376 protein-coding genes, 11 tRNA genes, 1 other RNA gene and 5 pseudogenes (2 of these 393 running past the window's edge) are annotated in these 461,373 nt (G+C 59.8%); 210 read left to right on the top strand and 183 right to left on the bottom strand.

Annotation, left to right across the window (positions count from 1 at the left end; genetic code table 11):
• The 5 genes from HU739_RS09180 to HU739_RS09160 form a co-directional block, all read right to left on the bottom strand.
• Positions 1-352: the beginning of an ABC transporter ATP-binding protein gene (locus HU739_RS09180; protein WP_186552486.1), read on the bottom strand. The gene continues 638 nt to the left of window position 1, outside the view; only the first 352 of its 990 coding nucleotides appear in the window; it begins with the start codon at positions 350-352; its stop codon lies off the left edge, out of view.
• The gene (locus HU739_RS09175; protein ID WP_186552485.1) at positions 349-1,149 is read right to left on the bottom strand and encodes an ABC transporter permease; all 801 of its coding nucleotides are present in this window, start codon (positions 1,147-1,149) and stop codon (positions 349-351) included. Before HU739_RS09175 ends, HU739_RS09180 begins: the two co-directional genes overlap by 4 nt.
• Positions 1,136-1,972: an ABC transporter permease gene (locus tag HU739_RS09170; protein ID WP_186552493.1), complete on the bottom strand. Its 837-nt coding sequence runs from the start codon at positions 1,970-1,972 to the stop codon at positions 1,136-1,138. Before HU739_RS09170 ends, HU739_RS09175 begins: the two co-directional genes overlap by 14 nt.
• 5 nt (positions 1,973-1,977) lie before the next feature.
• On the bottom strand, positions 1,978-2,784 hold the full coding sequence (locus HU739_RS09165; protein WP_186552484.1) for an alkaline phosphatase family protein: 807 nt from the start codon (positions 2,782-2,784) through the stop codon (positions 1,978-1,980).
• Between the two features lie 180 nt (positions 2,785-2,964).
• On the bottom strand, positions 2,965-4,032 hold the full coding sequence (locus HU739_RS09160; RefSeq protein ID WP_186552483.1) for an ABC transporter substrate-binding protein: 1,068 nt from the start codon (positions 4,030-4,032) through the stop codon (positions 2,965-2,967).
• Positions 4,033-4,382: 350 nt separating this feature from the next.
• On the opposite strand from HU739_RS09160, the gene HU739_RS09155 reads away from it, so the two are divergent.
• Positions 4,383-5,096 carry a UTRA domain-containing protein gene (locus tag HU739_RS09155; protein WP_186552482.1) on the top strand — a complete coding sequence of 238 codons (714 nt, stop codon included), beginning with the start codon at positions 4,383-4,385 and terminating at the stop codon, positions 5,094-5,096.
• Between the two features lie 590 nt (positions 5,097-5,686).
• On the opposite strand, the gene HU739_RS09150 is transcribed toward HU739_RS09155, so the two are convergent.
• The 8 genes from HU739_RS09150 to minC all read right to left on the bottom strand — a co-directional run bounded on the left by HU739_RS09150 (position 5,687) and on the right by minC (position 13,920).
• The gene (locus tag HU739_RS09150) at positions 5,687-7,021 is read right to left on the bottom strand and encodes an amidohydrolase (RefSeq protein WP_186552481.1); all 1,335 of its coding nucleotides are present in this window, start codon (positions 7,019-7,021) and stop codon (positions 5,687-5,689) included.
• Positions 7,022-7,085: 64 nt separating this feature from the next.
• The gene (locus HU739_RS09145; RefSeq protein WP_186552480.1) at positions 7,086-9,239 is read right to left on the bottom strand and encodes a mechanosensitive ion channel family protein; all 2,154 of its coding nucleotides are present in this window, start codon (positions 9,237-9,239) and stop codon (positions 7,086-7,088) included.
• Between the two features lie 74 nt (positions 9,240-9,313).
• Positions 9,314-9,490 carry a hypothetical protein gene (locus HU739_RS09140; RefSeq protein ID WP_186552479.1) on the bottom strand — a complete coding sequence of 59 codons (177 nt, stop codon included), beginning with the start codon at positions 9,488-9,490 and terminating at the stop codon, positions 9,314-9,316.
• A 192-nt stretch (positions 9,491-9,682) separates the two neighbouring features.
• Positions 9,683-10,972: a M18 family aminopeptidase gene (locus HU739_RS09135; protein ID WP_186551919.1), complete on the bottom strand. Its 1,290-nt coding sequence runs from the start codon at positions 10,970-10,972 to the stop codon at positions 9,683-9,685.
• A 247-nt stretch (positions 10,973-11,219) separates the two neighbouring features.
• Positions 11,220-11,855 carry an RluA family pseudouridine synthase gene (locus tag HU739_RS09130; protein WP_186551918.1) on the bottom strand — a complete coding sequence of 212 codons (636 nt, stop codon included), beginning with the start codon at positions 11,853-11,855 and terminating at the stop codon, positions 11,220-11,222.
• Positions 11,856-11,946: 91 nt separating this feature from the next.
• Positions 11,947-12,201, bottom strand: coding sequence for a cell division topological specificity factor MinE (gene minE / locus HU739_RS09125; protein ID WP_003223146.1), 255 nt, complete (start codon positions 12,199-12,201; stop codon positions 11,947-11,949).
• Positions 12,201-13,013 carry a septum site-determining protein MinD gene (minD, locus tag HU739_RS09120; RefSeq protein ID WP_007913953.1) on the bottom strand — a complete coding sequence of 271 codons (813 nt, stop codon included), beginning with the start codon at positions 13,011-13,013 and terminating at the stop codon, positions 12,201-12,203. Before minD ends, minE begins: the two co-directional genes overlap by 1 nt.
• A gap of 169 nt (positions 13,014-13,182) precedes the next feature.
• Entirely contained in the window at positions 13,183-13,920 is a 738-nt protein-coding gene (minC, locus tag HU739_RS09115; RefSeq protein WP_186551917.1) for a septum site-determining protein MinC, read from the bottom strand.
• Between the two features lie 116 nt (positions 13,921-14,036).
• On the opposite strand from minC, the gene HU739_RS09110 reads away from it, so the two are divergent.
• Together HU739_RS09110 and HU739_RS09105 are read left to right on the top strand one after the other, a co-directional pair.
• Positions 14,037-14,969 (top strand): lipid A biosynthesis lauroyl acyltransferase, encoded by a 933-nt coding sequence (locus HU739_RS09110; protein ID WP_186551916.1) that lies wholly within the window; start codon positions 14,037-14,039, stop codon positions 14,967-14,969.
• A gap of 34 nt (positions 14,970-15,003) precedes the next feature.
• Complete coding sequence (locus HU739_RS09105; protein ID WP_186551915.1) at positions 15,004-16,176, top strand: patatin-like phospholipase family protein; 1,173 nt, start codon at positions 15,004-15,006, stop codon at positions 16,174-16,176.
• A gap of 132 nt (positions 16,177-16,308) precedes the next feature.
• Here the strand turns inward: HU739_RS09105 and HU739_RS09100 are convergent, their stop codons facing one another.
• The 8 genes from HU739_RS09100 to puuE form a co-directional block, all read right to left on the bottom strand.
• The gene (locus HU739_RS09100; protein WP_186551914.1) at positions 16,309-17,094 is read right to left on the bottom strand and encodes an outer membrane protein OmpK; all 786 of its coding nucleotides are present in this window, start codon (positions 17,092-17,094) and stop codon (positions 16,309-16,311) included.
• A 372-nt stretch (positions 17,095-17,466) separates the two neighbouring features.
• Positions 17,467-18,252 carry an outer membrane protein OmpK gene (locus HU739_RS09095; RefSeq protein WP_186551913.1) on the bottom strand — a complete coding sequence of 262 codons (786 nt, stop codon included), beginning with the start codon at positions 18,250-18,252 and terminating at the stop codon, positions 17,467-17,469.
• Positions 18,253-18,407: 155 nt separating this feature from the next.
• Entirely contained in the window at positions 18,408-19,766 is a 1,359-nt protein-coding gene (locus HU739_RS09090; RefSeq protein ID WP_186551912.1) for a nucleobase:cation symporter-2 family protein, read from the bottom strand.
• A 298-nt stretch (positions 19,767-20,064) separates the two neighbouring features.
• The gene (locus HU739_RS09085) at positions 20,065-21,378 is read right to left on the bottom strand and encodes a urate hydroxylase PuuD (RefSeq protein WP_186551911.1); all 1,314 of its coding nucleotides are present in this window, start codon (positions 21,376-21,378) and stop codon (positions 20,065-20,067) included.
• Positions 21,379-21,429: 51 nt separating this feature from the next.
• The gene (locus tag HU739_RS09080) at positions 21,430-21,933 is read right to left on the bottom strand and encodes an ureidoglycolate lyase (protein ID WP_007913973.1); all 504 of its coding nucleotides are present in this window, start codon (positions 21,931-21,933) and stop codon (positions 21,430-21,432) included.
• Positions 21,934-22,052: 119 nt separating this feature from the next.
• Entirely contained in the window at positions 22,053-23,048 is a 996-nt protein-coding gene (gene alc / locus HU739_RS09075; protein WP_186551910.1) for an allantoicase, read from the bottom strand.
• Between the two features lie 87 nt (positions 23,049-23,135).
• A complete protein-coding gene (uraD, locus tag HU739_RS09070; protein ID WP_186551909.1) occupies positions 23,136-23,651 on the bottom strand; it encodes a 2-oxo-4-hydroxy-4-carboxy-5-ureidoimidazoline decarboxylase in 516 nt (171 codons plus the stop codon).
• A complete protein-coding gene (gene puuE / locus HU739_RS09065) occupies positions 23,648-24,574 on the bottom strand; it encodes an allantoinase PuuE (protein ID WP_101157499.1) in 927 nt (308 codons plus the stop codon). Before puuE ends, uraD begins: the two co-directional genes overlap by 4 nt.
• Before the next feature lie 420 nt (positions 24,575-24,994).
• Here puuE and uraH point away from each other — a divergent pair, with 420 nt between their 5' ends.
• Entirely contained in the window at positions 24,995-25,348 is a 354-nt protein-coding gene (gene uraH, locus HU739_RS09060; RefSeq protein ID WP_186551908.1) for a hydroxyisourate hydrolase, read from the top strand.
• Between the two features lie 133 nt (positions 25,349-25,481).
• On the opposite strand, the gene HU739_RS09055 is transcribed toward uraH, so the two are convergent.
• The 5 genes from HU739_RS09055 to HU739_RS09035 all read right to left on the bottom strand — a co-directional run bounded on the left by HU739_RS09055 (position 25,482) and on the right by HU739_RS09035 (position 33,996).
• Entirely contained in the window at positions 25,482-27,329 is a 1,848-nt protein-coding gene (locus HU739_RS09055; RefSeq protein WP_186551907.1) for a hypothetical protein, read from the bottom strand.
• A gap of 74 nt (positions 27,330-27,403) precedes the next feature.
• On the bottom strand, positions 27,404-30,991 hold the full coding sequence (locus tag HU739_RS09050) for a calcium-binding protein (RefSeq protein ID WP_186551906.1): 3,588 nt from the start codon (positions 30,989-30,991) through the stop codon (positions 27,404-27,406).
• Positions 30,992-31,192: 201 nt separating this feature from the next.
• On the bottom strand, positions 31,193-31,822 hold the full coding sequence (locus HU739_RS09045; RefSeq protein WP_186551905.1) for a LysE family translocator: 630 nt from the start codon (positions 31,820-31,822) through the stop codon (positions 31,193-31,195).
• An 87-nt stretch (positions 31,823-31,909) separates the two neighbouring features.
• Positions 31,910-33,259 carry an NCS2 family permease gene (locus HU739_RS09040; protein ID WP_186551904.1) on the bottom strand — a complete coding sequence of 450 codons (1,350 nt, stop codon included), beginning with the start codon at positions 33,257-33,259 and terminating at the stop codon, positions 31,910-31,912.
• Between the two features lie 290 nt (positions 33,260-33,549).
• Entirely contained in the window at positions 33,550-33,996 is a 447-nt protein-coding gene (locus tag HU739_RS09035) for a MarR family winged helix-turn-helix transcriptional regulator (protein ID WP_186551903.1), read from the bottom strand.
• A gap of 81 nt (positions 33,997-34,077) precedes the next feature.
• Here HU739_RS09035 and HU739_RS09030 point away from each other — a divergent pair, with 81 nt between their 5' ends.
• A complete protein-coding gene (locus HU739_RS09030; RefSeq protein ID WP_186551902.1) occupies positions 34,078-35,244 on the top strand; it encodes an aminotransferase-like domain-containing protein in 1,167 nt (388 codons plus the stop codon).
• Between the two features lie 156 nt (positions 35,245-35,400).
• On the opposite strand, the gene HU739_RS09025 is transcribed toward HU739_RS09030, so the two are convergent.
• The 5 genes from HU739_RS09025 to HU739_RS09005 form a co-directional block, all read right to left on the bottom strand.
• Positions 35,401-35,772 (bottom strand): glutathione S-transferase N-terminal domain-containing protein, encoded by a 372-nt coding sequence (locus tag HU739_RS09025; protein ID WP_186551901.1) that lies wholly within the window; start codon positions 35,770-35,772, stop codon positions 35,401-35,403.
• Positions 35,773-35,875: 103 nt separating this feature from the next.
• A complete protein-coding gene (gene folE / locus HU739_RS09020; RefSeq protein WP_011062625.1) occupies positions 35,876-36,421 on the bottom strand; it encodes a GTP cyclohydrolase I FolE in 546 nt (181 codons plus the stop codon).
• A 77-nt stretch (positions 36,422-36,498) separates the two neighbouring features.
• A complete protein-coding gene (locus tag HU739_RS09015) occupies positions 36,499-37,056 on the bottom strand; it encodes a Smr/MutS family protein (RefSeq protein ID WP_186551900.1) in 558 nt (185 codons plus the stop codon).
• A 74-nt stretch (positions 37,057-37,130) separates the two neighbouring features.
• The gene (locus HU739_RS09010; protein WP_186551899.1) at positions 37,131-37,451 is read right to left on the bottom strand and encodes a hypothetical protein; all 321 of its coding nucleotides are present in this window, start codon (positions 37,449-37,451) and stop codon (positions 37,131-37,133) included.
• A 131-nt stretch (positions 37,452-37,582) separates the two neighbouring features.
• Positions 37,583-38,173: a cysteine hydrolase family protein gene (locus tag HU739_RS09005; RefSeq protein ID WP_186534065.1), complete on the bottom strand. Its 591-nt coding sequence runs from the start codon at positions 38,171-38,173 to the stop codon at positions 37,583-37,585.
• A gap of 240 nt (positions 38,174-38,413) precedes the next feature.
• Here HU739_RS09005 and prmB point away from each other — a divergent pair, with 240 nt between their 5' ends.
• Complete coding sequence (gene prmB, locus HU739_RS09000) at positions 38,414-39,322, top strand: 50S ribosomal protein L3 N(5)-glutamine methyltransferase (RefSeq protein ID WP_186551898.1); 909 nt, start codon at positions 38,414-38,416, stop codon at positions 39,320-39,322.
• Positions 39,323-39,456: 134 nt separating this feature from the next.
• Here the strand turns inward: prmB and HU739_RS08995 are convergent, their stop codons facing one another.
• Together HU739_RS08995 and HU739_RS08990 are read right to left on the bottom strand one after the other, a co-directional pair.
• Positions 39,457-40,248, bottom strand: coding sequence for a hypothetical protein (locus HU739_RS08995; protein WP_186551897.1), 792 nt, complete (start codon positions 40,246-40,248; stop codon positions 39,457-39,459).
• Positions 40,249-40,347: 99 nt separating this feature from the next.
• Complete coding sequence (locus tag HU739_RS08990; RefSeq protein ID WP_186551896.1) at positions 40,348-41,301, bottom strand: alpha/beta hydrolase; 954 nt, start codon at positions 41,299-41,301, stop codon at positions 40,348-40,350.
• A gap of 130 nt (positions 41,302-41,431) precedes the next feature.
• On the opposite strand from HU739_RS08990, the gene aroC reads away from it, so the two are divergent.
• The 5 genes from aroC to mtnC all read left to right on the top strand — a co-directional run bounded on the left by aroC (position 41,432) and on the right by mtnC (position 45,651).
• Positions 41,432-42,523 (top strand): chorismate synthase, encoded by a 1,092-nt coding sequence (aroC, locus tag HU739_RS08985; protein WP_186551895.1) that lies wholly within the window; start codon positions 41,432-41,434, stop codon positions 42,521-42,523.
• Positions 42,524-42,557: 34 nt separating this feature from the next.
• A complete protein-coding gene (locus HU739_RS08980) occupies positions 42,558-43,703 on the top strand; it encodes an MFS transporter (RefSeq protein WP_186551894.1) in 1,146 nt (381 codons plus the stop codon).
• A complete protein-coding gene (locus HU739_RS08975; protein ID WP_186551893.1) occupies positions 43,700-44,326 on the top strand; it encodes a methylthioribulose 1-phosphate dehydratase in 627 nt (208 codons plus the stop codon). The genes HU739_RS08980 and HU739_RS08975 overlap by 4 nt, the downstream gene beginning before the upstream one ends.
• A 91-nt stretch (positions 44,327-44,417) precedes the next feature.
• Positions 44,418-44,963, top strand: coding sequence for a 1,2-dihydroxy-3-keto-5-methylthiopentene dioxygenase (locus tag HU739_RS08970; RefSeq protein ID WP_186551892.1), 546 nt, complete (start codon positions 44,418-44,420; stop codon positions 44,961-44,963).
• Positions 44,964-44,967: 4 nt separating this feature from the next.
• On the top strand, positions 44,968-45,651 hold the full coding sequence (gene mtnC / locus HU739_RS08965; protein ID WP_186551891.1) for an acireductone synthase: 684 nt from the start codon (positions 44,968-44,970) through the stop codon (positions 45,649-45,651).
• A gap of 124 nt (positions 45,652-45,775) precedes the next feature.
• On the opposite strand, the gene HU739_RS08960 is transcribed toward mtnC, so the two are convergent.
• Positions 45,776-46,054, bottom strand: a complete 279-nt coding sequence (locus HU739_RS08960; RefSeq protein WP_016773780.1) for a DUF3509 domain-containing protein — start codon at positions 46,052-46,054, stop codon at positions 45,776-45,778.
• Between the two features lie 389 nt (positions 46,055-46,443).
• Here HU739_RS08960 and HU739_RS08955 point away from each other — a divergent pair, with 389 nt between their 5' ends.
• The 10 genes from HU739_RS08955 (at position 46,444) to HU739_RS08910 (ending at position 55,726) form a co-directional block, all read left to right on the top strand.
• On the top strand, positions 46,444-48,282 hold the full coding sequence (locus HU739_RS08955; protein WP_186551890.1) for a long-chain-acyl-CoA synthetase: 1,839 nt from the start codon (positions 46,444-46,446) through the stop codon (positions 48,280-48,282).
• 96 nt (positions 48,283-48,378) lie between these two features.
• Positions 48,379-48,897: an ankyrin repeat domain-containing protein gene (locus tag HU739_RS08950; protein WP_186551889.1), complete on the top strand. Its 519-nt coding sequence runs from the start codon at positions 48,379-48,381 to the stop codon at positions 48,895-48,897.
• 191 nt (positions 48,898-49,088) lie between these two features.
• Positions 49,089-49,619: a hypothetical protein gene (locus HU739_RS08945; RefSeq protein WP_186551888.1), complete on the top strand. Its 531-nt coding sequence runs from the start codon at positions 49,089-49,091 to the stop codon at positions 49,617-49,619.
• 71 nt (positions 49,620-49,690) lie between these two features.
• Positions 49,691-49,882: a PLDc N-terminal domain-containing protein gene (locus HU739_RS08940; protein ID WP_016773784.1), complete on the top strand. Its 192-nt coding sequence runs from the start codon at positions 49,691-49,693 to the stop codon at positions 49,880-49,882.
• A gap of 230 nt (positions 49,883-50,112) precedes the next feature.
• Positions 50,113-50,988, top strand: coding sequence for a polyamine aminopropyltransferase (gene speE, locus HU739_RS08935; protein WP_186551887.1), 876 nt, complete (start codon positions 50,113-50,115; stop codon positions 50,986-50,988).
• 287 nt (positions 50,989-51,275) lie between these two features.
• On the top strand, positions 51,276-51,509 hold the full coding sequence (locus HU739_RS08930) for a hypothetical protein (RefSeq protein ID WP_186551886.1): 234 nt from the start codon (positions 51,276-51,278) through the stop codon (positions 51,507-51,509).
• 209 nt (positions 51,510-51,718) lie between these two features.
• On the top strand, positions 51,719-52,066 hold the full coding sequence (locus HU739_RS08925) for a ribonuclease E inhibitor RraB (RefSeq protein WP_003223226.1): 348 nt from the start codon (positions 51,719-51,721) through the stop codon (positions 52,064-52,066).
• Between the two features lie 487 nt (positions 52,067-52,553).
• On the top strand, positions 52,554-53,963 hold the full coding sequence (locus tag HU739_RS08920) for a circularly permuted type 2 ATP-grasp protein (protein ID WP_186551885.1): 1,410 nt from the start codon (positions 52,554-52,556) through the stop codon (positions 53,961-53,963).
• A gap of 12 nt (positions 53,964-53,975) precedes the next feature.
• A complete protein-coding gene (locus HU739_RS08915; RefSeq protein WP_007914063.1) occupies positions 53,976-54,926 on the top strand; it encodes an alpha-E domain-containing protein in 951 nt (316 codons plus the stop codon).
• A complete protein-coding gene (locus HU739_RS08910) occupies positions 54,923-55,726 on the top strand; it encodes a transglutaminase family protein (RefSeq protein WP_186551884.1) in 804 nt (267 codons plus the stop codon). The genes HU739_RS08915 and HU739_RS08910 overlap by 4 nt, the downstream gene beginning before the upstream one ends.
• 118 nt (positions 55,727-55,844) lie before the next feature.
• On the opposite strand, the pseudogene HU739_RS08905 reads toward HU739_RS08910, so the two are convergent.
• A pseudogene (locus HU739_RS08905) lies at positions 55,845-56,667 on the bottom strand (c-type cytochrome).
• A 95-nt stretch (positions 56,668-56,762) separates the two neighbouring features.
• A complete protein-coding gene (locus tag HU739_RS08900; protein WP_186551608.1) occupies positions 56,763-56,915 on the bottom strand; it encodes a hypothetical protein in 153 nt (50 codons plus the stop codon).
• A gap of 334 nt (positions 56,916-57,249) precedes the next feature.
• Here HU739_RS08900 and HU739_RS08895 point away from each other — a divergent pair, with 334 nt between their 5' ends.
• From HU739_RS08895 to HU739_RS08885, 3 genes are all read left to right on the top strand, one after another.
• The gene (locus tag HU739_RS08895; RefSeq protein ID WP_186551605.1) at positions 57,250-58,455 is read left to right on the top strand and encodes an acetyl-CoA C-acetyltransferase; all 1,206 of its coding nucleotides are present in this window, start codon (positions 57,250-57,252) and stop codon (positions 58,453-58,455) included.
• Between the two features lie 24 nt (positions 58,456-58,479).
• On the top strand, positions 58,480-60,624 hold the full coding sequence (locus HU739_RS08890) for a 3-hydroxyacyl-CoA dehydrogenase NAD-binding domain-containing protein (protein WP_186551604.1): 2,145 nt from the start codon (positions 58,480-58,482) through the stop codon (positions 60,622-60,624).
• 92 nt (positions 60,625-60,716) lie between these two features.
• On the top strand, positions 60,717-61,439 hold the full coding sequence (locus tag HU739_RS08885) for an amidotransferase (RefSeq protein ID WP_186551603.1): 723 nt from the start codon (positions 60,717-60,719) through the stop codon (positions 61,437-61,439).
• 90 nt (positions 61,440-61,529) lie between these two features.
• Here the strand turns inward: HU739_RS08885 and HU739_RS08880 are convergent, their stop codons facing one another.
• The 3 genes from HU739_RS08880 to HU739_RS08870 form a co-directional block, all read right to left on the bottom strand.
• Positions 61,530-62,501, bottom strand: a complete 972-nt coding sequence (locus tag HU739_RS08880; RefSeq protein WP_186551602.1) for a magnesium and cobalt transport protein CorA — start codon at positions 62,499-62,501, stop codon at positions 61,530-61,532.
• A gap of 132 nt (positions 62,502-62,633) precedes the next feature.
• Positions 62,634-63,356: a lysophospholipid acyltransferase family protein gene (locus tag HU739_RS08875; protein ID WP_186551601.1), complete on the bottom strand. Its 723-nt coding sequence runs from the start codon at positions 63,354-63,356 to the stop codon at positions 62,634-62,636.
• A gap of 217 nt (positions 63,357-63,573) precedes the next feature.
• The gene (locus HU739_RS08870) at positions 63,574-64,263 is read right to left on the bottom strand and encodes a crotonase/enoyl-CoA hydratase family protein (protein WP_186551600.1); all 690 of its coding nucleotides are present in this window, start codon (positions 64,261-64,263) and stop codon (positions 63,574-63,576) included.
• A 296-nt stretch (positions 64,264-64,559) separates the two neighbouring features.
• Between HU739_RS08870 and HU739_RS08865 the strand changes: the two genes are divergently transcribed.
• Together HU739_RS08865 and HU739_RS08860 are read left to right on the top strand one after the other, a co-directional pair.
• A tRNA-Ser gene (locus tag HU739_RS08865) sits at positions 64,560-64,649 on the top strand.
• Between the two features lie 232 nt (positions 64,650-64,881).
• Complete coding sequence (locus tag HU739_RS08860; protein WP_186551599.1) at positions 64,882-65,202, top strand: YbjQ family protein; 321 nt, start codon at positions 64,882-64,884, stop codon at positions 65,200-65,202.
• Here HU739_RS08860 and HU739_RS08855 read toward each other — a convergent pair whose 3' ends face one another.
• Both HU739_RS08855 and HU739_RS08850 read right to left on the bottom strand, forming a co-directional pair.
• Positions 65,203-65,553: a YceK/YidQ family lipoprotein gene (locus tag HU739_RS08855; RefSeq protein WP_186551598.1), complete on the bottom strand. Its 351-nt coding sequence runs from the start codon at positions 65,551-65,553 to the stop codon at positions 65,203-65,205.
• Positions 65,554-65,663: 110 nt separating this feature from the next.
• The gene (locus HU739_RS08850) at positions 65,664-65,942 is read right to left on the bottom strand and encodes a hypothetical protein (RefSeq protein WP_186551597.1); all 279 of its coding nucleotides are present in this window, start codon (positions 65,940-65,942) and stop codon (positions 65,664-65,666) included.
• Between the two features lie 240 nt (positions 65,943-66,182).
• On the opposite strand from HU739_RS08850, the gene HU739_RS08845 reads away from it, so the two are divergent.
• The 5 genes from HU739_RS08845 to HU739_RS08825 all read left to right on the top strand — a co-directional run bounded on the left by HU739_RS08845 (position 66,183) and on the right by HU739_RS08825 (position 68,793).
• A complete protein-coding gene (locus HU739_RS08845) occupies positions 66,183-66,371 on the top strand; it encodes a hypothetical protein (protein ID WP_186551596.1) in 189 nt (62 codons plus the stop codon).
• A gap of 330 nt (positions 66,372-66,701) precedes the next feature.
• Positions 66,702-67,073, top strand: coding sequence for a bacteriocin (locus HU739_RS08840; protein ID WP_186551595.1), 372 nt, complete (start codon positions 66,702-66,704; stop codon positions 67,071-67,073).
• Positions 67,074-67,208: 135 nt separating this feature from the next.
• Positions 67,209-67,631 (top strand): glycine zipper domain-containing protein, encoded by a 423-nt coding sequence (locus HU739_RS08835; RefSeq protein ID WP_186551594.1) that lies wholly within the window; start codon positions 67,209-67,211, stop codon positions 67,629-67,631.
• 124 nt (positions 67,632-67,755) lie between these two features.
• The gene (locus HU739_RS08830) at positions 67,756-67,923 is read left to right on the top strand and encodes a hypothetical protein (RefSeq protein WP_186551593.1); all 168 of its coding nucleotides are present in this window, start codon (positions 67,756-67,758) and stop codon (positions 67,921-67,923) included.
• A 174-nt stretch (positions 67,924-68,097) separates the two neighbouring features.
• On the top strand, positions 68,098-68,793 hold the full coding sequence (locus tag HU739_RS08825) for an HAD-IA family hydrolase (protein ID WP_186551592.1): 696 nt from the start codon (positions 68,098-68,100) through the stop codon (positions 68,791-68,793).
• 70 nt (positions 68,794-68,863) lie between these two features.
• Here the strand turns inward: HU739_RS08825 and HU739_RS08820 are convergent, their stop codons facing one another.
• The gene (locus HU739_RS08820) at positions 68,864-69,610 is read right to left on the bottom strand and encodes a 3-oxoacyl-ACP reductase family protein (RefSeq protein ID WP_186551591.1); all 747 of its coding nucleotides are present in this window, start codon (positions 69,608-69,610) and stop codon (positions 68,864-68,866) included.
• Between the two features lie 125 nt (positions 69,611-69,735).
• Here HU739_RS08820 and HU739_RS08815 point away from each other — a divergent pair, with 125 nt between their 5' ends.
• On the top strand, positions 69,736-70,659 hold the full coding sequence (locus HU739_RS08815) for a LysR family transcriptional regulator (protein ID WP_186551590.1): 924 nt from the start codon (positions 69,736-69,738) through the stop codon (positions 70,657-70,659).
• Between the two features lie 106 nt (positions 70,660-70,765).
• Here HU739_RS08815 and HU739_RS08810 read toward each other — a convergent pair whose 3' ends face one another.
• The 3 genes from HU739_RS08810 to HU739_RS08800 all read right to left on the bottom strand — a co-directional run bounded on the left by HU739_RS08810 (position 70,766) and on the right by HU739_RS08800 (position 74,394).
• Positions 70,766-71,494, bottom strand: a complete 729-nt coding sequence (locus HU739_RS08810; RefSeq protein WP_186551589.1) for an aspartate/glutamate racemase family protein — start codon at positions 71,492-71,494, stop codon at positions 70,766-70,768.
• A gap of 53 nt (positions 71,495-71,547) precedes the next feature.
• Complete coding sequence (locus tag HU739_RS08805) at positions 71,548-73,080, bottom strand: NCS1 family nucleobase:cation symporter-1 (protein WP_186551588.1); 1,533 nt, start codon at positions 73,078-73,080, stop codon at positions 71,548-71,550.
• Positions 73,081-73,653: 573 nt separating this feature from the next.
• The gene (locus tag HU739_RS08800) at positions 73,654-74,394 is read right to left on the bottom strand and encodes a phosphoadenylyl-sulfate reductase (protein WP_186551587.1); all 741 of its coding nucleotides are present in this window, start codon (positions 74,392-74,394) and stop codon (positions 73,654-73,656) included.
• A gap of 164 nt (positions 74,395-74,558) precedes the next feature.
• Here HU739_RS08800 and thrH point away from each other — a divergent pair, with 164 nt between their 5' ends.
• Positions 74,559-75,176 carry a bifunctional phosphoserine phosphatase/homoserine phosphotransferase ThrH gene (gene thrH / locus HU739_RS08795; protein WP_186551586.1) on the top strand — a complete coding sequence of 206 codons (618 nt, stop codon included), beginning with the start codon at positions 74,559-74,561 and terminating at the stop codon, positions 75,174-75,176.
• A gap of 281 nt (positions 75,177-75,457) precedes the next feature.
• On the opposite strand, the gene pabB is transcribed toward thrH, so the two are convergent.
• The 4 genes from pabB to rloA all read right to left on the bottom strand — a co-directional run bounded on the left by pabB (position 75,458) and on the right by rloA (position 80,080).
• Positions 75,458-76,801, bottom strand: coding sequence for an aminodeoxychorismate synthase component I (pabB, locus tag HU739_RS08790; protein WP_186551585.1), 1,344 nt, complete (start codon positions 76,799-76,801; stop codon positions 75,458-75,460).
• Positions 76,802-77,016: 215 nt separating this feature from the next.
• Positions 77,017-78,003: an alpha-L-glutamate ligase-like protein gene (locus tag HU739_RS08785; protein WP_186551584.1), complete on the bottom strand. Its 987-nt coding sequence runs from the start codon at positions 78,001-78,003 to the stop codon at positions 77,017-77,019.
• Complete coding sequence (rloB, locus tag HU739_RS08780; protein ID WP_186551583.1) at positions 78,003-79,538, bottom strand: osmotic stress tolerance membrane protein RloB; 1,536 nt, start codon at positions 79,536-79,538, stop codon at positions 78,003-78,005. Before rloB ends, HU739_RS08785 begins: the two co-directional genes overlap by 1 nt.
• A 5-nt stretch (positions 79,539-79,543) precedes the next feature.
• Positions 79,544-80,080: a retropepsin-like aspartic peptidase RloA gene (rloA, locus tag HU739_RS08775; protein ID WP_016983749.1), complete on the bottom strand. Its 537-nt coding sequence runs from the start codon at positions 80,078-80,080 to the stop codon at positions 79,544-79,546.
• A 402-nt stretch (positions 80,081-80,482) separates the two neighbouring features.
• Here rloA and HU739_RS08770 point away from each other — a divergent pair, with 402 nt between their 5' ends.
• The 6 genes from HU739_RS08770 (at position 80,483) to prpD (ending at position 89,078) form a co-directional block, all read left to right on the top strand.
• Positions 80,483-81,205, top strand: coding sequence for a GntR family transcriptional regulator (locus HU739_RS08770; RefSeq protein ID WP_186551606.1), 723 nt, complete (start codon positions 80,483-80,485; stop codon positions 81,203-81,205).
• Positions 81,202-82,095 carry a methylisocitrate lyase gene (gene prpB / locus HU739_RS08765; protein WP_186551582.1) on the top strand — a complete coding sequence of 298 codons (894 nt, stop codon included), beginning with the start codon at positions 81,202-81,204 and terminating at the stop codon, positions 82,093-82,095. The genes HU739_RS08770 and prpB overlap by 4 nt, the downstream gene beginning before the upstream one ends.
• 131 nt (positions 82,096-82,226) lie before the next feature.
• Complete coding sequence (prpC, locus tag HU739_RS08760) at positions 82,227-83,354, top strand: bifunctional 2-methylcitrate synthase/citrate synthase (protein ID WP_186551581.1); 1,128 nt, start codon at positions 82,227-82,229, stop codon at positions 83,352-83,354.
• 201 nt (positions 83,355-83,555) lie between these two features.
• On the top strand, positions 83,556-86,150 hold the full coding sequence (gene acnD / locus HU739_RS08755; RefSeq protein ID WP_186551580.1) for a Fe/S-dependent 2-methylisocitrate dehydratase AcnD: 2,595 nt from the start codon (positions 83,556-83,558) through the stop codon (positions 86,148-86,150).
• A 55-nt stretch (positions 86,151-86,205) separates the two neighbouring features.
• A complete protein-coding gene (gene prpF, locus HU739_RS08750; protein ID WP_186551579.1) occupies positions 86,206-87,408 on the top strand; it encodes a 2-methylaconitate cis-trans isomerase PrpF in 1,203 nt (400 codons plus the stop codon).
• A 185-nt stretch (positions 87,409-87,593) separates the two neighbouring features.
• Positions 87,594-89,078 carry a 2-methylcitrate dehydratase gene (gene prpD / locus HU739_RS08745; protein ID WP_186551578.1) on the top strand — a complete coding sequence of 495 codons (1,485 nt, stop codon included), beginning with the start codon at positions 87,594-87,596 and terminating at the stop codon, positions 89,076-89,078.
• On the opposite strand, the gene HU739_RS08740 is transcribed toward prpD, so the two are convergent.
• Positions 89,071-90,000 (bottom strand): DMT family transporter, encoded by a 930-nt coding sequence (locus tag HU739_RS08740; RefSeq protein WP_186551577.1) that lies wholly within the window; start codon positions 89,998-90,000, stop codon positions 89,071-89,073. The genes prpD and HU739_RS08740 overlap by 8 nt on opposite strands.
• Positions 90,001-90,090: 90 nt before the next feature.
• On the opposite strand from HU739_RS08740, the gene HU739_RS08735 reads away from it, so the two are divergent.
• Positions 90,091-91,500, top strand: coding sequence for an aminotransferase-like domain-containing protein (locus HU739_RS08735; RefSeq protein ID WP_186551576.1), 1,410 nt, complete (start codon positions 90,091-90,093; stop codon positions 91,498-91,500).
• Between the two features lie 121 nt (positions 91,501-91,621).
• Here HU739_RS08735 and ppsR read toward each other — a convergent pair whose 3' ends face one another.
• Positions 91,622-92,440: a posphoenolpyruvate synthetase regulatory kinase/phosphorylase PpsR gene (gene ppsR / locus HU739_RS08730; protein WP_016773826.1), complete on the bottom strand. Its 819-nt coding sequence runs from the start codon at positions 92,438-92,440 to the stop codon at positions 91,622-91,624.
• A 174-nt stretch (positions 92,441-92,614) separates the two neighbouring features.
• Here ppsR and ppsA point away from each other — a divergent pair, with 174 nt between their 5' ends.
• From ppsA to HU739_RS08690, 8 genes are all read left to right on the top strand, one after another.
• The gene (gene ppsA, locus HU739_RS08725; RefSeq protein ID WP_186551575.1) at positions 92,615-94,990 is read left to right on the top strand and encodes a phosphoenolpyruvate synthase; all 2,376 of its coding nucleotides are present in this window, start codon (positions 92,615-92,617) and stop codon (positions 94,988-94,990) included.
• Between the two features lie 187 nt (positions 94,991-95,177).
• Positions 95,178-96,167 (top strand): alpha/beta fold hydrolase, encoded by a 990-nt coding sequence (locus HU739_RS08720; protein ID WP_186551574.1) that lies wholly within the window; start codon positions 95,178-95,180, stop codon positions 96,165-96,167.
• 221 nt (positions 96,168-96,388) lie between these two features.
• The gene (gene rraA / locus HU739_RS08715) at positions 96,389-96,880 is read left to right on the top strand and encodes a ribonuclease E activity regulator RraA (RefSeq protein WP_186551573.1); all 492 of its coding nucleotides are present in this window, start codon (positions 96,389-96,391) and stop codon (positions 96,878-96,880) included.
• A 21-nt stretch (positions 96,881-96,901) separates the two neighbouring features.
• Positions 96,902-97,897 carry a zinc transporter ZntB gene (locus HU739_RS08710; RefSeq protein ID WP_186551572.1) on the top strand — a complete coding sequence of 332 codons (996 nt, stop codon included), beginning with the start codon at positions 96,902-96,904 and terminating at the stop codon, positions 97,895-97,897.
• A gap of 63 nt (positions 97,898-97,960) precedes the next feature.
• Positions 97,961-98,209, top strand: a complete 249-nt coding sequence (locus HU739_RS08705; protein WP_008076827.1) for a hypothetical protein — start codon at positions 97,961-97,963, stop codon at positions 98,207-98,209.
• 2 nt (positions 98,210-98,211) lie between these two features.
• The gene (locus HU739_RS08700; protein WP_095138641.1) at positions 98,212-99,036 is read left to right on the top strand and encodes a mechanosensitive ion channel family protein; all 825 of its coding nucleotides are present in this window, start codon (positions 98,212-98,214) and stop codon (positions 99,034-99,036) included.
• 90 nt (positions 99,037-99,126) lie between these two features.
• A complete protein-coding gene (gene sigX / locus HU739_RS08695) occupies positions 99,127-99,717 on the top strand; it encodes an RNA polymerase sigma factor SigX (RefSeq protein WP_016773832.1) in 591 nt (196 codons plus the stop codon).
• Positions 99,718-99,824: 107 nt separating this feature from the next.
• Entirely contained in the window at positions 99,825-100,859 is a 1,035-nt protein-coding gene (locus HU739_RS08690; RefSeq protein WP_126361745.1) for an OmpA family protein, read from the top strand.
• 69 nt (positions 100,860-100,928) lie between these two features.
• On the opposite strand, the gene cobA is transcribed toward HU739_RS08690, so the two are convergent.
• The 8 genes from cobA to HU739_RS08650 form a co-directional block, all read right to left on the bottom strand.
• Complete coding sequence (gene cobA, locus HU739_RS08685; protein ID WP_186551571.1) at positions 100,929-101,699, bottom strand: uroporphyrinogen-III C-methyltransferase; 771 nt, start codon at positions 101,697-101,699, stop codon at positions 100,929-100,931.
• Positions 101,700-101,712: 13 nt separating this feature from the next.
• Positions 101,713-104,424, bottom strand: coding sequence for a nitrate reductase (locus HU739_RS08680; protein WP_186551570.1), 2,712 nt, complete (start codon positions 104,422-104,424; stop codon positions 101,713-101,715).
• On the bottom strand, positions 104,424-104,741 hold the full coding sequence (gene nirD / locus HU739_RS08675; protein WP_186551569.1) for a nitrite reductase small subunit NirD: 318 nt from the start codon (positions 104,739-104,741) through the stop codon (positions 104,424-104,426). Before nirD ends, HU739_RS08680 begins: the two co-directional genes overlap by 1 nt.
• Positions 104,738-107,191 (bottom strand): nitrite reductase large subunit NirB, encoded by a 2,454-nt coding sequence (nirB, locus tag HU739_RS08670; RefSeq protein ID WP_186551568.1) that lies wholly within the window; start codon positions 107,189-107,191, stop codon positions 104,738-104,740. Before nirB ends, nirD begins: the two co-directional genes overlap by 4 nt.
• A gap of 412 nt (positions 107,192-107,603) precedes the next feature.
• On the bottom strand, positions 107,604-109,274 hold the full coding sequence (locus HU739_RS08665; protein ID WP_186551567.1) for a bifunctional protein-serine/threonine kinase/phosphatase: 1,671 nt from the start codon (positions 109,272-109,274) through the stop codon (positions 107,604-107,606).
• Positions 109,275-109,281: 7 nt separating this feature from the next.
• On the bottom strand, positions 109,282-110,493 hold the full coding sequence (locus HU739_RS08660) for a nitrate/nitrite transporter (RefSeq protein ID WP_186551566.1): 1,212 nt from the start codon (positions 110,491-110,493) through the stop codon (positions 109,282-109,284).
• Between the two features lie 381 nt (positions 110,494-110,874).
• Positions 110,875-111,450 (bottom strand): ANTAR domain-containing response regulator, encoded by a 576-nt coding sequence (locus HU739_RS08655; protein ID WP_007916390.1) that lies wholly within the window; start codon positions 111,448-111,450, stop codon positions 110,875-110,877.
• Positions 111,451-111,465: 15 nt separating this feature from the next.
• Positions 111,466-112,677 carry a CmpA/NrtA family ABC transporter substrate-binding protein gene (locus HU739_RS08650; protein WP_186551565.1) on the bottom strand — a complete coding sequence of 404 codons (1,212 nt, stop codon included), beginning with the start codon at positions 112,675-112,677 and terminating at the stop codon, positions 111,466-111,468.
• A gap of 218 nt (positions 112,678-112,895) precedes the next feature.
• Between HU739_RS08650 and HU739_RS08645 the strand changes: the two genes are divergently transcribed.
• Positions 112,896-113,915, top strand: coding sequence for a quinone-dependent dihydroorotate dehydrogenase (locus HU739_RS08645; protein WP_186551564.1), 1,020 nt, complete (start codon positions 112,896-112,898; stop codon positions 113,913-113,915).
• Between the two features lie 301 nt (positions 113,916-114,216).
• Here HU739_RS08645 and rmf read toward each other — a convergent pair whose 3' ends face one another.
• The gene (rmf, locus tag HU739_RS08640; protein WP_003223300.1) at positions 114,217-114,432 is read right to left on the bottom strand and encodes a ribosome modulation factor; all 216 of its coding nucleotides are present in this window, start codon (positions 114,430-114,432) and stop codon (positions 114,217-114,219) included.
• 532 nt (positions 114,433-114,964) lie between these two features.
• On the opposite strand from rmf, the gene rlmKL reads away from it, so the two are divergent.
• Both rlmKL and HU739_RS08630 read left to right on the top strand, forming a co-directional pair.
• The gene (gene rlmKL / locus HU739_RS08635) at positions 114,965-117,235 is read left to right on the top strand and encodes a bifunctional 23S rRNA (guanine(2069)-N(7))-methyltransferase RlmK/23S rRNA (guanine(2445)-N(2))-methyltransferase RlmL (protein ID WP_186551563.1); all 2,271 of its coding nucleotides are present in this window, start codon (positions 114,965-114,967) and stop codon (positions 117,233-117,235) included.
• 146 nt (positions 117,236-117,381) lie between these two features.
• Positions 117,382-119,766 (top strand): sensor domain-containing diguanylate cyclase, encoded by a 2,385-nt coding sequence (locus HU739_RS08630; RefSeq protein ID WP_186551562.1) that lies wholly within the window; start codon positions 117,382-117,384, stop codon positions 119,764-119,766.
• A 151-nt stretch (positions 119,767-119,917) separates the two neighbouring features.
• Here the strand turns inward: HU739_RS08630 and dacB are convergent, their stop codons facing one another.
• Positions 119,918-121,378 (bottom strand): D-alanyl-D-alanine carboxypeptidase/D-alanyl-D-alanine endopeptidase, encoded by a 1,461-nt coding sequence (gene dacB / locus HU739_RS08625; RefSeq protein WP_186551561.1) that lies wholly within the window; start codon positions 121,376-121,378, stop codon positions 119,918-119,920.
• A 234-nt stretch (positions 121,379-121,612) separates the two neighbouring features.
• Between dacB and HU739_RS08620 the strand changes: the two genes are divergently transcribed.
• Complete coding sequence (locus tag HU739_RS08620) at positions 121,613-121,957, top strand: YggL family protein (RefSeq protein WP_016773843.1); 345 nt, start codon at positions 121,613-121,615, stop codon at positions 121,955-121,957.
• Positions 121,958-122,052: 95 nt separating this feature from the next.
• Here HU739_RS08620 and HU739_RS08615 read toward each other — a convergent pair whose 3' ends face one another.
• Positions 122,053-123,243 (bottom strand): benzoate/H(+) symporter BenE family transporter, encoded by a 1,191-nt coding sequence (locus HU739_RS08615; RefSeq protein ID WP_186551560.1) that lies wholly within the window; start codon positions 123,241-123,243, stop codon positions 122,053-122,055.
• A gap of 355 nt (positions 123,244-123,598) precedes the next feature.
• Here HU739_RS08615 and HU739_RS08610 point away from each other — a divergent pair, with 355 nt between their 5' ends.
• The gene (locus tag HU739_RS08610; protein ID WP_186551559.1) at positions 123,599-124,363 is read left to right on the top strand and encodes a GntR family transcriptional regulator; all 765 of its coding nucleotides are present in this window, start codon (positions 123,599-123,601) and stop codon (positions 124,361-124,363) included.
• 254 nt (positions 124,364-124,617) lie between these two features.
• Here HU739_RS08610 and guaD read toward each other — a convergent pair whose 3' ends face one another.
• The 4 genes from guaD to xdhA all read right to left on the bottom strand — a co-directional run bounded on the left by guaD (position 124,618) and on the right by xdhA (position 130,760).
• On the bottom strand, positions 124,618-125,922 hold the full coding sequence (guaD, locus tag HU739_RS08605; protein WP_186552527.1) for a guanine deaminase: 1,305 nt from the start codon (positions 125,920-125,922) through the stop codon (positions 124,618-124,620).
• Between the two features lie 13 nt (positions 125,923-125,935).
• A complete protein-coding gene (xdhC, locus tag HU739_RS08600; RefSeq protein ID WP_186552528.1) occupies positions 125,936-126,793 on the bottom strand; it encodes a xanthine dehydrogenase accessory protein XdhC in 858 nt (285 codons plus the stop codon).
• Positions 126,794-126,919: 126 nt separating this feature from the next.
• Positions 126,920-129,313 (bottom strand): xanthine dehydrogenase molybdopterin binding subunit, encoded by a 2,394-nt coding sequence (gene xdhB, locus HU739_RS08595; RefSeq protein WP_186552529.1) that lies wholly within the window; start codon positions 129,311-129,313, stop codon positions 126,920-126,922.
• Positions 129,306-130,760, bottom strand: a complete 1,455-nt coding sequence (gene xdhA / locus HU739_RS08590) for a xanthine dehydrogenase small subunit (RefSeq protein ID WP_186552530.1) — start codon at positions 130,758-130,760, stop codon at positions 129,306-129,308. The genes xdhB and xdhA overlap by 8 nt, the downstream gene beginning before the upstream one ends.
• Positions 130,761-131,028: 268 nt before the next feature.
• On the opposite strand from xdhA, the gene HU739_RS08585 reads away from it, so the two are divergent.
• From HU739_RS08585 to ffs, 6 genes are all read left to right on the top strand, one after another.
• On the top strand, positions 131,029-131,688 hold the full coding sequence (locus HU739_RS08585; RefSeq protein WP_186552531.1) for a GntR family transcriptional regulator: 660 nt from the start codon (positions 131,029-131,031) through the stop codon (positions 131,686-131,688).
• 2 nt (positions 131,689-131,690) lie between these two features.
• Positions 131,691-135,179, top strand: a complete 3,489-nt coding sequence (gene smc, locus HU739_RS08580) for a chromosome segregation protein SMC (protein WP_186552532.1) — start codon at positions 131,691-131,693, stop codon at positions 135,177-135,179.
• A gap of 259 nt (positions 135,180-135,438) precedes the next feature.
• The gene (gene zipA, locus HU739_RS08575) at positions 135,439-136,302 is read left to right on the top strand and encodes a cell division protein ZipA (protein ID WP_186552533.1); all 864 of its coding nucleotides are present in this window, start codon (positions 135,439-135,441) and stop codon (positions 136,300-136,302) included.
• Positions 136,303-136,472: 170 nt separating this feature from the next.
• Complete coding sequence (gene ligA / locus HU739_RS08570; protein WP_186552534.1) at positions 136,473-138,830, top strand: NAD-dependent DNA ligase LigA; 2,358 nt, start codon at positions 136,473-136,475, stop codon at positions 138,828-138,830.
• A gap of 229 nt (positions 138,831-139,059) precedes the next feature.
• Positions 139,060-140,223, top strand: a complete 1,164-nt coding sequence (locus HU739_RS08565) for a zinc-binding metallopeptidase family protein (protein WP_186552535.1) — start codon at positions 139,060-139,062, stop codon at positions 140,221-140,223.
• Between the two features lie 121 nt (positions 140,224-140,344).
• Positions 140,345-140,441: signal recognition particle sRNA small type (gene ffs / locus HU739_RS08560), an RNA gene on the top strand.
• A gap of 124 nt (positions 140,442-140,565) precedes the next feature.
• Here ffs and HU739_RS08555 read toward each other — a convergent pair.
• From HU739_RS08555 to HU739_RS08545, 3 genes and pseudogenes are all read right to left on the bottom strand, one after another.
• Positions 140,566-140,964 (bottom strand): annotated as a pseudogene (locus HU739_RS08555) (transposase); the annotation flags it as partial.
• Positions 140,965-140,977: 13 nt separating this feature from the next.
• On the bottom strand, positions 140,978-141,973 hold the full coding sequence (locus HU739_RS08550; RefSeq protein WP_217844294.1) for an IS110 family RNA-guided transposase: 996 nt from the start codon (positions 141,971-141,973) through the stop codon (positions 140,978-140,980).
• A 361-nt stretch (positions 141,974-142,334) separates the two neighbouring features.
• Positions 142,335-143,084 carry a substrate-binding periplasmic protein gene (locus tag HU739_RS08545; protein ID WP_186550950.1) on the bottom strand — a complete coding sequence of 250 codons (750 nt, stop codon included), beginning with the start codon at positions 143,082-143,084 and terminating at the stop codon, positions 142,335-142,337.
• 145 nt (positions 143,085-143,229) lie between these two features.
• Here HU739_RS08545 and dnaX point away from each other — a divergent pair, with 145 nt between their 5' ends.
• The 5 genes from dnaX to HU739_RS08520 all read left to right on the top strand — a co-directional run bounded on the left by dnaX (position 143,230) and on the right by HU739_RS08520 (position 149,088).
• Positions 143,230-145,332 carry a DNA polymerase III subunit gamma/tau gene (gene dnaX / locus HU739_RS08540; RefSeq protein ID WP_186550951.1) on the top strand — a complete coding sequence of 701 codons (2,103 nt, stop codon included), beginning with the start codon at positions 143,230-143,232 and terminating at the stop codon, positions 145,330-145,332.
• Between the two features lie 68 nt (positions 145,333-145,400).
• Positions 145,401-145,739, top strand: coding sequence for a YbaB/EbfC family nucleoid-associated protein (locus HU739_RS08535; RefSeq protein WP_003223337.1), 339 nt, complete (start codon positions 145,401-145,403; stop codon positions 145,737-145,739).
• A gap of 311 nt (positions 145,740-146,050) precedes the next feature.
• The gene (locus HU739_RS08530; protein WP_186550952.1) at positions 146,051-147,085 is read left to right on the top strand and encodes an NADP-dependent oxidoreductase; all 1,035 of its coding nucleotides are present in this window, start codon (positions 146,051-146,053) and stop codon (positions 147,083-147,085) included.
• Between the two features lie 66 nt (positions 147,086-147,151).
• Positions 147,152-147,754 carry a recombination mediator RecR gene (recR, locus tag HU739_RS08525; RefSeq protein WP_186550953.1) on the top strand — a complete coding sequence of 201 codons (603 nt, stop codon included), beginning with the start codon at positions 147,152-147,154 and terminating at the stop codon, positions 147,752-147,754.
• A 185-nt stretch (positions 147,755-147,939) separates the two neighbouring features.
• Positions 147,940-149,088 carry an acyl-CoA dehydrogenase family protein gene (locus tag HU739_RS08520; protein WP_186550954.1) on the top strand — a complete coding sequence of 383 codons (1,149 nt, stop codon included), beginning with the start codon at positions 147,940-147,942 and terminating at the stop codon, positions 149,086-149,088.
• Positions 149,089-149,199: 111 nt separating this feature from the next.
• Here HU739_RS08520 and HU739_RS08515 read toward each other — a convergent pair whose 3' ends face one another.
• Positions 149,200-149,748 carry an adenine phosphoribosyltransferase gene (locus tag HU739_RS08515; RefSeq protein WP_007918333.1) on the bottom strand — a complete coding sequence of 183 codons (549 nt, stop codon included), beginning with the start codon at positions 149,746-149,748 and terminating at the stop codon, positions 149,200-149,202.
• A gap of 75 nt (positions 149,749-149,823) precedes the next feature.
• Positions 149,824-150,558, bottom strand: a complete 735-nt coding sequence (fnr, locus tag HU739_RS08510; RefSeq protein ID WP_186550955.1) for a fumarate/nitrate reduction transcriptional regulator Fnr — start codon at positions 150,556-150,558, stop codon at positions 149,824-149,826.
• Between the two features lie 154 nt (positions 150,559-150,712).
• Here fnr and HU739_RS08505 point away from each other — a divergent pair, with 154 nt between their 5' ends.
• Complete coding sequence (locus HU739_RS08505) at positions 150,713-151,195, top strand: hypothetical protein (RefSeq protein ID WP_186550956.1); 483 nt, start codon at positions 150,713-150,715, stop codon at positions 151,193-151,195.
• On the opposite strand, the gene hemN is transcribed toward HU739_RS08505, so the two are convergent.
• The 15 genes from hemN to ccoN (HU739_RS08430) form a co-directional block, all read right to left on the bottom strand.
• Entirely contained in the window at positions 151,192-152,574 is a 1,383-nt protein-coding gene (gene hemN, locus HU739_RS08500; RefSeq protein WP_186550957.1) for an oxygen-independent coproporphyrinogen III oxidase, read from the bottom strand. The two genes, HU739_RS08505 and hemN, sit on opposite strands and share 4 nt — an antisense overlap.
• Before the next feature lie 223 nt (positions 152,575-152,797).
• Positions 152,798-153,481: a sulfite exporter TauE/SafE family protein gene (locus tag HU739_RS08495; protein ID WP_186550958.1), complete on the bottom strand. Its 684-nt coding sequence runs from the start codon at positions 153,479-153,481 to the stop codon at positions 152,798-152,800.
• A complete protein-coding gene (gene ccoS, locus HU739_RS08490) occupies positions 153,474-153,686 on the bottom strand; it encodes a cbb3-type cytochrome oxidase assembly protein CcoS (protein ID WP_039763029.1) in 213 nt (70 codons plus the stop codon). The genes HU739_RS08495 and ccoS overlap by 8 nt, the downstream gene beginning before the upstream one ends.
• Before the next feature lie 22 nt (positions 153,687-153,708).
• Positions 153,709-156,159 carry a heavy metal translocating P-type ATPase gene (locus tag HU739_RS08485; protein ID WP_186550959.1) on the bottom strand — a complete coding sequence of 817 codons (2,451 nt, stop codon included), beginning with the start codon at positions 156,157-156,159 and terminating at the stop codon, positions 153,709-153,711.
• A gap of 131 nt (positions 156,160-156,290) precedes the next feature.
• Positions 156,291-156,830 (bottom strand): FixH family protein, encoded by a 540-nt coding sequence (locus HU739_RS08480; protein ID WP_186550960.1) that lies wholly within the window; start codon positions 156,828-156,830, stop codon positions 156,291-156,293.
• An 11-nt stretch (positions 156,831-156,841) separates the two neighbouring features.
• Positions 156,842-158,257 carry a cytochrome c oxidase accessory protein CcoG gene (gene ccoG, locus HU739_RS08475; RefSeq protein WP_186550961.1) on the bottom strand — a complete coding sequence of 472 codons (1,416 nt, stop codon included), beginning with the start codon at positions 158,255-158,257 and terminating at the stop codon, positions 156,842-156,844.
• Positions 158,258-158,462: 205 nt separating this feature from the next.
• The gene (locus HU739_RS08470) at positions 158,463-158,675 is read right to left on the bottom strand and encodes a hypothetical protein (RefSeq protein ID WP_186550962.1); all 213 of its coding nucleotides are present in this window, start codon (positions 158,673-158,675) and stop codon (positions 158,463-158,465) included.
• A 143-nt stretch (positions 158,676-158,818) separates the two neighbouring features.
• Positions 158,819-159,802: a cytochrome-c oxidase, cbb3-type subunit III gene (ccoP, locus tag HU739_RS08465; protein ID WP_186550963.1), complete on the bottom strand. Its 984-nt coding sequence runs from the start codon at positions 159,800-159,802 to the stop codon at positions 158,819-158,821.
• Positions 159,799-159,984 (bottom strand): CcoQ/FixQ family Cbb3-type cytochrome c oxidase assembly chaperone, encoded by a 186-nt coding sequence (locus HU739_RS08460; protein ID WP_003175465.1) that lies wholly within the window; start codon positions 159,982-159,984, stop codon positions 159,799-159,801. Before HU739_RS08460 ends, ccoP (HU739_RS08465) begins: the two co-directional genes overlap by 4 nt.
• A 5-nt stretch (positions 159,985-159,989) precedes the next feature.
• A complete protein-coding gene (ccoO, locus tag HU739_RS08455; protein ID WP_007917161.1) occupies positions 159,990-160,598 on the bottom strand; it encodes a cytochrome-c oxidase, cbb3-type subunit II in 609 nt (202 codons plus the stop codon).
• Positions 160,598-162,040, bottom strand: coding sequence for a cytochrome-c oxidase, cbb3-type subunit I (gene ccoN, locus HU739_RS08450; RefSeq protein ID WP_186550964.1), 1,443 nt, complete (start codon positions 162,038-162,040; stop codon positions 160,598-160,600). Before ccoN (HU739_RS08450) ends, ccoO (HU739_RS08455) begins: the two co-directional genes overlap by 1 nt.
• A gap of 481 nt (positions 162,041-162,521) precedes the next feature.
• Complete coding sequence (gene ccoP, locus HU739_RS08445; protein WP_186550965.1) at positions 162,522-163,475, bottom strand: cytochrome-c oxidase, cbb3-type subunit III; 954 nt, start codon at positions 163,473-163,475, stop codon at positions 162,522-162,524.
• Positions 163,472-163,669, bottom strand: a complete 198-nt coding sequence (locus tag HU739_RS08440) for a cbb3-type cytochrome oxidase subunit 3 (protein ID WP_186550966.1) — start codon at positions 163,667-163,669, stop codon at positions 163,472-163,474. The genes ccoP (HU739_RS08445) and HU739_RS08440 overlap by 4 nt, the downstream gene beginning before the upstream one ends.
• Positions 163,670-163,674: 5 nt before the next feature.
• The gene (gene ccoO, locus HU739_RS08435) at positions 163,675-164,283 is read right to left on the bottom strand and encodes a cytochrome-c oxidase, cbb3-type subunit II (RefSeq protein ID WP_003223389.1); all 609 of its coding nucleotides are present in this window, start codon (positions 164,281-164,283) and stop codon (positions 163,675-163,677) included.
• Between the two features lie 10 nt (positions 164,284-164,293).
• Positions 164,294-165,718 carry a cytochrome-c oxidase, cbb3-type subunit I gene (gene ccoN / locus HU739_RS08430; RefSeq protein ID WP_186550967.1) on the bottom strand — a complete coding sequence of 475 codons (1,425 nt, stop codon included), beginning with the start codon at positions 165,716-165,718 and terminating at the stop codon, positions 164,294-164,296.
• 90 nt (positions 165,719-165,808) lie between these two features.
• Between ccoN (HU739_RS08430) and HU739_RS08425 the strand changes: the two genes are divergently transcribed.
• Positions 165,809-166,486, top strand: a complete 678-nt coding sequence (locus HU739_RS08425; RefSeq protein ID WP_186550968.1) for an alpha/beta family hydrolase — start codon at positions 165,809-165,811, stop codon at positions 166,484-166,486.
• A 1,242-nt stretch (positions 166,487-167,728) separates the two neighbouring features.
• Complete coding sequence (locus HU739_RS08420; RefSeq protein ID WP_186550969.1) at positions 167,729-168,082, top strand: DUF6124 family protein; 354 nt, start codon at positions 167,729-167,731, stop codon at positions 168,080-168,082.
• 203 nt (positions 168,083-168,285) lie between these two features.
• On the opposite strand, the gene HU739_RS08415 is transcribed toward HU739_RS08420, so the two are convergent.
• The 3 genes from HU739_RS08415 to inhA all read right to left on the bottom strand — a co-directional run bounded on the left by HU739_RS08415 (position 168,286) and on the right by inhA (position 171,682).
• Positions 168,286-169,851 (bottom strand): methyl-accepting chemotaxis protein, encoded by a 1,566-nt coding sequence (locus HU739_RS08415; RefSeq protein ID WP_186550970.1) that lies wholly within the window; start codon positions 169,849-169,851, stop codon positions 168,286-168,288.
• 102 nt (positions 169,852-169,953) lie between these two features.
• Complete coding sequence (locus tag HU739_RS08410) at positions 169,954-170,745, bottom strand: CPBP family intramembrane glutamic endopeptidase (RefSeq protein ID WP_186550971.1); 792 nt, start codon at positions 170,743-170,745, stop codon at positions 169,954-169,956.
• A 250-nt stretch (positions 170,746-170,995) separates the two neighbouring features.
• Entirely contained in the window at positions 170,996-171,682 is a 687-nt protein-coding gene (gene inhA / locus HU739_RS08405) for an isonitrile hydratase (protein ID WP_186550972.1), read from the bottom strand.
• Positions 171,683-171,771: 89 nt separating this feature from the next.
• Here inhA and HU739_RS08400 point away from each other — a divergent pair, with 89 nt between their 5' ends.
• Complete coding sequence (locus HU739_RS08400) at positions 171,772-172,752, top strand: GlxA family transcriptional regulator (protein ID WP_186550973.1); 981 nt, start codon at positions 171,772-171,774, stop codon at positions 172,750-172,752.
• A 7-nt stretch (positions 172,753-172,759) separates the two neighbouring features.
• Here HU739_RS08400 and HU739_RS08395 read toward each other — a convergent pair whose 3' ends face one another.
• The 4 genes from HU739_RS08395 to HU739_RS08380 form a co-directional block, all read right to left on the bottom strand.
• The gene (locus tag HU739_RS08395) at positions 172,760-173,392 is read right to left on the bottom strand and encodes a BRCT domain-containing protein (protein ID WP_186550974.1); all 633 of its coding nucleotides are present in this window, start codon (positions 173,390-173,392) and stop codon (positions 172,760-172,762) included.
• A 12-nt stretch (positions 173,393-173,404) separates the two neighbouring features.
• Positions 173,405-173,794, bottom strand: a complete 390-nt coding sequence (locus HU739_RS08390; RefSeq protein ID WP_186550975.1) for a hypothetical protein — start codon at positions 173,792-173,794, stop codon at positions 173,405-173,407.
• 395 nt (positions 173,795-174,189) lie between these two features.
• Positions 174,190-176,016 (bottom strand): glycoside hydrolase family 15 protein, encoded by a 1,827-nt coding sequence (locus HU739_RS08385; protein WP_186550976.1) that lies wholly within the window; start codon positions 176,014-176,016, stop codon positions 174,190-174,192.
• Positions 176,009-176,809 carry an SDR family oxidoreductase gene (locus HU739_RS08380; RefSeq protein ID WP_186550977.1) on the bottom strand — a complete coding sequence of 267 codons (801 nt, stop codon included), beginning with the start codon at positions 176,807-176,809 and terminating at the stop codon, positions 176,009-176,011. Before HU739_RS08380 ends, HU739_RS08385 begins: the two co-directional genes overlap by 8 nt.
• 253 nt (positions 176,810-177,062) lie before the next feature.
• Between HU739_RS08380 and HU739_RS08375 the strand changes: the two genes are divergently transcribed.
• Positions 177,063-178,235: an MFS transporter gene (locus HU739_RS08375; RefSeq protein ID WP_186550978.1), complete on the top strand. Its 1,173-nt coding sequence runs from the start codon at positions 177,063-177,065 to the stop codon at positions 178,233-178,235.
• A gap of 106 nt (positions 178,236-178,341) precedes the next feature.
• On the opposite strand, the gene HU739_RS08370 is transcribed toward HU739_RS08375, so the two are convergent.
• Positions 178,342-179,475, bottom strand: coding sequence for a cupin-like domain-containing protein (locus HU739_RS08370; protein ID WP_186550979.1), 1,134 nt, complete (start codon positions 179,473-179,475; stop codon positions 178,342-178,344).
• A 131-nt stretch (positions 179,476-179,606) separates the two neighbouring features.
• On the opposite strand from HU739_RS08370, the gene HU739_RS08365 reads away from it, so the two are divergent.
• The 5 genes from HU739_RS08365 (at position 179,607) to HU739_RS08345 (ending at position 212,842) form a co-directional block, all read left to right on the top strand.
• The gene (locus tag HU739_RS08365; RefSeq protein ID WP_186550980.1) at positions 179,607-180,341 is read left to right on the top strand and encodes a thioesterase II family protein; all 735 of its coding nucleotides are present in this window, start codon (positions 179,607-179,609) and stop codon (positions 180,339-180,341) included.
• A 254-nt stretch (positions 180,342-180,595) separates the two neighbouring features.
• Positions 180,596-196,159, top strand: coding sequence for a non-ribosomal peptide synthetase (locus HU739_RS08360; RefSeq protein ID WP_186550981.1), 15,564 nt, complete (start codon positions 180,596-180,598; stop codon positions 196,157-196,159).
• A 13-nt stretch (positions 196,160-196,172) separates the two neighbouring features.
• The gene (locus HU739_RS08355) at positions 196,173-202,703 is read left to right on the top strand and encodes a non-ribosomal peptide synthetase (RefSeq protein ID WP_186550982.1); all 6,531 of its coding nucleotides are present in this window, start codon (positions 196,173-196,175) and stop codon (positions 202,701-202,703) included.
• On the top strand, positions 202,704-211,832 hold the full coding sequence (locus tag HU739_RS08350) for a non-ribosomal peptide synthetase (protein WP_186550983.1): 9,129 nt from the start codon (positions 202,704-202,706) through the stop codon (positions 211,830-211,832).
• A 56-nt stretch (positions 211,833-211,888) separates the two neighbouring features.
• Entirely contained in the window at positions 211,889-212,842 is a 954-nt protein-coding gene (locus HU739_RS08345; RefSeq protein ID WP_186550984.1) for an alpha/beta hydrolase, read from the top strand.
• A 127-nt stretch (positions 212,843-212,969) separates the two neighbouring features.
• Here HU739_RS08345 and HU739_RS08340 read toward each other — a convergent pair whose 3' ends face one another.
• The 5 genes from HU739_RS08340 to pvdM form a co-directional block, all read right to left on the bottom strand.
• Complete coding sequence (locus HU739_RS08340) at positions 212,970-215,381, bottom strand: TonB-dependent siderophore receptor (RefSeq protein ID WP_186550985.1); 2,412 nt, start codon at positions 215,379-215,381, stop codon at positions 212,970-212,972.
• A gap of 151 nt (positions 215,382-215,532) precedes the next feature.
• Positions 215,533-217,182 carry a cyclic peptide export ABC transporter gene (locus HU739_RS08335; protein ID WP_186550986.1) on the bottom strand — a complete coding sequence of 550 codons (1,650 nt, stop codon included), beginning with the start codon at positions 217,180-217,182 and terminating at the stop codon, positions 215,533-215,535.
• 824 nt (positions 217,183-218,006) lie between these two features.
• Positions 218,007-218,897, bottom strand: a complete 891-nt coding sequence (gene pvdO / locus HU739_RS08330; RefSeq protein ID WP_186550987.1) for a dihydropyoverdine dehydrogenase — start codon at positions 218,895-218,897, stop codon at positions 218,007-218,009.
• 50 nt (positions 218,898-218,947) lie between these two features.
• A complete protein-coding gene (gene pvdN, locus HU739_RS08325; protein WP_186550988.1) occupies positions 218,948-220,234 on the bottom strand; it encodes a pyoverdine-tailoring periplasmic protein PvdN in 1,287 nt (428 codons plus the stop codon).
• 33 nt (positions 220,235-220,267) lie between these two features.
• Positions 220,268-221,617, bottom strand: coding sequence for a pyoverdine-tailoring dipeptidase-like protein PvdM (gene pvdM, locus HU739_RS08320; RefSeq protein ID WP_186550989.1), 1,350 nt, complete (start codon positions 221,615-221,617; stop codon positions 220,268-220,270).
• Between the two features lie 183 nt (positions 221,618-221,800).
• Here pvdM and pvdP point away from each other — a divergent pair, with 183 nt between their 5' ends.
• Positions 221,801-223,429 (top strand): pyoverdine maturation tyrosinase PvdP, encoded by a 1,629-nt coding sequence (pvdP, locus tag HU739_RS08315; protein WP_186550990.1) that lies wholly within the window; start codon positions 221,801-221,803, stop codon positions 223,427-223,429.
• Between the two features lie 155 nt (positions 223,430-223,584).
• Here the strand turns inward: pvdP and HU739_RS08310 are convergent, their stop codons facing one another.
• Genes HU739_RS08310 through HU739_RS08300 form a run of 3 tightly spaced genes read right to left on the bottom strand, consistent with a single transcriptional unit; the run spans position 223,585 to position 228,133 of the window.
• On the bottom strand, positions 223,585-224,979 hold the full coding sequence (locus HU739_RS08310; protein WP_186550991.1) for an efflux transporter outer membrane subunit: 1,395 nt from the start codon (positions 224,977-224,979) through the stop codon (positions 223,585-223,587).
• Between the two features lie 7 nt (positions 224,980-224,986).
• Positions 224,987-226,957, bottom strand: coding sequence for a MacB family efflux pump subunit (locus HU739_RS08305; RefSeq protein ID WP_186550992.1), 1,971 nt, complete (start codon positions 226,955-226,957; stop codon positions 224,987-224,989).
• Positions 226,958-228,133, bottom strand: a complete 1,176-nt coding sequence (locus tag HU739_RS08300) for an efflux RND transporter periplasmic adaptor subunit (RefSeq protein ID WP_186550993.1) — start codon at positions 228,131-228,133, stop codon at positions 226,958-226,960.
• 324 nt (positions 228,134-228,457) lie between these two features.
• On the opposite strand from HU739_RS08300, the gene HU739_RS08295 reads away from it, so the two are divergent.
• The 7 genes from HU739_RS08295 to HU739_RS08265 all read left to right on the top strand — a co-directional run bounded on the left by HU739_RS08295 (position 228,458) and on the right by HU739_RS08265 (position 241,653).
• On the top strand, positions 228,458-228,937 hold the full coding sequence (locus tag HU739_RS08295; protein ID WP_202883678.1) for a sigma-70 family RNA polymerase sigma factor: 480 nt from the start codon (positions 228,458-228,460) through the stop codon (positions 228,935-228,937).
• Between the two features lie 134 nt (positions 228,938-229,071).
• On the top strand, positions 229,072-230,409 hold the full coding sequence (locus HU739_RS08290; protein WP_186550995.1) for a lysine N(6)-hydroxylase/L-ornithine N(5)-oxygenase family protein: 1,338 nt from the start codon (positions 229,072-229,074) through the stop codon (positions 230,407-230,409).
• A 562-nt stretch (positions 230,410-230,971) separates the two neighbouring features.
• On the top strand, positions 230,972-233,671 hold the full coding sequence (gene mgtA, locus HU739_RS08285) for a magnesium-translocating P-type ATPase (RefSeq protein ID WP_186550996.1): 2,700 nt from the start codon (positions 230,972-230,974) through the stop codon (positions 233,669-233,671).
• Between the two features lie 2,259 nt (positions 233,672-235,930).
• On the top strand, positions 235,931-237,133 hold the full coding sequence (locus HU739_RS08280; RefSeq protein ID WP_186552463.1) for an EAL domain-containing response regulator: 1,203 nt from the start codon (positions 235,931-235,933) through the stop codon (positions 237,131-237,133).
• 91 nt (positions 237,134-237,224) lie between these two features.
• Positions 237,225-237,662 (top strand): chemotaxis protein CheY, encoded by a 438-nt coding sequence (locus HU739_RS08275; protein ID WP_186552464.1) that lies wholly within the window; start codon positions 237,225-237,227, stop codon positions 237,660-237,662.
• Between the two features lie 138 nt (positions 237,663-237,800).
• A complete protein-coding gene (locus HU739_RS08270) occupies positions 237,801-238,424 on the top strand; it encodes a response regulator transcription factor (protein WP_186552465.1) in 624 nt (207 codons plus the stop codon).
• Between the two features lie 10 nt (positions 238,425-238,434).
• Positions 238,435-241,653: a transporter substrate-binding domain-containing protein gene (locus HU739_RS08265; RefSeq protein ID WP_186552466.1), complete on the top strand. Its 3,219-nt coding sequence runs from the start codon at positions 238,435-238,437 to the stop codon at positions 241,651-241,653.
• Here the strand turns inward: HU739_RS08265 and dkgB are convergent, their stop codons facing one another.
• Complete coding sequence (gene dkgB / locus HU739_RS08260) at positions 241,654-242,457, bottom strand: 2,5-didehydrogluconate reductase DkgB (protein ID WP_186552467.1); 804 nt, start codon at positions 242,455-242,457, stop codon at positions 241,654-241,656.
• Positions 242,458-242,803: 346 nt separating this feature from the next.
• On the opposite strand from dkgB, the gene HU739_RS08255 reads away from it, so the two are divergent.
• The 4 genes from HU739_RS08255 to HU739_RS08240 all read left to right on the top strand — a co-directional run bounded on the left by HU739_RS08255 (position 242,804) and on the right by HU739_RS08240 (position 247,152).
• Positions 242,804-243,670 carry a pirin family protein gene (locus HU739_RS08255; protein WP_186552468.1) on the top strand — a complete coding sequence of 289 codons (867 nt, stop codon included), beginning with the start codon at positions 242,804-242,806 and terminating at the stop codon, positions 243,668-243,670.
• Between the two features lie 241 nt (positions 243,671-243,911).
• Entirely contained in the window at positions 243,912-245,354 is a 1,443-nt protein-coding gene (locus tag HU739_RS08250; protein ID WP_186552469.1) for a mechanosensitive ion channel family protein, read from the top strand.
• A gap of 82 nt (positions 245,355-245,436) precedes the next feature.
• A complete protein-coding gene (gene xth, locus HU739_RS08245; RefSeq protein WP_186552470.1) occupies positions 245,437-246,231 on the top strand; it encodes an exodeoxyribonuclease III in 795 nt (264 codons plus the stop codon).
• Positions 246,232-246,318: 87 nt separating this feature from the next.
• A complete protein-coding gene (locus tag HU739_RS08240) occupies positions 246,319-247,152 on the top strand; it encodes an arylamine N-acetyltransferase family protein (RefSeq protein WP_186552471.1) in 834 nt (277 codons plus the stop codon).
• Here HU739_RS08240 and HU739_RS08235 read toward each other — a convergent pair.
• Together HU739_RS08235 and HU739_RS08230 are read right to left on the bottom strand one after the other, a co-directional pair.
• Entirely contained in the window at positions 247,149-247,484 is a 336-nt protein-coding gene (locus HU739_RS08235) for a BrnA antitoxin family protein (RefSeq protein ID WP_186552472.1), read from the bottom strand. The genes HU739_RS08240 and HU739_RS08235 overlap by 4 nt on opposite strands.
• Before the next feature lie 3 nt (positions 247,485-247,487).
• Positions 247,488-247,772, bottom strand: a complete 285-nt coding sequence (locus HU739_RS08230) for a BrnT family toxin (protein WP_186552473.1) — start codon at positions 247,770-247,772, stop codon at positions 247,488-247,490.
• A gap of 253 nt (positions 247,773-248,025) precedes the next feature.
• Here HU739_RS08230 and HU739_RS08225 point away from each other — a divergent pair, with 253 nt between their 5' ends.
• The gene (locus HU739_RS08225) at positions 248,026-249,552 is read left to right on the top strand and encodes a nucleobase:cation symporter-2 family protein (protein ID WP_186552474.1); all 1,527 of its coding nucleotides are present in this window, start codon (positions 248,026-248,028) and stop codon (positions 249,550-249,552) included.
• 126 nt (positions 249,553-249,678) lie between these two features.
• Here the strand turns inward: HU739_RS08225 and HU739_RS08220 are convergent.
• Positions 249,679-249,754: transfer RNA gene (locus HU739_RS08220), tRNA-Asn, on the bottom strand.
• 219 nt (positions 249,755-249,973) lie between these two features.
• Here HU739_RS08220 and HU739_RS08215 point away from each other — a divergent pair.
• Entirely contained in the window at positions 249,974-250,204 is a 231-nt protein-coding gene (locus tag HU739_RS08215) for a hypothetical protein (RefSeq protein WP_103304846.1), read from the top strand.
• On the opposite strand, the gene HU739_RS08210 is transcribed toward HU739_RS08215, so the two are convergent.
• Positions 250,201-250,401, bottom strand: coding sequence for a hypothetical protein (locus HU739_RS08210; RefSeq protein WP_186552475.1), 201 nt, complete (start codon positions 250,399-250,401; stop codon positions 250,201-250,203). The genes HU739_RS08215 and HU739_RS08210 overlap by 4 nt on opposite strands.
• A gap of 227 nt (positions 250,402-250,628) precedes the next feature.
• Positions 250,629-251,825 carry an amino acid aminotransferase gene (locus HU739_RS08205; protein WP_186552476.1) on the bottom strand — a complete coding sequence of 399 codons (1,197 nt, stop codon included), beginning with the start codon at positions 251,823-251,825 and terminating at the stop codon, positions 250,629-250,631.
• A 337-nt stretch (positions 251,826-252,162) separates the two neighbouring features.
• Here HU739_RS08205 and uvrB point away from each other — a divergent pair, with 337 nt between their 5' ends.
• The 11 genes from uvrB (at position 252,163) to HU739_RS08150 (ending at position 260,372) form a co-directional block, all read left to right on the top strand.
• The gene (uvrB, locus tag HU739_RS08200; RefSeq protein ID WP_186552477.1) at positions 252,163-254,178 is read left to right on the top strand and encodes an excinuclease ABC subunit UvrB; all 2,016 of its coding nucleotides are present in this window, start codon (positions 252,163-252,165) and stop codon (positions 254,176-254,178) included.
• A 233-nt stretch (positions 254,179-254,411) separates the two neighbouring features.
• A complete protein-coding gene (gene gltX, locus HU739_RS08195) occupies positions 254,412-255,893 on the top strand; it encodes a glutamate--tRNA ligase (protein ID WP_186552478.1) in 1,482 nt (493 codons plus the stop codon).
• A gap of 201 nt (positions 255,894-256,094) precedes the next feature.
• Positions 256,095-256,170 (top strand) — tRNA-Ala (locus HU739_RS08190).
• 79 nt (positions 256,171-256,249) lie between these two features.
• A tRNA-Glu gene (locus HU739_RS08185) sits at positions 256,250-256,325 on the top strand.
• A gap of 53 nt (positions 256,326-256,378) precedes the next feature.
• Positions 256,379-256,454: transfer RNA gene (locus tag HU739_RS08180), tRNA-Ala, on the top strand.
• 80 nt (positions 256,455-256,534) lie between these two features.
• Positions 256,535-256,610 (top strand) — tRNA-Glu (locus tag HU739_RS08175).
• 181 nt (positions 256,611-256,791) lie between these two features.
• Positions 256,792-257,331: a TetR/AcrR family transcriptional regulator gene (locus HU739_RS08170; RefSeq protein ID WP_186552347.1), complete on the top strand. Its 540-nt coding sequence runs from the start codon at positions 256,792-256,794 to the stop codon at positions 257,329-257,331.
• A 30-nt stretch (positions 257,332-257,361) separates the two neighbouring features.
• Positions 257,362-258,195 carry an alpha/beta fold hydrolase gene (locus HU739_RS08165; RefSeq protein WP_186552348.1) on the top strand — a complete coding sequence of 278 codons (834 nt, stop codon included), beginning with the start codon at positions 257,362-257,364 and terminating at the stop codon, positions 258,193-258,195.
• A gap of 46 nt (positions 258,196-258,241) precedes the next feature.
• Positions 258,242-258,691: an acyl-CoA thioesterase gene (locus tag HU739_RS08160; RefSeq protein ID WP_186552349.1), complete on the top strand. Its 450-nt coding sequence runs from the start codon at positions 258,242-258,244 to the stop codon at positions 258,689-258,691.
• A gap of 158 nt (positions 258,692-258,849) precedes the next feature.
• A complete protein-coding gene (locus HU739_RS08155; RefSeq protein WP_186552350.1) occupies positions 258,850-259,809 on the top strand; it encodes a tRNA dihydrouridine synthase in 960 nt (319 codons plus the stop codon).
• A 119-nt stretch (positions 259,810-259,928) separates the two neighbouring features.
• On the top strand, positions 259,929-260,372 hold the full coding sequence (locus HU739_RS08150) for an Hsp20 family protein (protein ID WP_186552351.1): 444 nt from the start codon (positions 259,929-259,931) through the stop codon (positions 260,370-260,372).
• A gap of 49 nt (positions 260,373-260,421) precedes the next feature.
• Here HU739_RS08150 and HU739_RS08145 read toward each other — a convergent pair whose 3' ends face one another.
• Positions 260,422-263,700: a sensor domain-containing protein gene (locus HU739_RS08145; protein WP_186552352.1), complete on the bottom strand. Its 3,279-nt coding sequence runs from the start codon at positions 263,698-263,700 to the stop codon at positions 260,422-260,424.
• Between the two features lie 68 nt (positions 263,701-263,768).
• Positions 263,769-264,659: a LysR family transcriptional regulator gene (locus HU739_RS08140; RefSeq protein WP_186552353.1), complete on the bottom strand. Its 891-nt coding sequence runs from the start codon at positions 264,657-264,659 to the stop codon at positions 263,769-263,771.
• Positions 264,660-264,798: 139 nt separating this feature from the next.
• Here HU739_RS08140 and leuC point away from each other — a divergent pair, with 139 nt between their 5' ends.
• The 23 genes from leuC to HU739_RS08025 all read left to right on the top strand — a co-directional run bounded on the left by leuC (position 264,799) and on the right by HU739_RS08025 (position 289,961).
• Positions 264,799-266,217 (top strand): 3-isopropylmalate dehydratase large subunit, encoded by a 1,419-nt coding sequence (gene leuC, locus HU739_RS08135; RefSeq protein ID WP_186552354.1) that lies wholly within the window; start codon positions 264,799-264,801, stop codon positions 266,215-266,217.
• A gap of 11 nt (positions 266,218-266,228) precedes the next feature.
• Positions 266,229-266,873, top strand: coding sequence for a 3-isopropylmalate dehydratase small subunit (gene leuD / locus HU739_RS08130; protein WP_186552355.1), 645 nt, complete (start codon positions 266,229-266,231; stop codon positions 266,871-266,873).
• Between the two features lie 130 nt (positions 266,874-267,003).
• The gene (locus HU739_RS08125; RefSeq protein ID WP_186552356.1) at positions 267,004-267,771 is read left to right on the top strand and encodes a class I SAM-dependent methyltransferase; all 768 of its coding nucleotides are present in this window, start codon (positions 267,004-267,006) and stop codon (positions 267,769-267,771) included.
• Between the two features lie 54 nt (positions 267,772-267,825).
• Positions 267,826-268,908: a 3-isopropylmalate dehydrogenase gene (gene leuB, locus HU739_RS08120; RefSeq protein WP_186552357.1), complete on the top strand. Its 1,083-nt coding sequence runs from the start codon at positions 267,826-267,828 to the stop codon at positions 268,906-268,908.
• A 66-nt stretch (positions 268,909-268,974) separates the two neighbouring features.
• Positions 268,975-270,087, top strand: coding sequence for an aspartate-semialdehyde dehydrogenase (gene asd / locus HU739_RS08115; protein WP_186552358.1), 1,113 nt, complete (start codon positions 268,975-268,977; stop codon positions 270,085-270,087).
• 256 nt (positions 270,088-270,343) lie between these two features.
• Entirely contained in the window at positions 270,344-271,354 is a 1,011-nt protein-coding gene (locus HU739_RS08110) for an aspartate-semialdehyde dehydrogenase (protein WP_186552359.1), read from the top strand.
• Positions 271,355-271,562: 208 nt separating this feature from the next.
• Positions 271,563-274,190 (top strand): FimV family protein, encoded by a 2,628-nt coding sequence (locus HU739_RS08105; RefSeq protein ID WP_186552360.1) that lies wholly within the window; start codon positions 271,563-271,565, stop codon positions 274,188-274,190.
• 267 nt (positions 274,191-274,457) lie between these two features.
• On the top strand, positions 274,458-275,282 hold the full coding sequence (truA, locus tag HU739_RS08100) for a tRNA pseudouridine(38-40) synthase TruA (protein WP_186552368.1): 825 nt from the start codon (positions 274,458-274,460) through the stop codon (positions 275,280-275,282).
• 65 nt (positions 275,283-275,347) lie between these two features.
• A complete protein-coding gene (locus HU739_RS08095; protein ID WP_186552361.1) occupies positions 275,348-275,980 on the top strand; it encodes a phosphoribosylanthranilate isomerase in 633 nt (210 codons plus the stop codon).
• Positions 275,981-276,180: 200 nt separating this feature from the next.
• The gene (accD, locus tag HU739_RS08090) at positions 276,181-277,101 is read left to right on the top strand and encodes an acetyl-CoA carboxylase, carboxyltransferase subunit beta (RefSeq protein ID WP_186552362.1); all 921 of its coding nucleotides are present in this window, start codon (positions 276,181-276,183) and stop codon (positions 277,099-277,101) included.
• On the top strand, positions 277,098-278,405 hold the full coding sequence (gene folC, locus HU739_RS08085) for a bifunctional tetrahydrofolate synthase/dihydrofolate synthase (protein ID WP_186552363.1): 1,308 nt from the start codon (positions 277,098-277,100) through the stop codon (positions 278,403-278,405). Before accD ends, folC begins: the two co-directional genes overlap by 4 nt.
• Positions 278,389-279,045: an SPOR domain-containing protein gene (locus HU739_RS08080; RefSeq protein ID WP_186552364.1), complete on the top strand. Its 657-nt coding sequence runs from the start codon at positions 278,389-278,391 to the stop codon at positions 279,043-279,045. Before folC ends, HU739_RS08080 begins: the two co-directional genes overlap by 17 nt.
• A gap of 98 nt (positions 279,046-279,143) precedes the next feature.
• Positions 279,144-279,704, top strand: a complete 561-nt coding sequence (locus HU739_RS08075; protein ID WP_186552365.1) for a CvpA family protein — start codon at positions 279,144-279,146, stop codon at positions 279,702-279,704.
• A gap of 41 nt (positions 279,705-279,745) precedes the next feature.
• Positions 279,746-281,251 (top strand): amidophosphoribosyltransferase, encoded by a 1,506-nt coding sequence (purF, locus tag HU739_RS08070; RefSeq protein WP_007956466.1) that lies wholly within the window; start codon positions 279,746-279,748, stop codon positions 281,249-281,251.
• Between the two features lie 73 nt (positions 281,252-281,324).
• The gene (locus tag HU739_RS08065; RefSeq protein WP_186552366.1) at positions 281,325-282,536 is read left to right on the top strand and encodes an O-succinylhomoserine sulfhydrylase; all 1,212 of its coding nucleotides are present in this window, start codon (positions 281,325-281,327) and stop codon (positions 282,534-282,536) included.
• Positions 282,533-283,309, top strand: a complete 777-nt coding sequence (locus HU739_RS08060) for an SDR family oxidoreductase (RefSeq protein WP_186552367.1) — start codon at positions 282,533-282,535, stop codon at positions 283,307-283,309. Before HU739_RS08065 ends, HU739_RS08060 begins: the two co-directional genes overlap by 4 nt.
• A gap of 217 nt (positions 283,310-283,526) precedes the next feature.
• A tRNA-Val gene (locus tag HU739_RS08055) sits at positions 283,527-283,602 on the top strand.
• A 55-nt stretch (positions 283,603-283,657) separates the two neighbouring features.
• A tRNA-Asp gene (locus HU739_RS08050) sits at positions 283,658-283,734 on the top strand.
• 93 nt (positions 283,735-283,827) lie between these two features.
• Positions 283,828-283,904, top strand: a tRNA-Asp gene (locus HU739_RS08045).
• A gap of 482 nt (positions 283,905-284,386) precedes the next feature.
• Positions 284,387-287,218, top strand: a complete 2,832-nt coding sequence (locus HU739_RS08040; RefSeq protein WP_186551957.1) for a xanthine dehydrogenase family protein molybdopterin-binding subunit — start codon at positions 284,387-284,389, stop codon at positions 287,216-287,218.
• Positions 287,211-287,750 (top strand): (2Fe-2S)-binding protein, encoded by a 540-nt coding sequence (locus HU739_RS08035; protein ID WP_186551956.1) that lies wholly within the window; start codon positions 287,211-287,213, stop codon positions 287,748-287,750. Before HU739_RS08040 ends, HU739_RS08035 begins: the two co-directional genes overlap by 8 nt.
• A 2-nt stretch (positions 287,751-287,752) precedes the next feature.
• Positions 287,753-288,988, top strand: a complete 1,236-nt coding sequence (locus HU739_RS08030; protein ID WP_186551955.1) for a c-type cytochrome — start codon at positions 287,753-287,755, stop codon at positions 288,986-288,988.
• A 1-nt stretch (position 288,989) separates the two neighbouring features.
• A complete protein-coding gene (locus tag HU739_RS08025) occupies positions 288,990-289,961 on the top strand; it encodes an XdhC family protein (RefSeq protein ID WP_186551954.1) in 972 nt (323 codons plus the stop codon).
• A gap of 128 nt (positions 289,962-290,089) precedes the next feature.
• Here the strand turns inward: HU739_RS08025 and HU739_RS08020 are convergent, their stop codons facing one another.
• Positions 290,090-291,373: an NAD(P)/FAD-dependent oxidoreductase gene (locus HU739_RS08020; protein WP_186551953.1), complete on the bottom strand. Its 1,284-nt coding sequence runs from the start codon at positions 291,371-291,373 to the stop codon at positions 290,090-290,092.
• A 182-nt stretch (positions 291,374-291,555) separates the two neighbouring features.
• Here HU739_RS08020 and HU739_RS08015 point away from each other — a divergent pair.
• The 4 genes from HU739_RS08015 to HU739_RS08000 all read left to right on the top strand — a co-directional run bounded on the left by HU739_RS08015 (position 291,556) and on the right by HU739_RS08000 (position 295,167).
• Positions 291,556-291,632 (top strand) — tRNA-Val (locus HU739_RS08015).
• 670 nt (positions 291,633-292,302) lie between these two features.
• A complete protein-coding gene (locus tag HU739_RS08010) occupies positions 292,303-293,127 on the top strand; it encodes a hypothetical protein (protein ID WP_186551952.1) in 825 nt (274 codons plus the stop codon).
• A gap of 37 nt (positions 293,128-293,164) precedes the next feature.
• Entirely contained in the window at positions 293,165-293,857 is a 693-nt protein-coding gene (locus tag HU739_RS08005) for a hypothetical protein (protein ID WP_202884249.1), read from the top strand.
• A 104-nt stretch (positions 293,858-293,961) separates the two neighbouring features.
• Positions 293,962-295,167: a hypothetical protein gene (locus HU739_RS08000; RefSeq protein WP_186551950.1), complete on the top strand. Its 1,206-nt coding sequence runs from the start codon at positions 293,962-293,964 to the stop codon at positions 295,165-295,167.
• A 553-nt stretch (positions 295,168-295,720) separates the two neighbouring features.
• Here HU739_RS08000 and HU739_RS07995 read toward each other — a convergent pair.
• Entirely contained in the window at positions 295,721-296,290 is a 570-nt protein-coding gene (locus tag HU739_RS07995) for a recombinase family protein (protein ID WP_186551949.1), read from the bottom strand.
• A gap of 631 nt (positions 296,291-296,921) precedes the next feature.
• Positions 296,922-297,143 carry a helix-turn-helix domain-containing protein gene (locus HU739_RS07990; RefSeq protein WP_186551948.1) on the bottom strand — a complete coding sequence of 74 codons (222 nt, stop codon included), beginning with the start codon at positions 297,141-297,143 and terminating at the stop codon, positions 296,922-296,924.
• On the opposite strand from HU739_RS07990, the gene HU739_RS07985 reads away from it, so the two are divergent.
• On the top strand, positions 297,066-297,590 hold the full coding sequence (locus HU739_RS07985; protein ID WP_225922850.1) for a hypothetical protein: 525 nt from the start codon (positions 297,066-297,068) through the stop codon (positions 297,588-297,590). The genes HU739_RS07990 and HU739_RS07985 overlap by 78 nt on opposite strands.
• A gap of 795 nt (positions 297,591-298,385) precedes the next feature.
• Here HU739_RS07985 and HU739_RS07980 read toward each other — a convergent pair.
• Positions 298,386-299,012 carry a helix-turn-helix domain-containing protein gene (locus HU739_RS07980; protein WP_186551947.1) on the bottom strand — a complete coding sequence of 209 codons (627 nt, stop codon included), beginning with the start codon at positions 299,010-299,012 and terminating at the stop codon, positions 298,386-298,388.
• A 422-nt stretch (positions 299,013-299,434) separates the two neighbouring features.
• The gene (locus HU739_RS07975) at positions 299,435-300,391 is read right to left on the bottom strand and encodes a tyrosine-type recombinase/integrase (protein WP_186551946.1); all 957 of its coding nucleotides are present in this window, start codon (positions 300,389-300,391) and stop codon (positions 299,435-299,437) included.
• Positions 300,392-301,048: 657 nt separating this feature from the next.
• On the opposite strand from HU739_RS07975, the gene HU739_RS07970 reads away from it, so the two are divergent.
• On the top strand, positions 301,049-301,504 hold the full coding sequence (locus tag HU739_RS07970) for a DUF2214 family protein (protein WP_186551945.1): 456 nt from the start codon (positions 301,049-301,051) through the stop codon (positions 301,502-301,504).
• Between the two features lie 219 nt (positions 301,505-301,723).
• On the opposite strand, the gene csrA is transcribed toward HU739_RS07970, so the two are convergent.
• Positions 301,724-301,918: a carbon storage regulator CsrA gene (gene csrA, locus HU739_RS07965; RefSeq protein ID WP_003179932.1), complete on the bottom strand. Its 195-nt coding sequence runs from the start codon at positions 301,916-301,918 to the stop codon at positions 301,724-301,726.
• Positions 301,919-302,168: 250 nt separating this feature from the next.
• Between csrA and HU739_RS07960 the strand changes: the two genes are divergently transcribed.
• Together HU739_RS07960 and HU739_RS07955 are read left to right on the top strand one after the other, a co-directional pair.
• Positions 302,169-302,531, top strand: coding sequence for an SPOR domain-containing protein (locus HU739_RS07960; protein ID WP_186551944.1), 363 nt, complete (start codon positions 302,169-302,171; stop codon positions 302,529-302,531).
• Positions 302,532-302,618: 87 nt separating this feature from the next.
• Positions 302,619-303,533, top strand: coding sequence for a siderophore-interacting protein (locus tag HU739_RS07955; protein ID WP_186551943.1), 915 nt, complete (start codon positions 302,619-302,621; stop codon positions 303,531-303,533).
• Positions 303,534-303,584: 51 nt separating this feature from the next.
• Here the strand turns inward: HU739_RS07955 and HU739_RS07950 are convergent, their stop codons facing one another.
• The 3 genes from HU739_RS07950 to HU739_RS07940 all read right to left on the bottom strand — a co-directional run bounded on the left by HU739_RS07950 (position 303,585) and on the right by HU739_RS07940 (position 305,825).
• Entirely contained in the window at positions 303,585-304,274 is a 690-nt protein-coding gene (locus HU739_RS07950; RefSeq protein ID WP_186551942.1) for an endonuclease, read from the bottom strand.
• A 4-nt stretch (positions 304,275-304,278) separates the two neighbouring features.
• The gene (locus HU739_RS07945; RefSeq protein ID WP_186551941.1) at positions 304,279-304,548 is read right to left on the bottom strand and encodes a DUF1654 domain-containing protein; all 270 of its coding nucleotides are present in this window, start codon (positions 304,546-304,548) and stop codon (positions 304,279-304,281) included.
• A gap of 188 nt (positions 304,549-304,736) precedes the next feature.
• The gene (locus HU739_RS07940) at positions 304,737-305,825 is read right to left on the bottom strand and encodes an asparaginase (RefSeq protein ID WP_186551940.1); all 1,089 of its coding nucleotides are present in this window, start codon (positions 305,823-305,825) and stop codon (positions 304,737-304,739) included.
• A 348-nt stretch (positions 305,826-306,173) separates the two neighbouring features.
• Between HU739_RS07940 and HU739_RS07935 the strand changes: the two genes are divergently transcribed.
• The 8 genes from HU739_RS07935 (at position 306,174) to HU739_RS07900 (ending at position 313,797) form a co-directional block, all read left to right on the top strand.
• A complete protein-coding gene (locus tag HU739_RS07935; protein ID WP_186551939.1) occupies positions 306,174-306,626 on the top strand; it encodes a hypothetical protein in 453 nt (150 codons plus the stop codon).
• Between the two features lie 199 nt (positions 306,627-306,825).
• Entirely contained in the window at positions 306,826-307,782 is a 957-nt protein-coding gene (locus tag HU739_RS07930; RefSeq protein WP_186551938.1) for a sugar ABC transporter substrate-binding protein, read from the top strand.
• Between the two features lie 57 nt (positions 307,783-307,839).
• On the top strand, positions 307,840-309,393 hold the full coding sequence (locus tag HU739_RS07925; RefSeq protein WP_186551937.1) for a sugar ABC transporter ATP-binding protein: 1,554 nt from the start codon (positions 307,840-307,842) through the stop codon (positions 309,391-309,393).
• A complete protein-coding gene (locus HU739_RS07920) occupies positions 309,390-310,367 on the top strand; it encodes an ABC transporter permease (protein WP_186551936.1) in 978 nt (325 codons plus the stop codon). Before HU739_RS07925 ends, HU739_RS07920 begins: the two co-directional genes overlap by 4 nt.
• A gap of 7 nt (positions 310,368-310,374) precedes the next feature.
• Positions 310,375-311,394 (top strand): LacI family DNA-binding transcriptional regulator, encoded by a 1,020-nt coding sequence (locus HU739_RS07915; RefSeq protein ID WP_186551935.1) that lies wholly within the window; start codon positions 310,375-310,377, stop codon positions 311,392-311,394.
• A 24-nt stretch (positions 311,395-311,418) separates the two neighbouring features.
• The gene (rbsK, locus tag HU739_RS07910; RefSeq protein WP_186551934.1) at positions 311,419-312,336 is read left to right on the top strand and encodes a ribokinase; all 918 of its coding nucleotides are present in this window, start codon (positions 311,419-311,421) and stop codon (positions 312,334-312,336) included.
• On the top strand, positions 312,333-312,737 hold the full coding sequence (rbsD, locus tag HU739_RS07905) for a D-ribose pyranase (protein ID WP_186551933.1): 405 nt from the start codon (positions 312,333-312,335) through the stop codon (positions 312,735-312,737). The genes rbsK and rbsD overlap by 4 nt, the downstream gene beginning before the upstream one ends.
• 31 nt (positions 312,738-312,768) lie before the next feature.
• Positions 312,769-313,797 (top strand): nucleoside hydrolase, encoded by a 1,029-nt coding sequence (locus HU739_RS07900; protein ID WP_186551932.1) that lies wholly within the window; start codon positions 312,769-312,771, stop codon positions 313,795-313,797.
• A 32-nt stretch (positions 313,798-313,829) separates the two neighbouring features.
• Here the strand turns inward: HU739_RS07900 and HU739_RS07895 are convergent, their stop codons facing one another.
• Complete coding sequence (locus HU739_RS07895) at positions 313,830-314,030, bottom strand: hypothetical protein (protein WP_186551931.1); 201 nt, start codon at positions 314,028-314,030, stop codon at positions 313,830-313,832.
• A 129-nt stretch (positions 314,031-314,159) separates the two neighbouring features.
• On the opposite strand from HU739_RS07895, the gene HU739_RS07890 reads away from it, so the two are divergent.
• Positions 314,160-314,462 carry a hypothetical protein gene (locus tag HU739_RS07890; protein ID WP_186551930.1) on the top strand — a complete coding sequence of 101 codons (303 nt, stop codon included), beginning with the start codon at positions 314,160-314,162 and terminating at the stop codon, positions 314,460-314,462.
• Between the two features lie 166 nt (positions 314,463-314,628).
• Positions 314,629-314,946 carry an I78 family peptidase inhibitor gene (locus HU739_RS07885; RefSeq protein ID WP_186551929.1) on the top strand — a complete coding sequence of 106 codons (318 nt, stop codon included), beginning with the start codon at positions 314,629-314,631 and terminating at the stop codon, positions 314,944-314,946.
• 72 nt (positions 314,947-315,018) lie between these two features.
• On the opposite strand, the gene HU739_RS07880 is transcribed toward HU739_RS07885, so the two are convergent.
• The gene (locus HU739_RS07880; RefSeq protein WP_047229330.1) at positions 315,019-315,231 is read right to left on the bottom strand and encodes a cold-shock protein; all 213 of its coding nucleotides are present in this window, start codon (positions 315,229-315,231) and stop codon (positions 315,019-315,021) included.
• A 290-nt stretch (positions 315,232-315,521) separates the two neighbouring features.
• Positions 315,522-315,824: a hypothetical protein gene (locus tag HU739_RS07875; protein ID WP_186551928.1), complete on the bottom strand. Its 303-nt coding sequence runs from the start codon at positions 315,822-315,824 to the stop codon at positions 315,522-315,524.
• 372 nt (positions 315,825-316,196) lie between these two features.
• Between HU739_RS07875 and thrS the strand changes: the two genes are divergently transcribed.
• The 12 genes from thrS (at position 316,197) to HU739_RS07815 (ending at position 328,168) form a co-directional block, all read left to right on the top strand.
• Entirely contained in the window at positions 316,197-318,119 is a 1,923-nt protein-coding gene (gene thrS, locus HU739_RS07870) for a threonine--tRNA ligase (RefSeq protein WP_186551927.1), read from the top strand.
• Positions 318,119-318,670, top strand: a complete 552-nt coding sequence (gene infC, locus HU739_RS07865) for a translation initiation factor IF-3 (protein WP_169432615.1) — start codon at positions 318,119-318,121, stop codon at positions 318,668-318,670. The genes thrS and infC overlap by 1 nt, the downstream gene beginning before the upstream one ends.
• A 60-nt stretch (positions 318,671-318,730) precedes the next feature.
• Positions 318,731-318,925, top strand: coding sequence for a 50S ribosomal protein L35 (gene rpmI / locus HU739_RS07860; protein WP_002553160.1), 195 nt, complete (start codon positions 318,731-318,733; stop codon positions 318,923-318,925).
• 27 nt (positions 318,926-318,952) lie between these two features.
• Entirely contained in the window at positions 318,953-319,309 is a 357-nt protein-coding gene (gene rplT / locus HU739_RS07855; protein ID WP_002553161.1) for a 50S ribosomal protein L20, read from the top strand.
• A 109-nt stretch (positions 319,310-319,418) separates the two neighbouring features.
• Positions 319,419-320,435, top strand: a complete 1,017-nt coding sequence (gene pheS, locus HU739_RS07850) for a phenylalanine--tRNA ligase subunit alpha (protein WP_186551926.1) — start codon at positions 319,419-319,421, stop codon at positions 320,433-320,435.
• A 26-nt stretch (positions 320,436-320,461) separates the two neighbouring features.
• A complete protein-coding gene (gene pheT, locus HU739_RS07845; protein ID WP_186551925.1) occupies positions 320,462-322,840 on the top strand; it encodes a phenylalanine--tRNA ligase subunit beta in 2,379 nt (792 codons plus the stop codon).
• Positions 322,841-322,843: 3 nt separating this feature from the next.
• The gene (gene ihfA / locus HU739_RS07840) at positions 322,844-323,146 is read left to right on the top strand and encodes an integration host factor subunit alpha (RefSeq protein ID WP_002553164.1); all 303 of its coding nucleotides are present in this window, start codon (positions 322,844-322,846) and stop codon (positions 323,144-323,146) included.
• Positions 323,127-323,483 carry a MerR family transcriptional regulator gene (locus HU739_RS07835; protein WP_003179985.1) on the top strand — a complete coding sequence of 119 codons (357 nt, stop codon included), beginning with the start codon at positions 323,127-323,129 and terminating at the stop codon, positions 323,481-323,483. The genes ihfA and HU739_RS07835 overlap by 20 nt, the downstream gene beginning before the upstream one ends.
• 89 nt (positions 323,484-323,572) lie before the next feature.
• Positions 323,573-323,649: transfer RNA gene (locus HU739_RS07830), tRNA-Pro, on the top strand.
• Positions 323,650-324,122: 473 nt separating this feature from the next.
• Positions 324,123-326,024 carry a potassium transporter Kup gene (locus HU739_RS07825; RefSeq protein ID WP_186551924.1) on the top strand — a complete coding sequence of 634 codons (1,902 nt, stop codon included), beginning with the start codon at positions 324,123-324,125 and terminating at the stop codon, positions 326,022-326,024.
• A gap of 142 nt (positions 326,025-326,166) precedes the next feature.
• Complete coding sequence (locus tag HU739_RS07820) at positions 326,167-326,985, top strand: alpha/beta fold hydrolase (RefSeq protein ID WP_186551923.1); 819 nt, start codon at positions 326,167-326,169, stop codon at positions 326,983-326,985.
• Positions 326,975-328,168: a PAS domain-containing sensor histidine kinase gene (locus HU739_RS07815; protein ID WP_186551922.1), complete on the top strand. Its 1,194-nt coding sequence runs from the start codon at positions 326,975-326,977 to the stop codon at positions 328,166-328,168. The genes HU739_RS07820 and HU739_RS07815 overlap by 11 nt, the downstream gene beginning before the upstream one ends.
• A gap of 307 nt (positions 328,169-328,475) precedes the next feature.
• On the opposite strand, the gene HU739_RS07810 is transcribed toward HU739_RS07815, so the two are convergent.
• Together HU739_RS07810 and HU739_RS07805 are read right to left on the bottom strand one after the other, a co-directional pair.
• Positions 328,476-329,387: a magnesium transporter CorA family protein gene (locus HU739_RS07810; RefSeq protein WP_186551920.1), complete on the bottom strand. Its 912-nt coding sequence runs from the start codon at positions 329,385-329,387 to the stop codon at positions 328,476-328,478.
• A 3-nt stretch (positions 329,388-329,390) separates the two neighbouring features.
• Positions 329,391-330,971, bottom strand: a complete 1,581-nt coding sequence (locus HU739_RS07805) for a RimK family protein (protein WP_217844309.1) — start codon at positions 330,969-330,971, stop codon at positions 329,391-329,393.
• Between the two features lie 94 nt (positions 330,972-331,065).
• Here HU739_RS07805 and HU739_RS07800 point away from each other — a divergent pair, with 94 nt between their 5' ends.
• Positions 331,066-332,160, top strand: a complete 1,095-nt coding sequence (locus HU739_RS07800; RefSeq protein WP_217844308.1) for a GNAT family N-acetyltransferase/peptidase C39 family protein — start codon at positions 331,066-331,068, stop codon at positions 332,158-332,160.
• A gap of 149 nt (positions 332,161-332,309) precedes the next feature.
• On the opposite strand, the gene HU739_RS07795 is transcribed toward HU739_RS07800, so the two are convergent.
• From HU739_RS07795 to HU739_RS07775, 6 genes and pseudogenes are all read right to left on the bottom strand, one after another.
• Positions 332,310-332,531: a hypothetical protein gene (locus HU739_RS07795; RefSeq protein ID WP_186552443.1), complete on the bottom strand. Its 222-nt coding sequence runs from the start codon at positions 332,529-332,531 to the stop codon at positions 332,310-332,312.
• 569 nt (positions 332,532-333,100) lie between these two features.
• Positions 333,101-333,613, bottom strand: a pseudogene (locus HU739_RS07790) (Hcp family type VI secretion system effector).
• Between the two features lie 900 nt (positions 333,614-334,513).
• Positions 334,514-334,825, bottom strand: coding sequence for an EamA family transporter (locus HU739_RS26995; protein ID WP_407681948.1), 312 nt, complete (start codon positions 334,823-334,825; stop codon positions 334,514-334,516).
• Positions 334,815-335,444: a DMT family transporter gene (locus HU739_RS07785; RefSeq protein WP_186552444.1), complete on the bottom strand. Its 630-nt coding sequence runs from the start codon at positions 335,442-335,444 to the stop codon at positions 334,815-334,817. The genes HU739_RS26995 and HU739_RS07785 overlap by 11 nt, the downstream gene beginning before the upstream one ends.
• Before the next feature lie 270 nt (positions 335,445-335,714).
• Positions 335,715-336,596 (bottom strand): NmrA family NAD(P)-binding protein, encoded by an 882-nt coding sequence (locus tag HU739_RS07780; RefSeq protein ID WP_186552445.1) that lies wholly within the window; start codon positions 336,594-336,596, stop codon positions 335,715-335,717.
• A 267-nt stretch (positions 336,597-336,863) separates the two neighbouring features.
• The gene (locus HU739_RS07775) at positions 336,864-337,493 is read right to left on the bottom strand and encodes a glutathione S-transferase family protein (RefSeq protein WP_186552446.1); all 630 of its coding nucleotides are present in this window, start codon (positions 337,491-337,493) and stop codon (positions 336,864-336,866) included.
• A gap of 166 nt (positions 337,494-337,659) precedes the next feature.
• Between HU739_RS07775 and HU739_RS07770 the strand changes: the two genes are divergently transcribed.
• Both HU739_RS07770 and HU739_RS07765 read left to right on the top strand, forming a co-directional pair.
• Positions 337,660-338,085: a MarR family winged helix-turn-helix transcriptional regulator gene (locus tag HU739_RS07770; RefSeq protein WP_225922818.1), complete on the top strand. Its 426-nt coding sequence runs from the start codon at positions 337,660-337,662 to the stop codon at positions 338,083-338,085.
• A 64-nt stretch (positions 338,086-338,149) separates the two neighbouring features.
• Positions 338,150-338,698, top strand: coding sequence for a nuclear transport factor 2 family protein (locus HU739_RS07765; RefSeq protein WP_186552448.1), 549 nt, complete (start codon positions 338,150-338,152; stop codon positions 338,696-338,698).
• Positions 338,699-338,776: 78 nt separating this feature from the next.
• Here the strand turns inward: HU739_RS07765 and HU739_RS07760 are convergent, their stop codons facing one another.
• Entirely contained in the window at positions 338,777-339,379 is a 603-nt protein-coding gene (locus HU739_RS07760; protein ID WP_186552449.1) for a TetR/AcrR family transcriptional regulator, read from the bottom strand.
• A 173-nt stretch (positions 339,380-339,552) separates the two neighbouring features.
• Here HU739_RS07760 and HU739_RS07755 point away from each other — a divergent pair, with 173 nt between their 5' ends.
• From HU739_RS07755 to HU739_RS07740, 4 genes are all read left to right on the top strand, one after another.
• Complete coding sequence (locus HU739_RS07755) at positions 339,553-339,831, top strand: LysR family transcriptional regulator (protein ID WP_093101805.1); 279 nt, start codon at positions 339,553-339,555, stop codon at positions 339,829-339,831.
• A 140-nt stretch (positions 339,832-339,971) separates the two neighbouring features.
• Positions 339,972-341,216, top strand: a complete 1,245-nt coding sequence (gene mexE / locus HU739_RS07750) for a multidrug efflux RND transporter periplasmic adaptor subunit MexE (protein ID WP_186552450.1) — start codon at positions 339,972-339,974, stop codon at positions 341,214-341,216.
• Between the two features lie 11 nt (positions 341,217-341,227).
• Entirely contained in the window at positions 341,228-344,419 is a 3,192-nt protein-coding gene (locus tag HU739_RS07745) for an efflux RND transporter permease subunit (protein ID WP_186552451.1), read from the top strand.
• On the top strand, positions 344,419-345,837 hold the full coding sequence (locus HU739_RS07740; RefSeq protein WP_186552452.1) for an efflux transporter outer membrane subunit: 1,419 nt from the start codon (positions 344,419-344,421) through the stop codon (positions 345,835-345,837). The genes HU739_RS07745 and HU739_RS07740 overlap by 1 nt, the downstream gene beginning before the upstream one ends.
• Before the next feature lie 172 nt (positions 345,838-346,009).
• Here HU739_RS07740 and HU739_RS07735 read toward each other — a convergent pair whose 3' ends face one another.
• Positions 346,010-346,546 carry a TetR/AcrR family transcriptional regulator gene (locus tag HU739_RS07735; protein WP_186552453.1) on the bottom strand — a complete coding sequence of 179 codons (537 nt, stop codon included), beginning with the start codon at positions 346,544-346,546 and terminating at the stop codon, positions 346,010-346,012.
• 125 nt (positions 346,547-346,671) lie between these two features.
• Between HU739_RS07735 and HU739_RS07730 the strand changes: the two genes are divergently transcribed.
• The 6 genes from HU739_RS07730 to HU739_RS07705 all read left to right on the top strand — a co-directional run bounded on the left by HU739_RS07730 (position 346,672) and on the right by HU739_RS07705 (position 351,311).
• Positions 346,672-347,316 carry a glutathione S-transferase gene (locus HU739_RS07730; protein ID WP_186552454.1) on the top strand — a complete coding sequence of 215 codons (645 nt, stop codon included), beginning with the start codon at positions 346,672-346,674 and terminating at the stop codon, positions 347,314-347,316.
• A 72-nt stretch (positions 347,317-347,388) separates the two neighbouring features.
• On the top strand, positions 347,389-348,360 hold the full coding sequence (locus HU739_RS07725; protein WP_186552455.1) for an alpha/beta fold hydrolase: 972 nt from the start codon (positions 347,389-347,391) through the stop codon (positions 348,358-348,360).
• A 113-nt stretch (positions 348,361-348,473) separates the two neighbouring features.
• A complete protein-coding gene (locus HU739_RS07720; protein ID WP_186552456.1) occupies positions 348,474-349,472 on the top strand; it encodes a quinone oxidoreductase family protein in 999 nt (332 codons plus the stop codon).
• Positions 349,473-349,587: 115 nt separating this feature from the next.
• Entirely contained in the window at positions 349,588-349,812 is a 225-nt protein-coding gene (locus HU739_RS07715; RefSeq protein ID WP_186552457.1) for a hypothetical protein, read from the top strand.
• Positions 349,809-350,354, top strand: a complete 546-nt coding sequence (locus tag HU739_RS07710; RefSeq protein WP_186552458.1) for a ComEC/Rec2 family competence protein — start codon at positions 349,809-349,811, stop codon at positions 350,352-350,354. The genes HU739_RS07715 and HU739_RS07710 overlap by 4 nt, the downstream gene beginning before the upstream one ends.
• Positions 350,355-350,573: 219 nt before the next feature.
• Complete coding sequence (locus tag HU739_RS07705; protein WP_186552459.1) at positions 350,574-351,311, top strand: NUDIX hydrolase; 738 nt, start codon at positions 350,574-350,576, stop codon at positions 351,309-351,311.
• A 53-nt stretch (positions 351,312-351,364) separates the two neighbouring features.
• Here HU739_RS07705 and tnpC read toward each other — a convergent pair whose 3' ends face one another.
• The 4 genes from tnpC to HU739_RS07685 form a co-directional block, all read right to left on the bottom strand.
• The gene (gene tnpC / locus HU739_RS07700; RefSeq protein ID WP_186552460.1) at positions 351,365-352,933 is read right to left on the bottom strand and encodes an IS66 family transposase; all 1,569 of its coding nucleotides are present in this window, start codon (positions 352,931-352,933) and stop codon (positions 351,365-351,367) included.
• A gap of 61 nt (positions 352,934-352,994) precedes the next feature.
• Positions 352,995-353,330 carry an IS66 family insertion sequence element accessory protein TnpB gene (gene tnpB / locus HU739_RS26705; RefSeq protein ID WP_186552461.1) on the bottom strand — a complete coding sequence of 112 codons (336 nt, stop codon included), beginning with the start codon at positions 353,328-353,330 and terminating at the stop codon, positions 352,995-352,997.
• Positions 353,327-353,659: an IS66-like element accessory protein TnpA gene (gene tnpA / locus HU739_RS07690; protein ID WP_225922817.1), complete on the bottom strand. Its 333-nt coding sequence runs from the start codon at positions 353,657-353,659 to the stop codon at positions 353,327-353,329. The genes tnpB and tnpA overlap by 4 nt, the downstream gene beginning before the upstream one ends.
• Positions 353,660-353,678: 19 nt before the next feature.
• Complete coding sequence (locus HU739_RS07685) at positions 353,679-353,927, bottom strand: transposase (protein ID WP_225922816.1); 249 nt, start codon at positions 353,925-353,927, stop codon at positions 353,679-353,681.
• A gap of 82 nt (positions 353,928-354,009) precedes the next feature.
• On the opposite strand from HU739_RS07685, the gene HU739_RS07680 reads away from it, so the two are divergent.
• Positions 354,010-354,384, top strand: coding sequence for a hypothetical protein (locus HU739_RS07680; RefSeq protein WP_186552389.1), 375 nt, complete (start codon positions 354,010-354,012; stop codon positions 354,382-354,384).
• A gap of 300 nt (positions 354,385-354,684) precedes the next feature.
• Here HU739_RS07680 and HU739_RS07675 read toward each other — a convergent pair whose 3' ends face one another.
• Complete coding sequence (locus tag HU739_RS07675; RefSeq protein WP_186552390.1) at positions 354,685-354,990, bottom strand: hypothetical protein; 306 nt, start codon at positions 354,988-354,990, stop codon at positions 354,685-354,687.
• A 119-nt stretch (positions 354,991-355,109) separates the two neighbouring features.
• Positions 355,110-355,541 carry a bleomycin resistance protein gene (locus HU739_RS07670; protein ID WP_186552391.1) on the bottom strand — a complete coding sequence of 144 codons (432 nt, stop codon included), beginning with the start codon at positions 355,539-355,541 and terminating at the stop codon, positions 355,110-355,112.
• 476 nt (positions 355,542-356,017) lie between these two features.
• On the opposite strand from HU739_RS07670, the gene HU739_RS07665 reads away from it, so the two are divergent.
• From HU739_RS07665 to HU739_RS07655, 4 genes and pseudogenes are all read left to right on the top strand, one after another.
• Positions 356,018-356,428, top strand: a complete 411-nt coding sequence (locus HU739_RS07665; protein WP_186552392.1) for a YybH family protein — start codon at positions 356,018-356,020, stop codon at positions 356,426-356,428.
• 664 nt (positions 356,429-357,092) lie between these two features.
• Positions 357,093-357,405, top strand: a pseudogene (locus HU739_RS26700) (IS5/IS1182 family transposase); the annotation flags it as partial.
• Positions 357,406-357,570: 165 nt separating this feature from the next.
• The gene (locus HU739_RS07660; protein WP_186552393.1) at positions 357,571-358,731 is read left to right on the top strand and encodes a nucleoid-associated protein; all 1,161 of its coding nucleotides are present in this window, start codon (positions 357,571-357,573) and stop codon (positions 358,729-358,731) included.
• Positions 358,724-359,854 (top strand): hypothetical protein, encoded by a 1,131-nt coding sequence (locus HU739_RS07655; protein WP_186552394.1) that lies wholly within the window; start codon positions 358,724-358,726, stop codon positions 359,852-359,854. The genes HU739_RS07660 and HU739_RS07655 overlap by 8 nt, the downstream gene beginning before the upstream one ends.
• 290 nt (positions 359,855-360,144) lie before the next feature.
• On the opposite strand, the gene HU739_RS07650 is transcribed toward HU739_RS07655, so the two are convergent.
• From HU739_RS07650 to HU739_RS07630, 5 genes and pseudogenes are all read right to left on the bottom strand, one after another.
• On the bottom strand, positions 360,145-361,032 hold the full coding sequence (locus HU739_RS07650; RefSeq protein ID WP_186552395.1) for a hypothetical protein: 888 nt from the start codon (positions 361,030-361,032) through the stop codon (positions 360,145-360,147).
• 340 nt (positions 361,033-361,372) lie between these two features.
• Positions 361,373-361,582, bottom strand: coding sequence for a hypothetical protein (locus HU739_RS07645; protein ID WP_186552396.1), 210 nt, complete (start codon positions 361,580-361,582; stop codon positions 361,373-361,375).
• A 115-nt stretch (positions 361,583-361,697) separates the two neighbouring features.
• Positions 361,698-362,888, bottom strand: a complete 1,191-nt coding sequence (locus tag HU739_RS07640) for a hypothetical protein (RefSeq protein ID WP_186552397.1) — start codon at positions 362,886-362,888, stop codon at positions 361,698-361,700.
• Between the two features lie 90 nt (positions 362,889-362,978).
• Positions 362,979-364,433, bottom strand: a complete 1,455-nt coding sequence (locus tag HU739_RS07635) for a tyrosine-type recombinase/integrase (RefSeq protein ID WP_186552398.1) — start codon at positions 364,431-364,433, stop codon at positions 362,979-362,981.
• A 282-nt stretch (positions 364,434-364,715) separates the two neighbouring features.
• Positions 364,716-365,080 (bottom strand): annotated as a pseudogene (locus HU739_RS07630) (integrase); the annotation flags it as partial.
• A 207-nt stretch (positions 365,081-365,287) separates the two neighbouring features.
• Here HU739_RS07630 and HU739_RS07625 point away from each other — a divergent pair.
• Together HU739_RS07625 and HU739_RS07620 are read left to right on the top strand one after the other, a co-directional pair.
• Positions 365,288-365,635, top strand: coding sequence for a hypothetical protein (locus HU739_RS07625; RefSeq protein ID WP_186552399.1), 348 nt, complete (start codon positions 365,288-365,290; stop codon positions 365,633-365,635).
• Between the two features lie 118 nt (positions 365,636-365,753).
• Positions 365,754-365,960 carry a hypothetical protein gene (locus HU739_RS07620; protein WP_186552400.1) on the top strand — a complete coding sequence of 69 codons (207 nt, stop codon included), beginning with the start codon at positions 365,754-365,756 and terminating at the stop codon, positions 365,958-365,960.
• Between the two features lie 409 nt (positions 365,961-366,369).
• Here HU739_RS07620 and HU739_RS07615 read toward each other — a convergent pair whose 3' ends face one another.
• The gene (locus tag HU739_RS07615) at positions 366,370-366,909 is read right to left on the bottom strand and encodes a GAF domain-containing protein (protein WP_186552401.1); all 540 of its coding nucleotides are present in this window, start codon (positions 366,907-366,909) and stop codon (positions 366,370-366,372) included.
• A gap of 282 nt (positions 366,910-367,191) precedes the next feature.
• Here HU739_RS07615 and HU739_RS07610 point away from each other — a divergent pair, with 282 nt between their 5' ends.
• From HU739_RS07610 to HU739_RS07545, 14 genes are all read left to right on the top strand, one after another.
• The gene (locus HU739_RS07610) at positions 367,192-367,878 is read left to right on the top strand and encodes a cysteine hydrolase family protein (protein WP_186552402.1); all 687 of its coding nucleotides are present in this window, start codon (positions 367,192-367,194) and stop codon (positions 367,876-367,878) included.
• A gap of 4 nt (positions 367,879-367,882) precedes the next feature.
• Positions 367,883-368,776 carry a LysR family transcriptional regulator gene (locus tag HU739_RS07605; protein WP_186552403.1) on the top strand — a complete coding sequence of 298 codons (894 nt, stop codon included), beginning with the start codon at positions 367,883-367,885 and terminating at the stop codon, positions 368,774-368,776.
• A 302-nt stretch (positions 368,777-369,078) separates the two neighbouring features.
• Positions 369,079-369,744: a response regulator transcription factor gene (locus HU739_RS07600; RefSeq protein ID WP_186552404.1), complete on the top strand. Its 666-nt coding sequence runs from the start codon at positions 369,079-369,081 to the stop codon at positions 369,742-369,744.
• Between the two features lie 151 nt (positions 369,745-369,895).
• Entirely contained in the window at positions 369,896-370,708 is an 813-nt protein-coding gene (locus tag HU739_RS07595; protein ID WP_323790887.1) for a response regulator transcription factor, read from the top strand.
• Positions 370,705-373,122 (top strand): ATP-binding protein, encoded by a 2,418-nt coding sequence (locus HU739_RS07590; protein ID WP_186552405.1) that lies wholly within the window; start codon positions 370,705-370,707, stop codon positions 373,120-373,122. Before HU739_RS07595 ends, HU739_RS07590 begins: the two co-directional genes overlap by 4 nt.
• A 209-nt stretch (positions 373,123-373,331) precedes the next feature.
• Entirely contained in the window at positions 373,332-377,000 is a 3,669-nt protein-coding gene (locus HU739_RS07585; RefSeq protein WP_186552406.1) for an Ig-like domain-containing protein, read from the top strand.
• Positions 377,001-377,117: 117 nt separating this feature from the next.
• A complete protein-coding gene (locus HU739_RS07580) occupies positions 377,118-378,029 on the top strand; it encodes an OmpA family protein (protein ID WP_186552407.1) in 912 nt (303 codons plus the stop codon).
• A gap of 1,045 nt (positions 378,030-379,074) precedes the next feature.
• A complete protein-coding gene (locus HU739_RS07575; RefSeq protein WP_407681947.1) occupies positions 379,075-381,354 on the top strand; it encodes a type I secretion system permease/ATPase in 2,280 nt (759 codons plus the stop codon).
• The gene (locus HU739_RS07570; protein WP_186552261.1) at positions 381,351-382,592 is read left to right on the top strand and encodes an HlyD family type I secretion periplasmic adaptor subunit; all 1,242 of its coding nucleotides are present in this window, start codon (positions 381,351-381,353) and stop codon (positions 382,590-382,592) included. The genes HU739_RS07575 and HU739_RS07570 overlap by 4 nt, the downstream gene beginning before the upstream one ends.
• A gap of 2 nt (positions 382,593-382,594) precedes the next feature.
• Complete coding sequence (locus HU739_RS07565) at positions 382,595-384,076, top strand: TolC family protein (protein ID WP_186552262.1); 1,482 nt, start codon at positions 382,595-382,597, stop codon at positions 384,074-384,076.
• Positions 384,077-384,290: 214 nt separating this feature from the next.
• Positions 384,291-384,926, top strand: a complete 636-nt coding sequence (locus tag HU739_RS07560) for a response regulator transcription factor (protein WP_186552280.1) — start codon at positions 384,291-384,293, stop codon at positions 384,924-384,926.
• 87 nt (positions 384,927-385,013) lie between these two features.
• The gene (locus HU739_RS07555; protein WP_186552263.1) at positions 385,014-388,688 is read left to right on the top strand and encodes a transporter substrate-binding domain-containing protein; all 3,675 of its coding nucleotides are present in this window, start codon (positions 385,014-385,016) and stop codon (positions 388,686-388,688) included.
• Between the two features lie 228 nt (positions 388,689-388,916).
• Positions 388,917-389,333 carry a DUF4398 domain-containing protein gene (locus HU739_RS07550; protein ID WP_186552264.1) on the top strand — a complete coding sequence of 139 codons (417 nt, stop codon included), beginning with the start codon at positions 388,917-388,919 and terminating at the stop codon, positions 389,331-389,333.
• 10 nt (positions 389,334-389,343) lie between these two features.
• On the top strand, positions 389,344-390,111 hold the full coding sequence (locus HU739_RS07545; protein ID WP_186552265.1) for an OmpA family protein: 768 nt from the start codon (positions 389,344-389,346) through the stop codon (positions 390,109-390,111).
• Between the two features lie 265 nt (positions 390,112-390,376).
• Here HU739_RS07545 and HU739_RS07540 read toward each other — a convergent pair whose 3' ends face one another.
• Positions 390,377-392,374 (bottom strand): acyltransferase family protein, encoded by a 1,998-nt coding sequence (locus HU739_RS07540; RefSeq protein WP_186552266.1) that lies wholly within the window; start codon positions 392,372-392,374, stop codon positions 390,377-390,379.
• 647 nt (positions 392,375-393,021) lie between these two features.
• Here HU739_RS07540 and HU739_RS07535 point away from each other — a divergent pair.
• Complete coding sequence (locus HU739_RS07535) at positions 393,022-393,309, top strand: hypothetical protein (protein ID WP_186552267.1); 288 nt, start codon at positions 393,022-393,024, stop codon at positions 393,307-393,309.
• Between the two features lie 274 nt (positions 393,310-393,583).
• A complete protein-coding gene (locus HU739_RS07530; RefSeq protein ID WP_186552268.1) occupies positions 393,584-393,913 on the top strand; it encodes a hypothetical protein in 330 nt (109 codons plus the stop codon).
• A 61-nt stretch (positions 393,914-393,974) separates the two neighbouring features.
• On the opposite strand, the gene HU739_RS07525 is transcribed toward HU739_RS07530, so the two are convergent.
• The 3 genes from HU739_RS07525 to HU739_RS07515 form a co-directional block, all read right to left on the bottom strand.
• Entirely contained in the window at positions 393,975-394,919 is a 945-nt protein-coding gene (locus tag HU739_RS07525) for an alpha/beta hydrolase (RefSeq protein WP_186552269.1), read from the bottom strand.
• Between the two features lie 113 nt (positions 394,920-395,032).
• Positions 395,033-396,031: an NAD(P)H-quinone oxidoreductase gene (locus HU739_RS07520; RefSeq protein WP_186552270.1), complete on the bottom strand. Its 999-nt coding sequence runs from the start codon at positions 396,029-396,031 to the stop codon at positions 395,033-395,035.
• Positions 396,032-396,091: 60 nt separating this feature from the next.
• A complete protein-coding gene (locus HU739_RS07515; protein ID WP_186552271.1) occupies positions 396,092-397,291 on the bottom strand; it encodes a YbfB/YjiJ family MFS transporter in 1,200 nt (399 codons plus the stop codon).
• A gap of 111 nt (positions 397,292-397,402) precedes the next feature.
• Between HU739_RS07515 and HU739_RS07510 the strand changes: the two genes are divergently transcribed.
• Together HU739_RS07510 and HU739_RS07505 are read left to right on the top strand one after the other, a co-directional pair.
• On the top strand, positions 397,403-398,278 hold the full coding sequence (locus HU739_RS07510; RefSeq protein WP_186552272.1) for a LysR family transcriptional regulator: 876 nt from the start codon (positions 397,403-397,405) through the stop codon (positions 398,276-398,278).
• 179 nt (positions 398,279-398,457) lie between these two features.
• Positions 398,458-398,943 (top strand): hypothetical protein, encoded by a 486-nt coding sequence (locus tag HU739_RS07505; RefSeq protein ID WP_225922815.1) that lies wholly within the window; start codon positions 398,458-398,460, stop codon positions 398,941-398,943.
• A gap of 49 nt (positions 398,944-398,992) precedes the next feature.
• Here the strand turns inward: HU739_RS07505 and HU739_RS07500 are convergent, their stop codons facing one another.
• On the bottom strand, positions 398,993-399,715 hold the full coding sequence (locus HU739_RS07500; RefSeq protein ID WP_186552273.1) for a pirin family protein: 723 nt from the start codon (positions 399,713-399,715) through the stop codon (positions 398,993-398,995).
• Positions 399,716-399,931: 216 nt separating this feature from the next.
• On the opposite strand from HU739_RS07500, the gene HU739_RS07495 reads away from it, so the two are divergent.
• Positions 399,932-400,882, top strand: a complete 951-nt coding sequence (locus HU739_RS07495; protein WP_186552274.1) for a GlxA family transcriptional regulator — start codon at positions 399,932-399,934, stop codon at positions 400,880-400,882.
• A 90-nt stretch (positions 400,883-400,972) separates the two neighbouring features.
• Entirely contained in the window at positions 400,973-402,445 is a 1,473-nt protein-coding gene (locus HU739_RS07490; RefSeq protein WP_186552275.1) for an ATP-binding protein, read from the top strand.
• Here HU739_RS07490 and HU739_RS07485 read toward each other — a convergent pair.
• A complete protein-coding gene (locus HU739_RS07485) occupies positions 402,410-405,304 on the bottom strand; it encodes an ATP-binding protein (protein WP_186552276.1) in 2,895 nt (964 codons plus the stop codon). The two genes, HU739_RS07490 and HU739_RS07485, sit on opposite strands and share 36 nt — an antisense overlap.
• A gap of 134 nt (positions 405,305-405,438) precedes the next feature.
• Positions 405,439-405,870: a helix-turn-helix domain-containing protein gene (locus tag HU739_RS07480; protein ID WP_186552277.1), complete on the bottom strand. Its 432-nt coding sequence runs from the start codon at positions 405,868-405,870 to the stop codon at positions 405,439-405,441.
• Positions 405,871-406,104: 234 nt separating this feature from the next.
• Here HU739_RS07480 and HU739_RS07475 point away from each other — a divergent pair, with 234 nt between their 5' ends.
• The 6 genes from HU739_RS07475 to ycaC all read left to right on the top strand — a co-directional run bounded on the left by HU739_RS07475 (position 406,105) and on the right by ycaC (position 412,343).
• Positions 406,105-407,088: an MBL fold metallo-hydrolase gene (locus HU739_RS07475; RefSeq protein ID WP_186552278.1), complete on the top strand. Its 984-nt coding sequence runs from the start codon at positions 406,105-406,107 to the stop codon at positions 407,086-407,088.
• 56 nt (positions 407,089-407,144) lie between these two features.
• Positions 407,145-408,068 (top strand): LysR family transcriptional regulator, encoded by a 924-nt coding sequence (locus HU739_RS07470; RefSeq protein ID WP_186552279.1) that lies wholly within the window; start codon positions 407,145-407,147, stop codon positions 408,066-408,068.
• 667 nt (positions 408,069-408,735) lie between these two features.
• A complete protein-coding gene (locus HU739_RS07465) occupies positions 408,736-409,149 on the top strand; it encodes a DoxX family protein (protein WP_186552589.1) in 414 nt (137 codons plus the stop codon).
• Entirely contained in the window at positions 409,142-409,768 is a 627-nt protein-coding gene (locus tag HU739_RS07460) for an antibiotic biosynthesis monooxygenase (protein WP_186552588.1), read from the top strand. The genes HU739_RS07465 and HU739_RS07460 overlap by 8 nt, the downstream gene beginning before the upstream one ends.
• Positions 409,769-409,812: 44 nt before the next feature.
• Positions 409,813-411,651: an amidohydrolase gene (locus HU739_RS07455; RefSeq protein WP_186552587.1), complete on the top strand. Its 1,839-nt coding sequence runs from the start codon at positions 409,813-409,815 to the stop codon at positions 411,649-411,651.
• Between the two features lie 68 nt (positions 411,652-411,719).
• Positions 411,720-412,343, top strand: coding sequence for an isochorismate family cysteine hydrolase YcaC (gene ycaC / locus HU739_RS07450; RefSeq protein WP_016774080.1), 624 nt, complete (start codon positions 411,720-411,722; stop codon positions 412,341-412,343).
• Between the two features lie 213 nt (positions 412,344-412,556).
• Here the strand turns inward: ycaC and HU739_RS07445 are convergent, their stop codons facing one another.
• On the bottom strand, positions 412,557-413,984 hold the full coding sequence (locus HU739_RS07445) for a mechanosensitive ion channel family protein (RefSeq protein WP_186552586.1): 1,428 nt from the start codon (positions 413,982-413,984) through the stop codon (positions 412,557-412,559).
• Positions 413,985-414,309: 325 nt separating this feature from the next.
• Here HU739_RS07445 and HU739_RS07440 point away from each other — a divergent pair, with 325 nt between their 5' ends.
• A complete protein-coding gene (locus HU739_RS07440) occupies positions 414,310-415,209 on the top strand; it encodes a LysR family transcriptional regulator (protein ID WP_186552585.1) in 900 nt (299 codons plus the stop codon).
• 72 nt (positions 415,210-415,281) lie between these two features.
• Here the strand turns inward: HU739_RS07440 and HU739_RS07435 are convergent, their stop codons facing one another.
• The gene (locus HU739_RS07435; protein WP_186552584.1) at positions 415,282-415,551 is read right to left on the bottom strand and encodes a type II toxin-antitoxin system RelE/ParE family toxin; all 270 of its coding nucleotides are present in this window, start codon (positions 415,549-415,551) and stop codon (positions 415,282-415,284) included.
• Positions 415,541-415,732, bottom strand: a complete 192-nt coding sequence (gene relB, locus HU739_RS07430; RefSeq protein ID WP_186552583.1) for a type II toxin-antitoxin system RelB family antitoxin — start codon at positions 415,730-415,732, stop codon at positions 415,541-415,543. Before relB ends, HU739_RS07435 begins: the two co-directional genes overlap by 11 nt.
• A 308-nt stretch (positions 415,733-416,040) precedes the next feature.
• On the opposite strand from relB, the gene HU739_RS07425 reads away from it, so the two are divergent.
• A complete protein-coding gene (locus tag HU739_RS07425) occupies positions 416,041-416,838 on the top strand; it encodes a class I SAM-dependent methyltransferase (protein WP_186552582.1) in 798 nt (265 codons plus the stop codon).
• A 128-nt stretch (positions 416,839-416,966) separates the two neighbouring features.
• On the opposite strand, the gene HU739_RS07420 is transcribed toward HU739_RS07425, so the two are convergent.
• The 18 genes from HU739_RS07420 to HU739_RS07335 form a co-directional block, all read right to left on the bottom strand.
• Complete coding sequence (locus HU739_RS07420; RefSeq protein ID WP_186552581.1) at positions 416,967-417,275, bottom strand: addiction module antidote protein; 309 nt, start codon at positions 417,273-417,275, stop codon at positions 416,967-416,969.
• 2 nt (positions 417,276-417,277) lie between these two features.
• Positions 417,278-417,571 carry a type II toxin-antitoxin system RelE/ParE family toxin gene (locus HU739_RS07415; protein ID WP_186552580.1) on the bottom strand — a complete coding sequence of 98 codons (294 nt, stop codon included), beginning with the start codon at positions 417,569-417,571 and terminating at the stop codon, positions 417,278-417,280.
• Between the two features lie 240 nt (positions 417,572-417,811).
• Positions 417,812-418,504, bottom strand: a complete 693-nt coding sequence (locus tag HU739_RS07410) for a GNAT family N-acetyltransferase (RefSeq protein ID WP_186551993.1) — start codon at positions 418,502-418,504, stop codon at positions 417,812-417,814.
• Positions 418,501-419,691 (bottom strand): GNAT family N-acetyltransferase, encoded by a 1,191-nt coding sequence (locus tag HU739_RS07405; protein ID WP_186551992.1) that lies wholly within the window; start codon positions 419,689-419,691, stop codon positions 418,501-418,503. Before HU739_RS07405 ends, HU739_RS07410 begins: the two co-directional genes overlap by 4 nt.
• 4 nt (positions 419,692-419,695) lie before the next feature.
• Positions 419,696-420,385, bottom strand: a complete 690-nt coding sequence (locus HU739_RS07400) for a GNAT family N-acetyltransferase (RefSeq protein ID WP_186551991.1) — start codon at positions 420,383-420,385, stop codon at positions 419,696-419,698.
• Positions 420,386-420,453: 68 nt separating this feature from the next.
• The gene (locus HU739_RS07395; protein WP_186551990.1) at positions 420,454-422,373 is read right to left on the bottom strand and encodes a hypothetical protein; all 1,920 of its coding nucleotides are present in this window, start codon (positions 422,371-422,373) and stop codon (positions 420,454-420,456) included.
• On the bottom strand, positions 422,370-423,677 hold the full coding sequence (locus HU739_RS07390; protein WP_186551989.1) for an oligosaccharide flippase family protein: 1,308 nt from the start codon (positions 423,675-423,677) through the stop codon (positions 422,370-422,372). The genes HU739_RS07395 and HU739_RS07390 overlap by 4 nt, the downstream gene beginning before the upstream one ends.
• The gene (locus tag HU739_RS07385; protein WP_186551988.1) at positions 423,674-424,675 is read right to left on the bottom strand and encodes a polysaccharide deacetylase family protein; all 1,002 of its coding nucleotides are present in this window, start codon (positions 424,673-424,675) and stop codon (positions 423,674-423,676) included. Before HU739_RS07385 ends, HU739_RS07390 begins: the two co-directional genes overlap by 4 nt.
• 13 nt (positions 424,676-424,688) lie before the next feature.
• Complete coding sequence (locus HU739_RS07380; RefSeq protein ID WP_186551987.1) at positions 424,689-425,825, bottom strand: glycosyltransferase; 1,137 nt, start codon at positions 425,823-425,825, stop codon at positions 424,689-424,691.
• Positions 425,818-426,786, bottom strand: coding sequence for a glycosyltransferase (locus HU739_RS07375; RefSeq protein WP_186551986.1), 969 nt, complete (start codon positions 426,784-426,786; stop codon positions 425,818-425,820). The genes HU739_RS07380 and HU739_RS07375 overlap by 8 nt, the downstream gene beginning before the upstream one ends.
• Entirely contained in the window at positions 426,783-428,150 is a 1,368-nt protein-coding gene (locus HU739_RS07370) for an O-antigen ligase family protein (RefSeq protein WP_186551985.1), read from the bottom strand. The genes HU739_RS07375 and HU739_RS07370 overlap by 4 nt, the downstream gene beginning before the upstream one ends.
• Positions 428,147-429,238 carry a glycosyltransferase family 4 protein gene (locus tag HU739_RS07365; RefSeq protein ID WP_186551984.1) on the bottom strand — a complete coding sequence of 364 codons (1,092 nt, stop codon included), beginning with the start codon at positions 429,236-429,238 and terminating at the stop codon, positions 428,147-428,149. Before HU739_RS07365 ends, HU739_RS07370 begins: the two co-directional genes overlap by 4 nt.
• The gene (locus HU739_RS07360; RefSeq protein ID WP_186551983.1) at positions 429,235-430,827 is read right to left on the bottom strand and encodes a GumC family protein; all 1,593 of its coding nucleotides are present in this window, start codon (positions 430,825-430,827) and stop codon (positions 429,235-429,237) included. The genes HU739_RS07365 and HU739_RS07360 overlap by 4 nt, the downstream gene beginning before the upstream one ends.
• Positions 430,828-430,843: 16 nt before the next feature.
• Positions 430,844-431,866 (bottom strand): polysaccharide biosynthesis/export family protein, encoded by a 1,023-nt coding sequence (locus HU739_RS07355; protein WP_186551982.1) that lies wholly within the window; start codon positions 431,864-431,866, stop codon positions 430,844-430,846.
• A 21-nt stretch (positions 431,867-431,887) separates the two neighbouring features.
• On the bottom strand, positions 431,888-432,535 hold the full coding sequence (locus HU739_RS07350) for a CpsD/CapB family tyrosine-protein kinase (RefSeq protein ID WP_186551981.1): 648 nt from the start codon (positions 432,533-432,535) through the stop codon (positions 431,888-431,890).
• Positions 432,535-433,281 carry a sugar transferase gene (locus tag HU739_RS07345; protein ID WP_186551980.1) on the bottom strand — a complete coding sequence of 249 codons (747 nt, stop codon included), beginning with the start codon at positions 433,279-433,281 and terminating at the stop codon, positions 432,535-432,537. The genes HU739_RS07350 and HU739_RS07345 overlap by 1 nt, the downstream gene beginning before the upstream one ends.
• A gap of 14 nt (positions 433,282-433,295) precedes the next feature.
• Complete coding sequence (locus HU739_RS07340; RefSeq protein WP_186551979.1) at positions 433,296-434,330, bottom strand: NAD-dependent epimerase; 1,035 nt, start codon at positions 434,328-434,330, stop codon at positions 433,296-433,298.
• Entirely contained in the window at positions 434,327-435,679 is a 1,353-nt protein-coding gene (locus HU739_RS07335) for a UDP-glucose dehydrogenase family protein (protein WP_186551978.1), read from the bottom strand. The genes HU739_RS07340 and HU739_RS07335 overlap by 4 nt, the downstream gene beginning before the upstream one ends.
• 389 nt (positions 435,680-436,068) lie before the next feature.
• Between HU739_RS07335 and HU739_RS07330 the strand changes: the two genes are divergently transcribed.
• The gene (locus HU739_RS07330; RefSeq protein ID WP_186551977.1) at positions 436,069-437,766 is read left to right on the top strand and encodes a sulfatase-like hydrolase/transferase; all 1,698 of its coding nucleotides are present in this window, start codon (positions 436,069-436,071) and stop codon (positions 437,764-437,766) included.
• Between the two features lie 142 nt (positions 437,767-437,908).
• Here HU739_RS07330 and HU739_RS07325 read toward each other — a convergent pair whose 3' ends face one another.
• Positions 437,909-438,943, bottom strand: coding sequence for an AraC family transcriptional regulator (locus HU739_RS07325; RefSeq protein WP_186551976.1), 1,035 nt, complete (start codon positions 438,941-438,943; stop codon positions 437,909-437,911).
• A 4-nt stretch (positions 438,944-438,947) separates the two neighbouring features.
• Positions 438,948-439,871 carry a LysR family transcriptional regulator gene (locus HU739_RS07320; RefSeq protein WP_225922814.1) on the bottom strand — a complete coding sequence of 308 codons (924 nt, stop codon included), beginning with the start codon at positions 439,869-439,871 and terminating at the stop codon, positions 438,948-438,950.
• Between the two features lie 93 nt (positions 439,872-439,964).
• Between HU739_RS07320 and HU739_RS07315 the strand changes: the two genes are divergently transcribed.
• Positions 439,965-440,807, top strand: coding sequence for a helix-turn-helix domain-containing protein (locus HU739_RS07315; protein WP_186551974.1), 843 nt, complete (start codon positions 439,965-439,967; stop codon positions 440,805-440,807).
• A gap of 36 nt (positions 440,808-440,843) precedes the next feature.
• Here the strand turns inward: HU739_RS07315 and HU739_RS07310 are convergent, their stop codons facing one another.
• A complete protein-coding gene (locus tag HU739_RS07310) occupies positions 440,844-442,817 on the bottom strand; it encodes an alkyl/aryl-sulfatase (RefSeq protein WP_186551973.1) in 1,974 nt (657 codons plus the stop codon).
• Positions 442,818-442,954: 137 nt separating this feature from the next.
• Between HU739_RS07310 and HU739_RS07305 the strand changes: the two genes are divergently transcribed.
• The 6 genes from HU739_RS07305 (at position 442,955) to HU739_RS07280 (ending at position 448,394) form a co-directional block, all read left to right on the top strand.
• Positions 442,955-443,608, top strand: a complete 654-nt coding sequence (locus HU739_RS07305) for an ABC transporter ATP-binding protein (protein WP_186551972.1) — start codon at positions 442,955-442,957, stop codon at positions 443,606-443,608.
• A complete protein-coding gene (locus HU739_RS07300) occupies positions 443,605-446,076 on the top strand; it encodes an ABC transporter permease (protein WP_186551971.1) in 2,472 nt (823 codons plus the stop codon). Before HU739_RS07305 ends, HU739_RS07300 begins: the two co-directional genes overlap by 4 nt.
• Positions 446,066-447,133 carry a lipocalin-like domain-containing protein gene (locus tag HU739_RS07295; protein ID WP_186551970.1) on the top strand — a complete coding sequence of 356 codons (1,068 nt, stop codon included), beginning with the start codon at positions 446,066-446,068 and terminating at the stop codon, positions 447,131-447,133. The genes HU739_RS07300 and HU739_RS07295 overlap by 11 nt, the downstream gene beginning before the upstream one ends.
• Positions 447,134-447,267: 134 nt before the next feature.
• Positions 447,268-447,510 carry a hypothetical protein gene (locus HU739_RS07290; protein ID WP_186551969.1) on the top strand — a complete coding sequence of 81 codons (243 nt, stop codon included), beginning with the start codon at positions 447,268-447,270 and terminating at the stop codon, positions 447,508-447,510.
• Positions 447,511-447,521: 11 nt separating this feature from the next.
• Positions 447,522-447,722, top strand: a complete 201-nt coding sequence (locus tag HU739_RS07285) for a hypothetical protein (protein ID WP_186551968.1) — start codon at positions 447,522-447,524, stop codon at positions 447,720-447,722.
• A gap of 87 nt (positions 447,723-447,809) precedes the next feature.
• Complete coding sequence (locus tag HU739_RS07280) at positions 447,810-448,394, top strand: hypothetical protein (protein WP_186551995.1); 585 nt, start codon at positions 447,810-447,812, stop codon at positions 448,392-448,394.
• 320 nt (positions 448,395-448,714) lie between these two features.
• Here the strand turns inward: HU739_RS07280 and HU739_RS07275 are convergent, their stop codons facing one another.
• From HU739_RS07275 to HU739_RS07245, 7 genes are all read right to left on the bottom strand, one after another.
• Positions 448,715-449,542 (bottom strand): glycosyltransferase family 2 protein, encoded by an 828-nt coding sequence (locus HU739_RS07275; RefSeq protein WP_186551994.1) that lies wholly within the window; start codon positions 449,540-449,542, stop codon positions 448,715-448,717.
• Between the two features lie 715 nt (positions 449,543-450,257).
• Entirely contained in the window at positions 450,258-451,646 is a 1,389-nt protein-coding gene (gene hglS / locus HU739_RS07270) for a 2-oxoadipate dioxygenase/decarboxylase HglS (RefSeq protein WP_186551967.1), read from the bottom strand.
• Between the two features lie 88 nt (positions 451,647-451,734).
• Positions 451,735-452,955 carry a glycolate oxidase subunit GlcF gene (gene glcF / locus HU739_RS07265; RefSeq protein WP_186551966.1) on the bottom strand — a complete coding sequence of 407 codons (1,221 nt, stop codon included), beginning with the start codon at positions 452,953-452,955 and terminating at the stop codon, positions 451,735-451,737.
• Between the two features lie 2 nt (positions 452,956-452,957).
• Complete coding sequence (glcE, locus tag HU739_RS07260; RefSeq protein ID WP_186551965.1) at positions 452,958-454,007, bottom strand: glycolate oxidase subunit GlcE; 1,050 nt, start codon at positions 454,005-454,007, stop codon at positions 452,958-452,960.
• Positions 454,007-455,506, bottom strand: coding sequence for a glycolate oxidase subunit GlcD (glcD, locus tag HU739_RS07255; protein ID WP_186551964.1), 1,500 nt, complete (start codon positions 455,504-455,506; stop codon positions 454,007-454,009). The genes glcE and glcD overlap by 1 nt, the downstream gene beginning before the upstream one ends.
• A 175-nt stretch (positions 455,507-455,681) precedes the next feature.
• On the bottom strand, positions 455,682-456,608 hold the full coding sequence (locus tag HU739_RS07250; protein ID WP_186551963.1) for an alpha/beta fold hydrolase: 927 nt from the start codon (positions 456,606-456,608) through the stop codon (positions 455,682-455,684).
• A gap of 21 nt (positions 456,609-456,629) precedes the next feature.
• Positions 456,630-458,084 (bottom strand): flavin-containing monooxygenase, encoded by a 1,455-nt coding sequence (locus HU739_RS07245; RefSeq protein ID WP_186551962.1) that lies wholly within the window; start codon positions 458,082-458,084, stop codon positions 456,630-456,632.
• Between the two features lie 189 nt (positions 458,085-458,273).
• On the opposite strand from HU739_RS07245, the gene HU739_RS07240 reads away from it, so the two are divergent.
• Positions 458,274-459,347, top strand: coding sequence for a diguanylate cyclase (locus tag HU739_RS07240; RefSeq protein ID WP_186551961.1), 1,074 nt, complete (start codon positions 458,274-458,276; stop codon positions 459,345-459,347).
• 212 nt (positions 459,348-459,559) lie between these two features.
• On the top strand, positions 459,560-460,798 hold the full coding sequence (locus HU739_RS07235) for a M20/M25/M40 family metallo-hydrolase (RefSeq protein ID WP_186551960.1): 1,239 nt from the start codon (positions 459,560-459,562) through the stop codon (positions 460,796-460,798).
• 129 nt (positions 460,799-460,927) lie between these two features.
• On the opposite strand, the gene HU739_RS07230 is transcribed toward HU739_RS07235, so the two are convergent.
• Positions 460,928-461,373 carry the 3' portion of a hypothetical protein gene (locus tag HU739_RS07230; RefSeq protein ID WP_217844304.1) on the bottom strand. The gene runs 3,466 nt beyond the window's last position, so 446 of the gene's 3,912 nt are visible here — the last part of the coding sequence; the start codon falls outside the window, past its right edge — the gene reads right to left on this strand; it ends in the stop codon at positions 460,928-460,930.

Below are 461,373 nucleotides of genomic sequence, written 5' to 3'. Positions count from 1 at the left end.
ATACCTCCACCACGCGCTTGTGGCTGTCATCGGCATTGACCTTTTGCATGCGCAGGCCGAAGGCGACGTTCTGTTCGACGGTCATGTTGGGAAACAGCGCATAGCTTTGAAACACCATGCCGATGCCGCGTTTCTGCGGACTCAACGGCACAATATCGACGCCATCCAGCAGGATTTGCCCACCATCCACCGGCGTCAGCCCGGCGATGCAACGCAACAGGGTCGACTTGCCGCACCCGGACGGGCCGAGCAGGGTAACGAACTCGCCTTTGTTGATTTCGCAATCGATATCGCTGAACACGGTGGTGCCCGCATAGCTTTTTTGCAGGTGTTGGACGCTGACGTAGCTCATTCGCTTTTGTCCTTGTTCAAGATGTTGGCGATCCAGGTCAGGACCAGCACGAAAAAGAAATACGAAATGACCAGCGCGCTGGTGAAGTGACCGCTGCTGTTGCGCATGTTGTTCAGGTAAACCTGCAGGGTTTCGTAACGTGTGCCGACGAGGATGTTGGCAAACACGAACTCACCAAAAAGGAACGAGAACGACAGCAGCAACGCCACCATCAGGCCCTTGCGCAGATTGGGCAGCACCACTAGGAATGCAGCCTGAAAGGTGCTGGCGCCGAGCAGTTGCGCGGCGTCCATCAAGTCGCGCAGGTTGATTGCTTGCAGATTGTTGGTGATTGCGCGGTACATGAACGGCAGCGCCACGGTGAAGTAGCAGCCGATCAGAATCCACGGCGTGCCGACCATCGCCATCGGCCCGGAACCGTAGAGCTGCAACAGTCCCACCGAGGACACCACGGGCGGCACCGCGAAGGGCAGCAGGATCAGGATGTTCATCAGCGCATCGAGTTTCGGGAAGTGATAGTGCACGACGAACAGCAATGGCAGGATCAGCACCACCGACAGCACCAGGGCGCCGACACAAACGATCAGTGACTGGCCGAACGCGTGCAGAAAGCGCGGATCGCTCCACAGCTGCAAGTACCATTTGAAAGTGAAGCCGCTGGGCAGAATGGTCGCCGACCAACTGCTGGCGATCGAATAGATCAGCGTGCCCACCAGCGGCAGCAACAGGATGGCGAACAGCAGGTAGACCACGACGCGGTGGTAGAGGCCGGCCGGGCCGGATTCAGCGCGAGACATGGTAGCTCCTCTTCAGCAGCAGTTGATGCACAACGGTGACGATGGTCATCAGCGCCACCAGCACCACGGCCAAGGCGCTGGCCAGGTTCGGATCCAGGGAAATGTCTCCGGACACCATCGCCGCGATGCGGATCGGCAGCACGTTGAAATTGCCGGTGGTCAGCGCATAAACCGTCGCGTAAGCGCCGAGGGCGTTTGCGAGCAGGATCACGAACGTGCCGAGCAAGGCCGGCGTCAACACCGGCAGGCCGATGTGCCGCCAGAACTGCCAGCCGTTGGCCCCAAGCAGCGCGGCGGACTCGCGCCAGTCTTCACGCAAGGCGTCGAAAGCCGGGTAGAGCAGCAGCACGCCGAGGGGAATCTGGAAGTAGGTGTAGAGGATGATCAGCCCGGTTTTCGAGTACAGGTTGAAGTCCTGAATGATCCCTGACTGCTTCAACATGATGGTGATGCTGCCGTTGAAACCGAGCAGGATGATGAAGGCGAAGGCCAAGGGCACGCCGGCGAAATTGCTGGTCATGTTGGCGAAGGCGTTCACAAAGTTGCGCAGTTTCGAGTCGACCCGACGCAGCGAGTACGCACCGAGCACGGCGATGATGATGCCGAATACGCTCGACCAGAAACTGATCTCGAGGCTGTACTGGATCGCCTGCAAATAAAACTTCGAACTGAAGATTTTGCTGAAGTTGGCGAAGCCCCAGCCGAACTCTTCCGATTGCAGGCTGTTAATCATCACCCAAACCAGCGGGGCGATTTCGAAGACGATAAAGAACAGTGCGAAGGGCACCAGACACAGGGCTGCGAGCCATTTGCCGCGAATCATTGAATTCACTTGAGCAGCTCCCGGCACACAGGCTTGTCGTGGGGTACGCCGAGCAGTTCGCACACCGTGCCGCAGAGTTCGGTCTGCTTCGGCGCAGCGTCAGGGTTCAGGCTGAATGCATCGCCAAAGATGAACAGCGGCACCTGGCGTTCTTCCGGCAGCAGGCCGTTGTGTGAGCGATCATTGTTCATGCCATGGTCGGCGGTCACCAGCACCTGATAACCAGCGTCGAGCCAGGTGTGCAGATAGTCGGCAAGAATGATGTCGGCCGAGCGGGCGCTGTTGCGGTACTGCGCAGAGTCGAGGCCGTGTTTGTGCCCGGCATCATCGATGTTCATCGGGTGGACCAGCAGGAAATTCGGTGCGTGGCGCAGGCGCAGGTTTTCCGCGTCGGCGAACAGGTGCGAATCCGGATAGTGGTCGTTCCAGTAAAAATGGCCGTGCTGGATTGGCAGCGACGGATCGTCGGTGTGGCGATCGCGTGCGGCGACGAATGGCGAGCGGTTGTACAACTCGCTGACCCAGTGGTACGCCGCCGCGGCGGTTTTCAGCCCGGCATCGCGGGCGTAATGGTAGATGCTGCGTTGATTGGAGAGGCGCGAGACATTGTTGTGGACGATACCGCTGTCGATCGGCGGCACGCCGGTAAGAATGCATTCGTAAAGCGGTCGGGACAAGGCGGGCAGTTCGCACTCCAGCTGATAGAGCGCCGCGCGTCCTGCGCCAACATAAGCCTGCAGATGCCCCATGGCGTGACGTGCAACCTCGTGGTTGAGGCCGTCGAGCACGACAAGGATGACGTTGTGCTTCATAGGGGCAAAAACTCCGCGAAACAGGAAATTTCAGATTCAACCCGGGTCCCTTTGTAGGAGTGAGCCTGCTCGCGATAGCGGTTGAACATTCAACACAGTGTTGACTGAACTACCGCTATCGCGAGCAGGCTCACTCCTACAGGGGATCTCCAGCGGATCACGCAATGGTGATCAGCCGCTTTATTTCATCTCGACAATAACCTCTTCGTTCCACTGCTGCGGCAGGGCTTTGGAGGTCTTTTCCCACGCATCGGCGTCTTTGATCGGCGTGACTTTTTTGTACTGCTCGTTCGGCAGCAGCTTGGCCTTCACGTCTTCCGGCAGTTGCAGATGCTCGGCGCGGATCGGGCGGGCATTGCCGCGGGCAAGGTTGGTCTGGCCGGCGTCGCTGAAGATGTATTCGCGGGTCAGCTTGGCGGCATTAGGGTTTTTTGCGTACTTGTTGATGATCGTGGTGTAACCGGAAATCACCGAGCCGTCAGACGGGATCAGCACCACGTAGTCATCAGGGTTAGCCATCTTGGCCTTGTAGCTCAGGCCGTTGAAGTCCCAGACCACGCCGACTTCGATTTCGCCTTTTTCCATGGTGGCGATGGTCGGGTTGGCCATCGACAGACGACCCTGTCTGGCGATGTCAGCGAACAGCAGCAGGGCAGGTTTGATGTTTTTCTCGTCGCCACCGTTGGCCAGAGCAGCAGCCAGTACGCCGTTTGCGGCCTGGGCGGCGGTGCTCACGTCGCCGATGGAGACTTTATATTTGCCGCCCTTGAGGTCGGCCCATTTGGTCGGTACTTCGGAGCCGTGCAGCAGTTTTTTGTTGACGATGAAAGCGATGGTGCCGGTGTAGGCCAGCGCCCAGTTGCCGTCCTTGTCCTTGGCCCAGTCGGGGATTTGATCCCAGGTGCTTGGCTTGTACGGCTGCACCACGCCTTGCTTGACCGCGATCGGGCCGAAGGCGGCACCGACGTCGCCGATGTCGGCGGTGGCGTTGTCTTTCTCGGCGGCGAACTTGGCGATTTCCTGGGCCGAACTCATGTCGGTGTCGATGTGTTTAAGGCCGTACTTTTGGGCCAGATCCGCCCAGGTGCCTTTCCAGTTGGCCCAGTCATCGGGCATGCCGACGCTGTTGACGGCGCCTTCCGCCTTCGCAGCGGCTTCGAGGGTTTTCAGGTCGGTGTCGGCCGCCATGGCGGCGCTGCACATAGCAATGGTCGAGCCTAACAGTGTTGCCAGGAAAAGCTGTTTCATTCCGAAGCTCCTTGGTCGTGTTCAACGCTGCGATTGCGGTTTGTGTTGGTCTAGGTCAGCAATACCTGAGCCAATTTAAGGGCGCTGGATGACACTTTGATGTCGAGGGCCTGTTTGCGGGGCTCTTGCTTGCCCGGTGTCGGCAGGTGCCAGATAAGCGTAGACCATGCTCAAGCCACGGCAGACAAGGGACTTGGCCGATGTATTGCAAGTCGTGAGCAAGACCGTTGAGCCGTTTTGTCATCTGTTGTTCATCTACGCTGCCTAGGCTTGCAACAGACGAAAACGGTTCATTTACCGGTCGGTCTTGCCCTGAAATAGTGCTGGTCTAGTCCAGATAGGTAACGTTGATGCGTGATGAGGCAACCAAAGCGGTGACAGCGATTGGCCAGGTGTTGCAGGAGCAGCTTGATCATGGCTTGTTGGCAGCGGGCAGCAAGTTGCCGGCCGAACGCAAGCTCAGTGAGCTGTTTGGCACGACGCGAATCACGGTGCGTGAGGCGTTATTGCAGCTGGAGGCGCAGGGGCAGATTTATCGCGAGGAGCGGCGCGGCTGGTTCGTTTCGCCGCCGCGTCTGGCCTATAACCTGATGCAGCGCAGTCACTTCCACGCGATGGTCAGTGCGCAGGGACGCGAGCCTTCGACGGAGGTGATTTCGGCGCGCTTGCAACCGGCTTCGGCGGCGGTCTGCGCGTGGTTGCAGTTGCCGGCGTTGTCGAGCGTGATTCAGATTTGCCGGTCGCGGCGGATTGACGGGCGTCTGGTGTTGTATGTGGAGCACTATTTGAATCCGCAGTTTTTTCCGGGGATTCTGGCGTTTGATTTGAATCAGTCGATTACTGAGTTGTATGCGCGGCATTACGATTTGCACTATGGGCGGGTGCGGTTCGAGATTGTTCCGACTTCATTGTCGGTGGATGCGGCGGCGGCGTTGCGGGTGTCGGTGGGGAGTCCGGGGTTGCGGATTGCGCGGGTCAATTATGATCAGCATGGGCGGTTGATCGATTGTGATCTGGAGTTTTGGCGCCATGATGCGATTCATGTTGGGGTTGATGTGGTTTGACCTTGGCGGCCTTTGGGCCGACCAGGTTCATTGGGTTTTGTGGGTATATCCGTTTTTTGCGGTGCTACCGCTGGCGGTTTCGCCCTTACGGCGAGGCACTTTTTCCAGACGCCGAAAAAGTACCCAAAAAGGCTTTGCCCTGACGTTCGGCCCGCTCGCTGGGGCTCGGGGTGCCTTCGCTACGGGATTGTTCCGGGCGCAGCGTCTCCGGTTTGCTTCGCTGCACCTCCTCTCGCTGTGTTTGGCTGCGCCAAACGGTCGCTGCGCTCCCACGCCCGGATCAATCCCTCCGCTCAGCCTGCCGACGGGCTCTGAGATCAAGATCAAGAGCCTTACTCGAGCTAACGCTCATTGTGTTGAGTGGTGAGAAGCGCGGCGGTCTGCTTGCTCTTGCTCTTTTGTGGGAGCGAGCCTGCTCGCGAAGGCGGCCTGACAGCCGACCTGTTTCTTGAGGGTGAACTTGAGCCAATTGTAGGAGTGAGCCTGCTCGCGATGGCGGCCTGTCAGCCCAACCATTTTTGACAGGCTGCACACGGTTCAAATGTGGGAGCGGGCTTGCTCGCGAAGAGGCCCGCGAAGTCACCCCGTCTCTATTTGCCCACCCCCGCATTCGCATACAAATAATCCGTCGCCAACGAAGCCAGTGTCCTGACCCCGACTACCAACGCCGACTCGTCCACGAAGAACCCGGGATTGTGATTGGGTGCGGCCTTGCTCATGTCTTGGTCTCTCGGGGTGACGCCCAGAAACACAAACAACCCCGGCGCTTCCTTGGCAAAAAATGAGAAGTCTTCCGCGCCACCCACCAGCGGGCCTTGCACGACGTCGTCCTTGGCGGCCCATTTCAGGGTGGGCAGCATTTTTTCCGTCAGCGCCGGGTTGTTAATGGTCGGGTCGTATTTTTCGATGATGGTCACATCGGCTTTTGCGCCGCCGCTTTCGGCGATTTTTTCAACGGTCTGGCGGACGTCGGCGTGCAGTTTCTGGCGGATGCCGTAGTCGTAGGAGCGGATTGTCCCGGTCATGTCGACCGATTCGGGGATGATGTTGTAACGCGTCCCGCCATTGATGGTGCCGATGCTCACCACCGAGGGATATGAGGAGATGTCGGTGCGGCGGCTGACCACGGTTTGCAGGCCGACCAGGGTTTGCGCGCCGACGGTGATCGGGTCGATGCCGTCCCAGGGGCGGCCGGCGTGGGTTTGTTTGCCGAGGATTTTGATGCGCAGGTCGTCGGAGCTGGCCAGGGTCGGGCCGGGGCGGTAGGCGATCTGGCCGGCGGGGATGCCGGCCCAGACGTGCAGGCCGAAGACCGCGTCGGGTTTCGGCGATTTCATCACGCCTTCCTGCACCATCATTTTTGCACCCCAGGTGTTTTTGCCGTCGGGGATGAAATCGCTTGGGCCTTCTTCGGCGGGCTGGAAATAGAACACCACGGTGCCGGGCAAGGTCTCGCGCATGCCCGTCAGAATCTTCGCGGCACTGAGCAGGATCGCGGTGTGGGCGTCATGGCCGCAGGCGTGCATGACGTCGACTTCTTTGTCCAGATAAGTGCCCTTGGCTTTCGAGGCGAATGGCAGGTTGGACACTTCTTTGACCGGCAGAGCGTCCATGTCGGCGCGCAGGGCGACGGTCGGGCCGGGCAGGGCGCCTTTGAGGATGGCGACCACGCCGGTGCGGGCGACGCCGGTTTTCACCTCAAGGCCCATTGCCTCGAGTTGCTTGGCGACCAGCTCGGCGGTGCGTTTTTCAGTGTTGCCGAGTTCCGGGTGGGCGTGCAGGTCGCGACGGGTTTCCAGCAGTTGCGGCTCCAGCTTCTGCGCCTGTTCGGCGATTTCCGAGCGGGTGCTTTCCAGAGTGGCAGCACCGGCGTGGCCGGCGATCAGGGTGAGCAAAACGGTCTGGGCAATGCGCGTCAGTTGCATCGGAGTCTCCTTGATTATTGTTGTCAGGCTTCCTTGCCTGTGACTGCGGCGGCGCGCTTGAGTGCTATTCCTTTGGCTGACCGCCACCGGCTGTGATCACTTGTACGCTCATGCGCGGCGTTGCCAGATCCAGCCCGGCTTCATCCAGATGTCGTTTCAAAGACAGATTGAAAGCCCGGGACACTTCCCACTGCTTGATCGGCGCGGTCTTGAACCGTGCGCGCAGGATCGCGCTGCCGGATTCAAAACTTTCCACACCTTGAATTTCCAGTGGCGACCAGATGTTGCGACGCTGCAACGGGTCGGTGCGCATTTTCTGGCCGACTTCGCGCATCAGTTTGATCGCGTCGTCAATTTCCATGTTGTACGGCACCGCGACGCGGAAGATTGCGTAGCCGAATTCCCGCGAGTAGTTCTTGATGCTTTTGATTTCGCTGAACGGGATGGTGTGGACGATGCCGTCGATGTCGCGCAGGCGCACGGTGCGAATGGTCAGGCCTTCGACGGTGCCGAGGTGGCCGCCGACGTCGACGTAATCATCGATGGCCAGCGAGTCCTCGATGATGATGAACAGCCCGGTGATCAGGTCGGCGACCAGCGACTGCGCACCAAAACCAATGGCCAGACCGATCACACCGGCACCGGCCAACAGCGGCGTGACGTTCATGCCCATATTCGCCAGCGCGACGATCAGGGCGATGATGAAAATCGCCACGAACAGGACGTTGCGGATCAGCGGCATCATCGTCTGCGCGCGAGCATTGGCCAGGCCTTTGCGTGAGCGGGTGAGGGCGTGGTGCACGGCGGTGTCGGCGAGGATCCAGATCAGCCAGGAGAATATCAGCGTGCCGATCAGGCTGAACAGCTTGACGCTGATGTCATGGCCTTCGCCGTCGGCAAAAGCGATCAGCGACTGGCCCCAGACGCGCAGGCCCAGTTCGATGAACACCAGCCACACCAGCAGGTGCGCGAGGGTGTAGAAGAAGTTTTTCAGTCGCTCCGAGTACAGCGCATGACGTTTCGGCCCGCGTTGCGGCTTCAGCGAGTGGCGACGCACGAGGCCGTTGATGACCATGCACAAGACCAGCAAAACAGTGCAGATCAGTGACTGGCGCAACGCCGTGCTGGTGTCGCCGGCGGAGACAAAAGTGGCGAACAACGAGACGCCGACCAGCACCAGCGCCGGTACGTACCAGAAGGTCCCAAGAATTTCGATGGTGTCGCTGAGGGCGCGACGCGTCAGGCGTCGAGACAACGGCTGGTTGCGGATCAAATGCGCGATCGGTCGGCGGAAGCGCAGAATGAACAGCCCGGTCGAGAGGGCGGCGAGTACATTGGCGGTGGTCGCGGCGGTATGGGCCAGGTGCACGCCCAGGCTTTCGATCAGGCGCGGATCGCTCAATGCCTCACCGAACGCGGCAAAGCTGCCGATCAGCCATAAAGGTCGAAAAGCCTGATGGCGCAGGATGTACAGCGCGCGATGGCGGTGCGGGCCGTCGAGCAGGGAAAAGGCAATCACGCAGATCGCCGAGAAACAGGTGCCGACCACCAACGCATAGGCCAATACCATCGCCAGGCTCTTGCCCAATGACGAGGGCAGCGCGTAGCTCATGTAGACGGTCATCACCAGCGCGATCAGCCACGGTCCGAGCTTGCGCAACGCGAAGCGCAGCATGTCGAGGGCCTTGGGGTGTTGCGGCAGTTCTTCGGTGAGACCGAAGCGCAGGCGCACGCGGTGACCCAGCCAGATCAGGGCGGCAGCGAGCAGGCTCCACAGCATCAGAATCATGGCGAAGCCGAAGATGATCGGCAGCCATTCGTTGGCCGGCAGCAACATGCCGGTCAGTTCGTCCTTGGCCAGATCGATCTCGTTGGACCAGCGGGTGATCGGGCTGTCGGCGCCGGAAAACTGTTTTTCGAAGTTGGCCAGGGTGCCGCCGATCAGGCCCAGCACACCTTCTTCCGGCGCGGCCTGGGCTTGTTTCGTAGCGTCGCGCAGCTTCTTCAGGTCGCTGAGCAGTTGTGCGCGTTGCTTGTCGTTTTCCAGCGACTTGATGACTTCATCCAGCGACTGACCGAGGGGTTCCTGGGCTTCTGGTTGCGGCTTGGAAGTATTGAGCAGGCCGGGCAAACCGACCGCTTGTGCGGGCGCCAGCGGCAGCAGCGTCATCAGGCAGACAAGAAACAGACCGGGCAAAGCGAAAAGACGAGCAAACACCAGGGGACAACCTCGCGAGGGGCGGATGCGCTGGAGTGTACGAGGCCCTTTGGCGCAATGCGAGCCGGGCTCGGTCATTCGTTCAGCTTGGCGAGGATCTTGTAGACCACGGTGGCGAGGATCATCAGCATGCCGACCCACATGGCGAAGACACCGGCGTTCTTGTCACGGAAATTGAAGCCGATGGCCAGCAAGATCATTCCCGAGAGAATCGGGACGAGCATGGCGTGGAAGGAGGACATCGAAATCATGGAGACGGCCTTGTCTGGGAGGGATGGTTGCAGTCTAGGCGGGTTTTCGAAGCGGGGGCGTGATGTGGCTCAGGAATGCTTTAAGTCAGTGGGGTATTTGGTGTCTGATCCGGCGCTTTCGCGAGCAGGCTCGCTCCCACAAGTTGGAATGCAACATGTGGGAGCGAGCCTGCTCGCGAAGCTTTTCAGCCATTACGGCAATTCACGACTGGCATAGAACGCGCTGAGCACTTTGACCAGGTGCGCCAGGTCATGGCTGCCGCACAGTTCGCGGATCGAGTGCATGGCGAAGGTCGGCAGGCCGATGTCGACGGTGCGCACGCCCAGATGGCTGGCGGTGATCGGGCCGATGGTCGAGCCGCAGCCCATGTCGCTACGCACGACGAAGCTCTGCACCGGGACTTCCTCGGCCATGCACAGATGGCGGAAGAAACCGGCGGTTTCGCTGTTGGTGGCGTAGCGCTGGTTGCTGTTGACCTTGATCACCGGGCCGGCGTTGAGTTTCGGGCCGTGGTTGGCGTCGTGCTTTTCGGCGTAGTTGGGGTGCACGCCGTGGGCGTTGTCGGCCGAGACCAGCAGGGATTTCTGGATGGTGCGGACGAACTCGTCACCGTCCGGCAGCACGCGGCGCAGGGTCTGTTCGAGCATCGGGCCGTCGGCGCCGCAGGCCGAGCAGGAGCCGACCTCTTCGTGGTCGTTACACACCAATACGCAGGTTTCGTCGGTTTCGGCGGTGAGCAAGGCTTGCAGGCCGGCATAGCACGACAGCAGGTTATCCAGGCGTGCACCGGCAATGAAATCGCCGTTCAGACCGATCACCGCAGCGCTTTGCGTGTCGTAGAAACTCAGCTCGTAATCCAGCACCACGTCGGCGTTCAGTCCGTGTTCGCGGGCCAGTTGATCGGTGAGCACCGCGCGGAAGTCGACACGCTCGTCACCGGCGAATTGCGCGAGGATCGGCGGCAACTCGGTCTGGGCATTGATCGCCCAGCCCTGATTGGCTTCACGGTTGAGGTGAATCGCCAGGTTGGGAATGATCGCGATCGGCGCCTTGAAGTCGATCAACTGGCTCTCGACCTTGCCGTCTCGGCGGAAGGTTACACGGCCGGCCAGCGACAGGTCGCGGTCGAACCACGGCGCCAGCAGCGCGCCGCCGTAAACTTCGACGCCCAGTTGCCAGAAGCCCTGGCGCTGCAATTCCGGCTGCGGCTTGACCCGCAGGCAGGGGCTGTCGGTGTGTGCGCCGACCAGACGGATGCCCCCGTGCAAGGGCGAGTTGCGGCCCATTTTGATCGCGACGATCGAGGAATCATTACGGGTGACGTAGTAGCGGCCGTTGGCCTCGGTGGTCCAAGGCTCGCGCTCGTCGAGGCGCACGTAGCCGGCGGCCTCCAGGCGTTGAACGAGACTGGCGGTGGCGTGGAACGGGGTAGGGGAGGCCTTGAGAAAATCGATCAGGCCCTGGTTCAACTCTGCGCGCATAAGAAACTCCAGACAGCAATGGGCGGGAGTTTAACGTATTGGCCGGACAATTGAATCCGATGCAGATCCTTGGGGGAGCTGGCTTGCCAGCGATTGCGGTCTTGAAGCCGGCCGATCATTGTCAGACTGACGCAATTCAATGTGGGAGCGGGCTTGCTCGCGAAGGCGGTGTATCAGGAACACGCGGGTTGACTGACACATTGCTTTCGCGAGCAGGCTCGCTCCCACATGGGCTTGGTGATGCCTGTCAAAACGGCGCTGGGCACTCGAAGCGCAGGCGTTCGCCGGTTTGCGGATGGGTGAAGCCGAGCATGCTCGCGTGCAGGCACAGACGTGGCCAGGCCGCCAGCGCCTGCTCGTGGGCATAGAGCCCGTCACCGAGCAGCGGATGGCCAATCGATAACATGTGTACGCGCAATTGGTGCGAACGGCCGGTGATCGGCGTCAGCTCGACGCGACACCAGTCGCCGCAACGCTCCAGTACCTTCCAGAACGTCAGCGCGTGTTTGCCGAATTCATGATCGACCACATGGCGTGGTTTGGTCGGCGGATCGTAGCGCAAGGGCAGGTCGATGCTGCCGCTGTCCAGTTCCGGCTGACCCCAGGCCAGCGCGGTGTAGGCTTTTTCGGTTTCGCGGTCATGAAACTGCCGCGACAGTTCGCGATGAGTGTCGGCATCACGGGCCAGCAGGATGATGCCGGAGGTTTCCCAGTCCAGGCGATGGACGATGCGCGCTTCCGGGTAACCGTTTTCCTGCAGGCGGGTGATCAGGCAGTCCTTGTTGTCGTCGGCGCGACCGGGCACCGAGAGCAGCAACGTCGGTTTGTCGACCACCAGTACGGCGGCGTCCTGATGGATGATGCGGATGTTGGACAGCGGCATTAAAACAGCCTCGTAACAAATGCCAACGGCGGCTCAGGGCCATTCCGCAAGGGGAATGGCCCTGAGCCGCCGTCGTACCTGCCGGATCGACTCAGCGATCGGGCAGGGTGATGTTGAGTTCCAGAATCGAGCAACTGCCCTGGCTTTCCAGTGCTACGTGTACGTCGTCGTTGCCGATGTTGACGTACTTGCGGATCACGTCGACCAGTTCCTTTTGCAAGGCTGGCAGGTAATCCGGCGTGCTGCGCTGGCCGCGCTCATGCGCCACGATGATCTGCAGACGCTCTTTCGCTACCGAGGCGGTACTTGGCTTTTTGTTGGCACGAAAGAAGTCAAAAAGGTTCATTACCTACCTCCAAACAGGCGCTCGAAGAATCCCTTCTTCTCGACATCGAGGAATCGGTGGGCTTTTTCTTTGCCCAGCAAGCGGTCGACGGTATCGCTGTACGCCTGACCGGCATCGCTCTGGTCGTCGAGAATCACTGGCACGCCCTGGTTGGACGCCTTGAGCACGGCCTGGGATTCCGGGATCACGCCGAGCAGGGTCACCGAGAGGATTTCCTTGACGTCTTCAACGCCGAGCATCTCGCCCTTTTCAACACGCTCCGGGTGGTAGCGGGTGATCAGCAGGTGTTCCTTGATCGGGTCTTCGCCACGTTCGGCGCGGCGCGATTTGCTCGCCAGCAGGCCGAGCATGCGGTCCGAGTCACGTACCGAGGAGACTTCCGGGTTGGTCACGACGATCGCTTCATCGGCGAAGTACATGGCCAGGTGCGCGCCTTTCTCGATGCCCGCCGGGGAGTCGCAGACGACGAACTCGAATTGTTCCTTGAGCTCCATCAGGACTTTTTCCACGCCTTCGACGGTCAGTGCGTCTTTGTCGCGGGTCTGGCTGGCGGCCAGCACGTAAAGGTTTTCCAGGCGCTTGTCTTTGATCAAGGCCTGTTGCAGGTTGGCTTCGCCGTTGACCACGTTGACGAAGTCATACACTACGCGGCGCTCGCAACCCATGATCAGGTCGAGGTTACGCAAGCCCACGTCGAAGTCGACGATCACTGTTTTGTGGCCGCGCAGAGCGAGGCCGGTACCGATAGCGGCGCTGGTGGTGGTCTTACCCACACCACCCTTGCCGGATGTAACCACGAGAATCTTGGCCAAGGTGTTTCACCCCTAAGGAAGAAGGACTGTTCAGCCCCTGAAAAACATCTCTTGAAAACTACTGCAGTCGGACAGCCTTGGCTGGAATTTGGCTTTTGGCCTTTTTCCTACTTCGTTTGAGCCGTTTTCGCTACGTTTTAGAGATGCTTGGAAAATGCGGCAGTATCCGTTAAAGCCGAATGATGTTCAACACGTCGCCCGACAGGCTGACCTGGACGCCCGAGCCCCACATCGGATCGCGACGCAAATCTTCGGAGACCTTGTAATGTCCGGCGATGGAGATCAGTTCAGCGCTCAATTGCTGACAGAAAATCCGCGCCTTGGTGTCACCTTTGACGCCGGCCAGCGCCCGGCCACGCATCGGACCGTATACATGGATGTTGCCATCGGCGAGAAGTTCCGCCCCCGGACTGACCGAAGAGACCACCACCAGATCGCCACCCTGGGCATAAATCTGCTGGCCACCACGTACTGGCGTGGTGATCACGCGGGTCGGTTTGACGGTCGGCTCAGGCGGTTTTTCCGGCTTCTTTTTGACTTCGGCTTCGGGCATTTCCAGCGGTCGCTCGCGGGCGCCCGAAGGCGGCAGCACGGGGATGTCGATGGCGATGGCGGCGGCAATGTCTTCGATGCGACTGGCGCGAATCGCCAGGGTGCGCAGGCCATGCTGGCGACAGACGCGCATCAGTCCCGGCAAGTCGACGGCGCCCTGATTGGGCGGCAGTTTGTCCAGCGCCAGGACCAGCGGTGCATTGCTGAAAAAATTAGGCGCCTGGGCGACTTTCGCGGCCAATTGCCGATCGAGGCTTTCGAGGTCGTTACGGGCCAGTTCCAGCACAGTGATGGCCAGCATGCTGCCCTTGAGCTGGAATACGGGATCTTGGTCTAACGGGTCGGTTTGGCTCATGTCGGCATACAACGGCTTGTCACTAAAAGTGCCGAGACTTATAACGAGAACGCCCGCGGGCCGCAAGCCGGGTCGAACGATGTAGAATGCGCGGCCACTGTATTTACGGAAGCTTTATGGATCGCCCGCGTTTTCGAAAAGCATTTCTCTCGCCACGCTTCTGGCCGCTCTGGTGCGGCTTGGGGCTGCTGTGGCTGATCGTGCAATTGCCGTATCCGGCGCTACTGACCATCGGTCGAGTTCTGGGGGCGTTGATGTATCGCGTGGCCGGCGACCGACGGGCCATCGCCCGGCGCAATCTCGAATTGTGCTTCCCGGAAAAATCCGCCGCCGAGCGCAAACGCCTGCTCAAGGAAAACTTTGCCTCCACCGGCATCGCCTTTTTCGAGATGGCGATGAGCTGGTGGTGGTCCCGCGAGCGCCTGGCGAAGCTGGCCCATGTCGAAGGCCTGGAGCATTTGCAAAAGGCTCAGCGCGAAGGCAAGGGCGTGATTCTCATGGCGGTGCACTTCACCACCCTGGAAATCGGCGCGGCCCTGCTCGGCCAGCAACACACCATCGATGGCATGTACCGCGAGCACAAGAATCCGTTGTTCGACTTCATTCAGCGGCGCGGCCGTGAGCGGCACAACCTCGATTCGCTCGCAGTGGAGCGCGACGACGTGCGCGGCATGCTCAAGTTGCTGCGCGCCGGCCGGGCGATTTGGTACGCGCCGGATCAGGACTACGGCGCCAAGCAGAGCATCTTTGTGCCGCTGTTCGGCATCCAGGCCGCGACGGTGACGGCGACGACCAAGTTTGCCCGTCTGGGCAAAGCACTGGTGGTGCCGTTCACTCAGGAGCGTCTGGCCGATGGCAGCGGTTATCGGTTGGTGATTCACCCGCCGCTGGAGGATTTCCCCGGTGAAAGCGAAGAAGCCGATTGCATCCGCATCAATCAGTGGGTTGAAGGTGCCTTGCGCGCCTGCCCCGAGCAGTACTTGTGGGCGCATCGCCGCTTCAAGAGCCGTCCACCGGGCGAACCGAAGCTGTACCCGAAACGCGGTTGATTCACCTGACTTTTAAACTCGTTGGAGTGGTGCGATGAGCCCGGCTGAACCGGTCACAGGGTTGATTCTTTCCGGCGGCGGGGCTCGGGCGGCGTACCAGGTGGGCGTGCTGGCGGCGATCGCCGAGTTGCTGCCGTTGGGCGCGGACAATCCGTTTCCAGTGATCGTCGGCACCTCGGCCGGGGCGATCAACGCCGTCAGCCTCGCCAGCGGCGCCACCGACTTTCGCGCTGCCGTCGAACGCCTGACGCTGTTCTGGCAGGGCTTTCGCAGCCATCGCGTGCTGCGCAGTGACTGGCCTGGTGTGATCCGTCAGGCCAGTCGTTTTGTCAGCCATAGTCTGCTCGGCATCGGCCGCCAGATGCCGGTGGCACTGCTCAACAGTTCGCCGCTGCGCGAATTGCTCGATGAAAAACTGCACCTGCCCGGCATCGCCGAGGCCATCGCGCGCAAACAACTGCACGCAGTCGCGGTGACCGCGTTCGGCTACGAGTCGGGGCAGGCGGTGACGTTCTATCAGGGCGGCGGCACGATCGACGCATGGCTCCGACATCGGCGCATTGGCGTGCCGACGCAACTTTCGGTTGATCATCTGTTGGCCAGTTCGGCGATTCCGCTGTTGTTCGCGCCGGTGAAAATCGGCGAGGAGTATTTCGGTGACGGCGCGGTGCGCCAGTCGGCGCCGATCAGCCCGGCGTTGCACCTGGGCGCGAGTCGGGTGCTGGTGGTGGGCGTCAGTGGCAACCCGCGCGGCGGCGATCCGCAAGCGCCGCTGGAACGCACCGGTACCGGCCAGCAGCCGACGCTGGCGCAAATCGGCGGGCACATGCTCAACAGCACGTTCATCGATTCTCTGGAAAGCGATATCGAGTTATTGCAGCGTCTGAACCAGTTCAGCCGCCTGCTCCCCGATGGCACGCCGACCCGCGAACTGGGCGTGGCGCCGGTGGAGGTGCTGGTGATTTCCCCGAGCCAGCCGATCGACGAAATCGCCGCGCGGCATCGTCAGGAATTGCCGGCGGCGCTGCGTCTGTTTTTGCGTGGACCGGGAGCGACCAAGACCAGCGGGGCGGGGGTGTTGAGTTACCTGCTGTTCGAAGCGGGGTATTGCAGCGAATTGATCGATCTGGGGCGGCGTGATGCGTTGGCCAAGCGCGGGGAATTGTGCCGGTTTCTGGGGATATCCGAAGCGGTGGTTCACGCATGAAATTGCGGCGAGCCTATTCGCGAGCAAGCTCGCTCCCACAGGGTTTTGCATCGAATGCGTAATTTGCAGTCAACATAGAACCACTGTGGGAGCGGGCTTGCTCGCGAAGGCGTCGGTAAGGACGCCGCCGGATCAGAAGTGGAACTTGACCAGGAAGCTGGTAGTGCTCTGATCGGTCTTGAAGTACTGGCTGTCCTTGATTCCGTACTTATCCGACCAATAGTCGTATTCCACACCCACATACAACTGCTTCTCGCCGACATTCAGCGCCTTGCCCAAGTCGTATTTGATTTGCGGGTTGAAGTGCAGGTTGGCGTGGTAATCGCCTTTGGAATTGGAGTCGTTGTCGACCACCCAGTCCATGAAACCGTCGATCAGGATGTTCGATTTGCCCACCGGGAGGGTGTAGGACCAAACCGGGGTAATCTGCCAGACGTTGTCGCCCGCACGTGCGCCTTGGGTGTGACGTTGATAGAAATTCAACTGGAAGTAGTCGAAGCCCGGGATCGCCAGGTCGAAGCCTGGACCGATCAGGTACGACTCGGTGTCGCCTTCACCGAACTCATAAGTCATGGCCAGCAACACGTCAGTCACCGGGCCGAAGGCCAGTTTCTGATCGAAGATCTTGCCGAACGACAGGCGCGGACTGAGCTCACCGTAGTAAGTGTTGGAACCGACGCCGCCGTCGTCCTTGCCGTTGTAGAAGATCTTGTCGATGAACAGGAAGTTGTCCCCATACTTCCAGGCATCGGCGTGCTCGAAGGTCACGGTCTGCTGAATGCGCGGGTTGACCTGGAAGTCCTTGCCATAGAGGTAGGTCAGGCTGTTGTTCTGCCACTGCAGCAGGCCTTCGGCCATGGCCTGGCCGCCGGCGAACATCGATCCGGCCAGCATCAGGCTGGTGCACATACGTTTCATTCGGTTGCTCCCAAAGTAGGTGTTCCAGGTTATTTTTTTAAGATCGGCGCTCTGATGTGGCGCCTTTTTTCGTACCGCAAAATTCATCCGATCGGTCAGCTTTGAATGCTGGTAGCAAAAGCTGCGCCAAGGCTTTCGGAAAAACAAAAAACGCCCGTTCGGCTGCTGAAAAACAGTCGATCGAGCGAGTTTTCGGGATGCCTCAGTGCTGACCGGGGCCGGGATAAGTTGGCTTTTCGGTCAGGAATTAAATCCGGGCTTTTTTTTAGACCGAATTCAGAAGGCCGCGGAGAATACTGACTCCTCGGCCAGCGCTCAAGTGCCCCGCAACAGAGCAGCGACGACAGGCATGGGGCACGGTTGCGGGCCATCTTAGAAGTGCACCTTCAGCAGCAGGCTGGCGGTGTTCTGGTTGGTGTCGAACGAGTGGGTATTTTCGACGCCGTATTTGTTCTTCCAGTAGCTGTACTCGGTGCCGACGTACACCTGTTTCTGACCCCAGCCCAGCGCTTTGCCCAGGTCGTATTTGATCTGCGGGTTGATGTGCAGGTTGGCGTGGTAAGTGCCACGCGAGTTTTCATCGTTATCGACGACCCAGTCGAGGTAGCCGTCGATGAGCACATCGGAATTGCCCAGCGGGAAGCTGTAGGACCAGCCCGGCGTGATTTGCCAGACGCCGTCGCCGGGTCGCGGGCCTTCGGTCTGGCGGCGGAAAATGTTCAGGGTGACGTAGTTGAAGCCGGGCACTTTGAGGTCGAAGCCGGGGCCGATCAGGTAGGCCTCGCTTTCACCTTCACCGTATTCGTAAGTCATCGCCAGCAGCACGTCCTTGATCGGGCCGAACTCGAGCTTGCGGTCGAAGATCTTGCCGAAAGAGAAGCGCGGGGTGAATTCGCCGTAGAAGGTGTGTGGACCTTTGTTCTGATCTTCCTTGCCGTTGTAGAAGATCTTGTCGACGAACAGAAAGTTGTCGCCGTACTTCCATTTGTCGGCGTGTTCGAAGGTGACCGTCTGCTGGTACGACGGGTTGATCGCAAAATTTTTGCCGTACAGGTAGGTGAGGCTGTTGGTCTGCCACAGCAGCAGGTCGCCGGCCATGGCGTGACTGGCGGCCAGCAGGCCGCCACCCAACAGAACGTTGGTGTGCGTGCGAATCATCTGTTGCTCCCTCTTGTTTTTATTGTTTGAGGCGCAGAGCTGTTCCTGTAGGAGTGAGCCTGCTCGCGATAGCGTTCTTTCAATCAACTCATGTGTTGAATGTCATACCGCGATCGCGAGCAGGCTCACTCCTACAGGGGGGTAGCGTTTTTCAGTTAATGCTGGTGAGCATGGCAATCGTTGATCGCCGCACGCTCCTTTCCGCCGAGGATGTTGAACAGCAGGTTCAGCGTCAGCGCGCTGAGGGTGGCCATGGCGATGCCGCTGTGGGTGATCGGGCTCATCCACATTGGCAGGTGGGCGAAGAACTCCGGGCGCACCACGGGGATCAGGCCCATGCCGATGCTCACCGCGACGAGCAACTGGTTGCGGCGATCACCGATGTCGGCTTCTTGCAGAATCTTGATACCGGTGGCAGCGACCATGCCGAACATCGCAATCGCCGCGCCGCCCAACACTGCCGGTGGAATCGATGCCACCAGAAACGCGGCTTTCGGCAGCAGGCTGAGGACGATCAGCAGGCCCCCGGCGACGATGGTCACCGAACGGCAGCGCACACCGGTCATCTGCACCAGGCCGATGTTCTGCGCGAACGAGGAGTGGGTGAAGGTGTTGAAGAATCCGGCGAAAAACGACGCGCCGGCATCGCACAGCAAGCCGCGGCGCAGCATGCGCGGGCAGACTTCCTGGCCAGTGATCTTGCCCAGCGCGAGGAACATGCCGGTGGACTCGACGAAGATGATCACCACCACCAGGCACATCGACAGAATCGGCGCGAGCTCGAATTTGGGCATGCCGAAATGCAGCGGGGTGACGAACTGAACCCACGGTGCGGCGGCCATGCCGCTCAGGTCGACCATGCCGATCACCCCGCACAGCACGTAGCCCAGGCACATGCCGATCAGCACGGAAATGTTCACCCAGAAACCGCGCATGAAGCGGTGCACCAGCAGGATGGTTGCGAGCACCAACGCGGCAATGGCGAGATAAATTGGCGAGCCGAATTGCGCCGCGTCGGCACCGCCTCCGGCCCAGTTCACGGCCACGGGGAACAGCGATAAACCGATCGAGGTGATGACCGTGCCGGTCACCAGAGGCGGAAAGAAGCGCACGACTTTGGACATGAACGGGGCGATGATCATGCCGAAGAAACCGGCGGCGATCGTTGCGCCGAAGATGCCTTGCAGGCCGATGCCGGGCATGCCGGCCATGGCGACCATGCTGCCGACCGCGGCGAAACTGGCGCCCATCATCACTGGCATGCGAATGCCCATCGGGCCGATGCCAAGCGACTGCACGATGGTGGCGATGCCGGCAACCAGCAGGTCGGCGTTGATCAGGAAGGCAATTTCTTCACGACTCAGGCCAGCGGCCTGTCCGATGATCAACGGCACCGCGATGGCACCGCCGTACATCAGCAGAACATGTTGCAAACCGACCAGGATCAGTTGCAAAAGGGGCAAACGCTGAATGGCGGGTGCGTCGGGTATGCGCGCTTTGGACAGCTCGGACATGCAACACCTCGGATCTTTTTATTCTTGTGATTAACAGCTGCCGGGTTGCTTGCAGCTGTTTCTTTGCATCATTCGTATGTGTGGCCAGGGGATTTTGTGGCGAGGGGATTTATCCCCGATGGGCTACGAAGTAGCCCCAAACCCTGCGATCGCAATACATCAGGCAGATGGCAATTGCAGTTTTTGCGACGGCTGCGCCGCCGATCGGGGATAAATCCCCTCGCCACAGGTAAATCCTCAAGCACAGGCAAATTCCTTCACCTCAAAAAGCCTGTTTTTACACAGGCTTTGGTGTGGCTTAGTGGGTCTGCGCTCCCTGGGCAATCCAGGCACCGATCAGGTCACGTTCCTGCTGGGTCATCTGGGTGATGTTGCCCAGTGGCATGATCTGCGTGGTGATGGCTTGCGCCTGAATGCGCGCGGCGTTCTGGCGGATTTGCTCGGGGGTGTCGAGTATCACACCCGCCGGCGCTGCGCTGAACAACGGGCTGGTCGGTTTGGCCGAGTGGCACACCGTGCAACGCTCTTGAATCACGTGGTGCACTTTGTCGAAACCGGGTCCGGCATTGGCGGCTTGCGCCGGAGCTGCTGCTGGCGCTGCGGGCGCCGCCGGTTGAGCTGCGTCAGCCGGTTTCGCGCCACCGCCCAGTGCCGTTTCCGGCAGCGGCTGGTACTCGATTTTCGCCGCAGCTTTCGCCACGTCAGGTGCGGTCGCCATCGGCGCCGGGCCGGTGACATACGCCAGACTGATCATGCCCACCGCTGCCACTGGCAGGGTCCAGGCAAATTTGTGGCTGTCGTGACGGGTGTTGAAGTAGTGACGCACCAACACCGCCAACACCGCGATCCCGGCCAGGATCAACCAGTTGTACTGGCTGCCGTAGGTGCTCGGGAAGTGGTTGCTGATCATGATGAACAGCACCGGCAGGGTGAAGTAGTTGTTGTGTCGCGAACGCAGCAAACCCTTGGCCGGCAGCGCCGGATCGGGCGTGCGGTTCTCGGCAATCGCCGCCACCAGTGCACGTTGCGCCGGCATGATGATACGGAACACGTTGCCGACCATGATGGTGCCGATGATCGCGCCGACGTGCAGATACGCACCGCGACCGCTGAACACTTTGCTGAAGCCATAGGCCGCGGCGATGATCAGCACGAACAGGATGAAACCGAGCAGGGCGGGTTTTTTGCCCAGCGCCGAATCGCAGAGGAAGTCGTAGACGAACCAGCCAACCACCAGCGAACCGATACCGATGGCCACGCCTTCAGGACCACTGAGGCCGCTGCCGGGGGCGACAAGATAGAGCACAGGATTGGAGTAGAACACCACGCACAGCAGCGCGATCCCCGACATCCAGGTGAAGTAGGCTTCCCATTTGAACCAGTGCAGGTTGTCCGGCATGGACGGTGGGGCCAGTTTGTATTTTTCCAGGTGGTAGATACCGCCGCCGTGGATCGCCCACAGGTCACCGGCCAGACCGGTTTTCGGGTTGACGCGGTTGAGGTTGTTCTCCAGCCAGACGAAGTAGAACGACGCGCCGATCCAGGCCACGCCAGTGATCATGTGAACCCAGCGCACGCTCAGGTTCAGCCATTCCAACAGATGTGCTTCCACAGTCTTTACCTCTCGCCTGTCACTCTTGTTGTCGAGTGATCAGACCTTCTCTTATTGGTGGGGGGCGAGGATCAAACGCTCATCCTCTTTGAAAAAATGCTCATCGCAGTTATTGCCTGTGCCACTGCGATCAACCACCAGGAAGTCATCCCGCTTTTCGATCGTCAGCACCGGGTGGTGCCAGACGCCGCGATGGTAATTGATGCCCTGCCTGCCGTTGGTGACGAAGGCGCGGACCAAGCCTGATACAGGTTCATCGCCAAGTGGCGCGACCACGATCAGAAAGGGGTTGCCGAGCAGCGGAATGAAAGCCTGGCTGCCCAGCGGATGGCGTTCCAGCATGCAAACGGTCAGCGGCATGTCCTGCGCGTCGGCGCGGAAAATGCTGATGATCGCGTTGTCCTCAGGCTGTGCGGTTTCGACCGTCGCCAGTTTGTGGAAGCGCATGGTCGAACCGTTATTGATCATGAAGTGATCGCTGCCGTCGGTTTCGATCACGTCACCGAAAGGGGCGAAGGCTTCTTTGGTCAGCGGTTCAATCTGTAGTGTGCGCATGCTGTTCTTCTTATCCAGATCTGTGTTGACTGTTCTGACGCCTTCGCGAGCAAGCTCGCTCCCACAGGGGAATGCATTCCAAATGTGGGAGCGAGCTTGCTCGCGAATGGCTTCACTGCTTATTTAGCGACCTTGCCCAGTACTCGCAGGCGACTCACGCCGCCGTCCGGGAACACGTTCAGGCGGATGTGGGTGATCGGACCGAGTGCCTTGATCTGCTCGACGAAGGTGTGTTCGGCGTGCATTTCCAGCTTCTGGCTTGGCAGCAATTCGCGCCAGAACAGCGACTGCGTTTCGATCTGGCTGTCAGTGCCGCCCTTGACGAACGCGCCCTGGATCGAGCAAGTGTCCGGGTAGTTGCCTTTGAAGTGCAGGGTGTCGACGACGATCTTTTCGATCTCGCCCGGATGGCCCAGCGCGACGATGACCCAGTCATTGCCCGGCGTGCGACGACGCGCGGTTTCCCAGCCGTCGCCCATGTTGATGCCACGGCCCGGGTTGAGAATGTTGCTCATGCGGCCGAAGTGTTCGTCGGAGCAGGCGAGGGCGCGACCGCCGTTCAGGGCAGCAGCCAGATCCACTTGTTCGTTATCGCCAACCGCCGACCAGTCGCGGAACGGAACGCCGTAGACGCGCAGACGCGCGACACCGCCGTCCGGGTAGATGTTGAAACGCAGGTGGCTGAACGCCTCGGTGTTGCTGATTTCATGGTAGTGGTGGCTGTTGCCTTGCAGCTCGACGGCCGACAGCACTTCAGTCCACTGGGTATTTTCATCAGGCTCGCCCGAGGCCAGGAAGCAGGCTTCCAGCGAGGCCGATGGCGGGTAGTTGCCGGTGAAGAATGAAGTGTCGATGTCCACGCCTTTGATCGAGCCCGGTACGCCCAAACGGATCACCGCGCTGTCGAAACCTTCGAAGCGCTTGCGGCGCGATTCCCAGCCGTCCATCCACTTGCCGTTGTCATCGAACACGCCCTCCTTCCACACGGCCGGAGTCGGTTGAAACAGACGATTGGCGTCTGCGAACCAGTCATCGGTGACCGAAATGATCTTGGTGCCCAGGCGGGCATCGGCCAGGTTGACGTATTTTTCGAAAGGTACGGCGTAAGCTTTCATTCTTCTTGTCTGCCTTTGATAAGTTGGCTGGGGATGCTCGCAGGGCCCTGGGCGTTTGCGCGTTCATTCACGCTCGGGCCAAGCTTGCTAAAGGGTCAGTAAACGGAACAGGGCAATCTTGTTGATCTCCGCCAGCGCGCATTTGAACTCGGTCTCTTCCGGGTTATGAATGCGCGTTTCGAACGCCGCGAGGATCTGATGCCGGTTGCTGCCTTTTACCGCCATGATGAAGGGAAACTTGAACTTGGCTTTGTAGGCGTCGTTCAGCTCGGTGAAGCGCTGGAACTCTTCGGCCGTGCATTGGTGAATACCGGCGCCAGCCTGTTCATGGGTGCTGGCTTCGGTCAACTGGCCCTGGACGGCGGCTTTGCCGGCCAGGTCCGGGTGAGCGTTGATCAGTGCCAACTGGCTGGCATGATCGGCGCTCAACAGGATGTCGCTCATGCGCAGGTGCAGGGTCTCGATCTCGTCGATCGAAGCGTCCGCACCGAGGTCGTAGGCCTTTTCGGCCACCCATGGCGAATGTTCGTAGATGTCGGCGAAGGCTTTGACGAAGGCGTCGCGGCTCAGAGTCGACGGTTGCAGGGTTTGAAAACGGCTCATTTTGCAGTCCCTTGGTACGGGTGGGTTTCGTGCCAGTGGCGTGCGATGTCGACGCGACGGCTGAACCACACCTGTTCATGACTTTTGGCGTATTCGATAAAGCGCTTGAGCGAAGCGAGGCGACCGGGGCGACCGATCAGGCGGCAGTGCAGACCGATCGAAAGCATTTTCGGCGCCTCGGCGCCTTCGGCGTAAAGTACGTCGAAGGCATCTTTGAGGTATTCGAAGAAATCGTCACCCTTGTTAAAACCCTGCACCTGGGTGAAGCGCATGTCGTTGGTATCGAGGGTGTACGGAATCACCAGGTGCGGCTTGCCGGTCGGGTTGTTCGGCTCCCAGTACGGCAGGTCGTCGTCGTAGGTGTCGCAGTCGTAGAGGAAACCGCCTTCTTCCATCACCAGACGACGGGTGTTCGGCCCGGTGCGGCCGGTGTACCAGCCCAATGGGCGCTCGCCGGTCAGTTCGGTAAGGATGCGGATCGCTTCGAGCATGTGCTCGCGTTCCTGCGCTTCGTCCATGTACTGGTAGTCGATCCAGCGATAGCCGTGGCTGCAGATCTCGTGACCGGCCTCGACCATCGCACGGATCACGTCCGGGTGACGCTGGGCGGCCATGGCGACGGCGAAGATGGTCAGCGGGATGTCGAATTCCTTGAACAGTTTCAGAATCCGCCAGACGCCGGCACGGCTGCCATACTCATAAAGCGATTCCATGCTCATGTTGCGCGCGCCTTGCAGCGGCTGAGCGGCCACCATCTCGGACAGGAAGGCTTCGGATTCTTTGTCACCGTGCAGGATATTGCGCTCGCCGCCTTCTTCGTAATTGAGTACGAACGACAGGGCGATGCGGGCATTGCCCGGCCAGTGTGGGTGAGGAGGGTTACTGCCGTAACCGATCAGGTCGCGAGGGTAGTCAGCGCTCACTGCAGTCTTCCTTCTTGTTCGTTGACAGGTGGGTGTGGCGGCCTGCAAGGCTGGCGTCACAGCGATGGGCTGATTGTATACAACTTTATCGCCAATTTGTAAGCCTGAATTTTCGCATTTTTCGCCGGCTGTCATCTTTTACGGTTAACGGTTCAAGCCTGCAAGAAACCTGCCTGACCAGTCAGCTAATGAACAGAAGGTTCAATGATCAGGCGCTTTGCCTGTGAATTGGCGATAAAGGCCGGGTTGGCGGGGGCGAGACGAAAAATGTCGTTTTTATTGTGTACAATTTTTTTGAAAAGTGTCTTAATCAGTCGCTCGCCGCAGCTTTTCGTGCTCCGAATCGGTGCGGTCTCCTTTTTATCTGACTTCGGGAGGCGCGAAGTCTGACTGCTCAAGGCAGGCAGGCGCGCAGAATCAATGGGACGTTTGACTACACACGTTTTGGACGCTGCACACGGTTGCCCGGGCAGCTCGATCAAGGTCGAGCTGTACCGCGTTGAAGGGTCGCAACTGGAACTGGTCGCCAGCGCGCTAACCAACAGCGATGGCCGGGTTGATGCGCCGTTGCTGCAAGGCGAGGACTATCGTACCGGCGTTTATCAGCTTCAGTTCCACGCCGGCGATTACTACCGTGCCCGTGGCGTGCAACTGCCCGAGCCGGCCTTCCTCGATGTGGTGGTGCTGCGCTTCGGTATCTCTGCCGAACAGGAGCACTATCACGTGCCCCTGTTGATTTCGCCTTACAGCTATTCCACGTACCGGGGCAGCTGACCCCAAGCGGCTGCCCCCACCGGGAAGCGACTGCGCATATAGCTTCTTTGGTCTTTCGCCCGCTCACACTGCGGGCTTTTTTTATGGCGTAAGCCGAACCCCGCCGGCAGAGCGACGAGGGGGCGGATGCGGCTCAGCGTTCCTTGAGGATGAACACCGAATCGGGCGCGGAATTGACCTTCAGCACGCCGCCGATCAGCCAGACCACTTTGTTCTGTGCCGCCGCAGCGCTCAGGGCATTGAATGCGTCCTTGCCTATTCTGTCTGGCAATTGCGGATCGGCCAGCTCGTTACCGGGCTGGTGGACAAGTCCGACCTTCTCGATTGCACCCAGCTTCAGGAAAAACATCTGGTCATGGCTTGCCCGTCTGAACACCAGCGTCGGCTTGCGATGGTCATGGGTCAGGGGATAGAGGTCGTAGCCGCTGCGGACCAGTAAAGCGCCCAGCAGTCGTCTCAGGTTCAAATCCGAGGGGTAGGTTTTGTAGTGATTCCATTCGATGGCAAAACGCTTTGGATCAAAGATGAGCTGTTGCAACTCACCGGTGCGGCCAGGTGGCAGCACAATGATTTTCCCCTCAGGTCGGTCAATCGCTTGCGCAACCGGCAGCATGATCAATGGATCGGCGTAGGCCGGTGTGACCGGAAACGGCTTCTGTTTCCACTGGTGCAGCACCGCCTGAATATTCAGCAGTCCGGTGGCCGTGGCGAGGGGCGAGTTGTCGGCCAGTTCGAAGAGTTTTTTGGCGATGGCTTGTGCGCTGACCTGCGACAGATCCGGAAAGGCCTTAGCGACCGATTGCGTTATGGGTTCATCGAAAAAACGCGTGCCGGGATTGATTTCGCCGGGGTCGTGCCCGATGCGAAAGGTCGCCACTGGCTGCAGGGAAGGGGCTGTGCGCAGCATGTGTTCAAAGGCATCAAAACCGGCTGGGTCGAAGTCAGGGTGCTTCACAAAAAAAGTCGTGAGCGTGCGCGCGGAACCGATCGGCACAACGGGGTAATGAAGCCAGCCCAACTGCACGGTTTCGATTGATGCAGGTTTGTTCAGGTGGCCCCACGGTAGCCAGGAATAGGCCGCGGGTGTAGCGGGTTCTGTAGCTGAGGACGCCGGTGTCGGCTCGTCCAGACGCGGTCGCTTGCTCGGCCCCGCAGAGGGGGCGGATTCATCGACATCGCGCAGGCGCTGCTGATGAGCCGGCTCATGGGATGTCGGATCTGAGGTTTTTTGACGCCACAGCAGGCTGTCGGGAATTCGCTCGAAAAAAATCTCCGGGGCCTCATGGGTGGTCGCAAAGGCTTGCTGGTATTGCCCTTCTGGGTTTTTGCGAACCCTGACCGTGCCTTCGGCGGTGTCGACAAAGGTTTGCTTGAGTTTGTTGTAGCGCAGGCCATCCGTTGACGCCTCTGCCTTGGTCAACGATCGGGCATCGTCGGGTAGCAGATAAGTTGGCGCCTGCGCCGTTCCCGAAGTGCTTGCCGGCGTCTGCGTCGCATGCCCGCCCGGTCGCTCGATGCGCCAACTGGCCAGGCCTTCATTCTTCACCAGCAGCGGTCCGGCGACGCCGGGGGCGAAGGTCAGGGGGACGTGATAATTGCCTTGCGCATTGCGCTCAACCACGAAGCGGCCCTCGGTGCCGAGCTGGGCGTATGTGCGTTGATCCGGCCCGATAAACAGTCCCGTCTGATCGCCAATGGGTTCCAGTTCGTGCAAACGGTGCTGTGGCCAGGCGATTTCATTGCGGGCAGTGCTGAAGCTATCCGCAGCGCGTCCAGGCATCTCGTGGACAACGATAGCGGCAGGGCGAGTCGTTGGCAGCGGAGCGGGGTTTGACAGATCCGAACCCGTCAACGGCTGGCCGCCAGGCGAAGGCAGGTCAGCGGTCGTGACGCGATGGCTGGAAGAGGGATCCGTCGTTCGTGTCGTTACGGAGGCATCGGTGGTGGTTGTCACAGCTGTTCTTTTTGGCGGTTTGGCCATGGGGGAATTCTCGTTCGGATAGGCGTTTTCAAGGCGCGAAGTGGCGCCTCGACACATGTTTCGGGTGCGCGCGTTCAGTGCGCGAAGCCGCTCTCGGAGTGCGTGCATGATCGGTCTTGAGCGGGGCGCGACAGGGGAGGCTCGGCCACGTCCAGCAATGACGCTGGCATCACTCTCTGAGGTAGCTGATGGCTGCAACGATTGATGACGTTGAGCTGCGAATGATCAATGCACAGGGTTTCAGCGTCCAAGCGCCAGCTGCGCTCGGGGAAGCTGTAACTCAATATCCCCGGGCGGTTATCTGCCACGACGATATTTCGTACATTCAGCACCTTGTCTGCCAGTGCGGTGAAGGGGGGGGGCAGCGGATCTTTCGAGGGCGTTGGTGCTTTGAAGAATCGGCCGTCCAGGCCGTCCGGATAGACTCGATCGAAAGACAGGTCGACGGTATGGACCAGCCCTTCTGTGGTGATGACACGGATCTGATCGATAAGATCCTCGCTGTCGTAAACGGGCAGATGAATGGTGCAGGTGCCGATGTGCAGCTTGTTGTTTTCCAGTTTGATCGCTACGGCGCCCAGCGCCGTAGCATCAAGTTCCCAGGTCGACGAGTAGGGCAGTCTGATGGCGGCATTGGCCAAAGCCCCCGGGGTCGAGAGTTTTATCGTCATGTCGGCAACCAGATGAACCAGGTAGGTCGAGCCGTGACCTTCCAGACTCTCCATTGCGGTTTGTGCCGGCAGCGAAGCGAGTTTGGCGCAGGCCCGACGTGTACCCAGCCTGTAGGCTTCGTTCTCAGGCAGGTCAAAGGTGAACCGGCCTGTACGCAATGGCATCGGCAGGTTCATTCGGGTCGTCCAATGCTTCAGCGCGTGCATCTCGTAGTGGTTGTCCGCCGGGGCAACATCGGTTTCGGCTGTCAGTTTTGCATTGAAGGCGACACCGTCATTGAATATCAGAACGATTCTCTGAAGCGGCTTCGCGGCCATGGTTCTGAGGATTTTCGTCATGTTCATCGGGTCGGTGCCGCCACGGGCAAATGCAAAGTGGCGAAGCGTCAGTTTTTTTTCGCCAACCAGATATTGCAGATCACACCCGGCCATCAGGTCGTGGTCCTTGTCGGATTTTCTTGCGGTGAAGTGGGCGTCAGCCTGTTTCAGTTCATCGCTGGCGTAGTCCAGGTAAATTCGCGTAACCGCGTCCCGGCGTTCGACGAATTCAAAGGCGGTGTCCTGCGGCGATCGCGGCAGGTAGTAGCCCGCATCTTGCTGATGCCTGGTCGAGTACGTCGGGGTGTAGAGAATGATCGGTTTTTCTGCTTGCCCCTGTTTAACGACGATGATTTCCAGCTCGACGGTCCTGCCATTTTCGAGGGTTTCCGGAAAGTCCGGCATCAGTACGAAACCGTCGCGGGTCATAAACGTCAGTTTGTTGTTCTTCAGAACGGATTCCGTATCGTTGCGGGTGTACACGTCTTGCAGGGCAACCACGCTTTTGGGCGAATCCTGGAAATCGAATCGGGACGTAATGATCAGTGCTGTGTTTTCGATGACCCAACTTTCAATCAGGTCCATCCGCCAGTTCAAGACGACAACGCTCTGCTGATCGCCGTCTTCGGTGATCGATATCCGGCCTGCCTGGTGGGCAACGAAATATTCGTCAACGCCTGCCTCGCCCGAGGCTGAAGCACCGCCGTGCAAGAGATGGATCTGGTCGTTGCCCGCGCCTGCCTTTATCGTGTCCCGGCCACGGGACTTAATGATGTTGCGCTGTTCGGTGCCCGTGACAATGGATTGCCCATTGGTCACGGTTTCGATGTTTTCGACACTGTCCAGACGACTGTGGAGGGCGCGTTTTTTTTCACCTGCGACTGTCGGGTCGGCCACCGTTGTATGAAGCGTGCCGGCCGGCAGGTTGACGTCATAGCCTGAACCCTTGGCGCTGGCGCTGTAATCTGCCCCGCCCAGGACCAGAGTGTCGCTGCCTGCGCCACCCTGCAATGTCGAAGCGTCGAGAACGCTACCCCCTTGCCTGAGCAAATCGGCCGCGCCTTCAAAGACGAAACGGTCATCTTTTTCGCCCCCCGTCAGGTGTTTTTTCCCTGACTTGTAGTGGAACGTGTTGGTTTTTTTCTCAACGCCGACGATCGAATCCCGGCCATCGCCGATCAACCACAATACGCCCTTGTTTTCCGCCGCCTTGCCCAGTTCTGCACCTGGTGTGCTGGCGGTAACGCCCGCGCGGGCATCGATGGTGTCATCGCCACCTTTTATCTGCGGCACGTTGACGGTTTCCCAGCCATCCTGCTTGGTCCACCAATTGCGCGTCCAGACCTGCTTCGGTGTGAGATGTACTTCAAATGTGCCGTTCACGACGGCTTCGGTAGCGTCCTGCAGTTCTCCATCCAGCAACTTTCGGGCGGTCGCTTTTAGCTGTTTCAGGTGTTCGGTCCTGGCTTTTGCCACGCTATAGCGGTTCTGCACGTCCTGGTCTGGGTTCATGAAACAGAATGAGAACCAGCCGGTACGCCAACGCTCTTCGGTGGTGAGCTCGATGTAATCATCAATGTCATCGACGATTCTCACCGCGCCGTACACCTGTGATCCGATTGCCAGGATCGCTCCCGCCGCGAGGCCCACCGGGCCGGCAAAAGAGAATCCGGCCATCGCTGCGCCGCCAAGGATGACGGTCATGGCGGCACTGGTGATACTCAAGCCGGCGCTGACGTAATGATCCAGGGCTTCCTTGCCGGCCGCATTGTCAGCGGCGTTGAGGGACCTGATTGCGGTGTAGATATCGAAAGGAAGCGTCAACGCACCGCCAATCAGGCCTCCGGAGCGGCCCAATCTGACGGCGAATCGGGTTTTGGCAAAATCCTTGTAGGCGGTCTGCCCGGCCGTAATCATCTCGCTGGCCACTTTGTTGACCGCGACATCGGCGGCAATGGAGCCGAACTCCGAAGCAATGCCGGCGGTATTAATGACGATCTCGGCGTTGTTATTGCTTTTGATTGCATCGACCACTCCGCGCAATCCCATGAATATGCCAAACCCCTGAATACCCACACTTGAGCCAAGCGTTGCATTGCTCTTGAGTACACCGACCCAGCGCGGGTTGTTGTCGGGAAGATGTGCATGGCGCAAGTCGAGTTTGTGCGCGCTGCTTAGAAGTTTTGAAAGTTTGCGGCGATATTGGCCGGGATCGGCTTGAGTTTCGTCGCTTGACCAGAGGATCGGCGGGGAAGTCAGCGGGCGTCGGCTGGCCAGCTCGAACAAAAGTGTCGTTAACAGATAACTGTCCGGTGCGCTGGCTGTGCGGATCTGTTTGTCTACTTCGTTGGCATTGAACTGCAAGGCGTTGATGAATGAACGCCTGGGCGTGCGGAAAAAGGTGTTCTGTCCGGTCAGGGGCTGACCACCAAGGGTGGCGCCCAAGGCGTCGAGTGACACGCGGGTGATTGAAATGGACCCCATCTGCAGGGGGCCGAAGAGGCCATCGGTGATGGTCAGTTGGTCGGTTTTATGTCTGTTTCCGGAATGGCCGGTGGGCTTGTTTTTTGACAGGTCGAGCGTCGATGCATCATGTTCATTAACGCCAATGTCCATGTCGGTAATGATCACGGAGTCGTCATGTATTAATGCGTCGCTGATAAGCGTGGCCATTTGAACATCCTTGTTCAGGCAGTTTTATTGAAAGTCAGCGCGATAATAAGGGGGGAATTTAGCGAAAGTATATCGATGGGTTGTTGCGGTGTATTGCGTGTAATACCAGGCAAACTTCGTCCGCGCAGAGGCCATCCTGATGAGCATGTTTACATCAGGATGGTGGGCGTTGACGGCCAATCAAGTTGCACTTTGAAACGCTCAGTGGCTGCTGAGTAGCGAGGCTGCCCCGGCGCCGCCAAACAGACCGGCACTGATCCGGTTGAACCAGCTCTGACCTTTGCCACTGCGCAAATAACGTGCGGCGCCGTGCGCGCCAAGTCCGTAGGCCAGCTTGCACAGCAGATCGAGCACGGTCCAGGTCGCGATCATCACCAGCAACTGCGGCAGAAAGGGTTGTTCGGCACTGAGAAACTGCGGCAGAAACGCGGCGAAAAACAGGATGTCTTTCGGATTGCTGGCGCCCAGCACAAACGCGCGACCGAACAAGGCGCGAAAACGCGGTACGGCTGCTGCCTTCGGCACTTCGGCGCCCACCGCGGGCTGGCGCGATTGCTGCCAGCTCTGCCAGGCGAGGTAGAACAGATACAGGGCGCCGACGATCTTCAGCGCACTGAACAACTGCTCCGACGCCAGCAATAACGCGCCCAGCCCCAGGGCCGATGCACTGAGCAGGCAGATCGAGGCAATCACGCCACCGAGGAACGCCGGGTAAGAGCGTCGCAACCCGTAATTCAGACTGTTGCTGATCATCAGCAACGACAGCGGCCCCGGAATCAGGATCACCACCAGTGCAGCACCGCTGAACAGCAGCCAGGTTTCCAGACTCATCACTTTGCTCCTTTCTCTTGTTGTCGAAAATGCACGAAAGCCCCACCGGTGAGGGTGGGGCTGTGGAAACCTGAACCGCGCAGTTGCTTACAGGTAGATGAACTTGGCGATGAAGATCGCGCAAAGTACCCACAGGCTGACGGAAATTTCCTTGTACTTGCCGGTCCCGGCCTTCAGCGCCACATAGGTGATGAAGCCCAGCGCGATGCCGTCGGCGACCGAGAAGGTCAGCGGCATCATGATTGCGGTGACGATGGCAGGAATCGCATCGGTGGCTTCGTCCCACTCGATATGGGCCATGCCGCCCATCATCAGCATTGCAACGTATATCAGCGCACCGGCGGTGGCATAGGCAGGAATCATGCCGGCCAGCGGGGCGAAAAACATTGCCGCTATAAATAGCACACCTACGGTGACGGCGGTAAGACCAGTCCGACCGCCAGCGGCCACGCCAGCGGCACTTTCCACATAGCTGGTGACGGGCGGAACACCGACCACCGCACCGAACACGCTGGAGGCACTGTCGGCCTTCATCGCCCGCGAGAGGTTCTCGATACGCCCGTCAGCGGCCACCAGATTGGCCCGTTGGGCAACGCCCATCAGGGTCCCGGCAGTGTCGAACATGTGCACAAAGAGGAACGCCAGCACGACGCTGATCATGCTGATGTTGAACACGCCAGCGACATTCATCGCCATCCAGGTGGGTGCCAGGCTTGGCGGGGCGGACATGATCCCGGCGTAATGCACCACGCCCAGGCCCCAACCGGCCAGCGTCACGGTAATGATGCTGATGAGAATCGCACCGAAGACTTTGTGGTAGCTGAGGATCGCAATCATCAGAAAGCAGATGGCCGCGAGCAGCGGGCCGGGTTCGCGCAGGGAGCCAAGCTTGATCAGCGTGGCCGGGCTGTCGACGACGATGCCGGCGGTTTTCAGACCGATCAGGCCGAGGAACAGGCCGACACCGGCGCCCATCGCATAGCGCAGGCTGACCGGAATGCTGTTGAGCAGCCATTCGCGAATGCGCGAGAAGGTCAAAATCATGAACAGCACGCCCGAGACAAACACCGCACCGAGTGCGGTTTCCCAGTTGTAGCCCATGGTGCCGACCACGGTGTAAGTGAAGAAGGCGTTGAGGCCCATGCCCGGCGCGAGGCCCACCGGCCAGTTCGCGTAGAGGCCCATTAACAGGCAGCCCAGCGCGGCGGCGATGCAAGTGGCGACGAACGCCGCCCCGTGGTCAATCCCGGCATCGGCCATGATGTTCGGGTTGACGAAAATGATGTAGGCCATGGTGATGAAGGTTGTCAGACCGGCAATCAGCTCGGTCTTCACCGTGGTGCCATGCAAGCTGAGTTTGAACAGACGCTCCAGCAGGCCATTGCGTAATGGCGGCGTGAGCTCGAGCGGCGGTGCTTCGGATTTGCGGCTTTCCACAGCGAGTACTCCTCAAGAGTTTTATTGTTATTTCCAGGGCCGGACCCATGAGGGGTGGCAGCGGCCCTTTGAGGCATACGCGAATTTGTTGACTGTATGGTCAGGAACTCGCACGCAGTGGATTATGCTTTTGTGTACAAAGAAAGCAAATATTGTTTTATGTTTTGTCTGCGATTTTTTTGCAGATAGGGATATATGCCGAATCCTGGCCCTTCGCGAGCAAGCTCGCTCTTACAGATGAATGCAGTTGCTAGGTGGGAGCGAGCCTGCTCGCGAAGGGGCCAGCCCGATCAATCGAGAACGGTCTGACTTTTCCCCAACGCCAGATTCACCGCCAGCCACCCATTCACCGCCGCTTCTCCAGCCTCGGCAAACACCCGCTCCAGCAATTTGACCTGCTCACGCCGCAACGCCTGCTCGAACTTCGCGCCTTCCACCGTCAGCTCCAACAGGCGCTTACGCTTGTCCGTTTCAGAGGCCACGCTGTCGACCAGATGCATTTCCTGCAACTGGCGCAGCGGCATGTTCAAGGCTTGCTTGCTGACGCCGAGCAAGGCCAGCAACTCCTTCACGCTTAGATTCGGGTAACGCGCGATGAAAAACACAATGCGCTGATGCACTCGCGACAGGCCACGACGCTCAAGCATTTCGTCAGCCTTGGCAGTAAACGCCTGATAGCCGAAGAAGAAAGCTTCCATGGCCTGTTGCTGGCTGGTGGGGTTTTTAAGGTCAAGCATATTGACGTACTCGCTCAGGCTGGCGTAATTTCAGTCAATGAGTTTGACTCATTTCTTGTACGCCTCGCTACGGTGACTTCCATGGCTTTTTCCGAACGTGTCTCGCGCCTTAAAAGTTCTTTGATCCGAGAAATCCTTGCCGCCGCGCAGCGTCCCGAGGTGATGTCATTTGCCGGTGGCTTGCCCGCCGAAGGCATGCTGCCCAAAGTCGACTGGACCGACATGCCGCTGCCGCTCGGCCAGTACGGCATGAGCGAGGGCGAGCCAGCGTTGCGCGAAGCCTTGGCTGCAGAAGCACGGGCGCTGGGGCTGGCATGTCAGGCGAGTCAGGTGCTGGTGGTCAGCGGCTCCCAGCAAACCCTCGATCTGGCGGCCAAACTGTATATCGATAACGGCACGGAAATTCTGCTGGAAGCGCCGACTTACCTCGCCGCGCTGCAGATTTTCCAACTGTTCGGCGCCGATTGTCTGACGGTCGCGCAGGAATCCGATGGCCCGAACCTGGTGCAATTGCGCGAGCGTCTGGAGCAACACCGTCCGGCATTCATCTACCTGATCCCGACCTTTCAGAATCCGTCCGCGGTGCGTTACAGCGAGGCCAAGCGCGCCGCGGTTGCCGCGTTGCTCGACGAATTTGGCGTCACCTTGATCGAAGACGAACCCTACCGCGAACTGACTTTCGACGGCGGCAGTGCGAAATCGATTGCCGCACGCCTGAAGCGATCCAGCTGGATCTACACCGGCACCGTGTCGAAAACCCTGCTGCCAGGTTTGCGCGTTGGCTATTTGATCGCCAGCCCCGACCTGTTCCCGCATCTGCTCAAACTCAAGCAATCGGCCGATCTGCATACCAATCGCATAGGTCAATGGCAGGCGCTGCAATGGATCGGCACGGAGAAATATCAGCAACATTTAAGCGCATTGCGCGATTTCTATCGACAGCGGCGCGATGCGTTTCAGTTGGCGCTGCAAACGCATTTTGCCGATCTGGCGGACTGGAACATGCCGCAGGGCGGGCTGTTTTTCTGGCTGACGCTCAAGCAGCCGCTGGATACGCGGACCTTGCTCGATGAGGCGTTGGCCAATGACGTGGCGTTTATGCCGGGCGAGCCGTTTTTTCCTGAGCCGGACAAGCATCATGGGCACTTGCGCTTGAACTTCAGCCACATTGATCCGGCGCGGCTGGATGAAGGGCTGAAGCGGCTGGCGGCGGTGGTGCGGCGGGCGCAGATGGCGAGGGCGGCATGAAAACAATAAACCGGCTGAGGGCCGGTTTATTTTTGTCTGAGATTGTGGCGGCCTGTAATGGCCTCATCGCGAGCAGGCTCACTCCTACAGTTGGAATGGGTTGCACTGTAGGAGTGAGCCTGCTCGCGATAACGCATTTGGCTTCACTTCAAAACATCAGACCGCAGCAAATCGCTTATCCAGATAATCAATAATCGCCTTGGACTCATACATCCAGGTCGTCTGCCCATTCTCTTCAATGCGCAGGCAAGGCACCTTGATCCGGCCGCCTTGCTCCAGCAACGTCTGACGATCCTGCTCGTTGTTCTTCGCATCCTTGAGCGCTACGGGCACATTCAGGCGATGCAAGGCACGACGGGTCTTCACGCAGAACGGGCAGGCGTGAAACTGATACAGGGTCAGGCCTTTGGCGGCGGCGTCGACTTGCGCCTGAGCCGCGGCGGGGCGTTTTTTCTTGCCCGGGCGGGTCAGGAAGTCGATGAAGATGACCAGTTGGCCGAGGCCGACACGAAGCGCTTTGACGAACACGTTACAAGCCTCACAGGGACAGAGAAGAAGGCGCGCAGCTTACCCGATTTTTCACGGGCGAAAAAAAACCGGCGATGACTGCCGGTTTTCTTCGTGCCGCGAATTACTTGATGAGGCTGAGGAACTCGCTGCGGGTCGCGGCGTTTTCCCGGAACTCGCCGAGCATCACCGAAGTGATCATCGAGGAATTCTGCTTCTCGACACCGCGCATCATCATGCACATGTGCTTGGCCTCGATCACCACCGCCACGCCCAGGGCGCCGGTGACTTGCTGGACCGCGTCGGCGATCTGGCGGCTGAGGTTTTCCTGAATCTGCAGGCGGCGCGCATACATGTCGACAATTCGCGCAACCTTCGACAGGCCCAGCACCTTGCCGCTCGGGATATAGGCGACATGCGCCTTGCCGATGAACGGCAGCAGGTGGTGTTCGCACAACGAGTACAGCTCGATGTCCTTGACCAGCACCATTTCGCTGTTGTCGGAGCTGAACAAGGCACCATTGGTGACCTCTTCGAGCGTCTGTGCATAACCGCGGCAGAGGTACTGCATGGCTTTGGCGGCACGCTTTGGCGTGTCGAGCAGGCCCTCGCGGGAGACGTCCTCGCCCAATTGGCCGAGAATCGCGGTGTAATTCTGTTCCAGGGACATGAAACTACCTGTGGGGATTTTCGCAAAGGGCAAGGGTACGGTGGCGGACACAACCCTGCAAGTTCGGTGTAACGCGATTATTCGTCGCGCCCTTCCATCATGGTGCGTTTGAGCATCACGTAAACCGCGCCGGCACCGCCATGTTTCGCCTGGCACGAGCAGAAACCGAGCACTTGCGCATGCTGGCGCAGCCAGGTGTTGACGTGGCTTTTGATCATCGGCCGCTTGCCATCGAGGCGCACGGCTTTGCCGTGAGTCACGCGCACGCAGCGGATTTCGAATTTGGTCGCTTCGGCGAGAAAGGCCCAGAGCGTTTCCCGGGCCTTTTCCACGCTCATGCCGTGCAGATCAAGGCTGCCTTCGAACGGAATCTGCCCGATCTTGAGCTTGCGCATCTGGCTTTCCTGCACGCCGTCGCGGGACCACATCAACTCGTCTTCGGGGCCGACGTCGATCACGAACTGATCAGACAGGCCGTCAATGATGGTGGTGTCGCTGCGCACGGTGGCGGACTGACGCAACTTGGCGATCTGCGCGCGGTCAGCCTTGGGTTTGCCGGTGTCGGCGCGGTCGTGCTTGATCGGCTTGACGCCTTGGATCGCACTTTTGAACAGGGAAAAATCGTCGTCTTGCATGTCAGCCTCCGCGAAGGGCGGCCAGTTTACCCAAGTCGAAACAAAACGGCCCGGCAAAAAGCCAGGCCGGTGGTTCAATCGTGTTTTTTCATCAGGTGCGGGGACATGTTCAGCTCCCGCGATTGCCGTGCGCGACGGCGGCAGCGACGCCACAGGGCGACACCGAAATACAGAAACAGCAAACCGACCGCGAGCATGATCGCCGAGCCCATCGGCGAAGCATTCAAGTCACCCAGCGCCGGCGGGCGGCCGAGCAGGCTGGCGGCGCCGGCCATGGCCAGCAGCACGCCAAAGGTTGCCAGCAATGCGGCGAACGCAGCGCCAAACCGAAAACGCCAGTTGCTTTGGCCTTTGGGCCGCAAACGGCGTGCGTCAAATCCATCGGATAACTTCATTCCGACCTTCCTCAATGGGTATCGGCCCTTCGACCGGGAGTTGACCGGGTTGTTCCTGAGGCTATGGCATTTGCGGCAAATCAGCGGAGATTGCGGATGAGCGGCGGTCTGCGCCGCTCATAAGGGCAGGCTCAGACCAGATCCTGGGTCTTGGCCAGTGTCGCGAAGTTGTCGGCCATGATCGCCATTTCCGCTTCCTGCACGCGTTCGGCGCTGAGCACGCCGCCCTTGAACGGCAGGTCACGGGTGGCGCAGGCGTCTTCGACCAGGGTGCAGCGGAAACCGAGGTTTTTCGCCGCGCGTACGGTGGTGCTGACGCTGGAATGGCTCATGAAACCGCACACGATCAGGTCCAGTGAACCGAGGTTTTGCAGGCGATCGAGCAGCTCGGTGCCATGGAATGCGCTCGGCAGCAATTTGCCGATGATGGTTTCATCGCCCTGCGGTTCGAGACCGGGGATGAATTCACCGCGCTCGCCCTGCGGGTCGAACAGGCCACCGACGGTGCCGAGATGACGCACGTGCACGATCGGCCGGCCGGCGGCACGGGCTGCGGCAACCACTTGTTTGATGTTCGCGACGGCCGCGTCCATGCCGCTCAGGGCCAGCGGGCCACTGAGGTATTCTTTCTGGGCATCGATGATGACCACGGTGGCATGGCTCAGTGTGGCCGCTGCGTAACCGCGACCGCTGAGTTGAAACATCGTTTTTGGAACGGACATTCTGGGGCTCCTCGGGGTGGGGCTTTTGCGACATTGTCCTCTGGCTGAGCGGTTCTGTGAATCGCTACCATCGTAGACACCGTCGTTGCTGGCCTGCAGCCTTGTCAAGTTACACGTTCTGTTCAATAGCTGATGCAAAAATCAGAAAGCTCCTACCCGTCGCGCGATGTTTTTCCTGCGTCGTCGTCGCCGGTTTTGGCTGTTAGAATCGCCAGTCGTTTTTTTCTGGAGTTGCACGCCGTGATCACTTCCCGCCTTCGTACCCTGCGCGACCACATCCGTTGGGCCGTCAGCCGCTTCCATGGGGAGGATCTGTTTTTCGGCCATGGCACCGACAATGCCTGGGACGAGGCCCGGCAACTGGTACTCGGTGCGCTGCACCTGCCGTGGGAAATCGCCGACAGCTATCTCGATTGCGCGTTGGAGGATGACGAACTGGTCAACTTGCAGCGCCTGCTCAAGCGCCGCATCGAAGAACGCATTCCCACCGCTTACCTGTTGGGCGAGGCATGGTTCTGCGGCATGTCGTTCATCGTTGATCAACGCGTGTTGATCCCGCGTTCGCCGATTGGCGAACTGATCGAAAACCGCTTCGCCCCGTGGATCGGCGGCGAACCGGCGCGGATTCTCGACCTGTGCACCGGCTCCGGCTGCATCGGCATTGCCTGCGCCTACGAGTTCCAGAACGCCGAAGTGGTGCTGGCGGATCTGTCGTTCGAAGCGCTGGAAGTGGCCAACCAGAACATCGAGCGCCATGGCGTCGATGAGCGGGTTTACACGGTGCAGGGCGATGGTTTCGATGGTTTGCCGGGGCAGCGTTTCGACCTGGTCGTGTCGAACCCGCCTTACGTCGACGCGGAAGATTTCGCTGACATGCCGGACGAGTATCAGCACGAACCGGAGCTGGGCCTGGCCTGTGGCGATGATGGTTTGAATCTGGTGCGGCGGATGCTCGCAGAAGCGGCGGATCACTTGACCGAGAAGGGCTTGCTGATTGTCGAGGTGGGCAACAGCCAGGTGCACGTTGAAGCGCTGTACCCGGAAGTCGATTTTGCCTGGCTTGAGTTCGCGCGCGGCGGGCATGGCGTGTTCATGCTGACGGCGGAGCAGTGCCGCGCGCATCAGGCCTTGTTCGCGTCCCGCGTCTAAGGTTGTGACAGATCGTTCCCACGCTCCGCGTGGGAATGCATCAATGGACGCTCTGCGTCCGCTTTTGGGACGCGGAGCGTCCCGGGCTGCATTCCCACGCAGAGCATGGGAACGATCAGTACGCGCTCAAACCATCAGCGGTGTGTCGCAATCCAGATCAACAACCCCGCCTGAAACACCGCAAACGCCACCAGACAAGTAATGGTGAAACGCAGTCCGGCGTCTTCACGCTTGAACTTGCTGACTTTCTCCTCCTGTTTTTTCAGCTTCACTTCCTGTTCGGCCAGGTTCTGCTCGGCCTGCTGCAGCATCTGCGCCGCTTCCAGAATCTCGACCACCTGCAACTTTTCGCTGTTCCAGTCACCGAGCAAGTCGCCGACCTGGACCGCCTTGACGCTGCCCTTCAAATGCTGAGCATCGGCGTAGACCACATCAAAGCCGTGTACGCGCAGGAAATGATCGCGACGCAGGCGCGTGTCTTCATTGAGCGCGTCCTTGTTGTTCAGGTCCATGCCGTCGACGGTGTAGGCGGGCCAGCGCTTTTTCGCCCAGTTGATGCCTTGCGCGGCCATGAAGCGGCCAATGCCGCGATTCAGCGGTTCGATCTGCAAGCCGCTGTCCGGGCCGAAGCTCACGCGTTTGCTGGCGTGGTCGACCCACACGTCGAGGTGGTTTTGTTCTTTGCGCACGCGCTGGTTCGGCAGTTTGATCGCCATGCGCATCAGGCTGCGCTCTTTGCTGTTGCGCTCGGCGTAACCGAATTCGACAAAACGCAACGGCCGGCCACCCGTGTTGCGGTCGGTCTGCAACGGCGCCAGGCGGAGCATCTTGTGGTGCTCGGCCTGAACGTCCGCCCACGGCAGTTCGACCACTGGCGGTGCGTCTTTTTCAGCGGTGGTGTCGGGTGAAGTCGGGGTATCAGTCATAACGGCGAGATCCTGTCCAAGCCCTGCTTGTCGCCAGCCGATACGCTGGCGACAAAGGCTTATCGGCCGTTTTCTGCGGGACTGGAGGGCAAAAAGCAGTTAACGGGTGCGAAGTCCGCCAATAAATTCAATGATCGCCGAACCAAGTTCCGCTGCCAGCGGCAAATCTGGATCCTTGTACGAGGCCAACTGCCGCTTCATGTCGTTGTGCACGATGCGCAACACATGGTTCATGCCTTCGATGATCACCAGTTGCGCGTCCGGTTTCACAGCCTTGAGCCGCTGCGCATCTTGCGTACCGACCTGCATGTCGTTGCTGCCCTGAACGATCAGCGCCGGCATGTCCAACTGCGCGAAGGCGTTGGCCGGGTCCTGGCGGAACAGCGAAATCAGGTACGGCTGCACGCTCGGGCGGAAAATCACCTGCAGCGGTGGCGGCACGTTGTCATCGGTGCGGCCGGCCTTGAGGCTGTCGAGCAGTTCATTGCTGCGCAGCATCAGCGGCGGCGGCAGGCTGCGCGCCAGTTGCTCGCGAATCACCTGATCGACCGGCCGGGCGCTGCCGGACAGGGAAATCACCGCTGCCGCCTGCAATGTCGGCGCGGCGAGGCTGGCGATCAGTGCGCCTTCGCTGTGACCGAGCAGAATCAGCGGGCCGAAGCGCGGATCGGCCTTGAGTTTCTGCCCCCATGCCACGGCGTCCGCCGCATAGGCTTCGACCGACAAATTTCGCTCATCCGGTGTTGCCGCCAGACTCGCGGCGACCCCGCGTTTGTCGTAGCGCACGCTGGCGATATTGTGTTTGGCCAGCACCCAGGCCAGGCGTTTCAGGCTGTCATTGCGCCCACCGTCGGGGTTGTTTCCGTCACGGTCGGTAGGACCCGAGCCAGAAATGATCAGAACAATCGGCACAGGACTGTCGGACTTGGGCAGCAATAGCGAGCCGAAAAGCTCGCCTGTACCGGTATCCAGAGATACCGGGCGTTGTAGGACGGTCGCCTGGGCAAAGCCCGTTAAGAGGGTAAGACTCAAGATCAAAACTCGCAGCATCATCACGCCATCATTCGCCAAGGTGCCGGTTGGACTCACCCACACCGCTAAGGTTCGAGGATGAACTACTCGGTTAGCCTGCGTATACTGGCGCGCATCACGAATTCGGGTTTGATTTCACGGAGCGTCCTGCATGTCCGGCAATACCTACGGCAAGTTGTTCACTGTCACCACCGCTGGCGAAAGCCATGGTCCGGCGTTGGTCGCCATTGTCGACGGCTGCCCGCCGGGCCTGGAGATTTCCCTCGAAGACTTGCAGCGCGACCTCGATCGCCGCAAGCCCGGCACCAGCCGCCACACCACCCAGCGCCAGGAAGCCGACGAAGTCGAAATCCTCTCCGGCGTGTTCGAAGGGCGCACCACCGGCTGCGCGATCGGCCTGCTGATCCGCAACACCGACCAGAAGTCCAAGGACTACTCGGCGATCAAGGACCTGTTCCGCCCGGCCCACGCCGACTACACCTACCACCACAAATACGGCGAGCGCGATTATCGCGGTGGCGGTCGCAGTTCGGCGCGGGAAACCGCCATGCGTGTAGCAGCCGGTGCGATTGCGAAAAAGTATCTGGCGAGCCAGGGCATCGTCATTCGCGGCTACATGAGCCAGCTCGGCCCGATCGAAATCCCCTTCAAGACCTGGGATTCGGTGGAAGACAATGCCTTCTTCAGCCCCGATCCGGACAAAGTGCCGGAGCTGGAAGCCTACATGGACCAGCTGCGGCGCGATCAAGACTCGGTCGGCGCGAAGATCACCGTGGTCGCCGAAGGGGTAATGCCGGGCCTGGGCGAGCCGATTTTCGATCGCCTCGATGCCGAACTGGCCCATGCGCTGATGAGCATCAACGCGGTCAAGGGCGTGGAAATCGGCGCCGGCTTTGCCTCGGTTGCCCAACGCGGCACCGAACACCGCGATGAGATGACCCCGCAAGGTTTCCTCAGTAACAACGCAGGCGGCATCCTCGGCGGTATCTCGTCGGGTCAACCGATCGTCGCTCATCTGGCGCTCAAGCCAACGTCGAGCATCACCACCCCGGGGCGTTCGATCGACATCCACGGCAACCCGGTCGACGTGATTACCAAGGGCCGCCACGACCCTTGCGTCGGCATCCGTGCGACACCGATCGCCGAAGCGATGATGGCCATCGTGCTGATGGACCACCTGCTGCGTCATCGTGGACAGAACGCCGATGTGCGCGTCAGCACGCCGGTGCTGGGCCAGCTCTGATGGCTGGCTTTGACGCTGTCGCGGCATAACCGGCGTGGCGGCGGTTCCGTACTGGCGGCTGTCCAGTTTCTATCTGTTCTATTTCGCCTTGCTCGGTTCGACAGCGCCGTTTCTGGCGCTGTACTTCGATCACCTCGGCTTCAGCGCCGCACGTATCGGCGAACTGGTGGCGATTCCGATGCTGATGCGCTGCGTCGCGCCGAATATCTGGGGCTGGCTTGGCGATTACACCGGCAGGCGGCTGGCGATCGTGCGCTTCGGCGCGGTGTGTACGCTGCTGACCTTTTCGCTGATTTTCGTCAGCAAGAGCTACGCCTGGCTGGCGCTGGTGATGGCGTTGCATGCGTTCTTCTGGCACGCGGTGCTGCCGCAGTTCGAGGTCATTACCCTGGCGCACTTACAGGGGCAGACCTCGCGGTACAGCCAGATCCGTTTATGGGGCTCGATCGGTTTCATCATCACCGTGGTTGCGCTGGGGCGGTTGTTCGAATGGCTCAGCCTGGACATCTACCCGGCAGCGCTGGTGCTGATCATGGCCGGCATCGTCCTCAGCAGTCTATGGGTGCCGAACGCTCAGCCACCACAAGGCAATCGACCTGGCGGCGAAGGGTTTCTCAAGCAGTTGCGCAGTCCCGGGGTGCTGGCGTTTTACGCTTGCGTCGCGCTGATGCAAATGAGCCACGGGCCGTATTACACGTTTTTGACCTTGCACCTTGAGCGGCTCGGCTACAGTCGTGGCGTGATCGGCATGCTCTGGGCGGTTGGCGTGGTCGCCGAAGTATTGATGTTTATGGCGATGAGCAGGATTCTGGCGCGGTTTTCCCTGCGCCGGGTGCTGCTGGCGAGTTTTCTGCTGGCGGCGTTGCGCTGGGTCTTGCTGGGCTCGTTCGCCGAATTTCTCTGGGTATTGCTGTTTGCGCAGATTCTGCACGCGGCGACGTTCGGCAGCTTTCATGCCGCTGCCATCGCCTTCGTGCAACGTAGCTTCGGCCCACGCCAGCAAGGCCAGGGTCAGGCGCTGTACGCGGCGCTGGCCGGCACCGGCGGGGCGCTCGGCGCGCTGTATGCCGGTTACAGCTGGAATGCCCTCGGCGCGCCATTGACCTTTAGTATTGCCAGTCTCGCGGCGTTCGCTGCTGCGGTTATCATTGCCACACGTATGCAAGAGGACAGGCCATGAGCCTTACCCGTGAACAGCTCGCCCGGCAGATCGTCGACGCCGGGCGCTTTCTTTATGGCCGCGGCTGGTCGCCGGCCACCAGCAGTAATTATTCGACACGCCTGTCGCCAACCGAAGCGCTGCTGACCGTCTCCGGCAAGCACAAGGGCCAGTTGGGTCTGGATGATGTGCTCGCCACTGACTTGTCCGGTAACAGCCTGGAACCGGGCAAGAAGCCGTCCGCCGAAACCCTGCTGCACACCCAGCTCTACGCATGGCGCGCGGAGATCGGTGCGGTGCTGCACACCCATTCGGTGAATGCCACGGTGCTGTCGCGCCTGACCCCGCAAGACTTCATCGAGTTCGAAGACTACGAACTGCAAAAAGCCTTCAGCGGTATTTCCACCCACGAATCACGGGTGCGCGTGCCGATCTTCGACAACGACCAGGACATCGCGCGCCTCGCCGCCGAGGTGCAGCCGTGGCTCGACGCCCACCCCGATTGCGTCGGCTATCTGATTCGCGGCCACGGCCTCTACACCTGGGGCGCGCAAATGAGCGACGCACTGCGGCAGATCGAGGCCTTTGAATTTCTGTTTGAATGCGAGTTGAAAACCCGCAGCGTCATGAACCGTCACGGCTGACTTCAGCAGAAGCCGCCGTTTGCCTGATAGAAGGTTGTGCCCGACCGGTCTGCAAGAGCCGGACGGCAAGGCCGATACGAGGAATTGCCCCATGAGCAGCCTGTCCGTTTATCACGTTTCCAACCCTGAAATTCCCAACAAGGTGCTGACCCATTTCGAAGACATCGCTTCGACCCTGGCCGAGCAGGGCGTGCGCTTCGACCGCTGGCAAGCCGCCGCGAAGATTCAGCCCGGCGCCAGCCAGGACGAAGTGATCAGCGCGTACAAAGAGCAGATCGACAAATTGATGACCGAGCGCGGTTACATCACCGTCGATGTGATCAGCCTGAACAGCGATCACCCGCAAAAAGCCGAATTGCGTGCAAGGTTTCTGGAAGAACACCGCCATGCTGAAGACGAAGTCAGATTTTTCGTCGCCGGCCGTGGGCTGTTTACCCTGCATATCGACGATTATGTTTACGCCGTGCTCTGTGAGAAGAACGATCTGATCTCGGTTCCCGCCGGCACCAAACACTGGTTCGACATGGGCGAGCATCCGCACTTTGTCGCGATCCGTCTGTTCAACAACCCGGAAGGCTGGGTGGCCAACTTCACTGGCGAAGACATCGCCGGCCGCTTCCCGCGTCTGGAGGACTGAGCCGATGTCGATCAAAGTCATTCTCACCGACATCGAAGGCACCACCAGTGCGGTCAGCTTCGTTTTCGACGTACTGTTTCCGTATGCGGCCAAACACCTGCCGGACTTCGTGCGCCAGAACGCTTCGCGCGCCGATGTCGCCGAACAGCTCGACGCTGTACGCCGTGACAGCAGCGAACCGGCAGCCGATGTTGAACGGGTGGTTGAAATCCTGTTGAGCTGGATCGCCGAAGACCGCAAAGCGACACCGCTCAAGGCCTTGCAAGGGATGGTCTGGGCGCAGGGTTATCAGGCCGGGCAGTTGAAGGGACACGTTTATCCGGATGCCGTTGAGGCGCTGCGGCGCTGGCATGCTGCCGGCTATCAACTGTTTGTTTACTCGTCCGGCTCGATCCAGGCGCAGAAGCTGATTTTCGGTTGCTCGGAGGCGGGGGACCTGACGCCGCTGTTCAGCGGATATTTCGACACCACCTCGGGACCGAAGCGTGAGGCGCAGTCTTATCGCAATATCCAGCAGGCGGTGGCTGTTGAACCGGAAGAAATCCTGTTCCTGTCGGACATCGTCGAAGAACTCGACGCTGCCCAGTCAGCCGGCTTGCAGACCTGTGGCCTGGCCCGCGAGGGTGGGGAGTTGGCGGGGCATGTAACCGTCGACAGCTTTACCGGGATTGAACCGGAAGCTTTCTGACTCACCTCAAACAAAAATGTGGAAGTGGGCTTGCTCACGAAAGCGGTGTATCAGTCAGCATCTCTGTCGACTCACACACCGCTTCGCGAGCAGGCTCGCTCCCACACGTTTTGTTTAAAGGCAATTACAGCGAATGATACGTCGGCAGTGCAAAACGCTGCTGGCTTTGCAGCATGGCAATTTGCGGCAGCTCGCTGGCCTGTTCAGCCAGGTCTCGGCGGATAGCGCTGATCGCCCACGACAGCTGGTCACCGGCGTGCAGTTGTTGATACGAGAGTGCACGTTTGAAGACTTTGCCGTCGCTGCTACGCAGGGTCAACAGAATGCCACCGTCAGGACGTGGCGCAGTGCTGACTTCGTAGTTGGAGAACAGCGATGTAAATTTTTCTTGGATCAGGCTCATGTCATCAGCTCCGTGTGTACTTGAATGGCAAGCATGCGGAGGTAGTTGCAGCGATTGTGCCAGTATCGATAAGTTTAAATTCTCTTTAATATCAATTAGTTACAAGTAGTGCATTTTTCAGGCGTCGTGCAAACTGCATGAATGGCCATCGTGCATCCTGCATTTTGCGTGATTCTTGCCAGCGTTACGGAACCAAACGCTCGTACCAGAATCTCCGGCGTTGGCAGCGCACCAGCAGATACAAAACATTGCAAAAACCGCATGTACAGGCCGAGAAGGGCTGACGTATTTTCATTCTCGAACCGCGCTGCGACTGCGCCGGTTGCCTCAAGCCTTTGCCCGAAAAAATAAGAACACCGGCCCGAGATAAGGCCGACCGGGGAGCATTCATGCGTCACGTGCCAAGCGACACGATTACCTGGGGCATGATGCTCCGCAAGCTGCCGATGATTGCCAAGGCCCTGCCGCGGGTGGTCAAGGGCATGAAGGTGGCGAATGTCACGGACCCGACCCAAAGCTGTGGCCTTGGCTGGACCTTTGAGCAAGCGACCCTGCGCAATCCCGACGGCCCGGCGTTAATGCAGGGGGAGGTGCTGCTGACCTACGCGCAGGTTAATCAGTGGGCCAACCGTATCGCCCATTATCTGAGCGGGCAGGGCATCGGCAAGGGCGATGTGGTCGCGGTGTTTATCGAAAACCGTCCCGAACTGCTGGTGACGATTCTGGCGCTGGCCAAGGTCGGCGCGGTCAGCGCGTTGCTCAATACCTCTCAGACGCGCGACACGCTGATCCACAGTGTGAATCTGGTGGCGCCGGTCGCCCTGATCGTCGGCGAGGAGCTGGTGCCGGCATTTGCTGCTGTGCGCGAGCAGGTGTCGATTGCGCCGCAGCGCACCTGGTTCGTTGCCGATCAGGACACCTACAGCCACCCGGGCATTGCGCCCGAGGGCTACGTCAACCTGATCAGCGCCAGTGCCGACGCACCGAGCGATAACCCGCCGAGCAGCCGCCAAGTGTTTTGCGATGATCCGTGTTTCTATATTTACACCTCTGGCACCACCGGGCTGCCGAAAGCCGGGGTATTCAAGCATGGCCGCTGGATGCGCAGTTCGGCGAGCTTCGGCATGATCGCCCTCGATATGCGCCCTGACGACGTGGTCTATTGCACCTTGCCGCTGTACCACGCCACCGGGCTTTGTGTGTGTTGGGGCTCGGCGATCAACGGCGCGTCGGGTTTCGCGATTCGCCGCAAATTCAGCGCCAGCCAGTTCTGGAGCGACGTGCGCCGCTACCGCGCGACGACCCTCGGCTATGTCGGCGAGTTGTGTCGTTACCTGGTCGATCAGCCAGTGAGCGCCGACGACAACCGGCATGACGTGCGCAAGATGATTGGCAACGGCTTGCGCCCCGGCGCCTGGGCCGAGTTCAAGACGCGCTTCGGCGTCGACCACATTTGTGAGCTGTATGCGGCCAGCGACGGCAACATCGGATTCACCAACATCCTCAACTTCGATAACACCGTCGGCTTCTCGCTGATGGCCTGGGAGCTGGTCGCGTACGACCATGACAGTGGCGAGCCACTGCGCAGCGACGACGGCTTCATGCGCAAGGTTGGCAAGGGCGAGCAGGGCCTGCTGCTGGCCCGGATCGACGAAAAGGCGCCGCTCGACGGCTACACCGATCCGCAGAAGACCGCCCGCGTCGTATTGCATGACGTGTTTAACAAAGGCGACCGGTTTTTCAACACCGGCGACCTGTTACGCAACATAGGCTTTGGCCATGCGCAATTTGTCGATCGGCTGGGCGACACCTATCGCTGGAAGGGCGAGAACGTTTCCACCACCGAAGTCGAAAACCTGCTGCTGCAACACCCGCAGATTTCCGAGGCGGTGGCGTATGGCGTGGAAATTTGCGACACCAATGGACGCGCCGGCATGGCGGCGATTACCCCGGCCGAATCTCTGGCGACCCTGGATTTCGCCGAGCTGCTGAGCTTCGTCCGCCAGCGAATGCCGGCCTACGCCGTGCCGCTGTTCCTGCGCGTCAAGGTGAAGATGGAAACCACCGGCACCTTCAAATACCAGAAAACCCGTTTGAAAAAAGAAGGCTTCGACCCCGGCCAGACCGGGGGCGATCCGATTTTTGCCTGGTTGCCCGGCAGCGAAACCTACGTCCAGCTCAATGAGCAGTTGTTAACCGAAATTCAGCAAGGCCAATACCGTTATTGAATCTGGCTATTGCCCGTGATGAGAAAAAGGGGATGACAGCTATCGCCGCGCTCGGGAAACTGTCGCCTTTCCGATTGACCGAAGTGGAGTTGCCTCATGTCCGACCAAAGCCGCCAGATGACCCCTGAAGAAGCTGCCGAATTCACCGAGCAGGTTTTCAACAAGGCGCGCGACGGTGATGCCGAAATGCTCGATCGCCTGGTGACCGCCGGTTTGCCGGTGAACCTGAAAAACAGCAAGGGCGACACGTTGCTGATGCTTGCCAGCTACTACGGCCATGTTGATGCCGTGAAGGTCTTGCTTAAACACAAGGCCGACCCTGAGATGCGCAATGGCAACGGCCAGAGTCCGATTGCCGGTGCAGCATTCAAAGGCGATCTGGCGGTGGTCAAGGCCTTGGTCGAAGCGGGCGCTGACCTTGAAGGCTCGTCGTTCGATGGCCGCACGGCGTTGATGATGGCGGCGATGTTCAACCGCGTTGAAATCGTTGATTACCTGATCAGCAAAGGCGCCGATCCGAAAGCCAAGGACGCCAATGGCGTCACGGCGCTGGACGCGGCCCGCACCATGGGTGCAGTGGACACCACGGCGCAGCTGGAAAAACTCCTGGCCTGAAGGCCTGTGGCGAGGGAGCTTGCTCCCGCTTCAGTGCGAAGCGCTGGCAAAAAGAGTGGGCCCTCGGATTTTTTTTGGGCCGCTACGCAGCCCAGCGGGAGCAAGCTCCCTCGCCACAGGTGTCGGGTGCGCTGAAGAATGCGTTATCCTTCGCGCCCTCGAAATCCATCTTCGCCACAGGATCCGCCCTCATGAAAGCCGCACTCGTCGAACTCATCAGCAAAATCAGCTCCGGCTGCATGGGCGAGGACGAGATCCTGACAGTGGCCGATGAAGCGGCGCAAGCTTACGCCGACGCCGACGCTTTTCTGGCCGCCAACCCGGATATCAACTACGACGACACCTTCCCGATTCCGCTGGGCGAGTGGGTCGTGGTCGGCAGCCTGCCGGAAACCGTGCTGTTACAGGCCGACACTTACGTCGATCTGTTCGCGCAAATCGTCGCCTCGTTCGGCCCGGGTGTGGACTTCAATCTCAAGCCCAAGCAACTGGCCAGGACCGAAGCGCTGACCGCACTCAACCGCATTCAGGTGCAGATGAGCAGCCTGAGCAAGGAAAACGGCGGTTACACGCTGATGAACTTCAGCCAGTTGCTCGACGATGAGCTGCAAATGGTGCTGGTCTACGGCAACGACGTCCCTCGGGTGCTGGAGTTGTGTGGCGAAGTCGGCATTGCCGCTGCGCCAGCGCTGGAAGCGTTGAAGGTCGCCGTTCACGTCTGAACGCAATAAAAGGGAACCCTGCGCGCGACCGTCTATCCTAAAAGTGCATGCCACTATTCTGGAGCGACACCATGGGTTCCACCTTCAATGGTCTGATCGGCCTGATCATCCTCGCCCTCGACATCTGGGCAATCATCAACGTGCTGAAAAGCGGCGCCTCCACCGGGATGAAAATCGTCTGGGTGTTGCTGATCATCCTCCTGCCGGTGCTGGGCCTGATCATCTGGGCGATCGCCGGGCCGCGGGGCAACGTGCGAATCTGATAAACACCGCATCCCATTGTAGGAGTGAGCCTGCTCGCGATAGCTATTTCTCAGTCAACGTCTCTGTGACTGATAGACAGTAATCGCGAGCAGGCTCACTCCTACAAGGGTTATGTGTTCAGCCGATCAAGTGGCGTTCGACCTGTCATCTTCGGCAACGTAGAATGCGCGCCTTTCCCGGGCAATCGTCCCCACGTTTGACGCCCGCGCATTTATCGGAGCACTCGACCATGACCGTCACCAAGACCAGCGAATACCTGGAAACCCTCTACGAAGGCTACGGCCAGCGTTTCCGCATGGAAAAACTGCTGCACGAAGTGCGCACCGAACACCAGCACCTGGTGATTTTCCAGAACCCGCGCATGGGCCGGGTAATGGCGCTGGACGGCGTGATCCAGACCACCGAAGCCGACGAATTCATCTACCACGAAATGCTCACCCACGTGCCGATCCTCGCCCACGGCACTGCCAAGCGCGTGCTGATCATCGGCGGCGGCGACGGCGGCATGTTGCGCGAAGTGACCAAGCACGCCGGTGTCGAACACATCACCATGGTGGAGATCGACGGCACCGTGGTCGACATGTGCAAAGAATTCCTGCCGAACCATTCCGCCGGTGCTTACGACGATCCGCGTCTGAACCTGGTGATCGACGACGGCATGCGTTTCGTTGCCACCACCACCGAAAAATTCGACGTGATCATCTCTGACTCCACCGACCCGATCGGTCCGGGCGAAGTGCTGTTCTCGGAGAACTTCTATCAGGCCTGCCACCGCTGCCTGAACGAGGGCGGTATTCTCGTGACGCAGAACGGCACGCCGTTCATGCAGATCGACGAAGTCAAAACCACGGCCGGTCGCCTCAACAGCCTGTTCCCGGACTGGCACTTCTATCAGGCCGCCGTGCCGACCTACATCGGCGGTTCGATGACCTTCGCCTGGGGTTCGACCAACCCGGCCTACCGCAAGCTGAGCCGTGAAACCCTGCAACAGCGGTTTATCGGCAGCGGCATCGTTACCCGCTACTACAACCCGGAAATCCACATCGGTGCATTCGCCTTGCCGCAATACGTATTGCGTGCGATCAACAAGCCAAGCAACGACTAATCACGCTGAAGGCGCTCTGTAAGGGAGCTTTTGTGGCGAGGGGATTTATCCCCGTTGGGATGCGCAGCATCCCTGAACCGGCCTGCGCGGTGTCTCTGTTAAACCGCAATGGATGGTATTACGACTGCTGCGCAGCCGGACGGGGATAAATCCCCTCGCCACAGAGTCCGCCTTATCGATTGGATGTTATTTTCACCGTTGGCGCCTGTAATCCTTTTGAACCAACTATCGCGGGAAAAAGTCGAGATAGAGGTAAGCCCATTTACGGGTTGATCGAGGAGGCACTGATGCAAAAGTGGAAAGTCACTTTCGTGGATGATCACGGTGAAATGGTTGATGAGATCTTCGAACGTGAAGAATGCCCGACCCGCGATGAGGCCGCGCGGTTCGTCAAGGAGCGCCGTCTTCCGGTCGCCGCCCAACTGGATCTGAACGATCTGAAAGGGCGCACCGCCGATGCCGAGGTTAAAAACCTCAAGACCCAGAATGGCATCGAAATCATCAGCATCGAATCTGCCTGAATACTTCCTGTCATCTCGTAAACCAGACCTTGGCAGCAGCGCTCTCTTGGGGCTACTCTGCAAGCGAGATCAGCGAATGGATCGCTAAGGTCTGGTCTTGTCAGCTACATGCTTGCTTCCCGCGCGCAACCACGTTGCCGTAGTACTTTGGCCAAAAGGCCCGGGGCGGGAATACGGAAAGTCTATCCATCAATCGAGGGGGACGATTCATGAGCACAGCCTATCAAGAAGACATCAGCAGCAATGTTCTGCGCCGCATGAAAGAAGGCGGTTTCGATTTTTCCCGTTTCCATCCCATCGAGTTCTACGCGATTTTCCCGGACGAGGAACGGGCGCGCAGGGCAGCAGGCAAATTTCGCGGTGAATCGATCAATGCCCAGGTCAGTGCGCGCGACGATGGCGCCTGGTCGCTGGAATTGAGCAAAGTGATGTATGCGACCTACGACGATATTGGTGATTTCGAGCAGGGCTTTTCCGCAGTGGTCGAGCCCTTGGGCGGCATTATCGAGGGCTGGGGCGTGAAGCAGGAGGTGCGCAATCGCTATCGGTTGAATTGATATTGCGCAGCGTTTGTCGAGCAACGGCTGACCTTCGGGTCGGCCGTTGTTGTTTTCGGAGTACCAAATTGCCGTGGAAAAACTCTGAAACAAGAATCCCGGGCAAAAAAAAGCCACCGGAGAGGGTGGCTAAAAGGGAAGACCGATAAGGAGAGGAAACCGGTCAGGGTTACGGCGGGGCGGGCTGCCGAGGCAGTCCAGAGCGGTTGAGCGGCAAGCTTTTCGGCGTCTCTGCCGAGGAGGTTTTGCAGCGAATGCGCGGATTATCCGCAGTCACGCTCAGGCAGTGAAATCAACTCTGACTATGCTGCTGATAGACGCCGCAGTGCGTCGCAATGAAGCGGGGGCAATCGGGCCGGGGCATTTGCCGCACAGGAATGGTGCGCTGCCCGCGGCGTGGATATACAACCGATTGAAATCAAAGCGTTTATGCCGATGGCACGGGCCTTGCGAAGGCCTGTATGTCCGGAGTGACAAGGAGTACGGCATGATCCGCACCTATTTTGACGAGATGTACGATGCCGGCGGCCTGGTTCGCCCGCATTATCGAGAGTTCGCCCGTTGGCTGGCGGATACGCCTGACGAGTTGCTTGCCCAGCGGCGCCGCGAGGCCGATCTGCTGTTCCATCGTGCCGGCATCACCTTCACGCTCTACGGGGACGAGCAGGGCACCGAGCGCCTGATTCCTTTCGACACCATTCCGCGCAGCATCCCCGCCAGTGAGTGGCGGATTGTCGAGCGCGGCTGCATCCAGCGGGTCAAGGCGCTGAACATGTTTCTCGCCGACCTGTATCACGAGCAGCGCATCATCAAGGCCGGGATCATTCCCGCCGAACAGGTGTTGGCCAACGAGCAATACCAGTTGGCGATGCAGGGCCTGGATCTGCACCGCGATATCTATTCGCACATTTCCGGCGTCGATCTGGTGCGTGACGGCGACGGTACCTATTACGTACTCGAAGACAACCTGCGCACTCCGAGCGGCGTGAGCTACATGCTCGAAGACCGCAAAATGATGATGCGCTTGTTTCCGGAGCTGTTCGCCGCCCAGCGCATCGCGCCCATCGACCACTACCCGAACCTGTTGCTCGACACCCTGAAAAGCTCCAGCCCGCTGGACAACCCGAGCGTGGTCGTATTGACGCCGGGGCGCTTCAACAGTGCGTTTTTCGAACACGCCTTTCTCGCGCGGGAAATGGGCGTCGAACTGGTCGAAGGCGCGGACCTGTTTGTGCGCGACGACAAAGTGTTCATGCGCACCACCGATGGCCCAAAAGCGGTGGACGTGATCTACCGCCGTCTCGACGATGCGTTCCTCGATCCGCTGGCCTTCAATCCAGACTCGATGCTCGGTGTGCCGGGGCTGCTGTCATCCTATCGCTCCGGCAATGTGGTGCTGGCCAACGCCATCGGCACCGGCGTGGCGGACGACAAATCGGTGTATCCGTTTGTCACCGACATGATCCGTTTCTACCTCGACGAAGAACCGATCCTGAAGAATGTTCCGACCTGGCAATGCCGCAATCCGTCTGAACTGTCCCATGTGCTGGCCAATCTACCGGATCTGGTGGTCAAGGAAACCCAAGGCTCCGGCGGTTACGGAATGCTGGTAGGGCCGGCGGCCACGACGGCTGAAATCGACGCTTTTCGCGAGCGCATCAAGGCCAAGCCCCATGCCTATATCGCGCAACCGACGCTGTCGCTGTCGACCTGTCCGACCTTTGTCGAAAACGGCATTGCGCCGCGCCACATCGACCTGCGCCCGTTCGTGCTGTCCGGTCGCGAAACCCGGGTTGTGCCCGGCGGTTTGACCCGTGTCGCCTTGCGCGAAGGCTCTCTGGTGGTGAATTCCTCCCAGGGTGGCGGAACCAAGGACACCTGGGTGGTCGAGGATTGAAGGAAGCTTGCCATGTTAAGTAGAACTGCCTCGGATCTGTACTGGATGTCGCGTTATCTGGAGCGAGCGGAAAACCTCGCGCGGATGCTCGACATCAGCTATTCGCTGTCGTTGATGCCGCAAGACGGTCGCGGCGACGGTCTGCACGAACTCGCCATGCCGCTGCTCATCACCGGCACGCTGGATGATTATCTGGAACGCCACGGCGCATTGCATGCCGAACGCTTGCTGCATTTTTTCGCCCTCGATGCCGCCAACCCGGCGAGCATCTACAGTTGCCTGGGGGCGGCGCGAGCCAGCGCCCATGCGGTGCGCGGGCGTATCACCGCGGACATGTGGGAGAACATCAACGCCACCTGGCTGGAGATTCGCGGGATCGCCGAACAAGGCCTCAGCCGCTATGGCATGAGCCGTTTCTGCGAATGGATCAAGGAGCGTTCGCACCTGTTTCGCGGTGCCTCTTACGGCACGATCATGCGCAACGATGCCTTTCGCTTCATTCGACTCGGCACGTTTATCGAACGCGCGGACAACACGCTGCGCCTGCTCGATGCTCGTTATGAAATGGCCGGCGATCAGGCCGAAGCGGTCAGTGACGGTACGGCCCACGCGTATTACCAGTGGAGTGCGCTGTTACGGGCCCTGTCTTCATTCGAGGCCTACACGGAAATTTACCGTGATGCCCCCGGCGCCCGACATGTTGCCGAGTTGTTGCTGTTGCGCGCCGATGTGCCGCGGTCACTGCGCGCCTGCACCGAAGAAATCGACCAGATTCTTGCGCAATTGCCCGGCGCAAATGGTCGTCCGGCCCAACGTCTGGCTGCCGAAATGGATGCACGCCTGCGCTACACCGGGATCAACGAAATCCTCGAGGAAGGCCTGCATGCCTGGCTGACCGAATTCATCCCGCTGGTGCGCCAGTTGGGCAACGCCATTCACAGTTCCTACCTGGAGGCTGCATGAGACTTTCCATTAGCCACGAGACCACCTATCACTACGAAGATCAGGTACGGGCGAGCATCCAGTATCTGCGCCTGACGCCCCACGACAGCGAGCGTCAGCACGTCCTCAGCTGGCAGCTCGACCTGCCGCGTCCGGTGCGTGCGCAGCTCGATCCGTTCGGCAACATCCTGCATGTGCTGACCATGGACGAGCCCCACGAAGCGATCATTATCGGCGCTCGCGGCCAAGTCGATATCGACGAACTGCGCGAAGCCGAGCATGAAAGCCAGTCGGCGTTGCCGTTCCTGCGCTTCACTCGTTTGACCGAAGCCGATGAAGCCCTTCGCGCGTTTGCCGAGCACGCCTGCAAGCAGCGCCGTGACCGCACGGCCCTGATCGATCTGATGCACGGTCTGAATCAGCACATGAGCTACAGGCCGGGCTCGACCGAAGTCGATACCAGCGCCGCCGAAGCCTTCGCCGGGCGGGCCGGGGTCTGTCAGGATCACACCCACGCGTTCCTGGCCTGCGCCCGCAGCCTCGGCGTGCCATCGCGTTATGTGTCGGGCTATCTGTACAGCGAGGACTGCGAACATCTGGCCAGTCACGCCTGGGCAGAAGCATGGCTGGATGACGCCTGGTACAGCTTCGACGTGACCAATCAACTGGCGCGGCCCGAGCGTCATTTGAAACTGGCGGTGGGCCTGGATTACCTGGATGCCTGCCCGGTACGCGGCATGCGCCGGGGCGGCGGCTGCGAGCAGATGCATGCGAAGGTGTTTGTCTCGCCGACGCCGGTCATCTCCGTCCAGCAGCAGTAAGGATTCGCACCATCCCCTGTAGGAGTGAGCCTGCTCGCGATAGCGGCATATCAGGCGATACCGTTGTGACTGACCCACCGCTATCGCGAGCAGGCTCACTCCTACAAGGGGCTCGGCATCAAGGCTTGGCTTTGCGCCCGGCCATGTGCTTGAGATAGCCGATCAACATTTCCAAATCAGCGTCCGGCAACACCTTCACCGAAAACCCGGGCATCTTCGCCTGCGGCCACTGACGCAAGCTCTGCGGATCACGAATGTAACGCGCCAAAAAGTCCGCACCGAAATACTCGGTCGGGTTGTACGGAATATTCAGATCCGGGCCGAATTGCGCATCTCCGGCACCGTTGAGGCGATGGCAAGCCAGGCAGTTTTTCTGAAACAGCGCAAACCCCTGGTTCACCGGTTCATCGGCCTTCAGCGCGGGATCGGGGAGCAGGGCAGGGAAGCGCTGGGCCACCGGGGCCATCAGCTTGATGCTGGCGACTTGAAACGGCCACTGCTCGGGGCTGATATTGCCCACCTGCGGATCCGTCCACACCAGATAGAACGGCCCGGCGCTGTGTTTGCCCGCGCCCAGCGGCGGCCACGGCTGAGCGGGATCTTCAATGGCCAGCCAGGCTCGCGCGCCTGTGGTGTCGAGCAACGGCGCCGCCGCCAGTTCGGCGGCAAACCCGTCCAGCGCCACCGCTTGCAGGTGATCTTCGGGCTTGATCCCGGTCAGCAATGCAGCCATGGGCACCGCACGGTAGGTCATGTCTTTTTTATAAGAGACATCGTTTTTGACCGTGAGCGTGCGTATTTGGGGAAGCTTGAGCAGCTCTTCGGCCTGCCAGGTGCGGCTGTTCGCGCCAAGCTGCAACTCCAGCTGTGCGGCAGACAAGGGCATGCTGAGCAGCAAGACCCCGAACGCAATGAGGGTTTTCAAAATGATCGCCGTCCATGTCGTGAAAGTGCACAAAGGTTGGCACAGCCACGCTGGCCCGGGTAGCGGGCCAGTCACATTTTCTGTGGCGACAGTCAGCGCCTGGCGCTTGAGTCAGCCGATGACCTTGGTCAGATTCGGCAAAATCAACAACAGCGTCGTGGCAAAAAGAATGAGCCCTGCTTGACGAACTTTCGGTTGTTTGAACATGGCTTGACCGCCTTTATTGTTATTTCCTGATGCCTGCCTGCATATCCATGACGGCATGCGTTGCACTTCCTGTTGAGGGACGACCGTCTCGGCAAAACCCGACAACGATGACGTACATGTTCACCTTAGGGCCGGTGCGCGCCGAGGCTTAGATCCATTTCACATGGAGATCTCGGAAAATGCGATTAAAAAGCTATGAGGCGTATTGCCAGCTTCTGTAGCGCCCGCTGGCTAGACAACTCGGCGACCTGAACCGGTTCACCTGATCGACGATGACCGTCCGTCTGAGCGTGTACGTCAAGCGCATTGAGCGCTGTGGTCATTGAATCCTGACGCGATGCGGCCAAGAGTGACGGACCCGCCATCATCACCGCACAGGTTCGAGGACGTCATGACCCAAGCTTTGATATTCGACGCATTACGCACGCCACGGGGCAAAGGCAAGGCCGATGGCGCCTTGCACAGTATCAAACCAGTGAACCTGGTGGCCGGATTGCTGACCGCGCTGCAACTGCGCACCTCACTGGACACCCGTCAGGTCGATGACGTGGTACTCGGCTGCGTGACACCGATCGGCGATCAGGGCTCGGACATCGCCAAGACCGCCGTGCAGATGGCCGATTGGGACGTCAGCGTGGCGGGCGTGCAAATCAACCGTTTCTGCGCCTCGGGGCTGGAAGCGGTCAACCTCGGCGCGATGAAAGTGCGTTCCGGTTTCGAAGACCTGGTGGTGGTTGGCGGCGTCGAGTCGATGTCGCGGGTGCCGATGGGCAGCGATGGCGGCGCCTGGGCGCTGGACCCGCAGACCAACCTGCACAGCCATTTTACCCCGCAAGGCGTTGGCGCCGACCTGATCGCTACTCTTGAAGGCTTCAGCCGCCAGGACGTCGACGCCTACGCCCTGCATTCGCAACAGAAAGCCGCGCGGGCCCGGGCCGGCGGGGCGTTCAGCAAGTCGCTGGTGCCGGTGCAGGATCAGAACGGCATCATCCTGCTCGATCACGATGAATTCATTCGTGCCGATTCCACGCTGGAGGGCTTAGGCAAACTCAAGCCGAGTTTTGAAATGATCGGCCAGATGGGCTTCGATGCCACGGCGCTGCGGGTCTACAGCCATGTCGAGCGGATCAACCACGTGCACACACCCGGCAACAGCTCCGGCATCGTTGATGGCGCCGCGCTGATGCTGATCGGCTCCGAAGCCAAGGGCCGCGCGTTGGGTCTGCAACCCCGGGCGCGGATTGTCGCCACGGCAGTCACCAGCACTGATCCAACGATCATGCTCACCGGCCCGGCGCCGGCCACCCGCAAAGCGTTGGCCAAGGCCGGGCTGCGCGTGGAAGACATTGACCTGTTCGAGGTCAACGAAGCGTTTGCCTCGGTGGTGCTGAAGTTCATCAAGGACATGGCCGTCGACCCGGACAAGGTCAATGTCAACGGCGGCTCCATCGCCATGGGCCACCCGCTGGGCGCCACCGGTTGCGCCATCCTCGGCACTCTGCTCGACGAGTTGGAGACCCGACGCCTGCGCTATGGCCTGGCGACCCTGTGCGTCGGCGGCGGCATGGGCATTGCCACCATCATCGAACGCCTCTGAGCCCCGCATTCAAGGAATCCTGCTATGAGCGAAGCCATTCGTTACGAAAAAGGCCAGGACGGTATCGTCGTGCTGACCATCGATCTGCCGGGCCAGAGCGCCAACACCATGAACGCCGTGTACCGCGAGGCCATGGCGGCCAGTGTCGCCCGTCTGCTCACAGAGAAAGACAGTCTGGTCGGAGTCATCATCACCTCGGCAAAGAAAACCTTCTTTGCCGGCGGCGACCTCAACGAACTGATCAAGGTCGGCAAGCCGCAGGCCAAAGCGTTCTACGACATGGTGCTCGCCCTCAAAGGCCAACTGCGCACGCTGGAAACACTGGGCAAGCCGGTGGTCGCTGCTATTAATGGCGCGGCACTGGGGGGCGGTTGGGAAATCTGTCTGGCTTGTCATCACCGCGTGGCGCTGGACGATGCCTCGGTGCAACTCGGCCTGCCGGAAGTGACCCTCGGTCTGCTGCCGGGCGGTGGTGGCGTCGTACGCATGGTGCGCCTGCTTGGCATCGAGAAAGCGCTGCCGTATTTGCTCGAAGGCAAGAAAATCCGCCCGCAGCAGGCGCTACAGGCGGGTTTGATCGACGCGCTGGCGACAGATCGCGATGACTTGCTGGCCAAGGCCCGTGCCTGGATCGTCGCCAACCCAGCGGCCGTACAGCGTTGGGACGTCAAGGGTTATCAGATCCCCGGCGGCACACCGTCCAATCCGAAAGTTGCGCAGATGCTGGCAATCGCACCGTCGATCCTGCGCGCGAAAACCCAAGGCACCCTGCCGGCGCCGGAGAAAATTCTGTGTGCGGCGGTGGAGGGCGCGCAGGTGGATTTCGACACAGCGCATCTGATCGAAACCCGCTATTTCACTGAGCTGACCACCGGGCAGATCGCGAAAAACCTGATCGGCACATTCTGGTTTCAGCTCAATGAAATCAATGCCGGCGGTTCGCGACCACAGGGTTTCGCGCCACATAAAACGCAAAAGGTCGGCGTGCTGGGCGCCGGCATGATGGGCGCGGGGATCGCTTTTGTCAGCGCCTCGGCCGGTATCAGCGTGGTGCTCAAGGACATAAACCTCGCTGCGGCCGATAAAGGCAAGGCGCATTCAGCGGCACTGCTGGACAAGAAGGTTGCACGGGGGCAGATGACGGTTGCGCAGCGTGATGAGGTGCTGGCGCGGATCCACACCACTGAGGACGATGCCGATCTGGCCGGGTGCGATCTGGTCATCGAGGCGGTGTTCGAAGACCGCGAACTGAAAGCGACGGTCTCGGCGGCGGCGCAAAAAGTCGTTGGCGGCGAGGCGGTGATTGCGTCCAACACCTCGACGTTGCCGATCACCGGTCTGGCGCGCGCTGTGCCGGATCAAAGCAAATTCATCGGCCTGCATTTCTTCAGCCCGGTGGAAAAAATGCCGCTGGTGGAAATCATCAAGGGCGCGCAAACCAGCGACGCCACCCTGGCGCGCGGTTTTGATTTCGTCCTGCAAATCAGGAAGACCCCGATCGTGGTCAACGACAGCCGCGGCTTCTTCACCTCGCGAGTGTTTGGCACGTTCACCAATGAAGGCATCGCCATGCTCGGCGAAGGCGTCAGCGCGCCGATGATCGAGACCGAAGCACGCAAGGCCGGGATGCCGGTAGGCCCACTGGCCATCTCCGACGAAGTTTCCCTCAGCTTGATGAGCCACATCCGCACACAGACGGCCAAAGACCTACAGGCTGAAGGGAAACCGCTGATCGAGCACCCGGCGTTTGCCGTGATTGACTTGCTGCTCAACGAATACAAACGGCCCGGCAAGGCGGCGGGCGCTGGCTTTTATGATTACCCGGTCGGCGCTCAAAAGCATTTGTGGCCCGAGCTGAAAAGCCGTTTCGAGAAGGCCGATGGGCAGATTTCGTCACAGGATGTGCGTGATCGTTTGCTGTTTATTCAAGCTATCGAAACCGTGCGCTGCGTCGAGGAGGGCGTGCTGACCTCGACGGCCGATGCCAACGTCGGCTCGATCTTCGGCATCGGTTTCGCCGCATGGACGGGGGGGGCGCTGCAGTTCATCAACCAATACGGGGTGAAGGACTTTGTTGCCCGGGCGCAGTATCTGGCGGAGCAGTACGGCGAACGTTTCGCACCGCCGGCACTGCTGCTGGATAAAGCCGCCAACGGTGAGATGTTCTAGGGGCCGAGGGCACTGCGGGGCTTGCCTTGCCAGGGTGTTTCAGGGCAGGCTCTGAGGTGTTCATTATTCCCATCACGTGTCAGGTATTTTTTATGTCGCTACGCATCTGCATTCTGGAAACCGACATCCTGCGTCCGGAACTGGTCGACCAATATCAGGGTTACGGGCAGATGTTTCAGCGCCTGTTCTCGCAGCAACCGATTGCCGCCGAGTTCACCGTCTACAACGTGATGCAGGGCCACTACCCGAGCGATGACCTGAGCTTCGACGCGTACCTGGTCACCGGCAGCAAGGCCGATTCATTCGGCACGGATCCGTGGATTCAGACCCTCAAGCAATACCTGCTGGCGCGTTACGAGCGTGGCGACAAACTGCTCGGCGTATGCTTCGGTCATCAGTTGCTGGCGCTGCTGCTCGGTGGCAAGAGCGAACGTGCGACGCAAGGCTGGGGCGTCGGTACCCACAACTACAAACTCGCAGCCAAGGCGCCATGGATGAGTCCGGTGCGTGAAGAGCTGACGCTGCTGATCAGCCATCAGGACCAAGTCACGGCGCTGCCGGAGAACGCCACGGTGATTGCGTCCAGTGACTTCTGCCCGTTCGCCGCGTATCACATCAACGATCAGGTGCTGTGCTTCCAGGGGCACCCGGAATTCATTCATGATTATTCGCGGGCGCTGCTGGATTTGCGCCAGGAAGCGCTGGGTGCGCAGATTTACAACAACGGCGTCGCCAGCCTGGAGCAGGAGCATCATGGCGCTACGGTTGCGGAATGGATGATGCGGTTTGTGGCGCACAAGCCAGAAACAGTTTGAGACCAAAAGCTTCGCGAGCAGGCTCGCTCCTACATTGATCCTCTGTGGGAGCGAGCCTGCTCGCGAATCGCCCAGGCAACGCGGTCACTGCTACAACCACCCAGACCGCTTGAAACTCGCCCAAAGACTCACACAGCCCACCGCAATAAACCCCAGCACGCCGAAATAGCCGTAATGCCAGGTCAGCTCCGGCATGTTCTCGAAGTTCATCCCGTAAATCCCCGCCACCGCCGTGGGAAACGCCAGAATCGCCGCCCACGCCGCGAACTTGCGCTGCACCACGCTTTGCCGTGACGCCTCGAGCAACACGCCAATCTCGATGGTCTGGCTGGCGATGTCGGCCAGCGTACTCAGATCCTCCATCTGCCGCGTCACATGAATCTGCACGTCGCGGAAATAGGGGCGCATGTTCTTGTCGATGAACGGGAAGCTGAGTTTCTGCAGTTCTTCGCCAATCTCTACCATCGGCGCCGCGTACCGGCGCAGGCGCACGACATCGCGGCGCAGGCCATGGAGCTTTTGAATGTCACGCTCATTCAGCGCACTGCACAGCACGTTGCGCTCCAGTTCATCAATCTCGGCATGAATGGCTTCGCCCACGGGCTGATAGTTCTCGATGACGAAATCGAGCAGCGCATAGAGCACGAAATCTTCCCCATGCTCCAACAGCAACGGACGTGCCTCACAACGTTGGCGGACTTGCGCATATGAGGCAGAGTGGCCGTTGCGTGCGGTAATGATGTAGCCCTTGCCGGCGAAAATATGCGTTTCGATGAACTGTAAAACGCCGTTTTCACGAACGGGCGAGTAGGTAACGATAAACAAAGCGTCGCCAAAGGTTTCCAGCTTTGGCCGGCTGTGTTTCTCCAGCGCATCTTCGATGGCCAGTTCATGCAGGTTGAACTGACGTTGCAGGTTGAACAGTTCCTGCGCGTCCGGTTCTTCGAGACCGATCCAGACAAAGTGACCGGGTTTGGCGGCCCAGGCAGCGCCTTCGTCCAGCGTGATATTGGTGACTTTCTTTCCCGCGCTGTAGACCGCAGCAGCAACAACTCGACCCATGGTGGTGATTCACTTCTTCTTGGCAGGTGACAGGATACAAGGCTTCAGCTTAGCCGTGTCGCTGCTTGAGAGTCAGTGAAATCTGTACAGTTCAGTGGGCAAAAGAAAACCCGCACAGGGCGGGTTTGGTTTTCAGGCGGCTTGCAGTTGGCGATCCATCGATTCGATGCATTCGCGCATCTGTTCGCGGCATTGCTCGATAAGCATGGGCATGTCGTCCATGGTCAATCCGACTGTAGGAATCGCCGGCAGCGAACGTATGAGAACGTCGCCGCTGCGCCAGCGATTCAGGCGCATGTGCTTGATGTAGCTGCTGACGCACACCGGAACGATCGGCACACCGGCGGCGATCGCCATCTGGAACGCACCTTTCTTGAATGGCAGCAGCTCCTCGCCGAGGTTACGCGTCCCTTCCGGGAATACCCAAATGGAAGTCTCTTCGTTTTGCAGGGTATGGGTGGTGGTGAGCATCGATTGCCGCGCCTTGTGCGCATTGCCGCGGTCGATCAATACATTGCCCGCCAGCCAGAACAACTGCCCGAACAGCGGCACCCACTTCAGGCTCTTTTTGCCGATGCACACGGTGCGCCGCGGCACCACGTTGCCGAACACAAACAGATCGTAGTTGGATTGATGATTGGCGATGATCACGCAGCTGTCGGGTTTGTCCAGCAAACCACCGACGTCGGATTTCACCCGCAGACGCAAAATGCACATCGCCGGAAGCGCGTAGAGGCGAGCGCAGAGTCGACTGTTGTCAGGATTGAACGGGCGGCACACGCCGAGGATCACTCCTAGCACTCCAGCCAGAACAAAGTGCAGACCCATCAATAACATACGAAACACGAACAGCATTTTCAGGCCCCACCGGGACAAAAGGTGGCGCAGTGTACGGATGTGCACTGTTTTCGGCAATTGCCGCTATAGACTCCGGAGATGGCCGATGTTTAAGCGCATGTTTCTAAATTGAAGGGCAGACCTGTCCTAGAGCTGTCGCTGCCTTTTAAACCCGGCGGGCAAGAAAAAGCCCGACACGACGGTCGGGCTTTTCTTCTGCGCATGGACCCAGGCTTTAACCCAGATGCTCCTGGTCGAGGATGATCGCGTTATCCAGCGTGTCCAGCAGCGCCTTGCGGACTTTCAGCTTGGTGTTTTTGTGCGCGGTCATGTTGATCTTCTTCAACTGACGAGCCGCGGCGAGGGCGGCGCCTTGCAGTTCCTCGGCAGACACCACCTTATCGAGGAAGCCCGCATCTACCGCACTGTGCGGATCGAACATCTCACCATTGATCACCGAGCGATGGAAGGCCGAGCGACGCAAACGATCACGCGCCAGCTCGATGCCGGCGTGGTGCATGGTCATGCCGATCTGCACTTCGTTCAAACCGATGCTGAACGGACCCTCGACGCCAATGCGGTAGTCAGCGGACAGCAGGATGAACGCGCCTTTGGCCACGGCGTGACCAGGGCAGGCGACAATCACCGGGAATGGGTGAGACAACAGACGACGCGCCAGGGTCGAACCGGCGGTCACCAGCGATACCGCTTCTTTAGGGCCGGCGGTCATCACTTTCAGATCGTAGCCGCCAGACAGAATGCCGGGCTGACCGGTGATGATCACCACGGCGCGATCCGTCACCGCCTGATCCAGCGCAGCGTTGAACGCCGCAATCACGTCCGGGGAGATGGCATTGACCTTACCGTTGTTCAGGGTCAGGGTCGCGATACCGTCTTCGAGGTGGTAGGAAATTAACTCACTCATGACGCCATTCCTTGTAAGAAAGATGGGCAGACGTTACCCACCGCCGCCAGTCAGGTAAAGCGCCGTGACTGACCCTGCGGTCACCCTTTTTCCGGCTGAGCCGGCGTGGCGCGCCATTGCACTCCTCTATAGCGACACAGTGCTCACCGAAGAATGGCCGGTTTGCCATGGCCCACGGTGGCGACCCTCCGGGTATTCTCTTAAGCACATGAAAATTCTGAAAAAAAGTTTGCCATCGGAAAAGCTTTCGACTACATTAGCGCGCCTCGACAGACAGAACATGTTTGCAGAGATACGGTGAAGTGTCCGAGTGGCTTAAGGAGCACGCCTGGAAAGTGTGTATACAGGAAACTGTATCGAGAGTTCGAATCTCTCCTTCACCGCCACATTCAGTAAACACAAACCCCCGATTTTCCTAGAGAAAGTCGGGGGTTTGTGGTTTTTGGCGTCTGGAAAAGAGCGCTGCAAGCTCGGATTGAATGGGCTTCTGTTGTTCCTCGACCATGAGTTGCACGCCGGTTGCAAGCGCAGAGTGGAACAAATGCCTTTCCGAGCGCGCGGCGATAGACTCCAAGCACGGCTGTTTCGGCTTCACATTTTTGTAAAAGGACGACTTCCATGATCATTTCCACCACTCACTCCGTTGAAGGACGTGAGATCACCGCCTATCTGGACATTGTCAGCGCCGAATCGGTGCAAGGCGTCAACGTGATCCGTGATCTGTTCGCCGGCATGCGCGACTTTTTTGGTGGCCGGTCGCAAACGCTCGAACGGGCCTTGAAGGAGGCGCGCGTGCAGGCGACCGACGAACTCAAGGAACGCGCGCGCGCGTTGCAGGCGGATGCAGTGGTCGGGGTGGATTTCGAGATCAGCATGCCGGCGGGCAAGGGCGGCATGGTGGTGGTGTTTGTGACCGGTACGGCGGTGAAGTTGCGCTGATCACCGGGCGGTCGTTTGCGCCTGATAGATTTCGATGTTGCCGTGTTTCACCTGTTGATAGGCGGTGTACGGCAGAACCAGCGTATCGGCCAGGCCGGAGACTGCCAGATCAAGCAGAACCAGCGGCGCTGCGGGGCGACCGGCGAAACCTTTCTGCGGTAACTCAGGCGCGTGCAGCGTGCAGAAGTCGTAACCGATACCGCTGTAGATTCGGGAAATCGAATCGCAGTGGGTCTGGCGCTTTTTCAGGTCTTCGCCCGCGATGGAGTCTTCCTGGAAAACACTGCTGATCGTTCCGCATCCACTGATCGTGAGAGCCATGCAGAGCAAGGCAGCGGTTTTTAGCATCATGTTGGCAATCCTTGGCAGCGAGACGAGGATGCCAGATTAGCTGACTCGGGAATGCCTTTGCCATAAGCGGCGAAGCCCATCCGTTCAAAGGATGGGCTTATTGCCGACGATCAGCCTTGTGGTTTGAGAATGACCGTGCCTCTGGAGTCGTAGGTCAACGGTGTATCGATAGCGACGAGGGTCGGCGTGCCGCCAGATTGAGCCGGTTGCGCGGGTTCGCTCGGATGATAGATGACGCCTGGCTGCAAAATCGGTTTATCCGGGTACTTGATGGTGATTTCACCCGAGGCGATCTTGTCCTTGAGTTTTTCCGCGGCGGCTTTGCCGGCGGCGATCTGCCTGTCCGTGAGCTTGACGACTGGCAGGTTGGGGGATCCGTTGATTTGCATGTTCTCTCCTTGAGATTCATTTGTAGGAAAAAGGGCAGCGGCCATCTACTGAAAATCTTTAGCGGAGAAAGACCAGAGGTTGTAAGGGCGCGCTGAATGGCGGCACATCCATTCGTCGGGATCAGTCAGCATGAACAACAAGTCCAGGAATGACCGGCTAGTCTCAAAAGCCTTGGAGGTCGATATTTTTTCAGGCAAAGCGGTTTGCCGGTGTCGGCCCCATTGCGGAGGGGAGAGGCTATGACAGGTCCGTATATCGAAGACGATGGCGCTGAGTTTTCATTCAACAACTGCGTGCGCTGCGGGCAGACGGAGTATCAGTCGGGTTTTGGCGAAGATCCGGTGAGCAATGGAAAAATTCGCTCTACAGCCCCGAAAGGGCCGAAAGCGAAGTTTCTGCCCAAGGTCACGGCAAGGAAAGGAAAGTGATTTCGCCCGGTAACCCCGTCATTGAACGGGGTTTTTTATGGACGCAAGCCTATGGGTGAAAACGCCTGGCAACCGTTGACATTTATATGGGTTTTTTTTCACAAACTTTTCACGTGGGTCAACGTAGGGTGAAGCCATCCGTTAGAAAGCAAGTCTCCAGCCCGTCTCCCCAGCGGGCTTTTTTTTGCCTGGCATAAAACCTTCTCCACAATCGCTGTCCAACCCGGCGCCAAGTGCACGCGGATCTTTTGATTTCGTCTGGACTTTTGTGTGTCGAGAGCATTAAATCCCGGCCCGTTTTGTCATCCCATTTTTTTTGAGGTTTTCGTCATGCGTTTAACACTGCCCGCTGTGGTTTTTGGCCTTCTGGTTGCTCAAGGTGCGATGGCCGCCGGCGATGGCACCGCGGCACTGGGTGGCGGCTTGGGCGGCGCGCTGGGTAATGTCGTCGGCCAGAAAATGGGCGGCAGCACCGGTGCAGCGATTGGTGCCGGTGTCGCGGGCGCTGCGGGTAGCGCGGTCGCTGCACGCAAAGGCAGCCGCACCAAGGCAGCCATCGGTGGTGGCGTCGGCGCGGCCGGCGGTTCGGTGATTGGCCACAGCCTCGGTGGCAAAAATGGCGCGACCATTGGCGCGGGCCTGGGCGGTGCAGCCGGCGGCGCGGTGGGCAGCAATCTGGGCAAAGGCCACAAGGGCCACTGAGACGGATTTTCTGTCAGAAAAAGCCCGACTCGATGTCGGGCTTTTTCATGGGTGAACGTTTTTTCATAAATTATCTCCAATTCACATACGCCCCGCTTGGGCGGACTGTCCCGATTCGGGAATTGAGAGGTTCATATGCGATTGTCATTATCTGCACTGTTTTTCGGCTTGTTCGTGGCGCAGGGCGCGATGGCTGCCGGGGACGGCACTGCTGCCGTAGGCGGTGGTCTCGGTGGTGCGCTGGGTAATGTGGTTGGCGGACAACTCGGCGGAAGCACGGGCGCGGCGGTCGGCGCAGGTGTCGGCGGCGCGGCGGGCGGTGCCCTTGGCGCGAACAAACGTAATCGCACCGAAGCCGCGATTGGTGGCGGCCTCGGTGCCGCGGGCGGCTCGGTCGTCGGCAACAGCCTCGGTGGCTCTACCGGTTCGACCATCGGCGCAGGCTTGGGTGGCGCAGCGGGTGGTGCGGTCGGGAACAACCTGGGTGACGACGACGGCGGATCCCACTCCGGTGGACACAAGCACAAGCATAAGTACAAAAACAAACACAAAAACTGACGTTATTGAATCAACGGAAACCCGGCCTGGCGCCGGGTTTTTCGTGTCTGGCCGTTGGAATGAGGAACGATTGGCGGTAGGGCTTTTCGAACGTCATACATCCCACGTGATCGAGAGGTTTGCCATGACTCCTGAAACCGAAGGCAAGGAAGAAAAAGGCCCGAGCGGCGTGCCGTTTATCAACGATCCGGAAAAGATCAACGATCCGGGAAATGAAGACCCGGGTTCGCTGATGGATGACGCGACGGTGCCGTTGATCGAGGAGGATGAAGATGACGAGGATGAGCAGTAAGCCTTTTCCGGTGGCAATGTTTCGCTGAGTTCTGCTGATCGGACAACCCGGATAGAGGGGCATTGCCCGTTGCCCTACGTCCATCCTCCTCGCTATGCTGCTGAACCCATTAATCAGATCCGAGTTGCGGCACTTTGCATGTCGCCCGGGATGTCTTTGATAACGGATCCGATGATGAATGCACCGCTGAAGGCGTTCGGCCCGATCAAGGCCGTGATTTTCGATATGGACGGGTTGTTGCTGGACACGGAGGGCATTTACACCGAGGTCACCTCCATCATCGCCGGGCGTTACGGGCGAACCTTCGACTGGAGCGTCAAGCAGAACATCATTGGTCGCGGTGCGAGCGACCTGGCCAATTACGTGGTGCAAGCGCTTGAGCTACCGATTACCCCGGAAGAATTCCTGACGATCCGCGAGCCGCTGATGCGCGAGCGTTTTCCAAAGGCTCAGGCAATGCCGGGGGCCGAGGCGCTGGTGCGTCACCTCAAGGCGCACAACATTCCGATTGCGGTCGGCACCAGTTCCTCACGCCAGTCGTTCGGCCAGAAAACCACCTTGCACCGCGACTGGTTTGCGCTGTTCGATTTCATCGTCACGGCGGACGATCCGGAAGTCGGCGCGGCCAAACCGGCGCCGGATATCTTTCTCACCGCTGCCCGGCGTCTGGGTGTCGCGCCGAAGGATTGCCTGGTGTTTGAGGATTCGCCGTTCGGTGTCACCGCGGCAAAAGCGGCAGGCATGACCGCCATCGCCATCCCCGACGCGGCGATGGCCGATGAAAAATACGCCCACGCTGACGGCATTCTTCGCTCGCTGAAAGCCTTCACTCCAAGCGCTTTTGGCCTGCCGGCGCTGGAATGGGTTTGACCCTCAACGGAAAAAACGCCGCCCTTTGTAGCACGAAGGGCGGCGTTTTTTTTTGCGGTTTAAAAGGTAATCAGGCGCCGAAACCACCGTCGATGGTCAGGCTGGCCCCGGTAATATAGCCGGCTTCCGGCCCGGCCAGATACGCTACGAAACTGGCAATTTCATCGGCGGTGCCGTAACGGCCCACGGCCATGAGGGGAATCAGGCTTTCGGCGAAGTCACCGTGCGCAGGGTTCATGTCGGTGTCGACCGGGCCGGGCTGCACATTGTTGATGGTGATGCCCCGTGGGCCGAGATCGCGAGCCAGGCCTTTGGTCAGACCGACCAATGCCGATTTGCTCATTGCATATACGCCGCCACCGCCGAATGGCATGCGGTCGGCGTTGGTGCTGCCGATGTTGATGATCCGCGAACCTTCGCCCATGTGTTTCGCCGCTTCCTGCGAAGCGATGAACACGCTGCGCACGTTGATCGCCAGCGTCTGATCGAAGTCTTCCAGTTTGAACTCTTCCAGCGGTGCGATGGCCAGTACGCCGGCGTTGTTGACCAGAATATCCAGGCGGCCAAACGCTTCGACCGTGGCGCTGACGGCGTGGCGGATGGCGTCGGCATCGGCGCTGTCGGCCTTGATCGCCAAGGCTTTGCCACCATTGCCAGTGATGCTGTTTTGCAGTTCTTCAGCTTTTGCCGCCGAGCTGACGTAGGTGAAGGCTACCGCGGCGCCTTCAGCAGCAAGGCGTTTGACGATGGCCGCGCCGATACCGCGCGAACCGCCTTGAATCAGAGCGACTTTGCCGCTGAAGTTTTGAGTGGTCATCTTCGATCTCCAAATGTTCAAAGCGGGACGCCCTGTTGTTGCAGCCGAGTATCGACCTGTTACCGACAACCGTGTAGACCCTGATTGCTATAGTCTGTGTAAACCAGAAGTTTATAGTGGCGCTCATGGAAACCTTCAGCAGTATCGAATGCTTCGTGCGCAGTGCCGAAGTCGGCAGTTTTGCCGAAGCGGCGCGACGCCTGAGCCTGACGCCGGCCGCGGTCGGCAAAAGCGTGGCGAAGCTGGAAGCCCGACTAGGGGTGCGACTGTTTCAGCGCAGTACCCGCAGCCTGACACTGACCGAAGCCGGGCAGCGCTTTTTGACGGAGGTCAGCGCGAGCCTGACTACGATCCAGAATGCCGTGGCCAATCTGGCCAGCGCCGAAGGGCAACCTGCCGGGTCGTTAAAAGTCAGCATGGGCACGGTGTTCGGACGTTTGTATATCGTGCCGCTGCTCGGTGAGTTTTTGCGTCGCTACCCGGCGATCAACCCGGACTGGCACTTCGATAATCGCCAGGTCGATCTGATCGGGCAGGGCTTCGACGCGGCCATTGGCGGCGGCTTCGAACTGCCGCCGGGTGTGGTGGCGCGCAGGCTGACCGCGGCCCATCGTGTATTGGTGGCGTCAAAGGATTATCTGCGCAGCCATGCGCCGATCAGCCATCCCGATGATCTCGCCCGGCACGACGGGATTCTGATCCGCTCACCGCAAACCGGGCGCGTACGCTCCTGGCAACTGACCCACCGCGATCAGCAGCACAACCCGTTGACGTTAAAGGCGCGGATGACCATGAGCGATTCCGAAGCCGCCTGCGCGACGGCAGCGCAAGGTTTGGGGATTGCCCTGGTGAGTATGCCGTTCGCCGTTGGGTATCTGGAGGCGGGGACGTTGCAGCGGGTGTTGCCGGACTGGTTTGTCGACGATGGCAACATCTCGATCTATTACGCCGAGCACAAACTCCTGCCGGGCAAGACCCGCGCGTTTGTCGATTTCGTTATCGAGCAGTTCGCCGAGCAGGGCTTGGCGCGGCGGTTTAGTGCTGTTTGAGCAAGGCTTGGGACTTGGTTGCGGCCATCGCGAGCAGGCTCACTCCTACACTTGGAATGCGTTCCCCTGTAGGAGTGAGCCTGCTCGCGATGAACGATGACACGGTCTATCGAGCAAACCGTCCCGGCCAGCCAACAATGTTCTTCGGCCGTGGCGTCGCATAGGTGCGCACCTTGGACGTCGACAAGTTCAAGCGCACCAGCGCTTCGGCAATCGTCACCGCCGCCGTCACGCCATCCACCACCGGCACTCCGGTGCGTCGACGAATCTGCTCGTCCAGCCCTGCCATGCCGCCGCAGCCCAGGCAAATCACCTCGGCCTTGTCCTGAGTTACCGCCAGTTCGGCCTGGTGCACAATCGCCTCCAGCGCACGCTGCGGCTCGTGCTCCAGCTCCAGCACGGCCAAGCCGCTGGCCCGCACCGAGGCACAGCGATCCCACAGGCCGGAGAGTTTCAGGCGATCCTCGATCAGCGGCACGGTGCGATCCAGCGTGGTCACCACCGAATAGGCATGGCCGAGGAACATCGCCGTGCTGGCCGCCGCGTCGGTGATGTCCACCACCGGCACGTTGAGCAATTCCTGCAGGCCTTCGCGGCCGTGTTCGCCGTAGCCAGCCTGAATCACGGCATCGAATGGCTGATCGTAGGACATCACGCGATCCATCACGGCGATGGCGGCCAGGTAGCTTTCGAAATTGCCTTCGATCGACTCGGCGCCGAAGTGTGGCGTCAGGCCGACGATTTCCGTACCGGGTGAGGCGACGGCCTGCGCCGAACGGGCGATGGCATCGGTGATGGATTCGGTGGTGTTGACGTTGACCACGAGAATGCGCATGGAAAATCCTTATTGCGGGCAGTTTTGCGGCCCGAAACCGGGCCGCGAGGAAATTAATGGCAGACGTTATCGACCGCGATGGCTTCGCCGCTGACATCGGCGTAGTGCGGCTGACGTTTGGCAATGATCAGATACAGCATGCCGGCGATTCCGGCGCCGATCAGCCAGGAAAACGGCGAAACGCTGTGGAAGCCCGGGACCAATGCCAGGACGATGGCGATCAACGCAGCAGGAATAAACGCCGCCACCGCGCGGAAATTAACGCCGCGACTGTAGTAATAAGCACCGTGTGGCGCTTCGCTGTAGAGCTGCGGCACATGGATCCGGCCTTTGCGGATCAACCAGTAGTCAACCATGATCACCCCGTACAGCGGGCCGAGCAGAGCGCCCAGGCCGGACAGGAAATACACAATCACCAACGGACTGTTGTAGAGATTCCACGGCAGGATCAACACGGCGATGGTCGCGCTGATCAGCCCGGCGCGGCGGAAGGTCAGGTATTTCGGCGCCAGGTTGCTGAGCACGAACGCCGGGGCGACGAAGTTCGCCATGATGTTCACCGCGACGGTGACGATCAGGAACGCCAGGCAACCGAGTACCAGAAAAAACGTGTTAGGAATCGAAGCGATGATCTCGGTCGGACTTTCGATGATGCGGCCATTGATCTGGAATTGCGCGCCGCACAGCACGACGGTAATCGCTGCAAACAGCAGAATATTCACCGGCAAACCCCAGAAATTTCCCACCTGGATGGTTTTGCGGCAGGGCGACGAGCGGGCGAAGTCGCAGAAGTTGAGGATCAGCGTGCCGTAGATCGCCAGCCATAAAGCGCCGCCGGCAAAGATGTTGCGCCACATCTCACCGCCCGTCAGCGGTTCGCGGATCGACCAGGCGATGGTTGCGTTGGCCTGGAAGTACATCCACGCGGCAAGGGCGGCAACCGTCAGCAAAATCACCGGGCCGGCAAAAGCTTCATAGCGGCGGACCATTTCCATGCCGTAGGCGAGGATGACCAGTTGCACCAGCCAGATTGCCACGAAGCACACCCAACCCAATGTCGACAGACCGAGGATCGAGTTGTGGTCGTATTCAGCGAAGCCGGGATGCACGGCGGTCAGCAACACACGAAACACCACCGAGGCCAGATAGGTCTGAATGCCGAACCAGGCGATGGCGATAACCGCCCGGATCAGTGCAGGAATCTGCGCGCCGTGGATGCCGAAACTGATGCGGCTGATCACTGGAAACGGCACGCCGGTCTTCTGGCCCATGTACCCGGAGAGGTTCATGAAGAAGTACACCAGTGCCGCGCCGATCCCCAACGACAACAGAATCTGCCAGCCGCCCAGGCCCAGCGCATACAGGCCGATGGCGAACGAATAATTGGCGATGTTGTGCACATCGTTGGTCCACAGGGCAAAGATGCTGTATTTGCCCCAGCGTCGGCCTTCGGCCTTGGTCGGCGCCAGGTCGCTGTTGTGCAGGCGCGGGCTCAGCGGCTCGTCCACCCCGTCATGGGGCAACGGTTGGTCAAGTGTGGAGGACGGCAGATTCAGCGCGATGTTGTTCGAAAGACTTGTACGCATTCCGGCAGGCTCCTGATGCTCAGGGCCGCGATGACTGTGCATGAGCCGCCAGGCTCGACAAATCTTCGTCGCGGCAATGAAACATCGCAGGTTAGGGGCATCTGCAGCCTGTACGGGATAGGGCGCTTCAGGCGTGCGGATCGAAAGTGTGTGCATGTTTTGCGGTTTTGTATACAAAACATGTATGCACTAAAGCCAGATCTGTGCCAATTGCGAATCTATGGGCAGCCGTGCTCATTTCGAAAAGTTATCGAGTCGCGATAAGTTGCTGAAAAAATGACGATTAAAATTGACCAAATGAACAGGTTAATTTTTTCAGGAAAAAATTTCGAGGGCAGGCGAGGGCGGGGATCTTTTGAAAGGCGTGTAACTTTTCAGGGCGCGAAAACAAAAAGTGCACACATAAATGGCACCGATGGTGACATTTGTGTGTACACATTTTTCGCGTCGCTCGAGATTACTGTAGGAGTGAGCCTGCTCGCGATAGCGGTGTATCAGCAAGACCCATCTCAGCTGACACAGCGCTATCGCGAGCAGGCTCACTCTACACAGGGAAATCAGCGCGGCTGAGGACTAGGCCTTGCTCTTGCTGATGATGTTCCCCGCATGCAACCCGCACTCTTTCTGCGTCGCTTCTTCCCACCACCAGCGGCCTTCGCGCTCATGCTGGTTCGGCAGGACCGGGCGGGTGCAGGGTTCGCAGCCGATGCTGATGAAGCCGCGCTCATGCAGGCTGTTGTACGGTAATTCGAGCATGCGGATGTAGCCCCAGATCTCTTCGCTGGTCATCTGCGCCAGTGGGTTGAACTTGTACAGGGTGCGTTCCGGCGTCGAGAACGCGGTGTCGATTTCCAGCACGGCTACAGCGCTGCGGGTGCCGGGGCTCTGGTCGCGGCGCTGGCCCGTGGCCCAGGCTTTGACGCCGGACAGTTTGCGCCGCAGCGGTTCGATCTTGCGGATGCCGCAGCATTCGCCGTGGCCGTCGCGGTAGAAACTGAACAGGCCTTTTTCCTTCACGAACGGTTCCAGTTTCGCGTGGTCCGGCGAGACGATTTCGATGTCGATCTTGTAGTGCTCGCGTACCTGCTCGATAAACCGGTAGGTCTCGGGGTGCAGACGACCAGTGTCGAGGCTGAACACTTTGACGTTTTTGTTGAGCTTCCAGGCCATGTCCACCAGCACCACATCCTCGGCGCCGCTGAAAGAGATCCACAGGTCATCGCCGAACTCGGCAAACGCCAGTTTGAGGATGTCTTGGGCGGATTTATTGGCATAGGTCGTGGCGAGTTCCACGACGTCGAACGTTGGGCTCATCAGGGCGGCTTCCTACAGGTCGGTGGCGCTGGGCGCTCTATATGGCGCCGATGGTAACAAAAAGCTGCCGCGCCCGGGGCGTCCCGTGCGTTGCGCCCGTCAGGTGCAGGCGCTAGAGTTCGGCCTCGCTCGACTCAAATAATCACTACAAACGGGAGTGTCTTGTGGAAATTGCTTGCCTGGATCTCGAAGGGGTATTGGTACCGGAAATCTGGATCGCCTTCGCCGAAAAAACCGGAATCGAATCCCTCAAGGCCACCACCCGGGACATTCCCGATTACGACGTGCTGATGAAGCAGCGTCTGCGCATTCTCGATGAACACGGCCTGAAACTGTCGGACATCCAGGAAGTGATCGCCACGCTGCAGCCGCTGGACGGCGCCGTGGAATTCGTCAACTGGCTGCGCGAGCGCTTCCAGGTGGTGATTCTCTCGGACACCTTCTATGAGTTCTCGCAGCCGCTGATGCGCCAACTGGGCTTTCCGACCTTGCTCTGCCATCGGTTGATCACTGACGAAACCGGGCGGGTGACCAGCTATCAGTTGCGCCAGAAAGATCCCAAGCGCCAGTCGGTGCTGGCGTTCAAGAGCCTGTATTACCGGGTGATTGCAGCGGGCGATTCGTACAACGACACGACGATGCTGGGTGAGGCGGACGCGGGGATTCTGTTTCATGCGCCGGAGAATGTTATTCGTGAATTTCCGCAGTTTCCGGCGGTGCATACATTTGCCGAGCTGAAACAGGAGTTCCTCAAAGCCTCGAACCGCGACCTCAGCCTGTAACTGATACTTGTGGCGAGGGATCAGAGGTTCTGCAGGGCGTCGAGGAGTGATGATCGTTCCCACGCTCCGCGTGGGAATGCCTCAACGGACGCTCCGCGTTCGGCTTTGGATGGGACGCGGAGCGTCCCAGGCTGCATTCCCACGCAGAGCGAGGGAACGATCAGAGCTTGTAACTGATACTTGTGGCGAGGGAGCTTGCTCCCGCTCGGCTGCGCAGCAGTCGCAAAGATTTTGGGAGCGCTCCGCCCTCCAGCGGGAGCAAGCTCCCTCGCCACAAGTGGTCAGAGGTTTTGCAGGGTGTCGAGGAGAATCCGGACTTTGGTAATCGATTCCTGATACTCGGCTTGCCACTGCGAATCAGCAACGATCCCGCCGCCGCCCCAGCAGCACACCTGCGCATCCTTGACCAACAGGCTGCGAATCGCGATGGAGCTGTCCATCTCGCCGCGTACGTCGAGATACAGCAACGAACCGCAGTACAACCCGCGCCGGGTTGGCTCCAGCTCATCAATGATCTGCATGGCGCGAATTTTCGGCGCGCCGGTGATCGAGCCACCGGGGAAGCTGCCGGCAATCAAATCCAGTGCGTCGCGATCATCCGCCAATTCTCCGGTCACGCTGCTGACCAAGTGGTGCACATTCGGATAGCTTTCCAGACTGAACAACTCCGGCACCCGTACCGAGCCGATGCGGCACGTGCGCCCGAGGTCGTTGCGCAACAGATCGACAATCATCAGGTTTTCCGCGCGATCCTTGGGGCTTGCCAGCAGTTCGGCGGCGTTGGCCGCGTCTTCGCCTGGCGTTAGGCCGCGGGGGCGGGTGCCTTTGATCGGGCGGGTTTCCACCTGGCGCTGGCTGACCTTGACGAAGCGTTCCGGCGACAGGCTCAGCACTGCGCCGCCGTCGGGCAGGCTTTGGAAACCAGAAAAAGGTGTAGGGCAGGCTTGGCGCAAGGCGCAATAAGCCAGCCATGGATCGCCCTCGCAAGGCGCGCGGAAGCGCTGGGCAAAGTTGACCTGATAGCAGTCACCGGCCTGAATGTACTGCTGAATGCGCTCGAACGCCTGACGGTATTCGTCGGCCGAGAGATCGGCGCTCATCGGTTTGTTCAGTTTGAACGGCGTCAATGCGTCAGCCCGTGGTTGGGTGAACAGCGCCGTCAATCGCTGCTGTTCACCGGCGGCAACCGACGGATGAAAGACCAATTGGCTGGTTTGTGTCTGGTGATCGCTGATTAACGCCCAGTCGTACAGGCCAAAACGCGCATCGGGCAATTGCAGATCATCCAGCGCCTGGCTGGGCAAGTGTTCCAGATGCCGCCCGAAGTCATAGCTCAGATAACCGATCAGGCCGCCGGCGAACGGTAACTCGTATTCAACCGGCAATTGCGCTTCGCCCAAACGGCCGAGGTTGTCGCGCAGACGTTGCAGAAAATGCGCGCCGCCTTCGTCCTGCAGCACCGCCAATTGTTCCAGCGGCCAGGCGCTGAGCAGGTCATAACGGCCCCGGTCGGCACTCGGCCGACCGCTGTCGAGCAGCACGGCGCCAGGGGCGTTGCGAATGGCCGCGAAGTAAACAGCGGGATTGGCGCGGTAGGGCAGCGGGAATACGGAACAGGTCAACATGGGCGGGGCAGATCGGCCATCGAGGCGGGGGTGGGGATTGTAGTCTTCTGTAGGAATTGCTCCTAGAGGGGATGTCGGTGATTGGCAGATTCGGGGCAGGCGTCACGCTATGTGTTGCAGGGAGACAGCCTTCGCGAGCAGGCTCGCTCCCACATTTGGAGTGCGTGTCCCTGTGGGAGTGAGCCTGCTCGCGAAGGCCGCGGCTCGGTTTTGGATCAGCCCTCGACCGCAGGAATATGCCCAAACATCTCCTGCGTAAACGCCACGCGCTCGTCAACCGACTCCTTCACGCCGCGCGCTTTCAGCTCTTCCAGCCGTGCTTCAACCGCATGGGTACGCAAGGTCAGCCCACAATCGTTGGCAATCTGGATATTCAGCCCCGGTCGCGCATTCAGCTCCAGAATCAGCGGACCTTTCTCCTGATCGAGCACCATGTCGACGCCGATGTAACCCAGTCCGCACAACTCATAGCAGCCGGCCGCGAGTTTCATGAAGCCGTCCCAGTAGGGCAGTTGCACACCATCGACTGCGTTGGTGGTGTCGGGGTGTTTGGTGATGATGTTGTTCAGCCAGGTGCCGCGCAGGGTCAGGCCGGTGGCCAGGTCGACACCGACGCCGATGGCGCCCTGGTGCAGGTTGGCCTTGCCGCCGGACTGGCGGGTCGGCAGACGCAGCATCGCCATCACTGGATAACCCATCAGCACGATGATGCGAATGTCGGGCACGCCTTCGTAGCTGATGCTCTTGAAGATCTGGTCCGGCGTCACGCGGTACTCGATCAGTGCGCGGTCGCGGTGGCCGCCCAGCGAATACAGGCCGGTGAGGATGCTGGAAATGTGATGCTCCAGCTCTTCATGGGCGAGGATCTTGCCCGAGACCGTGCGATAGCGGCCTTCGAAACGGTCGGCGATGACGATGATGCCGTCACCGCCGGCGCCCTGGGCCGGTTTGATCACGAAGTCGCTGCGCCCGCCGATGATCTCGCCGAGCTTGTCGATTTCCTTCTCGGTGGAGATCACCCCGTACAGCTCCGGCACGTGAATGCCGGCGGCGATCGCGCGTTCCTTGGTGATGATCTTGTCGTCGACAATCGGGTACAGACTGCGCTTGTTGTACTTGAGCACGTAGTCGGCGTTACGTCGATTGATGCCCATGATGCCCCGGGCTTCCAGGGCCTTCCAGGTCTTCCAGAAACCGAACATCAGGCGTCAGCCTTCTTCAGGAAAGCCTTGAACCGCACCAGTTCGGTCAGGCGGTAGCCGCGGTAGCGACCCATCGCCAGCATGAAGCCGACCAGAATCAGCAGGATCGCCGGGAACGTGAAGACGAAATACACCAGTTCCGGCACGGTCATGATCAAGTGCGCCAGGGACGCGGCGAACAGCGTGCCGATCGCCACTTTCATCGCATGGCTGGCGCCGCGCTCTTCCCAGGTAATCGACAGGCGTTCGATGGTCATGGTCAGAATCACCATCGGGAACAATGCCACCGACAAGCCGCGTTCCAGGCCGAGCTTGTGGCTGAACAGGCTGATCGCGGCGATCAACACCACGACAAACGTCAACACCACCGACAGGCGCGGCAGCATTTGCAGCTTCAGATGCTCAAGATAGGAGCGTAACGATAGACCCAGCGCCGTGATTACGGTGAACAGCAGAATGCCGAAGCCCAGTTGCGTTTCACGGAAGGCCAAGGCGATCAGCACCGGGGTGAACGTGCCGAGGGTCTGCAGGCCAATCAGGTTGCGCAGGATCAGGATCACCAGCACGCCGATCGGGATCATCACCATGATCATGAACGTCTGCTGGGTCTGCAGCGGCAAGCCGTACAGAGAGTATTCGAGGAAGTTGGCGTCGGTGTTTTCGTCGGTCAGCTTGGCCAGGCGAATCGCGTTCATCTCGCTGTTGTTGAGGCTGAACGTTACGTTGGCCTTCTTGCCGCCATCGACAGTGATCAGGTTTTCATCGCCAGTCCACCACAGCAGGCGGTCGGTTGGCAGGCCCTGTTCGCCGGTTTCCGGGTTGAAGTACAGCCAGTCAGTGCCATTAAAGCTGCGCAGCCACAGTTCCGGCATTTGCGGCTGATCGGCGACGAGGCGGATGGTGTGGACTTTTTCTACTGGTACGTGAGCGATGGACAGCAGCAGTTCGACGATTTTCGCTTTGTGCGCGGTGGACGGATCGCCGGCCAGCAGCAGTTTCACGTTGTCATCGTTGAGGTTGTTGACCCGCTTGATCGCTTCGCCAATGAAGGTTTCAACGTCGGCCGAGTGCTGGCGAATCGGCGCGAGTAGCGCTTCGGCGGCGATTTTTTCCGGGCCTTCGATGACCATGCTGTCGCGGAAGGTCGGGCCTTTGACCTTGGATTTTTCGGCGGTGTAGCGCTTGGTCAGTACCAGGCGGTAGTAGAGCGTCTGGTTGCCTTTGGCGCGACGGGCCGACCAGGTCACCTTGCGGTTGCCGTCGACGCGGTTGACCGCGACGCCGTAGTTATTGGAGATGAAGCTTTCGTTGAGGCTGACGTAGTCGCGGCTCAGCGGCGGCACGAACATCTGGATCTTGACCGGGTCCTTGGTGCTGGCGACGAACTCGACCTTGGCGTCGATGTTCCACAGGTCGTCGGTGGCGTCTTCGGTCACCGGGATGCCGAGCACGAAAATCTGATAGGCCGTAACCGAAACGCCCAGCAGCACCAGCACGGCGATCAGGATTTTCAGGTGGAAGGTTAGAGAACGCATGGAAATTACTCGGCGGTATGAGCGGCGATGGTGCAGGCAGGTTTGCCGGCAGCGTATTTAAGACTGGGGTCGACCAGCGCGTCGAAGCGTTTCAGCGCCTCGGAGCCAATCAAAAGCGGGTATTGGAACGCACTTCGGTCGGTCAGGTTCACTTCGATGCTGCGCATGGCCGAACCCATGCAGATATCCAGCTCGATCACCGGACGGGCGGTGTATTTCTTGCCTTCTTCCGGATCGTAGTCGCCGGCGCGGCGCTTGATCTTGCTGACGCGGGCCAGTGGCCGTTCGATCGGGTGCGAATGCGCGGCATCGATGGCCAGGTAGAAGCGCACCCAGGACTCACCGTTGCGTTTGAAGCGTTTGATGTCGCGGGCGCTCAGCGAGGCGGTTTTCGCCCCGGTGTCGAGTTTGGCCGCGACTTCCAGGTTGATGCCATCGAGCGAAGCGTATTCGTTGAGGCCATACACGGTTTTTTCCCCCGCGGCGGCGAGGCCGGGCAGGCAAAACAGTGCGAAAAATGTCGGGAAAGGCTTGAGTCTCATAAATCCTGGTGCGCAGCGTTCCGTGGTCGGTTGGGGCGCCTGGCACAGCGTGCGCAGGTCCCTTCGTGTGCCTTTCAGCTTTTTATGACAAGCCTGTAAATGGCCAGCAAATGCGGGCGGCATTCTAGCACGGTGGTTTTATGGCGCCAGCGCTTGCGCCGACCCGTCACCCTTGAGCAGATACTCCTGTGGGAGCGAGCCTGCTCGCGAAGGCGGTGTGTCATTCGAAACAGATGCTGACTGATATTGCGCCTTCGCGAGCAGGCTCGCTCCCACATGGGTCAAGCGAACAGTTGGCTGCGGTTATTAGACGATTGTCGACAATGCCTATTTATCCTTTGACGGGTGCGGGCTAATTAGCTAGTTTTTGCCGCATTGGATATCAAGGTGTCGACAATCATGCTGGACCAACTCGATCCCCCGGTCATCAGCGGCGAAGATACCGAGACGCTTTCGGAAAACGTCTTCCGGCGCATTCAGGCCGCTATCGTCAAAGGTGAAATCGCCCCGGGCAGCAAGATTTCCGAGCCGGAGCTGGCGCGCACCTACGGCATCAGCCGCGGGCCGTTGCGTGAGGCGATTCATCGCCTGGAGGGTCAGCGCCTGCTGGTGCGTGTGCCGCACGTCGGCGCGCGGGTGGTGTCGCTCAACCATGCCGAATTGATCGAACTCTACGAAATCCGCGAATCTCTCGAAGGCATGGCGTGCCGCCTGGCGGCCGAACGCATGAGCGTAGAAGAAATCGATGAGCTGCGCCGGGTACTGGAAACCCACGAGCGCGACGCAGCGTTTCAGGCCGGTGTCGGCTACTACCAGCAGGAAGGCGATTTCGACTTCCACTACCGGATCATCCAGGGCAGCGGTAATCGCACGCTGACGCAGATGCTTTGCGGTGAGCTGTACCAACTGGTGCGCATGTACCGCATTCAGTTTTCCACCACGCCGAACCGCCCGCGTCAGGCGTTCGCTGAACATCACCGGATTCTCGATGCCATCGCCGACCGTGACGGCGAACTCGCCGAATTGCTGATGCGCCGCCATATCGGCGCCTCGAAACGCAACATCGCCCGTCATTACCAGGACGGTGCCCACAATAAGACAGCCACTGAACGAGGTGAGTCATGAGTTCCAGACTGAACACGCCAGGCCAGCGTTTCCGCGATGCGGTCGCCAGCGAGCATCCATTGCAAGTGGTCGGTGCGATCAACGCCAACCACGCGCTGCTGGCCAAGCGCGCCGGTTTCAAGGCGATTTACCTGTCCGGTGGCGGGGTGGCCGCAGGTTCGCTCGGCGTGCCGGATCTGGGGATTACCGGTCTCGATGACGTCTTGACGGACGTGCGGCGCATCACCGATGTCTGCGACCTGCCGCTGCTGGTGGACGTCGACACCGGTTTCGGCTCGTCAGCGTTCAACGTCGCGCGCACCGTCAAATCGATGATCAAGTTCGGCGCGGCGGCGATTCATATTGAAGATCAGGTCGGCGCCAAGCGCTGTGGCCATCGCCCGAACAAAGAGATCGTCAGCCAGCAGGAAATGGTCGATCGCATCAAAGCCGCGGTCGATGCGCGCACCGACGACAGCTTTGTGATCATGGCGCGCACCGACGCGCTGGCGGTGGAAGGCCTGGAATCGGCTCTGGATCGCGCAGCGGCGTGCATCGAAGCGGGCGCCGACATGATCTTCCCCGAGGCGATTACCGAGCTTGAGATGTACAAGCTGTTCGCCAGCCGGGTGAAAGCGCCGATTCTGGCCAACATCACCGAATTCGGCGCGACGCCGCTGTACACCACCGAGCAACTGGCTGGTGCCGACGTGTCGCTGGTGCTGTATCCGCTGTCGGCGTTTCGCGCGATGAACAAGGCCGCGGAAAACGTCTACACCGCGATCCGCCGCGACGGCACGCAACAGAATGTCATCGACACCATGCAGACTCGCATGGAGCTTTACGATCGTATTGATTACCACACGTTCGAGCAGAAGCTCGATGCGTTGTTTGCACAGAAGAAAGGCTGAACAAACCCCTGTGGGAGCGAGCCTGCTCGCGAATGGGCGCCAACGATAACGCGGTGTCCCTGATGCACTCTTCGCGAGCAGGCTCGCTCCCACCTGTTTCCCCTACAAATTCAAGAAAACTGGAGACAACAATGGCCGAAGCAAAAGTACTCAGTGGCGCCGGGCTCCGGGGCCAGGTGGCCGGGCAAACCGCATTGTCCACCGTGGGCCAGGCCGGAGCCGGGCTGACTTACCGCGGCTACGATGTGCGCGAACTGGCCGCCGACGCGCAATTCGAAGAAGTAGCGTACCTGCTGCTGTACGGCGAACTGCCGACCCAGGCGCAACTCGCCGCCTATCAAGACAAACTGAGCAAGCTGCGCGACTTGCCGCAAGCGCTCAAGGAAGTGCTGGAACGCATCCCCGCCGATGCCCATCCAATGGACGTGATGCGCACCGGCTGTTCGTTTCTTGGCAACATCGAACCGGAGAAAGACTTCTCCGAGCAGCGCGACAAGACCGATCGTCTGCTCGCCGCGTTCCCGGCGATCATGTGCTACTGGTATCGCTTCAGCCACGACGGCGAGCGCATCGATTGCGTGAGCGACGAGCCGAGCATCGGCGGCCACTTTCTGCATCTGCTACATGACAAGAAGCCGAGCGAACTGCACGTCAAGGTCATGAACGTGTCGTTGATTCTTTACGCCGAACATGAATTCAACGCCTCGACGTTTACCGCACGTGTTTGCGCATCGACCCTGTCGGACCTGTATTCCTGCGTCACCGCAGCTATCGGCTCGCTGCGCGGTCCGTTGCATGGCGGCGCCAACGAAGCGGCAATGGACATGATCGAGCGCTTCTCTTCGCCCGAGGAGGCGATCAAAGGCACCCTCGGCATGCTTGAGCGCAAAGACAAGATCATGGGCTTTGGCCACGCGATCTATAAGGACAGCGACCCGCGCAACGAGGTGATCAAGGGCTGGTCGAAAAAACTCGCCGACGAGGTCGGTGACAAGGTGCTGTTCGCAGTTTCCGAAGCGATCGACAAGACCATGTGGGAGCAAAAGAAACTGTTCCCCAACGCCGACTTCTACCATGCCTCGGCGTACCACTTCATGGGCATCCCGACCAAGCTGTTCACGCCGATCTTCGTCTGCTCGCGCCTGACCGGCTGGGCCGCGCACGTTTTCGAACAGCGCGCCAACAACCGCATCATCCGCCCAAGCGCCGAGTACACCGGCGTCGACCAGCGCAAGTTCGTGCCAATCGAACGTCGCTGAATGGTGAGCTGACCCGATCCTTGAAACCACCGCAAATCCCTGTAGGAGTGAGCCTGCTCGCGATGACGGCTTTTCAGTTGATGTCAATGTTGACTGACACACCGCTATCGCGAGCAGGCTCACTCCTACAAGGGACAGTGTGAATCCTGAGTCTGGTGTTTGCTCACCCTTTGAAATCACCGTGCCCCGAGTCCTGACCCGATGAACACAGAATTTCGCAAGAACCTGCCCGGTACGCCGCTGGATTACTTCGACACCCGCGCGGCGGTCGAGGCGATCCGGCCGGGCAGCTACGACACTCTGCCGTACACCTCCCGCGTGTTGGCGGAAAATCTTGTGCGTCGCTGCGATCCGGCGACGCTCACCGATTCGCTCAAGCAATTGATCGAGCGCAAACGCGACCTCGACTTCCCGTGGTTCCCGGCACGTGTGGTGTGCCACGACATTCTCGGCCAGACCGCGCTGGTCGACCTCGCCGGCCTGCGTGACGCCATTGCCTTGCAGGGCGGCGATCCGGCGCAGGTCAATCCGGTAGTGCCGACGCAACTGATCGTCGACCATTCGCTGGCGGTCGAGGCGGGCGGTTTCGATGCCCAGGCGTTCGAGAAAAACCGCGCCATCGAAGATCGGCGCAACGAAGACCGTTTCCACTTCATCAACTGGACCAAAAAGGCCTTCAAGAACGTTGATGTGATTCCGCCGGGCAACGGCATCATGCACCAGATCAACCTGGAGAAAATGTCGCCGGTGATCCAGGTGCGCGACGGTGTGGCTTTCCCGGATACCTGCGTCGGCACCGACAGCCACACGCCGCATGTCGATGCATTGGGCGTCATTGCCATCGGTGTCGGCGGCCTTGAAGCCGAGAGCGTGATGCTCGGTCGCGCCTCGTGGATGCGTCTGCCAGAAAGCGTTGGCGTCGAGCTGACCGGCAAGCTGCAACCGGGCATCACCGCCACCGACATGGTGCTGGCGCTGACCGAATACCTGCGCAAACAGAAAGTCGTCGGCGCCTGGCTGGAGTTCTTCGGCGAAGGCGCGGCGGCGCTGACCCTCGGCGATCGCGCGACCATCTCCAACATGGCCCCGGAATACGGCGCCACGGCGGCGATGTTCTACATCGACCAGCAAACCATCGATTACCTGAAACTCACCGGTCGTGAAGATCAGCAGGTTCAACTGGTCGAGCAATACGCCAAGCTCACCGGCCTATGGGCCGACAGCCTGAAGGGCGCGCAATACGAGCGCGGCCTGACGTTCGACCTGTCTTCGGTGGTGCGCAACATGGCAGGTCCGAGCAACCCGCATGCGCGCGTCGCGGTCGCGGATCTGGCCGCCAAAGGCATCTCCGGTCAGTGGGATGACGTGCCAGGGCAAATGCCCGACGGTGCGGTGATCATCGCGGCGATCACCAGTTGCACCAACACCAGCAACCCGCGCAACGTCATCGCCGCCGGCCTGCTGGCGCGCAATGCCAACAAACTCGGCCTGACGCGCAAGCCGTGGGTGAAATCCTCGCTGGCACCGGGCTCGAAAACCGTGGCGCTGTACCTTGACGAAGCGGGGCTGACCACGGAACTGGAACAGCTCGGTTTCGGTGTCGTGGCGTTTGCCTGCACCACCTGCAATGGCATGTCCGGCGCACTCGACCCGGTGATCCAGCAAGAAATCATCGACCGCGACCTGTACGCCACCGCCGTGCTCTCGGGCAACCGCAACTTCGACGGCCGCATTCATCCGTATGCCAAGCAGGCGTTCCTCGCGTCGCCGCCGCTGGTGGTCGCCTACGCGATTGCCGGGACCATCCGTTTCGATATCGAGAAGGATGTGTTGGGCGTGGTCGATGGCCGGGAAATTCGTCTGAAGGACATCTGGCCGAGCGACGAAGAAATCGATGCGGTGGTCAAGTCCTCGGTCAAGCCCGAGCAGTTCCGTCAGGTCTACATTCCGATGTTCGCCGTCCACGAAGACACCGGCCCGAAAGTCGCGCCGCTGTATGAGTGGCGCGAGATGAGTACTTATATTCGCCGTCCGCCGTACTGGGAAGGTGCGCTGGCCGGCGCGCGTCCGCTCAAGGGCATGCGTCCGCTGGCGGTGCTGCCGGACAACATCACCACCGACCACCTGTCGCCGTCGAACGCGATCATGCTCGACAGCGCCGCCGGCGAATACCTGGCGAAGATGGGCTTGCCGGAAGAAGACTTCAACTCCTACGCCACCCACCGTGGCGACCACCTGACTGCACAACGCGCGACGTTCGCCAACCCGAAACTGTTCAACGAAATGGTCGTGGAAAACGGCAAGGTCAAGCAGGGTTCGCTGGCCCGCGTCGAGCCTGAAGGCAAGGTCATGCGCATGTGGGAAGCCATCGAAACCTACATGGAGCGCAAGCAGCCGCTGATCATCATTGCCGGCGCCGACTACGGTCAGGGTTCGTCCCGTGACTGGGCGGCCAAGGGCGTGCGCCTGGCCGGTGTCGAGGCGATTGCCGCCGAAGGCTTCGAGCGCATTCACCGCACCAACCTGGTGGGCATGGGCGTGTTGCCGCTGGAATTCAAACCGGGCACCGACCGCCATACGCTGGCCATCGATGGCAGCGAAACCTACGACGTGGTGGGCGAGCGCGAGCCGCGCGCGGACCTGACGCTGGTGATTCATCGCAAGAATGGCGAGCGGGTAGACGTGCCGGTGACTTGCCGTCTCGATACCGCTGAAGAAGTGTCGATCTACGAGGCCGGCGGCGTGTTGCAGCGCTTTGCCCAGGACTTCCTCGAGGGTTCGGCGGTGGCTGTTTAAATAGGTTCAGTGGCCAAGGGATGATGAGTCCTCTGGCCGCTTTGAAGGAGCAATCATGGCTCACGCAGCTAATTTCGCACCGCAGATCAAAATTCCCGCCACTTACATGCGCGGCGGCACCAGCAAAGGTGTGTTCTTCAGCCTCAAAGATCTGCCCGAAGCGGCGCAGGTTCCAGGCCCCGCCCGCGACGCGCTGCTGCTGCGGGTGATTGGCAGTCCCGACCCGTACGACAAGCAGATCGACGGCATGGGCGGCGCAACATCGAGCACCAGCAAAACCGTAATCCTGTCGAAAAGTACCCGCGCCGATCACGACGTCGATTACCTGTTCGGCCAGGTCTCTATCGACAAGCCGTTCGTCGACTGGAGCGGCAACTGCGGCAACCTCTCGGCGGCGGTCGGCTCGTTTGCCATCAGCAACGGTCTGGTCGATGCCAGCCGCATTCCGCACAACGGTGTCGCCGTGGTGCGCGTGTGGCAGGCCAACATCGGCAAAACGATCATTGCCCACGTGCCGATCACCCACGGCGAAGTGCAGGAAACCGGTGATTTCGAACTCGACGGCGTGACTTTTCCGGCGGCCGAAGTACAGGTTGAGTTCATGGACCCGGCGGCGGAAGAAGAGGGCGGCGGTGGCTCGATGTTCCCTACCGGCAATCTGGTCGATGAGCTGGAAGTGCCGGGGGTGGGTACGTTCAAGGCGACCATGATCAATGCCGGGATTCCGACGATTTTCGTCAACGCCGAAGACATCGGTTACACCGGCACCGAGTTGCAAGGCGCGATCAACGGCGATCCGAAAGCGCTGCTGATGTTCGAGACCATCCGCGCCTATGGTGCGTTGCGCATGGGCCTGATCTCTAACCTGGAAGAAGCAGCGAAGCGCCAGCACACGCCGAAAGTCGCGTTCGTGGCCAAGCCTGCGGATTACGTAGCGTCGAGCGGTAAAGCGATTGCCGCGGGTGATGTCGATCTGCTGGTGCGCGCGTTGTCGATGGGCAAACTGCACCACGCGATGATGGGCACGGCGGCGGTGGCGATCGGCACGGCGGCGGCAATTTCCGGAACCCTGGTGAACCTGGCGGCTGGTGGCGTTGAACGCAATGCCGTGCGTTTCGGCCATCCGTCCGGGACGTTGCGCGTCGGCGCTGAAGCGACGCTGGAGAACGGCGAGTGGGTGGTGAAAAAAGCCATCATGAGCCGTAGCGCGCGTGTTCTGATGGAAGGCTTCGTGCGCATCCCCGGCGATTGTTTCTGATACAACACCGAACAAACTGTAGGAGTGAGCCTGCTCGCGATAGCGGACTGACATTCAGCATCAGTGTTGTCTGACACGCCGCCATCGCGAGCAGGCTCACTCCTACAGTCGATTGCATTTCAACCATAAAAAAATAGCCCTGAACCGAGGTCCCATCAACGAACCACTTCACGAGTGAATCGAACATGAGCGCCAACGTCGACCTGAACAACCGCCCCGATTACGACCGTGTCCTGCAGGACATCGCCGACTACGTTCTGACTTTTAAACCCGAATCCAGCGAAGCGCTGACCACCGCCCGCCACTGCCTGATGGACACGCTGGGCTGCGGCCTGCTGGCGCTGCGTTTTCCAGAATGCACCAAACTGCTGGGCCCGATGGTTGAAGGCACCGTGGTGCCTCATGGCGCACGGGTTCCCGGCACGCCGTATCGTCTGGATCCGGTGAAGGCCGCATGGGACATCGGCTGCATCGTCCGCTGGCTCGACTACAACGACACGTGGCTCGCCGCCGAGTGGGGGCATCCTTCGGACAACCTCGGTGCAATTCTTGCGGTGGCCGATCACCTGTCGCAAAAACGCCTGGCCAAGGGTGAAGCGCCGCTGACAGTGCGCGATGTGCTGGAAGCGATGATCATGGCGCACGAGATTCAGGGCGTGATTGCCTTGGAAAACTCCTTCAATCGCGTAGGACTCGACCACGTCATTCTGGTGAAAGTCGCCTCGACCGCCGTCACTGCCAAACTGATGGGCGCCAATCGCGAGCAGCTTTTATCGGCCTTGTCCCACGCGTTCGCCGACGGGCAGGCACTGCGTACCTATCGCCACGCGCCAAACGCCGGCTCGCGAAAATCCTGGGCGGCGGGCGATGCGACCAGTCGGGGAGTGCGTCTGGCCGACATTGCGATGTGTGGCGAGATGGGCATTCCCGGTGTGCTGAGCGCCAGGCAGTGGGGCTTCTATGACGTGTCGTTCAGTCACACCAACAACGATCTGGCGCTGAAGCCGGACGACAAACGCGCCTTCGGTTTCTCGCGACCGTTCGGCAGCTACGTCATGGAAAACGTCCTGTTCAAGATCAGCTTCCCCGCAGAGTTTCACGCGCAAACGGCTTGCGAAGCAGCGGTGACGCTGCATCCTCAGGTGCGCAATCGACTGCATGAGATAGACCGCATCGTCATCACCACGCACGAGTCGGCGATCCGCATCATTTCCAAGGCCGGGCCGCTGGCCAACGCCGCCGACCGCGACCACTGCCTGCAATACATGACCGCGGTACCGCTGGCGTTCGGTAATCTGATTGCTGAGCATTACGAAGATGATTTCCACAAGGCGCACCCGATCATTGATGTGCTTCGCGACAAGATGCTCATCGTCGAAGAGCCGCGTTTTACCCGTGAATACCTGGAGGCTGACAAGCGCTCGATTGCCAACGCCGTGCAGGTTTTCTTCAAGGACGGCAGCAGCACCGACAACATCGTTGTGGAATACCCGATCGGCCACCGCCGTCGTCGTGCAGAGGGCATCCCCCTGCTTGAGGACAAGTTCAAAGCGAATCTGGCGACGCGCTTCAGCGCCCAGCGCAGCGGCGAAATATTCGATTTGTGCAAGGACCCGACGCGGCTTGAGGCGACGCCGGTCAATCGCTTTGTCGATCTGTGGGTTATCTGAACCATTTTTCAAACGGCAACTTGGTGATCGCAAAACCGCTCAACAGGATCGCCGAATAGATCATCAGCTCCTTCGAGAGCGCTTGGCCCTCATACCAGGCGCCGATGATCACGGCGAACACCGGAAAAATGATAAACACGAATGACAGAATGATCGGGCTCAAGCGTTTAAGCAGCAGAAAATAAACGATGAACCCACCCACCGACGCCACCAGTCCGAGATAGAGCAGGGCGCCCCATGAGCGCGCGGTCACGTTCTGAAATTGCGGCGCTTCGAAGCTCAGCCCGACAATTAATAACAGCAGCCCGGCGATGCCGATCGGCAAGGTGTTATAGGTGATCACGCTGATCGCGCTGCCGTGTTTTTTGGTCACCACGTAGCACAGCGCGTGCAGTACCGCTGCACCGAGAATCGCCAGCACGCCGAGCCATTCGGCTTTATCCACATGCAAACCCTGGCTGCGGATAATCATGAACAGACTGCCAAAACCAATGGCAATGCCGAGCATCTGCGAAGGGTAGATTTTCTCGCGCAGAAATAACGCAGAGAACACCAGAATAAACACCGGCATGCAGCTGAACAGCAGCGCCGTCAGGCCCGATGACACGTGGATTTCGCCGTAGTTGAGCAGGTAGTAGGGCACGCTGAAATACGACAGCGTGACGAACACAAAGAACCAGCGACTTTGCCGAGGGAACAGCAAAGGCTCCTTTCGCAACAGCGCGAAACTCAGGAACAGCGGGAAGGCAATCAAAAAGCGCAGGCCTGCGGCAGTGAGTGGCGGCACGCTCTCAACCGCGATCTTGATCCCCAGCCATGTGGTGCCCCAGCTCAGACAAACGATGAGAAACAGCAGGCTGGTGATAAATCCGGCGAGCCAGGGCTTGTTGATGCTGATCGGTGTGCTGACAGTGGTCGACATGGCGCGTACTCCCTGCGTGCGGATTGACCGCTTCGTTGAAAGGGTCTATCTCTGATTGAACCTGTTTTCAGCACGCTATTCGGGGCGCTAATGACTGTCAAAGCAAGTATTGCCATGGTGTCAATCCTGCGGGACGGGCTTGTCAACCGCACGGGTGTGAAATACAAACGCCTCGCCGACGCCGTCGCACAGGCGATCGAGGAGGGCATTATCGACGCCGGCAGCAAGCTGCCACCGCACCGGCTATTGGCCGACAGTCTCGGCGTCACCATCGGAACGGTCAGCCGTGCTTATGGCGAGCTTGAGCGTGTCGGTTTGGTCGTGGCCCGTGTAGGAGATGGCACGTATGTGCGTGAGCGCGGGATGGAACGGCCCCAGGACAAAGGCTTTCGCAACGTCAGCGACGAGCCGCTGGCGTATTTCGACATGAGCCGGAACCAACCGATACCGGGTCAGGAAGCGGCGTTCATGAGCCAGTCGCTGAAGGATCTGGCTACCGATCCGGACGTCTTGCGGCAATTGACCGGCTACACCGCCGAAAGTGGTTTGGCACGGCATCGGTTGGCGGGCGCTGTCTGGTTGCGTCATGGCGATTTTGTGCCGCACGCCGATCAGGTGCTGTGCGTCAACGGCGGTCAGCACGGTTTGCTGTGCGCGTTGATGGGCTTACTCAAGGCAGGCGACACGCTGGTCACCGAGCATTTGTCCTACCCCGGATTGATCAGCGTCACACGTCAGCTCGGGATAAAGCTTATCGGCGTCGCGATGGACGACGAAGGACTTCTGCCCTCGGCATTGGAGGACATTTGCCGTCAGCACCGGGTTAGCGCGCTGTATTGCACGCCGACGATCCAGAATCCTACGGCCGCCGTGATGTCGGTCCCACGGCGTAAGGCGATCGCCGGGCTCTGTCGCGAACACAATCTGCTGATCATCGAAGACGAAGCGCACGCCGTGCTCGACCGCCAGCGGCCGCTGCCGCTGAGTGATTTCGCAGCGGAACGCTCAGTGCTGATCGGCAGCTTGAGCAAAGCGGTGTCGGCCGGGTTGCGCGTGGGTTATCTGCACGCGCCACAGGCGCTGATCGGGCGGCTGAGCGCAGCCATTCGCGCCACGTGCTGGATGGCCAATCCGCTCTCGATGGAGGTGGCGAGCCTATGGATCGAAAGCGGCATGGCCGAGCGCTTGCTGGATGAACAGATCAGCGAAATCACTCGGCGCAAGGCTTTGGTGGCGCCAGTCGTGCAGGAGTTGAATTACAACACTCACCCTTACAGTCCGCATTTCTGGGTGCAAGTGCCTGAGCTGTGGCGCGCGTCGCAGATTGCGGCGGAACTGAAAGAGAACAACTATCTGGTGGCCACCGCCGAGGCGTTTGCGGTCGGGCATGGGGCGGTGCCGCAATGCATTCGGGTGAGTGTGTGCAACCCGGTGGGGGATGACCAGTTGTTGCTTGCAGGCTTCGAAGCCCTGGCCAAGGCATTGACGGAAACCGTGTGATCGTTCTTCGCGAGCAAGCCCGCTGCCACAGGTTTCGGGTGTGTCTGCAAAATTTGCATTCACCACAAAACCCTGTAGGAGCGAGCCTGCTCGCGAAGGCGCCAGATCAGGCTATGAGTAACTACTTGAACCGCCGCTCAACCCCTTTCTCGACAAGGATCTTCGCCGAGATCTCTTCCACGGAGAAATGCGTCGAGTTGATGTGCGGGATGTTCTCGCGACGGAACAGGTTTTCCACTTCGCGCACTTCGAATTCGCACTGGGCGTAGCTCGAATAACGGCTGTTGGGCTTGCGCTCGTTGCGGATCGCGGTGAGGCGGTCCGGGTCGATGGTCAGGCCGAACAGCTTGTGCTGGTGGGCGCGCAGGGCGGTGGGCAGGGTCAGGCGTTCCATGTCGTCTTCGGTCAGCGGATAGTTGGCCGCGCGGATGCCGAACTGCATCGCCATGTACAGACACGTCGGGGTTTTGCCGCATCGCGACACGCCTACTAGTATCAGATCGGCTTTGTCGTAATAGTGGGTGCGTGCGCCGTCATCGTTGTCGAGGGCGAAGTTCACCGCCTCGATGCGCTCCATGTAATTGGAGTTGTGCCCGATGGAGTGCGACTTGCCGACGGTGTAGGACGAATGCTCGGTCAGCTCCTGTTCGAGCGGCGCGAGAAAGGTCGAGAAAATGTCGATCATGAAACCATTGGACGTTGCGAGAATCTCACGAATGTCCTGATTGACGATGGTGTCGAAGATGATCGGACGAAAGCCGTCGGTTTCAGCGGCTTTGTTGATTTGTTGTACCATGGCTCGCGCTTTTTCCACGCTGTCGATGTACGGACGCGTGAACTTGCTGAAGGTAATGTTTTCGAACTGCGCCAAGAGGCTTTGACCCAGGGTTTCGGCGGTAATGCCGGTGCCATCGGAGATGAAGAAAGCAGATCGTTTCATTTGCACCTTGGGCCTTAAGTTAATTGACACTCTTGGATATGATAGGCGCGATTTGCCGGTCGCCATTGGCCCGCATTCTCACTTATTTTCCAGGTCCAGGCCATACAACCGGCCGAGGCTCCCCCGGGCCGCCGGTTTCTGAGCTTTTCCAACACAGTTAGTGGAGAGATCACCTTGGTAGAGTACGTAGTTTCCCTCGATAAGCTCGGCAAACACGATGTTGAGCATGTGGGGGGCAAGAACGCATCCCTGGGCGAGATGATCAGTAACCTGGCAGGCGCCGGTGTTTCGGTCCCCGGCGGCTTCGCCACGACGGCTCAGGCCTATCGTGATTTCCTCGAACTGAGCGGCCTGAACGAGCAGATCCACAAGGCCCTCGACGCGCTCGACGTCGACGACGTCAATGCCCTGGCCAAGACCGGCGCGCAGATCCGTCAATGGATCATGGACGCCGAATTCCCGGAAAAACTCAACGCCGAGATCCGTACCGCGTTCGCCGCGCTGTCGGCTGGCAACCCTGACGTGGCCGTGGCCGTGCGTTCCTCCGCCACCGCCGAAGACCTGCCGGACGCTTCGTTCGCCGGTCAGCAGGAAACCTTCCTGAATATCCGTGGTGTGGACAACGTGATCCGCGCCGCCAAAGAGGTGTTCGCCTCGCTGTTCAACGACCGCGCCATTTCCTACCGCGTGCACCAGGGCTTCGACCACAAACTGGTCGCCCTATCGGCCGGCGTGCAGCGCATGGTGCGTTCGGAAACCGGCACCGCCGGCGTCATGTTCACCCTCGATACCGAATCGGGTTTCCGTGATGTGGTGTTTATCACCGGCGCTTACGGCCTGGGTGAAACCGTGGTTCAAGGCGCGGTCAACCCGGATGAGTTCTACGTCCACAAAGGCACGCTGGAAGCCGGTCGTCCGGCGATCCTGCGCCGCAACCTGGGCAGCAAAGCGATCAAGATGATCTACGGCGACGAGGCCAAGGCCGGTCGTTCGGTCAAGACCGTCGAGGTCGACAAGGCCGAACGCGCGCGTTTCTGCCTGACCGACGCCGAAGTCAGCGAGCTGGCCAAACAGGCGATGATCATCGAGAAGCACTATGGCTGCCCGATGGACATCGAGTGGGCCAAGGATGGTGACGACGGCAAGCTGTACATCGTGCAGGCGCGTCCGGAAACCGTAAAAAGCCGCACCCAGGCCAACGTCATGGAACGTTACCTGCTGAAAGAAACCGGCACCGTGCTGGTGGAAGGCCGTGCGATTGGCCAGCGCATCGGCGCCGGCAAGGTACGCATCATCAAGGACGTCTCCGAGATGGACAAAGTCCAGCCGGGCGACGTACTGGTCTCCGACATGACCGACCCGGATTGGGAACCGGTCATGAAGCGCGCCAGCGCCATCGTTACCAACCGTGGCGGGCGTACCTGCCACGCGGCGATCATCGCTCGCGAGCTGGGCATTCCGGCGGTGGTCGGTTGCGGCAACGCCACCCAACTGCTCAAGGACGGCCAGGGCGTGACCGTGTCCTGCGCCGAAGGTGACACCGGTTACATCTTCGAAGGCGAACTGGGCTTCGACATCAAGAAAAACTCGGTCGACGCCATGCCGGAGCTGCCGTTCAAGATCATGATGAACGTCGGCAACCCGGACCGCGCCTTCGACTTCGCACAACTGCCGAACGCCGGTGTGGGCCTGGCCCGTCTCGAGTTCATCATCAACCGCATGATCGGGGTGCACCCCAAGGCGCTGTTGAACTACGACGGTCTGCCGCCGGAGATCAAGGAAAGCGTCGACAAGCGCATCGCCGGTTACGACGATCCGGTTGGTTTCTACGTCGAGAAACTGGTCGAAGGCATCAGCACCCTCGCTGCAGCGTTCGCACCGAAGAAGGTCATCGTGCGTCTGTCGGACTTCAAGTCCAACGAATACGCCAACCTGATCGGCGGCAAGCTGTACGAGCCGGAAGAAGAAAACCCGATGCTGGGCTTCCGTGGCGCTTCGCGTTACATCAGCGAATCGTTCCGCGACTGCTTTGAACTCGAATGCCGTGCGCTGAAACGTGTGCGCAACGAGATGGGCCTGACCAACGTCGAAATCATGGTGCCGTTCGTCCGTACCCTGGGCGAAGCCAGTCAGGTGGTCGATCTGCTTGCCGAAAACGGCTTGGCCCGTGGCGACAACGGTCTGCGCGTGATCATGATGTGCGAACTGCCATCCAACGCGATTCTGGCCGAAGAATTTCTCGAATTCTTCGACGGTTTCTCGATCGGCTCCAACGACCTGACTCAGCTGACGCTGGGTCTGGATCGCGATTCCGGGATCATCGCGCACTTGTTCGACGAGCGTAATCCAGCGGTCAAGAAGTTGCTGTCGAACGCGATTCAGGCGTGCAACAAGGCCGGCAAGTACATCGGTATCTGCGGTCAGGGCCCTTCCGATCACCCGGATCTGGCCCGTTGGTTGATGGAGCAGGGCATCGAAAGCGTGTCGCTGAACCCGGACACCGTGCTGGAAACCTGGTTCTTCCTTGCCGAAGGTCAGGCGCAGGCTTGATCAACATGTGAACGGGCCGCTTCCTGCTGTAGGAGTGAGCCTGCTCGCGATAGCGTCATGACAGTCAACATTGATTCGAATGACACACCGCCATCGCGAGCAGGCTCACTCCTACAGGGGGAAGGGGCCTTGAGATTGAAGTAGGGCGGGCTCCATTGGATGCCGCCCTTTTTTGTGCAAGAGCATTATGCAAAGCAGCAGCAACCTGTTTCCTGTCGCCCTGATCAGCGCCGAGCGGCGCGGCGATCTGAGCGAAGACGTCTATCGATTGAAGCCCGGCAACAGCCGTGACTGGTCCGTCGAGATCGCGGTAACCCGCCTGGGCATGGCCGATGAGGCGGTGCCACGTGGCGTGCCGGTGATTTTGTTGCACGGCAGTTTTTCCAATCGACGCTTCTGGTTTTCCCCTAAAGGCCTGGGTCTGGGTGCGCATCTGGCGCGGCTGGGCTTTGATGTTTGGATTGCGGAAATGCGCGGCCATGGCTTGTCGCAACGCAACGAGGACTATCGGCACAACTGCGTCGCCGATTACGCCCGTTACGATTTGCCGGCGATCGCTGCGTTCGTCCGTGAGCAAAGCGGACAGATCCCGCACTGGGTCGGCCATTCTCTGGGCGGCATCACCCTGGCAGCCGCGCTCGGCGGTGAATATCTCGGCGAGCCGGCGGTGGCCTCGGCGGCGTTTTTCGGCACCCAGGTCAGCCGCACGTACTGGCCGCTGAAAATTCCACCGGTGGAGTGGGGCGGGCGCTTTATTCTCAAGCGTTTTGCACAGTTGTCCGGCTCCCGGCTCAAACGCGGTCCTGAAGACGAGCCGATCGGCCTGGCCATCGAAAGCATGCGCTGGTACGGCTTGTTCGGCCGGTTTGGCGACAAGGACAAGGATTGGTGGGCGGGTCTGGCGGATGTGCAGGTCCCGGTGCTTGCGGTGAGCGCAGCGGGGGATCACCAGGACCCGGTCTGGGCCTGCCGCAAGCTGTTCGATCAGATAGGTTCCGAGCACAAGCAATTCATCAACCTGGGCCGCGAGCAGGGCTTCTCGGATAATTTCGGTCATGTCGAGATGCTGGTCAGCAAAGCGGCGCAGGCTGAAGTGTGGCCGCTGGTGGCGCGCTGGTTGAACGATCAGCAGACTCCGTTGCTGGCGCGGAAGGCGGATCTGGCGGCTGCGGGATGAACCGGCAGGGCTGAAAAGGGCGTTCCGTTCAGCGGGGGTTGCGGCTAAGATATGACGCGTTGTGCGGTTCTGGTCATATTTCGTGACTGTTTAGCGATTACGTTTCAGCGTTTGTTCAGGTTCGCTCAGCGACCATGGCATGAACTAAGGTAAACAGCGACCGCCGGAACTCGTCTCATCAGAATGCGGCATCCTTGATCCCCTGCTACAGGAGTTTTTCGATGGAACATTACCTTACGCCTGACCTGTGCGACGCCTATCCGGAACTGGTGCAGGTGCTGGAACCGATGTTCAGCAATTTCGGCGGTCGTGACTCGTTCGGTGGCGAGATCGTGACCGTCAAATGCTTCGAGGACAACTCGCTGGTCAAGGCTCAGGCCGAGCTCAACGGCAAAGGCAAGGTGCTGGTCGTTGATGGCGGAGGTTCCCTGCGCCGCGCGCTGCTCGGCGACATGATTGCCGAGAAGGCTGCAAAAAACGGTTGGGAGGGGATGGTGATCTACGGCTGCATCCGTGACGTCGACGTCATCGCCCAGACCGATCTTGGCGTGCAGGCGCTGGCCAGCCACCCGATGAAGACCGACAAGCGCGGCATCGGTGACCTTAACGTTGCCGTGACGTTCGCCGGTGTCACCTTCCACCCGGGCCACTACGTTTATGCGGACAACAACGGCGTGATCGTCTCGCCGAGCCCGCTGAAAATGCCTGAATAAGCTTTCGATAAAGGGATGCGGATGTTCGAGGAAGAAAACGCGCAGTGGGGGCTGGTGCATGCCCTGGTGCTGGACGGTAAAGGCGGTGCGCGTTCGATAGCCCGGACTGAACTCGACGACTTGCAGTTGCAGGCTCATGAAAGCCTGTGGCTGCATTGGGATCGCAGTCATCCGCAGACCCAGACCTGGCTGCGTAAATCCAGCGGACTCAACGAATTTACCTGCGACTTGCTGCTGGAAGAAAACACTCGACCGCGGCTGCTGCCGTTGCCGGACGCCGAATTGCTGCTGTTTCTGCGCGGCGTCAACCTCAATCCGGGGGCCGAGCCGGAAGACATGGTCTCGGTGCGGATTTTTGCGTCCGCCCAACGGGTGATTTCCCTGCGTTTGCGTCCGTTGCGCGCCACCGATGAATTGCTGGCGATTCTGAGTGAGGGCAAAGGCCCGAAAACCTCTTCCGAATTGATGCTGTACCTGGCGCAGTTTCTCACCAACAAGGTTCAGGATCTGGTCGCTTGCCTGTCGGAAGTGGTCGATGAAGAGGAAGAAAAACTCGATGCCGACGAACGGTATACTCCGGAGCACGGTGCCATTTTGCACATCCGCCGCCGGGCCGCCGGACTGAAACGTTTTCTTGCACCGCAGCGGGATATTTTCGGACAACTGACGCGGATAAAACTGCCCTGGTTTGTTGAAGACGATGCCGACTACTGGAACGAACTGAACAACAGCCTGACCCGTTATCTGGAAGAGCTGGAATTGACCCGAGAGCGCGTGGGGCTTGTGCTTGAGGCCGAAGACCGACGCTTGAGCGTGCGTATGAATCGCACGATGTACCGCTTCGGCATCATCACCTGCATCTTTTTGCCGATGAGTTTCATCACCGGTCTGCTGGGTATCAACGTCGGCGGTATTCCGTTCGCCAGCAGCCCTTACGGTTTCCTGATCGCCTGCTCCACGGTGCTTGCCCTGGCCTTGGGCCAGTGGTGGTTGTTTCGCCGTTTGCGCTGGGTGTGAACATGGCGCATGTGACCCGAGCAAATTTGCCCGCGTCTTTCACAGACATCACGAGAGGTGCGTATGCACGATCCGTTTGAACAGTCTTTGCGCGACATGCTCAACGCTTCGCCGTCCAGCCGCGACGACGATGCCTGCCTGGGCCGCGTACTTAAAACCGCCAACCGCCAGGTCGGCGCCGGTGATCTGTTCAGCCTGCTGGGCCGCTGGCTGCCCGCGCTGATGATCGCCCTGAATAACGGATCGGCTCATGTCTCGCCGGTTTCCCGTCTGCGTAAACCTACCGCTCGCACTGCTGATAAGGCTGATTGAATATGGAACTTGATCTCTGGACCCAGAGCCTCGTCACTGCAATGACTGCGTTGTGGACCAAAGTCGCTAATTTCATCCCGAACCTGTTCGGCGCACTGGTCGTGCTGCTGTTGGGTTTCGTCGTGGCCAAACTGCTCGACACCTTGTTGTCCAAACTGCTCGCCAAACTGGGCCTCGATCGCCTGATGGGCGGCACCGGACTGACCAAGCTAATGTCGCGCGCCGGGCTGCAAGTGCCGATCTCGACACTGATCGGCAAAATCGTTTATTGGTTCGTTCTGCTGATTTTCCTGGTTTCTGCGGCAGAATCCCTTGGCCTTGAGCGAGTTTCAGCTACGCTGGACATGCTGGCGTTGTATTTGCCGAAAGTATTCGGCGCCGCGCTGGTGTTGCTGGTAGGGGTTTTGCTCGCGCAACTGGCCAACGGGCTGGTGCGCGGGGCGGCAGAAGGCGTAGGCCTGGACTACGCTTCCGGGCTGGGGCGGATTGCCCAGGGGCTGGTAATCATCATCAGCATCTCGGTCGCCATCAGTCAGCTGGAAGTCAAGACTGACCTGCTGAACCATGTGATTGTCATTGTATTGATTACCGTTGGTCTGGCAGTTGCGCTGGCCATGGGGTTGGGAAGCCGGGAAATTGCCGGTCAGATTCTTGCGGGAATCTATGTGCGTGAGCTGTATCAGGTTGGGCAACAAGTGCGTGTAGGCGAGGTCGAAGGCCAGATCGAGGAAATCGGTACGGTTAAAACCACCGTGCTGACCGATGAAGGTGAGCTAGTCTCTCTTTCCAATCGGATCCTGCTGGAACAGCATGTGAGTAGCCGCTAATCCGGCAAACCCTGCTAATGTATGCCGCCGCAAAATGCCAGCTGAGGCTGGTTGCGGCGGACATTGACCTGACTGTCGGCACGACTTGTTTTGAATAAAGCCCAACCGCTATCTACGCGCTACGACCCCCGCGAGCTCTCTGATGAGGAGTTGGTCGCGCGCTCGCATACCGAGCTGTTTCACGTAACGCGCGCCTATGAAGAGTTGATGCGGCGTTACCAGCGAACATTATTTAACGTCTGCGCGAGATATCTTGGGAACGATCGCGACGCAGACGATGTCTGTCAGGAAGTGATGCTGAAGGTGCTGTATGGCCTGAAGAACTTCGAGGGGAAATCGAAGTTCAAAACCTGGCTGTACAGCATCACTTACAACGAATGCATCACGCAGTATCGGAAGGAACGGCGTAAGCGTCGCTTGATGGACGCTCTCAGCCTGGACCCTCTTGAAGAAGCGTCTGAAGAAAAGGCGCCGAAGCCGGAGGAGAAGGGTGGGCTTGATCGCTGGCTGGTGTATGTGAATCCGATCGACCGCGAAATTCTGGTGCTACGATTTGTCGCAGAGCTGGAATTTCAGGAGATCGCAGACATCATGCACATGGGTTTGAGTGCGACAAAAATGCGTTACAAACGTGCTCTAGATAAATTGCGTGAGAAATTTGCAGGCATTGCTGAAACTTAGTTCAGCGCAAATATCTCTTACGTGTAGGCAAGTTCTGATAGACTTGCCGCCGAGTTGTCCCCCGGTTTGCGGGACTGCTTCACAATCACCAGATGGGGATTTAACGGATGAAACTGAAAAACACCTTGGGCTTGGCCATTGGTTCTCTGATTGCCGCCACTTCGTTCGGCGCTCTGGCACAAGGCCAAGGCGCAGTTGAAATCGAAGGCTTCGCTAAGAAAGAACAATTCGACAGCGCTCGTAACTTCAAGAACAACGGCAACCTGTTCGGCGGTTCGATCGGTTACTTCCTGACCGACGACGTAGAACTGCGTCTGGGCTACGACGAAGTTCACAACGTACGTGCCGACGATGGCAAGAACGTCAAAGGCGCTAACACCGCTCTGGACGCTCTGTACCACTTCAACAACCCAGGCGACATGCTGCGTCCATACGTCTCGGCCGGTTTCTCCGACCAGAGCATCGACCAGAACGGCTCGAACGGTCGTAACCGTTCCACCTTCGCCAACGTTGGCGGCGGTGCCAAGCTGTACTTCACCGAGAACTTCTACGCCCGTGCTGGCGTTGAAGCTCAATACAACATCGACCAGGGCGACACCGAGTGGGCTCCTAGCGTCGGTATCGGTGTGAACTTCGGTGGCGGCTCCAAGCCTGCTGCTGCTCCAGTTCCAGCACCAGCTGAAGTCTGCTCCGACAGCGACAACGATGGCGTTTGCGACAACGTTGACAAGTGCCCGGACACCCCAGCCAACGTAACCGTTGACGCTGATGGCTGCCCAGCAGTTGCTGAAGTTGTTCGTGTTGAGCTGGACGTGAAATTCGACTTCGACAAGTCGGTAGTCAAGCCTAACAGCTACGGCGACATCAAGAACCTGGCTGACTTCATGAAGCAGTACCCATCCACCACCACTACTGTTGAAGGTCACACTGACTCCGTCGGTCCTGACGCTTACAACCAGAAACTGTCCGAGCGTCGTGCAAACGCCGTTAAGCAAGTTCTGACCAACCAGTACGGTGTTGAATCGTCCCGCGTTCAGTCTGTTGGCTACGGCGAATCCCGCCCAGTTGCTGACAACAAAACTGACGCTGGCCGCGCTGTAAACCGTCGCGTAGAAGCGCAGGTTGAAGCTCAAGCTAAGTAATTAGCTGCCGCTCTGAGAAAAGCCCGGCTTAGGCCGGGCTTTTCTTTGTCTGCGATTTGGCTCTGGGATCTAAAGCGCTTGCAGGCCTTGCGCAGTGTAGGAGCTGCCGAAGGCTGCGATCTTTTGATTTTCTGCAACAGCAGCCACCGCACCGATCACCAGAATCGCCGGGCTCTTCAATTCAAACGCACACGCATCCTCAGCCATCGCAGTCAAATCACTGCGACATTCGCGCTGATGCGGTAACGAGGCGTTTTCAATCATCGCCACCGGCGTATCCGCCGCCATCCCTCCGGCCAACAGCTGATCGCGAATCTCGCCCAGCTTGGCCACGCCCATGTAAATCACCAGCGTCGTCCCGCCTTGGGCCAGAGCCTGCCAATTCAGCTGGCTGTCGTCCTGCGTGTGGGCAGTGACCAGCGTCACGCCACGGGCGACACCGCGCAGGGTCAACGGAATATCGCATTGCGTTGCCCCGGCCAGTCCGGCAGTAATGCCGTTAACCAACTCCACCTCGACCCCGCGCTCGCGCAGCCACTGCGCTTCTTCACCGCCGCGACCGAAAATGCACGGGTCGCCGCCCTTGAGCCGCACCACGCACTTGCCGTGACGGGCGTAACGCAACATCAGCCGGTGAATGAATGCCTGCGGCGTCGAACGGCAGCCACCGCGCTTGCCCACGGCGATCACCCGCGCCGTGGGGCAATGCTCCAGCACTGCGTCATTGACCAGATCATCGATCATCACCACATCTGCCTCGCGCAGGGCGCGCACGGCCTTGAGCGTCAGCAGCTCGGGATCGCCAGGGCCAGCGCCCACCAGCCAGACTTTCGCATTCATGGTGTTGTCCTCATTAAATGACCGCGACCGGCCGCGTTTCGGCAGCCAGCAGACGCTTGATTTCCGGCACGCAGGAACCGCATTGCGTACCGCATCGGAGATTGGTTTTCAGGGCCTGCAAGTCCATGCCCTGGCGAATGCCCGCGCAGACTGCGTTCAGGCTGACGTTTTCGCAATTGCACAACGTCTTGTCAGTCGCGATGGCCCCGGCGCCGCCCGGTGGTGCGCTCATCGGGGCCAGCAGCCAGCGCCGCAGTTGTTCGTCTGCACGACCTTCGAGCCACAGGCTTTGCAGCCAATGTTGCGCAAGGGTTTCGCCGGCGAGGCGAATCGCTGTGATTCGGCCGTTTTCGATACGCACGCGTTTACCGATGGCACGACGCGGATCGTCGTAGGCCAGAACCGGGCCCTCAAGCAGCGCCAGGCACTGATCGATCTCGCCAAGCAGCTGTGGATCCGGCGCGACGGTGCTGGCGGCGCGTATCAGCAATGCCGGACGTTCACGTCCTACAAGGCTGATACTGACGTAGGAAAATGCCTCACAGAGCGGTCGTAGAGTCTCCAGGTGCCGTTGGACATCGCCCTCGATCAAGGCAAACAGTTGCCACGGCAGGCTCACCGGTTCCAGACGGACGCCGCTGTGCTTGAGTTCTGGTTGTTTGGACAACGGATCGAAGGCCGGCAAGGTCAGGCTGTTGACGCCGCCCTTGAGGAAACGATCGCCCCAGTGCATCGGCAGAAACGCTTGCCCCGGACGCACGCTGTCATCGCTGCCAACCGCGACAATCACCGCGCCGCGACGGCTTTTCAAATTGACCAGATCCCCGGATTGCAAGCGATGCCGGCGCATCTCGTCCGGGTGCAGGCTCAAGACCGCTTCGCTGACATGGCCGAACAATTGCGCGGCGGTGCCGGTACGGCTCATGCCGTGCCACTGGTCACGCAGGCGGCCGGTGAGCAAGGTCAGCGGGAACCGCGCATCGCGCTGCTCTTTGGCGGCGCGGTAGGGATCGGCAATGAACTGCGCGCGGCCATTGCTCGTAGGAAAAATTCCGTCGCTGTACAAGCGCGCCGTGCCCTGGCGGGCGCCAGCCGGGAAGGGCCACTGCTGCGGCCCGATCTCGTCGATCAGTGCGTGACTGATCCCGGACAAATCCAGATCACGCCCGCGGGTCAGCAGTTTGAATTCATCGAACAACTGCGAAGGCTGATCGAAGCTGAACAGGCTCGCGTGCAGCGGCCGCAGACGTTTCTCCAGACGCTGTGCGAAATCTACCGTGATCGCCCAGTCCGGCCGTGCTTCGCCCGGAGCGACAACGGCTTTGCGTACGTGGGAAATGCGTCGCTCGGAATTGGTCACCGAGCCTTCCTTCTCGCCCCAACTGGCGGCGGGCAAGAGCAGGTCGGCAAACGCAGCGGTTTCGGTGGTGCGAAAAGCTTCCTGCAACACCACAAACGGGCAGGCTTCAAGCGCTGTGCGTACTGCGCTTTGATCCGGCATTGACTGTGCGGGGTTGGTACAGGCAATCCACAGCGCCTTGATCTTGCCGCTGCGCACCTGCTCGAACAATTCGATGGCACTCAGGCCAGGCGCTTCCGGCAAGCTTTCTACGCCCCAATACTCCGCCACCTCGGCGCGGTGCTCAGGGTTTGCGGCGTCACGATGGCCGGGCAGCAAGTTCGACAAACTACCGGTTTCCCGCCCACCCATGGCGTTCGGCTGACCGGTCAGCGAGAAAGGTCCTGCACCAGGACGACCGATTTGCCCGGTAGCCAAATGCAGATTGATCAGTGCGCTGTTTTTCGCGCTGCCAGCCGTGGACTGGTTCAGGCCCATGCACCACAGCGACAGAAAGCTTGGCGACGTGCCGACCCATTCCGCGCATTGCTGCAACTGCTCGATGCTGATGCCGCACAGTTGCGAAACCATCTGCGGGGTGTAATCGCGGACCAGCGTTTTCAGCGCGGCGAGGCCTTCGGTATGCGCGCTGATGAAATCGCGATCGACCCAGTCTTCCCACAGCAGCAGGTGCAAAATCCCATGGAACAAAGCGACATCAGTGCCCGGAAGAATCGCCAGATGCAGGTCAGCCAGATCGCAGGTGTCGGTACGACGAGGGTCGATAACGATGACTTTCATCTGCGGACGGCGGGATTTTGCTTCTTCCAGCCGGCGAAAGAGTACCGGGTGGGCGTAGGCCATGTTACTGCCGACGATCATCACGCAGTCACTGAGTTCCAGATCCTCGTAGCTGCACGGTGGTGCATCGGCGCCGAGGCTGCGCTTGTAGCCAACCACCGCTGAAGACATGCACAGCCGCGAGTTGCTGTCGATGTTGTTGGTGCCAACCAATGCCCGCGCAAGCTTGTTGAAGGCGTAGTAGTCCTCGGTGAGCAATTGCCCGGAGATATAGAACGCCACGCTGTCCGGGCCGTGTTCGGCGATGGTCGCGGCGAACACATTGGCGGTGTGCTCCAGCGCGGTGTCCCAGTCAGTGCGGCTGCGCGCCAGGCCTTTGCCCAGACGCAGTTCCGGGTACAAGGCACGGGCGGCGAGGTCGCCGGTCAAGTGCAGCGTCGAGCCTTTGCTGCACAGTTTGCCGAAGTTGGCCGGGTGCGCCGGATCGCCGCTGACGCCGAGGATGCGCTCGCCGTCATGCTCGATCAGCACGCCGCAGCCGACTCCGCAGTAACAGCAGGTCGAGGCGGTCGTCTGGCGGTTCATCAGATGGCGTCCCGCAGGGCCAATTGCACCCGGCCGTTCTCAACCCGTGCCGGATGGTGATGGGCGCAACCGACATCCGGCGCCTGGGCTTCGCCCGACTCCAGGTCGATCTGCCAATTGTGCAGCGGGCAGGCCACACGCTTGCCGTAGATCAGGCCTTGGGACAGCGGCCCGCCCTTATGTGGGCAGCGGTCGTCGAGGGCGAAAACCTCGTCGTCGCTTGTACGAAAAATCGCGATGTCGCCTTTGGGGCCGGCGATGATCCGCGAACCGAGGGCATTGATCTCTTCCAGGGCACAGATATCGAGCCAGTTCATGCCGGCACCTCCAGATTTTTCACAGGGATCACGTCGAATTCTTTTTTCAGTTGCGGCTGCGCCAGACGTTCTTTCCACGGGTCCTGCTCGAATGACAGGGAGAATTGCAGGCGCTCGTTCAAGGCTTTGCGCCGCTCGGCGTCCTCCAGCACGTTCTTCTTGATGTGCTCCATGCCAACCCGTTGCAGGTAGTGCACGGTGCGCTCCAGATAGAAGGCTTCTTCGCGGTACAGCTGCAGGAAAGCGCCGTTGTATTCGCGAACCTCCTCGGCGGTTTTCAGCTTGACGAAGAACTCGGCGACTTCGGTCTTAATCCCGCCGTTACCGCCGATGTACATCTCCCAGCCAGAGTCGACGCCGATAATTCCCACATCCTTGATGCCCGCTTCCGAGCAGTTGCGCGGGCAACCGGACACTGCAAGCTTCACTTTGTGCGGCGACCACATGTTGAACAAGTCATGCTCAAGGTCGATGCCCAGTTGCGTCGAGTTCTGCGTGCCGAAGCGGCAGAACTCGCTGCCAACGCAGGTTTTTACCGTGCGGATGGATTTGCCGTAGGCGTGGCCGGACGGCATGTCGAGGTCTTTCCAGACACCCGGCAAGTCTTGCTTTTTGATCCCCAGCAAATCGATGCGCTGCCCGCCGGTGACCTTGACCATCGGCACGTTGTACTTGTCCGCCACGTCGGCAATCCGGCGCAATTCCGATGGATTGGTCACGCCGCCCCACATGCGTGGCACTACCGAGTACGTGCCGTCCTTCTGGATGTTGGCGTGGGCGCGTTCGTTGATCAGGCGCGATTGCGGGTCGTCCTTGGCCTCGCCCGGCCAGGTGGAAATCAGGTAATAGTTGAGAGCCGGGCGGCACGTCGCACAGCCATTCGGCGTGCGCCAGTTGAGGTAGCCCATGGTGCCGGCGATGGTCAGCAGGTGCTGTTCGCGGATGGCCTGGCGGATTTGCCCGTGGTTGAGGTCGCTGCAACCGCAGATGGCTTTTTCGCTTTTCGGTTTGACGTCAGCCGCGCCGCCCACGGTGTTGATCAGGATCTGCTCGACCAGCCCGGCGCAGGAACCGCAGGAGCTGGCGGCCTTGGTGTGTTTTTTCACTTCGTCAACGCTGAACAGGCCGTGTTCCTGAATCGCTTTGACGATGGTGCCTTTGCACACGCCGTTGCAGCCGCAGACTTCGGCGCTGTCGGCCATGACCATGGCTTTGTCCTGGCCCTGATGTCCTACGTCACCCAAGGCGTTTTCACCAAACATCAAATGATCGCGGATCTCGCCGATGGCGTGGTTCTCACGAATCTGGCGGAAATACCAACCGCCATCTGCCGTATCGCCGTACAGACAGGCGCCGACCAGCACGTCATCCTTGATCACCAGTTTTTTGTACACGCCGCCGATCGGGTCGGAGAGGGTGATGGTCTCGGTGCCTTCACCGCCCATGAAATCGCCGGCAGAAAACAGATCGATGCCGGTGACTTTCAGCTTGGTCGAGGTCACCGACCCCTGATAACGGGCGAAGCCAAGCTGGGCGAGGTGGTTGGCGCAAACCTTGGCCTGTTCGAACAGCGGTGCGACCAGGCCATAGGCGATGCCGCGATGGCTGGCGCACTCGCCGATCGCGTAGATGCGCGGGTCGTAGGTTTGCAGGGTGTCGTTGACCAGAATGCCGCGATTGCACGGGATGCCGGCCTTTTCCGCGAGTTCGGTGTTGGGGCGGATACCGGCCGCCATCACCACCAGGTCGGCAGGAATGATGTCGCCGTTCTTGAATTGCACCGAGCCGACCCGGCCGTTGCCGGCGTCGTGCAGGGCCTGGGTCTGTTCGCACAGGCGAAAGTGCAGGCCGCGGGACTCGAGTGCGCTTTGCAGCAACTGGCCGCTGGTTTTGTCCAGCTGACGCTCGAGCAGCCACTCGCCGAGGTGCACGACCGTGACGTGCATGCCGCGCAGCATCAGGCCGTTGGCCGCTTCAAGGCCGAGCAGGCCGCCGCCGATAACCACGGCATGTTTATGGGTTTTCGCGGTGTCGATCATTGCCTGGGTGTCGGCGATGTCGCGGTATCCGATTACACCCTGCAAGGTGTTGCCGGGGATCGGCAGGATGAACGGCGTCGAGCCAGTGGCGATCAGCAGCCGGTCGTATTCGGCTTCGGTGCCGTCCTCGGCGATCACCCGGCGCTTGACCCGGTCGATCTCCACCACTTTGCGGTTGAGCAGCAACTTGATGTTGTTTTCCAGGTACCAGTCGAGGTCGTTGAGCACGATCTCTTCGAAGGTTTGCTCGCCGGCCAGCACCGGCGATAGCAGGATGCGGTTGTAGTTGGTGTGCGGTTCGGCACCGAAGACCGTGATGTCATAGAGCTCGTCGCTCAGCTTGAGCAATTCTTCCAGGGTGCGGACCCCGGCCATGCCATTGCCGATCATCACCAGTTTGAGTTTTTTCATCAGGTTCTCCGGGGAGCTGCGGCTGGCCTCTGGTGGGCCGTCGGGCCTTGCTCGACAAATTTTGCGCCAACAAAAAAAGGCGTCCCGCTAGTTGCCTAGCGAGGACGCCTTTGTCCTGGTCCCGTTCTCTCGGGAAGCGCAGCCTTCATCGTTGAAGGTTGGGCTTTTATGTATGGTGAGAAGAGTAATGCAGTGGTTGTGCCAACTTGGATGGGGGCGGGTTTATTGGGGATTGGGGATGGGGTGGGTGGTTTTTTTGCACCGAATCGAGGCGTGTTGCTCGTTCGTGGCGCGTTAATTCCTGAAGATCTGTGGTGTCAGGCCTGGCCTCATCGCGAGCAGGCTCACTCCTACAGGGGAACGCATTTCAAATTGTAGGAGTGAGCCTGCTCGCGATAGCCGCACTTCGGTCTCAGCTGTGAAACAACAACACGAGCAGCAGCACATTCCCAAGCAAGGCCACCAACGCCATGGTCCGCCAGACCTTCAACGGCTCCCGCTCCAATAAAGGCCGGGGCCTGACACTCAAACTGCGCCGCTCGCCCTGTTCCAGCTCCAGCAACCACTCTTCGGCCGTTTCGAACCGTTGTTGCGGGTCAGCGGCCACGCCGCGCTCAAGACTCTGCGCCAGCCATTCCGGCAAGTCCGGCCGATAGCGACTGGCGCTGACAGGCACGCCAAATCGGGGGCGCTGGAACGCTTCGATCTCACCGTAGGGAAAGTGCCCGGTCAGCAGGTAATAGAGGGTGATGCCGACCGCATACAAATCCTGTTGTGCACTCGGCGGATCCCCGCGAAACGCTTCCGGGGCGATAAAGCTTGGCGTTCCCGGCAGCGTTGACGGCGTGTCTTCGGACAACCCCGGGCAATACGCCAGGCCGAAATCCAGCACCCGCAGCTCGCCGTCATCGGCCAATAACAGGTTTTCCGGTTTGATATCGCGATGAAAAATCTGCCGCCGATGCAGCAACCCGACCGCACGTAACAGCCGTTCGGCGATGTCCTGCCACTGCGCCATCGGCAACGGGCCGCTCTGCTGGAAGCGCTGCGCCAGAGTCATGCCGGAATATTCACGCATCACGTAGTACAAATGCTGACGCTGATGGCAGGCATGGACTTCAGGAAAATGGCGGCCGGCCACGCGTTTGAGAAACCATTCCTCAGACAGCAGCGCTTGCCCGGCCTGAGCATCAGCGCTTGAACGCGAGGGCAGGGTTTTCAGCAGCCATGGCAGGCCCTGTCCGTCCGTGACCCGATACAACAGCGATTGCTGACTCTGCGCGGCAATGCCCTGCACTTGCCAGCCTTCAAAAGCCTGGCCGGGTTTCAGCGCTGGCGGCAAGGGCCATTGCTGCAAATGAATCAGCGCATCGCCAAGGTTCGCCTCGCCGACATGATCGACCCGAACGAGCAAGGCACTGGCATTGTCCTGACTTCCGGCCAGATGCGCGGCGTTGATCAAGGTGCGGGCGGCGCTGTGCAGATCGGGCTGATCGCGCAAGATCGCGGCGATCGCGGTATCGCCCAGGGTCGACCACACTCCGTCGCTCAGCAGCACAAAACGCTCGCCGTCACGCAGCTCGCCGTCGAGAAAGTCCAGCACCAGATGTTGATCCAGCCCCAGCGCCCGTTTGAGCACATGCTGCATGCCCGGTTGCTCCCAGACGTGATCCTCGGAGATCCGTTGCAGGCTGTCGGCGTGCCAGCGATAGACCCGGCAGTCGCCGACATGGGCGAGGGTGAACCGCCGGCCACGCATGACGAGCGCGCTGACGGTGGTGAGCAGCGGCTGCCCACCGCCATTGGCCTGCAGCCAGCGGTTCTGCGCGAGCAACAGGCGATCCAGTGCCTGGGCCACGCTCCAGGTTTCCGGGGTGGCGTAATAGTCCAGTGCCAGGGCCTGCAAGGTCGAGCGCGCGGCGAGGCCGCCATCGGCACATTGACTGACGCCATCGGCAATGGCGAACAGATAACCCTTGCTCGCGGCCAGCGCCGGCGCCGGTGTCACCGAACGCAAAGCGTCCTGGTTTTCCGCACGCGGGCCGGTGGCGCTGGCTTCGGCAAAGCTCAATTGCAGGGCCATTGAAGCCTCAGACCCGTGCCGCCGTGACGGCCGCCGAACCCCAGGTGGTTCTCCAGCGGCGTTTCACCCCGTGCAGACCAAACCAGGCGAGGATGCCCAGGCTGGCGAACAACCACAGGGCAAGCTGGTAACTGCCGGTGCTTTGCTTGATCGCGCCCATGCCGGCGGCCAAGGCGAAACCACCGATCCCGCCGGCCATGCCGATCAGCCCGGTCATCACGCCGATTTCCAGACGAAAGCGCTGGGGCACCAACTGGAACACCGCGCCATTACCGGCGCCGAGACCGAGCATGGTGCAGACGAACAGTGCCAGCGCCGCGTAGGAACTTGGCAGGTTGAAGCCCACGGCCGCGATGCAGATGGCCGCCACGGTGTACATCGCCAGCAGCGTGCGAATGCCGCCGAAGCGATCCGCCAGTGCGCCACCCAGCGGCCGCATCAGGCTGCCGCCGAACACGCAGGCCGCGGTGTAGTAGCCGGCGGTCACCGGGCTCAGGCCGTATTGGTCGTTGAAGTAGCCGGGCAGGGCGCTGGCCAGACCGATGAAACCGCCGAAGGTTACGCTGTAGAAAAACATGAACCACCAGCTGTCGCGATCGCCAAGGGCCTTGAAGTAGTCGGCCATGGCTTTCGGTTTTGGCCGCTGTGGGGCGTTTTTCGCCAGCCACGCAAATAGCACCAAGGTCAGGATCAGCGGGATCAGAGCGAAACCGAACACGTTGCTCCAGCCGAACGCGGCGGCAATCACCGGGGCGAGCAGGGCGGCGAACACGGTGCCGGAGTTGCCCGCACCGGCAATGCCCATGGCTTTGCCCTGATGTTCTGGCGGATACCACTGCGAGGCCAGCGGCAGGGCTACGGCGAACGAGGCGCCGGCCATGCCGAGGAACAGACCGAGGATCAGCGCCTGTTCATAACTGTGGATGCCGAGCTTCCACGCGCCGAACAGCGCGCAAATGACGATGACCTGGCCGATCAGTCCGGCCGTCTTCGGCGACAAGCGATCGGCCAGCATGCCCATGGCGAAGCGCAACACCGCACCGGCCAGGATCGGCGTGGCGACGACGAGGCCGCGCTGTTGCGTGGTCAGGTGCAAATCGGCGGCAATCTGCACCGCCAGCGGGCCGAGCAGGTACCAGACCATGAAGCTCAGGTCGAAATACAGGAAGGCCGCGAACAGGGTCGGGGTATGGCCGGATTTCCAGAAGCTTGAATTCATCGCGCACCTCGGCTGAAAAGAGTCTCGAAAGGAGTCATGTACAGCAGGTGGAGCGCCGCACGGCCGCACCACCGGCCCCGGTCTGTGGGGCCAAAACGCAAAAACGCCGCTACCTGATTCGCCGGGGGGCGAACGGGGTGAGCGACGTCTTTGTCGTAGGTGGGGCAACCGCCGTTGGTTACCTGTGCGGTTTACATAGCGAGATTTGTGCCAAGGCTTGAAAAGATCGCAGCCTCGTTGCACTCGTCAGCTCCTACAGAAGGGTCAGATCGTTCCCATGCTCCGCGTGGGAATGCCGCCAGGGACGCTCCGCGTCCGCTCTTGCGAAGTGACGCAGAGCGTCACGGGATGCATTCCCACGCAGAGCGTGGGAACGATCGGTCAGCCCAGCAACTCACTCATGGCAATGATCTGCTCCGCCACCTGAATCAGCTTCTGCTGGCGGCTCATGGCCTGGCGGCGCATCAGGGTGTAGGCCTCTTCCTCGTTGCAATCCTTCATTTTCATCAACAAGCCCTTGGCCAGCTCGATGCGCTTGCGCTCGGCCAGTTGTTGGTCGCGCGCCTGCAACTGCGCGCGCAGGGCCTGATCGCTTTCGAAGCGGGCCATCGCCACGTCGAGAATCGGCTGCAAGCGCTGTGCGTGAATGCCTTCGACAATGTAGGCACTGACCCCGGACTTGATCGCCTGACGCATCACCCCCGGATCATGCTCGTCGGTAAACATCACGATCGGCCGTGGCTGGTCGCGGCTGACCAGCACCACTTGCTCCATGACGTCACGGCTCGGTGACTCGGTATCGATCAGGATCACGTCCGGGCGCACCGTTTCGACGCGCGCGGGCAGGTCGATGGTCAGGCCGGACTCGTCGATCACCTCGAAACCGGCTTCGGTCAGCGCGGCTTTCAGGCGGCCGACCTTTTTCGCGGTGTCGTTGATCAGCAGAATGCGCAACATATTCGCGGTCTCCTGTCAGCGGCGGGCAAGAAGGGGAGCGTCGTCGCTCAGGGCGTGCAAGCGAAAGCTGCGCGCATAGCCGGCCGGGTCGCTGCCATCCCAGATTTTGCCGTCGAGCAACTGGCTGCTGCGCATGTCGGTGCTCCCGGCAGTGACCCCGACGGCGCTGGCCGCGGCGCGATAAACGTCCAGCTGTTGAACCTGACGCGCCACGGCCAGGTAATCCGGGTCTTCGCGCAGCAGGCCCCAGCGGCGAAATTGCGTCATGAACCACATGCCGTCGGAGAGGTACGGCAGATTGACCTCGCCCTGAGCGTGAAAGCGCAGCGCATGCGGGTCCTGCCAGCGATTGCCGAGGCCGTCGGCGTAGTCTCCGAGAAAGCGTGGCTCGATGCAGGCGGCGGGCGCGTCGAGGTATTCGGCGGCACTGAGCAGTTGTGCCGTGCTGCGCCGGTTCTCCGCGCTTTCTTCGATGAAGCGGCTGGCTTCCAGAATCGCCATGACCAGGGCTCGCGCGGTGTTCGGGTACTGTTCGACGAATTCGCGGGTGCAGCCGAGGACTTTTTCCGGGTGGTCGGGCCAGATGGTCTGGCTGGTGGCGAGGGTGAAGCCCAGATCCTGCTGCACAGCGCTGGCGGCCCACGGTTCGCCGACGCAGAAACCGTCAATGCGGCCGGCTTGCAGGTGCGCGACCATTTGCGGCGGCGGCACGACCACGCTGTCGACATCCTGCAATGGATGGATGCCCTGGCTTGCCAGCCAGTAATACAACCACATTGCGTGAGTGCCGGTGGGGAAGGTCTGGGCGAAGGTCAGTTTTGCGCGGCTTTGGTGCACGTGCCGATCCAGCGCTTCAGGACTGGTCACACCGAGGGTTTGCAGGCCGTGCGAAAGGTTGAGGCTCTGCCCGTTCTGGTTCAGGCCCATCAGCACCGCCATGTCGGTCGCAGCGACACCGCCGATGCCCAGGTGCACCGCGTAAATCAAGCCGTACAAGCTGTGCGCGGCATCGAGTTCGCCGCTGACCAGGTTGTCGCGCAGGTTCGCCCATGAGGCCTGGCGCTTGAGATTCAACGTCAGGCCGTAAGGCTGGGCGAAACCCTGTGTCGCGGCGACGACCACCGAGGCGCAATCGCTCAGGGCCATGAAGCCAAGGTTGATCGCGGTTTTTTCCGGGGCATCGCTGCCATTGACCCAGGCCAGCGGCCCTGGCGAAAGTTCATTCATACAACCCACCTCAAAAAAAACGCCGTCCCGGATGTTGCGCTGCAACCCCGGAAACGACGCCATTGTCCTTACCCGCCTGCCGCCATTGGTCTGCGCGCTGATACTGCATCGGTGCAAGGCATATGCCAGTGCCAGCGATTTGTCCGTGCGCCTCGCGCGGTGGGGCGATGCCCGGCTATAATCGCCGCCTCTTTTCGCCGCCCGAGTCATCGCCGCCCATGTACACCCTGGCCCGTCAGCTGTTGTTCAAACTTTCCCCGGAAACCTCCCACGATCTGTCGCTGGACCTGATCGGCGCGGGCGGGCGTTTGGGCCTTAACGGCTTGCTGTGCAAGGCGCCGGCAAAAGTGCCGGTGACGGTCATGGGTCTGGAATTTCCCAACCCGGTGGGTCTGGCCGCCGGTCTGGACAAGAACGGCGCGGCCATCGATGGCTTTGCCCAACTGGGCTTCGGGTTTGTCGAAATCGGCACCGTGACGCCGCGTCCGCAGCCGGGCAATCCGAAGCCGCGAATCTTCCGCCTGCCGGAAGCCGAGGCGATCATCAACCGCATGGGTTTCAATAACCTTGGCGTGGATAACCTGCTGGCGCGAGTGGCCGCGGCGAAATACAAGGGCGTGCTGGGTATCAATATCGGCAAGAACTTCGACACCCCGGTCGAGCGTGCAGTCGACGATTACCTGATTTGCCTGGACAAGGTCTACGCCCACGCCAGCTATGTGACAGTCAACGTCAGTTCGCCAAATACCCCGGGCCTGCGCAGCCTGCAGTTCGGTGACTCGCTCAAGCAACTGCTCGCCGACCTGGCCACCCGTCGCGCCGAACTGGCCTTGCGCCACGGCAAGCACGTGCCCCTGGCGATCAAGATCGCGCCGGACATGACCGACGAAGAAACCGCTCAGGTCGCACAGGCACTGATCGAAACCGGCATGGACGCGGTGATTGCCACCAACACCACCCTCAGCCGTGTCGGGGTTGAAGGCATGGAACATGGCGACGAGGCGGGCGGCCTGTCCGGTGCGCCGGTGCGCGACAAGAGCACGAACACCGTGAAGGTGCTGGCCGCCGAGCTGGCGGGACGCTTGCCAATCATCGCCGCAGGCGGGATTACCGAGGGCAAGCATGCGGCAGAGAAGATCGAAGCGGGTGCGAGCCTGGTGCAGATCTATTCGGGCTTCATCTATAAAGGCCCGGCGCTGATTCGCGAATCGGTGGATGCCATCGCCGCGCTGCGCTAAGTCTTACTGAAAACTTGTGGGGAGCCTTTGTGGCGAGGGGATTTATCCCCGTTGGGTTGCGCAGCAGCCCCAAATCCTTCAAACGCGATGTGCCGGGTAAGTTGAAGATTCAGACGTCGCGACTGCTGCGCAGCCGAGCGGGGATAAATCCCCTCGCCACAGGGATCTCTGTAAACCTTGTTTCCGGGCATAAAAAAGGGCTCCTCAAAGGAGCCCCTGGGCCGTAGCCCGCCGTCCGGGAAGGACGTGCGTGGTTAATTCGTTGCTAGTCAGATTGTCGTGTCGGAATAAATGCCCTGTGTCAGCCGACGGCGTGAAGTTCGTTGAGTCTGTGGATTCCCGCAGTGCCGGTCATACCGTCCCAGTTGTCGCCGCGTCCTTCTCGCCAGCCGTTGATCCAGGCTTGGCGTACCGACGGTAGAGTAAATGGGCAAAGCTCACGGGATTTGCCACCAACGCCATATTGATATCCGCGCAAAAATGCTCTTTCCAACGGATCACGCTTAAGTCTTCTCATAGGGTGTTTCCCTCACTTGTTGACTGTTTGTGTCGCGTCGACCTCAACCGAGGCCTGGCAGAAAGAAACCTGCCATGATGCGGCTCGCTGCCGGCGTGGCGAGCCAAGGTGTTGACGCCGTTGCGACGTCAACCTGTGCTCAGTTCTAACCAATGAGTCACACCGAGGGAATGATCGTTTTGTCATAAGCACGTAACGAAAGTAGTGCTACAGCCATAAGTAAAGATGTGTTTCATCGACGTTTTTTCGGCAAACCCCGGTATGATCGGCGCTGCGCTGGATGATGGGGTTAATGCTTAAGTGAGAATGACCTACGTTCGCGCTGGGGTACTAAGCGACGAAGGGTCGCTTTAAGACTTTTTATTTCGCCAACTTTTTTATCTGTCCTGGCATCTAAGCTCTTTTAACCCGAGCAGCGGGGACGGAACGGCACACCTTCGTGCCACGCGGGCGTTCTTTTAGAAAAGCGCCTGATTGAAAACCGGGTCGGCAATGCGTTGCCGATTCACTAGCCAAAGGCTCTGGAAATACCATGTCCGACCGTTTCGAACTCTTCCTCACTTGCCCCAAAGGCCTCGAAGGCCTGCTCATCGAGGAAGCCGTCGGGCTTGGCCTTGAAGACGCGCGCGAGCACACCTCCGCCGTGCGTGGCATGGCAACCATGGAAACCGCGTATCGCCTGTGCCTCTGGTCACGTCTGGCCAACCGCGTGTTGCTGGTACTCAAACGTTTCCCGATGAAAGACGCCGAAAACCTGTACCACGGCGTTCTCGACATCGACTGGCAGGACCACATGCTCAGCGACGGCACCCTGGCCGTTGAGTTCAGCGGTCACGGCTCGGGCATCGATAACACGCACTTCGGCGCCCTCAAAGTCAAAGACGCCATCGTCGACAAACTGCGCACCCCGCAAGGCGACCGTCCGTCGATCGACAAGCTCAACCCGGACCTGCGCATTCACCTGCGTCTGGATCGCGGCGAAGCGATCCTCTCCCTTGATCTCTCCGGCCACAGCCTGCACCAGCGCGGTTATCGCTTGCAGCAGGGCGCCGCGCCGCTGAAGGAAAACCTCGCGGCAGCGATCCTGATCCGTTCCGGCTGGCCGCGCATTGCCGCCGAAGGCGGCGCACTGGCGGACCCGATGTGCGGTGTCGGCACCTTCCTCGTTGAAGCGGGGATGATCGCCGCCGACATGGCGCCGAACTTGCGTCGCGAGCAGTGGGGTTTTACTGCCTGGCTCGGTCACGTACCGGCGCTGTGGAAAAAACTTCACGAAGAGGCCGTCGAACGTGCTGCGGCCGGCCTGGCCAAGCCACCGCTGTGGATTCGCGGTTACGAAGCCGACCCACGCCTTATTCAACCGGGCCGTAACAACGTCGAGCGCGCCGGTCTGAGCGAGTGGATCAAGATCTATCAGGGCGAAGTCGCGACCTTCGAGCCGCGTCCGGACCAGAACCAGAAAGGTCTGGTGATCTGCAACCCGCCGTACGGCGAGCGTCTCGGCGATGAAGCGAGCCTGTTGTACCTCTACCAGAACCTCGGCGAGCGCCTGCGCCAGGCCTGCCTGAACTGGGAGGCCGCGGTGTTTACCGGCGCGCCTGATCTGGGCAAGCGCATGGGCATCCGCAGCCACAAACAGTATTCGTTCTGGAATGGCGCGTTGCCGTGCAAGCTGCTGTTGATCAAGGTGTTGCCGGATCAGTTCGTCACTGGCGAGCGCCGCACTCCGGAACAGCGTCAGGCCGAGCGCGAGCAAGCGGCCTACGATCAGACCCCGGACGAGCCGCAAGAACGCAAGTTCAACAAGAACGGCAACCCGATCAAACCGACACCCGCGCCGGCACCGGTGATCGAGCAACCGCGCTTGAGCGAAGGCGGGCAGATGTTTGCCAACCGCCTGCAAAAGAACCTCAAGGCGATAGGCAAGTGGGTCAAGCGCGAAGGCATCGATTGCTACCGCGTTTATGATGCCGACATGCCGGAATACGCGATGGCGATCGACCTGTACCACGATTGGGTGCACGTCCAGGAATACGCCGCGCCAAAATCCATCGACCCGGAAAAAGCCTCGGCACGGATGTTCGACGCCCTGGCCGCGATCCCGCAGGCACTGAACGTCGACAAGAACCGCGTAGTGGTCAAGCGCCGCGAGCGCCAGAGCGGCACCAAGCAGTACGAGCGTCAGGCTGCGCAGGGCAAGTTCGTCGAGGTGAATGAAGGCGGTGTGAAGTTGCTGGTCAACCTCACCGATTACCTCGACACCGGCCTGTTCCTCGATCACCGGCCGATGCGCATGCGCATTCAGAAAGAGGCCGCCGGCAAGCGCTTCCTCAATCTGTTCTGCTACACCGCGACCGCCAGCGTGCACGCGGCCAAGGGCGGGGCGCGCAGTACCACCAGCGTCGACCTGTCGAAAACCTATCTGGACTGGGCACGTCGCAACCTGTCGCTGAACGGCTTTTCGGACAAGAACCGTCTGGAGCAGGGCGACGTGATGGCGTGGCTGGAAAGCTGCCGTGACGAGTACGACCTGATCTTTATCGATCCGCCGACGTTCTCCAACTCCAAGCGCATGGAAGGCATTTTCGACGTGCAGCGCGATCAGGTGCAGTTGATCGACCTGGCCATGGCGCGTCTGGCACCGGGCGGCGTGCTGTACTTCTCCAACAACTTCCGCAAGTTCCAGTTGGAGGACAACCTCGCCGAGCGATACGCGGTCGAGGAAATCAGCGCGCAGACCATTGATCCGGATTTTGCCCGTAACACCAAGATCCACCGCGCCTGGAACATCACGGCCCGTTGACGCTGCCGCTGGCTGGATTCACAGAGCCTTGATTTTTAAAGGCTCCGTGGATCCGCCGGCGCTAGCTAAATTAGTGGCTAATAGCTATAACTCACACACGGTCAATGGGGTTTTTCCCATGAATGCTGGCGTAGTGAGTTGTCTTTATGTCGTTACACCCCGTGCGCCCCAAAATCCTGGGTTTTATCAGCGAAGACGTCTCGGCCTGGCTGGTCGCGCTGCTGGTATTGCTTGCCGGCGGGATACTCACGGGGCTGCTCGCGTGGGGCACCTTCAACCAGTTTGAGCAACAATCGCGTCAGCGCTTTCAACTGCTGGCCAATGAACGTTACAGCCGCATCGAAGAGCGTTTCCAGGACCAGGAACAGCGTCTGGACAGCCTGCGCCGCTTCTTCGCCAATTCCGAATCGGTGACCCGCGCTGAATTCGACGGTTACGCCCAACCTTTGTTGCTACGCACCCAGGCCTACTCGTTCGCGCTACGGGTCAGTGACGCCGAACGATCGGCGTTTGAGCAGCGTGCGCGCGAGGAAGGCCTGAGCGCGTTCACTGTTCGCGAACTCAACGAACACGGTGAACTGGAACTGGCGGCACGTCGCGACGAGTACGTGGCGGTGTTGTACAGCCAGACGCAGAGCCGTCTCCCTGCACCGTTCGGATACGATCTGCTGGCGCAACCGCTGCGTCGTGACGCCCTCGATCGGGCTGACAGACTCGGCAGCCTGGTAGTGTCGCAACCTATGCATCTGGTGGGTATCGAGCCGTCTTACGCACGCGGTGTGCTGCTGCTGGCGCCGGTGAGCCGTGCGGGTCAGTCACGGCCGTTTGGCTACGTCATGGCGGTGATCAGCATGCGCCAGTTGCTGGCAGACGGCTTGCCCGATGCGTTGCACGATTACCTCTCGGTGCGCATCCTCGACCTGTCGACCCATGATCAGCACGAAGTATTGTTCGAGTCGACCAATGAGGCGATACCCGGTGATTTGTCGGCGACCCGGCTGGTGCGCATGGCCGATCATGATTATCAGGTCGATATCCTGCCCAGCTACGCCTTTATGCAGGCCAACCATTCGTCGGTTGGCAGCGTGATCGTTCTCGGCGGGTTGCTTAGTGTGTTGCTCAGCGCCTTGTTGTATGTGCTGGTCAGTCAGCGTCAGCGCGCATTGCGTCTGGTCCAGTTGCGCACCCAGGAGCTGCACGCGCGTGAGCAGGAACTGCGCGGCACCCACGGTCAGTTACGCGGAGTATTGAATGCCGCCACCCAGGTTGCAATCATCGCTACCGATCTGCGTGGCGTGATCAGCACGTTCAACCCCGGCGCCGAACAGATGCTCGGTTACAGCAGTGCCGATGTGGTCGGGCACATGACCCTGGAAAACCTGCACCTGCCCCGCGAGCTGTCGGCGCGGGCCGCGGAGTTGAGTGTGCGTTACGGCAAAAACATCCCCACCTGCCACGCGATGTTGGTCGAGGGTGGCGAAGTCGGCGGTCACGAAGCCCGTGAATGGACGCTGGTGCGCAGCGATGGCAGCCATTTGCCGGTGAACATGCTCGCCACGCCGGTGCTGGATGAACAGGGCTTGTGGGTCGGGCATCTGGCGATTTGCATCGACATCACCGAGCGCAAACGCGTGCACGAAGTCCTGGCCGCGCGGGATGTACTGCTCAAGAAGCTGAGTGCCCATGTACCCGGTGGCATCTATCAATTCAAAATGGAATTCGACGGGCGTTTCAGCGTGAACTATGCCAGCGATGGCATCCGCGAGATTTACGAGCTGGAGCCCGACGTGCTGTTGTTCGACGCTGAGGCGATTTTCACACGGATCCATCCACAGGACGTCACGCGCGTGCGCACCTCCATCCGCACTTCGGCGGAGAGTCTCAGTCCGTGGCGCGAGGAGTACCGTGTGCAATTACCCGAGCGAGGCCTGCGCTGGGTACGCGGCGAGGCAACGCCGGAAGAGCTGCCGGGCGGTGGCGTCCTCTGGCATGGCTACATTTCGGATATTTCCGACCTCAAGCGCGTGGAGGAAGAGTTGCGCGCGTTGTCGGTGACCGACTCATTGACCGGCATTTACAACCGTCGCTATTTCCAGGAGCGCCTGACCACCGAGATGGCCCGGGTCGAGCGTGGCGGCGGCGAGTTATCGGTGATCATGCTCGACATCGACCATTTCAAGCGCATCAACGACCACTACGGCCACGCGGTCGGAGACCGGGTGCTGCAAGCGGTGTGCGAACGCATCGGCCATCGCCTGCGCCGCACTGACGTGTTCTGCCGGTTGGGCGGTGAAGAATTCATGGTGCTGTGCCCGGACATCGACGCCGAGCACGCTTACATGCTCGCGATGGAACTGTGGGAGGGCTTGCGCAGTGCACCGGTAGATGTCGTCGGCGTAGTCACCGCCAGCTTCGGCATCGCCAGTTGGCACCCGGGAGAGGGCGCGGACGCCTTGTTACTGCGTGCGGACTCGGGGGTATACGCAGCGAAGCAGAATGGCCGCGACCGGGTTGAGCGGCCGATGAACTAAGCCGTCACGCCGATCCCTTGTAGAAACTGGTCATTGTGGTGAGGGAGCTTGCTCCCGCTTGAGTGCGCAGCGCTCACGAGATGTTGGGGCCGCTGCGCAGCCCAGCGGGAGCAAGCTCCCTCGCCACAAAATCCTTTTGATGATTCGGTAATTACAGGGCCGAAGCGGTCTGTGGCAGTTTCGGCTGTTTATACAAATCCAGCAGGACCTGATCGAGCACCGACGAGGCGCCAAACGGTGCCTTGTCGTTGAGGATCGCCACCACCGCCCAGGTGTTGCCGTTCACATCACGGCTGAAACCGGCAATCGCCCGCACGGTGTTCAGGGTGCCGGTCTTGACGTGCGCTTCACCGCGCATCGCCGTGGTTTTCAGGCGTTTGCGCATCGTGCCGTCGGTACCGGCGATTGGCAGCGAGCTGATGTATTCGGCGGCGTACGGGCTGTGCCAGGCGGCTTGCAGCATGTTCGCCATCTCGCGTGCGCTGACCCGCTCGGCGCGCGACAGACCGGAGCCGTTTTCCATCACCAGATGCGGTGCGGTGATGCCTTTCTTCGCCAGCCACTGACGCACCACGCGCTGCGCTGCCCTGGCGTCATCACCGTCGGCTTCGTTGCGGAAACGCTGGCCGAGGCTGAGGAACAGCTGCTGGGCCATGGTGTTGTTACTGTATTTGTTGATGTCGCGGATGATCTCCGCCAGGTCCGGCGAGTAGGCGCGGGCGAGCAGCTTGGCGCTGCTCGGTGTCGGCGCCAGACGATCCTTGCCCTGGATGCTGCCACCCAGTTCTTTCCAGATCGCGCGAACGGCGCCGGCGGTGTAAGTCGCGTGGTCGAGCAGCGACAGGTAAGTCTGCGAGCTGCAGCCTTCGCCCAACTGACCGCCAACGGTCACGGTCACGCTGCCATCGGCCTGCGCCACCGGGTTGTAGCGTACGCCGCCGGTGCATTGTTTGGACGGCAGGGCCTTGACGGTGTTCTCGATGCGGATGCTGGCGATCGGCGGCTCTACCGAAATCAATACGCGGCCACCGTCGTTGCGCGCAACGAAGCGCAGGGCCTTGAGGTTGACCAGCAGCGAGTCGGGCTTGACCAGAAACGGCTTGTTGTCGTCGTTGCCGTCATCGTTGAACTCCGGCAGTTGCGGCTGCACGAAGAAGTTGCGGTCAAGGATCAGGTCCCCGGTGATCTGGGTCACGCCATTGGCACGCAGGTCGCGCATCAGCAGCCAGAGTTTCTCCATGTTCAGCTTCGGATCGCCGCCACCCTTGAGGTAGAGGTTACCGTTGAGAATGCCGCCGCTCAGGTCGCCGTCGGTGTAGAACTCGGTTTTCCACTGATGGTTGGGGCCGAGCATTTCCAGCGCCGCATAGGTGGTGACCAGTTTCATGGTCGAGGCCGGGTTGACCGACACATCGGCGTTGAACACGGTCGGCGTGCCCGGACCGTCGAGCGGCACCATGACCAATGACAGTGCGCTGGGTTGCAGCTTGCTGGCCTTGAGGGCTTTTTCGACGTTCGGAGTGAGAGAGGTGTTGATGGTGGCAGCGCAAACGGGTAAGGCCAGGGGCAGAAGAAGGCCGGCGAGAAGCAGTGGACGCAACGATTTGATCATATGAAATAAAACCCTGCTGAAGAGGGGGAAAAAGACGAGGACATGGATGAAAAGGTCCTCAGTGGTCATGAAAGTGTCGGCATTATGCCCCAAGCTGTTACAGCTTGTGCCGTGTCAGGGGCGGCCAATACGTTATTTTTTTACAGGCGGTCGGCCACAGCGGCCAGAGAGTCGGGCAATCGCTGGCTTAAACTGGTAAAGTGCCGGCCGTTATTACTTAAGAGGATTGTTCCAATGGCGACTAACCGTTCCCAGCGTCTGCGCAAAAAACTGTGCGTTGATGAATTTCAAGAGCTGGGTTTCGAACTGAACCTGGACTTCAAAGAAGACTTGTCCGAAGAAGCCATTGACGCTTTCCTCGAAGCATTCATCAAAGAAGCCATGGAAGCCAACGGTCTGGGTTATGTTGGCGGCGACGACTTCGGTCTGGTGTGCCTGCAGAAGCGTGGCTCGGTCAACGAAGAGCAGCGCGCTGCCGTTGAAGCCTGGCTGAAAAACCGCTCCGAGCTGACCAAGTACGAAGTCAGCCCGTTGCTGGACGTTTGGTATCCGGAAAAGCCGATCAACGCGGCGAAGTGATACTGAAAAAAACGGCGACCTGAGGGTCGCCGTTTTTTTTCGTCTGTGGTTTGGGCGTTCGGCTTGGATTGTTCCCACGCGGAGCGTGGGAACGATCAATCGTTGCGACAGTTCAGGATGAGCAAGGTCAACACCCCCGCAACAATCCCCCAAAATGCCGAACCAATGGAAAACAGCGTCAGCCCCGATGCCGTTACCATAAAGGTGATCAACGCCGCTTCCCGTTCCTTCGCCTCGCTCATGGCAATGCTCAAGCCGTTGATGATCGAGCCGAACAGCGCCAGCGCGGCAATCGACAGCACCAGTTCTTTGGGTAACGCGGCAAACAACGCCGCCAGCGTCGCGCCGAAGACACCGGCAATCCCGTAGAAAACCCCGCACCACACCGCCGCGGTGTAGCGCTTGTTGCGATCTTCGTGGGCATGCGGGCCGGTGCAGATCGCCGCGCTGATGGCCGCGAGGTTGATGCCGTGGGAGCCGAACGGCGCCAGCAGCAGCGAAGCGATGCCGGTGGTGGTGATCAGCGGCGAGGCGGGCACGGTGTAGCCGTCGGCACGTAATACGGCGATACCCGGCATATTCTGTGATGTCATTGCCACGACGAACAACGGGATGCCGATGCTGATGGTTGCGGCCAGGGAAAAATGTGGCGTGGTCCATACCGGTGTCGCGATTTCCAGATGAAAACCACTGAAATCCAGCAGGCCCATGAAGCCTGACAACGCGGTGCCGATCAGCAGTGCGGCGAGTACTGCATAGCGCGGCGACAGGCGCTTGATTATTAAATAGGTAAAGAACATCCCCAGCACCAGCCCGGTGCGGTGTTGCGCGGCGACGAAGATTTCGCTGCCGATCTTGAACAGGATCCCTGCGAGCAACGCCGCCGCCAGCGAGGCCGGAATCTTTTTCACCAGCCGTTCGAAGCTGCCGGTCAGCCCGCAGATCGTCACCAGCACCGCGCAGGTGATATAGGCGCCGATGGCCTCGCCATAACTCACGCCGCCCAGACTGGTGATCAGCAGGGCCGCGCCGGGCGTTGACCAGGCGATGGTGATCGGCGTGCGATAGCGCAGCGACAGGCCGATCGAGCACACCGCCATGCCAATCGAAATCGCCCAGATCCAAGAGGAAATCTGCCCGCTGGTCAGGCCGGCCGCTTGCCCGGCCTGGAACATCAGCACCAGGGAACTGGTGTAGCCGGTCATCATCGCGATGAAGCCGGCGACGATGGCGGAGGGGGAAGTGTCGGCGAGCGGGCGCAGTCGGGTGTGGGTGGCTTCGGTCATGACGGCGGTGTTCCTTATACCAGTGAAGATCTCCCCTTTGACGCAATCTTCTGTAGGAGTGAGCCTGCTCGCGATGGCGGTGTGTCATTCAGCAATAATTCGACTGACACACCGCCATCGCGAGCAGGCTCACTCCTACAGGGATTGTGCATAGAAGGCGGATTCTGCGATCAAGCCTAAACTCAAACCTGACAAACCGTTGCAATACAGCCGAAGTCGCAAATAGCCGTACAGTCGTGTTGCCACCATTCATTGTGTACAATCGCGCTGTTTTTTACGCGATACTTGCCAGCGACCTACTGTGCCGTATTACAGTCACGGTCTATTCGCCGCAGTTTTCCCGACTCGAGTGCCCATGAACGAACAGTTGCAACCCCTCAAGAAACAACCGCGAGCAGGCAAAGCCGGCCGCAGCGGAACCCAGGACGATATTGTCTACGCGCATATCTTCGAGGCGATCCTCGAACAGCGCCTGGCGCCCGGCACCAAATTGAGCGAAGAAGCGCTGGGGGAAATCTTCGGGGTCAGCCGCACCATCATTCGCCGCGCGCTGTCGCGTCTGGCCCATGAAGGCGTCGTGCTGTTGCGGCCCAACCGTGGCGCGGTGGTTGCCAGCCCGAGCGTTGAAGAAGCGCGTCAGGTGTTCATGGCCCGTCGTCTGGTCGAGCGCGCGATCACCGAACTGGCGGTGCAACACGCCACCACCGAGCAAATCGCCGAACTGCGGCAGATGGTCAATGACGAGCGCGACAGTTTCTCCCGTGGTGATCGCGGCGCCGGCATTCGTCTGTCGGGCGAATTCCACCTGAAACTGGCCGAAGCGGCAAAAAATGCACCGTTGGTGAGCTTCCAGCGGAGCCTGGTCTCGCAGACCTCGCTGATCATTGCCCAGTATGAAAGCGGCAATCGTTCGCACTGTTCGTATGACGAGCACACCCAGTTGATCGACGCGATCGAGAAGCGCGACGCTGAGCTGGCGGTGAATCTGATGATGCACCACATGGATCACATCGACAGCAAGCTTAACCTCGACGAGGAAGGCGCGTCGGATGACTTGCATGCGGTGTTTTCGCATTTGTTGCAGACCAAGAAGCCGGGACGGTCGAGCGCCAAGCTCTGACCTGAAACCGAGTCGCTCCCTTCGCGAGCAAGCCCGCTCCCACATTCGACCGCGTTTCCACAGGGGAATGCATCTCAAATGTGGGAGCGGGCTTGCTCGCGAAGACGTCCTGACAGGCAATAAAAATCCCCCGGGGGCATGATCGTTCCCACGCTCTGCGTGGGAACGCCTCTTGGGACGCTCCGCGTCCAGTGACGCGGAGCGTCACGGGCTGCTTCCCACGCAGAGCGTGGGAACGATCAGTGCGAAGAGGTTTAGCGCTGATGCACCAGCGCCCCCGCCGCATATGTCTGCGCCACTGTCCGGTCATCCCCCAGCGTCATCAACACAAACAACGTCTCGGCAATGTTATTGGCCTGCTTCAAGCGATAGCTGAGCAACGGCGTGGCGTTGTAATCCAGCATCAGGAAGTCGGCATCACTGCCCGGTTGCAGGTTGCCGATCCGGTCCTCCAGCCGCAGCGCCCGCGCGCCGCCCAGGGTCGCCAGGTACAGTGACTTGAACGGACTCAAGCGTGCGCCTTGCAACTGCATCACTTTGTAGGCTTCGTTCAAGGTCTGCAGCAGCGAGAAACTGGTGCCACCGCCAACGTCAGTGCCCAGGCCGACATTGAGCTTGTGCTTCTCGGCCATCGGCAGGTTGAACAGACCGCTGCCGAGGAACAGGTTCGAAGTCGGGCAGAACGAGACCGCCGAACCGGTTTGCGCCAGCCGCGCGCATTCTTCATCGCACAGATGAACGCCGTGGGCGAACACCGAGCGTTCACCGAGCAGTTGGTAGTGATCGTAAACGTCGAGGTAGCCCTTGCGCTCCGGGAACAGCTCTTTGACCCATTCGATTTCCTTGAGGTTTTCGCTGATGTGGGTCTGCATGTACAGATCCGGGTATTCGGTCAGCAACTGCCCGGCGAGGGTCAGTTGTTCCGGGGTGCTGGTCGGTGCGAAACGCGGCGTCACCGCATAGTGCAAACGACCCTTGCCGTGCCAGCGCTCGATCAGCGCCTTGCTCTCGACGTAACTGGATTCGGCAGTGTCGACCAGATAGTCCGGGGCGTTGCGGTCCATCATCACCTTGCCGGCGATCATCCGCAGGTCAAGCTTTTCGGCCGCTTCGAAAAACGAATTCACCGACTGCGGATGCACGCTGCCGAATACCAGCGCGGTGGTGGTGCCGTTGCGCAGCAGTTCCTTGATGAAAATGTCCGCCACTTCGTCGGCATGCGCCTTGTCGCCGAACTGGCTTTCGCACGGGAAAGTGTAGGTATTGAGCCAGTCGAGCAGTTGCTCGCCGTAGGCACCGACCATGCCGGTTTGCGGCAGGTGGATGTGGGTGTCGATGAAGCCCGGAGTGATCAGCGCATCCTGATAATGGTTGATCTCGATATCCGCCGGCAGGGTCGGCAGCAGGTCGCTGGCGTGGCCGAGGGCGCTGATTTTGCCGTCATCGACCACCAGCAGGCCATCCTCGAAATATTCGTAGGAAGCTTCGATGCCGACCTCGGCGGGGTCGGCGATGCTGTGCAGGATGGCGGCACGGTAGGCTTTGCGAGTCAGAGGCATGAGGGTTCTCTAATCAGTTTGAGGCTTTGAGTTTGGCGGCCTGATTGCGGCGCGAGGCGGGCAGCAGTCGGGCAATCGGTTCGGCGCGGGCGCTGTGCTGGCCGAAACTGGCGTTGTAGGTGGCGATGATTTCGCCGGCGATGGAAATGGCGATTTCCACAGGCAATTTGCCTTTGACTTCAGCGATGCCCATCGGGCAACGCATGCGTTGCACGACGCTGGCGTCGAAGCCGCGATCACGCAGTCGGTGCTCGAATTTGGCGCGTTTGGTTTTCGAGCCGATCAGGCCGAACCAGGTGAAGTCGTTGCGCTTGAGCAGCGCGGCTGTCAGCTCCAGATCGAGCTGATGGTTGTGGGTCATGACGATGCAGTAGCTGCCGACGGGCAGGTCATCGATTTCATCCACCGGCTCTTCGCTGACGATTTTACGCACGCCGTGGGGGATGTATTCGGGAAACTCGGCCTCGCGCGAGTCGATCCAGCGCACCCGGCAGGGCAGGCTGGCGAGCAACGGCACCAGGGCGCGACCAACATGGCCGGCACCGAACACGGCAATTTGCGCCTGCACCTGGCCCATCGGTTCGAACAGCAACACTGTGGCGCCGCCGCAGCACTGGCCGAGGCTGGCGCCGAGGCTGAAGCGCTCCAGATGGGTGTCCTGCTTGCCGCTGGCGAGCATCTCGCGGGCGATCTGCATGGCTTTGAATTCCAGATGGCCGCCCCCGATGGTGTCGAACGTCCGGTTGGTACTCACGACCATTTTCGAGCCGGCATTGCGTGGCGTCGAGCCGAGTTCTTCGATGATCGTCACCAGCACACAGGGCTCGCCCTGGTTTTGCAGGTCGGCGAGGGCGTCGATCCAGTTGTACATACACACCTCTCAGATCGTTCCCACGCTCTGCGTGGGAATGCATCACTGGACGCTCCGCGTCCGCTGTTCAGGATGCGACGCAGAGCGTCGCGGGCTGCATTCCCACGCAGAGCGTGGGGACGATCATCAAACAACCGCGGTTTCAGCTTCGGCCGCTTTCACAGCCTTTAGCTGGCGCATCTGCTCACACCCCCACAACACCCGCTCAGGCGTCGCCGGCGCATCGATTTTCGGCTGATGCTGATAATCACCGAGGCTCGCCACCGCATCCTTGATCGCGCACCATGCGGCAATCCCGAGCATGAACGGCGGTTCACCGACGGCTTTGGAATGGAACACCGTGTCTTCCGGGTTCTTGCGGTTTTCCACCAGTTTCACCCGCAGGTCGAGCGGCATGTCCGCCACCGCCGGGATCTTGTAGCTGGCCGGGCCGTTGGTCATCAGCTTGCCCTTGTTGTTCCAGACCAGTTCTTCCATGGTCAGCCAGCCCATGCCCTGGACGAAACCGCCTTCGACCTGACCGATGTCGATCGACGGGTTCAACGAGGCGCCGACGTCATGCAGAATGTCAGTACGCAGCATCTTGTACTCGCCGGTCAGGGTGTCGACGATCACTTCGCAGCACGCCGCGCCGAAGGCGAAGTAATAGAACGGACGGCCGCGCGCCTGGCTGCGGTCGTAATAGATTTTCGGGGTCTTGTAGAACCCGGTGCTCGACAGCGACACCTGATTGAAATACGCCTGCTGGACCAGCGCTTCAAAGGTCATGATCTGCTCGCGCACGCGCACATGACCGTTGCGGAATTCGACGTCTTCTTCGCTGACCTTGTAATGGCGCGCGGCGAACTCGACTAAGCGTTGCTTGATGGTTTGCGCCGCGTTCTGCGCGGCCTTGCCATTCAAATCCGCACCGCTGGACGCCGCCGTCGGCGAGGTGTTCGGCACCTTGTCGGTGTTGGTCGCGGTGATCTGCACGCGATCGATTTCCACCTGAAATACCTCAGCCACGACCTGGGCGACTTTGGTGTTCAGGCCTTGACCCATTTCGGTGCCGCCGTGGTTCAGGTGGATGCTGCCGTCGGTGTAGATGTGGATCAGCGCACCGGCCTGATTGAGGAAACTGGCGGTGAAGGAAATGCCGAACTTCACCGGGGTCAGCGCCAGGCCTTTCTTCAGAATCGGACTGTTGGCGTTGTAGCGGCGGATCGCTTCGCGGCGTTCGGCGTACTGGCTGCTTTCTTCCAGTTCGGCGGTCATCTCTTCGAGCATGTTGTGCTCGACGGTCTGGTAGTAGTGCGTGACGTTGCGCTCGGTCTTGCCGTAGTAGTTGGCTTTGCGCACCGCCAGCGGATCAAGCTGCAAGTGACGGGCAATCGCGTCCATCACTTCCTCGATCGCGACCATACCCTGCGGGCCACCGAAGCCACGATAAGCGGTGTTCGACGCGGTGTTGGTCTTGCAGCGATGACCGTTGATGGTCGCATCGCCGAGGTAGTACGAATTGTCCGAGTGGAACATCGCCCGGTCGACGATCGACGCGGACAAGTCCGGCGAACAACCGCAGTTGCCGGCCAGGTCCATGTTGATGCCGTGCAGGCGCCCACTGCTGTCGAAGCCGACGTCGTACTCGACGTAGAAGGGGTGACGCTTGCCGGTCATCAGCATGTCTTCAACGCGCGGCAGGCGCATCTTGGTTGGCTGACCAGTGAGGTGCGCGACCACCGCGCACAGGCACGCCGGGCTGGCGGCCTGGGTTTCCTTGCCACCGAAACCACCGCCCATGCGCCGCATGTCGACGACGATTTTGTTCATCGACACGTCGAGCACTTCGGCGACCAGTTTCTGCACTTCAGTCGGATTCTGCGTCGAGCAGTAGACGATCATGCCGCCGTCTTCGGTGGGCATCACCGAAGAGATTTGCGTCTCCAGATAGAAGTGCTCCTGGCCGCCGATGTGCAGCGTGCCCTGAATGCGGTGTTCAGCCGTGGCCAGCGCCGAAGCCGAATCGCCACGCTGATGGGTGTGGCTGTCGAGCACGAAGTGGCGTTTGCGCAGGGCTTCGACGACGTCGAGCACCGGTTCGAGATCTTCGTATTCGATGATCGCCGCCATCGCCGCTTTGCGTGCGGTTTCCAGATCTTTCGCGGCCACGGCCAGCACCGGTTGGCCGACGAACTGCACGTCATCGATCGCCAGCAGCGGGTCGCCCGGCATCAGCGGGCCGATGTCTTTCAGGCCCGGCACGTCTTCGTGGGTAATGACGATGCGCACGCCTTCGAAGGCGTAGCACGGCTGCGTGTCGATGCTGATGATTTTCGCGTGGGCGCGGTCCGACAGACGCGCGTACAGGTGCAGTTGATTGGGAAATTCCAGGCGATCATCGATGTACTGCGCTTCACCGGACACGTGCTTGGCGGCGCTGTCGTGCTTGACGCTGCGACCGACACCGGTGGTCAGATCCTTGGCGAACAGTTCGGCCAATTCAGCCTGAGTTTTCTCTACGGCGTGATGGTTAGACATAAGCGGTCACCCGGGTCTCGATGTGCGGTGTTTGCAGTTCGATGAAGTATTTGCGCAGCAGGTTCTGCGCGCTGAGCAGGCGGTATTCCTTGCTGGCGCGGAAGTCCGAGAGCGGCGTGAAATCTTCGGCCAGGGCGGCGCAGGCGCGTTCGATCACGGCGTTGTTGAAGGGCGCGCCATTGAGCACGGCTTCGCAATGCGCGGCGCGTTTTGGAATGGCCGCCATGCCGCCGAAGGCCACCCGGGCATCGCTGATCACGCCGTTTTCCACGCGCAGATTGAACGCGGCGCACACGGCGGAAATGTCATCGTCGAGACGCTTGGAGACTTTATAGGCGCGGAACAGTTGTTCGGCGCGGGCACGCGGGACGATGATTTTTTCGATGAACTCGCTTTCCTGGCGCGCGGTGACTTTGTAGTCGATGAAGTAATCTTCCAGGTTCAGGGTGCGACGGGTTTCGCCCTTGCACAGCACGAGCTGCGCGCCGAGCGCGATCAGCAGCGGTGGCGAGTCACCGATCGGCGAGGCGTTGCCGATGTTGCCGCCGAGGGTGCCCTGATTGCGGATCTGCAACGAGGCGAAGCGGTGCAGCAGTTCGCCGAAGTCCGGGTACTCGGCGTTCAACGCTTCATAGCAGTCGGAGAGGGCGGTGGCGGCGCCGATTTCGATGCGGTCTTCGAAGGTTTCGATGCGCTTCATTTCGGCGACGTTGCCGACGTAGATCATCACCGGCAGGGTGCGGTGGAACTGGGTGACTTCCAGCGCCAGATCGGTGCCGCCAGCGAGCAGCCGCGCCTGTGGATAAGCGTCGTAGAGATCGGCCAGATCGGCCACGGTCAGCGGCACCAGGCAGCGCTTGTCGCCGCTGTTGAGTTCGCCGATATCGGTCGGCGCGATGGCTTTGAGGCGGGCGATGGTCTCGGCTTCGCGGGCGTCGAACTGATCCGCTGGTTTGCCGCAGCAGGATTGTTCGGCAGCCGCCAGAATCGGCCGGTAGCCGGTGCAGCGACAGAGGTTGCCGGCCAACGCTTCGTGGGCCTTGGCCGGGTCCGGCGCATCGCTATTCTTTTGCAGGGCGAACAGCGACATGACGAAACCGGGGGTGCAGAAACCGCATTGCGAGCCGTGGCACTCGACCATAGCCTTTTGCACGCTGTGCAGTTCGCCCTTGTGCTTGAGGTCTTCAACGCTGATCAGTTGTTTGCCGTGCAGCGACGACACGAAGGTCAGGCACGAATTGAGGCTGCGATAGCGAATGTGTTCACGACCCGCGTCATCTATCTGCAGCTCGCCAACCACCACGGTGCAGGCGCCGCAGTCACCGCTGGCGCAACCTTCTTTGGTGCCGGGCTTGCCCACGTGTTCGCGCAGGTAATTGAGCACGGTCAGATTCGGGTCCAGGGCGTGCTCGCTACGGAGTTCCTGGTTTAGTAAAAACTGGATCACGGAAGGCCTCGCAGACTCATTATTGTTGTTAACCGACGTGAACCGAATTTAGCAGGTCTGACTTTTCGGTCAATGGTTTTCTGACTTAAAGGTCAGGAAAATCCGTTTCGTCGATCAACAGCGTGTCTATTCAGTATTGACCTTCATCGGTCACTGCGCTTTTTTGCGGGATTCGTGCCAAAAACCGCTGAGTGGGCACTCCGCCATGACCGTGCATTTGCGCTACACTGCGCCGCTTGTGCAGATCGATAGAGTTTGAAGGACAACCATGACGTTCAAGGCGCCGGACAGCCTCGCCGAGCAAATCGCTCACCACCTCGCCGAACGCATCATTCGTGGCGAAATGAAGCCGGGAGAGCGCATCCAGGAACAGAAGGTCACGCTGGCGCTCAACGTCAGTCGCGGTTCCGTGCGCGAAGCCTTGCTGATCCTCGAGCGCCGTCACCTGATCGCGATCCTGCCGCGTCGTGGCGCCCACGTCACCGAGCTGACGCCGCACAAGGTGCAGAGCCTGTGCACGCTGATGAGCGAGCTGTACATCCTGCTCGGCAATGCGGTCGCCAACGGCTGGCAAGTGCAGTCGGACATGGCGCCGTTCGTACAGATTCAGCAGCGCCTGACCGCCAGCTACGAACGCGGCGATATCCGCAGCTTCGTCGACGACAGCTTCGCGGTGATGCGCGCCGCCTATCCGTTTGCCAACAATCCGTACCTGCAAGAAACCGTCGAGAACCTCCAGCCGGCGATGAGCCGCGCGTATTTCCTCGCGCTCGAACAGCGCAAGGCGGAAATGAGCGAATTCCTCGAACTGTTCGAACGCTTGCTCGCCGCCGTGCTCGCCCGTGATTTGCCGCAGATCCGCATCGTGCTGACGGCGTACGCCCAGCGCAGTTGTGATCTGGTGGTGTCTGCGCTGACGGTTGCTTAAGCGTGCGGCTAAAGTGCATCAAACTGGCGGGGTTCAAATCCTTCGTCGACCCGACCACGGTGAACTTCCCCAGTAACATGGCGGCGGTCGTCGGGCCGAACGGTTGCGGCAAGTCGAACATCATCGACGCCGTACGCTGGGTGATGGGCGAAAGTTCGGCGAAGAACCTCCGTGGCGAGTCGATGACCGACGTCATCTTCAACGGTTCGACCAGCCGCAAACCGGTAAGCCAGGCGAGCATCGAACTGGTGTTCGACAACTCCGACGGCACGCTGCTTGGCGAATACGCCGCCTATGCGGAAATTTCCATCCGCCGTAAAGTTACCCGCGACAGCCAGACCACCTATTACCTCAACGGCACCAAGTGCCGTCGGCGCGACATCACCGATATCTTTCTCGGCACCGGCCTCGGCCCGCGCAGCTACTCGATCATCGAACAGGGGATGATCTCCAAGCTGATCGAATCCAAGCCGGAAGACCTGCGCAATTTCATCGAAGAAGCTGCCGGTATTTCCAAGTACAAGGAACGCCGGCGCGAGACCGAAAACCGCATTCGTCGCACCCACGAAAACCTCGCTCGCCTGACCGACCTGCGCGAAGAGCTTGAGCGTCAACTTGAGCGCTTGCACCGCCAGGCCGAGGCCGCGAAGAAATATCAGGAACTCAAAGCCGAAGAGCGTCAGCTCAAGGCGCAACTGTCGGCCCTGCGCTGGCAGGATCTCAACGAGCAGGTCGGCCAGCGCGAGTCGATCATCGGCAACCAGGAAGTCAGCTTCGAAGCATTGGTCGCCGAGCAGCGTAATGCCGACGCGGCCATCGAACGCCTGCGCGACGGCCATCACGAGCTGTCCGAGCGCTTCAATCTGGTGCAGGGACGCTTCTATTCGGTCGGCGGCGACATCGCCCGGGTCGAGCAGAGCATTCAGCACGGGCAGCAGCGTCTGCGCCAGTTGCAGGACGATCTGAAAGAAGCCGAACGCGCGCGACTGGAAACCGAATCGCACCTGGGCCACGACCGCACGCTGTTGCTGACCCTCGGCGAAGAGCTGGACATGCTCACCCCCGAGCAGGAAGTCACCAGCGCCGCCGCCGAGGAAGCCGCCGCTGCCCTCGAAGAAGCCGAAAGCACCATGCACGGCTGGCAGGAGCAGTGGGACACGTTCAACCTGACCGCCGCCGAACCGCGTCGCCAGGCCGAAGTGCAGCAGTCGCGCATTCAGCAACTGGAAAGCAGCATGGAGCGTCTGGCCGATCGGCAGAAGCGCCTCGCTGAGGAGCGCGCGTTGCTCTCTGCCGACCCGGAAGACGCGGCGATCATGGCGCTCAACGAACAGCTCGCCGAGTCCGAAGCAACCCTGGAAGATTTGCAGACCAGTGAAGAAGCGCAGGTCGAAAAACTTGAACAATTGCGTCAGGAGTTGCAGCAGGCGTTGACCGCGCAGCAACAGGCGCAGGGTGATTTGCAGCGGCTTAACGGACGTCTGGCGTCGCTGGAAGCCTTGCAGCAGGCCGCACTCGATCCGGGCACCGGCACCGCTGAATGGCTGAAGGAACACAACCTCGCCGAGCGTCCGCGTCTGGCCGAGGGCTTGAAGGTCGAGGCCGGTTGGGAACTGGCGGTTGAAACGGTACTCGGCGCCGACCTGCAAGCGGTGCTGGTCGATGATTTCAGCGGCTTCGATTTGTCCGGTTTCACTCAGGGCGATCTGCGCCTGCTCAGCCCGGCCAGCGATGGCGTGCGCGTGGCGGGCAGTCTGCTGGATAAAGTCGAGGCGCAGATCGATCTGTCGCCGTGGCTTGGTCAGGTCAAGCCGGTCGACAGTCTGGAGCAGGCGCTGGCCTTGCGCGGTCAGTTGAATGCCGGGCAAAGCCTGATCAGTCGCGACGGCTATTGGGTTGGTCGGCACTTTTTACGCGTACGTCGCGCGAGCGAAGCGGAAAGCGGCATGCTCGCCCGGGGCCAGGAAATCGAAGATCTTCAGCTGGAGCGCGAAGAGCGCGAAGCCACGGTCGAGGCCATGGAAACCCGTCTGCAAACCCTGCGCGCACAACAGCGTCAGCAGGAAAACGGTCGCGAACATCTGCGCCGTTTACTGCAAGACGAAGCGCGTCAGCAAGGTGAACTGAAAGCGCAATTGTCGGCCGGCAAAGCCAAGGCTGAACAGCTCACCTTGCGCCGCACTCGTCTCGATGAAGAGCTGGTCGAGCTTGGCGAGCAGCGCGAGCTTGAGCACGAACAAGTCGGCGAAGCACGCATGCAATTGCAGGAAGCGCTGGATGCCATGGCGCTGGACACCGAGCAGCGCGAGTTGCTGCTGGCCCAGCGCGACAGCCTGCGCGAACGCCTCGACCGCGTGCGTCAGGAAGCGCGGCAGCACAAGGATCACGCCCATCAACTGGCCGTGCGTCTTGGCTCGTTGCGCGCCCAGCACGACTCCACGCGTCAGGCGCTGGAGCGTCTGGAAATGCAGGCCGAGCGCCTCACCGAAAAGCGCGAGCAGTTGAGCCTGAATCTGGAGGAGGGCGAGGCGCCGCTGGAAGAGCTGCGCCTGAAACTCGAAGAACTGCTCGACAAGCGCATGACCGTCGATGAAGAGCTCAAGACCGCGCAGATCGCCCTGGAAGACGCCGACCGCGAACTGCGCGACGCGGAAAAACGCCGCACCCAGGCCGAGCAGCAATCGCAGTTGATTCGCGGCCAGCTCGAACAACAGCGCATGGAATGGCAAGCCCTGACCGTGCGCCGCAAGGCCTTGCAGGATCAACTGCTCGAAGATGGCTACGACCTCAACGGCGTCCTCGCGACCTTGACGGCGCAAGCCAGTGAACGCGAAGCCGAAGAAGAACTCGAACGCATCAACGCGCGGATTCAGCGCCTGGGCGCGATCAACCTCGCGGCCATCGACGAATACACGCAACAATCGGAGCGTAAACGTTATCTGGACGCACAGGACGCCGATCTGGTCGAAGCCCTGGACACCCTGGAAAACGTCATCCGCAAGATCGACAAGGAAACCCGTAACCGATTCAAGGATACCTTTGATCAGATCAATGGCGGTTTACAGGCGCTTTTCCCAAAAGTTTTCGGTGGCGGGCGCGCGTATTTGGAACTGACGGGCGAAGATCTACTCGATACAGGGGTGACGATCATGGCGCAGCCGCCCGGGAAGAAGAACAGCACCATCCATTTGCTCTCCGGCGGGGAAAAAGCCCTGACCGCGCTGGCATTGGTTTTTGCCATCTTCAAGCTGAACCCGGCGCCGTTCTGCATGCTCGATGAGGTTGACGCGCCGCTGGATGACGCTAACGTTGGACGCTACGCGCGCCTGGTCAAAGAAATGTCCCAGACCGTGCAGTTCATCTACATCACCCACAACAAGATCGCCATGGAAATGGCCGAACAGTTGATGGGCGTGACGATGCATGAACCGGGTTGCTCACGGCTGGTGGCGGTGGATGTCGAGGAGGCGATGGCGATGGTGGACGCCTGAATCGGCGTGATGTCGGAATAGTTTTGGAGGTCTGTAGGACCTTTTACTGACATCGGCTGGATGGCCAATCGACATATTCGCGCAAGCCAAATGAGACAGACGGTGTAAAGTTGCCTTTGGTCGTGCTAGTTTAATGTCAATTTTTCGTATACGTGGGCAAAACGCCTGTCAGAACATAGAGTTGGCGCCACGTTTTAAAGCGGTTTACGCAGTGTAAACCCCTTATTTTTCAGCATTTTTTATAGAGGCACGGGATTACATGGAAATCGGTCTGCGCGAGTGGCTGATCGTCATCGGCATCATTGTCATAGCCGGTATTCTTTTCGATGGCTGGCGCCGTATGCGCGGCGGCAAGGGAAAACTGAAATTCCGTCTTGACCGAAGTCTGTCCAACTTGCCCGACGAGGACACCAGCGCCGAGCTGTTGGGCCCGGCCCGTGTACTGGACACACACAAGGAACCGCAACTGGACGAGCACGATCTGCCGTCGGTGAGCATGCCCAACCGCGAAGCCCGCGAGCCGCGCGAATCCGGCTCCAAGCGTGGCAAGCGCGGCAGCAACGGTCCGGCCCAGGGCGACCTGAACCTCGACCTGGATCTGGACGGCGGCCCGAGCTTCAGCAGCCGGGACGACGATTTTGCCGACGACAGCAAACCTGCAGCGGCCGTGGCGGAAAAAGATCAGCCGCAAGCCGAAGAAGTCCTGGTCATCAGCGTGATCTGCCGTGACCCGGCCGGCTTCAAAGGCCCGGCGTTGTTGCAGAACATCCTCGAAAGCGGTCTGCGTTTCGGCGAAATGGATATCTTTCACCGCCACGAAAGCATGGCGGGCAACGGTGAAGTGCTGTTCTCCATGGCCAACGCGGTCAAGCCGGGCATTTTCGATCTGGACGACATTGACCATTTCAGCACCCCGGCGGTGAGCTTCTTCCTCGGCCTGCCCGGCCCGCGTCATCCGAAGCAGGCTTTCGACGTGATGGTCGCGGCAGCGCGCAAGCTGTCCCAGGAACTGAACGGCGAACTGAAAGATGATCAGCGCAGCGTCCTGACCGCGCAGACCATCGAGCATTACCGTCAGCGGATCGTCGAATTCGAACGCCGCGCCCTGACCCAGAAGCGCTAAGGCTGTGGCGAGGGAGCTTGCTCCCGCCGGGTTGCGAAGCGACCCCGAATTTGCGGCGGCTTCGCCACCGAGCGGGAGCAAGCTCCCTCGCCACAGGGTCTACAGCCTTGAGCGATTTGATTAGAAATTGAGCAGCCTCGGCTGCTCTTTTGCTTTATGAGAGAACACCCATGACCGCCGCCAAAACCCGCATTCTAGAGCTGCGCGCTGAGCTGGATCAGCACAACTACCGTTACCACGTCCTCGATGAGCCGAGCATTCCGGATGCCGAGTACGACCGGTTGTTTCACGAGCTTAAGGCACTGGAAGCGGCCAACCCGGAACTGATCACCAGCGACTCGCCGACCCAGCGTGTCGGCAGCATGGCGCTGACCGCGTTCACTCAGGTGCGTCACGAAATCCCGATGCTCAGCCTCGGCAACGCCTTCGAAGAATCCGACATGCGCGAGTTTGATCGCCGCGTGACCGAAGGTCTGGATATCCCCGCTGGCGATCTCTTCGGTGGCGGCGCGGCGGTGGAGTACAGCTGCGAGCCGAAGCTCGATGGCCTGGCGGTCAGCCTGCTGTATCAGGATGGTCTGCTGGTGCGCGGCGCTACGCGTGGCGATGGCACCACCGGCGAGGACATCAGCGTCAACGTGCGCACCGTGCGCAACATTCCTCTGAAGCTGCACGGCGAGGGCTGGCCGGCGACCCTGGAAGTGCGCGGTGAAGTGTTCATGTCCAAGGCAGGTTTCGAACGCCTCAACGCTTCGCAATTGGAGATTGGCGGCAAGACCTTCGCCAACCCACGCAACGCGGCGGCGGGCAGCCTGCGTCAGCTGGATTCGAAGATCACCGCCAACCGGCCGCTGGAATTTTGCTGCTATGGCATCGGCCAGGTCTCCCACGATATTTCCGACACCCACATTGGCAATCTCAAGCAATTGCAGAAGTGGGGCATGCCGATCAGTCACGAGCTGAAACTGGCCAAAGGCATCGACGAATGCCTCGAGTACTACCGCGACATCGGTGCCCGGCGCAATGCGCTGGCCTATGAAATCGATGGCGTGGTGTTCAAGGTCAACAGCATTGCCGACCAGCGTGAGCTGGGCTTTCGCGCCCGCGAACCGCGCTGGGCGATCGCTCACAAATTCCCGGCAATGGAAGAACTCACCGAACTGCTCGATGTGGAATTCCAGGTCGGTCGCACCGGCGCCGTGACCCCGGTAGCACGTCTGAAACCGGTGAAAGTCGCCGGCGTCACTGTGGCCAACGCCACGCTGCACAACATGGACGAAGTGGCGCGTCTGGGCCTGATGATTGGCGATACGGTGATTATCCGCCGCGCCGGTGATGTGATTCCGCAAGTGGTGCAGGTAGTCACCGAGCGTCGCCCCGATGACGCGCGCCCGGTCGCCATTCCTGAAAGCTGCCCGGTGTGCGGCTCCCATGTCGAGCGCACGCAACTGATCAAACGCAGCAAGGGCAAGGAAACCGTCAGCGAGGGCGCGGTATATCGCTGCGTTGGGCGGCTGGCCTGTGGCGCGCAACTGAAGCAGGCGATCATTCACTTCGTCTCGCGCCGGGCGATGGACATCGAAGGGCTGGGCGACAAGAGCGTCGAGCAACTGGTCGATGAAGGTCTGGTCAACTCGCCGGCCGATCTGTATGCGCTGAAATTCGATGACATCGTCGATCTGGAAGGCTTCGCCGAGGTCTCCAGCAACAAGCTTTTGAAGGCCATTGAAGACAGCAAGCAACCGGGGCTGGCACGCTTCATCTACGCCCTCGGGATTCCCGATGTCGGCGAAGAAACGGCCAAGGTGCTAGCGCGCTCGCTGGGTTCGCTGGAACGCGTGCAACAGGCCTTGCCGCACGTGCTGACCTACCTGCCGGACGTCGGCCTGGAAGTGGCGCATGAGATTCACAGCTTCTTCGAAGACGCGCACAACCAGCAGGTGATTACGCAATTGCTGGGCCACGGCCTGCAGATTCAGGATCAGGGCGAACTGGGCGCCGAGTTTGCCGCCAGCACCACGCTGGGCGGCTTGCTCGACAAGCTGCATATTCCTTTCGTCGGCCCCGGTGGTGCGCAAAAACTGGCAGACAAGTTCGGTTCGCTCGAAGCGGTGATGAACGCTGACTGGCTGGACATGCGTCAGGCGCTGCCGGAGAAACAGGCCAACTCGGTGCGCGACTTTTTTGCCGTGCCCGAGCATCGCCAACTGGCCGAGCAAGCCGAGCAACAGCTGCGCGATTTTGGCATGCACTGGCAGAGCGAGAAGAAGGTCGTCGAAGGCCTGCCGTTAGCCGGGGAAACCTGGGTGCTGACCGGCAAGGTCGAGTTGATGAGCCGGGATGTGGCTAAAGATCACCTCGAAAGCCTTGGCGCCAAGGTCGCCGGTTCAGTCTCGGCGAAAACCCATTGTGTGGTCGCCGGTCCAGGTGCCGGGTCGAAATTGACCAAGGCCAACGAACTGGGCGTGAAGGTCATGGATGAAGAGGCGTTTATCGCTTTCCTTAAAACCCATGGCATCGCTGTCTGACAGGATGGACACCTGTGGCGAGGGGATTTATCCCCGTTGGGTTGCGCAGCGACCCCAAAACCCTGTGACAGATCAGTTCGCCTCTGTCGGGTTTTTGCGACTGCTGCGCAGTCGAGCGGGGATAAATCCCCTCGCCACAATAGTGGTGTCACGCAGGAACAGGCTGTATTCGGGAACGATGTTGTCTTCAGGATGATCTAGTCTTGGCCAGTCCCAGGGAGAGATCGCCATGCACCGCTTTTTCGAGCAGCTCAGTTCCCGCATCATCGCGCCGTTCTCGGGCGGATCGTCACGCAACAGCAAAGTCTGGCCGTGCCGTTGCGGGCAGTCGCTGTTCTTTCGCAACAGTCAGTGCCTGGCCTGCAACGCGTTACTCGGCTACCAGCCGGAAGAAAGTCGCCTGACCTCATTGCAGCCAGGACCACAGGAAGGCACCTGGACGCTCGACGTCGATCCCGCTGCCGGTCTGTTTCGCCGCTGCGCCAATCTCGACACGCCCGCCGCGTGCAACTGGCTGCTGCCGGCCAACGACCACGACAGTCTGTGTGTCGCCTGCAACCTCAATCGCACCATCCCGGACCTGTCGGTCCCGGAAAACCCCGAGCGCTGGCGCAAGGTCGAAATCGCCAAGCGTCGTCTGGTCGCGCAATTGATCACGCTTGGCCTGCCGGTCATTGCGAAAACCGTGGACGACGAGACCGGGCTGGCTTTTGATTTCATCGGCGTCGACCTCGAAGGCAACGCGCCCATGACCGGCCACGCCAACGGCCTGATCACCCTCGATATCAAGGAAGCCGACGACGCCCACCGAGAGCGGGTGAGGGCGCAGATGCACGAGCCTTATCGCACACTGCTTGGGCATTTTCGCCATGAAGTCGGTCACTATTATTGGGATCGACTGATCGCCAACGGCCCGTGGCTCGATGCGTTCCGCCACCTGTTCGGCGACGAACGTGCCAGTTACGCCGAGGCGCTTGATCGTCATTATCAGAAGGGCGCGCCACTGGACTGGCCGCAACAGTACGTGAGCGCCTACGCGACCATGCACCCGTGGGAAGACTGGGCGGAAACCTGGGCGCATTACCTGCACATGATGGACGCGGTGGACACCGCGCTGGGCTTCGGCATGAGTGCGCGGGAAATGGACTTCGACTACCAGCCGTTTCCGACTAGCACCCTGTACGACCCGCAGCATCCCGGCGGTGAAGCATTCCTGTCATTCGTCAACGCCTGGATCGAACTGGCAGGTATGCTCAACGAGTTGTCGCGCAGCATGGGCCAACCAGATTTCTACCCGTTCGTCCTGCCGGCGCCGGCGATTGCCAAGCTGCACTTTATCCATCTGGTGATCCAGCAGGCCGGCGGCAGGGCGGACGAGGTGCTGGCGCTGTAGCCGCGATGTTTATGTCCTTGAAGCCGTTCAGGTTTTTTATCTGCAACCAACGGTTGTAACTTCACCTCAGATAGGTACAATGGCGCGGCTCGCCGACAGGCAAGCGTCGTTATGGTGACCCCATCGGTCCCCCCGCAACGATTACCCGTGAACCTGGTCAGATCCGGAAGGAAGCAGCCACAGCGGGAACATTGTGTGCCGGGGTGTGGCTGGTGGGGGCACCACCTTAACGAACAACTGAATGCTTCAATCAGAACTGCATGGGTTTCGCCCATTGCGGTTTTTTTGTGTCTGCGATTTGCCGGATTGACGTAAATCCCCCTGTAGATACTCTGTTTACGGTCAAGCTTTTTGGAGGTGTTTACCGCTAAAAAGCTTGGTCGTATCGAAGTCTTCGCCAGCCTGCATGCAGGCCCAGAGTCCGGTCAGATATTTGCGCATGACTGCGACGATAGCCTGCATCTTTCTCTTTCCTCGAGCCACTAACGCTTCGTAAAACGCTTTCACGTTCGGGTCGCAACGTATGGCGGTCAGCGCAGGCATGTACATTGCTGAGCGCAAATAGGCATTGCCGCCCTTACTTATCCGGCCGGGCTTATCAATGCTGGTTCCTGATTGCGTAAGCCGGACATCGAGCCCCGCGTGGCGGCTGACCTGCGCTGACTTGAGCGTCACCGGTAAAGTAGTCAGCTCAGCCAGCGCCGCAAATACAGAAATCTCACCCATTCCCGGGGCGGCGATACTCTGTTTACGGTCAAGCTTTTTGGAGGTGTTTACCGCTAAAAAGCTTGGTCGTATCGAAGTCTTCGCCAGCCTGCATGCAGGCCCAGAGTCCGGTCAGATATTTGCGCATGACTGCGACGATAGCCTGCATCTTTCTCTTTCCTCGAGCCACTAACGCTTCGTAAAACGCTTTCACGTTCGGGTCGCAACGTATGGCGGTCAGCGCAGGCATGTACATTGCTGAGCGCAAATAGGCATTGCCGCCCTTACTTATCCGGCCGGGCTTATCAATGCTGGTTCCTGATTGCGTAAGCCGGACATCGAGCCCCGCGTGGCGGCTGACCTGCGCTGACTTGAGCGTCACCGGTAAAGTAGTCAGCTCAGCCAGCGCCGCAAATACAGAAATCTCACCCATTCCCGGGGCGGCGATCATGTGCCCGAACTGGGCGCTCAAGGTTGGGCAGTTGTCGATCAATGCCCGACCCGCAAGTCGGAAACGCTCGATTCTTTTGTCAAAGGCCTTGATGGCTTCCTCTTCGTCTTCAATCAGCATCAGAAGAGTTGTTTGAGTGGCTTTGAGCGCATGCAGCTCGTTCTTGGCGCGGGTGCGATGACACGTCAAACGATTGATGTGTCGGCCAATAGCGCGCAGCTCAAGCTGTATTGAAGTGGGCGGCGTCCACAACCTTGGGCTCATTCGTTCGCCGTATTCAGCTAATAACTGGGCATCGATCGCGTCCGTTTTGCTGTTTTTCAGCATCAGCTTTGCAAAGTTGTGAAAACTCTTCGGATTGATAACCGAGACTGGCAAACCCGCCGCAGCGAGCTCCATGGCCAAGTCCAGGTAGTAGATGCCGGTGGCTTCCATCACCACTGATAGAGGCTTGAGTTCAAGCAACTTGCTGACAGCGGCCTTACGACCCGCCGGCGTCTGCTCGATATTGCACTGACCTGCAAAACGGCCGCCATTGCGCCAGCCCATCGCTGTAGTGCGAGATCCCACATCCAAACCGACGTGCATGTTCATGCTTTCAACTCCAAGAGAACTGGGTTAAAAATGCTTCCTGGTTCCCCTGACCTCGAACTTCATGCCACTGCAACCTTGTAATGCGAAGTCCGACTTGTCGGCTTCTCGATACTCTTCGTGGTGGGCAATGAGGCGGGGGGACCTCTCTACAGACAAGGTCAGGAGCAAGTCCTGCCTTCAGGAGTGATCGGTCTCCCCCAGAAACACATCTTCGTATGTCGCACCAGCGAGCTTAGATCTCATTTCATGCTGGTGTGTGGGCAACATACAAGGAGTGAGCCTGCTCGCGATAGCGGAGTATCAGTCAACTTATTAGTGGGCAGACAGACCGCCATCGCGAGCAGGCTCACTCCTACAGGGGTTATGGGGTGTTTCCGGAATTGCCGGTATACAACCGGATAATCTGATCAATCTCCCCGGACATCTTCATCCGCAACAACGTGCGCAAGATGCGCTGTACCGGCACTTGCGAATCGTTCCTCACATAGCAACCGACTTCTTGCTCCTGCAGCACCGCGACGCCTTGCAACTGCTGCTCCGGCATCAGACGCTGGTTGACCCAGTCCAGCGTCCATTGATTGCTCACCGCATAGCGATAACGCCCGGCCAGGAGTTTTTCCAGCACCTGCTCCTGATTGCGCGCGTCTTCGCGTTGCAGTTGGTCAGCGTCAAACAGCGGTTGCAGGGTGGGGTAGCTGTAACCGAGGACGGTGCCGATGGCTTGGCGGGGCAGGGTGGCGGGATCGGTGGTTGCAGGTTGGTTCTTGCGACTGATCAACAGATCGCGTTGGAAAAACAGCGGTACGCTCCAGAGGTAGTCGCCGGACTGGTTTGGCAGCCACGACTGCGCTGCATAGCAGCGCACGTCGATTTCGCCGTGTTCCATGGCGATCTGTATCCGAGCGCGCGGCAGTACGATGAATTGCGCCGGTACGCCGACCTGCGTCGCCAGGCTGAGCATGATGTCGTGGAGAATGCCCTGGGTCGGCCGGCCGCCTTCGAACTGCACCATTGGCATGGCCCAGCTGTCGGGCATGGCGAAGCGCAAGGGGGGTGGTGCTGCCGTAACGTTCAGGCTGATTCCCAGCAATGCCCCTGACGTCCACCGCATTAACGCTCTGGTCATTGCCCGTCCCGAGCCGATAAAAGCCTTTGTCCATGCAGCTTAGCCACATTAGACGAGGACACCGGATGCAATTTTGCCCTTGCTCCGCTAGCATTAGCCGCTTCAGCTTCCTTCGTTGCGACGGTTTTCGATGAGTTATCAGGTTCTTGCACGTAAATGGCGTCCGCGCTCGTTCCGCGAAATGGTCGGCCAGACCCATGTGCTCAAGGCTCTGATCAATGCCTTGGACAGCCAGCGGCTGCACCACGCGTACCTGTTTACCGGTACGCGCGGGGTGGGTAAGACCACGATTGCGCGGATCATTGCCAAATGCCTGAACTGTGAGACAGGTATCACTTCCAGCCCCTGTGGCGAATGTTCGGTGTGCCGCGAGATCGACGAGGGCCGTTTCGTCGACCTGATCGAGATCGACGCCGCGAGCCGCACCAAGGTCGAAGACACCCGTGAACTGCTCGACAACGTGCAGTACGCGCCAAGCCGTGGGCGCTTCAAGGTCTACCTGATCGACGAAGTGCACATGCTGTCCAGCCATTCATTCAATGCGCTGTTGAAAACCCTCGAAGAGCCACCGCCCTACGTCAAGTTCATCCTGGCGACTACCGATCCGCAGAAACTTCCGGCAACGATTCTTTCGCGCTGCTTGCAGTTTTCACTGAAGAACATGACGCCGGAACGTGTGGTTGAGCATTTGACCCACGTGCTCAGCGCCGAGAACGTGCCGTTCGAAGACGATGCTCTGTGGCTGCTCGGTCGCGCCGCCGATGGCTCGATGCGTGACGCCATGAGCCTGACCGATCAGGCGATCGCCTTCGGTGAGGGCAAAGTGCTGGCCGCCGACGTGCGGGCGATGCTCGGCACGCTGGATCACGGCCAGGTCTTTGACGTTCTGCATTCGCTGATCGAAGGTGATGCCAAGGCACTGCTCGAAGCGGTGCGGCATCTGGCCGAGCAGGGGCCGGACTGGAATGGCGTGCTCTCGGAAATTCTCAATGTGCTGCACCGCGTGGCGATTGCCCAGGCCTTGCCGGAAGGTGTTGACAATGGTCACGGTGACCGTGATCGTGTGTTGGCCTTGGCCCAGGCGTTGCCCGCCGAAGATGTGCAGTTCTATTACCAGATGGGCCTGATCGGCCGCCGCGACTTGCCGCTGGCGCCGGACCCGCGCGGTGGCTTCGAGATGGTCTTGCTGCGGATGCTGGCGTTCCGACCGGCAGATACCGCGGACGCCCCTAGGCAACCGCTAAAGCCAGTGGGGATCAGCCAGGCCACAGTTGATTCCGCGAACGCAGTGGCTGCCGCGCCCAAGCCTGCCCCGGTCGTCGCTGCGGCGGTTGCGCCGGCACCTGCGCCCGTGACGCCGGCTGCACCGATAACCGCGCCGACGCCTCAGCCAGTAGCGGTTGCGCCGGTTGCTGAACCTGTACCGGAACCTGAGCCCGAGCCGGTTGCTGTCGAAGCTGCCGTCGATCTGCCGTGGAACGACCCGGTAGAAGCCGAGCCTGAGCCGGCGCCGGTGCAGCAACCGGCCGTCGAACCGGTGCTGGAAACCGCCGCCGAGCAACCCGAGTTGCCGCCGATGCCGCTGCCGACCCCGGACAGCGTCGTCCCGGATGCGCCGGAGTGGGCTGCCGCGCCGATTCCCGAGCCGTCGGTCGCCGACGTCGATGCTGCCACACCGGGCATGGACATGGACGACGAACCGCCGCTGGACGAAGACTACATCGAGCCGGACATGGATTCGGCCTACAGCTATCTCGACGAATTGGCCAGCGAACACGCCGCCGAGCCGACACCGGAACCCGAGCCGGAACCGGCCGCCGCGCCGGCCACCGGTCTGGCCCTGCAATGGCTGGAAATGTTCCCGAAACTGCCGATTTCCGGCATGACCGGCAGCATCGCCGCCAACTGCACCTTGATCGCGGTCGATGGCGATCATTGGCTGATGCACCTCGATCCGGCTCACAGCGCGTTATTCAACGCCACGCAACAGCGCCGGCTGAATGATGCATTGAACCAGTTCCACGAGCGCACGCTGACCCTGACCATCGAGCTGATCAAGCCCGAGCAGGAAACCCCCGCCCAGGCCGCGTCCCGCCGACGCGCCAACCGACAGCGCGAGGCGGAAGAATCGATCCACGGTGATCCGTTCATCCAGCAAATGGTCCAGCAGTTCGGTGCAGTGGTGCGACACGATACTATTGAACCTGTCGACGCCCTGGTGACTCAGGGCTAATAACTGAAGGCGTTCGGCTTTGCTGGCCGGGCGCTGTTTTGATCCAAGTACTTTTTGAGGTGATTCCCATGATGAAAGGTGGCATGGCCGGCCTGATGAAGCAGGCGCAGCAGATGCAGGAAAAAATGGCCAAGATGCAGGAAGAACTGGCCAACGCCGAAGTCACCGGCAAGGCCGGCGGCGATATGGTCACCGTGGTGATGACCGGGCGTCACGACGTCAAAAGTGTCAGCATCGACCCAAGCCTGGTCGAAGGCCTGAGCGAAGACGACAAAGAGATGCTAGAAGCTGTGGTCGCCGCCGCCGTCAATGACGCCGTGCGCAAGATCGAAGCCAATAGCCAGGAAAAAATGGGCAGCATGACCGCCGGCATGAACCTGCCCGCGGGGATGAAACTGCCGTTCTGATTCGCCATCCGGCGACAGATGAGCTACACAAAATGCCAGGCCTTGCGCCTGGCATTTTTGTTTCTGCGCGACGCTGATCGTTCCCATGCTCTGCGTGGGAATGCAGCCCGGGACGCTCCCCGTCCCAATCGCAAGCTGGAACGCGGAGCGTCCCTTGAGGCATTCCCACGCAGAGCGCGGGAACGATCAGTGGGGGCGAGCCTGCTCGCGAAGGGGGGCGCCTCGGTCACAACTGCAGAAACATCGAACACAGCACCGCTGCAAAGGTCTGCTCCCTATACCGCCCAATTCCCATTACAGGAGACGCTGACATGTCCGACCCTCTCACCCTCAATCAACGCTTCGTCCTCGCCTCGCGCCCGACCGGCGCGCCGACGCCGGAAAACTTTCGCCTGGAGCGCGAAGCTTTGCCGGACCTGCAGGACGGTCAGGTGCTGCTGAAAACCCTGTACCTGTCGCTCGATCCGTACATGCGCGGGCGCATGAGCGATGCACCGTCCTACGCGGCTCCGGTGCAAATCGGCGAAGTCATGACCGGTGGAGCGGTCAGCCGGGTGGAACGCTCCAATCATCCGAAATTCCATGCCGGTGACCTGGTGGTTGGCGCGACCGGCTGGCAAAGCCACAGCATCAGCGACGGACGCAACATCATGCCGATCCCGGCCGGCCTGCCGAGCCCGTCGATGGCCCTCGGCGTGCTGGGTATGCCAGGCATGACCGCCTACATGGGCCTGATGGACATCGGCCAGCCAAAAGAAGGCGAAACGCTGGTGGTGGCCGCAGCGTCCGGTGCTGTCGGCTCGGTGGTCGGTCAGGTGGCGAAGATCAAGGGCTTGCGCGTCGTCGGTGTGGCCGGCGGTGCCGAGAAATGCAGATACGTGGTTGAAGAGCTGGGTTTCGACGCGTGCATCGACCACAAGGCGGCAGACTTTGCCGAACAACTGGCCAAGGCCTGCCCCGAGGGCATCGACATCTATTTCGAAAATGTCGGTGGTCATGTCTTCGACGCTGTCGTGCCGCTGCTCAATCCCAAGGCGCGCGTTCCGCTGTGCGGTCTGATTGCCGGTTACAACGCCTCGGAAACTCCCAAAGGCCCGGATCGCCTGCCGTTGCTGCAACGCACGCTGTTGACCAAGCGGGTGCGCATCCAGGGCTTTATCGTGTTCGATGACTACGGCGATCGCCAGCCGGAATTCATCAGCCACATGGTGCCGTGGGTGCGCGATGGCAAGGTCAAATTCCGCGAGGACGTGGTCGAAGGCCTGGAGCAGGCGCCTGAAGCGTTTATCGGTCTGCTGGAGGGACGCAACTTCGGCAAACTGGTGGTCCGGGTCGCCCAGAACTGAGGATTTGACGCTGGCCGGAGGCGCGGGTATAAACCGCGTCTCGTTGTTTAGTCGGACTGTTTAACCATGAGCTTCAGCCCTTTGATTCGCCAACTGATCGACGCCCTGCGCACCTTGCCGGGCGTGGGTCAGAAAACCGCCCAGCGCATGGCGTTGCAGTTGCTCGAACGCGACCGCAGCGGCGGCACGCGCCTGGCCCAGGCCCTGAGCCAGGCGATGGAAGGGGTCGGCCACTGCCGCCAGTGCCGCACGCTGACCGAAGACGACCTCTGCCCGCAATGCGCCGACAGCCGGCGCGACGACACGCTGCTGTGCGTGGTCGAAGGGCCGATGGATGTTTACGCGGTCGAGCAGACCGGGTTCCGTGGCCGTTATTTTGTGCTCAAGGGGCATTTGTCGCCGCTTGATGGATTGGGGCCCGAAGCAATCGGCATTCCGCAACTGATGGCGCGGATTGAAGAGGCAGGGACGTTTACCGAGGTCATCCTCGCGACCAACCCGACCGTGGAAGGCGAGGCGACAGCGCACTACATCGCGCAGTTGCTCAGCAACAAAGGCTTGATCGCTTCGCGCATTGCCCATGGCGTGCCGTTGGGCGGAGAGCTGGAGCTGGTCGACGGCGGGACGCTGGCGCATTCGTTTGCCGGGCGCAAGCCTATCGCCTTGTAAATCTCTATCGCCTGTTCTGGCCCTATCGCGAGCAGGCTCACTCCTACAATTGAAATGCGTTCCCCTGTAGGAGTGAGCCTGCTCGCGATAGCCGCGACTCGGTCCCCGAGACTCGAAAAACAATTTCATTGAAAACCAAGCAAGCGCTCGGTTAACGTCGGCGAACCCTTCCGTGGAGCTCGCCCATGCCTGCCTTTCAGGAATACTTCGACCCCAGCCACCAATTGGTCCGCGCCAGCGTCAGACGTTTCGTCGAGCGCGAGATCCTGCCGGACATTGATCAGTGGGAAGAAGCCGAAAGTTTTCCCCGCGAGCTGTACCTGAAGGCGGGCGCTGCGGGCATCCTCGGCATCGGCTACCCAGAAGCCCTGGGCGGCAGCCATGAAGGCGATCTGTTCGCCAAGATCGCCGCCAGTGAAGAACTGATGCGCTGCGGCTCCGGTGGCCTCGTGGCCGGTCTGGGCTCGCTGGACATCGGCCTGCCGCCGATCGTCAAATGGGCGCAGCCCGAGGTTCGCGAGCGGGTCGTGCCGCCAGTGCTCAGCGGCGAAAAAATCAGCGCCCTGGCAGTCACCGAACCGGGTGGCGGCTCCGACGTCGCGAATCTGCAAACCCGCGCCGTGCGTGACGGCGATTTCTACCGGGTCAGCGGCAGCAAAACCTTTATTACCAGTGGCGTGCGCGCCGATTTCTACACCGTTGCGGTGCGTACCGGCGCGCCGGGGTTCGGCGGCATCAGCCTGTTGCTGATTGAGAAGGGCACGCCAGGTTTCACCGTCGGCCGGCAGTTGAAGAAAATGGGCTGGTGGGCGTCGGACACCGCTGAATTATTCTTTGATGACTGCCGCGTGCCTGTAGGCAATCTGATCGGCGCCGAGAACATGGGCTTCGCTTGCATCATGGGCAATTTCCAGAGCGAACGTCTGGCGCTGGCGCTGATGGCAAACATGACTTCGCAACTGGCGCTGGAACAGAGCCTGAAATGGGCGCGCGAGCGCGAGGCGTTTGGCAAGCCGATCAGCAAATTTCAGGTGATCAAGCATCGCCTCGCCGAGATGGCCACGGCGCTGGAAGTGTCGCGGGAGTTCACTTATCGGCAAGCGGCGAAGATGGCGGCGGGGCAGAGTGTGATCAAGGAAATTTCCATGGCTAAGAACTTCGCCACCGACACCTCGGACCGCATCACCACGGAGGCGGTGCAGATTCTTGGCGGGCTGGGTTACATGCGCGAAAGCCTGGTGGAGCGGCTGTATCGGGATAACCGCATCCTGTCGATTGGCGGCGGGACGCGTGAGGTGATGAACGAAATCATCAGCAAGCAGATGGGGCTTTAAGTTTTGCGGTGTAGCTGCCGGCCCCATCGCGAGCAGGCTCACTCCTACAGGGGAATGCGTTCCAACTTGTAGGAGTGAGCCTGCTCGCGATGGCGGCTAGAAGGGCGCTGCTTATTTGTCGGTCAACGCGAACTGCGTCAGGCAGAAGGTAGGAATGCCCATATCCTCAAGTCGCTGCGAACCTTGCAACTCTGGCAAGTCGATAATCGCCGCCGCTTCATGCACGCGCGCACCCATGCGGCGAATCAGATTGGCCGCTGCGATCAGCGTGCCGCCGGTGGCGATCAAATCATCGAACATCACCACCGAATCGCCTTCGCACAGGCTGTCGGCGTGGACTTCCAGAAACGCTTCGCCGTATTCGGTCGCGTAACCTTCGGCCAGCACGTCGGCCGGCAGTTTGCCCTGTTTGCGGAACAGCACCAGCGGCTTGTTCAACTGATAGGCCAATACCGAACCGATCAGAAAACCACGGGCATCCATCGCACCGATGTGGGTGAAGTCGGCTTCGACATAGCGGTGGGCGAAGCTGTCCATCACCAGGCGCAGGGCCGTTGGCGACTGGAACAGTGGGGTAATGTCGCGAAAGATCACACCCGGTTTCGGGAAGTCGATCACGGGGCGGATCAGGGATTTGATGTCGAAGGAGTCGAAGACCATCGGGGTGTCCTGGCAGGGCTGCAAACGGCGCAGTATACCCGCGGCTGAAACGATTCGCTCAACCGCGGGTCGTGATCAGCCGTCGATCGAGCCACCGGCCAGGGCGCACAGCTGAATCGGGTCGAGGATGTGGATCTCTTTGCCCTCGGCGGCGATCAGCTCGTTCTGCTGGAAGCGCGTGAACACCCGCGACACGGTTTCCACCGCCAGGCCCAGGTAGTTGCCGATTTCATTGCGCGACATGCTCAGGCGGAACTGATTGGCCGAGAAGCCGCGGGCACGGAAGCGCGCCGACAGGTTGACGAGGAAGGTGGCGATGCGCTCGTCGGCGGTTTTCTTCGACAGCAGCAACATCATTTGCTGGTCGTCGCGGATCTCACGGCTCATCACGCGCATCAACTGACGGCGCAGTTGCGGCAGTTGCAAGGCCAGTTCATCAAGACGTTCGAAGGGGATTTCGCAGACCGAGGTCGTCTCCAGCGCTTGAGCCGACACCGGGTGTTTCTCTGTGTCCATACCGGACAGTCCGACCAGTTCGCTCGGCAAGTGGAAACCCGTCAGTTGCTCCTCGCCGCCGTCGCTGAGGCTGAAGGTCTTCAGGGCGCCGGAGCGTACTGCATAAACGGAATCGAACGTGTCGCCCTGACGGAACAGGAACTCGCCCTTTTTCAACGGGCGGCCGCGTTTAACGATTTCGTCCAGCGCATCCATGTCTTCCAGATTCAAAGAAAGTGGCAGGCAGAGAGGGGCCAGGCTGCAATCCTTGCAATGGGCCTGGTTGTGAGCGCGCAGTTTAACTGGCTCGGACATTTCTTAAATCCTTGTGGGAAAACACACATAAGCCGTAAGGGTAACTCACGGGAGGACATTCAGGCCAGCGTGCAACGACGTTGTCCTACAGGCATAAAGCCGCAGCCCCGGCGGCCGATAAACCGGTATCAGAACGCACGGAAGGAAGGATTCGATGAGCGCCATTGGCACGCTGAACCCCGGTAATCATGGCGTTGCAGCGTTGCCGGAGGGTCTGAATAATGACTCCGCCGTTGACCGCGACGCCGATTCTTCAACACAGGCAACCCCGACCTTGGTCGAGGGCGTCAAAGTGTCGCTGTCCGGTGCTGCCATTGCAAAATCCGCCGCGGTCGGCGGCGAAAACAGCGACATCGACAACAGCGGCTTGCCGGAGAACATCCAGCAGTTACTGAAAATGATCCGCAAAATACAAAAAGAGATTGTCGAGAAGAAAGCCCGCATGGCGGCTGTGATGTCCGACAAGACCCTGTCCAATGAAGAAAAAACCAACAAGCTCGCCGCGCTGCGTGGTGCCATCGCAGCCTTGAGCAGTGGCCTGATCACCGCCAACCTTGCCCTGTCCAAGGTGATGAATCAGTCGGCGTTGACCCCGGATCAAAACTTCAAGGTCGGCTCGCTCCTGACCAAGCCTTAGATTACCCGCGAGAAGCGCTGGCGGTTCTGCTGCTCAAGGTAGGCATCGAACACCATGCACACCGAGCGCACCAGCAGGCGTCCGGCCGGCAACACCTCGATGCATTCGCGTTCGAGTCTGATCAGGCCATCCTCGGCCATACTCTGCAGTTGCGGCCATAGCGCGCCGAAATAGCCCTGAAAATCGACATTGAATTGCTGCTCGATGGTGGCGAATTCCAGCCTGAAGTTACAGATCAGTTGCTGGATCACCGCGCGGCGCAGGCGATCGTCGGCGTTGCACACCAGGCCGCGACTGGTGGCCAGTTGCGCGCTGGCGAGGGTGTTTTGATAGGCGTTGAGATCGCTGCTGTTCTGGCAGTACAGATCGCCGATCTGGCTGATCGCCGAAACCCCCAGGCCAATCAGGTCGCAATGACCGTGAGTGGTGTAGCCCTGGAAGTTGCGTTGCAGGGTGGCTTCTTCCTGGGCGATCGCCAGTTCGTCGTCGGGCAGGGCGAAGTGGTCCATGCCGATGTAGCGATAGCCGGCGGTCGTGAGCTGTTCAATGGTGCGCTGGAACATCTCCAGTTTTTGCGCCGGGCTCGGCAACTCGCTGCTGTTGATGCGCCGCTGCGGCATGAAGCGCTCCGGCAGATGCGCATAGTTGAACACCGAGAGCCGGTCCGGTTGCAGGCTGATCACTTCGTCGACAGTGCGGGCGAAGTTGTCCGGGGTCTGCTTCGGCAAGCCGTAGATCAAATCAATGTTGATCGAGCGAAATTGCAATGTGCGCGCAGCGTCGATCACCGCGCGGGTTTCTTCCAGGCTTTGCAGGCGATTGACCGCACGCTGCACCGCCGGGTCGAGGTCTTGCAGGCCGATGCTGACGCGGTTGAAACCCAGTTCACGCAACAGGCCCATGGTCGACCAGTCGGCTTCACGCGGGTCGATCTCGATGCCGTAATCGCCAGAGTCGTCCTCCAGCAGGTTAAAGTGCTTGCGCAAGTGTGCCATCAATTGGCGCAGTTCGTCGTGGCTGAGAAAAGTCGGGGTACCGCCGCCGAAATGCAGCTGCTCGACTGTCTGCGCGGGGTCGAGGTGGCAGGCGACCAGCTGGATTTCCTGCTCCAGCCGTTGCAGATACGGCTGTGCACGGCCGCGATCCTTGGTGATGACTTTGTTGCAGGCGCAGTAGTAGCAGATGTTTGCGCAGAACGGCACATGCACATAAAGCGACAACGGCCGCAGGGCTTTGCGGCTGTCGCGCAGGGCGTGGAACAGGTCGAAGGTGCCGACCTGACCGTGAAATTGCACGGCCGTGGGATACGAGGTGTAGCGCGGCCCCGCCAGGTCATAGCGGCGGATCAAATCGGTGTCCCAACGAATGGCGTCGAGCATGCGGGCATTCCCCCCGGATAGGCTGGCAGTGTGGCGAGTCTATCGGGGTGCGGCGATGGGGCTGTTGATTTGCATCAACAGTGCTCGGAAGTGTCCCTGTGGCGAGGGGATTCATCCCCGTTGGGGCGCGAAGCGCCCCCTTCTTTTCTCCAGTCATACTTTGTAGACCGATTTACGACTGCTGCGCAGCCGAACGGGGATGAATCCCCTCGCCACAGAATAATCAGTGGCCCATCAACCAATGCTGATGCGGTCCAGGCAGGGTCCAGAGGCCAAAAAGGATGACCAGCAAGCCGCCAGCCATGCGTACGCTGCGTTTGCGCAGGATCGCCGTGACCCGTTCGGCCGCCAGCCCGGTGGCCAGCAGCACCGGCCAGGTGCCGAGACCAAACGCGAGCATCAGCAACGCACTGTCCAGCGCATTGCCCTGACTCGCGCTCCACAACAACGTGCTGTAAACCAGCCCGCACGGCAGCCAGCCCCACAACGCGCCGAGCAGCAGGGCACGCGGCACACTCGACACCGGCAGCAAGCGATTCGCCACGGGCTGGATATAGCGCCACAACCCCCGCCCGAGGGATTCGATGCGCGTGAGGCCGCTCCACCAACCCGCGAGATACAAGCCCATCGCGATCAGCAGCAACCCGGCCACTACCCGCATGAACAACGCCGCCGGGCTGTTTGCCAGCGCCCAGCCGGCCAGCCCGATCAACAACCCTGCCGTGGCATAACTGAGAATCCGCCCCAGGTTGTAGGCCAGCAACAAGCGAAAGCGTCGGCTGCGCTGTTCCTTGGGAATCGCCAGGGTCAAGGCGCCCATCAAGCCACCGCACATGCCCAGGCAATGTCCGCCGCCGAGCAGGCCGAGGATCAGCGCCGAGACCAGTAGCGGCGCCAGTTCAAGCATGGGGTGGCGCCTTGTCGTCCGGTTTGCCGGCGTTGGCTTCGTCCACCGCAGCGGTGTGGTTCGGGTCCTGATCATCGAAGAGGATGCTGTGGGCGGGGCCGTCGAGGTCGTCGTACTGGCCGCTGTCCACCGCCCAGAAGAAGATGTACACGGCGATGGCTACGATCAGCAGGGCCGCGGGGATCATCACGTAGAGAGCTGGCATCTGTACTCCAGGCCCGTGCGGCTCAGGCCGGCAATGGGCGGGTTTCTGACGAGGTGTGCGCGGCTGGCGCGCCCGGCACGCGAGTCAGGCGCAGGGCGTTGAGCACCACGGTCAGCGAACTGATCGACATGCCGACGGCGGCCCAAACCGGAGTGATCCAGCCGAGGGCGGCGAACGGCAACATGAGGCCATTGTACAGCGCAGCCCACAACAGGTTCTCGATGATCACCCGGCGGGTACGTCGCGCCAGGCTGAAGGCTTGCACCAAGGCGTCGAGGCGGTTGGACAGCAGCACCGCGTCGGCGCTGGTTTTCGCCAGATCGGTGGCCGAACCCATCGCCACGCTGATGTCCGCAGCGGCGAGCACCGGCACATCGTTGACGCCGTCGCCGAGCATCAGCACTTTGCGACCCTGCTGGTGCAGTTGCTGCAGCACTTGCAGTTTGTCATCCGGGCGCAAGCCGCCGCGGGCCTCATCAATACCCAGTTCGGCGGCGACGCTGGCGACCATCGGCGAGCTGTCCCCGGACAACAGCAGTGTGCGCCAGCCACGTGCCTTGCACGCCGCAAGTAGGGCGGGGGCGTCGTCGCGCAAGCGATCATCGAGGACGAACCAGGCCAGCGGGCCGTCAGTGTCCGCGAGCAGCAACCATTGCCCGGCTTCATCGGGCATCAACGGTACCGGCGCGCCGCTCGGGGCGCAGGCAAATGCTGCCTGGCCGATGCGCAAACGCTGGCCGTCCACCACGCCTTCCAGACCCAGCCCCGGCGTGCTGTGGACTTCTTCAGCGGCCAGCGGGGCGCGGCCGAACGCTCGGGCAATGGGGTGTTCCGAACGGTTTTCCAGGGCGGCGGCAAGGCTCAGGCATTGATCGCTGTCGAGGCCACCGAGAGGGCGAATCGAGCGCAGGACCAGACGGCCTTCGGTCAGGGTGCCGGTCTTGTCGAAAATCACCGTATCGATTTGATTGAGGCCTTCAAGCACATGACCGCGGGTCAACAGCAGGCCGAGTTTGTGCAGCGTGCCGGTGGCGGCGGTGAGTGCGGTTGGCGTCGCCAGCGACAGCGCGCAGGGGCAGGTCGCGACCAGCATGGCGAGGACGATCCAGAACGCCCGCGAAGCATCCAGCTGCCACCACAACAGGCCGATGGCCGCCGCTGCAATCAGCGACAGCAACAGAAACCATTGCGCGGCGCGGTCGGCGATTTCTGCCAGGCGTGGTTTTTCCGCCTGGGCGCGGTCGAGCAGGCGGACAATTGCGGACAGGCGCGTGTCCTGTCCCAACGCCTGCACTTCGACCGTCAATGCGCCTTCGACGTTGAGCGTGCCGGCAGTCACCGCATCGCCCACGGTTCGTGCTTGCGGCAGGTATTCGCCGGTCAGCAGCGATTCGTCGATGCTGGACTGGCCGTCGATGATTTTGCCGTCAGCCGGCAGAATCGAGCCGGGCTGCACCAGAATCCGCTCGCCCAGGCGCAGCTCGCTGAGCAGGATGCGTTCGCTCTGGCCGTTCGCATCAAGACGCAGGCACGAGGCCGGCAACAGATTTACCAGTTGCGCGGTGGCGGCGGCGGTGCGTTCGCGGGCGCGGCGTTCCAGATAACGCCCGGCCAAAAGAAACAGCGCGAACATGCCGACCGCATCGAAGTACAGCTCGCCAACCCCGGTGATCGACGTCCAGATCCCAGCGATATAAGCGCTGCCGATCGCCAGGGAAACGGACACATCCATGGTCAGGTGACGGGTGCGCAAATCGCGCATCGCGCCTTTGAAGAACGGTGCGCAGCTGTAGAACACGATCGGCGTGGTCAGAAACAGCGCGACCCAGCGCAGGATCGTGTGCAGCTCCGGGCTGAGATCAATGTTGAATTCCGGCCAGGTGGCCATGGTCGCCATCATTGCCTGGAACCACAGCAACCCGGCGACGCCGAGCTGGCGCAGGGCCAGGCGATTCTCGCTGGCCAGTTGTTCGCTGGCGCGGTCGGCTTGGTAGGGATGGGCGGCGTAGCCGATATGGCGCAGTTCGGCGAGCAACTGGCTCAGCGGCAATTGCGCGTCGGCCCAGCTGACGTGCAGACGATGGTTGGACAGGTTCAGTCGCGCCTCGGCGACCGCCGGCAGCGTGCGCAGGTGTTTCTCGATCAGCCAGCCACAGGCGGCGCAACTGATGCCTTCCATCAACAGAGTGGTTTCGGCCAGATCGCCTTCGTGGCGGACGAAGGGTTGTTGCACGTCGGCGCGGTCGTACAGCGCCAGTTCATCGCTCAGTTGCACCAGCAGAGCCTCGGGATTGGCCGAGGCTTCGCTGCGATGCTGGTAGTAGCTTTCCAGACCGCCGGCGACGATGGCTTCGGCCACGGCCTGACAGCCCGGGCAGCAGAATTCGCGGGACTGCCCGAGTACGACGGCGGTGAAGCGGCTGCCGGACGGGACGGGCAGGGCGCAGTGGTAGCAGGGAAGTGGGGTGGTCATCATGTCGTTCCGATCGTTCCCACGCTCCGCGTGGGAATGCCTCCCCGGACGCTCCGCGTCCGCTTCGGCTGGGACGCGGAGCGTCCCTGGCTGCGTTCCCACGCGGAGCGTTGGAACGATCAGAGTAAGGCTTATTTTTTCAGGTCTTCTGCGCCCTGCAATGGCTCATCGCCCAGCAGCAGATCCTTGTCATGACTGACCAGTTCTTCTTCAAACATACGCCACACGTGGTCATCCTGACTGCCGAGCAGTTCGACAAACCGACGTCCCTCGACCTTATCACCGAGTTGGCCGATGTAGCGCCCGGTTTCACTGTCGCTGCGGGTCAGGACGATCTTGCGGTCCTTCTCCGGCTGGGTTGGCGATATCAGATTCAACTCCAGGGTTTGCGGCTGGCTGTCACCGCTCAGGCGCAGGTCGACTTCGCCGGTGACGCCGTCCAGATGCACGTTGGCGCGCATCTTCAGGTTCTGCGCCAGTAACTCACGGTCCAGCGAACGGTTGATGCCTTTGCCTGCTTCGTAATAGTTGTCGTTGACCAGATTGTCCGGGTTGTTGACCGCAATCGTCACCATGGACAGGGTCAGGGTCACCGAGCAGGCCAGAATCGCGATGATGATCCATGGCCAGAGGTGCTTGTACCAGGGACTTGCAGCGTTTGCAGCGGGCATGTGCAGTTCTCTCAACGGATTTGTGGGCCGATGAATCGGCTCTTGGCTTCAACGTGAACGCTGTCGTCATCGGCGTCCCTGAGGATGAATTTCACCTCGTTGGTGCTCGATGGCAGTTGCTCCGGTGCGCTCGACAACTCGACCGGCATGCTGACGATATCCCCGGCGGCGACCTTGATCTCGCGCTTGCCTTGCAGGCGCAGGTCCGGCAGGCCTTCAGCTTCCAGCACATAGGTATGATCGTGCTGATCCTTGTTCATGATCTTCAGGCTGTAGACGTTTTCGATCCGGCCTTCGGCGTTTTCGCGGTACAGCACGCGGTCTTTGCTGACGTCGAAACCGACCAGCGAGCGCATGAAGAACGCGGCGACCAACAGACTGATCATCGCCAGCAACACCAGCGCATAGCCGATCAGGCGTGGCCGCAGTTTATGGGTTTTCTGCCCGGACAGGTTGTGTTCGGTGGTGTAGCTGATCAATCCGCGCGGGTAGTCCATCTTGTCCATGATGCTGTCGCAGGCATCGATGCACGCCGCGCAGCCAATGCACTCGATTTGCAGGCCGTCGCGGATGTCGATGCCGGTCGGGCAGACCTGCACGCACATCGTGCAGTCAATGCAATCGCCCAGACCCAGGGCCTTGTAGTCGACGCCTTTCTTGCGCGGGCCACGGCTTTCGCCCCGGCGCGGGTCGTAGGAAACGATCAGCGTGTCCTTGTCGAACATCACGCTCTGAAAACGCGCGTAAGGACACATGTAGATGCACACCTGCTCACGCAACCAACCGGCATTGCCGTACGTGGCGAGGGTGAAAAAACCGACCCAGAAATACGACCAGCCATCGGCCTGGCCGGTGAAGAACTCGATGACCAGCTCGCGGATCGGCGAGAAGTAACCGACGAAGGTCATGCCGGTGACAAAACCGATCAGCAGCCACAGCGAGTGCTTGGCCAGTTTGCGCATGAATTTATTTGCGCTCATCGGCGCCTTGTCGAGCTTGATGCGCTGGTTGCGGTCGCCCTCGGTGACTTTCTCGCACCACATGAAAATCCAAGTCCACACGCTTTGCGGGCAGGTGTAGCCGCACCAGACGCGACCGGCATACACGGTGATGAAGAACAGGCCGAACGCGGCAATGATCAACAGGCCCGAGAGCAGGATGAAATCCTGCGGCCAGAACGTAGCGCCGAAGATGAAGAACTTACGCTCCGGCAGGTTCCACCACACCGCCTGATGGCCGCCCCAGTTCAGCCACACCGTGCCGAAATACAACAGAAACAACGCCGCACCGCCAAGCATCCGCAGATTGCGGAACAGGCCGGTGAAGGCGCGGGTGTAGATTTTTTCTCGTGAGGCGTAAAGATCGACGCTGTTGCTCGGGTTTTTACTCGGCGGCGTGACGTCGTGTACCGGAATCTGATTGCTCATCATTGCATCCCACGGCAGTGGAAAAATGCCTCGGTCGATACGTGCCAACCAAGGTCAAAAAGGGCTGTTGCAGTGGCGCAATGATACGCCTGCAGCTCTGGCTCAAGGGTGCGACCTTTGGTCGCGTTGGGGAAAACCAATTGATGGTGTAGTGACTTGGATCAATTGACTTATGAAGTATGGTCGAACTTTTGGGACAAGCGGTTCAGTCAAACGCTTGCCTGGTGAAGATTAATCCACGCTCAACAAAGAAATCGATGTCGTTCTCTGGCATGCGTAACAAGTCGGCGATATTTGCTATTTGCACTGGTGTGCAAGGCACGGGCACCTGTTCAGAGAGTTCGGCGCCTAACCCTTTCTCATCGGTTTTTGTGTTCCGCTTCCTTTGTGCCGGCATTTGTTCTGATCGGTTATCCATGATTGATCTCCTCTGAATTATTGCGGGATTGAAGGTATCCAGTATCGCCTTTACGCGCAAACCGCTTGATGCTTCTGCTCAAACAAAACGGCCCCGCCAATTCCCATTGGCGGGGCCGTCTCGTATTGCTTCAGGCGCAGGCTTTACTCGGCCTCCGCCTCCGGTGCTTTTTCGCCGTGGGAAAGGCTATACACATACGCCGCCAACAAGTGCACCTTGTCGTTACCCTGCAGTTGTTCCTGCGCAGGCATCTGGCCCTGACGGCCGTAGCGGATGGTCTGCTGCAGTTGCGCGAAGCTCGATCCGTAAATGAACGCGCCCGGATGGGTCAGGTCAGGTGCGCCCATCGCTGGCGTGCCTTTGCCGGCCGGGCCGTGGCAAGCCACGCAGTTGGCGGCGAACAGTTTCTGGCCGTTGGCCGGATCGGCCTTGGCGTCTTCCGGCAGTTTGCGGCCATCCAGGTTGGTCACTACATAAGCCGCGACATCAGCCACGCCTTGCTCACCGATCACCTCCGCCCATGCCGGCATCACCGCGTGACGGCCGCCCATGATGGTGGTCTTGATGGTTTCCGGCTCACCGCCCCAGCGCCAGTCGGCGTCGGTCAGGTTGGGGAAACCGTAGGCGCCCTTGGCGTCGGAACCGTGGCACACGGAGCAGTTGGAGGCGAACAGACGACCGCCCATTTTCAGTGCTTGCGGATCCTTGGCGACTTCTTCGATCGGCATGGCGGCGAACTTGGCGAAGATCGGACCGAACCTGGCGTCCGAACGCGCCATTTCCTTTTCCCATTCGTGCACGCCGGTCCAGCCGGTCTGGCCGTTGGCGAACGCGGTCTGCTTTTCCGTATCGAGATAGTTGTAGCCCGGCAGCAGGCCCTTCCAGTTGCCCAGGCCTGGATACAGCACCAGGTAACCCAAGGCAAAAATGATGGTGCCGACGAACAGCATGAACCACCATTTCGGCAGCGGGTTGTCGTACTCCTCGATCCCGTCGAAGGAGTGGCCGACCGTCTCGTCCGTCTGTTCGCTGCGCTGGCCCTTGCGGGTCGACAGCAGCAGCCAGGTCAGGGCGAAGATCGTACCGAGACTGAGGACTGTGACGTACAGACTCCAGAATGTAGTCATTCTTTGTTACTCCTAGAAGCTTGCTCGACGTGCTTGATGGCTTCGGGATCATCCGCAAAAGGCAGCAAGGTCGCGTCTTCAAACTCCGACTTGCGCTTGGGGCTGAACACCCACAACGCCAGACCGATAAAGGCCACCATCACGACAACGGTGCCCAGGCCTCGAATCATCCCGATATCCATCAGATTCACCGTTTGCTTTTGATGATGGTGCCCAGGCCTTGCAGATAGGCCACCAGCGCGTCCATTTCGGTTTTGCCCTTCACGGCATCCTGTGCACCGGCGATGTCTTCGTCGGTGTAAGGCACGCCGAGGGTGCGCAAGACTTCCATTTTTTTCGCGGTTTCCTTGCCGTCGAGCTTGTTTTCCACGAGGAACGGGTAAGCCGGCATTTTCGACTCAGGCACCACGTTGCGCGGGTTGTACAAGTGCGCACGCTGCCAGTCATCGGAGTAACGACCGCCCACACGGGCCAGGTCCGGGCCGGTACGTTTGGAACCCCACAGGAATGGGTGGTCCCAGACACTTTCACCGGCAACCGAATAGTGGCCATAGCGTTCGGTTTCAGCGCGGAACGGACGGATCATCTGCGAGTGGCAGCCGACACAACCGTTGGCGATGTAGACGTCGCGGCCTTCCAGTTCCAGCGCCGAGCGTGGCTTCATGCCCTCGACCGGCTTATTGGTGACGTCCTGGAAGAACAGCGGAACAATTTGGGTCAGACCACCGACGCTGACGGCGATCACCATGAAGAAGGCCAGCAGGCCAATATTCTTCTCGACAGCTTCATGCTTCATCAGTGAGCTCCAACGACGGCAATCTTGGCGGCGGCTTCGGCTTCAACCGGGTCCGACGCACGTACGGTGCGGTACACGTTGTACGCCATAAGCAGCATGCCGCTGGCGAAGAACGCACCGCCCAGCGCACGGACAATGAAGCCCGGGTGGCTGGCCTGCAGCGCTTCGACGAACGAATACGTGAGGGTGCCGTCATCGTTGATGGCGCGCCACATCAGGCCCTGAGTGATGCCGTTGACCCACATCGAGGCGATGTAGAGCACGGTGCCGATGGTGGCGAGCCAGAAGTGCGCGTTGATCAGCCCGGTGCTGTGCATCTGCGCACGGCCGAACAGTTTCGGGATCATGTGGTAGATCGCGCCGATCGAGATCATCGCTACCCAGCCGAGCGCGCCGGCGTGTACGTGGCCGATGGTCCAGTCGGTGTAGTGCGAGAGCGAATTGACGGTCTTGATGGCCATCATCGGACCTTCAAAGGTCGACATGCCGTAGAACGCCAGCGACACCACGAGGAAACGCAGGATCGGGTCGGTGCGCAGCTTATGCCAGGCGCCCGAGAGGGTCATCATGCCGTTGATCATGCCGCCCCAGCTTGGCGCCAGCAAAATGATCGACATCGCCATGCCCAGCGATTGTGCCCAGTCCGGCAGGGCGGTGTAGTGCAGGTGGTGCGGGCCGGCCCAGATGTACAGGGTGATCAGCGCCCAGAAGTGCACGATCGACAGGCGATAGGAATAGATCGGACGTTCGGCCTGTTTCGGCACGAAGTAGTACATCATCCCGAGGAAACCGGTGGTGAGGAAGAAGCCCACCGCGTTATGGCCGTACCACCACTGAATCATTGCGTCGGTGGCGCCCGAATAAGCCGAGTACGACTTGAACAGGCTGACCGGCAGCGACATGTGGTTGACGATGTGCAGCATCGCGGTCACGACGATGAACGCGCCGTAGAACCAGTTGCCGACATAGATGTGCTTGGTTTTGCGCTTGGTGATGGTGCCGAAGAACACCAGACCGTAGGTGACCCAGACAATCGCCAGCAAAATGGCCAGCGGCCATTCCAGTTCGGCGTATTCCTTGGTGGTGGTGTAACCCAGCGGCAAGGTAATGATGGCGCCGACGATGACCGCTTGCCAGCCCCAGAACGTGAAGGCCGCGAGGCTGTCGGAGATCAGTCGCGTCTGGCAGGTTCGCTGCACGACATAGTAGGAAGTGGCGAACAGTGCACAACCACCGAAGGCAAAAATCACCAGGTTTGTGTGCAACGGGCGCAAGCGTCCAAAGCTCGTCCACGGCAGACCGAAGTTCAATTCCGGCCAGACCAGTTGCGAGGCAATGAAGACACCGAGCCCCATGCCAAGGATCCCCCAGACCACCGTCATGATGGCGAACTGGCGGACTACCTTATAGTTATAAGCAGTCGGACTGATTGCTGTGCTCATTCTAAGGTTCCACGGTTTGGGTGTTTTATTAGGATTAAAATCGGCCGCAAGTATGCAGAGAGCAGGGGGTCATTGCAACGCGCCATGACCTGGGTCAATGCTTTCCAACGCTGATTCTGCGGCCTTTCCATGCGCCGCGTAGGGTCAAAAATGACCGCTGACAAAATGTCGCACCGAGCGAAAAAAACCAGCGCTGCGGATCGCGGTCGACGGCGCATCTTCATGCGTCGTGATCGGGGGATGAAGGGCAATCGGCGCAACAGCCGTTATCCATCAGCGTTTGCGGCGAATCTGTCAGCCGGTTCATCGAACGCATCGCTCGGGATTGATCTGAAAACCGACGCTGGCCGGTCCGCTTCGATGAAGCGTAGACCCGATTCCGGGGATTCGAAAGGAGAGGTTGCCAGGGGTGCGACAATGCGTCGCAAAGGGGTGGGAAACTGCCGCAGCGAGAAAGCTGCGGCAGCGATGTGCGCAATTACTATTTTTTGCTGTCTTCAGTTATTAGTTTTTCTGTATTCAATCCATGGCTTAAACTGTAGACATAAGCGGCAAGCAATTGCACTTTATCGTTGCCCAGCAATTCATTCTGCGCTGGCATGTGGCCCTGGCGACCATGGCGAATGGTCTGTTCCAGTTGGGTCAGACTGGTGCCATAAATGAAGCCCGCCGGATGGGTCAGGTTTGGCGCGCCCATGGCGGGCGTGCCCTGGCCGGTGGCGCCATGACAAGCTACGCAAGTGATGCTGAACGCCTGTTGCCCGGCTTGCAGGTCCGCCTTGCTGTCGGCGGGCAGCGGCAGGCCGGCCAGTTCATGGCGCACATACGCGGCAACGTTTTTCACCCCGGCCTCGCCGAGTACTTCGCCCCAGGCCGGCATTGCCGCCATCCGCCCGCCCATGATCGTGGTCTTGATCGTCTCGGCGTCGCCGCCCCAGCGCCAGTCGCTGTCGGCGAGGTTAGGGAAACCGAACGCGCCCTTGGCATCCGAGCCGTGGCACACCGAGCAGTTGGAAGCGAACAGGCGACCGCCCATTTTCAGCGCCTGCGGATCCTTGGCCACTTCTTCCAACGGCATCGCCGCGAATTTGGCGAAGATCGGGCCGAATTTGGCGTCGGCCTTGTTCATTTCCTTTTCCCACTCGTGAACGCCGGTCCAGCCGTCCTCGTAACCCGGCAGGATACCTTTCCAGTTGCCCAGGCCCGGATACAGAATCAGATAGCCCACCGAGAACACCAGCGTGCCGGCGAACAGCATGAACCACCACTGCGGCAGCGGGTTGTCGTACTCCTCGATGCCGTCGAAGCTGTGGCCCATGGTCTGGTCGACGCTGCCCTTGGTCTCGCCCCGGCGCGTGCCGATCAGCAGCCAGGTCAGGCCGATCAGGCTGCCAATGGTCAGTACGCAGATCCACGTACTCCAGAAGGTGGTCATGGCCGGGTACTCCTTGTTTCAGGGGTGGAAATTGTTTCGGGTTGCGGTTCGTCGGCAAACGGCAGCAGGCGCGCTTCGGCGAATTCCGGGGTGCGCTTGCGGTTGAACACCCACAGGGTCAAACCGACAAACGCGACAAACACCACGACCGTGCCGAGGCCGCGGATCAGGCCTGCACTCATTTCAATGATCATCGTGCTCACCTCTTGCTCTTGATCGCAGTGCCGAGCACTTGCAGGTAGGAGACGAGCGCGTCCATTTCAGTCTTGCCCTTGAGGCTGGCGACCGCGCCGCTGATGTCGTCGTCGGTGTACGGCACGCCGAGGGTGCGCATGGTTTTCAGCTTGGTTTCGGTGTGGCTGCTGTCGACCGCCTGCGTGACCAGCCACGGGTAGGCCGGCATCTTCGATTCCGGCACCACGTTGCGCGGGTTGTACAAGTGCGCGCGGTGCCAGTCATCCGAGTAGCGCGCGCCCACGCGGGCAAGGTCCGGCCCGGTGCGTTTCGAACCCCACAGGAACGGGTGATCCCAGACGCTTTCGCCGGCCACCGAATAGTGCCCGTAGCGCTCGGTTTCGGCGCGGAACGGGCGGATCATCTGCGAGTGGCAACCGACGCAGCCTTCGCGGATATAGATGTCGCGACCTTCCAGTTGCAGCGCGGTGTAGGGCTTCATGCCTTCCACCGGTTTGTTGGTGACGTCCTGGAAAAACAGCGGGACGATCTGGGTCAGGCCGCCGATGCTCACGGCGAACACCATCAGCAGCATCAGCAGGCCGACGTTCTTTTCAATCGTTTCGTGTTTCATGGCGGACTCCTCAGGCCATCTGCGCGGCAGCAACGACGTCAGCAGGCTGCGAGGCCCGCACGGTGCGCCAGGTGTTGTAAGCCATCAGCAACATGCCACTCAAGAAAATCGCCCCGCCGACCAGTCGCACAACAAAGCCCGGATGGCTGGCCACCAGGGTTTCAACGAAGGAGTACGTCAGCGTGCCGTCCTCGTTGACCGCGCGCCACATCAGGCCCTGGGCGATGCCGTTGACCCACATCGAGGCGATGTAGAGCACGGTGCCGATGGTCGCCAGCCAGAAATGCGCGTTGATCAGACCGATGCTGTGCATCTGCGCTCGGCCGAAGATTTTCGGGATCATGTGGTACAGCGCGCCGATGGAAATCATCGCCACCCAGCCGAGGGCGCCGGCGTGTACGTGGCCGATGGTCCAGTCGGTGTAGTGGGAGAGGGCGTTCACAGTCTTGATGGCCATCATCGGCCCTTCGAAGGTCGACATGCCGTAGAACGCCAGCGACACCACGAGGAAGCGCAGGATCGGGTCGCTGCGCAATTTATGCCAGGCGCCCGAGAGGGTCATCATGCCGTTGATCATGCCGCCCCAGCTCGGCGCCAGCAGAATCAGCGACATCACCATGCCCAGCGACTGCGCCCAGTCCGGCAGCGCGGTGTAGTGCAAGTGGTGCGGACCGGCCCAGATGTACAGGGTGATCAGCGCCCAGAAGTGCACGATTGAGAGGCGATACGAATACACCGGCCGCTCGGCCTGTTTCGGCACGAAGTAATACATCATGCCGAGGAAGCCGGCGGTGAGGAAAAAGCCCACGGCGTTGTGGCCGTACCACCACTGCACCATGGCGTCGGTGGCGCCGGCGTACAGTGAGTAGGATTTAGTGAGACTCACCGGCAACTCAAGGTTGTTGACGATGTGCAGAATCGCCACGGTGATGATGAACCCGCCGAAAAACCAGTTGCCCACGTAGATGTGCTTGGTCTTGCGCTGCATGATCGTGCCGAAAAACACAATCGCGTAGGCGACCCAGACGATAGTGATCAGGATGTCGATCGGCCATTCCAGCTCGGCGTATTCCTTGGAACTGGTGTAACCCAGCGGCAGGCTGATCGCCGCCAGCAGAATCACCAGTTGCCAGCCCCAGAAGCAGAACGCGGCGATTTTTGGTGCAAACAATTGCGTCTGGCAGGTGCGTTGTACCGAGTAGAAAGAGCTGGCGAACAGCGCGCAGCCACCGAAGGCGAAGATCACCGCGTTGGTGTGCAGCGGGCGCAGACGGCCGAAACTGGTCCAGGGCAAATTGAAGTTGAGTTCGGGCCAGACCAATTGCGCCGCGAGAAAAACCCCGAGGCCCATGCCGACGATGCCCCACACCACCGTCATAATGGCGAATTGGCGGACCACCTTGTAGTTGTAGGCGGTACTGATAGAAGTGTTCATGGTTCCCCATCCACGGTTCAGCCGAAGTGAGCGCGCGAACGGCGCGAATCCTTCGTCTGGAGTTATAGGCAGACTAAAAGCGAGGCAAGCATGGACAAACAGCACAAGGCCAGTATTGACGGGGATCAATGGGCGCAGTGTGTGCGTGATCATGGGTGGCTTTGGGATGCCGCCACGGGTAAGGCTTCGGCGACTCTGATTCTGGCGCACGGGGCGGGGGCGCCGATGGACAGTGACTGGATGTCGGATATGGCTGGGCGTCTTGCTGCGCTGGGTATCAACGTATTGCGCTTTGAGTTTCCGTATATGGCGCAGCGGCGGGTGGATGGTGTCAAGCGTCCGCCGAATCCTGCGCCGAAATTGCAGGAGTGCTGGCGGGAGGTGTATGGCGAAGTGCGGCGTCATGTCGCTGGGGTTTTGGCGATTGGCGGCAAGTCGATGGGCGGGCGGATGGCGAGTCTGGTGGCGGATGAGTTGGGGGTGGATGCGCTGGTGTGTCTGGGGTATCCGTTTTATGCGGCGGGGAAACCGGAGAAGCCGCGGGTTGAGCATTTGGCTTCGTTGCGTACGCGGGCGTTGATTGTGCAGGGGGAGCGGGATGCGCTGGGTAATCGTGAGGCGGTTGAGGGGTATTTGTTAGCGTCGGGGATTGAGGTGTTTTGGCTGGTGGCGGGGGATCATGATTTGAAGCCGTTGAAGGTTTCCGGGTTTACCCATGAACAGCATTTGGCTAGCGCCGCGCAGGCGGTGGCTTGTTTTTTTCGTTGATTTTTCGGGTGTATATCCGTTGCTGCGGTAAGGGCCACTTAGGGTTCCGCCCTTACGGCGGGTCACTTTTTCCAGACGCCGAAAAAGTAACCAAAAAGGCTTGCTCCTACGTTCGGCCCGCTCGCTGGGGCTCGGGGTTCCTTCGCTCCGGGATCGATCCGGGCGCAGCGTTTCCGGTTTGCTTCGCTGCACCTCCTTCCGCTGTGTACGACTGCGTCGTACGGTCGCTGCGCTCCCACGCCCGGATCAATCCCTGCGCTCAGCCTTCCGAAGTCGCCCGTGGATCAAGATCAAGAGCGGTACTCGAGCTAACGCTCATTGTTGAGTGGGGCGGCTTCGCCGCGGGCAGCTGCGCTGCTTTGCTTTTGTCTTTGTGGGAGCGAGCCTGCTCGCGAAGGCGGCCTGGCAGCCGACCTGATTCTTCCTGATGTACACCGCCCCCCTTGTAGGAGTGAGCCTGCTCGCGAAGGCGCCTGCCGGCCGACAGATTTCTATCATAGACACTCGATCCAAATGTGAGCTGCCGAAGGCTGCGATCTTTTGATCTGGCTCTGGCTCTGGCTCTGGCTTTTGATCTCCTGCCCCTTCGGCAGGCCGAGCGTAGGTGTTCATCAGGGGGTTAGGCGCGTAGCGCCATGCGGCGAAGCCGCATACATCGGGAGGAGGTGCAGCGAAGCCAACCGGAGACGATGCCCCCTGATGGACACCGTAGCGAGGGTACCCCGAGCCCCAGCGAGCGGGCCGTACGCCGGGGGCAAAGCCTTTTGGTTCCTTTTTGGCGTTTGAAAAAGGGACTCGCTGTAAGAGCGAAACCATAAGGAACCGTTACCGCAGCAACGGATATGCCCCCAATCCTGATCCCCACAAACGCGCCGCTTAAACATAACCCCGCAAACCCGTTTACAAGACACCAGCCGTTACGCCACAACGGCTACAACTCCTTGCGCCGTTGCCTACGCGTACGCCAGAATCCGCCGGCTTACGCGGTTAGGCGGTGGGCTATATCGTTTGTCTGTCACTGAAAAACAGTGATGGGGTTTGGTAGCCCGCGTCGAAACCGTTGTATAGCGTCACCGTATGCAGTCCCGATTCGGGACTCGGCTTTTATGGTGGGCATGCGTGGGGCTCCTTTGCGAGCGCCGGGTTTCCCGTTTCGACCGGTCTACCAACCTGCGTATGGCCACCACCCTTCGTTTGGTAGCGAGGGTGCTGGCTCCCGATATCCGAAACTGGAGCACGCCCATGTTCAAAGTAACCCCCAACCCGCCAATCCCCCACGACCGCGCGCTCGATCCGCAAAAAGTCAAAGAAGCCACCGACCGCGCCCTCGATTACTACCTCAGGCCCGAAGACCTGGCAGCACCGCCAGGTTCGCCAAAATATCGCCCCGTCTATGTTGTCGATCCTTCGCTGGATGACGAGATCCTGTTGATCGAGGCCTGCGAGTCGCTTTCATACGCGCATGCCATGGCCGGTAACATCGCCAATTCAATAGGCGGCCCGGAACGCAAACCACTGCTGGCGCTGCAACAGGTGATCATGCTGAACGAACTGTTGGTCAATCGACTGTTGGATAAGCTGAAGTTGCCTCAATAATTTCGCTGGCTGTTATGGCCTATTCGCGAGCAGGCTCACTCCTACAGGGGATCGTGATCAGGCACACAATCTGTGGCCGCCGCGAATCCAGTGTAGGCCTTCGCCTGCTCGCGAAAGCGCTCTATCGGACACCGTCAATTTCAGCAGGCAACAAAAAACCCGGAAGCTCCCGCCCTCCGGGTTTTTTGTTGCCGCCAGAACCGTCAGCGGTTAAACCGCGCCACCAACGAATACTGTGTATTCGCAGTCTTGGTCAGTTCTTCACTCAGCAACGCCGAGTTATGCGCCTGTTCCGAGGTCTGATCCGCCAACTCCGAAATATTGCTGATGTTGCGGCTGATTTCTTCAGCCACCGCACTTTGTTCTTCGGTCGCCGCGGCGATCTGGGTGGTCATGTCGGTGATGTTGGCGACCGCTTCGCTGATGCCGACCAGTGCCTGATCCGCTTCCAGCACCCGCGCCACGCCTTCTTCGGCCTGGCGATGCCCGGCTTCCATGGTTTGCACGGCGCTAGACGCGGTCTGTTGCAGCTTGGCGATCAGCGCATGGATCTGCCCGGTGGATTCGCTGGTGCGTTGCGCCAGTTGGCGGACTTCGTCAGCCACAACCGCGAAGCCGCGACCCATCTCGCCAGCACGCGCCGCTTCGATGGCGGCGTTGAGGGCGAGCAGGTTGGTCTGGTCGGCGATGCCTTTGATCACGTCGACCACGCCGCCGATTTCGTCGCTGTCCTTGGCCAGTTGTGTCACGGTCAGGCCGGTTTCGCCGACGACCACGGACAGGCGCTGAATGGCTTCGCGGGTTTCGCCAGCGATGTCGCGGCCGCGGCCGGTCAGGCGATTGGCTTCCTGGGTGGCGTCAGCGGTGCGTTGCACGTGGCTGGCGACTTCCTGGGTGGTGGCGGCCATCTGGTTGACGGCGGTAGCGACCTGTTCGGTTTCCACGCGCTGGCGTTCCAGGCCGGTCGAGCTGTTGTGTGCCAGGGCATCGGACTGCTTGGCCTGATCGGTCAAGTGTTCGGCGGTGTCCTGCAGACGGGTCAGGCAGGTTTTCAGGCGGGCTTCCTGGCTGAGGATCGACATTTCCAGACGCGCCTGCGCGCCACGGCTGTCGGTGTACATCTGCGCGATCAGCGGGTCAGAGGTGGTCTGCTCGGCCAGGCGCAGCAGACGCTTGAGTCCGCGTTGCTGCCATTGCAGGCCCATCAGGCCCAGCGGCACCGACAGAGCGGCGGCGAGGGCGAAGCCCCACTGCGAGTTCAGCGTCGCGCCGATCATGAAGCTCAACTGGCTGACCAGAATGAACGGCAGCCAGTCCTGCAGGATCGGCAGCCATTTGTCCGTCGAAGGAATCGCCGACTTGCCCTGATTGATGCGTTGGTAGAGCGCTTCGGCGCGGCGGATCTGTTCGGCGGTGGGCTTGACGCGCACCGACTCGTAACCGATCACCTGGCTGCCATCAAACACCGGTGTGACATAGGCGTTAACCCAATAGTGGTCACCGGATTTGCAGCGATTCTTGACAATGCCCATCCATGGCAAGCCTTGTTTCAGTGTGCCCCACATGTGCGAAAACACCGCCGACGGCACGTCAGGGTGACGGACCAGATTGTGCGGCGCGCGGATCAGTTCCTCCCGCGAAAACCCGCTGATTTCAACGAACGCGTCGTTGCAGTAGGTGATCACGCCCTTGGCATCGGTGGTGGAGATCAACCGTTGCTGAGCTGGAAAGGTCCGCTCGCGTTGTGTAATGGGCTGGTTGTTACGCATGGTTTTTCAATCCGCAAGGCTTTGAAAGGTTGTCGGCGCTGACAGGTTTTTATTGAAGTTTTTTTTCAGATTTAAGTAGGCCGTCGCAAAACGGCGCTTGCATCAACTGGCCAGCATCGGATAGGTGAAAAGACCGAAGTGCAGCAGATTCAGGCCGAAATGCGTGGCGATCGCCGCGCCCAGTCCGCCGAAACGGTAGGCCAGACCATAGCCGACCCCGGCCAGTCCCGCCAGCAACACCCAGGTCCAGCCAGCGCCGGCGTGCACCAAACCAAACAACAGCGAAGCCGACAGCAGCGCGAGGTTGTCGCCGTAGGGCAGGTGTTTGAGGCGACGACTGAGTCCGCCCTGTAGATAGCCGCGAAACAGCGCCTCCTCGACCAGCGTCACCAGCAGCAGATTGTTCAGCACCCACAGCCAGGCCTGATCAGGCCACTTCGGCGCCCAAGTGATCACGCCGAGCAACAATGCGCCGCCGAGGGCGAGGACCGCGCTCAGGGTCAGGGCGAGGGCGGTGGCATAGACGCTCAGGCGCAACGAACGTCGCGCGACAATCCAGGGGCAGACCAGCAACAGCCAGAAGCCAATCAGCGGTTTGTCGAGGTTGAGGTACATCGCGAATGGCACAGCATCGTCCGTGAAACGTTGCGGGTCGATGGCGCGACCGTTGGCGAAACCTGGCAGCCAGTGCATCGCCAGCGCGAGAGCCAGCACGATAAACAGGCCATGGCCGAGCCAACGCGCAACCGGCACCTGTTGCTGGCGCACAGCGAACGCGGCGAATAACAAAAGCCCGACAGAGATCAGTGCCAGCCAGCCGAGCTGGCCGTAGCTCAGGGCCAATCCGTAACCGAGGCCGAGAAGCCCGAGATAGAGCCATGGCAACGCCTTCATCGAAAGTCCTTGTGCGAAATTCTGGAAGGGGCTTTCTACACGGGCGAGGGGTTGGGGACAAGTGAAGGTGTGGCGGGGATGGGGAGCGTCGCAAATCTGACGGTTCGACACAAAACCCATTGTGGGAGCGGGCTTGCTCGCGAAAGCGGTGTGTCAGTCAGCCTATCTGTATCTATGACACCGCATTCGCGAGCAAGCCCACTCCCACATTGGCTGATTATTTCAATCAGAAATCGGTGGGCGTTCGGGATCAGCGCAGGTTGAGTCTGGCAGCCGCGCGCTCGGTAATCTCCGTGCGCAACTTCAACGAAGGCGCCGCGCGCAACCGCGCTTCATCGACAATCGCACTCGGCGCGACCTCGGGGCTACCCGAATTGAACGGCGGCGCCGGGGCATATTCCAGCTGCAATTGCACCAGTTGCGCCGTGTCGGCATCGACCAGTTCCGCCGCCAGCACCAGGGCGAAATCGATCCCGGCGGTAATCCCGCCACCGGTAAACAGATTGCCGTCGCGAACCACCCGATCCTTCACCGCAATCGCCCCCAGCGTCGGCAGCAGGTCGTGATACGCCCAATGCGTGGTCGCGCGTTTGCCCTTCAGCAGGCCGGCCGCGCCAAGCACCAGAGAGCCGGTGCACACCGAGGTCACATAACAGGCCTGTGCGGCCTGACGTTTGATGAAGTTCAGCGTTTGTTCATCCTCCATCAGCGGCCCGACACCGCCACCGCCGGGCACGCAGATCACGTCCAGGCAAGGGCAGTCTTCAAACGTTGTCGTCGGTTTGAGCAGCAGGCCGGTGCTGGCGGTGACCGGCATCAGGTCCTTCCAGACCAGATGCACCTGCACGCCCGGCAGCGAGGCCAGCACGTCGTACGGGCCGGTCAGGTCGAGTTGCTGGACCTGCGGAAACAACAGAAAACCGATCTGCAACGTCATGGTGTTTTTCTCCATTGAGGGGGTGGACGGCTTGACTGTAGTCGCGTAGGTTCTGGCGCATACGCCAATCACCCCACGAATTACGCCAAATGCCCAAAGCCATTCACGTTCTCGCGTTCGCCAACATGCAGATCCTCGATGTCACCGGGCCATTGCAAGTGTTCGCTTCGGCCAACGATCTTGCCCGTCAGCGCGGCTTGCCGACGCCTTATGCGCCAAGCGTGATTGCCAGCGAGGGCGGGGCGGTGATGTCGTCGGCGGGTCTGGCGGTGCTGGCTGAACCGTTGCCGACGGCGCCCAGCGACACGTTGATCATCGCCGGTGGCTGGGGTATTTATCCGGCGGCTGAAGATGCGCCATTGGTACATTGGGTGCGCGAACATGCCGCTGGCTGCCGCCGCGTGGCCTCGGTATGCACCGGCGCTTTTCTGCTGGCGGCCAGTGGCTGGCTCGACGGCCGCCGCGTGGTAACGCACTGGACGCGTTGCGAACAACTGGCGCAGCAACATCCCAGGCTGCGCGTCGAAGCCAATCCGATTTTCATCAATGACGGCCCGGTGTGGACCTCGGCCGGGGTCACGGCCGGCATTGATCTGGCGCTGGCGATGGTCGAAGAGGACCTCGGTCGCGACATCGCTCTGGACGTCGCCCGGCACTTGGTGGTGTTCCTCAAACGACCCGGTGGGCAGTCACAGTTCAGCGTCACGCTGTCACTGCAACATCAGGGCAACCGTTTCGATGAACTGCACGCCTGGATCGCCGAGAACCTTATGTGCGACCTCGGCATTCCCACGCTGGCCGAACAGGCCGGCATGAGCGAACGCAGCTTCATCCGCCACTACCGCGCCGACACCGGCCAGACCCCGGCGCGCGCGATCGAGTTGATTCGCGTGGAAACCGCAAGACGCTTGCTAAGCGACACCGGGCTGCCGGTCAAACGCATCGCAGCCAATTGCGGGTTTGGCAGTGAAGAAACACTGCGGCGCAGTTTTCTCCGTGCTATTGGCGTCACGCCACAGGCCTATCGCGAGCGGTTTTCAGTCAGCGCTGCGGATCACGCAGCATCTTGAAATCGACTTATCCGAACAACACTTTCGACCAGTGATCTTCGCCAATAATAGCGATCGGTATACCGTTTTCTCTCAGCTCAACGGCTTTTTTAATCTTGAGGCCGTAGCTACTGTGGAGCCATTGTTCGTTGCCGATGTTGCCGACGACGAGATAGTGAACCTTCTTACTGACGGAACTACCGATCAGTCCACCTCGCTCGACAATCAAGGATTCACATTCCTTGCGTGGTCCATACGACATTACGCCGGTGAACAAGAACACTCGATTAGGCAAACTTAGTTCTGGGGCGGGAGTATCGAAAGGAAGGCTCGTCGGCGCATATGACATTGTTGCGGCGCCGACGGGCAAACCAGTGAATTGATGGAGCAGTCCCAACAGTTCCACAGACTCGTCGGCATCCAGTACCCCATCGTTAAGCATGCTGGCCAGACGTCTATAGAGAATGTTTACCACCGGATCTTCCAGATGGATCAAGTGCGTTTCAATCCAATTCTTGAGGAACTCGGCTTCTTGCTGATTAATTTTGCCGTCCGCCGCAAGCCCGACTGCGATACCTGCGAGTGCGTCTGCTGAACGCCTGTCAATCCGCGCTTCGTGGAAGAAGCGGCTGTTTTGAAATTCCTGATGTAAGTCGACCATCCCTGCCTCTCCTTAAGCCTCAACTTCCGCCACCTGATTGAAATACTTGGTCCGATCCGGGGTAAACGTCACTTTCATTTTCGTCCGCGAGCATGTCAGCGAACGTTCCTCAGCCAAATCTATATCCAGATCTTCACCACGTAAGCCCTGCCACTGCGCGAGATATTTCAGCGAGCCGTATTTCTCGTTTTTCTTCAGGCTGCGACTGACGCCACCTTTCCAGCCGAGCACCGGCAATTCGCCTGCAAGGCATCGTTGAGCGAGATCGGGAAAGCGCTCGGCACGCTGGCGGCCGATTTCCCAGCATTTGATCAGGCCTTGATCGGCGGCTTCCCAGAGCTGGGTGCGGGTCAGCCCGGTGCGAAGAGGGGAGTCGATGCTGCGCTGGACGTGGTGAGGCATTCCGGTTCCTTGAATTCGGGGGTGGTTGGACAGCTCCGCTGTGCCCGTTGCGTTGGATGGTAGGTGCGGATGTAACCGCTGGCAACAGGGTATTTCCGGGTGTGACTGCAAGTTGCAGGGGGGAGAATAGTCCAAGGGATGTTGAGGCGGTGTAATCCCCATGAGACGCGCGTTTTGTGGCGAGGGAGCTTGCTCCCGCTCGGCTGCGCAGCAGGCGCAAAGCCAGGCAATGCGGTCCCTCTGGACGGATGGAGACGCAGGGTTTGGGGCCGCTTCGCGAACCAGCGGGAGCAAGCTCCCTCGCCACAAAGGGAATTATTCTGCTGATGGCTGCGTAGGACTTGGCCTGGTAAAGCACAGTTTTGTGGAATATGTCCTACAGACAGTGGCGAGATTTACGGCTGCCAGGAACTCTTTTCCCCACTCAACTTGCGATCCAGAAAACTCGCCGCACTGATCAACGCCAGATGCGTCAGCGCTTGCGGCGTGTTGCCCAAGTGCCGCCCATGGCTGTCGAACTCTTCGGCATACAGCCCCAGCGGATTGGCATACCTGAGCAACTGTTCAAACTCCAAATGCGCTTTTTCCACTTGTCCGGCGCGGGCCAGGCATTCGACGTACCAGAACGAGCATGCGGCGAATGCGCCTTCGGTACCGCTGAGGCCATCGATATTGCCGTCGTCGTTGCGGTAGCGATAAACCATGCCGTCGCGCACCAGATTTCTTTCGATCGCTGCGAGCGTCGACAGCCAGCGCGGGTCCTTGGCACTGACGAAACGTACCAGCGGCATCAACAGCATCGAGCCATCCAGCGCGGTGCCACCCTTGTACTGGACGAAATGTCCGCGTTCCTCATTCCAGAAGTTGTCCCAGATGTCGGCATAAATCGCTTGCCGGGTCTGATCCCAACGGGCGAACGGTGCCGGCAGCGAGCGTTTCGAGGCCAGACGGATGGCGCGGTCCAGGGCCACCCAGCACATCAAGCGTGAGTGCAGAAAGTGATGCTGCTCGCCGCGCATTTCCCAGATGCCGACATCCTCGGTCTGCCAGGTTTCACAGACCTGATCGACCACTTCGCAGACGTGCTTCCAGCCTTCATGGGAAATCGCGTCGCCGTATTTGTTGACCAGATAAACCGCGTCCATCAGCTCGCCAAAAATGTCCAGCTGGATTTGCTCAAAGGCGCCGTTGCCGATGCGCACCGGTGTTGCGCCGCCGTGGCCGGACAGGTGCGTCAGTTCGCTCTCCGGCAGCTCCTGGCGGCCGTCGATGGCGTAGAGAATGTTCAACTTCATCGGTTTGCCGCAGCAATCGCTGACCCGTCCACGCAGCCATTGCATGTAGTGGTTGGCTTCATCGACAAAACCCAAACGCATGAACGCATACACCGTGAACGACGCATCGCGGATCCACGTGTAGCGGTAATCCCAGTTGCGTTCGCCGCCGGGGGTTTCCGGCAGACCGAAGGTGGCGGCGGCGAGGATCGCGCCGTGCTTGCGCGAGGTCAGCAGTTTCAGGGCCAGGGCCGAGCGGTTGACCATTTCTCGCCAGCGTCCGCGGTAGTTGGACTGGCCGATCCAGCCGCGCCAGAACAGCAAGGTGCGCTGTATGCACAATTCAGCGGCCCCTGCGGCGAAGCGCGGGTCGTCGCTGGCGCCGAGCATGAACGCGGCGGTTTCGTTTTGCTTGAGGGTGAACTGCGCCACCGCCGCGTTGGCGTCTAGCGTTAACCGCTGATCCGAGGCCAGGCGCAGTGACGGCTGGCCGGCGGCGCTGAACGTCACGTCCTTATCGTGCCACTGCGCCTGAGTATCGGCGCGGCCGTAATCATGGCGCACCGCGCAGCGCAGGTGGAACGTCGCCGAGCCGCTGACCACACGCACACGGCGCATCAGCAACGGCAGGGCATCGTCATGGTCACCGATGGGCAACAGATCAGTGATCTCGACCACCGCTTGTTCACTCAACCAGCGAGTCTGCAAGACGTTGGTGTCGGGCAGATAAATCTGCTCGCGCCGGGCGCCGGGCAAGTCCGGTGCGAGCTGGAAAATCCCTGCTTCAGGCGTGTCCAGCAACGAACAGAAAATCGACGGGCTATCGAACTCCGGCCAGCAGAAAAAATCCACACTGCCCCTGTCGTTGACCAGCGCCGCACTGCGCATGTCGCCAATGATGCCGTGGGCATCGATGGCGCTTTGGCGTTCCGGATGATGATCAGCCATTGCCGCGAAACCCCGGATAGAGGCTCATGCCGCCATCGATGAATAGCGTGGTGCCGACGATATAGTCAGACAGGTCGGAGGCGAGAAAGACCACCGCGTTGGCGACATCTTCGACGTCGCCGATGCGGCCGTAGGGAATCAGTTCGAGCAGTTTCTGTCCCGCCGCACCTTCAGTGGCGTCACGGTTGATCGCCGTGCGAATCGCTCCCGGGGCAATGCTGTTGATGCGGATGCGCTGGTGACTGACCTCCTGGGCCAAGCTCTGCATCAATTGATCGACGCCACCCTTGGACGCCGCATAGTTGACGTGCCCGGCCCAGGGAATGCGCTGGTGCACCGAACTCATGTGAATGATCTTGCCGGCGGCCCGGGACACGCCTTCGCGCACGCCCTGACGCTGAAAAATCCGCAACGCCGCGCGGGCGCAGAGAAACTGCCCGGTGAGGTTGACGCCGATCACCGTGTTCCAGTCGTCCAGCGTCATGTCCACGGCTGCGGCGTCTTTCTGCAGGCCGGAGTTGGCCACCAGAATGTCCAGCGAACCGAAGGCGTCGACGGTCTCGGCAAACAGCCGCTCGACCTCGTCTTCTTTCGAGACATCGGCACCGATGGCGAGCGCTTTGCCGCCCTCGGCGTTGATTTTCGCAGCCAGCTCTTCAGCGGGTTTGGCGCTGCTGTTGTAGTTGATGACGACGGCGGCACCGGCGGCGGCCAGTGCCTGGGCGGCGGCGTGGCCGATGCCGGAGCTGGCGCCGGTGACCAGCGCTACCTGATGAGCGAGGGAAATCTGCATGACGATTTACGCCTTGATTCAAGAGACTTAAGTAGCTGACTGATGGTAGGCGCTGAGAGTTCATTGGGTGGATGCGGTGATTGCGCTGGCCCCTTCGCGAGCAGGCTCGCTCCCACAGGATCTGTGTGCGCCGCAAATCCACTGGTGGGAGCGAGCCTGCTCGCGAAGAGTGCTTCACATTCCACTAACAATTCGCCGCTTCCACGCGCTTGAACCCTATGGCAAGTTGGCTGCCCTTGATGAGGCAGTCCCCATGGCAAACCCGTACCGCGAACTGTTCACCGCCCCCGGCGCCCGTGCGTTTGTGCTGGCCGGGATGCTCGCGCGCATGCCGATTTCCATGACCGGCATCGGCGTGATCACCATGCTCGCGCAATTGACCGGCGGCTATGCGCTGGCCGGCGCGGTGGCGGCGACGTTTGCCCTGGCGACGGCATTTTGCGCGCCGCAGGTGTCGCGGCTGGTCGACCGCTACGGGCAGGGGCGGGTTCTGCCGGTAGCAGCACTGGTCGGCGGTGGTGGGTTGCTGATGCTGCTGTTGTGCACGCGAATGCAGGCGCCGAACTGGACATTGTTTGTCTGCGCCGCGCTGGCCGGCTGCATGCCGAGCATGTCGGCGATGGTGCGGGCGCGCTGGACTGAGATCTACCGTGGCCAGCCGCAATTGCAGACGGCCTATGCGCTGGAGTCGGTGCTCGACGAGGTCTGCTTTATCGTCGGGCCGCCGCTGTCGGTGGGTTTGTCCGTCGCGGTGTTTCCCGAGGCCGGGCCGTTGGCGGCGTTGTTGGCGCTGGCGATCGGCGTGACGGTGTTCGTCGCCCAACGCAGCACCGAGCCGCCGGTGCATCCGCATGAGTCTGAGCATCAGCGCTCGATCATTCGTTCGACGGATGTCCAGTGGCTGCTGGCCTTGATGCTCGCCATGGGCGTCATCGTCGGGGTGATCGATGTGGTCAGCGTCGCTTTCGCCCAGCAGCAGGGCCAGCCAGCGGCGGCGAGCATTGTCTTGTCGGTCTACGCCATCGGCTCGTGCCTGGCCGGCATCGCCTTCGGCGCAATGCGCTCGAAGCTGCCGTTGCCGCGACTGTTTCTCTATGGCGGTGTGGCGACGGCAGTGACCACGTTACCGCTGCTGTGGGCGAGCAATATTGTCGGCTTGTCGCTGGCGGTGTTCGTGGCCGGGCTGTTTTTTTCGCCGACGCTGATCGTGGCGATGGCCCTGATCGAACGCATCGTGCCGCCGGCCAAACTGACCGAGGGCCTGACCTGGCTGGTGACGGGGTTGAGTATTGGCGTGGCGATCGGCGCCGCCGGATCGGGCGCGTTGGTGGATGCGTTTGGCGCGCGCAGCGGGTTTTGGCTGGCGATTGCGGCGGGGGCGGTGGTGTTGGTTTCAGCGTTTCAAAGTTTCCGCCACTTGAAATGAAACTCCATTGTGGGAGGGGGCTTGCTCCCGAAGGCGGTGGGTCAGATGGTGATGTGCTGACTGACCCACCGCTTCGCGAGCAGGCTCACTCCTACAGGGGATCGGGTTACCAGCCCCGGCCGGAGTTGACCCAGAAGTTGACCGATAACGACGTCGACACCGATTCCACCTGATGGAACCAGCCCTCCGGCAAAAACAGCAAATCCCCAGCCTCCAGCGTCACCCGCAGAAATGTCACCTCACGCGCCGCCGGGAAGCGTTCATAGTCCGGCGCGTCCGGGTTGAAATCGCAGCCGTCCAGGCCACCCTGTGGTGCGGTCGACCACGTACCGAGCGCCGCGCGGTGATGCGGGGCGGCGAGGGTGAATTTTTTCTGGCCCCAGACCTGCGCGAACAGGTTGTCGGTGTCATCGCGGTGCAGCGGCGTCAGCGTGCCCTTGGGGCCGATCCAGATGCGCGGCGGGATAAACAGCGAGGTGTCGAAGTAGGGCGGGTACTGGATCTGCTCCAGCAACTGCGCCGGCAAAATGTTGTTGCCCATGTACGCCGGCGGCTCGCCGTCTGTGCCTTTGACGGCCGGGCTGTCCAGCGAGGCGATGAATTCGGCCATCGACGTGGAGCGAAAATCACGCTCGGTGGAAAAGGTCTTTTTCACGTAATCGCCGTGGCGGGTGATGCCTTGCAATTGGGCAAAATGCACCAGCGATTCTTCGCGGCTGAGCTTGAACAGTGGCCAGTCGTGCAGGGCATTGCTGATGACCACCGGAACGCCGTTGGGCAGGTAATCGCGCTTGAACTGTTCGACCGACAGTTCGCTGCGCGCGATGCGTTCGACCACGGTCTGCACCGGCAGGCGCGCGGTCAGTCGTTCGCTGACCCGCGGCGGCGTCGGGTAGCGCTTGTTCATATCGACCTTTTCCACGGCGGCGGCACCGCTGCGCGCATGGTCGATGATCTGCGGCAGCATCGTTGCAAGGCCCATGTTGCCGCCAATCTTCAGGCGACCGCTGGCGAACAGCTCCTCGACGTTGGCGGTGCCGGCCATGATGCCCATGAAATCTTTTTCCGCCACTTCGATGGTCACGTCCGGGCTTGCATGGCGTCCGGCTTCGGTGCGTGTGGTCTGGCGAATTTCCGACCAGAAGGCCTGATGCGGGGCAAACACGAATTGAAAGACCCCTTCAATCCCGACGGCGCTGGCATTGGCGAACAGTAAACTCAGAATCGTCTGCAGGTCCACGGCGATGCCTCTTGTTGGTTTTGGCGTGAACAGGAGACGTGCCATGTGCGGGGAAATTTACCGCGCTGGTTAACTTTCAGCCGCGCTCGTGCGTTCTGTTAGCAATATGGTTTTTTTTGGAGGTGAGCGCGGTGACTCAGTTGACACTGCTGTGCCTGCCGTATTCGGGGGCCAGCGCGATGGTGTACAGCCGCTGGCGGCGCAAACTGCCCGAGTGGCTGAAGTTACAGCCTGTGGAATTACCGGGGCGCGGCATGCGTTTCGATGAGGCGTTGCAGACTGACATGCCGGCGCTGGTGCAGCAATTGGCCCGTGAGCTGCGCGGTTCGCTGCAAGCGCCTTATGCCCTGTTCGGTCACAGTCTGGGGGCGCTGCTCGCCATTGAACTGGCGCACGCCTTGCGCGCCCTGGGTTGTCCGCCGCCGGTGGCGCTGTTTGCCTCGGGTACCGCCGCACCGAGTCTGCGCGACGAATACGATCGTGACCTGGCGCGCCCCAAAACCGATGCCGAGTTGCTGGAGCAATTACGCTCGCTGCAGGGCACCAGCGCCGAGGCCCTGGAAAACCAGGAATTGATGAGCCTGACCCTGCCGATCCTGCGTGCCGACTTCCTGTTGTGCGGCAGCCATCGCCCGGTCGAGCGGCCACTGCTCGATTGCCCGGTCCACGTGCTCGGCGGCAGCACCGACCGTGCGACCACCGAACAGTTGATCGGCTGGAGCCGGGAGACCTCCGGCAGTTTCTCCGTGGACATGTTTGCTGGCGGGCACTTTTTCATCCATGAACACGAAGCCAAAGTGCTGCGCCTGATAAAGGGGCATCTGGACGTTCATCATCGGCGGCTGGGTGCGCTGGCTGCTGTGTAATCACTCCCGAAATCGGCTCGAAACCTGTAGGAGTGAGCCTGCTCGCGATAGCGGTGTATCAGTCAACTCATCATTGTCTGGAATACCGCTATCGCGAGCAGGCTCACGCCTATAGGGGGTTTTTCATATCCGCAAACCTGCGCTTTGCCCCCCGCCTGACAGTTGTTCTCATTCGCTAATTTTTCCGGTCTGCATTCGTTTTATAGGGACGACGTGCCTTTGTGCTTCCTGCCTACTGATCCGGATGCTTAGAAATGAATGCTGAAGACTCCTTGAAACTCGCTCGCCGGTTTATCGGGTTGCCCCTGGAAAAGCGCCAGATGTTCCTGGCTGCGCTGAACAAGGAAGGTGTGGATTTCGCGCAATTCCCGATTCCCGCCGGTGTCGAGGCCGAGGATCGTCACGCGTTGTCCTACGCCCAGCAGCGCATGTGGTTTCTCTGGCAACTGGATCAGCACAGTGGCGCCTACAATCTGCCCGGTGCGGTGCGGCTCAAGGGGTCTCTCAACACCGTAGCGGTGGAGCAGGCGTTCGCCAGTCTGGTGGCGCGTCATGAAACCTTGCGCACGGTGTTCGAGCGTCAGGCCGATGACCGTTTGCAGCAGGTGCCGGGCAGTGCGCCGTTGCGCGTCGAGCAGGTCGATCTGCGCGAGTTGCCGGCGCAGGCGCGTGAGCAAGCGGTACTGCGCGAGGTCGAAGCGCAATCGCTGCAGCCGTTCGATCTGGCGTGCGGACCCTTGCTGCGGGTGAAACTGCTGCGCCTGGCCGAGCATGAGCATGTGTTGCTGCTGACCCTGCACCACATCGTCTCCGACGGCTGGTCGATGAATGTCCTGATCGACGAATTCACCCGTTGCTACGACGCCCATGATGCGGGCGCCGAACCGCAACTGCCGGCGTTGCCGATCCAGTACAGCGACTACGCGTTGTGGCAGCGGCGCTGGCTGGAGGCGGGCGAGCAGGCACGGCAACTGGCGTACTGGCAGGCGCGCCTGGGTGATGAACACCCGGTGCTGGAACTGCCGACCGATCACTCGCGTCCGGCCGTGCCGAGCTATCGCGGCACCCGCCATGAATTCACCCTCGACAGCGAACTGGCGCAACAACTGCGCAGCACGGCGCGCAAGCACAACATCACCTTGTTCATGCTGTTGCTGGGCGCTTTCAATGTGCTGCTGCATCGCTATACCGGGCAGAACGACATCCGCATCGGCGTGCCGATCGCCAACCGTAACCGCGCCGAAGTCGAAGGCCTGATCGGCTTCTTCGTCAACACCCAGGTGCTGCGCACCGAGCTGGATGGCCAGACCCGCATCGCCGATCTGCTGCGCAACATCAAGGACACCGCGCTGGGCGCCCAGGCGCATCAGGATCTGCCGTTCGAGCGACTGGTCGAAGCGCTGAAACTGGAGCGCAGCCTGAGCCATACGCCGCTGTTCCAGGTGATGTACAACCACCAGCCGCAGGTCGCCGATCTGGCGGCGCTGACCACGGCGTCGGGGCTGCAACTGAGCGCGCTCGACTGGCAGAGCCGCACGACCCAATTCGACCTGACCCTGGACACCTATGAGCAGGGCGGCAAGCTGCGCGCGGCGCTGACCTATGCCAGCGATCTGTTCGAAGCCTCCACCATCGAACGTATGGCACGGCACTGGACGCGTCTGTTGCAGGCGATGGTCGGTGATGCCGAGCAGCGTATCGGCGAGCTGCCGCTGCTCGACGCAGATGAACTGCACGTGCTGGTTCACGACTGGAACGACACCGCACAACGCTATCCGACCGAACAGTGCATGCACCAACTGATCGAGGCCCAGGTCGATCGCACCCCGCACGCCACGGCGCTGGCGTTCGGCGACACCGAGCTGAGCTATGCGCAGCTGGATGCCCGTGCCAACCAATTGGCCCATCTGCTGCGTGAGCAGGGCGTCGGTCCGGATGGGCTGGTGGGCGTCGCGATGGAGCGTTCGATTGAAATGGTCGTCGGCCTGCTGGCGATCCACAAGGCCGGCGGCGCCTACGTGCCGCTGGATCCTGAGTACCCGCAGGAACGCCTGGCCTACATGATCGAGGACAGCGCGATTACGCTGCTGTTGAGCCAAAGCAGCCTGCTGCAACGCTTGCCGGCCGAAGGGGTGACGGTGATCGCCCTTGATCGGAACGACGACTGGCTGGCGCGCTACAGCGATACGCGGGTGCAGGTGCCGATGCACAGCCTGAACCTGGCCTATGTGATTTACACCTCCGGCTCCACCGGTAAACCGAAGGGGGCCGGCAACAGTCACGCCGCGCTGGTCAACCGCTTGTGCTGGATGCAGCAAGCCTATGCGCTGGATCAGCGCGACGCAGTGTTGCAAAAGACCCCGTTCAGTTTCGACGTTTCGGTCTGGGAATTCTTCTGGCCATTGATGAGCGGCGCGCGTCTGGTGGTGGCGGCGCCGGGCGAGCACCGTGAGCCGGCGCGGCTGATCGAGACCATCGGCCGACATCACATCACCACGCTGCACTTCGTCCCGTCGATGCTCCAGGCGTTTATTCACGAGCCGGGCGTCGTGGCGTGCAGCAGTCTCAAACGCATCGTTTGCAGCGGTGAAGCGCTGCCGCTGGACGCGCAGTTGCAAGTGTTCGCCAAGCTGCCGCAAGCCAGGCTGTACAACCTTTACGGCCCGACCGAGGCGGCAATCGACGTGACTCACTGGACCTGCGTCGACGAGGGCGCCGACAGCGTGCCGATTGGCGAGCCGATCGCCAACCTGCGCACCCATGTGCTGGATGCGCAGTTGTCCCCGGTGCCGGCGGGCGTGGCCGGCGAGTTGTACCTGGGTGGTGCGGGTCTCGCACGCAGTTACCATCGGCGTCCGGCGCTCACCGCCGAGCGTTTTGTGCCGTGCCCGTTCCATGTCGGCGCGCGGTTGTACCGTACCGGTGACCGCGTGCGCCAACGCGCCGATGGCGTCATCGAATACCTGGGCCGTCTCGACCATCAGGTCAAGCTGCGCGGTTTGCGCATTGAACTGGGCGAAATCGAAACCCGGCTGATGCAACATCCCTCGGTGCGCGAGGCGGTGGTGTTGGTGCAGGGCGGCAAGCATCTGGTCGCGTATCTGGTGCTCGCTGACGCCGAGCCGGACGCGCAATGGCAGCCAACCCTGAAGGCGTGGCTGCTCGCCGGCCTGCCGGAATTCATGGTGCCGACGTATTTCATGCCGCTGCTGAAACTGCCGGTAACCGCCAACGGCAAGCTCGATCGCCGTGCCTTGCCGGAGCCGGAAGCGACCGTTCAGCAGGCATTTGTCGAACCTGAGGACGACCTGCAAAAAGCCCTCGCGGCGATTTGGCAGCAGGTGTTGGGCGCTGAACGAATCGGCCTGGACGACAACTTTTTCGAGCTCGGTGGTGACTCGATCATTTCGATCCAGGTGGTCAGCCGCGCCCGCCAGGCCGGCATTCGCCTGAGCCCGCGTGATGTGTTCCAGTACCAGACCGTGCGCAGTCTGGCGCTGGTCGCCACGTTCGACCAGCAAACCACTCAAGAGCAGGCTCCCGCCACTGGCGCGGTGCAGCTGACGCCAGTGCAGCATCATTTTTTCGATCAACCGATGGCGGTGCGTGGACACTGGAACCAGTCGCTGTTGCTGACTCCACGGCAAACCCTGCGGGCCGATGTGCTGGAGCGCGCGCTGACGCAACTGCTCAACCAGCACGACGCATTGCGTCTGCGTTTCACTGAAACCGCGCAAGGCTGGCAGCAGGCCTACGCCGAGACCGTCAGCGAATCCGGCTTGTGGCAGCGCCAGGCGGACAGCGCCGCCACACTCGCCACATTGTGCGATGAAGCGCAACGCAGCCTTGATCTGCACGCCGGTCCGTTGCTGCGGCCGCTGCTGATGCAAATGGCCGACAACACACAACGCCTGTTGCTGGTGATCCATCACCTGGCGGTCGACGGTGTTTCCTGGCGCGTGCTGCTGGAAGATTTGCAGCAGGCCTACACGCAACTGGAAAGTGGCGGCGGCGTGGTGCTGCCAGCGCGGACCAGCGCTTATCAGGCATGGGCTGAACACCTGCATGATTACCTGCCGCAACTGCGTTCGCAGGTGCCGTACTGGCAGCAACAAACGGCGGCGGCCGAGTTGCCGTGCGACCGTGCCGACGGCAGCCTGGAAAACCGTTTCGGGCAGAAAATCGAAGTGCGCCTGGACAGCGACCTCACCCGGCAATTGCTGCAAACCGCGCCGGCGGCTTATCGCACCCAGGTCAATGACCTGTTGCTGACCGCTCTGGCGCGGGTGATTTGCCGCTGGAGCGGTCAGCCCTCGGCACTGATTCAGCTGGAAGGGCATGGCCGCGAAGACCTGTTCGATGAGCTCGACCTGACCCGCACCGTGGGTTGGTTCACCAGCCTGTTTCCGGTCAGCCTGCAACCGCTCGATAGCCTGTCGGCCTCAATCAAGTCGATCAAGGAGCAACTGCGTGCGGTGCCCGGCAAAGGCCTGGGTTATGGTGTGCTGCGTTACCTCGGTGAGCCAGCGGTGCAGCAGTCGCTCGCCGCGCTGGCGCCGCCGCGCATCACCTTCAATTACCTCGGCCAGTTTGATCGCCAGTTCGACGAGGCTGCGCTGTGGGAACCGGCCCGCGAACGCAGCGGTACGGCGCAGGACGAGCAGGCGCCGCTGGCCAACTGGCTGACCGTCGAAGGCCAGGTGTATGGCGGCGAGCTCGCCCTGCAATGGGGTTTCAGCGAGCAGATGTTCGATGCCGCGACCATCGAGACATTGGCCAGCGCTTATGCCGACGAACTCAAGGTGCTGATCGACCATTGCTGCCAGACCCCGGCCGGCCAGGCGACACCGTCTGACTTCCCGCTGGCCAGCGTGACACAGCAGCAACTCGACGAGTTGCCGCTGACGCTGCCGGAGATCGAAGACCTGTATCCGCTGTCGCCGATGCAGCAGGGCATGCTGTTCCACACCCTGTACGAGCCGCAGGTTGGCGCTTACATCAACCAGTTGCGCCTGGACATCAACGGCCTCGACCTGGTGCGTTTCAGCGCAGCCTGGCAAGCGGCGCTGGCGCGTCATGACATCCTGCGCAGCAGTTTTCACTGGCAGGGCCTGCACAGCGCGCATCAGGCGATTCATCGGCAGGTCGAGCTGCCATTGCAGGTGATCGAGCAGACCGATGCCGACCTCGATGCCTTGGCCGATGCCGAGCGCGAGCGGGGTTTCGAGTTGAGCGCCGCGCCGCTGTTGCGTCTGCAATTGGTGCGTAGCGGTGCGCACGCCTGGCACCTGATCTACACCAGTCATCACATCCTTATGGACGGCTGGAGCAACGCCCAATTGCTCGCCGAAGTGATCCAGCACTACGCCGGGCAAGCGCCGGGCAAACCGCTGGGCCAATACCGCGATTACCTCGGCTGGTTGCAGCAACAATCGACCAGCGCCGGTGAGCAGTTCTGGACGGCCGCGCTGGCGCCATTGCACACGCCGACGCTGCTCGCCGAAGCCTTGCGCCCACCGGTTGCCGGGCAGGGCAGTGAAGAGCTGATCGTTGCGCTCGATGAGGCCGCCACTCGCGAGCTGGCGGATTTCGCCCGCCAGCACAAAGTCACCCTGAACACCGTGATGCAAGCGGCGTGGGCGCTGTTGCTGCAACGCTATACCGGTCAGGATTACGTGGCGTTTGGCGCCACGGTTGCCGGTCGTTCGGCGGCATTGCCGGGCATCGAGCAACAGCTGGGGCTGTTCATCAATACGCTGCCGATGGTCTGCGGCGCAGCGCCGGACCAACCACTGGGCCAGTGGCTCGGCGAGTTGCAGGCGCAGAACCTGAGCATGCGCGAGTTTGAGCATGTGCCGCTCTACGATATTCAGGGTTGGGCCGGGCACCAAGGCACGGCGCTGTTCGACAGCCTGTTGGTATTCGAAAACTTCCCGGTGGCCGAAGCGCTCAAGCGCGGCGCGCCGGCCGGGTTGTCTTTCGGCGACCTGCACAACCACGAACGCACCCACTACCCGCTGACCCTGGGCATCGAACTGGCCGCCGGCCTGAGCCTGGAATTCAGCTACGACACCGCGCGTTTCAGTGCCGCGCAAGTGGCGCAGTTGAGCGCCAATCTGCAGCACCTGCTGGCGCAAATGGTTGCGACCCCTGACATCCGTCTCGGCGCGTTGCAGTTGCTGGACGATGCGGGGCGCGCGCAGGTGCTGGCCGCCAGTCAACCGCTGCCGCTGCAACTGCGCAGCGAAGCGCTGGTGCACCAACGCTTTGCCGCCCAGGCGGCTGCGACGCCCCACGCGTTGGCGTTGCAAGTCGGCGAGCAACAGCTGAGCTACGGCGAATTGAACGCGCAGGCCAACCGCCTGGCCCATCGCTTGCTGGCGCTTGGCGTCGCGCCCGGCCAGCGCATTGGCCTGGCGATGCATCGCGGGCCGCAGTTGATCGTCAGCCTGCTGGCGGTACTGAAAAGCGCTGCGGCGTACGTGCCGCTCGATCCGCAATACCCGTCTGAACGCCTCGCCTACATGATCGGTGACAGCCGTCTCGATCTGTTGCTGTGCGAGTCCGATTTGCTGGCTGACCTGCCGCTGCCGACCACGCTGACGCGTCTGAGCCTTGGCGATCTGCAGGCTGAGCTGGCCGCTTATGCCGACACCGATCCAGACAACCAGGCAGTCGCGGCGGACCTCGCGTACGTCATCTACACCTCCGGCTCGACCGGGCAACCCAAAGGCGTGGCGATCGATCATGGCGCGCTGCGCGAGTTCTGTCAGACCGCTGCCGAGTATTCGCAACTGACCGCCGAAGATCGCGTGCTGCAATTCGCGACCTTCAGCTTCGACGGTTTCGTCGAGCAGTGCTACCCGCCGCTGTGTGTCGGCGCGGCGCTGGTCATGCGCGGCGACGAGCCGTGGGATGTCGGCCAGATGGCCGCTGCCATCGTTGCGCACCAGGTGACACTCGCCGACTTGCCGGCGGCGTACTGGTATTTGCTGGCGCGCGAATGCGCCAACGGCCGCGTGGCGGGGCTGGGCCAGCTGCGTCAGGTTCACGTCGGTGGCGAGGCGATGTCCGTCGAGGGCTTGCGCCTGTGGCACGCCGCGGGTCTGGGCCATGTGCGGCTGCTCAATACCTACGGTCCGACCGAGGCGACGGTGGTGTCCAGCGTGCATGAATGCCGTCTGCAAGATGCCAGCGACACCTTCGGTATTCCGATTGGTCAGGCCACGGCGGGACGCGCGTTGTATGTGCTGGATGCGGCGGGCGAGTTGCTTGCGGCCGAAGGCGTCGGCGAACTGTACATCGGCGCGCAAGCGTGTCTGGCGCAGTGCTATTTCGACCGCCCGGCGCTGACCGCCGAGCGTTTCCTGCCGGACCCGTTCGGCGGCGAGCCGGGTTCGCGCCTGTATCGCAGCGGCGATCTGGCGCGCTACAACGATGCCGGTGCACTGGAATACGTCGGGCGCATCGACCATCAAGTGAAGATTCGCGGTTTCCGCATCGAAATGGGCGAAATCGAAGCCTGCCTGCAAGCGCTTGATCAGGTGCGCGAAGCGGCTGTGGTGGCTCAGGACGGCGTCGGCGGCGCGCAACTGCTGGCCTATGTCGTCGCGACCGAGCCGGCTCGGCTGGCGGACGACCCGCTGGCACAAACGGCATGGCTCGACCACTTGAAAACCACGCTGCGTCAATCCTTGCCGGAATACATGGTGCCGGCGCATCTGGTACTGCTGGCGGCGTTGCCGTTGAACAACAACGGCAAACTCGATCGCAAAGCGTTGCCGAAGGTCGACCTGAGTCAAAGCCAATACGCTTACGTAGCGCCGAAAACCGCACTGCAACAACAGTTGGCGGCGATCTGGGAGGCGGTGCTGCACCTCGCGCCGGTGGGGCTGGACGATCACTTCTTCGAGCGCGGCGGTCATTCCTTGCTGGCGACCCAAGTGATTTCCCGGGTGCGCCATGAACTGGAACTTGACGTGCCGTTGCGGGTGTTGTTCGAGCAGCCGAGCCTCGGCGCTTTTGCACGGGCCTGCGCAGCGCTGCAAACCAGCCATGTGCTGCCGATGGTCGCGCTGGAGCGTGGCCAGCCGCTGCCCTTGTCGTTTGCCCAGGAACGTCAGTGGTTCCTCTGGCAACTGGAGCCGGACAGCGCGGCGTACCACGTGCCGACCGCGTTGCATCTGCGCGGGCACCTGAATGTTGCCGCGCTGGAACAGGCTTTTCAGGCGCTGGTGGCGCGCCACGAATCGCTGCGCACGGTGTTTGTCGAGCAACCGACGCAGACCCTGCAAGTCATTCGCCCGACCGAACGGTTAATCATCGAGCGCGCGGTTTTTGATTCTCAGAGCAGTTCTGCAGCGCTGAAGGCGCGGGTCGAGGCCGAAATCCAGCGGCCGTTCGATCTGCTCCAGGGGCCGTTATTGCGCGTGCTGTTGCTGGAGTTGTCCAGCGAGCACCACGTCCTGGTCATCACCGCCCACCACATCATTTCCGATGGCTGGTCGATGCAAGTCATGGTCGATGAACTGGTGCGTCTGTACGCCGGTTTCAGCGAGGCGCGCGATGTGCAGTTGGCGCCACTGACCTTGCAGTACGCCGACTACGCGGCGTGGCAGCGTCAATGGATGAATGACGGCGAAAGCGCTCGGCAACTGGCCTACTGGCGTGATCGCCTGGGTGGCGAGCAACCGGTGCTGGAGCTGCCGTTCGACTTCCCGCGTCCGGCGCAGCAGAGTTTCCGTGGTGCACGTTTTGACTTCGCACTGCCGGCCGATCTGGTGTCCGCGCTTGACGCCCTGGCACAGCGCGAAGGCGTGACGCTGTTCATGCTTCTGCTGGCCTCGTTCCAGACTTTGCTGCACCGCTACAGCGGCCAGCGCGACATTCGTGTCGGCGTGCCGGTGGCCAACCGTAATCGCCTGGAGACCGAGGGCCTGATCGGTTTCTTCGTCAACACCCAGGTGCAGCGCGCCGAGATCGCGCCAGACCACGGTTTCGAGCAGTTGCTGCAACAGGTTCGGCATTCGGTGCTGGAGGCCCAGGCGTATCAGGACTTGCCGTTCGAGCAACTGGTGGATGCGCTGCAACCGCAGCGCAGCCTGAGCCACAGCCCGTTGTTCCAGGTGCTGTTCAATCACCAGAACCTTCAGCATCAGCCCGTCGGCCTGGCCGGTTTGCAGATGGAAGGGGTTGCCTGGGACAGCGCCGCGGCACAGTTCGACCTGACACTGGACACCGCCGAGGTGCAGGGCGGTGTGGCGGCATCGCTGACGTACGCCACCGACCTGTTCAAGCACCAGACGATCGAGCAACTGGCGCGGCACTGGCTCAATGTGCTGCGCGCCGTGAGTCAGGACGCGTCGCGGGCGATTGGCGATTTGCCGTTGCTCGACGCTGCCGAACAGCAACTGATCCTGGCTGACTGGAACAGCCTGGAGCTGCCGCAGCCGACCGATTTCACCTTGCCAGCGCTGGTCGAGGCGCAAGTGGCGGCGACGCCACAGGCATTGGCGATGATTTTCGGTGAACAGCAACTGAGCTATGCACAGTTGAATAACCGCGCCAATCGTCTGGCCGTGCAATTGCGCGAGCTGGGCGTCGCCGCCGAAGTGAGGGTTGGCGTGGCCTTGCCGCGCTCGGTGGAGATGATTGTTGCGCTGCTGGCCGTGCTCAAGGCCGGCGGTACCTATGTGCCGCTCGACCCGAGCTACCCGACCGAACGCCTGAGCTACATGCTCGAAGACAGCCGGGCGGTGCTGTTGTTGGTGGGCGCCGACGCGCCGTTGGCTGCGCTCGCGGCGCCGGGCCTGCGTGTGTTGGCGGTGACTGCCGAGGCCGATGATGTGTCGCCCGTCAACAATCTGCCGGCGCTCAGCAGCCCGGATAACCTTGCCTACGTGATTTACACTTCCGGTTCCACGGGCAAGCCCAAAGGCGTGGCGATCACCCATCGCAATGCGGCGGCGCTGATTCAGTGGGCCCACGGCGTCTACACTCGGGAGGATCTGCAAGGGGTTCTGGCCTCGACGTCGATCTGCTTCGACCTGTCAGTGTGGGAACTGTTTGTGACCCTCGCCGGTGGCGGCTTCTTCGTCCTCGCGCAAAACGCGCTGGAACTGCCGGACCTGCCGGCACGTGATCGGGTCAGCCTGATCAACACCGTGCCGTCGGCGATTGCTGCGCTGCATCAGGCCGGGCAGATCCCGCCGAGCGTGCGCATCATCAACCTTGCGGGCGAGCCGCTGAAACAATCGCTGGTCGATGCCTTGTACAGCCAGCCGACGCTGCAACACGTCTACGACTTGTATGGCCCGTCGGAAGACACCACGTACTCGACCTATGTGCGGCGCGAAGCCGGTGGCCAGCCGAGCATCGGTCGGCCGTTGGCCGGCACCGACAGTTTCGTGCTTGATGCCCGTCTGCAGCCAGTGCCATTGGGGGTCGTCGGCGAATTGTTCCTAGCCGGCGCAGGTCTTTCCCGCGGTTACTTGCTGCGCCCAGACCTGACGGCCGAACGTTATCTGCCGAATCCGTTCAGCCGCACGGGCGAGCGCATGTATCGCACCGGGGACCTGGTGCGTTATCAGGCTGACGGGCAGATCGAATACCTCGGTCGCGTCGATCACCAGATCAAAGTCCGCGGTTTCCGTATCGAGCTTGGCGAAATCGAAAAACGCCTGCTGGCCCACGCCGATGTTCACGAAGCGGTGGTCGTTGCGCGTGAAGGCAACACCGGCACGCAACTGGTCGGTTATGTGGTGAGCAAGGCGGATCCGCAGGCAGCGTCACTGGATCAGACGTTGCGTGACTGGCTCAAGGAAACCCTGCCGGACTACATGCTGCCGGCGCAGTTGATGTTCCTTGAGCAACTGCCGCTGACGCCGAACGGCAAGCTCGACCGCAAAGCCTTGCCGGCGCCGGATTTCAGCACCGTGCCAGCCACCTATGTGGCGCCGCGCAATGCGCTGGAACAGGCGCTGGTCACGATCTGGCAAGACGTGCTCAAGCTGGCGCAAGTGGGCATCACCGATAACTTCTTCGAACTCGGCGGCGACTCGATCGTGTCGATTCAAGTGGTCAGCCGGGCGCGTGCGGCGGGGATTCACTTCAGTGCCAAGGCGTTGTTCCAGCATCAGACCGTACAAGGTCTGGCGCGCGTGGCGCAGCAGTCCGAGGCCGTGGCGCTGATCGATCAGGGGCCGGTGCGCGGCGCAACGCCGTTGCTGCCGATTCAGCATGATTTCTTTGCCCAGGCGATTGCCCAGCGTTCGCACTGGAATCAGTCATTGCTGTTGCGTCCGGCGCAAGCGCTGGATGCCCCGGCGCTGGAGCGCGCCTTGCTGGCGTTGCTGGAGCATCACGATGCGTTGCGCTTGAGTTTCGAACAGGCCGCGCACGGCTGGGACGCGCTGCATTTGCCGGCGGACTGGCAGGATAGCGTGCTGTGGCAGGCGGATGTCGCCGACGCAACGGCGCTCGACGCCTTGGGCGACAAAGCCCAGCGCTCACTGGACATCGAGCGCGGGCCCTTGTTGCGGGCGGTGCTGGCACGGATGGCCGACGGTTCACAGCGTTTGCTGCTGGTCATTCACCACTTGGCGGTCGACGGTGTGTCGTGGCGCATCCTGCTGGAAGATTTGCAGACTGCGTACGGCCAGCATCTGGCCGGGCAAACGGTGCAACTGCCGCTCAAGACCAGCGCCTTCAAGGCGTTCGCCGAGCGCCTGCAACAGTACGCCGAGACCGCGCCGTTGCAGGCCGAACTCGCTTACTGGCAGGCGCAAGGCGCATTGGCCGAACTGCCGTGTGACAACCCGGCCGGCAGCCTGGAAAACCGCCATGCCGTGGTCGTGCAGAGTCGCCTTGATGCGGGGCTGACCCGGCAACTGCTGCAAGACGCGCCGAGCGCTTATCGCACGCAAGTCAACGACCTGCTGCTGACCGCGCTGGCGCGCGTGATCTGCCGCTGGACCGGGCAACCGGCGACCTCGATCCAGCTCGAAGGCCATGGCCGCGAAGAACTGTTCGATGACATCGACCTGACCCGTACCGTCGGCTGGTTCACCAGCCTGTTCCCCCTGCGCCTGACCCCGCAGGAGCGTCTCGACGACTCGATCAAGGCAATCAAGGAGCAACTGCGCAACGTGCCGAACAAAGGCCTGGGGTTCGGCGTCTTGCGTCACTTGGGCGATGCCCCGGCGCGGGCCGCGCTGGCCGAGCTGGCGATGCCGCGGATCACCTTCAACTACCTCGGCCAGTTCGACAGTCAGTTCGACGAGCGCGCGTTGTTTGTGCCGAGCGCCGAAAAGGCCGGCGCCGAGCAAAGCGCCAGCGCACCGCTGAGCAACTGGCTGTCGCTCAACGGTCAGGTGTATGGCGGCGAACTGAGCCTGGACTGGAGCTTCAGTCGCGAGATGTTCGACGAAGCCACCGTCCAGCGTCTGGCCGACGACTACGCCACCGAGTTGAGCCTGCTGATTGCGCATTGCGTGAACCCTGTAAACGGCGGCTTCACGCCGTCGGACTTCCCGCTGGCGCCGCTGCAACAGGCGCAACTGGACGGGTTGGCGCTGGTCGCCCGCGACGTCGAAGACCTCTATCCACTGTCGCCGATGCAGCAGGGCATGCTGTTCCACAGCCTGTTCGCCGAAGGCAGCGGCGACTACATCAACCAGATGCGCGTCAGCGTGCACGGCCTTGATGTCGAGCGTTTCCGTGACGCCTGGCAAGCCACGGTGCAGGCCCACGAGGTGCTGCGCAGCGGTTTCATCTGGACCGGCGAGCAAGCACAACCGGTGCAAGTGGTGCAGCGTCAGGCGCTGTTGCCGTTCAGCGTGCAGGACTGGCGCGGTCAGGCCGGTCAGGCGCAAGCACTCGAGGATCTGGCCAGCGCCGAGCGCGCGCACGGCTTCGATCTGAGCGTGGCGCCGCTGCTGCGTCTGCTGCTGGTGCGCACGGCCGACGATTGCCATGAACTGATCTACACCAGCCACCACATCCTGATGGACGGCTGGAGCAATTCGCAGTTGCTCGGCGAAGTGCTGCAACGCTACAGCGGTCAGGCGTTGCCGAACCGCGTCGGCCGTTACCGTGACTACATCGGCTGGCTGCAACGCCAGGATGCGCAGGCCGCGCAAACCTTCTGGAAAACCCAACTGAGCCTGCTTGATGAGCCGACCTTGCTCGCTCGCGTCTGGGCTGACGGCGCGTCGGCGCAGGACAGCGGCCAGGGTCGTCACACGCAACTGCTCGACGCTCAGCAGACACGTCGCCTGAGCGAGTTCGCCCGCCACCACAAAGTCACGCTCAACACCGTCGTGCAAGGCGCGTGGCTGTTGCTGTTGCAGCGCTACACCGGTCAGTCGGCCGTGGCGTTCGGCGCAACCGTGTCGGGGCGCCCGGCCGATTTGCCGGGTGTCGAGCATCAGGTCGGGTTGTTCATCAACACCTTGCCGGTGATCGCCGCGCCGCGTCCGGAACAAGCGCTGGGCGCGTGGCTGCAGGCCTTGCAGTCGCAAAACCTGGCGTTGCGCGAATACGAACACACGCCATTGTTCGATATCCAGCGCTGGGCCGGTCAGGGCGGCGAAGGGTTGTTCGACAGCCTGCTGGTGTTCGAGAACTACCCGGTGTCTGCGGCACTGGATAAAGGCGCGCCGCCAGGCATGCGCTTCGGTCAGGTGTCGAGCCATGAACAGACCAACCTGCCGCTGACCGTGCTGGTCGATCTGGGCGACACGCTGTCGCTGGAATTTGCCTACGCACAGCGGCATTTCAGCGCGGCGGTCGTTGAGCAGATGGCCGGGCACATGCAGCAGTTGTTGCTGCAATTGAGTTGCGCATCGGCAGCAGAGCGGGTCAGCGACGTGCACCTGCTGGATGCCGCGCAGCAGCACGCAGTGCTGCGTGATTGGAACCGCAATAGCGCGACGTTCCCGCAGACCGCCAGCCTGCATCAGATGATCAGCGCACAGGCGCAGCGCGCGCCCGACGCCATTGCACTGAGCCTCGACGAACAGCAACTGACGTACGCCGAACTGAACCGCCGCGCCAACCGTCTGGCCCATGCGCTGATCGAGCGCGGTGTCGGCCCGGACGTGCTGGTGGGCCTGGCGGCCGAGCGCTCGATCGAGATGATCGTCGGCGTGTTGGCGATCCTCAAGGCTGGCGGCGCTTACCTGCCGCTGGATCCGCAATACCCGGCGGAACGGTTGCAATACATGGTCGAGGACAGCGGCATCAGCCTGCTATTGATGCAGCCGGGCGTGCTGGCGCATCTGGCCTTGCCGGACAACGTCCAGACCTTGCTGTTGGGCGAGGCGGGCAACGGTTACCCGGCAAGCGATCCGCAGGTGGCGGTCGACAGTGACAACCTAGCTTATGTGATTTACACCTCCGGTTCCACGGGCAAACCGAAAGGCACGCTGCTCGCGCACCAACAGGTATTGCGCCTGTTTGCGGCCACCGAGCGCGGGTTCAACTTCGGCGCCGAAGACCGCTGGACGCTGTTCCACTCCTACGCGTTCGACTTCTCGGTCTGGGAAATCTTCGGCGCGCTGCTGCACGGCGGGCGTCTGGTGATCGTGCCGCACGCGGTGAGCCGCTCGCCTCAGGCGTTCTACGACTTGCTCTGCCGCGAGCAAATCACCGTCCTCAACCAGACGCCTTCGGCATTCAAGCAACTGATGCAGGTGGCGACCGACTCCCGGCAGAGCGCAGAACTGGCGCTGCGCTATGTCGTGTTCGGCGGCGAAGCGCTGGAGGTCAAGAGCCTGCGTCCATGGTTCGAGCGTTTCGGTGACAGCGCGCCGCAACTGATCAACATGTACGGCATCACCGAAACCACCGTGCACGTCACTTACCGGCCGCTGTCGCTGGCGGACTTGCACAACGAGGCGGGCAGTCCGTTGGGTGAGCCGATTGCGGACTTGTCCTGGTACGTGCTGGATGCCGATCTCAATCCGGTCGCCAAGGGTTGCATCGGTGAATTGCACGTCAGCGGTGCCGGTCTGGCGCGGGGGTATCTGAACCGCGCCGACCTCAGCGCCCTGCGTTTCGTGCCGAACCCGTTCAGCGAGGATGGCGAGCGCTTGTATCGCACCGGCGACCTGGCGCGCTATTGCGCCGATGGACGGATCGAATACAGCGGCCGCATCGACCATCAGGTCAAGATTCGCGGCTTCCGTATCGAGCTGGGTGAAATCGAGGCGCAACTGCTTGCCGTGCCGGGCATTCGTCAGGCTGTGGTCCTTGATCAGCCGGGCGCTGGCGGCGTGCAACTGGTGGCGTACCTCGTCACGGCGCAACCGGTCGAGCCGGCAGAGCAGGGCGCCTGGCGTGAGCGCGTGCGTCTGGCACTCAAGGGCAATCTGCCGGACTACATGGTGCCTGCGCACCTGCTGTTGCTCGACAGCCTGCCGCTGACCGCGAACGGCAAACTGGATCGCCGTGCCCTGCCGCCACCCGACGCGCAACTGTTGCAGAACGCCTACGTGGCGCCCGTCAGTCCACTCCAGCAGCAAATCGCTGAAGTCTGGGGCGAGGTGCTGAAACTTGAGCGGGTCAGTCTCAGCGACAACTTCTTCGAGCTGGGCGGCCATTCGCTGCTGGCGACTCAGGTGGTGCTGCGTCTGCGCGAGGTGCTGGGTGTCGAAATCCCGCTGGCGAGCCTGTTCGGCAGTGCCGATCTGGCGGCTTTCAGCGAGGCGGTACAAGCCCTGCAACCCGATTCGCAGCCCGTTCATGATGTTTTGGCTAAATCCTTGGAGGCTCTCAATCGTTTATCAGCAGATGAACTTGAAAAACTGATTTCCTAACGAGGACCACGGCATGCAGGAGTTGATTGAATCGGTAGGCGCGCTTTCTCCCGAGAAACGCAAGGCGCTGGCGATTCTACTGGGCAAACAGGGAGTCAACCTCTACGGCATCGCCCCGGTTTTCCGGCGTGGTGCCGACGAGCCCCTGTTGCTTTCCTATGCCCAGGAGCGGCAGTGGTTCCTCTGGCAGATGGAGCCGCACAGCGCCGCTTATCACATTCCCACCGCCCTGCGTCTGCGCGGGGCGCTGGACCTGCCGGCATTGCAGGCAAGCTTCGCGGCGCTGATCGAGCGTCACGAAAGCCTGCGTACCGGCTTCGTTCTCGACGAACAGGGCCGGGTGCTGCAAAGCATTCAGGCGCCGTTTGAACTGGCATTGCCGGTGCAGGATGTGCAGGGCATTGACGACGCTGCGTTGAAGGCGCTGATTCAGGCGGAAATTGCTAAGCCGTTCGATCTGCTGCAAGGGCCACTGCTACGGATTCGCGTGTTGCGCGTGGCACCCGCGGAACATGTGTTGGTCGCTGTGCAGCACCACATCGTTTCCGACGGCGTGTCGATGCAAATCATGGTCGATGAGCTGATCCAGTTGTATGCCGGGCTCAGTCGCGGCCACGCGGTGACGTTGGCGCCGCTGCCGATCCAGTACGCCGACTATGCGCTGTGGCAGCGCAGCTGGATGGAGGCGGGCGAGCGCGCGCGGCAATTGGCGTATTGGACCGAGCGCCTCGCTGGCGAGGCGTCGGTGCTGGAGCTGCCGCTGGACCATCCGCGTCCGGCGAGCCAGAGTTTGCGCGGTGGCAGCCTCGACTTTGACTTGCCACCGGCCTTGAGCAAAGGTCTTCAGGAGATTGCCCGGCGCGAAGGCGTGACCTTGTTCATGTTGTTGCTGGCGTCGTTCCAGACCCTGTTGCATCGCTACAGCGGCCAGGGCGACATTCGCGTCGGCGTGCCGATTGCCAACCGCAATCGCAGCGAAACTGCCGGTCTGATCGGCTTCTTCGTCAACACCCAGGTGTTGCGTGCCGAGCTCGACGAACAGCTGCCGTTCCGCGAGCTGTTGCAGCAGGTCAAGCAGCACGCGCTCGGCGCCCAGGCGCATCAGGATTTGCCGTTCGAGCAATTGGTCGAAGCGCTGGCGCCGACCCGCAGCCTCAGCCGCAGTTCGTTGTTCCAGGTGATGTTCAACCACCAGACTGCAGCGCCGGCCACGCACAAACCGCTGCAAATGCCGGGGTTGAACGTCGAGCCGGTGCGTTGGGACAGCCACACCGCGCCGTTCGACCTGACCCTCGACACGTATGAATCCGCCGCAGGCCTCAGCGCCTCTTTGGTGTTTGCCACTGACTTGTTCGAAGCCACTACCATTGCGCGCATGGCCGAGCACTGGCAGAACCTGCTGGCCGGAATCGTGGTCGACAGTGGCCAGCGCATTGGCGAGTTGCCGATGCTCGGCCGCGACGAGTTTGCGCAACTGCAACAGAGCAACGCGTTGCTGCCGATGGAGCGGCTGGCGGTGCACCAACGCTTTGCCCGCATCGCCGCGAGCCAATCGCACGCTGTGGCGGTGCGTTGTGGCGAGCAGCAAATGAGTTTTGCCGAACTGGACGCGGCAGCCAATCGCCTGGCATGGCGTCTGCAAATCGCCGGCGCGGGGCCGGAAGTGCGCATCGGCATTGCGTTGCCGCGCAGTGCGCAGATGTTCGTGGCAATGCTGGCGGTGCTCAAGGCCGGTGCGGCCTACGTGCCGCTGGATGCCAGTTACCCGCGCGAGCGTCTGGCCTATTTGATTGACGACTCGGGAATGGCGCTGTTGCTCACCGACTCCAGCCTGATCACTCAGTTGCCGTTGCCGGCGGGTTTGCCGAACCTTTGCCTCGATACCCTGGACACCGGCGAATTTCCCGATACGGTGCCGGCGGTCGAGGTGCACGAACACAGCCTGGCGTACGTGATTTACACCTCGGGTTCGACCGGTCAGCCCAAAGGTGTCTGCGTGGCCCATGGTCCGCTGGCCATGCATTGCCAGGCGATCGGTCAGCGCTATGCGATGACCCCGGACGATTGCGAACTGCATTTCATGTCGTTCGCGTTCGACGGCGCGCATGAGCGCTGGATAACACCACTGACCCACGGTTCAAGCCTGTTGTTGCGTGACGACAGCCTGTGGACTGCCGAGCAGACTTACCGCGCGATGCAGCGTCACGGTGTCACCGTTGTCGCGTTCCCTCCGGCTTATTTGCAGCAGTTGGCGGAGTTCGCCGAGAGCGAAGGCCATCCGCCGAAGGTGCGCATCTATTGTTTCGGCGGCGACGCGGTGCCGAACGACAGCTTCGAGCGCGTGCGTCGCGCCCTGGCGCCGCAACACATCATCAACGGTTACGGCCCGACCGAAACCGTGGTCACGCCGCTGCTGTGGAAAGCCGATCGCGATACCGCCTGCGGCGCGGCGTATGCGTCCATCGGCCAGCGCGTCGGCGAGCGCAGCACCTGGGTGCTCAGCGCCGAACTCAACCCGGTGCCGCAAGGCGTGGCCGGCGAGTTGTACCTGGGCGGCTATGGCGTCGCCCGTGGTTATCTGGACCGTGCGGCGCTGACTGCCGAGCGGTTCGTGCCGGACCCGTTCGGCGAACCGGGCGCGCGCCTGTACCGCAGTGGCGATCAGGTGCGTCTGCGGGCCGATGGCGTATTCGATTATCAGGGGCGGGTCGACAATCAGGTCAAGGTGCGCGGTTTCCGCATCGAGCTGGGCGAGATCGAAGCGCGGCTGATGGCGCTCGATTCGGTGCGCGAGGCGGTGGTACTGGCGCAGGACGGCCCGAACGGCGCGCAACTGGTTGGTTACGTCGTCGCCGCGCAAACCGTTGACGCCGCGCAGGAAAGTGCCTGGCGTGAGCAGATTCGCACCAGCCTCAAGCGCAGCCTGCCCGATTACATGGTTCCGGCGTACTTGCTGGTGCTCGAGCAGATTCCCCTGACGCCGAACGGCAAGGTCGACCGCAAAGGTCTGCCCAAGCCCGACGCCAGTCTGATGCAGCAACGTTACGTTGCGCCGGTCAGCGAACTGGAGCAGCACACCGCGCGGATCTGGGCCGAGGTACTCAAGCTTGAACGTGTAGGGATGAGCGACAACTTTTTTGAGCTTGGTGGCCATTCGCTGTTGGTCACTCAGGTGCTGTCACGGGTGCGCCAGACCTTGCAGCGCGACGTGCCGCTCAAGGCGCTGTTCGAACACAACACCCTCGGCGCCTTTTGCGCGTATCTGAGCGAGGCGCAAAAGGCAGCGCAGCAACCGCCGCTGGTGGCGGTGCAACGCGGCGCACCGTTGCCGTTGTCGTACGCCCAGGAACGCCAATGGTTCCTGTGGCACATGGACCGCGACAGTTCTGCCTATCACATTCCGACCGCGCTGCGTCTGCGCGGGCCGCTGGACCAACCCGCGCTGCAACGCAGTTTCGACACACTGATCGAGCGTCACGAAAGCCTGCGCACGCAGTTCCTGCAAGACGCCGACGGCACTCGCCAATCGATTCTGGCGCCGTTCAGCCTGGCGATCGAAACCCACAGCCTGGCCGCCAACAGCGACGCCGCCGCCCTCAAGGCACGGGTCGAAGCCGAGATCAGCCGGCCGTTCGACCTGCAACAAGGCCCGTTGCTGCGCGCCACATTGCTGCAACTGAGCGTTGACGACCATGTGCTGGTGCTGGTCCAGCACCACATCGTCTCCGATGGCTGGTCGATGCAGTTGATGGTCGATGAGCTGATTGCGCTGTACGCCGCTTACAGCCGTGGCGACACGCCTCAATTGCCGGCGCTGGCGATCCAGTACGCCGACTATGCGCTGTGGCAGCGCCAATGGATGGAGGCCGGCGAACGCGAGCGTCAACTCGATTACTGGCTGGCCCGATTGGGCGGCGAGCAACCGCTGCTGGAACTGCCGCTGGATCGTCCCCGCCCGGCCACGCAAAGTCTGCGCGGTGGACGTTTTGAACTGGCGCTGGATGGCGCATTGAGTGACGCGTTGAACGAAGTGGCCCGCCGCGAAGGCGTGACGCTGTTCATGCTCTTGCTGGCATCGTTCCAGACCTTGCTGCACCGCTACAGTGGCCAGAACGATATCCGTGTTGGTGTGCCCGTCGCCAACCGCAACCGAGTCGAAACCGAAGGCCTGATCGGCTTCTTCGTCAACACTCAGGTCATGCGCGCCGACGTCAGCGGCGGGGTGCGTTTCAGCGATTTGCTGCAACAAGTCCGGCAAGCGGCGCTCGGCGCACAGGACCATCAGGATTTGCCTTTCGAGCAACTGGTTGAAGTGCTGCAACCGGAGCGCAGCCTCAGTCGCAGCCCACTGTTTCAGGTGATGTTCAACCATCAGGCCAAGGCCCGTCGCACCAGCGCCTTGGCGCAACTGCACAGCCTGCAGATCAGCGAAGTGAACTGGGACAGCTTGATGGCCCAGTTCGATCTGACCCTCAATACCGAAGAGTCGGCTGAGGGTCTCTACGCCTCGATGGTGTATGCCGCCGACCTCTTTGACGCCACCACCGTCGCGCGCATGGCCATGGATTGGCAGGCGTTGCTGCGCGGCATTTGCCAGCAGCCGCAACAATTGATCGGCGAGTTGCCGATGCTTGAACAGGCGACGATCGAGCAGACTCTGCGCGACTGGAACCCGGCGCCGCAGCACTGGAACCCGCAGCAGCCATTGCACCGTTTGTTCGAAGCGCAAGCACGCAAGGCGCCGAGCGCGATTGCCGTGAGCCTTGACGCACGGCAACTGAGTTATGCCGAACTCAACCGCCGGGCCAATCGTCTGGCCCATGCGCTGATGGCGCGCGGCGTCGGCGCTGACGTGCTGGTCGGTCTCGCAGCCGAGCGCTCTGTGGAGATGATTGTCGGCTTGCTGGCGATCCTCAAGGCTGGCGGCGCCTACCTGCCGCTGGACCCGCAATACCCGGCCGAGCGCCTGCACTACATGATCGAGGACAGCGGCATCGGGCTGTTGTTGAGTGGTCACGGTGTTCTCGACCACGTCGCGACCGGCCCGCAAGTGATGCGTTTGTCACTGGACGATGGCGGCGAAGGCCAGCCGGACCATGATCCCCAAATCAGCATCGACTGCGCCAACCTGGCCTATGTGATTTACACCTCCGGTTCCACCGGCAAGCCCAAGGGCACCTTGCTCAGCCACGCCAATGCGCTGCGTCTGTTCGAGGCCACGCAAGACGGGTTCAAGTTCGGCCCTGAGGATTGCTGGACGCTGTTTCACTCGTACGCGTTCGACTTTTCGGTCTGGGAAATTTTCGGTGCATTGCTGCATGGCGGGCGTCTGGTGGTCGTGCCGCAGGACATCAGTCGTTCACCGCAGGACTTCTATGCCTTGCTCTGTCGCGAGCAGGTGACGGTGCTGAACCAGACGCCGTCGGCGTTCAAGCAGCTGATGCAGGTCGCCTGCGAATCGGCGCCCGGGTTGCAGCCGTCGCTGCGCTATGTGGTGTTCGGCGGCGAGGCGCTGGAGGTCAAGAGCCTGCGGCCGTGGTTCGAACGTTTCGGCGACCGCGCGCCACAACTGGTCAACATGTATGGCATCACCGAAACCACTGTGCACGTCAGCTATCGACCATTGTCGCTGGCCGACCTTGAGACTGCCGTCGGCAGCCCGTTGGGGGCGCCGATTGCCGACCTGTCGTGGTACGTGCTGGATGCCGATCTCAATCCGGTCGCCCGGGGTTGCATCGGTGAACTGCACGTGGCGGGCGCCGGCCTGGCGCGCGGTTATCTGAACCGCACCGACCTCAGTGCATTGCGTTTTGTGCCGAACCCGTTCGGCACGTCAGGGCAGCGGTTGTACCGCACCGGCGACCTGGCGCGGTACTGCGCAGACGGACGCATTGAGTACCGGGGGCGCATCGACCATCAAGTGAAGATCCGCGGTTTCCGCATCGAGTTGGGCGAAATCGAAGCGCGTTTGCTGGCCTTGCCAGACGTGCGCCAAGCGGTGGTGCTCGATCAACCGGGGGCCGGCGGCGTGCAGTTGGTGGCGTATATCGTCGCCGCGTCAGCGCTCGATCCGCTGGAGCAGGGCGCCTGGCGCGAACAGGTGCGCCTGCGCCTGCGTCAGGATCTGCCGGACTACATGGTCCCGGCGCACCTGTTGCTGCTTGAGCAACTGCCGCTGACCGCCAACGGCAAACTCGATCGCAAGGCCCTGCCGACGGTCGATGCCAGCCAGTCGCAGCGCGCCTATGTCGCCCCGGTCAGTGAGCTGGAGCAACAAGTCGCGGCAATCTGGAGTGACGTGCTGAAACTCGATCGGGTCGGTCTGACCGACCATTTCTTTGAACTGGGAGGTCACTCCCTGCTGGTGATAAACATTGTGTCGCGCATCCAACTTGAACTCGGTATGAAGCTGCTCCCGCAAACCATTTTCCAGTACCCGGTACTCGGCGATCTGGTGGCGCAACTGCAAGGCCACGGCGAACAGGTCACGGCATCGAAACTGAGCCTGCTCGAAGACCTGCTCGATGAAATGGAGGACGCGTGAATGGACGTTAACGTCGCCACGCGGATTGCCCGCCGTTTCATTACCCTGCCGCTGGAAAAGCGCAAGGAATACCTGGCCAAGATGCTTGCCGAGGGCGTGTCGCCGGCCAACCTGCCGATTCCCGAAGTGCAGTCGGCGTTCGACACCCTGGGCCTCAGTTATGCGCAGGAACGTCAGTGGTTTCTCTGGCAACTGGAGCCGACCAGCGCCGCGTATCACATTCCGATGGCGCTGCGCCTGCGTGGCATGCTTGACGTCATGGCGCTGCAAAGCGCCTTCGACAGCCTGATCGAACGCCATCAGACCTTGCGCACGGTGTTCGTCGACGACGGCCAACGCCCGCGGCAAGTGATTGCCGAGGACGCCTTGCTGAGCATCGTCCGGCAGAATCTGCCCGCCGATACCGGCGATGCCGATTTGCAACGGCTCATCGAAGCCGAAATCCAGCAGCCGTTCAATCTGGCCGATGGGCCGTTGCTGCGGGTAAAACTGCTGCAGCTGGGGACCGAGGATCATGTGTTGATTCTGGTCCAGCACCACATCGTCTCCGATGGCTGGTCGATGCGCGTGATGGTCGATGAACTGATCAACCTGTATGCCGGCTACAGCAGCGGCCGGCCTGTGACGCTGAAGGCCTTGCCGATCCAGTACGCCGACTACGCGCTGTGGCAACGCAGCTGGATGGAAGCCGGTGAGCGCGAACGGCAACTGGCCTACTGGGTCGAGCAACTGGGCGGTGAGCAACCGGTGCTGGAATTGCCGCAGGACCGGCCACGGCCGGCGGTGCAGAGTTACCGCGGTGCGCGTCTGGACCTGCAAATCGATCCTGAGTTGAACCATGGCCTGCAAGCCATCGCCCGCCGTGAAGGCGTGACGCTGTTTATGGTCCTGCTGGCAGCGTTTCAGACTTTCCTGCATCGCTACAGCGGGCAGGGCGATATCCGCGTCGGCGTGCCTAACGCCAACCGTAACCGTACGGAAACCGAAGGCCTGATCGGCTACTTCGTCAACACCCAGGTGCTGCGCGCGCAGCTCGATTCGCGTCTGTCATTCAGTGCCTTGCTGCAACAGGTCAAGCAAGCGGCGCTGGGCGCGCAGGCGCATCAGGAGTTGCCGTTCGAACAATTGGTCGAGGCACTGGCGCCGGAGCGCAGCCTCAGTCGCAGTCCGTTGTTCCAGGTGATGTTCAACCATCAAACGGCCAGTGGCGCGCAAGGGGCGAACGCGTCGCTTGAACAATTGCATGTCGAACCGATGAGCTGGGATACGCATCAGGCGCAACTCGACCTGACGCTGGAAACCCACGAATCGGCGCAGGGCCTCGGTGCTTCGCTGATCTACGCCACCGATCTGTTCGATGCCGCGACCATCGAGCGTATGGGCCAGCATCTGTTGGCATTGTTGCAGGCGCTTGTCGCGCAACCGCAACAAGCGCTCGGTGACTTGCCGATGCTCACCGCGCAGGAGCGCCAAGCGATCCTGCAAGGCTGGAACGACACGGCGACGAGCTACCCGCTGACCACCAGCATCCAGCAACTGATTGAAGCGCAAGTCGCGCAAACCCCTGACGCCCCGGCGCTGGCCTTTGGCGAGACGCGTCTGAGCTACGCGCAACTCAATGCCCGGGCCAATCGCCTGGCGCATCGCCTGATCGACATGGGCGTTGGCCCGGAGTCGCTGGTGGGCATCGCGCTGGAGCGTTCGGTCGAAATGGTCGTCGGCCTGCTCGCGGTGCTCAAGGCCGGTGGCGCTTACGTCCCGCTCGACCCGGATTATCCGCAGGAACGCCTGCGCTACATGATCGAAGACAGCGGCGTGCGGTTGCTGCTGACCCAGGCGGCGTTGCTCGACAGCTTGCCGCTGACCGATACCGTACAAACCCTGGCGCTGGACACGGTCGGCGAGTTGCAAGGGTATCCCGCGAGCGATCCGCCGGTGACGGTCGATGGCGAAAATCTCGCCTACGTGATTTACACCTCCGGCTCCACGGGCAAACCCAAGGGCGCCGGCAACCGTCATTCGGCGCTGACCAACCGTCTGTGCTGGATGCAACAGGCCTATCGGTTGGGCGCCGGCGACAGCGTGTTGCAAAAGACTCCGTTCAGTTTCGACGTGTCGGTCTGGGAGTTTTTCTGGCCGCTGATGACCGGCGCGCGGCTGGTTGTCGCGGCCCCGGGCGATCACCGTGACCCGGCGGCGCTGGTGGCCCTGATCAATCGCGAACAGATCACCACGCTGCACTTTGTGCCGTCGATGTTGCAGGCGTTCCTGCAGGATGGCGAGGTGGCGACGTGTACCAGCCTCAAGCGCATCGTCTGCTCGGGCGAAGCGCTGCCGGCCGACGCCCAGCAGCAGGTGTTCGCCAAGCTGCCGCAGGCCGGGCTGTTCAACCTCTATGGCCCGACCGAAGCGGCCATCGACGTGACCCACTGGACGTGTGTCGATGAGGGGCGCGACAGCGTGCCGATCGGTGAGCCGATCGCCAATCTCGCTTGCTACATCCTCGATGAACAACTGCAACCGGTGCCGGTCGGCGTCCTCGGCGAGCTGTACCTGGCAGGCGAGGGCCTGGCCCGTGGTTATCACCAGCGTCCGGCGCTGACCGCCGAGCGTTTCGCCGTCAGCCCTTATGGCAAGGGCGAGCGGATTTATCGCACCGGTGATCTGGCCCGCTACCGCGACAACGGGGTGATCGAATACGCCGGACGCATCGACCATCAGGTCAAGCTGCGCGGCTTGCGCATCGAAATGGGCGAGATCGAAGCGCGCCTGCTCGAACATCCAGCGGTGCGCGAAGCGGTGGTGCTGGTCATCGATGGCAAGCAGTTGGTGGCGTACGTCGTGCTGGCCGAAGAGAACACTGATTGGCGCGAAGCGCTGGCCGCGCACGTGCAGCAGCAACTGCCGGAATACATGGTGCCGACCCAATGGCTGGCGCTCGAGCAGATGCCGTTGAGCCCCAACGGCAAGCTCGACCGCAAGGCCTTGCCGAAACCCGATGCGAGTACCGCCCAGCCGCAATACCAGGCGCCCGCCAACGCCATGGAGCAACAACTGGCGGACATCTGGCAGTCGGTGCTGGGCCTTGCGCAGGTCGGCGTCAGCGATAACTTTTTCGCCCTCGGTGGCGACTCGATCATTTCGATCCAGGTGGTCAGCCGCGCCCGTCAGGCCGGTGTGCATTTCACCCCCAAAGATTTGTTCCAGCATCAGACCGTCCGCAGCCTGGCGACCGTCGCCTCGCTGGGCGAAGGTGCTGTACAAATCGATCAGGGCCCGGTGACTGGCAGCACGCCGCTGTTACCGTTCCAACAGCTGTTTTTTGCCACCGACATCCCCGAGCGTCATCACTGGAACCAGTCGTTGCTGCTCAAGCCTGCGCAAGCCTTGCACGGGGAAACGCTGGAGCAGGCGCTGCACGCCTTGGTTCGTCACCACGATGCCTTGCGCCTGACCTTCACGCCAAACCAACACGGCTGGACTGCCGCACACCGGGCCGTCGATGACCGGCAGCCGCTGTTGTGGCAGACCGCGCTGAACCATGCCGATGAAGTCGAAGCGGCTTGCGACGAAGCGCAGCGCAGCCTTGATCTGGCAAACGGTCCGCTGTTGCGCGCCATGTTGCTGAGCCTGGCCGATGGCAGCCAGCGCCTGTTGCTGGTGGTCCATCACCTGGCCGTCGACGGTGTGTCGTGGCGCGTGTTGCTTGAAGATCTGCAAGACGCTTATCGCCAAGTGCAGGCCGGGCAAACGCTGAAACTGCCCGCCAAGACCAGCGCGTTCAAGCACTGGGCCGAAGCCTTGCAGGCGCACACGGTTAATCTGGCCGGCGAACTGGCTTTCTGGCGCGGGCAGTTGCTCGATGCACCGCAGGATTTGCCGCGCGACAACCGCGACGGGCGGCTTCACAACCATTTGGCATCGAGCGTGCGTACTCAGCTGGATAAACAGCTGACGCGCAAACTGCTGCAACAGGCTCCGGCGGCGTATCGCACCCAGGTCAACGACTTGCTGCTGACGGCGTTGGCACGGGTCATCTGCCGCTGGACCGGCGAAGCCTCGACCTTGATTCAGCTCGAAGGTCATGGCCGCGAAGAGCTGATCGAGGGCATCGACCTGAGCCGCACCGTGGGCTGGTTCACCAGCCTCTACCCGGTGCGCCTGACACCGCAGACGCCACTGGCCGGTTCGATCAAACAGGTCAAGGAACAACTGCGCGCGATCCCCAACAAAGGCCTGGGGTTTGGTGCCTTGCGGTACCTGGGCGACGAGGCTGCACGCGCCGCGCTGGCGGATCTGCCCGATGCGCGGATTACCTTCAACTACCTCGGCCAGTTCGACAGTCAGTTCGATGAAGCTGCACTGTTTGTCCCGGCGGCAGAAAGCGCCGGCCGCGAGCAAAGTCCGCTGGCGCCGCTGAGCAACTGGCTGGAAGTCAGCGGTCAGGTGTATGGCGCCGAACTCAAGTTGAGCTGGACCTTCAGTCGCGAGATGTTCAACGAAGCGACCATCCAGCGTCTGGCCGATGACTACGCGCTTGAGCTGGCAGCGTTGATCGAGCATTGCTGCGCGCCGGGCAATCGCGGCATCACCCCGTCTGACTTCCCGCTGGCGGCACTGACCCAGGCGCAACTCGACGCCTTGCCGCTCGCCGTGGCGGACATCGAAGACATTTATCCGCTGTCGCCGATGCAGCAGGGCATGTTGTTCCACACGCTGTCCGACGACGGCGATGACCTGTACATCAACCAGATCAACCTGCCGGTCGAAGGCATGGATCCGGAGCGCTTCCGTCGTGCCTGGCAGCATGTGATCGGGCGCCACGCGATTCTGCGCACGTCGTTCCACTGGCAGGGCGGACAGACGTCGCCGATCCAGGTCGTGCAGCACCACGCCGAGGTCGATCTGCAAGTGCTTGACTGGCGCGGCCAGGACATTGGCGAGCAGCGTCTGGCCGGGCGTGCCCGTGAGGAACGTGCGCGTGGTTTCGAGTTGCACCGGGTGCCGTTGCAGCGTTTGCTGTTGATCCGCACGGATGAAGACAGTCACCAACTGATCTGGACCAGCCACCACATTCTCATGGACGGCTGGAGCAGTTCGCAGTTGTTCGGTGAGGTGTTGCAGCACTACGCCAGCGGCGAAGTGGTGGGGGACAGCGGTCGTTACCGTGATTTCATCGAATGGCTGCAAAGCCAGGATCAGGGACGCCTCGAACAGTTCTGGCGCGGTCATCTGCAAACCCTGGCCGAGCCGACGGCGCTGAGCCAGGCCATGCATCCGCGTCACGTCGACACCGCAGTCGGCCACGAAGCGCTGTACACCAAATGGGATGAGCAACAGACCCGCCGACTGCAGCAGCACTGCCGGGCGCACGGCATCACCGCCAACACGCTGATTCAGGGGGCGTGGTTGCTGGTGCTGCAACGCTACACCGGGCAAAGCAGCGTGGCCTTCGGTGCGACGGTCGCGGGGCGTCCGGAAGGGCTGGCCAATGCAGACAGCATGCTGGGCCTGTTCATCAACACCCTGCCGGTGATCCAGACCCTGCAACCGGCGCAACGCCTCAGTGACTGGCTGGCGCAACTGCAAGCCTACAACCTTGATCTGCGTGACCACGCCCACGCGCCACTGGCGGATATTCAGCGCTGGTCGGGGCACGGCGGGCAGATGTTGTTCGACAGCATTATTGTGTTCGAGAACTACCCGATCGACCGTCGTCTGGAAGAAGCCAAGGGCGGTTTGCGGTTCGGCGCTTCGGCCAACCACGACGTGACCAATTTCCCGATGGACCTGGCGGTGCATCTGAACGAAGAGCTGTCCATCGAGTACCTGTTTTTGCGCGACTGCTTCAGTGTCGAAGCGGTGCAGCGTATCCGCCAGACCCTGGAAGTCACCCTGCAAGCGATGCTCGACACGCCGCACGAATACCTCGGCAACCTGCAACGTCTGGCGCCGCAGCAATGGCAGGCCTTGCAAGCCTGGGGTCGTGAGCCGGCGCCACGCGAGCAGCGCGAATGGCTGCCGCTGATGATCGCCGAGCATGCCCGCCATCGCCCGCTGGCCCACGCCGTAGAGTGTGCCGGGCAGGTGCTGAGCTACGCCGAACTGGACCGCCAGGCCAACCGCCTCGCCCATCACCTGATTGCCCACGGTGCGGGGCCGGAAGTGTTGATCGGCGTGGCGCTGGAGCGCTCGCTGGACATGCTCGTGGCGTTGCTCGCGGTGTTCAGGAGCGGCGCGGCCTATGTGCCGCTGGACATCGACTATCCGCGTGATCGCCTGGCCTTCATGATCGAAGATTCCGGCATGGCGCTGATGATCAGTCGTGGCCAATTGTCGGCGCGTCTGCCGTTGCCGCACGGGTTGCCACGGGTTGACCTCGATGGTTTCGACGGCAGCGTTTACCCAGACACGGCGCCACCGGTGGCGGTGTGCGAAGACACCCTGGCGTATTTGATCTACACCTCCGGTTCCACTGGTTTGCCCAAGGGCGTGGCGGTCACCCACGGCCCGCTGAGCATGCACTGCCAGGCGATCCGCGAGCTGTATGAAATGGACCACACCACCCGCGAACTGCATTTCATGTCGTTCGCGTTTGACGGTGCCCATGAACGTTGGCTGACTACGCTGGCGTTCGGCGGCACGCTGGTGCTGCGCGACAATGAACTGTGGACGCCGGAGCAGACCAGCCACGCGTTGCGGACCCTGTCGATCGACATTGCCTGTTTTCCGCCGGCCTATCTCAAGCAAGTCGCCGAATACGTGCAGGCCAGTGGTTCGAGCGCGCCCAAGGTCCGCATCTATTGCCTGGGGGGTGACGCGGTGCCGGAGCAGACCCTGCAAGAGGTGCGCAACGTCCTGCGTCCGCAATACATCACCAACGGCTACGGGCCGACCGAAACCGTGGTCACCCCGATGCTCTGGAAAGCCGCCCACGACGAGCCTTGCGCCGCAGCGTATGCGCCGATCGGGCGCGTTGTCGGTCAGCGCTCGCTGTGGATTCTGGACGATGATCTGAATCCGTTGCCGGCCGGTCTGTCCGGGCAACTGCACATCGGCGGGTACGGGGTCGCCCGGGGTTATCACGGGCGAGCTTCGATCACCGCCGAACGTTTCGTGCCGGACCCGTTCGGTGCGCCGGGCAGTCGCCTGTATCGCAGCGGCGATCTGGTACGCCTGCGGGATGACGGCATGATGGATTACGTCGGGCGCGCCGACCATCAGGTCAAGGTGCGCGGTTTCCGTATCGAACTCGGCGAAATCGAAGCCTGCCTGCGCTTGCGGGACGGTGTCACCGACGCCGTGGTGATTGCCCGTGACGGTGTGTCCGGCAAGCAACTGCTCGGTTATGTGGTGTGTGACAGCGATGATGAGGCGCGCACTGTCGAGCGGCTCAAGAGCGAACTGCGTGCACGCTTGCCGGATTACATGGTGCCGGCGCAGATCATGTGCCTGACGCGGCTGCCGGTTTCGCCCAACGGCAAACTCGATCGCAAAGCCTTGCCAGAGCCGCAGGTGCAGCTTGAACAGTACGTGGCACCGCGCACCGAGGAAGAAGCCTTGCTCGCGCAAATCTGGGCAGAAGTGCTGCAGGTTGAGCAGGTGGGCTTGAGCGACAATTTCTTCGAACTCGGTGGCGACTCGATTCTGAGCCTGCAAGTGATCTCCCGGGCGCGTAACCATCCGCAGCTCAAACTCGATCTGAAACTGCGCGACCTGATGCGGTTCCAGACCATCGGTAATCTGTTCGACCAGCAAGCGGTTCACCGTGCCAGCGCCGAGGAGACTCGGGCGGTGCGCGAGGGCGCGTTCCCGCTGATCCCGATCCAGCAGTGGTTCTTCGACGAGGAAATGGCTGCGCCGCACCACTTCAACCAGGCGCTGATCCTGCGGTCGCGTCAGGCGCTCGATGCGCTGGCGCTGGAGAAAAGCCTGATGGCCATGCTGGAGCAGCACGATGCGCTGCGCCTGCGCTTCGTCCGCGAGGGCGGCGTCTGGACCCAGCATTACCAGAGCCTCGAAGCGTGCCGGCAACAGGCCCGGCAGACGCCGTTGCTGTGGGTGCATCAAGTGGCCGACAAGGATGAACTGGAAGTGCTCGCCAATCAGGCGCAGCGCAGCCTGAAGCTGGGCGAGGGACCTCTGGTGCGTGGCTTGCTGGCGACGCTGCCGGACGGCGAGGCGCGGCTGTTGCTGGTCATCCATCACTTGGTGATCGACGGCGTGTCGTGGCGGGTTCTGTTGCAGGATCTGCAAACCGCATACGACGCCTATTGCCTGGGCGCCGAACCCGAACTGCCGGTGCGCACCAGCAGCTTTCGCGATTGGGCCGAACACCTCAGCGCGCACACCCGCACGCTGATTGACGAGGAGCTGGATTACTGGCTGCAAACCCTCGACCAGCCCGGCAAAGAGCTGCGTTGTGACAACCCGCGTGGCAAGAATCTGGTGCGCCATCGCGCCGAGGCGGTGATGAACCTCGATGAAACGTTGACCGCCAGTCTGCTCAAACAGGCACCGGCGGTTTACCAGACGCAGATCAACGACCTGTTGTTGACCGCGCTGGGTCGCGTGCTGTGCCGCTGGAACGATGAGACGTCGGTGCTGGTGCAACTTGAGGGGCATGGTCGCGAAGACCTTTTCGAGGACCTCGACCTGAGCCGCACCCTGGGCTGGTTCACCACCATGTTCCCGGTGCGTCTGGCGCCCGGGCACGACACCGATATCGGCGAGGCGATCATCACGGTGCGCGATCAACTGCAGAGTCTGCCCAACAAGGGGGTCGGCTACGGCGCGTTGCGACACATGGCGGGCGCGCCGCTGGCGCAGCGTCTGGCGGCACTGCCGCAGGCGCGCGTGACTTTCAACTATCTGGGGCAGTTCGATCAAAGCTTTGACGAGCAGGCCTTGCTGGTGCCGGCCGATGACAACATCGGCGACAGCTATGACATGGACGCGGGCATGGCCAACTGGCTGGAACTGGTGGGGCAGGTGTACAACGGCCGTTTGGCGTTCCGCTGCATTTACAGCACACGGCGTTACCGGACCAGCACCGTCGAGCGCCTCATGGCCGATTACCAGCGCGAGTTGCAAGCGCTGATCGAACACTGCCTGGCGCAGTCGGCGTGAGCCTTTTTAAACCTTCGATAGAGGGGCGGCCTGCGGGCCGCACCAGGATGTCCTTAATGTCTTTGAATCCGGAAATCGCTGCGTTTCTCGACTTGGTCGAGGCCAACCAGACAGACGCTACGCAGGCTTTTCATCAGCAGATGCCAGCACAGGCGCGGCAAGCGTTCGAACAATCTTCGGCGCGCATGCGCTGGCAAGTACCGCAGGTGCTGTCGCGCGACCTGAGTTACCCGACCCGTGACGGTGACTCGCTGGCGGTGCGGATCTATACGCCAGTCACCGACAGCAAGCAGGCGCTGCCAGTGACGGTGTTCCTCCACGGCGGTGGTTTTGTAGTAGGCAGTCTTGATTCCCACGACGGTATTTGCCGCGAGTTCTGTCACCGCACGCCATGTGCCGTGGTAGCGGTGGAATATCGTCGTGCGCCGGAATTCAAGTTCCCCACGGCGTTGCACGATGCCGCCGACGCGCTGACCTGGCTGGCGCAGCAGGCTGGCGCGCTGAACCTCGATAGCTCACGGCTGGCATTGGCCGGTGACAGCGTCGGCGCTACCCTGGCGACGGTGCTGGCGATTGAGGCGGCGGCCAGTGCGCAGGCGCTGCAACCGTGTCTGCAACTGCTGTGTTATCCAGTGACCGACGCGTCGCGCAGCACGGAATCGCGGGAACTGTTCAGCGAAGGTTATCTGCTGGAAAGTCCGACGCTGGAGTGGTTCTACGATCATTACGCGCGCACAGCAGAAGATCGCGCCGACTGGCGTTTCTCGCCGTTGCTGGCGCCGAACCTGCGCGGTGTCGCACCGGTTCACCTGGCGCTCGCCGGCTTCGATCCGTTGATCGATGAAGGCCATGCGTATGCGCAACGTCTGCAGGCGAGCGGTGTGGCAGTGCAGTGCAAGGAATACTCCGCACTGGTGCACGACTTCCTGCGCATGCCGATGGTCACTGGTGAAATCGAAAGCGTGTATCAGGAGCTGACCGAGGTGTTGCGCAAGGCGCTCTACCCATAAGACTGACCTGTCACACACACCAAGGCCGGAGCGGGGCAACCCCTCCGGCCTTTTTTGTTGCCGATGAAAGGCGGGCATAAAAAAACGCACCGTCAGACGGTGCGTTTGTTCAGGCCGTGGCCCGGGATCAGAAGCTGTACTTGAAGCTGGTCATGAAGTTGCGCGGAGCGCCGTACATGCCGTCGTAGTAGACCATCGAGTAGTACTCGCGATCGAACAGGTTGTTGACGTTGAGCGAGGCGCTGAGGTTCTTGGTGATGTCGTAACGCGCCATCAGGTTGGTGACCGCGTAGCTGCCTTGCTCGTAGTAGCGCAGGTCTTCGCCGATCTTCGATTGCCAGTTCACGCCACCGCCGACGGTGACCTTGTCCAGCGCGCCGGGCAGGCGATACGAGGTGAAGGTCTTGAGCATGTGGCGCGGCGCGTTGGTGACGATGCGCGCGTCGTCGGCGTTGGTGGTGACGCTGTAGGCGTAGCCCGCAGAGGCTTGCCAGCCTTCAGCCAGTTCGCCGTTCAGCTCCAGTTCAACGCCCTTGGTCTCGGTGCTTTGCTCCAGCCGATAAGCCTGGGTGTCAGACATCCACACCGCGAGGTTGTCCTGCTCCAGTTTGAACAGGGCCAGGCTGGTGTTGAGTTTCTCGTCGAAGAACGTGCCCTTGACGCCCACTTCGTAGCCTTTGCCTTCGGTCGGTGCGAGCGATTTGTTGTTGATGTCGCGAACGTAGGACGCCTGTGGGTTGAAGATCTTGGTGTAACTGGCGTACAGCGACCAGTTGTCATCCAGGTCGTACACCACACCGGTGTACGGCGTGAAGATACCGGTCTCACGTTCTTTCACCGTACTCGCTTCACCGCCGTATGGCTGGGTGTCGGTGTCACGTTTCCAATCCGTCAGACGGCCGCCGAGGATGACGGTCAGGTCGTCGGTGACGTGGAAGCGTGAGGTCAGATAAGTACCCAGTTGCTTCTCTTCCATATGGCCCTTGCTGACGACAGGCGTGGCCGGTTTTGGCGAGTTGCCGTCCCAGTGGCTGATGTCCGGAACGTTGAAGCTGTAGTCACGCAGCCAGTCGCCATAGCTCGGCGTGGATTCCTTGTAGTTGGTCGCGGTTACGCCGAGGATCAACTCATGCTCGCGACCGAACAGCGAGAACGGGCCGGTGAAGTAGGCGTCAATATTGTCCTGGCGCGGCGTACCGGACCAGCGGACCGGCAGCAGACCCGTGCCGGAGCCGGTGGCCTGGTCGAGGGTGCCGGTGGCCACGGCATAGAGCTGGTCGAATTTGTTCTCGGTGTGGCCGTATTCGATCTTGCCGCTCCAGCCGTTATCGAACTGATGCTCGACGGAGGTGAAGAAGTTGGTTTGATCGTGGTCGTTATAAGACCAGTCCGGCGAGGTATTCAGCGAGCGGTGAACGTGGGATTTTTCGCCGTTGGTGAAATACGACGGGTAGCCGCCGCGCATCGGCGAGTCGACCTGGGTTTTCTGGTAGCTGAAGCCGACGGTCAGCAGTGTCGCCTCGCTGAGGTCGAACTCGGTGATGCCGTAGACCAGTTGCGAATCCTGCTTGAAGCGATCAACCCACGAGCCCTGGGTCTTGTAATCGACGACCAGCCGCCCGCGCACGTTGCCGGATTCGGTCAGCGGGCCGGAAACGTCCATACCGGTGCCGTAGCGATCCCAGTTGCCGGCCTCGCCCGTAACGCTGGCCTGTGCTTCAGCGGTCGGACGCTTGCGGATCAGGTTGATGGTTGCCGACGGGTTGCCCAGGCCGCTGATCAGGCCTGTCGCGCCTCGGACGACTTCCACGCGGTCGTACATGGCGGTGCTTTGGGTGTAGTTGTCCAGACGCGTCGAGGTCGGTACGCCGTCTACTTCAAAGTTCTGGATCTGCGAGCCGCGCGACCAGTAAGTGTCGTTCTCGGTGCCCATGCCATTGCGGGTCACGGTGATGCCGGCGGTGGCGTCGAGCACGTCGGTCAGGTTGGTCAGCTTCTGGTCATCCAGACGCTGGCGGGTCAACACGGTGACCGACTGCGGCGTTTCCCGCGGCGTCAGGTTCAGACGCGTCGAGCTACTCGACGAGTAGGTGGTGTACAGCCCGGTGCCTTCGGTCTGCGAGCCCGGTGCCTTGCCGGAAATCGAGATCGCGCCCAACTGCATGGCATCGCCGGCAGCGCCGCTGACCGGAATCAACGACACCGTGTTACCGGTAATCTGGTACGTCAGGCCGCTCCCCAGCAGCAGACGGTGCAAGGCCTCTTCCGGCTCCAGAGTGCCGGACACCGCGTTGGCTTTCAGCCCTTGCAGCAGCTGCGGGTCGTAGATGATCTGCAAGTTGGACTGTTGCCCGAGTTGCTGCAAGGCACTGGACAGCGGTTGGGCCGCAACGTTGATGCTGGTCGGCGCCGCAAGGACCTCACCGGCACCCAGCAGAAGCAGGGTAGTCAGCAGGGCGCGGGGCAGGATCACCTGGCGCCGAGTCTGACGCTGGATCGCCGTGGCCAGTGGTGCGCGGGACAAGGATGGGCTGTGCATTACTTCAAATGCTCCTGAAAGGCGTGTGCAGTTTTGTAGTTAATGATAATTAGACGCAACAACCCGATGAAACCGGAAAAATAAATCCCGCACACTGCGAAAAAATCGTCTATCGCCAGCGACGGGATTGTCCGCACGCACTGTTTCGCGGTCAGGCCGGCGCCAGCTCCGTCATCACGCGACCCGCTTCCATGCGCACCAATTGGTCGGCGACGTCGAAATAACGGTCATCGTGGGAGATCACGATGATGGTTTTGCCCAGCCGCTTGAGGTCCGGCAGCAGCTCGGTGTAGAAAATCCGCCGGAAGGTCGGGTCCTGGTCCGCCGCCCATTCATCGAATACCAGCACCGGCCGTTCTTCGAGCCAGGCATTGACCAGCGCCAGACGCTTGCGTTGCCCGGTGGACAGGTCAGTGGTGGTGAAACTGCCGTCCTGCACGCTGACTTTGTGGGCGATTTCCAGGCGTTGCAGGTACTTGTTGGCGTCATCGGGGATGTGCGTATCGCCTTGCACCACGTCGTCGAACAAGTAGTAGTCGGCAAAAATCGTGGTGAACAACTGGCGGTAATCGTCGCGGTTCTCGGCGTTTACGGGCTGCCCGTTGAGGCGGATTTCACCGTGTTGCGGCGGGTACAGGCCCAGCAGCAACTTGATCAGGGTGGTCTTGCCGCAGCCGTTTTCACCGACGATGAAAATGATCTCGCCCTGTTCGATCGTCAGATTGACCGGGCCCAGACGGAACGCCTCGCTGCCCGGCACGGCAGGGAAGGCATAACTGACGTCCTTGAGTTCGAGGCGGGTAACGGCCGGGGCTTTCTGGCCGTGGTCGTCGAGCAACAGGTGCGGTTCGGGCGAGGAAAACTGTTCCGACAACTCGGCGATACGGCGGAACGCGATTTGCGCGCGACTGACGATCGGCAGGGTCCCGACCAGATGTTCCAGCGGGCCTTTCATGTACAGCAACACCAGGACGAAACCGCTCATGACGGTTTTGTCGGCGCTCGGCCAGTAGGTCTGCAAGGCAAGCGCCAGGCCGATCACCACGAAGAACAGCATCGAGCCGAACGTCTTGGCGATCACGAACGTGTTGATCGAGCGGATCTGCGTGCGGCAGATGAACTCGGCCGTGGTTTTGATGCCGGCAACGAACATGCGCTGACGGCGCGGCCGGTGGATGCGCAGTTCCTTGGCGCCTTCGGCAATGGCGTTGTAGTGTTTTTGCAGTTCGTCTTCGGCGTCACGCGCGGCCATGAAGCCCTGGATACCTCGGCCCTGAGCGAAATACTGAATGCCAGTGCCGATGATGATCGCGACCACCATGATCAGGAACATCGGCCACGACAGCATCGCCAGATAACCCATGCAACCGAGCGTCACAGTCAGGGAAATCGCCAGCGGAGCGAAGGCGAAGGCAAAGTCGCTGATGGTGTCGACGTCGTGCGTCAGCACCGGGATCAGGCGATGGCTGCGATAGCGCTCGATTTGCTCGATCGGTGCCGACAGGACTTTCTCGCCCAGCTGTTTGCGCAAGGTGGCGATGATGTGTTGGCCGACGAAGTTGGTGCCGATGTCCGAGCAGATCGAACTGAGCAGCGCCAGCAGGCAGAGCCCGGCAAACAGGGCGACGACACCCTGGGTCAGGCCGGCTTCGGAATGCAGCGCCGAATTGATCGTCGCCAGCAGCACCGTCACGCTGAGGCCGCCGACCATGCCCAGCAGGATCGACACAATGACGACGAGCCTGAAGGGCCTGAGAAGCGTGAGCAATTCGTGGATGGCACCGCGTGGGGGCTGGGACATGGGGGAACAGTTCCTTGGGTCGTGGAGACAGATACCCAATAGAACGTCTGGTAACGCGCTTAATTTAGACGTTCAGCGACTGACGGTGGCCCGCAGGTCGTCAAGGCTGTGGGAGTCGGCAAGCTTGTTCCCACAGTGGTTTTCGGTGATGTTCCTGACCGGGTTCGGCACAACAACCTGTGGGAGCGAGAATGACCGCGAAGAGGCCAGCACAGTCAACATCTCCACCGCTTGACCCACCGCTTTCGCGAGCAAGCTCGCTCCCACACAGGCTTGTGGTGATGTCCCTGGCCGGGGTTCGGCACAAGAACCTGTGGGAGCGGCTTGCCCGCGAAGAGGCCAGCACAGTCAACATCTCCACCGCCTGACCCACCGCTTTCGCGAGCAGGCTCGCTCCCACACTGGCTTGTGGTGATGCTCCTGACCGGGGTCCGGCACGAAAACCTGTGGGAGCGGGCTTGCCCGCGAAGAGGCCAGCACAGTCAACATCTCTGCCGCCTGACCCACCGCTTTCGCGAGCAAGCCCGCTCCCACACTGGCTTGTGATGGTGTCCCTGACCGGGTTCGGCACAAGAACCTGTGGGAGCGGGCTTGCCCGCGAAGAGGCCAGCACAGCCAACATTTTCGCCACCTGACCCACCGCTTTCGCGAGCAAGCTCGCTCCCACACAGGCTTATGGTGATGGTTCTGACCGGGTTCGGCACAAAAACCTGTGGGAGCGGGCTTGCTCGCGAAGGCGTCAGGTCAGGCGACGCATCTGTAGCTGACAGTGCGCTTTCGCGAGCAAGCTCGTTCCCACCCGGATCTTGTCGTTGCGGCGCGTTTCAGAGATCGCGCACTACGCGAAAGCCGATCCAGTCGCCCCGGGTGGAGGGGTAGATATTGTTGCGGTTGCCAGAGCGCGAGAATACCGGCGCTTCGCCCCAGTCGTTGCCGCGGATGTTGTACGACTCGCAACCGGGTTCGACCCAGGCGCTGCCATCGGTTGGCGCGCCAACATAGTTGGGATGTTCGCAGTCGGCGATCCATTCGTAGACATTGCCATGCATGTCGTACACGCCAAAGGCGTTCGGCGGATAGCTACCCACCGGCGAGCTGAAGCTGTAGCCATCGGTCGGGCCGTAGGTGTTGGCATGCTTGGCGATGCTGTATTCGCCCTCTGCGTCGAACGGGAACGGGAAGGGCCCGGTCGAGCCGGCGCGCGCGGCGTATTCGCGTTGGGCTTCGCTGACCATGCGGTAGTTCTGGCCGGTCTTTTTCGACAGCCAGGCGACATACGCCTGCACGTCGGCAAAGTCCATGCACACCGCGGGTTGTCGCGGTTCCTGTTTATAGCGTGGCTTGCTTGCCACGCATTCGCGACCCGGGCGCGTATCGCCGTTGGCGATCTTCACCCCGGTTTCCTTGACGTAGCTGTCCCATTCACCGGCGGTGATCTGGAAGCGGCTCATGGCGAATGCCTTGGCAAACGTCACTTCATGCATCGGGCCTTCGTCGGGCTCGCGGCCGACTTCGGTTTCCGGGGTGCCCATGGTGAATTTGCCTGCGGGCAACACGACCATTTCCGGGCAATTTTTGCAGTCCTTGAACACCTTGCCCGCCGGCAGCGGTTCGGCGGCCGCGGCGGTGCCCGGCAACAGGCCGGCGAGCGATGCGCTCAGCGCCAGCCCCGCCAGCAGTTTCAAGGTCGGGACGTGTCGCGTTGGGATAAGCATGTCACTGTTCATGTGGGGTCTCGAGCAAGGGAAGGCAACAGTCGTGAAGGTCATAGCTGCGTGACCAGCAGCGTCATGAATCGATCAATTTCCGCTTCGGTGTTGAGCAGGCCCGGCGCGGTGCGCACCACCGGCCCGACGTCGCGTTCCACGGCATCGACCACCACGCGGTTTTTCATCAGGTAGGCGGCGATCTTGTCGCAGTCGCGGTCCTTGACCCGGAAGAAGGTGAACCCGGCCGACAGGGCCGGGCTCAGCGGCGTCACCAGTTCGATCTGCGGATGTTCTTGCAGGCGTCGCTTGAGATACGTGTTGAGTTCATGGATGCGTGCCTGCACCTCGGCCTTGCCCAGTTGCAGATGCAACTTGAACGCTTCGCTCAACGCCCAGCGATGTTCGAAGGCGTGATAGCCGCCGGGTGACATGCTGGTGGCGAAATCGGTGTCTTGAGAGAACGTCGGCACGCTTGGCGTGACGTCCTTGAGCTGCTCGGAACGGGCACAGATGATCCCGGTGCCGCGCGGGCCGAACATCCATTTATGGGTGCCGGCAATGAAGAAATCGCAGTGCATGTCCGGGAAGCTGAGGTCTTCCACACCAAAGCCGTGAACGCCATCGACCACATAGAGAATCCGGTCGGCGTCGGCGCGCGTGCGGTTGACCTCATCGACCAGTTGGCCAATCTCGCCGATGGGCAGTTTCACGCCGCTGCCCGATTGCACCCACGTCATGCCCAACACCCGAGTGTTGGGGCGAATCGCCCGGCGAATCGCGCTCAGCACTTCCTCTGTCGAGACCCGATGGGCGTCTTCGAACAGTTTGATCTTGCGAACCTGCGTGCCTTGCTTCTTCACCCGGAAGTCGAGGCTGAACTCGGTCGAATAATGCTCGTGAACGGTAGTGAGAATCTCCTGATCCGCACGCACATGAATACCGCCGTAGATCGCGGCGAGACCTTCGGTGGTACTGCCCGTCAGGGCAATCTGCGCCGGTCTGGCTTGCAGATAACGCCCGGCCCATTCGCGCACCTCGGCCTCGTGCTTCCAGGTTTCCTCGAGGTCCCAATCCATCATCAAGCCCGGGTTGCGGTCGAGGGTTGCGCGGTGCCGGTCGATGGCTTCCTGCACCGGGCGCGGGTGCGAAGTGATGAGGAAGTTGGAGAAGTGCAGGTAGGCGGGATCCTGACTGAACAGTTGGCGCAGTTGCGCCCACTTGTCCTTCGGCACGGCTGTCGCAATCGCTGCGGCGCCTGGCGCCGAGGCGTGAACGGCAGCGCCCAGCGGCAGGCTGGCGGCAAGGATGCCGGCCTGTTTGAGAAAGGTACGACGGTCAGTCATGGGGACGGTTCGCTTCTGCTCGCAAAGAAGAATTCATCGGCTGGCCACGGGTTTCGCGGATTTTTGCACCTGGTCCCAGACGCGCAGGAAGTTGCCGCCCCAGAGCTTGGCGATGTCGGCTTCGGAATAGCCGCGCTGCAACAGTTCGGCGGTGACGTTGCGGATCTCGCCGACGTTTTCCCAGCCTTTTACGCCGCCGCCCTCATTGAAGTCCGAGGCGATGCCGACGTGGTCGATGCCGATTTTGCGCACGGTGTAATCGATCGCATCGCCGAGATCCTTGAGCGTGGCTTTCGGCTCTTCTTCGAGGATTGCGTACAGCTGGCCGGCGTACTGGCCAAACTTCTGTTCCGGCCACGCGGCAATGATCGGATCGCCCGGCATCAGCGCCATCGCCAGATTCGGCAGCGGTGGCAGATCAAAGCGTGCGCGCAGGGCGTTGAGTTTGTCCTGGGTGCCTTGGGTCAGCGGTCGCAGGTAGGCCGAGAAACCGACCACTTGCACCACGCCACCGCTTTGCTTGATCAGTTGCATCTCCTTGTCGCTGAGGTTGCGCGGGATATCCACCGAGGCACGCGGCGCCGAATGCGAGGCGACCATGGGCGTGCGGCTCAGTTGTGCGACTTGCTCCAGGGCCTTGGTCGACATCTGCGAAACGTCGATGATCACGCCCAGGTCGTTGAGGCGGTGCACGGCTTGCTTGCCGACCTCCGAAAGGCCGTTGAGGGCGTCCGGCGAATCATTGAAAAACGGCAGCGGTCGCGACGAATCGCTCCACTGGTTGTTGCCGATGTAGCTGAAGCCGAACATGCGCATGCCGCGCGCAGCCCAGGTGTCCAGCAGGTCCAGATCGTTGCCCAGCGGATAGGCGTTAAGCATGCTGATGAAGATGGCAAACTTGCCTTCGCCGTGCAGACGGCGGAAGTCATCCGGGGTGTAGGCGATGGCGACCTGATTGGGAAAGTCGCGAACCATGCCGGAGATGATTTTGTAGCGCACCTCCTGCTGGTTGCGCGCCTCCTCGACAAAACCGTCGGTGGGCTTGTGGGGCGCGTTTGGGCCGTTCCACATTTCCGGCCAGCCAAAAATCGTCAGTGCTGCACCGGACAGCCGTCCGCGACTGGCCTTGACCAGGTCGAACTGGCCACTGCCGTCCTTGTCGACCTCATTGCCGGCAGTACCGAAATCCAGCGGCACGGTGATGTGGCTGTCGAACGAGAGCAAGCGATCCTGCAGTTCATCGGCCTGTTTGAGCACCTTGGCCGGGTAGCCAGGGTTGTCCTTGAACCAGTGATCCCAGGCGGCAAAGCCTGCACCGGCGCTGATCGCCAGAGCCAGCGGCAGGCCGATGTATAGAGCCTTTTTCGAACGTGGTTTTGTCATTGCCATCTCAGTCAGTTCGCCGTCGAGGTGCAGGCGCAGGTGCCTTTGCTATCTGGAAAGAACGAGCGATTGGGCAGGAAATTTAGCTGGCCCGAAAAGATCGCAGCGCTCGCGTAAATTTGCCCGCTCAGCAAACGTTCTAGCTTGGATAAAGCCTGCTTCATGGCTGACACAGGTAGGGCAATGAAGATTTCTCGACGATGGTTCATGGCAGGCCTGGCGCTGACCGGCGCTGCCGTGCCTGCCGCGTTTTACGGGCATCGCCAATGGACGAAGCCTGATCCGACGATCACGCCCGGCGAAGCTACGGTCGATCTGGCGGACACGGCCGGTCAACAATTGGCGAACGCATTGCGCGGGGTCTGGAGCATTCGTTTCGACGGCGCGCGGATCGGCTTCGATGACTTGCCGCTGCACGGACTGGAACTGTTTCTTGATGTTGCCCAGCGCGGCCGCGGTTTGCGCGGCTATCTGGATAGCGCGCAACGCCTGCGCGGTGACGAGGAGCCGCGTTACCGGATCATTGGCGATCTGGCGCAGGGCAAACCTGCCGAGTTGTACTGGCGTCTGATTGATTCACGGGCGGCGGACGGCGCGCCGACTTATGAACTGGCCGTGGTGCTGGATGAGGTCTGGGCGGATTTCGGCAATGCCGGCAGTGGAACGATCAGTGGGCGCATTGTGCGCCTGGATCGACCGCTGGGTCTGCCCGAGCAGGACAACCGTTTTGTCGCGCACAAACTGCTGTTTCCCGAGGCACGCCAGCGCATCGGTCTCAACCCGACCTTGCTGGCCTGGCTGATTTCTCCCGAACATCGTCTGTTCCATCAGCTCTGGCATGCATCGCGTGACAAGTGGCACACCTTGCCCGAGGACAAGCGTGAAGCGTTGCGCGGTATCGGCTGGCAGCCGGGGCCGCGCGGCAAGGAACGGGATGCGCGCGGGCCGCGCAAAGATCGCAATGGCTCGGGCATCGACTTTTTTTTCATGCACCGGCACATGCTTGGTACGGCGCGCTCGATGCAGGACTTGCCGTCGTGGCCGGCCTTCCCGATGCCGCAGCCGGAGCTTGAACGCGATCGCCAGGGATTTGCCCGTTATTTCGATAACCATGACGGCTACGCCTTGCCCCCGACCTGGATTGCCAGCGATGACGCTGACTACACCCAGTGGGTCAGCGACATCAAAACGGCCGAGACCTATCACAGCAACTTTCAGGTCTGGGAGTCGCAGTACCGCGACCCGCGTTATCTGTCGAAGCTCACCCTGGGGCAGTTGGGTTCAGAGATGGAGCTGGGTCTGCATGACTGGCTGCACATGCGCTGGGCCTCGGTACCGCGTGATCCGTCCAACGGTCAGCCAGTGCCGTTCGCCCGCGATCCGGCGGATTTCTCCGCGCGCTGGTACGCCGCTGAAAACGACTTTCTGGGCGATCCGTTTTCCTCCCATGTGAATCCGGTGTTCTGGCATTTTCACGGCTGGATCGACGATCGCCTCGAAGACTGGTTCAGGGCGCACGAGCGTTTTCATCCGGGCGAAGTCCGTCGTCAGCAGGTCAATGGCGTGGACTGGTTCGCGCCGGGACGCTGGGTCGAGATCGATGATCCGTGGCTAGGCCCGGTCACCCATGGCTGCAGCACGACGCCGGGTCTGCAGGTCGGCAAGTCGATGGAAATGGACCCGGAAACCATGAAGCTGGCGCTGCGCATTACCTTCAGCGAAGACGAGAAAATCCTCTCCGGTTTGTTCCGTCGCGTGCCGAAGCGGCCGTGGTATGCGCGCCATTTGAAGGTCAAGCAAAAAGAGGTTTGACGTCTGTCATGCGGGTTCAGCAGATATTTTGTCTGGACCCGCCACCGCCACCGCCACCGCCTTCGCGAGCAGGCTCGCTCCCACAATGATTCTGTATTCGCAGGACAAAATGTGGGAGCGAGCCTGCTCGCGAAGACAGTTTCGCCGGCGCCGGATTACTGCGCCTGCCACCCCCCGCCCAGCGCCTTGTACAAGGCAATGCTTGCCTGCAACCGCGACAGTCGCAATTGCACGTTCTGATCCTGCGCCGCGTACAGCGTGCGCTGGGTTTCCAGCACGGTCAGCAAGTCTTCGGCGCCGGCCTGATAGCGGCTCTGAGCGATGTTGAAGGCAACCTGGGCCTGGTTCAGTTCCTCGCTTTGCCACTGCCGTTGTTCGTCCAGCCCGCGGATGCTGTTGAGGGCTTTTTCGACGTCGGCAAAGCCGTTAATGATTGCGCCGCGATAGTTTTGCAACAGCTCTTCCTGGCGGGCGCTGGCCTTGTCGCGTTCGGCACTGAGACGGCCGTTGTTGAAGATCGGCGCCACCAGTCCGGCGGTCAGGTTGTAGAAAGGACTGCGCAGCATGTCGCTGAAGCGATCGGAGCCCGAACCCAGTTCGGCGCTGAGGGTCACGCTGGGCAGCATCTTCGCCCGAGCCACCGTGACGTCGGCACGGGCGGCGGCCAACTGCGCTTCGGCACGGGCGATGTCCGGACGGCGATTGAGCAGTTCGCTCGGTACGCCGGCACCGATGACCGGCCATTGCAATTGATCAAAGTTTTCCTCGCTGGCCGGCAGTTCCTGGACCGGGCGGCCGAGGAGGGCGGCGAGGGTGATTCTGGCTTCTTGCGCCTGTTGTTGTACTCGCGGTAATTGCCTTTGTTGCGCCGCTACCAGACTTTTTTGCTGAGCCAGTTCAAGGGCCGTGGCCGAGCCTGAGTCGAAACGCGTCTGGACCAGCTTGAGTACGCTCAGGGCGTTGTTCAGATTGAGCTCGGCGATACGGCTTTGCTCGTTCAACGACAAGGTTTGCGCGTAGCTGTCGGCGACGCTGCCGAGCAGGGTCAGCTCAACCGTGGCCTGATCGAATTCGCTGGCGCGCAGGTTCAATTGTGCGCTGTCGCGGCTGGCGCGTTGGCCGCCCCAGAAGTCGATTTCATAGCTGGCGTTGAGATTGGCATCAAAGTAATCCACCGCCTTGTTGCTGCTGTCGGCGTCCAGTTGGCTGTAGCCGTTGCCGCGCAGCAGCTTTTGTCGATTGGCGTTCATGCCTGCCTTGACCTCTGGCAGTAACGAGCCGCCGGCGATCACGGTGGTGGCACGGGCCTGCTGCACGCGCGCGACAGCAGCGGCCAGGTCGAAACTGCCGGCCCGGGCCTGGCTGATCAAGCCGTCAAGTTCGCGGCTGCCGAACTGCGTCCACCATTGTGCGTCGTTGCGCACGAGGCGGTCGTTGTGCGCCATCTGCCACGCGGCGGGCGGCTGGATGCCGCTCTGCGGACGCTGGGCGGGGCTGCCGCAAGCGCTGAGCAACAGGCACACGGTCAAGAGACTGAGACACGGTTTCATAGATCGATCATTCACTGGTAAGGGCCGTGACCGGGTCGAGCCGGGCAGCTTTGCGAGCGGGCATGAAGCCGAAGACGACGCCGGTGACCAGGGCGCAGCCAAACGCGCCGAGTACCGCCAGCAAGGAAAAGGCGACGGCGACTTCGCTGATCAGCAGGACCCCGCCGACCAGCAGCGCGAGGACGATGCCGGCCAGTCCGCCGACCACCGAAAGCATCACCGCCTCGGTGAGGAACTGCCGCAGAATGTCGCGTTGGCGCGCGCCGGTCGCCATGCGGATACCGATCTCGCGGGTGCGCTCGCGCACGGTCATGAGCATGATGTTCATCACGCCGATGCCGCCCACCAGCAGCGAGATCGCGGCAATCGAGCCGAGCATCAGCGACAGGGTGTTTTGCGTGCGGGCCTCGGCCTGAATCATCGCCGCGTTGTTGGTCAGTTCGTAATCGTGTTTGCCGTGCAGGCGTCGCATCAGGTCGTCGATGGCCAGCTCGGCTTCTTTGACCTTGCGTGCATCACTGGCGGCAATCACTACATATTCCGGCGTGTGCCCGCCGAGCAGGCGAATGGCCGCGGCGGAGTAGGGCACCGCGATCCGGTTGTCGCTGTCCTGGTCGCCGGAGCTTGCACCCTTTTCGGCAAGCACGCCGACCACCTGGAACGGCACGTTTTCGATGAGGATGTACTGGCCGATCGGGTCGGCGACGCCTTTGAGCAGTTTGTCGCGAATCTTCGTGCCGATCACCGCCACCGGCGCTGCGTTGCGTTCGTCGGCGTCGGTGAAGTAGCTGCCCTGGATCACCGGCCAGTTGAAAATGCTCGGGAAGTTGGTGTCGTTGCCGCCGACATAAGCGCTCTGGTCGAGGTTGCCGAAACGCACCACCACTTCGGCGCCGGCCACCGGCATGATGCGTTTGACTTGTGGCAGGGTTTTCAGCGCCGCCACGTCATCCAGGGTGATGATGCCCTGCGGCGTGCGCGGATTGGGCGAGGCGCCACCCAGGTACAAAAGGTTCGAACCGAATGCGCCCATTTGCGCCATGACCTGGCGCTTGCTGCCTTCGCCGACCGCAAGCATGACCACCACCGAGGCGACGCCAATGACGATGCCGAGCAGGGTCAGCGCGGTGCGAAAGCGGTTGATCCACATGACTCGCCACGCCGCTTGCACGGCATCGACCAGTTCGCCTTTCCAGGCGCCCGTGGCTTCGGCGCCTTCGCTGAGGCGTTTGCGCAAGTCCACGGCCTGCAAGGCGCCGGGATTGGCCGAGGTTTGTGCGTGAGGCGTTTCCTCGGCGCTGTCACTGATGATCAGCCCGTCGCGAATCTCGATGATGCGCTTGGCGCGGGCGGCGACTTCGCGATCGTGCGTGATCAGAATCACCACGTGGCCCTGGCTCGCCAGCTCGTCGAGCAGCGCCATGACCTCTTTGCCGCTGTGGCTGTCGAGCGCACCGGTCGGTTCGTCGGCAAGGATGATATGGCCACCGTTCATCAAGGCCCGGGCAATCGAAACCCGCTGCTGCTGACCGCCGGATAATTGATGCGGGCGGTTGCCTGTGCGTTCAGCCAGACCCAGGCGCTGCAGCAGGGCCGCCGCCCGGGCGTGGCGCTCGGCGGCAGGCGTGCCGGCATAAATGGCCGGCATCTCGACGTTTTCCTGCGCGGAGCTCGACGGAATCAGGTGATAGCCCTGAAACACAAAGCCAAAGGCTTCGCGGCGCAACCAGGCCAGTTCATCGCTGCTCAGATGGGCGACGTTTTCCCCGGCGAACAGATACTCGCCCGAGGTCGGCCGGTCGAGGCAGCCAAGGATATTCATCAGCGTCGACTTGCCGGAGCCGGAAGCGCCGACGATCGCCACGAACTCGCCGGCATGAATCGACAGGTCGATTCCGCGCAGCACGTCGACTTGCGGCGTGTCCTGACCGCCGTAGGATTTGCGGATGTCTTTGAGGTCGATCAGCGGCGTTGGCATTTAGCTTCCGCTGCCTTCGGCCGGGCCGATCAACAGGTAATCGCCTTCTTGCAGGCCGTCGAGGATCTGCACCTGCAAGCGGTCGCTGAGTCCGGTACGGACCTGACGGTGCTCGATGTCGCCGTTCTTCGCCACGACGCGCGCGGTCTGGCTGCCGGCTTGCAGGCCGTCGCTGTGCAGGGCGGCGACCGGGGCAGTCAGCACGCCTTTGGCGGCGCCGGCGACGAAGAACACCTGGGTGGTCATCTCGGCCATCAGCGCGTTGTCGCCGTTTTCGACATCGAGCAACACCGTATAGAGCACCACACGACCGCTGCCGCTTTTGTTCGTGCTATTGGGGCTGCCGCTGCCCTGGCTGGTCTGGTCCAGCGGTTTCGGCGGCACCGGCAGGATCTGCCGCACGGTGCTGCTCCAGCGCCGGTTGCCGCCGCTCAGGGTGGTGAAGTAAGCGCTCATGCCGGGTTTGACGTGGCCAATGTCGGCCTCGGAAACCTCCGCCCACACGGTCATCGGCGACAGCTTGGCGATCCGCAGGATCAAGGGTGTCTGCTGCTGTGCGTTGAGGGTCTGGCCTTCGCGGGCATCGATATTGACCACCGTGCCCGACATCGGCGCATAAATGCGCGTGTAGCCCAGCTCGGCCTGATCGCTGCGCAGGCTCGCCTGGGCCTGGCGAATCTGCGCCTGGAACATGTCGATGCGCGCCTGGGTGGCTTTCAATTCGGCGCGGGCGGTCTGCACGTCTTCTTCACGGGTCGCGCCACCGGCGGCGAGGTTCTGCTGACGCTGGAATTTCTGTTGCGCCAGTTCGTGCTGGGCGCGTTGTTCCTGCAGTTGCGCCTTGAGATTCTCGATGGAGAACTGCCCGGCGTCGAGTTTGGCTTTTTGTGTCGACGGATCGATTTCCACCAACAATTGGCCTTCCTTGACCACGTCACCGACTTCCACGTGGATCTTCTGGATCTGGCCCGAGGCCTGCGCACCGACGTCCACGTAACGCCGCGGTTGCAAGGTGCCCAGCGCGGTGACGCTACTTTCTATATCACCCCGGGTGACTTGCACGGTGGTGAATTTATCCCGGCCTGGCGGCAGGAATTGCCACGCGGCATAAGCGACAACCGGGATCAGACATAGGATTGCGAGCAGCGCGCGTCGGGCAGGGCGGGGACGTTTCATGCAGGGTTCCGGCCAGTGAAAATCGGCCCGTCGTTCGGCTGGCAGACAGATTCGGGCAGCATGAACGCTGTCGCAGGGGCGCGACAGATACGGGGAGCTGTCCTGTAAACGATAGACAGGCGAGGGAATTTAAGCGCAGACACACGAAGTAACAGCTATAGACGAGGATTTTTTATCAGGCAATGACAAACACCACTTTAAATCTATATGAGAATTACTATAAATTACGCGGCTCAAGCTGCCACTATCTTGCTACTGCGTCTGACGCGCTCGTGGATCAGTGTGCCTAGCACAGAACCCGCAGGTTTGCGGCCGGGAGTCTTGTTGGAAAACTACTATCGAGAGCTGGTGTGTTTCCTGAACGCCAAGCTCGGCAACCGTCAGGTCGCCGAAGATGTGGTGCATGACGCTTATCTGCGTGTGCTGGAGCGTTCCAGCGACACGCCGATCGAGCAACCCCGGGCGTTTCTTTATCGCACGGCGCTGAATCTGGTCATCGATGACCATCGGCGCAATGCGCTGCGTCAGGTCGAGCCGCTGGAAGTACTCGATAACGAAGAGCGCTATTTCGCTCAATCTCCGCAGTGTCCTCTGGACCATGGTCAACGCCTGGACATGCTTCAGCGTGCATTGGCAGAACTGTCGCCAGCGTGCCGCGAGAGTTTTCTGCTGCGCAAGATCGAGGGCCTGTCGCACGCTGAAATTGCCGAACAGCTTGGCATTTCCAAAGCGCTGGTCGAGAAGCACATCGTCAACGCCATGAAACATTGCCGCCTGCGCATCAAACAATGGGATGCCCATTGAGCTGTCGGCGTTAAATTTTATTTCACTGTCCTCGTTCCTACTCAACAGACGACCTGCTGTCCTGCACAAGGCCAGACGGGTTACTTAGGCTCTCCTTGCCCCTTGTTGAGGGGTTCATCCAGAGGACACTGGAAATGACTCAGGCAATTGCATCGCCCATCGTTCACGACCTGATCGGCGTCGGTTTCGGCCCTTCGAACCTGGCGCTGGCCATCGCTCTGCAAGAGCGCGGTCCGAGCCACGGCGAGCTGGATGTGCTGTTCCTCGACAAGCAGGCCGACTACAGCTGGCACGGCAACACCCTGTCGACGCAAAGCGAGTTGCAGATTTCCTTCCTCAAGGATCTGGTGACCTTGCGCAATCCGACCAGCCCGTATTCGTTCGTCAACTACCTCAAGCACCACGGGCGTCTGGTCGATTTCATCAACCTCGGCACCTTTTATCCGTGCCGCATGGAATACAACGACTACCTGCGCTGGGTGGCCGGGCAGTTCACCGCGCAGAGCCGGTATGGCGAAGAAGTGCTGACCATCGAGCCGGTACTGCACAACCATCAGGTTGAGGCGTTGCGGGTGATTTCCCGTGGCAGCGACGGCCAGCAGTTCGTGCGCACCACGCGTTCAGTGGTGGTCAGCGCCGGCGGCACGCCGCGTATTCCCGAGGCGTTCAAGGCGCTGAAAGGCGATCGCCGGGTGTTCCACCATTCGCAATACCTGTCACAAATGGCCAAACAGCCGTGTGTAAACAATCAGCCGATGAGCATCGCGATCATCGGCGGCGGGCAGAGCGCGGCAGAAGCGTTCATTGACCTGAACGATTCGTTCCCGTCGGTGCAGGTCGACATGATTTTGCGCGGCTCGGCGCTGAAACCGGCGGACGACAGCCCGTTCGTCAACGAAGTGTTCTCGCCGGAGTTCACCGACCTGGTATTCCAGCAGAACAGCGCCGAGCGCGAGCGCCTGGTCAACGAGTACCACAACACCAACTATTCGGTGGTCGACATCGACCTGATCGAGCGCATCTACGGCATCTTCTATCGCCAGAAGGTCTCCGGTGTCGCCCGTCACGCCTTCCGCACTTTGACCACCGTCGAGAAAGCCACGGCGACCGAAAACGGTGTCGAACTGGCCGTGCGCAACAACGCCACGGGTGAGGTCACGGTGCGTCATTACGATGCCGTGGTCCTGGCCACCGGTTACGAACGCCAGATGCACCGCCAGTTGCTGGCGCCGCTGGAAGAATACCTGGGCGACTTCGAGGTCGATCGCAACTACAAACTGATCACTGACGAGCGCTGCAAGGCCGGTATCTACATGCAGGGTTTCTGTCAGGCCAGTCATGGTCTGAGCGATACACTGCTGTCGGTGCTGCCGATCCGTGCCGATGAAATTGCCGGCTCGTTGTACGAGCATGGCAAGCATCGCGGGCACAGCCGTTCGGTGGCAGACCTGTTGCTGGCCACCGCCAGCTGAGTTCTGCATCGCCCGACACACCGCCTTCGCGAGCAGGCTCGCTCCCACAATGATTCTGTGTACGCAGGACAAAGTGTGGGAGCGAGCCTGCTCGCGAAGGGGCCGTTGAACGCAGCGAAAATGCTGAATCTGAACCCCTCCTGAACGCCCTCCATATTCCCCCCTCGTGCCGGTTTACTCCCCAGACATCGGGGCGTAAGCTTCGCGCGTTTTCAACCAAAGCGGAGACCCACAGTGGGTACTTGTTCGAGTGACAGTTGTCGGCCGGTCTCGGTAACCGGCAGATTCTCGGCAAGATAACGCGCAGCCTTTCCCTGCCGTTGTCTCGCCGAAAAAAGCGAGCAGCGGCATCCCGTGCATGGCCCGTCCCGGGGCATGTCTCGACGTCCTTCTCATCGACGCTGAACGATGCGTGATTGCGACTTGCTGTCGTGATCGCACGCTATCGACACGCCGGTCTCTTTGACCGGCGCGCCACGCCTTGCCGTGCCGGCTTTCCGGGTGGCAGCGGCGCGGCCGTACCTGCTTGACGGTTTCCCGGCTGACCATAGGGGCCACAGCCATGAAACTGACGCTCAAGGAGTTTTTCGCAGGTTTCCTGCGTACTCGCCACATCGCCCGGCACTTCCGTCGCCTGGCGCTGCTGGAATCGATCAACGACAGCACGGTCAGCCGTGAAGTGCCGCCAACCCTGGCCAATACCCTGGTCGATGCCGCCCAAGGCGACAGCGCCGCCGTGTTGTCCGCACTGGGTACGCACGGCGATGGCCTCAATGATGTCGAGGCTGCCGCGCTGCGTGTGCAATACGGACTCAATGAAGTCGAACACGAGCAGCCGCTGCCGTGGTGGGTGCACCTGTGGCACTGCTACAAAAACCCGTTCAACCTGCTGCTGACTTTGCTCGCGGTGATCTCGTGGCTGACTGAAGACCTCAAGGCCGCCGTGGTGATTTTTTCCATGGTGGTGCTGTCGACGCTGCTGCGCTTCTGGCAGGAAAGCAAATCCAACCAGGCCGCCGATGCGCTCAATGCCATGGTCAGCAATACCGCTACGGTGCTGCGCCGTGATGCGCCGCGCCGCGAATTGCCGATCAAGCAACTGGTGCCGGGCGATCTCATTGCACTCTCGGCCGGCGACATGATTCCCGCCGATTGCCGGGTGCTCAGTGCCAAGGATCTGTTTGTCAGTCAGGCCGCGATGACGGGGGAATCGATGCCGGTGGAGAAATTCGCCCATCAGGCGCAACGCGACACGCGCAATCCACTGGAGCTGGACAACATTGTGTTCATGGGCACCAACGTGGTCTCCGGCACCGCGGTGGCGGTGGTCCTGACCACCGGCAACCGCACCTATTTCGGTGCGCTGGCGCAGCGCGTCGGAGCGACCGACCGAGCGGTGACGTCCTTCCAGATGGGCGTGAACAAAGTCAGTTGGCTATTGATCCGGTTCATGTTCGTGATGGCGCCGCTGGTGCTGTTCATCAACGGGTTCACCAAGGGCGACTGGACCGAAGCGCTGCTGTTCGCCCTGTCGATTGCCGTCGGCCTGACCCCGGAAATGCTGCCGATGATCGTCACCTCAACCCTGGCCAAGGGTGCGGTATTCCTGTCGCGCAAGAAAGTCATCGTCAAGCGCCTCGACGCGATCCAGAACTTCGGCGCGATGGACGTGCTGTGCACCGACAAGACCGGCACGCTGACTCAGGACAAGATTTTTCTGGCGCGCCACGTCGACGTCTGGGGTGGGGACTGCGACGACGTGCTGGAAATGGCCTACTTGAACAGCTACTACCAGACCGGCCTGAAAAACCTGCTGGATGTCGCCGTGCTGGAACACGTGGAAGTCCACCGCGAATTGAAAGTCGGCACGGCGTTTCGCAAAGTCGACGAGATCCCGTTCGACTTCAATCGGCGGCGCATGTCGGTGGTGGTTGAAGGGCGCGGCCAGCCGCATCAATTGATCTGCAAAGGCGCGGTGGAAGAAGTGCTGGCGGTGTGCAGCCGAGTGCGTCACGGCGAGGCCGATGAAGCCCTCAGTGAAGAATTGCTGACGCGGATTCGTCAGGTCACCGCAACCTTCAATGCCGAAGGCTTGCGCGTCGTTGCAGTGGCCGCGCGCTCGATGCCCCAAGGGCGCGACACTTACAGCCTGGCCGATGAGCAGCAACTGACGCTGATCGGCTACGTGGCGTTCCTCGACCCACCCAAGGAAAGCACCGCGCCGGCGCTCAAGGCCTTGGCCGAACATGGCGTGGCGGTGAAGGTGCTGACCGGCGACAACGAGTTGGTCACCGCCAAGATCTGCCGCGAAGTGGGCCTCGCGCAACAGGGATTGCTGCTGGGCAATGACGTCGAGCGCATGAGCGATGCCGAACTGGCCGTGGCCGTGGAAACCACCAACGTTTTCGCCCGCCTGACGCCATCGCACAAAGAGCGCATCGTGCGTCTGCTAAAGGGCAATGGCCATGTGGTCGGGTTCATGGGTGACGGCATCAACGATGCGCCGGCATTGCGCACCGCCGACATCGGTATTTCCGTGGACAGCGCGGTAGACATTGCCAAGGAAGCGGCCGACATCATCCTCTTGGAAAAGAGCTTGATGGTGCTGGAGGAGGGCGTGCTCGAAGGGCGGCGTACCTTCGCCAACATGCTCAAGTACATCAAAATGACCGCCAGTTCCAACTTCGGCAACGTGTTCTCGGTGCTGGTCGCCAGTGCGTTCATTCCGTTTCTGCCGATGTTGCCGATGCACCTGCTGGTGCAGAACCTGCTCTATGACATTTCGCAGATCGCCATTCCGTTCGATAACGTCGACGAGGACATGCTGAAAAAACCACAGCGCTGGCAGCCGGGCGACGTCGGACGCTTCATGCTGTTCTTCGGCCCGATCAGTTCGATTTTCGACATCACCACCTTTGCCTTGATGTGGTACGTGTTCGCCGCCAACACGCCGGAGCAGCAGACCCTGTTTCAGTCTGGCTGGTTCGTGGTCGGGTTGCTGACCCAGACGCTGATCGTGCACATGATCCGCACGCCTAAGATTCCGTTCCTGCAGAGCCGTGCCGCAATGCCGTTGCTGGTGATGACCGGGATCATCATGGCGGTCGGTATCTTTCTGCCGATGGGACCGCTGGCGCACTACTTCAAACTGCAGGCGCTGCCGTCGCTGTACTTCGTGTTCCTGCCGGTGATTCTGCTGGCGTACATGGCGCTGACCCAGGCGGTGAAAGGGTTCTACATTCGCCGGTTTGGCTGGCAATAACACCACGGCCTCACTGTTTACTCCCTGGTGGGAGCGAGCCTGCTCGTGAAAGCGCAGTGTCAGCCGTAGATGCGTTGACCGGCCTGACGTCTTCGCGGGCAAGCCCGCTCCCACAGGTTTCGGCGGTGTGTTCGCGATAGTGGCAGCACTAAAAAACGATGCGGGAGCGGGCTTGCTCGCGAAAGCTCAGTGTCAGTTGCAGGTGCGTTGACTGGCCTGACCCCTTCGCGAGCAGGCCCGCTCCCACAGGTTTCGGCGGTGTGTTCGCGATAGTGGCAACACCAAAAAACGATGTGGGAGTGAGCTTGCTCGCGAAAGCGCAGTGTCAGTCGCAGATGCGTTGACCGGCCTGACGTCTTCGCGGGCAAGCCCGCTCCCACAGGTTTCGGCGGTGTGTTCGCGATAGTGGCAACACTGGAAAGCCAGTGTGGGAGCGAGCCTGCTCGCGAAAGCGCTGTGTCAGCCGCAGATGCGTTGACTGACGAAACGCCTTCGCGGGCAGGCCCGCTCCCACAGGTTTCGGCGGTGTGTTCGCGATAGCGGCAACACTGGAAAGCCAGTGTGGGAGTGAGCTTGCTCGCGAAAGCGCAGTGTCAGTTGCAGGTGCGTTTACTGACGAAACGCCTTCGCGGGCAAGCCCGCTCCCACAGGTTTCGGCGGTGTGTTCGCGATAACGGCAACACTGGAAAGCCAGTGTGGGAGCGAGCTTGCTCGCGAAAGCGCAGTGTCAGTCGCAGATGCGTTGACTGACGAAACGCCTTCGCGGGCAGGCCCGCTCCCACAGGTTTCGGCGGTGTGTTCGCGATAGTGGCAACACTAAAAAACGATATGGGAGCGGGCTTGCTCGCGAAAGCGCAGTGTCAATTGCAGGTGCGTTGACTGACGAAACGCCTTCGCGGGCAAGCCCGCTCCCACAGGTTTCGGCGGTGTGTTCGCGATAGTGGCAACACTAAAAAACGATGTGGGAGCGGGCTTGCTCGCGAAAGCGCAGTGTCAGTCGCAGATGCGTTGACTGACGAAACGCCTTCGCGGGCAGGCCCGCTCCCACAGGTTTCGGCGGTGTGTTCGCGATAGCGGCAACACTAAAAAACGATGTGGGAGTGAGCTTGCTCGCGAAAGCGCAGTGTCAGTTGCAGGTGCGTTTACTGACGAAACGCCTTCGCGGGCAAGCCCGCTCCCACAGGTTTCGGCGGTGTGTTCGCGATAGCGGCAACACTGGAAAGCCAGTGTGGGACTGAGCTTGCTCGCGAAAGCGCAGTGTCAGTTGCAGGTGCGTTGACTGGCCTGACCCCTTCGCGGGCAAGCCCGCTCCCACAGGTTTCGGCGGTGTGTTCGCGATAGTGGCAACACTAAAAAACGATGTGGGAGTGAGCTTGCTCGCGAAAGCGCAGTGTCAGTTGCAGGTGCGTTTACTGACGAAACGCCTTCGCGGGCAGGCCCGCTCCCACAGGTTTCGGCGGTGTGTTCGCGATAGTGGCAGCACTAAAAAACGATGCGGGAGCGGGCTTGCTCGCGAAAGCTCAGTGTCAGTTGCAGGTGCGTTTACTGACGAAACGCCTTCGCGGGCAAGCCCGCTCCCACAGGTTTCGGCGGTGTGTTCGCGATAGTGGCAGCACTAAAAAACGATGCGGGAGCGGGCTTGCTCGCGAAAGCGCAGTGTCAATTGCAGGTGCGTTGACTGACGAAACGCCTTCGCGGGCAAGCCCGCTCCCACAGGTTTCGGCGGTGTGTTCGCGATAGTGGCAACACTAAAAAACGATGTGGGAGCGGGCTTGCTCGCGAAAGCGCAGTGTCAGTCGCAGATGCGTTGACCGGCCTGACGCCTTCGCGGGCAGGCCCGCTCCCACAGTTTTCGGCGGTGTGTTCGCGATAGTGGCAGCACTAAAAAACGATGCGGGAGCGGGCTTGCTCGCGAAAGCTCAGTGTCAGTTGCAGGTGCGTTGACTGGCCTGACCCCTTCGCGAGCAAGCCCGCTCCCACAGGTTTCGGCGGTGTGTTCGCGATAACGGCAACACTAAAAAACGATGTGGGAGCGGGCTTGCTCGCGAAAGCGCAGTGTCAGCCGCAGATGCGTTGACTGACGAAACGCCTTCGCAGGCCCAGTGCGCGCAAACCACGTCGGCTGATCCTGGCCCTGGAGCCATTGTTGCAGCATTCGATGTTTAGGAAATTTCTCACGAATTTTGAGACGTTTCCTGAAGATTCGCCTCCTTGAATGACCCAGACTGACTCACGCCATTCAACCGTGAGTCCGCCCCCATGTCCGATCTGCCGCTACGGGTTTTAGTACTGGAGGACCATCCTTTTCAACGTTCGGTTGCGGTGAATATCTTGCGCACCCTGGGCTGTCGCGAGGTGCTTGAGGCGAGTGACGGTGCCCAGGCGCTGGCTTTGCTGGACCGGGCAGGCGTGGTCGACGTGGCCCTGTGCGACTTGCAGATGGAAGGCATGGATGGATTGGAATTCCTGCAACGGGTCGGCGAGTCAGGCCAGGTCAAGTCGGTGATCATCAGCAGTTCGCTGTCGGTGGATTTACGCCGGGCTGTGCATCAGATGGTGACGTTACTCGGTCTGGAACTGCTCGGCGATGTTGGCAAGCCGCTGCACGTACAGGGGCTGGCAGACCTGTTGAAAAAAGCCGTCGACAGGCCGCGCGTGACCTGCCTGCCGGCAGCCACCGTGAAGCTGGCCAGCGCAGCGGCGGTGCGCCAGGCCTTGGCTGAACAGCAGTTGCGCGCCTGGTACCAGCCCAAGTTCAACCTGCATACCGGTGAAGTCTGTGGCGTCGAAGTGTTGTGCCGCTGGTTGCATCCGCTTCAGGGCGCCATTGCCCCGGCAATGTTCATGCCCGTGCTGGAACAGTGCGGATTGCTCGACGCGTTGTTGTTTTCTCAGATGGAACAGGCCCTGACGGTGCAACGCAGCGCCCGGGCCAACGGTTTCGTCTTAAACATGGCGTTCAATCTGCAAACGGTGCAACTGGCCAACGCTGAGCTGGCCGCCAGTCTCAAGGCTTTGCTCAGGCGCCACGGCGCGTGCGGCGCCAGCCTGACTTTCGAACTGACGGAAAGCGGCTTGCTGGAAGCGCCGGCCACCAGTCTGGAAACCCTGGTGCGTCTGCGGATGATGGGCTGCCGCTTGTCGATCGATGACTTCGGTGCCGGGTTCTCCTCCTTGCAGCGTTTGTGTCAGTTGCCGTTCAACGAGATCAAGCTCGACGCCGACTTCGTTCGCAACCTCGCCGATGAGCCGCGCTGCCGGGCGGCGATCAGCAGCACGCTGGCGCTGGGTGAAACATTGGGCATGAGCGTGGTGATCGAGGGCATCGAGACCGATGCCCAACGCCGCGAACTTCTTGCGCTGGGCTGCACGCAAGGTCAGGGCTACTGGTACGCGAAGCCCATGGCCGGAGCGGATCTTCTCGTCTGGTTGCGGCAGCGCAGCTCGGCGGACCTCGGATGAATAACCGGTTTTTTAGGAAAAGTCTTACAGAGTCTTCCAGGTGTCCTGCGTAGCCTTGTCCCAAGAAAATTTCACCCTCGGGAGATTGACCATGATCAACAAAGCCCTGCGAATCCTGATCGCCGACCCGCAGCATTTTCACCGGATGAAGATCGAGCGCCTGTTCAACCACCTCGATTACTACCGCGTTGCCCCGGTGCAGGACCTCGCCGAGTTGTTGACCCTGGTCGACTACGGCTGTGAACCCTTCGATGTGGTGGTCATCAACGCCGAGCTGGCCGCTGGCAAGCTCGATTTGCTGGGGTTTTTCCTGGGCAATGCACAGGTGCGCCATGCCCTGATCTACAACGAACCCAGCGCACCCCTGCAGATGGCGGCCGGTTTTGCCCAGGAAAATGTCCAGATCAGCCCTGTCGCATTGCCCTCATCGGCGTTGATCCGGCAATTGATGGCGTTCGTCGATGCGCCAGAGCAGCAACCGGACGCGTCAGGCTGGGCACCGCAAGCAGCGCTGCAACGTCGGGCCTAACACATTCTATTGGTTTGCGCACCTGTCAGACTTGACAGGTGTTTCGATTTTCATCCCGTGTAACAGTCGCTGTGCAGCCACCGTGTCTGGAACAGTCCAGTGGTCGACTGCATTGCCAGTTTTGTCTCGGGAGTGTCCATGAAGTCAGCGCTGATCGTCGACGACCATCCAGTGGTGTGCGCTGCCGTCCGGATTGTGCTGCAAGCTGAAGGCTTCAAGGTGATCTACGAGGCCAGCAATGGCAACGAGGTGGTGTCGCTGATCCGCGAGCACGCGCCGCAACTGGTGATCCTTGACTTGCATCTGCCGGTATTCGACGGACTGGATGTCATGGCGCGGATCAAAGCCAGCGGGCTTGACTGTCGCATCGTGGTGTTCAGTTCCTATGATCCGTTGTTTTACCAGGAGCGCTGCCAGCGCGCCGGGGCCATGGCCTACGTGACCAAAACCAATCAGCTGCAACAACTGCACGAAGCCATTCGCGCGGTGATGTCGGGCTATACATTTTTCTCTTCTTTGCCGGACGGCCACGCGTCGAGCATTGTGCAGCGCTCGGAAGAAGACCTGATCGACCGGCTTTCCGATCGCGAACTGAGCATTTTCCTGCAACTGAGCCAAGGCAAGACCAACAAGGCAATTGCCGAGGGCATGCACCTCAGCCATAAAACAGTGAGCACGTATAAGAAACGGCTGATGCAAAAGCTCGGGCTGAATTCGGTCGTGCATTCGCGCGAATTCGCCATACGCAATCATTTGATCTGAACGCACGGACATGGCACTGGGATATCGGCTTTTCGGGCTGTGGCTGAGCTGCCTGACCAGCGCTTGGGCGGATGAAACATCGCAGCGGCTGGAACTGGTGACGCGTGCCGGGGCGGCGCATGCCGAGGTTCGCCTCGACGCGCAGGATCGCCAGTGGTTGCGCGAGCACCCGGTATTGCGCATGGGCATTTCCGGGCCGGATTACCCGCCGTTCGAAATCACCCGACATCAACATGAACTGGAAGGGCTCACCGCCGATTACGCTGATCTGCTGGGGCAACTGCTCGGCGTCCGGATCGATGTTCGGCGCTTCGCTGACCGGCCGGCCTTGATGGCGGCGCTCAAGCGTGGCGAACTGGACTTGCTGGGCACCTCCAACCGCTTTGAAATCGCCGACCCCGATTTTGTGCTGTCGCGCGCGTACGCCGAAGACCAGCCGATGCTGGTGATCCGCCACGACGACACCCTGTCGGCCGATCTTGCCGGCAAGCGTATCGCCATGGTCGAGGACTATCTGCCGCTGGCAAGCGTACAAGCGTTCTATCCCGACGCTCAGGTGCAACGCTACCCGTCGGCCATGGATGCCCTCGGTGCGGTGGCTTTCGGTGCGGATGATGTCTACCTGGGAGACTTCATCAGCTCCAACTACCTGATCAACACCAATTACCGCAACGATCTGCAACTGGCCGGGCCGTCCGGGCTGGACGCCAACCCGTTCGGCTTTGCCCTGTTGCGCACCGACGTGCGCCTCAAGCGCCTCGTCGACAAGGCGCTTGAGGCCGTGCCCATGGAGCGCCGCCAGCTCATCGAGCAGCGTTGGAGTGTCGGTCATGCGGAGATGGCGGAACAGTCACAGGTGCAACTCAGTGTGATGGAGCAGGATTGGCTGAATCGACATCCGGTGGTGCGGGTCGGTGTCATTGATGATTTCGCCCCGCTGACTTTTTTCGACGCCGACGGCCGTTTCAGCGGGCTAGGCGCGCAGTTGCTGACTTTGATCAGTCAGCGCAGCGGTTTGCAGTTCGAACGGGTGCGCGGGGTTTCCCTCGACCGTCAGATCGAGCAGCTCAAGACTGGCGAACTCGATCTGCTGCCGGTGGTAACGCCGAGCAATGAACGCGAAGCCGAACTGGCCTTCACCCGCGCCTACCTGAACAATCCGTTTGTCCTGGTCGCTTCGACAGCCGCGCAGAGCCCGCGTCGCCTCGATGACCTGACCGGCAAGCGGGTGGCCATCTATCGCGGCCACCCGCTGCGCGACTACCTGTCGGGACGCATTCCCGGCGTACGTCTGGTCGAAGTCCAAAGCCCCGCCGAGGGCATGGAGCTGATCGCCAAGGGACAGGTGGACGCCACGGTCAGTTCGTTGCTGGTTGCGCGTTTTTTGCTGACCCGTCATTACCGCGATCGCTTGCGTATCATCGGTACGGTCGGCGACCAGCCGGCGCGGATTGCCTTGGCCACCGCACCGCAGGCGACCGCGCTGCACTCGATTCTGAACAAGGCGCTGCTGAGTATTTCGCCGCAGCATATGGATGAATTGGTCGAGCGCTGGAGCCATGACGTCGTCGTGGACGCCAGCTACTGGTTGCGTCACCGCCAGTCGATTTTGCTGGGCTTCGCCGCTGCGGCCGTGCTGCTGGTGCTGGCGCTGCTGTGGATCGGTTTTCAGCGCCGGCAGCTTCGCCAGCGTCAGCAGTGGTTGCAACAACTGCAGCAAGCCAAGCAGACGGCCGACGACGCCAACCGGGCGAAAACCACGTTTCTGGCGACCATGAGCCATGAAATCCGTACGCCGATGAACGCCTTGATCGGCATGCTCGAGCTGGCGCTGAAGCGGGCGGACGAGGGCGAAACCGATCGGCTGGCAATTCAGGTTGCGGCCAACGCCGGGCAGCAACTGCTGGCGTTGATCGGCGACATTCTCGACATTGCCAGGATCGAGTCCGGGCACCTTTCAGTGGCACCGGAACGCGCCAACCTGCGCGATCTGGTGACGTCGGTGAGCCGTGTCTTCGAAGGGCTGGCGCGGCAAAAACGGCTGTTGTGGCGCATCGACCTGGACGAACACAGTGACGTCGATGTGCTGATCGATCCGACACGTTTCAAGCAAGTGCTGTCGAACCTGCTGAGCAACGCCATCAAGTTCACTGAGCAGGGGGAAGTCAGTCTGTCGCTCGAACTTAAACTGAAATCGGCAGAAAAACTGGCACTGACCGTGATCATCGAGGACAGCGGGCTGGGTATCAGTGCCGTTGATCGGCAGCGGTTGTTCAGCCCGTTTGTCCAGGTCGGCAACCATCCGGGTGCAGTACGCAGTGGTTCCGGACCGGGGCTGGTGATCAGCCGCAGCCTCTGCGAGCTGATGGGCGGCACCTTGCAGCTCGACAGCGAACCGGGGCTCGGCACGCGGGTCGAGCTGCGCTTTGAACTGCCGCGCCTGACTGCACTCGCAGCGGTTCCGCCAAGTACGCAAGAGGCGCCGCGCGCGCTGCGATCACTCGACGTGCTGGTGGTCGACGACCATCCGGTCAATCGATTGCTGCTGTGTTGGCAACTCAGCGACCTCGGGCATCGCACCGTCGACACCGAGAATGGCGAGCAGGGCCTGGAACGCTGGCGCGCTCAGGTGTTCGATGTCGTTATCACGGACTGCAACATGCCGCACCGCAACGGCTATGAGCTGGCACGGGCAATCCGCGATGAGGAAACGCACAGCGCACGCACACCGTGCCGGATCATTGGATTTACCGCCAACGCCCAAGTCCAGGAGCGGGTGCGCTGTTTCGAGGCGGGTATGGACGATTGCCTGTTCAAACCGATCCGCTTGAGCGACCTGGCGCAGGCCTTGAAGGGTATCGCTCATTGCCGGCGAGAGATGGAGCCAGTCTCAGCCCCTGCATTGACGGAAATCGACCTCAGCGCGCTGGAGCAAATGGCCGGCAATGACCACTCGTTGATCGAACGCCTGCGCGCCGAAGTCTCGCGCAGCCTGGACCAGGACCTGCAGCGTCTGGCGAGTTTGCAGGGCGGGGATGACCACAGTGGCTTGCGCGAACTGGCCCATCACATCAAGGGCGGTGCGCAAATGGTCGGCGCGGCGCGCCTGGTGGCCGCGTGTGTCGAACTCGAACAGGCTTGCCAGCAGGCCGATGCGGTGGCGGTTCTGCCGGCAATCAAGACGCTGCGCGAAGCCATGCATAACCTCGCGCAACGTCTTCAGGCCTGATCAGTCCCAGGCAGGGGCGAGGCCTTTCGGGCTGGTCAGGCGATGGCCGCGGTCCAGGCTGGCGATCAGCGCCATGTCGGCATCGCTCAGTGTCAGCGCGGTCGCACCGAGGTTGCTGTGCAGGTTGGCGCGTCGGGTCGAGGACGGAATCACCGCAAAACCCGACTGCATTGCCCAGGCCAGCGTGACCTGCGCCGGGGTGGCGTGCAGGCGCTCGGCAATCTTCTGGATCAGCGGATCCTGCAACACTTCGCCGTAGGCGAGGGTCATGTACGAGGTGATGTGAATGCCTTGGCTGTGGGCGAACTCGACGACTTTACGGTTTTGCAGGTACGGGTGCAGTTCGATCTGATTGGTCGCAATGTGCTCGGCACCGACGGCGGCGATGGCCTGTTTCATCAGGTCGATGGTGAAGTTGGACACGCCGATCTGTCGCGTCAGGCCCAGGCGTTTTGCCTCCAGCAGCGCGCCCATGAACTCCTCGACAGGGACCTCGTGGTTGGGCGAGGGCCAATGGATCAGCGTCAGGTCGAGGTAGTCGGTCTGCAATTTGTGCAGGCTTTCCTTGAGACTGGCGATCAGGCGATCTGCGGCGAAGTTGGCCACCCAGATCTTGCTGGTAATGAACAGCGCGTCGCGCGCGATTCCACTGGCAGCGATCGCCTGACCCACCTCGGTTTCGTTTTCGTAAATCTGCGCGGTGTCGATGGCGCGGTAGCCGAGTTCAAGGGCCGTGCTCACTGAATCAATGACCACCTGGCCTTGCAGGCGAAACGTACCAAGACCGAAAGCGGGAACAGACATGGAATGACTCCTGGAATGCAGTGGGAATGGCCGCAGTATCCGCGTCCGGATCAATGAGAAAAACCGCTGGTGGGACAAAGCAATGTTGAGCAGAAGTCATGAATCATTTTCGAGATCCGGGTTGTCCGGCCTGCCCCCTTCGCGAGCAAGCTCGCTCTCACAGAAGTTGTGGTTATGCACAAATCATGGGTCCACCCAGAATCCTGTGGGAGCGAGCCTGCTCGCGAAGGGCGCACCGCCAATCCATCGTTCTGCATATAGAACACTCAAGCCGATTTTAGCGAACTAGTGCGAAACTCGATCTCCCTTTAGGCTTAATCCAAGGCATTTACCCATTGGAGAGCCCATGAAAAACATTCTCGGTATCTACACCAGCCCGCGCGGCCATTGGGTCGGCGATGGTTTTCCGGTTCGTACGCTGTTTTCCTACGACAACCTGGGCAAACACATCAGCCCGTTCCTGCTGCTCGATCACGCCGGTCCGGCCGAATTCACCCCGACCACCGAGCGGCGCGGCGTGGGTCAGCACCCGCACCGTGGCTTTGAAACCGTGACGATCGTGTACGACGGCGAAGTGCAGCACCGCGACTCCACCGGCAGCGGCGGCACTATCGGCCCGGGCGACGTGCAATGGATGACAGCCGCGTCAGGAATTCTCCACGAGGAGTTCCACTCCGACGATTTCGCCAAAACCGGCGGCCGTATGGAAATGGTGCAACTGTGGGTCAACCTGCCGGCCAAAGACAAAATGGTCGCGCCGGGCTACCAGACCATTCTGGACAGCGATATCCCGCGCATTGCGCTCAAGGACAACGCTGGCAGCCTGCGTCTGATCGCCGGTGAGTTCGAAGGCCATAAAGGTCCGTCGCGCACGTTTACGCCCATCGACGTCTGGGACTTGCGCCTGAACGCCGGCAAGTTGCTGACGCTGGATCTGCACGATGGGCGCAACACCGCGCTGGTGGTTTTGAAAGGTTCGGTGCAGGTCAACGGTGCGGAATCGGTGGGGGAAGGGCAGTTGGTGCTCTTCGAGCGTGATGGCGATCGGTTGACCCTCCAGGCCAGCCAGCAAGCGGTGGTGCTGTTGCTCAGCGGCGAGCCGATCGACGAACCGATCGTCGGCCATGGCCCGTTCGTGATGAACACCGAGCAGGAAATCCACCAGGCCTTCGCCGACTTCCAGTCGGGCCGCTTCGGCCGGATGCAGGCCTGACGCCACAGCCAGGGGCAGTCACCTGACACACCCCAAAACCCAATGTGGGAGCTAGCTTGCTCGCGAATGCGGTGGGACAGTCACAGACACATCGACTGACACGACGCCTTCGCGAGCAAGCCCGCTCCCACAGTTGTTTTGCAGTGTTTTTGTGCGGGTGTTCATCCGCTGAAATCAATTGCTCCTACACTGGCTCAATCTGTGCGATCTTCTCGCGATTGGCCTTCGTCGGAGTGGTTTGATGTTGTCTTTGCTGACCGAACATCCGCTGTTTTGCGCATTTGTCCTGATCCTCCTCGACCTTGGATTCTGGCGTCTGATCAGTTCCCGAGGCAGCGAGTGGAAGCTGTTGGTGCGGGTGCTGATTTTTACCCTGTTCAGCATTGTCCTGTTCAACGAAGGCCTGAATCCGATGGAGCCGGCACCGTGGGCCAACAACGTGCCGCTGCACCTGGCGGCGACGGCGTTGCAGATCGGCTGGTGGCTGTTCGGCGCGCGGACCCTGACGGTGTTGATCGGCGCGGTGATGATGCAGCGGGTCGGCCACACCGGACGGCTGTTGCAGGATTTGCTTGGCGCCGTGATTTTCCTCATCGCGATCATCGCCGCGCTGGCCTATGTGCTGGACCTGCCGGTCAAAGGCGTGCTGGCGACGTCGGGCGCGCTGGCGATCATTGTCGGCCTGGCCTTGCAGAGCACCTTGAGCGATGTGTTTTCCGGCATCGTTCTCAACACCACCAAGCCCTATCAGCTCGATGACTGGATTTCCATCGACGGCACCGAAGGCCGGGTCACCGATATCGATTGGCGCGCCACACGTCTGCAAACCAGTCAGGGCAGCATGGCGGTGATTCCCAATTCGCTGGCGGCCAAGGCCAAGATCATCAACTTCAGTCGGCCGAGCAACATGTTTGGCGTCGCGGTCGGCGTGCAAGTCAGCCCGCATGCGCGGCCCAGCTCGGTGATCGAGGCGCTGGAGCGGGCGATGCAGGGCTGCCGCCAGTTGCTCGACAGTCCGGCGCCGAGTGTCGCGCTGAAAAGCTCTGGCAGCAGCGGCGCGGAATACGAGATCAGTGGTTTCGTCGCCTCGATGGGCGAGAAGCGCGCAGTGCGCAATCAGTTGTTCGATCTGGCTTACCGCCACTTGCAGGCGTCCGGGGTCAATCTGCTGTCGAGCAATGAAACCAGCACTGCGTCCACGCTCTCGCGGCCACGGGCATTGCTCGACAGTTCGCCTATTTTTTCCACGCTGCGTGAGGAAGAAAAAGACACCTTCAGCCAGAACATGACTTTGCAGACGTTCCGCGCCGGCGAGACCCTTCTGGCGGGCGGGGAGGTCAGCGATCATTTGTTCATTATCGAGTCCGGCGTGGTCTCGGTGACGTTGAAGCGGCACGGCACAGCGCTGGAGTCCGGGCGCATGGGGCCGGGCGAAGTGATCGGGGAGGCGGGGATTCTCAGCGACACGGCGCTGCCTGCCGACTTTACGGCGAAGACGTTTTGCACCTTGTATCGCATCGAAAAGTCATACATGAAGCCGTGCCTGGATGCCCGCCATGACATCCACGATGCCATGCAGGCGTTGCTCGATTTTCGTCTGCACAAGGCGCAATCGCTCACCGAAGAAGCGCCAGCCGTTGCGCCGAAAAGAGGTTTTTTGCAGTGGCTGCGCAATCGCGCCTGAGGGCTGAGCGTGCTGATTGAATGCAACCTGCGCAACGGTTCGGGGGTCACAAGTGCAATCCCCCTGACAGGAGCGGCGAACGATGAAAAACCTGCGCATTGCCACGTTCAACGTCAACGGCCTGCGCGCGCGGCTGCCGAATCTGCTGGCGTGGCTGGAGCGTGAGCAACCGGACATCGCCTGCCTGCAAGAACTGAAATCGGTGGACAGCGCGTTTCCTGCAGCCGAGCTGGAAGCGGCCGGTTACGGCGCGATCTGGCAAGGCCAGGCGTCGTGGAACGGTGTGGCGATTCTGGCGCGGGATGCACAACCGCTGGAGAGCCGGCGCGGGCTGCCCGGCGATCCAGACGACGCCCAGAGCCGCTATATCGAAGCGGCGGTGCACGGGGTGCTGGTCGGTTGCCTGTACCTGCCCAATGGCAATCCGCAGCCGGGGCCGAAATTCGAGTACAAACTGGCCTGGTTCGATCGTTTGATCAGCTACGCGAAAGACCTGCAAAGCAGCGATCACCCGGTGGTGCTGGCCGGTGACTACAACGTCGTGCCCACTGACATGGACATTTACAATACCCGTTCCTGGCTCAAGGACGCCTTGCTGCAACCGCAAAGCCGCGAGTGCTACCAACGTCTGCTGGATCAAGGCTGGACCGATTCCCTGCGGCATTTGTATCCCGAGGAACGCCTCTACACCTTCTGGGATTATTTCCGCCAGCACTGGCAAACCAACTCCGGCCTGCGCATCGACCATCTTTTGCTGAACCCGGCGCTGAGTCCGTATTTGCACGAGGCGGGAGTCGATGCCTGGGTGCGCAACGAACCGCACGCCAGTGATCATGCGCCGACGTGGATTCGTATCGGCTCGCGTAAAAAACGCTGAGCGGTTGATTGGCGAAATCAATTGTCGAAAACCCCGCTTGATCCGTATACAGGGTGTCTATCAACGCCCCTGCATAAGGACCGAGCAATGAGCGAGCCACGCCTGACCCATCTGAAGCTGTACCTGCAACGCCTGGGTTTTGATGCGCCTCCACCGCCGACGCTGGCTACCCTGCGCCAGTTACAGTTGCGCCACACCGCTGTGTTTGTTTTCGAAAACCTGGCCACGGTCACTGGCGCGCCGGTGTTGATCGATTTGCCGTCAATTGAAGAAAAAATCCTGCTGGGTGGTCGCGGCGGTTACTGCTACGAGCTCAACAAGCTGTTTTTCACCCTGTTGCTTGAACTGGGCTTCGACGTTCGCGCGATCAGCGGGCGCGTGGTGATGAATCAGCCTGAAGGCAGCTGGACGGCGCGGACTCACCGCTTGAGCCTGGTCACCCTCGACGGTGTTCGCTATATCACTGACGTCGGCTTCGGCGGCATGGTGCCGACCGCACCGCTGATGCTCGACACCGAAGCCGTGCAACCCACCCCTCACGAACCTTATCGCATCGAAAAACAGGCCGACGGCTATATGTTGCATGCCAACGTCGCGGGCGAGTGGCGGCCGATGTATCTGTTCGACCTGCAACGCCAGGAAGACATCGATTACACCGTCGGCAACTGGTACGTCTCGACGCACCCTGACTCACCGTTTGCCCAGCGATTGATGGTCGCGCGCACCGGGGAGGGCTGGCGCAAGACGCTGAACAACGGCAGCTTCGCCCTTCATCGCATCGGTGATGAGAGTGAGCGGCGCGACGTGACGCAGGTCGATGAGTTGATTGAATTGCTGGCGCGCGAGTTTGGCCTGCAGGTGGTTGATTCGCCGTCAATGCGGCAATCGCTGGCGCAGGTGATCGCGCCAGTGTCTGCCTAGGGCTTCACGTCTGGTTCCAGCACGCGGCGGATTTCGCCGATGGCCGCCGACAGTTTTCTCTCGAGGCTCTTGAGGTCAGCGGCCGTTATGCCTTTTTTAAACTGCCCGGACACCTCGCCATTCTCCGCGTTGGTCTGCTGGCGAGGGTTCTCCAGCAGGGCATGGCGCAGCGTGTTGTTGATCACTGTCTGATAGCCAAAACCTTCGTTTTCGGCGACTGCGCGCGCCGCCTCGATCACCGCATCGTCAAGCATGATGGTAATGCGCGTTTTACCTTTGCTGGACGCCACGGCACCGCGTTTGCCCTGGGAAAAGTCATATTCATCGTTCATCGGTCAAGCCTCCGGAAAATACGCGCGCCGTTCGCTCGGACTGGCGGCACGTGCAGAAATGATTCGAACCACATTGGCTGCGCGATAGCTGTATGCAACGACCAGCAAGCGTCCTTTGCCATCGAGGCCAACGGTGATCCAGCGTTGTTCGTCATGGTCGCTGTCCTCAAGGGTGATCGCGCGTTCGTCGTAGAAGACCGGTTCGGCTTCGGCGAGGCTGATGCCTTTGTGCTTGAGTTTGTTGGCTGCGTTCTTGCTTTTGTCGTACTGAATTTCGAATGACTTCATTATGCATACTTTATATGTATAGAGAAGGGCGAGACCGCGCCGTCGGTCGCCGTGAACACTTCAGCCTAGTGGGCGGGTGCGCTGGCGCAGTCGGGGATGTGTTGCCGGATTTGTGCGGGCGCAAACCGCAGCCTGGAAAGTTGGGTGGCTAGCTAACCATTATGTGACCGATAAGTTGTATACAACTCTATGGACATTTGTCCCGAGTATTGAATACAGTGTGCGCATAACAAAAACCAGGGAACCCCCCACCATGAAAACGCCCCATGTTTCACACCAACGGCCCGAGGATGAAAATCTCGGGGTCGGCGCGAATATGGCTTACGGCCTGCAACATGTTCTGACGATGTACGGCGGTATCGTTGCGGTGCCACTGATCATTGGCCAGGCGGCCGGTTTGTCGCCGGCGGACATCGGCTTGTTGATAGCTGCTTCATTGTTTGCGGGGGGGCTGGCGACGCTGCTGCAAACCCTGGGCCTGCCGTTTTTTGGTTGTCAGTTGCCGCTGGTACAGGGCGTGTCGTTCTCCGGCGTGGCGACCATGGTCGCGATCGTCAGCAGTGGCGGGGAGGGCGGCTTCCAGTCGGTGCTGGGCGCGGTGATTGCCGCTTCGTTGATCGGCTTGCTGATCACGCCGGTATTCTCACGCATCACCAAGTTCTTTCCGCCGTTGGTCACTGGCATTGTCATCACCACCATCGGCCTGACGTTGATGCCGGTGGCCGCCCGCTGGGCCATGGGCGGTAACAGCCATGCGCCGGATTTTGGCAGCATGCAGAACATCGGTCTGGCGGCGGTCACGCTGGTGCTGGTGTTGCTGCTGAGCAAGGTCGGCAGTGCAACCATTTCGCGCTTGTCGATCCTGTTGGCGATGGTGATCGGCACGGTGCTGGCGGTGTTCCTCGGCATGGCGGATTTCTCCAGCGTCACCACAGGTCCCATGTTCGGCTTCCCGACGCCGTTCCACTTCGGCATGCCCACCTTCCACTTCGCCGCGATTCTGTCGATGTGCATTGTGGTCATGGTGACGCTGGTGGAAACCTCGGCGGACATTCTGGCGGTCGGCGAAATCATCGAAACCAAGGTTGATTCAAAACGTCTGGGCAATGGCCTGCGCGCCGACATGTTGTCGAGCATGTTTGCGCCGATCTTCGGTTCCTTCACCCAGAGCGCTTTCGCCCAGAACGTCGGGCTGGTGGCGGTGACCGGGATCAAGAGCCGTTTCGTGGTCGCCACCGGCGGTCTGTTTCTGGTGGTCCTTGGCCTGTTGCCATTCATGGGAAGGGTGATTGCTGCTGTGCCGACGTCGGTTCTCGGCGGCGCCGGTATCGTGTTGTTCGGTACCGTAGCAGCAAGCGGCATTCGTACGCTGTCGAAGGTTGACTACCGCAATAACGTCAACCTGATCATCGTCGCCACGTCGATCGGTTTCGGCATGATTCCGATTGCTGCGCCGAACTTCTACGACCAGTTCCCGAGCTGGTTCGCGACGATTTTCCACTCCGGCATCAGCTCGTCGGCGATCATGGCGATCCTGCTCAACCTGGCGTTCAACCACTTTACCGCTGGCAACTCGGATCAGCAGTCTGTGTTTGCCGCGGCGGAAGAGCGAACCCTGCGTTATCGCGATCTGGCTGCGCTGCGTGAAGGCGACTACTTCAGCGACGGCAAGCTGCATGACTGCGACGGCAAGGAAGTGCCGGTGATCGAGGTGGATTCGGAGCACGATCATGGGCATGGCGCACCGAAAGCGCAGGCGAAAAGCAGCGAACATGTCTGACCGCGGCGTCTGAAAAAAGGGCCGATCTGTTAAGTACTGATCGGCCCTTTTTATTGTCGATGTTTTGATCTTTTGGAGCGCCCACAAAAAAGCCCCTGAATCTTTCAATTCAGGGGCTTTGCTATTTGGCTCCACAACCTGGACTCGAACCAGGGACCCAATGATTAACAGTCATTTGCTCTACCAACTGAGCTATTGCGGAATTGGTGCGTATGTTACTGATTCAAAAAGAGAAGTCAAGCTCCGAATAACACCTTTTGCGATTCGTCGGGACGGACGGCGTTTTGTCAGCGATTGGCGCTTACCAGAGCGGCACCGGAGGTCTACCATGGCCACCCGGAAGTGGTCACACGCGCTGCCGGCCATTCGCCGAAAAGGTACGCGCCATGAGTCAGTTCATTTGTAACACCGAGGTATCCGTATGAGCATCACGCAGATCAGCCTGCCAAAAGGCGTCGGCCCACACGCCGAAAAACTCTTCGACGCGATCACTCAGGCAAGCACCGCCGAAGAATTGAACCGCGCCGGCGGCAAGGCCGAAGGTTTCGTGCTCGGTCTTGAGAGCACCAAAGCCATCAAGAGCCAGATTGCCGAATCGCTGTATGTCGCCTATGACGATGCCGCGAGTCAGCGCGCGACCGAGTTGGCTTAACCGCCAAAGGTAATCGTGCCGAGCATCAGCCTGGCGTAAGCGGCCGTGGCCACCAGTTGCACCAGCCACAGGGCCAGGCCGCCGAGGAAAACCCCGGTGGCGATTTGCAGGACCAGGCTTTTTTCCCGTTTGGCCGACACACGGGGAATGAAATCATCCAGTTCGTCACGGTCGGCACGCAGGTTGTCGTTTTTCATGTGGGTTCTCTTCAAGAATCTCGGGCGTACACAAAACCAATTGTGGGAGCGGGCTTGCTCGCGAAAGCGGTCTGTCAGCCAAAAATGGGTTGGCTGACAGACCGCATTCGCGAGCAAGCCCGCTCCCACAATGAAATCTGTGTGCAGTTTAGAGGAGTGCAATATGTTTTCTGGCAAATAAAAACGGGAAGCCTTGCGGGCTTCCCGTTTTTCATCACGCCGCGAAATCAGATGACCTGAACAATCGCATCCGTCACGGCCTTGATGTTGCTCTGGTTCAGCGCCGCCACGCAGATGCGGCCGGTGTCCAGGGCATAGATGCCGAACTCGTTGCGCAGGCGATGCACCTGTTCAGTGGTCAGGCCGGAGTAGGAGAACATGCCACGCTGGCGACCGACGAAGCTGAAGTCGCGGCCCGGCGCTTTCTCCGCCAGCAGATCGACCATCTGCGTGCGCATGCCACGAATGCGCAGGCGCATCTCGGCCAGTTCCGCTTCCCACTGTGCGCGCAGTTCCGGGCTGTTCAGCACGGCGGCAACGATGCTGGCGCCGTGGGTCGGCGGGTTGGAGTAGTTGGTGCGGATCACGCGTTTGACCTGCGACAGCACGCGTGCGCTTTCTTCTTTCGACTCGCTGATGATCGACAGCGCGCCCACACGCTCGCCGTACAGCGAGAACGATTTGGAGAACGAACTCGAGACGAAGAAAGTCAGGCCGGATTCCGCGAACAGGCGCACGGCCGCAGCGTCTTCGTCGATGCCGTCGCCAAAGCCCTGATAAGCCATGTCGAGGAACGGCACGTGACCTTTGGTCTTGACCACTTCCAGCACCTTGTTCCAGTCCGCCGGGGTCAGGTCGACGCCAGTCGGGTTGTGGCAGCAAGCGTGCAGAACAACGACCGAGCCGTTCGGCAGGGCGTTGAGGTCGTCGAGCATGCCGGCACGGTTGACGTCGTGGGTGGCCGCGTCGTAGTAGCGGTAGTTCTGCACCGGGAAACCAGCGGTTTCGAACAGTGCGCGATGGTTTTCCCAGCTCGGGTCACTGATCGCGACCACGGCGTCGGGCAGCAGCTGCTTGAGGAAGTCGGCACCGATTTTCAGTGCGCCGGTCCCGCCGACTGCCTGAGTGGTGATGACCCGACCGGCGCTGATCAGCGGCGAGTCGTTGCCAAACAGCAGCTTTTGCACGGCCTGATCGTAGGCGGCGATGCCGTCGATCGGCAGGTAGCCGCGCGAAGCGTGTTGAGCGACGCGAATCGCCTCAGCTTCGATCACCGCGCGCAGCAGTGGAATTCGCCCCTCTTCGTTGCAGTAAACACCCACGCCCAGATTGACCTTGGTGGTCCGGGTATCGGCGTTGAATGCTTCGTTGAGGCCCAGGATTGGATCGCGGGGTGCCATTTCGACAGCGGAGAACAGGCTCATTATTACGGCGGCTCTGAATGGAGAGTGGAGGGACGTGTCGCGCTCCAGCCGAATGCACTAGAGCGGTGCACAAACGGGGAGCTAGTATAGAGGCCATCACGGCGCAATGGCGACAGGCGAATCGGCTTTTACGGTAAGTTTTTCCGATTATTTCTTGACCGTTAGTCGATTGTCTTTGTCAGAGTCTTTACCGGATGTAGGACGTTTGCCTTGAAAGGCCGGGCAATCGCCACCACATTAAGCACAATCCAGGTTTTTTCTTGCGCGACATCGGTCGTTTGCGGTCGTCCTCGTGGTGCTCCGTCTGAGGCGGAACGCCGCGATTCCAGAGGTGTGTATGTCGGAATTCCAGCTAGTCACCCGCTTCGATCCCGCCGGCGATCAGCCGGAAGCCATTCGCCAGTTGGTCGAAGGCATTGAAGCCGGGCTGGCGCACCAGACGCTGCTTGGTGTGACCGGTTCGGGCAAGACCTTCAGCATCGCCAACGTCATCTCGCAGGTACAGCGTCCGACGCTGGTGTTGGCGCCGAACAAGACTCTCGCCGCGCAGTTGTACGGCGAGTTCAAGGCATTCTTCCCCAACAACGCCGTCGAATACTTCGTTTCCTATTACGACTATTACCAGCCCGAAGCTTATGTGCCGTCATCCGACACCTTCATCGAGAAGGATGCGTCGATCAACGACCACATCGAGCAGATGCGTCTGTCCGCGACCAAGGCGTTGCTGGAGCGTAAAGACGCGATCATCGTCACCACGGTGTCGTGCATCTACGGTCTGGGCAGTCCGGAAACCTATTTGAAGATGGTGTTGCACGTCGATCGCGGCGACAAGCTCGATCAGCGTGCGCTGTTGCGCCGGCTGGCTGACCTGCAATACACCCGTAACGACATGGACTTTGCCCGTGCGACCTTCCGCGTACGTGGCGATGTGATCGACATCTACCCGGCGGAATCCGACCTCGAAGCGATCCGCATCGAGTTGTTCGATGACGAGGTAGAGAGCATTTCCGCGTTTGACCCGCTGACCGGCGAAGTCATCCGCAAAATGCCGCGCTTCACCTTCTATCCGAAGAGCCACTATGTGACGCCGCGGGAAACCCTGCTCGACGCCATCGAAGGGATCAAGGTCGAGTTGCAGGAGCGTCTCGAATACCTGCGCAGCAACAATAAACTAGTGGAGGCCCAGCGCCTGGAGCAACGCACCCGTTTCGATCTGGAGATGATCCTCGAACTGGGCTACTGCAATGGCATCGAAAACTACTCGCGTTATCTGTCCGGGCGCCCGTCCGGCGCTGCGCCGCCAACCCTTTACGATTACCTGCCGGCGGACGCCTTGCTGGTCATCGACGAATCCCACGTCAGCGTGCCGCAGGTTGGCGCCATGTATAAGGGCGACCGGTCGCGCAAGGAGACGCTGGTCGAATACGGCTTCCGCTTGCCGTCGGCGCTGGACAACCGGCCCATGCGTTTCGACGAGTGGGAAGGGGTCAGCCCACAGACCATTTTCGTCTCGGCGACGCCGGGCAACTATGAAGCTGAACACGCCGGGCGCGTGGTCGAGCAAGTGGTGCGGCCGACCGGGCTGGTCGACCCGCAGATCGAGGTGCGGCCAGCGCTGACTCAGGTCGACGATTTGCTCTCGGAAATCACCAAGCGGGTGGCGATCGAAGAGCGCGTGCTGGTGACCACGCTGACCAAGCGCATGGCCGAAGACCTCACCGATTATCTCGCCGACCACGGCGTGCGCGTACGTTATCTGCACTCGGACATCGACACGGTCGAGCGCGTCGAGATCATCCGCGATCTGCGCCTCGGCACGTTCGACGTACTGGTGGGGATCAACTTGCTGCGTGAAGGCCTGGACATGCCGGAAGTGTCGCTGGTGGCGATTCTCGATGCCGATAAAGAAGGGTTTCTGCGTTCCGAGCGTTCATTGATTCAGACCATCGGCCGTGCCGCGCGTAACCTCAATGGTCGGGCGATTCTGTATGCCGATCGCATGACCGGCTCGATGGAGCGCGCGATTGGCGAGACCGAGCGCCGTCGCGAGAAGCAAATCGCCTTTAACCTCGAACACGGCATCACCCCGAAAGGCGTGTTCAAGGACGTCGCCGATATCATGGAAGGCGCCACCGTGCCGGGGTCGCGCAGCAAGAAGCGTAAAGGCATGGCCAAGGCTGCCGAAGAAAACGCCAAGTACGAAGCCGAGCTGCGTTCGCCGAGCGAAATCGCCAAACGTATTCGTGCTCTGGAAGAAAAAATGTATCAGCTGGCGCGCGATCTGGAATTTGAGGCAGCGGCGCAAATGCGTGATGAGATTGCCAAACTGCGCGAACGATTGCTCACGGTGTAAAAAGGATCGTTCCCACGCTCTGCGTGGGAATGCGCCCGGGACGCTCCGCGTCCCATCGCATGCGTGACGCAGAGCGTCACAGGATGCATTCCCACGCAGAGCATGGGAACGATCATGGGCTGAACAACATTCCAGGGCTTAAGCTAAATACCCTGCCCGCTGGAGCCGGGCAGGTCTCGCCTGTTACCATTCGCCGCTTGATTGTTCTGCTCTTCATTTTTTCGAGACATGCCATGACCACCGTCCGCACTCGCATCGCGCCATCGCCTACCGGGGACCCCCACGTAGGTACCGCTTACATCGCATTGTTCAACTACTGCTTTGCCAAGCAGCATGGCGGTGAGTTCATCCTGCGCATCGAAGACACCGACCAGTTGCGTTCGACCCGCGAGTCCGAACAGCAGATCTTCGACGCCTTGCGCTGGCTTGGCATCGACTGGAGCGAAGGCCCGGACGTCGGCGGCCCGCACGGCCCGTACCGGCAGAGCGAACGCGGCGACATCTACCAGAAATACTGCCAGCAACTGGTCGACATGGGCCACGCGTTCCCCTGCTTCTGCACTGCTGAAGAACTCGATCAGATGCGCGCCGAGCAAATGGCTCGCGGCGAAACCCCGCGCTACGACGGCCGCGCGCTGCTGCTGTCGAAGGAAGAAGTCGCTGCCCGTCTGGCTGCCGGCGAACCCCACGTGATCCGCATGAAAGTGCCAAGCGAGGGCGTTTGCGTGGTGCCGGACATGCTGCGTGGCGATGTCGAGATCCCGTGGGATCGCATGGACATGCAAGTGCTGATGAAGACCGACGGCCTGCCGACGTACTTCCTCGCCAACGTGGTCGACGACCACCTGATGGGCATCACCCATGTCCTGCGCGGCGAAGAATGGCTGCCATCGGCGCCGAAACTGATTCTTTTGTACGAATACTTCGGCTGGGAACAGCCGGAGCTGTGCTACATGCCTCTGCTGCGTAACCCGGACAAGAGCAAGCTGTCCAAGCGCAAGAACCCGACCTCGGTGACGTTTTACGAGCGTATGGGTTTCATGCCCGAAGCGATGCTCAACTACCTGGGGCGCATGGGCTGGTCGATGCCGGACGAGCGTGAGAAGTTCTCGCTGCAGGAAATGGTCGACAACTTCGACCTCAAGCGTGTCTCCCTCGGCGGGCCGATTTTCGACATCGAGAAGCTGTCGTGGCTCAACGGCCAGTGGCTGCGCGATCTGCCGGTCGAAGAGTTTGCCGCACGCGTGCAGAAATGGGCATTCAATGCCGACTACATGATGAAAATCGCCCCGCACGTACAGGGCCGCGTCGAGACGTTCAGCCAGATCGCGCCGTTGGCCGGGTTCTTCTTTGCCGGTGGCGTCAACCCGGACGCCAAGCTGTTTGAATCGAAAAAGCTCTCGGGCGATCAGGTTCGTCAGTTGATGCAGTTGATCCTGTGGAAGCTGGAAAGCCTGCGTCAGTGGGAAAAGGACAGCATCACCGCGACGATTCAGGCGGTGGTCGAATCCCTGGAGCTGAAACTGCGCGATGCGATGCCGCTGATGTTCGCCGCGATCACCGGCCAGGCAAGCTCGGTGTCGGTGCTCGACGCGATGGAAATCCTCGGCCCGGATCTCACCCGTTTCCGCTTGCGTCAGGCGATTGACCTGCTGGGCGGCGTGTCGAAGAAAGAAAACAAGGAATGGGAAAAACTCTTGGGCGCTATCGCCTGATGGCTTTTGTGTCTCTGTAGGGGCTGCCGAAGGCTGCGATCTTTTGATCCTGCGTTCGGCGTTTCTCCCGAATTTACGGGGGAGGGCGGTAAGTGATTGTAATCCCGACAAAAAACTTTGAAATTTTTCAAAAATAAGTTTGACAGGCTTTCGATACGCCCTTAAGATTCGCCCCGTCCTCAGCGATGACATCAACGATGAGGGGCTATAGCTCAGCTGGGAGAGCGCTTGCATGGCATGCAAGAGGTCGACGGTTCGATCCCGTCTAGCTCCACCAATTTACACTTCAAGGCCTGGCCACACCGGCCTTGAAGCGATCAACACTCAGCGTTGATCAGTTGTATAGAAGGGTTTGCGTCCCCTTCGTCTAGTGGCCTAGGACACCGCCCTTTCACGGCGGTAACAGGGGTTCGAGTCCCCTAGGGGACGCCAGTTTTACAGAAGTGATGTTGCAAGACTTCACTCCGCCGCGAGGCGAAAAATCCGGGGCTATAGCTCAGCTGGGAGAGCGCCTGCATGGCATGCAGGAGGTCAGCGGTTCGATCCCGCTTAGCTCCACCAATTTTACAGTTCAAGGTCTGGCCACACCGGCCTTGAATCGATCAGCTCTCAGCACTGATCAGTTGTATAGAAGGGTTTGTGTCCCCTTCGTCTAGTGGCCTAGGACACCGCCCTTTCACGGCGGTAACAGGGGTTCGAGTCCCCTAGGGGACGCCACGATTACCCGCTCTGCGGGATTTATAAGGGTCATTCAATTATTGAATGGCCCTTTTGTTTGTCTGGCGTTTGGCCAATTCTCCTTTCTCCTTACACTGTGCTTCAGACCAGCGGTCATATTCTTGACTTGCGGAATATTATTATGCGAATAATATTCTAGTCGTAATATTCGGAGGCAACGATGAACGATAAAAAAGCTCAAACCCGCGAACGCATCCTCAAGGCTGCCAGCGCCGCCCTGATCCAGCGTGGCCCGGCAGACCCGAGCGTGGGCGAAGTGATGGGCGCAGCCGGCCTCACGGTGGGAGGCTTTTATGCGCACTTCGAAAGCAAGGACGCGATGATGCTCGAAGCGTTCAAACAACTGCTGGGCCGGCGCCGCGACCTGATTGCCGACATGGATGCCGATCTGACCGGTGAAGAGCGTCGCGCCCTGGTCGCTGCCTTCTACCTGTCGCGCAAACACCGAGACTCCAGCGAGGCGGCTTGCCCGATTCCGGCTTCGATCGGTGAGCTGGGGCGTTTGCCGGAGTCGTTCCGTCTGGCGCTGAACGAGCATATGGAGTTGATGGTGGCGCAACTGGCGGCCAGTCCTGAAGACACCGACAAGGCGCTGGCCGATGTCGCGCTGATGGTAGGTGGTCTGGCGCTGGCAAGAGCGTTGGGCCCGGGCGAGTTATCCGATCGATTGCTGCGCGCCGCCAAGTCGGCGGTGCGTTGACCTGAAGGCAGCACGCCTGAGGAGAGAGCGATGAACACGTTGAAGTGGATTCGTGGCGTTAACGGCACCTTGGGCTGGTTTGCACCGAAACTGGTAGCAAGCAAAATGCGTCTGGCGTTCATGACGCCGCGTGCGCTGCCGCTGCGTGACTGGGAGCTGCCATTGCTGGCCAGTTCCGAGCGCATCACTTTGCGTTTTGGCCTGTCGGCGCTGCGCTGGGGTCAAGGCCCCACGGTGTTGCTGATGCACGGCTGGGAAGGGCGGCCGACGCAATTCGCTTCGCTGATCAACGCTCTGGTCGACGCCGGCTATACCGTCGTCGCGCTCGATGGCCCGGCTCACGGTCGTTCGCCCGGGCGAGAAGCCAATGTGGTGCTGTTCGCCCGCGCCATGCTCGAAGCGGCTGCCGAATTGCCACCCCTGCAAGCCGTCATCGGCCACTCCATGGGCGGTGCCAGCGCGATGCTCGCCGTGCAGTTGGGCCTGCGCACCGAAACCCTCGTCAGTATCGCCGCGCCGTCGCGAATCCTTGGCGTGCTGCGCGGTTTCGCCCGTCACGTCGGCATGCCGCCCAGAGCCCGTTCCGCCTTCATTCGACAGGTCGAGCAGGATGTCGGAATGCGCGCGGCCACATTGGATGTCGCGCATTATCAGCTCGACATGCCCGGCCTGATTGTCCATGCCGAGGACGACAATTTCGTCTCGGTCAAGGAGTCGCAATTGATTCATGAAGCCTGGTTCGACAGCCGCTTGCTGCGCCTCGAGGGCGGCGGTCATCAGCGCGTACTTGCCGACCCGCGAGTGATTGATGGCGTGTTATCACTGCTGGCCGGTCGCAGCCTTCAGGCGCGCCAATCGGCGTGAGCTCCGTTACACTGCCCCGGTTGAATCAAATGACCGGGAGTGGGGCATGGGCTGGGATCGGGCAACGCCGTTTACCATTGATCTGCAAGTGGGCGCCGAGGATATCGACGGGCTGGGCCATGCGAACAACGCGGTCTACGTGACCTGGCTTGAACGCTGCGCGTGGCGCCATTCGCAGCGTTTGGGGCTGGATCTGGTCGAGTATCGGCGACTGGATCGGGCGATGGCCGTGGTGCGTCATGAAATCGATTATCTGGCCGCGGCCTACGAAGGCGACGAGCTGCAATTGGCGACCTGGATCGTCGACTGGGATCAGCGCCTGAAAATGACCCGGCATTTCCAGCTCAAGCGTCCGAGCGACAACGCCACGCTGCTGCGTGCCCAGACCACTTTCGTCTGCATCGAACTCTCGACCGGCAAGCCCAAGCGTATGCCGGCGGAGTTCATCGAAGGCTATGGTCCGGCGATACAGCTCCCGGATACAGCTCAAATTTAAATGGTAGGAGTGAGCCTGCTCGCGATCGCGGTGTGTCAGTCGTTGCATATGTGGCAGATACACCGCGATCGCGAGCAGGCTCACTCCTACAAGGGATCTGCGGGTTACTGCGATATCCAGTAAACTGCCGCACGTTTTTCTTCAAGTAGTGTTTTCCCATGCAAATTGCTCTGGCGCCCATGGAAGGGTTGGTCGACGACATCCTTCGCGACGTGCTGACCCGCGTTGGCGGCATTGACTGGTGCGTGACCGAATTTATTCGGGTCAACGATCAGTTACTCACACCGGCGTATTTCCACAAGTTCGGCCCGGAGCTGCTCAATGGCGCCCGCACCGCGTCCGGTGTGCCATTGCGCGTGCAATTGCTGGGGTCCGATCCGGTGTGTCTGGCGGAAAACGCTGCGCTGGCCTGCGAACTGGGCTCGGAAGTCATCGACCTGAATTTCGGCTGCCCGGCCAAGACCGTCAACAAGTCCCGCGGCGGTGCGGTGCTGCTCAAAGAGCCGGAGCTGCTCAACCAGATCGTCGAGCACGTCCGTCGCGCCGTGCCTGCGCACATACCTGTCACCGCGAAAATGCGCTTGGGTTTCGACAGTCCGGACGGCTCGCTGGTCTGCGCCACGGCCCTGGCCGAAGGTGGCGCCGAGCACATCGTGGTCCATGCGCGGACCAAAGTGGACGGCTACAAACCACCCGCTCATTGGGAGTGGATCCCGCGTGTGCAGGACGTGGTCAAGGTGCCGGTGTTCGCCAACGGCGATATCTGGAGTGTCGAGGACTGGCGTCGTTGCCGCGAGATCAGCGGCGTGGAAGACATCATGCTCGGTCGTGGCCTGGTCTCGCGCCCCGATCTGGCCCGCCAGATCGCTGCTGCTCGCGCCGGAGAAGAGGTCGTCGAGATGACCTGGGCCGAACTGATGCCTTTGATTCAGGATTTCTGGTTGCAGGCCAAAGCGCAGATGACCGCGCGTCAATCGCCCGGTCGCCTCAAGCAATGGCTGGCCATGCTGACGCGCAATTATCCCGAAGCCACCGAGCTTTTCAGTGTTCTGCGCCGCGAAACCGAGCCTGATCACGTCTCGCGTTTACTTGGATTGCCGCTCGTCGACGCCGCCTGAGAAATCTGAAAAAAATCTCTTGAAATCAAAACAGCGGTCCCTATCTAAGGGTTACGCGATGCCGAATTCGGGTCGCGGAGACACAAAACCTTGCTGATTGTTTTCAGGAGATTTGAATCATGAGTACTGCATTTTCTCTCGCGCCACTGTTCCGTTCCTCGGTAGGTTTCGACCGTTTCAACGACCTGTTCGAAACCGCCCTGCGCAACGAGCCAGGCAGCAGCTATCCTCCTTACAACGTCGAGAAACACGGTGATGACCAATACCGTATCGTCGTCGCGGCCGCCGGCTTCCAGGAAGATGACCTGGACCTGCAAGTCGAGAAAGGTGTGCTGACCATCAGTGGTGGCAAGCGTGACACTGACGAGAACGTCACGTTCCTGCATCAGGGCATCGCGCAGCGAGCCTTCAAGCTGTCTTTCCGTCTGGCCGATCACATCGAGATCAAGGCCGCCGACCTGCGCAACGGTCTGCTGAGCATCGACCTGTTGCGAGTGGTTCCGGAAGAAGCGAAAGCCAAGCGCATCCCGATCAATGGAGCGCAGCAGGCGGTTCTGCAATAACGCCGGGCAAGAAGAAGGGCGCCAGTAATGGCGCCCTTTTTTGTGGTCGTTATTTGAGCAACGTCTTTAAGTCCTCCAGCGCCACCGGCCGGCTATGCAAATAGCCCTGATACAAATGGCAGTCCAGCCCCTGCAAGAACGCCAACTGCTCCGGGGTTTCCACGCCCTCGGCAATCACCTCTAGCTCAAGGCTGCGGGCCATCGCGACGATTGCGCGAATGATCTCCGCAACATTGGAGTCGGTGGTCGCGTCGCGAATAAACGACTGGTCGATTTTCAACGTGTCCACCGGTAAGCGCTTCAGATAAGTCAACGACGAATAGCCGGTGCCGAAATCATCCATGGCGAAGCTGACGCCGAGTTTCTTCAAGCGGCGCATTTTGCCGATGGTGTCGTCCAGATTCTGAATGACGATGCCTTCGGTGATCTCCAGTTTCAGCAGCGAGCAGGGCAGGCCGTGGCTGCTCATGCTGTGTTCGATACGCTCGACGAAATCGTTCTGGCGGAACTGCCGCGGGCTGATATTCACGCACAGACTGAAATTCAATGGATCGACCAATTGCAGCGTGATCAGCTGTTTGAACGCCTCGCAGGCTTCATCGAGAATCCACGTGCCGACCTCCAGAATCAGGCCGCTGTCCTCCAGCACCTTGATGAATTCCGTGGGCGACTGTGCGCCGAGTTCCGGGTGGTTCCAGCGCACCAGTGCTTCGGCGCCGATGATGCGGTTATCCCGAGCGTCGACCTGCGGCTGGAAGTGCACATTGAATTCACCGCGCGACAACGCCAGGCGCAGATCGGTCTCCATGCGCAGCCTTTCGCTGGCCGCTTTCTGCATGGTGTTGTGATACATCTGCGTGGTGTTGCGCCCGGAATCCTTGGCCCGGTACAGGGCAATGTCGGCGCGCTTGAGCAAGTCAGTCGGGGTTGAGCCGTGGTCGGGGATCAGCGCCACGCCGATGCTTGGCGTCACTTGCAGGCGCTGGCCGTCGAGGAACATCGGCTCTGAGAGCAGCTCGCGCAGGGTGTCGGCCAGCGCACGGACCTGCGTGCTGACTTCATGGCGCGAGCCCTCCAGGCCACTGAGCAAAACGACGAATTCGTCACCGCCCAGGCGCGCCACGGTGTCTTCCATGCGCACGCTGGCTTCGAGTCGCGCGGTGATGATCTTCAGCACCGTGTCGCCCACCGGGTGGCCGAGCGAGTCGTTGATGTGCTTGAAATGGTCGAGGTCGAGGAACAGCAAGGCCCCGCGCAAATTGTGGCGCTTGAGCAAGGCAATCTGCTGGCTCAGGCGATCCATCAGCAGCGCGCGGTTGGGCAGGTTGGTCAACGGGTCGTGATAGGCGAGGTGGCGAATCTGCGCTTCGGCGTTTTTCAGCAGGCTGACGTCCCGTGCCGTCAGCAACAGGCACGCGGTTTCATTGAGCGTGATCGGCTCGACCGAGACCTCCACCGTCAGCCGTTCGCCACGCTTGTTGCGTCCGAGCATTTCCTGATGGTGCACGCGGCCCTTGATCTGCAATTCGGCGAGCAAGGCCGAGCGCTGTTTTTCTTCGGCCCAGATGCCGACCTGATAGACGGTTTTGCCCAGCACTTCATCGGCGCGATAACCGGTGAGGCGGCAGAACCCGTCGTTGACCTCCAGGTAGCGGCCAGTGTCGCGTTCGGTGATGGTGATTGCGTCGGGGCTGGAGTGAAAGGCCTTGGCGAATTTCTCTTCGCTGGCCTTGAGCGCGGCTTCCGAGCGTTGCTGCTGGGTGATGTCGCGCAGGGTGGTAACGATGCAGGGCAGATCCCCGACGCTGATCTGTCGGCTGGAAATGACGCAGGTCAGCGACTGTCCGTCCTTGTGCTGGACGATGATCGCGACATTGCTCAGGCCTTGCTCGCGGATCACCCGCTCGATGCGTTGCAGACTTTTTGCAGAAGCGTCCCACAGGCCGATTTCCTCGGCGGTATGGCCGATGACGTCGGCGGCGCTCCAGCCGAAGGTCTGGGTAAAACTGGAATTGATCTCGATGAACTCGCCGGTTTCCTGGCGCGTGACGCAGATCGGATCGGGGCTGACCTGAAACAGCGTGGCGAATTTTTCTTCCGAGGCCACCAGGCGCTGTTCGCGCTCGACCTGATCGGTGATGTCCAGCAGCGTGCCGGCCATGCGCAACGGCGCGCCCTTGTCATCGCGATAGAGGCGGGCGCGGCTTTCCAGATAACGCGAGCTGCCGTCCGGCAGTTGCACGCGATACGTCAGCTGGTAATTGCCTGCCGGGCCTTCTCGCAGGCTGCGGTAGGCATCGCGCATGCTGTCGCGTTCCTCGCCCGGTACGCCCTCGAAGAACGCTTCGAAGGATTCGTGAAACGGAATCGGCTCCAGCCCGTGCAATTGCGCCGCCCGCGCCGAGCCATAGAGCATGCCGCTGGGGATGTGCCAGTCCCAAGTGCCGAGTTGTGCCGAGTCCAGCGCCAGATCGAGGCGTTCCTGGCTGTCTTTGAGCGCGAGTTCGGCGGCTTTGCGCTCGGTAGTGTCGAGGAACGTGCTCAGCAGGTACGGCTGGCCTTCAAGTTCGACTTTCTGAGCGCTGAGGATGCCGTCGTGAACCTGGCCGTTGCTGGCACGAAACTGCACTTCCATGCTGACCAGATCGCCCTTGGCCTTGGTTTTTTTCACCAGTTCACCGCGTTGCTCGGGGTGCACCCACAGGCCCAGTTCCAGCGTGGTGCGGCCAATCGCGCTTTGCACTGGCCAGCCGAACAGGCTTTCGAAATACTGATTGGCCTCGCTGATCAGGCCGTCTTCCTGACGGGTCAGCAGCACCATATTCGGGCACAGGTGAAAAAGTGTCGCGAAACGTTTCTCCGAACTGCTCAGGGCTTGCTCGCGTTGACGCTGTTGGGTGATCTCGCGAATCACCCCGATCATCCGCGGGCGCCCGTGTTTGTCCGGCAGCAGGCTGCCGCTGACCTCCAGCCAGTGCAGACTGCCGTCGGGCCAGCGAATGCGATGATGCATCGCTTGTTCCAGCGGCGCGCCGGCAATCACCGCGTGAAAGGCGCGAACGGTCTTCGCACGGTCTTCCGGCGGCAGCAGGTCGAGGTATTCCAGATCCTGCGGCAACGGTTGCCGCGGATCGAAGCCGAACAATGCCTGCGTGCCGCGCGACCAGCTGATCTGCCCGCGCTCGATGTCCCAATACCAGGCGCCGAGCCGGGCGCCATTGAGCGCGGCGAGCAATTGCGGCGCGCTCTCCCAGCTCTGCTCGGAATGACGCGGGTCGATGGCCTGGATGCGCGGCATCGGCGGAATTCGGTCAACAGATTTCGGCATTGATCACGGGCCTTGAGCTGATGTGGGGCGTTAGGCACAAAAACGGTGGTTTCCCGGCGTGGCACAAGTCAGCCCGGAGTCCCTGGCCGATCGATTTGCGCATCCAGCAAGGCCATGAAGGCTTTTGCCGCATTCGACAGCGTCCGTTCGGTGTGCAGGATATAGCCTAGCTGGCGAGTGAGCTGTATGCCCGGCAAAGCGATACTTGCGACCTGATCGTCGAGCATGGTGCGCGGCAGCACGCTCCAGGCCAGGCCGATAGAGACCATCATCTTGATGGTTTCCAGGTAGTTGGTGCTCATGGCGATGTTCGGCGTCAGGCCCTGGGCTTCGAACAGACGCTGCACAATATGGTGGGTAAAGGTGTTGCCGCCGGGGAACACCGCCGGATGCCCGGCAATATCGGCCAGGCTGACGGCGCCGTTATTGATCAGGGAATGTTCCGGGGCGACCACGAAATCCAGCGGGTCGTCCCACACCGGCATCGCATGCACCAGCGCGTGTGGCTCGGGCGCGAGGGTGATGACCGCCAGTTCGGCGCGGCCGTGAAGAATTTCCTCGTAGGCCACTTCCGAATCGAGGAACTGAATATCCAGCGCCACTTTCGGATAACGCCGGGTGAATTCCCTTAATAGAGGGGGCAGGCGGTGCAGGCCTATGTGGTGACTGGTGGCGAGCGTCAGGCGGCCGCCGACTTCGCCGGTCAGATTGGTCAGGGCACGACGCGTGTCGTCCAGCACATTCAGAATCTGATAAGCCCGCGGTAGCAGGGCGCGACCGGCCTCGGTCAGGCCGACTTCCCGGCCCAGCCGGTCGAACAGGCGCACCTTCAATTGCTGCTCGAGACCGGCGATGCGTTTGCTGATCGCCGGTTGCGTCAGGTGCAGGCGTTCGCCGGCACCGGAGAAGCTACCGGTCTCGGCGATGGCGATGAAAGCGTTGAGGTTAGCCAAGTCCATGTCGCATTCCAGTTGGTTATCCAAAGCATGAAAAATATGAATTTGAGTTATTTAATCTAACCCCATAGGATCGGCCTCACAAGCCAAAGGGTTATTGATAAGCCCAGGGCATAGAAACAAGCTGATGAGGAACCGTCTGATGGCCGGCAAAACGCTCTACGACAAGCTCTGGGATTCGCATTTGGTCAAGCAGCGCGACGATGGCTCTGCGCTGATCTACATCGATCGTCACATCATCCACGAAGTGACCTCGCCGCAGGCCTTCGAAGGCCTGCGTCTGGCCGGGCGCAAGCCTTGGCGCATCGATGCCAACATCGCGACCCCGGACCACAACGTACCGACCACGCCGGAGCGCAAGGGCGGCATCGAGGCCATTGCCGATCAGGTTTCGCGTTTGCAGGTGCAGACCCTCGATGACAACTGCGATGAGTACGGCATCGTCGAGTTCAAGATGAACGACGTGCGCCAGGGCATCGTCCACGTCATCAGCCCGGAGCAGGGCGCGACCTTGCCAGGCATGACCGTGGTCTGCGGCGACTCGCACACCTCGACCCACGGCGCATTCGGTGCGCTGGCCCACGGTATCGGCACTTCCGAGGTCGAACACGTCCTCGCCACCCAGTGCCTGGTCGCCAAGAAAATGAAAAACATGCTGGTGCGCGTCGAAGGCCAATTGCCGTTCGGCGTGACCGCCAAGGACATCGTCCTCGCGGTGATCGGCAAGATCGGCACCGCCGGTGGTAACGGCCACGCCATCGAATTTGCCGGCAGCGCGATTCGCGATTTGTCCGTCGAAGGCCGCATGACCATCTGCAACATGTCCATTGAGGCCGGCGCCCGCGTAGGCCTGGTGGCGGCGGACCAAAAGACCATCGACTACGTCAAGGGCCGCCCGTTCGCGCCAAAAGGCGAGCAGTGGGACATGGCCGTCGAAGCCTGGAAAGATCTGGTCTCCGACGCCGATGCCAAATTCGACACGGTGGTTGAGCTGGACGCGGCGCAAATCAAGCCACAAGTCAGTTGGGGCACTTCCCCGGAGATGGTCTTGGCCGTTGATCAGAACGTGCCGGATCCGGCCAAGGAGATGGATCTGGTCAAGCGCGACTCGATCGTCCGCGCCCTGAAATACATGGGGTTGACCGCCAATCAGGCGATCACCGACATCCAGCTCGATCGCGTGTTTATCGGCTCTTGCACCAACTCGCGGATCGAAGATCTGCGCGCCGCTGCGGTGATCGCCAAGGGCCGCAAGGTTGCCGCGACCATCAAGCAGGCCATCGTCGTGCCGGGCTCGGGCCTGGTGAAGGCCCAGGCTGAAGCCGAAGGTCTGGACAAGATTTTCCTCGAAGCCGGTTTCGAATGGCGTGAGCCAGGGTGCTCGATGTGTCTGGCGATGAACCCGGACCGCCTGGAGTCCGGCGAGCATTGCGCCTCGACGTCCAACCGTAACTTCGAAGGCCGTCAGGGTGCCGGTGGCCGTACCCACCTCGTCAGCCCGGCCATGGCCGCGGCGGCCGCAGTGAACGGTCGTTTCATCGACGTTCGTGAATTGATCTGAAGGAGCGCAGCATGAAAGCTTTTACCCAGCACACTGGTCTCGTCGCGCCTCTGGATCGTGCCAACGTCGACACCGACCAGATCATTCCAAAGCAGTTTTTGAAGTCGATCAAGCGCACCGGTTTCGGTCCGAACCTGTTCGATGAATGGCGATACCTGGATGTCGGCCAGCCGTATCAGGACAACTCCAAACGTCCGCTGAACAAGGATTTCGTCCTCAACGCCGAGCGTTATCAAGGCGCCAGCGTGTTGCTGGCCCGCGAGAACTTCGGCTGCGGCTCCAGCCGTGAACACGCGCCGTGGGCGCTGGAAGAGTACGGTTTCCGCAGCATCATCGCGCCGAGCTATGCCGACATCTTCTTCAACAACAGTTTCAAGAACGGCTTGCTGCCGATCATCCTCAGCGACGCAGAAGTTGATGAACTGTTTAAACAGGTTGAGGCCGAGCCGGGTTATCAATTGCAGATCGACCTGCAAGCGCAGACCGTGATCCGCCCGGATGGCAAGGTGTACAGCTTCGAGATCGATGCGTTTCGCAAGCATTGCCTGCTCAACGGTCTGGACGATATCGGCCTGACCTTGCAGGACGGCGATGCGATTGCGACGTTCGAGGCCAAACATCGGGTTAGTCAGCCGTGGTTGTTTCGCGACGCTTGATTTGCTTATGGCGAATGACGCCATCGCGAGCAGGCGAAGGCCTACATTTGAAATGCGTTCCCCCTGTAGGAGTGAGCCTGCTCGCGATGAGGCCCTCCAACGCAACAAAAAATTGAAAAGGATGTGACCCATGACCAGCACCGCCCAGCACACCCAGGTCGTCCAGAAGCAATTCGGCGAACAGGCCGCCGCTTACCTGAGCAGCGCCGTTCACGCCCAAGGCCGCGAACTCGCACTGCTACAGGCTGAGCTGGCCGGGCAGGGCGAGGCGCGGGTACTGGACCTGGGTTGCGGCGCCGGTCATGTGAGTTTTCATGTGGCGTCGCTGGTCAGGGAAGTGGTGGCGTATGACCTGTCGCAGCAGATGCTCGACGTGGTCGCCGCTGCTGCGGTTGATCGCGGCCTGGATAACATCGTCACGGTCCACGGCGCCGCGGAGCGCTTGCCGTTCGCCGACGGCGAGTTCGATTTTGTGTTCAGCCGTTATTCGGCGCATCACTGGAGCGATCTCGGCCTGGCCCTGCGCGAAGTGCGCCGTGTATTGAAACCGGGCGGCGTGGCGGCGTTCGTCGACGTGTTGTCACCGGGCAGTCCATTGCTCGACACTTACCTGCAAAGCGTCGAAGTGCTGCGTGACACCAGTCATGTGCGCAATTACTCCGGCGCCGAATGGCTGCGCCAGGTCAGCGAAGCGGGCCTGCATGTGCGCAGCACTTCGCGCCAACGCCTGCATCTGGAATACAGCAGTTGGGTCGAGCGCATGCGCACCCCAGAGGTGATGCGCGCGGCGATCCGCCAGTTGCAGCAATCGATGGGCAATGAAGTACGCGAATATTTCGAGATTGCGGCCGATGGTTCGTTCAGCACCGATGTGCTGGTACTGATGGCCGAACGATAAGCATTTTTCCGGGCGCGTCGTGATGGGCGCACCGACTGAAGACATGAGGAAAGCATGAGCAAGCAGATTATGATTCTCCCAGGTGACGGTATTGGCCCGGAAATCATGGCCGAAGCGGTCAAGGTGCTGGAGCTGGCCAACGACAAGTACAGCCTGGGCTTCGAACTGAGCCACGACGTGATCGGTGGCGCCGCCATCGACAAGCACGGCGTGCCGCTGGCCGACGAAACCCTCGATCGTGCCCGCGCTGCCGATGCCGTGCTGCTGGGCGCGGTCGGCGGTCCGAAATGGGACACCATCGAGCGTGACATCCGCCCTGAACGCGGCCTGCTGAAGATCCGTGCGCAACTGGGCCTGTTCGGCAACCTGCGCCCGGCGATTCTGTACCCGCAACTGGCTGAGGCATCGAGCCTGAAGGCGGAAATCGTTGCCGGTCTGGATATCCTCATCGTGCGTGAACTGACCGGTGGTATCTACTTCGGCGCACCGCGTGGCACCCGTACCCTGGACAACGGCGAGCGTCAGTCCTACGACACTCTGCCGTACAGCGAGAGCGAGATCCGTCGCATCGCCCGCGTCGGTTTCGACATGGCCATGGTCCGCGGCAAAAAGCTCTGCTCGGTGGACAAGGCCAACGTGCTGGCGTCCAGCCAGTTGTGGCGTGAAGTGGTCGAGCAGGTCGCCAAGGATTACCCGCAAGTCGAACTGAGCCACATGTACGTCGACAACGCCGCCATGCAACTGGTGCGCGCGCCGAAGCAGTTCGACGTGATCGTCACCGACAACCTGTTCGGCGACATTCTGTCCGACGAAGCGTCGATGCTCACCGGTTCCATCGGCATGCTGCCGTCGGCTTCGCTGGATGCCAACAACAAGGGCATGTACGAGCCGTGCCACGGTTCGGCGCCAGACATCGCCGGCCAAGGTATCGCCAACCCGTTGGCGACGATCCTGTCGGTGTCGATGATGCTGCGTTACAGCTTCAATCTGCACGACGCGGCCGATGCCATCGAAAAAGCCGTCAGCGTGGTGCTCGATCAAGGGCTGCGCACGGGCGACATTTATTCGCCCGGTTGCACCAAAGTCGGTACGCAGGAAATGGGCGACGCAGTAGTCGCCGCGCTGCGGAATCTGTAATCTCTCGGGCCCGCTGCGAAATTCAATACAAAGCAGCGGCCCACTTTTCAAGAAGGTGTAGTTGCGATGAAACGTGTAGGTCTGATCGGTTGGCGCGGGATGGTCGGTTCCGTGCTCATGCAGCGGATGCTGGAAGAGCAGGATTTCGATCTTATCGAGCCGGTGTTTTTCACCACGTCCAATGTCGGTGGCCAAGGCCCGTCCGTGGGCAAGGACATTGCTCCGCTCAAGGACGCTTACAGCATTGACGAGCTGAAGACCCTCGACGTGATCCTGACCTGCCAGGGCGGCGACTACACCAGCGAAGTGTTCCCGAAACTGCGCGAAGCCGGCTGGCAAGGTTACTGGATCGACGCGGCGTCGAGCCTGCGCATGAACGATGACGCGGTGATCATTCTCGATCCGGTCAACCGCAAGGTCATCGATCAGCAACTCGATGCAGGCACCAGGAACTACATCGGCGGCAACTGCACCGTCAGCCTGATGCTGATGGGCCTGGGCGGTCTGTTCGAAGCCGGTCTGGTCGAGTGGATGAGCGCCATGACTTATCAGGCGGCCTCCGGTGCCGGCGCGCAGAACATGCGTGAACTGATCAAGCAGATGGGCGCGACCCACGCCGCTGTCGCCGATCAACTGGCCGACCCGGCCAGCGCGATCCTCGACATCGACCGTCGTGTAGCCGAGGCCATGCGCAGCGACGCGTACCCGACCGAGAACTTCGGTGTGCCGCTGGCCGGCAGCCTGATCCCGTGGATCGACAAGGAACTGCCGAACGGCCAGAGCCGCGAAGAGTGGAAGGCCCAGGCCGAGACCAACAAGATCCTCGGTCGCTTCAAGAGCCCGATCCCGGTCGACGGCATCTGCGTGCGCATCGGCGCCATGCGTTGCCACAGCCAGGCGCTGACCATCAAGCTGAACAAAGACGTACCGATCGCCGATATCGAAGGGCTGATCAGCCAGCACAACCCGTGGGTCAAACTGGTGCCGAACAACCGCGACATCAGCATGCAGGAGCTGAGCCCGACCAAGGTCACCGGCACCCTGAATGTACCGGTCGGTCGTTTGCGCAAGCTGAACATGGGTTCGCAATTCGTCGGTGCCTTCACCGTTGGCGACCAGCTGCTGTGGGGCGCGGCCGAACCGCTGCGCCGCATGCTGCGGATCCTGCTGGAGCGTTGATCGCTTGAAGCAATGAAAGAGCCCGTGCCTTGTGAGAGGTGCGGGTTTTTTTTGCGCAATGATCGTTCCCATGCTCCGCGTGGGAATGCATCCCGGGACGCTCTGCGTCCCTTCCAAAGCCGAACGCGGAGCGTCCGTTGAGGCATTCCCACGCAGAGCGTGGGAACGATCGGTACGCCGCAAATATCGCGGAAATTGCCTGCACGCCAACCACCCGGTAAAGTGCCGCTCCCCCCGTTTTGCCAGAGGTAGCTTCATGACCCAGACTTTCGATATCGCCGTTGTCGGCGCCACCGGTACTGTCGGCGAAACCCTCGTACAGATTCTCGAAGAGCGCAATTTCCCGGTGGGCAACCTGCATTTGCTGGCCAGCAGCGAGTCCGCCGGCAGTTCGGTGCTGTTCCGCAACAAAAACGTGCGCGTGCGCGAAGTCGACGAGTTCGATTTTGCCAAGGTCAAACTGGTGTTTTTCGCCGCCGGCCCGGCCATCACCCTGAGCTATGCGCCTCGCGTCCATGCTGCCGGTTGTTCGTTGATCGATTTGTCTGGCGCCTTGCCGGCCGATCAGGCGCCGCAAGTGGTGCCGGAAGCCAACGCCAGCGTGCTCGCCGGCCTGACAGCGCCGTTCCAGGTCAGCAGCCCGAGCCCGTCGGCCACTTCGCTCGCCGTGGTACTGGCGCCGTTGCTCGCCCTGATCGACCTGCAATACGTCAACGTCACCGCCAACCTGGCCGTTTCCGCCCAAGGGCGCGAAGCTGTTGCCGAACTGGCGCGGCAAACCGCCGAGCTGCTGAACATGCGTCCGCTGGAGCCGACTTTCTTCGACCGGCAGATGGCGTTCAACCTGCTGGCTCAGGTCGGCACGCCCGACGCTCAAGGCCATACGCTGCTGGAAAAACGTCTGGTGCGCGAGTTGCGTCAGGTGCTGGCATTGCCTTTATTGAAGATTTCCGCAACTTGTGTTCAAGCCCCGGTGTTTTTTGGCGATAGCTTTAGCGTGACCTTGCAGTCAACAACGGCTGTTGACCTGCAAAAAATCAATGCTGCGCTGGAAGCCGCGCCCGGCATCGAACTGGTCGACGCTGGCGATTACCCGACCGCCGTTGGCGATGCGGTGGGGCAGGACGTGGTCTACGTCGGCCGCGTGCGCAGTGGTGTCGACGACCCGGCGGAACTAAATCTGTGGCTGACGTCAGATAACGTACGCAAGGGCGCCGCGCTCAACGCGGTGCAGGTGGCTGAGTTGTTGATAAAAGACCTGCTGTAAAAGATACTTGGCAACAATTTGTCGACTGATTCTAGGTGAGCGCTATGCTTGCCCGAAGCACTTGATAACGTGTCACTCTCCGGGACTTTCCGGGGCATCAAAGAAATGATCGCGCGCGACGGCTGTCGTCGTTGCGCGCAATGCCTTACGGCAGCGGTATTCAACATCTTCTCGCTGGCCGAGGAACGTTCAAACAAAGGATGAGGCTATGGTTCAAGTTCGCAAACTGGTGTTAGCAATAGCGGCCGCCTCGGCGCTGTCCTCCGGTATGGCGCATGCCCTCGGGCTCGGGGAGCTGACCCTGAAGTCGACCCTGAACCAGCCGCTGGTGGCTGAAATCGAGCTGCTCGATGTCAAGGATCTCACCGCTGCCGAAGTGGTGCCGAGCCTGGCTTCACCTGAAGATTTCGCCAAGGCCGGCGTTGATCGTCAGGCTTTCCTCAATGACCTGACGTTCACTCCGGTGCTCAACACCGGCGGCAAAAGCGTGCTGCGCGTGACCTCGAGTCAGCCGCTGTCGGAACCGATGGTGAAATTTCTCGTGCAGGTGATGTGGCCGAATGGCCGTCTGCTGCGTGATTACAGCGTGCTGCTGGACCCGTCGAAGTTCTCGCCGCAGGCCGCTGACGCCGCCGCGCAACCGGCGCCGTCGTCGACCATCGCCGCGCCGACCACGGGCGCCACCCATCGCAATCAATACACCACCACGCCGCGCGACACCCTGTGGGAAATCGCGGCGAAGGCGCGCAACGGCGGTTCGGTGCAGCAGACCATGCTGGCGATTCAGGCGCTCAATCCGAATGCGTTTATCGACGGCAACATCAACCGTCTGAAAACCGGGCAGGTGCTGCGCCTGCCGGACCCGGTGCAAAGCACGGCGCTGCCACAGTCGGCCGCCATCGCTGAAGTGGCGGCTCAGAACGAGGCCTGGCGTCAGGGTCGTCGTTACGTGGCCAAGCCTGGTACCGGTCAGCAGCAGCTTGATGCAACCAATCGCGGCCGTGGCAATGCCGGCGCGGCGCCCAACACGCAGGACAACCTGAGCCTGGTGTCGGCCGAAAGTGCCAAGCCGGGCGCAAAAGGTCCGGCGGGCGATGCCAAGGCGCTGAGCAACAAACTGGCGATCACTCAGGAAAACCTCGACACGACCCGTCGTGACAACGAGGAACTGAAAAGCCGCATGGCCGATCTGCAGAGCCAGTTGGACAAGCTGCAAAAGCTGATCGAGCTGAAGAACAATCAATTGGCGAAGATGCAGGCGCAAGGGGCAGGTGCTGCACCAGGCGACGCTGCCGCAGTGCCAGCGGTTCCGGCGATCACCGCCGAATTGGCCGCCACGCCACCGGCAACGCCAGCAGAAGCGGCACCGACACCGGAATCGGCGATTGCACCCCCCGTCGATACGCCGGTTGAGCCGGCTGCTGAACCGAAACCGCCTGTCGATGAAGAGAAAACCTTCAACGAACTGCTGACCAATCCGATCCTGCTGGGGCTGATCGGTGGCGGTGCCGTCGTTCTGCTGCTCTTGCTGTTGCTGCTGGCGCGTCGCCGCAAAGCCCAGCAAGAAGCCGAAAAACATCTGCGTATGGCCCGCGCGCTGGCAGAAGAGCAGACGTTCTCTGCCGAGCAGGATCTGCCTGAGAGCAGTTTCGAAGGCCTGGAAACCCCGGCTGCGAGCGTCAAGCTCAATACCCCGGCGCCAGCGCCAACACCTGCTCCGGTCGTAACGCCGGTGGTCATGGCCGAACCGATCGCCGCGCCGCTGGTGGCGCCGGCCGCCGAGCGTTCCGATGACGTACTCGACAAGGCTCAGTCGCATATCAACGCCGGTCGTTTGAATCAGGCTGCCGCACTGCTGGAAGAGGGCGTCAGCCTGGAGCCGCAGCGCAGCGATCTGCGCCTGAAGCTGATGGAAGTCTATGGTCAGCAGGGCGATCGCGATGCGTTCGTCGGCCAGGAGCGTCAGTTGGTAGCCAATGGCGACAACTTCGCCAAGGTCGAAGCGCTGAAAAGCCGCTTCCCGGCCATGGCCGTGGTTGCTGCCGGTGGGCTGGCTGCGGCTGCCGTCGCCGCCGAGCTGGACGCGCAATACGTCAAGGATCTTCTGCAGGACGAGCCAGAGGCGCCCGAGGCTGCCGCTGACGGCCTCGACACCGCTTTTGATCTGAGCCTGGACGATCTCGACAACATCACGCCGGTAGTTCCTGCTCCGGTGATTGAACCAGAAGCGCCGGTCGAGCTGGATGCGTTTCCGGCCGAAGACGATCTGAGCTTCGAATCGGTGCTGCAACAGCAAACCGAGGTGAAGGACAATCTGGACGATCTGTCGGATTTCGACCTGGATCTGGACCTTGGTGCAGAGCCATCGCCGTCCACCCTGGCGGAAGATGACTTCCTGCTGGATCTGGACGAGGGCGTGAAAGATCTGCCACCCGTCGAGGCGCCGGTCGTCGCTGACGTACCGCAGGACGATCTGGAGTTGCCGGATGATTTTGATTTGTCGCTGGCGGACGAAATGGACAGCCATCCAGCCGCCGAGCCGGATGCCTTTGCGGCTGAACTGGATGACGTCAACGCTGAGCTGGATCGTCTGTCGCAAAGCATTGCCGAGCCGACCTTTACCGAAGCGGACGCGGCGCTGGGCGATGATTTGGGTGAAGATGATTTCGACTTCCTTGCCGGCACCGACGAAGCCGCCACCAAGCTCGATCTGGCCCAGGCCTACATCGACATGGGTGACGCCGACGGCGCACGCGACATCCTCAACGAAGTGTTGACCGAGGGTGACGAGAAACAGCGTGGCGAGGCCAAGGAAATGCTGTCCAACCTGGCATAAGTTCAGCGCTAAACAGAAGCGGCAGCCCGGTGAGGCTGCCGTTTTTGTTTTTGCCCTTTTCAGTCGCGTTCGAAAGATTGCTATCGCGAGCAGGCTCACTCCTACAGTTGAAATGCATACCCCTTGTAGGAGTGAGCCTGCTCGCGATGGGGCCCGATTCGCCGATAGAGAACTCTGGCATCCCCAGCCCACCGCCTTATAATGCCCGCCTTTGCAAAATCAGCAGGCTGTCCCACCTTGGCAAACATAGATAACCCGGTCGCCGAAATGGCTCCCGACGGCTTTTACCGCGTTGCGCTGGGCGTTGAGTACAAAGGCTCGCGCTACAGCGGCTGGCAGCGTCAGCTGACCGGCGTGGCGACGGTGCAGGAAGAGCTTGAAAAAGCTTTGTCGAAAGTCGCCAACTCGCCAGTTTCCCTGCAGTGCGCCGGGCGCACCGACGCTGGCGTGCATGCCTGCGGACAAGTGGTGCATTTCGACACTCAGGTTGATCGTTCGCTGAAAGCCTGGGTGATGGGCGCCAATATCAATCTGCCCCACGACATCAGCGTCAGTTGGGCCAAGGTCATGCCGGCGCATTTTCACGCGCGCTTCAAGGCGATCGCGCGGCGTTATCGCTACGTGATCTACAACGATCAGATCCGCCCGGCGCATCTGAACGAAGAAATCACCTGGAATCACCGCCCGCTTGATGTCGAGCGCATGGCCGAGGCCGCGCAATACCTGATCGGTACCCATGATTTCAGTGCCTTTCGCGCCGGTCAGTGCCAGGCTAAGTCGCCGATCAAGAAGATGCACCATCTACGCGTGACCCGGCACGGCAAAATGATTGTGCTCGACATTCGCGCCAACGCCTTTCTGCATCACATGGTGCGCAATATTGCCGGGGTGCTGATGACCATCGGTGCCGGCGAGCGCCCCGTGGAGTGGATGAAAGAAGTGCTGGAAAGTCGTGAGCGCCGCTCCGGTGGTGTAACAGCGCATCCTTACGGGCTGTATCTGGTGCAAGTTGAGTATCACGACGAGTTCCCGCTGCCGGAGCGCTTTATCGGGCCACATTTCCTTACGGGTTTCTCCGAACTTGACGGCTGACGCCCTTCAGCGCTTTTGTTACCATCCGGAACTTTCCCGGATTTTGCTTGAGGGTTTTCACCGACATGTCCGCCGTTCGCAGCAAGATTTGCGGCATCACCCGTATAGAAGACGCTTTGGCTGCGGTTGAGGCCGGCGCGGATGCGATCGGCCTGGTGTTTTACGCCAGGAGCCCGCGTGCGGTGAACGTGCAACAGGCGCGGGCGATCATCAGTGCACTGCCGCCGTTCGTGACCACCGTGGGTCTGTTCGTCAACGCCAGCCGCTGCGAGCTGGGCGAGATCCTCGACGCGGTGCCACTGGACTTGCTGCAGTTCCATGGCGACGAAAGCGCCGAGGCCTGCGAAGGCTGGCATCGTCCGTACATCAAGGCGCTGCGGGTCAAGGCCGGCGATGACATTGCCGCCGCCTGCGATGCCTATCCCGGCGCCAGCGGTGTGCTGCTCGACACGTATGTCGAAGGGGTGCCTGGCGGAACTGGCGAGGCGTTTGACTGGTCACTGATTCCGCAGCGCTTGAGCAAGCCGCTGATTCTCGCGGGTGGCTTGACGCCGCAAAACGTTGCTGACGCTGTGGCGCGGGTCAAGCCGTACGCGGTGGATGTCAGCGGCGGGGTAGAGGCGAGCAAGGGCATCAAGGATCACCACAAGATTCGCGCATTCATCAACGCGGTGCGCGGCAATACATCGCCGATGTGACGGCTGGCAGTCTGCCGCCGTCCATCAATGCACTTGCACACAGCAGGCGCGGCTGAGGGTTTCTGGATCGCACGCAGGTCATGTTTCGCGCTGACCGCGGCTGTTCACCAACCATCGCCACACACATGAATTTAGCTCAAGGGCATACGCGGGGCTGCGAACCAGAGCGTTCGGGCCGCCGGTACTGGAGAAAAGAAAGCATGAGCAACTGGTTAGTAGACAAACTGATCCCTTCGATCATGCGTTCCGAGGTCAAGAAGAGCTCGGTGCCTGAAGGTCTGTGGCACAAATGCCCGTCTTGCGAGGCTGTGCTGTATCGTCCGGAGCTGGAAAAGACCCTGGACGTTTGCCCCAAGTGCAACCATCACATGCGCATCGGCGCACGCGCGCGCATCGACATCTTCCTCGATGCCGGGGGCCGCAACGAACTGGGCGCCGATCTGGAGCCGGTTGACCGTCTGAAATTTCGCGACGGCAAAAAATACAAGGACCGTCTGACCGCGGCCCAGAAGCAGACCGGTGAAAAGGACGCGTTGATCTCCGTCAGCGGCACCTTGCTCGGCATGCCGGTGGTGGTTTCGGCGTTCGAGTTCAACTTCATGGGCGGTTCCATGGGCGCCATCGTCGGTGAGCGCTTTGTACGCGCCGCCAACTACGCCCTGGAAAACCGTTGCCCGATGATCTGCTTCGCCGCTTCCGGCGGTGCGCGCATGCAGGAAGCCCTGATCTCGCTGATGCAGATGGCCAAGACTTCCGCCGTGCTGGCGCGTCTGCGCGAAGAGGGCATTCCCTTCATCTCCGTGCTGACCGACCCGGTCTACGGTGGTGTTTCCGCCAGTCTGGCAATGTTGGGCGACGTGATTGTCGGCGAGCCGAAGGCGCTGATCGGTTTTGCCGGTCCGCGGGTGATCGAGCAAACCGTGCGCGAAAAACTGCCGGAAGGTTTCCAGCGCAGCGAGTTCCTGCTGGAGCACGGCGCGATCGACATGATTATTCATCGTCAGGAGTTGCGTCCGCGCCTGGGTAACCTGCTGGCACAAATGACCGGCAAGCCGACGCCGAAATTCGTTGCTGCGCCCGTCGAGCCGATCGTGGTCCCGCCGGTGCCTGCCAACGTATGACCGAGCGCACCCTTGGCGAATGGCTCGCCTACCTTGAGCAGTTGCATCCGTCCGCCATCGACATGGGGCTGGAGCGTTCGCAACAGGTAGCGTCCCGTATGGGGCTGGGCCAGCCGGCGCCTCGGGTGATTACGGTCACCGGCACCAACGGCAAGGGATCGACCTGCGCGTTCGTGGCTTCGTTGCTGCGCGCGCAGGGCCTGAGCGTAGGTGTCTACAATTCCCCGCATCTGCTGCGTTATAACGAGCGGGTGCAGCTCAATGGCGTCGAAGCCACTGACGCGCAGTTGTGCGAAGCCTTCGCGGCGGTCGAGGCCGGGCGTGGCGACACTTCCCTGACGTACTTCGAAATGGGCACTCTGGCGGCGTTCTGGCTGTTTCAGCAGGCCGGCCTTGATGCGGTGGTTCTGGAAGTCGGTCTGGGCGGGCGTCTGGACACGGTCAACGTGGTCGATGCCGACATCGCTCTGGTCACCAGTATTGGCGTCGATCACGCCGATTATCTGGGCGATACCCGCGAATCCGTAGCCTTTGAGAAGGCCGGTATTTTCCGTCAGGGCAAGCCTGCCTTGTGTGGCGATCTGAATCCTCCGCAACCGCTGCTCGACAAGGCGCGCGAACTGGCTTGCCCGTTCTTTCTGCGCGGGCGCGATTTCGACCTCGGTGTTACCGATCAGCACTGGCAGTGGCGTGGTACCGATGCGCAGGGGCAGGCAGTCGAATTGCACGACTTGCCGTTGCTTGATCTGCCGATGGAAAACGCCGCACTGGCGTTGCAGGCCTATCTGCTGCTCGGCTTGCCGTGGGAGGCGGGGCAAATTGTGGCGGCGTTGCAGGCGACGCGCGTGGTCGGGCGTCTGGATCGTCGCGTGTTCGAGTGGCAGGGCAAGCGCCTGAATTTGTTGCTGGATGTCGGTCACAATCCGCATGCCGCTGAATATCTCGCTCGTCGGCTGGCTGCGCGCCCGCCGGCGGGCAAACGTCTCGCCGTGTTCGGTCTGCTGGCGGACAAGGATCTCGATGGTGTTGTTGGCGAATTGAATGCTAGTGTCGCGCATTGGGCCGTTGCACCGTTGGATTCGCCGCGCGCCCGCCCGGTGGCCCAATTGCACGCTGCCTTGCAGAACCTGGGTGCTTCGGTCGCGTCGTACGATAGCGTGGCGGCCGCTCTGGAAGGGCAGTGCGCTGTAGCGACCGGCGACGACGAGATTCTGTTGTTCGGATCATTTTATTGTGTCGCCGAGGCCCTTGAATGGTTGGCCCGGCGCTCCACGGAGGACGCGGCAAATGGCTTTGCTGGATAAAGCGTACAAGCAGCGCATGGTCGGTGCTTTGGTGCTGGTGGCGCTGGCGGTGATTTTCCTGCCAATGCTGTTTTCCCGTCAGGATGAGCAGCGTCAGGTGACTGTCGAGGCGCCGGCGGCTCCGCAAGCGCCGGTCGTGCCGCAAGTGCAAATGGAAACCGTGGCGGTGCCGGAGCCGCAAGCCTTGCCGCAAGAGCCGGTACCGACTGACGAGGAAGTCACGCAGGATATCGCGCCTGCCGCCCCGGTGGCGCCCGCGCCTGCGCCAGTCGCCCCCATCGCTATCGCCAAACCGGCTGCGCCGCCGGCGGTGGCCAAGCCGATTCCGGCGCCGGCCCAGCCGATCGTGTCCGCAACGAGCAAGCCTGACACCACGCAAAGCCGCGTCGATGCCAACGGCCTGTCGGTAAGCTGGTCGGTGCAATTGGCCAGTCTGTCGAGTCGCGCCAGTGCCGAGAGCCTGCAGAAAACCCTGCGCAGTCAGGGCTACAACGCCTACATTCGCTCTGCGGATGGCAAAAACCGGGTGTTCGTAGGTCCACTGATCGAGCGTGCCGAAGCCGACCGTCTGCGTGACTTGTTGAGTCGTCAGCAGAACCTCAAGGGCTTCGTTGTCCGTTTCCAGCCTGAACGTGGCTGAAATCTATCACTCCGATTGAAAAGCACTGACAATCGCAGCTTACCGAGTGGCATGCGCTCTGCTAAAATGCGCCGCCTTATCCGTCTGTAGGCTGCACTGTGCCATTTACCTGGGTTGACTGGGCGATCGTTGCAATCGTCGCCATCTCCGCTTTGATCAGTTTGAGCCGCGGCTTCGTCAAAGAAGCATTATCGCTGGTGACCTGGATCATCGCAGGAGCGGTTGCCTGGATGTTCGGTGGCTCATTGTCCGAGTACCTCGCCGGATACATCGAAACCCCATCGGCTCGCGTGATTGCGGGCTGTGCCATCATGTTTGTCGCCACACTGATCGTGGGCGCAATGATCAATTATCTTATCGGCGAGTTGGTTCGCGTCACCGGGTTGTCCGGGACCGATCGATTCCTCGGCATGGCTTTCGGCGCTGCGCGTGGCGTGCTGCTGGTGGTCGTGGCGGTCGGGCTGTTGAGCCTGGGGCCGGTACAGCAGGACGGGTGGTGGAAAGAATCACAGCTCGTGCCAAAGTTTCTATTGGTCGCCGACTGGTCCAAAAACCTGATTCTCGGGTGGAGCAGTCAGTGGCTTGCCAGCGGAATCAGCGTACCCGCTGATATTCCGTTCAAGGAGCAACTCTTGCCGTCGGCGAAAACGCCACAGTGAGTGTTGTTCAGTTCAGATCCATTAAGTAGGGGTTGCGTCGCATGTGTGGCATCGTCGGTATCGTCGGTAAGTCGAACGTCAATCAGGCGCTGTATGACGCGCTAACCGTGCTCCAGCACCGCGGCCAGGACGCTGCCGGTATCGTGACCAGCCATGATGGCCGGTTGTTCCTGCGCAAGGACAATGGCCTGGTGCGTGACGTGTTCCAGCAGCGTCACATGCAGCGTCTGGTCGGTCACATGGGTATCGGTCACGTCCGTTACCCGACCGCCGGCAGCTCGACGTCGGCCGAAGCCCAGCCGTTCTACGTCAACTCGCCTTACGGCATCACCCTGGCGCACAACGGCAACCTGACCAACGTTGAACAGTTGGCCAAAGAGATCTATGAATCCGACCTGCGTCACGTCAACACCAGTTCCGACTCGGAAGTGTTGCTCAACGTGTTCGCTCACGAACTGGCGCAACGCGGCAAGCTGCAACCGACCGAAGAGGACGTGTTCGCCGCTGTGACCGACGTGCATAACCGTTGCGTTGGCGGTTACGCGGTGGTGGCGATGGTGACCGGCTACGGCATCGTCGGTTTCCGCGACCCGCATGGCATCCGTCCGATCGTGTTTGGCCAGCGTCATACCGACGAAGGCGTCGAGTACATGATCGCCTCCGAAAGCGTTTCGCTGGACGTGCTCGGTTTCACCCTGATCCGCGACCTGGCGCCGGGCGAAGCGGTGTACATCACCGAAGACGGCAAGCTGCACACCCGTCAGTGCGCGACCAATCCATCGCTGACTCCGTGCATCTTCGAACACGTTTATCTGGCGCGTCCGGATTCGATTATCGACGGCGTGTCGGTTTACAAGGCACGTCTGCGCATGGGCGAGAAGCTCGCCGAGAAGATCCTGCGCGAGCGTCCGGAACACGATATCGACGTGGTCATCCCGATTCCGGACACCAGCCGTACAGCGGCGTTGGAACTGGCCAACCATTTGGGCGTGAAATTCCGCGAAGGTTTCGTCAAGAACCGTTACATCGGCCGCACCTTCATCATGCCGGGCCAGGCAGCGCGCAAGAAGTCGGTACGCCAGAAGCTCAACGCCATCGAGCTGGAGTTCCGCGGCAAGAACGTGATGCTGGTCGACGACTCGATCGTGCGCGGCACCACCTGCAAGCAGATCATCCAGATGGCCCGCGAAGCCGGCGCGAAAAACGTCTACTTCTGTTCGGCGGCACCGGCGGTTCGCTTCCCGAACGTGTACGGCATCGACATGCCAAGCGCTCACGAACTGATCGCACACAACCGCTCGACGCAGGACGTCGCTGACCTGATCGGCGCCGACTGGCTGATTTATCAGGACCTGCCTGACTTGATCGAAGCGGTCGGTGGCGGCAAGATCAAGATCGAGAACTTCGATTGCGCCGTGTTCGACGGTAAGTACGTGACCGGTGACGTCGACGAGGCTTACCTGAACAAGATCGAACAGGCGCGCAACGATGCCTCGAAGGTCAAGACCCAGGCGGTCAGTGCGATCATCGATCTGTACAACAACTGAGTTTCAACCGGCCCTGAGGGGCCGGTTTTGTATCTGACTTTTATTTTTCGAGAACACAGCAAGGAGTGACAGCATGAGTCAGGAATGGGATGCCGGTCGGCTGGACAGCGACCTTGAAGGCGTAGCGTTCGATACCCTGGCCGTCCGTGCCGGTCAGCACCGTACGCCGGAAGGCGAACATGGTGATCCGATGTTCTTCACCTCCAGCTATGTGTTTCGCACCGCTGCCGATGCTGCCGCGCGGTTTGCCGGGGAAGTGCCGGGTAACGTTTACTCGCGCTACACCAACCCGACCGTGCGTGCGTTCGAAGAGCGCATCGCCGCACTGGAAAGCGCCGAGCAGGCCGTCGCGACGGCAACCGGCATGGCTGCGATCATGGCGGTGGTGATGAGCCTGTGCAGCGCTGGCGATCATGTGCTGGTGTCGCGCAGTGTGTTCGGTTCGACCATCAGCCTGTTCGAGAAATACTTCAAGCGCTTCGGCGTTGAAGTCGATTACGTGCCGCTGGCTAATCTCTCGGCCTGGGAAGCGGCGATCCAGACCCATACCAAATTGTTGTTTGTCGAGTCGCCGTCCAATCCTCTGGCCGAGCTGGTCGACATCGCCGCGCTGGCAGAAATCGCGCACGCCAAAGGCGCGATGCTGGTGGTCGACAACTGCTTCTGCACGCCTGCGTTGCAGCAGCCGCTGAAGCTGGGCGCGGATATCGTCGTGCACTCGGCGACCAAGTTCATCGACGGCCAGGGTCGTTGCATGGGCGGTGTCGTCGCCGGTCGCAGTGAGCAGATGAAGGAAGTCGTCGGCTTCTTGCGTACGGCCGGGCCGACCCTGAGCCCGTTCAACGCATGGATCTTCCTCAAAGGTCTGGAAACCCTGAATCTGCGGATGAAGGCGCATTGCGCCAACGCGCAGGCATTGGCCGAATGGCTGGAGCAGCAGGACGGTATCGAAAAAGTCCATTACGCCGGTCTCAAGAGTCATCCGCAGCACGCGCTGGCCCAGCGTCAGCAGAAGGGCTTCGGTGCCGTGGTCAGCTTTGAGGTCAGGGGCGGCAAAGAGGGCGCATGGCGTTTCATTGATGCGACGCGGCTGATTTCGATCACCGCCAACCTCGGCGACAGCAAAACCACGATTACACACCCAAGCACGACCTCCCATGGTCGCTTGGCGCCGGCGGAGCGTGAGGCAGCAGGCATTCGTGACAGTCTTATCCGCGTTGCGGTCGGGCTGGAAGACGTGGCAGATCTGCAGGCCGACCTGGCACGCGGTCTGGCGGCGTTGTGATCGAGTTGTCCACACCGTCGGCCAATACCCATGGCCGCGTTGCGTTGGTCACCGGTGCCGCGCGCGGCATCGGGCTGGGCATTGCGGCGTGGCTGATCAGCGAAGGCTGGCAAGTGGTGCTGACCGATCTCGATCGGGCGCGCGGTTCGAAAGTGGCGAAGGTGCTCGGCGAAAACGCCTGGTTCATCGCCATGGACGTAGCTGACGAAAATCAGGTCGCGCTAGGTGTTGCCGAAGTGTTGGGGCAGTTTGGCCGGCTCGATGCACTCGTCTGCAACGCGGCGGTGGCCGACCCGCACAACATCACTCTGGAAAGCCTTGATCTGGCTTATTGGAATCGGGTGCTTGCAGTGAATCTCAGCGGGCCGATGTTACTGGCCAAGCACTGTGCACCGTATCTGCGTGCGCACAACGGTTCGATCGTCAACCTGGCATCGACCCGTGCGCGACAGTCCGAGGCGGACTCTGAGGCGTATGCGGCGAGCAAGGGCGGCTTGCTGGCGCTGACCCACGCGCTGGCAATCAGCCTTGGGCCGGAAATCCGCGTGAACGCCGTCAGCCCGGGCTGGATCGATACTCGTGATCCCTCGGTGCGGCGGGCCGAGCCTCTGGCTGATGCCGATCACGCCCAGCATCCGGCGGGCAGGGTAGGCACGGTCGAGGACGTGGCGGCAATGGTTGCATGGCTATTGTCGAGGAATGCCGGGTTTGTGACTGGCCAGGAATTCGTCGTCGATGGCGGCATGACGAAAAAGATGATCTACAGCGAGTAAGGTCGCCTTTTTCGCCTGACTTTGCGTTGAATCAACTGACGCCTTCGCGAGCAAGCTCGCTCCCACATTTGGAATGCAATCCCCTGTGGGAGCGAGCTTGCTCGCGAAGGCGGTCTTGCAGGATGGAAGCAATTTCGTCTTTTTCAGAAAAACTTCAATCCCGCTATTGACTTAGCTTCGCCACCTGCGTAAATTTCGCGGCCTCGGAGATGCAAACGGGTGATTAGCTCAGCTGGGAGAGCGTCTGCCTTACAAGCAGAATGTCGGCGGTTCGATCCCGTCATCACCCACCACTCCCGAGAAGCTTGCGCAAGCAAGAGAGTAGGCTGAAAGTGCCTGCACCGACGCGCAGCGGTAGTTCAGTCGGTTAGAATACCGGCCTGTCACGCCGGGGGTCGCGGGTTCGAGTCCCGTCCGCTGCGCCATATTTTACGAGTCAGACATGTCTGGTTCGCGATTGCAAAGCACCGAAGCTTTCAATCAAAACGAGTTACTTGAGCGCAAGCTCAAAGCGATACGCAGCGGTAGTTCAGTCGGTTAGAATACCGGCCTGTCACGCCGGGGGTCGCGGGTTCGAGTCCCGTCCGCTGCGCCATATCTGTTTCAAGGACCACTGAACGCCTTGAAACACCGAAGTCAGCCATTGGTTGAGTCGGAATCGATAGCAAAGACCCTGGTCGAAAGACCGGGGTTTTTTGTGTCTGAAATTTGTCCTTTCCTCTTCCTTTCTCGAAACTTCTGCACAAGTCCTGTAGGAGTGAGCCTGCTCGCGATAGCGGTTTGTCAGTCACGAGCATCGGCGACTGGAATACTGCTATCGCGAGCAGGCTCACTCCTACAGGGATCTGATTTCAAATCACATGGTGCGATGCCACGTCGCATTGATTTTTTGATTATTTAGTCAGGTTTTTGTAACTGGTTGTTTGCTGCGGCCTCAGAAACCTTTAAAGTTAACCTTTCGGTCAGCTTTGCACTGTCAACACAGCTCTTTGCTTCGCCAGAAAGGGCTTCTGCACGACTCGAGATTCCCAGTACATAACCAAAAGGGCGGACCCATAACCGCCCAGAGGATGATCCATGTCTAACCGTGATATATCCCGGCGCTCGTTCCTTCAGAGCGGGCTGGTGGCGGGTGTGAGCGTCACGCTTACACCGCTCAGCAGTCAGGCGCTGGCTGCCTTGATGGAAACCAGTGTGACCGTGCCCTCCGAGCAGTGGCTCGGCAACAACGGCAAGGCGCGGCAACGTAACGATGCCCTGTCCAAGGTCTGCGGGGCCAAAGTATTTGCCCGCGACATCCGTGCCAAGGACATGCCGGGCTGGCCGCAGCAGCAAGGTCACGCCATGCTGCTGAAAACCATCAAGGCCGACCGCATCTATGACGGCTACGACTTGTCGTGGCTCGGCGCCGATCTGCAGCCGGACCGCATCGTCACCGCCGCCGACCTGGACAAGGACGGTATCGTCTTCCCCGAAGAGCACGCCCCCGATCCGTTGCTGCCGCAAGGCAAGGTGCCGATGTTCATCGGTCACCCGGTGGCGATCCTGATCTGGAATGATTTCGAGCGCTTTCGTCAGGCCAAGAACCAACTCAAGTTCAACGACAAGGCGATTCGTTACGGCGCCAAAGTGCCGTTCTACGAAGGCGACCCCTACGGCAGCTTCCGCTATGTGCGCGTCGGCGGCCCGACCTCGGCAGACGAAGACGAGTTCGCCAGCCTCAAGGACTCGATCCTGTTCCCGATGTTGAAAAACCGCCGTCCGGTGTGGAATTCCCAACCGAACCTGCACGGCAACCTGACCGAGCGTGGTCTGTTCTACGCCGAACGGATGAAGAAACAGATTGATACCCCGCCAGACAACTGGCTGGTGTTCGATGAGCGCTACAAGACGCCATCGATCGAGCCGGCTGCACTGGAGCCGGACAACGGCAACGGCTGGTACGACCCGAAAACCAAGACCCTGCATTTCGTGGTGGCGACTCAGTGCCCGCTGGAAGTGGCGACCGATACCGCGAAAATGATCGCGCCGTCGCGCTTCGGCCTCGCCAATCTGAACCTCCACCCAGGTTACACCGTCGGTTACGGCTCCAAGGACCACAACATTTTTGTCTACTACGCAGCCCTCGCTGCGCTGTATGGCGCCGGTGTGCCGGTGCGTCTGGCCAATGATCGCTACGAGCAGTTCCAGAGCGGCATCAAGCGCCACCCGTTCGACATCCGCTACCAATTGGCCGTGGACAAGAATGACTACACCTTCAAGATCTTCCGCGCCGAGATGAGCGTCGACGGCGGTGGCCGGATCAACTACAGCCCGTCGGTGGCCGCGGTTGGCGCCACCGCGGCGCAGTCGATCTATTACATGCCGCAGAATGATCTGCAGGTCACCGCGTATCACTCGCGGGCGGTAGAAGCGGGTTCGATGCGCGGCTACGGCACTCTGCAGAGCATGGCCTCGACCGAGATGATGGTTGACGAAATTGCCGATCGCCTGGGTGTCGACGCGATCGATTTACGCCGCAAGAACGCCCTGCGTTCGGGGATGAAAAACACTCAAGGCGCGATCCCGGCCGGTGCGCTGCGCCTGCACGAGATTCTCGACAAGGCCGCAGTCCACGACGTCTGGAAAAATCGCGACGCAATCAAGCAGCAGCGCGAAGCGGCTGACCCGGACAACTGGTATGGCGTCGGTTTCGCCATCTGCCAGAAAGACTTCGGCACCGGTTCCGAAGCGCCGATGGCGAGCATCGAGTTCACCGCCGACGGGCGCATCACCTTGCGCCACATCGGTATCGAGATCGGCACCGGAATGTCCACCTCGCAAGCCTTGGTCGTGGCAGATTTCCTCGGCAGCCCGGCGCACGAAGTGAAGACCGGTGAAACCGAATGGAAGGAGATGCAGCTGATCACCAGCGGCAACCCTTACATCATGAGTCAGGCCGAGCAAGACACGCTGCTGCGCAACCCGCGCTGGGTCGGCAAATTGGCGTCGGCGTCGTCGGCGACCAACTCGGCTTACTACTTCAGTCACGCCACCCGTGAAGCCGCGCGCGTACTGTTCAACCACGGCCTGTGGCCGGCAGCGCTGGAGATCTGGCGTCAGGGCCCGTATGGCGGCCAGGCCAACCCTTACGTGGTGCGTCGCGAAGATGCGCATTGGGTTGACGGCAAGCTGACCGCCAACGGTATGCAGCCACTGAGTTTCGAGGAGCTGGCCAAGCGTGCCCACGAACGCGGTCTGGTGACCGGTGCCACAGTGCACGGTTTCAACCGCTGGAGCTGGGCCGAGGCTGAATACAGCATCGACGGCGTGCGCGAGCGGCTGCCGCTGGACGGTCTTGCGGTGAAGTACGGTGAGGGTGCGCCACAAGCGAAAAAGGCGCAGATGAACAGTGCCGGTTTCCACTTGCTCGATCGCCAGAACGTCAACTACCCGGTGGTTCAACTGAACAACGCAGCAGTGACTTACTACAGCCCGGTCGCCACGCTGGTCGAACTCAAAGTCAACAAAGGCTCGGCGCAAGTTGAAGTACTCAACCACCATTCATGGGTCGAGTGCGGGCGTGTGTTGGTTGAAGAGCTGGTCAAGGGCCAGCTCGAAGGCGGTATCGCCATGGGAATTGGTCACGCGCTGATGGAAGAAATGCCGTTGTACGAAGGCGGGCCGGGGGAGGGTGACTGGAACTTCAACCGTTACCGTTTGCCGATGGCGCGCCACGTTGCGGTGTGGAAACAGACCGCGGAAATTCTGCCGCCGCTGTCGCCAAGCGATCCGTCCAAAGGCATCGCCGAGGTGGTGATGATCCCGATTGTCGGTGCCATCGGTAACGCCGTGGCCCATGCCATCGGTAAACGTGTTCGCGATCTGCCCATCACTGCTGCGCGCATCAAGGAGGCCCTCAATGGCTAACCGTCCGCTTCAACTGACTCTCAACGGTCAATCCGTCGGCCCGGTGGACATCCCTGATGACCTGCCGATGATCGACTATCTGCACGAATACAAAAACCTCACCGGTTCGCGCCTGGGCTGCGGCCAAGGCATCTGTCATGCCTGTGTGGTGATCGTCGATAACCCCGACGGCACCAGCGAAGAAGTGCGCACCTGCATCACCGGCGCGCATTACTTCGAGGGCAAGAAGGTTCGCACGATTGAAGGCCATGCGACCCGCGACGAGCAGGGTCAGGTCACCGCGCTGAACCCGATCCAGCAGCGCTTTGTCGATGAGTTCGCCTTTCAGTGCAGTTACTGCGCGCCAGGCTTCGTCAACGCCGCGACGGTGCTGGTTGAAAAGCTGCAACGCCAGCCAATCGTCAAAAGCCGGCTCGAACAGGTCATCGAGGAAAGCCTCGGTCATCACGTCTGCCGTTGTACAGGGTACGTGCGTTACTACAACGCTACCCGCAACGTGCTGACTGATCTCGGTTTGGTCAAGGAGGGTTGAGCATGAAGCTGTTACTGACCCGCCTGACCCTGGCGCTCGGGCTGGCTGCGCCGCTGCTGTTTGCACATGCCGACGATCAGGTCAAGCGCGGCGAGTACCTCGCCCGCGCCGCTGACTGCATGGCCTGCCACACCGCGCCGGGTGGTGCGCCTTATGCGGGCGGCCTGCCGATCGTGTCGCCGTTCGGCACGATCTACGGCACCAACATCACGCCAAGCAAGGAACATGGCATCGGTTTGTATAACGACGACGAGTTCTTTGCGGCGCTGACCGAGGGCAAGCGGCGGGATGGTGCGAACCTGTATCCGGCGATGCCGTATACCTCGTATCACCTGATGCCGCGCGCCGATTCCGATGCAATTCACGCTTACCTGAAAACTATCGAGCCGATCGACCGTGCAGCACCGGTGACCAGCCTCAGCTTTCCATTCAACGTCCGTCTGGGCCTGACCGGCTGGAACATGCTGTACGGCAAAGACCTCAAGCTGGAGCCAGCCGAAGGTAAAAGCGAAGCGTGGAAGCGTGGCCAGTACATGGTGGATGTGCTCGGCCACTGCGGTGAATGCCACACCCCGCGCGGCCTGCCCGGCGCGATGCAACTGGACAAGCGCATGACCGGCGGCATTCTCAATGGTTATCTGGCGCCGAGTCTGCTGGCCACCGACTTGGCGGCTCGTGGCTGGAACCAGGAGGATCTGAGCACCTTCCTTAAACACGGCATGAGCGCGCAAGGGACGATGTTCAACGAGATGTTCCCGGTGTTCCACAACAGCACGCAAGGCCTCGACGATGCCGATCTGGCGGCGATGGCGACGTTCTTGCTCGGCGACAAACCTCCAGTGGCCCAAGCGCTTGTTGAGGTACCGGCAGAGAAGCTTGGCGTCAGTGCCCAGCGCGGTCGTCAGGAATATTTGAACGTCTGCGCCGGATGCCACGCGGTCGGTGGCGAAGGCAAACCGCATATCGCGGTGGCCATGCGTGGCAACACCACGTTGCGTCTGGACGACCCACGCAATCTGTTGCGCGTCATCGAAGATGGTATCGGCGAGCAGAAGTTCTCCGGCTTTGAACACATGCAGCCGATGCCTGGCTTCGCCGACAAACTCAGCCCGGAGCAATTGACCGATCTGCTCAATTATCTGCGCCAAGGCTGGGGCGGGCAGCCCGCTGAACTGGCGGTGAGCGAAGTGCAGAAGCTGCAAGCGGATGCGCCGTCGATCGAGCACAAGGCGCACTGACATGCAGCATCTTGATCTGCAAGTGGTGCGGCGGGCGCTGGAGTGGTCGGCAGCGGGGCGGCGCATTTGGTTGTGCACGGTGCTGACGACTTACGGTTCGGCACCGCGTGCGCCAGGATCGCTGCTGGCGGTGAACGATGGTGGACAGTGGATCGGTTCGCTGTCTGGTGGCTGCGTCGAAGAGGATTTCCTCGAGCGCGTCGCCGAAGGTGCGTTTTTCGATCCGGTCAGCATCGTGCGTTACGGCGCCGGCGAGGACCCGCGCTCGCGGGTCAGTCTGCCGTGTGGCGGCATTCTCGATGTGCTGGTCGAGAAACTAGATGCCGACTGCGCGGTGCTGATGCACTTGCGAGAATTGCAATCGGCGCTGTTGGGGCAGCGTCGCTTGATTCGCGAGATCGATCTGGTCAGTGGTGCGCGCAGTCTGTTCGCTGATGGCGAGCAGGGTGCGCGGATTGCGCGCGAAAACGATCGGGTACGCATTCGTGTTGGCGCGGCGCAGCGCTTGTTGCTCGCCGGCTATTCCAGTGTGGCGCAGGCGTGCGCCGAGTTTGCGCTTGGGCTCGGGTTTGAAGTGATTCTCTGCGATCCGCGCGACGAGGTGCTTGAAGGTGTGCTGCTCGACGGCGTGGAAATCCGTCGGCAATTGCCATCGATGTTTATTGCCGATGGCGGTTGTCATCGCGACACGGCGGTGGTGGCACTGACTCACGATCCGCGCATCGACGATCTGGCGATGATGGAAGCGGTGCGCACTGACGCTTTCTACATCGGCGTGATGGGATCGCTGCAGACATCGCAAAAGCGTTTCGAGCGCTTGCGGCGCATTGGTGGTTTGAGTGAGGCGGAACTGGCGCGGATTCATGCGCCGATCGGTCTTAATCTTGGCAGCAAGACACCGGCAGAAATTGCCTTGGCGGTGCTGGCGGATATCCTGCGGATTCGCAGAGGGATTGCCCGCGACCAGCTCTGATCCAAAGCCTTGCTGAATCTACTGTGGCGAGGGGATTTATCCCCGTTGGGCTGCGCAGCAGTCCCCTCCTGCTCAAGAGGGGGCGCTGCGCACCCCAACGGGGATAAATCCCCTCGCCACAATGGTGTTTATAGGCCGTACTTATCCCGCAACCCGTAATACCAGGCCCCCATCGCCGCAAACGGCGTACGCAGCAATTGCCCGCCCGGGAACGGGTAATGCGGCAGATCAGCGAACGCATCGAAACGCTCAGCCTGCCCACGCAACGCCTCGGCCAGCACCTTGCCGGCGAGGTGCGTATAAGTCACGCCGTGGCCGCTGCAGCCCTGCGAGTAATAAATGTTGTCACCCAGACGCCCAACCTGCGGCAGGCGCGACAAGGTCAGCAGGAAGTTGCCCGTCCAGGCGTAATCAATTTTTACATCCTTGAGTTGCGGAAAGGCCTTGAGCATTTTCGGGCGAATGATCGCTTCGATATTCGCCGGGTCCCGCGCGCCGTACACCACGCCGCCGCCGAAGATCAGGCGTTTGTCAGCCGTCAGGCGGTAGTAATCGAGCAAGTAATTGCAGTCTTCGACGCAGTAATCCTGCGGCAACAGGGTGTTTGCCAGCTCATCGCCCAGCGGTTGCGTGGCGATCACCTGCGTGCCGCAGGGCATCGATTTGGCGGCCAGTTCCGGCACCAGATTGCCGAGGTAGGCGTTGCCGGCAACGATGATGAATTTCGCCCTGACCTTGCCTTGCGGGGTGTGCACGACCGGATTGGCGCCGCGCTCAATGCGCACCGCAGGCGACTGCTCATAAATAGTGCCACCGAGGGATTCGACAGCAGCCGCTTCGCCGAGCGCCAGGTTCAGCGGATGAATATGTCCGCCGCTCATGTCGAGCATGCCGCCCACGTACTGATCGCAAGCCACGACTTCGCGGATCCGGTGCTGATCGAGCAGTTCGAGTTGGCTATGGCCGAAACGCTCCCAAAGGCGCTTTTGCGATTCCAGATGGCCCATCTGCTTCGCCGTCAGGGCGGCGAACACGCCGCCGTCCTTCAAATCGCACTGGATGTTGTACGTGGACACGCGTTCACGAATGATCCGGCCGCCTTCGAAAGCCATCTGCCCAAGCATCTGCGCCTGCCGAGGGCCAACGCTGCGCTCGATCACATCAATATCACGGCTATAGCTATTAACGATCTGCCCGCCATTGCGCCCCGAGGCACCGAAACCGACCCTGGCCGCTTCCAGTACCGTCACGCGAAAACCGCTCTCCAGCAGGAAGAGGGCAGAGGACAGCCCGGTATACCCGGCGCCGATCACGCAGACATCCGTCTCTACATCGTCCTGCAGGACAGGGCGTGGCGGTGCGGGATTGGCCGACGCCGCATAATAAGACTCTGGGTAAGGGGTGTTCGCCATCCTGCAGCCTCTGTTTAATATATTTTACGAGTGCGCCGATCCTACCCGAGTTGAAAAACCTCCGCCAGCCACTGAAAATCTCTGTCGGCACGCTGAAATTAAATATTTTGCATATTCATAGGGTTAGGTGAAAAAAAGGTGTTGACACCCCTACGGAATTCCGTAGAATGCCGCCTCACAGCAGGCACGTAGCTCAGTTGGTTAGAGCACCACCTTGACATGGTGGGGGTCGTTGGTTCGAGTCCAATCGCGCCTACCAAACAAAATCCGCTCTGCTGGGCGGTCTGGAAGGGCTCACCGAAAGGTGAGCCCTTTTTTGTGCTTCGGATTTCATGCAGAACGTTCACAAAATATCGGGTTCGTTCACACTGGGCAATGTGAACGCCTACAAGGTCTGTCCTTAGCTGTGATTCTTCTGTATGTCGCAGGAGGGGAGTGGCGCGTTGTGCTGTGGAGGGGTCTTAGTGAGCGTGTGACGTGATGGTTGCTAGCCGCGACGGTGAAATTGTATGTCGGGGTGTGGCTAGCGGAGTTGTCACCCATACCATCCAAATTCTTGAATTCTCAAGGATTTATTTCTCGAAACTCTCGAAGTGTGACAGCGTTTAGGTACACCTAAGTGGTGCACTTGCGTGTCAATAATGCCTTTCTTATTTCTCATCGCCAACAGACTCGGATGATGCACACTCCACGTCTTTTCCGAACCGTTCACGGCCGTTCCAGTCTGCCTGTGATTGGAGGGGGCTTGTCTTCAGATATGTCCGCCTTGCGACGAGCCTGAAACGTAGTGCAAAGTGCCGACGCGTGAGGTATAAAGCGATTGATGGCTAACAGCCATATCAGCCCGGTTGGCGGCATCTAATGAAGATGGAAGCCCTAGGGATTGAGGACTAAAATTTGGGGATACCATTTCCCCGTCAAGGAGCATTATGCCAGTCAATCTGGACATCGTTATCGATACCGCAGAATACGAAGTTGATATGAAATCCGGGTTAGATACGATGCAGGGAATATCTGACGCCACACGAATGATTGGTGAGACACTATTACTCGGGAAGGTTCCTGAAAGAATCACAGCTAAGAGTAGTATACGAACTACACTAAAGAAGACATTCAAAGGTTCGTATGGCCTTTCTTTTAGGTTGGATGTGCTGGATGAAGAGCCTCGGAAAGAGTTGCGGAGAATAGGTAACTCCGTATTCACGGAGCTCATGGGGTACTTCATGAAGGAGGCGCTATACATCGAAACGCATGATCCCTCTGATAAGGCTCAAAAAGTATTAGATAAGCTCGGTGATAATGCTGAAGATTTAATCAAACAGCTTCGGCTTTCTGTAATGAAGAACGTTCATGAGGTTGCTATCAAGTTTGATTATGATGTGTCAGTTAAGTACCGAAAGAGTTTCGAGGAGAGAATTCCACTAGCGAGGTTTACCAAAGACACAGTTCACGCTGTTCAAGCTACAAAAACCGACGAAAGGCTTAATCTGATGGCTAGTATTAGGCGCTTCAACACGAATACAGGTAACGGAAGGCTTCAGCTAGAAGGGGAGGAGGAAACTGTAGCGTTCGGATTTCGGGTAAACTACAGGGACGTTGACTTCGCCATGAAAAAGAAATTCTCTGAAAACCTTGATAAAAATAACGGTATTGAAGTCGAGAGATGGGATTATCTTGAACTGGTTGCAAATCCTATACGCCTTCTGGATGGGCGTGTGGTTAAGTATCTAGTAGTTGGCTTCATCGATGCTTAATAAGTACGTGGTCATATCTGCAGTCCTAGCGTTCCTAGTGCTGTTTTCCTATTTTGCACAATTCTACCTAAATCTTCATTATCCTGTTTCTGACGATCCCGAGCAGTGGGGGCAGCTTGGGGATTATATTGGTGGTATTCTAAACCCTTTGCTAAGTTTTGTCTCTATAGTTTTGCTTATTCGATCTTTGTCTATACAGGTGGAAGCTAATAAGGAATTGAAAGCAGAGGTGGAGGCCTCAAGGAAAACAGAAAGGCTCCGCTCATTCGAAATGCAGCTTTTTAATATGCTTGACTCGCAAAAAAGTTACTTTGATTCTTTTCGGTTAAGCATTGATGTAGATGGCACCTTAGCAAGGTTTTCGGGTGGCGAGGCCGTTATAAAGATTGAGGATGACGTTGAGCAGCTTCGGCGTTCAGGGGCCGACGTTGGGCTTGTGGTTGAGTATTTGGAGCGCGCTGACTCGACAGATCAGATATATGGGCTCACAAGAACTTTTTACAACATGGTCAGGATTGTTGATGAAAAGTTGAGCGATTCCAATGGTTTTTGTGAAGAGGATAGAAGGTCCCACTACTTAACAATAATAAACTTCACTGATTTTTCGTTGTTGCGTTTGATTATGATGAGTGCTCAGTTTTTGGATTTTGCGTCAACCAGTTATTTGCGGTCTAATTCGGCGTTTAATTCCGTGCTTGGTAGTGTTGAGCTGAGCTACGATTTGTATTGAGGTCTTGAATCGCTTGGCGGAGCTTGGCCGAGATATCCGTAATGTCGACGGGAGTACGAAGAGCCAAGGCGAGCTAACGCCTTTTCTTAAATAAGGAGCGAACCTTGGACAAAGATCGCCAGGACTACTTTCTAAAACTGGAAGTGATCCCGCCTAAGTTACTGGTCAAGATTCTAATAGAAAAGCGTCAGCCAAAAGGCTTTTCGGGTTGGATTCTAAAAAACGAAATCAGACCAATAAGCATCTACTGTTACCTCTACGCCAAGTATGGCCCACCTAATGGTTTCATGAATTTTCTGAGGAATGATTCTTCCGATAACTTAATACATTGGGAATGGACCCTAATGAATGATGACGGCATGGTCATGTTTCAAGGTCATAACTACCGTACCGAAGTTCAGTTTTTAGGAAGTTTTAACCGGCCAGAAATTACCAAAGCTAATCTTGTATCGCAAATCAGGGCAGACCTTGGTGCTTATGGCAAGCAGATGACGGCCATTCGTATGCAGCTTGAAAAGTGGACTGAGTTTGTGAATCCTTACTACAGCATAGAATCAACGATTGAGACTCAGCTCAACAAGCTGAGAGAGCTTAACTTGTCACCAGCAGTAGACAGAGTGCATACCCCCACCTCCGCAGAGGAAATGCAAACCTATCAAGAAAGATTTTCGGAGATGGCTGAAAGATACACCTTCGGCACCGGACTCGCATTCGGCTTGAGGTGCATGCTTCCTGTGCTGGCAGAAACCTTCATCAATCTTTTAATCTTCGCACTAGCCAAAAGCGAGATGAGGGAAGACGACCTCAAGTACAGGAACTTTGTTTCAGACACGATATCAAATAGACTACAACTACTGCATATTAACTGCATGGGACTTGAGCGACCGGTTGATCATTCACACGTCTCTTGTAGAAGCTTCTATCAGCTCATGAATGACAGGAACGATTTGCTGCACGGAAACTTTAACGTCAACAAGCTAAAAATCGGTGAGGTGTACTTTAATGGTAGCGTGCCAGTGAAGTACGAGTATGGTGATCTATGGCAGGACACGCTTGGCGTTAGAATCGAAAGTGTCAAGCTTGAATATATTGAGGCTAACTACTCTGTCGTTCGGGAGTTTATCTCCTATTTGCTGTCATTGCTCTCGGAGAAGGTTAAGTATCAGATTGAACTCATCATGAGCGTTCGTGATCTTGGGTATAGCGAAAAGATGAGTAGAATGGGGGTGCTTTTCTCTTCAAGAGCTGTAGAGGGTTTCATGTTCTTTGAGAGTGAATTCATGACTTCAGAGCCTTCACCAGACGAATGATCTTTTACGGTATAAATCCCCGCCGCCACCCGGAAAGACTTTGCATTGTTGGAACTGCTTCAAATCTAACTGGCAAAAATAATGAATGGGCTGTGTGGTGTGTTGCGTTTTGAAAGCGGGGGTTAAAGAGACACCCTCTTAACGCGAACACGGCCACGCTGTTTTGAAAGCTGAGTGATTCTAAAATAAGTGATGGAAACCCTACGCACGGCTTATCCTCTGTGGCTGCTCACAAGGCTTCTGGGGAGTCAATCAGGGGCAAGTGTTGGGCTGTATTGAGTTGTAATGGCGTTGCTCGTAGGTGCTGTCAGACGCTTGGTGATACAGCGTTGTGACTGCCTGAATTGAGGACATGAAAAAGCCCGCGACAGAGCGGGCTGTGTGTTCGTGCTTACGTTGTTGGTCGTTGTGGCTGCTGTGTAACTTCGGACACTGGTGTGCATGACGGTGTGAGCTGAAACCCTTACAGAGCGTGGCCTGTGGAGGTATTACACTTCAATCTTCATTCCGGTATACACCTACCTAAATGGGGCCGGGGCGAATCTTTTGGGCGTCAGGCTTTATTCCAATGACGCTTGACTGTGGCAATGCCAATACCGAGTTCGGCTGCTGCCTGTGCCTGTGTCATGTCTTTGGCCTTCAGGCGCTGCACTGATGCTGTCGTGTCGGTTGCTTCTGGGCGTCCTAGCTTCTTACCTTCAGCCTTGGCACGGGTCAGGCCCTGTTGAGTACGCTCGATCAGCAAATCACGTTCAAATTCAGCGACAGCCCCTAACACTTGCATGGTCATCTTACCCGCTGCACTGGTGAGGTCTACGCCACCTAGGGCGAGGCAGTGAACACGGATTCTTGTGGTTGCAAGGTGCTCGACTGTCTGACGCACATCCATGGCGTTGCGACCTAAGCGGTCCAACTTGGTAACGATCAGCACGTCACCAGATTCCATACGATCCATCAGCTTCTGAAAGCCGGGGCGTTCGTTGGCGGCGATGCTGCCTGAAATGGTTTCCTCGACTACGCGGCTCGATTGCACATCGAAGCCAGCAGCTTTAACTTCCTGCACTTGGTTGGAGGTGAATTGCCCAGCAGTGGAAACGCGGCAGTACAGGAATGTGCGTGACATGGTGAAGGCTCCGTATCATTTAACGTGGCATCAGTATGCCAAGGTATCATCAATGTACGAAGACTATTTTTATGGTGCGTAATGCCGCCCGTCCGGAAGGTATCGTTTAACGGTCGTTTTATGATGCTGCATCAGGACAACTGCAAGCATCATGGCTTAAGGCTATAGTTAAGCCGCCACGATGGGATGGCATTAACGAAGGATTGAAGATGGCACTCTATAAGAATGGAAAGGCCCTGACCCACAGTGAGGATGCGGCGTTCGATCAAACCCACACTCCGGGCACCTCGGCTCCATATGCAGGTATCTACAAGTGCACTGGATGTGGGGATGAAATCGCAATAGCAGGAGGGCACACCCTTCCACCACAGAACCATCGTCAACATTCAGTTGGGGCTAGAATCTTGTGGCAACTATTGGTTCATCCGGTGCAACAGAGCTAGTTAGATTTGAGATAGGAGTGTTTGGCCGTCCATGACTAGTTTGGACGGCCTCTATTTCGTGAGCATCCTTCGTCAGAGATCGTAGGACCGATGTAAAGCGGCTGCTCCGCCACAACAATGCTTGCTGCTTGAGGCTCTGTGAACAATCGGGGACTGGAGTGGCTTGGTGCGAGATGGGGACTAGCTCTTCAAAGATCGCGGAGCAAGTCGGATAGTGTCATTCCCAAGCCGTCCGCGAGCACCTTGGCTGCTTCAAGGCTTGGGTTGGCAGTGCCTGTTTCTATACGTGACATATAGGTCCGCATGAATCCACATTTGTCCGCAAAGGCTTCTTGGCTGATGCCCTGCTGTTTGCGAAGGTCGCGGATTCTTTGGCCGAAAGCTGTTCTGAGTGTCTGGTTTGTATGCATCCGTGGATGATGGTGGGATGCTGTCTAATCGTGAACACACCAAAGCGTGACACACCAATCGTTACATTTTCATTTGGTAGTGGCATTATGCTGATCCTACTCATTGCTTTTTCGAAGGATCGCTTGATGAAGAACGTTTCTCGCTTGCTGTGTCTGCTACCACTAATCGCATCTGCTGCCGCTGTGGCAGACACCTACCCAAAGCGAACGCTGGTAGCTGGTTCGGTGGTTTGTTACAAAGCAGGGGACTGGACAAAGATGGTGGAGGCGTCGCTTGATCAGGATGAAGATGAGGCCGAACGCTTGATCAGTTCAGGCAAGTGCCGAACGATCTCTACTGCTACCAAGGTGAATTTCATAGAAGGTCCCAAGGACGGCGATAAGTCAGCACTTATTCAGCTTCCCAGCGGTAAAACAGCCATGACAGCCAATGGCTGGTTGCGTTGATTCTGCTCGAGAACTGACGTGAACCAATTACTTAGGACCAACCTTCAGTCGAACAAGGACGAACATGAACGATCAGATTTACTATCTGACCAGTCAGAAGAGAAAGACCAATCACATCCTGCACCTGCTGATGTGCATCCCTACGTGTGGGATTTGGCTCTTCGTCTGGGGCATCACCATGCGGAGCAATGACTGGCACAACAGGAAGATTGACAAACAGATTAGGCAGATTCTAGGGGCCAGTGGTAAACGTAGAAATGAAACGTGGATTGAGAGCGGACAGGAGTCCAAGTGGTAAGCAGAGCATTAAACCATAGAGCGAGTGCGTTACCAGCGTCACTGGACCGTTCGCACCTACGTTAGCTGGCGGCATCCTGAACGGATGTTCAAAGAAGGACATCCCTCGGGCGAACGCCCAATTTCTCCGCACCTCAACTCAACTGCGACACCACTTGGATTATCATCCAGATAAATAAACACATAACCACAACTTCCAGAAGAACTGCCGTTCTTGATGGTATGGTGAAGAGATAATCAACGGAGTTGAAAGGATGACACCGTGTCGCGGCGACACACGGTTATACCTTTCTTTTAGGGGAATTGATTGTCATCAATATTATTCCCCAGTAACACTTTAGGTAATTGAGCTACGACCTCCGGTCGAGGTGTATCGAGCTTAGACCTGTCGGTCTGGTGCGAGAAAATCCTTGTATATAATAGGACTTTCCCCAACCCCTTGAAGCTCGTGGTTTGCGGCAAGATTCCTGCGTAGCTTTTTTGAAAAAGTGATGTGAGCTATGCCGCGACTTTCGGTGCGGCCTCGGCAGGAATCGACCTGTCGTCTGCTGGGTCCAGATACCAGTGCTTCACGTATTCCTCCCGTGCATGGTCGTCGCCACGGAAGATAAGGCGAGGATTTACCGTCAGCTTGATCTCGCCTGTGCGAATGCCGCCATGTCGTGAGGTGCTGACTCTGACCATATTGCTGCTGATCAACGTGCCCAGTTTCTTCAACAGATTCGATTCTGACGTACCCAGCGCCTTCGCCAGATCAGCCTGAGACATGATGATGATGTTCCGGTACTGAACCAGCCCATGCAGTTTGTGGAGAGTGTGCATCATTGGGACAGTGATACGACAGTCCATGCCTGTCCGGCGCCATACCCCATGGGCTTGGTCCTGAGCGTCAGTCAGGGAGCGCAGAGTATGTGAAGGCAGCTTGCGGCGGTCTACGTGTGACAGGACCTCGTTCAGATCGTCAGCACTTCGGCATTTGCTGAGTTCTGGCTGGTAGTCAGGGCGTTCACTGAAGACAGAAGGTTTGTCGTCGTAGCCAACGATTTCGCCAGTAGTTGGTTTGATGAGCAATCCGTCAGCGTGAATGAGGGGTGTTGCGGTAAAAGCTGGGCAGTCGAATTCCATTGTCGTTCTCCTTTGTCAGTTCATTTGCATAGGCATTCCTCTCGGGTTGTGCCGGCTTGGTTTGGTAAATCACAGGCGTGAAAAAGCCCCCTTGCAAGACACCTGTTCGGTGGTCGCGGCGGAGGCTTCAACATTGTCTGTCTACCTACTGGGTAGGCTGAGAATTATACACGATTTCGATGAGTGGTCAAGATCAAAGGTTGACATGGGAAATTTAATCAGAAACTAATTTTCGAAGTGGAGACCGCTCTTTGCTTAGCCCAGACGATCAGTTCACCCCGTAAATACTGGGCGGAATGGAGCTGGGTGATTGGAGTAGGAAGAAATCAATGAAGGTTCTGCTGGGGTTTATCGATGGTTTGAGCGAGTTTCCGAGGCCGCCAACCCTCCAGTTAATCGAGGCTGGCAGCCCATTGGGTTGGTCAATCAATAAGGTGCAGCACATCTCTGACGTTCAAGTGAGAGTACCGCGCTACGGATCGAGTATCTCTGTGTCCTGAGACGATCATGATTTGGGCGTTGTTGAATCCTTTCTTCGCCACATTGGTGATTCTGGTGTGCCTGAGCTGGTGCAACCTGACGCTGCTATCAAGTCCAGCCTTTACGCGTGCCAGACGGACAGCCTGAGAGACTGCGTGGGGTGTGACAGTGAAGATCAAGCCATGCGGATGGCGATCTACGGTGGCCCAGAGTTCGGCGAGTTGAAGGATTTCAACAGCACGATGGGTGAGGGGGACAGACCTCGTTCCGTTCTTTCCGTCGATCACGTCGGCAATACGCTCATTGAGGTGCAGGCAGTCTTTGTTCAGTTTCAGGATTTCAGAGCGCCGCATGGCAGTCTCATATGCCAGTTCAACGATGAGCTTCATTGTTGGAGAAAGCTTCGCCAGTAATCGCTCAAGCTCGCTTGCACGTACCACCTTGTCAGAGGATCGATCAGGCTTTGGGAGTGCGATATCACTCACGGGGTTGTGAATGTCTATCAGTAACCCACGTTTAGCGAATCGATAGAAGCGTGACATGAATGCGAGCTGCGTTCTGCACGTGGACGGCTTGACCTTCTTCAATCGCATGATCTTGAAGTCATTGATCATCTGCGGCGTGATTTCATGAATAGGCTGCGTGAAATGCTTGCCTAGGTGCTCAACGATCTTTAGGGCGTGGTTGTAGCTTCCTTTACTCTTGAGCATGGTTTCGCAGTAAATCATCCCGAGCGTATAGATGGTGTGGCGCTTGCGATCCAACGTCACGGCTTCGATTTGTTTCGCCCATGACTCTGCTTCGGCCTTGGTGCTGAAGGTTTTCGACTGGGGAGATTTGCCTTTAACCCGTACCTGAGCATTCCAGTTGCCGGACGGAAGTAAGCGGAAATTTGCCATTGTTGACGCCTCATAGATGTGAATGGGCGTTCTGTGAAGTCCAAGAGCAGCAGGGCTAGGAGCATGCTTCTAGCAGACCTTGACATGGTGGGGGTCGTTGGTTCGAGTCCAATCGCGCCTACCAAACAAAATCCGCTCTGCTGGGCGGTCTGGAAGGGCCCACCGAAAGGTGGGCCCTTTTTTGTTGTCTGCGATTTGCAAAACTTTTGCAGAGGCCCCATTCCTGTACTTTTAGACATGCCGACTTAAACAACCTCTGCCTTGCCGCCATGCTTGCCCCCACGATTGTGGCCGCTCGAGAATGCATGATTCAGTCTGGACGTTCCGGGAAAGAGGTTGATGCCGGACGAAGCGTAAATCTGTCGGATATTTAACAGGTTACGAGTTTTTTTAACCGACCGGTTATCCAAAAAGCCTTGTTGAGGGTTGTGAATTTAAGTAACATCCGTCCCGCGTTCACCACCACGGTTTATGCATTTTTAAATCCCAAGCTTCCATCAGCTGCTTGGGATTTTTTTTGCCTGCGATTTGGCTTCTCCCGCCCCCTCGTTTTTTCTTCGCTGTCTCGCGACACCCGCGATACGCCGCGGCACGTTGCGGTTTTTTCGACTACTACTGACTGGCCGATTTTCTAACGATTGCCGATTGGGGGTAGCGATGCTGAGTCACTGGTTCCTCGCCGCTGTGCATCTTCTGGCTTTTGCCTTGGGCTTCTGGGCCGTGCTGACGCGTGGTGCGGCGTTCAGTCGTCTGGCGGCCGGTACGGGAGAGGTCGGGCGGGTTTTGCTGGCCGATAATCTCTGGGGAGTGTCGGCGCTGATCTTGCTCATCACCGGTGGAATGCGAGCCTTTGGTGGCTACGAAAAAGGTGCTGACTATTACCTTCATCAACCGCTGTTTCATCTGAAGATGACGCTGTTTGTACTGATTTTGCTAGTCGAGCTTGCACCGATGATCACATTGATTAAATGGCGGATCGGCAAGGCGCGGGGAGTGGTGTCTGATACCGGGCGAGCAAGGTTGTTTGCGCGTCTCAGTCACGTCGAAGCGCTGCTGCTGGCGCTCATGGTCATCGCGGCGACGGGTATGGCGCGGGGCATCTCTTTGGGGTAGGAGCGCGAATTCCCCGTGCGCTATCGGAAACGTCCGACAGTCAGTGACAGGAATGGCAGGTAGTATCGTGCGGCAAGAGGGAAGGGGAGGCGTAACGAAGTGTTCCGGTGTTTCAAGCGCCGTACCCAGTGGAGTGGGGAGCGGATGGCAAAACGGCGCGTGAATCTTTAGCCAGTCATTGCGCGCAGGCACACGAACTGGCTACTGACTGCGGGTGGCTCAGGGTGTCTGTGGCTTGTCTGGGGCGGTCAGGCCAGCCTGGATGCGCTGATAGATTTCTTCGCGGTGCACGGCAACATTTTTCGGAGCGTTGATACCGATGCGGACCTGTTGGCCGCTGACGCCCAGAATGGTGATGGTGATGTCATCACCGATGTTTATGCTTTCACCGACTTTGCGGGTGAGTATCAGCATGGTCTTCTCCTTGATTGCTTTGTAGGGCACCTGATTCAGACAGTGCAGAAGTCGGTGGTACGTATAGATTAGTGCGAAGTCTCACGGTTTGGGTGCCTCTTTCTGACGCGCAGAAGCGGCATTAATTCCCAGGGCGTAACTATACAGAGGCTGCAATCATCAATCTCGTTGTTTTGTGCCCATTTTGCGGGGCTCGCGAAGTATTTATGAATGTTAAGATCGCCGCTTTGAGAATTCCGAGGAAAGCGTTGTGCGCAAATTGGTTTGGTTGGTCGTGGCACTGGCATTGGCAGGGTGTGGTGAAGGCAAGCCTGTAGAGGAGCAAAAACCCAAAGCGGCGGTTGCGCCGGCGGTGGCATCGGCGCCGCAGTGGGATCTCGAGGTGCGTGGCGAAACCCCTCAGGCCGTCAGCGATCTGAGTGGCTGGTTGATCGAGCATGCTTTCGTTCCGACCGTTATCAAGGACAGCAGCGGCAAGACGCGGATTCTCATCGGACCGTTCAATTCCCGGGCTGAAGCTGAAGCGCGCAAGGTGCAGGTTGATGCGGCTTTGGTGAAAGCCAAAAAGCAGAACATTGAATCGGTGTTGGTCGAACATCCGATCGCGCCGTAAGCATGCCATTCGGCGGAGTTGCCTAAAGGCGATCCGGCGCGATTCGTTTTCAAGGGAATCGCTGATGATTTCCACAAGGAGCGCCCGATGGCTTCCGCCAATCCCTACAGGCTGTTCGATGTTACCTTGCACCGCAAAACGCAATTGAGTCCACACATGATGCGGCTCACGCTGACGGGGCCGCCAGTCACCGAAATGGCAACGTGGGCACCGGACCAACGAGTAAAGCTGTTTTTTCCTGCCGCTGACGGCACGCACTCAAAGCTTGTCCGGGAAGAAGGTTGGTACGCTCGATTCAAGTCGATGCTTGCGGATCGTCGTCCCGCAATGCGCACTTATACCATCCGGCATCTGCGTGCCGAACAGGGCGAGGTGGATATCGATTTTGTATTGCATGGGGAAACCGGTCCGGCATCGCGTTGGGCGTTGCGAGCGCAGCCAGGGGACTCGATGCAGATTCTTGCGCCTGACAAGCAGTTTTCAGCGAAAGAAACCGGTGGGTTTGAATGGAAGCCCCCAAAAACGCTCACGCAGTTGCTGATTGTCGCGGATGCGACGGCATTGCCGGCGGCCATGGGGATTCTCGATGAGTTGGCGACCCTCGCGAAGCCACCGCAAACGCAGGCATTCTTCGAAGTCGACAGCGCGCAAGACATGCTCGCCGTGCCGGACTGGCCGGGGCTCGCGGTGCAATGGCTGATTCGCGATCAAGCCGACGCGGTGGTTGCCGGTGCTCTGATGGTGGAGGCAGTGCGTCATGCAATCCTGCCCGTGCAGCCAGCTGCGGGGCAGGCGGTAGAGTTGGCTGAGGTCGATATCGATAAAGACATTCTCTGGGAAGTTGCCGAGACGGCCAGTGAAGGTTTCTATGGCTGGATCGCCGGAGAAAGTGCCGCGGTCATGAGCCTGCGCAGGTACTTGATCAAGGAGTGCGGCATTCCCCGCGAAGCGCTCAACCTGATGGGCTATTGGCGCGACACCAAGCCTGGTGTTCAGGCGTAAAAAAGGGCCTCGAACATTTCTGTTCGAGGCCCTTTTTTTTGTCGCGATTGATCAGCCGCAAGCTTTCAGATTAACCGGGCCGACGAACTCGTTGCCTCGTCCCATCACGCACGCCACGCTTTGATTGCGCTGACGCTCCCAGTCCTGCACCGGGTAGGTCTTGTCCCATGCTTCGTACAAGCGCCGATCCTGTTTCGACAGGCGCAAGCCGTATTGCTTGCTCATGTAGAAATAGGTGCGCGCGATCATTCCGCGAATCGACGGGCGGGGCATGACCTTCTTTGCCTTGAAGTCGACTTGGGTCAGGCATGAGCCGTACTGGCCGGACTGCACTGGCAGCCAGCCGAAGCTGAAGTTGCTGCGGTCACCGTTGACCTCGCCGATGCTCGGTACCAGGTTGTGCAAATCCGCTTCGGCTTTCTGATAGATCGGGTCGTAGCGTGTGCAGTTTTTACGCCCGCCTTCTTGCCAGCATTGGCGCTGATGGCCGATTTGCCAGGCCGGCACGATGTGCTCCCATTCGATACGAGACGCGCGTTTGGCGTTCTTGCGCGGAACGTAACCACACGCCTTCAAGTCGACCCTGTTGCCGGTGTATTTGCAGCCGCAGTAAAACTCGGTGGACTGCGGTGCGTACAGTGTCCAGGCGACCTTCTTGGCTTCAGTGAATGTGCGGGGAGCGCCAGCATAGGCACCCACGGTGACGAACAGCAGCAGTAGAGCAAAACAGCGGACAATCATTGAATCAATCTTCCTTCGGCACAACCCAAAAAATCTGCACGCCACCGTCGTCGCGGTAGGCGAGGGTGACGTTGTCGTTCTCGTCGATTTCCTCAAGCAGACGCTCCCACTGGTCCATCGGCTCGTCTGGCAGGCGGAAGATCAGTGCGGCTTTGGCTTTCTGTGCGGTGGGGGAGTTGATGATTTTCTGAACGCGCATGCCCATGCGTTCGTAAGCGTCAGGAGCATCAGGAGAGGTGGTCACGAGGTTATCCTTATTAAGCTGTACGTGCATACAGTATTTAACTGTAAGCATTTTCGCAACTGCTTAAATTTCAAGAAAATCCTCTGACAGCGGTTTTCAGATTTTGGTGTAAGGCGCGTCGAGTTTTTTGTAGGAAAGATGCTGGACGGGGCATCACCCGCCGATCAGGCGAGTGATGAATCGAATGCCCGGTCCAGACTGGATCGGGCGAGGGTCAATCAGTATTCCCAGAACATCCGTTGCAGCTCTTTGCTGTCGTTGGTTTTGGTCAGTGCGACCATCGCCAGGATGCGGGCTTTTTGCGGGTTCAGGTCGTGCGCGACCACCCAGTCATACTTGTCATCCGGTTGTTCGGCGTTACGCAGGACAAAGCCGCCAGCATTGACGTGGGATGAGCGAATGATTTGCACGCCATCCTTGCGCAGCGCTTGCAGGGCCGGGACAACGCGGGAAGACACCGAGCCGTTGCCGGTGCCGGCATGGATGATCGCCTTGGCGCCGGATTGCGCGAGGGCCTTGTAGGCGGTATCGCTGACGTTGCCATAGGAGTAGGCGATTTCTACGTCCGGCAGGCTTTTGATGGTTTTGATGTCGAATTCCGAATCCATGGTATGGCGCTTGGCTGGCAAGCGGAACCAGTAGGATTTGCCTTCAACGACCATGCCCATCGGGCCCCACGCGCTTTTGAACGCTTCGGTCTTGATGTTGATCGTTTTGCTGACGTCGCGACCGGACTGGATCTCATCGTTCATGGTCACCAGCACGCCTTTGCCGCGAGCTTCTTTGCTGCTGGCCACGGCCACGGCGTTGTACAGGTTGAGCATGCCGTCGGCAGACATGGCGGTACCCGGACGCATCGAGCCGACCACGATGATCGGCTTGTCGGTTTTCTCTACCAGGTTCAGGAAGTAAGCGGTTTCTTCCAGGGTGTCGGTGCCGTGGGTGATGACGATGCCGTCGACATCTTTGCTGTCGGCCAGTTCGGCCACGCGACGACCCAGCTGCAGCAGGTTTTCGTTGGTGATGCTTTCGGAGGCAATCTGCATGACTTGTTCGCCACGTACATTGGCCAGCTTGCTCAGCTCGGGAATGCCGGCGATCAGTTGTTCAACGCCGACCTTGGCGGCTTGATAGGTGGCGCTGTTGGCGGCGCTCGCACCGGCACCGGCGATGGTGCCGCCAGTGGCAAGTACCACGACGTTAGCGAGCTTGGTCTGGGTTTCGACTTCTTTTGCCTGAAGGGCGGTGGGCAGGAGCAGGAGGAGGGCCAAAGCGCCCGGAACCAAAGTGTTGAAAGCAGATTTCATTATTTTTCTCTCTAGTAGTGAGACGGTGCTGATGCAGGTTCATCTAGATGCGCCCCGAGCCGATCTGGAGGCTGGGGTGCAATGAACGGAGCAGGATCTGTACCACTCGTACTTTGCGCCGTAAAAATGTTTAACTCGATGATTTGCATCAATATTTTATAAATCTTCAAATTGCGGAGTGAGTCGGTTATCCGGGTTTCCGAACACTGCGCGTCTTCCTGTTCGGCTCTCCGAAAGGGACTACCGGTTCTGTCCGGTTATGCGGATTGCCGATTTGCGTCTTTCTGCTAAAGAAACATTCGTTCGGGCCGATGGGTGTTCAAGGAAACTAAAACGTAGGGAGTTCCCATGTCACTGACGGTCGGTTTTACAAATCCTGGCGCTGTCACGATCGGCGGCAAGACCGCGGCAACGATCAACACAATGAATCAGGAGCAAGCGGATGCTTCTGCCGAGGCGTCTAGCACCGAGAAGGCTGACGTCACGCAGGTCAGAACCGGTGGTGGTCCTGCTGCACCAGCAGACAGCAAGGCTGAAAGCGGCGATAACCTGGGCGTCACCGTCAAGATGCTGCTAAAGCGGATGCAGGAACTGCAAAAGCAGTTGCAGGAACAGCAGCAGCAACTGGCGGCCGCTCAGGCCCGCAGCTATCCGACGCCGGAGGCAAAGTCGCAGGCGCTCATGGCCATTCAGGGGCAGATCGCACAGACCAGCGCAGCGCTGGCGGAAGTGGCCGGTTCGCTGGTAAAGGAAATGTCCAAGAGCACTACCAGCGGTAATTTTGTCAGCACCACGGTGTAAGCAGCGAAAGGGCGGGTCGGACGATTCGCCCTACAATAAATGACGATTTGTGATTGTTGACAAATGTCGGCGGGATTCGCATAGTTCGGTCTACGCAAACGTTTGCGCGACTCATGCGGCGCGGTAAGGCCGGGAGAAGCGATGAAGCTTACGCCAGCGCGAGCGTTGCTCACAATAATCATAAGATCGGAGTGAACCCATGAAGCTGCCATTCGCTGGACGTCTTCTTGCTGTCGCTATGCTGGCTGCCACAGCCGCCGCACTACCCGTCTCGTCGGCATTCGCCGAATCCCCTGAAAAACCCAAGGTCGCGCTGGTCATGAAGTCTCTGGCCAACGAATTCTTCCTGACCATGGAAGACGGCGCCAAGGCTTACCAGAAAGAACACGCTGCCGATTTCGACCTGATTTCCAACGGCATCAAGGACGAAACCGACACCGCGAACCAGATCCGTATCGTCGAGCAGATGATCGTCTCGAAAGTCGATGCGCTGGTCATCGCGCCCGCCGACTCCAAGGCCATGGTGCCTGTCATCAAGAAAGCCGTTGATGCCGGCATCACGGTCATCAACATCGACAACCAGCTCGATCCTGCCATCGTCAAAAGCAAGAACATCAGCGTCCCATTCGTAGGGCCGGACAACCGCAAGGGTGCACGTCTGGTCGGCGAATACCTTGCCAAGCAACTGAAGGCGGGCGACGAGGTCGGCATCATCGAAGGTGTCTCCACCACGACCAATGCTCAAGCACGCACGGCCGGCTTCAAGGACGCGATGGACGCGGCGCAGATCAAGGTGGTGTCGCTGCAGTCTGGTGACTGGGAAATCAACAAGGGCAATCAGGTCGCCTCTTCCATGCTCAGCGAATACCCGCAGATCAAGGCGCTGCTGGCTGGCAATGACAGCATGGCGGTCGGTGCCGTTTCCGCGGTGCGTGCCGCTGGCAAGGCCGGTCAGGTGAAAGTGGTCGGCTACGACAACATCAACGCCATCAAACCGATGTTGAAGGACGGTCGCGTGTTGGCGACGGCTGATCAGTTCGCCGCCAGACAAGCTGTATTCGGCATCGAGACCGCGCTGAAAATCATCAAGGGCGAGAAAGTCGACGGCGCTGCCAATGGCGTGATCGAAACGCCGGTCGAACTGGTTACCCAATAAGTCTTCTGGCGACACAACGGCGCTCGTCCGTCCGGGCGAGCGCATGGAGAGTTTTTTATGTCAGTTTCCGCCCCGAACGCTGTCCTCTCGGTCAGCGGTATCGGTAAGACTTATGCGCAACCGGTGCTCAGCGGCATCGATCTGACGCTGATGCGTGGTGAAGTGTTGGCGCTGACCGGCGAGAATGGCGCTGGCAAAAGCACCCTCTCGAAGATCATCGGTGGCCTGGTCACCCCGACCACCGGCCGCATGGAATTCCAGGGCAAAGAATACTGCCCTGGCAGCCGTACCCAGGCCGAAGACCTCGGCGTGCGCATGGTCATGCAGGAACTCAATCTGTTGCCGACGTTGTCGGTGGCGGAGAACCTGTTTCTCGATAACCTGCCGAGTCACGGCGGCTGGATCAGTCGCAAGCAACTGCGCAAGGCCGCTATCGAAGCCATGGCGCAGGTCGGTCTCGACGCGATCGATCCCGATACGCTGGTCGGCGAGTTGGGCATCGGTCATCAGCAGATGGTCGAAATTGCGCGCAACCTGATCGGTGACTGCCATGTGCTGATCCTCGACGAGCCGACCGCGATGCTCACCGCGCGCGAAGTCGAAATGCTCTTCGAACAGATCACTCGTCTGCAGGCTCGCGGTGTTTCCATCATTTATATTTCCCATCGCCTCGAAGAGCTGGCCCGCGTAGCTCAGCGGATTGCCGTGTTGCGCGACGGCAATCTGGTCTGCGTCGAGCCGATGGCCAATTACAACAGCGAGCAACTGGTCACGCTGATGGTCGGTCGCGAACTGGGCGAGCACATCGACATGGGGCCGCGCAAGATTGGCGCTGCGGCGCTGACGGTCAAGGGCCTGACCCGCTCGGACAAGGTGCGCGATGTGTCCTTTGAAGTGCGTGCCGGAGAAATCTTCGGTATTTCCGGACTGATCGGGGCAGGGCGTACCGAGCTGCTGCGGTTGATCTTCGGCGCTGATACTGCCGATAGCGGCAGCATCGCACTCGGTTCGCCGGCTCAGGTGGTCAGTGTGCGGTCACCGGTCGACGCGGTGCGCCACGGCATTGCCTTGATCACCGAGGATCGCAAGGGCGAGGGCTTGCTGCTCAGCCAGTCGATCAGCGCCAATATCGCGCTGGGCAACATGCCGGAAATTTCCAGTGGTGGGTTCGTCAATAACGGCGACGAAATCTCTTTGGCCCAGCGTCAGATTGATGCCATGCGTATCCGCAGTTCCAGCCCGACACAACTGGTGTCGGAGCTGTCGGGCGGTAATCAACAGAAAGTGGTGATTGGTCGCTGGCTGGAGCGCGATTGTTCGGTGCTGCTGTTCGATGAGCCTACCCGCGGCATCGACGTCGGCGCCAAGTTCGACATTTATGCCTTGCTCGGTGAATTGACTCGCCAGGGCAAAGCGCTGGTGGTGGTTTCCAGTGACTTGCGTGAGCTGATGTTGATCTGCGACCGGATCGGCGTGCTGTCGGCAGGGCGCCTGATCGACACTTTCGAGCGCGATAGCTGGACCCAGGATGATTTGCTTGCCGCCGCGTTCGCCGGCTACCAAAAACGTGATGCGTTGCTCAACGAAGCGGCGCCTAGGGATCTCCCATGAAAACTGCATCTCCTGCCGGCAAACGTAGTGGCAATTTCTACGGCCTGGGCACTTATCTCGGCCTGGCCGGTGCCTTGCTGGCAATGGTCGCGCTGTTCTCGATGTTGAGCAGCCACTTTTTGTCCTATAACACGTTCAGCACGCTGGCCAATCAGATTCCCGATTTGATGGTGCTGGCGGTCGGTATGACTTTCGTGCTGATCATTGGCGGTATCGACCTGTCGGTGGGTTCGGTGCTGGCACTGGCGGCGTCGACGGTCAGCGTTGCCATTCTCGGTTGGGGCTGGGCCGTATTGCCAGCTGCGTTGCTCGGCATGGCGGTTGCGGCGCTGGCCGGCACGATCACTGGCTCGATCACCGTGGCCTGGCGGATTCCATCGTTCATCGTGTCCCTGGGTGTGCTGGAAATGGCCCGGGGCGTGGCCTATCAGATGACCGGGTCGCGGACTGCCTACATTGGCGATGCATTTGCCTGGCTGTCGAACCCGATCGCTTTCGGCATCTCGCCGTCATTCATCATTGCCTTGCTGGTGATTTTCATCGCCCAGGCCGTTTTGACCCGCACGGTGTTCGGCCGCTACCTGATCGGCATCGGCACCAACGAAGAGGCGGTACGCCTGGCCGGGATCAATCCGAAACCCTACAAAATTCTGGTGTTCAGCCTGATGGGTCTGCTGGCCGGGATCGCTGCGCTGTTTCAGATTTCCCGTCTGGAAGCGGCCGACCCGAATGCCGGTTCGGGCCTGGAACTGCAAGTGATTGCTGCCGTGGTAATCGGCGGCACGAGCCTGATGGGCGGGCGTGGCTCGGTGATCAGTACGTTCTTCGGCGTGTTGATTATTTCCGTGCTGGCGGCGGGGCTTGCCCAGATCGGTGCGACCGAACCGACCAAGCGCATCATCACGGGTGCGGTGATAGTGATCGCGGTAGTGCTCGACACTTACCGCAGTCAACGCGCCAGTCGACGGAGCTGAGATAACGATGGCAACGATCAAGGATGTAGCGGCACTCGCAGGCATTTCCTACACGACCGTGTCCCACGTGGTGAACAACACCCGGCCGGTCAGTCAGGAGGTGCGTTTGAAAGTCGAGGCCGCGATCAAGAGTCTCGATTATGTGCCCAGCGCGGTGGCCCGTTCGCTGAAAGCCAAGACCACGGCCACCATCGGCTTACTGGTGCCCAACAGTCTCAACCCGTACTTCGCCGAACTGGCCCGGGGTATCGAGGATTATTGCGAGCGAAACGGCTACTGCGTGATCCTTTGCAACTCCGACGACAACCCGGAAAAACAGCGCAGCTATTTGCGCGTGTTGCTGGAAAAACGCATCGACGGCCTGATCGTTGCCTCCGCCGGCGGTGACAGTAGCCTGGCGGAGGGGCTGGCGGGCGTGAAAACACCGATGGTGATTGTCGACCGTGGCCTGGAAGGTGTGAATGCCGATCTGGTGCGCATCGACCACGAGTACGGCGCTTATCTGGCGACACGTCACCTGCTCGAGTTAGGCCACCGCGACATCGCCACTATTGGTGGTCCGGCGAGTACCAGCGTGGCGCAAATGCGTCAGGCCGGATACTGCCGAGCGCTGAAAGAGGCAGGCATCGAGGCGCGCGCGGAGCGCATGCTGGAGAGCGACTTTACCAGCACCGGCGGTTACAACGCCGCGGCCCGGCTGCTTGAAAGCAATCCGCCCAGTGCGATTTTTGCCGGTAACGACATGATCGGCATCGGCGTGTTGCGCGCAGCGGCCGAACGTAACGTGCGGGTACCGGCCGAGCTGTCAGTGATCGGCTTCGACGACATCCAGATGAGCCGCTACGTTTATCCGGCGCTGACCACAGTTGGCCAGTCGATCCTGCAACTGGGAGAAATGGCAGCTGAAGTCTTGTTACGAAGGATTGCTACGCCGAATCTGGGCACTGATCAGCGGATCGTGACCCCGAGTATTGTCTTGCGCGAATCCACTGCGCCGCAGTCCGGCGTGTTCACCGAATACCGCTGAAACCGAATTGACGAGTAGTGATGTATGCCAGCAAATGTAGTGGTAATAGGCAGCTTGAACATGGACCTGGTCACCCGGGCGCCACGGCTGCCGACAGGCGGTGAAACGCTGATCGGTCACTCTTTCACCACCGTGTCCGGTGGCAAGGGCGCCAACCAGGCCGTGGCCGCGGCGCGCCTCGGGGCGCAAGTGGCGATGGTCGGTTGCGTCGGCTCTGACGATTACGGTGTGCAGTTGCGTGATGCGCTGCTGGCCGAGCAGATCGATTGCCAGGCCGTTAGCGTTGTCGAGGGTTCCAGTGGCGTGGCGCTGATCGTGGTCGATGACAACAGTCAGAACGCTATCGTGATTGTTGCCGGCGCCAACGCAGCGATGACGCCAGCGGTGATTGACCGGTTCGATGCGATGTTGCAGGACGCCGATGTGGTGATCTGCCAGTTGGAAATCCCGGATGCCACGGTGGGGCACGCGCTCAAGCGCGCACGTGCACTTGGCAAGACGGTGATTCTCAATCCGGCACCGGCGAGCCGACCACTGCCGGCAGACTGGTTTGCCGCCATCGATTATCTGATTCCCAACGAGAGTGAAGCGGCCGCATTGAGCGGCCTGCCGGTCGACTCGTTGCAAACGGCCGAAAAGGCTGCCAGCCACCTGCTCGCCATGGGCGCGAGCAAGGTTATCGTCACCCTCGGTGCAGAGGGCTCGCTGTTCGCCAACGGCAAGGGCTTCGAACATTTCCCTGCGCCGAAAGTGAAGGCGGTCGATACCACGGCGGCTGGCGACACCTTTGTTGGTGGTTTTGCTGCTGCGCTCGCAGCTGGCAGTTCCGAGGCCGAGGCTATCCGCTACGGACAAATCGCCGCTGCGCTGTCGGTCACTCGCGCAGGTGCGCAGCCGTCCATTCCATGCTTATCCGACGTTCAGGGGTTTAAACCCGCATGAAAAAAACACCTCTGCTGAACATCGCGCTATCGCGCCTGATCGCCTCTTTGGGTCATGGCGACAGGGTGGTCATCGGCGACGCCGGGCTGCCGGTGCCGCCGGGAGTCGAATTGATCGATCTGGCCCTGACGCACGGTGTCCCGGATTTCGTCAGCACGCTGAAGGTCGTGCTCAGCGAGATGCAGGTCGAGAGCCATGCGCTGGCCAAGGAGATCTTCGACAAGCAGCCGACGGCGCTGACTACGCTGGAGGCATTGAATGCCGAAGGCGCACTGGGACGTCGCGATATGCTCACTCACGAGCAGATCAAAGTGCTCAGCCGACAGGCACGGGCGATTATTCGTACAGGCGAATGTCAGCCGTACTGCAACATCGTCCTGGTCGCCGGGGTTACATTCTGATTTCGATTTTCAACTGCACAAGGAATGCGCCATGCAACGCTATGCTGAAAAAATCCATCACCTGATCCGGAGCCTGCTGCTTTTGTCCGTGATAACCGCGACCGGCGCTCAGGCGGCGGAAAAAATCGATTTGATCATCGATACCGATCCGGGCGCTGACGACGTGGTCGCCTTGCTGTTCGCTCTGGCCTCGCCCGACGAGCTGAATATTCGTGCCTTGACCACCGTGGCTGGCAACGTGCGCCTCGACAAGACTTCGCGCAACGCGCGCCTGGCGCGGGAGTGGGCGGGGCGCGAAGACGTGCCGGTTTACGCTGGCGCGCCGAAGCCGCTGATGCGCACGCCGATCTATGCCGAGAACATTCATGGCAAGGAAGGTTTGTCGGGTGTCACGGTTCACGAACCGAAAAAAGGCCTCGCGCAAGGCAGTGCGGTCAACTATCTGATCGATACGCTCAAAAGCGCCAAACCACACAGCATCACTATTGCCATGCTCGGCCCGCAAACCAACCTGGCACTGGCGCTGATCCAGGAGCCCGAGATCGTCCAGGGCATCAAGGAAGTGGTAATCATGGGCGGGGCGCATTTCAACGGTGGCAACATCACCCCCGTGGCTGAATTCAACCTGTTTGCTGATCCGCAGGCGGCTGAGGTGGTGCTCAAGAGTGGCGTGAAGCTGACGTATCTGCCGCTGGACGTGACGCACAAGATCCTCACCAGTGACGCGCGCCTGAAGCAGATTGCCGCGCTGAACAACAATGCGAGCAAGATTGTCGGTGGCATCCTCAATGAATACATCAAGGGCGATATGGAGCACTACGGTATTCCAGGTGGCCCGGTGCATGACGCGACGGTCGTGGCTTATCTGCTCAAGCCTGAGTTGTTCACCGGGCGATCGGTCAATGTCGTCGTGGACAGCCGGGAAGGGCCGACATTCGGTCAAACGATCGTTGACTGGTACGACGGTTTGAAAGCGCCGAAGAATGCGTTCTGGGTCGAGAATGGCGACGCCCAGGGATTCTTTGATCTGCTGACCGAGCGTCTGAAGCGTCTGAAATAAGCTGATACCCGCAGGCGTTTGCTTGCGGGTTTTTACTGCGTCTGTTCGGCCTGTACGGTCGTGTATCGTTCAAATGCCTGATTGATAAATTGCTGCGCTGCCTTTACTCCCAGCTCCTTGACCAATAAATCGATACCGATCAGCGCCAGCTCTTCCGTCGTGCCGGGGCTGTAAGAACTGTGTCCGTCCGCCCATTTGGCGTTAATGGCGGCGTCGATGTGGAGGCTGGTCATGAGAGGCTCGAAAGGTCAGGAGGTCTGTTTTCGAGTTAACCATTTTGCGCGACATTTGGCACTGCGACTTAGGCATGAACGGAGCGCTATGCGACACTTGGTCTTTTCCGGTTTTCCGAGGACCCTGTTGTGCAAATCGATCTGAATGATCCCGATGGCCTGACAATCGCTGCTGTACGCCAGCTACTGGCCTCAGCCAGCGATGACGAGCACACCCAGTTGCGCGTGACCAAAGGTGGCATCGCCTATTTGTCCACCGTGACCGGTGGACAAGAGATCGACGGTCTGCTGTTTCGCCTCGAAACGTGGGCGAAGGGCTCGGGCTATGTGGGCAAGGTCGCTGCCAGCGATGAAGTCTGGGTGATGCAGATTTACAACGCGCTCAAAGACAACTGGCCGCATCCACCGTTTGACTATATCGACGTTTATTGAGCGTCGTTAATATTCAGTCACGATTGTTTGATAAAGAGTCGGGCAAGGCTCAGGCACACTCGGCGTTTTTCGATCGTGGGGCAGGGTGATGGCACTCGCCGGGAAACCAAACGCCGGATTGGCGGTCGCACGATCTCAGCTTAACCATTTAAAACAAGGAGGCTTCATGCCTTTGAAGTTCGCGATACTGGGTGCATTGATGGCTGCTGCCATGTTGGCGGGTTGTTCCACGACCTCCAGCGAGTCAGCCAAGGATCCAGTGGCATCCGAATCCGGTCACAGCCGCTGTGAAGCGACGGCGGCAGAGTTCACCATTGGTAAAAAGGCATCGCCGCAACTGCTGGAGGAGGCGCGGGCCAAGGCCGGCGCACAGAACGCACGCTTCCTCAAGCCAACCGATATGATCACCCTGGAATATCGTTCCGATCGGCTGAATCTCAACACCGACAACAATCTGGTGGTGACTCGCGTCAACTGCGGCTGATCGTAGACCGCTTTCGTTGCAGGCATAAAAAACCCCGTCACATGGACGGGGTTTTTTTAGTGCGCCGAGAAATTACTCTGGGCGAACCTGTGCAGCTTGCATACCCTTTTGGCCTTTCTCAGCCACGAAGGAAACGGTCTGGCCTTCTTTCAGGCTTTTGAAACCGTCGCTTTCGATAGCTTTGAAGTGTACGAACAGGTCGTCACCGCCACCTGTAGGAGTGATGAAGCCGAAGCCTTTTTCATCGTTGAACCATTTAACGGTGCCGGTTTGGCGATTAGACATGGTGTATCTCCAAGAAACATATATTTTCAGTAGTGCTGTGCTGCTCAGGCCAACTGGGCACACCCGGGTATCATAGTCGAAATGTTCGCTTTGGTAGCCCCCCGGACGTGCTGTTTGCCAATCAGTCGTGTTTTCTTTACCGCCTGTTTCTGCTGAAAGCCCCGGTTTGAAAGGCCTGCAGCGAAACGTAAAGGCGATAAAAAAACCTGTAAAACCTGCATAAATCGTCTGAATACCTTCATTTCCAGCATTTTTTTTCAGCTTTTAGCCGATCAGGAAGCTCCGTTTTCTTACTTTTTCGCTGGGGGATTTGCCTTGCATTTGGCGATCTGGCCAAGGGCTTTCTGTTGCAGCTCAGGGGTGGCCTTGTTGTCCATCAGCGCCTGGATATCGCTGGCCGGATAGGACTTGATGGCATCAGCACCGCAAGCGCAGTGAGATTTCGCGGCGGCAGCGCCGATTTGTTGGGTGGCCGCCTGGGTGCACTGGGCCATGTACTTCTCGCGCTCGCCCTTCGGCCAGTCGGCATGGGCGCTCAGTGGCAGCAGCAGAACGACGGGGGCGACGACGGCGAATAAGCTTTTCAGACGCATGCGAGGATGCTCCTTGTGGGTCAATGTCTTGTTATCTGAGGGTGCAAGGGCCTTTCAAGTTCAGCACTCTGGCATAAAAACGGACAATCCGCCTTCTGCTAAATCAGGGCGTAAGCGACCGCTCATCTGTGCTAGCATGCCGGGCTCAAGCGTTCTCAGGCAGCGGATGACCTTCAGTCCCGGTGCGGTCGGCGTGCGAATTATTTCCCGATTTGAATCCCAGTCACTCTGGTTCGGTTTTCCGGTTGGCCGCAAGGCTCCTGCCGCTGTAAGGCAGGCGTTCGTCATTGAATGGCCTGGATCGGATCTTGTACTGGCTCATCCCAACCCACGTGACCTTTGGTAGGGGTCACCACTAGGAGAGGAGGCGCCATGCCAACTATTACTCTTCCCGACGGCAGTCAACGTTCATTCGATCACCCGGTTTCCGTAGCCGAGGTCGCCGCATCCATCGGTGCAGGCCTGGCCAAGGCAACGCTCGCCGGCAAGGTCAATGGCCAACTGGTCGACGCCAGCGACATCATCAGCAGCGATGCGACCCTGCAAATCATTACGCCAAAGGATGAAGAGGGGCTGGAGATCATTCGCCACTCTTGCGCTCACCTGGTCGGCCACGCAGTCAAGCAACTGTACCCGACCGCGAAGATGGTCATCGGTCCGGTCATCGACGAAGGCTTCTATTACGATATCGCCTACGAGCGTCCGTTCACGCCGGAAGACATGGCGGCCATCGAGCAGCGCATGCAGCAGCTGATCGAGAAAGATTACGACGTTATCAAGAAAGTCACTCCGCGCGCCGAAGTGATCGAGGTGTTCAAGGCCCGCGGCGAAGACTACAAGCTGCGTCTGGTCGAAGACATGCCGAACGAGCAGGCCATGGGTCTGTACTACCACGAAGAATACGTCGACATGTGCCGCGGTCCGCACGTGCCGAACACGCGTTTCCTGAAATCCTTCAAACTGACCAAGCTGTCCGGCGCCTACTGGCGCGGCGATGCCAAAAACGAGCAATTGCAGCGCGTTTACGGCACCGCGTGGGCCGACAAGAAGCAACTGGCAGCGTACATCCAGCGCATCGAAGAAGCCGAAAAACGCGATCATCGCAAGATCGGCAAGCGCCTGGGCCTGTTCCACACCCAGGAAGAATCCCCGGGCATGGTGTTCTGGCACCCGAACGGCTGGACGTTGTACCAGGTGCTCGAGCAGTACATGCGCAAGATCCAGCGCGACAACGGCTATCTCGAGATCAAGACGCCGCAAGTCGTTGACCGCAGCCTGTGGGAGAAATCCGGGCACTGGGCCAACTACGCCGACAACATGTTCACCACTCAGTCGGAAAACCGCGATTACGCCATCAAGCCGATGAACTGCCCGTGCCACGTGCAGGTGTTCAATCAAGGCCTGAAGAGCTACCGCGAGCTGCCGATGCGTCTGGCCGAATTCGGTGCCTGCCACCGTAACGAGCCGTCAGGTGCGTTGCACGGCATCATGCGTGTACGTGCGTTTACTCAGGACGATGCCCACATCTTCTGCACCGAAGAGCAGATGCAGGCCGAATCCGCCGCGTTCATCAAGCTGACCATGGACGTTTATCGCGATTTCGGCTTCACCGAGGTCGAGATGAAACTGTCCACTCGTCCGGAAAAACGCGTCGGTTCCGACGAGCTGTGGGATCGCGCTGAAGCCGCATTGGCCGCAGCCCTTGATTCTGCGGGCTTGCCGTACGATCTGCAGCCGGGCGAGGGCGCTTTCTACGGTCCGAAGATCGAGTTCTCGCTGAAAGATTGCCTCGGTCGCGTCTGGCAATGTGGTACCTTGCAGCTCGATTTTAACCTGCCTGTCCGTTTGGGCGCTGAATACGTCTCCGAAGACAACAGCCGCAAACACCCTGTGATGCTGCACCGTGCGATCCTCGGTTCCTTCGAGCGTTTCGTCGGGATTCTGATCGAGCACTACGAAGGTGCTTTCCCGGCCTGGCTGGCGCCAACCCAGGCGGTGATCATGAATATCACTGATAAACAGGCAGATTTTGTTGCAGAAGTCGAAAAAACTCTCAACGAAAGCGGATTTCGTGCCAAGTCCGACTTGAGAAATGAAAAGATCGGCTTTAAAATCCGCGAGCATACTTTGCTCAAGGTTCCCTATCTTTTGGTTATCGGAGATAAGGAAGTCGAGATGCAGACTGTCGCTGTGCGTACTCGTGAAGGTGCTGACCTGGGCTCGATGCCCGTCGCCGAATTCGCTGAGTTTCTCGCGCAAGCGGTTTCCCGGCGTGGTCGCCCAGATTCGGAGTAATTATTATTAAGCGTGAAATGAGACAAGATAAACGAGCTGCACCGAAAGCCCCGATCAACGAGAATATCTCGGCACGCGAGGTTCGGTTAATTGGCGCTGATGGCGAGCAGATTGGCATCGTCTCGATTGATGAAGCGCTTCGTATCGCTGAAGAAGCAAAGCTTGATCTGGTGGAAATTTCCGCAGACGCAGTCCCGCCTGTTTGCCGGGTGATGGACTACGGCAAGTCGATCTTCGAAAAGAAGAAGCAGATTGCTGCAGCGAAGAAGAACCAGAAGCAGATTCAGGTTAAAGAAATCAAGTTTCGTCCAGGGACGGAGGAAGGGGATTACCAGGTAAAACTGCGCAACCTGGTACGTTTCCTGAGTGACGGGGACAGGGCCAAGGTATCCTTGCGATTCCGCGGCCGTGAGATGGCCCACCAGGAGCTGGGGATGGAACTCCTCAAGCGGGTTGAACAAGACCTGCTCGAGTACGGTTCGGTCGAACAGCATCCTAAGATGGAAGGACGCCAGCTGATCATGGTCATCGCCCCGAAAAAGAAGAAGTAATCAACAGGGCACGGCAGGCCTTCTGATTATGTTTATCAACTGAATGCGGAGTATCCGAACATGCCAAAAATGAAAACCAAAAGTGGTGCTGCCAAGCGGTTTCTGAAAACTGCTAACGGCATCAAGCACAAGCACGCTTTCAAGAGCCACATCCTGACTAAAATGTCGACCAAGCGTAAGCGTCAACTGCGCGGTAGCAGCTTGCTGCATCCGTCTGACGTGGCAAAAGTCGAGCGCATGCTGCGCCTTCGTTAATTTAGTCAAGAATAGAGGAAGTAACTCATGGCTCGTGTAAAGCGTGGCGTCATTGCCCGTAAGCGTCACAAAAAAATTCTGAAACTTGCTAAAGGCTACTACGGCGCACGCTCCCGCGTATTCCGTGTTGCCAAGCAAGCGGTAATCAAGGCAGGCCAATACGCCTACCGTGACCGTCGTCAGAAAAAACGTCAGTTCCGCGCTCTGTGGATCGCTCGTATCAACGCTGGTGCTCGTGTTAACGGTCTGTCCTACAGCCGTTTCATCGCTGGCCTGAAAAAAGCGTCCATCGAGATCGACCGTAAGGTTCTGGCTGATCTGGCAGTGAACGAAAAAGCGGCGTTTGCTGCGATTGTCGAGAAAGCTAAAGCCACCTTGGCTTAAGTACCCCCGACAGTCACCCGGCCTCACCTCTGTGGGGTCAGGTGTTAAACGTCATAAATAGGGGAAGAGCCTTCAAGCTCTTCCCCTATTTTGTATCTGGAGTCTGTACATGGAAAACCTGGATGCGCTGGTCTCTCAAGCACTAGAGGCTGTGCAAAGCGCTGAAGACATCAATGCCCTGGAGCAAATCCGGGTTCAATACCTTGGCAAGAAGGGCGAATTGACTCAGGTGATGAAGACCCTGGGGAATTTGCCAGCAGAAGAGCGTCCGCAAGTCGGCGCCCTGATCAACGTTGCCAAGGAGCGTGTTACAGGCGTTCTCAATGCGCGCATGGCGCTGTTTGAAGAAGCCGAACTGGCTGCCAAACTGTCCGCCGAATCCATCGACGTGACATTGCCGGGCCGTGGCCAGACCTCCGGTGGTCTGCATCCGGTCACCCGGACTCTGGAACGTATCGAACAGTTCTTCACCCGCATCGGCTACGGCATCGCCGAAGGCCCTGAGGTCGAAGACGATTATCACAACTTTGAAGCGCTCAACATCCCAGGCCATCACCCGGCCCGGTCGATGCATGACACCTTCTATTTCAATGCCAACATGTTGCTGCGCACCCATACCTCGCCGGTCCAGGTCCGCACCATGGAATCGAAACAGCCGCCGATCCGCATCGTCTGCCCAGGCCGTGTGTACCGCAGCGACTCCGATATCACCCATTCGCCGATGTTCCATCAGGTTGAAGGCCTGCTGGTCGATCGCGACATCAATTTTGCCGATCTCAAAGGCACCATCGAAGAGTTCCTGCGGGTGTTCTTCGAGAAAGAACTGGCCGTGCGTTTCCGTCCTTCGTACTTCCCGTTCACCGAACCTTCCGCTGAAGTCGATATGGAGTGCGTGATGTGCAGCGGTAAAGGCTGCCGCGTCTGCAAGCAGACCGGCTGGCTGGAAGTGATGGGCTGCGGCATGGTTCACCCGAACGTGCTGCGCATGTCTGGCATCGATCCGGAAGAATTTTCCGGCTTTGCTTTCGGCATGGGCGTCGAGCGTCTGGCCATGCTCCGTTACGGCGTGAACGACTTGCGTCTGTTCTTCGACAACGACTTGCGGTTCCTCGCGCAATTTCGCTAGTCGTAACGAATTCTTAGGAGAGCAGGATGAAATTCAGTGAACAATGGCTGCGTGGCTGGGTTAGCCCGCAGGTAAATCGCGACGAGCTGGTTGCCCGTCTGTCGATGGCCGGTCTTGAGGTCGATAGCGTCACTCCGGCCGCCGGTGTATTCAGTGGCGTGGTGGTGGGCGAGGTGCTGAGCACCGAGCAACACCCGGATGCCGACAAGTTGCGCGTGTGCCAGGTCAGCAATGGCGCGGAAACCTTCCAGGTCGTGTGCGGTGCGCCAAACGTGCGCCCGGGCCTGAAGATTCCGTTCGCCATGATCGGTGCCGAGCTGCCAGGCGATTTCAAGATCAAGAAGGCCAAGCTGCGTGGCGTTGAGTCGAACGGCATGCTGTGCTCGCAAGCCGAGTTGCAGATTGGCGAAGGCAACGATGGTCTGATGGAGCTGCCGGCCGATGCGCCGGTGGGCGAAGACATCCGCGTGTATCTGGACCTGGAAGACGCCAGCATCGAGGTCGACCTGACCCCGAACCGTGGCGACTGCCTGTCCCTCGCTGGTCTGGCCCGCGAAGTCGGCGCGCTGTATGACGCCCCGGTGACTCGTCCGGTCGTAAATGCCGTCCCGGCCGCACACGACGAAGTGCGTCCGGTCGAAGTGCTGGCGCCTGCCGCATGCCCGCGTTACCTGGGGCGCGTGATCCGCAATGTTGACCTGTCCAAACCAACGCCGCTGTGGATGGTTGAGCGTCTGCGTCGCGCCGACGTGCGCAGCATCGATGCGGCCGTTGACATCACTAACTACGTGATGCTTGAGCTGGGTCAGCCGTTGCACGCCTTCGATCTTGCCGAGATCAATGGCGGCATCCGTGTGCGCATGGCCGAAGACGGCGAGAAGCTGGTACTGCTCGACGGTCAGGAAGTCAGCCTGCGCAGCGATACGCTGGTCATCGCCGACCACACCCGCGCGCTGGCGATTGCCGGTGTCATGGGCGGCGAGCACAGCGGTGTGTCTGCGACCACGCGCGACGTATTCCTTGAATCGGCGTTCTTCGATCAGATCGCTGTGGCGGGCAAGGCCCGTTCCTATGGCCTGCACACCGACGCGTCGCACCGCTACGAGCGTGGCGTCGACTGGCAACTGGCCCGTGAAGCCATGGAGCGCGCCACTGGCCTGCTGCTGGACATCACCGGTGGCGAAGCTGGCCCGATCATCGAAACCGTCAGCGAGGCGCATCTGCCGTCGATCGCACCGATCACTTTGCGTGCCCAGCGCATCACGCAGATGCTCGGCATGGAGATGGATTCGGCGCAGGTCGAGCGTCTGCTCGGCGCGCTGGGTCTGACCATCAGTGCCGAGGGGGCAGGGCAGTGGCGCGTAGAAGTGCCAAGCCATCGCTTCGATATCAGCCTGGAAGTCGACCTGATCGAAGAGCTGGCCCGTCTGTACGGCTACAACCGCCTGCCGGTTCGTTACCCGCAAGCGCGTCTGGCGCCACAAGCCAAGGCTGAAGCGCGTAGCGATCTGCCTGAGCTGCGTCGCCTGTTGGTAGCACGTGGTTATCAGGAAGCGATCACCTACAGCTTCATCGATCCGAAGCAGTTCGAACTGTTCAACCCGGGCGTCGAGCCGCTGCTGCTGGCCAATCCGATCTCCAATGACATGGCCGCCATGCGCTCGTCGCTGTGGCCGGGTCTGGTCAAGGCATTGCAGCACAACCTCAACCGTCAACAGGATCGCGTGCGTCTGTTCGAGAGCGGTCTGCGCTTTGTCGGTCAGCTCGAAGGTTTGAAGCAAGAGCCGATGCTCTCCGGTGTTGTCTGCGGTAGCCGTCTGCCGGAAGGCTGGGCGCAAGGTCGCGACACCGTTGATTTCTTCGACGTCAAAGCCGACGTGGAAGCGGTGCTGGGCTTCGCAGGCGCACTGGATTCGTTCACCTTCGCACCGGGCAAACATCCGGCGCTGCACCCGGGTCAAACCGCGCGCATCGAACGCGAAGGTCGCGAAGTGGGTTTCATTGGCGCCATTCACCCTGAGCTGTCGAAAGCGTTGGGTCTGGACCGTCCTGTGTTCGTTTTCGAGCTGGTTCTGGCGGAAGTGGCACTCGGTAAAATGCCGAAATTCCACGAGTTGTCGCGCTTTCCTGAAGTGCGTCGTGACCTTGCACTGATTGCGCACAAAGAGGTCGCGTCCGCGGCGGTACTGGACGTAATCCGTGAAAATGCAGGCGAATGGCTCACAGATCTCAGGCTGTTTGACGTGTATCAGGGTAAAGGCATTGATCCTGATAGAAAAAGCCTTGCAGTTGGCTTGACCTGGCAGCATCCATCGCGCACTCTTAATGACGATGAGGTGAATTCGACGACGCAAAATATCCTCACCTCGCTCGAACAAAGGTTGAACGCCACGTTAAGGAAGTGACGTATGGGGGCTTTGACGAAAGCTGAGATGGCGGAACGTCTGTATGAAGAGCTGGGCCTGAACAAGCGGGAAGCCAAGGAATTGGTCGAACTGTTTTTCGAGGAAATCAGGCACGCTCTTGAAGACAACGAGCAGGTCAAATTGTCCGGTTTCGGCAATTTCGACCTTCGGGACAAACGCCAGCGGCCTGGCCGCAACCCGAAAACGGGGGAAGAAATTCCGATCACGGCTCGCCGTGTGGTCACCTTTCGTCCAGGGCAGAAGTTGAAGGCCCGAGTTGAGGCTTATGCTGGAACCAAGTCATAACGACGAACTACCCGTCATCCCGGGCAAACGCTACTTCACCATCGGTGAAGTCAGCGAGCTGTGTGCCGTAAAGCCACACGTGCTGCGCTACTGGGAGCAGGAGTTTCCTCAGCTAAACCCCGTCAAACGCCGCGGAAACCGCCGGTATTATCAGCGCCAGGACGTGCTGATGATCCGGCAGATCCGCGCGCTCCTTTACGATCAGGGTTTCACCATCGGCGGCGCACGTCTGCGCTTGTCCGGCGACGAAGCCAAAGACGACACCACCCAGTACAAACAAATGATTCGGCAGATGATTGCCGAGCTGGAAGACGTACTGGTAGTGCTCAAGAAGTAAAAAGCTGCGTTTGAATACTTCCAGTTTTCAAACGCTTGCGATATATTCTTGAGCGTTCTTCGAAGCTGAAGAACACATGCAACATCAGTCGGGGCGTAGCGCAGTCCGGTAGCGCACTAGCATGGGGTGCTAGGGGTCGAGTGTTCGAATCACTCCGTCCCGACCATATAATTCAAGGGGTTGCGAGATTTTATCTCGCGACCCCTTTTTATTTTTAGTTCTTTTTACGCCTACAAATCGACTGGCTCTCGGTGGAATCGTCACTGTATTCGTAGGAGTTCATGCATTACTTGGCGGACTTTTTATGTGCAAAGCCGTGAAGAATTTTACGTTTTCTTTACGGTGAATTCCGTTACTCACAACGATACTGGTCGGCAAAATTGACAGTGATTTTGTGCCTCGCAACCCTTACCTTTTTCGGTTAAACCCCCTGAACTTCTCGGTTTGATCGATGCTGCATTAAGGGGGCAGAGATGGTGCAGGTCGTTCGCAGGCCGTTCAGAAAGAGTGATCACTTAGCTGTGCAAGGACTACAGCCTTTATTACTCATTTGAATCTGATGGCAGTTTCGGTGAAGTCCACACGGCCTTGAAACCTCACGGAATGCGTTTTCGGCCCTCAATATTCGAGACGTAGAAAGTGAGCGAAACAGCGACCCATGCAATTGAAGATGCCCATCGCAAGACATCAGGAGTGGGCTTGCTCGTCGCTGCGGTCGGGGTGGTGTATGGAGATATTGGCACCAGCCCCCTCTACACGCTTAAGGAAGTGTTTGCCGGTCACTACGGTGTCCAGGCTAACCACGATGGCGTGCTGGGCATTCTGTCGTTGATCTTTTGGTCACTTATCTGGGTGGTCTCGATCAAGTACGTGCTGTTCATCCTTCGGGCGAACAACCAGGGCGAAGGCGGCATCATGGCGTTGACTGCATTGGCCCGCCGTGCGGCTACGCCTTATCCGCATATGAGTAAGGTGCTCGTACTGCTCGGTTTGTTCGGTGCAGCGCTTTTCTACGGTGACAGCATGATCACCCCAGCTATTTCTGTGCTGTCTGCGGTAGAAGGGTTGCAACTGGCATTTGATGGGATCGAGCATTGGGTCGTGCCGATCTCGGTCATCGTGCTGGTGGGTCTGTTCCTAATTCAGAAGCATGGCACGGCTCGTATCGGCATCCTGTTTGGCCCGGTCATGGTGCTGTGGTTTGTCGTGTTGGGTGCGCTCGGAATCTACGGAATTTTGCAGCGCCCGGAGGTGCTGCAAGCGCTCAATCCCGCATGGGCGCTGCAGTTCTTTGTCAGTCATCCGGGAATAGGTGTGGCAATATTGGGCGCTGTTGTTCTGGCGCTCACTGGTGCCGAAGCGCTGTATGCCGACATGGGGCATTTCGGTCGAAAACCCATTTCCCGGGCCTGGTTCATCCTGGTGCTCCCAGGACTGGTTCTGAATTATTTCGGCCAGGGTGCTTTGATTCTTGAGAATCCTGAGGCGGTACGTAATCCGTTCTATTTGCTTGCGCCGAATTGGGCGCTGCTGCCTATGGTCGGGCTTTCGACGCTGGCCACGATCATTGCTTCTCAAGCCGTGATATCCGGCGCCTTCTCACTGACGCGTCAGGCTATCCAGCTCGGGTACGTGCCTCGAATGTTTGTCCAGCACACCTCCAGCCAGGAACAGGGGCAGATCTACATCGGCACGGTTAACTGGGCCTTGATGGTCGGTGTTGTACTGCTGGTGATCGGGTTCGAGTCATCCAGCGCCTTGGCTGCCGCTTATGGAGTCGCGGTGACAGGCACCATGTTGATCACAACGATCCTGTCTTCGGCTGTCGTCCTGCTGCTATGGAAAACGCCGCGCTGGCTGGCAATCCCGATGCTGCTTGGCTTCTTGCTCGTCGACAGCTTGTACTTTGCGGCCAACGCTCCGAAAATTTTTCAGGGCGGTGCATTCCCGGTCATTGCCGGTGTTGCTCTTTTCATTCTGATGACCACTTGGAAGCGGGGTCGAAAAATCATTGTTGAGCGGCTGGATGAAACCGCGCTTCCTTTGCCCTTGTTCATCAGCAGCATTCGCTCGCAGCCTCCACATCGAGTGCAAGGAACAGCAGTCTTTCTCACAGCCAGGGCCGATGCCGTACCTCACGCGCTGCTGCACAATTTGCTGCATAACCAGGTCTTGCATGAGCAAGTGGTACTCCTAACCGTCGTGTCTGAAGACAGCCCGCGCGTCCGTCCTGAGCATAGGTTCGAGGTAGAGGCTTATGGTGAAGGTTTTTTCCGAGTGAGTCTTCACTTCGGTTTTATGGAGGAAGCTGACGTTCCTCTGGCATTGAGTCTTTGCCACCTGGCTGACCTTGATTTCAGGCCAATGCGCACAACGTATTTTTTGAGCCGAGAGACCGTTATTCCTACCAAACGAATCGGCATGGCGCGTTGGCGGGAAAGCCTTTTTGCGTTCTTGCTAAAGAACGCGAACAGTAACCTTAAATACTTCAAGTTACCCCTCAACAGGGTCATCGAGCTGGGTACTCAAGTGGAGATGTAGTCGATCTGTTGAGGGCCCGTAGCCGTTAGGTTCGAATCTGAACTTTCGTGTTGAGAGAGCCCTACGCGGTGACGCGCAGTGCGCAGCCGTCTACACTGCGCGCTGCGCCTGAAAGTCCTTCGGGTCATTCGGAGCGTCCCGCATGTCTGTCCAGTATCGCAATAACGTAAAAGTAGTAGGCGATGGCTCGGCTACGTTGGTCTTTTCCCACGGGTTTGGCTGCGATCAAACCATGTGGTGTTACCTCGTCGACCATTTTACCAATCGCTTCAGGGTCGTCCTTTATGATCTTGTTGGTGCGGGACAGTCTGATCTCACGGCTTATGACCCGGAAAAATACAGTTCACTAGACGGGTACGCGCAAGATCTGGCTGAAATCATCGATGAGTTCGCTATCGGCCCAGTCATAGTGGTCGGTCACTCCGTCAGTGCCATGATCGGCGCATTGACAGATAGAGCTCATAGGGGCCGCATCAATGCTCACGTGATGATTGGGCCCTCACCTTGCTATGTCGACTCCGGGGATTACGTCGGAGGATTTAAGCTCGAGGACATCCGCTCGTTGCTGGATACCCTCGACAGCAATTATCTCGGCTGGTCGAGCACCATGGCACCCGTCATCATGGGCGCTCCCGGGCAACCAGCTCTTGGTGAGACGCTGACGAATAGCTTTTGCCGTACTGATCCGGAGATCGCAAAGCAATTTGCCCGAGTGACGTTCATGTCGGATAACCGGGATGACGTAATCGGTTTAGAAACTCCGACACTAATATTGCAGTCCACGGATGACATCATCGCTCCTGTCGCCGTAGGTGAGTACCTGCATCAGATCCTGCCCAATAGCACCCTCTGTCTAGTTGCCAATGTCGGTCACTGTCCTCATATGAGTGTCCCAAGCGCATGCTCCGAAGCTATGGACAGTTTCCTTTCGCGTTGGACGGAAGGCGACGATGGCCGGTGAAACGTCCCTGATTCCCGATCAACAGTCGCTGTTTGACGATGCGCCGTGCGGCCAGATCGTGACTCGGGAAGACGGCAGCATCCTGCGTGCCAATAAAACTTTTTGTACCTGGATCGGTTGGGAAAAGACCGATCTGGAGGGCCGGCGCTTTCAAGACCTGCTTACGATCGGCGGACGAATTTTTCACCAAACTCATTGGTCGCCGCTGATCCAAATGCAAGGTTCGGTGGCCGAGGTGAAACTGGATCTAGTTCACCGAGACAAGACCACAATTTCCATGCTCCTCAATGGCGTTCGTCAGCAGCTCGAGTCCGGCGTTGTTTATCAGTTGGCGTTGTTCTGCACCACCGACCGGGATAAGTACGAACGTGAGCTATTGAAAGCTCGGCAACTCGCAGAAGGTCTTCTCGCGAATAAAGTAGCTGCTGAAGCAGCATTGTCGCAAGCGCAGACGCAATTGAACAAAGCTTATGAAAAAGCTCAGCGTCGCGCGGTATTCGCTGAGCAAATGGTCGCGATCGTCAGCCATGACCTCAAGAACCCGCTGACGGCTATCAAAATGGCGGCAGAGATTCTCGGTCGGAAAATGCCTGACGGCAAAGAAAAGCTGATGTTGAGCCATATCAGCAGCTCAACCGATCGGGCGCATCGAATGATCGCTGATCTTCTGGATTTTGCCTTGGCCAGAGTCGGACGAGGTATATCCGTTTCGCGTTCAGCCATTGCCTTGCATTCAGTGGTGGCTCAGAGCATCGCAGAGCTACAGGTGGCCTTTCCGGATGCCGATCTTAAGCATCAATCGGTTGGGCGGGGAGGTGTCGAACTCGACTCTGACCGCATACAACAGATCATTGGCAACTTGGTCGCCAACAGTGCGGCTTACGGCGACCTGACAAAACCGATCACTGTCCTCTCCAGCCTTGATGTTAACCGCGCGAGCATTTCGGTTCACAACTTCGGCCCAGCGATTCCTGAGTCTGCTCGGCCCAAGCTTTTCGAACCGATGACCCGTGGTTCAGACCAGGATGGTCAGCACCGTAGCGTGGGACTTGGTCTCTTTATCGTCCGGGAAATCGCTATGGCCCACGGCGGCGATATCTCCGTGCACTCGACTGCTGAAGGAGGCACCACGTTTACGGTCAATTTCCCCCAGATATCCTCGTTCTCAGACGGAGAGGAATAAGGCAGAACTTGTGGTGAACCCGAGGCCTGAGTTACTTCCTAGCCGGTTATGGTTTTTAAAGTCTGAGGGAGCGATAGCATCGGCTTCGTCGGGCCTGATTGTTAATCCTTAGTGCTCCCGGGGGCTGATACGGATGGCCTTGTCTTTCACAGGTAGCTTGGGCTTGTCGGCTTTGAACTGTGATCGATGGTCGAGAATACTGATCAGACTACCCACAACCGCGATTACAACCAGCATTAACATACCGATATCCGAAGATTGCATCGGTTGCTCCTGAGCGAATGCACATTTATAAATAGCGGCCTCGTTAGGCCATTCGCCGTAATGCGAAAACCATTCCCGCACCCACGACTCCCATGCATGCGATCAGCGCGGGAAAAGAGACCCACCATGGAATACCGGACGTCGCCATGCTGAATTCCGACATCCCACCAATGCCGGCGATGAGGTTCAACGGAAGAAACACGACATTGATGAGCGTGAGCTTGCGCAAGGCCCGATTCATGCTGTTGTTCGCAAGGTTGCCGTGCGACTCGATCAGGTTGGCGAACACCTTCGCGTGAATTTTGGCCAGCTGATAGCTTTGTTCGTTTTCCACAATCAGGTCGTTTAACGAATCCAGTTGGCTGTCACTGAAGCCTTGTCGCTGGCCGTGGTTTCTCAGCAGGGTCAGAACGGCTCCGTTACTCTGAATCGCATTCACGTAGTACACGAGGCTTTCGCTCAGGTTGTACATCTGCGCCAGCTGCTGGTTGTCCATTGCCCGGGTGAACGGATGTTGAATCTCCCGGGCAATCTGTTTGACCACGCGCAAATGACCCAGGTAGTGATGAACGCTTTCAGCGAGCAACGCCATCAGCACGTCCAGCGGCCCAGTCATTTGCCGATCGTGCTCAAGGCTGGAGAGCAGCGAGTTGCTCGCACAAATCACCACCAGCCGCTTTTCACTCAACACCACGCCGAACGAAGAGACGTTGAATGCTCGCCCATCAAAGCTTTCCGGGCGCTTCCAGATCAGGAACAGTTGATCTGGTTTGATTTCGATTCGGGCCACCTCATCAGGATCCAGGGACGATTCGATCGCTTGAGCGCCAATGCCCACGCATCTCTGTAACTCGGATTGTTCGGCTGCGTCCGGGGCGACAGACAGCCAAATGCTCGCACCCTCTTTTGATGCGCAGCGCAGGGAGCCAGACTGGATAGAGTAACCTTCAATCATCGGTCACCACGCCTGGCCACGGTGTTTCAGTTCCAGCCTTTGCGTGAAGGCATGGAGTACACGCAGATAGAGTTCGTTTCCAAGCACTGCGTCCTCGATGCCGGCGTCCAGGTTAGGGTTGTCGTTCACTTCGATTACCAGTACCCGATCACCTGCCTGCTTGAGGTCGACGCCGTAGAGCCCATCCCCGATGAGGCGGGCCGTTTGTACGGCAAGCAGTACGACTTCGGGCGGGGCTTGATCCACGGGCACCGCCTCGCACATCCCGTTGATTTCCCCAGAAGCCGCCTTGTGGTTGTAAATCTGCCAATGCCCTTTGGACATGAAGTATCTACACGCGTAAAGCGCCTCGCCGTTGAGCACACCGACGCGCCAATCGTATTCGGTGTAGCAATACTTCTGGGCAAGCAGCAGCACGGAGTGCTCGAACAACTCCTGGGCAGCAGTGGCCAATGCTTGCGCGTCGATGACTTTGATGACGCCTCGTGAGAAACAACCATCGGGAATCTTCAGCACCAAAGGGAAACCCAGACGACGCCCGACATTCTCAAGCTCCTGGGGACGATCCTTGTAGAGTATCTCCGTTGCCGGCATGCCCAGACCTCGACGCTTCAGCAAGTCGGCCAGGTAAACCTTGTTGGTGCATCGCAGAATTGACGACGGATCGTCAATGACCACGAGTCCTTCGCTTTCAGCCTTTTTCGCAAACCGATAGGTGTGATCATCCACTCGTGTCGTTTCGCGAATGAACAGCGCGTCGAATTCAGCGAGGCGCGCATAATCCTTTTTCTCGATCAGCTCGACATCGATACCCAGTTGTTTGCCGGCGTCGATGAAGCGCTCCAATGCCATCGGATTGGAAGGTGGTAGCGCCTCAGCAGGATCATGCAGGATGGCCAGGTCGTATCGGGCAACGCGTTTGGATGCAGGCTGTCGCCAAGTCCTGCGGTTGAAGGCATCCAGCGCGTCAGCGAAGACATGCTGTTGTTCGTCCCGAAGCTTGTGCAGCGCCCCGGCTTTGATACCTGCGATCTGCCACGTCTCACCCCTGCGAAATTCCACCAGCAGAATGGGGCAGGGGAAGGCCTCGAACAGTTGGCGACCGATCTCTTGCAGCGGTTCAATCGACGCCTTGCCGAAGTACAACGAGAGCGTGAAGGCTTCGGTTTCGCCGTAGGGATGGTTTGCCAGCGCTCCCTCCAGGGTACGCTCAAGATCATTCAGCCCGACGCCGTAAAGCGCTTTGCGTGCCAACTCGCTGACGGTGCGTACCGAGGGGAAAACCTTCTGCCCGCGGGCCTCGGCCAGCAATGAGCAGTAGTAACCCTGGCCGAGGTATTTGTAATTGCGGCAGAGGTTGATGACTTGGGTACGGTGAGGAAAATCATCACTGTGTTCAAGGTAGTCCTGAGCGAGCATCAGGCTCTCGCTGGGTAAGTAATCGGCCCAGTCGTCCTTCCGCTCCACGAGGATCAGCAGTCGACTCCCTGAGTGTTTGAGACTGGGAGGTTCCTCGCTGAGGGAGATTGTCGAATGCTCGGTTTTGTCTAATACTTCGTTCACGTTGGCTTGCACCGCTGACATGAGTAATGGATCCCTGTTGAAGAAGACGCCGCTTCAATAAATCACGGGCTCCTCGGCCTGTCCCGGTTCGTTACTCAAAAATTACGGTGTTGCCATGTCTTTTGATTTTCGCTTTGCATCGATGGACGATATCGACGATCTGGTCGAATTGGAGCAGGAATGTTTTACGCTTGACCGATTGAATCAGCGCAACTTCAGCTGGATGCTCAGTCGAGCCAATGCATCTCTGATCGTCGCCACCTCGGGCGAAAAACTGGCCGGATATGCCTTGGTGCTTTTTCACCGAGGCACTTCGCTTGGACGCTTGTATTCCATTGCCGTCAGCCCCGCATGGCGAGGGCATAACCTTGGCCAGCGTCTGCTGGATGAAGCCCAGGCCTGCGCGTTAGCGCGCAATTGCGCATGGCTGCGGCTGGAGGTGCGCGCTGATAACCCCGCCGCCATTCGGCTCTACGAAGCAAATGGGTTCCATCGATTCGCAATCGTCGAGAACTACTACGAAGATCACGCTGAGGCGTTGCGCTACGAGAAACGCATCCTGTGTGATGCTCCAACCCCCGCACGCCAGGTGCCCTATTACCCGCAGACCACCGATTTCACCTGCGGCGCTGCGTGTCTGCTAATGGCCATGGCAGCGATCGACGCGAGCCGTACCATGAGTCGCTCGGAGGAGATACAACTCTGGCGCGAGGCGACCACCGTTTTCATGACAGGAGGGCACGGTGGCTGCAGTCCTCGAGGTTTGGCGTTGGCGGCCTGGCGGCGCGGTTTCGATGTGCGTCTGGAGGTCAGTCATGAGGGCTCGCTTTTCTTGCATGGCGTACGCAGCGCAGAAAAAAAAGCGATCATGCAGCTGGTCGAGGACGGCTTCGCGCAGGACTTGGCCACAACGACAGTTGACCAGGTTCTGGCGTCAACTCTGGACATTGCCGCTGCGCTGAAGGCGGGCTACAAACCTGTGGTGTTGATCAGTAGCTACCGATTCACCCGTTTGAAAGCGCCTCACTGGGTCATCATCACCGGTTGCGACGAGGACTTGGTTTATCTGCATGATCCAGATGTCGATCACAGCAAGCTGAAACGCAGTCTGGACTGTCAGCACTTGCCAGTGAGCCATGAGGAGTTCCTGCGGATGACGGTGTTTGGCGTTCAGCGCGTTCGCGCCGCTGTCATGTTACGCGCGCGTTGACGGGACGCCGTTGAGGCCGCAGATAGCGATGAGCTGCCTATTGGGGGCACAATGAGCCAACAGGCTTGCGCTGCGCTAGCTAAGCTTGTATGGGCGCAGATCGAAGGCGCTCATTATCAACCGTACTCCCGCTACTAGTACGTTTCGTCTCAGCCATACATGTACAGAAGGTCGTCGGTTAGCTCCAGCTCCTGCTGCGTGTACTGGACTTTGTTGTACCGCCTAATGTCCTCAAACACACCTCTAATCGGAACTTGCCGCGAAGAGTCCTGGATAATTTCGATCAGGCGGTCGTAATCCGGGTCTCTTCCCTTGAGGTATTTTTCAATCAGTTTTTTGAGCGCTACGCGCGCCTCTAGATCGGTAAGCATCGTTACTTCTCCGGCAAAATCGTGACTTCATCTGCTTTGATGATAGTGGTGGTACCCGGTTGGGATGAGTTGCTGCGCACCACCCGAACCGTACTCAGGGCACGCTTTGGTGAACGGTTCCAGGTTTGGACCTTTCCCACCGGGCTCGTAAGATACTGTAGCGTTGGGTACGCCATCTTTGTAGAGTTGGAGCGTGTCAAACTTCAAGCGAAGACGACCATCACTCCACACGGGATCCGGGTCAGCTGGAGTAACATGGTTCGGCGCTCGCACCTGAAAAGCTTCCATTGCAGCTTTTTCCGTCTCACATTTCCTGGATCCGAAATACGACAGTCGTGCGTCGCCGGTATTGATCGTGTTCTGCGCATGAGTATTTCCGGTTCCGTCAGCGTTCTTGTAGCTCATGTATCGATATGCCATCGAAGGTAAGGTCGAGTCCGGTCCGGACGGTCCAACATAAAAATCTAGCTTCGACTCGACGACCGCCAGAGGGGTGACTTCTCCAGTCTTCACGCTGAAGTCTGCAAGGGTAGGGGTGGTGCTGGGAGAAGATGATTCTCCAGCCGTAATTAAACGACTGGAGCACGCCAGTCATCGGAACCGAAGTACCGGATATTTCGTGGGTCCAAGTGATTTTGCGGTAAGTGAACTGTACTTTTTCCAGGTGGGTGAAGTGCGCGTTGCCTGGATCCTGGCAGTTGTGCATTTTGTTTGATGGCGACGATGATCGCGTCTTCCAGTTTGGTGGTGTAGTAGTGCTCGTGGGTGCCTTGCGCCGAAGTGCGGTACCACTGGATAACGATCTCGCTCATGCGCTCGCCGGAAGTCAGTGCGGCTTGCAGCAGAGGCGAAGCCTTGTCGTAGACCTTGGTGATCACAACTGGCTTGTGTACGCGCTGACCGGTTGGCTGACCGGATTGCGGGTCACGCGGGATGATCACGTCGTGGGTGAACGCCTGAACCATGACCTGGTCTTCGTGACCTTCCTGGTGGGTGTTGCCAACGGAGTCGGCGGTGAAGGCGCCGGCAGTGATCAGGCCTTGTTTTTCGCCGGTAACCGACATGTACGCTGGTGTTGCCATGGGGTGCTCTCCTTGCGGAATAAAGTTAAGGCCCCGGAGGCGAAATCGCCCGGTGGGTGGCTGAACGGTTATCAACGAGCGTGCCGGGTTTGGTGAGGCGCCCGTGAGGCGGGGGTTGAGCTGAGGTCGACCGCTAAACGTAGGATGTTTGGCCGTGGTTTGGGCAAAAGTGCGCAAGAAGTTGGCTATAGGCCTTTAAGCACGCGGGCTGCAGAGGATTTCCCCTGAAATATTACGACATGCCGCGCAACTTCTTGCGCAGTATGGAGACAGGCCGTGGTGCGTGGTTGTACGTTCTACAATTTTTGCAAAAGTGAAGGAGCCATCTCTTGCAATCAAGCGTGCTGACATTCTGGACTGACCGCTTTCGGCCTTAGCGGTGGTCCCTCAACTGCGAATACAAACCGACAGGCGGTTATTCCAGTCGCCCCTCTGCATTGAACCTGCTTTTTTCTAGCGCAATCCACTGGTCACGGAGGGGCAATTTTATGAAGTATATGTGCTGGATATGTTGGGAAAATGCAGAGTGTCGATCTATTGCCGGGGACTGGGTAAGTATTGAATGTAACGCCTGTGGCCGGTATTTCATCAGCAGGCGATTCATGCAAGAGAACGTAGGCAAGACGCTTGACGTGCGGGCAATGAGATATCTGAACGCCTACGCGAGGTCTGCGGGAGTATTACCGACCATCAGCTACGGAACGGCTCGTTTCACGGAAACACGTAAGCACTTCGTATGACAGTGCGCGCTGAGAGGGTAGGTCAGCCGTCTCCGTATCTCCAAAGCGCCACCGAAAGTCGCTGAACCAAGCGCGTTTACAACTGAGGGTCATTCGATCGAACCTCCACTTCTGGCCGAAAGCTACCGCTCACGAACGACGTCTCTGGGCCAATAACCGCCTATGGATTACATTTTTGGGCACGCAAAATCAGCAAACCGGCAATGACAATCAAAAAAATTCCGGCCCATGTAAAAATTTCTGGCACCTCCTGGAACAGTAAATAACCCCAAAGGCAGGCAAAAACCAGGTAGGCATAGTCGAAAGTTCCGATAAGTGCTGGAGGCGCAACTTGGTAGGCTTTGGCGGTAGCGGTATTTATGAAAATCAGAGTGCACGCGTAACAGAAGATAAAAAGCATCTCCTGCCAACCAGGCGTCTGCCATGGAGAGAGTAAAAACGCGGCACCAGTGACAGTGGACTCACTGACCATTAGCGATGCGATGGATACCTCCGATGACGGCGGCGACAAGAAAAGCGATATTCAACCCCAGCGCCAATATCAGTGGATGTTCCTTGCGACAATGTCGGCGTGTCACAACCATCGCGAGCGCATAGAAAACAGCCGCAATGACAGGGAGCAGGGTTGCAAGAACGAAAATATCTGATCCTGGGCGTAACACTGTGGCGACACCCGCGAAGCCTATCCCCATAGCAACCCACCCACGCAGCGATAACGGCTCATCTCCATAAAGGGTGGAGAAAAGAGCTATGAAAAGAGGAGTCGTGTAGATCGCCACAGCAGCCACTGATAACGGGATCAACGGTAATGCCGAGTAGTACGTTACCCACATTAACAACAGCAGAATGCTCCTGGTTGTTACCCAAAACACCGAAGCAATAGCGTGTCGACCTGATTTGATGTCTTTGCCGAGCCAGGCTCCAAGGGTCGGAACCGACAGGCAGGACACGATGAGGAACAACTGCCAGAGCGGTAGTCTGGCGCTGAAATATTTGATCGCTGCATCGGCCAGAGAAAGGAGGAAGACAGCAGCGCTGATTAGCAATATGCCCTTGGGAACGCTGTCGACGCTTGCACTATACTTGCTCACGCACCGCACCCCTGTTCCGTCAATAAGCTGAGATCCTAACAGACGGTGGCGCATTCCTAGAGCAAATAGCCAACACGTTAGGCGCCAACTTCACTGCTGGCCGTTTTGACTATCTTCCCTGCTAGCTCTGGTGTAGGGCCCATTTGCGAACGGCTACCTATGGCCGAAAGCCCCGTTTCGAAACGTACTGCTGTTCACCGTATGCGGGTGGCGACGAACTTCCGCTTCATTAAGACCAAGCAGGCATCCGCAGCCACCTGTCAAAAAGCTTTATTTGGTAAACAGTTCCTTGTGCAAAGTGACGAATGCGCCGATTGTCATCGGTGGCTGTCCGGTGACTTCGGCAATAATCGAATCTTCACCTTCGAACACTCCATGCTGGTAGTCCTTGGCGACTTCCAGTAGATGTTGGATGAGGAAAGGTTGAAGGCCATCGCTTTGCATTTCCTGGCGGTACTGATCCAGTGTTATCGCGACGTACTTGATCTCCCGATCCAATACTTTACCGATTTCGTCAGCCACGGCATGCTGGTTCATTTCGACCGGACCGTGAAGCGGATACGTCTTGCCTTTGTGAGGCTGCGGGTTTTCCAAGATGGCCGCGATCAGCCGAGCCTGATCCTCTGCTGCGATCGGGGCGTGACGCCCTGAACCAAACGGCAGGCGAATCTCGCTGTGTTCAACAATATGTTTACGCCAGTGCGGGTAGATCAACCACTGCGCAAAGTAAGTCGGTCGCAAGTGCGTCATATCCAAGCCCGACCAGTCAAACACTCGCTCGGCTGTGTAGTGATTAAGGGCCGCGTGACTCTTGGCCACGCGACGTGCCGAAATTTGAGACATGTTTACAACTGACTCTACCCCGGCTTCCTTCGCAGCGAGAGCGAAGTGGGCAGTCGCTTCAATCAAGCCAGGTGCGATTGGGTAAACGAAATAAGCTCGCTTGATGCCTTCAAGCGCTGCTCGAACAGCGTTCAAGTCCAGCAGGTCCGCAACTACAACCTCGGCGCCCAATTGGCGCAGGCTGGCCGCTCGATCATCGTTCGTGCGGACGAGCGCACGTACCGCGTGTTTTTTCTGGCGCAATATTTCAACGGTTCTCCGGCCGGTAAAACCACTGGCGCCGGTAACGAGTATGTTGGGGCTAGTCATTGATCTTCTCGCTCTTTTGGTTTTCGACTGCATAATGGCCATGGTTGGTATGATGGCTGTAATATGGTTATATGATGCGTATCATGTTTGTCAACGAATTCTTCAGCTCTAGGAAATTAAGAACGTAAGTTTTAGGGGAGCAGGTGAAGTAGGTGGGGACGGACAGGACGTCAGCAATCTAACGAGAGGGCTGGCAACCACCGGAATGAGTACACCGCACGCCTAACGAGGGTCCGAAGACAAAGTCGGCGGGTTGATGGATCATTCTCACGATGACGGCTTGGATTCAAATGCCTGCATGCCCAGCTTCACTGCAGGTCGGGCGGCTATCAACGCCAGCCAGCGTGCCATGCGGGGCCACTTCTCCCAATGAATCTGGTCGCGCACCGATCTTGTAAAGGTAAACGCAGAAATATCGGCCATTGAAAAGGCATCACCGGCTATGTACTCGCTCTCGAGGAATGCCTCTGCCGCCATCAGATGTTCCAACGCTCGTCGGCTTAATGGTGCAGATGCATTTTGCTGCCCTATCTGACGCAAAAAAAAAGCAGCGTGGCTTGGGGCGATAACATCCGTGACGAAGAAATAAAATCGGTCATAGACCCGATACCGTTGAGCGCTCGGCCCTCTGGGTGACAACCGACCAGGGGCGTGTTCGTCAGCGTATTGAATAATGGCATTTGACTGATTGATTATAAGGGGAGGTGAGACGCTGTGATCTACAAATGTCGGGGCCTTACCTAATGGGTTAAGCGCCAGATATTCTGGGGTACGCTGATCACCAGAGAGAAGGTCAAGGCACCTCGGGGTAAATTCTATGCCCGCCTCAGTCAAGGCGATTGCAGCTCGCACACTGTTCCCCGTTGATGCGCCATAAAGCTCCCGTATCTCAGACATAAAATTCTAACCTCGTAAAATTGGCTACGCGAATGCGTCCACGAAGGACGATGTATGACGGTTTCAGCAATTTCGCTGACCTCTCAGAATTTCGGCGGCGCCGAGCACAGCCTCACTGCCTCAATTTGTACTTGACTGGTGTGTATTTACACATATGATGGTCGTCATGAAAAGCCCCCATGGCGCAGACCTTTGTCATTGCCTCGCCGCCAGACGCCATGCGCGTCTGCTGACCCGCCTCTACGATCGGCATCTGTCTGCTGCGAGTCTCACTGCCTCGCAGTTTTCTACTCTTGCGTTGATCAATGAGCACCCCGGGATTCTGATCGCCGAATTGGCTGAGGTAATGGTCATGGAGCGAACTACCTTGGTTCGAGCACTGAAGCCACTCCAGAACGAAGGTTATGTCGCTAGCCATGTCGAAGGGCCGCGTTCTGCCATCAGGCTCTCGCTGTCTGCGCAAGGACGAGCGAAGTTGGCGGAGGCCGAGCCCTATTGGAAAGCCGCGCAGCGTGAGCGTGAGGATCAAATCGGCGGGGTCGCAGCAGTTCTGATTCGTAACTCACTTCTTCAGCAGGCCGGTGGCGAATAAATTTTTTTGCGTGTTTGGTGTGTAATTGCACATATGATTCTTACCCAGAAATGAGGAAGTACTCATGAAAGCTTTTCCAAGAGTTCCGTCCAAGAGCGCTGTCGATCCAGCGGAGCGAATCAGTGCGATCGACTTCGTGAACAGGCTCAATTGGTGGTTCGAGACTTGGGATGTGGAGGCAATGGTCGATGCTTTTCTACCGGACGCCGTCGCGTACCACTTCCATGGCACCATTCGTGGCCACGATGAGATTCGCCAGTTCTTCAAGAAGGACTATCCGTATCTGATTCCTGGCGTCAGCCGACACGCCACCAACCACATTGTCGATGCGGATGAAGACGGCGTCGTGGTGCGCTATCAGAATCTGCTGGTGCGCTACGCGACGCCAGAGTCGGCCGCGATACTGGGAGATGGCCAAGCCATCGATAGCCCCGATGATTTGCCTGCCATCTGGCTCTACTCGCCAATGATGGATCGCTTGCGTCGAACTGAACACGGCTGGAAAGTCTTCGAGCGGTTCATAGGTGGTTCAGCCATCAACACGAGGCTTAACCCACCGATTACTGATCCTGCTCAACTTGCCAAGTACATGCCCCAATTAAAGCAAGCGTAAGACCTGCCATCGTCGAGTAGAAATGAAAGGGGGCGTTCCACACATATTCGGAATAGCGAAGCCCTTGCTAACAGTAAGTCAGTCTTCATCCTTTGAGCGGCGCTTAGCAGCCCGCTCTTTTTTTGTGGGAGTGACAGGCCAGGCATTAATGACCGATTGTAGAAACTGCTCAGACAGTTCATGGCTATCCAGCGCTCTGGCAATGAGCATCGCCCCGGTGATCGATGAAAGGATGCGTAGTGACTCTTGGTACTTTTCTTCATGATTTGCGCCTTCGACCAACGCCATCAGGGTATCGATCAAATGCTCGACGCCTCTGGTGAAAGAGCTGCTGACCGTGCCACCGGTACGCGCGACATCCGCACCTAATGCAGGAATGGGGCAACCCTCGGTCCAGTTATCCAGATGCGCTTGTGTCAGGTACGTCTTGACGAGCTCGGGAATAGATTTGGCATTTTGCCAATCCTGAATATTTGATTCAAATGTACGGCTGACCGCTTCTGACGCGAGCTGTTCCTTGCCGCCCGGAAACTGTCCGTAGAACCCGCCATGGGTCAGGCCAACTGAGCGCGAGAGCTCGCCGATACCAATTCCGTCGATGCCTTTTTCCCGATACAGCCGTGACGCTGCAGTAAGGATGGCTTCTTTGTTGGCGGCGGCCTGGTCTTTCGTCACTTTCATGAAATTGCTCCTGTGGCCAGGTTGGCATCGCCTGGACATAACGATGTTGCTGGGCTGGCTTTCATGATATTCGTCATATAAAGTTGCTGCAATGGCTGTCTAGGCATCTGTAGAAGTCTCGCGGATCCCATGGCTTTAGCTCAAGTCAAATAATTTCCCGGTGGACCGGCCCCATGAAACGTAATGATCTGCGCTGTGTCGATCTGAATCTGCTGGTGGTGTTCGAAGCTCTTATTCAGGAGCGCAACCTCACCCGCGCCGCTGAAAAATTATCTCTTGGTCAGCCAGCGGTCAGCGCAGCGCTGGTGCGTTTGCGCAGGCTGTTCAACGACCCTCTGTTCGAGCGCATCGGTCGTCGAATGGTGCCCACCTCTCGTGCATTGCGTGCTGCACAGACGCTCGGGCCAGCGTTGGATTGCGTGTGTACTGCGATCGCCGACACCAGGGTTTAACCGGGCTGATCCCTTTTTTTGTCATTAAATATGATGACTATCATTATTAGTGATAGCCAACTTCACTCCCTTCGATTCGTCGTGACCTCGTGCGAGGCCGAGAATCCGCAAATTCCCAAACCGTCTGGCGGACACGACCCATGGAACAGTCACTCAAACCTTTGCGTTATCCCCTTGCCGCGTTGGCGCTGGTAGCGCTTGCCGCGTGTGAACGCACACCCGATGCCGCTCAGGTTCCCGGGGCGCCGCACGTTACCGTCGCGAAAGTGCTTGAGCAACCCATCACCGAGTGGGATGAAGTCACTGCTCGCCTGGAAGCACCAGAAACCGTAGAGGTTCGCCCACGGGTGTCGGGCCAGATCGAACGCGTTGCTTTTACCGATGGTGTGCTGGTTAAGAAGGGCGATTTGTTGTTCCAGATTGATCCACGTCCGTTCGAGCATGAAGTGCATCGCATCGAGGCGCAGTTGCAACAGGCACGCGCCACGCTGATCCGCACTAGCAACGAAGCGCAACGCGGACAGCGTCTGTTAAGCAGCAACGCGATCTCTGCCGAGCTCGCCGACACTCGCACGACCAGGGCGCAGGAAGCCCGGGCCGGTGTCGATGCGATTCAGGCGCAGCTGGATCTGGCGCGTTTAAATCTCAGCTTCACCCGCATCACGGCGCCGATCACCGGTCGTGTCAGCCGCGCGGAAATCACCGCCGGCAACATTGTCACCGCCGACACGACCGCGCTGACCAGCGTGGTCTCCACCGACAAGGTCTACGCATACTTCGATGCTGACGAACGCATGTTCCTCAAGTACAGCCTGCTTTCCCGCCAGGGCCAGCGCGGCCAGACCACGCCGGTCTACATGGGGCTTTCGAACGAGGAGGGCAACACGCACCTTGGGCAGATGAATTTTGTCGACAACCAGGTAAACCCGAAAACCGGCACCATCCGAGGCCGTGCGGTTTTTGATAACGCTGGCGGTCAATACACCCCTGGTCTGTATGCGCGCTTGAAACTGGTGGGTAGCGCTGCGTATCCCGGTCTGTTGATCAAAGACGAAGCGGTCGGCACCGACCTCGGCAAGAAATTCGTGCTAGTGGTCGGCCAGGACAACAAAGCGGTTTATCGCAGCGTTGATCTGGGGCCGAAACTGGAAGGCCTGCGCATCGTGCGCAGCGGCTTGCAGAAAGAAGATCGCATCGTCATCAACGGCCTGCAGCGCGTCCGCCCAGGTGCTTTGATCGATCCGCAGGACGCGCCGATGGCGAGCCCGGAAACGGTCGCCACACTGGCTCGCCAGCGTCAGGCAATCGAAGCCGCCAATCAACCGGCTTCAGCTAAATCGCCTGCGCTGGTGAATGCTGAATCTGCCGCTGCACCTCGCGGATAAGGAGCACTGACATGAAGTTCTCCCAGTTCTTTATCACGCGGCCGATTTTCGCCGCAGTGCTATCGCTGCTGATCCTGATCGCCGGAGCCATCTCGCTGTTCCAGTTACCGATCAGCGAATACCCGGAAGTGGTGCCACCGACCGTGGTGGTCCACGCCAACTACCCCGGCGCCAACCCGAAAGTCATCGGTGAAACCGTGGCCGCGCCGTTGGAGCAGGCGATCACCGGCGTCGAGAACATGTTGTACATGTCCTCGCAATCCACCGCTGACGGCCGACTGACCCTGACCGTGACATTCGCGTTGGGCACCGATCTGGACAACGCCCAGGTCCAAGTGCAGAACCGTGTGACCCGCACCGAACCCAAGCTGCCAGAGGAAGTGACGCGCATAGGTATTACCGTCGACAAGGCTTCTCCCGAGCTGACCTTGCTGGTGCATCTGGTGTCACCGGACAAGCGCTACGACATGCTCTACCTGTCGAACTACGCGATCCTCAACGTCAAGGATGAGCTGTCGCGCCTCGACGGTATCGGCGATGTGAAGATGTTCGGTATCGGTGATTACTCGCTGCGTATCTGGCTCGATCCGAACAAGACCGCTTCGCGCAATCTGACCGCAACCGACGTAGTTAACGCGGTGCGCGAGCAGAACCGTCAGGTCGCTGCAGGACAACTGGGTTCGCCGCCGGCACCGAATGCCACGAGCTTCCAGATGTCGATCAACTCCCAGGGGCGTTTGGTCAGTGAAGAAGAGTTCGAGAACGTCATTATCCGCAGCGGTCCGGATGGCGAGATCACGCGTCTGAAAGACATCGCCCGGGTCGAGTTGGGCTCCAACCAATACGCCTTGCGCGCCTTGCTCAACAACGAGGAAGCGGTGGCGATGCCGATCTTCCAGCGTCCGGGCTCGAATGCGATCGACATCTCCAACCAGGTGCGGGCGAAGATGGCGGAACTGAAGAAGAGTTTCCCGGAAGGCATGGACTACGAAATTGTCTATGACCCGACGATCTTCGTACGCAGTTCGATCGAGGCAGTGGTTCACACCCTGTTCGAAGCATTGATTCTCGTGGTACTGGTGGTGATCCTGTTCCTGCAAACCTGGCGCGCCTCGATCATTCCGCTGGTCGCGGTGCCGGTGTCGCTGATCGGTACGTTTGCCGTGATGCACCTGTTCGGCTTCTCGTTGAATGCGCTGTCGCTGTTCGGCCTCGTGCTGGCGATCGGGATCGTGGTGGACGATGCGATCGTGGTGGTGGAGAACGTCGAACGGAACATCGAGTCGGGGCTGGAACCGGTCGAGGCGACCAAAAAAGCCATGGGCGAGGTGACCGGTCCGATCATTGCCACGGCGCTGGTGTTGTGTGCGGTGTTCGTACCCGCAGCCTTTATTTCCGGCTTGACCGGGCAGTTCTACAAGCAGTTTGCGTTGACGATTGCGATCTCTACGGTGATCTCTGCGTTCAACTCCTTGACCTTGTCACCGGCCCTGGCCGCCGTGTTGCTCAAGGCACACGGCGCACCGAAGGACCGTTTCTCCAAAGTGTTGGATCGCCTGCTTGGTGGCTGGCTGTTCAAACCTTTCAACCGCTTCTTCGATAAGGCCAGCCATGGCTATGTGATTGCCGTGGCCAAGATCATTCGCGGCAGCAGCGTGGCGTTGCTGATATACGCAGGTCTGATCGCCTTGACCTACATGGGCTTCAGCACCACGCCGACCGGTTTTGTGCCGACCCAGGACAAGAAGTACCTGGTGACTTTCGCCCAATTGCCGGACGCCGCCAGCCTGGATCGCACCGAAAACGTGATCCGGCGCATGAGCACCATCGCCATGAACGAACCGGGCTTCGACAGCGCCGTGGCCTTCCCGGGCCTTTCGATCAACGGCTTCACAAACAGTCCGAATGCCGGCATCGCCTTCATCGGTTTGCGGCCGTTCGATGAGCGCAAGGATCCGAGCCTGTCAGCTGGGGCGATTTCCGCTTCGCTGAACGCCAAGTTCGGCAGCATCCAGGACGCCTACATCGCGGTGTTTCCGCCGCCGCCAGTGCAAGGCTTGGGCACCATCGGCGGGTTCCGTTTGCAGATCGAGGACCGGGGCAACCTGGGTTACGACGAGCTGTACAAAGAAACCATGAACATCATCAACAAGAGCCGCAGCGTTCCGGAGCTGGCTAACCTGTTCACCAGTTACACGGTCAACGTGCCGCAGATCGAAGCCGCCATTGACCGCGAAAAAGCCAAGACCCACGGCGTGGCGATCAACGACATTTTCGACACGTTGCAGGTGTACCTGGGCTCGCTGTATGCCAACGACTTCAACCGTTTCGGGCGGACCTACCAGGTCAACGTACAGGCCGAACAACAGTTCCGCCAGGAGCCGGAACAGATCGGCCAATTGAAGGTGCGCAACGACCGCGGCGAGATGATCCCGCTGGCCACCTTCGTCAAGATCAGCCCTAGTTCGGGGCCTGACCGCGTCTCGCACTACAACGGTTTCGTCACCGCCGAAATCAACGGCAGCGCTGCGCCAGGCTACAGCTCCGGCCAGGCCCAGGCGGCGATTGAAAAACTGCTGAAAGAAGAATTGCCGAATGGCATGACCTACGAATGGACCGACCTGACCTACCAACAGATCCTGTCCGGCAACACCGCGTTGCTGGTGTTCCCGCTCTGCGTGTTGTTGGCGTTCCTGGTGCTGGCGGCGCTGTATGAAAGCTGGAGCTTGCCATTGGCGGTGATCCTGATCGTGCCGATGACCCTGCTGTCGGCGATTGCCGGGGTGATCATTTCCAAGGGCGACAACAACATCTTTACCCAGATCGGCCTGATCGTGCTGGTTGGTCTGGCCTGCAAGAACGCGATCCTGATCGTCGAGTTCGCCAAGGACAAACAGGAGCAGGGCATGTCGCCGCTGGATGCGGTGCTGGAGGCTTGCCGCATGCGGTTGCGGCCGATCCTGATGACCTCGTTCGCCTTCATCATGGGTGTGATTCCGCTGGTGACGTCCACCGGTGCCGGCTCCGAAATGCGCCGGGCGATGGGGGTTGCGGTGTTCTCCGGGATGCTCGGCGTAACTTTCTTCGGCTTGCTGCTGACGCCGATGTTCTTCGTGCTGATTCGTCGCTCCATTGAGCGCAAAAACGCACGCAAGGTCGCCAAGGTTCACCCAACAACCGCATTGCATCCGGAGGCACACTGATGAACACCTTGAAGCTTTTTTTTCCCAGCCTTCTGGTCGTTGCGCTCGCCGCGTGTACAGTCGGTCCCGACTACAAGACGCCTGACACCGCGCCGGCCACTATCGTGTCGATCCAGGGCGGGCACTACGATCAATCGCAGTTTGAAACGGTGTGGTGGCAGCAATTCGATGACCCCACGCTCAACCAGTTGGTGAGCAAATCCCTGGAAGGCAACCGCGATCTGCGGGTGGCGTTCGCCCGCTGGAAAGCGGCCCGAGCGATTCGGGACGACGTCAGCAACGACAATTTGCCGGTGGTTACCAGCCGCGTCAGCAGCCAACAAGGAAAGGGCCAAGTGCCCGGTCAGACCGAAAGCCGCGTCAATCAGGAACGCTATGATCTTGGCCTCGACATGGCCTGGGAAGTCGATCTGTTCGGTCGCATCCAGCGCCAACTGGAATCCAGCGACGCTCAGGAAGATGCTGCCGCCGCAGACTTGTATCAACTGCGCGTGACGATGATTGCCGAGTTGGTGGACGCCTATGGCCAATTGCGCGGCGCACAACTGCGGGAAAAGATCGCCCTGGCCAACCTGAAGAACCAGCAGGATTCGCGCAGCGTGACGGTCAGTCTGCGCGATGCGGGTGTGGGTAATGAACTCGACGTAGTGCGCGCCGATGCACGTCTGGCGGCGGTCGAGGCTACGGTGCCGCAACTTCAAGCGGAGCAGGTGCGGCAGAAAAACCGCATCGCCACGCTGCTTGGTGAGCGTCCGGATACGTTGAGCGTGTCGTTGACCCCCGCCGAGTTGCCAGCCATCGCCAAAGCGCTGACAATTGGTGATCCCGCCGAGCTGCTACGTCGGCGCCCGGATGTGCTCGCGGCCGAGCGCAGGCTGGCTTCCTCCACTGCGGATATCGGTGTGGCCACCGCCGACTTGTTCCCGCGCGTGAGCCTGAGCGGTTTCCTTGGTTTCACCGCCGGCCGTGGTTCGCAGATTGGTTCCAGTGCCGCCAAGGCCTGGAGTCTGGGACCGAGCATCACCTGGGCAGCATTTGATTTGGGCAGCGTGCGGGCGCGCATTCGCGGCGCCGACGCCAATGCTGAAGGCGCGCTGGCGACCTACGAACAGCAAGTGCTGCTGGCGCTGGAAGAGTCTGAAAACGCCTTCAGCGACTATGGCAAACGCCAACAACGCTTGTTGTCGTTGATCAAACAAAGCGAATCGAGCCGCGCCGCTGCCGACCTTGCGGCCATCCAGTACAAGGAAGGAACCGTGGATTATCTGGTGCTGCTGGATGCGCAGCGCGAGCGGCTCAACGCCGAAGATGCTCAGGCACTGGGTGAAACCGATCAGTACCGTGGCATCGTCGCGATCTATAAAGCGTTGGGTGGTGGTTGGGACAGCGGTGACGGCAGGGTCGCGAGCGTTTATTGATATACCGGTCGAAACCCCTGGCGGAATCTTTGGCACAATATCAGAAGCGATTCAGAGAAGGTGCAGCGTTTACCTCGCCTGATCGTTCGTCATTATGATTCCAGCAGCGATTGCTCACACATCGCTGCTGGTCTGGACTCCACAGGCAAGGCGTGTCGAGAACTGCGGCAACTTAAGGTAATAGGCCTGCCGAGCGATACGTCGCGATTGTTCTGTCAAAGACACTGATGTCAGCCCGCCCCCGAGCGATCAATTGAGCTCCCTCCACAGCCGCATAGATCGCCAGCGCTTGTTCCTGTCGTTCCTCAAGGCTCAGCTGTGGCCGGCAAACCGACAACACTTCCGTCAGCCAGCGCACATTCAGTTCGGTGAAACCGTCGACCTCTGTCCTTACCTCTGGTGGCAAGTCATCGTATTCGGCAGACATGATCCCGCACAGGCACATGCGATTGTCGTTGACCAGCGCCAGGCGAAAGATGTCGGTGTAGCCCTTGATCCACACATTCAGCTCGTCGGAATCGGCCCGTAAGCCAGCAAGGTATTCAAGCCCATCCTCCGTGTAACGTTTGGCTAAAGCCGCGCCCAAGTCGCCTTTGGTAGGGAAGTGGTAGTGGATGCTCGCGCTTTTGATGCCGACTTCCTTGGCGAGCTCACGAAAGCTTAAGCCGTTGTAGCCCCGGGTCTGCACCATCTTTCGGGCAGCCGACATGATCGTTTCTCGTGTATCCGTCGTCACAAATAAATCTCCCTATCGATAGATAGACGTTGACAGTGAAAATGTTCTTGCCGTAGCTTATACCTATCGATAGGTAGATAGATAGTTGTGGAGCTCGTATGAAGATTTTTGATATCCCTGGTTTTCCTAACCCGCTGCGCATTCGTATTGTTCTCGCCGAAAAAGGGCTGGGCTCGCAAATAGAGTTCAGCAAGATCGACCTGCTCGCAGCGGAACACAAGCAACCCGCATTCCTGGAGATCAACCCGCTGGGTACCGTCCCAGTTCTGCAGCTGGATGACGGCACCAACATCAGCGAATGTACCGCAATCACCGAATACTTGGACAATCTGGACGGCAACCCGATTCTCACCGGCAAGACGCCGAAGGAAAAGGCCATTATCCACATGATGCAAAAGCGCGCGGAGTCCGAGCTGGCGGATCCGGTCGGCTATTACTTCCACCACGCTACGCCGGGGCTCGGTGCCGCGCTGCAGCCCTACAAGAGTCCTGAATGGGAAGGTCGTATCGAGTGGGGCAACCGTCAGCGCGACAAAGCAGTTGCCGGCATGCACTACTTCGATCAGCTCTTGCGTAGTCAGCCATACATCGCCGGTGAGCAATTTTCCATGGCCGACATCACGGTGTATGCCGGGCTGATCTTCGCCGGTTTCGCCAGTATTGCAATCCCCAATCAGTGCAGCGCGCTCCTGGCCTGGCAGGCGAAAGTGCAGCAACGCCCAAGCGTAAAAAATCCCGCCTGATCCTTGCTCTGCCCCAACTGAAAACAGTCAGGGCGGACCTAAACCTACTCGTTTTTTTTAAGGTGGCTCTATATGACCCTTTTCAACATCCGATGGGCGATGCGCCATACCCTGGCCATCGTCGCGCTGACGACTGCGTGCTCGACATTGACTGTTCAGGCCAGCAGCACCCCAGCAGAAAAAAAAGCTGCACATAGCTACACCCATCAAACCGCTCCGACCCAGTTTATCGAAGTCGAGGGTGCGCGCCTGGCATATCGTCGCTTCGGCAAACCCAGTGCCGTGCCACTGGTATTTCTCCAGCATTTCGTTGGCAACCTAGACAGCTGGGATCCCAAAGTCATCGACGGTTTTGCCCGTGATCGTGAAATTATCCTTTTCGACAATGCCGGCGTCGCCAGTTCCAGCGGTGAAGTACCGAACACCATCGAAGGCATGGCCAAATATGCCTCCGGCCTGCTGCAGGCACTGAACGTGAAAAAGGCTGACTTGCTCGGCTTTTCCATGGGCAGTCTGATCGCACAGCAAGTGACGCTTGATCATCCGAACCTCGTGCGTCGTCTGATTCTGGTCGGTTCATCACCTCGCGGTGGAGTTGGTATGGACTCGCTGACGCCGGAATTTCAGGGCTACCTGGCGAAAAAGCGTGCGGTACCGGATGAACTGCTGCTGGACGTTTTCTTTACCCAGACCATAGAAAGCCAGGCCGCCGGACATGAATTCCTTACCCGTCTGCGCTCACGTAGGGTCAATCGCGATGTTGATGTCGATAGCAAGACTGCACCCGCACAAGCAGCCGCCATCGCTGGTTGGGGAGCGCCAGCCGGTAACGCCAACGACTACCTGAAAGGCATCAAGCAACCGACGATGGTAGTCGCTGGCAGCCATGACATCGTCTTCTACACAGTTAATGACGTGACCTTGCAGCAGAGTTTGCCCAACGCCCAGTTGGTTATCTACCCGGATTCAAACCATGGCGCGATCTATCAATACCCGGATCTATTTTTGAAACACGCCACGCTGTTTCTCAATGGAGTGAAGTAATCGAAGCAATGCACTGACGATTTGGTCGGCAGTACATGCCGCACCACCGATTAGGCTCCAAGTCAGGCCTGCGTCTACAGATCTGACGAGCGAAGAATCCAGGATCTCAGATTATGAAAGCGATTCAGTTCCGTAGCTTCGGCGGCCCCGAAGTACTCGAGTACGTCGACTTGCCAACGCCCGTGCCGGGGCCGGGAGAAGTATTGATAGAAACCTCCGCGATTGGGGTGAATTTTCCGGATATTCGTGAACGGTTAGGCATGTATAACCGGCCCGAAACACGCGTTGGTGGTGTCACGCTGCCGCATGTAGCCGGACTTCAGGTGGTCGGACGCGTTTCAAAAACAGGAGCGGGCGTTGACCGTGCCGTTGTCGGGCGCAAGGTCATGGCCTTGATGCCCAAGGGCGCATACGCACAGCAGGCTATTGCCCGTGCTGACATGCTGGTAATGCTGGATGAGTCGGTAAACGACGTCGCCATGGCGGGTTTACCTTGTCAGGGGGTGACTGCGTTCCTCGCTCTACGCACATGCGCGCATTTACAGTCAGGTGAAAGCGTTTTGATCCAAGGCGCCGCCGGGGGGCTTGGCAGTCTGGCTGTGCAGATTGCAAAAGCCATGGGCGCACAGACAGTTTTCGGTACGGCCAGCACTGAAAGTCGACGCGCATTCGTGCGCAGCCTCGGAGCCGACTATGCCATTAGCTACGACACTCCCCAGTGGCCGGAGCGGGTGCTTGAACTGACCGAGGGGCGTGGAGTTGATGTGATCCTCGAAACCATCGGCGGCGAAGTGTTCGATCAGAATTTTGAGTGTCTCGCCATGCTGGGACGTTGTGTGGTGGTGGGCTCCACGCGGGGGCCAGGCGAGGCATTGGCGCCTCGTCGGTTGATGGCCAAAGCGCAAACCTTGACCGGCATGTACCTGCCGACGTTCTTCCAGCGCCCTACGTTGATCCGCGAGGCTTTGCAATTCCTTGCTGACGGCGTTTCAGGCGGAGTGATCAGACCAGTCATCGGCGCGACGTTACCCTTGAGCGAAACGGGCCTGGCGCACGCCTTATTGGAGCGAAGGGAAGTTCAAGGCGTCATTGTGCTGGTTCCAAACCTCTAAGAGTGGTTCGCCGATTCCCCTGGATTTTCTTGCGAACGAGGAACACAGGACCTTCCGTGGCATTGATCAGGCGGCCACATACTCATCAGTAAATACGCCCACGAGAGGAGCGCGCATGCGCTATCACGGTTTCATTGCAAGTGCAAGATGTTTGGCGCTCGGACTGATGCTCGCGTGGGGCGGGCATGCGACGGCAGCTGATATTCACTACCGGTTCATCATGGTCGCTGGCAACAAAATGTTTTATCGGGAGGCTAGCAATCCTCATAAACCGACCATTCTGCTGCTTCATGGTTTTCCGTCGTCTTCGCACAGCTATGGTTGGAGGCGCTGGTCGTGACCCACTATGATCTCGACCACATCCAAGGTGTGATTGAGTTGCTCAATAACCCCCCTCCATGGCTTCAAATCCGTGAGGTGTGGTTCAACGGATATCATCACCTTGCGCCTCCGGACCTCTTGGGGCCGCGTGAGGGCGACGCTCTGTCCAAGTTGATTCGCAGTCGTAAGCTTGCGTCGAATGCAGTTTATCGCAAGCAGGAAAATGACAAGGACCGTGGTGCCATTCTTCAGTCTTCACATGCAGTCTCGTTGCGAGGAGGGCTTGATGTAAGAGTGCTGTCGCCGGACCAGGATGGATTGACGGCTCTGGCGAGGCATTGGACCAATCCTGTATTACCTCCACCGGAGCCGGAATCTGCTCCTGGCGACCTATTAGGGCGCGGTGATACATGGCCTCCGAAGAAGTTCTTTTTTAATGGTGGGGAGACTTTTGTGTCTGACACATCGGTACCCAACAGAAGCAGCATTGCATTGCTTCTGACGTTCGATAAGAAACGCGTGCTTCTAGCCGCGGAGTATCCGTCCGGCGAAGTCATCTAGCCACTCTGCGAACAAAGACATCCTTTGCATTCAAATTTAGGTGCCCACCATCGCAGTAAGCGATGGCATTAGGAAGGTGTACTGCCCAGACGGTTACGCAGCAGTAATGGAAGCTCGGTAATACCACAAGGAGAGGTGCGTCCATCTGGCATCCATCATTCGCAAAGCAACGCCCACCTCACTACAATGTCGGCAGATCGACCAATCCAAAGGTGAACCGTGGAATTCAAACGGGACAGATTCAACGGCGTCATTGTCGACGCCGCTTCGCTGCCGGACGACCCGCAAGCGTTGTGTGGCGCCGTCGACGCGTTAGTCGCCCTCATCGAGCACGAGCGCCTGGCTCTGGCCTGGGTCACACTGCCGATCAGCAACGCTCAAGGCATTCCGGTCTTCACCGCCGCCGGTTTCTCCTTCCATAGCTGTCTGACAGATCAGCTGACCCTAGTGCGCCGCCCATTCGAGCAGGCATTCGTCCCATTCATACCCACCCATACCGTAGGGGCGGGCGCCATCGTCATTAACGACGCTGGGGAACTCCTCGTCATAAGGGAGCGAGGTACCACCGGGTTCAAGCTACCGGGGGGCCATGTAGACGCCGCCGAGCGAATTCAGGATTCGATCGAGCGCGAGGTGCTGGAGGAGACTGGGATCGAATCGAAGTGCGAATCCATCGTGGCGTTTACCACCAAACACCCCTACCAATTTGGCAAATCGAACATTCACTTTATCTGCAGAATGACGGCCTTGACGCAGCGTATCAACGTACTGGACACCGCCGAGATCGAAGAAGCTAAATGGATAGCGCTGCAAGCCTACCTGGCAGACTCCTGCAACAGCCTGTCCAACCGGCAGCTGGTCAGCGATGTAGCGTTCAGCCAAGGGCTCGTATGCACCGAGTATTCCGCCAACATCGGGCTCCACAAAAAACAAGAGATTTTCACGGCGGCTTGCTGATCAATCGAAATAGCCGCCTCTAGGCATGCGTCCTAGCATCATATCTTGCTTAATTAAACCGGTTGCCACTTATGCGGCAGCAACTGATCGATTTCACTCGCCCGCTGCGTCGGCAGGCGCGTGAGGACGTCCTTCAAGTAAGCATATGGATCATGACCATTCAGCCGTGCAGACTGGATCAAACTCATGATCGCCGCCGCTCGTTTGCCGCTGCGTAGCGACCCTGCGAAGAGCCAGTTTTTGCGACCCAACGCCCAAGGTCGGATCTGGTTCTCGCACCAATTATTGTCAATGGGTATGGCCCCGTCATCCAGGTAGCGCGATAGCGCTGCCCAGCGTTTCAGGCTGTAATCCAGTGCTCTGCTGATCGCCGAACCTTCGGGCACCAGCTCACGCTGGGCGATCATCCAGGCATGCAGCGTATCCATCACCGCTACGGCTTTTTCTTGCCGTATTTGGCGGCGTATATCTGGCTCCAGGTCGCGGATTTCACTTTCGATTTCGTACAGCAACTGGATATAGCGCAGGGCCTGCTCGGCGAGCATGCTCTTGTTGGTGGCGTGTAGTTCGAAGAACTTTCGCCGCGCATGGGCCATGCAGCCGATCTCGGTCACGCCGAGTTCGAAGCTGGCCTTGTAACCGCCAAAATCATCACACACCAGCTTGCCCCTCCAGTCTTGCAGGAAGTTGCGAGCATGCTCACCGGCGCGACTGGGGCTGAAGTCGTAAACAACCGCTGTCGTTTCGCAGAATTGGCTGGTGGCGTAGGCCCAGACAAAAGAGCGGTGGGTTTTCTTCGAACCCGGAGCGAGCATCTGCACCGGCGTTTCATCGGCATGAATGACCTGCTGCCCGAGCACTACGTCGCGCAACGCATCGACTAGAGGCTGTAACTGCACACCAGTCACGCCAACCCATTGAGCCAAAGTTGAACGTGGAATCGCCAAGCCCGCTCGACCGAAAATCGATTCCTGACGGTAAAGAGGCAAATGGTCAGCAAACTTCGCGATCATGACGTGGGCAAGTAGCCCGGCAGTCGGGATGCCCTTGTCGATGACCTGCGCCGGAACGGGTGCCTGGATCAGCGTTTCGCAGTCATCGCATACCCACTTGCCACGGACATGGCGTTCAACGGTAAACACACCGGGCGCGTAGTCCAGCTTTTCGCTGATGTCTTCACCGATACGTTTGAGTGCACAGCCGCATTGGCAGTGGGTGTTGTCCGGTTCGTGATGGATCAATGTGCGTGGAAATTCTGCCGGCAACGCGGTGCGCTTGGGCTTTTGCTTTTTCTCGGTCGGCGTGGGAGCTGTTTGTAAGGCTTGAAGCTCAGCTTCAATCGCCGCGATATCGGTATCGATCAAGTCGTCGAGCAAGCTGGCCTGCTGCGGATTCAACTGCTCGCTGCGCTTGGCGAACTTCAAGCGCTTGAGTTGCGCGATCTCATGGGTCAGTTTCTCGATAATCGTCTGGTCGCGGTTGATCTTCTTGCCCATGGTCTCGACCGTCTTGCCCATCGTCTCGACTTGCTGGTCGAGTGTCTCGACACGCTGTATCAACTGCGCCGCCAAAGCGCGCAGTTGTTCAGGGGTAAGGTGATCGAGATTGGGGAGCGAAGTCATGGTGCCGATTTTGCCAGACCAGGCAATTCGCGGCGATAGACCGATAGGCTAATGGCAGCCGTTAAAGCAGTGTGATCGCACCGCCGCAGCCCGCGCGCTGCCATGGCAGGCCCAACACCAGGGCCTGGAGTTGCTCGGTATCCAACTCTATTTCAGAGCCGTGGCGAATGCCTGGCCAGTGGAACTTACCTTGGTTCAACCGGCGAGCAGCCAGCCAGATGCCGAAGCCGTCATGCACCAGAACTTTCATACAAGTGGCGCGGCGGTTGGCGAACAGATAAGCACAGTGCGGCTTCGCCGCACCGAACACCGCGATCACTCTGGCCAACGCAGTCTCGGTGCCAGCGCGCATGTCCATCGGCTCGGTGGCGAGCCAGATGGAGTCAATGCGGATCATCGCAGTAGGTCTCGAAGAAAGGTCGCGCAGGCAGCAGCACTTTCGGTTGGCCAGTTCACTTTGACGGTGCCACGCGGGTGCTGGATTTCAACGCAGATATTCGATGAGGCTGCGTGCGAATTTGCTACGGCCAGCTGCATAGGCAACGGAATGAAAGCAGGTTGCAGTGCTGTGCTTTTCTGCGCTTGCAGCCGAATCCATTTGTGAACGAGGTTTGCGTTGAGGTTATGGCTGAGTGCGATGCTGGCAATCGAAGCGCCGGGCTGGGCGCACTCTTGAATGACCTGAGCCTTGAAGGATTTTGAATAGGAACGGCGTGTTGGCTGCATGAAATACCCGCTTAAAAGGCTAGAACTGGTGCCCACTTAAATTTAAGTGCACACCATGTCTTGGCTTTGCGGGGTTGGGTAGATGACTTGGCCGGACGGATACCAGTGCTGTGCTTTTCTGCGCTTGCAGCCGAATCCATTTGTGAACGAGGTTTGCGTTGAGGTTATGGCTGAGTGCGATGCTGGCAATCGAAGCGCCGGGCTGGGCGCACTCTTGAATGACCTGAGCCTTGAAGGATTTTGAATAGGAACGGCGTGTTGGCTGCATGAAATACCCGCTTAAAAGGCTAGAACTGGTGCCCACTTAAATTTAAGTGCACACCATGTCTTGGCTTTGCGGGGTTGGGTAGATGACTTGGCCGGACGGATACGCCGCGGATGCCTTCTGCGATGTCATCAAGAGAGGGCTAGCGATTCACCTGCCGAATCAAGAGCCGATTGACCTGCTGAAGGTTTCGCATCATGGCAGCAAAGGCAATACGGACAAGTCTTTGGTGGACGTCCTTAGGTGCAAAAGGTATCTGATCAGCACGAGCGGGAAAACTCACAAACACCCGGATCATGCTTTGATCGAGCGGTTGGTCGCTCCCCGTAACGAGCCTGAGATCATTTTCAACTATGCGCAGGGCTGGCCTGGGAAATGGCAGAACATACTATCTAACTGGCCTTCGTTCGAGGTCCGGTATCCAGAAGGTGAGAATAAGTTTGTAGATGTTTCGCTCTGAAATTTCAGGGTACATGAGGTCTGTTGGGCGATATTGAGCCTATTGGACCGCATGCAGGTGTTGTCGAATGGCCATTGTTGTCCTGTAACGTCTTCTCTAGTTAGAGGTTGTCACGGCAAACTCGACACCGCCCAGAGAGAAACACCACGCGTGTGACGGCAAGCCCTTCTGCTTTCTAGATACGAAAGCAGCATCTTTGACACCGTCCATTTGCCATTATTGTGCCCATCGTCCGCTCCTGGCCGGTAGCCGTCTTCCGCTCCGACAATGGCGCGTCCTGTTCTACTCTCCGATCAGACCTCATGCCCTCCAGCTCAAGGGCATTTCGAACACTTTGGCAAGCCGAGCCAGCTTCTCGGCAGATCTGGCAGAGATAGCGAGAGGAGGCTCTTTGATCATGTAGAACAGATGATCGAGTGCGACACCCGATTCGCCATGCGCGATGTAGTCCAGAACGATCTCTGCCCCATTCTCAAGACCTGACTGTGCCAGTGGATGATCATCAGGTAAGGGGCCAAGCTGCGCATATTCAGCGGACATCAGTGTAGAGACCTCATCCAGCACTTCGAGGAGGTCTTCACGCAGATCGGGACTCAGCTGATTCATTTCGCCTCTATCCATGTCGTCATATGCTCAGTTTGTACCACCATTTGCCGAAGAGTTGCAGCGCTGACTCCACGACGGACAGCTTTCGACCCATAGCTGACGGTCGGCTTGGCTTAGGTTCAGATTGAGCAAGCCGGTCTCTCACCCAACCGCTCTACCAACCTTACGAGATAACCATCGGGATCCTGGACGATGAATTCGCGCTGGCCTACTTCTATTTTGTCAGCCCGATACCAGGTGTCTTTGCATTCTCGATAGAGTGGAAATCCAGCCTGATCAAGTTTTTGGATGATGGGTGCGACAGCCACAACGTCAATCTGTAGGTTAATTCCTCTTCCAAACGGCTTAGACAGGGGGGCAGTCAGCCATTGACCCGCTTCCGAATCAACCTGCTCAAGCATTACTTGAGCGCCATTCAAATCGAGATATGCGAATCCGTCTTCTAGGCGTTGATAAGCTAGTTCGAGTCCCAGGCAAGAAACCCAAAAGTACAGGCTGTTAGCCAGGTCAGTGACCATTAATTCTGGAACCAGTTTGCTACGTTCGAACATAAGGTGACTTCCATTTCAACAGGCTCATTCGCTGGGAGCGGGCTGGGAACAAAGCGGACTCGTGAAGTCAGACTCTGCACCTCTGGCACTTGTGCCACAGCAGAGGGGTGGCGAGCATCATGATGCACGGTCGGCGGAGTATTATCGAGTTGAGTTGAATGTCCACTACTGGCCGAAAGCTGGCCTCGGAAAAGCCCAGCCCCGCGCTGGACTTTTTGCATCTGGCGGTAAGAGACTGCTGCCGCATCAGTGGAGACCGGTGTAGTGGCAAACGGTGTGTCCATACAGGATTGTATCAGTTGATTTTCTTGGCTTTATGCGGCAGATTCATGCCATGAAAAGTTACAGTTTCCGTTGCGCAAGTTCAATTATTACCGCCTTCACATAGGTGGTGGGGCTGCGTACGATCTGCCGAACCCCGCCTCAAATGCGGGGTTTTTCATTCCTGCTTCTGAGGCTCACACAGGAGCAAAGGAATGGACGCACTTACCCGAACTCTCAAAGAGACAATCGAGGCCGCTGATCGCGCTATCACAGCCGAAGACTTCGACGAACTGATGAAATTTTATGCGGATGACGCCAGTCTCGTGGTCAAACCAGGATTGACCGTCTCAGGCAAAGAGAGCATCCGCCGAGCTTTTGTCGCCATTGCGGATCATTTCAATAACAGCATCGTTGTCACACAGGGGGAGATCCAAGTTATACAAGGAGGTGATGTAGCTCTCGTTATCATGGAGACCTTACTACAGGCCACGGATAAGGCCGGTGTGAAAACTGAGATTTCGCGCAGGGCGACCTACGTGTTTCGACATATCTCGGAAAAGTGGCTATGCGTAGTGGACAACTCCTATGGGACGACGCTACTTGATAGCGTCGTCGGATCGTAGGACATCAAAAGGGTGGTGCCTACCTCCTGCAAGTAGGCTCCATCACCCAAAAACGAAAGGCGGAGTTTAGCTATCAGCAAGGTGTGTCTGCCAGACGCTTATTGATGGCGAGCATGTGCTTGCGGTCGAACATTACTTTACGGTGCACACAGGTACCGAGCAGTGCACCTGCGCCCTGTGGACTGACCGGGAGCGCGAAGCGGTATGTGAAGTTAGGTGGTGGTCGTCAGGAGAACTTTGCGGCTTGCCATGAAGATGTTTTTCCGCCGGATCTGAACAATCTGTTTAGCAGGGCCTTGGTCATAGCGCCGAGTGAGTCCTAGCAGACAGGTGCTGGATGAGCCTTATCGTGAGGCAGATGTTGTCAATCCGTAAGCTTCCGGCAAGGTTATCTTGTCAATCCTAGACGTAACGACGATGGTATCCGCCGAAATTGGCGGACCCATGCCCTTAATGCTGGAGTACGGTAGGTGTGTTCGCCATCCGCTTATCGAGAGTTCCATATACGTTTAAGATACGATCCGTTTTTGACTGTGAAAAGCACTGAACCGCCCCTGGCTTCGTAGAGGCCTCTGACGGTTGGGATGGGTCAAACGCGGTCAGTTGTAACTGGCAGTTATCGGCTAATAGCAGGCTATCGAGGGCATCTGGGAAAGAGGGCGATTCAAAATGCCAGAGTTGCTCGCTGAAAACCCATTGTACTCCAGGCACAAATCGTCGAGTGAAGCGCTGGGAACATGCAGTTGTGTTGGGGGAATGCAACGCGGGTCGAGCCTAGCACCAGAGGTGATGCGGGTTTGAAAACGGACTCCTGAGTATCCCTTCGGGACGCTCTACCGATGGATGGGAGCGACGCGCTCTCTCACCATGGAACTGACGGGGTGAGCGCGGAGATGAGCCTGAAGGTGCTCGCGTGCAACCTGAAGCTGGTGATGAACGTCATCAGTACCGTAGGCTTGTTGAAGGCGATAGTGGCGAAAAAACCGAATTTTGCTGATCCAAGGTGCGCCACAGCATGGCATAGACGCTCGGATGCGTCTAAGCAGGATCCGGAGCCCTAATGCCAGCACTGTGCTACTATCTCTAGCTCGCAGCTGACGTTAAAGCGTTCGGCATTTTAAGTGACCACGGACGTACCTAGCATGGATGATCGCGCATCATTTTCACCTCAATCTCTCCATGAAGCAGAGGCTTCAAAACCTGAGGTGAAGCCGCTAGTAGTTTTAAATGCATGTGCAGCGAAATTTTTCAAGAAAACGCTTGGTGGTCTGACTTTTTACGATAGCAATAAGGGTAACAACTGGGATCTCAGCTCCCCGGTGTGCGTTGATTTTGTAAATCGCATCGGTAAAAAGTTCTCCAAGAGCGGGAGAATTTACGGATATGTTGATCCGAACATGCTTTCGGCTGCTGCTAACTTTTCGAAGTATGCCAGCGATCTTGAATTCGACACGTTTGTTAATGGCGTGATGGACCGACTCTGTGACGAGGCAAACGACCCGGCCCGCCGCTCACTGAATGAAGGCTACGTGGTGTTTTCGCACTACCAAGATCACCGACAGGTGGACCATCTGCTGATTGTCATGCTTGGCAAGCAGGCTGGTTATGACTTCGACAATGACAACAATCTCAACCCGAAAGATACGGAAAGCCTGAACTTACAGGACTTTCGTCAAGCTGCCTGTATGGATTTGACAGAATTTAAAAAAGGCTTCCCTAAAAATACAGGTGACTCTTACCTCTACTTTATTAAAGGAAACTCAAAAAGCGAGTTCTTCACTGTCGCATTGGGCTGCTCAGACTCCATTCCTGGAAAGGTTTGCGTCGACAATCTCAAAAACGCGCTAGGTGCATACCTCCAAGAGGAAGCTAGCACCCTATCTCTGACAGAACGACGCACAATTCACAAGCGCGTCGTTGAATATATTGAAAGCAAAGCGGGAGAACGCGTCCACCTTTCAGAAATCCAGCACGTCATCAACAAGTGTTTGAAAGAAGACTCGCCTCATCACGGCGGACTCGTCAAGTTTATCTCAGAAAACTCTGAACGCTTCAAGGTGAGCGAAGAGTTTCAGCCCTCTGGGATAACTGCCAAAAGCATGGCCTTTACCAACATCAAACTCCCCTCTGGAGAGTTTGATGGGCGCTTCAAACTGGATGCCGTGGCCGTTGGCGACAGTGATGCGGACCTTAGCGTCGATAAGGATTTCGTGTATCTGAAGGTCAAGCTGCCAATAGAGGTATCAAACCAGCTAAGAAGCATCAACGCTGGCGGACCGGCCTCGGGTTCCGGTGATGCTTGAACGCATTTCTCTGGATGATGACCAACTCATACTCGACGCGCGGTCGGTCGATATGGGGGAGGTTTTTGCGTTTCTGAAAGTGCATGGGTGTCATAGCCCTGAAAGATTGGAGCTGTTTGGAACTGATCTTTTCCTCTCTTTACCTTCGGCCTGGGACGCCTGTTTCGTGCCTTTTTTTGCCAGCACCGAAGCTATGTGGCATGCAGTACGGACGCGTAGCAAAAAGCCTGAGCATATCCACATCATCGGCATGGACGCAGATCAGCAGGTCTCAATTTCGCGACTGATAAACTTGTACTTTCTACTTAGAGAAGCGCTAAAAACGCTTTGCCATAGCGAGGGTGATGATAGTCAAACCCATAAATACATTTTCTTCAACTCGAAAGAATCGCTTCTTACAAAGATGGAAATTTCCTACCTAATGAAATGCGATGAGCTGCTGGCCATCGACGTGGGGGAAAAGGATTTAAAAGACGCTCAAAAGCTGCATGCAGCGGTTATGGCCGATGAAGATGTTCATTGCGAAGAGCGCCGTCACGTAATGCGCGAAACGCTGACGGATCTTTTGAAGGATGAAAAGGACTGCAGCCTCCGATTGATTATGGAGTCTGTCTCAAAGTTCTACAAGAAATATAACGAGCGCTATAAAGTATACGTTAGTAAGTTTTCAGTTAACAAAATACTGACAGAAATCGAAAATGATTGCGTTAGCTTTTTGGGCAAGGTCCAAGAGGCTATCATGGCTCAGCAAACCAAAGCGTTTGCTGTACCAGGTGGTATTGTGGCAGCTGGCGCCATCTTAAAGCCGGCCACGACTTCATGGGATTACTTAATTATACTTGTCGGCTTGATAATTTCGACCTGGATGATAATCTCCCTGAATAACAATGTTGTTAGCCACATAAATTTGCTCGCGGAAGAGTTTAATCGTTCCACTAAAAAGTATGATGATATCGTTGTTGGCGTGGAAGAAATACAGGAAAAGATTGAGGATTCTCGTATGAAGCTGTCATCGTCCTCTGAGTCTGCCAAGTCTAAGCTTGGTGTTCTAACTCGCGTGTGCTACCTAGTATTTATACTGGTAAGTCTGATTCTGCTCAAGCGCTTCTTAGAGACTTCTTAGCGGGCTGCTGCAGGTAATATCTCCCTTGGAAAGATAGCCCGGAAGCAAGAGCAGCCATTGGGCGTGGGGTCCGTAAGTGCCAACTGAATCGGCCCTCGTTTCATAGGCGATTCATATCTCCATCTTTGCCATCTGCCGCTAGGCTGCAGATCCGCTACTGGCCGAGAGCAACCGAACACGAACGGTAGCTAACGGCGAACTTAGAGGGCGGTTTAATGGAAGTACGATGATTTTTCTGTCTCATGATGCCGGTGATGAAATAGGAGCAACTCTATGCTTGTCGAACGTCCTCAAACCACTGAGTCATAGTAAGTGATCATATCTTCGTAATACTGGATGCTTTTCGAGTGGCCCTGCTCCTGGCCGATATTAGATTTGAATGCCTTTGAAAAACGACGAAGAGAAAATTTCGATCGGTCCGCCTTGATAATATATTCATGGAGATATAAGAGGGACTCGAAATCGCCAATGTGATGTTGAACAACATGTCTGTCAAATTCCCGCGTTATTCCTGAGATTTGCCCTAACCATTTTTTGAATTTTTCTTCTGTTAGTGGGGTAATTTCGTCTGTCCCCCTCCGAAGCAATCGCGGTTTTGCATCTAATTCCCTGCCAAATGCATGGCCTACACCATTTCTAAATACCCTAATTTTATCCAGATCATCCACGTTGTCTCGGATGTCTGGAAGCTCACCAAAGAGCGATTTTAATTTTGAATATCTCGTCCCCCATGATCCCTTCGTGACAGCTGTCAAAATTTCCGAATGGTCGACATCAATACCAATTTTTAACCATTGGACGCCATCAATGGCTTTAGATTTTCCGTGCAAGAGTGCAGGATCAGATTTCAATGCGACCAGAACTGCTCTTTGGAAGTAGTTTTCCATTGCGCCGGTAGCTGCCATAATAAAACTTGCTCGCTTCCAGTTCCCCATGTCCTTTACATTTTTTAGGAATACGCTCCTACCCGCATCAAATCTGGCTGCGTTCGGGCCTGAAGCTTTTAACACGCTCTTGATGCTTTCTTCTGGCGATTTTCTGACGTGATGCATGGCGAACTGTTCAAGCGCTACAGAGGACCAGTACATGTTGTTCAGCTGAGCTTCGTACTCGCTAAACTGCCAAAGAGCCCAACTGGTCTGCTCTGGTTTTACCCAACGATCAAACGTAAGTGCCACTTTATCTCCTTAGTATTCTGGTTGACCATTCCAAGTCTCTATCTCTACGCCAGCTTAAGGCTGAGGCTAGGTAGCACATGATGCCATTGCTATTGAGTTATCTACATTGCCTAGCTTTGAAAAAAATTACTTCGCCACAACCAGCCACCTTCACTTGAGCAGTCGACTGGACCGCTTCCGGTCGATTGTTGCTTGTTGTTAACAGATAAAGGCAGTCTAAGGAGGGTGCCAACGCTCGAGTTGCAGAAGCATTTTTCAGGCAGCTACCCAACGGGATTGTTTGGATACCTTCGCCCGCAGAGGAATTAGGCGGCGCGTGGCATGCCCTCCCCAGACGACGTCACTCCGGCGCCATCAGCACCGCGAGTGTCATTTTGATGAACTCTTCGTTTCGGCTGATTGTGTCTAGCGCACCGCGAACATTCTCGGCGACATCAGCAGATCCGCGATGCTCGACCCAAAGTGTTAGCTCCATGATGGCAGCTTCGAGGGCGAGTTGGTTTTGATTGATCTTGAAAAGCAAGGAAGGGAGCAGGTCTGAATTGGTCATTGGTTATCCTCCGTGTGAGGACAGCGTAGCAGCAGGAAATTGGAGGTGACCAATTGTCTACACGTTACGATTAGAGCCACTCAAAGGCGTGTTTGCTGAGATCTATATCGTCCCACTACTCAGACCACCAACCTTTCTCTGCCTGTCCGTAATGTGAGCCGCAGAACCAGCTTTCTAACTCTACGTCCATAGTCGTAATTAATGCCAGATTCTCCTGCAAAGGATCCAAGAGATCAGCCTGCTTGCGAGCCCAGTCGATCCAAGGATATGCCATTTCACGATCTGCGATCGGGGCAATTTTTAGCCGATCTTCCACCGCTTTTATGAAGGCTCGTAAGCGCTCGGCACGTTCCCATCGCTCTGTATGTTTAACGACGCTTAGTCTGAGGCGACGTTGAGTCTCTGTTGCACGGGCTCGTTCAAGGCGTCGTCTTTCATCTTCAGCCCATTCACGATTTCTTGCCGCCTCTTTCTCTCTGAGGACCTTGATAGAAACTGACGCGGAACTTAAGCCCGCGAGGATGCTAGGTAGTTTTTTCTCGAGCGGCGCGGTCTTGGTGTCCTTCCAGTTTTTCCGTTCTCCGTAATCCATCCGCGCGTCGATCTGAAACGTCAATTCGCCAGTGGAGGTCCATTCAAACTGTGGGCTTCGCAGGGACATGAAATTAGGCTCCCATGGAGCGCCTGGGCGGCGTTTTGGCGGAGGTGGCGGTGGGATAGGGTGCTTGGCTAATCGCTCCACGAGTCGCACGGTTATAGGCTCATCGTTGACCGTGACGACTGTTTTTCCTTCAACGTTGATCTTCCATGAACAACCGTCAGCCTCACCCTCTTTGATCAATGCATCAAAAAGGATTGCGCAGCGTTCTATCAATGTCGACGAAATCATCACATTCAAGACACGCTTGCCTGCGTAATCGAGGTAGCCGTCCTTGACCTTCGATGTTTTTGCGCTCTTTAGCCATTGACTCACTAGCGCGTGAGGCTCGGTTAATTGATAGGGGGCTTCAATCGTTCGCCGGACTATAGGTGACTTCAAATCAGTGCCAGCCGTGACGAGCGAACTGTCACGGTCGAGCACTTGGAATTGGACATTGCCTTCGACCTGAGGAGGTTTGGGTTTTCGTTGTCGCTGCTTTTCCGATTTGGCCCAGTGGCCACGCCCAGGGAGAGGGATGCCGGCTTTGCGACAAGCCTTGGCGACGGCGACGTCGGAAACACCAATTTCGTGGGCCAGTTTGACCATGGGTGTTTGCCATACTTTTTCGAACAGTTCCGCGACGGTGAAGCTCACGAATGTGTACATGCAGTCTGTCACCTTTGCTCGTCGCGAATTTAAGGCCATAACACGGGGTGTCGCGGATGTTAAATTCCGGGAGGCTATGGGCGCAACCGCCTATGACGGTGTTCGCGTCTCTGGCGCCGCGTACACTGGAAAAGACAACATCGACTCGTTTGGCGTGTACTCGTAGTTCGAGGACAACACCGCACTGAGCCGATCGCCCAACAGGTTCCAGGCGTTTTTCTTCTCTTCGGCATAGTCGTGATGTAAGTAATGACGTCTCACCCGAGAGCCGGCCAGGACATGATTTTGACAGCGATCGATGACATCGAGACTAACGCCTAAGGCTTGCATCATGGTCGCCCCGGTACGGCGCAGGTCATGTGGCGTCCAGTCGCCGTTCTGGCCGTCGGCGAGCACCAGGGTATCGTCGTGACGCCGTCGTGAGAGGGCCTTGCGGTTTTTGAATCGGGCCTGGCGATCGCCGACCTGTTTGCTCACCACTTTCACGTCCACATGCCCATCATCCTGCTTGTTGGGGAAGCACCACTGGGAATGCCCCGTCAGGGTCTTGAGTTCCTGAAAAAAATGCAGGGCAAAGGGAGAGAGGAAGACATGGTGGTCCTGCTTCTTGCCCCGGGTGCCTTTGACGTTTTCACTGGGGAGGAACCAAGTCTGCCGCTCCAGATCGACATTTTTCCATTCGGCCTGCAGCAACTCGCCAATCCGGCACAGCGTGCCTAGGCTAATCCAGAGCGCTAGTTGGGTTTCCTTTTTTAACGGTCGAATGCCGTCGTATTTCTGACCGGCGGGGAGGGCGTTGTAATCGGCGGTCATTTGTTGGAAACGGTTGTGCAGTTCCAACAGCTCAGCCGATGAAAGGATGCGGCTTCTTTCGGCTTCGTAGTCGGCCGGGATCAAGGGGGAGATGTCAACCAGCTCAGTTGGATCACCCTCGATCAATAAGGCCCGCCAAGGTTGGCGCTTTCTGGCCCAACCGAACATCTGAGTGAGGTCGGCGAAGAAACTGATAGCTTGCCGGTGAGCGCCGCGGTTGATCACGGCCCGGATCAGCGCCCGAACATCGTGTTCGGAGACACTGCTCACTGCGGTCTTGCCGAGTGCTGGCAAAAGGTCCTTGTTAAAACGACGCTGTAACTCGGCATTGCCGTCTTTTCGCGCGACGCCATCCAATAGCCAGGCCTGGGCCAGATCTTGGACGGTCAGCGTTTTCACCTTCGCGGTTTTTACTTGTTCGGCCTCTATGTTAGCTGCGGCGTATGCCTGTGCCTTGGCGGCTTTCTTGTGTTCGTTGGGATTGATCTGTTCGTCAATGAGCGCCCGGGCTTGGTTGCGGGCCTTGCGGATGTCCGTCAGGGATTTGCGCGGCCAGGTTCCGCAGGCGTACTCTTTGTTTTGGTCGCCCCAGCGATACCGATAGAAAAAGCTGACCGACACGCCGTCCTTACGGACTGAAATTCGACCGGCGAGATTGCCATCCTCCCTGAGGATCCGGCCGGCATCGTTGGCGGTCAGCGACTCGAGTTCTTTGATGGTGATTTTGGCCATGAAATGGGTTCCCCCTACTTTTTCCCCCACAAAAACGTCGGCTCTTGATGGACGTTACTGGACTCTCGTAGAGCAGAACACCGCTGGAGCTCAGGTAAATACTAGCTTAGAAAATTCCAGAGTAAAATTTTGGAGTCTTTCAAGAAGTATAAAAAAGGAGATGGGGTGCTAGGGGTCGAGTGTTCGAATCACTCCGTCCCGACCATTATTCCTGATTAAATCAGACACTTAAGCCGATCAGATGGATCGGCTTTTTTGTGCCTGCGCAAAACCCGCGCAAAACTATCCGGTGATTTCGCTGATATTCAGATCAGAAATTGCCTCTGACCATACGAACTCGGCATGATCCTTCTGGTAGTTCTTCGTCATGGTCTCGCTGGCGTGTCCGGCGACCTTCTGACCGTCCTTTCCGGCATTCTGATACAGGTGCAGCGACAGCGCGCGCACTTCATGGAAGCCTGGCATTTCCTCTTCCTTCCATCCCTTGTAACAGCCCCCCGCTGACCGGGCCTCTTTGAAGGCCCGCGTCAAATATCTCTCTTCGACCTGAGTCCAGTGGTCTTTCGTCTGCGCCTGCTTTTGCTTTTGCGATCCGGCCGGCGGTGGATCAGGTAAGGCGAGACGATGTCATCCCGGCACCGGCTGATCGGGTTCCAGCGCCCGGAAACACTCGGCGACACCCTGTCGGATGTCCTCCCGCCAGTCGGCGGTCATCTGCTCCGCTGGTTGCCGTTGGGTGCTCAGGGGAGTGCATTCGGGTTGTGTTGGTAGCGGGGTGGACTTAAAGAAATGTTAGGCGTCAGCCGATAGGTCTGCGTCGGCATCGATGCCAAGCATTAAATCTGGAGTAAGAAATGCCGTTGAAAAGATCGCGTATAGGCGCATTCGCCGCGCTTATTGGCTGCACTTTTGCGTCGACCGCACACGCTGCCAGCGAACATGAGATGGCCGTCGGTGGTGCAGCTCTCTACCAAGTCTGCGCACAGAAGCGTCCCGAAAAGGAGCTTTCTTTAGAGCAATACATATCGCTACATCCACACATGTCGACTCAATTAGCAAACGACATTAGGGAATTCTCCTCGCAGCCAAAACACAAAGCAGAACTTGAGGATACAGTTCTGCGCATGCGGACCGAGGCCACCCAAGATTTACTTGAGGTTGTATGTGATAGCTACTACCGAGATGCAAAAAATAGGGAGTAGTCCGCAGCTCCTTTCGCATCGGGCTGTGATCTGGCCGGGGGGTCAACCGGCATTCGGCGGAAGGGGTAGGCGCACGTGGGCTACAGTTGTCCGATGCGCAGTGACCTGGAGGCAATGAATGTTTGATCGATATCCTGAGCAGAAGCCGAGCAGGAAAGCGCTTTGCGCACTTGGTGTCGCGGTCATGACGCTGGGATTATTTTTAATCGCCATCAAAGGAGTGGGCGGGGTTCTATTCACCGTCATGGGAGCGGGGTTGGTTTTAACCTGCTTTGCGAGTGAACGAGCATTTGCGAGGGTACTTCGCCTGCTGAGTTGGTTTTGAGTCGACACCCTTTCCAGGGCCGTACACCGGCAGGCCTTGTGGTTTAAGGTTGTTATGGAAAAGGCGTTTCGAGATCCATTGTTTTTGACAGGCTTACCGTTGGCTGTTTGTGGTTTCGCCATCACGGCGCCGGCCTTCTGGATTCCGGGCTTGGCCTTGATGGTGGGCGGATGGGCCGAGAGTAAAAAACAAGCCTGAGGCCATCACCGCGGCCCCTTGTAGCAGTACATACGCATGGCGACCTGCATTGTTTGGGGGCACATGGCCTCACAAAAGTACGAAAGGCTTCAGTTGCACGACTCGTCAGCCGGAACGGGGATCAGGGGACGAGCTTCAGAGGCAGTCGGACTTGCCTATCTGAAACTCGACTATCGGTGAGCTGGTTGAATCGTTGTAGAGGTAGTTATCACTAGTCCGTAACACCCGATCCCGTCTTGCCGTAACCGCTCCCGGCCTCTGTCAAATTCGAGTAAAAGATGCACCCGATAAGTCTCGCGAACAGGCCTAAAGTGTCGGCCAGATCCGGGTCGTCGAATATCACCGCCCTGGAATCCAAAGCACACAGCGCACCCCAGAGTTGTCCGTCGGGCAGGAAAATAGGTGCACCGGCGTAGCTTTCAATCATGTATTGCTTCACGACCGGGCGTGTGGCGAACCTGCCGTCTTTACTTATTTTCGGGACGAAAAGCACCTGGGGATCTCTTCGGAATTCACTGCAGAGCGTGGTCTCCAGTTCCAGCGTATCGCCGGTGTGGATGCCCAACTCGATTGGGTCGTACGCGGAGCAGACTATCCATTCCGTTTCCGTGAATTTTGCGATCGCCGCGAAGCGCGTTCCTGTCATGCGTGTGACGAGCTGCAAAATGTTGGTAGTTGCCTCAATTTCGGCGATAGAGGAACGCTCTTCCGCGCTTAGCAACGCTCTGTGAATGGTGTCACTAAGAGGCATGCAGTTTTCTCCAATAATCAAATGATGGGCCGGCAGCGATATACGCGCTGGGCGCTGCCCCCTATTGATTCTAGACGGAGCTGATTCGTTCACTTAATTGGTTGCGAATTGCCATCAGCGAAGAAAATGAACGGCGCCAAACTCGATGCGTTGTCAGTTGTAGACGAAGAGCGGGTTCGTTTGTGCAAAAACGGCACAGAATCTGTGCTGTACGTGATGTGTTCAAACAAGGCGTACCTTCCTAGCATTCCCTTTCTAAATCAATCGAAAAGGAAATGCCCCATGCCACGTTTGACTCGTCGTTTTCTTGCTGCCTGTGCATTTTCTGGCATAGTTGCCAGCGCGGGTGCCTTGGCCGAAGGCCATCCGACCATTCGCGCCATGTCCGGCGCCAAACCGGTCAGCGAGTTGCCTGCCGGCAAATCCGCACTGCTGGTGATCGACTTCCAGAACGAATATTTCACGGGGCGCATGCCGATTCCCGACGGCGCCGAGGCGTTGGCCAAGACGCGTGAGCTGATCAAGTTCGCCGACAGCCACAAGATGCCGGTCTATCACGTCCAGCACGTTGCACCGGCAGGTTCCGCGGTGTTTGCCATTGATGGAGAAAGCGTGAAGTTCCACCCGGACATGCTGCCGCGGGCCAAGGATTCGGTTGTGCAGAAAACCAGCGTCAGCGTGTTCGCCAGTACCGACCTGGATCAGCGCCTGAAGAGTGCAGGCATCAAGACCCTGATCATTTCCGGTCTGATGACCCACGCTTGTGTTGCCGGCGCCGCCCGTGACGCTGCGCCCCTTGGCTACAACGTCATCGTCGCCTCCGATGCGTCGGCCACTCGCGACATTACCCGGGTCAACGGTGACAAGATCGACAAAGATGCATTGCACAAGGCCGCATTGGCCGAAGTCGAGGACACCTTCGGCGATGTGCTGACCACGGCCCAGATCGTTAAATTACCGGTGCGCTAAACCTATGAATCAGATGTTCGCCATGCGTGTATTTCGTTGCATTGTCGAGGCCCAGGGTTTTTCGGCCGCTGCCGAGCGGCTGGACACGACTCATTCCTCGGTGTCGCGACACTTGCAGCATCTGGAGTCCACGCTCGGCGTGCGTCTGATCAACCGCAATACCCGGCGCATGAGCCTCAGCGCCGCCGGCGAGCGTTATTACGCAGCGTGCGTGGACATTCTGGATCGCGTCGATGCGGCGGCGCAGGCCGTCACTCTGGAGCAGGAACGACCTTCCGGCTTATTGCGCATCAGTGCTCCTCTGGTGGTCGGTACGCTGGAGCTGGCGCAGTGGTTGCCTGCGTTCCAGCAGCGTTACCCGGATATCCAAGTCGACCTGTCCTGCTCGGACCCTTTCGTCGATCTGGTGGCCGATGGCTTCGATGTCGCCATTCGCATTTGTGGCCCGTTAGCCGACAGCAGTCTGGTCGCGCGGTTGCTCACGGTTTCGCCCATGGTTCTGGTCGCGTCGTCGGCCTATGTATTCAGGCACGGCTTGCCGCGTAGCGTCGCCGAACTCAGCGAGCATCGGCTGCTGACATTTGCCGGGACGGCGCAATGGTCACTGATCAATGACCGGGATGAGCCGATATCCGTCACGCCCGAGAGCAGCTTTCACACCGACACCATTGCCGCGCTGCATGCTTGCGCGCTGGCGGGCGGCGGCATCGCGGCTTTTACGTTAGCCACAGTGCAGGACGATCTGCACGCTGGGAGGCTGGTGCGGATTCTTCCGGACTACACCCTCGGCGTGCGCCATTACTACGCGTTGTATCCCCATGCCCGACATTTGCCCGCCAAAGTCAGGGCGTTTGTCGATTTCATGGCCGAGTATTACCGGCTCAAGGCGCAAGGTTAAGCGAGGTCAGACACAAAAAAATCGCGTTCATGGACTGACTTCAACAGGGTATTGAGGACAGGCGTTGCCTCTGCGGAGGGGGCATGGGCGGCTGTGTAATTTGAGACAAATCCTAGGGATCGCCCGCAATGAAATCGATAGTCTGCGAGCAACCAGAATGCAGGTCAGCCGGCATTCGCTTTTTTTGAGAGCGCCTTTCGAGAGACTCCGAAGATGCTTCGAACCATTTCTGTCATTTGTCAAACGACCCATCCTTCCCCACGCCAAGGGACAGGCTGCTTATCGGGAAAGGGAATCAAGCCGTGTTGAACACTATCAGGGTTGGGGTGCTCGATGAGCAGGAAGTCGTGCGTTACGGCCTGTGCAACCACCTCGCCAGTCAATCGGGCATGATCGTGGTGGGTTCGTATCGCAGCGCCGGGCATGCCTTGCAGGCTGCCGATCAAGGCGAGCTGGACCTGTTATTGATGGACCACAGGCTGAATCACAGCGACAGCATCGGGCTCATCAAGACGCTGAACAAAGACTATCCGGCCTTGAAAGTCCTCGTCCTGATGGCACAGCCCAACACCGCCGTGGCGAGCCTTCTGTTAACGGCCGGCGGACATGGCGTGGTCAGCAAGACCCAGCCCCTGGGTGTTTATGTCGAAGCGGTCCGCGCGGTAGCGGCCGGTGAGTCGTATTGCTGCACCGGCTCCATGGCCGACGCTAGCCAGTGTCAGTCGGTTTCCGGCGCAGGCGCGCAGGCCGATCATCCTGGCACGCAGCTACTCGGTCATCCGATGCTATCGCTGCGCGAGCGAGAAGTGCTGCGGTTGTGCATCAGCGGAATGACCGTGACCCAGATTGCAATCATGTTCGAGCGCAGCGTCAAAACCGTGAGTGCGCAGAAGCTGACGGCCTACCGCAAACTTGGATTGAAAAACGACATGGAGCTGTTCAAAAGGCTCTCGCGACGCGGGACCTGAACTGCCTTGCCATCAGGTTCCTGGCAGGTCCAACGACAGTATCGCCGACCGACGAAACTCGCGCATGCCGGATCCGGCAGCTCAGAACCGTCTGTTTCCGAGTGTGCTCTCGGAAATTTCTTAGACACTTCGCTACCCCCGATCCCGATACTTGTTTGTATTGCGCCGAGGCCTTGGGAAGCTGCTTTGTCAGTTGATTTTCCGATGGCCCGCCGCGCCGCGACAGCATGAATCTTTTACTTTGCCGATTCCGGGAGAAGCGAAAATGAAATGGTCGAATCTTTCACCTCTGCGCGTGGCCATCCTGGACGATCACCCGTTGGTTCGCCGGGGCTTCGGCTCGCGGATTGAATCGGAACGCGATCTCAAGCTGGTTGCCATGTATGCAGGCAGTCGTGAGCTGTTGGCCGGCTTGCGCAATGAAGCGGTGGATGTGCTGGTCCTCGACTATTCTCTGCAGCAGGACGAATTGGACGGTTTGAACCTGATTCGTTTGCTGCGCGTGCGCCATCCCGAGGTCCGGATCCTGGTGTCTTCTTCGGCTGAAAGTCTGGCGACCATTTCGTTGGCCCTGCGTGCCGGAGCCAGCGGTTTTGTCGGCAAGTCGCAAGAGGTCGACGATCTGCTCGGAGCGATCCGGACGGTGGCGTACGAGCGTGTCTATCTGGCACAGGAAGTGGCATTGGAGCTGGGGCATGTGCCGTCCCGGCAAGGGGAAGATGAAGTCGGCAAGTCGATTCGCGTCGACTCCGATTCTGCCCTTGTCAGCCATCCGTTGCTTTCCCCCAAGGAACAGGAGGTCCTGCGATGCTGCCTGGATGGTATGTCGGTGTCGCAGATTGCGCACAAGTTCACCCGCAGTCGCAAGACCATCAGCGGGCAAAAGCAATCTGCCTTTCGCAAACTCGGGGTGAGTTGCGATTCCGAGCTGCACAAGATTCACGGCGAGCTGAGCCTGGCTTGATTCGGTTGTTCAGAGCGCTGCTGATGCTGCTGTTCGGCATCGGTTACCTACCGTTGTGCGCCGCGCAAGACCCAGGGTTCACCGAGCAGGAGCAGGAGTGGATAGCTTCGCATCCGGTGATCAACGTTGCGGTCGGTGCCGATTGGCGTCCCTTGGAATACGTCGAAAACGGCGTCTACAAAGGGCTGAGCGCCGAATACCTGAAGGCTATTTCGCGGGTCTCGGGCCTGCAGTTCCGCTGGGTGCCCGGCGCCAGTTGGAGCGAGGCCCGGGAGGCTTTGAATAAAGGCCAGGTCGAGCTGCTGCCAGCAGTTTCCGAGGCGTTTTCCACGCCGGCACTGCGCGACAAAATAGCTTACAGCCAACCCTATTTTGCCGGTTCGACGCTTATCGTGACCCGGGCGAATTCCCCCACGGTGTACGACCCACGGCAGTTATCCGGAAAAAAAGTGGCGATCAAGGGCGGTGGCGGATACGAGCGCAGCCTTCGCGAGCAGTACCCCGGCATCCAACTGCTGACTGTCGTCACACCTTCCGAGGCCCTTGATCTGGTGGCGACCGGCGAGGCGGAGGCGGCAATCGATGTCGATACCGCATTGCTGCCAATCATGCAGCGCCGTTATCTCGGCGCGCTGCACATCGCCGGGACGATCGTCGACATGCCGGCCGTGGTCAGCATGGGCGTCTCCAGAGACCAGCCGTTGCTGCTCTCCATCATCAACAAATCGATCGGTTCCCTGACCGCGCTGGAAACCGACCAGATGATCGAGCGCTGGGTGGTGCCCACCGATTATGGTCTGCCGTCCTGGCCGATCGTGCTGCATTACTACCGCTGGCAGGCACTGGCGGCGACGTGTTTGTTCGCACTGTTTGCGGTGCTGGTCTATCGGGCGCTCAAGGCGCGTCGGCGAGCGGAGCGCAGTGAGCGTGACAAAGCCATGTTCCTCGCGGTGATGAGCCACGAAATCCGCACGCCCATGAGCGCCATCCTGTCCTCCATCGAATTGCTCGAACGCGCGAAGCTCGCGCCCGAAGAAGCGCGACTGGCAAAAGTGGCGGCATCCGGGGCCAATGGCTTGCTCGAACTGCTCGATGATGTCCTCGATTTTTCCAAGATGGAGGCCAACAAGGTCACGCTCGATTGCAAGGCCAGCGACATTGCCGCACTGGCGCGGGAGGCCGTCAGCATTGCCGAAATCCGCGCCCAGGAAAAAGGCCTGCCGTTGATGCTCAAGCTGCGATTGGAGGAGGGCGTCTGGCCGGTCATCGATGCCCAGCGCGTGCGCCAGGTGCTGAACAACCTGATCTCCAACGCCGTCAAGTTCACTGCGGCGGGGCGGGTCGAGGTGAGCCTCGACCTGTCGATGGCTCAGGAGGATTCGGCGCTGGGCGTGTTGTCGATCAAGGTTGAGGACAGCGGCATCGGCATTGCCAAGCGTGCGCAGAGTCGTCTGTTTCGAGCGTTTGCCCAGGCCGATCAATCGACCACACGCCAGTTCGGCGGGACGGGGCTGGGGCTGAGAATCTGCAAGGACCTGGTGGAGCTGATGCAAGGCGATATTCAACTGCACAGCCAGCCGGGAAAGGGCACCGTGGTCGAGGTGCAAATCCCGGTAGCACTCAGTCGTCAGGCCGAGAGTGCCGCGCCGTTGGTAAGCCTCGATGACAGCGCTCGGCAAGCGACTGCCGAGCAGTATCCCGAGGATTGCCAGCCCGCATCCTTGACGGTGCTGGTGGTGGAAGACCATCCCCAGAACCGCTTCGTCATCGAGCGCCAGTTGCACGCCTTGGGCTATGCGGCGGTGCTGGTGGAAACCGGGCAAGCGGCGCTCGACAGTATCGCTGAAACGGCATTCGATATCGTCTTGCTCGACTGCAATCTGCCAGACATCGACGGCTATACCGTGGCGTCGAGGATTCGCCAAAGTGAACTCGGCAGCGAGCGGCATGTGCCGATCATTGCCATCTCGGCCATGGTCGGGCCGGAACATCTGGACGCCAGCCTGTCGGCGGGTATCGATGGGGTTCTATCCAAGCCCCTGCGCCTCAACGAACTGCGGTCGACCATCGAAATGTGGTGCGACACCGGGCAATCCCTGACCCCCTCTGTCATGGACGAACCCGCCACCGCGACCAGCCTCCACGAAGAATTTTTGCTGACCAGCGAAGCCGACCTGGCGAAGTTGCGGCAAGCCGTCAGTGCAGCGGATTGGCGTCAGGTTGCACGCACAGCGCACCGTATCGTCGGTGCCGCGCTGAGCCTTGGCAGGCCGGACATTGCCGGCTTCGCCAGAGCCATCGAGCAGGAAGCGTCCGCGCCCGGACTGTCGGCGCTCTCGGTTGGCGCGGTCCAGCGCCTGGAAAGTGCTCTGCGCAACAGCCACGGTCCGGAGCAGGCCGACCACCGCAGTTGATTAATCAGCCGCCCGTTCGCGGCGGCTGGCTGCCGCAAATCCCGAATGGCTGAGCTTTTGGGACAGGTCTCATATCGGCGGACCGCCTCCTTCAAGAGAATTCTTATACCTCTAAGGCCCCCCAAAAAAGCGGAATGCCTTGGTTGATTGAAGGCGTGCCGGGCACTCCCGGTGTGATGAGCAACCTGACTAATTGAAGGGCAGAGCACGTGAACCCAAGTGCAGTGAATATCGCCGTAGTAGACGGCAAGACGATTACCCAGACGCAAGAGCTTCGCAGCGCCGCGGCGGGTGAACCGGTACGAATCAAAGCCGTGCGCGGCGGCAGCTATATCCTCGCCGAAGGCGAGAAAGGTGTCGCGCCACAGAACATCACCGTCAAGCGTGTCGGCAAAGACCTGCACGTCAGCCTTGAAGGCGCCGGGCTGGATCAGCCGCAACTGATCATCGAAGACTTCTACGGCAGCGACAGCCAGTTGGTCGGCATGGCCGAAGACGGCGAGTACCACGAGTACGTGGCTTCCGACGCTGACGCCGAGCACGAAGCTGCGTTCCTGATGGATGGCGACTCTTCGGCCCAGGTGCTGGCTTCGGATCAGTTGCCGGGCTTTGGCACTGGCCTGGTCGCGGGCGCTGGCGCTGGTCTGATGGGCATGGCCGGGATGGGCTTCATGCCGGCCATGCTCGGTCTGGGCGCGCTGGCACTGGGTGGTGTGGCGTATGCCGTCAGTAACAAAAGCGATGGCGGTAATGATCACGCCCCTGGCATCCCGCCAACCGCACCCATCGCCGGTGTTTATGACAATGTCGGTGATGAACAGGGACTGATCGGCCACGGCGGCGCGACCGACGACCGCACCCCGACCTTCACCGGCACCGGCACCCCGGGCAACACGGTTGTCATCAGGGACAACGGTGTAGTCATTGGCGAAGTAGTGGTTGGCGAAGACGGCAGCTGGGAATTCACTCCCACCACGCCGCTGCCTGAAGGTGCGCACAACCTCGTCGTGGTTGAAAAAGACCCCGCCGGCAACGAGGGCATCCCGTCCGAAGGCTTTGAGCTGATCGTCGATGTGACCGCACCCGGCAAATCGACTATCTCTGCTGTGATTGACGATGAAGGCAACGACACCGGCCCTGTTGCGAACGGTGGCCATACCGACGACACCCGCCCGACACTGACCGGCACCGGTGAAGCCGGCGCACGTATCGACGTCTACGCCAATGGCGTGAAAAACGGGTCAACCATCGTCAACGTCGATGGCACCTGGAGCTATACGCCGGAAACCGCGTGGGGCGATGGTCAGTACGTGCTCACCACCGTGGCGGTCGACGCCGCTGGCAATGCTGGCCTGCCGTCCGATCCGTACACCATCGTCATCGATACCGTTGCTCCGGGCAAAGGCGTGATCGGCGAGGTTGTTGACCAGTCCGGCGATCCTATCGGCAACGGCGGCGCCACGGGCGACAAGCAACCGATCTTCAACGGCGGCGGTCAGGAGCCGGGCGATACGGTCGTCATCATCGACAACGGTGAAGTGATCGGCGAGACCATCGTCGATGAAGACGGCAACTGGTCGTTCACTCCGGACCCTGAGCTGGGCGACGGCAACCACGAAGTGGTGATCGTCATCAAAGACCCTGCCGGCAACGAAAGTGATCCTTCCGATCCGCATCTGATCATCGTCGATACCGACGCACCGGTCATGCCGGGCGACGGTAGCGTCGGGCCGGGGCAGGCCTTTGAAGGCGCGTGGGATGACCAAGGGCCGATTACCGGCGTGATTAATCCTGGCGGTGAAACCGACGACACTAAGCCGGAGTTCGGCGGCGTTGGTCTGAAACCGGGTGACACTGTGGTCATCCGAGATAAGGGGGAAGTGATTGGTGAGGTCGTCGTCGGCGAAGACGGCTCCTGGTCCTGGACCCCGGATGTAGACTTTGCCGAAGGTGATCACAGCGTTGACATCATCATTCGCGACCCGGTCGGAAATGAAAGTGTACCGAGCGATTCGCTGGACTTCGAAGTCGACCTGACCGCTCCGGTGCTGCCGGGCGACGGCAGCGTGGGGCCGGGCCAAGCCTTCGAAGGGGCGTGGGATGATGAAGGGCCGATCACCGGCGAAATTAGTCCAGGCGGTGCAACTGATGACGCAAAGCCGGAGTTCAAAGGGGTTGGTCTGACGCCGGGCGACACCGTGGTCATCCGCGATAACGGCCTCATCATTGGGACTGCGCCGGTGCAGGCAGACGGTTCTTGGACTTGGACGCCGATAGACGATCTGTCCGAAGATGCACATAGCATCGATATCGTGGTTCGCGATCCGGCTGGTAACGAGAGTGATCCGAGCGACTCTCTTAATTTTAGGGTTGACCTGACAGCACCCATCCAGCCAACCATCGACTCTGTATTCGATGATGAGGGGGCATCGACGGGCAATCTTATTCCGGGCGCTATTACCGATGACGTTCGGCCAACCATCAGCGGAAAGGCTGAGGCAAACAGCACCGTCATTATTTATGACAATGATGTGGAAATCGGTCGCGTACCCGTCGATACCGATGGAGACTGGACTTTCGAGCCGAGCGTTGCGTTGGCCAATGGTACGCATCGCCTTACGGTTCAAACGGTCGATCTCGCGGGCCACAGCAGTCCAATCTCCGATTCGTTCACCTTTGTTGTAGATAACGGTCCGCCACCTGCGGCGCCCACTATTACCGAAGTGATCGATGATGCTGGCGGTGAAACGGGAGCGATCAGTTTTGGCGGAGTGACTGATGATGTGCAGCCGGAAGTTCGAGGGACTGCTGGGGCTCATGAGACGATCATAATCTATGATGGTCGCACAGAAATTGGTTCAACTGTCGCTGATGGCCTTGGCGATTGGTCATATGCACTCCCTGAGTTGAATAGCGGCGGCCACAATATTACTGCGGTTGCTGTTAATGAATATGGAAGTCATGGTACGCCAAGTAGCAGCTTTGATTTTAAAGTAGGCACCACTTGGGATTTTAATGACGCGACATTTCAAGGTTGGACAGCTGAGGGTGGGTATGCTGGTACTGGCGGCATGATAGGTGATGATGGTAGTGGGGGTTACAATTTTCGTGCTTGGACCCCTGCTGGCCCAAATTGGGCTGGAAAAGTCATGACTATTGAGATTGCTGTGGTTGCTGGCAAGACTTATGACTTTAGTTTCATGGCTGGACATGTAACAGACGGGAATTATGCGAGGCTCGGCTTCAGTGTTGATGATGTAGCGGTGGGTGGAACTATTATTGTAGCTCCTGGAGCTCCCCACCTTTTTTCTGCAAGTTTCACTGCAACGGCGACTACGACAGTAGAACTAGCGATTACTAATGGCGTCTCAGCCTGGAGTGGTAATGATTTTTGGGTGGATAATATTGCCTTCGCGCCAAACGAATTTGGCGGTCCAGTAGTCGCTCCGTCAACTCTTTCGGAGGCGGGGGAGAACATGGAAGCCTTAAACTCACTGGGAGAAGAGCTTTTCGGGGTGCTTACGTTCTCCGGGGCAGAGCAGGTTTTTGATTTAAGTTCTATTGCCAATAAGGAAACCGGTGCGAGAGTAATCGACATTACCGGAGAGGGCGATAACACTTTGAAACTGTCGCTGGGAGATATCCTCAATCACGGCGAATCCAACCTGTTTCACGACAGTGACAACGTACAGATGATGATCAATGGCAATTCGGGTGACGTGGTTGATTTGTCCAATCTAATGGGTGATACCGAACCAGGCAGTTGGACGTCCCAAGGTCAAGTGACTGTTGCTGGTGTGAACTACGAGGTGTATCAGCATTCCGCGCTGGGTGCCGAGTTGTTGGTTCAGGACGGGGTCACCACCAACCTGGTGTAAGCCGAGCGGGGCGGGGCGTTTGCTCCGTCCCTGCGGGTTACCCGTTTATTCGCCAACTTTCCCATACATTCAATACCCGGGTGCCGATTGAACGGCACCCGTGGTGGAGTCACGACCATGTTCAAACGAAACCACGCGACCCCTTTTGTCCTGTGCGGCGCACTGCTGTTCGCCGGCCTGCCGCTGCTGGCGCAGGCCGCGCCTGAAACCAAGACCTTTGGCGCGGCTTATCAGCCGGTGGCCCCGGTCGGCAACGATCAGGTTCAGGTGGTGTACTACCGCGCGGCCGAAGCCGGGCAGGCCGACAAGGGCGCGGCCCACGTTTATGTCGACCGCCGCTTCCACACAGGTTTGCTGCCAGGTGGTTACACTGCATTCTGCGTGAAGCCGGGCGACCACACTCTGGGTGCCTACCTGAACGACGCGCCGCTGTACAAGGGCAAGAACAGCGACACCTATCGGGCGGAGTTCCAGGGCGGCAAGACCTACTTCTTGCGGGTCAACAGCACCAGCACCGGCGCGCCGCAAGTGGTCGCGCGGGCCGATGCAGAGCGCGAACTGGCGACTGGCCGCGTGCAGGCCCACGCCTTGTCGCGCGCATCGACGATCGAAGCCTGCCGCTATCAGCAGGGCGTTGCGCAGCAGGACCATACCTTGTCCGGTGACGTGCTGTTCGCCTTCGGCAAGTCGGGTTATCAGGACATCACCGCCCAAGGCCGGGCGACCATCCGTGAACTGGCCAGCCAGTTGCGTGGCGACGCCGCTGCGGCCAAGCGCATCCAGGTGATCGGTCACACCGATTCGCTCGGCAGCGAAGCGAGCAATCAGGTGCTGGGCCTCAAGCGCGCGCAAACCGTACGCCGGATCCTGCTCGACGGCGGCCTGCCAGCTTCTGCGGTCAGCGCCAGCAGCGCCGGCAGCCAGGAACCGGTGATCGACGTGTGCCGGGGTAGCAAAAGCGAGCAAGTGCGCTGCAACGCCCCGAATCGCCGCGTAGTGGTGCGCGTCGAAGGTTCTGCGCAAGGCTGATCCGGCCCGACCGCGCCAAACCAAACCGCCGCCTCTGATTCCTGGAGGCGGCGGTTTTTTTGTGTTTATCAATAATGTTGAGGCATAGGAAGGGATGCCTATCAGTGAGCCGACTGGCGATTGATCAGGCTGCAGAGATGTTGAGTGTGCTGGCCTCTTCGCGAGCAAGCCCGCTCCCACAGGGGATTTTTGGCTGGATTGAGATTGATGGTTCGGCGCCGAATCCACTGTAGGAGCGAGCCTGCTCGCGATGGCGGTGTGTCAGGCGGCGGGGATGTTGGCTGTGCTGGCGCCTTCGCGAGCAAGCTCGCTCCCACAGGGATTTTTGGCTGGATTGAAATTAGTGGCTCGGCGCCGAACCCAGTGTGGGAGCGGGCTTGCTCGCGAAGGCAGTGTGTCAGGCGACGCAGATGTTGATTGTGCTGGCCCCTTCGCGAGCAAGCCCGCTCCCACAGGGGATTTTGGCTGGATTGAAATTGGTGGTTCGGCGCCGAACCCAGTGTAGGAGTGAGCCTGCTCGCGATGGCGGTGTGTCAGGCGAGGCAGGTGTTGGCTGTGCTGGCCTCTTCGCGAGCAAGCTCGCTCCCACAGGGGATTTTGGCTGGATTGAAATTGGTGGTTTGGCGCCGAACCCAGTGTAGGAGTGAGCCTGCTCGCGATGGCGGTGTGTCAGGCGAGGCAGGTGTTGGCTGTGCTGGCCTCTTCGCGAGCAAGCCCGCTCCCACAGGGGATTTTTGGCTGGATTGAGACTGATGGTTCGGCGCAGAACCCAGTGTAGGAGTGAGCCTGCTCGCGATGGCGGTGTGTCAGGCAACGGGGACCTTGGCACGCGGGTCAAGCCGCCGGTCCGTGCAATGCGTGGCCGCCGGTTTTTGGGACAAGTCTTGTTTTGCCAACAGGGTCTGGGAGTCAGAATTGTCTTAATCGCTTCAAGGCCACCCGCCGCATCGGCTGGACGTTCACATCGCTGAATGGGGCGCCTTGAAACCCTCAAGTCTGTCGATTCGCTCGACCTCGACCCAGGACTCTTTTGATGGCTACTGACATGCCTGTTCATTCAAGCATGGCGGATCAGGCTGTGCCTGCGCCGCCAACCCGTATCCAGGACACGCTGCTGCAAAGCGTGTCGTGGATCTGCGATCACTACGGCTTTGGCAAAAGCCCGGAGGCATTAACGGCTGGCCTGCCCAAGGGTGGCCTGCTGTCGCCGTCGCTGGCGTTGGCGGCGCTGTCCAATGCCGGTCTGTCTGCCGGATTGATCGAGCGCAACGCCCAGTCGCTGCCCAACCAACTGATGCCGATGGTGTTGCTGCGCCATGAGCAGGGTGGCTGCATCCTGCTCGGTCGTCGACGTGATCCGCAGGCCGACGACAAGCGCAGCTTCCTCTATCAAGTGGTACTGCCAGAAATCAGCGGTGAAGCGGTCGAGGTCAGTCAGCTGGAGATGGACCAGATGTACACCGGTTTCGCCGTGCTGGTGAAGCCGCGCGCCAAGGTCGACACCCGCGCCGGCGAGCAGGCCCCGCAGGCCGCCGGGCACTGGTTGCTCAGCACCTTGTGGCGCTATCGCCGCTACTACCGCAGTGCGGCCATCGGCGCGGTGCTGATCAACGTGTTGGCGCTGTCCAGCATCTTTTTCACCATGAACGTTTACGACCGCGTGGTCCCCAATCAGGCGTTCGTCACCCTGTGGTCGCTGGGCATCGGCGTCGCCGTGGCCATGGTGTTCGAGGCGGTGGCGCGGTATGTGCGCGCACATTTGCTCGATGTCGCCGGCAAGAAAGCCGATCTGGTGCTGGGCACGATGTTGTTCCGCCAGGCGCTGTCGATCCAGATGGAACACAAGCCAGCGTCGTCGGGCTCGTTCGCCAACCAGTTGCGCGAGTTCGAATCGGTGCGCGACTTCGCGACGTCAGCCACTCTGGCGGCGATCTCCGATTTGCCGTTCGTGCTGATGTTCGTCGGTGTGATCTTTGCCATTGGCGGGCCGCTGGGCTGGGTACCGTTGCTGTTGATTCCGCTGATCCTGTTGGTCAGCGTGATCATTCAATGGCCGTTGGCGCGCACCATGAAAGAGAATCTGCGCGAGTCGTCGCTCAAGCAGGGTGTACTCGTCGAGTCGGTTGAGGGCCTGGAAACGCTCAAAGCCGTCGGCGGCGAAGCGTACATGCAGCGGCGCTGGGAAACCTTCAGTGCGCTGTCGGCGGCAACGTCGTTGAAGTCGCGCCAGCTCTCCAGCCTGGCGACCGGTGTGGTGGCGTTCCTGCAGCAATTGCAGACCGTGGCGTTGATCATCATCGGCGTGTACCTGATCGATGCCGGAGATCTGACCATGGGCGCGCTGATCGCCACGGTCATGCTCGCCGGACGTGCTACCGCGCCATTGGGTCAGGTGATCGGCCTGGCGGTGCGTTTCCAGCAAGCCAAGGCGGCCTTGCAGTCGCTCAACAAGCTTATGGCCATGCCGGTGGATCGGGATTCGGATCGCGAATATCTCGCCAAGCCAACACTGTCGGGGCAGATCGCGCTCAAGAATGTGGCCTTCGCCTATCCGGCGCCGCCGATGCAACCCAACCCGCCGGTACTGCAAGGCATCAATCTGTCGATCCAGGCCGGCGAGCGAGTAGCGATTCTCGGACGTATCGGCAGTGGCAAGTCGACCCTGTTGCGGGTGATGGCGCGTCTGTATTCGCCGGTTGAGGGGCAGATGTTCACCGATGGTCTGGACGTCAATCAGATAGACCCGGCCGACTGGCGCAAAGCCGTGGGATACGTCGGTCAGGATGCGCGGCTGTTTTACGGTTCGCTGCGCGAGAACGTGATGATCGGCCGCCCCGAATCGACCGCCGAAGAGTTTTTGCGAGTCTTGCGCCTGACCGGCCTGGACCGGGTGGCGGCCCGTCACCCCCAAGGCATCAACCTGCCGATCGGCGAAATGGGCGAGGGCCTGTCCGGCGGACAGCGGCAGTTGGTGTCGCTGGCGCGCAGCCTGCTGGCACGGCCAAAACTGCTGCTGCTCGATGAGCCGACCAGCGCCATGGACACGCAAAGCGAAGCGCAATTTCTCGAGCACCTCAAGCACGCCACTGAAGGCCAGGCCGTGGTGGTGGTGACGCATCGTCCGTCATTGCTGGCCCTGGTCGAGCGCATCGTCGTGGTGGATGACGGCAAGGTGGTCGCCGATGGACCGAAGGACAAGATTCTCGCCAGCCTCGCGGGCAAATCGGCCAACAGCGCCGCGCCGGCCCAGCCGACGGCACGGACACAGAAAGTTCGAGTGGGGCCGCCGCGCCCGGTTGCCGTACCAGGGGAGGCAGCACAATGATCGGTCAATTCCTGCGCGGTAAAGGCGCTCCGGACCTCAAGCCGGGCGATGCCGCCTTCATGAATGATGTGCAAGAGTCGTTGCTGACCCAGACGACGCCGGGTTCCAAACTGGTGCTGTATCTGATTGCCGCGGTGTTGGTCGGTGGCCTGGTCTGGGCGTCCTTCGCCCGGGTGGAAGAAATCACCCAGGGCGAGGCGAAGATTATTTCCCTGAGCCGCGAGCAAGTGATTCAGAGCCTGGAGGGCGGCATTCTTGCGGAAATGAACGTGCGCGAAGGCGCGATCGTCGAGAAGGGCGAGGTCTTGCTCAAGATCGACCCGACCCGTGCGCAGTCCAGCTACCGCGAGGCGCTGTCGAAGGTGATCGGCCTCAAGGCTTCGATTGCACGGCTGCGCTCCGAGGCATACCAGCAGCCGCTCGAATTCGACGAAATGGTCAGGCAGGACCCGACCGTCGTCGCCCAGGAAACCCGCGCCTACAACGCCCGTAAACGGGCGCTGGATGAAAGCATCAACGCGTTGCAGCGCAGCTATGCCTTGTCCAGTCGCGAAGTGCGCCTGGCCCAGCCGTTGGCCGCCAAAGGCTTGATGTCCGAAGTGGAGCTGCTGCGCATTCAGCGCCAGGCCAACGAGATCAAATCGCAGATGGTCGAGCGCACCAACAAATTCCAGGCCGATGCCAACTCCGAGTTGGCCAAGCTTGAGCTTGAGCTGTCGCAGACCAGCGAGAACCTGGTCGGGCGGGCGGACATCGTCGAACGCACCACCATCACCGCACCGGTACGCGGCACGGTGAAGAACGTGCGGGTCAATACCATCGGCGGGGTGATCCAGCCCGGCGAGCACATTCTGGAAATCGTGCCGCTGGAAGAACAACTGCTGGTGGAAGGCAAGATCAGGCCTTCGGATGTTGCGTTTCTGCACCCCGGTCTGCCGGCAACGGTGAAGATCACAGCCTATGACTACGCCATTTATGGCGGCTTGAAAGGCACGGTCGAGCACATCAGTCCCGACACTCTGAAAGATGATCAAAAGGCCGCCGCCGGGCGTCCCGACGATACCTATTACCGGGTGCTGGTACTGACCGACAGCAGCGAACTGAATGCCGGCGGCAAAGCCTTGCCGATCATCCCCGGGATGGTCGCCTCGGTGGAAATCCGCACCGGCGAAAAAACCATTCTCGATTACTTGCTCAAGCCCGTGCTCAAGGCACGCGAAGCCTTCCGGGAGCGATAACCATGACTCAGATTCAACCGTACTGCGCGCGCTCACGCCGCGCCGCAGCAGGACCTTTTGCGCGTTTTGTTCGTCTGCCCACGCTGTGGCTGGTGATCGTGTGGCTACTCGCTCAGGCCTGGTCGATGCCGGTGCATGCCGACACGCTGACGTTCACCTCGACCGGAGCCAGCACCGCAACGGACGCGGTGCCGGGTGTGTCAGCCCTGGCCACCGCGGCGTTGCCACCGCGCCTGGCCGCCAGGACCGCGGCCGCCGCCGGTCCCTCGGAAAAGGAACTGCGCGAGATGTTCTACCGCGCGGTACAAGCCGCTGCCGAACGCAGCCCGCAGGTGCAACGGGCACTGGCCGAGCATGAGGCAGCCGAAGCCGACGTCGACGAAGCCAAGGGGCAGCGTTGGCCGCAGGTCGATCTGGGAACCCAGTCGAAGGCAGCCAGGTTCGGTTCCGGTGCCGACGGTGAGTCGCCGAGCAGCAGCGGCATCAACATGAATGTGACCACCCCGATCTATGACTGGGGCCGGATCAGTAAAACCATCGAGAGCCGCCGGCACCTGTCCAAGGCCGCCAGTTCGGGTATCGAAGCGGAACTGGAAGCGTCGGCGTATGACGTCACCACCACGATGGTCGAGTTGGGTAAGCAGCGCATCATCATCGATATCAGCCAGCAGTTCGTCGATCGCATGGACGAGCTGGTCAGAATGCTCGCCGGCATTGTCGCGGTGGACAAAGGCCGGGCCAGTGAATTGACCCAGGCCAAGGCGCGTTTGCTCCAGGCTCAGGCGGCACGCGATACGGCCCAGACCCGCGCCCGGGATGCCGAGATCAACCTGCGCAAACTGGTGGGGGAACGGCCGCTGCTGATTCCGCGAACCAGAGAGTGGAATATTCGCCTGGCCAACCTCGATAACCTGCTGGCGCGGACCGAGGATCACCCCACGATCCATCAGGCCAAGGCACGCACCGAGTCGGCGGAGCTGCAGGCACAGGTGGTACGTTCCTCTTCGCTGCCACAGCTGAACTGGGTGATCAGCAAGACCACCGCCGATGACGCGCTGGGACGGGAGCAACCGTGGCAAACCTCGTTGGCGGTCACTTGGGGCGCTTTCCGTGGCGGTTCGGCACGGGCGTCGGAGCGCGCGGCATTGCAACGCGCCGAAGCCAGTCGGCAGGAGACCGAACAACAACGTCTGGACCTGGAATACCGCGTGCGCACCGCCGACCACGACGCGCGCACATTGCTTGAGCGTGCCGAACTCTATCGTGACCTCACCGTCGAGTCGGAACGGATTCGCCTGGCGTTTTACGAGCAGTGGTATCACCTGGGCAAGCGCACCTTGCTGGATGTGTTGATCGCCGAGAACGATCACTACGGTAATCAGGTGAGCGAAATCACCAATCGCTTCGATGGCTACCAGGCGATCTTCCGTCAATACGCCGGAGCGGGTGTGCTGGCCGGCTGGCTGCGCGGTTCGCAGCCATGACGGCGGCGCAACGGATCGCAGCGCAGGGCAGGGCTCGTTGAAAAGAACGGGGCCGCCGCCGTTGGCGCAGTCAGCTATGATGCGTTCGCGGTGTCCCGGCAAACATCCCTGTCGGCCAGGGCGATGGGCGCGCAGCCTCGCTCTATAATCGTGTTCGAGGCTGCGGTTTTTGGACGCTGCTCAGGATCAACAAGAAGCAGGAGCAGGAGCGTTTATGTATCGGGTATTAATTGCCGATGATCATCCCATCGTCCGTTGGGCGGTAAAGACCTTGCTCACCAGAGACGGCCATAAGGTGATCGCAGAGGCCGGAAACGGTGCGGATGCCATACAAATGGCCCTGGAATTGAGGCCCGATCTGCTGATTCTCGATATCGGCATGCCGCGGCTGGACGGGGTCAAAGTCATCACGCGCCTGCGAAACGACCTGCCTTCCCTGAAAATCGTCATGCTGACCTCGCAAAAACCGGATCTCTATTCCCAGCGCTGCATGCACGCCGGTGCTGCCGGTTACGTGTACAAATCCGAGGAACTCGATGATCTGTTGAGCGCGGTGCGGGCAGTCATGAGGGGCTATAACTACTTCCCCAGCGTCAGCGCCGATTCGGTGCGCAAGTCGGACATCGAGGCCACCGAAGCGGACCGGGTCGCCAGCCTTACCGATCGGGAACTGGCGGTGTTGCAGCAGTTGGCTCAAGGGCTGAGTAACAAGACTATCGGCGAAACCATGATGCTCAGCAGCAAGACCATCAGCACCCATAAAACCAATATCCTCGCCAAGCTGAGAGTTCGCAGCGTGGTTGAACTGGCCGATCTCGCCAAGCGCAACGCGCTCATCACGACGCCCTGAATGATGCTGCCGGGACGGCCTGTCCTGGTATTTTCCGCCCAAGTGACCTCAAGAATGGTCCAACCACAATCTTTGCCGCGGGGTCCTATGTCGAGTCGCTGGTGTGTGTGTCTGCTGTTGTTCTGTTCGCAGTTTCTGTTTCAGGCCGTCTGGGCCGCAGAACCTGAGCCACAGCGGCTGAAGCTGCTTGGCCGTTCCAGTCTTGCCGGTCTGGGCAACCAGACGCTGCCATTGCGCAGCGAAGACCAGCAGTGGCTGCGAGACACGAAGGTGCTCAGGTTAGGCACTTCTGCCCCGGACTTTTTGCCTTTCGACATCACCACCATCGGGGGCGAGTACGAGGGCATCACGGCCGACTACATGGGCATCCTCGCCAAGGCGCTGGGCGTCGACGTCGAGGTTTATCAATACGCCAATCGGCAAGCGGCGATCCAGGCACTGCTGGAGGGGCAAATAGATTTGCTGGGCAGTTCCGGCCGCTATGAAGCAGCCCTTGCCGGGATCAGCATGAGCGCGCCCTACACGGACGATCAGCCGGTGATCGTGACGCGCATCAATGAGGCAGGCCCCGAGCAAGAGGCATTGTCTGGCAAGCGCCTGGCGATGCACGCCGAGTACCTGCCGCTAGAGGACGTCCGGGCCTTGTATCCCCAGGCCGATATTCGCCTTTACTCGTCGATCCAGAGTGCCATTGCGGCGGTGGCATTCGGTCAAGCGGACGCCTTTCTGGGGGACATCATCAGTGCGGACTATCTGGTCGGCAAAAACTTCCTCAACACCCTTCAGCTCTCGCGTTTCTCCGGGATGGCGTTGCAGCATTTTTCTTTCGCCATGCTCAAGGACAATCAGACGCTACAGCGCGTGATCGATTCCGGCATAGAGCGCATTCCGGAGAGCGAACGGTTGAGCATTCTCCAGCGCTGGAGTGGCGGTGGCGTCAATGAACTGTTCCGGCAGACCCGACTGCAGTTGACGCCCGCCGAACAACGCTGGATCGCAGAGCATCCGGTGGTGCGGGTGGTGATCAATGAAAGCTACGCGCCACTGACTTTTTTCGATTCGCAAAAGCGCTTTCGCGGGGTCACCGCTGACGTGCTGAAACAAGTCAGCTTGCTCACTGGGTTGAAGTTCGAAACGCAAGCCGTCGACTCGGTGCAAGAGATGGTCGAGGACATACGACAGGGGCGCGCCGACATGATCGGTGCGTTGAGCCGCAGCGACTCCCGCGAGCGGGTGCTGGGCTTCACCCGGCCCTACCTGTCCAGCTCGTTTGTGCTGGTCAGCAGCTTGCGTGCGGGAAGCCCCAACGCCCTCGAAGAACTGTCGGGCAAGCGTCTGGCGTTGATCGACGAGACGCCGCTGTCTGAATATTTCAAGGCGCACGTTCCTGCGATCACTTTGGTCAGGGCCGACAATGCGCTCAATGCCATGGAATTGGTGGCCCAGGGACGCGCCGATGCGGCGGTCAATTCGCTGATCAGCGCGAATTATTTCACCAGCCGTTTTTTCCGAGACCAGCTGCGTACGGTCTCAACCGTCGGAGAGATACCCGCCACCACGGCATTTGCCACCGATCGCGGGGCGTTGGAGTTGCGCTCGATTCTGGACAAAGCGCTGCTGAGTATTCCGCCGAATGAAATGATGAGCCTGGCCAACCGCTGGCGTACCAACGCGGTCATCAGCGACGGCTACTGGCAGAACTACCGGGCGCTGATCATCCAGACGCTGATTGGCGCCGCGGTGCTGTCACTGGCCTTTGTGTTCTGGATCACTTATCAGCGTCGGGAAATTCGTCGGCGCCTGCGTACCGAGCAGGCACTGGAAGACCAGTTGGCATTCATGCATACGCTGATCGATGGCACGCCCCATCCGATTTATGTCAGAGATCGCCAGGGCGCACTGCTGATTTGCAACAACAGCTACCTGGAGGCATTTGGCGTCAGCCGCGAGGCGGTACTGGGCCAGCCGGTCACGGCGAACCTGTTGCCTGATCCGCAAGAAATCGCCACCTACCAGTCCCAGTGCCTGAGGGTCATGAGCACCGGTGAAGCCCTGATTCAGGACAGTCAGTTGCACATCGGCGCCAGCGGCCAATTGCACAGCCTGCACCACTGGATCCTGCCTTATCGCGACGCCAGACAGGACGTCAAAGGCATCATCGGCGGCTGGATCGACATCAGCGAGCGCAAGCACTTGCTTGAGCAATTGCGTAATGCCAAGGAGCAGGCAGAAGCGGCGAGCAAGGCCAAGACGACCTTCCTGGCAACCATGAGCCACGAAATCCGCACACCGATGAACGCGGTGATCGGCATGCTGGAAATGGCCCTGGAAAAGGCCGACCAGGGGCAACTCGATCGTTTCGCCCTGGAGGTGGCGTTCAGCTCGGCCAACAGCATGCTCGAGCTGATTGGCGACATTCTCGATATCGCCCGTATCGAGGCTGGAAAAATGAGCCTGAGCCCGGAGCGCGCCGATGTGCGCGAGCTGGTCGAATCCGTCGTCCGTGTATTCGATGGCGTCGCCAGGCAGAAAGGCCTGCGGATCAAGATGCAGATCGATCCTGGCATTACCGGCGATGTGCTGATCGATCCTCTGCGGTTCAAACAGGTCCTGTCGAACCTGGTGAGCAACGCCATCAAGTTCACCGAGCAAGGGCACGTGCTGATCAGCCTGCAGAGTGAGCCGTCCGACACACCCCGCGAGTTGAAAATTCGCTTGCGGGTCGAGGACACCGGGATCGGCATCTGCGCCGAGGACCTGCCGCGGTTGTTCAAGCCGTTTGCTCAGGCCGATAGCGGCCAGTCCGCTCGCCAGGGCACCGGACTGGGGCTGGTGATCAGCCGCACCTTGTGCGAAATGATGGGCGGACAACTCGAACTGCACAGTACTCAGAGGCAGGGCACGACGGTCACCGTCCTGCTCAGCCTGACGCGACTGGACGACATCGTCAGGCCGGTCCGCAACGATGAAGAGTTGCCGGCTTCTGCGTCACGTTCACTGCGGGTTCTGGTGGTGGACGATTACCCGGCAAACCTGTTGTTGCTGAGTAAGCAACTGACGTTCCTCGGACATAAGGTTCGCGAGGCAGAGGAGGGCGCCAGCGGATTGCGCCTGTGGCAAACCAATCGATTCGATGTCGTGATCACCGACTGCAACATGCCGCTGATGAACGGCTACGAGCTGAGCCAGGCCATCCGCCAACAGGAACAGCAACGTCAGTTGCCGCCCTGCCTGATCTTCGGGTTTACCGCCAACGCCCAGCCGGAAGAGCGTGAGCGCTGCAAGGCGGCCGGTATGGACGATTGCCTGTTCAAACCGATCAGCCTGGCCGGGCTGAACCAGCGTCTGCTGGGCTACGCCGACAGGCTGCCGGCAGCCATTACCGAGCGGGAGGATGCAGCCTTGGGGCTCGAACGGCTGCGCTACCTGACGGGCGATGACCCGCAACTGATGGTGCAATTGCTCAAGGATCTGATTCAAAGCAATCAGGATGATCTTCACAGCCTGCGTGCGCTGGCCCTCAGCGCTGACCTGTCGTTGCTGGCAGAGATGGCCCATAGAATCAAGGGCGGCGCCAAAGTGGTCAATGCCCGGACGGTGGTGGAACAGTGCGACGCGCTGGAGGACGCTTGCTCGCTGGGGTTACCGGACACGGACATTCAGGCGCGGCGGGTAGCGCTGGAAAACGCCATCCTGACAGTCGAAGCAGAGCTGGTTGCCCTGCTGGAGCAGGCCGAGCGAGAGCCTCAAACAGACGCCTGAATCACCTGCGTGCAACGGACTGAACGTTGGCCCTGCGCCCTGAAAATCGAGACAAGTCTCATAGTGTTCAGGTGCCGCTCAAGCTGAAACTGAGACGACATTTACCGCGTCAAGCACGGCGGTCGGTGTCCGTCTTGGCTAACACGCTGTCGTCTTCCCCGACGATGCCTGCAACGGACTCATGACTGCCTCTTTTGCACATATCTGGTCAGAAGTCTGGAGAATTCGATGAGTATCCACCATGTACGTCGGCGAGCCCTTCGTTGGTCTTTCTTGCTCGCGGGGACGGTCTTGCTCAGCGCTTGCGCTAGCGCACCGGCACCGGACGAGCAGGTTTCCCTGGCTAGAAACGCCCTGAACCGGGCGGTTTCGGCAGGGGCAACGCAGTACGCACCGGTGCCCATGCGGACCGCGCAGGACAAAACCATGCAAATGGAACGCGCGCTCGGCGAAAAGAACTACGGGCAGGCCAGAGGTCTGGCCGAGCAGATCGAAGTGGATGCGGCGCTGGCCGAGCGCATGGCGCGCACGGCGAAATTGCAGAAGGAATTGCAGGCTGCCCAGGCCGGCCTCCAGGTGCTCAAGCAGGAAATGCTCCAGGCTCCCAATGCTGGTCTGACACCCGCCACCACGCTTTCCAACTGAGGACTGTTCCATGCGTATTCTGTTTCCTGCCACTTGCGTATTCGCCCTGGTATTGACCGGCTGCGCGGCAACCCCCGAAAACCCGCAATTGGTCGAGGTCCGCCAGCGCTTCTCGGACCTCCAGAGCAAACCAGAGTCGAGCACCCTGGCCGCCCTGGAAACCCAGGATGCCTTGACCGCCCTGGGCAAGGCCGAGCAGAAATCGATTCAGGACCGTCGTGCACCCGAGATCGATCAGCTCGCTTATCTGGCCAGACAGAAAATCGCCCTGGCCGAGCAGACCATTCTCGGGCGCAAGGCCGAAGCGGGCCTGAGCACGATTGATGTGCAGCGTACCCAGGTGCGCCTGGACGTCCGTACCCAGCAGCTCAAGGCCCTGCAAGCGATGAACGCCAAACAGACGTCGCGCGGCGAGGTGATCACCTTTGGCGATGTGCTGTTCGATACCGGCAAGGCCAGCCTCAAACCAGGCAATCAGCGCAACCTCCAGCGCCTGGCGGATTTCCTCATCAACAACCCCGAGCGCAAAGTGCGCATCGAAGGCTTCACCGACAGCGTGGGCAGCGATGCGTTCAACCAGACACTCTCCGAGCGCCGCGCCGAAAGTGTGGCTTTTGCCCTGGAACGCTTGGGCATCGGCATGAATCGCATGGCGACCGAGGGCTACGGCAAGCGTTATCCGGTGGCAGATGACACGACGGCACAGTCGCGCCAATTGAATCGTCGGGTTGAAGTGATCATTTCCAACGGTGCGTCGGCGGTCGATAGCCGTAGCTGACAGCAGTGGATCGACCGCATTTCCCACCAGCCTCAATGAGTACCATATCGAGTCCACGCGGGTGATGCTCAATGCCCATCGGGATTTGCGGGTTGCCGAAAACGTCTCTGTCTATGGTTCGGCGGGGCTGGAGCTCGCCCGTCTCGAGTCGAAGGGGTGGCAGAGCAACGAGTCTCGCCAATACGGCTCCGAGACCTTAAATCGGGCCGATCCCGTGCCGCAGGATGACTGTGGCATGGGAAGGGCAGATTCTCTGTTATCAAGACTAAAGTTGCGTAGTACGCTCATTTTTGTCGTGGATAAGAGACTTTAGAATGAAGGGAGCAACGTATTGTGAGCCATACATGGATAGATGGTTCGTATCGTTGTATAAGACTTTTCCACCCTTTGCAGCGTAGCAACTGTCGGAATCGCAGAGCTGCGATGATAAGTCGATTATATGTACGTTAATAAAATCTTTCGCCACGCGTTTAACGATTTCGTTGTAGGCGGAATTTACACTGTCCTCATCGTAGACCGATCTCGGGAACGAGCAGCCACTATTCTTTTCGGTAATTCTAAAAGGTCTTGCGATACAGGCCGATGGGTCGAAGGGAAGGTTGGGGTTATCCAGGACCACCAAAATATTTTTCTTCGCGTCAGACAGCATTTTGAAGGATCTTCTCATGCCTGATTCCAAGGCTTTTCTGAAATCTTTCTCGCTAGGGTTCTGAATATCAACGGCGTCGTCATAAGAGCACCGTGGATTATGAGCAAGAAGTACGTTAACTACGGCGCTGTCTTTTGAGGCGTAATCATATGCTTCATTAATAAGGCGGTAGGCATTCGCACGAACCTTCGTCGCGGCTTTATCCTTTTGCGCAGTAGACGTATCGTAAAATGGCGCAGCACAACTTGCCGGAAAAACAGCCAAGCCTCGCTCGGCCGTGGAATAGGTGCTTAGGCCAGCAAACAGGTGCGCCGCATGTGAGTCGCCTATGACTGCGCTGGTAATCAAGCCGTCCTGGATAAGGCATGGGTTGTCAGTCATATTGGACCAGTCTGGAAATCTGGCTGCGCAGTTCGCCAGCGAAGTCGCAGTATTTTTTTCGATGGCTCGGGCTACTTCGTTTTTAGTTTCCAGGGGGGTAGCGGCTGGGTATTTATAGGATGCGAATCCGCCAAGTACGATGACCAGCATCAATCCAACAAAGGCAGGTGTTTGACGTGGCTGCTTGAGTATTCCTGCGCGAAGCGGCTTTTCAATGAATGAATAAGTAATCCAGGCCAGAAATAGTGATGCTACGACTGCTGCCGATCTTATCTCGACGTCAGGTACTTCGCTTTGGACGATGCGGGCGAATGCAAGCAATGGCCAGTGCCAGAGGTACAGCGGAAAGCTGATTAAACCTATTGCTACAGCTACCCGTGTTGAAAAGATTCTTCGGTTAATAATCGATGAAGGACCTGCGGCTATCAGGAGAACGGAACCAAGCACAGGAAGGATCGCGCGCCATCCTGGAAACTGATCGCTAGACTTAAAGCTGAAGAGTGCGAAAAAGATGAGTGCGAGGCCGGTTGCGCTTAGCACTTCCTTAAGTCTGTAATGCTGTCCTTCGACTTTTGATACCCACCACGGCTGCAAACAAGCCCATGCCAGCCATGTGCCCGCCAGCAGCTCCCACGCGCGGGTTGGCAGTAGGTAGAAGGTGGCATTTGGATCGATACCTATGAAATATAGATTCAAAATCAGTGAGACTAATCCAATAGCTGCAATTAGTCTGATCGCCGTAAATTTTATCTTCCATGCCGCCCAGAGTATGATCGGGAATAGCAGATAGAATTGCTCTTCGATTGCTAGTGACCATAGATGTAGCAATGGTTTCAGCTCTGCTGCAGTATCGAAATACCCGCTCTCGTACCAGAGTGCGAAGTTTGCTACGAATCCTGCGCCCGCTGCGATGTGCCTGGATAGTTCGGTCATCTCATCCGGTAACAGGACGAGCTTTCCAATAACCCAGCAAGATATTAGAACCAGCGTCAAGGCTGGGAAGATTCGGCGTATCCTTCGGGCGTAGAAATCCGAAAAGCTAAAAGTGCCTCGGTCAATGCTCTTGAGTAATATGGTGCCGATTAAAAAACCGGATATTACAAAGAATATATCTACGCCTACGAATCCCCCAGGAACCAGAGTCGGGAACGCGTGAAAAATCACAACAGAAATAACAGCCAAGGCGCGAAGGCCGTCTATATCACTTCTATATTTTATATTGGGGTTGGTCATTGACTTGGCTCAAAATTGTTGCCGGCAGCAAGCGCGGGGCATAAGGTCGCGATAGTGCCATTTTTCGGCTTCCAAGGGAACTCCGATCAACTTGCCATAATGCGTTGCAAACGAAAACACTCGTGCATATAGCGGCGAAGCAGGGGGCGAGCGGAAATCGTAAACCGAGCTTGAGCCAAGCGCCTTCAAAGGGGTGAGCGGCGCCTGCGGTGGGGCGTGACCCAGCTACCGGTAGTGAGCACGTTCACTCTACGATGCAAATCCAGCGATGGTTGGATCGGTAAGGCGCGCGAGTGAAATGTACGTCCGAAACCATCTTCATGCCTCTCTCTCGAAGCGCTTCAGTCAGTTCTACGAGTGTCTCTGCCTGGATTATCATTGCTGTCACCTCGTCAGATTTACTGAGTTCATAATTCTTGACCGAGGGATCAGGCGGCTAATTCATTTTTTCTACGGTCGTGATTGAGGTCGGGCAAGTGTTGATTGGCGCGGCTTGCTGCGGACAGGCGTGCCAAATCGACGCTAGCCCTCAGCCATTAGTACATCCGACCTAATTGCCCCTGTCCCGGCTCGCCCGTAAAGTCCTTTCGCCTGGCAGCTTATTGCCAAAATTTTTCCGGTATGAAATCAAAAAGGGTCGATCTGTAATGAACTCATCAAGGACTATCCCGGTTCTCGCTTTATTCGCAACATTGGCGCTCACGGTCTCTGGATGCCAGACCGTCAAGCCGGGAGAGAGTGATCTCAAGAATCGCGCGCAGGCCACCATTGGCAAACCAGTGATCAAGGTTTCAAACATCCGCAATGACTTCAATACAACTTTCTATACGGCTCAAACCGAAGGTGGGGAATACTCGTGCGAACTGCCGAGCGGCCCGATGGTTGCTTTGGGTTCCATGGGAATGGGACTGGGCGCTCAGTGCAACAAGCAATGACCAACCAGCCCCTTCGAAGCTGAAACAGAAAGGCCAATGTCGATGACATTGGCCTTTTTCATTTATTGAATACCAGGGTGCCGCCCACGCGCGCGGCAGGCGCCGCAAGAAAGCTTTGGCTCAGCATGACAGGCGAAACGATCCAGATGACCGCTAGCGCAATGTAGAGAACGACGTTGTCGACGCGGCTGCGCAAGCAGGAGGCAAACTGCTGGCCCCCGCCGTTTCGCTTCCTCGGCAAAATCGCCTTTTTTCAGAAGGTTAGGTTGGCTATATGCGGACGATTGTCATCACCGTTGCGACGCTTTCCCTGGCTATTCTTGCCTCGGGAGTGCAGGCGAGAGAATTGAGCAAGAGTCATCGATTTGCCTGCACATGGGGTTCGGATATCGCCGCCGGTGCGCAGCGATCGAAGCTGTCCGGAGTCTCGCTGTACGGTGCGCGCAAGCAGTTGCAGGTGCGCAAGTTTCAGCAACCCTGGATGCGCATGACGGCGATGGGCATCACTGAACAGACGTACAACAGCAGCTCGAAACTCAAACCGGCAGCGGTGAAGCAGACCTATTACGAGCAATGCGTACGCCATGAGTTGGCCCAGCGTTAACGCGGGTTGGCACACTCAGCCCTTTCGTGAAGAAGCGGGGTGGCAGTACGCCGATGCCCGGTCACGACTCGTTTGAGCTTTTCAGCTTCGCAGGCCCTGCGATGCGAGGCGTCGGCTGGCTTTGCATCAGCGCATCAAGCGCCTTGCGGTAATTCTGCCCGCCGAGCGCCATGCTGTTGTTGTGCGTGGCGCCCGGCACCAACAACAGGCGTTTGGGGTGTTGCGCGGCGTTGAACAATTGTTCGCTGAAGCGCGAAGGCACAAACGCATCGGCCATGCCATGCACCACCAGCAATGGCATATGAATGTCGGCGATCTTGTCGATGGAGTCGAATTTCTGCGACAGCAGCCAGCGCACGGGAAGTGAGGTGTTGGCGACGGCGGCGGCGACATCGGCCAGGGAAGTGAAGGTCGACTCGATGACCAGTCCGCGCACCGGCAAAGGCGTATGGCTGCGGACGGCGTTCTGCCCCAACTCTGCCGCCAGATCGATCGCCACCGCGCCGCCCAGGGAATGGCCGTAAATCAGGCGTTTGTTCGGGTCCGGCTGCAGCAGTTTGAAGCGTTCCCAGGCCACGCGAGCATCTTCGTAGACGCTGCTTTCCGACGGCAGATCGCCTTTGCTCTGGCCGAAGCCGCGATAGTCGATGGCCAGTACCGAATAGCCCGCTGCACGCAGTTGTTCGATACGGAACAATTGCCCGGTGAGGTTCCAGCGTACGCCGTGCAGATAGAGGATCGCCGGGGCGTTCGCGCGTTCTGCCGGCCACCACCAGGCATGAATGTTCTGGCCGGCCTTGAAACTCTTGGGTTGCAGATCGAGTTCCTGAACGCTGCCGGGCAAGCCGCGATACCAGCCGGCGGTACCGGGCTCAATGCGAAACAGCAGCTTGCGTTCGGTATGTTCCAGCACGGCACAACTCGTCGGCACGCCAATCACCAGCGCGGCCATGAAGGCGAACGCCAGGCGGCGACGTTTCAAATGAGTCATGAAGGACAGGAACATTAAACGTTTCACCACGGCGCAGACAAAGAACGCTTTTTACCAGATGCCTTGGTCTGCGCGTGATTATTTTCGACCACCGTACACACGCAACGATTACAAGATGCTGCAATCAATCACGCCACTTGCAGCACGATCTTGCCGATATGGTCGCCGGCCTCCATGCGTGCATGGGCTTGAGCCGCGTCAACGAGAGGGTAAACCTTATCGATGATCGGCAGGCAGCGCCCGGCGGCCAGCACCGGCCAGACCTGCTCGCGCAGTTGATCGGCGATCGCGGCTTTTTCCGCTGCGGTGCGGGCGCGCAGCAGCGAACCGGTGACCACGGCGCGTTTGCCAAGGATCGCCAGCAAATCAATGTCCTTGGCCCGAGCGCCGCCGAGGAACCCGAGCATCACCAGGCGTCCGTCCATCGCCAGCGCGCTGACGTTGCCGTTGAGGTAGGAGCCACCCATGATGTCGAGAATCACGTTCACACCTTGATCCGCCGTTTTTGCGGCAATCACGGCGGCAAAATCCTCCTCGCGATAATTGATCGGCTGCCCTCCGAGCTGGCTGATCGCTGCACATTTGTCAGGGCTGCCGGCAGTGGCGAAGGCCTCAATGCCGAATTCGCGGCAGAGCATCAGTGCGGTCGTGCCGATGCCGCTGGTGCCGCCATGAATCAGCGCGCGCTGGCCACGGCTGGCACCGCCGAGGCCGAACAGATTGGCCCAGACGGTAAAGAAGGTTTCCGGAATGGCCGCCGCCTGTACCCAGTCCATCCCATCGGGGATCGCTAAGGTCTGGCCCGCCGGCACTGCGCAATATTCGGCATAACCGCCGCCATTGGTCAGTGCGCAAACCCGGTCACCGACGGCGAAACCACTGACATCGGCACCCAGCGCAACCACCTCGCCAGCCACCTCCAGGCCCGGAATCGGGTCCATGCCAGGCTTCATCGGGTATAGGCCGGCGCGCTGCAAGGCATCCGGACGGTTGATGCCGGCGGCGTGTACGCGAATCAGCACCTGCCCTTGAGCAGCGACAGGCAGCGCCACGCGCCTGGCTTGCAGAACTTCGGGACCGCCGGGTTGGGTGATTTCGATACGGGTCATTTCATTGGGCAGGGACATGTCGATTCCTCTGATTAAGGTCGTGTAGATGGGAGCGCAAGCAACACGCAATGATTCCGTTCAGTTCGCACCGCAGCGCGTTTCGATGGAAGAGGGCAGCCAGCGCAGGGCTTGCTCCAGCAGCAGGGCGACGACGATGGCGCCGCCGGCGATCACGAACAGCAATGCGTGATGGCCGCCGGTGGCATTGAACAGCGCCGAATAGGCGAACCCGGCGAGCGCCTGGAATGTCGCGAACGATACCGTGGCGCGACTCCAGGCAATCTGCTGGCGGTGGTGGGTCGGCACCAGTTCGTGCACCCGGGCCAGGGCCAGCGGCACGATTCCCGGCGGGAACGAACCGAGGATTACGGCGAGCAACGCCAGCGCCAGAAAGGAATCGGCGATCGACAACAGACCGAGGGTAATCGCCTGCACCACCAGCACCACGCGGATACCGATGCGTGCGCCAAGCTGATCGGCGAGAAATCCGTAACTCACCGGCCCGACGATGGCGCCCAGACCGTACATCACCCAGACCATGGCGCCTACATGAGCACCCGCACCCAACCCGCGGGCGACGTAATCGACGAGGAACACCATGGCGGGCACCAGACCGGCGGCCATGAACGCGTATTGGGCAAACAGCAGATAAACCCCTGGCGGTGTCGGCTCAGCGGTCGAGTCGGCGTTCGCAGCCATCGGGGTCGCGCTATCGGCAGGCCATCCGAACCAGCTCAATGCAGTCAGTAGCAGCGCCAAAGCACTCAGGCCCAGCCAGGTCGCCTGCAAACCCAGGCTCAGCAGCGGCGGCACGATGGTTCCCGAACCGGCAATACCCAGGCCGATGCCGAGAAATATTGCACCACTGGCCAGACCTTTGCGTGACGCCGGCACATGGGGCAGCACGGTCGCGGCAACCAGCACCATGATTGCGCCGCCAGCGATGCCCGAGAGCAAGCGCCAGCCGAAAAACCAGCTCACCGACAACGGCCAGGCACAGGCGAGAAACGCCGCCGTAACGGCCAGCATCATCAGGCGCAGGGCAGTGCGGTTACCCCAGCGCTGGGCCAGCGGTCGGCCGAGCAGGGCGCCAATCAGATAGCCGACCAGATTCGCCGCACCGAGATACACGACGTCGCCGGCAGAAAACCACTGCGCTTGAATCAGCGCAGGAATCAAGGGCGTATAGGCGAAGCGCGCCAGACCGATACTGACGAGGCTGGCACAAAGTCCGGCAAAGATCGGCAACCAGATGCCGGGGGTTGATGATGTACGCATGCTAGCGATCTCGTGGAAGGTTTATGGCGTCCAGCATATCGGCTATCGTTGCTGCGATTGCGCAGCGATTAAGCGGCGCACCGATGCAAAATTGCATCGTCTGGAGGCGCTATGAATTGGGATGACGCGCGGGTATTTCTCGCGGTTTGCCGAGAGTCGACGTTGCGCGGAGCGGCGCGGGTTCTGGGCGTGGATCAGGCGACGGTGGGCCGGCGTATCACCGCGCTGGAGAAGTCCCTGAGCGCGACGTTGTTTCTGCACACATCGGACGGCTACGCATTGACCGCCCTGGGTGAGGCGGCGCTCAAAAGCGTGCAGAAAATGGAGCATTCGGCGCTTGAACTGGAACGCCAGATCCACGGCCTGGACGACCGCCTGACCGGTAACGTGCGGGTGAGTAGCACCGACTCGCTGGCGATTGACTTCCTGATTCCGGCGATCGCCCGTCTGCACGAGCTGCACCCAAATGTGCAGGTGCAGCTGGATGCCTCCACGCAGATTCTCAGCCTGGCCAAGCGCGAAGCGGACATTGCCGTGCGCAACACGCGACCGGATAACCCGGATCTTATCGCCCGACGGATTGCGCGTTGGCCTGTAGGACTTTTCGCTGCGCAGGCCTATGTCGACCGCCACGGCGAACCGCAACCGGGCACGGCGTTCGAGGGCCATGATCTGGTGGTCTATCAACCGTATCTGCAGAGCAAAAAAGACTTCACGCTGGTGTCCGAACCCTTTAACCGTGGGCGTATCGTCGCCAGCCTCAGTTCCAGTCTGCTGGTTCGCCGCTCGATTGCAGCCGGTTTGGGGATCGGTGAAATTCCGCTGTACATGGGCGAGCGCGACGGGCTGGTCAGGCTCTGGCCGGAGCGTACCCGGCCGTTGCCGTATGAAGTGTGGCTGGTCACCCATGCGGATTTGCGCCATACGGCACGGGTTCGCGCGGTGATCGAACAGATCGTCGAGGCGTTTGCGCTGGAAAACCAATAGTCGATTCAGCGTTTTTTCGGGGCTACAACGTCTGACGAAACGGCCTACGTACGAGGCAGAATGTGCCGGCTTGTCGGCCGTGACGTTGGATTCTATTGTGACTGCAGTTCGGTGAGGGCCTCGAACCCGCACTGAAATGATGAGCCAGGAAGGTCTCGGTAGCCGCGAAAGGTGTCGAATTGGAAATCAGGGAAGTCAATCAATATGCAGTCAGGGGCATGTCGGGCACAGGTCGGGATAAGCAAACCATGGGCGCTATAAGTCGTGAAGAATTCGATGCGAAGATAGAAACCATCGAGACGAGGATGGATGGTCGTGTGGCAGAAATGCGCGCCGATATTCGCGGATTCCTGGCTGCTCAGGCGGAGCGGGATAAAACCCAGGAGGAACGAGACAAGCGCTACGACTTGATATGGATGGATGTTCAGAAAAGTACCGATGAATCGCGCGCAGCGATCCGGCAGGCATCGACCGTAAAGGCGAACTATTGGGCAGCCACCACCGTTCACTTTCTCGGCGTGGCCTCCTTGCTGGTTGGCGCGCATTTCGCTAACCAGGCGGCCGTTTTGACGACCATACAGACAACGCTGGCAGCGATTCAGATTGGCAAAGAGGTCGCGACACCCAAACCAGTCGAGCGGCCGTCGGCGGTGCAACCGCAATAAAAAACGGCCTTCAAAGGAAAGCCGTTTTTACTGGCGACAGAGCGTTGCCTCATGGCATTTCCGGCAACTCCTGAGGGCGCAGGTCAAACACCAGCACTTCGGCATCGACACCGTTGCTCAAAGTGAGCAATTGTTCCTGACGAACCCGCACACCGTCGCCTTCCTGCAATAACTGGCCATTCAACTCTACGCTCCCGCGCGCCACATGGACGTAGGCGTAACGGTTGGCTGGCAGCTCCAGCGTGGTACTTTCCTTGCCGTCGAATAACCCGGCATAGACCCGCGCATCCTGACGAACTTTCAAGGAACCTTGGCTGCCGTCCGGTGAAATGGTCAACTGCAGGCGACCGCGTTTTTTCTGCGCGCTGAAATGCTCCTGCTGGTAGCGCGGTTTGGCGCCACTGACGTCCGGTACGATCCAGATTTGCAGAAAGTGCACCGGCTTGGTGGCCGAGTGGTTGAACTCGCTGTGCGCCACGCCGCTGCCGGCGCTCATCAATTGCACATCGCCGGGGCGGATCACCGAGCCGGTGCCGAGGGTGTCCTTGTGTTCCAGCGCACCTTCCAGCACGTAGGAAAAAATTTCCATGTCCCGGTGCGGGTGTTGCCCAAAACCTTTGCCGGCGGCGACGCGGTCATCATTGATCACCAGCAGGTCGGAGAAACCCTGCTCACGCGGGTTGCGATAACTGGCGAAGGAAAAGGTATGAAACGATTTCAACCAGCCATGATTGGCGAGACCACGGTCGGAGGCTTTGCGAAGAGTCAGCATGATGAAATCTCCTGGCGGGACGTGAATTCGTCCGAGTGAGGAGAAGGTTACTGTTTATCGAAATGCGCAATAAGTAGGTGAAAATTGAAAGACTGTCCTGATCAGGTTGACAGTTTTGCGCTATGGTTCACGCATTTTTTTGCGCTGATCACGCCACTGTTGGCCATAATGGCGCGTTTGCAGCCTGCTTATTGACCTTCGAATGTGATGCCTCCCATGAAAACTGTGGCAATGGTGCTGTTCCCTGATTTCCTCATGCTCGACATGGCCGGGCCGCTGGAAGTGTTTTCGGTTGCCAATCGTTACCTCAAGCCAGAATGGCATTATCAACTGACCACCCTTGGCACCGAGCGCGGGCCGTTACGAGCGTCCAACGGGGTGCAGGTGCAAGCCGACCTGCACATCGACGACGCCGCGGCACGTTATGACCTGCTGCTCGTTCCGGGCGGGCCCGGTGCCTACAACCAAAGATTTCCGCCGTTGTTCGCCTGGCTGAAAGGCGCCGTGCCGCGCGCCGAACGGTTTGGTTCAATCTGTACCGGTGCCTTTATCCTCGGTCATGCCGGATTGATTGACGGTTATCGGGTGACTACCCACTGGAATTACACTGAGCGATTGATCAAGGCTTTTCCGCAAGCCACGGTGGCCACCGATCAGATCTACGTCGAGGACCGCAACCTGATTACCTCGGGCGGCGTCACTGCCGGGATTGATCTGGCGCTGGCCGTGGTCGCCCGCGATCATGGCAAGAAAATCGCCCAGGACGTGGCCAAAGTCTTGTTGGTGGTGATGAAACGCCAAGGCGGGCAGGCACAGTTCAGCCCCTTGATGGCCGCCGTTTCACCGCAGGAAACCGCGATCACGCGAGTGCAGAACTACGTCTTGGAGCATCTGGACGAAGCCTTCACGGTCGAGCGCATGGCAGGGCTGGCGAACATGAGCGCACGGCACTTTGCCCGCCTGTTTATCCGCGACATCAACATGACACCGATGGCGTTTCTGCAGAACGCCCGGGTCGACTGCGCGCGCAACCTGCTGGAAACGAGTGACCTGCCGCTGAAAACCGTGGCCTATAAAAGTGGTTTCGGCAGTGTTCGACACATGCGCTCACTGTTTGCCGAAAAGCTGGGTCTGACCCCGGCACAGTACCGGGAACAGTTCAGCTAGAGCGGTTGTGTCCGTCTGGCGCAGTGGGATGTCCGTGCTGCGCCCGGCGTGGTGGTTGTAGCGTCATCGGAGCATGCCAAGATGACTGCCATGAATACTCACAACGATTTGAACCCGGCGCCGGTGCTGCGTTTTGGCCCGTATGCCTTTCATGTGCGCCAGCGCCTGATTCTTCAGGGCGACCGGCCGTTGCGCATGGGCGGGCGTGCGCTGGATATTTTGCAGGTGCTGGTCGAGCGTGCCGGGCAGGTGGTCAGCAAAGAGCAACTGATCGCGCGGGTGTGGCCAACCTCCGTGGTCGAAGAGATCAACCTGCGGGTGCACATCGCAGCGCTACGGCGCGCACTGGGTGACGGCGGCAACGGGCAGCGCTACATCGCCAACGTCCCGCAACGCGGTTACAGCTTTATCGCCCCGGTGACGTCGGACGAAGCTGAAGCGCCGCTTACACCTGTCGCCGTGCCAACTCATCAACACAATCTGCCGGCACGACTGACGCCAGTCACCGGGCGCGACGCACTGATCGGTAGTCTGGTTCGTCAGATGCCTGTGTGCCGGTTGATGACGATTACCGGTGCGCCGGGTGTCGGAAAAACTGCCGTGGCATTGCGCGTAGCGGAATTGCTGCTGCAGTACTTTCGCGATGGCGTGTGGTGGGTCGACCTTGCCGACCTCGAGGAGAGCGCGCCGCTGCTCGACCACCTGCTGCACAGTCTCGCGACTGACCTTTGCACTCTGAACGGTCGCCACGCCTTGCTGGTGCTGGATAACTGCGACCACGTTCGCGGTGCCTGTGCGGCGCTGGTCGAAACCCTCCTGCAAGCTGCGCCTCGTCTGGCCATCCTGATCACCAGCCGGGAAGCCTTGGGCGTTCAATCAGAGACTGTACATTGCGTGCCGCTGCTGGCGATTCCCAAGCGCTCGACACTGGAAACCGTTGAAGAAGCCATGGGCTATCCGGCGGTGCAGTTGTTCGTCAGCCGTGCGCGGGCGCGGCAACATGGCTTCAGTTTGCGTAAACAGGATTTGCCCGGCGTACGCGAGATCTGCCGTCAACTGGACGGCCTGCCGCTGGCGATCGAACTTGCGGCGTCGCAGATCGATGCGCTGGGCTTGATTGGGTTACAGGCACAGGTTGAAAACGGTCTGCAGTTGCTTGGCCAAGGCCGGCGCACCGCGGTGCCGCGCCATCAATCGATGGCTGCTGCCATCGATTGGAGCTATCGGTATCTGACCGCAATGGAACAGCGTGTGCTGCTGCGTCTCTCAGTGTTCAACACGGGGTTTACGTTGGAGGCCGCACTGAGTGTGATCAGTTGCGCGGACCTGGCCGGCTCCAGGCTGACCGCGATAATCGAAGGCCTGGCGCGCAAATCGTTGCTTATTCAGCAACCCATCCGTGCAACGGTGCGCTATTGGATGCTCAATACCGTGCGCCGCTACGCTCGTGATCAGTTTGAGTGCAGCGACGAGAAGCTCGATCTGGAGCAGCGCCATGCGCGCTATCTCAGCCGTACGCGCAGCGCTTCAGGCCGGGCGCTCGTCGTGGAGGCTGTCGAGTAGCAGGCGCACCTTGCGTAAGTCGGGAGTGGCATAGCCTTCGGTGAAGCGCTGATAAATCGGGGTCAATAAGTCGAGTGCTTCGCGATGGCGGGACTGGCGTCGCCATAAGTGAGCGAGGTCTGCGGCACTGCGTAACTCCCAAGCCAGTGCTCCCTGGATTCTGGCAATGCTCAGGGCGTGTTGCAGGGTTTGTTCGGCTTCGCGGGTTTGGGCGGTGTCTGTCAGGGACTCTTCGCGAGCAGGCTCGCTCACACAGACGGAATCTGCGCCCGACATAAGACCCTTGTGGGAGCGAGCCTGCTCGCAAAGGGGCCTTTCGAAACCCTTCAATAATGCAACCGCCCGAGCCCGCAATATCTCTGCCGAGCTCCATCCCGCATCGCCGTTGCGCGCCCGTTCCACCAGTGCGTCATCGACAAAACGCTCATCCAGCGTAACCATGACTTCCCGGATCAAACCGCTGCTTTGCGCTGACACAGGCTTAGTGTTATCGGGGTCGATTACCTGCGCATAGTGCCGGCCCCAGGTGTTGAACAACAGCACCGAATGCTTCTGCGACTGTTCCAGCAACAACTGCAACAGGGCCTGGGCGTTCTGCCGGTCACCGTTGTAATGCGCAATCAGACAGCTGGCCAGCGCCAGGGTGTAGCAAATCGAGGTGCCATGGTTGATTTGCACGGCAATGTCCAGCGCCTGCCGTGCGGTGCGCCACGCTTGCTCGGGCAAACCTTGCAGCCACAACACCCGCGCGAGCACCGTCAACGAGGCGACGCTCTGGTCGTACTGCACGCCAAAGCCATGGGTGAAGCGATTGAGGTGGCCGCTGTGCGCCATGCGCTGCAGCACTTGCTCGGCATGCACACGAGCCTGGGGCTGGTCGCCGGCATAATGCAGGGCCAGCACGCGCAAGCGATGTGTGCTCAGTGATAGCAGCGGTTCGCCGTGCACGCCAATGCGGTCGAATTGCTCGCTTTGCGCCAATGCCGCGCGGTAGTGCCCGCAACTCAGATTGACCGCCATGTGCCCTGACACTGCACGCAGCTGCCCAGCGAGATCGCCGTGTGTCTCGGCCAACTGGCAGGCGTCGACGAAGGCCTCGATGGTTTGTGGCGTACCGCCCCAGGTGTGGTAGCTGGCGCTGCCGAGCGCCAGTTTCAACGCGATTTGCAGGCGAGGGCAGGGCTCTGCTGTTTCCTCGAGCAGACTCAGCGCCCGGCGGACATAACGGCTGTAATCGCGCAGCAATGACAACTCCTGCCACAACGGTGCCGAAGCGGCTGCCAGTTGAATACCCAGCTCATCCGGCCCCGGTCCGTTGAGGCTCCAGTCCAGCGCCGCGCGTAAATCCTCCAGGCCCCGGGCATAGCGCTCCATCCACAACACGGTCGGGGTGTTGTCCCAATCCGCTTGTGCCTGCTGCATCAAGGTCAGGCAGCGTTCGGCGTGGCGCTGGCGGGTTGCGCTGAGCTCGTCGGCCTGTTCGAGTTTTTCCAGGGCGTAATGTCGGGTGGTGTCGAGCAAACGATAGAAAACATCTTCGTCGCCCACTTCTACGCTAAGCAGAGATTTGGCCACCAGCTGCGTGACAGCGGTGAACACGGCGCCAGGATCGATCTGTTGGCCAATCACCACCGCGGCTGCAGAGGCGAGGGTGAAGCTGCCGCGGAAAATTCCCAGTCGGCGCAAACAGGTTTGCTCGCAGGGGTTGAGCAGGTTGAAACTCCAGTCCATCGTGGCGCGCAAGGTCAAATGGCGTTCGGCGCTACTGTGTTGTCCGGCCGACAGCGGCGGCAAACCTTCGCGCAACTGCTTGAGCAGGCCGTCCATGCCCAGTTCGCTGACCTGCGCGGCGGCAAGTTCCAGGGCCAGCGGTATACCGTCCAGGCGCTGGCAGATCTCGATCGCTTGCGGCAGTTCGGCGTGGCTCAGTTGAAAGCTTTCCCGGGCTGCCGTCGCTCGCTCGGCAAACAATTGCAGCGCAGCAAAACCCAGCGCCCGGGCCGGATCCATCGGGGTCAACAAGGATGGGCAATCGAGCGATTCCAGGCGCTGCACGAACTCGCCCTCAGCGCGCAGACTCTCGCGGCTGGTCGCGAGGATATGCACCTTGGGCGCGCCGCGCAGAATCTCCTCGCTGAGCGACGCGACCGCATCGATCAGGTGCTCGCAGTTGTCGATTACCAGCAACATTTGCCGTTCCCGCAGGCCATCGACCAGACAAGCTTGCGCATCGCCGTCCGGTGCGGACAGATCGAGCAGCGTCGCCAGATGCGAGCCGATCAGCCCGGGATCGGCGATGGGTGCCAAATCCACCAGGCGGATGCCGTCGCGATAATGCCCGAGCAATTGTTCCGCCACACGCAGGGCCACCGTGGTTTTGCCGATCCCGCCGGGGCCGACCAGGGTGATGCAGCGTTGGCGCGGCAACTGCGCAATCAAGTGATCGACCACGGCTTGGCGGCCGATCATCCGCGTACGCCGCAGCGGCAGGTTGTGTCTGGCGACGGCAACCGCAGGCTTTTGCTCGATGTTGTCGAGCACAATCGGGGCGACAAAGCTGTAGCCGCGCTGCGCCACGGTGACGATGTAGCGCTGCCCGTTCTGCCCGTCGCCGAGGGCCTTGCGCAGCGCCGCCATGTGCACGCGCAGGTTGATGTCTTCGACCACACTGTCGGGCCAGACCCCGGCCATCAATTGCTGTTTGCTGACCACTTCGCCGGCATGCGCCAGCAAAATCAGGAGGATGTCCATCGCCCGCCGTCCCAGGCGCAAAGGCTGTTGGCCTTCCAGTAGCAATCGTTGCCCGGGATGTATCCGATAGGGGCCAAAAGCGATGGCCTGATTCGGGGGAAAACTCAACAGCGCGCTCCTGCGGTGATGCGACGGACAGGTCGAACCAGTGCCTGGCGCAAGCGCAGGCCGTCTGATCCGGGGTGTCCGGGCATAATCCTCAGGTTTGAGCATCAGTGCAACGGGTGGCGTAACGGCAGCAGTCAAAACACCGCAGGCTGCGCAGCGTTGCTTTTCAGCTTGCCCATGACCCGACAGCGCCAGGCAAACGGATTGATGCCTTCGCTACGGGTGAACATATGGCAGAAATGCGCCTGATCGCAGAAGCCGCACTCCAGGCTGATCTGGGTCAGGCTCAGGTCGGTGTGCTGGATCAACAGCTTGGCCCGCGCCAGGCGCTGGGTGCGAATCCAGTCCTGTGGCGAGAGGCCGGTGCTGCACTTGAACGCGCGGGAGAAATGGCTGCGTGACAGTGAGCAGGCGCGGGCCAGCTCCGCCACTTCCAGGCTCTCGCCCAGGCGATCGAGGATCAGTTGTTTGACGTGGCGTTCGCGCTGCGGACTGAGTCCGCCACTCGCACTTTTATGCGGTTCGCAGGCAGGGGCGAGGGCGACGGTTTGCTGCAAATAAGCCATGGCCAAGGTCCGTGTCGGTGGGGAAAGCACGGTCGGCGCATTCCCTCAGGTCAAAAAAGCAACGCTGCGCAGAGGGCTTCATTGTTGGGTGAGGGCGTAAGGCTGACGAGTTAATCGTTGTTAATTCCATCGCCGAGGCCTGAACTCAGCACATCCCTGCAAGTCTGCGCCCGCCGAGTTGCGGCACGATCACAGCAAGGGTGGCCGCTGTCGGCCAGATCAAGGGGAGATCCAATGAAAGGCATGTTTAACGCAGCGGCGGCCCTGGCGGTCGTTCTGGCTACATCCAGCGCCATGGCACAGGCGCCGCAGGTCGGCACCCAGGCGCCGGGCTATTTCCGCCTGGCCGTGGGCGATTACGAAGTCACCGCGTTGTTCGATGGCTATAACGACTTGTCGCCAAAGCTCTTGCAGGGCATGAGCCAGAGCCAGATTCGCGCGCTGCTGGCGCGCCGTTCGATTGAAACGTCGGGCGTGCAAACGGCGTTCAACGCCTTTCTGGTCAACACCGGCAAGCAACTGATTCTGGTCGATACCGGTGCGGGGCAGTGCATTGGCGCCACGGCGGGGCAGCTTTCGGCCAACATGCAGGCCGCCGGTTACAAGCCTGAGCAGGTCGACACGATTCTGCTGACGCACCTGCACCTCGATCACGTTTGCGGCCTGGTCGATGCGAAAAAGCAGCCGCTGTTTGCCAACGCCACGGTGTACGCCGCCCAGGCCGAGGCCGATTACTGGCTCGATGCGGCGGCGTTGGCCAAGGCGTCGGCGGGTGCCAAAGCGTTCTTCCAGATTGCCCAGGACTCCACGGCACCCTACGTTGCCGCCGGGCGCTTCAAGACGTTCGCTGCGGGGCAGTCGCCGCTACCGGGGCTGGTCGAGGCGACGCTTGAGGCCGGACACACGCCGGGCAGCACGACCTATCGTTTTACCTCGCAGCAGCAGAGCATCGTGTTCATGGGCGATCTGGTGCACAACCTCGCCGTGCAGTTCCTCCATCCGGAGGTGTCGATCGGTTTTGACGTCAACAGTCAGCAGGCGATCAACAGTCGTCAGGCCGTGTTCAGCGCGGCCGCGGCGAGCAAGACGTGGGTGACGGCGGCGCACTTGCCGTTTCCGGGGATCGGTCACATCGCCGCCGAAGGCAAGCACTTCCAATGGGTGCCGGTGGAATATGGCCCTTACAAACGCGCGGCCAAGGTGCCGTTGATCGAGTAAAGTGCACAGCGTCCCGCCTGCCTGAAACCGCTGACACCGACAAGGAAACCACGCCCATGAACCGTAACGATCTGCGCCGCGTCGACATGAACCTGTTGGTGATTTTCGAAGCGCTGATGTTCGAAAAGAACCTGACCCGCGTTGCTGAAAAACTGTTCATGGGCCAGCCTGCGGTCAGTGCGGCGCTGGGGCGGTTACGCGATCTGTTCGATGATCCGTTGCTGCTGCGCAACGGTCGCGGCATGGAGCCAACTGCGCGGGCGCTGGCGATTCTCAAGGAGCTGCAACCGGCGATGGACGTGATTTCCGGTGCGGTCAGCCGGGCCAAGGAATTCGAACCGGCGAGCAGTTGCGACGTGTTCCGCATCGGTTTGTCGGATGACGCCGAGTTCGGTCTGTTTCCGCCGTTGTTGCGTCAGCTTCAGCAGGAGGCGCCGGGAATTGTCGTGGTGGTGCGCCGCGCCAACTATCTGTTGATGCCGGCGCTGTTGGCCTCGGGGGAAATCTCCGTGGGCGTCAGCTACACCACGGATCTGCCGGCCAATGCCAAGCGCAAAAAGCTGCGCGATATTCCCTGCAAGGTATTGCGCGGCGACGACTGTCCGGGGCCGCTGACGCTGGACGAATACTGCGAGCGTCCGCATGCGATGGTGTCGTTCTCAGGCGACCTGAGCGGCAATATCGACATGGACCTGGCGAAGATCGGCCGCTGCCGCCGCGTCGTGCTGGGCGTACCGCAGTTCAGCGGCTTGCGCGCCTTGCTCGCTGGCACCGAAATGATTGCCACCGTGCCGGATTACGCCGCTTGTGCCCTGGTTGAAGGCTGCGCCTTGCGCGCCGAAGACCCACCGTTCCCGATCGATGCCGCGCAATTGTCGATGGCCTGGAGCGGGGTGCACGACAACGACCCGGCGGAAAAATGGCTACGCTCGCGGATCAGCCAGTTCATGGCCGCGCCGCTGGATATCCCGACGATCTAAGTCCCTACATCGATCCCCTGTAGGAGTGAGCCTGCTCGCGAAAGCGGTGTGCCAGTCAAGATGGATTTGCCTGACCTGACGCCTTCGCGAGCAAGCTCGCTCCCACACTGTTTTGTGGCGGTCTGAAAAATGAGTGTCCAACGCCAGTCCCTGTGGGAGCGGGCTTGCTCGCGAAAGCGCTGTGCCAGCCAAGGTGGATGTGCCTGACCTGACGCCTTCGCGGGCAAGCCCGCTCCCACACTGTTTTGTGGCGGTCTGAAAAATGAGTGTCCAACGCCAATCCCTGTGGGAGCGGGCTTGCTCGCGAAAGTGGTGTGCCAGCCAAGGTGGATGTGCCTGACCTGACGCCTTCGCGAGCAAGCCCGCTCCCACACTGTTTTGTGGGGTCCGCAAATCGAGTGCCTAGCGCCAATCCCTGTGGGAGCGAGCTTGCTCGCGAAAGCGGTGTGCCAGTCAAGATGGATTTGCCTGTCCTGACGCCTTCGCGGGCAAGCCCGCTCCCACACTGTTTTGTGGCGGTCTGCTGATTGGGGGCCTGCCGCTTCTACCTGTTTTTGTGGCCATCTGCAGACTGTCGGTGGCCTGCAATCAACTAAGCACACCCATCCAATTTCTCGCGCCGCGGCCTTGGCATGATTCCCGTCAATGACATTCAAAGGGTCGGGTCATGATTGCTTCGAGGGATGAACAGGCGCGCGACGTCGGGTTGCTGTTCCTGCGGGTCAGCGGCGGGTTGTTTCTGTTGTGGGTGCACGGCTTGCCCAAGCTGCTGGACTTCACGGCGCAACTGCAACTGATCGAAGACCCGTTTCACCTCGGTGCGCACCTCACCCTGATTCTGGCGATCTTCGCCGAAGTCCTCTGTCCGCTGCTGATCGTTGCCGGGGTTCTGGCGCGTCTGGCCTGCTTGCCTATTCTCTTTGTGCTGCTGGTTGCGTTGCTGGTTGTGCATCCGCAATGGAGTGTGGCCGAAGGGCAGTTCGGCTGGCTGCTGTTGATCCTCTTCACCACTGTATTGATCGCCGGGCCCGGACGGCTGGCGATTCCTGTTCGTTTGCCCGGAGTGCTGCGTTATGCCTGAAGTCCTGAATCAACAAGCACCGGGGGCCGATGAGACTGTCACGTTGATCATCAAACACTCGGTCAAGGCCGGTTTCGAGTCGGCCTATGAAGCGTGGCTGCGCAATATCGTGCGCGTCGCCGGGCAGCGTGAAGGGCATCTGGGCGTGGACGTGGTGCGCGGCAAGCGCGGGCGTCTGGATTTTTACACCTGCGTGCTGCGCTTCAGCTCCACCGAAGCGATGCAAGGCTGGCTGGAATCATCGGAGCGTCAGGCACTGGTCGCCGAAGCCGCGCCGATGCTGGCGGATGGTGATCAGACCGAAGTCGCGCCGGTCAATGAATTCTGGTTCACCCCGCTGGCCGAAGCCGGCTCGCCACCGCCGCGCTGGAAGCAGGCTGTCGTCACCCTGCTGGTGATTTTGCCGCATACCTTGCTGGTGCCGCTGATCTGGGGACCGTTGCTGGCGCTGCATCCGCTGCTGTCCAACTACGTGGTCGCGACGTTCCTGATCACCCTGACCATCGTGCTTTCGGTGGTCTACGTAGTGATGCCGCCAGTCACGCGTTTGTTCACCCCATGGCTGGAAGCCAGCCAGGCCCATGAACACCTCGATTCCCAAGAAACCTCGCCGCGTTGAGCGTGAGGTTTGCTGACTTTTTTACTTTTGCTTGAGGAACTGCGATGAGCGCCGATCTGATTTTATTCAATGGCCAATTTCATACCGTAGACCGCGAAAAACCACTGGCCAGCGCCGTGGCGATCAAGGACGGGCGCTTCGTCGCCGTCGGTAACGATGCCGAGGCCATGGCCCTTAAAGGCAGCGCCACGCAGGTGGTCGACATGAAAGGCCGCTGCGTCATTCCCGGCCTCAACGACTCGCACTTGCACCTGATTCGTGGCGGCTTGAACTACAACCTCGAACTGCGCTGGGAAGGCGTGCCGTCGCTGGCCGATGCACTGCGCATGCTCAAGGATCAGGCCGATCGCACACCGACGCCGCAGTGGGTGCGCGTGGTCGGTGGCTGGAACGAATTCCAGTTCGCCGAAAAACGCATGCCGACCCTTGAGGAAATCAACCAGGCCGCGCCGGACACCCCGGTGTTCATCCTGCACCTGTATGACCGCGCCTTGCTCAACCGCGCTGCTTTGCGCGTGGCCGGCTACACCCGCGACACGCCGAACCCGCCGGGCGGCGAGATCGTTCGCGACAGTAACGGCAACCCGACCGGCATGCTGGTTGCGCGGCCGAACGCGATGATCCTCTACTCGACCCTGGCCAAGGGGCCGAAGCTGCCGCTGGAATACCAGGTCAACTCGACCCGCCAGTTCATGCGCGAACTCAATCGCCTCGGCCTGACCAGTGCGATCGATGCCGGCGGTGGTTTCCAGAACTACCCGGACGATTACCAAGTGATCGAGCAACTGGCCAAAGACGACCAGTTGACCGTACGCATCGCCTACAACCTGTTCACCCAGAAGCCGAAAGAAGAGCTGACCGATTTCCAGAACTGGACCGGTAGCGTCAAGTTGCACCAGGGCGACGACTTCCTGCGCCACAACGGCGCGGGCGAGATGCTGGTGTTCTCCGCCGCCGACTTCGAAGACTTCCTCGAACCGCGCCCGGATCTGCCGCAGACCATGGAACAAGAGCTGGAGCCGGTGGTGCGCCACCTGGTCGAGCAACGCTGGCCGTTCCGTCTGCACGCCACGTACAACGAATCGATCAGCCGCATGCTCGACGTGTTCGAGAAGGTCAACCGTGACATTCCGTTCAACGGCTTGCCATGGTTCTTCGACCACGCTGAAACCATCACCCCGCAAAATATCGAGCGGGTGAAAGCGCTGGGCGGCGGCATCGCGATTCAGGACCGCATGGCGTTCCAGGGCGAATACTTCGTCGATCGTTACGGCAAGCAAGCCGCCGAAGCCACGCCGCCGATCAAGCGCATGCTTGCCGAAGGCGTGCCGGTCGGCGCCGGCACCGACGCCACCCGCGTCTCCAGCTACAACCCGTGGACTTCGCTGTACTGGATGGTCAGCGGCCGCACCGTCGGCGGTCTGGCCCTGTACGAGGAAGGTTTGCCACGCGCCACCGCGCTGGAGTTGTTCACCCACGGCAGCGCCTGGTTCTCCTCGGAGCAGGGCAAGAAGGGCCAGATCCGCGTCGGCCAGTTGGCAGATATGGCGGCGCTGAGCGCGGACTTCTTCAGCGTTGAGGAAGAAGCGATCAAGTGGATCGAATCGGTCATGACTGTGGTGGGCGGCAAGATCGTTTACGCCGCGGGTGACTTCGAAGACCTCGGTCCGCGCTCGATTCCGGTGCTGCCGGATTGGTCGCCGGTGGTCAAGGTCCCGGGCCACTGGCGCCCGAACTCGCCGCTACAGGCGCAGGTTCACCAGTGCAGCGGGCCGTGTGCCGTGCATACCCACAGCCATGAAAAGGCGCGGATGTCGAACGCGCCGGTCAGCGACTTCGCTGGTTTCTGGGGCGCGTTCGGCTGTTCCTGCTTCGCGTTTTGAGTTTGAAAAAAGCGTCGGCCAGCGGGGCCGGCGCTTCCCGCAACAACCATCCCTCCAGGAGTTTTGCCATGAGCGTTCCTTACAAGCGTTTGAACAAAGATGATGCCGTCGTACTGCTGGTCGATCACCAGACCGGTCTGATCTCGCTGGTGCAGGATTTCTCGCCGAACGAGTTCAAGAACAACGTGCTGGCACTGGGCGACATCGCCAAGTTCTTCAAGCTGCCAACCATCCTGACCACCAGCTTCGATGCCGGTCCCAACGGCCCGATCGTGCCTGAGCTGCTCGAGCAATTCCCGGACGCACCGTTCATTCAGCGTCCAGGCCAGATCAATGCCTGGGACAACGAAGACTTCGTCAAAGCAATCAAGGCCACCGGCCGCAAGCAACTGATCATCGCTGGCGTAGTGACTGATGTCTGCGTGGCATTCCCGACCCTGTCGGCGATTGCTGAAGGCTTCGAAGTGTTTGTGGTGACTGACTCGTCGGGCACGTTCAACACTACCGTGCAGCAAGCAGCTTGGGCGCGGATGTCGGCTGCCGGTGCACATTTGATGAACTGGTTCGCCGTGGCGTGCGAGCTGCAGGGCGACTGGCGCAACGACATGGAAGGTCTGGCGCATCTGCTGTCCGAGCGTCTGCCGAACTATCGCAACCTGATCAACAGCTATACCAAGTTCACTGCCAAGTAATAAGTTGAACTGAAAGTGCCCGCTCGTTTGCGGGCATTCTCAGTGCAACTGAACGAGGGGCAGCCAACGATCCCCTGTGGCGAGGGAGCTTGCTCCCGCTTGAGTGCGCAGCACTCACAAAATCTTCGCGGCATGGACGATGTTGGGGCTGCTGCGCAACCCGGCGGGAGCAAGCTCCCTCACCACAGGTTTTGGCGTTTGCAAAGGGGTGGGTTAGCGTTTTTGCAGCCACCCCAAAAAACCGCCTTTCTTCACCGCCACCGGTTTGGCCATCAACGCGAGGCGACTGTTCTGCTGACGCACCGCCTGCAGTTTGTTCAAGGCCCGGCCGACTTCGCTGCGCTTGTCCATGCACTCACGGGTCAACTGTTTGTCGAGGCGATAGATGATGCTCGACGTCAGCGCCGTGAACGTCGCCTGGGACGGTGTATCGGCGAGGATGCTTTGCTCACCCATGACTTCGCTCGGGCCCATGCGCCCGGCCTCGGTCTGGTCATTACCGTCCGGCACCGTCGCGCTGACCACACCCGTGGCAATCACGAACAGGCTGTCCGGCACCTCGTCCAGACCCAGCACCACCTGGCCCGCCGTGTACTGCTGCGCAACCATCGACTCGGCGAGGCGGTCGCGTTCTTCGCTGCTCAACGAACGGAAAATCTTCACTTCATCCAGCAACGCGCGGGCGCGGCTCGACGGTTCGATGACGCCGTCGGGATGTCGCGAAATCCCCGCCGCTTCGAGATGACGGTGGGCGAGGTCGAACAGCTGATTGCGCACTTCGCTTTTCTTGCCCAGCTCGGCGATAAAACCGCTGGCAACGTACTCGGACATGGTTTCGCCGGCCTCTTTGAGCACTGCTTTCGGCGCGGGACTGAGCAACAGCGAACTGCTGCCCTGCAAGGTCCGATCAAGCGCATCGAGCACCCGACGCGGACGGATATGGTTCGGCATCTGGATGCTGATCGACACGCCGTGCATGTTGCTCGGCCGGCTAAGATTTACGATTTTCGCCTTGGCCGCAACCGAGTTCGGCACCACGGCCATGGTCCCGGCGCTGGTCAGCAGGTGGGTGGCGCGCCAGTCGATATCGAAGACCTTGCCTTCGACGCCGTCGATCATCACCAGATCGTCTACCTGATAGGGCTTGGTGGTGTTGAGGACGATGCCGGAAAACACATCGGCCAAGGTGCTTTGCAGCGCCAGACCGACAACGATCGCGACCACACCGGACGTTGCCAGCAACCCTTTGACCGGCAGTTCCAGCACGTAGCCGGCCGCCGCGACGATGGCGACCAGAAACACCAACGCGCCAATCACGTCCTGCAACAGACGACCGCTGTGACCGATGCGGCGCATCAGCGCCAGGCCGATCACTTCGGTCAGCACCCTTGCGGCGTACAACCACCAGAGAATCCCCAACGCCGTCGCGCCCAGTTGTGCCACGCGATCATCGGCGAACAGCGGTGCCTGCAACGGGCTGACACCGGCGTTGATCACCAGCGCGCTGAATGCCAGAAACAGCGCCAGACGTACGCCGACTCGCGGTGCGCGATGGGTGAAGGGCGAGAAATGCCAGAGTGCGGCGTCAAGCAGGAGCAGGACGGCGCTCCAGGACAGCAGGTGGGTGAGGAAAAAGGTCATGACAATCTCCGGCGTTACATAAGTATTGGCGAAGGGCATTTGTGGCGAGGGAGCTTGCTCCCGCCGGGTTGCGCAGCAGCCCCAAAATCATCCATGCCGCGAAGATTTTGTGAGTGCTGCGCCCTCAAGCGCGAGCAAGCTCCCTCGCCACAGGGCGTCGCCTCAGTTCAGATGAGTCGACGCAGAGCGTGGGAACGATCAGATGGCAGCCTCCGGCAGCTCCTACCTGTGCAGGGTTGTTTTCAAACCGTGAGCACAGATTAATGGGCTGCTGAAAAGCGAAAAAGCAGCTATAAAGCGTTTAACTGTCCACCAGAGAGCGACAATGAACCCGTTCGAAGACATGCGTATTTTTTGCCAGGTCATGGACTCCGGCAGTTTCACCGCCGCTGCCGACCAGTTGGGTCTGTCCAAGCAATTCGTCAGCCGTCGCTTGATGCAACTGGAAGAACGCCTCGGTGTGCGTTTATTGAATCGCTCGACACGTCGCCTCGACGTCACGCCGCTGGGGCAGAGCTATTACGAATCGGCGCTGCGTTTGCTTGGCGAGGTGGAACAGGTCGAGCAGGGCATCGCCGGCGAGACCGCCGAGCCACGCGGGACAATTCGCCTGAGCGCGCCGCTGTCGTTTGCCGTCGCGCATCTGGGGTGCCTGTTGCCGCTGTTTCTGCAGCGTTATCGCGAGGTCACCGTCGAGGTGGACCTGAGCGATCGACCGGTCGACCTGCTTGGCGAGGGCTACGACCTGGCCCTGCGCATCGGAGTGCTGGAAGACTCGACGCTGATCGCTCGGCGCCTCGCCAGCATCGAGCGGGTCTATTGCGCCAGCCCGGCGTACCTCGCCGAACGCGGTACACCGCTCAAGCCTGAAGACTTGCACAGCCACGACTGCCTGCCTTACGGCCATGGGCGCTCGGTGCAATGGCGCTTTAACGAAGGGCCGGGCAAACCGGTGCTGGTCAACGTCACCGGACGCATGCGCGTGAATAACGGCGAATTGCTGCGGGACGCGGCGGTGCAAGGGATGGGGATTACCTATCTGCCGACGTTTATCGTCGGCGCGGCGCTGAAAGACGGACGGCTGGTGCCGGTGCTGGATGATCTACGCCCGGAACCGCTGACCCTGTCGGCGGTTTATCCGCAGCATCGTCAGGCCTCAAGGCCGGTGCAGGCGCTGGTGGAGTTTCTGCGTGAACGGCTTAATCAGAGTCACGTGAATCTTTGATCGTGCGGCTTCTCAGGCAAGCGGTGTGTTATCGAACGAGCGAACGTCACACCGTTTTTTCCAGCGACGCCGTTATGGATATTCCTGTCGAGTATGCAAAACGCTCAGAATCTCGATTCGGTCCGTCACTTCATAAATCACCACGTAATTAGGATGTACAACGATTTCCCGAGTGCCGGGAGAACGACCTTTACGGTAGAGACGGGGATGAACAGAGAGTGAGGTTGTGGATTCTTCAATGGATTTCGAGAGACTCACTGCGGCTGTAAAGTTTCTCTCGCCAATGTATCTGAGGATGTTCGATAGATCGGCCTTGGCTTCGGGCCGCCATTTAATCTGCATCGGCCTTTTTTCGCATGGACTCGATCAACGCATGCATTTGCGCCATCACTTCGTCATGCGCGAAGCTCGGACGTGGGTCATCTCTTGACGCCTGCACTTTGGCTCGCAGCCAGCGATCATGACTGGCAGCCTGCTCTTCGCTTTCAAACTCTGAATCAGCGGGGAAGATTTTGCTGTCCATAGTGCCTCCGGGATCAATGCCTGGCAGTCTATTCGGTACAGGGATTGCTGTCGTCGTTGTCTGGATGAATTGCACGTTTGTCGAACTCCATCGGTATCTGGTTGTTCCGACAAATCCTAGACTGAGCGCGTCCGACGGCCAACCGACGGAAGATGTAGGAAAACATTCGCGGTTGCCAAAATGCCTTTCTTTTTCTGTAGGACTCGTTGGCGGGCTCCGTGCGGTGGGCTTACAACATCGCAACAACCGCAACTCCGGATCCGTTCTAGACTCACGTCGCTCAATCAAGAGCCTCACCGGAGTGCGCCATGGAAGTGCCCAACCCCCAAACCGCCATCGACAGCAATCGACAGGCGTGGAACGATTCCGCCCGCCATCATCAGGATTCACCGGATTGGCAGGTATTGCTCAGCGACGTTGCGCAGGCGGATTTTTCCTGCTTCGACGACACGTTGCGCGGCTTGCTGGAAGTCGACGGCAAGGACGTGATTCAACTGGGCTGCAACAACGGCCGTGAAAGCCTGTCGCTGTTCGCGCTCGGTGCGCGCAGTGTCGTCGGCGTGGATCAATCCGCTGCGTTTCTCGAACAGGCCCGCGAGCTGAACAGCCGCTCGCCGCACAACACCGAATTCATCGAAAGCGATATCCATCATCTGCCTGCTTCATTGCATGGCCGCTTCGACGTCGCGTTGATTACCATCGGCGTGCTGAACTGGATGCCTGACATCGGCGAATTTTTCCGCCATGTCGCACAAGTGCTGAAGCCGGGCGGCAAGCTGGTGATCTACGAGACCCATCCGTTTCTGGAGATGGTCGACCCGCAGGCTGAAGATCCCTACCGCCTCGTCAGCTCGTACTTCCGTGCCGAGCCGTTTGTGCAGCAAGAGCCGATTGTCTATGTCGGCAAGGTTGAGCAGCCGGCGGCCAAGTCCTATTGGTTCGTGCATACGCTCGGGGCGATCTTCAGCGGCGCCATTGGCGCGGGGCTGAACATTGTGCATTTTCAGGAATATGCGCATTCGAATCGCGAAGAAGTGTATGACCGCTACCTGAATCGGGAGGCGCAGATGCCGATGTGCTTTACCCTGATTGCCAGTAAGACCTGAAGTTTGTCGGTGCAGCTGCTGGCCTCATCGCGAGCAGGCTCACTCCTACAATGGATAGGTGTAAGGCGACTATCCAGTGTGGGAGCGAGCCTGCTCGCGAAGGCGGCCTACAGGTCGCCGCAGCCATTTCAGGATACGGAGTGATTGATCCCATGCCCCGGCTGCGCACAAAGATCGATGCCCAGCGCATGAATCACCTTCAACACTGTGTCAAATCTCGGCTTCGCTCCGGGAGCGAATGCTTTGTACAAACTCTCGCGGCCCATGCCTGAGTTTTTGGCTATCTGCGTCATGCCTCGGGCCCTGAGCACGTAACCGATCGCGCGAAGGAACTCTTCGCTGTCTCCGTCTGCTAGCACCTGAGACAGGTATTCGCTGATGGCTTCGTCACTGTCCAGCAGCGCGACCATGTCGAAATTCGTCAAAGTCTGGCTCATGGTTAAACCTCCTTTGCCATTTTTTGTGCGCGTCGGATGTCTGCGCTTTGTGAGGATTTATCGCCTCCGGCCAGCAGAACAATTACTGCACCGTTGCGGATGGTGAAATACACTCGGTAGCCCGCGCCTACGTCCAGACGCATCTCAGAAACTCCATCACCGACCGATTTGGCGTCGCCGAGATTACCTGTTGAGGCTCGATCAATACGACGCGCGATGGCCACTTTGGCTCGCAGGTCTCGGATCGAGCGGTGCCAAGCCTGGAAGGTTGCAGTTTGCTGGATAAGATAAGTCATTAGTCGACTGTATCCAAGTAGATACGGATAAACAGTCGGCCAAGTCTTTACTGGATGTTGGAAGTGTCGTCAGTGGCTGTAGGCAAGAAGCCAATCGATTGTGAGAGTTGCGGTGCAGCTACTGGCCTCATCGCGAGCAGGCTCACTCCTACAATGGATAGGTGTAAGGCGACTATCCAGTGTGGGAGCGAGCCTGCTCGCGATGGCGGTATCAAAACCGCCTCAAATATCCAGTCTGAATCAAGCCTGCGCCGCCGCCGTCGCTACCGGTCTTTGCGGCTTGCGCAGCGCCTCCAGCCTTGACTCGTTGTAGCGCGTTTCGCGGAAGAAGCGCCAGTGCCCGAACAGGTCGTAAACGTGGGTAATCCGCCCTTGCTCTTGATAGCCCAGGCGCACATGCATCTTCAGGGCCTGGATATTGGCGCTGTCGCAGACATCCACCACTTTCTTGAAGCCTCGGCCAGCCATGACTTGCCACAGTGCGGTCTGTGCATCGACGGTCAGGCTGCAGCCAAAATAGGGCCGGGCAATTTCGCCACCGAACTGGAAGTATTCACCGGGCTGGACCGCGAACGTGCAGCGATAGAAGTGGCGGTCGAAATAGTCGCGATCGCTGGCCCAGACGAACCCGACCGTGTGACCGTCCTGGTCCAGGTACATGTGCCCGGTATGCCCTTCAGCGGCCAGCTCGGCCATGGTCCGCACACGGTCACCAAAATACTTGCTGAAGGCCTCGGTATTTTCCTCAGTGATGTCGACTCGGTGTAACCCTTCACATGGGCGCAGATTGTGTGGGGCAATCGGCGTGACCAGATCGCGCTCCATCCAGAGCAATTCACGGTGAGCGAATACGTAGCGTTTCCACAGCGCGCCAAGGGTGCGGCGCAGACCTTTTTGTTTGATGCGCAGAAGCAATTCTTCGATGACGTTCATGATGCTCTCCGAGGCGCTGGCCCAGGTGTGGTGGATGATGTTGCCGGTTGAGTTTCGGATGTATGTGCCGCCGCCGGGTTGCCGGCACGCTGTGCGCGCCTTTTTTGCAGGACCGGTTTGACGTAGTGCCAAAGACGCAGCCCAAGGCCCAGCAGCAAGCCACTGGGGCGCCATGAATAGAAGCTCCAGCGCCATTGTTCGATCTGGCCGGTCATGCGCTCGTGCAGTTGATGGCTGGAGTTATCCAGGCTGACCCGCGACGCATCGATCCAGCGCCATTGCTCGTCCAGGCCCCAGCGAATCCACTCCTCCAGCAGCACCCGACCGCTGCCCAGATCGGCATGCTGCGGCAGGAACGCAAGGTTGTAGTCGTAGAGTCGACCCTGCTCGAGCAGGCCCAGCCGATAGCTGATGCAGCGATCGTCCAGCTCCAGCGTCACGACCCGCACCAGGCCTTGAGCGGCGAGGGCGGTGAAAGCGCTCGCCATCCACTGACGGCTGCGTTCGGTGGCGAAAATCCCGACGCCCTCGTCACCTTTCCAACTGACCGACTCGACTTCCTGCAGCGCCTGTAGAACCGTCGGCATCGAAAGCGCATCGGGGGTGATTCGCCGTACCTGGGCGCCGCACGCGGCAATCCGTTTGCGCGCCCGACGCAGTTTGTAGCGCGGATCGCCGCAAACTTCCTGATGGTCGGTTTCGCTGATCAGATGCACCGGCACTCGGCAACTCAGGCGCCGCTCAGCAGTGGAGCTACGCGCCATCCATTCGGTGAGGGCACTTTCTTCACCGGCAGGTTCCGACAGTTCATTGAGTTGCAGCAGCGCATGGGGCAGGCGCTGGCGGATCAGCACCAGCGCAGCGCGCATGTCCTCGCCGCCGAGCAGCGACAGCAGGGCCAAGCGATCGGCCAGCGGATAACCCAAGTGATGCAAGACGCGAAAGGGCAGGCCAGCGAAGCGTTCGCGGCTGGACACCAGTGGCAGGCACAGGCGTAATGCCTCTGCATCCCAACCGAGCAGAATCTGCAGGCGCTGGTCCTCGCCCAAGGCCTGCTCTGCCGCGCACATCCAGCCAAGGTTGTTGAACGGCGTGTGGTCGGTCACGCGCAGGCGCAACGCTTCGTACGCGGTTGCCGGAAAGTCGGCGGTGCACAGGGACGTGCGCCATTCGAATCGCATCGCCATAGGTTCAGGTCGCCGTGGCTGTGACAGGTGGACGGGAGGGTTTACGCAGCGCTTCGAGGCGTGAACCGCTGTAGCGGGTTTCGCGATAGAAGCGCCAGCGGCCGAACAGCGTGTAGATATTCATGATCCGCTGTTGTTCGGTATAGCCCATGCGCAGGTGCAGCTTGAGCGCCGGGATGTTGCTCGAGTCACAGACATCGACCACTGTGCTGCAACCCTGAGTGGCCATGGCTTTCCACAATTGCAATTGCAGGTCCACCGACAACTCTGTGCCCCAGTAGGCGCGGGCCAGTTCGCCACCGAACTCGAAAAACTCGCCGGGTTTTACCGGGAACCGGCAGCCGTAGTAATGCCGATCAAAATAGTCGTGCGGCGTGCCCCAGATAAACGCCACGGCATCACCGTGCTCGTCGACATGCATATGCCCGGTGTGCCCGTCATCGGCCAGCTCGGCCATGACGCCGACGCGGTCGCCGAAGTAACGAGTAAAGGCGCTGGCGTTGTCTGCAGTGATTTTCATCACACGCAGTGGCGGGTAAGGTTTGAGGCTGTGCGGCGGTACCGGGCTGACCAGGTCGCGCTGCATCCACAGCAGTTCCTGATGGGCAAAAAGGTACATTCTGCGGATCTTCGCCAAGGTCGCTCGCAGACCTTTTCGACGGATATGTCCGCGGAGTTTTTGCAAAACTTCCATGGTTCTTTCTCCTGATGAGGGTGCCACGCACAGCAACCGGTTCGCGGGGCAGAACAGCGCAGGCCGGTTCATGAAGCGCTCCAGTCCAGGGCAAACAGGGTTTGCCCTGGCAATTGGAAACGCAGGCGGCCGTTTTCGCAGGCAAACGGTACGTCGCGGCTGCGATTGTCGGCGCCGAAGAAACGCAGGGCGCCTTGGTTAAGCGGGCACTGGGCGCCGCTCAGATCAACGCGTTGCAGGCGTGTGCCTTTGTTCACCCCGAGCAACGTGCGCTGCTCGCCGCTGGCCATCGCCAGCACATCCACTTCGAAAGCGTCGTTATCCAGTTGCAGCACGTGCGGCAGCCAGTGCCGAGCGATGAATTGCTGGGCAAGGCCCACCGGTTTCAGCTCGACGCGGCCGTTGTCCAGAATCCGCACCATGCCCTTGGCATACGGCGGCTCATCGGCTGCCTGAAACCAATTGAGCATGGTCAACAAGCCGTCCTGAGAAGCATTGATGACGACCGAGGCCCACCACAGCGCGGCGTAATGGGTTTCCTGATCGTAGGGGCTAAGGCTGGAGCCGCTGGACAGGTTGGTCTGGTCCAGCAGCAAGGCCTTGCGCGGTTGACCCTGACTGTCGAGACCGACCAGCTCGGCGGCACGGCGCACGCTGTCGCGGTAGACCCGGGTCGCGAGCAAGTCGCGCACCATCCATTCGTGCCAGGCCAATGCGTCGACCTGATCGGCGGATTCGTTGAGCAGTTGCCGGGCCCAGTCGATCCCGCGTTTGCCCGCCGCGTTGCGAGTGAACGGCCCGTTGACCAAGCGTGAGCTGGCAGGCATGGCGATACGCACCCCGGCCTTGGCATTGGCCGGATCGCTGCGCACCTGGCGGGCCATGCTGGCAAAAATCGCCCGATAATCTTCGTAGCTCGAATAATTGAGGTTCGGCTCGTCGGCAAAGCCGATGTAATGCGTGCCTTGGCCACCCAGTGCGCGAGTGCTGGCGAGCCAGGCTTCAAGGCCGTTGCTGCTTTGCACATCGGCGCGCAAATCGGCCCGACGCCCGGTGCCGGCGAGCAGGGTGATGTCCTGGCGGATGCCAAAGCGAGTCTGATAGAGCTTGCGAACCGGGTCTTCGAAACGGGCATTTTTCGAAGTGACGTCAACGTAGCTGTAATAACTCGCCGCACTCGGTTTCAAGGCATCCAGTGCAGCATGACTGGTCGCGGGCGGCATGAGATTGGGCAGGGCAATGCCCAGATCCGGCGTGCGTCCGAGCACCTTGGTGTGCAGGGTCAGGCGAGTCTGGCCCGGTTCTTCATGCAATGGCTGGAGGTGCTCGGGATTCTGCGCAAACAGGTTGGCCGTGCCGTCGAGCCAGAACGCCGCTTTGCCGCTGCCCAGCAGGCGCAACCGCCACGTCTGTTCGCGGTCGCTGACCGGCAAGGCCACTTGATCGAATTGCCAATAGGCACGGTGGGGCTTGAGGGCCAGCGACAGCTGTTGTCCATCGTCCACGCGCTGTGCTTGCAGTGCGTTGACGCCGCCATGGTATTTGCCGTTCAGCACCGCGTGTTCGCCCGGTGCCACCTTGAAAAACAGCTCATCGCCATTGCGGGTTTCGACACTGAAATGCACTTTGGCGGGACTGAACAGCGCCACGGTCTTATCGTCATGCTCGACGCGGTAACTGCGGAAACTGTAGCCGGGAATCTCCAGGCGATAACTGGCAGCCCCCGGCACCAAAGGCCAGCGCTGCGAACCGTGGGTTTCACTGGCTTTGATCGACCGTTCGCCCTGCAAACGGCCCTGACCGTCGAGCAGATAGATATGCTCTTCATTGGCGTCAGCCTGCCACGCCGGAACCCAGCGCACGGTGACGGTATCCGGGCGATCGGCTCGCAGATACAGGCTGCCGTCGCGGATCTCGCCCCACTGCATGGGCGCCGCGAAGGCGTGCAGCGTCATGCCCAGTCCGAGCAGCAGGGCCAGGCGCTTCATGCGGCTTTCCTGCGGTGTAGCATCAGCCACATCGGAGCGATGTCACCGGGCAGGATGAACAGCGTGTGCCAGAACGGCACGCCGCTCAGTCTGCAATAAAGCACCAGCATCGCCAGGGTCACTGCCAGATAAGCAATCGAAGACGCCGCCGCTGCGCCGACGATGCCGTGGCTCGGGATGAGCAGCAGGTTCAGCCCCAGATTGAGCAACGCGCCCACGCCCATCATCAGCGAGACGGTCGCCGGGCGATTCTTGCCGATCAGGTCTAGGCGCAGAATGCTTGCGTAGCACAGGCCCAGCAGCCCCGGCAGCAATGCCAGCAGCGCTGGATAAGCCGGTTGGTAGGCGACGCCGAACAGGGTCACGATCAGCCATTCGCCGATCAGCGCCATGGTGACGCAGGCGCCGAGCATCACTGTGGCGGTCAGGCGCAGCGCCAGCGGAGTGACCTTGTCCATGCCTTTGTCCTGTTGCAGCAGGCGCTTCATCAGCGGTGTGGTGACCGCTTCCGGAACGATCAGCAGCAGTTCAGCGGCGGCACTGGCCATGGCGTAATGGCCGAGCGCAGTGCTGCCCAACAGGGCGCCGATAAACAAATAGTCGGAGCGCAGAATGACCTGTTGAAACAGCAGGTCCGGATGGCTGCGCGCACTGAATCGCAGCAGCTCGTTCTGGCTCGCACGGTCCCATTGCAGTTGCAGTGGTTGTGCGCGTTTGAGCCACATCCAGCCCACCAGCACCACCAAACTGATACCGGCCAGCCAACTGATCAGTGCGGCTTCGAGTGCCGCTTCTTTCCACATCCAGAACAGCGCAACAAACAGCAGCAGCGGCGCCAGCGATTCGATCAGACGCAAGACATTGAACGCGACCACGCCGCCCGACGCGTTGTGCAAGGTCAGCAGGCCGCTTTTGAGAACCGTCAGCGGTACCGCCAGCAGCAACAGCCACGCCAGCAGACCGAGCTGCATCGTGACATCGAGTTCACTGCCAAATTCTCGCGCCAGCGCGACCACCAGCAATGTCAGCAGCCCGGCCAGCAGACAGCCAAACACCAACACCTGAGCGAGCAACAAACCCATCGGCCGCTGGTTGGCCGCTTGATAACCGACTGCCGAATTCAAGCCGCCGCTGGTGGCCGCACTGATCAGATCCGGCAGGGTGCTGAGCAGGGCGAACAACCCGCGTTCGCTGGGGCCGAGAATCCGCGCCAGCAACACATTGCGCAGCAGGCGCAGGGCGATCATTGCCAGTTTGGTGCCCATGCTCAGCGCCAGATGCCTGAGGTAGCTGCCGCGACTCATGGCCGTGCCCCGCGAAAGATCCGTAACGACAGCAGCTCCGGATTGCGCGCGGTGCGTTGGCTGACGCCGAAGCGCGGCAGGTTCAGAGGATCGCCGGCGCCGCGATAAAGTCCGGTGGCCGTGCCAAGCGCAAACGGATAATCGTGGTTGGCGACCTGCTCGCGGACCCGCTGATCGTTATCGCCGTTGGGGTAGCAATACACCGGCAAGGGACGATTGCAGCCGTTGTGCAAGGCATCGCGGCTACGGCTGATTTCTTCGTGCAGACGCACGTCGTCCAGTCCGGTGAGGATCGCATGACTGGCGCCGTGTGGGCCGAAACGCACCAGACCGGAGGCTTCCATGGCGCGCACCTGATGCCAGTCCAGCGCTTGCGGCAACGACTCCGGCGGACACTCATCGGTCAGACGTTCAAGTTCCTGCGGGTCGAGGCTTTTTAACCCTTGCAGATAATGCAGCAACGCCAGGCTGCGCCGGTCGACGTCGATATCGTCGAGCAGCACCGGCAGCGGGTGACCGGTGATGCGCAGGTATTCGATCAGGTGCATCCGCGCCTTGTCGCCATGACTGCCCCACAGCGTTTCGCCAACGCTTTCCCACCAGAAGCGCTGCCGGCTGCCAATAAAATCAGTAGAAAGAAAAACGCTCGCCGGCACTTGGTGTTTTTGCAGCAGCGGATAGGCGTGCACCGCGTTGTCCCGCCAGCCGTCATCAAAGGTCAGCGCCACTTGCGGGCGTTCGGTGCGCAGGGCGTTGGGCTGGAGCAGTTCCATCAGCGGCACGCAATCGAAATGCTTGCGCAGCCACATCAGCAGGTGTTCGAACGCCTGCGGGCCGACGCACAGCTCATTGCGGTGCGGCAGGTTGGCGGCGCGGTCATTGGCCAGCACGCGGTGCAGCATCAGGATCACGCCCGCGCCGTGCAACTGGTTGCGCCCCACGGATGAGTTGAGATAGAGCCAACCGCTGGTGCGTTTTATCAGCTGTTTGATCGCCATGGCATGCGTCCTCTCAACGATTCTGGTCGGGATTCCATTGTGCGTACCGCTGCCCGCGCAGGAACTGCCACAGGCCCGCGCTCATGCCGGCCAGTGTCACCAGCAGGAATGCCGCGAGGCGAAACGGTTTGGGCAAACGGTGTTGCGAATCCAGCAGGCCGGCGATGGCAATCGAGTAACCGGTCAATTGCCCGATAAGGCTCAAGCGATAAAAACCGTGCTCGTTCCACAGCCAGAAATTGCTCAACAGCAGCGGCAGCAGGAGTATCGGCGCCAGTCGACGGATCAGTTTGTGGCTGATCAACGCGATCGAATACAGGCCGTGCTTGAATGGATTTAGCAGTTCACTGCGTTGCGCCAGGCTCTGCAGGCCACCGACCGTGACCCGCTGGCGGCGACGCCACTGCTTGTCCGCTTCGTCGACGCCCTGGTCGATCACCTGGGCCTGGGGCACGTAGACGATGCGTTTGTGCGCCACCGGCGCGCAGGTACTGATAAAGAAATCGTCGTTGACCTCGGCCGGCACGTTCTGGAACAACTCGCGGCGCAAGGCGAGCAGGGCGCCATCGGCGGAGACCATGCAGCCGGTGCGATTCTCGACCCGGCGCAACCAGCCTTCGTAATGCCGATAGAGGCTGTCGCCGATGCTCAGGCCGCCACCGGTGACCGGGATCACCATGTGCCCGGCGCAGGCCCCGACCTGCGGATCGCTCAACGGCGCGAGCAAGTGGCCGAGGGTGTCGCGCGACCATTGGTTGTCGGCATCGGTGAAGACCAGAATGTCCGCGGTGCTCACAGCGACGCCGGCATTCAGCGTGGCGGCTTTGCCCTGGCGCGGCAGGTCGAGCACAGTAATGCGCGAATCGACGATCTTGTGCGCGCAGGCCACGGTGTCATCGGTCGAACCGTCACTGGCAAGAATGATTTGCAGTGCGGCCGCTTGATAATCCTGGGCGAGCAGCGTGCGCAACTTGTGCTCGATGTGTCGTGCCTCGTTGTGCGCGGCGATGACGATGCTGACATTCAGCGGCGGCGCCGGGTCATGTCGCCAGGCCGGGAACAGCGGGGCCAGCAAAGTCAGCAGCAGCGGATAGCCGATGTAGGCATACATCGGCAGCAACAGGCACAGGCAAAAAATGAGTTCAGCCACGGGCAGGCCTCCTGGCGTTCCAATGACACAGACCGAGCACCAATGCCGCGCTGGCCAGGTGCAGACGCACCCAGTGCAGGCCCCAGAGTTGCAACGTCAGGCTGACGTTATGCTGGCGAATGCTTTGCCGCACGCTGAGCAACAGACTCGGCAGCAGGCCCAGCATCAGCAGCATCAACGCCTGATGGGCGTAGCCCGTGAGCAACGCAAGGATGGCCAGCGCATCGAGCAACCACACCAGCACTGACAGCAGCGGAAAACGCAGCAGACGCAGGCTCATACCGTGGGTGCGCAGCAATTGCAGGTGACTGCCCTGACGCCACAGTTCCTTGCCGACCCATTCGCGCCAAGTCATTTCATAACCCCAGTGCAGGGCGATGCTTCGGTTGACCGACAGCAGGCGGGCGCCGTGTTTGTGCAGACGCAGGGTGTATTCCTTGTCCTCACCGGTGCGCAGGCTTTCGTTGAAACCACCGACCTCGTCGAACCAGCGCCTGCGCATCAACAGGTTGGCGCTGGGCAGCCATTGCACGCTACGGCTGACGTTGCGCGATGGCCGCAGGTTGCGTCGCTGCCAGGCGCTGGCGTACCACGGGGCGGCGGCCGGGGTGTGCAGGTCGAGGCCGAACACATCGCCCAGAGCCTCCCTCTCAAGCGCGAACAAAGCGAGCAGCCAGTCCTCGGGCATTTCGATATCGGCATCGATGAAGGCCAGCCATTCGTGGCTGGCAATCGCTGCGCCGCGATTGCGCAAAGCGCCGATCAGCAGGCCGGGCAGCACCAGCACCCGAGCGCCGAATGCGCGGGCAATCTGTGGTCCGTCGTCCGTGGACCCGTTGTCGACGACGATCAATTCGCAGTCCATGTCGGCGGCGTTCGCGGCTTTGCGAGCGGCCAGCAGGGTGCGGCCGATGTGCCGCGCCTCGTTGTACATCGGAATGACAATGCTGATCTGGCTCATGCCCTGGCCTCCGTCAGCGCTGCCTGCTCGGCTTTCAGGCGCAGCACCCAGGTCAACGCAAGCATGATCCACAGGTATTTCAGGTTCGGCGCGCTGAGGAACATCAGGAACAGCGTCAATGAGAGAAAACTCATTCCTAGATGGGTGATCAAATCCGCCTGCTGCCATTCGCGCCGCTGCAACCACGCGCTTCGTGCGCGGATCAGGTTGAAGAAGCCCTGTCCAAGCAGGCCAACAAACAGCAGTCCGGCGGGAATACCCAGTTCGCTGAAAATCTCCAGATAGGTGTTATGGGCCCGGCGATACAGATCGCCGATCTTGCGGTTGGCCGAAAACGCCTTGGCATAACCGGTGGTTGCGTAGTGCAAAGGGAAGGTGCCGGGGCCGGAGCCGAGCAGCGGATGTTCGCGGATGATCTGGCTGCCGACGACAATGTACGAGGCGCGACGGCCGAGGGAGGCGTCCTGGGCCTTGGCGCCGGCGCTCAAGATACTCAGCGACTGAATGCGGGCCAGATAGCCGGCCGGCATTGCGTAGATCGCCAGGGGAAGGATGATCGCCGCACCGAGCATGGCGAAGCCGAAATGCCGGGGGCGGATGTGGGTGAGCTGCTGACGGTAATGCCAGACACCGATGGCCAGACTCAAGGCCAGTACTACCAGCCCTGAGCGCGACTCGGTTTTGGTCATGCCGCCGAGCAACAACAGGCAGCAGGCCGCCCAAAACAAACGGTGCAGCAGGTTCGGGCTGCGAATCACCAGCAGCAGGCCCAGCGGCACGGCGAAGGCGATCAGCAGGGCAAACGCGTTGGGGTCTTCGAGCAGGCCGGCGGCGCGGCCCTTGTCCTGGAATCGGCTGGAAAACATCGCCATCGCGCAGGTCGCGCTGACGCTGAGAGTGACCAGTCGGGCGAACAGATCCAGATTCAATTCACGACCGACCAGCAAGGTGATCACGAACAGGATCAGGCCCACGCTCAGTTCACGCAGATGCGTTTGCGACATGCCCAGGTTGTCGCTGGCGAGCAGGCTCAGCAGGTACAGGGCCATGAAGCCGATCAGGTAGCGCCACAGGTTGCTGCGCAGACGCTGCGATGGAAGCTGATGCAGTGCCAGTTGCAACGCCAGAATCAGGGCCAGCGAAACACCGATCAATTTGCTCCCGGAAAACGCTGTGTCCTTGAAAAATCCTTCAAACGGCACCAGGGCGGCAATGCCCAACAGGCCCCACGACGGTTTGCGATACAGCACCGTGAAACCCAGCAGCCCCAGCACCGCCCCCGGGGCCAGAAACGGATAAGGACTGACCAGTAAAGCCAGGCAGACCAGTGCCAGCAGACTGACGATCGAGAGCGGGAAAATCATGCGCGTGCCTCCCGTGCCGTGTGGATGTACAGCTGCGACCAGCGTTCGGCCAAAGCCTTGAGGTCGTAGCGCTCCTGTTGTGTGCGTCTGGCGTTGTCGCGCAACTGCGCAGCCAGCTTCGGTTCGGCCAGCAAGGTGTCGAGTTGGCGGGCGAGGGCGGTGGTGTCGTTCGGCGCCGCGAGCAGGCCGTTGTGGCGGTCCTGCAAGACGTCGGGAATGCCACCGACCGCGAACGCCACCACCGGCACGCCGGCCTGCATCGCTTCGAGCAAAATCATCGGTGTGCCCTCGGTGCGCGAGCTGATCACCAGCGCATCAAGTTGCTGCCACCAGCCTTGCATCGCGGTCTGATAGCCGGGCAAGCGAATCCGCTCTTGTAAACCGGCAGCGTCGATGCGCGCCTGCAACGCCTCACGTTCCGGGCCGTCACCGAGCATCACCGCGTCCAGTTGCGGGTGCTGGTGACACAGGGCAATCAGCGCATCGAGAAACAGATCCGGGCCTTTTTCGCTGCTCAACCGACCGACGTAACCGGCCAGCCAGCGTTGCCGGTCTGTCGCCGGCTGGAGGGCCGACGCTGTTGGCAAACCGTTGGGAATGACCTGCAACTTCTCTGCCCGCACGCTGGCCTTAAGGTGCAGCGTGGCAATGCTTTGCGCCACGCAGACCACTCGCTTGACTGACGCCGTGCGGCACAGTTGCAGGCTCAACCAGGTGTAAAACTTCTGCTTGCGACTGCGCGGAGTGAAACCGTGCTGGGTGATTACCAGCGGCAGGCGCAACAGCGTTGCGCCGATCCAGCCAAACAACAGCCCTTTGAAGTTGTGTGTGTTGAGCAACGGCCGATCACCACGGCGCTGATGCAAATGCCGCAGCAGCCGGCCGAGCCCGGCACAGCCGCGAGCGTCCACCCCGGCGTTGCGAAAGCGCTCGATCAATTCTGCCGGGGCGTCGAGAAACAGCACTTGGTGCTGCCCCGACGTCGCCTGGCAATGATCCAGCAACATCCGCTCGGCCCCATAGAAGCCGCCGCTGCTGAGCAAATGAATGATCGGCAGCGCGGCGCACGGGGTGGACGCCGCGTTCAATTGCGCACCCAGTGAACCAGGCGTGGCATGGTCCAGTGTTTATGCGGATTGCCAATCTGCGGCGTTTCTTCGTTGAGCACCAACAGTACCGGCAGGCCCAGTTCATGGCTGATTTGCGCCGGATGCTTGAAGCGGTGATCGAAGAACTCACGCACATAAACGAAGGCAATTGCCAGCAACAGTCCAGTGAACAGCCCGAACGGAATGATCAGCAGCGGTTTGGGAAAAGCCGCCGCAGTTGGTTCAAACGGTGGACTCAGTACGCGGGCATTGGACAAGTCATTGTCCAGCGCGCGCGTCGTGCTGCTTTCAGCGAAGCGTTGTGCATAGGTCGAAAACGCTGCGTGTAACGCGCCGATTTCGGTGTCCATCTGGCGCAGCTTGCTCTGGGTTTGCTGCAATTGATGGATGCGATTCTTGAACTCGGCAATGCGCGCGGTTTTCTGCTCGATGACCTGGCTGACCACCGACAGGTCGATCGTGCGTTCCTGGATGCGGTTATTGACCACCTTGAGGAACTGCTGGCGTGTGCGCGCGATTTGCTCGCGGGCCAGCAACATCGGTTCGCTGCCGGGCTGGAATACCGCCAGGTCGTTCATGTAGCGGCTGACCTGCGTGGTCAGTTGCTCGCCCATCTGGCGGATCTCGCGGTCCTCGAACGCGATGTTGTCCACCGTAGTCGTGAAGGTAAATGGAAAGGTGTAGTCATTGAGTTTGTTGGTGTTGGCGGCGGCCAGGCTGGATTTCAGGTAATCGAGCCAGCGCTGGCTTTGCAGCAAGCGATCACGATACAGATTGAGTGCCTGCTCTTCGGTGTTGATCGCATTGAGGCGAAAGGTGATTTCCTCTTTCGGATCGGACGAACCGACCTTTTCCAACAGGCTCAGCCGCGCGCCCTCCAGACCATCGAGTCGCACCTGATATTGATGCTTCTTGGTCTCGTAGAACGACTGCGGCAGCTCGATCGATTGCAACGCCTGACGATCGACCAGATAGTTTTGCAGCAATGCGGCGACAAACGCCGTGCCTTGAACAGGATCAGGGAAGCTGTAGACGATCGAGATGACATTGGAACCCGGCAGGGTTTCGATCTTCAGATTATCGATGGCGTCCTGGGTCAAGCCGTCCAGTGCCGTGTCGCGCACCGGATCGGTTTCCATGCCCAGCGCGTCACGCAGCGGATTGATCACATATTCGCGCAGTGGCGTGCTGACGTAACGCTTGAACGGTTCGCCGGTCAGCTTGCTGAGCAACCCCGGTGGCGGGTTGTACTGACCGTTGTCGCGCAGTTCGCTGACGGTCTGGCGAATCAGCGCCGGCGAACGGAGGATATTGCTTTCGGTTTCCATGTCCGCCAGCGATGGCGGAATGAACGTGGCGTTGTCCTGGGTCAGCGAGGTCGTCGCATCGCCCTGAGAGAGTTTTTTCGACTGCACGATCACCTGCGCAGTGATATCGAAGCTCTGTTTGAGCAGCAATGGCAGGAGCAGGGCGATCACTGCAAAGGTCAGGAAGATGCGCTTCACCGTTTGCTTGTTGGCGAAGAAAATCCTGAAGAACTCGTGCAGGTAATTTTCTTTTGGGTTCATGTCGTTCACCTGAGAGTCAGTTGTCACTGCCTTTGTTGTCGACGCGGTAGCCGAAGCTGAAACCGACGCCCTGGAACAGCACCACATCGGCCAGTTGCCGGGCGAGTTCGCCGGCGCTGGCAAGTTTGGTTTTTGGTACGTAGAGCATGTCGTCCGGCTGCAGATAGGCGATCTGTGGCGCCTCGCCAGACAAGGCTTTTTCGACGTCGTAGTTCATTGCCTGCACCTGATTGCCGTTGCGCCGCATGATCACCACCGAATCGAGGCGCGCCTTGACGTTGGTGCCGCGCGCCAGCGTCAGCGCCTCAAGCACCGACACTGGCCGGCGGATCGGGTACGAGCCTGGTTGAGCGACTTCGCCGAGCACGTAGATCTCGTTGCCGGCGGTGGACTTGAGCAGCACGTCCACGGTCATCCGTCCCGGCAGTTGCGCGTATCGCTGATTGAGGAAGGTTTCCAGTTGATTGACGGTCATGCCTTGCAGCGGCACGGCGCCGATTTCCGGAAAACTCGCGTAGCCGTCGGTGCCGACAGTGATTTCGCGGCTCATGCCGGTGGCCGGGTGGTTCAACGCGCTTTTGAGGTTCTGCTCGTTGCTCAGCGGGCTGAGGATCTGCACCGAGAGCTGATTGCGATTGGGCTGGAACAGCTGCTTGCGCTGATAGGCGCGCTGGATTTCCTGACGGGCCTCTTCGCTGGTCAGGCCGGCGATTTTCACTGAGGTGTTGGCACCCGGCAGTTCGATGGTGCCGTCGGGCAGCACCAGTTGCGTGCCATTGAGCTGGCTGGCGGCGGTGAAATTCAGGCCGATCTGGTCGCCCGACTGCACGCGGTAAGCGTCCGAGCCGCTGGTGCTGATATGGAAAATCACATCCAGCACGTCTTTCGGGCGCAGGGTCTGTTCGACCTTCGGCATGTCAGTCGCCTGGGCGTTGGCCGGTGCGGCGGTGAGGATATTCACCGGCATGTTGCGGGTCTCGGAAGTGCTGGAGCAGCCTGCAAGCGGCAGCAACAGCAGGACAAGCATTCTGGCGTTCATGGCGTCATCCTTTGCGTTTGCTTACAGGTTTTTGTAAAGCCATTTGGGCATGTAGTACTTGCGCCGGTTGAACACGCTGCCGACCACTTTTGCGCCGGCCTGAGTCAGGCGTTGCACGGCGGCCTGGGCGACTTCCCAGCGGGTATCTTCGGCGCGCACGACAAACACCACGCCGTCGACCTGAGTGCTGATGACCAGCGTGTCGGCGGCGGAGTACACCGCGTCGCCGTCGATCACCACGAAGCGGTAGCGGCTGCCCAATTGGTCGAGCAACGGGCTCAGGCGTTCGGCAGTCAGGTGCTCCAGGGTGCGGATCGGCCGGCCGTTGGGCAGCACGTGGAAGGGCAGGCTCGACACCTGCACCACGCAGTCCTGCAACAGCGGCGGGTTGTCCGGGTTGAACAACAGGTCGCGCAGGCCGCGCTCCTTGCCAAGGTTCATCTGCTGGGTGAGGTTGTTGGCCGACTGGCTGGCGTCGACCAGCAGCACCTGGCCGCTGCTCATTTGTGCCAGTTGACTGGCCAGGGCCAGGGCGCTGGTGGTGGTGCCCGCGCCGGGATTGGCAGCGGTCAGGAACAGGATCCGCAGATCGAGGTCCAGCACGGTCGAGGTCAGGTTCGATTCGCTGGGGCTGGCGATGCTCAGGCTGTTATTGGTTGAACCGTCCATTAGCTTGCTCCGTGGCCGCTGAATACTTTGAAGGGGGTTTTCAACAGAATCTTCAGATCAAGCAGAAGGCTCTGCTCGGCGATGTAGCTGAGGTCCAACTCAACGCGCTGGTCGAAGTCGATGTTGCTGCGCCCGGAGATCTGCCACAGGCCTGTCATGCCGGGGTAGATCGCCAGACGCGCGAGGTGATTGTCCTTGTAGCGGTAGGCGTTGAACGAGGTCGGGCGAGGGCCGACCAGACGCATGTCACCGGTCACCACGTTGATCAGGTTGGGCAGCTCATCGAGGCTGGTGCGCCGTAGAAAATGGCCGATGCCGGTGATGCGCGGGTCCTTGTCGATCTTGAAATCGATGGCGTCCGCCCCGTGTTTATTCAGGTGGCGCAGCGATTCCTTGAGTTCTTCGGCGTTGCAGACCATGGTGCGGAACTTGAACATGCCGAACTTGCGGCCGCGATAGCCGGTGCGTTTCTGCACGAACAGCACGGGGCCCGGGCTGGTGTGCTTGATGATCAATGCCAGGCCCAGCAGCAGCGGCGAGGACAGCAGCAGAATCACCAGCGCGCCGAGGCAGGCCACCACCCGATTGGTCCGCGACAGTTGCCATGGGCGGCCGCCATCGCGGCCGCTTAACCAGCCGCGACCCTGGCGATGAATCGCTGCGTCGAGGCGCATGCGATGTTCGGGGTCGACTCGCTTGTCGCGGCGCATCTCTTGGATCGGTACACCTTTCTCATGTCCAGTCATGGCGTCCTCCGCATTCATTCAGCCGCAAGCGGCGCGCGGGCAGTGGGGTAGTAGTCGCGGAACCAGGCGATGAAACGACCCAGCCCCTCATCCAGTTCAATCCGGGGCTGGAATCCGGTGGCCTGGGCCAGGTCGCTGGCCTCGGCGCAGGTGTTGAGCACGTCGCCCGGTTGCAGCGGCAGCAGCTCGACAATGGCTTTCTGAGCGAGATGTTTTTCCATCAGCGCGAGGTAGGTTTTCAGCGCGACCGGCTGCTGTCCGCCAATGTTGAACAGGCGCCACGGCGCCATGCTGCTGGCCGGGTCGGGCTGCTCGCGATCCCATTGCGGATTGGCTTGCGGTGGCTGATCGATGAGGCGCGCGATGCTTTCGATGATGTCGTCGATGTAGGTGAAATCGCGCTGGTGCTCGCCGTAATTGAACAGCTTCAGCGGCTCGCCTTCGCTGATCGCCCGGGCGAACTGGATTGGCGACATGTCGGGCCGGCCCCATGGCCCGTAAACGGTGAAGAAGCGCAGGCCGGTGCAGGGAATGCCGAAAAGATAGCTGTAGCTGTGCGCCATCAGCTCATTGGCTTTCTTGGTCGCGGCGTACAGCGACAGCGGATGGTTGACGCCATCCTTTACCGAGTAGGGCGTGTGTTGGTTGGCGCCGTACACCGAACTCGACGAGGCGTAGATCAGGTGTTCGACCGGGTGATGCCGGCAGCTCTCTAGGATGTTCAGAAAACCGTTGAGGTTGCTGTCCAGATACGCCCGTGGATTGTCCAGCGAATAACGCACCCCGGCCTGCGCGGCCAGATGGATCACCACTTGTGGTTGTTCGCGGGCAAACAGTGCGTCGATGGCTGTAGCGTGGGCGAGATCAACCGTGGCGAGCTGGAAGTCGCCCACCTGTTCGCGCACCCATTGCACCCGGTCGTGCTTGAGCTGCGGGTCGTAGTAGTGGTTGAAATTATCCAGGCCGACCACTGAATGCCCGTCGCGTAGCAAGCGCAGGACGCAATGGGCGCCAATAAAACCGGCTGCACCGGTCACCAGAATCTTCATGGCCGCACTCCTTCTGGAGCGATGTGACGCAGGCCGATGCCGCTGTAGTGCAGACCGGCGGCCGCCACTTGTTCCGGGTTGTAGAGGTTGCGACCGTCGATGATCACCTTGGAACGGAGCTTCTCGGCGAGCAGTGCGAAATCCACCACGCGAAAGTTCTTCCATTCGGTGCAGATCACCAGCGCGTCGGCATCTTCGAGGGTGTCATCGCGGGTCGCGCACAGATGCAAGTCGTTGCGATAGCCATAGAGGCGCCGGCATTCGGACATCGCTTCCGGATCGTAGGCTTGCACGCTGGCACCTTCGGCCCACAACGCATCCATCAGATACCGGCTGGGGGCTTCGCGCATGTCATCGGTGTTGGGTTTGAAGGCCAGGCCCCAGACCGCGATGGATTTGCCGGCCAGGCCTTGCGGGAACTGCGCTTGCAGCTTGCTGAAGAGAATGTGCCGCTGACGGTCATTGACGTCGGTGACGCTGCGCAGCAGTTTCAGCGGCATGCCGTTGTGTTCGGCGGTGTGCAGCAGCGCGCGCAGATCCTTGGGAAAGCACGAGCCACCGAAGCCACAGCCCGGATAGATGAAGTGATAGCCGATGCGCGGGTCGGAGCCGATGCCTTTGCGCACCGCTTCGATGTCGGCGCCCAGCAGTTCGGTGAGGTTGGCCAGCTCGTTCATGAAGCTGATGCGGGTGGCGAGCATCGCGTTGGCGGCGTACTTGGTCAGCTCGGCGCTGCGGTTGTCCATGAACATCAGTTTTTCGCGGTTGCGGCAGAACGGCGCGTACAGCTCGCTCAGCTGCTCGCGGGCTTCATCGTCACGGGTACCGATAATGATCCGGTCCGGGCGCATGCAGTCGGCAAGGGCGCTGCCTTCCTTGAGAAATTCCGGGTTCGAGACGACGCGCACCTGCAGCCCGGTTTTGCCGCGTTGCAGCAATTCGCTGTTGGCGGCGGCCAGGACTTGGTCGGCAGTACCCACCGGCACGGTGGATTTGATGATCAGCGTGCGATCGGCCTCCATCAGGCCGGCAATCTGCCGGGCCACGTTGAGCACATGGCTGAGGTCGGCAGAGCCATCTTCGTCCGCCGGGGTGCCGACGGCGATGAAAATCAGCTCGGCGTGGGCGACTGCATCGCTGGCCTGGGTACTGAACAACAGGCGTCCGGCCTTGATGTTTTCTTCAAGCGTTGCCGACAGCCCCGGCTCACTGATAGGCGGCACTGCTTGTTGCAGTTGTTTGATTTTGTTCGGATCAATATCAATGCATAAAACCCGATGGCCGACATCGGCAAGTGCGGCGGCTTGTATAAGTCCGACATAGCCTGTGCCAAATACGCTCACGTCCATCTGCGCACCTCAATAAAGCCAGAAAAGTTAACTGCGGAATGAGATTGTTAAAGGGGTATAGCGCAGGGTTTGAAAAGCATGTCAGCAAAATGACATGTTGCACCGGTATAACACTTAAGCGTTTTTTGGCGATTGGCTATCAAGTCATTGCTGCGATTGAGTTTGTTGTTTTTTTGCAGATTTGTTCAGATTTCATCTAAGCGACAAACGGTCGAAAGCCGCGTAATTGAAGGCTTTCAGCGCGGCGGGTGTGTCATTTTTGAGTCATGGTTTTTTTGACGGTTTATCCGGCTATCAGTCAATTCTTGCGATTTAATGGCCGGGTGCTAGTGTCAGCTTCTGACTGACAAACCTTTGGCTTCCCGCCTTTTCGCACCGCCGGTATCGACATGTTCAGATATGCCAAGGAACTGCTTTTAGTTATCTATCTGTTGCTTTATTCCGACTATTACATGGATCGGTTAAATGCTATCGGGTGGAGTTTTAATGTGCTTTTTTTTGGCGCGATGTTTTTGGCGCTTATCGGCGCGCTCTACCTGACTGCCTATATACGACAGGCGCTCGTTCGACATGCATTCGCATTAACCCTGTTTGCCTCGGCGGTTTTCTTTGATGTTTATACACGGGTCACCGCGGATTACCTGAGGTACAGCGATTTTGTCTCGCTGGTCTATTCCGGTGGTTTTATCCAGGAAGCGGCGTACCAGTACCGGGGCGCGATCCTGCACGCCGTGCTCAATGGCTTGCTGTTGCTGTTTGGCATCGGGCTCAAGCCGCGGCGAGCGCTGGCCCTCCCCAACGTGTTGCGGGTCGCGGCGCCCGTTGTCGCTGTGTTGGCGCTCAGCGGGTTGCTGTTTCTACGCGCGGGCGAAGGCGCGCGCGGGCTGCCGGTCATGTACACGCCGCTGGCCTATCTGAACCTGTTCGCCTACGAGGCGCTGCATAACACGGTCGGCCCCCGGGAACCGGTGACGCTCGCGCGGACCGCGCCAGCCGTCGGCCACGACATCGTGCTGATCATCGACGAAAGCGTCTCTGGCAATTACCTGGACATCAACGCGCCGTTCGGCGTGCACAGCAACCTCAAGCAAGCGCCGGCCGGCGTCGAAATCTTCAACTATGGATACGCGGCGTCCATTGCCAATTGCAGCGCCGACACCAATGTCACCTTGCGCTACGGCGGCACCCGCGCCGACTACAGGCGCATCAACAGCACGCTGCCGTCGATCTGGCAGTACGCGAAAAAGGCCGGTTTGCGCACGGTGTACATCGACGCCCAGCGCACCGGGGGCAACCTGCAGAACCTGATGACCCAGAGCGAAAAAAACGACATCGATGAGTTCGTGCAATTCGACCAGACCCGCGTGCGCGACCGCGACATGGCGGCTGCTGCCAAGCTGATCGCGTTGCTCAAGGACGACCGTCCCGAGCTGGTGGTGATCAACAAGGTCGGTGCGCATTTTCCGGTGCATGACAAATACCCGGACGCCTTCATGGCCTATCGGCCGACGCTGCCACGCGGGCAGTTCAGCGAAGTCGCCGACACCGGCGAACGCACCGGTTTCAACGGTCAGCCGGACGACTGGGTGCTGTATCGCAACGCCTACAAAAACACGCTGCTGTGGAATGTCGGCGAGTTCTTCGCCCGGGTGTTTGCCGAGGGCACGCTGGACAATGCGCTGCTGATCTACACCTCCGACCACGGCCAGGATCTGCATGAGCGCGGCAACCCTGGCCTCAACACCCATTGCGGTGGCGATCCGGTGGAGGAGGAAGGGCTGGTGCCGCTGGTGGTGATTCAGGGCCGCGGGTTACAGGCGCCGGACTGGTCGGCGCATCTGGCGGCGAACAAGAACCGCTCCAGCCACTACAACATTTTCCCGACGCTGCTGCAGTTGATGGGCTACGACCTGGCGAATATCGAGGCGGTGTACGGCAAACCGCTGAGCGTGCCGACGGCGGATGAATTCACCTTCAACTACCGGTTCAATGCGCGGCTGGGCGCCAGGGCCGAGTGGAAACATATTGATCTGGGCAGCATTGTCACGCCGCCGCGGGCGCCGGCGAGTGTGGCGGTTGGTCAGTAAGGTTCTGCGTTGAGGCGACTGGCCTCTTCGCTGGCAAGCCAGCTCCCACATTGTCCGCTGCTGACACAAAAATTTGTGGACAACCGCAGTCCCTGTGGGAGCGAGCCTGCTCGCGAAGGCGCCTGCACCGGCGGCAAAAATCTCAACCCTTGCAAAAGCGGGTTCGATACACCCCCGGCGCACACCCCAACCAACGCGAACACGCGCGATTGAAACTCTGCACATCGCTGTAGCCCAGCCGATCCGCCACCTCGACCAGCTCCAGCGCCCCGGCTTGCAACAGATCTTCGGCGCGGTAGCGTCGGTAGTCATCAAGCAGTTCGGTGAACGTCCAGCCCAATGCCTTCAAACGCCGGGCGGCGGTGCGTTCGAGCAAGTGCCGGGTGGTGCAGAATTGTTTCCAGTCAGCGGTAGCCAGGTCGGCGATCAGATAATCGCTGAGCTGCTCCAGCAATGTCGCTTCACTGTGACGCCGGGTCTGTTCCAGCAGGTCGACCAGGGTTGTTTCCAGCGCCTGATTGCCCGGCGTCAGTGGCACCGTGAACAGCTGCGGATCGAGATGAATCGTCGGGTGCACTTGTCCGCCGGACACGGGGGTGCGAAAAACCCGCTCATGTTCCGCACTGCCGGCCGACACCAGCGCCACACCCAACACCGGATCACGGCCAAGACCGCTGGCCAGCAATTTGCGGCGCAGCAGGTTGCACAGGCTGACCAGGATGTAATCGATGAGCGCAGCGGGCGCACGAAGCGTGCCGACCTCAAGCAGACGCAACGCGACACCGCCGTCATCGCGCACGACCTGCGCAGTGAAATGGCCGTTGAAGAACGGAAAAAACTCCACAAAAAAAGCGCAGGCACGGTCCAGCGACACAGCGACATCGAACAGATACGTCAATCCGTTGGTGGCCGTGGAAACGAAGCGCTGGCCGGCCGCCAGCCCCACCAGCGGGTCGGCGCTGTATTCCACCGCAAAAGCCCAGAACCGCCGCGACTGCACCAGCGGAATGCGCATGAACGGCGTGCGCAAATCGAACAGGCTGCGATGCAGTTGCGCTTCAATGCTGCCCTGCGCAATGCCTCGTGCGAGCAACTCTTCGATGGCCGGCAGTAAGGTCGGTGCGTAAAAGGCATTGGCGGGTGGTGGCGAGAGGTCGGTCATGTCAGCACGAGTCATAAAGTCAGCAGTTGGCGGCGAGCAGGCGTTGGTCCACCGTCAGGATCGCCTCGATCATTGCCCGCGCCGCTGGCGTCAGGGAATAGCCGGCCCGGTTGACGATGCCGTAACCCAGTTGCAAGGCTGGGTCGTCGTGGGGGATGTCGACGAATTCGAGCAGCGCGATCAATCCCTGATCGAGCTGTTCGCGCAGGGCTTCCAGCGTTGCCAGACCCACCGCATCGGAGCGCAGCACCACGCGCTGGATCGCATCGAACTGCGCGCATTCGACGCTGGGATTGAAGTCCGCCTCACCGAGGATATCGGCGAGGACTTTGCGGATCATCGGCGGGATGCGCGTGCCGACAATCGGGTAATCGAGCAGGGCGCGCAACGGCAGGTCCGTCTGCGCGGTGAGCGGGTGGCCGGCGCGGCAGAAAAAGCGTCCCGGTCGCGTGCGCAGTAAGTGCACTTGATACTGCGGATCGTTGACGAAGTGACGCGCATCCGCCACAAAAAATTCGATCTGCTGCTCACGCAACCACAATGACAATTGCTGCCAGTCGCCCTGATGAAAGCGCGTGTGAATCGCCGGGTGCGCCTGAATGAAGGCCGCCAGCGCTTCCGGCACCAGCACCTGCGCGGGATAGGGGCCGCAGCCAAATTGCAGTTCGCCGCCGGTGAGGCCGTTGTATTGCGTCAGTTCGTTGTGCAGGGCCTGACTGCCGGCCAGCAGGCGCCGCGCATGTTGCAACACCAGTTCGCCTTGTCCGGTGAGGCGAAATTCGCGGCTGCTGCGTTCGACCAGCACACAGTCGAGGTCGCGCTCCAGAGTTTGAATGCTGCGGCTGAAGGCCGGCTGGCTGAGGTTGCTCGCTTCGGCGGCGCGGCCAAAGTTGCGGCAGTCGGCGAGGGCGACCAAGTGCCTGAGCTGGCGAAGGTCCATCATGCGTCTCCTGCATTTTGCGGATACTTTTAATGCATTGGATCGATAGCACGTCGGCTGGCATAAGTACACGCCTGTCTGTCGATGACCGCCGCCATGTCCCATCCTCTCTTCGCTTCCAGTGCCTTTACCCGCACGATTGTCAGCCATGCCCGGCAGTCCGGTTTATGCCCGCAGACGTTGCTGGCACGGGCCGCAATCTGCCCTTCGAGGCTCGCTGATCAGTCACAGACCATCGCCGCAGAGGCGGTCGAGCGCCTGTGGCACGCGTGCGAATTGGCAGGGGCGAAACGGACTTTTGGTTGTGAACTGGTGAGCGGGATGACGACCGACAGCCTACAAGGCCTGAACATTCTGCTCGACTCAGCGGTGAACTTGCGCGCCAGCCTCGACTGCTTGATCAGGTGTCTGCCAAGGGTGATCAATTACGTCGTGGTCGATCTGCAGGAGTCTGCCGACTTCGCCCGTCTGAACCTGCGCCCGTTGCGGGGGCCGATTCATCATTTTGCGCAAGATGCGGCGACGATCGCCTTGGTGCGCAACATCGCCGCCCGGCTGGGCAAGGAGCCGGCGCAGGTGTTCAGCCGCGTTGCCCTGGGCCCGGCGCAGGCGGCCGGGGCCTGGCTGCGCGAGGCGGGAATTGCCATCGAACAGGGTTCGCACCTGTGCCTGACGTTGCATCGTGCAAGCCTCGATGCGGTGTTGATCGGCGCCAACCCGTTTGTGCACCAGAGCATGCTGCGCCATTGGCACGCCGCCGGCGCTGAACCCCCGCGCCACGACAGCCTGACGCTGGCGCGACACTGGCTGACGGCGGGCGATCAACCGATCGAACGGATTGCCGAACGGCTTGGCTACCGTCAGCCGAGCAACTTTATTCGCGCATTTCGCAAGCAGTTCGGGATCACCCCGAAGCAGTTCCGCCTGCATCCCGTGTAAGGGCGGCTGCCCCCGCCTTTCGGCAAGGGGCGCGGCTCAAGGCGTGACGATATTGAATTGCGGCCCGAACGTATCGAGGCTGCCCATCAACAGCGCAAACTTCTGGCCGTTGCCCTGCAATTTGACCAGACCCTTTTGCATCGCCGTCGGGAAATCCAGCTGCTTGAGGCTGATCTTTTCCAGCGTATCGCGGCTCAGGCTGACACCGGCCTCGGCCTTCGGATTCAGCCCGGCCCGGTGCGTCAGCACGCCGTTGCGCAGGGTCAGGTTGAAATCCTTTTGCACGTCTTCGAATGTCCAGTTCAGGGTCAGGTCATGGGCGACGGCTTTGTCGCTGTCCAGGCGCACCGCCAGGTAATCGAAGAACATCTCGGGGCTCATGGCCCGGACCATGTCCACCGACACGGTGTTGGCCGATTGCGGCGGCACACCGTTGCGCAGTTCCATGGCGCCGGTCAGGTACATGTTGCGCCAGGTGGCGTTCTCGCTCTGATAACCCATTTGCTCCAGCGCCTCGGCCTGGGCCTTGCGCGCGTCAGCATTGTCCGGCTCGGCAAACAGCAGTTGGTTGCCCAGTTGCGCGGCCCAGCGATAATCCGCGCTGGCGATGGCAGTGCGCATTTTCTCCAGCACTGCGGCGCCGCCGCCCATGGCCTCGACGGTGCGTTTGGCCGTGTCCGCGGGCGGCAGCGGGTTGAGGTTGGCCGGGTTGCCGTCATAGAAACCCATGTAGCGCTGATACACCGCGCGGGTGTTGAAACTCAGCGAGCCGTAGTAGCCGCGGGTGTACCACTTCTGGTCGAGCGCGCCCGGCAGCTTCTTGATCGTGTCGGCAATTTCCAGCGGCGTCAGGCCCTGGTTGAGCAGGTGCAAGGTGCGGTCGTTGATGAACGCGTACATGTCGCGCTGATCAGCGAGCAAAGTACGAATCCGCTCGCCGCCCCAGGTCGGCCAGTTGTGCTGGGCGAACAGCACGTCGGCCTTGTCGCCGTAACGCACCAGGCTGGCGTCCAGGTATTGCGACCAGGCCTTGGCATCGCGTACTTGCGCGCCACGCGGGGTGAGAATGTTGTGCATCATCTGCGTGGCGTTTTCAGCCATGCACAGGGCTTTCAGTTCTGGCAGATACAGATTCATTTCCGCCGGCGCTTCGGTGCCCGGGGTCAGTTGAAATTCGACTTGCAGGCCGGCGATGGTGCGTGTTTCCAGCGGCTCGGCGATCAGATCGGTGGGCGGAATAAGCGTGACCGTGCCACCGCTGGGCGCGCTCTTGCCCAGACCGGCGTCGACCTGACCCTTTTCGCTGCGCGGCAACAGGCTGCCGAACTGATATTGCGCGCGGCGACTCATGGCGTTGCCGGCCATGACGTTCTCGCTCATTACGTGTTCCATGAAACCGACCGGTGCGTACACCTTGACCTTGCCGGCCTTGACGTCCGCTTCGTCGATGACTCCGCGCACCCCACCAAAATGGTCAACATGGGTATGGCTGTAAATCACCGCGACCACCGGTTTGTGCGGGCGGTTGGCGTAGTACAGATCCAGCGCAGCCCTGGCCGTTTCGGCCATGGTCAGCGGGTCGATGATGATCAACCCGTCGTCACCCTCGATGATGGTCATGTTGGCCAGATCGAGGCCGCGCACCTGATACAGCTTCGGGCTGACTTCGAACAAACCGGCGTGGGCGTTGAGTTGCGCCAGTCGCCACAGGCTCGGGTTGACCGATGCCGGCGCCTTGTCGCTGGCGAGAAAATCGTAGGCGTGGGTGTTCCAGATAACCTTGCCGGCGGCATCCTTGATCTGGCCTTTGAACGGGGCGATCAGGCCTTTGCTGACCGACTCGAAATCGGTGCGGTCGCTGAAGGGCAGGGTTTGCAGAACGGCGGCGTTGAGGGTGGCGGTTTGTGTGCTGGGCGTAACCGGCCCGTCGCTGGCGAATACCGCCTGGCTCAGGCTGGCGGTGATCAGGCAGGTCAACAGGCCGCGAGGGCTCAAACTGAAACGGGGCATGGTGTCTCCGGTTGTTATCGTTATGGCTCGGACACCTCGCAGGGTAGAGCAGCGTGCATGGACGGCGTTGAACGTCAGCGGACAAAAACCATTCAGGGCCGCTATCCTAGGGCCAGGTCCATTGATCGGGTTTGCTCATGCTTGAGGTTCGCAACGTTTTCAAAAGCTATGCCACGCCGCAGGGGCCGTTGCCCGTGCTGCAAGGTGTCGACCTGACCCTGCAAGCCGGCAGCAGCCTGGCGCTGATGGGGGAATCGGGCAGTGGCAAAAGCACTTTGTTGCATCTGATTGCGGGTCTGGACAAGGTCGACCGCGGCAGCATTCGCAGCGGCGAGCATCGGCTTGAAGAAATGAACGAAGCGCAACTGGCGAACTGGCGGCGCACGGAAATCGGCCTGGTGTTTCAGCAGTTCAACCTGATCGGCAGTCTGCGCGTTGAGGATAATCTGGCGTTTCAGGCGCGTCTGGCCGGGCGTCACGAGCCGCGCTGGCAGGCGCATCTGGTGCAGCGCCTGGGGCTGACGGATTTGCTCAAGCGCTATCCTGAACAACTTTCCGGCGGCCAGCAGCAACGGGTCGCGCTGGGCCGGGCGCTGGCGTCGCAGCCGAAATTGCTGCTGGCCGATGAACCGACCGGCAGCCTCGATGAAGCGACCAGTGATGAAGTGCTGCGCTTGTTGCTCGAACTGCTCGACGACACGCCGACGACCTTGCTGATGGTCACTCACAGTCAACGTGTCGCGGCCCGCTTGGCGCAACGGCTGGTATTGACCAACGGGCGGCTGGCGTGAGAGTGCTGCGCCAGACACTTCGCGCGCTGCTGAGCCACTGGCGGCGCCATCCGGTGCAATTTTTCAGTGTGCTGACCGGATTGTGGCTGGCGACCAGCCTGTTGACCGGCGTCGAGGCCTTGAACAGTCAGGCGCGCGACAGCTATGCACGGGCCAGCCAGATGATCGGCGGCGAACCTCAGGCCAGTCTCACTACGCCGAACGGTGCGCTGTTCCCCCAGCGCTGGTTCATCGAACTGCGCCGGCAAGGCTGGCCGGTGTCGCCAGTATTGCAGGGCCGCTTGCAGCTCAAGGGTCACGAAGACCAGCGTCTGCAGTTGATGGGCATTGAACCGGTGTCGCTGCCGGCGGATTCGGCTGTGGCCGGGCAGGCGATGCCGATCGAGCGAGTCGTCGAATTCTTCACGCCGCCGGGCAGTACCTGGATTTCCCCCGAGACCTTGCAGATGCTCGGTTTGCGCGAGGGCGATACGCCGCCAACCGCAAGCGGCCAGAACCTGCCTCCATTGCTGGCACAAAAAGACATGGCGCCGGGCCTGTTGCTGGTCGACATCGGCATGGCGCAGGCGCTGCTCGAACAACCGGGGCAACTCTCACGGTTGTTGCTGCCCAAGGATTTTCACGGTGAATTGCCGGCGCACCTTGGCGCTCAGTTGCAACTCAAAAGCAGCGGCGAGGAAAACAATCTGGCGCGGTTGACCGAGAGTTTTCACCTCAATCTGGATGCCTTGGGATTTCTCTCCTTCGTGGTCGGCTTATTCATTGTCCACGCGGCCATCGGCCTTGCGCTGGAGCAGCGCCGGGGCTTGCTGCGGACCTTGCGCGCCTGCGGCGTCAGTGCGCGGATGCTGATCGGCTGCCTGACCATCGAGTTGGGAATGCTGGCGCTGATTGGCGGGCTGTTCGGTGTGATCAGCGGCTATTGGCTGGCCAGCGTCTTGCTCCCGGATGTCGCCGCCAGCCTGCGCGGTCTTTACGGCGCAGAGGTGGCGGGGCAGTTGCGGTTGAGCCCCTGGTGGTGGTTCAGCGGCATCGGATTGAGCCTGCTCGGCGCGTTGCTGGCCGGGGCCAACAGCCTGCTGCGGGCGGCGCGTCTGCCGTTACTGGCGGTGGCCGATCCGCAGGCGTGGCATCAGCAATACGCGCGCTGGTTGCGCCGGCAGGGTTGGCTGGCCGCGGTGTTGTTGGCCGTTGCGTTGCTGGCGCTGATCTGGGGTGACAGCCTGAGCAGCGGTTTCGTCCTGATGGCGGGGCTGTTGCTCGGCGCCGCGCTGGCCCTGCCGGTGCTGCTCAGTGCGCTGCTGAACCCTTTGCTCGGGCGCAGTCGCTCGGTGCTGGGGCAATGGTTTCTTGCCGACTGCCGCCAGCAATTGCCGGCCCTGAGTCTGGCCTTGATGGCGCTGCTGTTGGCACTCGCCGCCAACATCGGCGCGGGCAGCATGACCGCCGGTTTCCGCCAGACTTTCAACGACTGGCTCGAACAACGCTTGAGCGCCGAGTTGTACATCAATCCCGCCAACCCGGCGCAGGCCCGCGAAATGCACAGCTGGTTGCAGCAGCAACCGAACGTGCAGGCGGTGCTGCCCAACTGGCAAGTCTCGGTGACGCTGCAAGGCTGGCCGGCGGATGTCTACGGCATCATTGATCATCCGCACTATCGCCAGCACTGGCCGCTGCTCGACAGCAGTGGCGGCGATCCCTGGGGGAAACTGGCGACGGATGATGCGGTGATGCTCAGCGAGCAACTGGCCCGGCGCCTGCAATTGCGCGCGGGCGAGCATCTGACGATTCCCACGCCCAACGGCACATGGTCGCCGCGCATCGTCGGCATCTACGCCGATTACGGCAATCCCAAGGGGCATGTGCTGATCAGCAGCCATCACCTGCTGCGCGGCTGGCCGCAGCTGACGCCGAATCGCTTCAATCTGCGTATCGATCCGTCGAATATTCCAACGTTGCTGAAGGCCTTGCAGGCACGCTTTGAACTCGATGACAGCCGCATCGTCGATCAGGCGCAACTCAAGGGCTGGTCGGTGCAGGTTTTCGAACGCACCTTTGCGGCCACGGCGGCGCTGAACAGCCTGACCCTCGCGGTGGCAGGGGTCGCACTGTTCATCAGTTTGCTGACGCAGAGCCAGAGCCGCCTCGGCCAACTCGCACCCCTGTGGGCGTTGGGCGTAACGCGCAAGCAGTTGATGCTGCTCAACCTTGGCCAGACCTGGTTGCTGGCGGTGTTGACGCTGGTATTGGCGCTGCCCTTGGGGATCGCCCTGGCGTGGTGCCTGGATGCCGTGATCAACGTGCAGGCGTTTGGCTGGCGTCTGCCGTTGCGGGTATTCCCGTTGCAGCTTATGCAACTGATGGGCCTGGCCTTGCTGGCCACTTTGCTGGCTTCGGCATGGCCGCTGTATTCGTTGTACCGCACGCAACCGGCAGACTTGCTGAGGACCTTTGCCCATGAGGATTAAGCGCGTCGCGCTGATAATCGCGCTGTTGCTGGGCGGCTGCGATCAACCGGCACCCGAGCAGAAAGGCTTCGCCGGTATGGGCGATCAGGCGCAATCCTTCACCCCGGTGGTGCCCGGTCGGGTGTTCAGTTTCCCCGCCGATCACGGCGCGCATGATGGTTTTCGCATCGAATGGTGGTACGTCACCGCCAACCTCAAAGATCAGCAGGGCCACGATTTCGGTGTGCAATGGACGCTGTTTCGCAGCGCGCTCAAACCGGGAGCGGAGCAAACCGGGTGGGGCAGTCAGACCGTCTGGCTGGGACACGCGGCGATCACCTCCGGCGCGGTGCATCACGCCGCCGAACGGTACGCCCGTGGTGGCGTAGGGCAGGCCGGGGTGCAACTGGCGCCGTTCGAAGCGTGGATCGACGATTGGCGGTTTGCCAGCCAAGCGCCGGACCCGTTGAGCGAGATGCAGCTCAGCGCGCGTGACAAGGCCTTCAACTATCAACTGCGCCTCACCTCCAGCCGACCGCTGGTGCTGCAGGGCGACAAGGGCTTCAGTCAGAAATCCGAAGAGGGTCAGGCCTCGTATTACTACAGTCAGCCGTTCTTCCACGCCAACGGCACACTGCAAATTGACGGCCAGACCTACACCGTCAGCGGCCCGGCGTGGCTCGACCGCGAATGGAGCAGCCAGCCGCTGACCGCCAACCAGACTGGCTGGGACTGGTTTTCCCTGCACCTGGACAGCGGCGAACACGTGATGCTGTATCGCATGCGCCAGAAGGACGGTGCGCCGTATCTCACCGGCACCTGGATCGCTGCCGACGGGCAGATCGAAACCCTGCGCAGCGAGCAAATTACGCTCACCCCGCAAGACACCGCCAAGGTCGCCGGTCGCCCGATGCCGGTGAAGTGGACGATCGACATTCCCGACAAACACTTCACCATCAGCGTCGATGCACTCAACCGCAACGCCTGGATGAATCTGCGCATTCCGTACTGGGAGGGCCCGGTAAAAATCAGCGGCAGCCACCCCGGCCAAGGCTATCTGGAAATGACCGGTTATTAACGGCTGACGCCGCTTCCCTGTCGGAGCGAGCCTGCTCGCGAAGACGCCAGTTGCTCCACCGCTTACTCAACCGCCCGGAACTCTCCCTCCCACAAAAGGCTCTACCCGCAAACCACCCATTTCCGGACCCAGCCATGAGCGACGACCTGCAACCCCCAGACCTCAACACCTGGCAACGGCTGTTCGACGATCAAGCCTACTGGCAGGACTCCCCCGACGCGCACTATCTCGACCTGCAACGCATCGCCGACGACCTGCTTGGCCAAGGCGCCATCGACCTTGAGCAATGGCAACTGTTACGCGCCAAAGCCGATGATCTGCACAAGCATTCACCCGAGGTCAACGTCGCCCGTGAACTGGACGACCCCGAAGCCTGAGGACCATCCCCATGAGCAAAACCGTGAGCCCGAACGACAACCCCGACGAACCTCGCCCGGCCGGCGAAACCGAACGCGACAATGACGCCTTGCGGCCGACCGATCCCAAGCAGCGCCAGAGCGGCGGCAAGGGCACACCGAGTGGTGAATCCACCGCCCAGGAGACTGCGTCGCCACACACCCGCGGGCCACAAACCCAAGTCAAGCCCTGAAGAGCGTCTATGCTCACTGGCACGCCCGCCGCTGAAATCGATTCGGCGGCGGGCGCTGCCATTTTCATCACAGGGAAAGTAATGCTTATGAAGCTCGACGCACTGGCCAAGGCCATCACCCTCGCAACGCTCCTTTCTACCGCCAGCTTCGGCGTCTGGGCAGCCGACATTCCGCTGTCGGCCACCATTGAAGCCGATGCCGTTACCACCAAAGTGCTTGCTGTCGACCCGGCCAAGCATCAGGTGGTGCTTGAAGGGCCAGAAGGCCGCCAGGTTCACGTTCAGCTCTCCGACAAGGCGAAAAACCTGGGCAATCTCAAGGTGGGCGATCTGGTCAAGATCGAGGTCCAGCGTTCCGTCGCTGCGTATCTGGACACCGACGTGGATAAAGGTCTGCCGGGCACCACCGAGCGCACCGGCGAACTGCGCAAGGCACCGGGTAGCGACAACCCCGGTGGCGAGGCTTACCGTCAGGTTCAGGTGCAACTTAAAATCAGCAAAATTGATTTGAAGACTCATCAAGTCACCCTCGAAAATCCGTCCGGACAATCGAAGACGCTCGACGTAAAGCAGCCTGAAATCCAAGCCAGGCTGAAAGATTTGAAAGTAGGGCAGAGCGTCATTGTCACTTACACCGATATCCTGAAAGTGACCAGTCAGCATGATAGTTGAGCATTAGCTCTACAATATGATTGTTCTTGTACAACGTTATGTATGAGAATAATCATATAAAAGTATCTGTCAGAAGTTTCCCGGTAAATATCGACGAACACAGTTGTTAACTTTTCAGTTCATAAATTTCATGTTCGGGCATGCGACATATTGGCCAATATCCATTAAAATCCATGCCGTTCGCCCAGTGTCAGGGCTCTTTACCGGTGCATGGATTGCCAGGCCATTACACTGGGCGAACACCTCCTTGGCGGCAGATGTATACAAAATTTGAGAACAAAAAGGGCGACTCGAAAGTCGCCCTTTTTTGTTACTGGATATCAAATCGACGCGTGCATGCCGGACTTGCCCTGCTGTCCCTGTACCCGCTTGAGGGTCGCCTGATACATCTTTGTACGGCGGTGATCCTTGCCGTAGGTACCCGCCGCCGCGACGGTGCCGGCCTGGATGTGATCCAGGTAGCGAAAAATTTTTCGTGGCGAGAGAAATTTGATGCCGTAGCCCAAATCGACCATTCGATCCTGCAAGGTATAGCCCGGCACCCGATCGTCCATGCAAAAGTGCAGACCTTGCGATTTCATCAAACGCGCATTCCACAACGTGCAGAAACTTTTCAAATGAGTTTCTTTATAAGGTCGTGGTTGTTTGGAACGCAGGCCCCATTGCAGTTTTACCCGTCGAACATGGTGCTTGCAGAATCGCGAAGTTAAACGCCACGTATCACGCAGCCATCCACGATCAAGTTGCTCGACACAACCAACGGCCGCCATGTCTGCAGTTTTCGTACATTCGCGCATCATCATTGCGAACACTTCCATGTCATACACAAACGTGTCGGTGTGCAGCAGAAACAAGTAATCGGTCTCGACGTTCTCCAATGCCAGATCCAGCGCCTTGCCATGGGCAATATGACCCGCTTCCTTGCCCGGCGAGGGACGCTCGATCAGGTTGATCCAGTCCAGCGAACGCAAGTAATCGAGGCTGTCATCCGCCGAATCGTTGTCCACCACCCACACCGGAATGCGCTGCGCCTGCACGTGTTCGCGTAGTAACTCCAGGCACATGCGGGTGATGTCCGCGGTTTTGTAATTGACCAGGACGAGGCTGAAGTTGGGTTGCGGCTGGGTGGGTTGATCAAAGGCTTTCATGTCGGAGGGACTCATCTACGGCTCAAGACGACAGGGTTCATGGGCCGGGATGCTAGCGGGGGAAGCTTAGGTGAAGCTTAATTTGTAGGGTTGACCGGGCAAGCGGGAAGCATTCAACGCTGCAAACCGGTGTCGTAAAAGCACCGTGTGTGCCAGAGCCTTTACCCCCGATATATTACGACCACTGCGCAACTTCTTTCGCAGTTGGGCATTGGCCGGAACCGAGGTGTTTGCTTCGCGAGCAGGCTCGCTCCCACAGGGAATACAGGTTGCCCGGAAGCCCGGGTTCACCGTAAAAACCTGTAGGAGTGAGCCTGCTCGCGAAGGTGTCGGTGCAGGCGGATCATTGACGACTGACACACCGCTATCGCGAGCAGGCTCACTCCTACAAAGGGATGTGTGGTTTGGCCCGAATTTGCGTTCATCCGCAAAACCTGTAGGAGTGAGCCTGCCTGCTCGCGAAGGCGGCTGTTGAGGCAAATCGTTGGCGGCTGGTAAACCGCTATCGCGAGCAGGCTCACTCCTACAAAGGAATGTGTGGTTTGCTCCGAATTTGCGTTCATCCGCAAAACCTGTAGGAGTGAGCCTGCTCGCGAAGGCGGCTGTTCAGGCAGATTGTTGGCGACTGACACACCGTATCGCGAGCAGGCTCACTCCTACAGGGGGATGTGTGGTGGCCCCCGAATTTGCGTTCAGCCCCGAAACCTGTGGGAGTTCAGGTCAGATTAATCCGTAGCGCTTCGGCGCACTGCTCGACCGAACGCTGTTGCGTTTCGGCATACAACTCCAGCTCATCTATGGTCGAACGCCCCAGCGCCTGTTCAAAAGCCTGGCGATTGGAATGCTCGCCATAGTGCGCCTGCGCGGCACCGCCCAGGTTCGACTGAAAAATCCCCGCCGCACTGACCGGAAGGAAATCTTCGTACACCAATGGCTCGGCTTTCACGTAGCCGCCGCGCAGTAAATCTTGCAGTGATGTTTCTCCGAGTCCCGCAGCGGCCAGCCCCTTTTCGGTGGCGAAATAACGAAAATACGCCAGTCCCTGTTCGCGCATGCCGTCGAGACTGTCAGGAAATTCGGCAAAGTGCTGAGTCATCAGCGCGTTGTAGCGTGCGGCGTTGGCTTCGTTGGGAAAGTCGCCGAGTTCTTCGCGAGCGGCATTCAGCAAGCGGTCATACAGCGCTCGGCCCTTGGGCGTCAGCGCCGCTCCGCGTTGTTCGATCTCGCCGAAACGTGCGCTGTGGCTACCGTGAGTCTGGTTCTGATCAGTAAAAGCGATCGGCTCGTCCAGCGCTTTGAAACTGGTCTGGCGCAGCAGGATCGGGCAGTTGCGCCGCGGCGGGCCTTCGATCACCGCTTTTGGAGTAATGCCATGGGCCGGCATCTGCGTCTGAACGATGTCAATGTCCAGGGTGCGCGGTGTCAGGTGATTGATATGCGGGCCTTTGAACGCGACGACATCGGCAATCAAGCGATGCTGGGCGCTGAGGGTCTGATACTGCGTGGCCGTGACCGTGGCGCTGTGGTGCCAGCGAAAAGTCTCCAGTGCCTGTAAGACGAATTCTGCGGTTTCAGCTTCATTCAGGCCGCCCGTCGTTTCCGCCTGGGTAATCAGCCGTAATGCCCCTTCGGTAAAAATCGACCGTCGGGCCAACACCGATTCGGCGAATTCACGCACTTCAGGATCTTCAATCAGTTCCAGGCGCAGCAACGAGGTAAAGACCCGAAAAGGGCTGATCCGCAGCGCCGCTTCATGCACCGCACGAAACGCTGTGGAATGCACCGGCACACCCGCCGGGGTCAGGTCGTAATAGCCCACGGGCTGCATGCCCATCACTGCGAACAGGCGGGCGAGGGTAGCCAGTTCGCTTGCCGTGCCAACGCGGATAGCGCCGTGGCGCTCCATGTCCAGCCGCTCGATTTCGCCCGTGCTGCGCAAGTGTTCGGCCAAGTGGGGCTGGCGTTCAAGCACGTCACGGTTGGTCTGCTCGACCAGCGCCATCAGCGCGCCATACAGCGGCACCTCTTCGCGGTACATGTCGGACATCGCTCGGGAGAAGCGCTGGCGGATCAGGTCGGGACTGATGAACGGCTGCACGGTCATGAAAAAAATTCCTGGCACGGTCACGGAATGAATGACGGAAAAGATCGCAGCCTTCGCCCACGCGGGCAAACGAAGAATCCTACGAACTTCATTCTGCCAACGACTGATCCACCAGTTCGATCCAGTGCAAAACCGGGGTGCGGCCGGCGCTGGCCAAATGGCTTTGGCAGCCGATGTTGGCGGTGACGATCAGCTCCGGGTCGCCGCTTTCCAAGGCATTCAGGCGGTTGTCGCGCAACTGTCTGGCCAATACCGGTTGGGTCAGCGAGTAAGTGCCTGCCGAGCCGCAGCACAGGTGGCCGTCCGGCACCGGGGTGAGGTTGAAACCCAGGCGCGTCAGCACGGCTTCCACCGCGCCGCCGAGTTTCAACGCGTGCTGCAAGGTGCAAGGACAGTGCACGGCGATACGACGCTCAGTGGCGGCGCAGATCTGCTCCAGCGGTTCCTGCGCGAGGATTTGCACAAGATCGACGCTGCGTTCGCTTATCTGTCGCGCCTTGTTGGCATAAGCCGGATCGTTCGCCAGCAAATGCGCGTAGTCCTTGATGAATGCGCCGCAGCCGCTGGCGGTCTGGACGATGGCTTCGGCGCCGCTCTGCACATGCGGCCACCACGCGTCGATGTTCTGTCGGGCGCGGTCGAGGCCTCTGGCCTGCGCATCAAGGTGATAGTCCAGCGCTCCGCAACAACCGGCTTCAGCCACTGGCGTGACGCTGATTCCCAGACGATCAAGGACCCGTGCGGTTGCGGCGTTGGTGTTCGGCGACAGGCCCGGTTGGACGCAACCTTCCAGCAGCAAGACGCGGCGGGCATGCCGCGGAGCAGGGCGCGAACCCGCCGCCGACGAGTGCTGCGGCAGTTTGTCTTCAAGCAAGCGCGGCAGCAGCGGGCGGAACGTCGCGCCCATTCGCAGCAAACCCTTGAACAACCGCGGATTCGGTGCCAATGCGCGCAAGCCTTCACGGAGCAGACGCTGGGCCGGTGGGCGCGGCACAGCGTGATTGACCACCGCGCGGCCAATGTCGAGCAAGTTGTGATAATCGACGCCGGACGGGCAGGTGGTTTCGCAATTGCGGCACGACAGGCAGCGGTCCAGATGCAGTTGCGTCTGCTCGGTGGCCGGCGCGCCTTCGAGCACTTGCTTGATCAGATAAATACGCCCGCGCGGGCCATCGAGTTCATCACCGAGCAGCTGATAGGTCGGGCACGTCGCGTTGCAGAATCCGCAATGCACGCAGGTGCGCAGGATCTTTTCCGCTTCGGCGGCGCGGGGCAATTGGCGTGACTGCTCGCTGAGTGTGGTTTGCATGGTCAGACCTCGGCGTACATCCGTCCGGGATTGAACAGCCCTTGCGGGTCGAGTTGTGCCTTGAGTTGTCGGTGATAGCGCAGCAGCGTCGGCGCCAGTGGTTGAAACGGTGAGTTGATGGCGCCATGCGTGAAGCACGTCGCGTGGCCGCCGAAGGCGTGGGCGAGGGCATGAATGTCGCTGCGCTCGGATTTCAGCCAGCGTTGCGCACCGGCCCAGTCGATCAGTTGCTCGCCAGGCAGGTCGAGCGGGCCGAGATTGTTCGGCAATGACAGCCGCCACAGTGGCAAGCCTTCATCGAAAAAGCTTAAGCGCTGCTCGTTCAGATCGCCCCAGAAAGACGAATCCAGCGGCTCGCCACCGAGGCGTTGATGCGCCGCTGCCACTGAACCTTCGCCACCCTCCAGCCGCAAATACAGGCTGCGCCCGTCGTGACACGCGGCGCTGATAGGCAGCGGCTGCTGACCCCATTCGGCGAGTTTGCTCAAGGCGCGGGCACAGTCGATATCGAGTCGGATGCTCAGGCATTGGCGAGGTTTGGGCAGCACTTTCAGCGACACTTCGGTCACTACGCCGAGGCAACCGAAACTGCCAGCCAGCAGCCGCGACAGGTCATACCCGGCGACGTTTTTCATCACCTCGCCGCCGAAGCGCAAATGCTGGCCGAGGCCGGTGATGACTCGCGTGCCCAACACAAAATCGCGTACCGAGCCGGACCACGGCCGGCGTGGTCCGGACAACCCGGTCGCGATCATGCCGCCCACCGTGGCGCTGTCGGTAAACGACGGTGGTTCGCATGGCAACATCTGCCCGGCGGCGTTCAGCGTTGCGAGCAGCTCGGACAACGGTGTGCCAGCACGCGCCGTGACCACCAGTTCGGTCGGTTCGTAACGCACGATGCCGCGATGCACGCGGGTATCGAGCACTTCGCCGGCCACCTCGCGACCGAGAAACGCCTTGCTGTTGCCACCCTGGATTTTTATTGGCGTGGCATTGGCTAGCGCTGTTCTGACTTGATCAAGCAGTGCGTCGGCGGCATCGAGATCGGCCATCAGAAACGCTCCAGCTCGGGGAAGGGCAGTTGCCCGGCATGGATGTGCATCGCGCCGAACTCGGCGCAGCGGTGCAGGGTCGGGATGTTCTTGCCGGGATTGAGCAGGCCTTGTGGATCGAACGCGGCTTTGACTGCGTGGAACAGCAGCAACTCATCGCTGTTGAATTGCGCGCACATCTGATTGATTTTCTCTCGGCCCACCCCGTGTTCACCGGTAATGCTACCGCCGACCTGCACGCACAATTCAAGAATTTTGCCACCCAGCGCCTCGGCGCGATGCAGTTCACCTGGCTGGTTGGCGTCGAACAGAATCAGCGGGTGCATGTTGCCGTCACCGGCATGGAACACATTCGCCACGCGCAAGCCATATTCCTCGCCGAGACGGGCGATGCCCTGCAAAACGGCGGGCAATTCGCGGCGCGGGATGGTGCCGTCCATGCAGTAATAATCGGGAGACAGACGCCCGATGGCCGGAAAGGCATTTTTACGCCCGGCCCAGAAACGCACACGTTCGGCTTCGTCCCGGGCCTGGCGCACTTCGCTGGCGCCGGCGCGGGTCATGACTTCGCGCACCCGTTGGCAATCGTCGTGGACATCGGCCTCCACGCCATCGAGTTCGCACAGCAGAATGGCCTCGGCATCGACCGGGTAGCCGGCGTGGATAAAGTCCTCGGCGGCGCGGATGGCGAGGTTGTCCATCATCTCCAGGCCGCCGGGAATAATCCCGGCGGCGATGATGTCGGCGACCGCGCGGCCGGCTTTTTCCACCGAATCGAAACTGCCCAGCAGCACCTTGGCGACTTGCGGGCGGGGCAGCAGTTTGACTGTGACTTCGGTGATGATCCCCAGCAATCCTTCGGAACCGGTGAACAGTGCGAGCAAGTCGAAGCCCGGCGAATCAAGGGCCTCGGACCCCAAGGTCAGGCGCTCTCCTTCGATGGTCAGCACTTCGATTTTCAGCAGGTTGTGCACGGTCAGACCGTACTTGAGGCAATGCACGCCGCCGGCATTTTCCGCGACATTGCCGCCAATCGAGCAGGCGATCTGCGAGGACGGGTCGGGCGCGTAATACAGCCCGAAAGGCGCGGCGGCCTGGGATATGGCGAGATTGCGCACCCCTGGCTGGACCCGTGCGGTGCGGGCGGCCGAGTCGATGTGCAGGATGTTGTTGAACCGCGCCATGACCAGCAGCACGCCTTTTTCCAGGGGCAAGGCGCCACCGGACAAACCGGTGCCTGCGCCACGGGCAACCACCGGAATGTGATGTTCATGACAGAGCCTGAGCAGGGTTTGCACCTGCTCGAGTCGACGGGGCAGGACCACCAGCATCGGTGTGGTGCGGTAGGCGGAGAGACCGTCGCATTCGTAGGGTTTGAGTTCGTCCTCGCGCCACAGAATGTCCAGATCCGGCAGCGCCTGCTGCAAGCTCTTGAGCAGTTCGGCCTTGTTCACCTCGGGGAGTGGTCCGTCGAGGCGCTCGTCGTAAAGGATGTTCATGGTCAGCCGCCGATTGCCTGGAACAGAAATACCCACCTGTGGCGAGGGAGCTTGCTCCCGCTGGGCTGCGCAGCAGACCCAATGCCAGCATGTCCAAACACAAACATCGCGTTTGCAGGATCGGGGCCGCTTCGCGCCCCAGCGGGAGCAAGCTCCCTCGCCACAGGGTGCACTGTCATTTTTGACCTCGCAGGAATTCTTCATACAGCCGCGCGGTATTCCCCGGCTGCTCGACCATCGGCATGTGCCCGACGTGATCCCAGACATCGACCCGCAGATTGGCGATGCCCTTGCTCCAGACCGGCACGCTGCTGACGTCGATCAAGCGATCCTTGCGCCCCCACAGCAACAGCGCCGGGCATTTGATTTCGGGCAGCTTTGGCTCCATCGGCGGGCTGGCATGAAAGTCGCGGAAGATCTCCTCGAGTTCATCGCGTTGCTGCTCGTAACGCTGGGCAACGGCATCCAGCACCAGTTTCGGCACCCACGGAGGCGATTCCATGGTCATGGCGTACAAGCGCTGGAAATCCTCGCGGGAATCAATCAGAAACGGATTGTGCCCCCGGGCCAGGTGACGTTCCATGTCGCTCGGCTGCGGTGCGGTGACGCCAGCCGGGTCGATCAGTGCGACCGAGGCGATCCGCTCCGGATAGGTCGCCGCCAGCCACGCTGCGATGTAGCCGCCCATGGAATTGCCGACCACATGGACTTTCTCCACGCCGCAGACATCGAGCAGTTGAATCATGCGCTTGGCCTGAACCGGGATGTCGTAGCCGCCGCCGGCCTTGAAGCCGGTTTCGCCGTGGCCGGCCAGGTCCGGAATGATCACCCGATACTGGCGGACGAAATGCCGCGCGCAGCGCAGCCACAGGTTCTTGTCGGCGCTGAAGCCGTGGAGCATCAGAATCGCGCTCGACGCTTCATACGGCCCGCCCTGCCAGGTCGACACGCTCATCTCGGCGATGGGCACGTCGATCTTGTGCAATTTGTACAGCTTGGCCTCGATCGCCATGCTCAGGTCATACAGCCAGTGGCCGACCGCCGGATAACTCAACCAGCTCCAGGCCAGGAAAACCGCGAGAGCGACAAACAGCAAAAGCATCGACGTCTTCCTTTTACGTGTTCAAGAGAAAATATGGTCGGCCGGTTTCAGTGCCCGGGTCAGCCGGTGATAACTGAAACTGAAGCCGGGAAACATGGCGATCACATGACCGCTCCTGCTCTGGTACCAACTGTGGCAGCCGCCGGACTTCCAAACCGTGCGCTGCATTTCCCGGTGGATCATTGCAGTGTAGGTACGTTCCGCGTCATGGCGCACTTCGATGCTGCGCAAGCCGTTGGCCTGCACGGTGCGAATGCAGTCGAGGATGTAGTTCATCTGTGATTCGATGATGAACAGCGCCGAGGTATGACCGATGCCGGTGTTGGGGCCTGTAACGATGAACAGGTTAGGAAAGTCCGGCAGGCTGGTACCCAGATAGGCGCGCGGGTATTCGGCCCAGACCTCTCTGAGTTGCACGGCGTTTTTGCCGCTGACCGGGTAGGAAATGACGCCATCGGTGGCGTCGTAACCGGTCGACCAAACGATCAGGTCCACTTCGATGTGCCGGTCGTCCTCGGTGTTTATCCCGGTTTCATCAATCGAGGCGATGCCTTGCTCGCGATTGTGCAGCGTAACGTTGGCGCGGTTCAGCGCCGGGTAATACGTGCTGGACACCAGCACCCGTTTGCAGCCGATGGTGAAGTCAGGGGTGAGTTTCTGTCGCAGCACCGGGTCCGGCACCTGGCGCTTGAGAAAGCGCAACGCCTGTTGTTGCACCAGACGAATCGCCGGTTTCGAGTATTTGAAGGCGATCACCCGGGTCTCGAACTGCCAGTAAATCAGCCAGCGCAGCAGCGTATAGGCCGGTTTCAAACCGAGCAGCCAGCGTTGGAAACGGCCGAATGTGCGATCAGCGCGCGGCAGCACCCAGTGCGGTGTGCGCTGAAACACATGCAGGTGTTCGACCTGCGGCGCAATCGCCGGAATGACCTGCGCCGCGCTGGCGCCGCTGCCGACAATCGCCACGCGTTTACCGCGATAATCGTAGCTGTGATCCCAATGGTTTGTATGAAACGTCTTGCCCTGAAAGCGATCTTGCCCAGGAAAGCGCGGGATGACCGGCTGACTCAACGGCCCTGTGGCATTGACCAGGAACTGCGCGTAAAAGCTGCCCTTGGCGCGGGTATGCACCGCCCAGCGTTTTTCCGCCTCGTCCCATGCGACGCGCTCGACCTCGGCTTGCAGCTCCACCCGTTCACGCAGGCCGAATCGCTCGATCACCTGCTCGGTGTAGCGCCGCAGTTCTGCCTGGCCGGCAAACATCTGCGACCAGCGGTAGGGCGCGAATGACAGCGAGTACAGCGGCGACGGCACGTCCACCGCTGCGCCGGGGTAGGTGTTCTGGCACCAGGTACCGCCGAAAAACTCGCGTCGCTCCAGTATCCGAAAGTCATCGAACCCGGCCTTGAGCAGGTTGACCGCCGCACACTGGCCGCCGAAGCCGCTGCCGATGATCAACACATGGTAGGTGTGCATGGACCCCCTTCTTATAGTTGTTTTTCCATTTCCCCTGTTTCAGTTATAGCCAACTCTGGGCCGCGTGTGCGGTGCTGATAGCGCTCTATTCAGGCCGCTGGCCGGTGATGGCTATTTAACTCCACCCTGATAGACTCCGAACACATCCGTGTCGGGGTGTAACCATTGCATCGCGCGGTCGAGGCCCCTATGGGAAATACGCGAGGAAAGGGACTTTCACTGGCAAGGAGGCTGTACAAGTCGCGGGTGTTCGGGCTGCTGCTCGGGCTGATGTGTGTCAGCGTGGCGATGTACCCGCTCGATCCGCCGCTGTGGGTGTGGAGTCTGATGCTGTTCAACGGCCTGGTCTGGCCGCATCTGGCGTTTCAATGGGCACGCCGTTCGAGCATTCCGTATCGCGCCGAACACCGCAATTTGCTGATCGACGCGATCATGGGCGGCTTCTGGGTCGCCGCCATGCAGTTCAATCCCTTGCCCACGGCGACCACTGTTTCGATGATGGCGATGAACAATGTCGCCATCGGTGGTGGGCGATTTCTGCTCGCCGGGACGGCAGCACAACTGTTGGGCGTCGGCGTCGGGCTGGTGGTGTTTATGCCAGCGTTCATCCCGGCGACATCACCGTTGCAGCTTTACGCCTGCTTACCGTTGCTGTTGCTGTATCCATTGGCGCTGGGCTGGATCTGCTTTCGTCAGGCCGACACCCTTGGGCGGCACAAGCGCGAGCTGCTGGCGTTAAGCCGAACTGACAGCCTGACTGGCCTGCTTAATCACGGTGCGTGGAAGGATCAACTTGATCTCGCCTTTCAGCGCTGCAAACGCCAGCAGCAGGGTGCGGCGATTGCGTTGATCGACATCGATCATTTCAAGGCGATCAACGACACCTACGGTCACGTCGCCGGGGATATTGTGTTGCGCCAGTTGAGCAAACTGCTCAAGCAGAATCTGCGCGCCACCGACGTGGCCGGGCGATACGGCGGTGATGAGTTCTGCGTGATTCTGCCGGAATTGCCGCTGTTCAACGCCGCTCAGGCCATGGAAGCCTTGCGCGAGCGTTTTGCAGTTCTGGGGTATGAGCAGAACCCGGCATTAAAGGTCAGCTTGAGTATCGGCCTGGCCGCGTATGACCCGAGCCATGCCGACGCCACACGCTGGCTGGATGATGCCGATCAGGCCTTGTATGAAGCCAAGGCGAGTGGACGCAACCGGGTGATTTGCAACAGCGACAGCAAACCCCGGCAGGCGGTGCTGGATTCGGTTTGAAGGGACACCGCCGATTAAAACTGTAGGAGTGAGCCTGCTCGCGATAGCAATCTGTCAGTGATTTAACTGCTAACTGACACAACGCTATCGCGAGCAGGCTCACTCCTACAGGTTTGTTCGGTGTCGGTCTTGAGCGTGTCGCATCCGCTATAGAGCCTTGCGCCAATGTCGGTTACGGTTGAATCCCTCCGACACGAAACAAGGACTGCTTCATGACGTTCTCATTTCCCCGCTCGCTGCTCGCCGCCAGCCTTGGCCTGTCCCTCGCAATCTCGGCCGCCAGCGCCTCCGCAGAACCGCATAAACAAATGCTCGCCGATGCCGAGCAATACCAGCCTGAAGCGCTGAAACTGCTGGAGCGCCTGGTCAATATCGATTCCGGTTCCGGTTACGAACCCGGTCTCAAGCAAGTCAGCGAGATCGCTATCGATGAGCTGAAAAAGCTTGGCGCCAGCATCGAACGGGTGCCCAACACCCCGGAAAAGTCCAACCATGTACTCGCCACGCTCAAAGGCACCGGCAAGGCAAAAATCCTGCTGATGGCGCACATGGACACGGTGTTCAAGGAAGGCTCCGCCGCCGAACGGCCATTCCACATCAAGGATGGCCGCGCTTATGGGCCGGGGGTGATGGATGACAAGGGCGGCATCGTCGCCGGCATCTACGCGCTGAAAGTGCTGAAGAATCTCGACTTCAAGGACTACGCGCAGATCACCTTTCTGCTCGACGCCAGCGAAGAAACCGGCTCCGACGTCGCCACCGACCTGATCAAGAAAACCGCCAAACAGCACGACGTGACCCTCAACCTCGAACCGGGTCGCCCCGCCGATGGTCTGGTGGTGTGGCGCAAGGGCAGCGCGACGGCACTGGTCGAGGTCAAGGGCAAAGCCGCGCACGCCGGTGTCGCACCGGAGCTGGGGCGCAACGCCGCCATGGAAGCCGCGCACCAGATTCTGCAACTGGGCAAACTGGGTGATGAAGCGAAGAAAACCACCATCAACTTCACCGTGCTCAAGGCGGGTGATCGCACCAACGTGATTCCTGATCAGGCCACGGCCAAGGCTGACGTGCGCGCCGCCGTGCCAGAAGAATTCGACCGCATCGAAAAAGATCTGGCGCGGGTCTCGCAGGACAAATTGATTGCCGAGACGCAAGTGAAAACGTCGTTGCAGCGCGGTTTGCCGCCGATGCCGCAGACGGCTGAATCGGATCGCTTGATGGCCATGGCCCAGGGAATTTACGGCGAGATTGGCCGCAAACTGACCGAGGAGGGCAGTGGTGGCGCGGCGGATGCCAGTCTGTCGGCTGGGGTGGGCACGCCAACGCTGGATGGCTTCGGGATTGTCGGCGGCAATATTCACACGCCGGAAGAATATGCCGAGGTGGCGAGCGTGGCGCCAAGGATTTATCTGTTGTCGCGGATGATTATGGAGTTGGCGAAGGCGAGGTGAGGAGGACGTCCCCACGTGCGGCAAAGGGATGTTTCGACGGACACTCCGCGTTCGGCTCTGGATGGGGCGCGGATCGTTCCGGGCTGCATTCCCACGCGTAGCGTGGGAATGATCAAAAAGTCGTGTCGTTCATTCAATGCCTCGCATGTCGGGCACCTGTGATTTTTTTCCACTCTTTGGTCTATACCCCAAAGGAACAAAAAGTGAATTACCCGACTGGGGGGCTTCGGCGTTGAACGCTGCAACGAATGGCACTTGCGTCCATTGTGCAGGGAGACCGGTACTATACGTTTTATAATAAACTGAGCTGCTGGAGTTTGCCCAATATTCGACTCGCGGTCCGGTTGTCTGTTGAAAACCATAAGCCAATATTAAATTAAAGGGGGGTTGGAGCGGAATTAGGGACGCACCTATGTTTGATAACCAGGCGATTGCCTGAGCATAGTTTTGCGGGGATGGTCCCATTACCAGTTCATAGACGTTCTCGCAGGTAACCTGGTAGCTGACAATTGCATCCTTCGTATCGTGCACGCTGATGGTTGCCGTTCCATTTCCGGTCGACACCACTAAGCCTT

This window comes from Pseudomonas hamedanensis, from assembly GCF_014268595.2.
Lineage (GTDB): Bacteria > Pseudomonadota > Gammaproteobacteria > Pseudomonadales > Pseudomonadaceae > Aquipseudomonas > Aquipseudomonas hamedanensis.
This window is presented reverse-complemented; position numbering and strand designations above follow the sequence as displayed.

Bases quoted from the DNA above. Each gene is read 5' to 3' on its own strand.
- HU739_RS09035 (WP_186551903.1), bottom strand. From the start codon at position 33,996: ATGCTTGACCTTAAAAACCCCACCAGCCAGCAACAGGCCATGGAAGCT.
- HU739_RS07545 (WP_186552265.1), top strand. From the start codon at position 389,344: ATGCGTATTCTGTTTCCTGCCACTTGCGTATTCGCCCTGGTATTGACC.
- HU739_RS08520 (WP_186550954.1), top strand. From the start codon at position 147,940: ATGCCTGCCTTTCAGGAATACTTCGACCCCAGCCACCAATTGGTCCGC.
- HU739_RS07575 (WP_407681947.1), top strand. From the start codon at position 379,075: ATGCCTGTTCATTCAAGCATGGCGGATCAGGCTGTGCCTGCGCCGCCA.
- HU739_RS08310 (WP_186550991.1), bottom strand. From the start codon at position 224,979: ATGAAACCGTGTCTCAGTCTCTTGACCGTGTGCCTGTTGCTCAGCGCT.
- HU739_RS07935 (WP_186551939.1), top strand. From the start codon at position 306,174: ATGTCACTGACGGTCGGTTTTACAAATCCTGGCGCTGTCACGATCGGC.
- HU739_RS07330 (WP_186551977.1), top strand. From the start codon at position 436,069: ATGTTCAGATATGCCAAGGAACTGCTTTTAGTTATCTATCTGTTGCTT.
- HU739_RS08805 (WP_186551588.1), bottom strand. From the start codon at position 73,080: ATGCGTACAAGTCTTTCGAACAACATCGCGCTGAATCTGCCGTCCTCC.
- rbsK (WP_186551934.1), top strand. From the start codon at position 311,419: ATGCCAGCAAATGTAGTGGTAATAGGCAGCTTGAACATGGACCTGGTC.
- HU739_RS08550 (WP_217844294.1), bottom strand. From the start codon at position 141,973: ATGAACATGCACGTCGGTTTGGATGTGGGATCTCGCACTACAGCGATG.
- HU739_RS08145 (WP_186552352.1), bottom strand. From the start codon at position 263,700: ATGCCGAAATCTGTTGACCGAATTCCGCCGATGCCGCGCATCCAGGCC.
- HU739_RS08340 (WP_186550985.1), bottom strand. From the start codon at position 215,381: ATGCACAGCCCATCCTTGTCCCGCGCACCACTGGCCACGGCGATCCAG.
- HU739_RS07555 (WP_186552263.1), top strand. From the start codon at position 385,014: ATGTCGAGTCGCTGGTGTGTGTGTCTGCTGTTGTTCTGTTCGCAGTTT.
- HU739_RS07240 (WP_186551961.1), top strand. From the start codon at position 458,274: ATGGGAAATACGCGAGGAAAGGGACTTTCACTGGCAAGGAGGCTGTAC.
- HU739_RS07400 (WP_186551991.1), bottom strand. From the start codon at position 420,385: ATGGAAGTTTTGCAAAAACTCCGCGGACATATCCGTCGAAAAGGTCTG.
- HU739_RS07495 (WP_186552274.1), top strand. From the start codon at position 399,932: ATGAAAACTGTGGCAATGGTGCTGTTCCCTGATTTCCTCATGCTCGAC.
- HU739_RS07810 (WP_186551920.1), bottom strand. From the start codon at position 329,387: ATGATTGAAGGTTACTCTATCCAGTCTGGCTCCCTGCGCTGCGCATCA.
- HU739_RS08035 (WP_186551956.1), top strand. From the start codon at position 287,211: ATGGCTAACCGTCCGCTTCAACTGACTCTCAACGGTCAATCCGTCGGC.
- HU739_RS07280 (WP_186551995.1), top strand. From the start codon at position 447,810: ATGAAGCTCGACGCACTGGCCAAGGCCATCACCCTCGCAACGCTCCTT.
- HU739_RS07835 (WP_003179985.1), top strand. From the start codon at position 323,127: ATGCTGGAACCAAGTCATAACGACGAACTACCCGTCATCCCGGGCAAA.
- HU739_RS08875 (WP_186551601.1), bottom strand. From the start codon at position 63,356: ATGCTGTTCGTGTTTCGTATGTTATTGATGGGTCTGCACTTTGTTCTG.
- zipA (WP_186552533.1), top strand. From the start codon at position 135,439: ATGGAAATCGGTCTGCGCGAGTGGCTGATCGTCATCGGCATCATTGTC.
- HU739_RS08880 (WP_186551602.1), bottom strand. From the start codon at position 62,501: ATGGGTCGAGTTGTTGCTGCTGCGGTCTACAGCGCGGGAAAGAAAGTC.
- HU739_RS09045 (WP_186551905.1), bottom strand. From the start codon at position 31,822: ATGAGTCTGGAAACCTGGCTGCTGTTCAGCGGTGCTGCACTGGTGGTG.
- HU739_RS08690 (WP_126361745.1), top strand. From the start codon at position 99,825: ATGAAACTGAAAAACACCTTGGGCTTGGCCATTGGTTCTCTGATTGCC.
- HU739_RS08440 (WP_186550966.1), bottom strand. From the start codon at position 163,669: ATGATCATTGAAATGAGTGCAGGCCTGATCCGCGGCCTCGGCACGGTC.
- HU739_RS08125 (WP_186552356.1), top strand. From the start codon at position 267,004: ATGACCAGCACCGCCCAGCACACCCAGGTCGTCCAGAAGCAATTCGGC.
- mtnC (WP_186551891.1), top strand. From the start codon at position 44,968: ATGTCGATCAAAGTCATTCTCACCGACATCGAAGGCACCACCAGTGCG.
- HU739_RS08155 (WP_186552350.1), top strand. From the start codon at position 258,850: ATGCAAATTGCTCTGGCGCCCATGGAAGGGTTGGTCGACGACATCCTT.
- prpD (WP_186551578.1), top strand. From the start codon at position 87,594: ATGAGCGCCAACGTCGACCTGAACAACCGCCCCGATTACGACCGTGTC.
- HU739_RS08290 (WP_186550995.1), top strand. From the start codon at position 229,072: ATGACTCAGGCAATTGCATCGCCCATCGTTCACGACCTGATCGGCGTC.
- truA (WP_186552368.1), top strand. From the start codon at position 274,458: ATGGCTCCCGACGGCTTTTACCGCGTTGCGCTGGGCGTTGAGTACAAA.
- leuC (WP_186552354.1), top strand. From the start codon at position 264,799: ATGGCCGGCAAAACGCTCTACGACAAGCTCTGGGATTCGCATTTGGTC.
- HU739_RS08375 (WP_186550978.1), top strand. From the start codon at position 177,063: ATGGCAAACCCGTACCGCGAACTGTTCACCGCCCCCGGCGCCCGTGCG.
- HU739_RS08165 (WP_186552348.1), top strand. From the start codon at position 257,362: ATGAACACGTTGAAGTGGATTCGTGGCGTTAACGGCACCTTGGGCTGG.
- guaD (WP_186552527.1), bottom strand. From the start codon at position 125,922: ATGCCTCTGACTCGCAAAGCCTACCGTGCCGCCATCCTGCACAGCATC.
- HU739_RS08810 (WP_186551589.1), bottom strand. From the start codon at position 71,494: ATGCGCATTCTCGTGGTCAACGTCAACACCACCGAATCCATCACCGAT.
- pabB (WP_186551585.1), bottom strand. From the start codon at position 76,801: ATGTTGACCTGTTCCGTATTCCCGCTGCCCTACCGCGCCAATCCCGCT.
- xdhC (WP_186552528.1), bottom strand. From the start codon at position 126,793: ATGTACAACTGGATCGACGCCCTCGCCGACCTGCAAAACCAGGGCGAG.
- HU739_RS09175 (WP_186552485.1), bottom strand. From the start codon at position 1,149: ATGTCTCGCGCTGAATCCGGCCCGGCCGGCCTCTACCACCGCGTCGTG.
- HU739_RS08785 (WP_186551584.1), bottom strand. From the start codon at position 78,003: ATGTTCGGTTTCTGGAAGACCTGGAAGGCCCTGGAAGCCCGGGGCATC.
- HU739_RS08645 (WP_186551564.1), top strand. From the start codon at position 112,896: ATGTACACCCTGGCCCGTCAGCTGTTGTTCAAACTTTCCCCGGAAACC.
- HU739_RS08150 (WP_186552351.1), top strand. From the start codon at position 259,929: ATGAGTACTGCATTTTCTCTCGCGCCACTGTTCCGTTCCTCGGTAGGT.
- HU739_RS07730 (WP_186552454.1), top strand. From the start codon at position 346,672: ATGAAGATTTTTGATATCCCTGGTTTTCCTAACCCGCTGCGCATTCGT.
- HU739_RS07390 (WP_186551989.1), bottom strand. From the start codon at position 423,677: ATGAGTCGCGGCAGCTACCTCAGGCATCTGGCGCTGAGCATGGGCACC.
- HU739_RS07970 (WP_186551945.1), top strand. From the start codon at position 301,049: ATGCTGAGTCACTGGTTCCTCGCCGCTGTGCATCTTCTGGCTTTTGCC.
- HU739_RS08930 (WP_186551886.1), top strand. From the start codon at position 51,276: ATGCAAAAGTGGAAAGTCACTTTCGTGGATGATCACGGTGAAATGGTT.
- HU739_RS08230 (WP_186552473.1), bottom strand. From the start codon at position 247,772: ATGAAGTCATTCGAAATTCAGTACGACAAAAGCAAGAACGCAGCCAAC.
- HU739_RS08735 (WP_186551576.1), top strand. From the start codon at position 90,091: ATGACTGTCAAAGCAAGTATTGCCATGGTGTCAATCCTGCGGGACGGG.
- HU739_RS08140 (WP_186552353.1), bottom strand. From the start codon at position 264,659: ATGGACTTGGCTAACCTCAACGCTTTCATCGCCATCGCCGAGACCGGT.
- prpB (WP_186551582.1), top strand. From the start codon at position 81,202: ATGAGTTCCAGACTGAACACGCCAGGCCAGCGTTTCCGCGATGCGGTC.
- hemN (WP_186550957.1), bottom strand. From the start codon at position 152,574: ATGCTCGACGCCATTCGTTGGGACACCGATTTGATCCGCCGCTATGAC.
- HU739_RS08305 (WP_186550992.1), bottom strand. From the start codon at position 226,957: ATGCCAACGCCGCTGATCGACCTCAAAGACATCCGCAAATCCTACGGC.
- HU739_RS07800 (WP_217844308.1), top strand. From the start codon at position 331,066: ATGTCTTTTGATTTTCGCTTTGCATCGATGGACGATATCGACGATCTG.
- HU739_RS08815 (WP_186551590.1), top strand. From the start codon at position 69,736: ATGGAAACCTTCAGCAGTATCGAATGCTTCGTGCGCAGTGCCGAAGTC.
- HU739_RS07795 (WP_186552443.1), bottom strand. From the start codon at position 332,531: ATGCTTACCGATCTAGAGGCGCGCGTAGCGCTCAAAAAACTGATTGAA.
- HU739_RS08710 (WP_186551572.1), top strand. From the start codon at position 96,902: ATGTTCGAGGAAGAAAACGCGCAGTGGGGGCTGGTGCATGCCCTGGTG.
- ccoP (WP_186550963.1), bottom strand. From the start codon at position 159,802: ATGACTACATTCTGGAGTCTGTACGTCACAGTCCTCAGTCTCGGTACG.
- HU739_RS08335 (WP_186550986.1), bottom strand. From the start codon at position 217,182: ATGTCCCAGCCCCCACGCGGTGCCATCCACGAATTGCTCACGCTTCTC.
- HU739_RS07680 (WP_186552389.1), top strand. From the start codon at position 354,010: ATGACTTGGCCGGACGGATACGCCGCGGATGCCTTCTGCGATGTCATC.
- glcF (WP_186551966.1), bottom strand. From the start codon at position 452,955: ATGCAAACCACACTCAGCGAGCAGTCACGCCAATTGCCCCGCGCCGCC.
- HU739_RS07550 (WP_186552264.1), top strand. From the start codon at position 388,917: ATGAGTATCCACCATGTACGTCGGCGAGCCCTTCGTTGGTCTTTCTTG.
- HU739_RS07880 (WP_047229330.1), bottom strand. From the start codon at position 315,231: ATGTCTAATCGCCAAACCGGCACCGTTAAATGGTTCAACGATGAAAAA.
- HU739_RS07305 (WP_186551972.1), top strand. From the start codon at position 442,955: ATGCTTGAGGTTCGCAACGTTTTCAAAAGCTATGCCACGCCGCAGGGG.
- relB (WP_186552583.1), bottom strand. From the start codon at position 415,732: ATGGACAGCAAAATCTTCCCCGCTGATTCAGAGTTTGAAAGCGAAGAG.
- acnD (WP_186551580.1), top strand. From the start codon at position 83,556: ATGAACACAGAATTTCGCAAGAACCTGCCCGGTACGCCGCTGGATTAC.
- HU739_RS07525 (WP_186552269.1), bottom strand. From the start codon at position 394,919: ATGTTCCTGTCCTTCATGACTCATTTGAAACGTCGCCGCCTGGCGTTC.
- HU739_RS07975 (WP_186551946.1), bottom strand. From the start codon at position 300,391: ATGGCAAATTTCCGCTTACTTCCGTCCGGCAACTGGAATGCTCAGGTA.
- HU739_RS09155 (WP_186552482.1), top strand. From the start codon at position 4,383: ATGCGTGATGAGGCAACCAAAGCGGTGACAGCGATTGGCCAGGTGTTG.
- HU739_RS07620 (WP_186552400.1), top strand. From the start codon at position 365,754: ATGTTTGATCGATATCCTGAGCAGAAGCCGAGCAGGAAAGCGCTTTGC.
- HU739_RS07275 (WP_186551994.1), bottom strand. From the start codon at position 449,542: ATGAAAGCCTTTGATCAACCCACCCAGCCGCAACCCAACTTCAGCCTC.
- xth (WP_186552470.1), top strand. From the start codon at position 245,437: ATGAAAAACCTGCGCATTGCCACGTTCAACGTCAACGGCCTGCGCGCG.
- HU739_RS07655 (WP_186552394.1), top strand. From the start codon at position 358,724: ATGCTTGAACGCATTTCTCTGGATGATGACCAACTCATACTCGACGCG.
- ccoN (WP_186550964.1), bottom strand. From the start codon at position 162,040: ATGAGCACAGCAATCAGTCCGACTGCTTATAACTATAAGGTAGTCCGC.
- HU739_RS07735 (WP_186552453.1), bottom strand. From the start codon at position 346,546: ATGTCGGCTGCCCGAAAGATGGTGCAGACCCGGGGCTACAACGGCTTA.
- HU739_RS07940 (WP_186551940.1), bottom strand. From the start codon at position 305,825: ATGAAATCTGCTTTCAACACTTTGGTTCCGGGCGCTTTGGCCCTCCTC.
- folE (WP_011062625.1), bottom strand. From the start codon at position 36,421: ATGTCCCTGGAACAGAATTACACCGCGATTCTCGGCCAATTGGGCGAG.
- HU739_RS07675 (WP_186552390.1), bottom strand. From the start codon at position 354,990: ATGAATCAGCTGAGTCCCGATCTGCGTGAAGACCTCCTCGAAGTGCTG.
- purF (WP_007956466.1), top strand. From the start codon at position 279,746: ATGTGTGGCATCGTCGGTATCGTCGGTAAGTCGAACGTCAATCAGGCG.
- HU739_RS07425 (WP_186552582.1), top strand. From the start codon at position 416,041: ATGGAAGTGCCCAACCCCCAAACCGCCATCGACAGCAATCGACAGGCG.
- HU739_RS09100 (WP_186551914.1), bottom strand. From the start codon at position 17,094: ATGAAACGTATGTGCACCAGCCTGATGCTGGCCGGATCGATGTTCGCC.
- HU739_RS08470 (WP_186550962.1), bottom strand. From the start codon at position 158,675: ATGGATAACCGATCAGAACAAATGCCGGCACAAAGGAAGCGGAACACA.
- HU739_RS07815 (WP_186551922.1), top strand. From the start codon at position 326,975: ATGGCCGGTGAAACGTCCCTGATTCCCGATCAACAGTCGCTGTTTGAC.
- HU739_RS08955 (WP_186551890.1), top strand. From the start codon at position 46,444: ATGCGTCACGTGCCAAGCGACACGATTACCTGGGGCATGATGCTCCGC.
- HU739_RS08380 (WP_186550977.1), bottom strand. From the start codon at position 176,809: ATGCAGATTTCCCTCGCTCATCAGGTAGCGCTGGTCACCGGCGCCAGC.
- HU739_RS08210 (WP_186552475.1), bottom strand. From the start codon at position 250,401: ATGAAAAACGACAACCTGCGTGCCGACCGTGACGAACTGGATGATTTC.
- HU739_RS08895 (WP_186551605.1), top strand. From the start codon at position 57,250: ATGACCCAAGCTTTGATATTCGACGCATTACGCACGCCACGGGGCAAA.
- HU739_RS09165 (WP_186552484.1), bottom strand. From the start codon at position 2,784: ATGAAGCACAACGTCATCCTTGTCGTGCTCGACGGCCTCAACCACGAG.
- HU739_RS08480 (WP_186550960.1), bottom strand. From the start codon at position 156,830: ATGCCCGCTGCAAACGCTGCAAGTCCCTGGTACAAGCACCTCTGGCCA.
- hglS (WP_186551967.1), bottom strand. From the start codon at position 451,646: ATGACCGTGCAGCCGTTCATCAGTCCCGACCTGATCCGCCAGCGCTTC.
- HU739_RS07510 (WP_186552272.1), top strand. From the start codon at position 397,403: ATGAATTGGGATGACGCGCGGGTATTTCTCGCGGTTTGCCGAGAGTCG.
- HU739_RS08275 (WP_186552464.1), top strand. From the start codon at position 237,225: ATGATCAACAAAGCCCTGCGAATCCTGATCGCCGACCCGCAGCATTTT.
- HU739_RS08655 (WP_007916390.1), bottom strand. From the start codon at position 111,450: ATGTTGCGCATTCTGCTGATCAACGACACCGCGAAAAAGGTCGGCCGC.
- HU739_RS08945 (WP_186551888.1), top strand. From the start codon at position 49,089: ATGAAAGCCGCACTCGTCGAACTCATCAGCAAAATCAGCTCCGGCTGC.
- HU739_RS07765 (WP_186552448.1), top strand. From the start codon at position 338,150: ATGAAAGCTTTTCCAAGAGTTCCGTCCAAGAGCGCTGTCGATCCAGCG.
- HU739_RS08890 (WP_186551604.1), top strand. From the start codon at position 58,480: ATGAGCGAAGCCATTCGTTACGAAAAAGGCCAGGACGGTATCGTCGTG.
- HU739_RS09090 (WP_186551912.1), bottom strand. From the start codon at position 19,766: ATGTCCGAGCTGTCCAAAGCGCGCATACCCGACGCACCCGCCATTCAG.
- ccoO (WP_003223389.1), bottom strand. From the start codon at position 164,283: ATGAAACACGAAACGATTGAAAAGAACGTCGGCCTGCTGATGCTGCTG.
- HU739_RS08870 (WP_186551600.1), bottom strand. From the start codon at position 64,263: ATGAGTGAGTTAATTTCCTACCACCTCGAAGACGGTATCGCGACCCTG.
- HU739_RS09095 (WP_186551913.1), bottom strand. From the start codon at position 18,252: ATGATTCGCACGCACACCAACGTTCTGTTGGGTGGCGGCCTGCTGGCC.
- HU739_RS08235 (WP_186552472.1), bottom strand. From the start codon at position 247,484: ATGAACGATGAATATGACTTTTCCCAGGGCAAACGCGGTGCCGTGGCG.
- accD (WP_186552362.1), top strand. From the start codon at position 276,181: ATGAGCAACTGGTTAGTAGACAAACTGATCCCTTCGATCATGCGTTCC.
- HU739_RS07500 (WP_186552273.1), bottom strand. From the start codon at position 399,715: ATGCTGACTCTTCGCAAAGCCTCCGACCGTGGTCTCGCCAATCATGGC.
- HU739_RS08840 (WP_186551595.1), top strand. From the start codon at position 66,702: ATGCGTTTAACACTGCCCGCTGTGGTTTTTGGCCTTCTGGTTGCTCAA.
- HU739_RS08345 (WP_186550984.1), top strand. From the start codon at position 211,889: ATGTCTTTGAATCCGGAAATCGCTGCGTTTCTCGACTTGGTCGAGGCC.
- ppsR (WP_016773826.1), bottom strand. From the start codon at position 92,440: ATGAAACGATCTGCTTTCTTCATCTCCGATGGCACCGGCATTACCGCC.
- HU739_RS08940 (WP_016773784.1), top strand. From the start codon at position 49,691: ATGGGTTCCACCTTCAATGGTCTGATCGGCCTGATCATCCTCGCCCTC.
- ccoS (WP_039763029.1), bottom strand. From the start codon at position 153,686: ATGCCAGCTCTCTACGTGATGATCCCCGCGGCCCTGCTGATCGTAGCC.
- xdhB (WP_186552529.1), bottom strand. From the start codon at position 129,313: ATGTCTAACCATCACGCCGTAGAGAAAACTCAGGCTGAATTGGCCGAA.
- nirD (WP_186551569.1), bottom strand. From the start codon at position 104,741: ATGAACTGGCTCGATATCTGTGCCCTGGAAGAGATCAATGCCCTCGGT.
- HU739_RS07490 (WP_186552275.1), top strand. From the start codon at position 400,973: ATGAATACTCACAACGATTTGAACCCGGCGCCGGTGCTGCGTTTTGGC.
- HU739_RS26995 (WP_407681948.1), bottom strand. From the start codon at position 334,825: ATGGTCAGTGAGTCCACTGTCACTGGTGCCGCGTTTTTACTCTCTCCA.
- HU739_RS08485 (WP_186550959.1), bottom strand. From the start codon at position 156,159: ATGACCACCCCACTTCCCTGCTACCACTGCGCCCTGCCCGTCCCGTCC.
- uvrB (WP_186552477.1), top strand. From the start codon at position 252,163: ATGTCGGAATTCCAGCTAGTCACCCGCTTCGATCCCGCCGGCGATCAG.
- HU739_RS07950 (WP_186551942.1), bottom strand. From the start codon at position 304,274: ATGATTGTCCGCTGTTTTGCTCTACTGCTGCTGTTCGTCACCGTGGGT.
- HU739_RS08545 (WP_186550950.1), bottom strand. From the start codon at position 143,084: ATGCGGTGGACGTCAGGGGCATTGCTGGGAATCAGCCTGAACGTTACG.
- mexE (WP_186552450.1), top strand. From the start codon at position 339,972: ATGGAACAGTCACTCAAACCTTTGCGTTATCCCCTTGCCGCGTTGGCG.
- HU739_RS08920 (WP_186551885.1), top strand. From the start codon at position 52,554: ATGATCCGCACCTATTTTGACGAGATGTACGATGCCGGCGGCCTGGTT.
- HU739_RS07250 (WP_186551963.1), bottom strand. From the start codon at position 456,608: ATGCTTTTGCTGTTTGTCGCTCTCGCGGTTTTCCTGGCCTGGAGCTGG.
- HU739_RS09105 (WP_186551915.1), top strand. From the start codon at position 15,004: ATGAGCCCGGCTGAACCGGTCACAGGGTTGATTCTTTCCGGCGGCGGG.
- rloA (WP_016983749.1), bottom strand. From the start codon at position 80,080: ATGAGACTCAAGCCTTTCCCGACATTTTTCGCACTGTTTTGCCTGCCC.
- HU739_RS07610 (WP_186552402.1), top strand. From the start codon at position 367,192: ATGCCACGTTTGACTCGTCGTTTTCTTGCTGCCTGTGCATTTTCTGGC.
- HU739_RS07290 (WP_186551969.1), top strand. From the start codon at position 447,268: ATGAGCGACGACCTGCAACCCCCAGACCTCAACACCTGGCAACGGCTG.
- ccoN (WP_186550967.1), bottom strand. From the start codon at position 165,718: ATGAACACTTCTATCAGTACCGCCTACAACTACAAGGTGGTCCGCCAA.
- HU739_RS07355 (WP_186551982.1), bottom strand. From the start codon at position 431,866: ATGAACGCCAGAATGCTTGTCCTGCTGTTGCTGCCGCTTGCAGGCTGC.
- HU739_RS07725 (WP_186552455.1), top strand. From the start codon at position 347,389: ATGACCCTTTTCAACATCCGATGGGCGATGCGCCATACCCTGGCCATC.
- HU739_RS08420 (WP_186550969.1), top strand. From the start codon at position 167,729: ATGTTCAAAGTAACCCCCAACCCGCCAATCCCCCACGACCGCGCGCTC.
- HU739_RS07530 (WP_186552268.1), top strand. From the start codon at position 393,584: ATGCGGACGATTGTCATCACCGTTGCGACGCTTTCCCTGGCTATTCTT.
- ycaC (WP_016774080.1), top strand. From the start codon at position 411,720: ATGAGCGTTCCTTACAAGCGTTTGAACAAAGATGATGCCGTCGTACTG.
- HU739_RS07565 (WP_186552262.1), top strand. From the start codon at position 382,595: ATGACTCAGATTCAACCGTACTGCGCGCGCTCACGCCGCGCCGCAGCA.
- HU739_RS07875 (WP_186551928.1), bottom strand. From the start codon at position 315,824: ATGCGTCTGAAAAGCTTATTCGCCGTCGTCGCCCCCGTCGTTCTGCTG.
- glcD (WP_186551964.1), bottom strand. From the start codon at position 455,506: ATGAACATCCTTTACGACGAGCGCCTCGACGGACCACTCCCCGAGGTG.
- HU739_RS08385 (WP_186550976.1), bottom strand. From the start codon at position 176,016: ATGGCTGATCATCATCCGGAACGCCAAAGCGCCATCGATGCCCACGGC.
- HU739_RS09080 (WP_007913973.1), bottom strand. From the start codon at position 21,933: ATGCGCACACTACAGATTGAACCGCTGACCAAAGAAGCCTTCGCCCCT.
- HU739_RS07310 (WP_186551973.1), bottom strand. From the start codon at position 442,817: ATGCCCCGTTTCAGTTTGAGCCCTCGCGGCCTGTTGACCTGCCTGATC.
- HU739_RS07420 (WP_186552581.1), bottom strand. From the start codon at position 417,275: ATGAGCCAGACTTTGACGAATTTCGACATGGTCGCGCTGCTGGACAGT.
- HU739_RS08110 (WP_186552359.1), top strand. From the start codon at position 270,344: ATGACCCAGACTTTCGATATCGCCGTTGTCGGCGCCACCGGTACTGTC.
- HU739_RS08860 (WP_186551599.1), top strand. From the start codon at position 64,882: ATGATCATTTCCACCACTCACTCCGTTGAAGGACGTGAGATCACCGCC.
- HU739_RS07345 (WP_186551980.1), bottom strand. From the start codon at position 433,281: ATGACTGGACATGAGAAAGGTGTACCGATCCAAGAGATGCGCCGCGAC.
- HU739_RS08350 (WP_186550983.1), top strand. From the start codon at position 202,704: ATGGACGTTAACGTCGCCACGCGGATTGCCCGCCGTTTCATTACCCTG.
- HU739_RS08740 (WP_186551577.1), bottom strand. From the start codon at position 90,000: ATGTCGACCACTGTCAGCACACCGATCAGCATCAACAAGCCCTGGCTC.
- HU739_RS07295 (WP_186551970.1), top strand. From the start codon at position 446,066: ATGAGGATTAAGCGCGTCGCGCTGATAATCGCGCTGTTGCTGGGCGGC.
- HU739_RS08800 (WP_186551587.1), bottom strand. From the start codon at position 74,394: ATGAGCCCAACGTTCGACGTCGTGGAACTCGCCACGACCTATGCCAAT.
- HU739_RS07770 (WP_225922818.1), top strand. From the start codon at position 337,660: ATGAAAAGCCCCCATGGCGCAGACCTTTGTCATTGCCTCGCCGCCAGA.
- HU739_RS07465 (WP_186552589.1), top strand. From the start codon at position 408,736: ATGATTGCTTCGAGGGATGAACAGGCGCGCGACGTCGGGTTGCTGTTC.
- HU739_RS09160 (WP_186552483.1), bottom strand. From the start codon at position 4,032: ATGAAACAGCTTTTCCTGGCAACACTGTTAGGCTCGACCATTGCTATG.
- HU739_RS08950 (WP_186551889.1), top strand. From the start codon at position 48,379: ATGTCCGACCAAAGCCGCCAGATGACCCCTGAAGAAGCTGCCGAATTC.
- HU739_RS08025 (WP_186551954.1), top strand. From the start codon at position 288,990: ATGCAGCATCTTGATCTGCAAGTGGTGCGGCGGGCGCTGGAGTGGTCG.
- HU739_RS08620 (WP_016773843.1), top strand. From the start codon at position 121,613: ATGGCGACTAACCGTTCCCAGCGTCTGCGCAAAAAACTGTGCGTTGAT.
- HU739_RS07235 (WP_186551960.1), top strand. From the start codon at position 459,560: ATGACGTTCTCATTTCCCCGCTCGCTGCTCGCCGCCAGCCTTGGCCTG.
- HU739_RS08970 (WP_186551892.1), top strand. From the start codon at position 44,418: ATGAGCAGCCTGTCCGTTTATCACGTTTCCAACCCTGAAATTCCCAAC.
- inhA (WP_186550972.1), bottom strand. From the start codon at position 171,682: ATGACGTTGCAGATCGGTTTTCTGTTGTTTCCGCAGGTCCAGCAACTC.
- HU739_RS07405 (WP_186551992.1), bottom strand. From the start codon at position 419,691: ATGGCGATGCGATTCGAATGGCGCACGTCCCTGTGCACCGCCGACTTT.
- HU739_RS08505 (WP_186550956.1), top strand. From the start codon at position 150,713: ATGAGCGCCATTGGCACGCTGAACCCCGGTAATCATGGCGTTGCAGCG.
- HU739_RS08660 (WP_186551566.1), bottom strand. From the start codon at position 110,493: ATGAATTCAAGCTTCTGGAAATCCGGCCATACCCCGACCCTGTTCGCG.
- HU739_RS08820 (WP_186551591.1), bottom strand. From the start codon at position 69,610: ATGACCACTCAAAACTTCAGCGGCAAAGTCGCTCTGATTCAAGGCGGT.
- HU739_RS08065 (WP_186552366.1), top strand. From the start codon at position 281,325: ATGAGTCAGGAATGGGATGCCGGTCGGCTGGACAGCGACCTTGAAGGC.
- minC (WP_186551917.1), bottom strand. From the start codon at position 13,920: ATGAGCCAAACCGACCCGTTAGACCAAGATCCCGTATTCCAGCTCAAG.
- HU739_RS08020 (WP_186551953.1), bottom strand. From the start codon at position 291,373: ATGGCGAACACCCCTTACCCAGAGTCTTATTATGCGGCGTCGGCCAAT.
- HU739_RS09135 (WP_186551919.1), bottom strand. From the start codon at position 10,972: ATGCGCGCAGAGTTGAACCAGGGCCTGATCGATTTTCTCAAGGCCTCC.
- ccoG (WP_186550961.1), bottom strand. From the start codon at position 158,257: ATGAGCAATCAGATTCCGGTACACGACGTCACGCCGCCGAGTAAAAAC.
- HU739_RS09170 (WP_186552493.1), bottom strand. From the start codon at position 1,972: ATGATTCGCGGCAAATGGCTCGCAGCCCTGTGTCTGGTGCCCTTCGCA.
- HU739_RS08270 (WP_186552465.1), top strand. From the start codon at position 237,801: ATGAAGTCAGCGCTGATCGTCGACGACCATCCAGTGGTGTGCGCTGCC.
- HU739_RS08845 (WP_186551596.1), top strand. From the start codon at position 66,183: ATGACAGGTCCGTATATCGAAGACGATGGCGCTGAGTTTTCATTCAAC.
- HU739_RS09130 (WP_186551918.1), bottom strand. From the start codon at position 11,855: ATGCCGCTGTCCAACATCCGCATCATCCATCAGGACGCCGCCGTACTG.
- HU739_RS07775 (WP_186552446.1), bottom strand. From the start codon at position 337,493: ATGTCTGAGATACGGGAGCTTTATGGCGCATCAACGGGGAACAGTGTG.
- alc (WP_186551910.1), bottom strand. From the start codon at position 23,048: ATGAAAGCTTACGCCGTACCTTTCGAAAAATACGTCAACCTGGCCGAT.
- HU739_RS08830 (WP_186551593.1), top strand. From the start codon at position 67,756: ATGACTCCTGAAACCGAAGGCAAGGAAGAAAAAGGCCCGAGCGGCGTG.
- nirB (WP_186551568.1), bottom strand. From the start codon at position 107,191: ATGAAAAAACTCAAACTGGTGATGATCGGCAATGGCATGGCCGGGGTC.
- HU739_RS08300 (WP_186550993.1), bottom strand. From the start codon at position 228,133: ATGAAACGTCCCCGCCCTGCCCGACGCGCGCTGCTCGCAATCCTATGT.
- uraD (WP_186551909.1), bottom strand. From the start codon at position 23,651: ATGAGCCGTTTTCAAACCCTGCAACCGTCGACTCTGAGCCGCGACGCC.
- rmf (WP_003223300.1), bottom strand. From the start codon at position 114,432: ATGAGAAGACTTAAGCGTGATCCGTTGGAAAGAGCATTTTTGCGCGGA.
- HU739_RS08850 (WP_186551597.1), bottom strand. From the start codon at position 65,942: ATGCAAATCAACGGATCCCCCAACCTGCCAGTCGTCAAGCTCACGGAC.
- HU739_RS07760 (WP_186552449.1), bottom strand. From the start codon at position 339,379: ATGAAAGTGACGAAAGACCAGGCCGCCGCCAACAAAGAAGCCATCCTT.
- HU739_RS08225 (WP_186552474.1), top strand. From the start codon at position 248,026: ATGAAAACGCCCCATGTTTCACACCAACGGCCCGAGGATGAAAATCTC.
- HU739_RS08495 (WP_186550958.1), bottom strand. From the start codon at position 153,481: ATGCTTGAACTGGCGCCGCTACTGGTCTCGGCGCTGATCCTCGGCCTG.
- HU739_RS07325 (WP_186551976.1), bottom strand. From the start codon at position 438,943: ATGACTCGTGCTGACATGACCGACCTCTCGCCACCACCCGCCAATGCC.
- rraA (WP_186551573.1), top strand. From the start codon at position 96,389: ATGGAACATTACCTTACGCCTGACCTGTGCGACGCCTATCCGGAACTG.
- HU739_RS08415 (WP_186550970.1), bottom strand. From the start codon at position 169,851: ATGCGTAACAACCAGCCCATTACACAACGCGAGCGGACCTTTCCAGCT.
- asd (WP_186552358.1), top strand. From the start codon at position 268,975: ATGAAACGTGTAGGTCTGATCGGTTGGCGCGGGATGGTCGGTTCCGTG.
- HU739_RS08170 (WP_186552347.1), top strand. From the start codon at position 256,792: ATGAACGATAAAAAAGCTCAAACCCGCGAACGCATCCTCAAGGCTGCC.
- leuB (WP_186552357.1), top strand. From the start codon at position 267,826: ATGAGCAAGCAGATTATGATTCTCCCAGGTGACGGTATTGGCCCGGAA.
- HU739_RS08160 (WP_186552349.1), top strand. From the start codon at position 258,242: ATGGGCTGGGATCGGGCAACGCCGTTTACCATTGATCTGCAAGTGGGC.
- speE (WP_186551887.1), top strand. From the start codon at position 50,113: ATGACCGTCACCAAGACCAGCGAATACCTGGAAACCCTCTACGAAGGC.
- rlmKL (WP_186551563.1), top strand. From the start codon at position 114,965: ATGTCCGACCGTTTCGAACTCTTCCTCACTTGCCCCAAAGGCCTCGAA.
- tnpB (WP_186552461.1), bottom strand. From the start codon at position 353,330: ATGATCCGCATTGACTCCATCTGGCTCGCCACCGAGCCGATGGACATG.
- mgtA (WP_186550996.1), top strand. From the start codon at position 230,972: ATGAAACTGACGCTCAAGGAGTTTTTCGCAGGTTTCCTGCGTACTCGC.
- minE (WP_003223146.1), bottom strand. From the start codon at position 12,201: ATGAACCTTTTTGACTTCTTTCGTGCCAACAAAAAGCCAAGTACCGCC.
- HU739_RS07980 (WP_186551947.1), bottom strand. From the start codon at position 299,012: ATGGAATTCGACTGCCCAGCTTTTACCGCAACACCCCTCATTCACGCT.
- HU739_RS09050 (WP_186551906.1), bottom strand. From the start codon at position 30,991: ATGGCCACGCTTATCAGCGACGCATTAATACATGACGACTCCGTGATC.
- HU739_RS07340 (WP_186551979.1), bottom strand. From the start codon at position 434,330: ATGAAGATTCTGGTGACCGGTGCAGCCGGTTTTATTGGCGCCCATTGC.
- tnpA (WP_225922817.1), bottom strand. From the start codon at position 353,659: ATGCAGCCAACACGCCGTTCCTATTCAAAATCCTTCAAGGCTCAGGTC.
- rpmI (WP_002553160.1), top strand. From the start codon at position 318,731: ATGCCAAAAATGAAAACCAAAAGTGGTGCTGCCAAGCGGTTTCTGAAA.
- HU739_RS08990 (WP_186551896.1), bottom strand. From the start codon at position 41,301: ATGATGCTGCGAGTTTTGATCTTGAGTCTTACCCTCTTAACGGGCTTT.
- HU739_RS08265 (WP_186552466.1), top strand. From the start codon at position 238,435: ATGGCACTGGGATATCGGCTTTTCGGGCTGTGGCTGAGCTGCCTGACC.
- HU739_RS09110 (WP_186551916.1), top strand. From the start codon at position 14,037: ATGGATCGCCCGCGTTTTCGAAAAGCATTTCTCTCGCCACGCTTCTGG.
- HU739_RS08530 (WP_186550952.1), top strand. From the start codon at position 146,051: ATGTCCGACCCTCTCACCCTCAATCAACGCTTCGTCCTCGCCTCGCGC.
- HU739_RS07805 (WP_217844309.1), bottom strand. From the start codon at position 330,971: ATGTCAGCGGTGCAAGCCAACGTGAACGAAGTATTAGACAAAACCGAG.
- HU739_RS08610 (WP_186551559.1), top strand. From the start codon at position 123,599: ATGAACGAACAGTTGCAACCCCTCAAGAAACAACCGCGAGCAGGCAAA.
- HU739_RS07660 (WP_186552393.1), top strand. From the start codon at position 357,571: ATGGATGATCGCGCATCATTTTCACCTCAATCTCTCCATGAAGCAGAG.
- HU739_RS07395 (WP_186551990.1), bottom strand. From the start codon at position 422,373: ATGAAGCGCCTGGCCCTGCTGCTCGGACTGGGCATGACGCTGCACGCC.
- HU739_RS09005 (WP_186534065.1), bottom strand. From the start codon at position 38,173: ATGTCCGTTCCAAAAACGATGTTTCAACTCAGCGGTCGCGGTTACGCA.
- tnpC (WP_186552460.1), bottom strand. From the start codon at position 352,933: ATGACTTCGCTCCCCAATCTCGATCACCTTACCCCTGAACAACTGCGC.
- HU739_RS07925 (WP_186551937.1), top strand. From the start codon at position 307,840: ATGTCAGTTTCCGCCCCGAACGCTGTCCTCTCGGTCAGCGGTATCGGT.
- HU739_RS08280 (WP_186552463.1), top strand. From the start codon at position 235,931: ATGTCCGATCTGCCGCTACGGGTTTTAGTACTGGAGGACCATCCTTTT.
- HU739_RS09150 (WP_186552481.1), bottom strand. From the start codon at position 7,021: ATGCAACTGACGCGCATTGCCCAGACCGTTTTGCTCACCCTGATCGCC.
- HU739_RS07480 (WP_186552277.1), bottom strand. From the start codon at position 405,870: ATGGCTTATTTGCAGCAAACCGTCGCCCTCGCCCCTGCCTGCGAACCG.
- HU739_RS07560 (WP_186552280.1), top strand. From the start codon at position 384,291: ATGTATCGGGTATTAATTGCCGATGATCATCCCATCGTCCGTTGGGCG.
- rloB (WP_186551583.1), bottom strand. From the start codon at position 79,538: ATGCGTTCTCTAACCTTCCACCTGAAAATCCTGATCGCCGTGCTGGTG.
- HU739_RS08615 (WP_186551560.1), bottom strand. From the start codon at position 123,243: ATGACCGAAGCCACCCACACCCGACTGCGCCCGCTCGCCGACACTTCC.
- HU739_RS08400 (WP_186550973.1), top strand. From the start codon at position 171,772: ATGCCCAAAGCCATTCACGTTCTCGCGTTCGCCAACATGCAGATCCTC.
- HU739_RS07930 (WP_186551938.1), top strand. From the start codon at position 306,826: ATGAAGCTGCCATTCGCTGGACGTCTTCTTGCTGTCGCTATGCTGGCT.
- HU739_RS08360 (WP_186550981.1), top strand. From the start codon at position 180,596: ATGAATGCTGAAGACTCCTTGAAACTCGCTCGCCGGTTTATCGGGTTG.
- HU739_RS08720 (WP_186551574.1), top strand. From the start codon at position 95,178: ATGCAAAGCAGCAGCAACCTGTTTCCTGTCGCCCTGATCAGCGCCGAG.
- HU739_RS07540 (WP_186552266.1), bottom strand. From the start codon at position 392,374: ATGACCAACCCCAATATAAAATATAGAAGTGATATAGACGGCCTTCGC.
- HU739_RS07820 (WP_186551923.1), top strand. From the start codon at position 326,167: ATGTCTGTCCAGTATCGCAATAACGTAAAAGTAGTAGGCGATGGCTCG.
- HU739_RS08565 (WP_186552535.1), top strand. From the start codon at position 139,060: ATGCACCGCTTTTTCGAGCAGCTCAGTTCCCGCATCATCGCGCCGTTC.
- HU739_RS08240 (WP_186552471.1), top strand. From the start codon at position 246,319: ATGAGCGAGCCACGCCTGACCCATCTGAAGCTGTACCTGCAACGCCTG.
- pvdP (WP_186550990.1), top strand. From the start codon at position 221,801: ATGAAGATTTCTCGACGATGGTTCATGGCAGGCCTGGCGCTGACCGGC.
- HU739_RS07740 (WP_186552452.1), top strand. From the start codon at position 344,419: ATGAACACCTTGAAGCTTTTTTTTCCCAGCCTTCTGGTCGTTGCGCTC.
- HU739_RS08425 (WP_186550968.1), top strand. From the start codon at position 165,809: ATGGACAAACAGCACAAGGCCAGTATTGACGGGGATCAATGGGCGCAG.
- HU739_RS07580 (WP_186552407.1), top strand. From the start codon at position 377,118: ATGTTCAAACGAAACCACGCGACCCCTTTTGTCCTGTGCGGCGCACTG.
- HU739_RS08960 (WP_016773780.1), bottom strand. From the start codon at position 46,054: ATGAGCCTGATCCAAGAAAAATTTACATCGCTGTTCTCCAACTACGAA.
- HU739_RS07350 (WP_186551981.1), bottom strand. From the start codon at position 432,535: ATGGACGGTTCAACCAATAACAGCCTGAGCATCGCCAGCCCCAGCGAA.
- HU739_RS08030 (WP_186551955.1), top strand. From the start codon at position 287,753: ATGAAGCTGTTACTGACCCGCCTGACCCTGGCGCTCGGGCTGGCTGCG.
- folC (WP_186552363.1), top strand. From the start codon at position 277,098: ATGACCGAGCGCACCCTTGGCGAATGGCTCGCCTACCTTGAGCAGTTG.
- HU739_RS07900 (WP_186551932.1), top strand. From the start codon at position 312,769: ATGCAACGCTATGCTGAAAAAATCCATCACCTGATCCGGAGCCTGCTG.
- HU739_RS07320 (WP_225922814.1), bottom strand. From the start codon at position 439,871: ATGATGGACCTTCGCCAGCTCAGGCACTTGGTCGCCCTCGCCGACTGC.
- HU739_RS09010 (WP_186551899.1), bottom strand. From the start codon at position 37,451: ATGAAGTTATCCGATGGATTTGACGCACGCCGTTTGCGGCCCAAAGGC.
- prpC (WP_186551581.1), top strand. From the start codon at position 82,227: ATGGCCGAAGCAAAAGTACTCAGTGGCGCCGGGCTCCGGGGCCAGGTG.
- prpF (WP_186551579.1), top strand. From the start codon at position 86,206: ATGGCTCACGCAGCTAATTTCGCACCGCAGATCAAAATTCCCGCCACT.
- HU739_RS07435 (WP_186552584.1), bottom strand. From the start codon at position 415,551: ATGCAGATTAAATGGCGGCCCGAAGCCAAGGCCGATCTATCGAACATC.
- HU739_RS08975 (WP_186551893.1), top strand. From the start codon at position 43,700: ATGAGCCTTACCCGTGAACAGCTCGCCCGGCAGATCGTCGACGCCGGG.
- HU739_RS07375 (WP_186551986.1), bottom strand. From the start codon at position 426,786: ATGAGCCAGATCAGCATTGTCATTCCGATGTACAACGAGGCGCGGCAC.
- HU739_RS08215 (WP_103304846.1), top strand. From the start codon at position 249,974: ATGAGCATCACGCAGATCAGCCTGCCAAAAGGCGTCGGCCCACACGCC.
- HU739_RS07520 (WP_186552270.1), bottom strand. From the start codon at position 396,031: ATGTCCCTGCCCAATGAAATGACCCGTATCGAAATCACCCAACCCGGC.
- pheT (WP_186551925.1), top strand. From the start codon at position 320,462: ATGAAATTCAGTGAACAATGGCTGCGTGGCTGGGTTAGCCCGCAGGTA.
- HU739_RS07995 (WP_186551949.1), bottom strand. From the start codon at position 296,290: ATGTCACGCACATTCCTGTACTGCCGCGTTTCCACTGCTGGGCAATTC.
- pvdO (WP_186550987.1), bottom strand. From the start codon at position 218,897: ATGCTTATCCCAACGCGACACGTCCCGACCTTGAAACTGCTGGCGGGG.
- HU739_RS07645 (WP_186552396.1), bottom strand. From the start codon at position 361,582: ATGACCAATTCAGACCTGCTCCCTTCCTTGCTTTTCAAGATCAATCAA.
- HU739_RS08665 (WP_186551567.1), bottom strand. From the start codon at position 109,274: ATGGCCCTGCAATTGAGCTTTGCCGAAGCCAGCGCCACCGGCCCGCGT.
- HU739_RS08355 (WP_186550982.1), top strand. From the start codon at position 196,173: ATGCAGGAGTTGATTGAATCGGTAGGCGCGCTTTCTCCCGAGAAACGC.
- HU739_RS07895 (WP_186551931.1), bottom strand. From the start codon at position 314,030: ATGACCAGCCTCCACATCGACGCCGCCATTAACGCCAAATGGGCGGAC.
- gltX (WP_186552478.1), top strand. From the start codon at position 254,412: ATGACCACCGTCCGCACTCGCATCGCGCCATCGCCTACCGGGGACCCC.
- rplT (WP_002553161.1), top strand. From the start codon at position 318,953: ATGGCTCGTGTAAAGCGTGGCGTCATTGCCCGTAAGCGTCACAAAAAA.
- HU739_RS07635 (WP_186552398.1), bottom strand. From the start codon at position 364,433: ATGGCCAAAATCACCATCAAAGAACTCGAGTCGCTGACCGCCAACGAT.
- HU739_RS07990 (WP_186551948.1), bottom strand. From the start codon at position 297,143: ATGCATACAAACCAGACACTCAGAACAGCTTTCGGCCAAAGAATCCGC.
- aroC (WP_186551895.1), top strand. From the start codon at position 41,432: ATGTCCGGCAATACCTACGGCAAGTTGTTCACTGTCACCACCGCTGGC.
- HU739_RS08915 (WP_007914063.1), top strand. From the start codon at position 53,976: ATGTTAAGTAGAACTGCCTCGGATCTGTACTGGATGTCGCGTTATCTG.
- HU739_RS07455 (WP_186552587.1), top strand. From the start codon at position 409,813: ATGAGCGCCGATCTGATTTTATTCAATGGCCAATTTCATACCGTAGAC.
- HU739_RS07780 (WP_186552445.1), bottom strand. From the start codon at position 336,596: ATGACTAGCCCCAACATACTCGTTACCGGCGCCAGTGGTTTTACCGGC.
- HU739_RS07335 (WP_186551978.1), bottom strand. From the start codon at position 435,679: ATGGACGTGAGCGTATTTGGCACAGGCTATGTCGGACTTATACAAGCC.
- HU739_RS08855 (WP_186551598.1), bottom strand. From the start codon at position 65,553: ATGATGCTAAAAACCGCTGCCTTGCTCTGCATGGCTCTCACGATCAGT.
- HU739_RS08995 (WP_186551897.1), bottom strand. From the start codon at position 40,248: ATGACTGATACCCCGACTTCACCCGACACCACCGCTGAAAAAGACGCA.
- ccoO (WP_007917161.1), bottom strand. From the start codon at position 160,598: ATGAAGCATGAAGCTGTCGAGAAGAATATTGGCCTGCTGGCCTTCTTC.
- ligA (WP_186552534.1), top strand. From the start codon at position 136,473: ATGACCGCCGCCAAAACCCGCATTCTAGAGCTGCGCGCTGAGCTGGAT.
- HU739_RS07570 (WP_186552261.1), top strand. From the start codon at position 381,351: ATGATCGGTCAATTCCTGCGCGGTAAAGGCGCTCCGGACCTCAAGCCG.
- HU739_RS08390 (WP_186550975.1), bottom strand. From the start codon at position 173,794: ATGCCTCACCACGTCCAGCGCAGCATCGACTCCCCTCTTCGCACCGGG.
- HU739_RS07640 (WP_186552397.1), bottom strand. From the start codon at position 362,888: ATGTACACATTCGTGAGCTTCACCGTCGCGGAACTGTTCGAAAAAGTA.
- HU739_RS08535 (WP_003223337.1), top strand. From the start codon at position 145,401: ATGATGAAAGGTGGCATGGCCGGCCTGATGAAGCAGGCGCAGCAGATG.
- HU739_RS07670 (WP_186552391.1), bottom strand. From the start codon at position 355,541: ATGTTCGAACGTAGCAAACTGGTTCCAGAATTAATGGTCACTGACCTG.
- HU739_RS07915 (WP_186551935.1), top strand. From the start codon at position 310,375: ATGGCAACGATCAAGGATGTAGCGGCACTCGCAGGCATTTCCTACACG.
- HU739_RS07445 (WP_186552586.1), bottom strand. From the start codon at position 413,984: ATGACCTTTTTCCTCACCCACCTGCTGTCCTGGAGCGCCGTCCTGCTC.
- HU739_RS07370 (WP_186551985.1), bottom strand. From the start codon at position 428,150: ATGATTTTCCCGCTCTCGATCGTCAGTCTGCTGGCACTGGTCTGCCTG.
- recR (WP_186550953.1), top strand. From the start codon at position 147,152: ATGAGCTTCAGCCCTTTGATTCGCCAACTGATCGACGCCCTGCGCACC.
- thrS (WP_186551927.1), top strand. From the start codon at position 316,197: ATGCCAACTATTACTCTTCCCGACGGCAGTCAACGTTCATTCGATCAC.
- dkgB (WP_186552467.1), bottom strand. From the start codon at position 242,457: ATGTCTGTTCCCGCTTTCGGTCTTGGTACGTTTCGCCTGCAAGGCCAG.
- HU739_RS07410 (WP_186551993.1), bottom strand. From the start codon at position 418,504: ATGAACGTCATCGAAGAATTGCTTCTGCGCATCAAACAAAAAGGTCTG.
- HU739_RS07625 (WP_186552399.1), top strand. From the start codon at position 365,288: ATGCCGTTGAAAAGATCGCGTATAGGCGCATTCGCCGCGCTTATTGGC.
- HU739_RS07440 (WP_186552585.1), top strand. From the start codon at position 414,310: ATGAACCCGTTCGAAGACATGCGTATTTTTTGCCAGGTCATGGACTCC.
- HU739_RS07470 (WP_186552279.1), top strand. From the start codon at position 407,145: ATGAACCGTAACGATCTGCGCCGCGTCGACATGAACCTGTTGGTGATT.
- ihfA (WP_002553164.1), top strand. From the start codon at position 322,844: ATGGGGGCTTTGACGAAAGCTGAGATGGCGGAACGTCTGTATGAAGAG.
- HU739_RS07285 (WP_186551968.1), top strand. From the start codon at position 447,522: ATGAGCAAAACCGTGAGCCCGAACGACAACCCCGACGAACCTCGCCCG.
- cobA (WP_186551571.1), bottom strand. From the start codon at position 101,699: ATGAATGCGAAAGTCTGGCTGGTGGGCGCTGGCCCTGGCGATCCCGAG.
- HU739_RS08080 (WP_186552364.1), top strand. From the start codon at position 278,389: ATGGCTTTGCTGGATAAAGCGTACAAGCAGCGCATGGTCGGTGCTTTG.
- HU739_RS08395 (WP_186550974.1), bottom strand. From the start codon at position 173,392: ATGGTCGACTTACATCAGGAATTTCAAAACAGCCGCTTCTTCCACGAA.
- HU739_RS08040 (WP_186551957.1), top strand. From the start codon at position 284,387: ATGTCTAACCGTGATATATCCCGGCGCTCGTTCCTTCAGAGCGGGCTG.
- HU739_RS07315 (WP_186551974.1), top strand. From the start codon at position 439,965: ATGTCCCATCCTCTCTTCGCTTCCAGTGCCTTTACCCGCACGATTGTC.
- HU739_RS08650 (WP_186551565.1), bottom strand. From the start codon at position 112,677: ATGAATGAACTTTCGCCAGGGCCGCTGGCCTGGGTCAATGGCAGCGAT.
- HU739_RS07415 (WP_186552580.1), bottom strand. From the start codon at position 417,571: ATGACTTATCTTATCCAGCAAACTGCAACCTTCCAGGCTTGGCACCGC.
- HU739_RS08010 (WP_186551952.1), top strand. From the start codon at position 292,303: ATGCCAGTCAATCTGGACATCGTTATCGATACCGCAGAATACGAAGTT.
- HU739_RS08680 (WP_186551570.1), bottom strand. From the start codon at position 104,424: ATGAACCGCCAGACGACCGCCTCGACCTGCTGTTACTGCGGAGTCGGC.
- HU739_RS08205 (WP_186552476.1), bottom strand. From the start codon at position 251,825: ATGAGCCTGTTCTCCGCTGTCGAAATGGCACCCCGCGATCCAATCCTG.
- HU739_RS09140 (WP_186552479.1), bottom strand. From the start codon at position 9,490: ATGATTTCGATGTCCTCCTTCCACGCCATGCTCGTCCCGATTCTCTCG.
- glcE (WP_186551965.1), bottom strand. From the start codon at position 454,007: ATGGCCGATCTCGATGCCGCCGACGCACTGCTTGATCAAGTCAGAACA.
- HU739_RS07955 (WP_186551943.1), top strand. From the start codon at position 302,619: ATGGCTTCCGCCAATCCCTACAGGCTGTTCGATGTTACCTTGCACCGC.
- HU739_RS08910 (WP_186551884.1), top strand. From the start codon at position 54,923: ATGAGACTTTCCATTAGCCACGAGACCACCTATCACTACGAAGATCAG.
- HU739_RS08885 (WP_186551603.1), top strand. From the start codon at position 60,717: ATGTCGCTACGCATCTGCATTCTGGAAACCGACATCCTGCGTCCGGAA.
- HU739_RS07385 (WP_186551988.1), bottom strand. From the start codon at position 424,675: ATGGCGATCAAACAGCTGATAAAACGCACCAGCGGTTGGCTCTATCTC.
- HU739_RS07665 (WP_186552392.1), top strand. From the start codon at position 356,018: ATGGACGCACTTACCCGAACTCTCAAAGAGACAATCGAGGCCGCTGAT.
- pvdN (WP_186550988.1), bottom strand. From the start codon at position 220,234: ATGACTGACCGTCGTACCTTTCTCAAACAGGCCGGCATCCTTGCCGCC.
- ccoP (WP_186550965.1), bottom strand. From the start codon at position 163,475: ATGACCACCTTCTGGAGTACGTGGATCTGCGTACTGACCATTGGCAGC.
- HU739_RS07605 (WP_186552403.1), top strand. From the start codon at position 367,883: ATGAATCAGATGTTCGCCATGCGTGTATTTCGTTGCATTGTCGAGGCC.
- HU739_RS07745 (WP_186552451.1), top strand. From the start codon at position 341,228: ATGAAGTTCTCCCAGTTCTTTATCACGCGGCCGATTTTCGCCGCAGTG.
- HU739_RS08255 (WP_186552468.1), top strand. From the start codon at position 242,804: ATGAAAAACATTCTCGGTATCTACACCAGCCCGCGCGGCCATTGGGTC.
- HU739_RS07460 (WP_186552588.1), top strand. From the start codon at position 409,142: ATGCCTGAAGTCCTGAATCAACAAGCACCGGGGGCCGATGAGACTGTC.
- HU739_RS07920 (WP_186551936.1), top strand. From the start codon at position 309,390: ATGAAAACTGCATCTCCTGCCGGCAAACGTAGTGGCAATTTCTACGGC.
- HU739_RS07685 (WP_225922816.1), bottom strand. From the start codon at position 353,927: ATGCAGCCAACACGCCGTTCCTATTCAAAATCCTTCAAGGCTCAGGTC.
- HU739_RS09055 (WP_186551907.1), bottom strand. From the start codon at position 27,329: ATGGCCAAACCGCCAAAAAGAACAGCTGTGACAACCACCACCGATGCC.
- dacB (WP_186551561.1), bottom strand. From the start codon at position 121,378: ATGATCAAATCGTTGCGTCCACTGCTTCTCGCCGGCCTTCTTCTGCCC.
- fnr (WP_186550955.1), bottom strand. From the start codon at position 150,558: ATGTCCGAGCCAGTTAAACTGCGCGCTCACAACCAGGCCCATTGCAAG.
- HU739_RS08705 (WP_008076827.1), top strand. From the start codon at position 97,961: ATGCACGATCCGTTTGAACAGTCTTTGCGCGACATGCTCAACGCTTCG.
- pheS (WP_186551926.1), top strand. From the start codon at position 319,419: ATGGAAAACCTGGATGCGCTGGTCTCTCAAGCACTAGAGGCTGTGCAA.
- pvdM (WP_186550989.1), bottom strand. From the start codon at position 221,617: ATGACAAAACCACGTTCGAAAAAGGCTCTATACATCGGCCTGCCGCTG.
- HU739_RS07885 (WP_186551929.1), top strand. From the start codon at position 314,629: ATGCCTTTGAAGTTCGCGATACTGGGTGCATTGATGGCTGCTGCCATG.
- HU739_RS07945 (WP_186551941.1), bottom strand. From the start codon at position 304,548: ATGCACGTACAGCTTAATAAGGATAACCTCGTGACCACCTCTCCTGAT.
- HU739_RS07755 (WP_093101805.1), top strand. From the start codon at position 339,553: ATGAAACGTAATGATCTGCGCTGTGTCGATCTGAATCTGCTGGTGGTG.
- HU739_RS08700 (WP_095138641.1), top strand. From the start codon at position 98,212: ATGGAACTTGATCTCTGGACCCAGAGCCTCGTCACTGCAATGACTGCG.
- HU739_RS07615 (WP_186552401.1), bottom strand. From the start codon at position 366,909: ATGCCTCTTAGTGACACCATTCACAGAGCGTTGCTAAGCGCGGAAGAG.
- HU739_RS07515 (WP_186552271.1), bottom strand. From the start codon at position 397,291: ATGCGTACATCATCAACCCCCGGCATCTGGTTGCCGATCTTTGCCGGA.
- HU739_RS08095 (WP_186552361.1), top strand. From the start codon at position 275,348: ATGTCCGCCGTTCGCAGCAAGATTTGCGGCATCACCCGTATAGAAGAC.
- HU739_RS08515 (WP_007918333.1), bottom strand. From the start codon at position 149,748: ATGGTCTTCGACTCCTTCGACATCAAATCCCTGATCCGCCCCGTGATC.
- HU739_RS08630 (WP_186551562.1), top strand. From the start codon at position 117,382: ATGTCGTTACACCCCGTGCGCCCCAAAATCCTGGGTTTTATCAGCGAA.
- HU739_RS08250 (WP_186552469.1), top strand. From the start codon at position 243,912: ATGTTGTCTTTGCTGACCGAACATCCGCTGTTTTGCGCATTTGTCCTG.
- HU739_RS07535 (WP_186552267.1), top strand. From the start codon at position 393,022: ATGAACTCATCAAGGACTATCCCGGTTCTCGCTTTATTCGCAACATTG.
- HU739_RS08900 (WP_186551608.1), bottom strand. From the start codon at position 56,915: ATGCCGTCATGGATATGCAGGCAGGCATCAGGAAATAACAATAAAGGC.
- uraH (WP_186551908.1), top strand. From the start codon at position 24,995: ATGGGACGTTTGACTACACACGTTTTGGACGCTGCACACGGTTGCCCG.
- HU739_RS08410 (WP_186550971.1), bottom strand. From the start codon at position 170,745: ATGAAGGCGTTGCCATGGCTCTATCTCGGGCTTCTCGGCCTCGGTTAC.
- HU739_RS08460 (WP_003175465.1), bottom strand. From the start codon at position 159,984: ATGGATATCGGGATGATTCGAGGCCTGGGCACCGTTGTCGTGATGGTG.
- HU739_RS08105 (WP_186552360.1), top strand. From the start codon at position 271,563: ATGGTTCAAGTTCGCAAACTGGTGTTAGCAATAGCGGCCGCCTCGGCG.
- rbsD (WP_186551933.1), top strand. From the start codon at position 312,333: ATGAAAAAAACACCTCTGCTGAACATCGCGCTATCGCGCCTGATCGCC.
- leuD (WP_186552355.1), top strand. From the start codon at position 266,229: ATGAAAGCTTTTACCCAGCACACTGGTCTCGTCGCGCCTCTGGATCGT.
- HU739_RS07715 (WP_186552457.1), top strand. From the start codon at position 349,588: ATGCGCTATCACGGTTTCATTGCAAGTGCAAGATGTTTGGCGCTCGGA.
- HU739_RS08585 (WP_186552531.1), top strand. From the start codon at position 131,029: ATGACGTTCAAGGCGCCGGACAGCCTCGCCGAGCAAATCGCTCACCAC.
- dnaX (WP_186550951.1), top strand. From the start codon at position 143,230: ATGAGTTATCAGGTTCTTGCACGTAAATGGCGTCCGCGCTCGTTCCGC.
- HU739_RS09030 (WP_186551902.1), top strand. From the start codon at position 34,078: ATGGCTTTTTCCGAACGTGTCTCGCGCCTTAAAAGTTCTTTGATCCGA.
- HU739_RS07475 (WP_186552278.1), top strand. From the start codon at position 406,105: ATGAAAGGCATGTTTAACGCAGCGGCGGCCCTGGCGGTCGTTCTGGCT.
- HU739_RS08835 (WP_186551594.1), top strand. From the start codon at position 67,209: ATGCGATTGTCATTATCTGCACTGTTTTTCGGCTTGTTCGTGGCGCAG.
- csrA (WP_003179932.1), bottom strand. From the start codon at position 301,918: ATGCTGATACTCACCCGCAAAGTCGGTGAAAGCATAAACATCGGTGAT.
- HU739_RS07720 (WP_186552456.1), top strand. From the start codon at position 348,474: ATGAAAGCGATTCAGTTCCGTAGCTTCGGCGGCCCCGAAGTACTCGAG.
- HU739_RS07245 (WP_186551962.1), bottom strand. From the start codon at position 458,084: ATGCACACCTACCATGTGTTGATCATCGGCAGCGGCTTCGGCGGCCAG.
- HU739_RS07360 (WP_186551983.1), bottom strand. From the start codon at position 430,827: ATGAACCCAAAAGAAAATTACCTGCACGAGTTCTTCAGGATTTTCTTC.
- HU739_RS09015 (WP_186551900.1), bottom strand. From the start codon at position 37,056: ATGCAAGACGACGATTTTTCCCTGTTCAAAAGTGCGATCCAAGGCGTC.
- HU739_RS08825 (WP_186551592.1), top strand. From the start codon at position 68,098: ATGAATGCACCGCTGAAGGCGTTCGGCCCGATCAAGGCCGTGATTTTC.
- HU739_RS08925 (WP_003223226.1), top strand. From the start codon at position 51,719: ATGAGCACAGCCTATCAAGAAGACATCAGCAGCAATGTTCTGCGCCGC.